The organism is Schauerella aestuarii (genome assembly GCF_009866805.1).
In the GTDB taxonomy this organism is placed as follows: domain Bacteria; phylum Pseudomonadota; class Gammaproteobacteria; order Burkholderiales; family Burkholderiaceae_B; genus Schauerella; species Schauerella aestuarii.
This window is the reverse complement of record NZ_SIZW01000042.1, coordinates 455286-916658: the sequence shown is the minus strand read 5'-3', so window position 1 is coordinate 916658 and position 461373 is coordinate 455286. Positions and strand designations below refer to the sequence as shown.

Below are 461373 nucleotides of genomic sequence, written 5' to 3'. Positions count from 1 at the left end.
AAGGCGAAGATGCGCGGCGTCGAATCGTTCGGCATGTTGTGCTCGGCGCGTGAACTGGGTCTGTCGCAAGACCACGCCGGTTTGTTGCCGTTGGCCGAGACGCTTGCGCCCGGAACATCGGTGCGCGATGCGCTCGATCTGGACGACACACTTTTCACGCTCAAGCTCACGCCCAATCGTGCCGACTGCCTGTCGATGCTGGGTGTGGCGCGCGAAGTGTCCGCACTCACCGGTGTGCCGCTCAAGATGCCGACGTACACGCCCGTGGCGCCGTCGATCGACGATCGTTTGGCCGTTGACGTCCAGGCGCCCGATTTGTGCGGCCGCTTTGCCGGCCGGGTGATCCGCGGCGTGAACGCGCGCGCGCAAACGCCCGATTGGATGCGGGAACGCCTCGAACGGGCTGGTCAGCGCAGCATTTCGGCGCTGGTCGATATCTCGAATTACGTCATGCTCGAACTGGGACGTCCGACGCACGTGTTCGACCTGGATCGGGTCGCCGGTGGACTCACCGTGCGTTGGGGCAAGGCGGGCGAATCGCTGCTGTTGCTCAATGGCCAAACGGTCGCGCTCGACAGCGATATCGGTGTGGTTGCGGTGGGCGATACGGTGGAAAGTCTGGCCGGCATCATGGGCGGCGATGCGTCGGCCGTGACGCTCGACACGCAAAATATCTATCTCGAAGCCGCCTTCTGGTGGCCCGAGGCCATCGCCGGACGTGCACGCCGATTCAAGTTCAGTTCCGAAGCCAGCCACCGCTTTGAGCGTGGCGTGGATTACGACAGCATTCCCGATCACATCGAACGCATCACGCGTTTGCTGGTGGATATTTGCGGCGGCCAGGTGGGCCCGGTGGACGATCAGATCGTCAATCTGCCCAAGCGCATGCCTGTGACGATGCGCCTGGCGCGTTGCCGCCAGGTGCTTGGCATCGATGTCGACGCTGCAGCCGTGAGCGATATTTTCACTCGTCTGAATCTGCCGTTCGAGAAGCAGGGCGACGCTTTCGTCGTCGCGCCGCCTTCGTACCGCTTCGATATCACGATTGAAGAAGATCTGATCGAAGAAGTGGCACGCGTCTATGGCTTTGAGCGGATTCCCGATGTGCCGCCAGTGGCGCGCGCCAAGATGCGTTCGGAGCCCGAATCGATTCGTCCGGCGCATGCCGTGCGTCGCGTGCTCGCGCTGCAGGACTATCAGGAAGTCGTCAATTTCAGCTTCGTCGAGCGTGCTTGGGAAAACGACTTTGCCGGTAACGACAACCCGATCAATCTGTTGAACCCGATCGCAAGTCAGTTGTCGGTCATGCGCTCCAGTTTGCTCGGCGGCCTGGTGGCCAATATCCGCCATAACGCCAACCGTAAGCAAAGCCGGGTGCGTGTGTTCGAGTTTGGCCGGGTGTTCAGCCGCGACGCGAGCGTCACCGAAGGCGATCTGACGGTTGCCGGTATTCACCAGCCGATGCGCATCGCTGGCGCAGCATGGGGACCGGTGGTCGAAGAGCAGTGGGGCGCCGCTTCGCGCCAGGTCGATTTCTTTGACGTGAAGATGGACGTGCAGGCGCTATTCGGCGCACGTGCGTCGCAGTTGCGTTTCGAAAGCGCGCCGTATCCAGCGTTGCATCCCGGGCGCAGCGCGCGCATCTCGTTGGACGGCCGCGAGATCGGTTGGATCGGCGAGTGGCATCCGCGTTGGACTCAGCAAGCCGAGTTGCAGCATCCGCCGATCGTGTTCGAACTGGATGCCGATGCAGTGATGCAGGGCGCGTTGCCGAAGGTGACGGAGCTGTCGCGTCAGCCTATTGTGGTGCGCGATCTGGCATTGTGGGTCGATGTGTCGGTGGCGGCGCAAGCCGTGCTGGACACGATCGCGCAAACGATCGCACGGATACCGGAACTGGCCATCGTGCAGGACGTGAAGGTGTTCGACGTATGGCGCGACAAGGGCGACAGCGATCAGGCCCGCGCTGAGAAAAGCCTTGCGTTCCGCTTCTGGCTTCAGGACACTGAGGTGACCTTGGACGATGCGCGTGTCGAGGCCAGCCTCGCGCACTTGCGCGACGCCATCATTGCGCAGCACGACGCGCGTCAGCGTATTTGAATCGGGAATGGTGATGCAGACCGAATTGCGTACATTGACCAAGGCCGAACTGGCGGAAATGCTGTTCGAGCGCGTAGGGCTCAACAAGCGGGAAGCGAAGGATATCGTCGATACCTTTTTCGAAGAGATCCGCGATGCGCTGGCGCGCGGCGAGGCCGTGAAGCTCTCGGGTTTCGGCAATTTCCAGGTGCGCGACAAGCCCGCGCGTCCGGGACGAAATCCGAAAACCGGCGAGACCATTCCGATCGCAGCACGACGCGTCGTCACGTTTCACGCCAGCCAGAAGCTCAAAGGCGTCGTCGAGCAGGCACCAGCCGGCGACGACGACACCGCTTCGGGGGAGTGATACTCTTTGTCGGCATTTGTTATCGGTGCGCCCCACCGTGGAGACCTAAAATAGCGTTATGACTCGACCCGAACCTACCGCCACGCCGCTGCCTCCCATTCCCGCAAAACGCTACTTCACTATCGGTGAAGTGTCTGACCTGTGTGGCGTCAAGCCGCACGTTCTGCGTTACTGGGAGCAAGAGTTCACGCAGCTCAAACCCGTCAAGCGCCGTGGTAATCGCCGCTACTACCAGCATCATGAAGTGCTGTTGATTCGCAAGATTCGCTCGCTGTTGTATGAGCAGGGCTTTACGATCAGCGGCGCACGCAATCGCCTGGGCGATGTGCGTGATGCGGCCTACGAGCAGGATGCAGCGGTGCGTTTGTCGCCTGCGGAAGTGCAGTCGTTGCGCGCCGAGCTCGAGGGCATTGCGAACGTGTTGAAGCACGCCGTTGCGTCGTCGCATGCCCGCGATGCGTCGCCCACATCGGCACCTTAAAAAAGTTGCGCGACTTGCGCGCAGCAGTGAATAAACTCTGATATACTTTCGTTCTTTCGGGGCGTAGCGCAGCCTGGTAGCGCACTTGCATGGGGTGCAAGGGGTCGTGAGTTCGAATCCCACCGTCCCGACCAAATTCGAAGGGCCAACATCATTGATGTTGGCCCTTTGTCATTGCGGCCCTCATGCCAGCTGATCGTCACACCGCTGCAAAATGTTGGCCTTTTGTCATTGCGGCATTTATGCCAGCTGATCGTCACGCCGCTGCAAATCGCTTTCGGCTTACTGCTTATCGCGTTCAGGCGGCGAGTTGAGCTCACTACCCGGATCTTCGTTGCCAGTGGTCTCGGGATGCACTGCGGTCTTCTCGGTGCCATGGCCTGTATCGGCCGGTTCGCCTTCCGGATTGCGAACGTCCGGAATCCCCTTGGCAGGAGATTTTTTATCGGGCGGCTGATTGGCAGGCTGGGACTTGTCGGTAACCATGGTCGCTCCTTGGTGTGATCGGCATTGATCTGCCTTCACCCCGCGCAACTCACATGCCGAACGTCCACGCGCCACACCATGCGCGGTTCATACGCCCATTAAGGGGTCGCGCGTGTCGTCAGTGCCGTGATCAATCGTGCTACTTCATACGGTTTGGTCACGTGCGCCTGATAACCCGCAGCCAGCGCCGCCACACGATCCTGCTCGCGCGCCAATGCGGTCACGGCCACACTATGCAGCGTGGCGGAATCGAGTTTGAGCTCCGCGCGCACGGTGCGCATCATTTGATAGCCATCCATCTCGGGCATGCCGATGTCCGATACCACCGCGTCGAAGGTGTATTCCGCCGATCGCAATGCGGCAAGCGCCGCGGCCGCTGAGCTGACGGCGTGAACGCGGGCACCCTGATCTTCGAGGATGCGGCGCAGGTGTTCGAGGATGTCTTCCTGATCGTCTACCGCGAGCACCCGCAAGCCGGCCAAGGCGTTCTCTGGATGGGGCTCGATGGCCGAAGCATCACGTGGCGGCCGGATATCGGCCGCCTCTGCGGGATCGGGATAGTAATGCGGCAGGGTAACGATGAAGGTGGCGCCACGACCCTTGCCGTCGCTGTGCGCGACGACGTCGCCGTCATGCATCGCCACCAGGCGGTCGACGATGGCCAAGCCGAGGCCCACGCCACTGTTGTGTCGGGATTGTGACGCATCGCCTTGCCGAAACCGATCGAAGATGTGCGGCAGGAAGGTTGGATCGATGCCTTCGCCATCGTCTTCCACAGCAACGCTGAAAACAGCATCGTCGCTTCGGTCGATACGGATGCGGACCTGGCCCCCGGTGGCGGAAAATTTGACCGCGTTCGACAGCAGATTGGCGAAGATCTGGCGCAGCCGATCGGCATCGCCCCGCACCCAGATCGGCGTATTGGGAGGCGACCATTCGAAGGTGATGCCACGTGCGGATGCCAGCGCTGCGATGCGATCGAGCGCCTGCTGCACGATATGGTTCATCTCGAGCGTGGACACAGCCAGTTCGACCTCACCCAATTGAAGCCCACTGGCGTCGAGCATGTCTGAAATCAACGCCGTCTGCGCCTCGGCGCTGCGAATGATGGCCTCGAGACCACGCTGCAGCAGGGCATTGTCGGGATCGCTTTTGCTCTTGAGCAGCTTGCTCCAGCCAAGCACCACCGACAGCGGCGTGCGCAGTTCGTGCGACAGTGTGCCGAGGAACTCGTCCTTGAATCGCGCAGACGTTTCCGCCATCGTACGGGCCGCGCGCTCGTCGGCCAGCAGGGCATCGCGTCGTGCTTCGAATTCGTAGTGCTCAGTGATATCGGTGGCGCTGCCGCTGAGCCCGAGGTAGGCACCATCGGCACGGAAACGCGCAGCCCCACGCGATTCGACCCAACGCCATTCGCCATCGAAACGTCGCATGCGGGCCGCGACGGAAAACGACTGCGCCTGCCGCCAGGCCTCCTGCACTGCGTCCTGGTAGGCCTGTGCGTCTTCAGGGTGGAGCAGTGTTTGCCAGCCAGCGTTCTGAACATCCTCGCCATCCCGCCCGAAGTAGCGGAAAAAGGCTTCGTTAACGTGCAAGGTCATCGCTGGCGTTTGCAACCACAGCGGCGAGGGCGATCCGTCGGCCAAGCCGCGAAACAATTCGGCTTGCTCGGTGTTGCCCGATGTCGGCGACCCATCGGGGTTGGGTGCAGTTACGGGAGGAGCATCGAATGGATCAAGGGTCACGCGGACACCTGTGCGGAAATGGGCCAGGGAACGGCCATGAGCCGCAAAAGAAGCAAATGGAAGGATTGTAATGATACGAGCGGCATCGGGATCCGAAGCCATATACGGAATCTAGATGTGACGGTGTTTTGCCTGGACGGTATCCAGGAAACGTTCCGCAAATTCGTCGGCGCTGATGGGTGGACTATACAGATACCCCTGCACCTCGCTGCATTGCAAGGCGCGCAACATGCGGGCCTGCTCGCGCGTTTCGACACCCTCGGCGACCACCCGCATCCCAAAGTTCTTACCCAAATACACAATTGCCTGAACGACGGCAGCGTCTTCGCGATTGGACACCACGTCCGAGACGAAGGTGCGATCGATCTTCAGACGTGAAATGGGTAACGATTTGAGCAGATTGAGGGCAGCGTATCCGGTGCCGTAATCGTCGAAGGCGAGTGACACACCCGCATCGACGAGGCGCCGCCACATGGCATTCAGTCCGTCGTTTTGAGCAAGCACAGTGTTTTCGGTGATTTCGAGTTCGAGGGCGCATGCCGGAACTTCCGCCGCGGCAAGCGCCGCAAGCACTTGGCGTTCGAGATCGTCGCCGAGGACTTGGGCCGCAAAAAGATTGACCGCGATCCGGAAGTCTTCAGGCAAGTGCGCACGCCACGCCCGGACTTGGCGGCAGGCGTCCTGCAGCACCCACTCGCCAACCGGCCCGACGAGCGAGGACGATTCAAGCACCGCCAGAAACGCCGCCGGCGTGAGTAAACCGCGCTCAGGATGCCGCCAGCGCAGCAAGGCTTCGGTGCCAATGAGCCGCTCCTCCGACATATCGAACTGCGGCTGATAGAAAAGCTCGAACTCATTGTTGCGCCAGGCGGCATGCAACTGGTCTTCGAGATCGCGTCGGGCAACAAGTGCGGCGCGCAACGGATCGGTAAAGCACTCGACGCGTCCCGGGCCGCGGCCTTTGGCTTTGTACAGCGCCAGGTCTGCATTCGCGAGCAAGGTGGGGCCATCGGCGCCGTGGCTCGGGTGGATCGCGATTCCTACGCTGGCACCCACGCGAACTTGTGCGTGTTCGGTCGACACCGGTGCCATCAATTGGCGGATGGCCCGATTGCCCAGGGTACGCAAGGCATCGCCATCGATCTCATCGACCACGATGACGGCAAACTCATCGCCGCCCAGACGCGCCACGACCGGCACGTCGGGAAACGCGGCAAGCAGCCGCGCAGAGATTTCGATCAGGACGTCGTCGCCGGCGTGATGTCCGTGAGCGTCGTTGACGTCCTTGAACGCATCCAGGTCGAGGAGCAGCAGACCGAATGCGCGTTCGGCGGCCACGTACTCATCCATGATGACGCGAAACGTCTGGCGATTGGGCAAACCGGTGAGCGGATCGAAGTGCGCAAGATTGAACAGGTGTTCATCGTTGCGTTTGCGGGTGGACACATCGCGCACCATGAAGGCGAAGGCGCGGCGCGTATCTTCTTCCCACGTCGAGAGCAACAATTCGGCGGGGAAGGCGCCACCATCGGCGCGCATGCCTTCCGTTTCGATTGGCTCGCGTGACGGCACGTTTTCTTCGTCGAAATAGGCCGAGTTGATCGCCGGCTGATGGTTGTCGCGCACAACGTCGGGCAGCAACACCCCGATATGCTTGCCGGCGAGCTCATTGGATTTGTAGCCGAAAATTTGGCCCGCCGCCGCGTTGGCATAGGTGATGTGGCCATGATCGTTCGTACAGACGATGCCATCGGAGGCGGTCGCTGCCACATGCTGAAATCGCGCCAGCGCCTGCCGGCGAGCGCTGCCCACACGATGCGCAACGAAGCGTTCGGCCACGATTTCAGCGAAAGATGCGATCAGTTCTGCTTGCGCCGCTTCGGCCAACGCGCTGGGTTTTTCACCCACCACGTAGAGCACGCCCAAAAACGTGCGGCAATCGTCGAAAATAGGCACGCCGCTGAAGAATGCGTGATGACCGCCGTGGCGTGCGGGCAGGTCGAGGTTGATCGGTTTCAGCGATGTCTCGACGTCAACCACGGCACGCGCAACGCGTTCGTCGTGGCTGCCACGATTGGTCTGGCAACTTACAGCGTGGAATCCTTTGGGCGCAATCGCTGCGAAGGGCACCCGCAGCGCCTTGGCAATGACTCGGGCAAGCCGATCCAGGCCCGGTGGTATACCGTACGGCACCGCATTTGGCTTGCACACCGCAGCTGGCCAGATCTGGAGCGATTGCATGATCGACGGCATTTAACACCTTGCTCGCAAAATACAAAAAGGCGAGATTTTCATCTGCGCAACGTTCGAATTAGCAATTTTGATTCCCGGTTGGGATATCTATGGATATTACAGAAAAGAATTACGGCAAGGCAGTGGTTGTTCTTTAATGAGCGATATTTATTTGTGGCGCGCGCGGCGTAGGGCAGGGCGCGCGGGGCGAAGAGGAAGGGCAGGAAATAATGGATGAGCATCAAACGGTTAAAACGCAGTGGTCGCGTTTTCGTGATTTTGTTGAAGGGTTTTCCAAACTTGCCGATTTTAATAATTCGGAATCCGAACTATTAAATAATGGCGGCGCACTTCTGAGGCAACTCGTCGCGCACGACGATTGGCTCGATCCGGCGTTCGCTGCGCCGCATCCCGATCACTACACGCAATATTTGTTGTACGCCGACCCCTTGGGGCGATTCAGCGTGGTGAGTTTTGTATGGGGACCCGCCCAGGGCACGCCGATCCACGACCATACCGTGTGGGGCTTGATCGGCATGCTGCGTGGCGCCGAGCGGGCACAGTCCTTTGCCCTTGATAACGGCACACCGCAGCCCCACGGCACAGAAAAGACGTTGCATCCCGGCGATGTGGAGGCGGTGTCACCATCGATTGGCGACGTGCATCAAGTGGCGAACGCGTTCGACGATCGCGTATCGGTCAGCATTCATGTGTACGGCGCCAATATCGGCGCGATTCGGCGAGCGGTGTATATGCCGGATGGCACGGTCAAACCGTTCATTTCCGGATATGCGAATACGGGTTTGCCGAATCTGTGGCGCGTGTTGCCGGGCGATATTCCGAATCGCAGTGTGCACGACGTGCGCGCGGCGCTATTGGCGCGGCGCGAGGTCGCGTTGCTTGATGTGCGCGAGGAAGCGCCCTTTGCCGAAGCGCACCCATTGTTCGCCGCCAATATGCCCTACAGCGCGATCGAGACGCAGGCAGCACAACGCCTGCCGCGCAGAGATGTACCGATCGTGGTGTATGACGATGGCGAAGGGCTGGCGCGCAGGGCCGCGCACCGGCTGCGCGCGCTGGGTTACGTGGACGTGTGTTTATTGGCCGGCGGTCTGGCCGGATGGCGCCGCGCGGGCGGTGAGTTGTTTCGTGACGTCAATGTGCCGAGCAAGTCATTCGGCGAGTTGGTTGAATCGCAGCGGCATACGCCGTCACTGTCTGCCGAAGCCGTGCAGACGTTGATCGACGCCCGCGCCGACGTCGTCATTTTGGATGCCCGTCGCTTCGATGAGTACAACACGATGAGCATTCCCGGCGGGATAAGCGTGCCCGGTGCGGAGCTCGCCTTGCGCATCAAGGATCTCGCGCCCGATCCCCGCACACAGGTGATTGTGAACTGTGCCGGGCGTACGCGCAGCATCATCGGCACGCAATCGCTGGTGAACGTGGGCATTCCGAACCCGGTGGCGGCGCTGCGCAACGGTACCATCGGCTGGACGCTGGCGGGTCAGACGCTCGAGCGTGGCCAGTCGCGTCGGCATGACCACGGTGTGGCGCAAGCCTGGCATGCCGATGCGCAGACGCGCGCCCGTCGTCTCGCCGACCGAGCAGGCGTGGCGCGCGTGTCGCTGGCGCATGCCTTCCAACAATGCGCCGATCGCACCTGCTATTGGTTGGATGTGCGTGCGCCTGAGGAGTATGCACGCCGGCACCTGGCAGGCTTCGCGAATGCGCCGGGCGGTCAGCTGGTGCAGGAAACCGACCATGTGGTGGCCGTGCGCGGCGCGCGTATTGTTCTGGTGGATGACGACGGGGTACGCGCCAATATGACAGCGTCGTGGCTGGCGCAGATGGGGTGGGACGTCCATGTCGTGGATGATGCGCCGCCTGTGGACGAGTGGCCGTTTGCCGAGGTGGCGCCCGCGCCCCCGTGTGCGGAGCACGTGCCGCAGGATCGCTGGGTCGATGGCACCACGCTTGCCGCTTGGTTGGATGATCCGGCGGTGGCGTCGGCACTGCGGATCATCGACATGGGTAGCAGTGCGGAATATCGCAAGCACCATGTGCCGGGTGCGTCGCACGTGCGCCGTGCGAATGCGCCGGCGCTGGCGCGCCTGTTGGCGAGCGCGCCGCACGTGACGCGCGTCGTGCTCACCTCTTCGGACGGCGCCCTGGCGGCATTCGGCTGGTCGGATGTCGTCGAGGCGCTGCGCGCTTGGGGCGTGGGTGCCGCGGTTTACGTGCTGCGCGACGGATCACGGGGATGGACGCAAGCTGGTGAGGGCCTGACGGCTGAGGCGCCTGACTGGGTGGTCGAGCCCACCGATCGTTATCGTCGTCCTTATGAAGGCACCGACAATCCCGTGGCGGCGATGCAAGGCTATCTCGATTGGGAGTACGGCCTGGTCGATCAACTGGCGCGGGACGGCACCCACGGCTTCAAGGTTCTGGCGGCAGAATGACAATGGGCCGACTTGCAAAGGCAAGCCGGCCCATTGTTCGAAACACCCCTCAATGATGGCGGGGCGTCTGACTGGGGAGCGTCAGATTCGTCCCATCAACAGCAGGACGATGACGATGATGAGGACCAAACCCAACCCGCCCGTGGGACCGTAGCCCCAGTTGCGGCTGTGGTTCCAGTTGGGCAGTGCGCCGACCAGCAACAGAATCAAAACGATCAGTAGTACGGTGCCTAGCATGTGATTACTCCTCTTTCCGGCTTTGCTGCCCCATGCAGCGTTCTACGTGCCGCGCCCGGTGAAGGCGTTTGTACAAAGCAAGGCAAGTAGTGTGCCCACGTGGTTTGCACGGTTGAGCAACGGGCCGGAGGACCGCGGCGGTGCGCGATCTAGCCGGACGACAGGGGAGCTTCTGGTGCTTGCTTACGTTTACTTATCATTGCGCTGTCGCTTTCTCGTATCCAAGATGGTTGGGAAGGGGTATTATGGCGTGCGTCTGCATTGAATTCGGTCTCATTCGACCCGAAGCTGACGTGTTCTTAATTTAGGAAAGACAGCATGGAAACCGGTATTGTTAAGTGGTTCAACTCGGAAAAGGGCTTTGGTTTCATTACCCCCGACGCCGGTGGCAAAGACCTTTTCGCCCACTTCTCTGAAATTCAGGGCAATGGCTTCAAGACGCTTGAAGAAAACCAAAAAGTAAGCTACGTGTCCGGCCAAGGCCAAAAGGGCCCGCAAGCCACGAAGATTCAGGTCCTGTAAAGCCTGCAGAATTCAAAAAGCCCCGCATGCGGGGCTTTTTTTTCGTCTATCTTTTGTCTATCCGAGGGCGCATGGGGTGTGGCGTCCTCTCACCTCTAGGAGAAGGCCTGTGCAATATCGCTATGTTGGCGCCAGTGGGTTGAAGGTTTCGCCGTTGACGTTGGGCACGATGATGTTCGGCGAAGCGACCGACGAAGCCACCTCGCAGAACATCATTGCTTCGGCGCGCGCACTGGGCGTCAATTCGATCGATACGGCGGACGTGTACAACGGCGGCGAATCGGAGCGGGTGGTGGGCCGGGCGTTGAAGCAAGATCGCGATTGGTGGGTGCTTGCGACCAAGCTGGCCAACCCCACAGGTGAAGGCCCCAACGGCGTGGGTATCTCGCGCAAGTGGATCAATCAGGCGGTCGAGGCGAGCTTGAAGCGGCTTGATACGCCGCACCTGGATATCCTGTATTTGCACAAGGAAGTGCCGGGAGCGCCGTTGGGTGAAGCGGTGCGAGCCATTGCCGACCTGATCCGTCAGGGCAAGATCCGTTATTTCGGGCTTTCGAACTTTCGCGGGTGGCGGATTGCCGAAGTGTGCCGCCTGGCCGACGAAATGGGCATTGACCGCCCGGTGGCGAGCCAGCCTTTGTACAACGCCTTGACCCGCCAGGCCGAAAACGAGCAATTGCCGGCCGCCGCGCATTACGGCATTGGCGTGTTTCCTTATAGTCCGCTCGCCCGTGGCGTGTTGACGGGCAAGTACGTGCCCAATGCCGAGCCGCCTGAGGATTCCCGCGCTGCCCGCAAGGATAAGCGCCTGATGCAGACGGAGTTTCGTGTCGAATCGATCGAGATCGCGCAACGCATCAAAGCCCATGCTGAAACGCGCGGCATGACGGCTGCTGACTTCGCGCTCGCCTGGGTGCTGGGCAACCCCATCGTCACATCGGCGATCGTGGGACCGCGCACGCAGGAACATTGGGATGGCTATGCACGGGTGCTGGACTTCAACGTCACGGCGGAAGACGACGCGTTCGTCGATTCGCTGATCGCACCGGGCCATCCGTCCACGCCGGGGTACAACGACCCCGCTTATCCGATCGAAGGGCGCCCCGCGCGCAAGTAGCAGGAAAATATCGATGTCCGGTTGGCAAGACGTAAAACACCGTTTGGGCGCTGCGGTAGCTGTTGGCGCTTTGGGTCTGGCCTGCGCGCTGGTGGGCATGCCGGCAACGGCGGCCGAGCGCGATCCCGCATCAGCCGCACGGACCGCGCCGGCAGACGTCCGCAATGCCGACCCGGCGGTGAAGCCGCCGGTCAGTGATGAGGCCGGTCGTCGCAGTGATGCGACCACGCCGCGCCGCGCCGATTCCGACGCGCCCGCTGCCGGGGCGCCGGCCGAGTCTTCTGCGCCCGCGGCCGAAGACACCGCACCTGCCGAGACGCCGGCTGCGGCGCCGCCGGCCGCCGAAAGCCCGCTGGTGCAAAACGGGTTGCTCGACCAGGTGTTCAACGCGATCGAGCGCTGGTTTGCCAGCATGACCGAACAAGGCCGCGAGTCGCTGGCGGCGCTGAGCCAGATTCGCAGTGCCGGCGTCTGGCATCAGTCGCTTTCGTTCGACGGGCAATCGCGCGCCGATGTGCTGCGCGATGTGGGGTCGTTTTTATTGGTCGTGTTGGTTGCGGTGGTGTGCGAAGCCATTGGACGCTTTGGCTTGCGGCGGCCGCGCAAGCTGATCGCCGATCATGCCGCGCGCGTCGGTCACAGCCGCCTGGCGCTCTTGCGGCGGGTGCCTTACGCCGTGGGCGATGCGCTGCTGGATGTGCTGCCGATGCTGGCGTTGCTGGCCGCCAGCGGTCTGATGACCGCGTCGCTGTTCGGCGCCGGGACGTTGGGTCAACGGGTCGTGCTGCTGCTCGTGAATGCCTTCGTGACGGTACGCATCGCGGTGGCCGTGTCGCGCCTGTTGATCTCCCCGCGAGGACAGGGCTTGCGCCTCTTGCACATGACCGATGCCCGAGCGCGGTATCTGTTCCGCTGGGCTTGCGCCATTTTCTTCATTTCGGCCTATGGCATGGCCGTGGCCGAGATTCTGGTCGCGGTGGGCGTGGATCCGATCTTCCGCACATTACTTTTGAAGACGGCTTCATTGATCGTACACATCATGTTGATCGTGATGATCATTCAGACGCGTCACCGTGTGAAGGCGTTGATACGGGGGACCCAGGCGGGGATAGCACCCGTTCGGTTTGCCGGCTTGCGTGCGTTTGCCGCCGATGCCTGGACGGTGGCTGCGATCATCTTCGTCGCGGCGATCTGGCTGGTATGGGCGCTGGGAGTGAACAATGGGTTTCAGCGGGTGCTGCACTTTTTCGCCGTTTCGGCGGCGGTGTTGATCGGGGCGCATATCGTGACGATCATCGTCACGGGCGCCATCGAGAATGGCTTTCAGCGCACGGCACCGGTCGCCGCCGCCGAAGGTGCTGCCGTGCCGCTTTCCAGCGCGGCGTTGCGTTACCGGCGCTGGCTACGCGGCGTGGTGCATGCCACGATTGCCGTGCTCACCGTGCTGATTCTGCTGCAGTCGTGGGGCCTGGACGTGTGGCAGAACTTCGCCACCGGCACGATCGGACGCCGTCTGGCGTCGGCGATGCTCACGATCGCGATTGCGGCGATTCTTGCCGTGGTGACCTGGGAAGCGATGGGGTGGGGCCTGCGTCGCCGCATCGAACGGTGGACCGACGCGGGCGACATGATGCGTGTGGCGCGCCTGCGCACCCTGATTCCGATGATGCGCACGATCGTCTTCATCGTGATCGGCGTGATCGTTTTGTTGACCGCGTTGAGCCAGCTTGGCGTGAATACCGCGCCGCTCCTGGCGGGTGCCAGCATCATCGGCGTGGCACTGGGTTTCGGTTCGCAGAAGCTCGTGCAGGATTTCATCACCGGCATCTTCCTGTTGATGGAAAATGCGATGCAGGTGGGCGACTCGGTAACCGTCGCGGGCGTGTCCGGTACGGTGGAGCATCTCTCCATTCGCACGGTGCGTTTGCGCGCGGGCGACGGTTCGCTGCACGTGGTGCCGTTCAGTTCGGTCACCACCGTCAACAACACCAATCGCGGAATCGGCAATGCCGCCGTGCGGGTAAGTGTGGGGGCCGATGCCGATATCGCACAAGTCATCGATACCCTCAAGGCCATCGGCGCACAGATGCGGGAAGAGGACGCCTACAGCAGCTTGATCCTGGCGGATATCGATATCTGGGGTGTGGACCAGATCGACGGCGCGTCGGCCACGATCGCCGGACAGATCCGCACGGTCGATCGCGGGCGCTGGCCGGTACAACGCGAGTTCAATCGGCGGGTATGGCTGCGCTTTCGCGAGCTGGGGATTCCGTTGGCGAATCCGCGTGAGACCTGGGTGCGCGATGCGATGCCGGCTGAGGGGACGATTCACCCTGAGCCGACGGTGGGTTCTGCGTCGCCGACGGCGCCCGACGGTTCAGCGGGCGGGCCAACGCCAAGTGGTCGCGCAGGGTAGTGCCCGTGTCGTCGGTGCGCATCCCACTGCACCGGCGAAAATCGGGCAACACGTGTTCGATGAAATCGGTCAGCCCACCCGGCAGCCAGTGCGACCGGCACGCGAAACTGCCGGTGCGTTGTGAGTAACAGACATATCGCCGGCTAAATCGGCCCCCGTGGGGCAGAAAGGTTGTTGCAAGTGGCTCGGTTCGGTACCGTTTGAGGCTGTGTTGCTTTTTGGTCATATTCCCCACCTTGTCCACTGCCTTTTCCGTCTGCGTTCGTCATACCGCCCTGGTGTTGATGCTCGGCATGGCTGCTCAAGCCATGGGGGGTACGGCCGCCGGGTGTCTGAACCTGCGCGGCGCGGAAATCGAGCGGATCGAAGGTCGGATCGAGCTGGAATCTCACCCGCCAGATGCGCTGCATTACGTCATGGGCCAGGAATCGATCGGCTTCGGCCTCGCGCGCAATGTGATCGAGGTCGCCTGGCGTGCCAATGGCGAATCGCTCTGGCATGTGCAAACCATGTTTGACGATGTGATCGACGGCGCCAGTGCGGATGGTGTCAGCCTGTATGAGACGGTGGATGGCTTTGGCGTGTCGTTTCGCGTGTGTGGATTCGATGCGCACGATTGTCAGCCGCGTGAACGCCACTTCGTGTTTGATACATCCGCGCAACGCTTTGTAGGCAGTGACGATGCTTCCACGGCCTCACTTACAAATTTGTGCGACTCAACGTTCTTCGCTGCCCGACAAGCGAGCGCAACGCTCCAAAAAGGTTCAACGCACTAGGCGTTACCGTGAGCCGATCGTTACTTTAGGATTACATCGCGACATATTTCGTCCAATTGTGAAGATGGCAGTGACGTAAGATTTGCATTAGGGATCGCAAAAATTCGGCAAATTCGGTTAATTTGGACCCGATTGACGTATTTTGTACAGAAAACTTGTGTACTAGTACTGTTTTATTCGTGAGCTGAAATACTTCTATAACCGAATTGTTGTTACTATTTCTTATCGTAAATCTTTTGAATCGTCCAACATGGCTCATTTCTTGGTAGATGGTGATAAAGCAGTTCAGCTGCTGTTTTCGCTGCTCGAAGAAAAGGAATGGCTCAAGGACGGTGGCGTCTGGGCACATCCTCAACGTCCCCCCCACACCGAGTGCCTGGCCCTGCGATTTTTGCTCGCGTTGCGCGCCTCCAATGCCGACGGGTGGGGCAACTGCGAAGCGGCCGTCCGAAAGACGGTGAGCACTTATCTCATCGATTTTCTCTTCAAGCTTCGGCAGCCCGAGCGCTTTCTCAGCCAGACAATGTGGCCGGTCAGCGACGATGAAGAGCCGTGGCGCCAGGCGCTACAGATCGTCGAACACGAGATCGTTCGCAGTCATCCCGATATTTTCAAGGCCCAGCCTGGCGAGATCGCACAGCGCACGACCACCTACGCGTCGCGCTCGGTGGCCTGAAGCTCAATCACGCATCGTCACTCGCGTGGCGTCACGCCTTCTGCGGGCAGCCAGAACACCGCCCGATCCGATCCTTCGTCGTGCTCCTGCACGTGCAATGGCTTGAGTTTGCCGTTGCGGCAGGGGCCGCCAACGCATACTCCTGTGTCGGGCGCATACGTGGCGCCGTGGCGCGCGCACATGATCAGGTCGCCGGCGCGCGTGAAAAAGCTGCTTTCCCAATCGAGCTCGACGCCCACATGGGCGCAGCGGTTTACATAGCCGTAAACCCGATCCTGGAAACGAATGAAGAAGGCAGTGGTGTCGCCAAGACGATCGCGGATGGGCAGTTTGACGCCCAGGCCACCGTTGATCAGGTCGCCGGCCGCGCACACGCGTACGGTTTCGGTTGAGGTGTCGGTCATGATGGCAGCAGGATCACTGAGCGGGTGAGGTGGCGGGCATGGCGGTCGCGGCCACCGTCTTGGACGGCGCCATCGTATTGGCGAGGTCAGCAACCGCGGGGGCGGGCTCATCGCGCATGGCATGTGTTTGCAGAATGGGCACGCCGTTGCGACAGGCCGTCATCTCGGCCATGATGGCCAACGCGATTTCAGGGGGCGTGCGTGCGCCAAGGTGCAAGCCGATGGGGCCATGCAGGCGTGCGATCTGATCGTCATGCAGATCGAACAGCTTCAGCCGATCGCGCCTTGCCGCGTTGTTGCTGCGCGACCCCACGGCGCCCACGTAGAAAGCGGGGGAGTTGAGCGCTTCGAGTAACGCCATATCGTCGAGTTTTGGATCGTGCGTGAGCGTGACCACAGCCGTGCGTGCGTCCAGCCTGGCAGCCAGGATCAGGTCGTCGGGCATCTCACGCGCGCAGACGACGCCCGGGATATCCCATTCCTGCATGTACTCGTCGCGCGGATCGCACACCGTGACCGCGTAGTCGAGTGCCTGCGCAAAGCGCGCCACATAGTGCGACAACTGGCCCGCGCCGATGATGATCAATCGGTAGCGAGGGCCGTGAAAACTGACCAATGCGTTGTCGGTACAGGCGGTTTGGCCATTGACGGCACCGGCAGCCAGCTTGACGGCACCTGTCGTGAGATCGAGCGTGCGCTGCACCAGTTCGCCCTCTTCGAGCCGCTCGATCAGCGGCGCGAGCTGCGCCTGCTGGCTCAATGGCTCCAGCACCAGTTCGAGCGTGCCGCCGCACGGCAACCCGAATCGATGGGCCTCGTCAGCGGTCAGGCCGTATTTGGTGGTAAACGGCAGGGTTTGCAGCAACGTGCCTTCGCGCATCTGTGCAATCAGGTCGTCTTCGATGCAGCCGCCCGATACCGAGCCGCGCACGTGGCCGTCCTCGCGGATGGCCATCATCGAGCCCACGGGTCGCGGGGAAGAGCCCCAGGTGTGCACCACCGTGACGAGCAAGGCAGCGCGTTGCTGGCGCACCCATTCGTGGGCAGTTTCGAGAACTTCGAGATCGGTGTTGTACATGGCATCGGCGCTCCGTCACAATGACAGGCGCGGTCGGTATGGCGGCGGAAGAGATGGAGTTCAGTTTATATGATTGACGACATGTCGCAGGCACAGGGCGATCGATGCATCGGTTTGCTGCTGGCCGGTGGGTTGGGCCGGCGTTTTCGTGCGTCGTTGCCCGCAAACGCCGCGCCTGAAACGGGCACCCCGGCTGGAGGCGGAATCGATCGCGCCAGTCATGCAGATGCCACTGATTCAGAAATGACCGTTTCAGGGATCGCTGATACGGGCAGCATCGATTTGGGTGCCACGGATTCGAACAGCAAATTGTTGGCGCTGCTCCCCGACGGCCGACCGGTGGTGGCCGCAGCCGCGCTAGCCCTTTACGCGGCGGTCGGTCAGGTGTGGGCGGTGATTCCGGTTGGGGCCGACAGCCTGCGCCGGTTGCTCGAGGATATCGGTTGCCGGGTGATCGAGGCGCCGGAAACCACGCAGGGCATGGGGGCGTCGATCGCTGCGGGCGTGCGGCATCTGCTGGCCGATTCGGCCGCGCGTGACGCGACGACGTTGATGTTGACCCTGGGCGACATGCCGTGGCTACGCCCGGCGACGCTCATGGCGCTGCGCAAGCAGGCCGCACAGCATGCCATCGTGGCGCCGGTGTTCGATGGTCAGCGCGGCCACCCGGTGACGTTTGCACGTACGCTTTGGCCGGCGCTGGCGCAGCTCGAGGGCGACACCGGTGCCCGTTCGGTCGTGCAGGCGCACGGTGCGCATGTGTGGGAGACGGACGACCCGGGCGTGATCCGTGACGTGGATCTGTTTGCAGACCTCGCGGCCGGGCCGGTCTGGCCCGCAGCCTGACCCCTCGCATCCCAAGGCCTTGAGCCCATTCAGAATTCAGCTTCGGCAGCGCTTTGCGCCGGGGCCGGCGCGGGATCGTCGGCTGCGCCGTGTTGTTGCCGTGCCCACATCGCGGCGTACCGGCCGCCCTGCGCCATCAGCGCCACGTGCCGGCCACGTTCGACGATGATCCCGTCGTCCAGCACGATGATCTCGTCGGCATCCACCACAGTGGACAAGCGGTGCGCAATGATGAGCGTGGTGCGCCCAACGCTTACCTCGCGCAGGTTGCGTTGAATGTCGCGCTCGGTGTGCGTATCCAGTGCGCTCGTGGCTTCGTCGAACATGAAGATCGCGGGTTGCTTGAGCAGTGTGCGAGCGATCGCCACCCGTTGCTTTTCGCCGCCCGATAATTTGAGTCCCCGTTCGCCGACGGCCGTGTCGTAGCCGTCGGGCATGGCGGTGATCATGCGTTCGATGTGCGCCAGGCGGGCGGCTTCCTCGACCTCGGCATCGGTGGCGTCGGGCCTGCCGTAGCGGATGTTGTAGCGGATCGTGTCGTTAAAGAGCACGGTGTCTTGCGGCACGATGCCGACCGCCGCCCGCACACTGTGCTGAGTCACGTCGCGAATGTCTTGGCCATCGATCAGGATGGCACCGGCATCCACGTCATAGAAGCGAAACAGCAGGCGTCCGATAGTGGACTTGCCCGCGCCGGACGGGCCGACGATGGCCACGGTGTGCCCGGAGGGCACGTCGAAGCTGATGCCGCGCAGGATCGGACGGCGCGTGTCGTAGCCGAAAGCCACATCGCGAAAGGCGATGGCGCCGCCACCCAGGCGAAGTGCGGGTGCATCGGGCTTGTCGGCGATTTCGACGTTCTCGGCGAGCAGGGCAAACATGCGTTCCATATCGATCATCGATTGCTTCACCTCCCGGTAGACGAAGCCGAAGAAGCCCAATGGCTGATAGAGCTGGAGCAAGTAGGTGTTCACGAGCACGAAGTCGCCCAGCGTATAGCGGCCCTCCGAGATGCCGATGGCCGCCTGCCACATCACGAGCGTGAGGCCGATGGAAATGATGAAGGCCTGCCCAATGTTCAGCAGCGACAGGCTGACGTTGCTGCGCACGGCCGCCTGCTCGTAGCGCTTCAAGGCGCCGTCGTAGCGCTCCGCTTCATGGCGTTCGTTGCCGAAGTATTTGACCGTTTCGTAATTGAGCAGGCTTTCGATCGCATGCGTATTGGCCTGCGAGTCGGTTTCGTTCATATTGCGGCGAAACTGGATTCGCCATTCGGTCACCGACAGCGTGTAGCCGATGTAGAGCAGCACGGTCACGGCGGTGGTCAGGGCCAGCCAGCCGTCGAACATGCGCCACAGGATGATGCAGACCAGCGCGATCTCGAAGAGCGTGGGCAGCACGCTGAACAGCAGATACGAGAGCAGGCTTTGCACGCCCTTGGTACCGCGTTCGATGGCGCGCGTGAGCCCGCCCGTTTGCCGCGCCAGGTGAAAACGAAGCGATAACGCATGGAGGTGCTGGAACACCTGCAGGCCGATCGCGCGAATGGCGTGCTGGCCGACCTTCGCGAAGATGGCGTCGCGCAGCTCGGCGAAAACGAGCGAGGCGACGCGCGTGGCGCCATAGGCGAAGATCAGCCCGATCGGCAGGCCCAGCCCGGCGGGAATGCCCTGATCGAGCCGATCGACTGCGGCTTTGTACCAGAGCGGTACATATACCGTGGCCGCTTTGGCCAGGATCAAACAGAGGACGGCGCCTGCAACCCGCCAGCGCAGATCCGGGCGGCCCTTCGGCCACAAGAACGGAAAGAGCACGCGCAGCGCGGCGAAGCCTTTCGGTGGAATGGCGGGTGGTTTGAGGGGCGCGGACATGGCCGCATTATCCGCCTATTGTCGCGAGGCGTTCGCCTGCGATGGCGCAGCCGGCTTCGGACCGCACCAGTAGCGCACGATCACGAGGATCGGTACTGCAAGCATGAGCCAGGAGCCCCAGTGCCATAAGCCTGTGCCCAACAAGGCGGAGAGAAGCCCGAGCGTGCTGAGCACACCCAGCGCGATGGGCGCACCCCACACGAACCAGAATCGGCCTTTTTGCTGTGTCATACCGGCACCGTGGTGCGTGCCTGTTCGTGCCGCCGCACGAGTTCGGCCACGCGGGCATCGGTGGCTTTGCGGCGTGCAAGCCAGAGATACAGGCCACTGACCAGCACCACGATCGTGATCAGGTCGAGGATCACCCACAGGATCTTCAGGGGCAGGCCGGCGTAATCGCCAAAGTGCAGGGGACGCGAAATTTCCAACGCCTTCAGATACCAGGGCATCTGCACCACTTGCGTGAGTGCACCCGTGCCGGCGTCGACCAGCACCGGCGTGAAAAGACGCGAGGTGAGGGGGGTATCGCCCTTGGTCCAGATCACGTAATGCCGCGGCGTGCCGAATGGGCTGCCGGGATAGGTGATCGAAAGGGGGGCATTGCCCGGGACGGCCGCTTGCGCTGTTTCGTAAGCGGACTGTACGGAAGCGAGTGTGCTGGGCGGCGGTTTGCCCTGATATTGCGCCATGATCGGGGGCAGCGCCTGCGATTGCCACAGTTGAAACAACGGCGTCGAGAGCTCGTTGATCACGCCGGTCAGACCGACCACGAACGCCCATACCAAGGTCACCACGCCAAGCAGGTTATGCAGATCGAGCCACTTGAGACGACGCGAGCGTTCGGCGCGGATCGTGCCGAACGGCAGTTTCTTCATGAACGGGCCGTACAGCACCACGCCCGAAACGATGGCAATCACGAACAGCAGGCCCATGAAACCCAGGAACAGTTCTCCTGCCAACCCCGCGTAAAGGTCGACATGCAAGGCGAGCATAATCCCCATGAACGTGAATTTTTCGTCGCCAAGCTTGGGGCCGTCCTGCAGAATGTCACCCGTGCGGGCATCGAATTTGACGCTGTGCATCAAGTCGAAGGGGCTGGATGTGGACGGCGCCATGCCGATCAACACCTGCGGCTCTTCGTCATCGATGAACGTGTGCATGACGACTTCGCTGGGGTAGCGCTCACGGGCCTTGGCGATCAGGGTATCGAGCGAAGCGCGCGGCGCATCGGCAGGCAACGTGGCGTAAGGCGCCGAGTCGTCCAACCAGTGCTCGATTTCGTGGTGGAACACCAGAGGCAGGCCGGTCAGGCAGATGATCAGCAGAAACAGCGTACAGACCAGACTTGTCCACTTGTGGACGACATACCAGGTTTTTATCTTAGAAGCGGCGGTCATATGAGTACGGGCAGCACACCGATTGCGCATGTCGCAGACGTTAACACGAATGGGATCGATTCTCGGCGCTTTGGCCTCGCTCTGGTTACACTAAACCTATGATTTCAGACGTGCTTTTGGTGTCCCGCAACACGTTGGGACGCGACATCGCCGTGGGCGATATTCACGGCCACTTTTCCAAGCTGCGCGCCGCGCTCGATCGGGTGGCGTTCGACCCCGACCGCGATCGGTTGTTCTCGGTGGGCGATCTGGTGGATCGCGGCCCCGAATGCGAACACGCACTGGCGTGGCTGGCGCAGCCGTGGTTTTTCGCGGTGCAGGGCAATCACGAGGATTATGCGATTCGCCACTTGCGCACCGGTCAGGTCGATATCGACAACTGGCGCACCTATGGCGGGGGCTGGTTTCTCGACTTGCCTCGGGAACGACAACGCGACTTCGTGGACGCCTTTGCCGTATTGCCGGTGGCCATCGAAGTGGACACCGCCGAAGGGAAAATCGGCATCCTGCATGCCGATAGCCCGGTGGCCGATTGGCAAACCCTGTCTGGCGCCTTCAGTAGCCACCGCCGCCGCACGCGTACCCACGCGCAATGGTCGCGCCGCCGATTGCAGGAGGACGATAGCAGAGCCGTGGCGGGGGTGCGCGCCATCGTGGTCGGGCACACGCCTGTGTCTGAACCGCGAACGCTTGGCAACGTGCTGCACATCGACACGGCGGGCTGGCAGCCGGATGGCTACTTCACCCTGCTCGATCTGGCGACGCTGACGCCCTTGTAGTCGCATCTGATCGTGCGGCAGGTAAGGGTGGCTTGCAGGCCGAGTAGGTGAAGGTCTTGTGTGGGAACGCCGGCTTCGGGCGTTGCGTCATGCCGAATGGATAAAGGCCTTCAGCCCACGCGTCGGCATAATCGGTTCAACCGTCGGTCGACCGTGTGACGGCTTCCCAGGTATCGAGCTCCGCGGCCAACGCCGTCAACTTGTTGCGCACCAGGGTCAACGCGTCGCTGCCGAGCAGCAGATGCGCGGGCGGGTGGTCGCTGTCGATGGCCGCCAGCATCGCGCGGGCCGCTTTGATGGGGTCGCCGAGTTGCGCGCCGCTCTTGGCTTCACGTGCCTGGCGGATCGGATCGAAGAGGGCGTCGTAGTCGGAGATGGCGCGCGTTGCCCGGATCATCGAGCGGCCGGCCCAGTCGGTTCGAAAGGAACCAGGTGCGACGGCGGTGACGGCGATACCGAAAGACTCGACCTCCTTTCCCACCGCTTCGGAGATCCCCTCCAAAGCGAATTTGCTGCCGCAGTAGTACGCAATGCCGGGCATCGTGATGAAGCCGCCCATCGAGGTGATATTGAGGATGTGGCCGCGGCGGCGCGCACGCATGAAAGGCAGGACGGCTTTCATGATCGCCACCGGGCCGAAAATATTCACGTCGAACTGCCGGCGCATGGCGTCCAGCGAAGATTCTTCCATGACGCCTTCGTGACCGTAACCGGCATTGTTGACCAGCACATCCACTGCACCGATATGCGCCTCGACGTCGGCCACGACGCTGCCGATCGCCTCGACATCCGTGACGTCGAGCAGGCGCCCGAAGGCGCGGGCAGGATCGAGCGTTTCAAAGGATCGTTTCGCTTCGGGGGTGCGCACCGTACCCACTACGCGATGGCCTGCGGACAGCGCCTCTTGGGCCAGCGCGCGGCCAAAGCCGCTGCTGACGCCGGTGATGAAGATGAGCTTCTGGGATGACATGGCAATGAACCTTTCATGTGTAGCGTTCATGCATGTTATTCTCGGCAGGCTATATTAATCAGACCTGAAAGTCTGATTTTATTGCCTAATAATATGAATGGTTGGGGCTTTTGATGTGTGCGTCAAGCGTTTCGCGTGACACTTCCGGTGCAATGCCTGACGTCACCCTGCAACAGCGCATGGTGAAGGTGCTCCGGAGCATGGCTGCCCAAGAAGGCTACAACCTGACCGCCTTGCCGGACGTCCGCATCCTGCGATCGGACCGTCCATTGGCGCGCACGCCGGTTCTCTACGATCCCGGCATCGTGATCGTCTGCCAGGGGCGCAAGCGCGGCTACTTCGGCGATCAGGTATACCTCTACGATGCGCAGCATTATCTTGCCGTCTCGGTGCCCGTGCCTTTCGTCATGGAGACCGATGCCTCACCGGATGAGCCGTTGCTCGCGGTCTACCTGCACCTGGATTTTCAGCTGGCCGCCGAATTGATGATCCAGATCGACCGTGCGGGACCTGCAGCCCCGGTGGCGGCCCCGCAAAGCATGATGTCGAGCCCGATCGGCGCGGCATTTGGATCGTCGCTGCTGCGCTTTCTTGAAGCCATGGCAACGCCGCTGGACGCCGCGATACTGGGCCCGGCGTTGGTGCGCGAACTTTATTTTCGGGTGTTGACCGGCCCCCAAGGTCACAGCATGCGATCGGCGTTGGCGATGCAGGGTCAGTTCGGGAAAATCGGCAAGGCATTGCGCCGCATTCATGCCACCTATGCGCAACCGCTGGATCTCCCTCAACTGGCGCGTGAGGCGGGGATGAGTGTGCCCACGTTTCACAGCCATTTCAAAGCGATCACCCGCACGTCGCCGATGCAATACGTGAAATCGACCCGCTTGCATCAGGCGCGTCTGTTGATGGTTCGCCAAGGCATCACGGCTGTCACCGCAAGCCACGCCGTGGGGTATGAAAGCCCGTCGCAGTTCAACCGCGAATTCAAACGCCTGTTCGGTCGGCCGCCCGCTGAGGAGACCAAGCGCATGCGCGAGAATTTCGCCGTGCCGCCGGCTCATGCCGCATCGGATTACGTGTCCTCCCATTGATGGCTTCAACCCCAGAGGGCCAGGGCATGCATGAACGGGAGCGGATCCAATAAAAAAGGCCTCTGATCAGAGACCTTTTTCAATCGCCCACCGGCGTTATCGCGGCACGGGAATCGCCGGAATCGGCACCGGCTGTGCGGCAGGCGACGCGTTGCCCGCTGGCGACTGACTGCGTGGCGGCGGCGCTTGCGGCACGGGAATCGCCCCGTCTGGATTGGCCGGCATCGCCGGCGTCACCGAGCTACTGTTGTTCAACCCATTGTCCATCGGACGAATCATCATGCCGCTGCCGTCCGCCGGACGCGCATTGTTCAGGAAGGCATCCAGCGAGCTTTCGTCCGACGGCAGATCGAGCGATGCCACCGATTGGCCCGGCGGGAATTCGGCGTAGTAGTACTCGCCGTTTTCAACCAGCAGACCCTCGGGACGGGAGGGCGGGGGCGTGACCGGCACGCCTTTGAGCGCCGGCTGCATGTAGTCCAGCCAGGCCGACAACGCCAGGCCGCTACCGAATTCGGTCGAGCCCAACGATCGCGGCTGATCGAAACCCATCCACACCGTGGTGGCCAACTTGGGCGTATAGCCCGAGAACCAGACATCCACCGAATCATTGGTGGTTCCGGTCTTGCCGCCCACGTCGTCGCGCTTGAGCGTGCGATAGGAACGCGCGCCCGTGCCGTAGCGCGCAACGCCGCGCAGAATGTCGTTCATGAGCCATGCGGTGCGCGGATCGATAGCGCGTACGGCGTTGTCGCCGGCCACGTCCGGCTGCGCCGTCATCAGCACCTTGCCCGAACGGTCGGTGACGCGGTCGATCAGGAAGGGCGCTACGCGATAACCGCCATTGGCGAATACCGAGTAGGCGTTGACGACCTGGAGCGGCGTGGCGCTGCCTGCGCCCAGTGCGATGGGCAGCACGGCCGGCCAGCGGTTCTTGTCGAACCCGAAGCGCGAAAAATACTCGCGCCCATATTCGGGTGTGATCGCCTGCATGATGCGGATCGACACCATGTTCTTCGAGCGATACAGCGCCTGGCGTAACGTCAGATAAGGCTCATAGCGGTTGTTGTCGTTTTTCGGCGCCCATGCGCGTGAGCCCGTTTGTGCCGCCGTCATGGTAAACGGCTGGTCGGAAATTTCGGTGCTGGGCGTCAACCCGCGCTCGAGACCGGCGGCATAGAGGAACGGTTTGATATTCGAGCCGGGCTGGCGCCAGGCCTGCGTGACGCGATTGAACTTGCCGCGCGAGAAGTCGAAACCACCCACCATGGCCTTGATCGCACCATTCTCGGGCGCCATCGAAATCAGCGCCGCTTGAAGCGCCGGCATGTTCAGGATTTCCCAGTTGTCATCGCCTGTGTTGCGTACGTAGACGACGGCGCCGCGCGAAAGCTTCAGGTCGTCGTTGGCCTTGGGCGCCAATGCTCGCGCCACCACCGCCAGCACTTTCTTGTCGGTGATCTTGATGATGTTGTCGGCACGCACCGCCACCGTCACTTCGGTGGGACTGGCGGCGAGCACTACCCCCGCGATCAGGTCGTCGCTGTTTGGATGGCTGGTGCGCATATCGTCCAGCAGGTCGTCGAATGCTTCGGCATCTTTCTCGATGCCGTTCGGCAGTTCGATGCGGCCTTCCGGTCCGGGATATGCCGCCCGGCGGGTGTAGTCGAGCACGCCATTACGCACCGATTGATAGGCGGCTCGCTGATCTTTCGAATCGATGGTGGTGTATACGTCCAGGCCCTTGGAGTAGGTTTCATCGCCGTATACCGAGTACACCAACTGGCGCGCCAGTTCGGACGGGTACTCGCCATGGTTGGCCACGCGATCCGGACTGTCGTCGGCCCGGCCGATCGAGAGCGGCTGATTCATGGCCGTTTGATAGTCGGCTTCGTTCAGATAACCCAGGGTGCGCATGCGGCCCAGCACGTAGTGCTGACGCAAGGTGGCCCGCTTCAGGTTGGCAATGGGGTTGTAGGCAGACGGTGCCTTGGGCAGACCAGCCAGCATCGCGGCCTCGGCCGGTGTGACCTCGGCCAGCGGTTTGCCGAAGTATGTGCGCGCGGCGGCCGAAAAACCGTATGCGCGGTGGCCCAGATAAATCTGGTTCATGTACAGCTCGAGGATCTGATCCTTGGACAGTTCCGACTCGATCTTGTACGTGAACAGCAATTCGTAGAACTTGCGCAGAAATGTCTTTTCCGACGAGAGGTAGAAGTTACGCGCCACCTGCATCGTGATCGTGCTGGCCCCTTCGCTGGCCGACATACGCATCGTGTTCTTCAGCGTGGCCCGCGCCACGCCCATGAAATCCACGCCCGTGTGCTGGTAGAAATTGCTGTCTTCCGCCGCAAGAATGGCATGCCGCATCACTTCGGGAAACTCATCGAAGCGCAGCACGTTGCGGTGCTCCACGCCGTATTCGCCGATCAACACCTTATCGGCGGTGTAGATGCGCAGCGGCACGCTGGGCCGGTAGTTCGTGACCGCGTGGAGTTCGGGCAGGCTCGGCCACGTAATGGCAAAGGCCAGTCCCAGCATGATGACGACGCACGCGCCCAGGCCAGCGCAGAGCACGGCAAGGCGGACAACCAGTCGTTTGATCGAGAAGCGGGAGGCGGGAGCGGCGTCAGGCGGGGTGGAGCGGTGGCGGGTATTCATCGACTCGCATTCTATTCGCGGAAACGCTCAGACCTCAAAGTGAGGCAATGAGTTTCCGTAACTAAATTTAACGCGATCGCCGCGCGTTGTGGAGAGCGTAAGGCCTAAGCAAGCGCCGGGGGAGGCATGACCGGGCTCAGAAGGCCGCCCCATGAGCGCGCTGGGCTGTTACAAACCAGCGGCCTAGGGCGGCATGTCGCTTAGCGCGCGTCAGGCTTCAGGTGCGTGCGAAGGAACTGTTCCATGGCGTCGTAGAACTCGAATTTGTTCTCGTCGTTATGGAAGCCGTGGCCTTCGTTGTCCTTGACCATGTACTGCACTTCAACGCCGCGTTTCTTCAACGCCGCGACCACCTGATCGCTTTCGTCCTTGTTGACACGCGGATCCTTGGCGCCCTGGGCGATGAACAGCGGCGTGGTGATCTTGTCCACGTGCAACGCCGGTGAGGTGGCCGTCAGGCGTTCTTTGTCCCGTTCGGGATCGCCGACCATGTCCTGCATTTTCGCCAGGAGCGGTTTCCAATACGGCGGAATGGTGTTCATGAACGTAAACAGGTTCGAGACGCCCACGTAATCCACAGCCGCCGCATACAGATCGGGGGTGAACGTGACGCCGGCCAGCGTGGCGTAGCCGCCGTAACTGGCGCCGTAGATGCCGATGCGCTTGGGATCGGCGATGCCTTGGTCCACGATCCATTTCACGCCATCGGTGATGTCGTCCTGCATCTTCAGACCCCATTCGCCGAAGCTCGCTTCCCAGAACGCGCGCCCGTAGCCCGTCGAGCCGCGGAAGTTGATCTGCAGCACGCAATAGCCGCGATTGGCGAGAAACTGCACTTCGGGGTTGTAGCCCCAGCTATCGCGCGCCCAGGGACCGCCGTGCGGATTGACCACGCAGGCCAGTTGCTTGGGGTCGCGGCCCACCGGAACGGTGAGGTACCCGTGAATGGTCTTGCCGTCGCGGCTGGTGAAGCTGATCGGCTTCATCGGTGCCATGTGCTGCTCGGACAAGGCCGGATTGATGTCGGCGAGCTTGGTCAGCGCATCCGTTTTCAAATCGTAGATGTAGCGGGCGCCCGCGGTTCGATCGTTGTAGGCCGCCACCACGAACTTATCTTCGTTGCGGGTGGCGCCTTGCACCATCACTTCATAACCAGGCAGCTGCGCTTCAAGCTTTTTGTAGAGCGATTCGGTTTCGGCATCGAAAAACTTGCGCTGCACCTTGTCCGTCTCGAAGCTGGCCTGGGTGAGCACCTGGCGGCGGCGCGAATAGTCCACTCCGGAAAGATCGGCCACTTGTGGGTCGAAAACGAGCTTTTCCTGATCGGGCGTGGCCGGATCGATCACCACAAGGGCGAGCTTGTCACGGCCGCGATTGCTGATCGCGTACATCTGCTTGTCGTCGAACGTGAAGAACGCCGGGCTGACGTTGGTCTTGTAATCGGTCGTGATCAGCGGCTTGAATTCGTCCGCTTCTTTCTCGCGATAGAGCAGGGTGGTGTTCAACCCATCGCTCGTGATCGCCGCGCGCACCTGACCGGCGTGGTCGGTTTGCCAACCCACGACGTTGCCGGGGTTCTGCGCCACGATCTTGGCCTCGCCGGTATGCACATTGACGCGATAGATGTCGAACACCTGCGCATCGCGCTGATTGTGGCTGATCAAGACGTGGTCGGGGTCGTCTTCGAGGTCGTCGGTAATGCCCGCACGCACTTGTTCGAAGGGCGTGAGATCGGTCACTTTGCCGGTTTCAGTGTCCACCGCCAACACGTGGAAGTTTTCGTCGCCGCCAAAATCCTTCTGGAACAGCACCGTGCGGTTGCCCTTCCAGAAGAAGTTGCTGATGTCGCGGGCAGACTCGCTGGTGAGCTTGCGCGGTTCGCCGACGGGCTTGGCGCCGTCCAGGGGCTGCACGAAGATGTTCATGCGGGCAGCCTGGCCGTCGATGGCGGCAGGTTGCATGAATCCCAGCGTCTTGCCGTCGTCGGACAACCGGAAAAAGCCCTTTTCCGGGTTGCGGAAGAAATCTTGCAGCGGATAGACGGGCGGCGCGCTTGCGGCACCGGCGGACGCGCCGATCAGGCTGGCAGCGATGAGGGTATAGCTCATAAGTTGACGCACGTAGAGAATCTCCGATAGCGGCCAACGCAGGGCTTGGCCTGGCGCTGACCCAATGGGCGATCATGCCATAGGCCCGCCGAGGCTGTCGAACCGGTCCTTGGGCGCGCCGATAAGCGGTCACATCTGGAAGCTTGCGGCCGACCGGGCCCGACTTGTCGCATAATGCGCCGTGCGCTTTAGTGAGAACTCCGATGAATGATCGAATGAATTTCCGTGCCGTCGCGGCGACGGTACTGTTGGCAGCCAGCCTGTCGGGCTGCGCCTTGGGCATTACCCCCGAGAGCGGCTCGCCTTCCTCGAATTTCACCGCCAATGTCGACTATCAGCAGGCCTGGCGGATGGCCGACGCGCAGGCGAAGCAGTGCCTGACCGGTGATTCCGCCTACGCCGTGCGCGGCGGGGTGGATAGTGTGGGCCGGACGGCGCAGACGCTGGTCGAAGCCCCGTTTACGCGCAACGATATCGTGCGGGTCGACATCAAGTCGCTGGATGCGGCTCGATCCGAAGTGCGCATTGCCATGTGGGGCGAGGGCATCTGGAACCAGGTCGCCGTGGATGCGATGCACGACGCGATCGTTTACGGAGTGGTCGGTTGCACGTCCTACATGCCGCGCGAACCGGTCAGGAAGCCGCGTTGAGCGGCGTGCACTGACCGGATTGCACTGACCGGATTGCATTGACCGGGTCGTATCGGGCGAGCGGCACTGCTGGGTGTGCTCAATCGCCGCCGGGACGGCGTTGCAGGATTTTGAATGCTGCGGTCGACCGCGCCACGACCTGGCCCTGGCTGTCGTAAATGACACCTTCGCAGAAGGCGATCGAGCGGCCACGGCGGGTGCAGCGCCCCTCGATCGACAGGTCGCCGGTGCCGGGCGACAGAAAATCCGTGTTCATATTGATGGTGGCGACCCCGCTGCCGGTGTCGGTGCCGAAGCGCGCTGCCGATCCCATGGCAAAATCCAGCACGCTCATCAACGTGCCACCATGCACATCGCCGCGATTATTCGTGAGTTCGGGTTTGAACGGCAATCTGCCGCGCATACCGTTTTCATCAAGACTGATCGGCACCAGGCCAACGTACGCCATGAAGGGAATATCCCAACCGAAAAACAGGGTGGGGGACGTGGAAGATAAGGTATCGGTCATCGGAGATATGCAAAGAGGTCAGTTGCCGCAGTCGCTCGGATCAGCGGCAATAATATTCGGTTTGAACACTTTATTTGATTGACCGGCCCATGACCGCCGCTACCCGCCGTATTGCCCATCTCGACATGGACGCTTTCTACGCGTCTGTGGAGCTGCTGCGCTATCCCGAACTCAAAGGGCTGCCAGTGGTGATCGGCGGCCGCTCGGCTCAGCCAGCCGACCGCGAACACGACGGCCGTCTGTTTCCCAAGCTGCAGGGGTATGCCGGGCGCGGCGTGGTGACCACCTCGACCTATGAAGCGCGCGCCCTGGGTGTGTTTTCCGCCATGGGCCTGATGAAAGCCGCGCAATTGGCGCCCGAAGCGATTTTGCTGCCGGCCGACTTCGATGCTTATCGGCATTATTCGCGCTTGTTCAAGGCGGCCGTGGCGAGTATCGCGCCGCTGATCGAAGATCGCGGCATCGACGAAATCTATATCGATCTGACGCCGGAGTCAGGTGAAACCTGGGCGTTGGCCGCGCGCATCAAAGAAGCGGTGCACACGGCAACGGGCCTGACCTGTTCGATCGGTGTGGCGCCCAATAAATTACTGGCCAAGATCAGCAGCGAACTCGATAAGCCCAATGGGCTGACCGTGCTCACGCATGACGATATCGAGGCCCGAATCTGGCCGCTGGCCGCGCGCAAGATCAATGGCATCGGCCCCAAGGCGAGCGAGAAATTGAGCCTGCTCGGCATCCATACGGTGGCCGATATCGCACGAGCGAGCGCCGACCTGCTGCAGGCGAATTTCGGCCGCACGTACGCCGCATGGCTTCACAACGCGGCGCGCGGCATCGACGATCGTGAGATCAGTACGCACTCCGACCCGAAATCGATCAGCCGCGAAACCACCTTCGAACGCGATTTGCATACGCGTCACGATCGCGACGTGCTCACGGTCAAGTTCGCCGAGCTGTGCGCCAAGGTGGCCGACGATCTGCGGCGCAAGGGGTGCGTGGGCCGCACCATCGGCATCAAACTTCGATATGCGGATTTTCGGACGGTGACGCGGGACGTGACGTTGCCCGTGGCGACCGCCGATGCGGCCGTGATCCGCCGCGCCGCCGCCGAATGTACCCGCCGCGTGCCGGCCGACCAGCGCATCCGGTTGCTGGGCGTGCGTATAGGGGCGCTGTCGGGCGCGGGCGCGGCCGAAGAAGACATCGGCCCTTCGCAAGGGGATTTGTTTGCCGAGTGACGCCGACGTTTGCCGACATCCCCGCGCTTTTGGGAAGCGCGCGGCGCTGCTAGACTGTTCTCCCAACGTCGTCCGCGGGCTGGCGCAACACCCACGAGAGCCATGACACATTCGCCAAAGATCATTCGTGTTGCCCTGCTCGACGACCACGCCGTGGTGCGCGAGGGCTACGCTGCCGCACTCCAACGCGACGAGTCGATCATCGTGGCGGGGCTCTTCGAGTCGTCGGCAGCCTTGTCTGGGGCGCTGCGCGCCGGCCTTGCGCTCGATGTGCTGGTGATGGATTACGCCCTGGGCGCCCGCGATGTGGACGGCATCAATTTGATCGCTGCATTGCGCAGCCGCTATCCCGCCGTGGCGCTGCTGGTGGCGTCGGCGCACGACAACGCGGCCACCGTATCGCTCGTGCTCCAGGCCGGCGCATTGGGATTCATCAGTAAACGCGAACCCGTCAGCAGCCTGCTCATGGCGGTGCGATCCGTGGCGATGGGGCGGCAGTATCTGAGCGACATTTCCACGGCGCGCATGGCCGGCCTGGCCGATGCTTCGGGCGCGTCTCCTATCGATCGGCCTGCCGATGATAACGACGACCGCGCGCTGGCACTGCTGTTGGGCCGCTTGTCGCGGCGAGAGCAGGAGGTCATCCGCTGCTTCCTCGACGGCATGCTGGTAGGAGAAGTAGCCGCTAAGTTCTCACGCAGTGTGAAAACCATCAGCAATCAGAAACAGACGGCATTCAAGAAGCTCGGTATTCGCTCGATCGCGGAACTCGCCGCGTTGCGCGACGGATCGGTCGCGTGGTGACGAGGGCCATGAGGCGCCTGCGGGCATGGCGAAAGGCCGCCATACTCACGATCCTGCTGGTGTGTGCGGCCGGTGCGCCGTGGGCGCATGCTGCCGGCAACATCGCGTTCACGCCCGAGGAGCAGGCCTGGCTCGCGACGGAGCCGGTGGTGCGCTACAGCGTCGACCCCAATCTGCGCCCGCTCGAGTATGTCGATAACGGCAAGCCGCAGGGGTTGATGGTTGAGTTTCTGAAGACCATCGAGGCGGATACGGGGCTGCGATTCGCCTTCGTGCCGGCGGCTTCCGGCGCCGACGCGGTCAGGCTCTTCAACGCCGATTGGATCGATCTGTTGCCCGGTTTGACCGGGCAACGCCGCTTGAGCGAACCGTTGGGAGATTCGTTGCGCGTGTCGCCGCATTACAGCGGGGCCACGATCGTGGTGGGTCGCGACTCCCAGCCGGTGGTGCTCGAAGCGGCCAATCTCGACGGCTTGCGCGTGGCAATCACGAAGGGTGGGCGGGAGGCCGACTGGCTCGAGACGCGGGTGCCCGGTGCGATCATGGTCGCTCGCAACAGCCCGATCGCCGCGCTGGAGGCCGTAATCGAAGGGCAGGCAGATGTCGCCATGGGGCCGGAAGTCGCGTTTCTGCCCGTCATGCGGCGTGCCTATCGAGGTGTATTGAGCGTGGCCGGTACGGTGTCCGATCTGCCGGTCGTGCTGAGCATGCGCGTGCAGCCGCGTGCCGTGTTGCTGCAGAGCGTGCTCAACAAAGCACTGCTCGCGCAGACGGCGCTCGAAACCGACGTCATCTTCAATCGCTGGTTCGATCTGGCCGATTTCGGCCGCCCCAATGCGCGCGCGTTGCTGGCCTACTACTGGCGCGAAGGCGCGTTAGTGCTGCTGTTGTTAATCTCGCTGATCACGGTGGCGGTGCTGTCGGTCAAGGCACGTCGCGCTGCCCGCCACGCGGCCGAAGAAAAGTCGCGCTTTCTGGCGGTGATGAGTCACGAGATCCGCACCGCAATGAATGCGGTTGTCGGTCCGATCGACGTGCTGTCCCACCAACCCGATTCGCCCGATCGTGTGCGTTTGCTGGCGACTGCACGAACGGGCGCACACGTGTTGCTGGATACGGTCAACAATCTGCTCGACCTGTCCAAGCTGCGCGCGGGCAAGATTTCCGTTGCCGCAGCGGCGTTCGATATCGCAACGCTGGTGCACGAAACGCTTGACGTGTTTCGCGTGCCGGCCAATCAAAAAGGCGTGCTGCTCGCGACGGACGCGCCGCGGCCGTTGATGGTCGAAGTGGACGGCGGGCGCTACCGGCAGGTGCTGCTCAATCTGCTCTCCAACGCGCTCAAGTTCACCCACAGCGGCCGGATCGATGTGGCGTTGCGCGTGGAGCAGGGCCCGCGTGGCGCGCTGCTCACCACCACTGTGAGCGACACGGGGGTAGGCATTGCTGCAGCCGATATTCATCGCGTCTTCGAGGATTACGAACAGTCGGGCAAGAGCGCGCAAGGGCAGGGTACAGGTCTGGGCCTGGCGATCTGCCGCGAGATCGTCACGTTGATGGGCGGCGATATTGCGTTGACGTCGCGCCCGGGGCAAGGCACGTCCGCGATCTTCACGATTCCCATTGTGGGGGTGGGGGGCGTGCTGCCGGTTGCGGTGCCGGCTTCCGGCCGTGCGGCGCCACTGGCGTTGGGCCAGCCTGAGGCGCGGGGTTTGGATGTGGCCACGTTGGCGGCTACCGATCGTCATGTGGAGGCTGCCCTGCGTGACGTGACGCCGATGGTGGGCGTGGGCGATGTGGATGTGGAGACGGGCGAGCTGCGGCGCGATGCTGACCACGACGATTCCCCTCCCGCCGAAGACCGCGCGCGCACCGCGCTGCACCTGGCTGACGCGCGCGATGCGGGGGCGCGGCGCGAAGCCGATCGGCTGCCGGCGAAGCCGCCGCCCAATATCTATCTGGTGCCCTCATCGCACCCAACTTCCGGATCGATCGATCGCGGCACAGCGCCTCACGCCGATGAGGCCGCGAGTGGTCCCGGAAAGATCGACGACGTTGATGCCGTCGGTCATGCCGCTGCCGTCGGTTGCCACAGCGATGTGGCGTCGCAGACGTCAGCCTTGGGGCCCAAGCTGTTGATCGATGGTGTCCGCGTGCCGCATCTACTGGTGATCGACGACAACCCGGTCAATCGCGAAGTCGTCGCGGCGCAGCTTGGGGTGCTGGGGTGGACGTTTGAATTGTGCGATGGCGGCGACAGTGGACTCGCGGCGTGGGAAGTGGGCGAGTTCGATGCGGTGCTGCTCGATTGTCATATGCCGGAGCCCGATGGCTATGAGGTCGCCCGGCGGATGCGGCTGGACGAGGGCATGCGGGGCACCGCGCGCACGCCCATCCTGGCGCTATCGGCGCATTCCGAGCCGGCGCATGTTCAGCGCTGCCTGAAGAGTGGCATGGATGGGGTGATGCTCAAACCGCTGGATGTGGTGCTGCTGCAAGACACGTTGGCCCTCTGGCTCGAATCGGTCGCCGAAGCGTTGGCCGATGACGCGTCCGAAAGGACGCAGGTAACGGCGGGCGACAGCGAGCAGGATACGGCGGTCGCTCAGCCGGTCGACAAGCAAGGGGTAGGTCAGGCTGACGGTCGTCGCGATGCGGCGGCGTTGATTGCGCTATTTGTGCAAACCTGCGACGAGGATATGAGCGGCCTGCGCGCGGCATTCGAGTCCCGCGATCGCAAGGGAGTGTTTGCCCACTCGCATCGCATCAAGGGGGCATCGTTTTCGATGGGTTTCTCCAAGTCGGCCGACGCTGCGCTGGCGATCGAAGTTGCCACGAGCGAAGCAAAAGCGCCCGTCGTCTGGTCGACGGTCGGGCGCGGTATCGATACGTTGGCGGCGGCGTTGACCATCGAGGTCAACCGCACCCCGCCGTAGTACGGCGGCAGAGGGTTTGGCTTAACCCAGGCGGGTTTTGACTTGCTTGGAAACGGCTGTCATTTCGGCCTTGCCGGCCAGCGCCTGCTTGACGATGGCCATCACCTTGCCCATGGCGGGAGCGCCCGTCACGCCGGTCGCCTGCACTTCCGCCACTGCAGCGTCGACCACAGCGTCGATCTCTTCCTGCGTGGCGGCCTTGGGCAGAAATTCCTGCAGGATGACGATTTCGGCGCGCTCCTGATCGGCTGTCTCGGTGCGGCCGGCTTGGTCGTAGGCCGCGATCGACTCACGACGCTGCTTGACCTGTTTTTCAAGAATGGCCGTGACATCGGCGTCGCTCACTTCGCGTCGCTCGTCGACTTCCTTTTGCTTGATCGCGGCGGAAAGCAGGCGAAGCGTCGTCAACCGTTCGCTGGCGCGGGCGCGCATGGCGTCCTTGATGGCCTGGGAAAGTTGCTCTTTAAGGACGGGCGAAGTCATGGCGAAGAACCTGGAAAGTCTGAATCGGAAGCCGCCATTGTATCAACGGCGTCGAGTGCGCCGGTGCTGTCGGGCGCTTGCGCGCACGCTGTGCGCAGGCACTCGATAAATCCGCGTACCAGGGCTGAGGGTGCGTCACTGGCCAGGAGCAGGGCATCCACCCGAAAACCAATCTCAGGCGTGATGCGCCGGATGCGGGTATGGGCACGCCGCATGGCGTGGGCCGTGTAGGCATCGACGATGGCCACACCGCAGCCTGCATCGGCCAGCGCGCAGGCCACGTAATGGGTTTGTACCTGGAGAGAGGCGGCGGATGAGGGGGGCGCGTCGATACCGGGCGCGGTGGGACCCATGAGGGCACGATGCACTTTTCCGCCAAGCGGATCATGCATGTCCAGTGCGATGAGCGCCTCGTGAGGAATATCGCTCAACGAGACCGTCTCGCTGCCGATGCCGGCTTCGTTGTTGTTGTTGTTGTTGTTGTTGTTGTTGTTGTTGTTGTTGTTGTTGTTGTTGTTGTTGTCCGTGGCGGCCTTGGCGGGCGGTGACGCCTTCGGCGACGCGGCGCTGGCGGGTAGCGCATCGAGAACCACCAACTGCGAATGGCCTAACGGCACCGATGCAATACCGGGTGCGACCGGCGGCTCGAAGGTCAGCGCGATGTCGATCTCGCGCAGTTGCAGTTTATTGATGAGTTCGCTGGTGTGATGGGTATGCACGGCGAAGGTGATGCCGGGGTGGCGATCGCGGCTGATCCGGATTGCATGGGGCAAGAGACCAAGGCCCAGGCCGGGCGCGCATCCTACGCGTAAGTGACCGCTGGGATGATGCCGCAGATTGATCGCCAGCCGGCGGATGCCGTCCAGACCGACCGACAGGCGATCGATTTCTGGTGTGAGGATATCGGCTTCGCGCGTGGCGCGCAGCCTTCCCTTTACCCGCTCGAACAGTTTGAAGCCCAGCTGTGCCTCGGCGTGCGCGAGCATTTTGCTCGCTGCGGGCTGCGAAATGTGCAGCGCCGCCGCGGCCTGCGTGAGCGAACCGGTGGCAAGGATGGCCTGGATCAGTTCAATATGACGAAGTCGCATTCGGTTTGGCGCGGTGGCCGTCTCACTTCGGATCGAGGGTCTGGTGGTGGCTCACATCGCATGCGTTGACATCTCTCACACCGTATATGCCCGGGGGTACCGTCAAAAACCGTATTTGCCGGGGCAACCTCAAAAGCGGTGTGCGAAGCTGCGGCGTTGCATGTGAAGATCATAGCCTGAGGTTATGGGTGGTGCTTGAATTGGTATTTGTTTCAGTGTGTCGATCGATTGAAAATCGAAGAAATCCATACTCGATAGGAATACGCCATGCATGTTTGCGTCATTGGTGCGGGCGTGATCGGCGTCACCACCGCGTACAGTCTGGCCAAAGCGGGCCATACGGTGACCTTGACCGATGCACGCGAGCGACCGGCCGAAATGTCCAGTTTCGCCAACGGCGGCCAGCTGAGCTACAGCTATGTTGCGCCCCTGGCCGGGCCCGGCGTGTTGCCCAATGTGCCGGGCTGGTTGCTACGGCAGGAATCGCCGTTGCGGTTTCGGCCGCGGATGGATGTGCATCAGTGGCGGTGGAGCCTGGCATTCGTGCAGGCATGCCGGGCGAGTGTGTCGGATGAAACGACGGCCCAGATGCTGCGCTTGTCCTATTTGAGCCGCGACACGATGAACGCCTGGCTGGCGGAAACGCCTATCGAATTCGGTCACGTGCGCAACGGCAAAATCATCGCCTATCGCAGCCCCGAGTCGCTTGAAAAGGCGCGTGCGCTGGTGGCGTATCAGGCGGCGCGTGGCGCTGAACAGCGTGTGTTGAGCGCTGCCGAAACACTGGCATTGGAACCGTCGCTGGCCGCGATGGGCAGCGATCTGGCTGGCGCCATCTTCACGCCCGGAGAAGAGGCTGGCGATTGCCGCTTGTTTACCGAAGGCGTGTTCGATCTTTTGGGTGGATTGCCCAACGTTACGCGGACGATGAGCAATCCGGTGCGTAAGCTGCGCCGGCGTGGCCGGCACATCGAGGCCGTTGAGACGGCCTTGGGCGACATTCGCGCGGATGCCTACGTGGTGGCGACCGGCACCGGCAGCCGGCAATTGCTCGGTCCGGTGGGGCATGACGTGCCCATCTATCCTTTGAAGGGATACAGCCTGAGTGTGCCGTTGGCGGATGACGACACCAGTGCGCCGTCGATCAGCGTGACCGATTACGAACGCCGCATCGTGTATGCGCGTATCGGGCGTGTGTTGCGCATCGCGGCGATGGTGGATATCGGTAGCCGCGATGCCAAGATCGATCCGGCCCGCATTGCGTTGCTCAAGGAGCAGGTGCACGCCTTGTTTCCGCATCTGGATCTCGACAGGGCGGTGGCATGGGCGGGACTGCGTCCGGCCACACCGACAGGCAAGCCCATCATTGGCAACAGCCCAGCTGCCGATAATCTTTGGGTTAACGTTGGGCAAGGTGCCTTGGGCTTTACGCTGGCGTGTGGCAGCGCAGCGTTGTTGACGCGTTTGATCGCCGGAACATCGACACCGATCGACGCAGCTCCGTTCAAACCTTGATCGATCTTCAGCACTTGAAAGCACGCGATCGATCGACGTCTCTCGAAAGCACTTGACCGACCTTCGTTATTTGAAAGCACTTGATCGCTCTACGGCTTGAGAATCCGATCGATCTTCAGCACTTGAAAACCTCTGACGCGCGATGATTCGAGAAACCCTCGATGTGCGCGAGAAGGGCTTCCCGTCAACGGGGGCGGGGGCTCAATGAAAATTACGGCTGGGCGCATCGATATCGCCCAGCAGCATCGATAGATCGATCAGTCGTTCGGCGATCAGGTGGCGCACATTATTTTCGTTCTGCCAAATGCCGTATACCCCGAGCAGCGTTGCACCCAGCAATTCCTTGCGTTGCCGCTCGCTCAAGGCGCGACGCACGATCACGTTGATGGCGCCGGTTTCGTCTTCCAGCGTGACGAAGATCGTGCCTTTGGCGGTTTGCGGTCGTTGCCGCATCGTGACGAGCCCACAGGCGCGCGACAGGCGCTTGCTGGGAAAGTCGCGCAGCACCGCTGCCGTCACAAAGCGCCGCTTGCCCAATTCGTCACGCAGCAGATGCAGGGGGTGACGGTTGAGCGTGAGTCCTACCGAGCCGTAATCGTCGAAGATGGTTTGCGATTCGCGGGGCGCAGTCAATCGAGGCTGTTCGTCGTCGACGATGGTGGCCTCGCGCAGCAACCCCGCTTGCGGTTGACTGGCGGCCGCCTGCCAGCGCGCTTGCCTGCGGTGCCCCACCAGCGTACGTAACGCATCCGCAGCCGCCAAGGCCTCCAGTGCCGCACGATCGAGCCCCGCACGGCGCGCCATATCGGCCACGTCCTTGAATGCGCTTTGACGCCTGGCCTGCTCAATGCGCAGGCCCGCTTCCTTTTGCAGGCCTTTGATCAGGTTCATGCCTAATCGGACATACGGTCGGTTGTGGGAGGCGGGCACGAGATGGTCCGCCAGGTGATAGGGCACCTCACCCTGAATCTCGGACTGCGCCTCGTTCGAAGCCAATGAGTCGAGATGCATGACGGCATCCCAGTCGCTATGCATCACGTCCACGGGCTGCACCACCACGCGATGACGGCGCGCATCCTGCACCAGTTGCGAGGGCGAATAAAAGCCCATCGGTTGCGAGTTGAGCAATGCCGTCAAAAAGGCTTCAGGCTCGTGGCATTTGAGCCAGGAACTGGCATAAGCCAGCAACGCGAAACTGGCCGCATGACTTTCCGGAAATCCGTACTCACCAAAGCCTTCCACCTGGCGAAAAATGGCTTCGGCGAATTCGACGGCGTAGCCCCGAGAGATCAAACCGCCGATGAGTTTGCCGCGGAATTTTTCTACCCCGCCTTTACGCTTCCATGCTGCCATGGAGCGACGCAGCGCATCGGCTTCACCGCCGCTGAATCCCGCGCCTTTCATGGCGATCTCCATCACCTGTTCCTGAAAGATCGGCACGCCCATTGTGCGCTTGAGCACTTCGCGAATGGCTTCACTGGGATACGTTTCGTCTTCGAGTCCCTGGCGCCGCCGCAGATAGGGATGCACCATGCCGCCCTGGATGGGGCCGGGCCGCACGATCGCGACCTCGATCACCAGATCGTAAAACTCGCGTGGACGCAGGCGCGGCAGCATGGTCATCTGTGCGCGCGACTCGATCTGAAAGACGCCCACCGTATCGGCCTCGCAGATCATGTCGAAGGTATGGGTATCGGCGTCGGGAATGTCCTGCATGGCGAACGGCCTGCCGCGGCGCCAGGCCACCCCTTCGAGCGCCCGACGAATCACGGACAGCATGCCCAGCGCGAGCACGTCCACTTTCAATAGCCCGATGGCATCCAGATCGTCTTTGTCCCACTGCACCACGCTACGGTCGGCCATGGTGGCGTTTTCGATGGGCACCAGGCGCGAAAGCTTGTCGCGCGCGATCACGAAGCCACCTGGATGCTGCGACATATGGCGCGGAAAGCCCATCAGCATCTCCGCCAACGCCGCCCATTGCTGCGCGATCGGCGATTCGGCATCGAGACCGCAGGTGGCAAACGTGCGCAGCAACTCAGTCTTGCCGTCCCACCATTGATGCGACTTGGCGGCGGCATCGATCACGTCGGCGTCGATCCCCAGCGCGCGTCCGGTATCGCGCAATACACTGCGCGGCCGATACGCAATCACCACCGCAGTAAGCGCCGCCCGCGTGCGGCCATACGTTTTGTAGATGTACTGAATGACCTCTTCGCGGCGCTGGTGTTCGAAATCGACATCGATATCGGGCGGCTCGTTGCGTTCAAGGCTGATGAAGCGCTCGAACAGCACGCTGGTGCGATCGGGATCGACCTCGGTAATGTGCAGGCAATAGCAGACGGCCGAGTTGGCGGCCGATCCGCGCCCCTGGCACAAAATGCCTTCGCGACGCGCAAACTGAACGATGTTGTAGACCGTTAAAAAGTAAGCCTCGTAGCGGAGTTGCGCAATCAGATCGAGCTCTTTCTCGATCTGGATCTGCACCTTTTCAGGCAAGCCGGCAGGAAACCGCAGGGCGGCGCCGGCGTAGGTTTCCTGGCGCAGGAACGATTCGGGTGTCATGCCGTCCGGCACGATTTCGTCGGGGTACTCGTACTTGAGTTCTTTCAATGAAAACGTGCATCGTGATGCAAGCGCCAATGTATTGGCCAGGGCGGCGGGCGGATACAAACGCGCCAGGCGAAGGCGGGGCCGCAAGTGCTGTTCGGCATTGCCCTTGAGGGCATAACCGCATTCGGCCACGGGCGTACCCAGACGAATCGCAGCGACCACATCGTGCAGAGGCTTGCGGCTGCGCGTGTGCATCTCGACCTGGCCCGCCGCCGCGACGATCAAACCGCTGGCGGCAGCGGCCTGTTCGACGGCGGCGCGATGCAGATCGTCGCGCGACCGGTGAAGCAACGTGAGCCCCAGAGCTGCCCGGCCTGGAAAGGTGGCCGCCAGCCAACAGGCTTGGGCGGTTAGCGTGGCCGCATCGATGCCGTAGGGCGGGGTGAGCAGCGCCAGACAGTTGGGCATGTGCGCCAGATGGGCATAACCCGTGGGCGGCTGCGTGAAGTCATCGCGGGTGAGGTAGTACTCGCCTTTAGGTGCCCGCGTGCGCGCCAATGTGATCAACTCGGAAAGGTTGCCGTACCCGTCACGATTTTGTGCCAGCAGCACCAGAGTGAGGGCGGGGTCGTCGCCCGTGTCGTCGCCATCTTCCCTGGCCTGCTCGGGAAGCGCCGGCGAGCGAGATGCGTGCTTGCGTGCAGCGCGCGCGCGCGGTGGCGATAACGTAAAGGTGCTGCCCACGATCAGATGCAGGGCCGGAGGTTCGGTATCGGCCTGCGGCACGGGAGCGTCTTGGGGATCGTCGTCGGGCTCTGTGCCACTGCCCGACCCTCTCCCCGGCATCGTATCGCCCTCGATGCCGGTATCCGATTCGGGAAAATCGTCCGTCTGGCTGGGTTCGTCCTGCGCTTGAACCTCTTTGGCGCTTTTACGCGCTTCAACATATGCACGCACCACGCCGCCCAACGAACATTCGTCGGTAATGGCCAACGCGGCATAGCCCAGCCGACGCGCCCGATCCACCAATTGCTCGGGATGCGAGGCGCCGCGCAGGAACGTGAAATTGCTCATGCACGTGAGTTCGGCGTAGCCCGCCAGTTCGGGTGAAAACAGGGTTGGCGGCATCTCAGGCATACAACCCATGTAAAAACCATTGGCCGTCGTCGCCGTCGTGGTCTTGATGGGCCGCGCTGCGGTTGCGGTAGATCCAATAGCGCGCATGTGCCGGATCTTCGGCGATGAAATAGTCACGCAACGCCATGGCTGGATCCCACCAGCCGCTTTCGATGCGTTCGGGACCGCGCACGAGGCGTAACGGCGCACGGTAGTAGGGGCGATGGCGCCGGGTTTGCAAGGCCAGTGGCGGATCGAGCAGCCAGAAAGGGGGATCGATCGGTCCCGGCGCGGTGTCCGGCAGGCGGGCGGGTTTGCTCAACGCGTCGCCCCAGCGGTTGGCGGCCTCGGGCCGGTGATCGGCAACGGGCGCTGGCCGCCGCACCCGTTCGGCACCCAGCCGCGCAGTAAGCAATTCCAGCAGCCGTGCGCGGTCGGCTGCCGTGCCACCCGGTTCGGGAAACAACGTGGTGCTGGCCATGGGTTGGGGTACGGTATCGTCGGCCAGCACCACGATGGCGATCACCGGCGCTTCGAGCACCATGCGATGCAGCCGCTCGCGCAGCAATCCGATCAGATGCGAAGCCTGCCAGGCCGGCTCGCCCAGCGTCAGATGCAGTGGCGTGGGCGGGCGCGCATGACGGCCGCGTTCGTGCAGCATCGATAGCGTCATGGATTGAATCGCGCAACGGCGCTGCGTGAGCCAGCCGCTTAACTGTTCGATCAACACGCACGCCACATGCAGCACGCCATCCGTGTGCTCGAGACGCTCATTGAGTTCGATGCGGCGCTCGAAGGTTTCGGGTGCGATTACCCAGGCATGGACTTCGGGGCTCAGCCCGCAGGCCGCATCCAGCGCCTGCAGCAAGGCGGTGCCCACCCGCCGCTGCAAGCTTGCTCGCGGCAGCGCCTGGACATCGCCGATCGTGTGGCAGCCGATGCCTTCAAGCCAGGCCAGGCGCGGCTGCGCTTCGGGCACGCGCGCCAGGGGATACCGTTGCAGCCGTTGCCGCAATTGCGGCAACCGCACGAGCCGGCGTGCCGCTGGGCGAGGATGCCGCGCCAATAGCCAGGCGCCGCGCGCGGTGGGCGCCATGCCGATCGTATGCGCCAACCCGAGTGCCCGCAGGCTGCGCGCCACACGATGGCTCAGCGCATGCGGGCCGCCAAACACCATCAGGCTGGCGGTGACGTCCATCAACAAGGTGTTGTCGGGCGCGTAGGCGACTTCGGGGGTGTACTGCAGCATTGCCAGGGCCGCGCCTTCACGGGCCAGGTCTTCGGCGGCCGTGTCGCGGTCGAGCAGGATGGCGTGCGGGGCAATCGCATTCACGCCGCCCGCCCGCATCCCCAGGCGCACGCCATCGCGCTGTGCGGTGGGCGTCAGCGCAAGGACGCACCCCTGATCCATGACGGCGCAGGCAGTGACGTCAAGCGGCCACGGCGGACGCAACGCGTCCAGCAGCAACCGGGAGAGGTGTAGGGCGATCCAGAGGCGCATACGGAAGAAAAGGGGAGAAAACCGGCGCGGGCGCATCGAGCGCCAGATGCAGATCGCCCGTGCTGACCGGGCCGCGCCGCTTGAGAATGTGGATATCCAGCCCGCCTGCCGCAGGCGTGAGCACGAGCCGCAAGGGAGCAGGCGACGCGCGATCGGCGGTTTGGACGGGACGTAGCATGAGAAACAAGGTGTCGCTGCCCTGCGCGGCCAGATGCAGCCGGCGCAGCGACTCGGGCCGGATGCGGGTTTGCCACAGCAACAGGGCGCCGCAACTGCCGTTCTTGAGAATTTTCTCGGCGGCCCAGAGGGCATCGCGATCGTCGGCGGGCGCCACCCACAGCCACTGCTGCACATCCATGCGCCAGCCCGCGGCGCACACATGATTGGGCGTATGGGGAGGCTGCACCAGGGCAATGGGCCGCGTGCGCTCGATGCCGGCCAGCGCCGGGCGCAGCAACCGCATTTCGCCCACGCCGGCCTGCGGCGACAACAGCTCGATCAGATTGCCCAACGGCCAGCCGCCACCCGGCAACTCGGCATTGAGCTGTGGATGGCCGGTGGACACACAGCGCGCCGTAGCGCCCGCCATCTGCGTGGCCCGCCACAAGGCCGGATGGATGTGCTCGGGGTGCCGAAGCGTGCCGGAGGTTGGCGTCTCGGACGGGATCCGGGCGCATTCGCCCTCGTCCTCACCCTGGATCCGGGCGTGCTCGACCGCTTCAGCCCAGGCCGGAGCCAAGGTGGAAGCAGGAGGATCGAACAGATCGGGCAGGGGGGCCAAGCTCGGCATGAGAAGCATCAGTCAGACAACAGTACTGTATAAATATACAGTATAAAAACGCCTGCCTTGCCAGCCTTTCGGTCCTTCTATCCGTAAGTCTTGGTTTCATCTGGAGTGGAGCGGTCTAGAATGGTCTGTCGTCTTCAAGGAGAGTGTGATGTCTTCCTCACCCGACCGGACCATTGAAATCGTTCCCGGCGACGCCGCGATCAAGCAATTGTTCGTGCTGCTGCATGCCGCGGGCGAATTGCCGCAAGCCATGTTGCCCCTGGCACGCGCCATCGAGGCCGCGTTTCCGGCGGCCGCCATTCTCATTCCCGCCGCCAGCGACCTGGGTCCGGAAGGCTCGGCCTGCCGCGAGTGGTTTGCCCATACCTATCAATCCTCCGACACCGAAGACGCTGCGTTGACCGAAGCGTTGGGGCCGCTCGCCCACTGGATTCGCGCAGCACAAGCGCGCTTCGGTCTGCTGCAAAGCGATACCGCACTGGCAGGGTTCTCGCAGGGCGCCACGCTCGCATTGGAATCCACCGTGCGCTACGACGGATTGGCCGGCCGCATCCTGGCTTTTGGCGGACGTTATGCCGAACTGCCCAAAGTGCCGCCGCAATTTGCCACCATCCATTTGCTGCATGGGCAAGCCGACAATGTGGTGCCGGTGCGTTATGTGAAGGCGGCGCAATCGCGGCTCACGCAGTTGCAAGGCGATGCCACGATCGATATTGCATCGAACGTCGGCCATGAAATGCATCCGGTGTTGATCGAGCGCGCCATCGTGCGCCTGCAGACATGCGTGCCCTTGCGCAGTTGGGCGGCGGCGCTGGGACTGGATCAGGCGCCGCCGGAAGGTTATACGTTACATTGAGCCCGCTGCCGGGCGCGATGACGCCGAGCGCCTGCACGCGTACACAGCCCACAACATACAGCACAGGGCACACAAAAAAGCACGGCCACAACACGGCGTAGAACACAGCCACAGAACACAGTACAAAGCACGGCATAGAGCCACAGCATCCTGAGAACGGTCATGGACAAGACGGAAAAAACGCGACATGCAACGCCATACATTTGCTCGTGATGGCGTGAAGCGGCTCTTGATTTGGTTCCGGCGAGCGACAGGCTTGCCACTATGGATATTGATCCTGGGGCTCATCTGGATCCCGGTGGCAGCGACGCACGCGGCCACAGCGGTGTCCCCAGCAGGCGTTGCCAGTGCCGATAAGCCGGTCGCCATACTCGATGTTCTGGCGCGCGCTGACGACGACCAACAGCGTGTGGACTGGGCCCGGCATCTTTTGACGGCACCGGATCCTGTGGGCCCGCTCAGTGCGACCCTCGACGACATCGCGCGCCCGGTCAACGCCAAACTGAACAATTCAACGGCCTTGCAACTGCGCGAGCTATCGGTGATGCGGCTGGAAAGTCTGGCGCGCCATTGGGCATTCGACAACCGCCGTTTCGAGCAATGGGAGGCGCAGTCGGGGCAACTGTTTGCTCCTTATGCCGACAGTGCGCTGCAACTGGCGCAGCGTCGTGCGGCGTGGACCGCTGCGCGTGCCGAGGGCAAACTCGACGTGTTGCCGCCGGCGCTGCGGGATCATGTGAACGATGTGCTCGCGCAGCTCGATGCGACCGAGGCCGATCTGAGCGCCAGGCTGACGCGTCAGTTCGAACTCAAACGACGCGCCAGCGAACTCAAAACCCGCATTCAGGCGGGTGGCAATGACGTGGCGGCAGCGATCGACGATATCGACCGCCGGCTGATGCAAACCGAGGCGCCGCCCTTGTGGCGAGGCCTGGGGCATGCCGATTCCGCGTCGGCGATGGGTTCATTCGACCGTGGACTCGATATCGAAGAGCAGTTCGCTATCGATTATCACGCGGCCGGCAATGGCAATCAGCTCGCCTTGCGGGCGGTGCAGTTTCTGCTGCTGCCCTTGATCCTCTGGCTGGTGATGCGCAGCCGAAGCGCGGCACGATCAGCGCCTGGCCTCGCCGCCGATACGGCCGCCCCGGGCGCCGGTACCGCCGGCACCGCAGCGGATCCTCAGCCCGTTCATCAGGTAGCGACATCGCTGCGCACGACTCGCGCACTGCGCCGCCCGTTTTCGACCTGGCTTCTGCTATCCATGCTCGCGGTGTTGATACTCGAACCGGATGCGCCTCAGCTCATCCAGGAGTTTGCGTTATTGATTGCGCTGGTGCCGGTGCTGCGTCTGCTTCCGGCCGGCACGCTGCGTCCTTTGGGCGTGTGGCCCTACGTCGCCATCGCGCTCTATGCCGTGGATCGCTTGAGCGTCGTGATGGTGCCCGAAGGCATGCTGTACCGCCTGTTTCTCCTGACGCTCAATGTGCTGGCGCTCTTGCTGACACTATTGCTGCTGCGCCACACTGCCGCCTCGGCGACGTTGGATCGTAGTGTCTTGCGCCGCGCCATTCATGCCGCGGGGTGGATCGTTCTGGTGGTTCTGATCGTCGCCTTGGGGTGCAATATTTTCGGCAATGTCTCGTTAGCCGAGATGTTGACCAGTGGCGTCATCGATAGCGGCTACATGGCGTTGATGTTGTACGCCGGTGTATCGGCCTGCCTTGGGCTGCTGCGTGCGCTGTTGAGCCAGCCCGAACTCATCCATCGCCGGTTTCTCCGGCGCTACGGTGTGGTGCTGGAGCGGGCCGTCAAGCGGCTGTTGATGCTGAGCGCGTTGGCGGGCTGGCTGCTTTACACCGTGGACCGCTTTCGCATGTTGCGACCGCTGCGTACCGCTGTCACAGTCGTTATGGATGTGGGCATCGAGGTGGGCGAAGTGTCCATTCAACTGGGCGATGTGCTGGTGTTCGTCTTTTCGGCCTGGCTGGCGGTGTGGGCCGCGCGTGTGGTGCAACGGTTGCTGCGCGACGAGCTGCCCGGTCATGCGGGGCTGCCGCGCGGCGTGGGCAACAGCATTGCGTCACTGAGCTACTACGGCGTGCTGTTGTTGGGGTTGCTGATCGCGCTGTCGGCAGCGGGCTTCAAGGTCAGCCAACTGACGCTGGTCTTCGGGGCGCTCGGCGTCGGTATCGGCTTCGGCCTGCAAAGCGTGGTCAACAACTTCGTTTCAGGTCTGGTATTGATGTTCGAACGCCCCATCCAGCCGGGTGACGTGGTGGATGCCGCAGGAACATCGGGATCCGTTCGCGAGATCGGATTGCGCGCCACCACGATTCGCACGTTCGATGGCGCCGACGTAATCGTGCCCAATGGCGTATTGCTCAGCGGCAACCTGACCAACTGGACGATGTTCGACCGCAGCCGGCGGATTGAAATCGTGCTGGGCGTGGCGTACGGCTCCGATCCCGCGCAAGTGTTGACGGTGCTCGGTAACGTGGCGCGAGACACGCCAGGTGTCGCCGCGCAGCCCGAGCCCGTAGTGCTGATGACCGGTTATGGCGACGATGCGCTGAATTTCGTGGTCCGTGTCTGGACCCTCGATCTCAGCGATCTGGGGGCACTTCGTGGCGATCTGCTTGCGCGCATGCTGGCGGCGCTGGATGCGGCGGGGATCTCGATCCCTTATCGCCAGGTCGACGTGCACGTGCGTTCCGTGCCCGAGCAGACCGACGCTCCGGCGCGCAACGGCACGTTCAGCCCAGGGACATGACGATCAGGCGGCCACGGTAAGCGTCATGGCGTGCGCTACTTCCAGGCGATTGCCACCCAGCGACTTGGCGCGATACAAGGCGCGATCGGCGGTCGACAGCGCTTGCGCCAAGTCGGGTCGTTCATTTTCGAACGCCGCCAGGCCGATGCTGACCGTGGCGGGTATCCCGAGGCTCTGAGCGCCGTCGGCAATTGCTTCGGCGAAGGTTTTGGCCACGGTGGCGCCCAAGGCCTGGCTGCGGCGGGCATCGTCGCCCCACAGCAGCGCGGCGAATTCTTCTCCGCCCAGACGCGCCAGGATGACGTCCGGGCCGAGTACGCCACGCGCAATATCCGCGAAGGCCTTCAGCACATCGTCGCCCATCTGGTGACCGTAACGATCGTTGATCGCCTTGAAGTGATCCATGTCGAACGCCAGCACGGCAATCGACCCCTGCGCGCCGCGGCCTTCGATGACGCGCGTGCCTTCCTCGAAAAACCAGCGGCGATTGCCGATGCGGGTGAGGTAGTCGGTATGGGATTCGCGCATCAGATGACTGTGCCGTTCTTCCCGCACGAGTTTGAGCAGCGTCATCGGCAGGATGACGGAATACAGGGCGCCTTCGTACAACGTGATTTTGCTGGCTGCGGCCTGCAGCGGCGCGCCGAACTCCGCCACCAGCCATGGCAGAATCAGCGCGCGAAAGGTATAGAACAACGTATGGACGGCAGTGATCGCCACCACGAAACGCCTTGCGGGAAACGCCATCATGGTGGGATTGCGCAGCATCTCCAGGGCGGTCATGGCGCTGACCATCGCGATCGGGATCGAGCTGGCGTAATTCCAGACCACATCCTGCCATCGGGCGCCGGCAACGATCCAGATCGCTGCCATCACCACGAGCAGTCCGGCCGAGAAGAGCCGGTATTGCCGGCCTCTGAACGAGGCGACGCCATGCAGGATCAACAGATAACCGCTCAGAATGATCAGGTTGCTGATCGCGGAGCCCCACGCACCGGGCAGGTCGCGGCGAAACAGCACGGCCGCGCAGCCGATCGCGAGCGTGGCATACCCCGAGGCGAGAATGCGCAGCGTCTTGCTGCGTTCGGGATGGGTGAGATGCTCCCAGAACGTCATCCCCGCACTGACGAGAAGTGTTCCGACGGCAATCAGATAGAGGGTGAGGAGATCGACGAGCATCGTAAGCACAGTTCGCCGATCTAGCGCGGCGTTTGCCGCAATCTTACTGGTAAAGGAATGGCTTTAGTGGTGACGACAGCCGGCGAGGGGCGGGGGTGTTGTTGCCGCGCGACCCTCGGCCGGCATGCCGATCAGCTCACCGCATCCAGACGGACCTGTACGCTGTCCGGGCCGTACACCGGCGTGGCCTTGAAGCCGGTCACGGTGATCCCGTCGAAGACGCCATGGACCTTGCGTGCACGCAGCACGGAGAAGGTGTCGCCCACGCGCGGCGTGTAGCCGGCGGCGAAGTCCACGGTCAATTGCCCGGACAATGCGGCGTCGGCGGATGCCGCCAGTTGCCCGGCATTGTTGTCCCCGAGCGTAACGGCCAGCACACCGGCGCCAATCTGGGTAAACGTGCCTTTGACCTCGACCGGTTGGTCCGCCGCGGTTGCCAGCGTGCCGGCGCCTACGAACACCGCACCGGCGCCGAGCGCGTTGGCCGACGCCGCGCGCAGGGTGCCTGCCGCCACCAGGGTGCCACCGCTATAGGTGTTGTTGCCGGTCAGGCTCAGCGTCCCCGAGCCGTTTTTCGTCAACTTGCCGGCGCCGGCGATATCGTTGCGCCACGCGTCCTGCGCGTGAAAGCCGCCCCGGCTCGCGTCCAGCGTAACGTCTACGTCGCCGTTGAAGGCACCGTAGCCATCGGCCGCGGCAAACAGATTGAGGCGGCCGTAGCCCTCGGCGTCGTCGAGGATCGGATAGCCCGACGGCAAGGCGGTAGTCTTGAGCACCACGCGGCGTTGCTCGCTGTTCAGATAAGGCAGACGTGTTTCAAGAATGACCTCCGCGCCCTTGGGGACGACAGCGGGGCGGGTGGTGTCGGCGATCGGCGTGAAGTCGAACGTCAGGCGATGGCGATACTCGGCTTGGTTGACGGAGTGATCGGCAAAGCGGTCCACGCGTGCATCCGTGGATCGCGCCAGCGTGATGAATTGCTCGGGCGATGCGGCGCCGACGGCAGTCATCAGGGTCTGGCGCGCTTGCGCCACCGCCACGGCGCGCGTGCCTTCGTCGGTCGCGTAGATGTTCCCCACGGCCGAGGCCTGACCCAGCATGCGCCCGCTGATCACGTCGAGCGGCGAATGCATGCCGGCGATGATGCGGCTTTCGCCGAGCTCGACACCGCGGGCGACCAGTTCCTGAAAGCGCTCGGGGACGAGATAGGCCATGCCGATGGCGTTGCGCACCGATTCCGCGGTGTGGCCGCTCGGAAAGCCGCCGTCGGTGGCCGCCGTGCTGCTCTTGGCGGGTTCGAGCGCCGGCACCACCTGCACGCTGTTGCTCCAGCGCCAGGGACGCGCGTACTTGTAAAAGCGTTTGCCGGGCTCGGTCGAGGCGTTCTCGCCCATGCTTTGCACGAAGGCGATGACCTTGCCGAATTCGGGGTTGGCCGCGCCGGACACGCCAGTATTGTTGCCGGTATCGTCGTATTTGACCGTGGTGGCGTTGGCAGGAACGTCAGTAATGCTGGTGGTCTGGCGAGCTGCGGCGCGCCATGCTGCCGTGAGCGGGCCCAGGCCATCGGTCACGCTGTAATTCTTGCCGCGCCGATCGTCCAGATAGGCGGCGATCGCTTGCTCGGGCGTGCGCTTCGCGGTGACGCGAACCACGTAGTCGATGTTCTCGTTGTGAACGGCCTGGTTCTTGATCTTGCCGTCCGTTGCATCGCCGGGCGTGCCCGTCCAATCTGAAGCGACGATCGCCGGGAAACCGTTGGCGGCGTTCGCATTGACGCCGGCATCGACCAGACGCGAACGCGGCTCCCAGATGTCGAGGAAGCCACCCAGCACACGAACGCCGGCGTTGGTCTCGAGCGTGGCGTAGCGCGGATCGCCGCGCTGGTTGGTCGCGGCGAAGTCGACGAAGGCCGGCGCGTTTTGCAACGGTGCCGTCTCGGCGTATCCCAGCCCTGCGGGCGGTGAAGGAATGACGTAAGGTGCTTCGACGATCGGCGTATCGACGTCCGGTACGCGGTCATCGTCGTCATCGCCGCCGCAAGCGGCAAGCGCCAACAGCACGGCGACCGAGGTCGCGCGCAACGCATAGGATGAAAGCGCTTTGAAGCTGGGGTGTGCAGAGTACATTGCCATTAAACATGCTGATTGAGAAGCGCTGCATGCTAGCCATGCATTGTTTAAGGGCAATGACAGGAACGACTATTCCTTTTTGCACCCTGCCGGATTGAAGGTGCGCTCGGTAGCGGCCGGATGGCGCGCGAGGGCCGCGGCAGGGCGAATCGGGCGGCGCACCAGTTCACCGCTGCAGTTGGGGCAAACGTTGCCGAGCTTATCCTCGGCGCATGCCCTGCAGAACGTGCACTCGAAGGTGCATATTCTGGCATCAAGCGATTCGTTCGGAAGATCGCGATCGCAACATTCACAGCTGGGTCGAAGTTCAAGCATGGGGATCTGGGCAAGGGCGTCGAAGACGAGATCATTGCAAAGATCGCAAGGGTCCTCAAGCCCTTTCATCGGCGTCCGATGCTGAGATCCCGGCAGCGCGTGCCCGTGCGTAAATCACGCATGCTTGGAGCCGCGCGAGCCGGGTTATTCCCAGCCGCCGCCCAATGCCAGAAACAACGCAATCTGATTGCTCGTCAGTGTGGCTTGCGACGCCGCCAGGGCGCTTTCCGTACCGGCCAGCGTGCGCTCGGCATCGAGCACCGTGAGGAAATCGGCCTTGCCGGCCTGGAACACGGTTCGGGCCTGGCTGGCCGCCTCACGGCTTTCATTTCTCGCCGCCTCGAGTGCTTGATTGCGATCGAGTTGCTGCGCATACACGGTCAGTGCACTTTCGGTTTCGCGCAACGCGCCCAGCACCGCACCATCGAACTTTGCGTAGGCTGCGCGCGTGTCTGCTTCGGACTGCGCGATGCGCGCTTGCGCGGCGCCCGTGTTCGGAATCGTCCACGAGATCAATGGCCCCAGGCTCCAGCTGAATGTGCCACGCTCGCCCAGCAGATTCACCGGGCCGCCCGATGCGGCCGACAGCCCCAGACTGATCTTGGGGTACAGGTCGGCGGTCGCGACGCCAATACGTGCCGTCGCCGCAGCGAGTGCGCTCTCGGCCTGCCGGATATCGGGCCGGCGCTGCAACAGCGCCGCGCCATCGCCAATCGGAATCGGTTGCGCCAGCACAGGTGGCTTGTCGCACTGCGCCAGCGCTTTGGGAAAGGCGGTGGGCACGTCGCCTGTCAACGTCGCCAGGCGATAGAGCGCCGTGCGGCGTTGCGCGATCAGTGGCGGAAGGTTGGCTTGCAGCTGCTGCAACTGACTGCGCGCGCGGGTGACGTCGAGCGCGGTGCCGCGGCCGGCTTGCTGCAGACGCGACGTCACATCGAGCGATCGGCGTTGTACGTTGACCGAGTTTTGCGCGGAGTCGATCTGCATGCCCGAGGCGCATGCATCGGCGTAGGCGCGAGCGGTTTCGGCCGCAACGGTCACGCGGGTGGCGTCCAGCGCGGCTTGCGCGGTGGCGGCGTCTTGCGTGGACGCTTCGATGGCGCGTTGAATCTGGCCGAAGAGATCGACTTGGTACGCGACCGACACGCCGCCCGAGTACGACCACCGGCTCTTGGGGCGAGCATCCGGTTGAAGGGCCTGCACGCCTGAAACATGACCGAACGTCGGGCCGCCACTCACGCCAACGGTGGGCTCGGCCTGGGCCTGCACGGCCTCGAGCGCGGCTTGCGCGCGATCGAGATTGGCCGCAGCCACGCGCAGATCGGTATTGGTCGTCAGCGCGCGCTCGATCAAGGCGTCGAGCGTGGGATCGTTATATAGACGCCACCAATGCGCCGGCAGCGGTTTGAGCGCAACGGCGGTGGTGTCGTTCGTGCCGGCAAAGGGCGCTTGCGCGGCATCGCGGGTGATGACGGCGTCGGCCGGACGTTGATAATCGGGGCCGACGGCGCTGCAACCGGCCAAGACCAGCACGCTCAGCAGAAGCGGGCGAAAGGCGTTCATTGCGCGCCTCCCGTCACCGACCGGTCAGCAGTTGTGGCCGCGCTCGTGCCGGCATTGCTTTGCGTTTGCGTGGCGTTGGCCACCACCGCCACCGTGGCCGTTTGCCCGGCCACCAGCCGCACGCCCTCCGGCACGTGATCGATGGCCACGCGCACGGGAATGCGTTGTGCCAGCCGCACCCAATTGAACGTGGGATTGACGTTGGGCAGCAGATTGCTGCCGGTGCTGCGGTCCCGATCGGTAATGCCCAAGGCAATGCTGTCCACATGGCCACGGATCACGCGCGACTCGCCCATCAGGGTGACGTCCACGTTATCGCCCACCCGGATCGACGGCAACTTGGTTTCCTCGAAATAGCCTTCGACGTAGAACGTTTGCGTTTCGACGAGCGCCATCACGCCGCGTCCCGCCGTCACGTAACTGCCGGCGCGCAGGTCGAGATTGGTGACGCGGCCATCGGCGGGCGCAACGATGCGGCTGCGATCCAGATTGAGCTGCGCGGCCTGCACGGCCACCCGTGCCTGCTCGAGGGAGGCCTGGGCCTGTTCGAGCTTGGTCTGGCTCTGCTCGCGGATCTCGGTGGACACCAGATCGCCCAGGCCACGGTTGCGCTTCAAATCCCGTTCGGCCTGGCGGCGCGCGACTTCGGCCGTTTCGACGGACGTGCGCGCTTGCGTCAACGCGAGATCGAAGCGCGCGCGGTCGAGCACGACGAGCACGTCGCCGGCTTTGACATCCTGGTTGTCGCGAACGGGGATCTCGGCCACGAGGCCCGATACATCGGGGGCAACCTGCACCACGTTGGCCTTGACCCGACCGTCGCGCGTCCAGGGTTCGACTTCATAGTGATCCCAGAGCTTCGTGCCGGCGTAGATGGCCGCAGCGACGACAACCATCGTGACGGCAAACCGGCCGATCGCTGCGGGACGCAATGCATTGGGGTATTTCATACTGCACGCTCAAAAAGATAAGGTGAAAGCTGCACGGCCGCATAAAGCAGCACAACGAAAAGCGCCAGGTCGAACAACGCCGGGTGCCACACGTGGCGATAGAAGCCGACGCGGGCAAGCAGGCGGCGCACGACCCAGGCCACGCCTGCGGTGAGCACGGCCAGCACCAGCAGCCAGGGAAAATAGATACCGTAAAGATTGAATTCGCCGATCATGCTGCGGACTCCGAAACAGCGACCGAAAAACCGCCGGGCACGTACGCCTGCGCTAGGGGAAACAGACCGCGGCGGATGCCGACCAGCGCGACCACGGCTTGCCCGCGCGCAGCGCTGTCGCGATCGATGGCGATCACGCTCGCCAACGCGCGATCGATGCACGCCAGCAGCGCGGGCGTCTGGCCTTCGCCTTGTGCCATCTTCGGACGGTCGTGAAAGAAGGTGGACAGGCCGCGCAAGGCAGTTTGAATCGCGGGCCGTGCAGCGGGCAGATCGTTCTTGATGCGCTGCAGATCGACGATATCGCGGCCGACGCGCAAGTCCTTCAAGGCGTCGCTCGCGGCGGCCTTTTCGTTATCGGCGGTGAGGCCCAGACGCATCTGCAAGAGACCGATGCGATCGAGCAAGCGCGCGTTGAAGCTGCGGGCGTCGGGGGCGCGTTCGGCCGCAGCGTAGCCTGCCAGCGAGTTCCAGTTGGCCGCCTGAATGCGGCGTGCACTGGCCTGCACGCTGATGGAACGAAAGAGGGCCGCCACCAATGCCGCCGAACCGACACCGATGACTTGCGCCGTATAGGTATCGAGAAACGAGACGAGATCGGCCGTTTGCGTATCGTGCAGCGCGAGCGTGCCGAGAAAGCCGAACAGCATGGCCATCGCTTTGCCGAACACCGCCGGTCGCGCGAGAAACATGCCGAGCACCAGACATACCGGAAACATCGTCATGGCGAGCATTTCAAAAGAATGCACGGCCGGCATGATGCCCAGCAGGTACAAGCCCGAGATCGGCATCGAGAGAATCGTGTAGGTGAGGAATTGCACGATGCCCGGCACGGGGTTGTCTTGCGACGCGAAAAAGCTGCTGAATACAGCGGCCATCAATACCGCGGTGGCACCGTTGCTCCAACCGGTAAAGATCCAGAAGGTGCAGACCGCACTGATGGCGATGCCTGCAGCGACGGCCGAAAGCAAGGCGATACCGTGATCGCGGTGAAACACGTTGCGGGCCGACGGCAAGGGTTTTTCCTTGAGGGCACGACGACGGCCGCGTACGCCGGCCTGAATGGTGGCGCGCAGCGTCAGGCAGGTGCGATAGGTGTCCATCAATGCCAGCAAGCGTGCGCTCAAGCTGGTGAGCAACGCACCGCGCCAGTCGGTTGCCGCAGTCAATGGCGGGGCGAGTGCCTGGATCGCCGCGCGCAATGCAGTCGTTTCTTCGGCCGTGACGTCGGCACCTCGTTCGAACCACCCATCCACGCGCGTCAACACCTCGGTCACGTCGCCCGGCAGTGCCTCGCCTTCAGGCGTCAGCGCGATCAATCGATCGTCGATCGCCGACACGAGCGGCGTCAGCGTGGCCATGCTGTCCTGGATCGCCCGCACAGCGCGGGCGGTCCAGCGGATGTTGTTGGTGTCATAGGGCACATGCGTGGAGAGCACGCGCAGTTGCGTGATGTCGTTGGCGAGCGTGCGGCGTTCCTTGCGGCGGCGCTCGTCGGTGGCGCGCAGGAGCGTGTCGCCGATCCAGCTGCGCGCGTCCTTCAAGGTGCGATCCAACCCGGCCAACACAATCGGTGCCACGCTGCGCGGCAGGATCAGCGTGTGAACGAGCGTCGCGCACAGAATGCCGAGCGAGATTTCCTCAACGCGGGCCAAGCCGGTGTCGAACACGGCGTCGGGCGCCAGCACACTTGGGAAACCGATCATCGCAGCCGTATAGCCGGCCAGCATGAACAGATAGCCGCGCGGAGTACGGTCGAGCACGGAAAAATACACGCACACGCCCACCCACAGCACCATCGCGCCTGTCATCAGCACCGGCGCATTCGAGAGCAGGGGGACGAGGTAGACGACCACGGCGCAGCCGGTGAACGTGCCGATCAGTCGATATACCGCCTTGGAGCGCACGGCACCGGCAAAGGGCTGCGACACGATATACGCGGTCGTCATCGACCAGAACGGTCTGGGCAGACCGATCCGGTACGAAACGTACAACGCGAGCAAAGCGCCCGCGTAGCATTTGAGAGAGAAGATCGCCTCTTCGGCGGTAAACGGTTTCATGGCAAGGCAAAAATCAGGTCGAGGGGGTGCCGGTTTCCATCATGGCGGCACTGCGTCCCAGCGTGCATTTGAGCGACTCGAGCACGCGCAACGCGGTTTTCAGGTCGCCGGCGTCGATATCCGCGAACAGCGTCCGGCGCAGCTGCACCAGCAACGCTTCGATCTGTACTCGCTGAGCGTTGCCGGCTGGCGTGAGGTGCAACGTCTTGGCGCGCCGGTCATTCGCGTCTTCCTTGCGTTGCATAAGGCCGGCCGCGACCAATTGATCGAGAATGCGCACCAGCGACGGACCTTCCACGCCCAGCGCTTCGGCAAGCGCGCCTTGGCGCACCCCGTCGCCCAGACGGCCGGTCATCACGATGGGCCAGGCCGTGGCCTGCGATAAGCCAAGATCGGCCAGCGCGCGATCGGCCACGCCGCGGTAGGCTCGGGAAACCACGAGAAGGTTTGCGGTCATGGCGCTGAGGTCGGAGTCGGATGGCGTGTTCATGACTGCATTGTAGCCTATTTATTAGCATCCTATCTAATAGGCTTGAAATAAAAGGCATCCGTGCCTAATTTTTGTGTCGGGCACCCAACGGCAAGCGATAGGCCCCACGCCGGCCTGTGCGACGCAAATTGTCGCAGAGGGTCGAGAACGAATCCGAGACGGCGACCCTCTCCGCCACGCAGGGCGGAGAGGGCGGCCATTACCTGGCTCGTGTCAGCACGGCGACCGGCCAGTCGGCCAGCAGGTTCGCCACGGGCACCACGCCATCGGCTGCCACATGGCGGTCGCAACCGTTGACGATATCGGTGAGCGCGGTTCCCGCCAGATTCTGGGGCAACGCGATGGTGGTGTCCCCCCAGAAATCGGGGTCGATGGCCGGCACGACGCCTTCCGGTGCCGCGTGATCGATGCCGGCAGCCGCCAGACGCGGCACCACCACGATCACGGTTTCGCCGTCGTGCACCCGTGCAAATGCGAGCACATGACGGGAATGGGTACCTTCGGCATGCAAGGGAACATAGCGCCCGTGCTCGAAAATCTCCGGTTGCGCGCGACGCAGTTGCAGGATGCGAAACCACACGGCTTGCTTGATGCGGCCATCGTGCCAGTCGCGCAGAAGAATGGCGTTGCTGACGCTGCCGTCTTGCAGTGCCTTCAAGCCGGCTTCGCGGGCTTCGAAATCGACGGGACGGCGATTGTCGGGATCGACGAGGCTGAAGTCCCAGAATTCCGTGCCCTGATAGTTATCCGGAATCCCCGGCGAGGTCAGGCGCAGCACCGTTTGCGCCAGACTATTGATCGCGCCGGCGGCGGCGATCTCGCGCACGAACACGGCCAGGTCGCTGGCTGGCGAATCGGCGCCTTCAGTCGTCAACAGGCGGTCAAGCAGGCGCTGGCAGCTTTTTTCATACGACTCGTCAGGCGAAATCCAGCTGCTGCGCAGCTTGGCTTCGCGTACCGACTTCAACTGCCACTGCGCCACGCGATCGCCAAACGCTTTCAACCCTTCCGGATCGTCCGCCGTCAGATCCAGCGGCCACGCGCCGATCAGGGTCTGGTACAGCATGTAGCGGTCGCCGCCACTGATGCCGTCGCGATCGCTGGCGCCATCGTGGCGTTCAAACCAACGCAGCACGGTTTCGCGCCAGCGCACCGGCATTTCACTCAAGACGGCCAGACGCGCGCGCACGTCTTCGCCGCGTTTGTGATCGTGGGTGGCGGTAGTGAGCATGGCCTGCGGCGCATGCGCGGCGCGTTCGGCGCTGTGCGCATGAAAGGCTTCCGGCTCGAGCGCAAACACATCGGGGTCCGAGCCGACGTCGTTCACCGAGAGCAGACGACCGTATTGATAGAAGGTCGTGTCTTCGAGCGATTTGGCAGCCAGCGGCGGCGTCAGTTGTTGAAAGCGGCGAATCGCCTTTTGCCGCAACAGCCGTTGCGCCGGATCGGTGACCGATCCGGGTGCATCGCCGCCCAGCCATGCGGCCAATACATCCAGCAGCGGCCGATCGTCACCATCGTGCTCGTCAGCCATGCGCGTGCGCGCGCGGGCGAGAATGGCATTGAAGCGTTCCACATCGCCGCCCGCGCGACCGGCGTCATCGACGTACGTGCGATAAACCGGAAAAGCCAGCAACAGCTCCCAAAGCGCGCGTTGCAGCGCCTCACGCGAGTAGTCGCGCGTGGCGGTGCTGCTGCGTGCGATGGCATGCAGGGCATTGACGGTGGCGTTGCGTTCGACCGGGAAGTGACGTTGCAGCATCAACTCGCGCGCATCGCGCCATACGGTCATCACGGCGCGATTGTCGCCCGACAGGCGCTCCCACAGCGCGGTGAGTGCAGGTTCGCCGTGCGGATCGTGCAGGAGCGCGCCCACCTGTGCCATGAAGTCATAGCCCGTGGTGCCATGCACGCGCCACCGGTCGTCAAGCGTTTCGTCGTGGGCAAGAATCTTCTCGATCAGCAGCCATGCAGGCGTGCGCGGCAGGGCGGCGGGCCGGGCATCCATGCGGGCATCCAGCGCCGCCCGCAGGCGTGCGCAATACGCGATGGGATCGGCCAGGCCGTCCACGTGATCGATGCGTACGCCATCGATCAAGCCTTCGCTGTACAGCCGCAAGGTCAATGCATGCACGGCGTCGAAAACCTCAGGATCCTCGACGCGCACGCCCACCAATTCGCTGACTTCGAAGAAACGGCGCCAGTTGATCTCCTCGGGCGCGCACTTCCACCATGCCAGGCGGTAATGCTGGCGCTCGATCAACGCATGCAGGGCCTCACGACCCTCAGGCGTCTCGGGGTTGTGCGACGCCAGCACCGCGTCGTGCGTGTCGGCCATCGGCAAGGTTCCGGGGGCGATCGGATAAGGATTGCCATACACATCGAGCCGGTAGCGGCCGTCTTCGTGCACCAGCTTGAGATGGCCTTCGGCCAGTGCCTGGCCATAAGGGTGACCCAGAAAAGGCGCGAGGATTTTATTGTGCAACGCCGGATCGGCGGGTGCCCAGTCGATGTCGAACCATTCGGCGTAAGGGCTGGCCAAACCGTTCTCCCACACGTCCCACCACCAGGCATTGCTGGCATGTGTGGCCATATGATTGGGCACGATGTCCAGGATCAATCCCATGCCGTGTTGACGCAATGCATCGACCAGACGGTGCAGCGCGGCTTCACCGCCGAGCTCGGGATTGACCACGGCATGATCGGTCACGTCATAGCCGTGCGTAGAGCCCTTGCGGGCGGTGGACAACGGCGAGGCGTACAGATGGCTAATCCCTAAGGCCGCGTAATAAGGCACGCGGCGGCATGCGTCGTCGAGAGTGAAATCGGCGTGAAACTGTAGCCGGGCGGCGGCGCACGGTAACGTCATGATTGGCTCCGGGCTTGATGAATGGCGGCGACGCGGTCTTGCACGTCGGGCGCATCGAAAAGGGTAAGGGCGGCGACCGGCAGACGTTGCACCCAGTTCGGGTGCTCGTCGATGGTGCCGGGAATATTGGGTTGTTCATCGAGTGCCAGAAGATCCTCGAGCGGCACGACCACCAGCGGCGCCGGGCCGTGCGCGGTGAACTCGAGGATCGCCGAGACAGGCGGCGCATCGGGCGCGTCTGCCGGCGGGTGTCGCAGCAGCGCACCCGTGCGCTCCAGCGCGGCGCGCAGGGCCTGCTTGTCGGCCTCGCGCGTCTTGCGTTGATCGGCTTCGGTATCGTTGGGGCCGAAAAGCTTGAGCTTCGCGCGCCATTCGATATCGCGGCCGCGCCACCATCCCGGGATCGTCGGCAGGTCGTGCGTGGTGGTCATGGCCATCGACGCGTCGGACCATTGCGTGGCCGGGATGAACGTGCCATCCTCATCGCGTTCGAACCACAGCACCGTCATCCCCAACATGCCGGCGCGAGCGATGCGCGTGTTGAAGCCGTCCGGCACGGTGCCAAGATTTTCACCGACGACGATGGCATCGTGACGCCAGGCTTCAAGCGCAATCAAGCGCAGCATGTCGTCGATCGGATAGCGCAGATAAGCGCCATCGCGTGCGTCGGCGCCCTTGGGCACGAGCCAGGTGCGCTGCAAACCCAGGACGTGATCGATGCGGATGCCACCCGCGTGCTCGAGCACGGCGCGCAACATCTCGATGAAGGCGGCATAGCCGTTCGCATGCATGGCGACCGGCGAGAAAGCCGTCAAGCCCCAATTCTGGCCGAGTGGGTTATAGACATCGGGCGGCGCGCCGGGGGAGAGTCCCTGCAGCACATCCTCCTGCCGGCTCCAGGCGTGACTGCCGCCGGGATCGGTGCCCACGGCCAGATCCGCAATCAGTCCCACCCCCATGCCATGCGCGCGTGCGCACGCTTGCGCGGCGGCCAGGCCATCGGCGGCCAGCCACTGGGCGAATGCGAAGAAGGTAACGTCGCGGGCGTGATCGCGGGCGAACGCCGCCACGGCGCGGCTGGCGGGATCGCGCAAAGCGTCCGGCCAATCTTGCCAGGGCAAAGACTCGCCTTGGCGGGCGCGTTCACTCTGAATGGCTTCGAAGATGGCGTGGCGTTCGAGCGCCTCGCCGCCGCGCTCGCGAAACGCGTCGAACGCGTCGTGCCGCGGATCGTGCGCGCCGTCGATCCAGCCATCGAACAAGTGGCGCAACACGCGCCACCGCGCGGCGCCCGCCGCCGGCCAGTCGATCCGATCGCGGGCCTCAAGCGCCGCCAAGGTATCGGTCAGGCCCAGCGCGCTCACCGCTTGCAACACGGCGTCACGCCCGAATTGACGTGCGGGATCGGCAAACAACCCATTGAGCAATAAGCGGCTCGACGGGCTATAGGGACTGTAGCGTGAGGGGTCGGCGCCGAACATCGCATGCACCGGGCTGATCGCCAGCGCTTCTGCGCCGCGTTCGGCCGCTGCCGCCGCCAACTCGGTGAGCGCCGTGAAATCGCCAAATCCGCCCGACGCGGATGCATCGGCGTGCCGCAGGCTATACACCTGGGCAGCGGGGCCCCAGGCGCGCGCCTTCGGATGCGTCAGCCGCTCGGCCACACTTGGGCATTGGGCGGGCGCCACGGCAATGGCGACCTCGACGTCGCCGATGTGGGCAACGTAATACCCCGGCTCGGCGACCGGTGCCAATTGGGCTGCGCCGTCTTCGGTAAGCTCAGCGCGACCTTCAGCAACCTTCTCCCGCCCGGCAGACGCGCTGTCGTCGAATAGACCGCCCTCCGGAGAGGCGAAAAGATTGGCGTCCGAATCGGCGAAAAGCCCGGCATCGTCGGTGGAGAACAGTGCGGTGTCGACTTCCGGATCAGCCGCGATATCTAACGGGTCGCCGAGGGGCTCGACGCTATGGTCGGCATCGGCATCGGCATCGGCTTTGGCGTCCGCATCGACATCCGCATCCGCTTCGCCCGCGCCAGCGTCGTCGCGATGTCGCGAAACCTTCCCGCCATCGGCACGGCGGAACAAGGTATATGAACCGGGCGCGACGCCGGCGATCACGATCGGCGTGTCGACGGTTGCAATCACCAGCGCGGGCGTGGCGCCACCTTGCACCGCCGACAGTTTTTCGGTGCTGGCCTGAATGCTGGCAGCGTCGTCAGCCGGCAGGCCAAGCGCCGCCAGGAGCACGCGCAAGGCCTGCGGCGCGACAGTCTGCGGCGTGCCGCGTGCGTCGTCCCATTGCACCAACAGGCCGGCTTGCTCGGCAAGCGCGATCAGCGCGGAATCGTCCGCGTCTGGATGAGTCATGGTGGCTCCGAGTAAGCGAGTAGGGGGTCTGCGCGTCAGGGTGCAGACGGCGCACGCAGCAACGCAACGGTCGTGCCTGCCGGGAGCTGCACCGAACGCAGTGCCGCATCGGCGCCGGCGCGGCTTTCGAACAGCACTTCGGCCTCGGCGTCATAGTCATCGCTGAGCTTCTCACCCGTCACGGTTTCGGTCCCCAGATTGGTGAAGATCGCCAAGGTGCTGCCGTCGCCCAACAACCAACGGGCCGATACGGCGTGGCTGCCGAGCACTTGCGCGCCCAGTGAGGTGGCGCCAGCCAGATGCGGGGCAATGCGCGTACGGCGCAGGCCCAGCAGGTGACGGTAGAGGTCGAGCCAGGTCGATGCGTCCGGTGCACCCGCAGCGTCGTCGTCGCGTGAGCGTTCGTATGTCGAGGATTCGTTGGGGTCGGGAATTTTGGCCTGTGCGGCTTCGTCCTCGAACTCGTGCAGCCCTGCAAATTCGCGCCGGCGACCTTCGCGAACGGCCTTCACCAGTTCGGCATCGGTGTGACTGGTGAAGTACAGGAAGGGCGTTTCCACGCCGCGTTCTTCGCCCATGAAAATCAACGGGATATGGGGGCACAGCAACTGCATCGCCACGGCGGCGTGCAAGGCCTCATGATCGGGCGGCGCCAAAGAAATCAGCCGCTCACCCATGGCACGGTTGCCGATCTGGTCGTGGTTTTGCAGAAACAGCACGAAGGCAGTCGGGCGCAGGCGATGGCTCGGCGTGCCGCGCGGTTCGCCCTTGCGCATCTTGGAGGGCTCGCCCTGGAACACGAAGCCTTCACCCAACACGCGCGCCAGCTTTTCGGCCGGTGCATCGGCATAATCGATGTAGTAGGCGTTGGTCTCGCCGGTGAGCAGGTGATGCACCACGTGATGGGCATCGTCGTTCCACTGCGCATCAAAACCGTTTTCCATATGGCTGGCGATGTTGTCATCGTTCTCCAGCACCAGATGCACCTGGCGATCTTCGCCGATGTGGCTGCGCACGAACGCCGCCATCTCCGGAAGCCATTCGGGCTCGGCAATGGCGTGTACGGCATCCAGGCGCAGGCCATCGAAGCGGTACTCCGATAGCCAGTAGAGCGCATTCTCGGCGAAGAACGTGCGCACCGGCGTTTTGCGGAAATCGATCGCCGGGCCCCAAGGGGTTTGCGTGTCTTCAGTGAAGAAATCGCGCGCGTAGGCGTTGAGATAATTACCATCAGGGCCGAAGTGGTTGTAAACCACGTCCAGAAACACCATCAGCCCCAGGCCGTGCGCCGTGTCGATCATGCGCTTCAAGTCGTCGGGGGTGCCGTAGGCCGTGTCGGGCGCATACGGCAGCACGCCGTCATAGCCCCAATTGCGTGCGCCGGGGAAATCGGCGATCGGCATCAGTTCGACCGCCGTCACGCCCAATGCAGCCAGGTCGGGCAGGCGCTTGGCGATGCCGTTGAAGCCGCCGCACAGTCCGGGATGCAACTCATACAGCACCGTTTCTTCGAACGGTCGGCCACGCCAGTCGGCATGTTGCCAGGCGAAGGCGTCCGGCGCCGTCACGAGGCTGGCGTCGTGCACATCGCCATCCTGCAGGCGCGAAGCGGGATCGGGTACCGCCACATCGCCGTCGATGCGGAAACGATAGCGCGCACCGGCACCGCAGGTGGCCTGAGCCACAAAGTCGCCATTGGGTTCGCGCGTCATGGCGGCAGGTGCGCCGTCGTCGATGACCACATCGACCTGAGTCGCGTTGGGCGCCCAGAAGCGGAATTGGGTAGTGCCGTCAGGCTGCGCGGTTGCGCCGTAGGTGGGTGTAAAAGTACTCATTCGGATTCCGCCGGTAATACGACGCCCAGCAGCGTCAGGCTGTGGGCAAATACGACGATGTGGCCTTCGCCAAAGTCACGCTCGGGTTCGTCGGGCCGAGCGCTGTCCATAAGCAAGCGCCATGACTGGGCCGGCTCCGGCAACTTGAACGTCATGTCGTGGTCGCAGGCGTTGAGCAACAACAGTGTCATATCCGTGGCGCCCGTTTCCGGATCTTCGGCGGCACGGCGCAATCCCAGCACGCGGCCTTCGGGGTCGTCCCAGGCTTCCGGGCTCATGCCGTGGCCATCGAGATCGAACCAGGCGATGCATTTGAGACCCGGGCGAATCTCGCGATTGCCGTCGGTGTATCGGCTCATGCGCAGCGACCGGTACTGATGGCGCAACTGCGTGGCGCGTCCCACGAATGCCGAGAGCGACAGGCCGGCCGGTTCTGCCGCCGACTGCCAATCGAGCCACGACACGGGGTTGTCCTGACAATAGGCGTTGTTGTTGCCATCCTGCGTATTGCTGAACTCGTCGCCCGCCAGGAGCATCGGTGTGCCGTGCGAAAACAGATTGGTGGCGATCAATGCGCGCTGGACCCGGCCACGTACCTCATTGATGTGGTGATCGTCGGTATGGCCTTCGACGCCCCAGTTGCGGCTGCAGTTCTCGCTGTGGCCGTCGCGCCCGTTTTCCTGATTGGCATCGTTGTGCTTCTCGTTGTAGCTCACCACATCGCGCGTGGTGAACCCATCGTGCGAGGCGATGAAGTTGATCGATGCCCAAGGACGGCGATGTCGGCGGTCGAACAGATCGGGCGAGCCCATCAGGCGGCCCGCAAGCTCGCCGCGCTGCCCGGGATCGCCGCGCCAGAAGCGCCGCACGGTGTCGCGATATTTGTCATTCCATTCGGCGAAGCCCGGCGGATGCTGCCCGAGCTGATAACCGTCGGGACCGATATCCCACGGCTCGGAGATCAACTTCACGCGTTGCAATACGGGATCTTGCAGGATGGCGTCAAAAAAGCCGGAGCCCGGATCGAAACCCGTGCCCTCGCGGCCGAGCGTCACGCCAAGATCGAACCGGAAACCATCCACCCGGTAAGACGTGGCCCAATAGCGCAGCGAGTCCATCACCATCTGCAATACGCGCGGGTGCGACAGATTCACCGTGTTGCCGCAACCGGTGTCGTTGATGTAATAGCGCTCCTGGCCGGGCAGCAGGCGGTAGTAACTGGCGTTATCGAGCCCGCGCCACGAGAGGGTGGGGCCCAATTCGCTGCCTTCGCAGGTGTGGTTGTAGACCACATCCAGGATCACTTCGATGCCCGCCGATTGCAGGCGGCGGATCGCCATGCGCAAATCGTTGGGGCCGCCGCGCGACAGATATTGCGGCTCGGGGGCGAAAAAATTGAGGGTGCTGTAGCCCCAGTAATTCTTCAGACCGCGCTGCAGTAGAAAATGATCTTGCAGATACGCGTGCACCGGCAGCAATTCGAGCGAGGTCACGCCGAGCTTGTGCAGATGGTCGATGAAGCGCGGGCTGGACAGGGCGGCTGCCGTGCCCCGCAGATCGCTGCGCACATCGTCGCGTTGCATCGATACGCCGCGCACGTGCGCTTCGTAGATCACCGTGTCGTCCCACGGACGGCGCGGCCGGTCGATGCTGCCCCAGTTGAACGCATCGTCCGTGACCATCGCCTTGACCATGGCCGGCGCGCTATCGCGACGGTCCATGCTCAGATCGCCGCGCGCCCCGCGATAACCGAACAAGGCATCCGACCACTTCAAACTGCCGACCAGATGCCGGGCATACGGGTCGAGCAGCAGCTTATGCGGATTGAAGCGGTGGCCGTTTTTCGGATCGTATGGCCCATAGGCCCGATAGCCGTACACCAGGCCGTGGCCGGCGTCGGGCAAGTAACCGTGCCACACCTCATCGGTGCACTCCGGCAGTACCAAACGCTTGAGCTCTTTGCGGCCGTTGGCGTCGAATATGCACAACTCGATTTTCGTCGCATTCGCGGAGAACACCGCGAAGTTGACGCCCAAACCGTCGCTCGTGGCGCCCAAGGGGTAAGGGTTTCCGGGGGAAAGTCGATCGGGTTGCAATACTGACATCTATGATCATCCTCGATATTCAAAAATAACGGTGGCCAACGGCGGCAAGGTCAGCGAAAGCGACTGATCCTGACCATGTGCGGCATCGCCCTGCGTGTGCGCGGCGCCGGCGTTGCCCAACCCCGAACCGCCATACAGGCCGGCGTCGCTATTGAAACGCTCGGCCCACGTGCCGGCGCGCGGCACGCCGATGCGATAGTTCTCGCGCGGCACCGGCGTGAAGTTGCACACCACCAGGACGAGACGATCGCCATCGCGCCGCAGGAATGCCGCCACACTGTTGGCCATGTCGTCGCCGATCACCCAGGCAAAGCCGGCCGGATCGGCGTCGGTGCGATGCAGTGCCGGCAGTTCGCGATAGAGGTGATTCAGATCGCGCACGGATTGCTGTACGCCCTTATGCATCGCATCGTCGAGCGCGCCCCAATCGAGCTGCCCGTCGTGGTTCCATTCGCGGCCCTGTGCCAGCTCCTGACCCATGAACAGCAGCTTCTTGCCGGGGTGCGCCCACATGAAGCCGTAGTACGCGCGCAGGGTGGCGAACTTCTGCCACCGGTCGCCCGGCATCTTGGTCAGCAATGACCCCTTGCCATGGACCACCTCATCGTGCGAAAGCGGCAGGATGAATTTTTCGGAATAGGCGTACACCATGCCGAATGTCAGATCGTTGTGGTGATACTTGCGGTGGATGGGCTCCCACTCCATGTACTGGAGGGTGTCGTGCATCCAGCCCATGTTCCACTTGTAGTGGAAACCCAGGCCGCCATCGGCTACCGGTGCGGTGACGCCCGGCCATGCCGTGGATTCCTCGGCGATCATGACCACACCCGGGCATTGCTCGGCGATGGTGCCGTTCAGCCGGCGAAGAAACTCGACCGCTTCCAGATTTTCCCGCCCACCGTATTGATTGGGAATCCACTCGCCGGCCTTGCGGCTGTAGTCGCGATAAAGCATCGACGCCACAGCGTCCACACGCAAACCATCGACGTGAAAGTGACGCAGCCACTCGAGCGCACTGGCGATCATGAAATTACGCACCTCGTTGCGGCCGAGGTTGTAGATCATGGTGTTCCAATCCGGGTGATAGCCCTCGCGCGGATCGGCGTATTCGTACAGCGCCGTGCCGTCGAACTCGATCAAGCCGTGCACGTCGTTGGGGAAGTGTGCCGGCACCCAATCGAGGATCACGCCGATGCCCGCCTGGTGGCAGCGATCGACGAAGCGGGCAAACTGCGCCGGCGTGCCGTAACGGGCCGTGGGGGCAAACATGCCCAGCGGCTGGTAGCCCCACGAGCCGCCGAAGGGATGCTCCATGATCGGCAGCAATTCGACGTGCGTGAAGCCCATCGATTTCACGTAGTCGATCAGGCGGGCGCCCAGGTGATCCCAGACGCTGCCCTCCTGCTGATCGTCATGCACCCAGGAAGCAAGGTGCACCTCGTAGATGGAGATCGGTGCGGTCGGCGCCTGCTCGCTGCCGCGGCGCGCAAGCCAGGCATCGTCGTTCCAGGTGAACGGCGTAGGATCGGCCACGATCGACGCCGTGGCGGGTGCCACTTCGGCCTGACGCGCCATGGGATCGGCCTTTTGCAAGACGCCGCCGTGGGCCCCCAGCAATTCGAACTTGTAGCGCGCGCCGGCCTGCGCCCGCGGCACGAAGAGTTCCCAAACGCCGGCGCGATGGCGCAACCGCATCGGGTGGCGGCGGCCATCCCAGCCATTGAAGTCGCCGATGATCGACACGCGTCGGGCGTTGGGCGCCCACACGGCAAAGCGCACACCGTCGACCCCTTCGTACGTGGCCACATTGGCGCCCAGGCAATCGCTGAGATTGCCATGCGCGCCCTCGGCGATCAGGTGCAGATCGAGTTCGCCCAACAGCGCGCCGAACGCGTAGGCATCCTCGGTTTCCTGGATCACGCCGCCGGGCCAGGTGACGCGCAGCAGATACGCACCGTCATGGCCGATCGGTCCCACGAACAGGCCTTCCCGCACATTGTGCAGCACCGACGTGTCGCTGCCCGAGCGGGTGGTGACCTGTACCGATTCGGCACCGGGCACGAACACCCGTAGCACTGCGACGCCGTTGACGTCGTGGCGGCCCAGCACGCTGAAGGGATCATGGTGGCGGGCACCGGCCAGCGCATCGATATCCACACCGGCGATGGCCGCTTGCAGATCGAAGCCGTCCGACAGGGATGTTGGCGGGGCCGTGTCGATGGGGGGACGTTCACCGCCCACGGTAATGTCACCGGGTTGCGCGATACCGGTGGCGATATCGGGCGCCGATGCGGAGTGGGGTCCGCCCGCCACGGGAGAGGAGGCTTTCGCTACGCCGACCGACTTCTTGGCGGCCGCACTGCGGGCCGTCGGTTTGACGGGCGCGGGCAGGGCGGCGCTGGTGGCTGCCGTGGCCCGCTTGCGAGGCGTGGCCGTTGCCGCCGCAGCCGTCGCGGTTTTCACGACCGGCGTCGTGCCGGCGCTGTTGGCGACGGTTTTGCTCGCCGCCAGCTTCTTGACGGCAGTCTTGCTTGCTGTCGCCGGCTTCACTGCGGTTGGCTTCACTGAAGTCGGCTTCACTGCGGTCGGCTTCACTGCCGCTCCCTTCAATGCAGCGTGTTCAGCCGCTGCGGTGTCGCTGGCCGGGGCAGTTTTGCTCGCCGGTTTGGACGTCGGGCTCGCGCGGCGCGCAGGCTTCTCGGATTGCGTCATGATTAGCTTGCCTTATCTGTGTTGTGCGGCGTGTTGAGCAGGCGATGCGCCAGGTCGGACAGGCCAGCCAGCGGAATAGCGATCCAATCGGGGCGGTGCGAGGCTTCGTACACCACCTCGTAGGCCGCTTTTTCCAGCAGGGCCAGATCCAACAAGGCGGCGAGCGCGGCGTCGTCGATCCACGCGTGCTCGGCCTCCTGTGCCGTATTGCGGTATGCGGCGAGGAAGGCCTCGCTCGCGATGGCGCGGAATTGTTCCAGCATCTTGTCGCGGTGGGCGCGCTTGGCGGCTTCCGTGGGCGAGGGATCAGCACTCTCGCCGGTTTCCTGCGTTTTGGCCAGGAAGGCGGCCGCCGCGTAGTCGAACGATCGCAACAGACCCGCCACATCGCGCAGCGGCGTGGTCTTGCGACGACGCTCGGAGAGCGGGCGTGCAGGCTCGCCCTCGAAGTCGATCAGGTAGGCATCGCTTTGTGCGATGAGCACCTGACCTAAGTGAAAGTCGCCATGTACTCGGGTGCGCAACGTGCCCGTCATGCGCTGCGCGCGCTCGCTGATCGCCGCGAGCAAGGCGTCGCGCGATGCGGCGAGTGCGCTGCTCTGCGCACGGGCCGCTTGCGGCACATTGTTCTGAGGCGAGGCCAGCGCATCGAGCGCGCGATCCAGCATCGTGCGAATGTCCTCTGCCCACAGCTGGGCGTCGTCTGCGGTGGCCTTCTCAGGGGAGAACGCAGCGTCGTCGGTAGGCAGCGCCATGGCCGCGTGCATCTGCGCCAGCCGCTTGCCGATCGCTCCTGCCACTGCCGCGTAACCCTGCAAATCTTCGACGAAGTCCTCTGCGGTTTCGTTGATGAGGCTGGCGTTTTCCAGTGCGTGCGACAAATAGTCCATTGTCCAGGCCCAGGCATCGCCCTGGTTGGTGACGTTGGCGTGCAGCAGCATCAAGGTGCTCGGCGTGCCGTCGGCGTCAATGCGCACCACCTCGCCGTACAGCGCCGCGGCGTTCTCGTATCCAAGCGTCGTCAAACGGCGCGTCATTTCCACTTCGGGGTGCACGCCCGGCACCACCCGGCGCACGATCTTGGCAATGGCCTTGCCGCCAATCACGAACGAGCTGTTGGATTGCTCACCATGGAACCAGCGCACTTCGGCGTCGTCCGGCAACGCCAGCGTATCGATGCCGGCTTCCGGGCGGAACACGATCGAGCCGTGACCGGTAACTTGCTCCACCGGCAGGGTCGTGCTTTTACGCAGATTGTCGATCAGCGCAAACGCGAATCCCGGCAGTGTGAAGGCATCGGTGACCATGCCCATCTCGGGGCCGCGGCGCACGCGCGCCAGCGCATACTGCTGCGGCATTGGCGGAAGATTTTCGGTCCACATCAAGGCCAGCGGCAGCTGATAGCGTTCGACGGCCTCGCCGAATTTCACGTCGAACTCAGCCAGGAACATTTCATGTTCGCCGCCCGGCAATGGCGTGGCATAGGCCAGTTGCGCAAGCGTTGGCTTGCGATCCTTGGCGAACCAGCGTTGACGTGCCAGGTACAGCGGCAGCACCTCCTGGCGCAGGGTGGTCAGGGAGCCGTCGGTCAGTTGATAACCTTCGCGGCCGCGCAGCACGAGCGTCACGTATTCGGGCATTTGTTCGGGCATCGTTGCATGCCACGCCGGGGGCGTTGCATCCTCACTCAATTCAAACCAGTAAAAGCCGTAGGGCGGAAGCGTCAGCAGATAAGGTAGTTCGCCGATCGCGGGAAACGACGTGCCGCCCAGCAACTCGACCGGCACGCGGCCATTGAAGCCCGCCATGTCGAGTTCGACGGGCTGCGATGCATTCGACATATTCGCCACGCACAACACCGACTTGCCTTCGTGCTCGCGCAGATACGCCAGAATCTTGCGGTTGCCGGGATAGAGGAAACGCAGCTTGCCGCGGCCGAACGCATTGGTCTGCTGACGCTTGTCCAGCATGCGGCGCGTCCAATTCAACAGCGAATGCGGATCGCGTTGCTGCGCTTCGACGTTGACGGCTTCATAGCCATACAGCGGCCCCATCAACGCCGGTAACGGCAAACGTTCGGGATCGGCGCGCGAGAACCCGCCGTTGCGATCCGGGGACCACTGCATCGGCGTGCGTACGCCGTCGCGGTCGCCCAGATGAATGTTGTCGCCCATGCCGAGTTCGTCGCCGTAATAGATGACGGGCGTGCCCGGCATCGACAGCAACAGGCTGTTCATCAGTTCGATCCGGCGACGATCGCGCTCGAGCAGTGGCGACAGGCGGCGCCGGATCCCCAGGTTGATACGCGCGCGGCGGTCGGCGGCATACACATCCCACAGATAGTCGCGCTCGCTGCTCGTCACCATTTCGAGCGTCAGCTCATCGTGATTGCGCAGGAAGATGGCCCACTGGCAGTTTTCCGGAATGTCCGGCGTCTGGCGCATGATGTCGGTGATCGGGAACCGGTCGGCCCGCGCGATCGCCATGTACATGCGAGGCATCAACGGAAAGTTGAACGACATGTGGCATTCATCGCCCGTACCGAAATATTCCTGCGCGTCTTCCGGCCATTGATTGGCCTCGGCCAGCAACATGCGCCCCGGATAGTTCTTGTCGATTTCGACGCGGATCTGCTTGAGCACCGCATGGGTCTCGGGCAGGTTTTCGTTGTTCGTGCCTTCGCGCTCAATCAGATACGGCACCGCATCCAGCCGCAGACCGTCCACGCCCAAGTCGAGCCAGAAGCGCATCACGCTCAACACTTGCTCGATGACTTCGGGATTGTCGTAGTTCAGGTCGGGTTGATGCGAATAGAACCGGTGCCAGAAGTAGGCCCCCGCAACGGGGTCCCATGTCCAGTTCGATTTTTCGGTGTCGCAGAAGATCACCCGCGTGCCGGCGTAAGCCTGATCGTTGTCCGACCACACATAATACGCACGCTCGGGCGAGCCGGCCGGTGCTTCGCGAGCACGCTTGAACCAATCGTGCTGGTCGGAAGTGTGGTTGACCACAAGCTCGGTGATGACCCGCAACCCGCGCTCGTGCGCCGCATCGATGAAACGCTTCGCATCTTCCAGCGAGCCATAATCGTCGTGCACGCCGCAATACTGAGCGATGTCATATCCATCGTCGCGGCGCGGAGAGGGGTAAAACGGCAACAGCCACACCGTATTGACGCCCAGTTCGGCGATGTAGTCGAGCTTGGCGATCAAGCCCTGGAAATCACCGACGCCGTCGTTGTTGGCGTCGAAAAACGATTTCACGTGCAACTGATAAATGACGGCGTCTTTGTACCAGAGCGGATCGTCGCGGTTGGCCGCGTTCACGCTTTCGAACTTCTGCATAATCGTTGTCTCGCTTTTATTCTTCGGTTTACTGCGGCAGGCGCAGGCGCCACACGGCATAAGGCCGATCCGGCGTGAGCGATACGAATTGCTGTTTGCCGTGCCAGGTTTGTGTGCCGCCATTGATCAGGTCGTCGACTTGCAGTGCGCCGTCATCCGGCAACCCGAAGGTCCAGACGGGAAGCTCGATGGCTGCGGACTGCGGCTCGAAAGGATCGAGGCTGATCGCCACCAACACGACGTTGTCGCGGGCAGGCGTCGATTTCATGAAGTACATGATGCGGTCGTTATGCGCGACCAACGCTTGAAAACCCAGGTGGGTTTGCAACGCCGGATTATCGCGCCGCAACCGGTTCATCTGCGTCATTTCGGCAATGATGTTGCCGGGACGGCTCCAATCCCAGGCAACCACTTCGTACTTCTCGCTGTCCAGATACTCTTCCTTGCCGGGCAGCGCACGGCCTTCGCACAATTCGAAGCCGCTATACATGCCCCACAACCCCGACGTCGTCGTGGCCAGGGCCATGCGAATCAAAAAGCCCGGTCGGCCCGAGCGCTGAAGAAAGCGCGGGTTGATGTCGGGCGTGTTGACGAAGAAGTTGGGACGGAACTCGTCGGACACCGGCGGCGTGTTGATCTCTTCCATGTAGGCGACCAGCTCGTCTTTGTTTTCGCGCCAGGTGAAATAGGTGTACGACTGCGAAAAGCCGACCTTCGCCAGGCGATACATCATCTTGGGGCGAGTGAAGGCTTCGGACAAGAAAAGTGCATCGGGGCAATGGCTCTGCACTTCCGAAATCATCCATTCCCAAAATGGCAGCGGCTTGGTGTGCGGATTATCGACGCGGAAAGTGCGAACGCCGTGATCGGTCCAATACAAGATCACGTCGCGCAACGCTTCCCACAACCCCAGTTGCTCGGCGGGCGACGCACCAGTGCTGTAGAAGTCGACGTTGACGATGTCTTCGTATTTCTTGGGCGGATTCTCGGCGTAGCGCATCGAGCCGTCTGCCCGCCAGGCAAACCACTCGGGATGGTCTTTGAGCCACGGGTGATCGGGCGAGCACTGGATGGCGAAGTCGAGTGCGATCTCCAGACCATGCTCCCGCGCCGCAGCCACCAATCGGTGAAAGTCATCCACAGTGCCGAGTTCGGGGTGGATGGCGTCGTGACCGCCGTCGGCAGACCCGATGGCATAGGGGCTGCCAGGCTGGTCCGCCAGCGCGTTGAGACTATTGTTCTTGCCCTTGCGATTCTTCAAGCCGATCGGATGGATCGGCGGGAAGTACAGCACGTCGAAGCCCATGTCGCGAATGGCCGGCAGGCGCTTGATGACGTCATCGAACGTGCCGTGGATCGCCGCATCGCCGCTTTGCGAACGGGGAAACAATTCATACCAGCTGGCGAACTGCGCCGCTTGGCGATCCACCCATACCGGCAATGCCTGTGGACTGAACGTCTCGAAGGGGTGCGCGCATGCGATCGCCATCGTGGCGGCGGTGTCGTCGGCAAGCAAGCGAGCAATTTGCTCCGGCATGGCCGCCGGTATTTGCGTCGTCGTGCTGGTGCTCATGGACACCGGCGTGCCTACCACCAACGTCAACTCGGTCAGATCGCGCACAGCCTGACCCTGATCGCGATTGTCTTCCACGGTAAAGCGATTGGCACGCGCATTGGCCGTGTCGTTGGCGCGCTTCAACGCATGCGCGACCAGCAACCGGCCTTCTTCAACCTCGAGCGACACGTCCAATCCGGCCGCGTGCTTTTTGCCCAACTCGTCGCGGTATGACTCCCACTCATCGCGCCAGGCGCAAATCCGAAACTCGTGTCCGCCCACGCGTTGTGCAGTGAAGCTGGCTTGCCAGCGATCGTTCGGCAACTTGAGCATGCGCACGCTTTGCCATTTGGGCTCATCCAGTGCGCGCCAGTGCAGTGCCACGGCGAGGCGATCATGACCATCCATGAATACGTCGGCTTCGACATCGATCGTGTCGCCAACCACGCGCTTGATTGGAAAGCGGCCGTGATCCACGACCGGCGTGATGCTCTCGATGGCAATGCGCGGCATCGACAACGGATCCGCCTCGTCGACCGCGATGCCGGCAGGGTGCACGCGTGCGAGCACCGGCGCTGCCGTCCGCATGCGCAGCATCACAGCGCCACCAGGGGGAAGCGTGACGGGCAGGTGGGTGGTGGCCTCGGCGGGATCGGACCCCTCATCGGCCACGCGCGATTCAACTTCAACGAAGCCATTGGGCAAACGCGATGCGAGCAGGCGCGCGTCGGGTTCGACCGCGCGATGGTTCGAGCTATTGACGAGCAACAACGCGCCGCGCGAATCTGCCGCATCATCGTCGCCGTCGGGTGCGGTGCCCAACGGATCGTGACGGAAGAATGCGAACCAGGCGCCGTCGGGCGCGGCCACGCGATGCAGGCGGCCGCTCGGGCGATGCTCGTGGATCAGCCAGCGATTGACGGTACTGATGCGCAACTGCGCCGCTTCACCTTCGGCGCACGCGGCGCTGACGAGCAGGCCGTCGGCGGTTTGCGCGGCCGTCCACAATGCCCGCTCGGTGATGTCGGCCGACGGCGGGTTGACGGAACCGTCTGCGGCGACGTCGTCATGCAGAGCGGCGACGCAGGCAATCACGGGTGCCACGCGACTCAGGCGGTCGTACTCTGTAAAGAGCCATTCGCTACGGTAATCCCACCACGGCAGCGAGCCAAACGTGAAGTCGAAAGCAATGCCCTGAATCGCATCGAGTTGCTGGGGCGACAGGCCGGGTGTCCACGCGGCGAGCACGGCATGGGGATGTGAGGCATTGATGCGCTCGACCACGACGCGCCAGTCGTCAGCCGCGATGGCGCCGATGTCCATCAGACGGAAGCCCGATGCACCCGCATCGAGCAGGGCAGCCATCGAGGCGATTCGGTGTTCAAGGTAAGCGGAATGGAGACGACCCGCAGTACGCAAAGCCAGGCGATTGCCGCTGGCGGGGCGCCCGTGGCGAGGATCGAGATAGACGCGGCTTTCTTCGGCGCCGACAAACCAGTCACCATGCTCGGCAACCAGAGCGGTGTCTTCGGCCACGCTGTCCAGTGAGATGTCGAACCATGCGCCCAGGCCCATGTCGGCTGCTGCGCTCAAGCTTGATTGCACCCCCACCAGACCCATCTCAGGCGACCCACCCAGCATTGCGCTGGGCGCGCCGAATGCAATGCTGTCGAATCCTAACGATCTGGCCGCTTCACAAGCCAGTACCACGTCGGCGTCTTCCGACCCTTGGGAGAGTCGGGAGGCGGACCCCACGAGCACATTCGAAATGTCGTAAATACGCGGGGCCGATGCCTTCGTTGTCATCATAGGATGTCCTAGTAGTGTAGGGGGTGTGCAGGGCTCCTTTCGGGAAGCTGGACCGACGGCCGTCAGGCGGCCGCGGCTCCCGGCAGGAGTCGCTCCTGACGGGTATCGTCGGAGCGGGCTTTCCGCCTTGCAGCAACTGCCTTGCCCGCCGTGGCAACAGCCTTCGCCATGGCGGTTTTCGGCAATGCACTGGCGGCTGCGCCCACCGCGCGAACGGGGGAGGGCTTGGCCACGGAAACGACGGCCGGCGCGGGCGCCACCATCAATTCGACCGGCACGATCGACTTGAACAACTGCGCATACACCGGCGCGCAGCGATCCCAGCTGAAATCTGCCGTCATGCCGTTGTATTGCATCTTGCGCCACAACTCGGGCTGCTCGGCATGCAACGCCACGGCGCGGTCGATGGCGCCGGACATTGCGTCCACCGTCTCGCCTTCAAAGAGGAAGCCGCTGGCGTGCTGTGCAGCGTCTGCACTGCTGCCCACGCCGGGATCGGAGATCGTGTCGGCCATGCCACCCGTTTTCGAGCCGATCGGCAATGTGCCGTAGCGCATTGCATAAATGGGCGTCAGGCCGAATGGCTCGAAGCGGCTGCCGTGCAGCAGGATATCCCCGCCGGCGTGCAGCAGGTGAGCCGTTTTTTCATTGAAGCCGATGCGCACCGAGAAGCGATTCGGAAAGCGCTCCGTGGCAGATTTCAACGCGTGTTCGAGGCGCTTGTCGCCTTGACCAATCAGTGCCACCTGCAGATTCGGATGCTTGTCCAGCGCACGTGGAATGGCTTCTGCGGCCAGATCAGCCATCTTTTGCGTCGTCAGTCGGCTACCCATCACCATCAGCGTGGTGCTGGGATCTACGGTCAAGCCGAAGGCTTCCTGCAGCTCGCGCTTGCAGGTTGCCTTATTGGTGAGGTCGTTGGCGTTGAAGCGGCGATGCGGGATCTGCTCGGCGCGATCCGGATCCCACACATCGACATCGATGCCGTTAGGGACGGGCACAAGCGAATCGGCGCGGCTTTGCAGCACGCCTTCCAGCCCGCAGCCGAATTTGGGCGTGAGGATTTCACGGGCATAAGTGTGGCTGACCGCAGTGATGCGGTCGGCAAACAGGATGCCCGCCTTCATGAAATTGAGCTTGCCCCAGAATTCGATGCCGTCGGGCGTCAGATATTCTGGTGCGATGCCAAGCTTGGGTGCCAACGACATGTCATACACGCCCTGGAACGCCAGATTGTGAACGGTCAGAACGCTCTTGACCTTCTTGACGCCGGCTTGATGCATGAAGAGCGGAATCAACGCCGCGTGCCAATCATTGGCGTGCACCACGTGCGGTGCCGGCAGTGGCGTGTGACCGGCCGCAATGCGTGTGGCCGCATGTGCGAGCGCCGCAAAGCGAACGGGATTATCTTCGTATTCCTGACCATTCTCGTCGACGTAGAGATTGTCGCGATCGAACAGCGCATCGTTTTTAAGCAATAACACCGGCAGCCCAAGCGCATCGCAATAGGCCGAAATCAGTGTGGCTTCACCACCCGGCAGACCCCGCAGCGGCGCGACTTCGCGCGCATTCTGCACTTGGTCGATCACGCCGCGATACGCCGGCAGAAGCAGCGTCAAATCGCCACCCTGCTTGTCGTAGGCGCGTGCCATGCCACTGATTGCATCGCCCAACCCGCCGGTTTTCGCCAGGGGATAGGCTTCCGAAGTCACCGCCAAAATTTTCAACGCCACAGTAAGCACTCCTATGTCGATGCGTGAGGCGCATCTGCTCAGGCAATTCCGGCCCGATTCGGAGAGTGGTTCGCTTAAGCCGGCGCCGGTGCTCAATAAGGCCGGCGGGGGTTGGTACTGCAAAAAACCTGTTGCAGTGCCGAAACAAATCACCCGTTCATAAATTCCGTTTGAAACTACGCAACTGCCGTGCCTGAGTCGCCGACCTAGACCTGATCGCTCACAGCATGCACTTTTTTGGTGTGCACTGCACCAAAATGGACCCGAATCTGCTCCGATTCGATGCATTACGCCCGATTTCGGAAGGATATTTGCAGGATGCCCTGCATTTATTTCAGGGCGATGGCGCGTTTCTTGCGCTGTAGTGGCGAACTTTTGTCAAAATTAACGGTTATGGATCTGATCGTCGCTCGTCCAGAAGGACTGTATTGCCCTCCCGGCGATTTTTATATTGATCCTTGGCGCCCCGTCGATCGCGCGGTTATCACGCATGGCCATTCCGACCATGCAAGAGTTGGGCACCAGCATTATCTCGCCGTGGATCAAAGTCGCGGCGTCCTTGACGCGCGCTTGGGCAACATTCGTCTGGAGACGCTTGCCTATGGCGAGTCGCGTATTCACAACGACGTATCCATCAGCTTTCATCCGGCAGGCCATGTGCTCGGATCGGCGCAGGTGCGCGTTGCGTATCGCGGCGAGGTTTGGGTCGCATCAGGTGACTACAAGGTTGAGGACGACGGCACGTGTACACCCTTTGAGCCTGTTCCGTGTCACACTTTTATTACAGAGTCGACATTTGGTCTGCCGATCTATCGTTGGGATCCGCCGACGGTTTTGAATGCGGATATTAATGCGTGGTGGCGTGCCAACGCGGCCGAGGGGCGCACGTCGATCGTCTTTTGTTATGCCTTCGGTAAGGCGCAGCGATTGCTGCACGGACTTGAAGCCGATATCGGGCCTATCGTCGTGCATGGCGCGGTCGAGCGCCTCAATGCGGTTTACCGCGAGGCGGGCGTGACGCTGCCGCCGACGTTGCGGGTGTCCGACCTCAGCGCGGATACGCCGCTGAATCGCGCTCTGGTGGTGGCCCCCCCTTCGGCGCAAGGCACACCGTGGATGCGGCGCTTCGGCGACTATGTGGATAGTTTCGCCAGTGGCTGGATGCGGCTTCGTGGCGCCCGTCGGCGGCGCGGCGTGGACCGGGGATTCGTGATGTCGGATCATGCCGATTGGCCGGGGCTGATGCGGGCGATTGCCGGTACCGGCGCGCAGCAGGTTTACGTCACCCACGGCAGCGTGGCCACGCTGGTGCGCTGGCTTGATGAACAAGGTTTGGACGGCCGGGCCTTCAAAACCGAGTACGGCAACGAAGAGGACGATACGGAGGCCGACGCAGCATGAAGGCCTTTGCCGAGCTTTACGCGGCCCTGGATGCCACGACGTCCAATAACGCCAAGCTGGCTGCGATGGTGGCGTACTTCAAGCAGGCAGCGCCTGCCGATGCCGCGTGGGCGGTGTACTTCCTGGCGGGTGGCAAACCGCGGCAACTGGTGCCGGTCAAAGTGCTGCGCGAATTTGCCGTCAAGATTTCCGGCGTGCCGTTGTGGCTCTTTGAGGAGAGCTACGAGGCCGTGGGCGATCTGGCCGAAACGCTGTCGTTGCTGCTGCCGCCCGGCAGTGGCGACGACGACATGGGTTTGGCGCAGTGGATGCAGGACCGTCTGCTGCCCATGCGGGGTCAGCCGCCCGAGGCCTTGATCGCCCACCTCACCACGTATTTTGCGCCGCTTGGCACAGTCGAGCGGTTCGTCTGCGCCAAGCTGTTGACCGGGAGCCTGCGCGTCGGGGTCTCGAAGCTGTCGGTCACCAAGGCCTTGGCGCAAGTGGGTGAACTGGACGCCAAGCAGGTGGCGCATCGCTTGATCGGATACACGGACGTGTCGGCACGTCCCGATGCGGCGGCTTACGCGCGCCTGGTGGCGCCGGCCTCTGACGATGCCCATGTGCAGGCGGGCGCTCAGCCGTATCCCTTTTTTCTCGCCCATCCGCTGCAGACTGCGCACGAGACGTTCGATGCGCAACTCGGCCCGCCCGATCGGTGGCAGATCGAATGGAAGTGGGATGGCATTCGCGCGCAAATCGTGCGGCGGGCCGGCGAAGTGCACGTGTGGTCACGCGGCGAGGAGCTGGTGACCGACCGCTTTCCCGAGTTGATCCGCATCGGCGGTCAACTGGCCGACGGCACTGTGCTGGATGGCGAGATCGTCGTATGGCGCGACGATCGCGTGCAGCCTTTCGCCGTGCTTCAGCAGCGTCTGGGCCGCAAAACCGTCGGCCCCAAACTGTTGAACGATATTCCGGTGTCGTTCATGGCATTCGACATTCTCGAGGCGGCGGGCGCCGATCTGCGCACGTTGCCGCAATCCGCGCGGCGAGCGCAACTCGAGGCGTTGGCCGCCACCGTTACCGACAGCGGTCTGCAAGTGTCGCCGTTGCTGACGGGCGCGACTTGGGCCGCACTGGCGCAGCAACGCGAAGCGTCGCGCACATTGGGTGTGGAAGGGATGATGCTCAAGCATCGCGACGCGCACTATGGCGTGGGCCGTACGAAGTCCAGCGGCACCTGGTGGAAATGGAAGGTCGATCCGTTCGCGATCGACGCGGTGCTGCTCTACGCGCAGCGGGGCCACGGCCGCCGCGCCAGTCTGTACACCGATTACACGTTTGCCGTGTGGGATGCGCCGGAAGGCGACCCCGCGCGCAAGCTGGTGCCGTTCGCCAAGGCCTATTCGGGCTTGACCGACGCCGAGATCCGCAAGGTGGACGCCATCGTCCGGTCGACCACGATCGAGAAATTCGGCCCGGTGCGCAGTCTCAAGCCGTCGCAGGTATTCGAATTGGGCTTCGAAGGCATCGCCCGCAGCGCCCGCCATAAAAGTGGTATCGCGGTACGCTTTCCGCGCATGTTGCGGTGGCGCACCGACAAGAAAATCGAGGAGGCCGATACGCTGGCCAGCCTCTCCGAACTGCTGCCGCAATGACGATCGGCCAGGATGTGCGCGCGTGGTTTGCGGGGCAGGGATGGAAGGCGTTCGCGTTTCAGCGTGAGGTATGGACGGCCATGCGCCAGGGCAAGAGCGGGTTGCTCCACGCCACCACCGGAGCCGGTAAAACCTATGCGGCATGGCTTGGCGCGCTCCAGGCTTTTTCGGGCAAGACGACGACCGCGCGGGCGGCCCCGCCGCTTACCGTGTTGTGGCTGACGCCCATGCGGGCGCTGGCGGCCGATACGGAGCGCGCGTTGAATGCGCCGTTGGCCGATCTCGATTGCGGTTGGACCGTGGGTGTGCGCAGCGGCGATACGGTATCGAGTGTGCGTGCCAAACAGGATCGCCGCTTACCGACCGCGTTGATCACCACGCCGGAAAGCCTGTCGTTGATGTTGGCGCACAAGGACGCCCAATCGCGGCTATCGCATGTACGTGCCGTGATCGTCGACGAGTGGCACGAGTTGCTGGGCAACAAGCGCGGGGTGCAGGTGCAATTGGCCCTGGCACGTTTGCGTCAATGGCAGCCTGAGCTGGTGGTGTGGGGCCTGTCGGCTACGTTGGGAAATCTGCCCGAAGCGATGGCGGCGTTGCTGCCTGCCGATCGCGCAGGCGATGGCGTGCAGGTGCAGGGCAAGGTGCCCAAGTCGATCACGATCGACACGCTCATTCCGCCCACGCCCCAACGCTTCCCGTGGGCCGGTCATATGGGGATGTCGATGCTGCCGGCAGTGGTTGATGAAATCGCGCAGCATTCCAATACGTTGATCTTCGTGAATACGCGGTCGCAGGCCGAGCGCTGGTATCAGGCGCTGCTGGAAGCCTGCCCGGAATGGGCCGGGGTACTGGCGCTGCACCACGGTTCGTTGGCGAAATCGGCCCGTGATTGGGTCGAGCAGGGGTTGAAGGCTGGCAAGTTGAAGGCGGTGGTGTGCACGTCAAGCCTGGATCTGGGCGTGGACTTCCTGCCGGTCGAGCGGGTGTTGCAGATCGGCTCGCCCAAAGGCGTGGCACGGCTGCTTCAACGGGCCGGGCGCTCGGGCCATGCACCGGGACGGCCGTCGCGCGTGACCATGGTACCCACGCACAGTCTGGAGCTGGTGGAAGCCGCCGCTGCGAGGGCGGCCGCGCGGGCCGGCCATATCGAATCGCGCCGCTCGCCCGATAAGCCATTGGACGTGCTGGTGCAGCATGCGGTCACGGTGGCACTGGGCGGCGGATTTCACGCCGACGCGTTGTATGCGGAAGTCCGGCAGGCGCACGCCTACCGGTCGCTGACCGAATCGGAATGGGCCTGGGTACTGGATTTCATTCGACAGGGCGGACGCTCGCTGGGCGCGTATCCCGATTATCGGCGCGCCGTGCCGGACGACGAAGGCATCTGGCGCGTGCCCGATGCGGCCGTGGCGCGCCGGCATCGCATGAGCATCGGCACCATCGTGGGCGATGCCAACATGACAGTGCGGTACTGGTCGGGGCGTGGCGGCGGGGCGCGCCTGGGTACGGTCGAAGAGAGTTTCATCGCGCGCCTGAAGAAGGGTGACTGCTTTCTGTTTGCCGGTCGCTTGCTGGAGCTCGTGCGCACGCACGAGATGACGGCCTATGTGCGGCGCGCCACCGGCGCCCGGGCCGCCGTACCGCGCTGGAATGGCGGTCGCATGCCGCTCTCCAGCGAGTTGGCTGAAGCGGTCGTGGATGCGTTGGACGACGCCGCAGCCGGGCAGTACAACAGTTCCGAATTGCGTTGCGTGGCGCCGCTGCTGGCCTTGCAGGCCGAGTGGTCGGCCCTGCCGGGCCGCGGTCGCGTGGTGGTCGAAACGCTGCATTCGCGCGAAGGCACGCATCTTTTTCTCTATCCCTTTGGCGGGCGGCATGCGCATCTGGGATTGGGAAGCTTGCTGGCGTGGCGCGTGGCGAGCGTGAGCCCGGCCACGTTTTCGATCGCGGTCAACGATTATGGGTTGACCTTGCTCACCCCGGACGACTTCGACTGGGCACCGGTGCTCACACCGTCGCTCTTCTCCGAGGCGCGCCTGCATGAAGATATTCTGGCCAGCCTGAATGCCGGCGAGTTGGCGCAACGCCGGTTTCGCGAGATCGCCCGGGTGTCGGGGCTGGTGTTTCAGGGCTATCCGGGGGCCTCGAAAAGCGCCCGCCAGATTCAGGCGTCGTCAGGGCTGTTCTACGAGGTATTTCGCAACTACGATCCGGAGAATATGTTGCTGTCGCAGGCCGAGCGCGAAGTGCTGGATCAGGAGCTCGAATTGGAACGCCTGCGCGGCGCCTTGCGCACGTTGCGCGAGAGCACGCTGGTGTTTCGCGCGCTCAAGCGCCCGTCGCCCTTTGCCTTTCCGCTTCTGGTGGAACGCATGCGGGAGAAGCTCTCGACCGAAAAACTGGCGGATCGCGTGGCGCGCATGGTGCGCGATCTCGAACGTGCGGCGGATCGCGTATGAGCGCGCCAATCGTGAACGTCAACGGCCATGTGTGGATGCTCCTGCCGCAGCGGGCGATCTGGTGGCCGGCGCAGGCGTGCCTGATCATTGCCGATCCGCACTTCGGCAAGGCGGCAACCTTTCGCGCATTGGGCGTTCCGGTGCCTGCCGGCACCACGCAGGGTAATCTCGACCGGCTCGACACCCTGCTCGACGCGTGGCCGGTAAAACGTCTCATTGTGTTGGGCGATTTCTTGCATGGCCCGACCGGTCGAAGCGCCGCGATGATGGCGGCATTGGCCGCATGGCGCGCGAAACGTCCCGATCTGCATTGCGTACTGGTGCGCGGCAACCACGACGATCGCGCGGGGGATCCGCCGAGCGCCCTGCGGTTCGAGATCGTGGATGAGCCGTACGTGCTGGCCGGCGTGGCGTGCTGGCATTATCCGCCAGCCGAATCGCCGCCGAACGGTGCCGCGTACGCGCTCGGTGGCCATGTGCACCCCGTGACCGTGCTGCGCGGCCGGGGGCGCGAGCGCCTACGGTTGCCGTGCTTCGATCTTGGACCCACGGTGGGCGTGCTCCCGGCGTTCGGGGAGTTTACGGGCGGCTGGAATATCGAGGCCGCACCGGGTCATCGGTTGTTTGCGGTCGCCGGCGACGCCGTGGTGCCGCTTCAGCCGACGCAGTCGGCCCAACAGTTGGGCGTTTCGTAAAGACGCACGCGCAACAGGCGGAGCGCCTGACCGAAGTGCCCGGCATAGTGCGGGGCAAGCGTGTCGAACGCCACGCGGGCCAGATTTTCGGCCGTAGGAATGCAGTCGATCACGACCGTCTTGTGATCGGGCAGTGTGTCGAGAAAACCCCGCACGGCCGCGTCGCCCGCATAGACCAGAAAGGCATGATCCCAAAGGTCGACCAGATAGGTCTTGGCGATGCTCTTGATCTCGGAAAAATCCATGACCATGCCATTATCGGAATCGCCGGCGTGCGACACGACGTCGCCGGTGAGTGTGATTTCGAGCACATAGCGATGGCCGTGCAGATTGCGGCACTGGCTGCGGTGATCGGGAATGCGATGTCCGGCGTCGAACTCGAGCTTGCGGGTAACTGAAATCATGGAATGCCGATGTATTTGTGGGTCTGCAGGCTCAGGCGCCATTGCGGATTATCGCTGCAGAACTTGACGGCAGCTTCCGTATTGGCGCGCCGGGCCGGCCCGTCCATCGGTTGAATGAAAAAGTGCTTGAAATCGAGATGCGCGAAGGCCTCAGGCAACGCGTCGACCTGCGGATAAACGAGTTTGAGTTCGTGCCCGGAGGTCACGCAAACGGGCGCGCGGCCCTTGGGGCTGACGCAGATCCAGTCGATGCCGGGCGGGGGCGCTAGAGTGCCGTTGGTTTCGATCGCCACTTCAAAATCCCGCGCATGCATCGCATCGAGCAGGGCGGGGTCAAGCTGCAGCAAGGGTTCGCCACCCGTGAAGACCACATACCGGTGATCGCGGTCGGGCCCCCAGTGGGCAGCGATATTGTCGGCCAAGGCATCGGCCGTGGCGAATTTGCCGCCGCCCGTGCCATCCACGCCGACGAAATCGGTGTCGCAGAAGGTACAGACGGCGGCGGCGCGGTCGGCCTCTCGGCCGGACCACAGATTGCATCCGGCAAAGCGGCAGAAGACGGCGGCACGGCCGGCTTGAGCGCCTTCGCCCTGAAGGGTTTTGAAAATTTCTTTAGCCGCGTAAGTCATGCATGAGAGTTCGGTTAGTGCGATCCGACTGGGCGAAACCCAGCCAATGACGATAGACTGCGAGCCTATGATTCACATCACCGGTCACGTCTACCTCGACCCCGCCGACATCGAGCTCAGCATGATTCGCGCGCAGGGCGCGGGGGGGCAGAATGTCAACAAAGTGTCCAACGCGGTGCACTTGCGTTTCGACGTGGGCGCATCGGGCCTGCCCGACACGCTCAAAGAGGCGGTGCGAAGTCGCCCCGATCATCGCGTAACGAAAGAGGGCGTCGTCGTCATCAAGGCGCAATCGTACCGCAGCCTGGAAAAAAACCGCAGCGATGCGCTTGAAAGGTTGGTGGGATTGTTGCGCGAGGCCGCCAAACCGGTCAAACCTCGGCGCGCCACTCGGCCTACATTGGCGTCCAAAAAGCGCCGGCTGGTGGGCAAAGTGCGCACGGGCGACATCAAGAAGCTGCGCTCGAAGGTATCTGCCGACTGACGCTTGAACGCCGATTTTTCGCCCGCCGGTCGACCTCAGTCTTTCCAGTCGAAACGAATTTGCGTGCTGCCGCCGGCCTTGACGGTCACGTCGCGCGTTTGCGATTTGCCGTCTGCATCGGCGCGGACCGTATAGGTGCCGGGCTCGAGCTTGACGAGCAGGTAGGGGCCATCGGCCTTCACATCAAGCACTTTTGCGCCGCCTTTCTTCTCGATGCCAACCTGAACATTGGCCATGTAGGCGGCGTCGCCCCCCTGGCGCGGCGACGCGAAGATCAGGGCGAGCGAATATTGCGACATCGCCTGCTTGATCGATTCCGACTCGTCGGAACCGATGCCGCCCATGACGTACTGCACACTGCCTTGCGTTTGCACCGGGGGCAATTCGGCACGGGCTTCGTGCATGGCAAACAGCGCTGCCGCAGACAGAAGCATCACGCCGCCTGCGAGACGGGTGCGTTGCGCCACATGGGTCATGCTTTCGGACAACATTTTCATCATTGCACTCCAGAGTAAGCCGATCGACGTCTGCATTCTGGCAGGGGGATGTAAATCAGGTGCGTGCACCTGTTGCGGCTTCTCGCACAATGGTGACGAGTCCTTTCACAGCGGCGTGCGCCACGTTTCTGTGTGCTCGCCGATCGCCTCGCCGCTGGCGTCATACCGGCGTTCCACGTAACGGGCGTGGCCGACGTCGCTTAAGGCGTATACGGTGGACGAACGCGTGCCGTACGTCGGGCTGATGATGAAGGCGCTGCTCAGCAGGCGTTCCTGCTCCAGGCTCAATCCCGTCTGGGGCAACACGTCGTCGTGGGCCACATCGCGGTTGCGTAAGGCCGAGAACAGGGCGGCGTCGTCCAGAGGGCCGGCCTGCGCCAGCACGGCGTCGATCCGCGCCTGGGTGGCGACGCTTTTCGGCCACGGACTGTCGAGCAGATGGTTCGAGAGGGCGTAGCGCCCTGGCGGCAATCGGCGCGGCGCGGGTCCGCGATTGCTCGCATACCAAACGGCATCGGTGTCGCCGACGACCACGTTGAAACCGGCATATCGAGACATATCGGGCGCCAATCGCCGCAGATACTGCTCGGGCGTGTCGGTGCCGCGCAGAAAGCGGGCCACCAGTGCGCCGCGTGACGGCGCATCGGGCGCCACACGAGCGGCGGGTTCGCGATAGTTGGTGACGAGGGCAAAGCGCCCGGAGCGGGTAGCGCCCATCCACGTGCCCCCTGCGACGGCATCGCGGCCGCCGTAGACGCCTGGGGCATCGGCCCATTCGGCGAGCGCGCGCGTAGGGCGCTCATGAAATTCGTCGCGGTTTGCCGCGATGAGCAAGGCGAAACCGGGCGCGGCATGAACGTGAATCACGGCAAGACACATCTGTTGAACCGCTCCTGCATCGGCTGTCATCACGTCCAGGCATGGATCGTGCTGTGGATGAACCAAGTTGTATTGAGGAGAAACATACATGAAAGGCATCCTGCTCTGGCTCATCGGTATTCCGATTCCCATCATCATTCTGCTCTATTTGATCTTTTGATCGTGCGCGTGCTCGATGCACGCCCATCCGGCTGACCTATACTGGTCGCTCGCATCCGCCCCTTCCGGGGCGGATTGTTTTTGGGCGAGACCGCAATAGGGCAACAGTGATCGACGACGATACTTCGCAATCGAATACCCGCACGTTGGCGCACTACGCCCGCAACGCCGACGCCTTTCGAGCCGGCACCGCCGACCACGACGTCAATCAGAACCTCGATGCCTTGCTCGGCGCCATTGCGCTCGAACGTCCGCGCATTCTGGATCTCGGGTGCGGACCGGGGCGCGATTTGCTGGCGCTCAAGGCGCGCGGTGCGCAGCCCGTCGGCCTGGATGGTTCGGCTCCCTTTGTGGCGATGGCGCGGGCCGATTCGGGCTGCGAGGTCTGGCATCAGGATTTTCTCGCGCTCGATTTGCCGCCTGCACGCTTCGATGGCATATTCGCCAACGCATCGCTTTTCCACGTGCCCATCGCCGATCTACCACGCGTTCTTAACGCGTTGCACACCACGCTGGATGCCTCGGGCGTGCTGTTCAGCTCCAATCCCCGGGGCGACAACCGCGCTGGTTGGCAGGGCGAACGCTATTGCGTTTTTCACGACCTCGAACAGTGGCGGAAGTATCTGCATGACGCCGGTTTCGATGAGATCCACCACTACTACCGGCCTGAAGGCCTGCCGCGCGCGCAGCAACCGTGGCTCGCCAGCGTGTGGCGCAAGCGTCCGCCGGCGGCCGGCTGAATGCAGCGGCGCGGGCGTGCGACCGAAATCGAACGGTAAAAACCTGACAACTCGCTGTAGCGCAAAGCCTGGCTTGGCGCACGCCAACTTATGCTAGATTGCGTGACGCTTTCAGCGCATCTTGCCGGAGCGGGTCTAGACGGGGGTTGAGTGAGTATCGGTTTTCGAGCGCTGGGCGCGCAGTTGGGCCGCGCCGCGCGAATGATGGTTGGGGTGCCGCTGCTATGGGCTGCAGGCGTCGCGACGGCGATCGGGGCCGATGCGCCCGCGGTGCCGGCGCCGATTGCTTCGCCCTTTGCGTGGGTGGCACCATTGGAGGGCGACGAGCCGGGCCAGATGCATCGCGTGCAGATTCCGCTGCAGGTGTACGACACCGCACGCGATCCGCGGCTGCAGGATGTGCGCGTGTTCGATAGCCGGGGTGTGGCGATGCCGTTTGCGTGGGTGCAGCCCAAGCTGGGCGAGACCTCGCAAACGCCCGAAATCGCCGTGCCGCTGTTTCCGGTGCAGTTGACCGCAACCAGCAGCAGGCGTCGCGGCAGCAGCGATGGCTTGAGTGATCAGGTCGAGCGCAATGAAGACGGCAGCCTGCGGGCCTCGGCATCGGCGGCCGCGTCGCCCGCGCGCAATCCGAACGCGGTGGTGCTCGATCTGAGCCGTATCCGCGGGGATCTGCAATCGTTGGTGCTCGCCGATTTTCAGGCGCGCACCGGCATGCACAATTTTCGGCTCGACGCCAGCGACAACCTCGAGGATTGGCGCGTGGTGCGGCAGGAAGCGCAGATCGTGCGGTTGTCGCATGGCGACATGACCGTTGAGCAAAACCGGGTGGAACTCGGCAACCGCTCGAGCGACACGTCGCGCTATCTGCGTATCGTGTGGAGCGATCCCGCGACCGCGCCGAAGCTGTCGCGCGTCACCGTGCGCGTCAATACCCATCCGGGCAGTGCACGGCCCATGTTGTGGACCGAGCCGCAAAAGCCGGTGGGGGCCGAGGGGCAAAGCTTCACGTTTCAGGCGCCGCCGGCCATGCCGATCGAGCGGTTGCGTGTGAATTTGCCGCAAAGCGATGTGCTGTCACCCGTACTCGTCTATCAACTGGTGCAGGCCGCGGCCGCACCGGCAGCGGCGACCGGGCAGGGCGCTACACCGGCGCCGGCTGCCGGCACCTGGACGTGGCAACTGCGCGCGCAGGCCGTGTCTTACCGCCTCGAAAGCAGTATCGGCGAAATCGTCTCGCCCGACGTGTTGCTTGGCGGCAGTCCGATGCCGTCGTTCGGCGTGAGCCTGGATCCGCGCGCAGCCAATGCATCGCGGCCGCCCACGGTACAGATTGGCTTCAGCCCCCGCACGCTGGTGTTCACAGCCCAGGGCGTGGCGCCCTACGTGATGGCGTGGGGTGCAGACAACATGGGCGATGTGTCCGTGCCGCCTTCGACGCTGATCGTGGGCTATGACGGCATCGAAACGCTGCCCGCTGCCGTGACGGCGCGCTATCCCGGACGCCGCGATGCGGGCGATACGTTGAAGCTGGCGCCGCCGCCCAAACCGCCCGCGCCGCCTGTGCAGCCGTTCCGGCTGGCCGATCAATGGTGGTTCACGCTGCTGCTCGCCGCGGTCGACATGGTGCTGTTGCTGATCTTCTGGCGTCAGGCGCGCCGCGCGTATCTGGCGCCCACCAAGCGGGCGGGCGCCGCGCGTTCAGGGCAGGCTCGTCGTGGCGGCTGACGCGGCGCGCGACGCCGCCATCGTGCACGACGTCGAGCGGTGGCTGGTACGCGCAGTGATCGGCCTGAACCTCTGTCCGTTTGCGCGCAGCGTGCACGTCAAGCGGCAGATCGCCTATCGCGTGAGCCACGCCACCGAGCCCGAAGCAGTGCTCGCCGATTTGAGTCTGGCGTTCGATACGCTGGAAGCCGCCGATCCCGCAGCCATCGATACGCTGCTATTGATCGTGCCCGAGGGGTTCGACGACTTCCTGGCGTTCAACGATATGGCGGCGCTTGCCGAGCGCCTGCTCAAGCGGTTGCGATTGCGCGGCGTTTTTCAGATCGCCACCTTTCATCCGGACTACCAGTTTGCCGGTGCCGGCCCGGACGATATCGAGAACTACACCAACCGTGCGCCGTATCCCATCCTGCACCTGCTGCGCGAAGAGAGCGTGACCCGTGCCGTGGATGGCTTTCCCGATCCGGATTCGATTTATGAGCGTAACCAGGCGCGGCTGCGCGCCTTGGGGCATCGGGGCTGGCGCGATCTGATGGATGCGCCTGACGACGGCGAGGATGGGGCGGGGCGGGGCGGGCCGCTTAAGCCGGCGTCGTGAAGAACCGCTCGCGCATCTCTTCCAATCCCAGTGTTTCGAGCATCGCCTCCAATCGGGCGGCGGGGCGCGCGCGCGGCAACTGCTTGTCCTGCGCGATGATGAGCTCATTCTTCATCGAGTGCTCCCAGCCAACGAGTTCGGTGACGGTGACTTGATAGCCGTGCGCTTCGAGTTGCAGGCTGCGCAGTACGTTGGTCGCCTGGCTGCCGAATTCGCGGGTATGCAGGGGATGGCGCCACATTTCGACAAGCGGATTGCCGCCGAGCATCTTGCCTTTGTTCTTGCGCAGACGCGTGGCCACTTCGGCCTGGCAGCACGGCACGACCACGATGTATTTCGCCCGCTTGCGCAACGCGAAATGGATGGCATCGTCGGTGGCGGTATCGCACGCGTGCAAAGCGGTGACGATGTCTACCTGATCGGGCAAGGCCGGTGAATCGATGGCATCGGCCACCGACAGGTTGAGAAACGACATGCGATCGAACCCAAGCTTGTCCGCCAGTGTGCGCGACGCCGTGACAAGCGCCTCACGCGTTTCGATGCCGTAGATGTGCGACGTATCCTGGATGGCCTTGAAGAACAGGTCATACAGGATGAACCCCAGATACGACTTGCCGGCGCCATGATCGGCCAACGTGACACGGCCATGTTCGGCGTGCACGTCTTTCAGCAGCGGCTCGATGAAGTTGAACAGGTGATAGACCTGCTTCAGCTTGCGGCGGCTGTCCTGATTCATATTGCCGTCGCGCGTGAGGATATGCAGCGCTTTGAGCAGTTCGACCGATTGGCCGGGGCGGATTTCGGGTGCGGACATCGTGGGGAATCAAAGCGGGGACGAGCCCGCAATCTGAGCGAAAGCGGCTATTTTACGCGTGGCAGCCGCACCGTCAGAAGCGGGCGCACCACACTGCGATGGAACAGCCGGGCGGCGCGGGCGGTGAGGGCACGCGCGGGAGCCGCCCGACGACGTCGATCGCCCGAGATGGTGGACTGCGCGGCTTCCGCCGCTTCCCACACGCAGGGCGGGCTGACGGCATAGAGCTGCAGTCCGGCGTCCTGGGCGATGGCTTCCCAATGATCGGCGGCAGTCCAGATGGGATCGCGGGTGGCGCACAGGGCGCGCGCGGCCGCAAGGGTGACGATATAGCCGCCGGTCAACCAGACGCCGCCCTCGGCCCGCACGAGCGAGCGGTTGCCCAAGCGGCGTGCGCCCAGACGCCAGCCGCGACCGACGTGGGTGAGTTGGATCATGGCCGGCCTCCCGGCGTCGATCCGCGCCGTCAGGCTGGAGGCGCCCGACGTCGCCAGAAGATCGGTGATGTCGTCCGCCAGGACCACGTCGTCTTCGAGAATCAAGGCGTGCGGAATGCGCTCGGCCACGATGCGCCGATACACCTCCAGGTGGCTGCATGCGCATGCGACTTCGGTCGGACTCAGCTCGCCATAGACGCGACGTGCGCGTGCCATGTCGGCGCGGGCGAGCACGGCAGCGCGCGCCGCACCGCGACCATCGACCGCATCGATCCAGTGCGCGGCAAGCCCGTGCGCCTGAAGGCGTGCCGCCATGCTGTCGCGGCGCGCGGTTTCCGTCGCCAGGTTGATGACGAAGCAGGGGATCGTGTCAGTCATGCGGGATGGACGCGCCGATTATTCTGGCCGAGATGGCTCACGGCCATGGCCAGACACAAGCTCACCATGACGGCATAGAAGGACGCGGTGCGCATCGATCGGAACATCGTCTCGGTGACCCCGAACGATAGAAAGCCCAATACGACGCAGAGCCCCAGGGCGCAGAACGCCCGTCGGGTCTGATCCAGATCGCGAATCCGGCTGGCAAGGATCCACGCCGGAATCCCATAAACCATCAGCAGAAACGAGGCCAGGCCAACCAGGCCATAAGTGGCTGCCACCAGCAAGATGTCGTTGTGGGGCTCACCCCAGTTCGATGCCACGAGCGGCGAGATCACGCCGCGATCGCCCAGCTTCTTCATCTTCTCCCGGAAGGCCGGGCCACCGCCCACGCCAAATACGGGGTGCTTCTCGATCATGACGCGTGCGGCGCGCCAAAGCTGGAATCGGATGCACACGGACGTTTCCGCTTTTGGCCGTTCGACGCATTCCTGCGCCTCGTCGATGGCTTTGCCGATCCGATCGTTGTGCTGATGGGTCACGCCAATCACGGTAACGATCGCGACCAGGAGCGCACAGACGACCGCTTTGATGCGCCAGGAAATACGCCTTTCCACCACACACGCAATGATGAACACGGCCGGCAGCGCCAGCCAACTGGTACGCGTTTCCGACAAATACACGCCGTAAAACCCCAGCGCTGCGGCAGATAACTTGAGTGCGGCCTCGAGCTTCGGCCAGCGCGTAAGCGTCCACATGAGGCTCACGACACACACACAGGCATACAGAAATGCCAGGTTACCGAACTCCACCGTGTTGTATTCGGTGTAGGCCAGGGTGTCGGGGCGCAGTCGGCCATTGACGGCCGTAAAGGTCACATCCGGGAAAGCCAGAAGAAACGTGCAATACAGGGCACCGGCAATGAAACCCCATTGAATGTGACGCAAAATGGCCGGATTCAGGCGCGAGAAAAGCCAGAGCATTGGCACCATACAGGCCAGACGCATCGTCTTTTCGAACGTGGCCGCATGCCAGCGGCCGTGGGTCCATTGGGCAATCAGAACGATGGCGACGGCGGCGGCCGCTGCCAGTATGAAGGGCCGCCAGATGCGCCACTCGGGCCACACCGGCTGCTTGCGATAACGCATGACGCCCATGCCGATCAGGGCGATCAACAGCAGCCCATACATGAATGCGCTGCCGTAACTGCGTGTTGTCATGATCAGCGCCGGCGCCAGAGCGACGACCACGGTCACGAAAACACTAAGGGCGTTGCCTAACATCTAAAACACTCCAAACCCGACGCAATGTGGCGCGATTATTGCATGTGGCGTGCAAGCGTTTACGCTCAAATGGCCCTCATCCTGTTACAAATCAGCACGGCACTTCGCTGGCTGCCGGGCCTTAAAGCGCAGCGGACACTCGCGCGGATACATCCGGGCTTACCCACGACTTCCACGTGTCGCCATGCGTTTTGAAGAAGTAAGCCACTGCGGCGTCGATATCGGCGCCTTGTTTCTCGAGCCAGCCCAGGGTGTCGTCGATAACCGGCGCCGGCATGTTCACCTTTTCAATAAACGCTTTCACCTGGGGTGCCTGTTGCGCAAATGCCGCATTCATGCCGGTCACCACGGGATTCGGCTTGAACTCGGTCGCGACCGGATTCGTGCAGGCGGGGTCGGTCATGCAGGTATATGCTTTTTGATCGAAAGGAGGGAGCTCGAGTTTGACAAGGTCCAGGCCACCGACCAGCGCGGTAGGCGTCCAGTAATAGAACACCACATCGCGCTTGCGTTTATAGGCCGACACGATCGCTGCCTTTTGCGCCGCCCCGGCACCTGGCGCGAACATGACGAAATCGTTCTCCAGTTTCAGCGCCTTCATCAGGTTGTCGTTCAGCGTGCCGCAGGCCCAGCCGGCAGGACAGCCAAAGATACGGCCGCGGTTGGGATCCTCGGGATCCTTGAACGCGTCCTTGTGTCGCGCCAGATCGCTGGCCTTCTTGAGATCGGGAAATTTCTCGGCCGTGTAGCGTGGGATATACCAGCCTTCGCCGGCATCGAACACATGGCCCACGCCGATCACCTTGCCGGATGCCGTGGCCTTCTGCCACGCGCCTTCGATCTGGCCTGGCCACACCTCGGGCGTGATGTCGACGTCTCCGCGTTGCAAGGCGGCGAGCATGGCCAGGGTTTCGCCTTGCTCCACCTGCGTTTTGCAGCCGTAGCCTTTTTCGAGGATGAAACGCTCGATGCCGGCCATCAACAGATTCGATTCCCAGTTCAGACCGCTGAACTTGATCGGTCGATCGACCTCACACGTGGGCGCAGCCGCATGGGCGGTCATCGCGGCGAGGCTCAAGGCGAGAGCGGTAACGGTACGGCTGAGCACGCGCTTCAACGACGTCGAATGCGTTGCAGTGGGGCTGGAGAAAGCGGATCGGGGAAGCAGAGCGGTAGCAGAGGATCGGGCAAGAGACATGGCGGTCGATGACATGGGGTGGTGCGCGGGGGGTTGACGATGGCAAAAGCATACCTGCGTGTCGAGGGCTTGAATCGCCGCGTCTACAAACCGCAACGTTTCCGACTGAAACGGCATGGCGCGCGTCTGCACGCCTGGATCGTCGTTGGCCGATGGGAACGCTGCTTGCGCCCGGCGGTACGGTACTTCTAGCGGTGCCCCATGCCGTGACCACACCGGCTCTCCTCGCGCCGCGCTCCCCTATTCAAGGAAATCAACGATGTCCATGACCTCACCTCAGGCGCAGCCATCGCGCGGCGCCGCGCATGCCTCGCCTGCCAACCGATCGGCGTCTGGTGCGACCGCGCCCGACATGGCCGCCATGCAGGCTGCTGCCGCCAACACCATGCCCACCGACGTTCGAGCCGCCGAGACGCCCATGCCGGTTCGCGCCGACAACCCCGTATCTGAACGGGCCGAGGCCACGGTGGCCGCACCCGCCGCCCGTGGCGCGCAAGATACCGTACCTGTGCGGCTCAAGATCAACGGCCGCGACGAGTCGCTCGATCTCGACCCGCGCACGACCCTGCTGGATTGCGTGCGTGAGCATTTGCATCTGACCGGCACGAAGAAGGGCTGCGACCACGGCCAATGCGGCGCCTGTACGGTGCACGTCAACGGCAAGCGGGTGAATTCCTGTTTGCGTTTGGCGGTCACGCATGATGGGGACGAGATCACCACGATCGAGGGCTTGGGCCAGCCGGGCAATCTGCATCCCATGCAGGCATCCTTCGTCGCCCACGATGGCTATCAGTGCGGCTATTGCACCTCTGGCCAGATCATGTCGGGCGTGGCGTTGCTGAACGAACCCTGTGGTGCCAGCAACGCCTGTGTGAAGGAGGCAATGAGCGGCAATATCTGCCGTTGCGGCGCCTACTCGAACATCGTGGCCGCCATCCAACACGTGCGCCAAGGCTGAGGAGCGACCATGGAACGATTTGAAATTTCGCGCGCCGCTGACGTCGATGCCGCCATTCGCGCCGGTGCGCTGTCGCAAACCGCACAGCAGGGCGCCCGCGTGCGCTTCCTGGCCGGCGGCACCACGTTGATCGATTTGATGAAACTCGACGTCGAACAGCCCGAACAGGTGATCGATATCGGGCGCTTGCCATTGGACCAGGTCACACAGCGTGACGACGGCGGGGTGGATATCGGTGCGATGGTGCGCAACGCCGATCTGGCGCATCACGATCACATTCTCGCGCAATATGCCGTGCTGTCCGAAGCCCTGTTATCGGGCGCATCGGCGCAGTTGCGCAATATGGCGACCACGGGCGGCAACCTTCTACAGCGTACGCGCTGTGTGTACTTTCGCGATCCCGCCATGGCCTGTAACAAGCGTGAGCCGGGTAGCGGCTGTGGCGCCATCGACGGCTTCAACCGCAACCTCGCGATTCTCGGCACGAGCGATACGTGCATTGCGAGCAATCCGTCCGACATGAACGTTGCGTTGGCCGCACTCGAGGCCACGGTGCACGTGCAAGGGACGCGCGGCAAGCGCGCGATCGCTTTCGAAGATTTTTTCCTGCTGCCGGGCAATACGCCCGAGCGCGAGACGGTGCTCGAGCCTGGTGATCTTATTACCCACGTGAGTCTGCCGGCACCTGTGTCCGGCGCTCGGTCCACGTATCTCAAGCTTCGGGATCGCGCGTCATATGAGTTCGCGCTCGCGTCGACGGCGGTCGTGATCGCGCTCGATGGCGGCAAGATCGCGCATGTGCGCTTGGCATTGGGTGGCGTAGGCGCCAAGCCCTGGCGTGCGGTGCAGGCAGAGGCCATGTTGCAGGGGCAAACGCCCGATGGCGGCCTTTTCCAGCGTGCGGCCGAAGCTGCCCTGGCCGACGCCAGGCCTCAGAGCGAGAACGGCTTCAAGGTCGAACTCGCCAAACGCTGCATCGTTCAAGCGTTGAAAGACGCGACGCAAGCGGCGTGATGCCCCCGGCTCAATCAAAGGATCAATGATGACTGCGCATAACCCTGCCGAATCCGCCGCGATCGGCGCTTCGCTTGCCCGTATCGATGGCCCGCTCAAAGTGAGTGGCGGTGCCATGTACACCTCCGACCATCACTTCCCCGGTATGGTCTACGCCCAGCCGGTGAGCGCCACCATCGCCAGCGGCGAATTGACGGCGCTCGACACCACGGCGGCGGCGAAAATGCCGGGCGTGGTGAAGATCTTCACGCACGAGAATATCGGCCCGTTGTATCGCATCTCGGATGCAAGCGGCGCATCGATCGACGAGAAGCGTCCACCGCTGTCCGACAACAAGATCAACTATTACGGTCAATACATCGCCTTGGTGGTGGCCGAAAGCTTTGAACAAGCCACCGCAGCGGCGCGCGCCGTGAAGGCCACCTATACCGAGAAGCCGGTGGACGTGAGTCTCGAACTCACGCCTGACGACAAGCCGAAGGTGGACAGCGAGCGCGGCGACCCCGACACCGCATTTGCGAAGGGCGAGGTCAAGATCGATCAGGTGTATCGCACGCCGCCTGAGACGCACAATCCGATCGAGCTGCATTGCACGGTGGCCACGTACGACGGCCGCGCTTACACCGTCTATGAGACGTCGCAGGCTATCGGCAATCACAAGTCGGTGTTGGTGCAGATGCTTGGCGAAGTGCCGGAGAATATCCGGGTGATTACCGAGTACCTGGGCTCGGGGTTTGGGGGCAAGCTTTGGCCATGGACGCATTCGTTATTGGCCGTGGCTGCCGCGCGTGATCTCAAACGTCCGGTCAAACTCGAAATCTCGCGCAAGATGATGTTCGAGACCGTCGGGCATCGCACCAACACGCAGCAACGGATTCGCATTGCCGCGACCAAGGCCGGCCGGCTCACGTCGATACAGCAGGATTATGTGCACCACGTGGCTCAGGTCGAGGCGAGCAAGGAGAACTGCGGTGAAGCCACGCCTTACTTCTACAGTACGCCCAACTTGCGCGTGACGTCGGGCCAGGCGCGCCGCCATTTCGGGCCAAACACCTCGATGCGCGGTCCGGGTGCCGTGCCGGGATTGTATTGCACCGAGTCCGCCATGGACGAGCTGGCGATCGCGCTTGATGTATGTCCGGTGCAATTGCGATTGCAGAACGAGCCTGAGATCGATGAGAGCCTGGGTGTGCCGTTTTCCACCCGGTACTACACCGAATGTCTCAAGCGGGGTGCGGAGAAATTCGGCTGGTCCAGGCGCAATCCCGAAGTGGGTAGCATGCATGCCGACGGCGAAATTCTGGGATGGGGGATGGCCGGTGCGTCGTGGATGGCCAAGCGCATTCCCGCCATGGCAAATGTGCAGCTCAATCGCGATGGCACGGCGCGCGTGGCCAGTGCCACACAGGATATAGGCACCGGCACCTATACGGTAATGGCGCAGATGGTGGCCAATCTCACGGGCATCGCCAGCGACAGGATCGTCGTGGCGATTGGCGATACGTCTTTTCCGGCCGGACCGATGTCGGGCGGGTCAATGGCCACGGGCTCGCTCGTTCCTGCCATCGGCAAGGCTGCGCGTGAAGCCATCAAGCAATTGCTGAGTATCGCGGCCGAGACCGACGGCTTGCCCACGAAGGGTGCCGACCCCGAGGATCTGACGATGACGGCGGGTCGCGTGCACCGCAAGACGGAGCAGCCGGAGGCTGGGGTGCCGTTCGAGGCTGTGCTGCAGAAAGCGGAACTCAGCCAGGTGCTAGGTAAAGGGCGCGCCGGCGCAAGTGACAACGATCCCGATGCCGACAAGCACTCGATCCACTCGTACGGCGCGCACTTTGTGGAGGTCGGTTGGCAGCCGGAGATTGGCCGTATGCGTGTCAGGCGCGTGGTGACGGTGATCGATGCCGGCAAGATCATCAACCCGTTGAGTGGGCGCAATCAGATCGAAGGCGCCATTGTGATGGGCGTGGGGATGGCGCTATTTGAAGAGACGCATTACGACAGCCGCAACGGGGCGCCGATCAACAGCAATCTGGCGGACTACGTGATGGTCACGCATGCCGATTCGCCTGATATCGACGTCGAGTTTCTCGACTATCCCGACAAGGCGTTGAACGAACTGGGCGCGCGTGGGATCGGTGAAATCGGGCTGGCCGGTGTGGCCGCCGCGATCACGGCGGCGGTCTATCACGCGACCGGAGTACGGGTGCGCGATCTGCCGGTGCATATCGACGATTTGATCACGCACTGAGGGTGGCACGGCGGCATGCGCCGCCGTGCCATCCCGCGCTGCATTGCACGTGCGGGATTCACCGGACGAAAGGACGCTTACATCGGCGGCGCGACGCCGTCCTTTTCGACAACGATGCGTTGGGCGAGATAGCCGTCGCCGGAAGGCTTGGCCACGACGAATACTTTTTTGCCGGGCAACACATCGGCGCGCGTGGCGGGTGCAAACGTCACCACGGGGGCGTTGGCCGGCACGACGATGGTCTGCGTGCCGCCTTTGTATGAGAGCTTGAGATCGCGGCCGTTGGTGCCGGTGACGACGGCATCGACGTTGGCATTGGTCATGGAACTGTCGGGTGCGAGATCCCAGCCGTAATGGCCTTCGCCCGATCCACGGGCGGCTTCAGGAAACACCAATACTTCCATGGCGGTTTGCTTGCCGTCCGCGCCCTTGCGCGATGCCGCGCCCACGTAGTCACCTGATTTGATGCTGGACAACGGCACGTTCTTCACCGAGGACACGGCGGTGTCTGGGGGCGCTGCGATCTTCACTTGTTCACCGCTGGGGTGCTTGACGGTAATGCCATCGGCGGTGGCGGCAACGATATCGCCGCGGATCCGTACGGGCTTTTCGTCGGCGGCATGTGCCGAGGCACAAGCCAGTACGGCGAGCGAGAAGAGGGCGCGTGCGAGGGGGGTGCGATACGACATGGATGCTCCAGGAGCGAGTGGGTCGGGTACTGCCATTCTGCTCCCGAATTTGCCGAATTTGCGCATGACAAGGTAACTGTTCAGCATCTCGTCAGCCACCTGCCAGGCGCCCGCTGGATGCCTCAAGCGGCCACTGCTTCGGCCATGGCCGCATCCACTGGCGCGAGCTTGGCGGGCGCATGAATCGCGGGTGCGCACGCCGCAGCGATCGACAGCAGCCGCGCATCGGAGAAACGCGGCCCGATCACCTGGATGCCCACCGGGAGTCCCATGTCGCCCAAGCCAACAGGAATCGCCACGCAGGGCACATGCAACAGGGTCCACATGCTGTTGAACGCCGGATTACCGGTGTCGTAGTAGCCGATCGGTGCCTGGCCGATGCACGGCGGCGTGAGCACGACGTCGAGCGTGCCGCCGAACAAGCCATCGAACTGCCGCCGGCACGACGCCGCGAGATCGTAGGCTTGCACCATATCTTCTGCCGTATAGCCCTTGGCGTTTTCAACCAGATCGCGAAAGTCCTGATGCAGCAGCGTGTGGTTTGCAAGGTAGTCAGGCAGGAACGCCGCGCGCCCTTCGCCTCGCATTACCACTTCCTGCGCATGCGTGATGTGATCGAAATCGGGCGGCAAGTCGAGGTCGACGATCTCGGCACCCTGGTCCGCCAGCCGTGCGGCGGCGGTCATCAATGCGGCCCGGCCCGACGCCTCGGTCAGATGCCAGTTGGGGCCACGGCACAGGCCGACCTTCAACCCTTTCAGCGGGGTCACCGGGGCATCGTCGATGCCGTACAGGCGGAACTCACGCGCCACCAACTGCAGGTCTGCCACCGAGCGGCCATACCAGCCGATGGTGTCCAGCGTATGGGAATAATTTTTTGCGCCTTCGCGGCTCACCACACCGTGGGTGGGCTTGATGCCGTAGATGCCGTTGAACGCGGCCGGCCGGATGTGCGAGCCACCGGTTTGCGTGCCGAAGGCCAACTGAACCATCTTGGCACTCACTGCAGCGCCTGAGCCCGAGGACGAGCCGCCCGGGGTATGCGCGAAGTTGTAGGGATTGCGGGTCGCCGCACGGCGGCCACCCGTGGCGAACTCAACCGTGTCGGTCTTGCCCAGGATCAAGGCGCCTCGCGCGCGCACCGTGCCCACGCACGCCGCATCCTTGCCGGCCTGGTGACCGAAGTAAATCGGGGAGTTGTAGGTCGTGGGCATGTCGGCTGTCTCGATCATGTCCTTCACGCCGAACGTCAAGCCATGCAGCGGGCTTTTCGGCGGCGTCTTATCGAGCTCACGCGCATTGCGCACCACTTGATCGGCATCGACGTAGGTGAAGGCGCGCACGTCCGGCTCGGTGCGCGCGATGTGGTCGAGCGTGGAGCGCGCAAGTTCTTCGCACGACAGTTCGCGCTTGGCGATCAGCGCCGAAGCTTCGGAAGCGGTAAGTTCAAAGGGTTGCATGGTGGCGGTTTCCGGCAGGGTTCAGGGCAAGGGCAATTGGAAAATATGGGCGGGCTCGCAGTCTTTGTTCGGCATGCGCGGGACGGCGGCGCCTGCAGCCGACGCGGCCTCGGCCGAAGCGCACAACCGCGCGCGCATGGCGGGATCGTCGAGTTTCAAGCCGAAGCGGGCGATGTAGGCATCGATATCGGATTGCCGCCAGGCGGCGGGCAGGGAGGCGGGGGCGGTCATGGTCGTATCCTTTTCATAGTGGCGAGGGCAGACGGGCTGCAACGCAGCGCGGTCACGCCGGCTGTAATGCCGCTGCCAATTGCGGGCGTTTCAGATGCCAGGCGGTGGCGCGCTCGTAGGCCTGCGCCACGCGGAGCACGGTGGCTTCGTCGAACCAGCGGCCGGCGATTTGTGCATTCGTGGGCAGGCCGGCCGCGTCGAAACCGGTGCGGATCGACATGGCCGGATGGCCCGAAATATTGAAAACCGGGCACGCGCTATCGGTGGTGAAGGCTTTGACGCGATCGGCGTCGGCAAAGGGCGGGGCGGTGTGAAAGGCGCAGGGCATGACGAGCGCGTCCACGGTGCGCAGCAGGGCATCGGTGCTCAGCGTGAGTTCGCGCCGCCGGCGAATGGCGGCAAGGTAATCGACGCCGCGCGTCATGAAGCCGTGCATCATCTTGTCCCGCAGGGCCAGCCCCATGTCGTGGGCGCGATGCATGAAGTCGTGTTCGTGAATCGAGAGCGACTCCGTCCAGTTGATCACGCTGCTTACCTGGCGATAGCTGCTGGGCAGGGCCGGCAATACGATCTCGATCACGCGCGCGCCTTCGGCCGCCAGCACCCGTGCCACATCCTCCACGCCTGCACGGTTGGCGGCGTCGAGTTGTTCACCATCGGCACCCATGTCGCGCACGATGCCGATCGTCAGGCCGCGCACGCCGGTATGCAAACTGGCGAGGTAATCGGGTACGGGCTGATCGGCGCTCGCCGGATCGCGCACGTCGTAGCCGGCCAGCACCTGCATCATGATGGCGTTGTCTTCCACCGACCAGGTCAGCGGCCCGGCGGTGTCCAGCGAATAGCAGTTGGGCAGAATGCCGTAGCGGCTGATGCGGCCATAGGTGGGTTTGAGTCCCTGCAGGCCGCACGCGGCGGCAGGCAGGCGCACCGACCCGCCGGTATCCGACCCCATCGCCACCATCGCCGTGCCGGCGGCGACCGACGCCCCGGCGCCGGTGGACGAGCCGCCGGTGTGATGCGCCAGGTGCCAGGGATTGCAGGCCGGTTCGAACGGTAGATCGAAGTGCACCGCGCCCGTGCCGGTGCCGTACTCCCAGGTATTGAGCTTGCCCAGCAACACGGCGCCCGCGCCATCCAGGCGCTCGATCGCACTGGCGTCGTAATCGGGCACGTGGTCGAGCATCAACTTCGACGCGGCGCAGGTGCGCACGCCGCGGGTGAAGTAGTTGTCCTTCACGGCATACGGGATGCCGTGCAGCGGGCCTTTCCAGCGGCCCGCGCCGATGTCGATCTCCGCTTTGGCCGCCTGCTTGCGCGCGGCGTCCGCGGTCACCAGCAGGTAGCTTTTGACGTCGGTGTCGACGGCATCGATGCGGTCCAGAAACGCATCGAGCAGTTCGACCGGCGAGAGCTTGCGGGCCAACATCAGCCGGCTGGCTTCGCTCGCGGTAAGGTGAAACAGGTCATCGGACATGGCGGATCCTGTGGAAGGGGAAGAATGCGGCTCAAGGCCGCGAGGCCTGCGGCGTGTGATCGCGCATGGCGGGCGGGATATGAATGCAGCGCGCGGCGTGGCCGGCTGCGCAGTCAGTGAAGGCGGGCACATCCTGCGCGCATGCCGGGGTGGCCAATTCGCAGCGCGGCCTAAAACTGCAGCCGCTGGGCAGCGCGGCAAGATCGGGTGGCGAGCCCGCGATCGGTTGCAGTTCCACGCCGCGCTGGCCCGCATGCACGGTGGAGCGCATCAAGCCGCGCGTGTACGGATGGGCGGGACGCGAAAGCACGTCTTCCACGCTGCCAGTCTCGACGAAGCGGCCCGCATACATCACCGCCAGTTTGTCGGCGATCTCGCACGCCACCCCCAGGTCGTGCGTGACGAAGATCGTCGCCATGCCGAGTTCAGCCTGCAGGCTGCGCAGCAGCAGCAAGACCTGAATCTGCACGGTGGCATCCAGCGCTGTCGTCGGCTCATCGGCCAGCAAGAGCTTCGGCCGGCATGAGAGTGCCAAGGCGATCATGGCGCGCTGACGCAGGCCGCCCGAGAGCTCGTGCGGATAAGCATCGAGGCGTTGCTTGGCAGACGGGATCTGCACGAGCTCGAGCAATTCGAGTGCGCGTGCACGGGCTTTCCGGCTATCGACGCCGTCGTGCCATTTGACGGTCTCGGCGATTTGCTGGCCGATCGTGTACACCGGGTCGAGCGCCGTCAGGGGCTCCTGGAAGATCATCGAGATCAAGGGCCCGCGTATCGACGCCAGTTGGCGATCGCGCAATGCCAGGATGTCGCGGCCGTCGATGTCGATCGAGCCACCCAGTTGCGCCGTGCGCGGCAGCAGCCGCATCAACGCGCGCATCGTGACGCTTTTGCCGGAGCCGGACTCGCCCAGCAGGCACAACACTTCTCCCGGGTTGAGGTCGAACGACACCCCGTTGACGACAGAGATCGCCATGTCGCGCGACACGAACCGGACCGACATGTCGCGCACACGCACGAGTGGTTTGACGGCAGACAATTCAGTCTGCGCAGAATCGAGCAATGCGGTGTTCATCATGCGAGGGCCTCCTGGCGGGCGTCGACGAGCGCGAGCGGGAAATGGCACGCCGCCAGATGCGCGGCTTGGCCCATCGGTGTCAGGGGCGGGGCCACTTCCGCGCAGAGTTGTTGCGCATGCGGGCAACGGGTGCGAAACCGGCAGCCGCTGGGCGGATCGATCGGATTGGGGGGATCGCCCGACAAGGGCGGTTTGGTCGCACGCCGTTTCGGATCCATCGAAGGCCGCGACGACAGCAGCGCCGCCGTGTAGGGATGACGCGGCTGGGCATACAGCGCGTCGACCGGGGCAGACTCGACCACTTGTCCCAGATACATCACGAGCACGCGGTCGCTCATGTACTGCACCACATTCAAGTCGTGCGAAATGAAGATGTAGGTCAGCCCGAGCTGCCGCTTGAGCGACTGCAGCAGATTGAGCACCTGGGCTTCCACAGACTTGTCCAGCGCGGACACCGACTCGTCCAGGATCACGGCGCGCGGCCCCATGGCCAAAGCGCGGGCGATGTTGACGCGTTGCCGCTGGCCGCCCGAGAGCTCATGCGGATAGCGCTGGGCGAACAACGTGGGTTCGAGACCCACCATCTTCAGCAGCGAATGCGCCCGCGCGGCGGCTTGTGCGCGTTTCAGGCCGAGGATGCTGGGGCCGAAAGCGATGCTGTCGGCAATGGTGAGCCGGGGGTTGAGCGATGCATAACTGTCCTGGAACACCATTTGCATGCCGTGGCGCAGATCGCGCACCGAGATGCCGTGCACGGCGCCGACTTCTTCACCGTCGAAGATCACGTTGCCGGCGTCGGGCGCGATCAACTGCATCAGCAGGCGGCCGGTGGTGGACTTGCCGCATCCTGACTCGCCGACGATACCCAGCGTCTCGCCTTTGGCCACGTCGAAACTCACACCATCCACGGCGCGCACGACGCGATTGCCGGCAATGGGAAAGTGCTTCTTCAGATCGCGCACGATCAGCATCGGCTGCGCCGGGCCGCCGCGATCGCGTGCATCCCGCTTTGGGGCGACCAGACTCATGGCTTGCTCCGAGGTCGTCTTCATGCTTTCACATCCATCGCGCCACGCAGGCCGTCGCTAACGAGGTTGAAACACATGGAGGTCAGGAAAATCATCACACCGGGCAGCACCGCATTCAGCGGTGCCACATAAATCGCTTGGCGCAGCGTGTTTAGCATCAGGCCCCATTCGGCGTTGGGCGGGTTCACGCCGAGGCCCAGAAAGCTCAAACCCGACGCGACCACGATGCTGACGCTGATGAGGCTGGAGGCGTAGATCAGGATGGGCGCGATCACGTTGTTCAGCACGTGGCCGGTGACGATGCGGTAGGCACTGGCACCGGTGGCCTTGGCCGCCTCGACGAAGTCCTGGTTGCGCACCTGGGTGGTCACGCTTTCGGCCACGCGGGCGATCGGCGGAATGAACACGAGCGTGAGCGACACGATGCTGTTGAAGACGCCCGCACCCAATACGCCCGAGATCGCGACGGCCAGCAGTACCGAAGGAAACGCGTAGAACACGTCGACCGTGCGCATGATGGCCATATTGACGCGGCCGCCGGCGTAGCCTGCGGTGATGCCCAGCGTGGCGCCGATGAGGGTGGCCAACACGACAGGCATGACGCCCATGAAAAGCGACAGTCGGCCGCCGTAGATCAGCCGCGCCAGCATGTCGCGGCCCAGTTCGTCGGTACCGAGCAGATGGCCGGGCGTGCCGGGCGGCTTCAGGCGCCGCACCATGCTCATCTTGAACGGATCGTCCAGCCCCAGCCAAGGCGCGAAGATCGCCGACAGCACGATCAACGAGAGCACGGTCAAACAGGCGATCGTGACGGGATCGCGCAATAGCCGGCGCACGCTCGAGCGCCAGAAGCTGCGCGTGACGGGCGGGGGCAGCGGCGGTGCGATCAGTGCCGTGGCGCCGCCCGGCAGGCTCATTGCCAAACTATCCTTCTGCATAAAAGCTCCTTGAACGCGATGGGGCAGTGGATGCGAGGCACCCTTCAACCGCGTTTGACGCGCGGATCCACCATCATTTGCAAGACGTCGACGGCCAGATTGGTGAGCACGAAGAACATGGCGAGCACCAGGATCGTTCCCTGAAGAATCGGCAGGTCGCGCGTGAAGATGGCGGAATTGAGCAGGAAGCCTGTGCCCGGCCAGGCGAACACGGTCTCGACCAGAATCGAGCCGCCCAGCATTTGCGCGAACTGCAGCCCCATCACCGCCATCACCGTGGGCGCGGCGTTCTTCATGACGTGCACGAATACGAGCCGTGCCGGCACGCCCTTGGCATACAGGGCCTGCACGAACTCCTGCTTGCGGATTTCGCTTACCGCAGCCCGGACCGACCGCGCAATGATGCTGGCGGGAATCACGGCCAATGTGATCGACGGCAAGATCATGTGCATCAAGCTTTCGCGATTGAACGTGAAGCCGGCCGACCCGTCAGCGCCCATGCCGGTCGCGGGCAGCCAGCCCAGATTGACCGAAAAGATCACGATCAGCACCATCCCCAGCCAGTAGTGCGGAATCGACACTCCCGTGACCGCCACGGACGTGACGGCGCGGTCGATACTCGGCCGATCGCTGTAGCCGGCGATGGTGCCCAGCGTGGTACCCGCCACGAACGCCAGGAAAATGGCCACCGCAGCCAGCATCAGGGAGTTCTTGATCGCGGGGATGATTTCGGCCAGCACCGGCCGGCGTGTCGTGATCGAAGTCCCGAAGTCGCCGGTCACGATGTTGCGCAGCCAGATGAGGTACTGCACCGGTACCGGCTTGTCGAACCCGTATTCCTCGCGCACCTGCGCCACAAGCTCGGGCGGCGCGCGCTCGGGCAGCACGGCGGAAAGTGGATCGCCGGGCGCGAGGTGGACGAGGGCGAAGCACACGAGCGACACCCCGATGGCGATCGGCAGGGTGTAGAGCAGGCGTTGCAGCAGGTATCGGAGCATGGCGGTTACTCCACATAGACCGGCGTCAGGTCCTGAAACCAGCTTTGTGCCTGCACGAAGCCCTTCACACGGGGCGACATGGCGCGCGGGTTCAGGTCATGCACCACCCAGATCCACATCGCCTGATCGACGATATAGCTGTGCAGTTGCGCCAGCACCGCATCCTGCTGCGCCGGATCGAACGTGACCTTGGCTTGCGCGGCGAGCTTGTCGGCCTGGGGATCGCTGTAGCCGCCCCAGTTGTAGCCGCCCGGCGGACGCTGCGTGGACCAGGCGGTGCCGATCAGCGCGATATTGGGATCCCAGTAGGCCCAGCTGTTGTTCAAGCCGTGCGCGCCTTTGTTCTCGGGAGCGTCGGAACCGGCGCGGCGGCGCGCCCGCAGCGCTTCCCACTCCATCACTTCAAGTTCGACATCGAAGCCCACATCGCGCAGGTTTTCCTGCACGAATTCGTTCATGGGCAGCGGCTGCATTTGACCCGATCCCGAAGGTGAAATCAGCAGCTTGATCTTGGCCGGCTTGGCTTTGCTGTAGCCCGCTTCCTTCATCAACGCTCGTGCTTGCTCGGGGTCGAACTTGATATCGAAGGTGGGTTTCCCGTACCACGGATGTTTGCTGTCGATCATGCCTTTGGCCGGCACGGCGAGTCCACCCAGAAAGCCCGAGAGGCCCTCACGATCGATCGCCAGGTTGGCGGCCTTGCGCACGCGCAGATCCTTGAATGGCGAGCCCTCGGAGAAACTCAGCTGATAGGGCCATACATGCGGATAGACGTTGGTGACGATCTGCATGCCTTGTTGCTTTAAGCGCGGCACGGTGTCGGGCGGCGGGGCCTCGATCCAATCGACCTGTTTGGAGAGCAGCGCCGCCACGCGGGTCGAGGGGTCGGGCATCGTCAGCAGTACCAGACGATCCGATTTGGGTATCCGTGCCGCGTCCCAATATTTGGGGTTGCGCACCAGTTCGGCTCGTTCGCGCGCCACCAGCTTATCGAGTATCCAGGGGCCCGTGCCCGACGCGCGCTGGGCGAATGCATTCCAGTCGCCCTTCACCTCGTTGTAGCGTGCCGGACTGGAGATGAAGATCTGCGCCATCATGTAGGGCAGTACCGCATCGGGCTCTTTGGTGGTGACCTCGACGGTGTATTCGTCGATCTTGCGGTAGCTGGCGATCGTGCCGGTGTAGGTCGATGCCTGCGTGGCCTGCGGCTGGTCGTACTGCGGCGCATCGCGCTTCATCAACTTGTCCAGGTTCCACACCACCGCGTCGGCGTTGAACGTGGAGCCATCGTGAAACGTCACACCATGGCGCAGGTTGAAGGTCCACTTCGTTTGTGTGGTGTCGTCGACCTTCCACGTTTCGGCCAGCGAGGGCACGAGCTTGGCCGATTCGTCGGCCTTCGACAGATCCCAGCGGATCAGCGAATCGTAAAGCGTGATGCCGATGAACCGCACGCCCTCGCCACCCTGGCTCGGCTGGCCGGTGGTCAGTGGGATATCCGCGAGCGTGGTGGCCACACGCAGCACCTTTTCTGCCGCAGAGGCTTGACCCGAAACCGCGACTGCCATGATGGCGGCGGCACACAGCGACACCGCAAACCGTTTGATGACCATAGACAACTCCGAAGGACGACACAAAGCCCGGCGCTTGGCCGTTGGCAAGCGTCAAAGGGGGGAGAACGGGAATGGAAGCCGTCGCTTATGCGGCGGCCGTGCGGATCAGGGCGCCGGTGGCGAAAGTCGGGCGCAGGGCGGCGTCTGCAGCAAGGCATCGCTGCAATGCCGCTGCAGTGCTTGCACGTGCAGGCGGAGGACGTGGGAAACGCGAGTCAATCGATACCGACGCATAAGTGCTTCTCCAGGGCTGTCTCCACCGGATATCGGATGCGGGTGCCGCTTTGCGTGACGGCTTGCCGCTGACACAACGAATGTTGGTTTGACTGCTGCTTGTCTGAAACAAGTGTTTTAATTCTAGGAATGTTGCGACGCGTCAGCAAGTTATATTGCAGCGTAATTGGCGTTTTAATGGAAAACACCTAGCTGACACTTTTACAACTCGGCATTTCGATAAAACAGATGTTTTAATCGACTGAAGTTGGCGTTGACGTTTGCGCACACATAGACGTTGGCGAACATACAGGCACGGGCGCGTGGGGCGCCCGCATACAGGAGCACTATGTCGGACCTTTCACTTTCCGGCCCTGAGACCGAGACCGATGCGTCGGTCGATCGTCGCATTCTGGTTGCGGCCAAGTCGTTGATCTCTCGCAAGGGGCCAATCGCCACAACCGTGCGCGATATCAGCGATGCCAGTAACACGAACGTTGCAGCGGTCAACTATTACTTCGGCTCCAAGGATGCCTTGGTGCGCCAGATTCTGATGGACATCATCGGCCCGCCCAACGTGCGCCGCAAGCAGATGCTGCACGCGGCACAAGAACGCTTCGATGGTCATCCCATGCCGTTGCCGGTGATTCTCGATGCGTTGATGCGGCCCTTGGTGGAGTGCGAACGCGATAGCGACGGCGGCCGGTTCTTCGTTCGCGTCGAACAGCATCTGCGCGCCACGCCCGAGAGCGAATACACGCGTTTCGTGGCGGATCATTTCGATGGTTACGCGCAGGTGTTTTTCGACGCTATGCGCGCGACCTTGCCGCATTTGAGTCGATCCGAAATCATCCTGCGTTATGAATTCGTACGGGGCGCCGCGTTGCATGTGTTGGTGAACTGCGATCCCCAATCGAGCAAGATCGCCACGCTTGCCCGCGGCGAGTCCATGCTGAACGCCGATGACAACGAAGCGGTCCTATTGATGATCGTGGCACTGTCGTTGAACGGCCTTGGCGCGCCATCGTTTACGACAGTACGGTAGTCCAGATGGCGATGTCACCGCATTCGACATTCACAACGCAACGGTCGTCCAGCTTCACGCCGTGACAGTGATCCAGGTTGGGGCGTGGTCGCTGGCATGCGGCTCGCCTCGCACCCAGGTATCCACACCGGCATCCTTCAGGCGCGTGGCGAGGCTGTCGCTCAATAACAAATGGTCGATGCGCAAGCCCGAGTTGCTTTCCCAATGTCGGCGGAAGTAGTCCCAGAAAGTGTAGATGCGCTCATCGGGATGTGTTTCGCGCAACGCGTCAGTCCATCCCTGCTGGAGCAGACGTTCATAGCAGGCTCGGCTCTCGGGCTGCAGCAAGGCATCCTTGAGCCACGATCGGGTGTTGTAGATATCGGCATCGGTGGGAATGACGTTGTAATCGCCGGCCAGCAAAACAGGGTGCCCCGTGTCGTAAAGCGATTGCGCATGATCGATGAACCGCTCGAACCACTTGAGCTTGTGTTCAAACTTCGGGCCGGGCTGCGGATTGCCGTTGGGGAGGTACAGGCAGCCCACCAGCACGCCGTGCACAGCCGCCTCGATATAGCGGCTGTGGGCGTCATCTTCATTGGCGGGCAATCCACGACGGGTTTCGATCGGGTCCATGTCGCGCGCGAGAATCGCCACGCCGTTCCAGGCCTTTTCACCCTGCCATATCGCGCCATACCCTGCAGCATTGATCTCGGCGATCGGAAAAGCGCTATCCACGCATTTGAGTTCCTGCAGACACACGACGTCGGGCGCTTCGCGCTCGAGCCAGGTGAGCAAGGCAGGCAGCCGTGATCGGATGCCGTTGATATTGAAGGTGGCGAAGGTGAGGGTAGACATGGGCGTTGACGGTCTCATTGGATGGCGCTTGCGCCGCAGTTGCCGTTCCCAACGCAACGACATGCGGTTCGAGCATGCAGATCAGGAGGCGTTCCCCTAGCCGACTTTTCTTCTCACATCGTCAGTTAGCTAAACGACGACATCATCAACCCACCGTATTCTTCCGCATATCGTCAGTTAGCTAAGTGGCGATACGATCGAAAAATGAATCGTTCCCTCCAGGTCAAGGCAATGTCCAGCGAAGTCCGCATGTCGATCCTGCGGTATCTCGATCGAGCCAAAATTCATTTCAACTATCCCTGGCGCACCGAGCCCGTGGCGTTCGCCGTCAACATGACCCTGATTGCTAAAGTGATGCACATCGCGCCGCCAACCGCGAGCAGGCATCTCCACATCTTGAGGGAGGCGGGCTTCATCACCATTCGGAAGTCGCAGAAGTGGTCTTATTGCATGCGGGATGACGTCGTCATCCATGAGTACTTGGTGTGGCTACAGGGGCGCCTATCGGCAAGCGGTGAGTGCCAAACGGCTGGAAATAAGACTCATGGTTCATTACCCACGGACAGGTATGAGCGCGTGCGTTAAAAGCGTGCGATCCCGTCGGATTTTTGTCACATGCTTGGGATGGCGTCAAAATAACGGGAATATGCTGCCTCTACAGGTATGATCTGCGAAAGACCCCGGCAGACGGGCTGAATAAAGGCAGATCTCCTTTGGAAGCACAGACTTACAGGCCGTCAGCAAGCTTCATCGATCTGATGATGGATGCGGTATTTGCCGTCACGAAGGATGCTCGCGTGGTTTTCGCCAGCGCCGCGTGCGAACGTATTTTCGGCTACACCCCGCAGGAGATGATCGGCAAATCCATGTTCGACATGATGTTGCCGGAAGATCGCGAAATGACCCGCGACTCGATCGTCGATGTGATGTCGGGATTGCCGCAATTTCACTTCGAAAATCGCTACGTCCGCAAGGACGGCCAGATCGTGCATATCATGTGGTCGGCGCGCTGGTCGCCCGCCGATCAATTGCGCATCGGGGTTGCCCGCGATATCACCGAGCGCAAGCGTGCCGAAGCCAAGCAGGCCGTGCTATATGCCATTGCCGAGGCCGCGTTCGCCGCCGATGATTTGCCCACACTCTTTCGACTGATTCATCGCATCGTGGGAAGCCTGTTGCCGGCGGATAATTTCTCGGTTTCCCTTTACGACGAGCAAACCGATCAGCTGAGCTTCCCATACCACGTCGACGCTCATGAGCCGGCGCCGCAACCCTATACGTCCGCCACCGGCGCGCTGTGCGCGGAAACGCTGCGCACGGGGCAGCCTTTGCTGCTCGCTGGCGACGCGCTGCGCGATCGTTTGACGGCGCTGAATACGCCGATCGCCGTGATGCCGCTGTGCTGGTTGAGCGTACCGCTCAATGTTCATAAAGGCGCAATCGGGGTGCTGGTGCTCAAGAGCTATCCCGGCGGGGTCTGCTATAGCGAGAAGGATGTAGAGCTACTGCAATTCGCGTGTACGCAGATCGCGACCGTCATTGAGCGCCAGCAAATGCAGGCGCGCCTTCAATATCTGGCGCAGTACGACCAGTTGACCGCGTTGCCCAACCGGGGCGTGCTCTACGATCGGCTCAAGGTGGCCCTGGCACTTGCCCGTCGCGAGCAAGGGCGGCTGTCTGTGCTCTATATCGATTTGGACAAGTTCAAGCAGGTAAACGATACCCAGGGTCATGGTGTGGGAGATCGATTGCTGCAGGAAGTCGCCGCGCGGCTGAGGCAGTGTGTGCGCGAGGCCGATACGGTGGCTCGCGTGGGCGGCGATGAGTTTGTCGTGCTGCTGCAAGGTCTGCCGCTGCCCGAGCACGCGACGCAGGTCGCCGATACGATCCACCACATGCTGACGCGCCCCTACGCGATCGACGGGCACGACCTGAGTATCCGACCCAGCATCGGTATTGCCTTGTATCCCGACCACGGCGAGTTCGAGCACGATTTGCTCAAACATGCCGACACGGCGATGTACCGGATGAAAAACGCGGGTGCAACGCCGATCGGTGGCGCGATCGAGATCGACCAGCCGTTGCCGGTCAACATCGCCACACCGGTCGACATCGCCACACCGATCGACATCGCCACACCGATCGACATTGCTACGCCCATCGACATCGCTGCGCCTATGGGCATCGCTGCGCCGGACGAGATCCTGACGCCCAGCGCATTGGGCAATAACGCGTTCATGTCCGCGTCGGCGTGACGCTCGGCGTCGGCCTGACGTTCGGAGCCGGCCTCACTTTCTTCGCCGGCCTCAGCCGTTCGGCGGCAGTCTCAGCCGTTCGGCACGACGCGTGCGCGTGTTATCTTTCGTGCCAATTAGAGAATGTGTCTCGTTATCAAGTGACGGAACTAGTCTCGTCATTAAAGCAAAAGGATGCTTCGTGATCGCCCAATCGACCTTCGTTCGTACTCGCCGTGCCGCTGGATTAGTGGCTCTGACGCTCGTGCTTGCCGCCTGCCAGACGCCGATTCACGACGACCTGCGCCAACCGTCGCCGCCCGCGCCGGCCCTCTATCCGCAAGGCCAGAACGCGCATGCCGTGCAGCGCGTGGATGTGGGCTTGGGGTTGTACGAGATTCAGGCGCTGGACGCCGATACGCTGGTGGTCGCCGCTTCGCCTTCGTTTAAGAAGGACGCGTCGGGCACGCTGTATTTCCTGGATGCGCAGACGCTGGCCGTGAAGGACACCGTGAATATTCCGCGCCGGTCGTTCGCCGTCGGTATCAATCGACGCACCCAGACGATTTATATTGGCAACACTCTGAATGGCTCGTTGACGGTCGTCGACGCCGCCAAGCGAGCGGTGATCGGTACGATTCAACTTGGCCGCGCCGATGCGAAAGGCGATATGCCGCATACGCGCAAGGTGATCGTCGACGAGGTCCGCGACAGGGTGTTCGTGACGAGCCCGGGCGATGCGGGCAAGGTGTGGGTGGTCGACGGCAAGACGCGTCAGGTGCGTCATACGTTGAGCAATCTGGGCCGCTGGACAGCGGGCGCCGCTTACGACGCGCAAGCGGACCGGCTGTATGTGGGGCAGGGCGGTACCCACGAGATTCTGGCCATCGATCCCACCCGAGGCCGCGTGGTGCAGCGTATGACCACGGGCGACACGACCAATGCCCGTGACTCAAAGCATTTTCTTCTGAATCTGGCGCTCGACGCCAACGCGCAGCGCCTGTTCGCGACCGATTCGAATACGAATCGCCTGTATGTGTTCGACCTGCGTACGGGCAAGGCGATCCAGCAGGTGCAATTGGGCAAGGGTGCACTCGACGTGCTGTTCAATCCGGCGCGGCAGGAGATCTACGTCACGAATCGAGGCGCAGGACACGGCGACAAATCGGGAACGGGCGCGTTGACGATCCTCGATGCCACGAACTATGCCATCAAGCGCACGGTCGATCTGCCGGTTCATCCCAACAGCTTGGCGCTGGGCGATGCAGGGCAGGTGCTCTTTGCGACGGTGAAGGCAGCCATGGACAAGGATCACCCGTCTTATCGCGAAGGCAGCCTGGACAGCGTTGTGCGCGTGCCGCTGGCGAACTGATCATTGCATCGTCCGGGGCAATGTCGGTGTGAAGCCGCCTGGATGCGGGGCCGGGGTGGCGTGCACCGCATGGGCGACGCCCTCTGGCTGCGATCCTGCGGTCCCGCCTGCCCCGGACACATCAAGTCATGAGATACTTAACGTTAATCATTCTCTATTGAGAATTGCTTCGCCGCAGTCGCCATACCGGTTGACGCGGTCGCGTGCGCGCGCTGAGCCGCACGCGCCATCGCCATCTCTCACAACGCGTGCCGGTCAATCATCTTGTCTACGCCTAATCCTTCGACGTCCGCCGCCGGCACGCCCGGCCAGGCGTTTTCTCCCGAGCACTACCGCCGGATCATCCGCCGCCGCTGGGCGATGGTCGGGCTGCTGGCGGCCATCATCCTGGGCTGCATGCTGCTCGATTTCACGATGGGTGCTTCCGGTCTGGGGCTGGGTGAGCTGCTGCACACGCTTTTCAACCCTGACGCGGCAGACGCCACGACGCGGGTGATCGTCTGGAATATCCGATTGCCGTACGCCCTGATGGCGATGGCCGTTGGCGTGGCCTTGGGTCTGGCAGGCGCAGAGATGCAGACCATTTTGAATAATCCGCTGGCCAGCCCATTTACGTTGGGGATCTCATCGGCAGCCGCCTTCGGGGCATCGCTGGTGATCGTGCTGGATCTGGCGATTCCGGGCGTGCCCGTGGCGTGGGCCATTGCCGGCAACGCCTTCGTGTTTGCGTTGATGTCGGCCATGCTGCTGCATTTCGTGGCGCGATGGGGCGGCATGAATGCCAGCGGCGTGGTGCTGTTCGGCATCGCGCTCGTGTTTTCCTTCAACGCACTGGTCTCATTGATCCAGTTCGTGGCGAGTGCCGATGCGCTGCAGGGCCTGGTGTTCTGGACCATGGGCAGTCTTGGCCGCGCCGATTGGACCAAGGTCGGCGTGCTGCTGCTGGTGTTTGCGCTGATCCTGCCGCTTTCGATGCGCGATTCGTGGCGGCTGACGGCCATGCGCCTGGGTGAGGAGCGGGCCGCGAGTTTCGGTATCGATGTGCGCCGACTGCGATTGCGCGCGTTGGTGCGGATCAGTATCTTGTCGGCGCTGGCGGTGGCATTCGTGGGCACGATCGGCTTCGTGGGCCTGGTGGCGCCGCACATCGCGCGCCGTATATTTGGCGAAGATCACCGCTTTTACCTGCCGGGCAGCGCGCTCGTGGGCGGCGTCATTTTGTCGGCGGCGTCGATCGCCTCCAAGAATATGGTGCCCGGCATCATCATCCCGGTCGGCATCGTGACCTCGCTGGTCGGTATTCCGTTCTTCCTGGCGGTCGTCTTCAAGCGTCAACTGCAATAGGTTCGTCGTGCTGCAACTCAATCATCTCAAGGTCGCGTACGGCGCGCGCGAAATCATCGCGGACCTGTCGGTAGCGCCGATCGCCACAGGCACCGTCACCGCCTTGCTGGGCCCCAATGGCAGTGGCAAGTCGACCTTGCTCAAGGCCGTGGCGGGGCTCATCAAGCTTGCGGGCGGTCATGTGGTGATGAACGGCGACGATCTGACGCGGGCCAGTTTCGAAACGCGTGCGCGCCAGGTGGTGTATCTGCCGCAAACGCTGCCGGCTGCAGTGCATTTGCAGGTGTTCGAATCGGTGCTGGTGGCGGCCAACGCTTCGGCGTTCGCCGGTGCGGTGGCGGGCGCGGGCAAGGGCGATATCGCGGCCGTCGACGCGCTCCTGCAGCGCCTGGGCATTGCCCATCTGGCACTGAGGTACCTCGACCAGTTGTCAGGCGGCCAGAAGCAGCTCGTCGGACTGGCGCAAGCCCTGATTCGGCGGCCCAGGCTTTTGCTGCTCGATGAGCCGCTTTCGGCACTCGATCTGAATTACCAGTTTCACGTGATGGATCTGCTGCGCCAGGAAACCCGTGAAAACGGCTTGGTCACGTTGATCGTGCTGCACGATCTCAACATCGCGCTAAAGCATGCCGATCACTGCCTGATGATTCGATCGGGTGAGCTGATCGCCGAGGGCGTGCCTGGCGAAGTGATCACCCCCGATACCCTGGCGGCCGTGTACGGGGTACGCGCCCGGGTGGAGCCGTGCTCGCTTGGCGTGTCGCAAGTCATGATCGACGGGCTCCACGCCGACGTCCATTGATACGTTTGCGCGGGCGGGCTGGCTTGTTACCGCCGTCATACGTGTTTACAATGAAAATCGATATCATTATTAACCCTAATAGAGAGCGCGCGCGGTCGTTTCGCGCTGGCGTCTCGTCGCTCATGTCCCTGCTGCATCGTCTCGTCACTCCCCTGGTTTTTGCCGTTGTTGCCCTGGTGGGCAGCACGGGCGTTGCGTCGGCAGCGGCAGCGCAGGCCGCACCGGCCGCACAGTCCGGCCCGATCACGGTGCAGGATGTGTCAGGCCGCACGGTCGTATTGCCCAAGCCTGCAACCCGCGTGGTGTTGGCGCAAGCGCGCTATTTGCCGGTGTTGGGATTGATTCACCCGGATCCGGTCAGCATCCTGGCCGGTTGGTCCGATGAGTTCAAAACCTCGTTTGCCAACGAGTATGCCGCATACAAAGCCAAATTCCCGGCGATCGAGAATATCCCCGTCGTCGGCCGCCACACGGCGGATACGTTCTCGGTTGAGAAAACGCTGTCGTTGCGCCCCGATCTGGTGATTTTGACGTCGGCCTTCGCCGGCATCGCGCCGGGCGCGGATCCCCAGTCGTCCACGTTGATCCGCCAGTTCGATGCGGCCGGCGTGCCGGTCGTGGTGGTCGATTTCTTCATGCGGCCATTGCAGAATACCGAACCCAGTATTCGTCTGCTGGGTCAGGTGCTGGGCCGCGCAGAGCAGGCCGAGGCCCTCGTGGCGTTTTATCGCCAGCACATGGATCGCATCGCCGCCCGCACGCAGGTCGCGGGGCGCGCCAAGCCGCCGGTGCTGGTGCACGCGCACGCCGGCAGCACCGATTGCTGCAACTCGCCGGGGGTGGGTACGTTCAACGACATGATTTCGCTGGCCGGCGGCCACAATATCGGCGCCGATGTGCTCAAGGGCGCAACGGGCCAACTGGGATTCGAGTACATCAACAGCCGCAACCCGGCGGTGTACGTGGCCACCGGCACGGGTGCCACGCGCCGCGCGGGCGCCGGTCTGACGATCGGCATGGATGCCGATCCCGAGCGGGCGCGCGCGAGTTTGCAGGCGGTGATCGATAGTCAGCGGTTGGCGGCGCTTTCTGCGGTGCGCACCGGTAATGCCCACGGCATCTGGCACGGATTCAACGATTCGCCATTGCACGTGGTCTTCATCGAAGCGCTCGCACGTTGGCTCGATCCGGTCGCCTTCGCCGATGTGTCGGCCCAGGCGACGCTGGACGACATCAATACGCGGTTCGCCGCGGTGCCTTATCGCGGCGCCTTCATGGTGGATCTGACCCCTTCGTCAGGCGATGCCGCCGCCGGGCCGAGCAGCACAACGCGTGTGGGCAGCGCAACGCCTGGTGCCGCTTCGGGTGCCGACACGTCCGGCGCCGGACGCTGATCGCGCTGGGCATGCCGATCGCAACGCCTCACCCGGTTACGGATCGTCCGCCTTGGCGCTACGCGGGCGACGATGTGCGCGACTGGCGCTCGGCAGATGGGCGGCGCGCCTACCGAGTAAGCGTCGCGGTGCCCGAGGGCGAGGCGCCGGCTGCAGGTTATCCGGCGTTGTTCTTGCTCGATGGCGACTTGATTGCGGCGCCGCTGGCTGCTGGTTTGCCGGCGCTCGGCGAGCCGGTCGTGGCCGTTCTGATCAGCCATGCGCCCATGGGCGCTCAGGCCCGCGAAGCTCGCGCCTGGGATTACACGCCGGCCATTCCGGGGTGCGACCCTTTGGCAGATCCGCGCCAACCCGCCTGGCGCAACGGCGGGGCCGATGATTTCCTGGCGCTTCTGAACGACACCATCGTGCCGGCGGTGCTGTCCAGTCATCCGATCGACCGCAGCAGGTTGACGTTGTATGGCCATTCCTACGGTGCGTTGTGCGTGTTGCGTGCCGTGCAGGCGCAACGCACACCGGCGTTCGCGCGCTACGTGGCGGCAAGCCCGTCGGTGTGGTGGCACGATGGCGCGATCGCACGTCTGCCGCACGGTGACGCCCCGTTATCGGCGCCGCGCATCGGTGTGCTCGTGCTGGCGGGCACGCTCGAGGCGTGGCACGCCCAGGCGGCGGGCCCCGATGGTTCGCCGGCTTCGCGCGCGGGGGGCACGCCCACGCTGCCGATCACGTATGGGCTGGCGCGGCATTGGGCGGCCATCCCGCACGTGAGCGTGGTTTTCGAGGCGGTCGAGGGCGGCACACACCACAGCATGCTGGCGCAGTCGATCGTGCCGGCCATTGATTTTGCACGTTGCACGCAAGCGGCCATCGACGCCGCGCGGCTGCAGCCTGATTTGTTGGAGACACCTTCTTGATGCCGAATCGTATTTCTTCCACGCGCCGGAGTTTGATCCTGGGCGGCATGGGCGCCGCTGCTGCGATCGGGCTGCCCCAGTTCGCCCGCGCGGCCAATGCGCCGATCAAGATCGCGTTGGTGACGTCGCTGTCCGGCCCCTTTTCGTCGTTGGGCGAGAGCATGCGGGCCGGGCTGGAACTGTTTCTGGCCGAAAACGGCAATCAGATGGGTGGGCGTCCCGTGCAGTTGCTGATCGAAGACGATCACGGCAAGCCCGACGAAGCAGTGCGCAAGGTGCGCAAACTGGTGGGGCAGGATCGCGTCGACGTGATCTGCGGCGTCATCAGTGCGGCCGTGGCGCTCGCGATCCGCGATATCGTCACCGAGTCGAAAACGTTGACGTTCATCATCAATGCCGCCGCCAACGCATTGGCGCGCGAGGCCGCCAGCCCCTATATCTTCCGCACCACCAAGACGAGCTGGATGCTGGCCCATCCGGCCGCCCTCTGGACGCACGAGCACGTGGCGAAGTCGGGCGGTATCACGCTGGCCTCCGACTACGCTGCGGGCCGCGAGTATGTCAACGACTTTGCCGAGACATACCAGAAGCAGGGGGGCAGCCTCGGCCGTCAGTTCTGGACGCCGCTGGGCACCACCGATTTCGCACCGATGCTGATGAATGTGGCATCGATGAATCCCGAGTTCATCTACGCTTTCCTGCCGGGCGCCGATGCGGTGCGCTTCCTGAAGCAGATGAAGGATTTCCGCCTGCAGGACAAGATCCGGCTCGTCGGTCCCGGCGCGTTGTTCGATCAGGAAGACGTGCTGCCGGCTGCCGGCGACGCGGGTCTTGGCGGCTTGAACGCGTTTCATCAATCGCCGGGCGCTCCGGCGTCGGCATCGTTCGTGGCTGCTTATGGCCGGGCGCGCAATCGTCTGCCGGGTGAGGCCAGCACGTCCGGCTACACCGCCGGCCAAGTCATCAAGGCCGGTATCGACGCCGTCAGCGGCGATGTGGCGCAACGCGATGCGCTCAAGAAGGCGTTGCTCGACAAGCCCGTGGATACGGCCTTCGGCCCCATGCGCTTCGATCCGCGCAACAACCAGGCCATCCTCGACATCTACATCAACGAGGTGAGAAAGGGCCCCGACGGCAAGCCGTTCAATACCGTTCTGCATACCTACCCGGGCATTCAGGATCCTGGTCCAGGCGCTGCATCGAAGTAACTCATGGCTTATACCGTCGTCCAGATCCTCAACGCCTTGTCCTTTTCGGTGCTGCTCTTGCTCACCGGCTTGGGCTTGTCGTTGGTGCTCAGCCTGATGAACTTCGTCAATTTGACGCATGGTTCCTTCTATCTGCTGGGCAGCTACATCGGCATTCAGTGGCTGGCATCGGGCGCACCGTGGTATCTGGCGTTTCCGGCGGCATTCGTGATCACCGGCGCGGTGGGTTGGCTGCTCGACCGTTATCCATTTCGCGGTTTCTATCCGCGCACACACTTGATGCAGGTGCTGCTGACCTACGGCTTATCGGTGGTGTTTGCCGATCTGATGCGATGGGGGTTCGGTGCGGATACACGCACGCCCGATCTGCCGGAGATGCTGTCGGGCGTGGCCTTCATCATGGGCTTCCCGTTTCCGATCTATCGCTTGTTCATCATCGGCGCGGGCCTGATCCTGGCGCTGGTGCTGTGGCTGCTCATCGATCGAACCTTGTGGGGTGCGGCCATTCGCGCGTGCACGGTCGATCGTGCCATCGTCGAAACCCTTGGCATCGACACCCGTAAATTGTTGACGGCCGGCCTGGTGCTGGCCGCCGGGCTGGGTGGGCTGGGCGGCGCGCTCGGTGCCGGCATGCTATCGGCCTATCCGGGCCTGGACGAAGAAGTGCTGTTGCTGGCGTTGCTGGTGGTCGTGGTGGGTGGCTTGGGCAGCTTTGCCGGCACGGTCGCCAGCGCGCTTTTGATCGGTTTCGTCACCACGTTCGGCCGGATGTGGGTGCCCGAGTTCGCCAATTTCGTCACGCTGGGCTTGATGGCCCTGATTCTGGTCATGCGGCCCGTCGGCTTGCTGGGTCGCGAGGCGAGACAGGTATGACGCGCGTCTGGCAGGGTCTCGCCCTGGTCGCCTTGATCGCGGCAGCGCCGTTGTCGGGCGAAGGATTCGTGTTGCGCTTTGCCGCCGAAATCCTGTTGGTCGGTGCGGCCGTCATGAGTTTGAATCTGTTGATCGGGGTGGGCGGTCTGGTGTCGTTGGGGCATGGCGCCGTGTTTGGCGCAGCTGCTTACTGCGCCGCCGTCGCCGCGCAGGCCTGGGGCGCAAATGTGTTCATGGTGATCGCGATCGGCATGGTGGCAGGCATGCTTATATCTGCGGCGATGGCGCTCCTCACACTGCGCAGCAGTGGCTTGTTTTTCCTGGTGCTCACGCTCGTGGGTGGGCAGATGGTGTGGGAAGTGGTCTTTCGCTGGCGCGACGTCACTGGCGGCGCCGATGGCTTGCGGGGCTTTCCGGCGTTGTCATGGGGGCCCGTACCGCTCGCGTCCCCGCTGGCGCTGTATGCGGTGGCGTTGTTGATCGCGTTGATCGGATGGGCCGCGCTGCGCAGTTTCGCGCGCGCGCCATTGGGTCAGGCGCTGCAGGGCATGCGCGATCAGCCGTTGCGGATGCGGGCGTTGGGATTCAGCCAGGGCCGTCTGCGCCTGCAGGCGTTTCTGATGTCGGGCGCGGTCGCCGGGGCGGCAGGGGCCGTCTTTCCTTTCGTCAATCAGTACGTGGGTCCGAACACCGTGCACTGGAGCATGTCGGCCACGCTGGTGATCATGGCCGTGCTGGGTGGCATCGGCACGTGGTTTGGCGGCTTTGCCGGTGCCGCGCTCTACCTGCTGGCACAGACGCAGCTCAGTTCCTACACCGACCGCTGGCAGTTGATGATCGGGTTGCTGTTCGTCGTCACGGTCATTTTCCTGCCCCATGGCATCGTGCCGGCGTTGCGCAGGAGACGCGAATGACCGCTGCCGCAAACGTGCCGTCCGCAGCCATCGCCGTCAAGGCCACCGCCGCCCCGTCGACGTCGGCCGCGGCGCCGCGCGTGCAGCTTGCGGCCATCGAGAAATCGTTCGGCGGCGTGCCGGTCTTGCAGCATATCGATCTGGACGTGCAGGCCGGCCAGACGCTTGGCCTCATCGGCCCCAATGGCGCGGGCAAGACCACCTTGTTCAACATCATGAGCGGCTTTCTGACGGCCGACCGCGGCACGGTGCGCCTGGATGGCCAGGATATCTCCCGCTTGGGTCCCGAAGCGCGCACGCACCTTGGCGTCGTGCGCACGTTTCAAAAGAGCCTGGTGTTTCCCTCGATGACGGTGCGTCGCAATGTGGCAATGGCGGCGCGTGCCGTGGCCGGCACCGGCTACCGCTGGTGGCAGGCGGGCGCCGCACTGCGCGATGCGGATGCCCGCGCCGATGCGTTGCTGGCGCAGGCCGGGCTCTCGGCCCGCGCGGAGACGCTGGCCGCCGATCTGTCGTATGGCGAACAACGCATGGTGGATCTGACGATTGCGCTCGCGCAGTCGCCACGCGTGCTGTTGCTCGATGAACCTACCGCGGGGCTTGCCGAAGAAGAGGGCGCCCGACTGCTCGCATTGGTGCGCCAGCACCATGCCGAAACGGCAGTCGTGCTGGTCTCGCACGATATCGACATCGTTTTCGGCCACTGCGATCGCGTGGCCGTGCTCGACCTGGGCGTGCTGATCGCCGTCGATACGCCCGAAGCGATTCGAGGCGATGCACGGGTGCTGGCCGCCTATCTGGGCATGCCGGCACAAACGCTGGCGGAGGTGGCGGCATGACGGCCACGACCGATCGTCTGGGACGCACGCCGGCACTGCAGTTGCGCGACGTGAGTGTGGCTTATGAGGGTGCCGACATTCTCACCGGCGTCGATCTGACGGTCGCGCAAGGCGATGTGCTGGCGCTGTTGGGCCGCAATGGCGTGGGCAAGACGTCGCTGCTTAACGCCATCTTCAATCTGGGCCCACGCGTGCGCGGCGAGATTCACGTCAAGGGGCAAGCTGTAATGGGCTGGCCCACACATCGCATCGCCAATCTGGGCGTGGGGCTGGTGCCGCAGGGACGCGGCGTGTTTGCACCCTTGAGCGTGAGCGAAAGTCTGCGTCTGGCGACCCTGTCGCGGCGCGACGTGCCCGAACGCTGGACGTTGCCGCGCGTCTATGACGCCTTCCCAAGGCTCTACGAAAAGCGGCGCGCGGCGAGTGGCGCATTGAGTGGCGGCGAGCGGCAGATGCTCGCGTTGGCGCGCGCGTTGCTGACCCAGGCCGATCTGCTGGTGCTCGACGAGCCGAGCGAAGGGCTGTCGCCGAAAGCTGTCGACGATCTGCTCGTGCACCATCTGCCTCGGCTGGCGGCCGAGGGCATGACGGTGGTACTGGTCGAACAGAACCTGTCGCTGTGCCTGCGCGTGGCACACCGCGCGGCGGTGCTGGCGCAAGGCCGCGTCGCGTACGACGGCGCGATTGCCGACCTCCGTGCCGATCGCGATCTGCAGCATCGTCTGTTGGGGGTGTGATGACGACTGCGATCACCCTGTTGCCCACCCTTGTCGACCCGGCCACGATGGCGCGTTTTGCGGCCGTGCTGACCCCCATGGAGACGGCCCGCGCAGCCCGCTGGCGGCAAGCGGCCGATGCGCGCCGCTACGTGGTCACACGCGGCGCGCTGCGCGTGCTGTTGGCCGCGCGTGTGGGCGCCGCCCCGCAATCATTGGCATTTTCGACGGGCGCGCGCGGCAAGCCTGCCTTGGACGGCGCCGCGTTTGCAGACCTGCATTTCAATGTGTCGCACGCGGGCGATTGGGCGCTGATCGCGCTCGCCACTACACCCGTCGGGATCGATATTGAGCAGTGCCGGCCGCTCGATTATCGGGCGGTGGGCGCGCAAGTGTTCAGCGCCGCCGAGCAAGCGCGGGTCGACGGCGCAACCGATCGGCCGCGCGCATTCTTCGATCTGTGGACCGCCAAAGAGGCCCTGCTCAAGGCATGGGGCTTGGGGCTGGGCGATATGCCTGCCGGGTTCACCACGCCCGAGCTTGACGGTTCCGCAGGCACGGCGCGGATCTCGCCGATGCCCGGCCTCGCTCCTGCAGCGCCCGGATGGATGGCCCGCCTGCCTGTGCCGGAAGGCTATTGCGGCACCGTGTGCGTGCAGCAGCCTTGCGCTGTGCCCACCTTCACCTTTTCGCTTTGCGCGCCGGATGCACTGTTGCGCGCTAAGCATGATCTTCAATGTGTTCGATGAAATGAAACCTGTCTCTCAGATCTGGCCTGACGATTTGGCTGCGCGTTACCGCGCCGCCGGCCATTGGCGCGGCGAAACTTTCGGCGGTTGGTTGCGCGAACGGGCGCAAGCCCATCCGGACAAAATCGCTATCGTGGGCGGCGACACGCGCTGGAGCTATGCCGAGCTGGACCGCCGCGCCAATGAGATGGCTGCCGGTTTGCGCGCCAGCGGGCTTGTGGCCGGCGATCGCGTGGTGGTGCATCTGCCCAATATTCCCGAGTTCTTTGAAGTGGTGTTCGGGCTCTTTCGCGCGGGCATCCTGCCGGTGTATGCGCTTCCCGCGCATCGCATCACCGAGATCGCGCATTTTGCGTCGTCTTCAGAGGCAAGTGCCTACGTGATCGCGGGGCGTCACGAAGGATATGACTATGCGGAGCTCGCCGCCGAGTTGCAGCAGCGTTTGCCCGCGGTGCGGCAGGTATTCGTGGCCCGTCCCGATCGCGACGGGCAAACCGGGTTCGCCGATCTTGCGGCGCGCGGGCGCGCGCAGCCCTTGCCGGCGGAAGCGGGGCCGAAACCGTCCGACGTGGCGTTCCTGCAGATTTCCGGTGGCAGCACGGGCCTATCGAAACTCATCCCGCGCACGCACGACGACTATATCTACACCTTGCGCGAAAGCGATGTGATCTGCGGGATGGACGCCGAGAGTGTGTTTCTCGCCGCGTTGCCGATCGCCCATAACTATCCGATGAGCTCGCCCGGCGTGCTCGGCGCCTTGTATGCCGGCGCCCGCGTGGTGCTGAGCCCGTCGCCCAGTCCCGAAGCGGCGTTTCCGTTGATCGAGCGTGAAGGCGTGACGATGACGAGCCTCGTGCCGCCGCTGCTGTTGGTCTGGCTGCAGGCGCGCCCGAATAGCCAACACGACTTGTCCTCCTTGAAAGTGATGCAGGTCGGCGGGGCCAAGCTCGCACCCGAAGTGGCGCGGCGCGTGCGCCCGGTGCTGGGCATTACGCTGCAACAGGTGTTTGGCATGGCGGAAGGGCTGGTGAACTACACCCGCCTGGACGATCCGGAAGAGGTCATCGTCAATACGCAAGGCCGCCCGATCAGCGCCGACGACGAGGTGCTCGTGGTCGACGATCTGGGGCAGCCCGTGCCGGAAGGCGAGCCGGGCTATCTGCTCACACGCGGGCCTTACACCATACGTGGTTACCACAACAACGACTCGGCAAACGCCCGCTCGTTTACCGAGGACGGTTTCTATCGCACCGGCGATATCGTCAAACGCAATGCCGACGGTTATCTGTCGGTGCAGGGCCGCGCCACTGACCACATCAACCGCGCCGGCGAAAAGATTTCGGCCGAAGAAATCGAAGACCATCTGCTGGCCCATCCCAATGTGTTCGACGCGGCTGTGGTATCGATTCCGGACGAGTATCTGGGCGAACGCACCTGCGCCTTCATTATTCCGCAGGGCGAGAAGCCGCGCGGCGCGCAGATCAAACAATGGATACGCGATCGCGGCCTGGCCGATTTCAAAGTGCCGGATCAGGTGGTGTTTGTGGACAAGTTCGCCGAGACGGCCGCACTCAAGATCAGCCGCCGCGAATTGCGCGCCGCGCTTCGCGCACGGCTGACGACGCCCGAGCAAGGAGAACAGGCATGAGCGCGAATACACAGGATCGCCCGACGGCATTGACCCTCGATAGCATGCGGGCCGACATCGCGCGCGTGTTGCATGAAGCGCCCGATGAAGTGGGCGATCACGACAGCCTGATCGATCTGGGTCTGGATTCGATCCGAGCCATGGCGCTGGTCACGCAGTGGCGTTCGGCCGGGGTCGATCTGCAATTCTCCGAACTGGCCGAAACGCCCACGCTGGCGCATTGGTGGCACGTGGCCGAGCAAGCCCTGGCACGTGCGGCAAAAGGTGGTTCACAGGCATGATGCAAGGATCGACCGCGCCGCTGACCGAGGCGCAAGCCGGGATGTGGTTTGCCCAGCGCCTGGATGCGGTAAACCCGATTTTCAATACGGCACAGCGCACCGATATCGAGGGCGACCTCGATGTCGATGCGTTCGCGTGGGCGGTCGATACGGCAATGGATGAATGCGACAGTCTGGCGCTGCGCGTGGTTGAAATCGAAGGCGTCCCGCACGGCGTGGTCGATGCCGCGATGCGTCCGCGTTTGCAGGTGATCGATGTGTCGCTGGAGGCCGATCCGCAGGCCCGCGCGCAGGCGTTGATGGCGGCCGACATGCAGCGCCCCACCGATCCCGCGCACGATCCGATGGCGGCGCAATGGCTGCTGCGCACCGGACCCGGCACGCATATCTGGTATCAACGGGTGCATCATCTGGCCGCGGACGGTTACGGCATGGCGCTCATCGACGCGCGCGTGGCACAACTATATCGCTCGCGCGTGACGGGCGAAGCCGCCGGCACACCGCTGGCGCCGCTCGCCAACGTTCTGGAGGAAAGCGCCACCTATCTGGGCTCGGAGAAACGGGCGGCCGATCGCGCGTATTGGCTGGATGCGCTGGCCGGCGGCGAACCGGCGATCGGGCTGGCTGAAGGCGTGCCGCTGACGGCGCATCGCTTTCTGCAGGCGGGGGTGGCGTTGCCGGACCGCTTTGCCGAACACCTCGCCGTGCTTGCACAACGTTCGGGTGCCTCGTGGCCCGACATTCTGCTGGGCTTGTGCGCGGTCTACGTCGCCCGCATGACGGGACGTACCCGCGCCGTGGTCGGCGCACCTTACATGGGGCGCCTGGGCAGTGCGAGTGCGCGCGTGCCCGCCATGGTGATGAACGTGCTGCCGGTGGCGATCGACGTGGACGAGCGTCAGCCCATGGACGCGTTCATGCTGGAAACATCGCGGGCATTGCGCCGTGCGCGCCGCCACGGCCGCTACCGCAGCGAACAACTGCGCCGCGATCTGGGTTTGCTGGGCGGGCAGCGCCGCCTGTTCGGCCCCCTGATCAACGTACTGCCGTTCGACAATCCGCCTGCGTTGACCGGACTGCGCACGCGCGTGCAGGTCATGTGTGCCGGTCCCGTCGACGATCTCACATTGACGTTCCGCGGTGACGCGGCCGGCCAGCACATCCATCTGGCTGTGGAAGCCAATCCCGCGTTGTATCGCCAATCGGACGTCGACGCGCATCTGGCGCGATTGGCCGATCTCCTGCAGCACGCGGTGGCCGCCGAACGCCTGGCCGATGTGCCCACGTTGACGGCCGAAGAGCGGACGCAGTGGCAGCGCGATGCGCACGGCGACGTGCGTGCGGTGCCGCGCACCACGTTGGCCGCGCTGCTCGACGAGGCGCTGCACACACATGCCGCATCGGATGCTGTGGTATTCGAGCGATCGGCCTTGACGTATGCCGAGCTCGACGCACGCAGCCGCCTGCTGGCGCACACACTGGCCGGGCAGGGCGTGCGTCGTGGCGATGTGGTTGCGCTCGCCATGCCGCGCAGTCTTGAACTCATGGTGGCACTGGTCGCAGTCATGCGTGCCGGCGCCGCCTATTTGCCGCTCGATCTGGCACATCCTCGCGATCGGCTGGCTGCCATTCTCGGTTCGGCGTCGCCGCGCGCCGTGCTCACCTTGCAAAGCGTGCGCGATGCCGTGCCGTCCGAAACGGCGCTGTGCGTGGACACGATCCTGGCCGCGGCACCGGTCGATGAACCTGCCGCTGCACTTGCCGCCGGACGTGCCACTTCAGCGTCGACGTTGACGGTGCCCGAACCCGGCGATCCCGCGTACGTGATCTACACCTCCGGCTCGACCGGTGCGCCGAAAGGCGTGGTGGTGGCGCACGATGCCATCGTCAACCGGTTGTTGTGGATGGCAGAGCATTACGGCTTCGGTCCTGCTTGCCGCACCCTGCAGAAAACCCCGGCCACGTTCGATGTGTCGGTGTGGGAATTTTTCCTGCCGCTCATTACCGGCGGCGTGTTGGTGGTGGCGCCGCCCGAAGCGCACAAGGATCCCGCGTGGCTTGCCGATATCGTGCGCACGCAGCGCATCGATACGCTGCACTTCGTGCCGTCGATGCTGTCGGCCTTCCTGGCCGAACCGTCGGCCAAAGGCCTGCACATGAAGCGCGTGTTCTGCAGCGGCGAAGCCTTGCCGGCGGCCGTGCGCGATCGCTTTCACCAAGTGTTTGCGGCCGAACTGCATAACCTTTACGGGCCGACCGAAGCGGCCATTGATGTGAGCTACTGGCCTGCGGCTGCGCACGATCCGTCGGTGCCGGTGCCTATCGGGCATCCCGTGTGGAACACCGCACTCTATGTGCTCGACGACTGCCTGCGACCGTTGCCGGTGGGCGTGGCCGGCCATCTTTACATCGCGGGCCGGCAACTGGCACAGGGTTATCTAGGCCGCCCGGATTTGACGGCCGAGCGCTTCGTGGCCGATCCCTTTGGCGAGGCGGGCGCACGCATGTACGTCACGGGCGATCTGGCCCGCAGGCGCGCCGATGGTGCGCTGGTGTTTCTGGGACGTTCCGATCACCAGATCAAGATTCGCGGTCAACGCATCGAGCTCGAAGAGATCGAAGCCGTACTGGCCCACGCGCCCGGTGTGGCGCAGGTGGCCGTGATCGTGCGTACCGATCAGCCCGGCCAGGATCGCATCGTGGCCTATGTGGTGGCGCACGATCATGCGGTGCTGGCGCGCGATGCCTTGCGCACCCATGCCACCCAGCGCTTGCCCGATTACATGGTGCCGGCGGCATTCGTGATCTTGCCGGCGCTTCCCATCACTGCCAATGGCAAGCTGGACCGGCGTGCCTTGCCGCAGCCGCCGCAAACGGTGCGTGTGGGGCGTGCACCCGCCACGCCCACTGAGCGCACAGTCGCCGATCTGTTTGCCGCCGTCCTCGGCCATGCCGGGGCGGTGCAGGGGGCCGACGATGACTTCTTCGAGCTCGGCGGGCATTCGTTGCTGGCCGCGCAATTGGCCTCGGCCATCCGGCAACGGTGGGGCTATGCCTTCAGCCTGGGTGCCGTCTTCGAGCATCCCACGGTCTCGCGCATGGCGCAGCACCTGGATGCGCTCTCCACATTGGCGGGCGACGACCAGGCGCGCGCGGCGAGCGCAGGCGGATTTGGCGCCGTGATCGGCCTGCGGCACGGCCCCGACGATCGTCCGGCGTTGTTTTGCGTGCATCCTGCGGGCGGGTTGAGCTGGTGCTACGGTGCGCTGGCCCGCGCGCTCTCGCCGGATCGCACGGTGTATGGCCTGCAAGCACGCGGCCTGCATCCCGACTGCCCCGACGCACCGGAGAGCATCGCCGCGATGGCGTCCGAGTATGTCGACGCCTTGCTCGCGTTGCAACCTGCCGGGCCCTACCATCTGGCCGGCTGGTCGGTGGGCGGCATCATCGTGCAGGCGATGGCCGCCGAGCTGCACCGCCGGGGTTGTCCAGTAGGCGCACTCGCCATGCTCGACGCCTATCCCTGCGATGTCTGGCGCGACCAGCCGGCGCCGCCGCCCGACGCGATCTACAAAGCCCTGCTGCACATTGCCGGCTACGACCCGGCCGGTTTGATCGATCTGGCCATGACGCGCGACGGCGTCGTCGATTTTCTCCGCCGCAGCGGTCACCCGCTGGGCGAATTGCCCGACGACATGATCGACGGCGTTTTCCGTGTGGTCGCCGAAAACAACGCGATGGTGCGTGCGCACCATCACACGGTGTACCCCGGCCATCTGATGTATTTCCGCGCCGCGCTCGATCACGAGGGCGAAAACCTCTTTCCACGCCAGTGGTCGCCGTACGTGGCGTCATTGGATATTCACGAGATCCCCAGCGTGCACGCCCACATGGTCGGCGCCGATGCCACCGCACTGATTGCGCCGCTGCTGGCGGCGCACCTGGACGCGTGCGATCGCGCCACGACGCTTACTCCTTCACTGCACGATGACGGCTAAATCTTTCTTCATGGACATCAGTCCGCTGCGCGACAGTCCGGCATTCCGGTACGCGTTCGCAGCCCGCACGGCTACGGTGCTCGTCACCGGCATGCTGCTGGTAGCGGCGAGCTTGCAGCTGTTTCAGATCACGCAATCGTCGGTGGCGGTTGCGGCGCTCAATGTGGCCATGGCCGTGCCGATGGTGCTGGCATTGATTGCCGGCGGCGTGCTGTCGGATCGGCGTGACCGCCGCTCGCTCATGCTGTGGTCCCGCTCGGCGTACGCGGTAGGCGTGTTGCTGTTCTTCGTCAACGCCTTGTTGCCCGAGCCCACGATCGCATTGATCTACGTGGCCGGCATGATCAGCGGGGCGGCGGGCGGCATCAGCGTGCCGGCCATGATGGCCGCCACGCCGGCGCTGGTGGGACGCGAACGCCTGGCTGCCGCTGCAGCGCTCGGGGGGCTGTCGATGCAGATCGGTGGCATCGTGGGGCCCGCACTTGCCGGGGCACTGATCGCCGGGCCTGGACTCGTGTTCTGCTACGCCATCGTGCTCGTGGGGGTGTTGGCCACCCCGTTTTTGCTGTATCGCCTGCCGCCATTGCCGCCACCGCCGCGCAAGGTGTCCATCCGTGCCGCCGCATCTTTCATCGAAGGGTTGAGCTACATCCGCAGCAACGCGTTGTTGCGCGGTCTCCTGCTGATCGATCTGGCCGCCATGGTGCTTGCGACGCCGCTGGCCTTGTTGCCGGAATGGGGGACGCGCATCCTCGGTGGCGGGCCGCAAGTCGCCGGTTTCCTGTATGCCGCGCCCGCGATCGGCGCCACGCTTGCCGCGTTGAGCAGTGGCTGGACGCGCCGGGTGGTGCAGACGGGCCATGTGTTGATCGCTGCCGTACTCGTGTGGGGGGTATCGATCGTGCTGTTGGCCCTGGGCACCTCGTTGTGGTGGGCGATGATCAGCCTGGCCTTGATGGGCGCGGCCGACACGATCTCCAAGATCCTGCGCGGTGCATTGGTGCAGCGGTATACGCCGGACGAATTGTTGGGTCGCGTATCGAGCATCTGGATGATGCAGACCTCGATCGGCCCGGCGCTGGGTAATGTGCAAGTCGGTTTCGTGGCGCGCCTGCTCTCGCCGCCGCTCGCGTTGCTGATCGGTGGCGTGGCGTGCGTGGCAGCGGTGAGCGCCGTGGCCGCCACCTCGCCCGCATTGCGTGCGGCGCAACTGCAAGGCGTACGCAAGCCGGGCGCTGAGGGATCAGCGCGTGAGGAGAAAGCAACGTGAGTCCTGCTTCAACGCCAGCGCTTGTGCGCTCCTGTAGACCGTTCGCAGCCTAAAGGCTGCGCCAGCGGTTATCCATTTTCACGTCAAAGAGGAACATCATGCATTCGACCCTTTCGATCGCGCCCCGCAGCGGCCGCCGCGTTCTGGCTCAGGCCGGCCTTGCCCTGGCGACGCTGACGCTGTCGATCGCTGCCGCCTATGCCGCGCCGACGTTCGAACAAACCGATACCGACTTCAAGGGCAGCGTATGGTCGTCCGGCGCACTGCCGGGTAGCGAAGCCAAGCTGATGGGCCGCGCGTTCACGCCGGGCCAGAAGGTCACGCTGTATCGCGCCGGTCAAGCGCTCAACAACGGTGAAACCTACACCGTGAACGAGAAGGGCGGTTTCGAAGCCACCGTTGCGATTCCCGCCGATGCCACGCCCGGTTTGCACCCCGTCGTTGCCAGCGCCGCCAATCCCACCGCTGCCGCATTGTTCGATCTGAAGGTGTCGAGCAAGCTGCCGCTGTCGGGCCAGGACGCGTTCACGGTCACGAGCGAGAAACTGGTGCAGGGCCTTTATCAAAGCGCCTACAGCCCCAAGAGCGATCGTTTGTTCGTGACCTCGGCGGTGGGCCGGCCGCCCGTCAAAGAATCGCAACTGCTCAAGCTCAACGCCAAGACGCTTGCCACCGACGCGAAAGTGTCCGCCGCCAAGGTCACCACGCGTGACGACGGCCACACCTATGCCATGTACGGCGTGGCCACTGACGACACGCACAACAATGTGTGGGTGACCAACACGCGTGACAATACCGTTGCCGTCTACAAGCAATCGGATCTGAAACTGGTCAAGCAATTCCCGGCCGGCCTGGCGCCGCATGCACGCGATGTCGTGGTCGACGAGAAGCTCAACAAGGCGTACGTCTCCACCCCGGGCAAGAACTGGATCGTCGTCTTCGACACCAAAAAACTCGCCCACAAGACCAACATCGCCATCGAGTCGGATGAAGACAAAAGCTTCAGCACGATGAGCATCGCGTTGGATGACGCCAATCACAAGCTCTACACCGTCAGCGGCGCCACGCGCGAAGCGGCCGTGATCGATACCAAGACCGACAAGGTCGAGCGCGTGATTCGTGTACCCGGCATCAAGAGCGGATCGGGCATCGCTGTGGATGGCAAGGGCAAGCGCTTGTACGTGGTTGCCCAGGGCTCGGACAATCTCGTCATCATCGATCTGGATTCGGGCAAGCCGCTGCACACGGTCGCCGTAGGCGCTGGTGCGCTCAACGTGGCATTCGAACCCAAGAGCGGCCTGGCCTACGTCGTGAGCCGCGGCGCCGGCACGGTGACGGCGGTTGACGCCAACGGCAAGATCGTCGGTAACCTGGATGGCGGCACGTTCCCCAACCATGTGGTGTCCGACAACAAGGGCGATGTGTTCGTGATCAACAAATCCAAGGGCGCCGACGATGCCCAAGGCGATCGCATTTCGCGCGTCACCCCGAAAAAGTAAGCAGGACGTGCGAGGCGGGCCGGGCCTTGCCTTGCACGGATCCGATGCTGTGTAACGCGCGTTGAGCAGACTGGATACGCGCCGTTGCAGACATTGCGCCCGGCAGTCGTATCATGGCAGCTTCGGAATACAAGGCTGACGATGGTACGACCTGCCGACCCCAGCGCCGCCGACCCGCGTGCCGCGCAGCTCAAACACATGAAGCGCGGCGCGCTGGCATTGCTCATCGCAATGATTGCCGGCTTTGTGCTCAGCCACGCCATGGGCGCGCAAGGCGTCTGGGCCTGGGTGAGGGCGTTCTGTGAAGCGGCCACCGTGGGCGCACTGGCCGACTGGTTTGCCGTGGTGGCGCTCTTTCGCCATCCCCTGCATCTGCCGATTCCCCACACGGCCATCATTCCCAACAACAAAGCCCGGATCGCCGACAACCTGGCGATTTTCGTGCGCGATCATTTTCTCGAGCCGGAAACCCTGCTGGCGAAACTGAAGTCGCTCGACCCGGCCAAGCGGCTGGGCGATTGGCTCGTGCAGCCGGCGCAAACCCGCCAACTGGTGCAGGGGATGCGTAAAGTGGCGCTACAGTCGCTCGATCTGCTCGACGAGCATGCGGTGCGGCGGGTGATCCAGGAATTTGCCATCACCAATCTGAAAAAGTGGAACGCCGCGCAAACCGCCGGCGAGGTGTTCACGCTGCTCACGCGTGACGGCCGCCATCAGAAATTGCTCGACGCCGCGCTTGAGCGGCTCGGGGGCTATCTTGCGCAAGAGGACGTCAAGGCGCGCGCGTCGGGGCTGATGGTGAAATTTGCCAAGAAAGAATGGCCTCGCATCGTGACCACGTTGAACCTGGTGTCGTCGGTCGATGACATCGCCGACAGCATGGCCGACAAGCTTGCCCGGGCGCTGCTGGATGAGCTGCAAGAGGTGCTTTCGCAACCCGATCATCCCGTGCGCCGCGATTACGAACAGTGGGCGATCGACTATATCGAACGCCTGCGGTCCGATCCCGAGGTTGCCGAGCAGGTCGAAACACTCAAGCAACGCGTGATCGCGCATCCGAAGGTACAGGAGTTCGTTCAAGGGCTGTGGGACGACATCCACGCGGCGTTGCGTCGCGATCTGGCGGCCGAAAATTCCATCCTGGCCAAGCATCTCGAAAGCGCGTGTTTGGCAATGGGCGAGCGGATCGCCAGCGACCCCGCACTGCGCGATGCGCTCAACGATCATCTGCTGACCAGCGCGCGCAGCATGACCGACAGCCTGCGCGATGGTGTGACCGACCACATCGCCAAAACGGTCAAGAACTGGGACGAGCGCCAATTGGTGGACGAGCTCGAACTCAGCGTGGGCCGGGATCTGCAATACATCCGATTCAACGGCACCCTTGTGGGGGGCTTGATCGGCGTGATCCTGCATGCGGCGGTTTTGTTGGCGGCAGCGGTGTAGGGCGCCGGCAGGGCTGCGCGCAATGCATTGCCATCGTGCGCTTTGCAAACTCAGACATTCAACTTCGATCAATCCGCATTCGTCGCTCAGCCTCGACTCATTCACTGCCATCAATCAGCCTCGATCAATCAACTGCCATCACGCAACTTCGGTAACGCGACGGCAACTTCACCAAGGAATCAGCATGACCGACCTATCCGGCTTTCCCATCACTAAAAAATGGCCCGCCCAGCATCCCGATCGTATTCAGCTCTATTCCTTACCCACCCCAAATGGTGTGAAGGTATCGATCGCGCTCGAAGAACTGGGGTTGCCGTATGAGCCGCATCGGGTGAATTTCGATACGCAAGATCAGATGACGCCTGAGTTTCTGTCGCTCAATCCCAATAACAAGATTCCCGCGATGCTGGATCCCGATGGTCCGGGCGGCAAGCCGCTGGGCTTATTCGAATCGGGTGCAATTTTGATGTACCTGGCTGAGAAAACCGGCAAGTTGATTCCGCAGGATGCCGCCGGGCGATACGAAACGCTGCAATGGATCATGTTCCAGATCGGCGGCGTGGGCCCGATGTTTGGGCAGCTCGGCTTCTTCCATAAGTTTGCCGGCAAGGATTATGACGATAAGCGCCCGCGCGATCGCTACGTGGCCGAATCCAAGCGGTTGCTGGCCGTGCTGGATAAGCGCCTGGAAGGCCGCAACTGGATCATGGGCGATGAATACACGATCGCCGATATCGCCATCTGGCCTTGGGTGCGCAATCTGAACGGCTTTTACGGCGCGGGCGAATTGGTCGGCTTTGACGACTTCAAGAACATCGCCCGCGTGCTGGAAGCCTTCGTCGCCCGTCCGGCTGTAGTGAAAGGATTGACGATCCCGGCTTGACGCAGCGTGCAGCCACCATCGGTTCGACCGAGGGGCGGCATCGCTGTTCGAATACGCTGCAGGTACGGGCTGCCCGCATCGACGGCCCGTATCAGCCGCTTATCGTTGCCGTCCTGATAAGCGGCCCGTATCAGTTGTCCGTATCAACCGCCGCAGGGGGGCGCGTTCCGGGCGGCCTCCTGGATTTCTGCCATCGTCATCTTGCGAATGACCGTCCCCATCGACCACGTATGGCCGAAGGGATCCTTGATCTGACCGTATCGCTCACCCCAGAACATGTCCGTGGGCGGCATCGTGACGGTCGCGCCCGCGTCCGTCGCTGTCTTGACGGCTGCATCCACATCGGGCACGGCCATATGAATGACCACCGGCGAACCCTTCAGCGCGATCGGCCCCAGCATTTCCCATTGGGGATTCTCTTCCATCAGCATCAGCATCGAATCGCCCACTTTCAATGAGGCATGCATGAGTGTCTTGCCATCCGGCATCATCAACCGCATCAGTTCAGTGGCGCCAAGCGCGCGCTTGTAGAAGTCGATGGCACTCACCGCGTCCGCGCACACGAGGTGCGGCGTGAGCGTGGGTGGGGAATAGGTAACGTTGTCTGGCGAAGTCGAGGTGTTCATGTGACAGGTCTCCAAGAGCGCAGGTAGGTGAACGAGCGTAGAACGCGTGGATTGGCGTCCTTCATCACGACGACGAATGGGTGAGACGAAAATCGACAGCCGCGCTGGAAAATTTTTGATTTCGGGTCTAATACGCCCATGGACACCCAAAAAGACATCGAACAGCGGCTGATGGAGCTGGAGATCAAGGCAAGCTACGCCGACGATCTGCTGGAGCAGCTTAACCAGACCATATTCCGTCAACAACAGCAGATCGAACACCTCGGCCGCGAGTTATCGACCTTGCGCGATCAGATCCCAGAGGGCGGCAGCACGTTCCGCAGCTTGCGCGACGATATGCCCCCGCACTATTGAGCGTCGCAGGTGGCGCTTGGTGTGCACCCCCGTTTAAGGAACTAACATGGACGCAGATTTTTGGTTGGCGCGTTGGGAAGAGGGCGCGACGCATTTTCATCAGCAGCGCGTGACGCCGCTCCTGCAAAAGTACTGGCCCACGCTGGCCTTGCCCGCGGGCAGCAAAGTCCTGGTGCCGCTCTGCGGCAAATCCTTGGATATGGTCTGGTTGGCCGAGCAAGGTCATCAGGTGCTGGGCGTCGAGCTGGCCGAAGTCGCCGTTCAGCAGTTTTTCTCGGAAAACGCGCTCGATCCTGTGATCTCGCAGTCCGCTGTGGGGAGTCATTACCGCGCCGGCAATATCGAGATCATCTGCGGTGATATCTTTGCGCTGGACGACGCAGTGCTGGGCGGATGCCTGGGTGCCTACGATCGCGCGGCACTGGTGGCCTTGCCTGAGGAGATGCGTGCCCGATATGCCGCGCATGTGTACGGCAAGCTGGCGCGCGATTATCGTGGGCTGTTGCTCACACTCGATTATCCGCAAACGCAAATGCCGGGTCCGCCGTTTTCGGTGGGCGACGATGAGGTGCAACGCTTGTTCGTCGGCCATTCGACTGCCACGTTATTGAGCCGTCGCGATATCCTGGATAAGGAGCCGAAGTTTGCCGAACGTGGGCTCAAGCAGCTCGATACCCTGGTGTACAAGCTGGCCGCCGGCATTTGAATCGTTAGCCGTGCCGTGCCGTGGTGCCGAGCCGTGCCGAGCCGTGCCGACCCGACCCGTGCCGACCCGTGCCCACCCGTGCCGACCCGATCCGTGCTGAGCCGACCCGAGCCAGTGGCGAACGTCTCCAATCATTATCCCGACATTATTTCTACTCATGAAAAGCAGTTTAAAAGGCGGTCTGGTTTATTCCACCGAAACGGGACGTATGTGTCCCGACTGCCGCAAGCCGGTGGCTCAATGCACGTGCAAAGCGCAGGCCCAGTTGGCGCCAACTGGCACCGGCGCGGTGCGCGTTTCGCGTGAATCCAAAGGGCGAGGCGGAAAGAGCGTCACGCTCGTTCGCGGCGTCGCATTGGATCCGATTGCACTCGCCGCGCTGGGAAAGCAGCTGCGAACGGCATGCGGATCCGGCGGCACGGTGAAAGATGGCGTAATCGAGGTGCAAGGCGATCATTGCGACAAGCTCGTTGCGCTGCTCAACGCGCAGGGGCATCGGGCCAAGCGCGCGGGCGGCTGACGCCACATGCCCCTTGACCGAAGTCGTCAAGGCGGCTGATTCCACACGCCACATGATGGAAAGCGTGTAAACACCACGGATTTGAGATGACCCATTCCGATTCTTTACAAGTCACCAGCTGGCATGCGCACGTTTATTTCGATGCTGCCACGCGCGATACCGCATTTGCATTGCGCGATCGAATCATGACCGCTCTGGGCAGCATGATCGAGATGGGGCGTTTTCATGAACGCCCGGTGGGACCGCATCCGCAATGGAGTTATCAGATCGCTTTTACGCCCGATCGTCTTGCCGCTGTGTTGACGTGGCTGACGCTCAATCGCGCTGGGCTCGATGTGTTCATGCACCCCAATACGGGCGATGCGCTACGGGATCATCGGGATCGCGCCGTTTGGATCGGGCGCAGTTACACGCTTAATCTGGGCATTTTCGATAACTGAACCGTAGACGGATTGATTTATGCCCATCGGCTGTTTACATTCAGCCTTTAATAATCTGATGGGCTCAGGGCGTGACAGTCGAGAACTCTTTGATTCGAAGGATAGGAAATACGATTGCGAGTGCGGCAATCTTTCCCATACTACCGATAGCGGTGATCTGGGGCTGCAAGGAGTTGATGTTCGATATCTGGTGGCCCTTGTGGGCGCCGCCGGGAGAAGATGGCGCCGAAGCCGAGCCTGCATTTGCTTTGTTCGCGACCCCACTGCTGCTCGTCGTCATCGCGCTGCTTCTCGGCGCATTGACACTGTCCGAACAACTGCTATCGAAGCGCTTTGGCCGCGTGACCTGGCATCGGGTCGTCCTTGGGGTGCCCCGCGTCGTCCTGGTCGCCATCGCGGTCTTGTTCTTTGTGGCTTCCGCAGGGTTATTCGTGGGCGTTACCCGGGAATACACCAGATACTGGCAGATTCCAGTCGGCTACGCGTTGATGGCGATCACCATTGCTGCGTTTCTGGTCCAGCAGTGGCGCCGATTGACTGCTAATTCATCAAGCGGCAGGCATATCGCGGCACCATGATCCGATAGGTGTTTTCCCGATGGAACAACCCCCATTCCTATTTGTTCTATTGACGGTACATTAGGACACTCCTATCGTGGCTTTCCATGCGAGCCACGATGCCTTTGCCGAAATACCATCAGATCTATCTGATCCTGCGCGAACAGTTGCAGGAGGGTCGGTTCGACCAGGGCGTGCCGGGCGAGCACGTATTGGCCGGGCAGTTCAACGTGGCGCGAATCACCATTCGGAAAGCAATGGAGATGCTGGTCGCAGACGGGTTGGTGTCGCGTCGGCCAGGCCGGGGCACGCATCCCGTGCATCCCGCCACAACAGCGCCCGCACCCAAGTCGCATCCCGCGCCGCCACGGCACCAGAAAGCCAATCTCACCGGCTTGCTGGAAAACATCGTCAATATGGGTTTGCGCACCAGTGTGCGCGTGCTCGAAAGCGCGGTCGTCACCGCCACGCCCCAAGTGTCCGAGGCGCTGCGACTGGCCTCGCGCAGTGAGGTGCTCAAGGCCATCCGCGTGCGCAGCACCGACGATGGCCCGTTGTCGTTCATTACCACCTACGTGCCGGCATCGCTGGCCACTTTCGATCACGCTGAACTGCAGCACAAGCCGCTGTTGATGCTGCTCGAAGAGGCCGGCGTGGAGCTGGGCGCCGCCACGCAATCCATTTCGGCCAAGCTGGCCGATGCCGTCGTTGCGCGCGAGCTGGACGTGGCGGTGGGTTCCGCTTTGTTGTCGGTCACTCGGGTCGTGTTCGACACGCTCGAGCGGCCGGTGCAGTTGCTGCAAGGGCTTTATCGCCCCGATCGTTATCAATACCAACTTCAACTTTCGCGCGTCGGCAGTATCGATGCGCGTGTCTGGGTCAGCGAAGAGCTGTCGGCCCAGTTCCATTGACGTCCTTGTCGGAGCTTCCCTTCATGAGCACTCGTCGTACTTTCATTCGTCAATCCGCAGCCGCGGCGGCCGTGCTGGCCGCACCGTGGACCTTGCGTGCGCAATCCGCTCCGGCGATCAAAGTGGGTGTATTGCACCCGGTGACGGGCGCCTTGGCCTATTCCGGCCAGCAATGCCGCTTGGGCGCCTTGCTGGCGATCGAAGACATCAATGCCGCCGGCGGGATCAAGTCGATGGGCGGTGCCAAGCTCGAAGCGGTCTTGGGCGATGCGCAATCGCGCCCTGAAGCCGGATCGGCCGAAGTGGAAAAGCTCAACGAAGCTGGCGTGTCGGCAATCGTGGGCGCGTACGGTTCGGCCATCTGTCTGGCCACCACGCAAACCGCCGCCAAGTACAACCTGCCGCATGTGGTTGACGTGGGCGTGGCGGATCAGATTGTTGAGCGCGGACTGAAGAATACCTTCCGCTTCGGTCCTGGCTACCGGGCGTGTACGGACCGCGCGGTCAACGATCTGGTGGCGATGAACAAGGCGGCCGGCAATCCCGCCAAGACGGTGATGATCGTGCATGAAGAGTCGTTGTTCGGATCGGGCACGGCGGATCTGCTGTCCAAGGCGTTGCCGCCGTTGGGCTTCGAGGTGAAGGAAGTCGTCAAGCATCCCAACCCCACACGTGACTTCAACAATATCGTGTTGCGGATGCGGTCGGTCAATCCGGATATCGTGATTCCCGCCAACTACTACAACGAATACGCGCTGCTGTTGCGCGCCATGAAGCAGCAGAAAGTCGCACCCAAGGCGATCTATTCCGTTTTGGGCGGTGCGGCATCGAGCTACAAGTTTCTGAAAGAGTTCCCGGAAATCGCCAACGGCATCATCGACTGCAACCACTGGTTCAATCCCAAGGATGCCCGCATCGCACCGCTGAAAAAGCGTGTGGAAGAAAAGGGTGCGTTCTTCAGCTATGAAGTGTTCATGACCTATACGGCCATGTTCCTGCTGGCCGACGCGATCGAACGGGCCAAGTCCAGCGATCGCGAAGCGATCACCGAGGCGCTCGCCGCCAGCACGTTTGCCGACAGCTTCATGCCCTACGGCCCCACCAAGTTCGTCAATGGCCAGAACACCGGCGCGCAGCCGTTGCTCACGCAAGTGGTCGATGGCGACATCAAGGTCATCGTGCCCGAGGCATTCCGCGAAACGAACGCGGTGTTTCCGCTCAAGGCGTAGGTCACACACATGCTCGAATTCGGCATCCTCTTCCCTTCGATCCTCAACGGCCTGACGACGGGCGCGGTGTACGCGCTCATCGCGTTGGGCCTGACCCTGATCTACGGCGTGCTGCACATCATCAACTTCGCGCATGGCGCGGCGTTGATGATGGCGCTGTACGGCGTGTATCTGCTGCACGACCGCTTGGGCATCGATCCTTATGTGGCGTTGCCGCTGGTGATGGCGGCGATGTTCGTGCTGGGCTATGGCGTTCAGCGCGGGATCATCAACCGCGCCAGCCACGGCAAGGACGAGAACATTCTGCTCGTCACGCTGGGCTTGTCGATCGTGCTGGAGAACCTGGCGCTGATCTTCTTCAAGTCGGACACGCGCACCATCGATACGCCGTACACGCTCTCGACGGTCGAGATCGGGCCGGCGTTGATCGCGTTGCCCAAGCTGATCGCCTTCGGCGGCGCATTGGCGATCTGTGCCGTGCTGTTCTGGATGATGCGCAGCACCGATCTCGGCCGTGCCATTCGTGCCGTGGCGAAGGAAAAGCAGGGTGCCAAGCTGATGGGTATCGATGTGGAGAAGGTATATGCGGTGTCGTTCGGCATCGGCATGGCCTGTCTGGGTGCGGCCGCGTGCTTTCTGCTGCCGGTGTACTACGTCAATCCGCAAGTGGGTTCGGGCTTCGTGCTGATCGCCTTCACCATCGTCGTGCTGGGCGGAATGGGGAGCTTTACGGGCGCGTTGATCGGCGGCCTGCTGGTGGGCGTGATCGAGTCGCTGGGCGGCCTGTTTCTGGGCGATTCGCTCGGTCAGGTCGGCATCTTCGTTCTCTTCATCGTGACCTTGTTGTTGCGTCCGCAAGGCCTCTTTGGATCGAAAGCATGAACCTGCGAGATTTGATATTCATTGTGCTGTTCGCCGTGGGCGTGAGCGTCATCACGTTGGTCACGTCCTCGGGCGTATGGCTGACCTTCATCATGATGTCCCTGTATGCGGCGCTCTTGTCGCAGGCCTGGAACATCCTCGGCGGTTACGCCGGCCAGTTGTCGTTCGGGCACGCCTTGTTCTTCGGCGTGGGTGCGTACACGCAAGCCGTGGCGCAGTTGTCCGGCGGCATCAACCCCTGGGTGGGGCTGGTCATGGCCATGGTGGCCGGTGTGATCGTGGCGTTGATCGTGGGGGCACTGACCTTCCGGTATGGCTTGAAGGGCTCCTACTTCGCACTGGTCACGCTGGCCTTTGCCGAGGTGTTTCGCATCCTGGCGCTATCGGCGAGCTTTACCGGCGGCGGCGTGGGACTGATGGTGCCGTTGCGCGGCTCGATCGCCAATATGCAGTTTGCCTCGCGCCATGGCTACATCTTCCTGCTGCTGGCATTCGTGGTTGCCGCTTTGCTGGTCACGGCCTGGTTGCGCCACTCGCGCACCGGGGCCTACATGCAGGCGGTGCGTGATAACGAAGACGCGGCGCGTGCCGTGGGCGTCAATCCATTTCAGGTCAAGCTCAAGGCGATTGCGCTGTCGGCGGCGTTCATGAGCGTGGCGGGCGCGTTCTACGTGCAGGTCTTTCAGTACATCGATCCCGGTATCGCCTTTGGGCCGGCCGTGTCGGTCGAAGCCCTTGTCGGCGCGATCGTGGGCGGCGTCGGCACGTTGTGGGGCCCGATTCTGGGCGCCGTGGTGCTGCATCTGCTGAGCGACGTTACCCGAAATATGTTTGGCGAAATTCCGGGGATCAGCATGGTGATCTACGGCACCGTGCTCGTGTTGATCGTGATGTTCATGCCGCGCGGCGTGGCGGGTAGCGGGGTTTCCATCAAACGCCTGTTCAGCCGAGGAGGGCGCGGCAATGGCTGAGATCCTCTTGAAAACGCAAAACGTGGGCATTGCGTTCGGCGGCCTGAAAGCCGTGCAGGACGTGAGCCTGCAGATCGAGGCCGGCACCTTGACGGCACTGGTAGGCCCCAACGGCGCCGGCAAGACCACGTTGTTCGGCCTGCTGTCGGGCTTCTTGAAGCCCGGTGAGGGCCGCGTCGAGTTTCTGGGCCAGGATGTGACCGGTCAAGCGCCGCACGTCACGGCACGGATGGGCCTCACCCGCACCTTCCAGATCGTGCAGCCGTTCGCCGCGCAAACGGTGCGGGAAAATATCGCCGTGGGCGCGCATATGCACACGGGCAATCGGCGTGAGGCGCTGGCGCAGGCAGCCGAAGTGGCCGCGCGCGTCAATCTCACGTCGCAGCTCGACAAGCCTGCGTCCGATCTCACCGTGGCGGGCCGCAAGCGCCTGGAGCTGGCGAGGGCATTGGCCACGCAACCGCGCCTGCTGCTGTTGGACGAAGTGCTCGCCGGCCTCAATCCCAATGAGATCGCCGAGATGATTCCGGTCGTGCGCGGCCTGGTCGACAGTGGCGTGACCGTGCTGATGATCGAGCATGTGATGCAGGCGGTGATGAGCCTGGCGGGACACGTGTGGGTGCTGTCGCAAGGCAAGTTGATTGCATCGGGTAGCCCATCTGAGGTGACGGCCGACACCGCTGTGATCGAAGCCTATCTCGGCCACGGCGCCGCCAAGCGGTTGGCCGGGCAAGGAGTGAAGGTATGACGCCGTTATTGGATATCCGCCAGCTGCGCGCGGGGTATGGCCGGGTGGAAGTGCTGCGCGGCGTGGATCTACACGTGGGCGAAGGCGAAATCGTGGTGCTGCTGGGCAGCAACGGCGCCGGCAAATCCACGCTCAACAACACGATCTGCGGCCTGTCGCAGGCGTGGTCGGGCGAAGTGCAGTTCGATGGCCAGAACCTGTATCGCAAGCACTATCGGCAGGTGGTGCAATCGGGTTTGATTCAAGTGCCCGAAGGCCGGCGCATTTTTCCGAACCTCTCGGTGCGCGAAAACCTCGAACTGGGTTCCTTCACGCGCGGTCGGCCATCCCGGGCACGCAATCTGGAACGGGTGATGGAGATTTTTCCACGCCTGCGCGAACGCATCGATCAGCACGCCGGCACGATGAGCGGCGGCGAGCAGCAAATGGTGGCGATTGCGCGCGGCCTCATGGCCGAGCCGAAGCTGCTGATCCTGGACGAGCCGTCGCTGGGGCTCTCGCCCATGTTGGTGGAAGAGATGTTTACGTTGATCGCACGTCTGCATCGCGAAGGCTTGTCGATCCTGCTGGTCGAGCAGAACGTCGGCCAATCGCTTGAAGTGGCGCAACGGGCGTACGTGCTGGAAAACGGCACGGTGCGGTTTTCCGGTTCGAGCGCCGAATTGCTGGCCAGCGACGCATTGCGCCGGGCCTATCTGGGGATGTGATGACACACGTGCCGCAAACTCTGGCGCAGAAACTGCTCGCCGCCGCCAGCGGCCGCGCTTCGGTGGCGCCCGGCGAGATCGTGACCTGCAAGGTCGATCTCGCCATGTTCCATGATTCCAGCGGCCCGCGCCGCCTGCAGCCCATGCTCGATGAATTGGGTGCCGAGATCTGGGATCGCAACAAGGTGGTGCTGGTGATTGATCACTACGTGCCGGAACAGGACGACGAGTCACGCCGTATCGTGCGCATCGCGCGCGAATGGGCCCAACGCGAACGGCTCCCCAATGTGTACGACTCGGTGGGCATCTGCCATGTGGTCGTGCCGGAGGGCGGGCATTTGCGGCCGGGGATGCTCGCCGTAGGGGGCGATTCGCATTCGCCCACGGGCGGCGCGTTTGGCGCGTATATGTTTGGCGTCGGCAGCACCGAGATGCTGGGCGTGGTGGTGAAAGGCGAGATCTGGATCAAGGTACCCGACACCATCATGATGCAGTGGGATGGCAAGTTGTCTGACGGCGTAACGGCCAAGGACATGATGCTGCATATGATCGGCCGCTTCGGCATGAACGGCGGGCGTTATCAGGCGGTCGAGTTCTGCGGTGACGCGGTGCGTGCGCTGTCCATGCAGGAGCGCATGACGTTGTCGAACATGAGTGCGGAACTGGGCTCTCAAGTGGGCTTGATCGCCCCGGATGCCGTCACGCAGGCCTATCTTGCCGACGTGGGCGTCGCGCAAGTCGCGGTCGAGGGGTGGCATTCGGATGCGGATGCGCCGGCTGAAATTCATCGCTTCGATGCCGGCGCCCTGGCACCCCACGTGGCCGCGCCGCACAGCCCGGCCAACAGCCGCGCCGTGAGCGAGTTCGCGGGCACACCGATCGCGGCGGCCTATATCGGCGCCTGTACCGGCGCCAAGTTCGAGGATTTACGTGCAGCCGCCCGCGTATTGCACGGTAAGCGCGTGGCAGCCGGCGTGCGGCTGATGGTCGCCCCGGCCAGCAAGCGCGACCAGGATGCCGCAGCCGAGGCCGGCATCATGCAGACGCTGATCGATGCCGGCGCAGAAGTGTTTGCCACGTCGTGCGGCGCCTGTGCCGGTTACGGCGGCTCGATTCCCGACAATGCGAACACGATTTCAACCACGGCGCGCAACTTCAAAGGGCGCATGGGCTCGGCGAGCGCGCAGGTGTATCTCGCGTCGCCCTACACCGTGGCGGCCTCGGCCTTGATCGGTGCCATCGCCGACCCGCGCGAGGTGCTGGCATGACGAACGCCGCGACCCACCGCGCCTGGCGCGTCGGCGCCGATGTCGACACGGATCAACTGGCGCCCGGCGCCTATATGAAATACGGTTTGGACGAGATTGCCAAGCACTGCCTGGAAGGCGTGCGGCCCGAGTTTGCCGCCGGCGTGCAGCCGGGCGATGTGCTGGTGGCCGGGCCGAACTTCGGCATCGGTTCGTCGCGCGAGCAGGCGGCACAAGCCCTGGTGAGCTTGGGCGTGCGCGCCGTGATTGCACCCGCGTTCGGCGGGCTGTATTTCCGCAATGCCTTCAATGTGGGCTTGCTGCTGCTGACGTGCGCTGAAGCCGAGCAGATCGAGGATGGCGAGCACATCGCGATCGATCCGCGTGCGGGCCATGTGATCCGTGCCGACGGCAGCCGCCTGGCCTGCGAGACCGTGCCCGATTTCCTGCTCGAGATGGTGGATGCGGGCGGGCTGATGAATCAATTGAAGTTGCGATTTTCGAAGGATGCGAAACATGCTTGACGCCGTGACCCTGGCCGTACTGAAAGGGCGCCTGGAACAGATTGCCGACGAGATGGATGCGACGCTGTACCGCAGCGCCTTCAATCCGATCATCGCCGAAGCGCACGATGCCTGCCACGGTATCTACGAGGCCGAAACGGGGGCGACACTGGTGCAGGGCAAATCGGGCTTGCCGGTGTTCGTGGGCGCCATGGCGTTCGCGGTGCGCGCGGCGATCAAGGTGGCGGCCACGCGCGGCGGCATGATCGATGGTGATGTGTGGCTCTTCAACGATCCCTACGAAGGGGGCACGCACGCCAACGACTTCAAGCTGGTGCGCCCCGTGTTTCGTGGCGGCAAGCTGTTTTGCTTCATCGCGTCGGCCGCGCATTGGCACGACGTGGGCGGTGCCGTGCCGGGCAACTACAACCCGGCGGCCACCGAATGCTGGCAGGAAGCGGTGCAGATCCCGCCCGTGCGCATCATGCGTGCCGGCGTGCTGGACGATGACGTGCTCGCCATCCTGAAGGCCAATACCCGTTTGCCGGACAGCCTGTGGGGCGACCTCAACGGTCAATTGGCAGCACTCGAGCTGGGTGCGCGCCGCCTCGACGGCTTGCTGTCCGAATATGGCGACGGCGTGGTGCTGGAATCGTTGACCACGCTGCGTGCGCGCGCCGTGAAATTGATGCGGGCGCATATCGCGGCGTTGCCCGATGGCGAGTATCGCTTCGACGACACGCTCGACAACGACGGCGTGAAGGATGAGCCGCTGTCGATCGCGCTGACCATGACGGTCAAGGGCGACCGCATGACGCTGGATTTTTCCCGCACATCGCCGTCGTGCGCCGGACCGGTCAATATCTCGCGCGCCACGGCCATCGCCGCATGCTACGTGGCACTCAAGCATCTATTTCCCGACGTGCCGGCCAATGCCGGTGTGCTCGACGCTGTCGATTTCGTGATGCCCGACGGGTTGTTGATCACCGCCGAGCGGCCGCGCCCGGTGGGCGGCTATACCGAAACCATCCTGCGCATGATCGATGTGATCTTTTGCGCGATGGCGCAGGCGGCACCCGACCGCGCCATGGCGCAGGCCTACGGCACGATCAATGCCTTGTCGATCGCCGGTCATCGCAGCGATGGCGAGCGCGCCGGCCAGCGCTGGGTGATGTTCAGCTTTTTCGGCGGTGGGCATGGCGGGCATTCGCAAGGCGATGGCTTGAGCCACGGCAATGCGCCGATCTCGACCGCCACCATTCCGCCCCTGGAAATTCTCGAGGCCGCGTATCCCGTGCGTTTCACGCAGTGGGCACTGCGCCCGGATTCGGGAGGCGACGGCACGTATCGCGGTGGCCTGGGCGCCATCTATGAAATCGAACTGCTCGAACAAAGCGCCGAAGTGTTCATCTTCGGCGAACGCGGCCGTTCGGCACCCAAGGGCATTGCCGGCGGCTCGCCGTCGATCGCCAACCGCTTCACCTACCAGCGCGATGGCGCCTGGCAGACCCCGCCCATGGCCTCGAAGATGCTCGGGATCCGCCTGAAGCAAGGCGAGCGCGTGCGGCTGGAGACCCCCGGGGGTGGCGGCTACGGTCCGCCCGCAGGGCGTGCCGATAGCGCGCGCGAGAACGACCGCGCGATGGGTTATGTGACTACCGAAAGCTTGAAGGAGAATGCAGCATGAGCCGTACGGACGCTGCTCCGTTGGTCGTGGGCGTCGATGTTGGCGGCACGTTTACCGATTTGTTTGTGCTGGATGAAGCACGTGGCACGGCCCGCATCGTGAAGGTGCCGTCCACCCGTGGCGAAGAGGCCCGGGGCTTCATGAACGGGATCGATCGCGTGGGTGAGGGCGCCGATGCGTCCATCATCTCGACGATCGTTCACGGCACCACAGTGGGCACCAATGCCTTGCTGGAACGCAAGGTGGCGCGCACCGGTCTCATCACCACCACCGGATTCCGCGACGTGCTGGAAATGCGTCGTCGCGATCGCCCCGCCACGTGGGGATTGCGCGGCAGCTTCGAACCCATTGTGCCGCGCGACCTGCGCCTGGAAGTGGACGAGCGCGTGCTGGCCGACGGCAGCGTGCACACGCCCGTCGATCTGGATCAGGTCACGCAAGCCGCGCACGCCCTGCTGGCGCAGGGCTGCCAAGCCGTCTGCGTGTTTTTCGTGAATGCCTACGCCAATCCTGCCAATGAAGCCGCCGCGGTCGCCGCCGTGCGCGCCGTCTGGCCCAACGGCCATGTGACGGCCGCTACCGAAGTGCTGCCCGAGATCCGCGAATTCGAGCGCTGCTCGACCGCCACGCTCAACGCCGCATTGCAGCCCGTGGTGGGCAGCTACCTCGAGCGGCTCGACCGGGATTTGAAACAGCACGGCTTCGCCGGCGAACTGCTGGTGGTGCAAAGCAACGGCGGCATCATGTCGCGCGAAACGGCCTGCGATATCCCCATCCGCACCGCGCTGTCCGGCCCTGCGGCCGGCGTGATTGCCTGCGCGGAGATTGCGCGTGCCGCAGGCTTTGCCGATGTGGTCACCGGCGACATGGGCGGCACGTCGTTCGATGTCTCGCTCGTGGCCGATGGCCAGGCCTCGTTGGCCGCGCAAACATCGATCGATTTCGGCATGGTGGTGCGCGCGCCGATGATCCAGATCGAGACTATCGGAGCCGGCGGCGGCTCGATCGCCTCGGTGGATGCGGGTGGCTTGCTGCAGGTGGGCCCCGAGTCGGCAGGCAGTATTCCCGGCCCGGCATGCTATGGGCGCGGCAATACGCGGCCGACGGTTACCGATGCGAATGTGCTCCTGGGCCGCATTGCCGCCGATCGGCCGTTGGGCGGCGGCCTCCTGGCCGCGCTGGATCTGGAAAAGGCGCGCGCCGCCATCGCGACGCACGTGGCCGAGCCGCTCGGGCTGGATCCGCACACGGCGGCAGAGGCCATCCTTACGGTGGCCAACGCGAAAATGGCGGGGGCGATTCGTCTGGTGTCGATCGAGCGCGGACACGATCCGCGCAAGTTTGCCTACATGCCGTTCGGGGGCGGTGGTGCGCTGCATGTGTGCGCGATGATGCGCGAGGTGGGCACCCGTACCGGCATCGTGCCGCGCTACCCGGGTGTGACCTCGGCCCTCGGCTGCGTGATTGCCGACATGCGTCACGATGCGGTGCAAACCTTGAACCGGTCGCTCGCCGAACTCGATCTGGCGGACGTGACCGCACGTATCGATGCGCTCACGCAAAGCTGCGATGATCGACTGAATTCCTCGGGCGTGGCTTTCGAACGCGTCGAGGAAGTGATCGAATTCGACATGTTGTATGCCGGTCAGAGCCACACGATGCGCGCTGCCGTGGCGCGCGATGCGCTGTCGGTCGAAGGCATTGGCGCCAGTTTTGAAGCCGCCTACCGAGCCGCCTTCGGACGCGCGTTGACCGGCATTCCGGTGCGGGTGATGAACCTGCGCTATGCCCGTATCGGCGTGCGTCCCAAGTTCGATCTGGCGGTGCTCGCGCCCACCGCCACCGAGATGCCCAAGGCATTGGGCACCCAACGCATCTATCACGACGGGCAATGGTGGGATGCCACGCGCTACGCGCGTCTGGACCTCCCCGTCGCCACCGTGATCGAGGGCCCCGCCATTCTCGAGCAGCCCGACACCACCATCTGGATCGAGCCGGGCTTCAATGGCCGCGTCGATACGCTGGGCAACCTGATCGTGGAACGCGATGCCGCGACGGACATGAACACGGGAGACGCATAACCTCATGCATGCTATCGATCCTCGCAAAACGGCTTTGATCATCGTCGATCTGCAGAACGACTTCATTGCACCCGACGGCGCCTACGCCTTGGGCGGCGCGGCGTCGCGTGAGGCGCAAGCCTTGCCGGCACGCGTGGCGCCTGTCGCGCAAGCGCTCAAAGGGCAGGGCGGTCTGGTGGCAACCAGCCAGTTCACCCTGTGGCCCGATGCCAAGGGCGATCCCATGATTTCGCCACATCTCAAAGCCTTGCGACCGTTTTTGAAACGCGGCGACTTCGCCATGGGCAGCCGCGGCCACGCCAACGTCGACGCCATTGCCGGCCTTGTCGATGTGTCCGTGTTCAAGGTCGCGTATTCGGCGTTCTTCAATACGCAACTCGATTGGGTGTTGCGGCATGCGGGTATCGACACGGTTGCCGTGACGGGCATCGTCACCAATGGCGGGGTGGCCAGCACCGTGCGCGATGCGCACATGCGGGAATATCACACGATCGTGTTGGAAGACGGTTGTGCGGCGAGCACGCCGGCCGCTCATGACGCCGCCGTTGCAGACCTGCGTACGGTGAGCGATGTAATGACCTGCGCGGCGTTTGCCGCGCTGCTCGGCGCATGACGGGCGCGGGTCCCATGAGCGGCGCACCCCGCTCTGCGGGGGCGACGGTGCCACCGATCGACGCGCACCGTTCGCCATCGCACGCCGCCGTGCCGTCCCTTCGGCGCGGGACGCCGGCGGGCGACGACGTGCTGCATTTGCCTGTCGTCATCGTCGGCGCCGGGGCGTGCGGGCTGACGGCGGCGTTGACGCTCAGTGATGAACACGTCGACTGCGTGGCGCTCGAGCGCGATGTGGTGCCCAGTGGCTCTACCGCGCTGTCATCGGGCTTCGTGCCGGCAGCCGGCACCCGCGTACAGGTTGCCGCCGGCATCGTCGAATCGCCGGCCGATTTCGCCGCAGACATTCGCGACAAAACGCACGGCACCGCCAACGAACCTTTACTGCAGGCCTACACTGAAGCCATCGCGCCGGCTCTGGACCTACTGCAGGCGCGTCACGGCTTGACCTTCGAATTGCTCGACGGTTTTCTGTATCCGGGTCATCGCGTGCGCCGCATGCACGCATTGCCTGAGCGCACCGGAAGCGCATTGATGGGGGCACTGCAGCGTGCCGCTGACGCGGCCGGCACGTATGTGCTCACACAATCGCATGTGTGCGAGCTCTGGTGCGATGAAGACGAGCGCATCACGGGCGTGGGTTACGTCCGTCCCGATGGCACGATCGAAAGGCTGCGTTGCGACGCCTTGATCCTGGCCTGCAACGGCTTCGGCGGCAATGCCGCCATGGTGCGCGAGCTGCTGCCGGAGATGAAGGACGCGGCCTTTGGCGGCCATGCCGGCAACGATGGCAGCGCGATCGCCTGGGGCCAGGCCCTGGGCGCGCGTCTGGCGGACATGGGCGGCTACCAGGGGCATGGTTCCTGGGCCGTGCCGCAGGGTGCGCTCATCTCGTGGGCCATCATGATGGCCGGCGGCATCCAGATCAATGCGCGCGGCGTGCGATTTCACGATGAAACGCAAGGCTATTCGGAGGCGGCGGTGCATGTGCTGCAGCAGCCCGGCGCACTGGCGTGGAATGTGTTCGACACGCCGTTGCTCGCGCTCGGCCGCGAGTTTCCTGATTTCTGCGATGCCGAGCGCGCGGGCGCGGTGCGCGAGTGCGCAACGCTCGAGGCCTTGGCGGCGCTGATCGGCTGCGACGTGTCGGTGCTTGAAGCCACCATCGCCGATCGCAGCGATCGCAGCGATCGCCGGGCCCTCACTGCGCCGTTCTACGCCATCAAGGTCACTGGCGCGCTGTTTCACACGCAAGGCGGTCTGGATATCGATCCGGATTGCCGTGTGCTGCGTACCGATGGCACGCCGTTTCCCAATCTGCTTGCCGCAGGCGGTGCCGCCCGCGGTGTATCGGGCAATGCCGTGTGGGGCTATCTATCCGGCAACGGTTTATTGAGTGCCATTGCAGGCGGCTTCATTGCCGCCCGTACTGCAGCGGCCCTCGTCGCACAAGGCACATCCACAGGAGAGACACGATGACGCAGTCCACGCTCAAGCAACGTTTGTCGCAATCCGGCGCGGTGCTTGCACCCGGCATCTACGACGCGCTGTCGGCATTGATCGCCGAGCAGGCAGGCTTCGAGGCGCTCTATCTGTCCGGTGCCTCGATCGCCTACACCAAGCTCGGACGTTCCGATATCGGGCTCACCACGTTCAGCGAGGTTGAAGAGACGCTTGCCCGGATTACCGAACGCGTCACCACGCCGGTGATCGTCGATGCCGATACCGGCTTCGGCAACGCCCTCAACACGCAACGCACCGTGCGGGGCTTCGAACGTGCCGGCGCGGCGATGATCCAGCTGGAAGATCAAACCTTTCCCAAGCGCTGCGGCCATCTGAGCGGCAAGGGCGTGGTACCGGTGGCTGAAATGTGCGGCAAGCTGCGCGCCGCCGTCGACGCGCGCCACAGTGCCAATACCCTGATCCTCGCACGTACCGATGCGGTCGCGGTCGAAGGGCTGGACGCAGCACTGGATCGCGCCGAAGCGTATCTGGAATGCGGTGTGGACGCGCTGTTCGTCGAAGCCTTGCGCACGCCCGAACAGATGGACCGCGCTTGCGCGCGATTTGCCAGTCGCATTCCGCTCTTGGCCAATATGGTCGAGGGCGGTCAAACGCCCATCGAAAGTGCCGACGAACTCACCCGACGCGGCTTCAAGATCGTGATCTTCCCCGGCGGTACGGCGCGCGCGGCGGCGCACGCGCTGCAAGGCTATTACGGCAGCCTGAAGCAGGCCGGCACCACCGCGCCGTGGCGCGACCGCATGCTCGACTTCGACCAGTTGAACGACGTGATCGGCACCCCGGCACTGCTCGAACAGGGTAAGCGGTACGATGCATGACAAGCGGGCGCATAGGCTCGCAGTCATCCACCCTGCCGAGGAGTTCGTATGAACGTTGTGATGCTTGCCTACCCCCGCATGACCCAACTCGATTTGACCGGACCCTTCGAGGTGCTGGCCAAGGTCAAGTCGCTCTCGCTGCATCTGGTCTGGAAAGACACGGCACCCGTCGTGGACTCAGGCGGGCTGGCCATTGTGCCCAGTGCCACGTTCGAATCCGCGCCCCAGGCCGACATTCTTTTCGTGCCCGGTGGACCAGGTCAACTGACGCTGATGGAAGATGAGGAAACGCTGGAATTCCTGCGTCGCCAAGCGGCCGGTGCGCAGTATGTGACATCGGTGTGCACCGGATCGCTGGTGCTCGCGGCGGCGGGGCTGTTGACGGGCTATCGCGCCACCAGCCATTGGATGTCGCTCGACCAACTGGCGCATTTCGGCGTGGAGCCCGTGTCGGAACGGGTGGTGTGGGATCGCAATCGCGTCACCGGCGCCGGCGTGACCTCGGGTATCGACTTCGGCTTGCAGCTCGTGGCCGGCCTGTTTGGCGACGATGAGGCGCAGCGCGTGCAGTTGGGTATGGAATACGACCCGCAACCGCCGTTCGATTCAGGCTCGCCCAAAACGGCCACGCCGGAACGTGTCGCCGCGGCACGTGAAGCGTCGAAAGCCTTCCAGGCAGAGCGCGATGAGGTCGCCAAGCGCGCGGCCGCACGCTTGGCCAAGCGGATGGTGCACTGAGGCGAGTTAGCCGAATATCGCCATCGCGACATATTGCCTTGGCAAAAAAATGCCCCCTGCGAAAGATCTTGTCGACTTTCGCAGGGGGCATCTAGCGCCTGTGACGCGGATCAGACTGACTTCGCGGTCTCGACCACGGGCACTGTCGATCGTTGCCGCATACCACTCCATAGACCCCACGCCAGCAGCACGGCGGTCAGAATCAGCAGCCACAAGCTGATCGGACGTCCGACGAAGGCATCGGTGACACTGCCGCGCGAGAGCAGCATGGCGCGCCGGAAGTTTTCTTCCAGCATGGGGCCCAGCACGTAGCCGAGCAGCAGCGGCGCCGGCTCGAAGTGGAGCACCCGCAGCACATAGCCGGCAACGCCGAAGAGCAGCACAGCGTACACATCGAAGACGTTGTTGTTGACCCCATATACCCCGATGCAGACGAACATGATGATCGCCGGGTACAGCATGTGATACGGAATCGTCAGCACACGCACCCACAGACCGATCATCGGTATGTTGAGGATGACCAGGATGACGTTGCCGATCCAGAAGCTCATGATCAGCCCCCAGAACATCTCTGGCTGCTCGCTCAGCATGGCCGGTCCGGGCTGGATGCCATGGATCATCAGCGCACCGATGATCAATGCCATCGTCACACTGCCTGGAATGCCGAGCGTCAGGGTCGGGATGAACGAGGCCATGTCCGAGGCGCTGTTGGCGGTTTCGGGAGCCATGATGCCTTCGATGGTGCCCTTGCCGAAACGCTCCGGCGTCTTCGAGACCCGCTTTTCAACTGCGTAAGCCATGAAGGCCGCCACGGTGGGGCCCACGCCGGGCAGCACGCCCAGCCAGGCGCCAATGCCCGAACCCCGGGCCATCCCGCCCCAGGAGCGCTTGACCTCATCACGCGTGGGCAGCATGGACTTCATCGAGACGTCCATCTTGCGATCGGCCGCCTTGACATGGTTGATGCTGGCGATGATCTCGGTGATGCCGAAGAGGCCCATCGCCAGTGCGACGATGCCGACCCCATCCATCAGTTCCGGGAATCCGAGCGTGAAACGCGCGACGCCCGAATTGACGTCGGTGCCGACCAGCCCGAGCATCACACCCCCCACAACCATGGTGATGCCTTTGATCGCCGAACCGGCGGACACGACCGAGGCCGCTACCAGACCCAGCACCATCATCGCAAAGTACTCGGCTGGGCCGAACTTGAACGCGATATTGGCAATAGGCTCCGAGAACAGCATCAGCATGATGATGCCGACGCTGGCGCCAACGAACGAGGCAAACGTCGTCATGAGCAGCGCGACCCCGGCCCGACCCTGCTTGGCCATCGGAAAACCATCCAGACACGTTACGGCGTTGGCTGGCGTGCCGGGAAGATTAAGCAGGATCGAGGCGGTCGATCCGCCATAGGTGCTGCCGTACCAGATACCCGCCAGCATGATCACAGCGGCGGTAGGGTCCAGGTGGTAGGTGATCGGGAACAGAAGCGACATGGTCGCCAGCGTCCCGACGCCCGGAATCACGCCGATCAGTGTGCCGAGCGAAACGCCGATGATGCACCACAGTAGGTTGTTCCAGGCGAGCGCGGTCGTCAGACCGATAAGTAAGTTATCGAGTAAACCGTCCATTTCTATTCTTTCCTACCAAGGCCAGGCGAAGGCGGGGACATACAGTCCCAGGCCCACCTTGAAGATCAGGGTTGCGCCGACGGCAACTGCCGAGGCCAGGATCAGCGATCCCTTCCACGACATTTTGCGATCCGAGATACCGGCGAGTACGGTTTGCGCGAGAATCGCGGGTATTAAGCCAAACGGAACGAGCATTAATGCAAATGCCAGCGTCGAAAGGCTGATCCAGATAAGCGGTCTGAATTCGATGACTGGCATTGGCCCTGCGCGCATTAATGCAGGAATTATTATTACGATCCCGCACAATATCAGCAGGCCGCTCACGAGCGCAGGAAAGTACCCTGGTCCCATCCGTGAGAGCGTACCCAGGCTGAATGCGGTCAGCGAGTGATACATCGCACCTGCACCCGCAAGCACGATCAATCCGCCACCGATTAAGTCCCGGTAGTCGACTCGACGCATAGCGTTGTCCCCTAATTGGTTTTTGAATACTGCGTCACTTTATTTGTGAAACGCGACCACGATTATCGTCTTGCGGGGGTGTATGGCGTCAAGAAGGTTCGCATTACGATTTCGTAATGTTCGGGGGGTTGATTATTTTATTTTCAGGCGGCCAGAAATATCGCGTTGAAAAATTGGATCGCGCATATTTGAAGTCGCTTCCAAGTAGGCGTTCGCGAACGCATTGTCTGCTGCGCCCTGGATCATTCATTTCCTACTGTATCTGCGCCTGCCGCAGATACGTTGCGGCGTTGAACGACCCATTGCGCGAAACATGCGAGATACGCCCCGCCGGTGTAATGCATTCCAAGGACAGGGCGCACGTCGATGCGCCACCACTCAACCCTTCACCCCTCGATGTTCTTGGAAACCACTATGAAAACCTGCTTTACCCCTATCGCAATCGCCCTCGCAGTTCTCTCTGCCGGATCCGTGGCCCACGCGAACGAAGAAACCTACGTTCCGCCTGCGTTCTCGACCCTTTCACGTGCTGAAGTGAAAGCCGACCTTGCCGCATGGACCGCGGCCGGTCTGGCTGAAGCAGCGCGCGGCGAAGCAACGCCAGACATCTACAGTTCTCAATACCGCACCAAGTTGGCGGTTTACCAGCACAAGCGTCATGTCGCGATGACGACTGAGCCGCAACGATAAGCGCCCGGGCGATGACTCATCCCCTATCTGCCCTTGGTGTCGGCCACACCCTTATCAGCGTCGTACCCGTCATCGTCGGCATATACAGCTTCGCTCGCCACCGCGGGATTCAGGCCGGGACGCGCTCTGGTCAACTTTATTTGGTTGGCGTACTGCTGTCAGTGCTGACGTCGTTTGGGCTCTCGTCAAGCGGGCGATTCAACGCCGGTCACGCGTTGGGCATCCTGGCACTCCTGACGTTGGTTGCTGCGTTGGCCATTCCGCAGATTCATCGCCTTGGCCGGGCGCGACGGTATCTGTCTCAGTTGGCATTCACATTCAGTTTTTTTCTTCTGCTGGTGCCCGGCATCAACGAGACGCTGACCCGTCTGCCCGTTTCTCGTCCACTCGCAGCGGGGCCGGATTCGCCCATCGTGCGCGCCGCGCTGGCGACGTGGGTCGTCATCTTCGTGCTGGGGGCGCTGGCGCAGTGCTGCTTGACACGCTTGCAGCGTCGTCGCACGCAGCCTATCTGACACGGTTCGCTTTTTCCCATTTCTCGAAAGCATGACGGCGCGGCTTTCGATGGTTTCCCTACGTTTATGCGTCATGGTTTTTCACGGTGCAGGTTTGCATCGATCAGGAGAGTTCGTATGTACGGTTCAAGACTTCAACGATTTTTCATCGGCAGCATCTCAGTCGCGGTACTTGCAGTGGGTGGTCTGAGCGCTGCGACGGCTGCCGGCGCAGCCGATCAAAGTGAGCGTGTGCGGGGCGCAGTGACCTCGCTGGCAGGCAATGACCTTCATGTGAAGTCACGTGACGGATTGCCGGTGACCATCAAGCTGACGGAAGGCTGGACGGTATCGGCGGTAAAGAAAGCAAGTATCAGCGACATCAAGCCGGGAGATTTTGTCGGCATCGCGTCGCTACCGAAATCGGAGGGGGGCGACGGTGCACTCGAAGTGCTGATCTTCCCGCCCGCGTTGAAAGGGCTTGGAGAAGGCAGCTACGGATGGGATCTGAAACCCAACAGCACCATGACCAACGCAACGGTGGGAGACGCGGTGAAGTCGATAAACGGTAGCGTGGTGACCGTCAACTACCACGGTCAGGACAAGAGAATCGCCATTCCGAACGGGACGCCTGTCGTCACGCTGACCCCCGCGCAGCCAGAGGATGTGAAGCCGGGTGCGGTCGTTTTCGTACCCGCCAGGAAGGGGGCCGACGGCAGCCTGTCTGCCGGCCAACTGATTGTGGGTAAGGATGGTGTCGTCCCGCCGATGTGATGTCGTCACCCATTGCCGGCTGGTGCCTCGCGCCAGCCGGAAGGAGGTTGCATGAAACACTTTGATTTTTCTCGCTTGCCCTTCTTGTGTGCGCGCGCGCCTCGCCAGTGGGTTCGTCGACATTCGTTGGCGGTGCGCGTGACGCACTGGGTAAACGTCGTGTGCTTTTCTGTGCTGCTGCTTAGCGGATTCCAGATATTCAATGCGCATCCTCGGCTGTACTGGGGGAAGTATGGCGCGGATGCGGACAAGGCTTTCATCGCTATCGGTTCGCGGAAACTTGAAGACGGCTTACACGGCTTTTTCCAGATCGGTAATCTGAGCATCGAGACCACGGGGGTGCTTGGCGCCTCTCGCGAAAGCGAAGCACTCGCGGCACGTGCGTTCCCGAGCTGGCTCACCATCCCCTCGTACCATGATCTCGGGGCAGGCAGAAACTGGCACTTTCTTTTTGCCTGGCTCCTGGTGATCAATGGTTTTTTCTACTTGGCGCATGGATTCTGGCGCGGTCACATCCGCCGCGATCTGGCACCCACTCGGGACCAGTTGACGCTCGCGCATCTGCGCCAGGAAGTAGTCGACCATGCGCGCCTTCGGTTTCCCAAGGGGGCTGAGGCGCGACGCTACAACGCGCTGCAAAAGCTCACTTATCTGAGTGTGGCACTCCTATTGTTGCCACTGATGGTGCTGACAGGGCTGACGATGTCGCCCGGCCTGAATGCGGTCTTTCCATTTCTGCTCGATGTGTTCGGAGGGCGCTCCTCCGCACGCACATTGCACTTCATCAGCGCGTCGCTCCTTGTGTTGTTTGTCGTCGTCCACGTGCTGATGGTTGTGCTGTCCGGCTTCTGGAACAACATTCGGTCGATGATCAGCGGACGTTACGCGATCGATCAATCAGGGGATAAAGAATGAATCCAGATCGCTCACGACGAAAGATTCTGGCCGCGCTGGCGGGCGGTGCCGGCGCGCTCATGCTGGCAGGATGCGATCGCATGACGCAAAGCACGCAGTGGGGTGCTGTGCTACGCAGCACCGAGCACCTCACCTTGGCCAGTCAACGGCGCCTGCTTGGCCGCGATTCGCTGGCCCGTGAGTACAGTGTGGCCGACATCTCACCCGTGTTTCGCGCGAATGGCACGCAGGCACCGGATTCAGAGGACTACAATCGTCTGCTTGAGGGCGGCTTTGCCGATTGGCGCTTGCAGGTGGATGGGTTGGTGGAGAACCCGCTCAGCCTGTCGCTGTCCGAGCTGAAGCATTTGCCGTCGCGCACGCAGATCACACGTCACGATTGCGTTGAAGGGTGGAGCGCCATCGGACAGTGGCAAGGGGTTGGGCTCGGAAAAATTCTGGATGTGGCCCGCTTGAAACCGGGTGCCAGGTACGTGGTCTTTCATTGCGCCGACGAGCTTGAGGTGACCTTCGACGGCAGCGGCCGCTACTACGAGAGCATCGATCTGTTCGATGCTTACCATCCCCAGACCATTCTTGCCTATGCGATGAACGGCAAGGATCTGCCTGTGGCGCACGGCGCGCCGCTGCGTCTCCGGGTGGAAAGGCAGTTGGGCTACAAACACGCGAAATACGTGATGCGTATCGAGGTCGTCTCCGGGTTCGACATGTTGGGCGGTGGGCGCGGCGGATACTGGGAAGATCGCGGCTATGAGTGGTACGCGGGCATCTGATGGCGATGCCCATCTCGCTCGCGTAGAAGGTACGGCTACCGCTATTTCATTCCGTTTTGTATCGCGCTGGCAGGCGTACACAGTACGACACTCAGCGCGGTCTTGCGCGCGTGTTTGTTGTCTAGAATGTTCCCTGGTTGCACGGCGTTGCCGCCATTCAGCCCCGCAGCTTTCCTCACTCAGTCAGAGGTTCCGCAGATGGATCAGCTCGATCACATCATGATCGTCGACGACGATCGGGAAATTCGTGAACTTGTCGGAAATTTCCTCAAAAAGAACGGGTTGCAAGTTACCTTCGCCGCTGATGGGCGGCAGATGCGCGCCTTCCTGGAAAGCATGAGTGTCGATCTGATTGTGCTCGACATCATGATGCCGGGTGACGATGGTCTGGTGCTGTGCCGAGAGTTGCGCAGTGGCAAACACCGCAAGACCCCGGTGCTGCTGCTGACTGCTCGCAGCGATGACATGGACCGCGTGATCGGTTTGGAAATGGGCGCCGATGATTACCTGGTGAAGCCGTTCGTCGCACGAGAACTGCTCGCCCGCATCAATGCGGTACTGCGCCGCACGCGGATGCTGCCGCCAAATTTTCAAATCACCGAGCCCGGCCGTCTGATCCGATTCGGGCACTGGCGACTGGATACCACCGCGCGGCAGCTTCTCGACGCGGAAAACACCATCGTATCGCTGAGCGGCGCCGAGTATCGCTTGCTGCGGGTCTTTCTGGATCACCCGCAACGTGTGCTCAACCGCGACCAATTGTTGAATCTGACGCAAGGGCGTGATGCCGACATGTTTGGCCGCTCGATCGATCTGTTGGTCAGCCGCCTGCGCCAGCGGCTGGGTGATGATGCCCGCGAACCTGCCTACATCAAGACGGTGCGCAGCGAAGGGTACGTGCTGTCGACGTCGGTCGAAGTGCAGGAAGAATCGTGACGCAAACGATGCACGTCATGCACTATCTGATAAGAATTTGGCCCCGAAAAATGATGACGCGGTTGTTTCTCATTTTTTTCGTCGGCCTCGTCCTGGCGCATGCGATGTCGTTTGCGCTCTTGTTCTACGAACGTTACGACGCAACGAAGTCGTTGATGGTGGGCGACCTGGAACGCGAGTTGAGTATCGCGGCCATTACGCTCGATCGGTTGTCGCCGGCGGAGCGGCCAGAGTGGCTGATGCGCTTGTCCAGTGGCAATCGGCAATACCGGCTTGGGCCCGGTGAGGCCGACCAACCCTTGCGCCTCGCGGCGGCTCGAACGGCCGTCGAATCGATCAGATCGGCGCTCAGCAGCTCATATCCGGTCGTGTTTCACGCCATGGCCGATGACGACAGCTTTATCCAGGCGCGCATTACCCTGAGCGACGGCAGCAGCGTGGTGCGTGACATACACGCGGCGATGCCACCGATGGCAGCGTGGCTGCCGGTGGTTCTGGCTGGGCAATTGGCGCTCTTGGTGGCCTGCGCCTGGCTGGCCGTCCGGCTGGCCGTACGTCCGCTGACACGGCTTGCGCAAGCGGCCGAGCGGCTTGACGTCGACCAGGTCAGTCCGCGCCTGAACGAGCACGGGCCGATCGAAGTTGCCCGGGCCGCAGTGGCATTCAACGCGATGCAGGATCGCATCGGAAGCTACCTCAAAGAACGTATGCAATTACTCGGGGCGATTTCACACGACCTGCAAACGCCCATCACACGCATGAAGTTGCGCGCTGAATTCATGGACGATTCGGTCGATAAAACCAAGTTGACGCTGGATCTGGCGGAAGTGGAGCGTCTGGTGCGCGAAGGCATCGACTACGCCCGCAGTGCGCACGGGACGGAAGAAAAATGCGTGCGGATCGACGCCCACGCATTCCTGGATAGCATCGTGTGCGATTATCAGGACACCGGGCAGCAGGTGAGCCTTTCCGGCGAACATGTTGCCATCTTGAAGACGCGCCCACATGCGTTGCGACGTGTACTGTGCAACTTGATCGACAATGCATTGAAGTTTGCCGGTGCGGCTGAAGTGTGCGTTCAGGATACCGGGCCGCAAGGCGTGTCGATTCTCGTACTGGACCGGGGGCCGGGTATCGCGGCGGCGGAACTTGACGCGGTGTTTCAGCCGTTCTATCGGCTTGAGGTGTCGCGCAATCGAAATACGGGAGGGACGGGGTTGGGCCTGGCCATCGCACGGCAGCTCGCAGTCGTGCTTGGTGGATCGCTGGTGCTGCACAATCGTCATGGGGGCGGCCTCGCTGCGGAGGTACGCATACCGGCCAATCCGCAGTGATGACACGTGACGCGATGGCATCCAACGGCTAGCGCGTGCTCCGTAGTGTGTAATCGGCCATGATCGACCAATCGCGGTCTGCGCCGCCCGCATCGACTGCGCGGCGCATTTGTTCATGCACAGCGGCCAGCATGGGCAACGGGGCGGCGAGCGTTGCTGCCGCCTCCTGGGCCAGACGCAGATCCTTCAAGCCCAGTGCGGCTTTGAAGCCCGGCGTGTGCTCACCTTCGCTGATGAGTTTTGAATACACCTGGTACGAGCGACTGCCGAACAGCGTTCCCAGGATCAACTCAAAAAAGTCCGTACGCGATACGCCGTTGGCATCGGTCAGCGACACGGCCTCCGCCATGGATTCGATGGCCATGGCGATCATCATGTTGCATGCGATCTTGGCCGCATGTGCGCCTGGGGGATGGTCGCCAAGCGGCCAAGTGCGTTTACCGATCGCTGCAAACAGCGGCTGAACCTTTTCCAACGCGTGGGGCTCGCCGGCCGCCAGAATATTCAGCTCTCCCTTGGCAGCGACGTCGGGGCGGCCCAGTACCGGCGCGGCAACATAGGCGATGCCTGCCTGCTTATGGTGCTCGACCAACGCTTGCGAAAAGTCGACCGATATGGTCGAACTCACCACATGCACCAACCCCGGCCGCGCTGCACGCAGCACGTCAGCGTCGAGCAGCACGCTACGGATGGCGACATCGTCTGACAGCATGGTCAGCACGGCATCCGCTTGAAATGCGTCGCTTGGCGTCGAAACCATCGTTACGCCAGGCATTTCACCACCGGAGCGACTCCAGCCTTTCACGCTGTGCCCGGCAGTTATCAAATTGGCAGCCATTGCACGCCCCATGGCACCTAAACCAATCAGTCCGATTTCCATGTCAAATTCCTTTGAGGATAAAAAATATATCTACGTGGTTGATCGGGATGCATTCAACGTCGTATCCCAATAGCCGATTAAAAGAACCGCCGATAATCTTTACGTTTATGCACGGGACCGAAGTTGACGGAAGCCGAATGCATTCTCGGCCCGTCGATCCAGGCTAGAGCACTGGCGAGAGACCACCATCGATCCTGAGGTTGATGCCTGTGATGTATCCGGAGATCGGGCTGGCAAGATAGGCAACAGCTGACTCCGCAGTAGCGCGTGAGACCTGCCTTGGCGCCGACGGCTCGGTCGCGCATGTCTCACGCACGATCAGAATGATCCAGGGGCGCTGGAAGTTGCCGATTCTCTTCAGGCTGTATGCCGATCCGTCAATGCGCACCCTTCAACTCAAGCGGGACCTGCCTGGCATTTCGCAGAAAATGTTGACGGCGCATTTGCGGGAACTTGCCAACGATGGCTTGATCGATCGCGTGGATTACGGCGAGCGTCCTCGCAGGGTGGAATACCACCTGTCGGAAGGGGGGAGGGCGCTTCTGCCCGTGCTGATAGCGATGCGGCAATTCTCAGTCGAGCGTATGTCGTCTTAACGCATGCCGCCGGATCCCAGGATCACCTCACCGGTGACCCAGCCGGCATCGTCAGAGGCGAGGAAAGAAACGATCGGCGCGATGTCCCGCACCTGACCGATGCGGCCAAGGGGCGTCAATCCTTCATTCCAGGTCTGGAAGTCGGAGTCCATGGCGCCGGCCGCATGCGTGCCTTCCGTTTCGATCATGCCGGGGTTTACCGCATTGACTCGGATGCCACGCGGGCCAAGTTCGCGCGAGAGCACGCCGGTGATCGCATCGACCGCGCCCTTGGTGCCGCTGTAGATGGCACTCTCGGCTGGAAGAACGCGGGTCACGAATGAGCTGATGTTGATGATGCAGCTGCCGCGGCCAAGATGGGGCGCGGCTGCGCCGGCGACCAGCAGCGTGCCGAGCACATTGATGTCGAACTGCTGGCGATAAAGCGCTTCGGTAGTTTCTTCGATCTTGGCGAATTGATATATGCCGGCATTATTCACTACGATGTCCAAATGGCCGAAGCGCTGGATGGCGACGTCGATCAGCGCGTCAACATCTGTCTTGACGCGGACGTCCGCACGCACGGCCACAGCCATTCCACCTGCGGCCTCGATGTCGGCGACTACGTCGTCAGCACTGCTTTTGCTCGAGATGTAGTTGACGATGACCTTGGCGCCATCGGCTGCGAGCTGGCGTGCGATGCCCGCGCCGATGCCCTTCGAGGCGCCCGTCACGATGGCAACCTTGTCTTTTAATTTGTTCATGGTGTGAGATCCGTCCAGAGTGATGAAGGCCCGACTGGGCGGCTTCGATCTGGATGCCATGTTGGCCCTGACAAGGATGTTTGAGAACTGCCATGCCTGTATATTGGGCGTACATTTTTGAACGGTGGTGCAGGCATGGAATGGAGCGACGTTCGAATATTTTTGGCAACGGTGCGTTGCGGGTCGCTCGGTGCGGCCGCTAGAAACCTGGGAGTGAGCCACCCAACGGTAGGTCGCCGAATAAAGGTGCTTGAGGATGAAGCCGGGCAAGCGCTCTTTCGTAGAACCAGCGAGGGGCTAGTGCTCACAGATGCCGGGGACGGCATCTTCACGCTCGCAGAGTCCATGGAGAATGCGGCCCTGTCGATGGAGCGACGACTGGCGGGAAACCAAGAGCGCCTGGAGGGAATACTGCGGATCTCCTCGGCGGAATGGTTTGCCAGCTACGTGTTGGCACCTGTCCTGATAGAACTCACGCGCCGCCACCCTGCAGTTGTGCCTGAGGTGATCGCGAGTTATCGGTTACTCAACCTTTCCCGTCGCGATGCCGACGTGGCATTCAGAATCGTGCCCTTCACCGAACCGGATATCGTCCAACGCCGATTATTGAGCGTTCCATACGGTCTTTATGGTTCGGCCGACACTGCACAAGCCATGCAGCGCGATCCCGTGTCGGTCGGCCTCATCCTGATGAATACGGCGCAGTCGCACTTTCCGGACGTGGCCTGGCTGCTCGACCGGTTTCCAACGTCGAAGCGCGTATTCACCAGTACGAGTCGCGCCGTTCAGGCGCAGATGTGCGCGCAAGGGTTGGGTGTCGCGGTTTTGCCCAGGCCGCTTGGTGACGCAGTGCCGGGATTGCAGCGCATCGATATGCCGGAGCAGCCGCCAAGCAGAGATATATGGGTGGGTTATCACCACGATCTGCGGCATATGGATCGCTTGCGTGCCATGCTCGATATTGCGGACACCCAGTTGTCCAACGTCGTTCGCGCACCGGACTAGGCCAATCTTTATTTCCGCATTAGCATCTGATCCGATTTGGCGACAGAGCAGGCGATCGTGTCTCTAGGCAATCGCCCGTGCGCACGCGCGGATCGCGTTGGGAGCACGCGTGCGGCGTGACCGGGCGGTTTATTCCCCTGCCGCGGCCTTGGCCACATATGACGATAGTGTCTTGATGTCTTGCTCAGACAGATTGGTATAGGCGGGCATCTGCCCGATGCCATTACGTATCGCCGTCTCGACACGGGTGGCATCCGGTTTTATTTCGTCCAGTACCGGGCCGATGGCGCCCGTCGACTGCGCATCTGCCAAGGTATGGCAAAGCGCACATGCAGGAGCTGCCTTGTGGAAAAGCTGGCGGCCAGCGTCCATCATCGCTGTCGTCGGCGGTTCCGCCATGCTGCTACTGCTTGAAAGTGAGAGTGCCAGCGCGGCGGCGTAACCGGCGTGCGTCTTGAGCCGCTTTTTGGGGCCACGCCCGCGCCATCCGATCAAATTGAACATAGTTGAGTCATCTCTTACGCAGCAACGGTGACGGTCAGTGCATGGTCACGCCAACTTGTGTTGATGTAGCCCCCTGCATTCTCTGGACGATGCTCGGCCTGTACGTTGCCTTCGGTATCCGTCGCGCGAGACATCAGCATGTGTTCACCTGCAGCCAACTCGACCGGAAGCGAAAATTGCCGCCATGCGTATCGACCCAGATCGGGTCCGACCAATCTCGCTTGCCGCCAGGTCGTGCCGCCGTCGATCGACACCTCCACCTGCTTGATGCCGTTCATCCCACCGAAGGCCACGCCTTCCACGACGGCCTTGCCTGCCTTCACAGGCGCCGACTTGCCATCCGGCGAGTTGATCCACGACTTCACGCCCATCTTCCATACGGATGGCTGATCGGGACTGCCTTTCTGGCCTTTGGGTGACAGTCGATAGCCGGTCTGTTGGATGGCAGCGGGGCTTTCTTTCTCGGTGAAGGCCAACCGCTTGATGTACTTGACGCTGTTGACCCCGGTGTACCCAGGGACAATGAGGCGCAGCGGCCCGCCATGGGCCAGTGAGATGGGTTTACCGTTCATTTCCCACGCGAGTAGCGCGTCCTGCATCGCTTCGCTCGGCACCGAACGCTCGACCATGACGGCATTGGGATCGAGTCCTTCGGGCAGCTTCTCGCCACCCGTGCCGGTCATGAACACCATGCCATCAGTCACGCCGCCCTGGAGCGCCACAAGATCGCGCACCGGAACGCCGCTCCAGATCACACAGCCCGCGGCGCCAACCTGCCAGGGCGTGCCGCTCGGCTTGTCGGGAAAATAGCCCCGACCGTTGCCCGAGCATTGCAGCACCATTGCAACGCTTTCGACCCCGACGCGCTTTAAATCGGCAACAGTCATTGACGTTGGCGTCTTCACGCCCGCAATGTCGACAGTCCATCCGTCACGGTCATCGAGTATTGACGCGGCGGGCGGTGGCAGGTTATTTCGCACATATAAACGGTCGGCAGACGTGATGACGCTGCTACCGAGCGCTTCCCGCTTCGTTTCGATCGTGTTCGCACTGTGCACGATCATGCTGTCCGCATCTTTCCAATCTGCATAGCCGGGAAGGGGTTTGGCGCCGCTTGCACTTGCTTTGGGTTTATCCAAGGCTGTGGCAGGTTCGGACGCCAGCGCGGCTGCAGTTGCACCCTGAGTCAGGCCCAGACTTCCAATGGCCAGGGCTGATGTACTCAATTTAAGCAGGCGACGCCTGCCAACATTGTTCGGAACGAACGCATTCATTGATGTCTCCTCAAGCCGTCATTCATCGACGCGGCAGTCGTTTTTGTGTGCAGAGCGGGTTCTGTGATCGATGGTGCATATTCCTTTAAGGTATATACACATGTCAATCATATATATGAATCTTCGAATACTGAACTCAGTCAATCTGAAGCGATCGCCGAGGCCTCACAGATTGCCGCAGCGATCCGCGCAGCTTGCGCTTGTGCGAGGCGAGCATTGACGTCCATCGATAGCGTCCAGAAATAGGTGCCACAGGCCAGGCTGCCAAGAACTGATATGCGATGCATGACCGTGTTATCCGCTGCGCGCAGGCAACCGGTGTTGAAATCGAGCGCGAATCCGCCAAACGGATCAGCCTGCGCATAACCCGCGTCGATCAAGTTTCGAACCAAGGGATCGTCAGCTCGGGCAACATCGACTGAAAAACTGGTGGCATTGATCAGATGATCGAACGAAAAAGTCTCTGGCCTGTTGCCTGCTATCTCCCCATCAGCGCCGAAAGTGACTTTGAAGGTTTGATCTGTTTCGTCGTACACGCAATCGGAGAAGCCGCCGCGGACCTCAAGCTGGCCGCTGTGCATGAGTGATTGAAGCGTCAACGCATTACGCATTGGAAATGTAGCCCGACGTGCCATCCATAACGATCGCAGCGTCTGATGGAAATGTCTCTTCTCCATCGCGGGCAGGAGATGCCAGATCAGGTCGATCGATGGGTTGGTTGCAGCGGCCAGTGCCTGCCATGGTCTGGCTCCGGCAAGGGAGCGCGCGACTTCGCTATCGAGTTGCTCGCGGGCCGTGCCCTGCGCACCTGTGATATCCGCGAGATCTACGTTGTGATCGAATGATGCGAGTTCGTTCAACAGCGCGGTTTCAACCTGATCGAGAGTAAGTCGACCGTTCGAAGCCTGAGCGAGATCCGCGAGAGCCTGGCGTGAAACGTGTTGTAGTGACACAGGAGGAACATTGTGGGGGCTTCTCACGGCTGGCAGTCGTCCATTGCGCGACATCGCCGTGATCCGACCGCGATGCCCGTTTGCCGCTAAGGCTGCGATGGCATCGACGGCACTCAAACTTGTGCCCACAACCCCGATGTTTGCATCACACGATATGGCCTGAAGCAGGTTCTGTACGGGATAAGGGCTGTTGAAGTAACCCGGCTTGTTCTCCAGTTGAGGGAAGGCACACGATGCAAGGTTGCCGTTGCAGAGCACGACGTAAGCGGCTGAGTAATCGCCTGCGGCGACGCTCAACATCACATGACCGTCATCGGCCATCGCAAGACGATCGACGCGGCTCACCACATGCGTCACCTCGATCTGGCGGTTACGCGCGAACGCTAGTGTTTCGTTGTAGATATCCCGCAGATACGCTCCAAATAGCGCGCGAGGTAAGAACGCTTTGGGGTCGATCGTATCGATACCGTAGTGTTGCAGAAGCGTATTCGGTTGTTTACGTAACCACGCCACAAAATGTCCGCGGTCGTCGTGGCGAGCCGACATGTTCTCGGCTGGAATATTCAGAAGATTGGTGCGCGAGTCCTTTTGGTAGGCCGCTCCCGGACCAGGGCGAGGATCCGGTTCGAACAGCAATATCCGTCTCGGCGCATCGGAAAGAGGGTCGTAGGCGTCCAGAAACTGACTGAGGAACGATATCCCGACGGAGCCACCGCCAACGATCGCAAGGTCGTAAAGAGGTCTCATGTCTCACCAAACGAGAAAAGCAAACCAGGCAAGCGCGTTCGTTCTCAACGATTGGCGGCAACGGGTGAGCTGTTTTCCGAAGAGAGTCGTACCACTTCAGCCCATTTCTTGATCTCTGCGCCGAGAATGCGTTTGGTATCGGCGGGCGTCGTGGCGATCGCATCGGCACCGAGCTTTTGCGTACCCTGTTGCACGGCAGGAAGCGCCGCTGCCTGACGCATGCCTAGCGAAAGCTTGTCCACGATCGCCTTCGGCGTACCCGCCGGCGCGAGCAATGCATACGCGGTGGCGACGTCATAGTTCTTCACACCTTGCTCCTGAAATGTGGCGAGCTCGGGTAGGGCGGTAGCGCGCTTGGCGGTCGTCACGCCCAGCAGCCGGATCTTGCCGGTTGCCACATGCGGCAGCAATGCCGGCAGCGTTTCGATCACCGCATCGATCTGACCGCCGAGCAGGTCGGTGATGGCCGGGCCGCTTCCGCGGTAGGGCACGTGCAACAACTTCGTTTGTGTGGTCACCTGAAACAGTTCCTCCGCCATGTGCTGCGAAGTGCCCGGGCCAGCAGACCCAAACGAGAGTTTGGCCGGTTTGGACTTGACCAGTGCAATGAAGGACTGCACATCGTTGGCCGGTACGTTGGCGTTAACGGCCAGCGCCATCGGCATGCTGGTGGCCATCGATATGCCCTCGAATGCTGTGGCGAAATCGTAGCCGGGCTTGTCTGGCATGGCCGCGTGGATAGCATGGCTACCCACGGCGCCCATCAGCAAGGTGTAGCCGTCAGGTGCCGCCTTGGCTACATAGTCCGCACCAATCTCGCCGCCTGCTCCGCCCCGATTTTCAACGACCACGGTGCCGCCGATGGCATCTCCCAGATGTTGCGCATAGATGCGCGCGGCGTTGTCCGTGGCGCCACCTGGCGGAAACGGCACGACCATCCGTACGGGCTTGCTTGGCCAGTCTTGAGCAGTGGCGCCCGCGCTGAGCAGCGTACCCAGCACGCCCAATGCGGCAATTTGCAGCAGTCTCTTCATGACAATCTCCTCGGTGTCGATCGCCGGATACCGATCGGGCGAAGGCCCGTCGGACGGCTTTTTATAAATCCTAAGAAATGGGACATCAATTTCATTTCTTGATTTACATAGCATTTCACACGGTGCTATGCTGGTCAACAGAAAAGACGTCAGACGTCAGAAAATTCGATCGGAGCACATCGCAATATGAATCCTCAGGCCGCACTTACCGGCGTTACTGTCCTCGAAATCTGCAACGTTGCAGCAGGCCCCTTTTGCGGCATGCTCCTCGCGGACATGGGCGCCGACGTCATCAAGATCGAACATCCCGAAGGCGGCGATACGCTGCGGGCCTGGCCGCCGTTGAACGGGGGTTACAGCGAGAACTTCGCCTCGCTCAATCGCAACAAGCGATCGGTCACCCTTAACCTCAAGAATCCCGAAGATGTCGCACGAGTGCGCGCTTTGGTTCGCGATGCGGATGTCTTGGTGGAAAACAATCGTCCTGGCGTGATGGAGCGCCTCGGCTTGGGTTATGAGGCATTGCGGGTCATCAACCCTCGGCTTATCTACTGTTCGATTTCGGCATATGGGCAGTCGGGACCGCGCGCGCAGGAGGGCGGGTTCGACCTCACCATCCAGGCCATGAGCGGCATCATGAGCGTGACCGGCGAAGCGGGCGGTGAGCCCGTCAAGTGCGGCGTGCCGTTGGCGGATTTTTCGGCTGGACTCTACGGTGCGTTCGCCATTGCTTCGGCATTGCGCGCCACGGCGCTGTCGGGGCAGGGTACCCACATCGATGTGCCGATGCTGGGCGCCACGTTAGGCATTGCGGCCTTGCAAACTTCAGAATTTTTCGGCAGTGGCAAGGATCCGGTCAAGCTGGGCTCTGCGCATCCGCGCAATGCGCCGTATCAGGCTTTCCGTTGCAAGGATGGCCACTTTGGCATGGCGGCCGGCAACAACGCCTTGTTCAAAGCGGTGTGTCGTGTGGTGGGTCGCGAAGATCTTTTTGCCGATGCGCGTTTTCTCACAACCAGCCTGCGCGCGCAGAATCAGGTGGCGTTGAAGGACATGCTCGAAGCGATTTTCATGAACGAAGACGCCGAGGTTTGGCTCAACCAATTTCGCGACGCGGGTGTGCCGTGTGCCCCGATCAACGCGTACTCACAGGTATTGGTGGATCCTCAGGTCGATCACATGCAGTGGGTGCAGCCGCTTACGTTGCCGAACGGCGCCATCACGCGAACATTCGCGTCTCCCATTCGATTTGACGGTCAGTCGGCCACCATACGTCGAGCACCGCCAGCCCTGGGGGAACACAACGAGGAAGTGCTGCGCGCCCTGAACCTTTCGCGCGAGGAGCAGGTATGAGCCAAGTCTTGCAGATCGATCGTCTAAACGGTGTTCACACCCTGACGCTCGCCCGTCCAGAGAAAATGAATGCGTTGTCGGCCGAGCTCGTCGAGGCGCTGCTGGTCGCAGTCGAGAAGGCCGGCGCTGAGGCTGCCGATATGATTGTGCTGCAAGGCGACGGTAAGAACTTCAGCGCAGGCTTCGACTTTGCCGATGTCGATACGGACAGCGAAGGCGATCTTCTGCTGCGCTTCGTGCGCATCGAGATGTTGTTGCAGGCGCTCGCCCACAGCCCTTGTCTGACGGTTGCGCTTGCCCACGGGCGAAATTTCGGGGCTGGCGTGGATCTGATCGCGGCTTGCAAGGTGCGGGTGGGCACAGACGCCACAACCTTTCGAATGCCGGGCCTGAAGTTCGGCCTTGTGCTCGGTACGCGGCGCTACGCCGCCCTTGTGGGCGCGCAGCGCGCCCGCGAAGTGCTCGAGGCGGCGCAAACGTTCACGGCCGCGCAAGCGCTACAGGACGGTTTTCTATCGCGAATGTGTTCGCAGGACGGGTGGCAGGCCGTGGTGCAAGAGGCCGCCGACACGGCCCGCGCGTTGCCGATGGCGGTGCGCGAACATCTTTATCGGGTGATCGCGCCGGCCACGGCCAATGATGATCTCGCTGATCTCGTGCGTTCGGCGGCACGGCCTGGCCTGAAGCAGCGCATTGCGGGATACCTCGAGGCATCCCGTCCACCGGCACGCGCAAATCAAAACAAGGAGACGGCATGAGTTCCGGTTTCAACGGTGCGCACAAGCACTTGAGTCTTTCCGAATTGACGGCGCTGGTGCCTGATGGTGCGTCGGTGGCACTGGGCGGCAGCTTCCTGCATCGTGGGCCATTCGCCTTCGTGCGCGAGCTGATTCGTCAGCAACGGCGGGGCATCGAACTGATCAAGCAATCGCCGGGCTATGACGTCGATATTCTGTGTCGTGCGGGTGTGCTGCGGCGTGCTCGGGCCGGCATCGTCGCCATGGAGGGCAATTTCGGACTTGCACCCTGGTATCGCAAGGCGGTCGAAAGTCAGGCACTCGAACTCGAGGAGCATGCCTGCGCCACGCTGACCGCCGGTCTGCGGGCTGCCGCTTTCGGTGTGCCGTTCATGCCGTGTGGCGGGATTCACGGCAGCGACCTGCCTGCGATCAACGGGTGGCACTGCCTGGACGATCCCTATGGAAGCGGTGAGCGCACGTGGGTCATTCCCGCCATTCAACCCGACTTTGCCGTGATCCATGCGTCTGAAGTGGATGCGGCGGGCAACGTGCGCGTCAAGGGTACGCATCATTGGGATCGCATCATGTCGCGTGCGGCGCGCAGTGTATTGGTCGTGGCCGAACGCGTGGTGGACAACGCCGTGTTCGTCGAACAACCAGAATCCACGTTGGTACCGTATTTCATGGTGCAGGCCTATGCAGTGGTGCCGCACGGGGCGTGGCCGGGATCCTGCTGGCCTGATTACGCCATCGACTACCCAGCGGTCGAGCGCTATATGGATACGACGCAATCGCTTGAAGCCCATCTGAATTTCGCCCCGGAAACGCGTGAGGCGGCTCATGTCTGAATCCTGGTCACCATTCTCCTACGTCGTAACGAATCTCGCCCGGTTCATCCGGCCCAACGAAATCACGTTCAGCGGCGTGAATTCGACCCCGCCGATGCTGGCCTGCCTGCTCGCCAAGAAAGCCTACGACTGGGACTTCATCTACATCAACGTTGCCGGTGGCGTAGATCCACGGCCATCGCACATCCCGCTTTCCAGTTCCGATCCCGTGCTGGCAGAACAGTCGGCATCGATCTTCGCGAATGAAGATTTCTATGATTTGTGCACCCGAGGCCGGATGGATCTGACGTTTCTCGGCGCGGCACAGATCGACGGCCAGGGATGCGCAAACAACTCCGTCATCGGCGATTGGCACGCGCCCAAAGTGCGCTTGCCGGGTGGCGGTGGCGGGGCAGTCATGCTTCCCACAGCCAAGCGGGCCTGCACGTGGCGCACCGAGCACTCACGTCGCACCTTCGTCGAGAAACTTGATTTTCGTACTTCCTGGGGCGGCTTCAGTGGCGTGGTCACGCCGATTGCCGTGTTCATAAAGCGCGATGATCGCCTCGCCCTGCAGTCGTGGCACCCCGAGGCGAGTCTCGAGGAAGTGCAAGCGCGCACGGGTTTCAGCTTCGATGTCGCGGGGGCCGAGCCGACCGCAATGCCTACGGTCGCTGAGCGCAATGCCCTGAAAGCGCTCGATCCGGACGGCCAGTTCGAACGTGACGCGGCCGTCGTGCTGCGATAGGACGCCACCATGAATGCCGACACTACTCTCGTTGCCGCGTTCGATCGTCTCTGGCGTGAGGCCGATCGCGCGCAGCGACCCGCCCTTGTTTCCGCTACCGTCATGTTGACTTATGCGCAATTGCACGGGCGTACGCGCGCAATGGCGGAGGCCTTGCGGCAGGCTGGTGTCGCGGCTGGCGATTATGTGGCCATTGCGATGGAGCGATCGGTCGACCAGATGGTGGTGATACTGGGTGCAATGATGTGCGGCGCTTGTCCGTGCCCGCTCGAGCCGCGCATTGCGGTCGAGGAAACGGCGCGACGCGTGGCAGCTGTTGGGTTGCGTTGGCTCGTGCACGATGCGGCGCACCTGGCACTCGGCGACGGGTGCGGCCTGGCACCGGAAGCCGTACTTGACCATGCAGTGCTGGTTGGAAATCGCGATGGCGCCGCGTTCGAGGTGCCGCGGCTGGCGCCTGATGCGCCGGCGCTGCTGCTCTTTACCTCCGGCAGTACCGGACATCCCAAAGGCGTGCTGCTCAGTCACCAGGGCGTGTTCAACAACGCCACCGGCGTGGCAGCGCATACCGGCTTGGCGCCGCAGGATCGGCTGCTGCATGTCATGCCGCTACATCACACCAACGCCCTGAATAATCAACTCTTCGCGCCGCTCTGGGTGGGTTCGTGCGTGGCACTTGCCGGCCGTTTTCGCGCGGAAGACATGCCTGAGCTTCTGGAGTCGTTCAAACCCACCTTGCTTACCGGCGTGCCCACGATGTATGCGCGAATGGCCGAGCTCCCCTTCAGCGCGGCAAGCCTTGGCCGGTTGCGCTTCGCCCGTTGCGGCTCGGCACCCATCACCGAACGCTTGCACCGCCAGATCGAAGATTTTTTGGGGTGTCCGTTGATCGTGTCGTACGGTTTGTCGGAAGCCACATGCACCAGCACGCTCAACCCGCCACACGCCCGTCGGGTGGGATCGGTGGGAACGGTCTTGCCGAACCAGACGGTCGTTCTGATGCTGCCGGATGGCACCCTCGCACCGACGGGGGCGGAGGGGGAGATCTGCATCGCGGGCGACAGCTTGATGCTGACGTATCTCGGCGCGGGATCCGCGGCCGGCATTCAGGCAGATGGCTATCTGCACACCGGCGATCTGGGCCGTTTCGATACCGACGGCTATCTCTACATCACCGGCCGCATCAAGGACGTGATCATTCGCGGTGGCGAGAACATTTCCCCGTCGCTGATCGAGGCCGCTGTGGTCGAAATGCCCGGCGTGGCGTCCTGCTGCGTGGTTGGCGCAGCAGACGACGACCTGGGCGAAGTGCCCGTGGTTTTCGTTGTGCCGAGTGGCACCGAATGCCCGGATCTCGTCGCAATTCGGGCATTCGTGCTGGCCCGCCTGGGCCGCATCTATGTTCCTGCGGCGTCGTACGTCGTCGATCGGCTGCCCGAGAACGCAGTCGGAAAAATCGACCGCAAGGCGTTGGCTGCGCGCGTTCGAGCGCCAGGCGCGATGGCATAGCCTCGTTTCGAATGGGGCCGCCAACCCTGGCCTGACGGGGTTGCACGTATCCGAAAGCGCGCCGCGAGCGCGCTTTCGGTGCGTCCGTACTCACTGCAAGGCATTGAATATAAACGATTAATAGTCGAGCCGAGGTGCACTTTTCGCTTTGCACGACCGCCATGTTCCGATAAGATTTGTCTGTCCTAAAATAAAGAAAACAAGTCCTAACATATGGGACTAATAAAAATCAGGAGACACGGCAATGCGAATCACGGCAGTCGACACGTTGTCCTGCGACGCAGGATGGCGCAATTATCATTTCGTTAAGGTAAGCACCGATGCAGGGGTGACGGGGTGGAGCGAATACGACGAGGGTTTCGGCTCGCCCGGTGTGACGGCGGTGATCGAACAGCTTTCGAAGACCATCGTCGGACAGCCCTTTGCAGGCCAGAACCCGTTCTACGCTGACGTTTACAGCCGCACGCGACCGGCCGCCGGCGGCGTGGTTGCCGAAGGGATCGGCGCGCTGGAGAACGCACTACTGGATGCGCACGCCAAACAGCTCGGCGTGCCGTGTCACGCGTTGCTTGGCGGCAAGGTGCGCGACAAATTGCGCGTGTACTGGTCGCATTGCCCGGCTTGGCGCATCAATCACCCGCAGTATTTCAAGCCTGCCGTCACCGATCTTGCGGGTGTGAAAGCGATGGGCGCCGAGGCACGAGAGCGCGGACTCACCGCCTTGAAAACGAATATCTTTCTTTTCGATGACGGACCGGCGCACGCCTGGCGCCCAGGTTTTGCCGCGCCGTTTTTCCCGGAGCTGAACGTGGATCGCCGGATCATTCGCAACGTGCGCGATAACCTCGAGGCCTTGCGCGATGGTGCCGGTGCAGACATGGACATCCTCATCGACTTCAATTTCAACGCCAAGACCGAAGGCTATCTGAAGCTGCTGCGCGCCATCGCCGATCTCGACATTTTCTGGGTCGAGATCGATTCCTACAATCCGGCGGCGCTTGCCTACATTCGTAATCACAGCGCCCATCCGATCAGTTCCTGCGAGACGCTCTTCGGTGGGCGCGAACTGCTGCCGTTCCTTACGCATCAAGCGGTCGATGTCGCCATTATCGACACCGTCTGGAACGGGGTGTGGCAATCCATGAAGATGGCGGAACTGGCCGACATTCACGAAGTCAATGTCGCCCCTCACAATTTCTACGGGCATCTCTGCACCATGATGAATGCGCATTTTGCGGCAGCGGTTCCCAACTTTCGGATCATGGAGACGGACATCGATCGTCTCGAGTGGGACGACGCTTTGTTTACGCATGCGCCCGTTTATGAAGATGGCCATCTCATCGTGCCCGACCGTCCGGGTTGGGGCACCGATCCTATCGAAGACGCGTTGCGCGCGCATCCGCCCAAGAAGGGCGGTGGTCTGATTGCCCCGCGACCGAAGCATTGATTTCACTGGATGTTCTGCAATGCGCGCGCGAGGATCACCAAGCGCTTGCAATGCAGAACGCCGATTCAACGCAGTAAACGAGGAGACAACATCATGATGAACAATTGGGAAGACACACTCGCCAACTTGCGCTCGGCAGCCGGCGCATTCGCCGAGAGCAACCCTGCCGTCGTCACGGCCTACCGTGGACTGAATGACGCTTTGGGCAAGGGCACCGCATTGGATGCCAAGACGCGAGAGCTGATTGCGCTGGCCGTCGCCGTGACCACGCGCTGCGATGGCTGCATCTCTTCGCATGCCGCCGCGGCGCAGAAAGCAGGCGCGACGATCGAGGAGGTCAGCGAGGCGCTCGGCACGGCCGTCGCACTTAACGCGGGAGCCGCTTATGTGTATTCCGTACGAGCGATCGAAGCATTCGGGCAGTTCAAGCGCTAGGCGCCGCCAGCCTTCGGCGACGCCCTGCTGATCAGGCCATCGCACACCGGCCATGCAGGCCGTCAATCGATCGTGAACCATGACCGCCTCACATCATACGAAAGGCGGCGAGGAGACAAAGATGAACACATCCACCACGCAACGCGTCGGTGCCGTCGTCGCCTGGGCGGCGCTCGTCGCGGCAGCTGTTCTTCCCGCCGTCGGCGCAGCCGCCTGGCCGGCCGACAAGCCTATCCGCATGATTGTGCCGTACGGTGCAGGAGGAGCGTCGGACACGCTCGGGCGCATCGTCGCCGCGCGGTTGTCTGTGGCGCTAAAACAAACCGTGGTCGTGGAGAACAAGCCTGGCGCCGGCAGCATGCTGGGATCGCAATTCGTGGCACGCGCCGAGCCCGATGGCTACACGTTGCTGTTGGGCAGTATTTCCAATGTGCTCAACAACTATTTCTACAAGGATCCGCTTTACGACTTGCGGCGCGATCTTGCGCCGGTATCGCAGGTGGTGTCGGTGCCCAATTATCTTGCCGTCAACACCAAGGTGCCGGCCAAAACCGTGGGAGAGCTCGTCAAGCTTGCCAAGGACAAGCCCGAGAGCTTGAGTTGCGCCACGTCGGGCATTGGATCGTCGCCGTATCTATCCTGCGAGCTGTTCAGGATCCTTTCGGGCACACAGATCGTCAATGTGCCGTTCAAGAGCGGCGCGGAAGCGATTCAGTCGGTGATCGGCGGGCAGGCGCAGGTGCTTTTCGCCAATGAGGCGCTGCCGTTCATTACGTCGGGCCAGGTGAGGGCCTTGGGTGTCACGACGCCCAAGCGCTCTTCGTTTCTTCCCGATGTGCCTGCGATCGGCGAGACGCTGCCCGGCTACGACGTCACCGCGTGGTATGGCATCTGGGCGCCGGCAGGCACCTCACCGGCCGTCATCACACGCATCAGCGAAGAGATCGCCGGCATGTTGAAGACCGACGAGGTGAGACGCGTGCTGACATCGCTGGGCGCGGAGCCGGTAGGCACATCGCCCACGCAGTTCAAGCAATATGTGGATGCGGAGATGGGGCGGTGGCAGGAAATCGTCAATCAGGCTGGCATCAAGCCTCAGTGATCGTGGAGACCATCATGGCGAGCCGCCTGGCCGATTGCATCTCCGATTGGGTGCAACGTACCCCACACGCTCCTGCACTCTCGGCAGGCGAGACGACCTGGACCTACGCGCAGTTGCAGGCGCAAGTGGTGCAGGCGTCGAGCGCGCTTCAAGATTGGGGCATCCGAGCCGGCGATCGCGTCGCACTTGTTGGGGAGAACAGCCTGGCACTGGCGGCGTTGATTCTCGCCGCCGGTGGCCTGGATGCTTGGGCGGTGCTTGAAAACGCGCGCCGTGCACCGGCCGAGGTGGACGCGATCCTCGGGCTTGCGCAACCGCGTCGCGTCGTATTCGTGCTCGATCATTCTCCCGATGCAGCGGCTCACGCCGACCGTCACGCTGCCGAGCACGTGGCCACCCCGTTCGGACCAGTGGCACTTGGGCCACTGGACGACGTGACGATCGAAGTCGCACACGAAGAATCGACTCGGCAGGTCGCCGCCCTGATTTACACCACGGGCAGCACCGGCACCCCCAAGGGCGTAATGCTGACCCATGGCAATCTCCTGCACATCGGTCACACCATGCAGGCGTTGCGCCGCGTCACGCCCAACGACCGGGTTTACGGCGTGCTGCCGATCACCCATGTGATGGGGCTGTCCTCCGGGCTGATCGGGGCCTTGTCATCCGGGGCGCACCTGCGGTTGGTGGCGCGCTTTGCTGCGGCGCATTGCCTGGCGGCGTTACGTCAGGAGGGCATCACCATTCTGCAAGGGGCGCCAGCGATGTTCGCGCGGCTGATTCAGGACGCGCCCGCGGCGGAACGACCAGGACCATCGTTGCGCTTCATAGCGGTAGGCGGGGCACCGCTCGATCCGTCGCTCAAAAAGAGAGTCGAGGCGGCATTCGGAATGCCGCTACACAACGGCTACGGACTGACGGAGGCATCGGGCACGTGCTGGACACGCCTCGATGAGGACGTCGCCGATTGCAGTGTGGGCCCGCCGACGCCGGGTGTGGACATCCGCATCCTCGATGCACAAGGAAAACGGGTCACGGCAGGCGACACAGGCGAGCTCTGGGTGAGGGGGCCGCACGTGGCAAACGGGTATTACCGCGCGCCCGAGCAGACCGCGCGCGCATTTGGGCCGGACGGTTGGTTCAATACCGAGGACCTGGCTCGCCAGGACTCGGACGGACGCGTGCATATCGCAGGACGCACCAAGGACCTGATCATCAGGTCGGGCTTCAATGTTTCACCGCTGGAAGTGGAAATGGCGTTGAACGGCCATATTGGCGTTCGACTTGCGGCGGTAATTGGATATGCGATCGAAGGCAACGAGGAAATTGTGGCTGTGATCGAACCCGCCGGTGAGACGCACACGCTGGTTGCCGCCTTGCAGGACTACTTGAAGACGCGGCTCTCGCCCTACAAGCGACCGACACGTTTTGTGTTCGTGGCGGCGTTGCCCGTGGCACCCAATGGCAAGGTGCTCAAGCAGCAGCTTCGACAACTCATAGGAGAACTTTCATGAACGATACCGTCAACGATGCCGTCACCTACGAATCACGCGATGGCGTTGCAATCATTTCGATCAATCGGCCGGACCGCATGAATGCGATCGGGCCCGAGGTGGAGGCGGGGCTGGCGCGCGCGTTCAGGCGACTGAACGAAAGCGAGGTCGACCGTGTGGGCATTCTCACCGGCACAGGCAGCAAGGCATTTTCCGCGGGCAAGGACATGCATTCGGAGGCGCCGCCCGACTATCGCAGCTTTACGCCGGGGGTGGGGATCGCGCTGGACAAGCCACTTATCGCCGCGGTCAGTGGATGGTGCGTGGGCGGGGCCATGGTACTGGTGTTGATGTGCGACCTGTGTGTGGTGACCGAGGACGCCAAGTTCACCTATCCAGAAGCGAAGCTGGGATTTGCGGGCGGGATGATCGCGTCGCTGGCTGCGCGCGTGCCGCACAAGATCGCGATGGAATTGATGCTGCTGGGCGAGGTGATCACCGCGGAGCGTGCTTATCAAGTGGGTTTTGCCAACCGCATCGTACCGCCAGGCCAGCACATGGAGGCTGCGATGGTCATGGCCCGCCGCCTGGCCGGCAACGCACCGTTGGTGATGGGCATGCTCAAGCGGCTTGCTGCAGCCACGATTCCGCAAAGCCCTGTGGAAACGGCCGGCCATGCCTGGCGTGAGAACGAACGCGTGTTTCGCAGCGAGGATTTTCAGGAAGGCCTTGCCAGCTTCAAGCAAAAGCGGACGCCGCAATTCAAGGGCGCGTGAACCCCCTAATCAAAGGATAGACATGTTCAAAGCATTGCTGTTGACCCAGCAAGACAAAGTCACGCACGCTGCCGTTACCGAGCTCGACGAGGAGCGATTACCGGAAGGTGACGTCACCGTGCGCGTGCAGTACAGCACGCTCAATTACAAGGACGCGCTCGCCATCACGGGCCGTGCGCCCGTTGTGCGCCAATTTCCGATGGTGCCCGGCATCGATTTCGCCGGGGTGGTGGAGGCGTCATCCGCGCCTGACTTCAAGGCAGGCGACGCAGTGTTGCTCAATGGCTGGGGCGTAGGTGAGACGCATTGGGGCGGGCTGGCGCAACGCGCGCGCGTTTCCGCAAAATGGCTGCAACGTCTTCCCGAAGGAATGAATGCGCGCAGTGCAATGACCCTTGGTACGGCGGGATACACCGCAATGCTTTGCGTGCTGCGGCTGGAGCAACTGGGTCTGACGCCCGAGCGTGGACCGGTTCTTGTCACCGGGGCGAATGGTGGCGTGGGCAGCACGGCCATCACATTGCTCGCACGCCGTGGCTATGAGGTCGTCGCGTCCACCGGACGCAGCGACGCGCACGAGCGATTGCTGGCGCTGGGTGCACACCGGATCGTGGACCGCGCTACCCTGAGTGAAGCAGGCAAACCCCTTCAAAAGGAAGCTTGGGCAGGCGTGGTCGACAGTGTGGGCAGCCATACGCTGGCCAATGCGTGCGCCGCCATGAAGTATGGCGGCGTGGCAGCGGCGTGTGGGCTGGCGCAAGGCATGGATTTCCCCAGTTCGGTGGCCCCCTTCATTTTGCGTGGTGTAACGCTTGCGGGTGTGGATAGCGTTTACGCCCCGATGGACGTTCGGCGGCAGGCTTGGGAAGAACTGGCTAGAAGCTTGCCCACGGAGATCATCGACACCATGGCGCAGGAAGTCGGTCTGGAAGATGCCGCAGCGCACGCCGAGCCGCTTCTGGCCGGGCGTTTGCCACAGGGGCGCGTATTGGTGCGTATCGATTAGCCCACGTTGGAGCGGGATCATGAATATCACAAGACTCAGAGCATTCGTGGTGTTGGCCACCAAACTGATAAACGCCACGCCTGCCCATGGCATGCCGAGTGATGCGCTCCTGGCCGCGTTTACCGATCTTGTTTCGCACGATGATTGGTTGCCCGAATCCTGCACCCGGTCGGATCCAGAGCGGTATCAGCAGCACCTTCTGCACTGCGATCCGCTCGAGCGATTTTCGCTGGTCAGTTTTGTGTGGGGCCCGGGGCAGCGCACGCCGGTGCACGATCACGGCGTCTGGGGGTACGTTGGCATGCTGCGCGGCGCGGAAACCGGGCAGCGTTTCGTACGCCGAGGTCGGGGGTTCGAGGCGGATGGGTCGTTGACCCGCCTGGAGCCAGGCGACGTGGATATCCTGCTGCCGGCCGAGGGCGACGTGCATCAGGTCGCCAATGCCTTTGCGGATCGCACCTCGATCAGCGTGCACCTTTACGGCGGAAATATCGGCGCGATCGCACGCCACGTCTACGATCCCGCCACTGGCGCGGCCAAGCCCTTCATCTCGGGATATTCGTCGCAGGATGTGCCCAATCTATGGGACCGCTCGAGCGGTTAGCGTTGGGCGATCGGCCCCGGACGCGTGCGTTACTATCGCCCATCTCCCGAATAGAGGACACACCATGGATAAAACCTTGCTCAAGGGTCTCATGGTGCTCGAGGCCGTAACCGACGTCGAACGCCAGCCCAGAACCATCGATGAACTCGCGGCGCGGGTGGGGCTGACACGCAGCAACACGCACCGCACCCTGCAGACCCTGATTCATGCCGGCTATGTGGTCAAGGATGAGGAAACGGGCTGGTATCGCGGGTCGGTCCGCTTGTTTGAAATGGCGGGGCGCCAGCTCGCCCAGGTCGACGTCCGCCGGCTGGCACTGCCGGCAATGCGGATCCTGGCCGACAAGACTGGCGAAACGGTACATCTATCCGTGCTCGACGGACTCGATGTGGTGTATATCGAGAAGATCGACAGCGCACAGCCCATTCGTGCCTACTCGATGGTCGGGGGGCGCGGGCCTGCGTATGCCGTGGCGACGGGGAAGGCTTTGCTGGCATACCAGCCAGAGAGTTATCTGGAGCGGTATGCGGGCGAGCTCGTGCAGCACACGCCGGCCACGTTGATCACCGTTGCAGCCATTCGCGACGACCTCAAGAAGGCTGTGCGTTTGGGGTATGCCATCAACCGGGGCGAGTGGCGCGCGGGCGTGGGCGGCGTCGCCGTGCCGATCTTCAATAGTCTTGGACATGTGGTCGCCGCCGTCGGGATATCGGGGCCGCTCGAACGGTTGTCGCCGAAGCAGATGAAAGCGTTCGCGCCTGATGTCACGACCTGTGCAGAGACGGTCTCACGCAGCATGGGCTGCTCGGTGTGAAAGACGGTATCGGCGGCTACCACATAGCGCGCTATTTCGGGCCGGTCATTGCGGCCAAGCTGCTCCGCGATGCTTCGCGATCGATAAGGCGCGTACGTCAAGTATTCAAGCTCATGGGCTTGGCACCACCCGGCGGCAAACCGAACAGGCGTCGCACCGCGTTAAGGAACGCGCCGTACGGGCGACCCAGCACGAGCATCATGACGGCCGCGCTCAGCACGCCCAGCAGCAAGCCTCGTCCCGACGCGCCGCTGATGGCAATGATTGCCGCGTAAATCGGAACCTGAAAGCTGACGAGCGCCAGACTGTCGTAGAGCAGTTGCGACATGCGGTTGGGCTTCGCCCGGCGCATGAGGAAGTCGCGCCAGACGCCATAAGGCCGCCCCACTGGAATCATCAGTGCGGCGCCAAGCAACCGCGCATGAAGCACCTGTTCCCACGTCATCCCCACGATAAACCGCTCATTGATGATGCCGGTGGTGGTGAAGAAGATGATAAGTGCGGACGTGTCCGCAATGAAAGCACGGCGCGATTGATTCGACTGATCGGAATTGGATGTCATGCCACAGGCCTTCGCGGCGTCTACAGCGACGCCGGCCCGTCGGCCAGATAGGTCTGAATCCTTTCGAGCCGTGCGACGGGATCCTCCATCGACAGCAATCGCTCCTGCTCGCTGGAAGGCAGCGGCAGCAGCTCGCTCCAGCGATCCGCCACCCATCCCGCTTCGTCCAGCCTGAAGGGCGGCGCAATCGGCATCTGCGCCGCCGATACGCCATCCTGCTGCAACGAGGCGATGAACTTGCCGAGCGCATTGGCGGCCGACTGCAGCGATTCGGGGATCTCTTGCGGGGGCGCATCGATCATGTCGATCACTTCGCCCATCCACAGACCATACGGTCCTTGTTCGTGGGACGTCAGCCGAAAACGGGTGGTGCCCACACAGCGGATCTCAAGCAGCGCCGGCATGGGCGCTTCCCATTTCTCGATGCGCGCCCGGGTGCCCACCGAGGCAAACGTCTCGCTGGATTCTGGCACCCGCACTTCGCGACCGCTGATGAGCGGCACCACGCCGAAGGTGCCGTCTTCGGCGATGCAGCGCCGGATCATGTCGAGATAGCGCACCTCGAAAATCCGCAAGTGCATCACACCGGCGGGGAAGAGGGCGCTGCTGAGGGGAAAAAGCGGGAGCGTTTCCATACGCCATCATGCCACGAAGGTCTTGCGGTCGCGAATGCCACAGGGGCACCGGGCATTTCAGGTCGCTGTAGGGTGGGTGTCATAAATTGGTTTTACCGATGCGCCGCTCAGTAAAAGTGGCAGGCAACACCCGGCGTATCGATTCATAACAACGATCAGGAGCAGATACACATGAAGATCTTTATCCTCAAAAACACCCTTGCGGCGATGATGACTGCGGCCGCGCTCGGTGCCGGGAGTGCGCACGCTGCCGATTGGCCCGATCATCCGATCACGATCGTGGCGCCATTCTCGGCTGGGGGGGCAAACGATCTGGTGGCCCGCATCATCGCCAAGGCCGTCGGCAGTGAGCTGAAGCAAAGCATCATCGTGGAAAATCGTCCGGGTGCCGGCGGTGCGGTGGGCGCCGCGCACGTCGCGCGCGCGCAGCCGGACGGCTACACCTATCTGGTCGGCAGCAATGGCACGGTGACCAACAGCATGATTCGTTCGGATCAGCCCTACAAGGACGATGAGATCGTTCCAGTGGCGCTGCTTTCTGTGACGCCTTCTGTGATCGTCACACAGCCGGATAACCCGGCAAAAAATCTCAAGGAATTCGTGGCCAACGCGAAGGCCGCCAAAACCGATCGCGTGACGTTTTCAACGGCAGGCAACGGCAGCACGCCGCATTTCGTTGCGGTGATGATGAAGGCGGCCACTGGGCTGAATGTGGAGCCGATCGCTTACAAGAGCGGTGCGGAAGGCGTCACGGCCGTGGTGGGTAGGCAGGTCGACGCCACGTCGGAGGCGAGCATCGTGACGTTACCGCTGGTACAGGCGGGCAAGCTCAAGGCGTTGGCCACCACGCTGGACAAACGGATGGCGAGTGCGCCCGATATCCCCACCACGAAGGAGTCCGGGTTTCCGGATATTCGCGTGGGCCACTGGGCCGGCTTATATGCGCCGGCGGCCACACCTACCGATGTGCTCGACAAGATGAATGCGGCGGTGAACAAGGCGCTGCAGACCAAGGCGGTGCAGGATGCCTTGGCGCAAAGCAGCATTGAGCCGGGTGGCGGCAGCCGCGCCGATTTCGTCGCGTTTACGAAGGACGAGCGCGCGCGGCTGGGAGATGTGGTCAAGCAGGGCCATATGAAAGCGGATTGACCTAGAAACGTGCGCACAGGGCCAGCTCGCTCGCTCAACTCACCGGCGCAGGCTCCGGCGCACCGTGTTGCGCATCCCGCATCTGCGTGAGCAGCGCGTGCAGCATTTCCGACGACAATCCGTGCAGCACAAGGCGGTGCCCGGCCCGCAAGGTCGACAATGGCACCAGTGGGTGATTGTTGTTCACCAGAATCAAGTGGTGCGGGGCAGACAGCAACTGCGCGGCGTAGATGCCGATCGTTTCGTCCAATTGCAGCGAGTTGGCGGCACGCCAGAAGTCGTTGTCCGTCAGCAGCAATTGATACAACGGCGTAAACAACTCGATCGAGCTCTGCAGATCGAGAAAATTGTATTTACCGTTGGGCATCGTATCCAGCGGCAAATCCGGCTCGCGGATCATTGAGAAATCGAGATGCTCGGGCGGGTGCATCTCCAGGTTGTTGTCGCGCAGCGCCTGGTTCAGGCGAATCACGAAGTTGAAGAGATTGATGTCGTGCTTGACGAAGAGGTCATCCCGATAATCGTCCACGGTGTAGGGCGTCAGCGGCGAGGTTGTGATGGGGGCCGGTGAATTCTTGGCGATAAACGCCAGGATCTGCGATCCCAGATGGAAGTGCCGCATGATGAGCCAGTTCGCTTCGGGCGAGACGAAGCGCTGGAGCCCCCACGCCAAAATGCGATGCAGCAGGCGCGAGTGCGACCAGCGCTTGGGCAATACCGTTTTGATGATCTGGATCAGGATGATGGACAAGCGCGCCAGGGGCCGCAGAAACGGCAGCAGAAACTGGCGCGACCGCGAGCTCGAGTCTTTGAGCCACGCGGCTTTGACGTTGTCCGGCAGCGGCGTGCTGCGATCCAGATACGAGGCCAGCCAGGGACTGGGATCGGCGGGATCGTGGCCGCGTTCAAGAAACTCGGGCGTACGGTTCATGGCGTTCAATAATCTTTAACGTGGTGAAACTGCATCAGGTACAGCGCAGCGGTGCGGCGGGCGGTATCGACGATGCGGCGCTCGGCCGAACCGTCGGGGTCGCAGTCCAGTGCCAGTTCGACGGCGGTAAGCCACTCTTCCAGGTGATGCTCGTCATTATGACCGTGATATTCGAGGAAGCGGAAGGCATCCGGCGGCAGCGGCACACTGGCTTTGAGCAGGGGCAGCAACGCCGGCACGATGCGTTGCCCGGTGCCTTCGATAATGTAAATCGCGCCAAGCAAACCGATCGGGTCGCGCGTGGCGGCCAGGGAATGCAGGTAGGCGTTCAACGCTTCACCCCCCGGGTTGCGGCGCAGGTTGTCGATATTCTGCTCGGTGCCGCCCGCCTTGTGATAATCGCTGAACAAAATTTTGAAGTCGTCCTGTTCTTCGCCGGCGTGGCCGCTGATCAGCGCGGCCAGCGGCGCATACGCGTCGGACAACGATTCGGCGCCTTCCCGCATCCATTTCGAGCCTTCGCGTACCTGGGGAATCCAGTTGGCCATCCAGTTCACATAATCGCTGGTTTCGAAGCGGCGTTCCCGCAGGGTGCGCACCAGCGGCGTGCGCCACACGCGGGAGCGGTAGTCGTGCCAGATGGAGGCCAGCTCAGTGAGCAATTGCCCCAGGCCTTCTGGCGCCTGTGCGGGATCATGTGGCGGTGCGATGGCGTCGGCGTCAAGCGATAAGCTATCGCCCGTAGGCGGCGCCGAAGCTGAAGCCGCATCTGAAGTCGTGGACGTGCCCGTAGCGTGCATGCGCCCACCAGCCACGGGCTGATCGTCGGCCTCCACCTCAAACAGCATATACGCCGTGGTAAACCGGCCCGATTCAGGGATGTAGCAGAAGATCTGTTCGCCGGGCTTTACCGTTTTGGTCTGCAGAAACTCAGCCAGCATGATCATGATCGATGCCGCCCCAGTATTGCCGCGCCAAGCCAGATTGCTGAACCAGCGCTCGCGCGGGATCGACAAGCCAGCCTGTTCCATGAGGTTCTCGACGACCGGGATGAATTTCTCGGACGAGTAATGGCACAGGAAATGATTGATGCGGGTAGGGTCCACCCACTTGTCGCGCACGAGTTTGGCGTATTCGTGAATGCTGATATCGAACAAGTGCGGCAGGAGGCGGATGTCTTGCCGCAACGACAACGCGCCGTCGGCTTCCGCGTCCGTCCACGACGGGTAATCGAGGTGCGCCTTCTGGCGATCGGCCGTGAGCCCCAACTGCATGCACACCGGATAATCACCGGAGAAGGTGCGGTGATGGACGAACTTGAGTTTGATGCGCACGCCGGGGGCGATGCTGGCGGTTTGATGCGAGCCGTCGCCCAGGAGCACCGCACCGGCGCCGTCGGACAGCATCCAGCGCAGGAAGTGCGCGTCGAAGTCGGCGTCGTAGCCGCGCGCGGCAAAGCGCGAACGCTTGAACAAGCGCGAGGGCAGTTCGCTGGCCACAGCCAGGCTCAAGCGGTGCGAGCCCAGTTCGATGCCTTGCGCTGCCGCCTGAATCGCCGACACACCGGCCGCGCAGATGCCGTGGATCGATGCGGTTTCCATTGGCGGGGCGGCCAGTTCGCCCTGGATCATGTTGGCAAATCCCGGCATCAGCGTATCGCCGCCCGATGAGCCGCTGGCCAGATAAGACACGGCCGAAAGATCGGTCTGCGCCCGCTGCAGGCAATCGCGGATGGCGTTGGACGCCAAGGCCGCGTTGGTCATCACGGTATTGCCTTGCGTATCGATGGCGTAATAACGCTGCTTGATGCCGTTCTCAGCCAGGATCCGCGACTTGATACGCGATGAGATCCGGTTCAACGGCGCAATGTAGTCGTCCATGCGATCGTTATCGACGGGCTCGCCAGGCATGAAATAACTGGCGCTCTGAAGATACACGCGGTCAAAGGCGGTAGGCATGAAAATTCGCTTCTAAAAGACAATAGGGCGGACAGCGGCGGGTGCAGGCGGTGGCGGCATGAGTGAGCGGCTGCGAAAGCGCGCCATCACGGTGCCCAGCACAAACACCCGCGTCATATAAGGCACAAGGCCGGATTCGTTGAGCGCAGGATCGACGCGATGGCGATACCGATCGCGATGCAGATGCGTGAGTTCGGCCCAGTGCGCCCGCGAATGTTCGTGGTGTGCGGTGTGCAAACCGATATTGAAGAGCAGGGGATTGACCAGCCCTTCGAAGTTGCGCGCGTAATTCAGCGGGCCCTGTTGGATCTTTTCGCCATGGGGGCCCGATACTCGGCCATGCGCCGAGCCGTCGGCATGCGCATGCTGCAGATAATTGGTCGCCAGCAGCCAATGCAATCCGTGCAGTTGCGGAATGATGACGTAGAGCAAACCCTTGACGGGGTCGGCAATCAATACCGCGCTCCATAGCGTCAGCCAGACGGCATACTGCGCCATGCAGTAGCGCCACACACCGGGCCAGTGCCGGCGCAGGCTGCTCAGCCAACCCAGAATATGCGGATAGAGTGCAATCACCGCTTGCAAGGGGTGCAGCAGATACCCCAGTAGATGATTGGTGTCGCCACCGAAGCGATACGTGCGCGCGACGTCCTCTGGGCCATGCTTATAGCGATGATGATTGCCCACATGCGCGGGATAAAACACACATGTGGGATGCCCCTGCAGCAGCGTGATCCAGAAATCGGTCAGTCGATTGGCCCAGCGCCCGTGCCACATCCGTTGATGGGTATGGTTGTGGTGAATCACGCCGATACCCAGCGTCAAAAATAGCAGTACGCCATAAAGCACGAACGAAAATCCGTGCGTCCACAGCCAGACGACGAGCGCCGGATAGGCCGCGAGATACACCAGGCTTTGCCAGTCGCGCCAGTGGCGCAGCCGCGGCAAACGATGGCGAACGTTCACCGTGCTCACGAGGCAGAGGTGCCGCGCGTCTCCCGCCGGCGAAATGCGTCGATCTGGTCATGGGCCGCATCGCCGTCCAACCGCGTGCGAAACAGGCGATCCATAAACGTGAACTGGAAGCCGAAATTACCGTTGTAGCAAGCGTGATGCAAATGATGGCGGCGGCTGGCGGCGAACCAGTGCGCGTACGACACGCGCGTGAAGAAGTCGTAGTTGGCGTGACCGATGCAGTTGAAGAACAGGCTGAATACCGGCACGGACGCCAGCGACCAGAAACTGAAATCGTGCACGATCATCGGGAGCAGAATGACGTTGCCGAGCATCAGCGCTTCGATCGGGTGAAAGCTGTAGGTGGCAAATGGCGTGGTGACCACCGAGCGGTGGTGCGGCAGATGAAACTTGCGCAGCAATTTGGTATGCAGCAAGCGGTGATTGATCCAGAAGTGGATGTCGTTCCAGATCACGAGTGCGAGGATTTCAAGCGCGATGCGCGTGCCGCTGGCATTGGGCGTGAGATGGGCCCATCCCAGTTGCAACAGCCCCCACGGAAAAATCATGCCGGTGCCAAAGAGCAGGATCGACAATGCCGATTGCTGCAATTCGCGCTTCAGTTGCCCGGGTGCCAACGGGCGCGGGTCAAGCACGCGGCCGATGCCCATCGCCGGGAGCAGTTTGCTCGTCAGCAGCCACATCACGCTGCCGAAGAGCAAATAGATGCCGCCGAAGAACGCCAGTCCCCACAGCATGACCTGCCAGGCCGAGAGCGATTGAAACGCGAGTCCCATGGTGTCGCAGTGCGCTTATAAGAGTGTTAGCGCGCGATCATATACAAAGGCGCACACCGGCGTCGGCTTGCTTACAAATTGCGACGAGCTGCAAGGGGCAGGTCGGGGTCCGAGGGGGCGTACTAATGGCCCATTCAACGTCCGCGGGCGACCTGGCGCGGGCTGCAAAACGCGCTCATGGGCCGCGACACCGGTCTAGCGATGCGTCGCGCCATAGAGCGCCTTGACCAGATCGGTCTGCGTGATGATGCCGGTCAGCTTGTCGTCGTGGTCCACGATGGGAATGTGATGATGACCCCCGTCGGCGAATAGCGGAACCAGTTCCGTGAGGTGTCGATCCACCGTCAGCTTGCTTACGTGCGTGGTCATGATCTGGCCGATGACTTCCGGTTTTTCCGAATGCACGCGTCCGCTGGGGGTAACGAGGCGGCGCAGCCGGCCATGAATGCCGCGCGGTTTATCCATGCCGGCATGCCGCATGAAATCGGCCACCGTCACGATGCCGACGATGCGCCCAACGCGGTCCACCACAGGAAGCGCCTTGATGCGGCGTTTTTGCATGACCGACCATGCCTGATCCAGCGGCGTGCCGAAATTTGCGGTCTGAACGTCTCGCGCCATGATGTCGGCGCAGCGCAAGTCGCCGAAATTGCGCTGGAAAGCCGCCGCTTCGGCATGGCGTAGCAACGTCTCGAGCTCATCTCGATTGACGTCGACAACTTGGTTGTAATGCTCGAGTGCGGCGTTCAGGTCGGCCGTAGTGAAGCGCGTGTTCTGCTCGGGCCCGGTTGCCGATTTGGGCGCTGCGGCCACGTGCGGATAGCGGCGACCCGTCATCGCGTTGTAGAGCATGCCCGCCGCGACGATCAGCACGCAGTTACCCAAAACAGGAAACAGCACGAAGTGCAGATCGACGCCGGACATCGCGGCCAGCAGTGCCGCGGCACCCCCTGGCGGATGCAGGCAACGCAAGGCGAACATCACGCCGATCGCCACACCCACCGCCACGGCGCCGGCCCAGGCGGGATCCGGGATCAGCATTGCACACAAGGCGCCGATCAATGCCGATAGCGTATTGCCGCCGATTACCGCCCAAGGCTGGGCAAGTGGGCTTGAAGGCACTGCAAAAATCAGAACGGCACTGGCGCCGATGGGAGCGACGAGCCAAGGTGACGTCGCATCGCTGCCAACAAACCAAAGGCAGAGCCCTGCCGTCAATGCAATACCGATTGCCGCGCCGAGCGCGGCCCGGAAACGCTCACGTGCATTGACGTGTAGCGGTTGCGGCCACAGGGCGCCGATGAATGTGGAAAGCTTCAAATTGAATGAATGAGACGCGGGCGGGGACGGCGGAAATATAGCATCCGCCTATCAGCGCCTTGAGTCTGCTTACGCTGGTTATCGCACCCAGGCTTGGAATGAATCGCGTCAGGCGAGCCCGACGCATCATCGCGCCCAGGGGACAAACCGATGAATTAACGACCTTGCGCGGCGACCAGTACCGGATCCTTGCGAAACGCTTGCGGGAACGTCTTTGCCAGATTCTCCACCTTCGGCTTGTCGTTGATCACGATATAGGGCTGATACGGGTTATTCACCAGATAATCCTGGTGATAATCCTCGGCCTTGTAGAAGCCCTTCAACGGTTCCGTCGTGGTGGCGATCTTCTTTGGATACACGCCGGATTGATTCAACTGCTCGATGTATGCGGTCGCGACTTTCGCTTGCTCAGCGTTCGCCGGGAAGATGGTCGATCGGTATTGCGTTCCGGTATCCGGGCCTTGGCGGTTCAACTGCGTTGGATCGTGCGCCACCGAGAAGAAGATCTGCAGCAACTGACCGTAGGTCACCACCGACGGGTCGTAGGAAATCTCGACGGCTTCTGCGTGGCCGGTTTGACCTGAACTGATCGTGCGGTATTGCGCCGTTTTCTCATCGCCGCCGGCATAACCCGACACGGCATTCTTCACGCCGTTGACGTGCTGAAACACGGCTTGCACGCCCCAGAAGCAGCCCCCTGCAATGACGGCTTTTTCAAGGGCCTTGCCGGACGTTTGCTCGTCGACTTTGGGTGGTGCGATGTTGTAGACGGTTTCAGAGGCGCGACTGACCTGCCACGCACCGGCAAGCGCCACGGCCAATGCGGCCACGCCGCCGAACTGGCGCCATCGGCCTTTTCCGGGTCCCGTTTTCGTTGCTACGTTCATGATGGACTTCCTTATCGATAGAAAATAGGGGCTTGCGTTTTGTCGATGGATTTGACGAACGATTCGACGCTTCGGATGCTGGGTTCTTGCCGTTGCGCTTCAGGCCGGGGATATCGCAGTCTTGCTTACGCTTTGACGGGCTTGAACGTCATTGCCACGCCATTCATGCAGTACCGCAGCCCCGTGGGTTTCGGACCGTCATCGAATACATGTCCCAGATGCCCGCCGCACGACGCGCACGCCACTGCGGTGCGTTTCATGCCGAACGTCGAATCGGTTTCGGTAACGATGGCGGCATCGAGCGGCTGCCAGAAGCTGGGCCACCCCGTACCGCTTTCAAACTTCGTTTTCGATGAAAAAAGATCTTTCTTGCAGCCTGCGCAGTCGAACACGCCTTCGCGGTGTTCGTTATTCAGCGGGCTGGAGTAGGGGCGCTCGGTGCCGCTTTCACGCAGCACGTCGTATTGCTGCGGCGTGAGCATCTTGCGCCACTCGTCGGCCGTATGTTTGACCGGGAAGGCGGCGTGTGCCGCTTCGCTGGCCATCGAGGTTCGCGGGCCGCGCAGGCTCAAGCCGACGTAGCCCAGCACGCCCAGTCCTCCAATCGTCAATGCCCGTCTGCGGGTGTGGTCCATCTCGCGCTCCTTTCGTGTTGAACCCGGCGTGCCAGGGGACAAACCCGTGGCACGTCTGCGGTGCTTTTACTGCTTCATGCCGTCTTTGGACATGGACCCTTTACCCATCGAATCCTTGCTCATGCCATCCTTCGACATGGATCCTTTGCCCATGGTGTCCTTTTCCATGCTGTCTTTGGACATTCCATCCTTGGACATGGTGCCGCCCTTGTTCATGTTGTCCTTGTTCATGCCGTCCTTGCTCATCGAATCCTTCGACATGCCGGAGGCAGGCGCCGTCGTGCTTTTACCCATGCTGTCCTTGGACATCGAATCGCGGCCCATGGTGTCGGCTGCGAATGCGGAACCTGCGGCAGCTGCCATGCAAACGGCAAAAACGGCGGTGGTGATCTTCTTCATAGTGAACTCCTCAAGATGGAAACCTGCAAACGGAAGTTTGCGGTGTTGTGCGACGGGATCGTCGGGCATCGCGATGTTGCCGATGCGTCAACTTCCGCCAAACCAGTTGTATCCCTGGTCTTCCCAGTAACCGCCCGGATAGGCATTGGTCACGAAAATCGCTTGAATATGCTTCGGATTTTTGTACCCCAGCTTGGTGGGCATGCGCAGCTTCATCGGATAGCCGTACTCCGGCGGCAGTACTTGGCCGTCATAGGTAAGCGTCAGGAGCGTCTGCGGGTGTAGCGCAGTCGGCATATCGATACTGGTGTAGTAATCGTCGGCGCATTTGAAGCCGATGTACTTCGCGGTCGTATCGGCGCCCACGCGCTCCAGAAAGTCCGAAAATTTCACCCCGCCCCAGCGGCCGATGGCGCTCCAGCCCTCCACGCAGATGTGCCGGGTAATCTGCTCGGTTTGCGGCATCGCCGCCAGTTCATGCAACTGCCACTGGCGTTTGTCGCGCGCCATCCCGGAGACCTCGAGTCGAAAGCTGTCGCCGTCCACCTGGCGAATCTCGTCCTGTCCGTAATAGGCATTGAATGGAAATGGGCGGGTGATCATCGATTCGGGATAGGTCGGCGCCAACTGCTTGGGATCAAAGATCCACCCCTGCACGCGGTCGTTGAAGCGCGAAATCTTCGTCAGCGCCTGTTCGACGCTGGCGTTGTCCGATACATTGCAGCCGCTTAGAAGGGCCACGCCGCCGAGCGTCAACGTTCGGGACAGGAAGGCGCGCCGTGAGCCGTCCTGGATGCGGGGCAACAAGAGCTTCTTGGCGTCGCGCACGATATCGTCGGCGCGGGTGTTGCTCATATCGCGTTTATCGGTGGGGCGCATGCCTTATCGACCTCGAATCATGGTGAGTAGCGTGCGCGGCACGATGGCGACCATCGCGACGTGCACGACGACGAATCCAACCAGCCCCGCCATGGCGAAAAAATGCACGCGACGGGTGAATTCATAGCCGCCGAACAGGTCGCGCAGCAGGGCGAACTGCACAGGTTTCCAGAGCGCCAGGCCCGACAGGATCAGGAGCGCAAGCACGATCACGGCAAACAGGTAGGCCAAGCGTTGAATGCTGTTGTACTGGCGCGGATCGGCGTGCGTCAGTTTGCCCCGCAATGCCGCAGCGGTATCCGAGGCCAGCGCAGCGAGCCTGATGGGGAAGAACCGCGATTGCATGCGGCGGGTGCCGATATTGCAGGCCAGATAGAAAAGGCCGTTGGCGGCCAGCAGCCACATGCCGGCAAAATGCCATTGCAGCGCGCCGCCCAACCAGCCGCCAAGGGTGATGCTGTCGGTAAATCGGAAATCGAACAGCGGCGAGGCGTTATAAATGCGCCAACCGCTCGTCACCATGATCAGCACGGCCAACACATTGATCCAATGGGAAATTCTCAGCCAGCCGGGTTGCACGGCGGTCGCGGTGCGATGCGCACCGTGCGTCAAGATTGTTGGCATGTCGGGCCCCGGTTTTGTTCTGATGGATGCATTGTTGAGCCGGCCCGGTCGCCAAGTCCTCACGCAAACTTAAAATATTCGTGAAGTTTGCATTGAACGAAAGGCGTCACAATGTTGACGTTGCAACATCGCAGTGATCTGACCCTTTTCATTCATGGATACGCAAAAACGCGTTCTGATCGTCGAAGACGACATGCATATTGCCGAGCTCTTGCGCATGCATCTGCGCGATGAGGGCTATCTGGTCACGCATGCGCCTGACGGCAATGAAGGCTTGCGGCGGCTGGAAGAGGGCGGATGGCACGCGCTGGTGCTGGACTTGATGCTGCCCGGTATCGACGGGCTGGAGTTGTGCAAGCGCACCCGTGCGATGACGCGCTACACGCCGATCATCATCATCAGCGCACGGTCGAGCGAGGTGCATCGCATTCTCGGATTGGAGTTGGGGGCAGACGATTACCTCGCCAAACCTTTTTCGATTCTCGAGCTGGTGGCGCGCGTGAAAGCGCTGATCCGCCGAACGGATGCGCTGGCGCGCGATATGAAAATCGATGCGGGCCTGATTCAGGTGAACGGCGTGGCGATCGATCCTTTGGCTCGCGATGCGCGCGTGGACGACAAGCCGATCGAATTGACGCCGCGTGAGTTCGATCTGCTGGCGTTTTTCGTGCGCAATCCGGGCAAGGTCTTTTCGCGGATGGATCTGCTCAATCAGGTGTGGGGGTATCAACACGATGGCTATGAGCACACCGTGAATACGCACATCAATCGACTGCGGATGAAAATCGAACCGGATCCGGCCAATCCATGTCGCATTTTGACGGTGTGGGGGCATGGCTATAAGTTCGCGCCGTCGGCACCGGCCACGCTGACGCCGCCCTCTGCGCCGGCGGATCGGTCATGAGACGTCTGACGGTCACTCAGCGCCTATGTGCCGTGTTTGCGTTGCTGTTGCTCGCCTGCTGCGGCGCGTCGGTCTGGCTGCAGATGCGCGCGACGGCCGAGCAGGAGCAGGAAACGGTGCAGCGGTTGTCCGCCGGCTTGGCCAGCCATATCGCCGAAAGCGACGAATTCATGACCGCCGACGGGCTGAATGCGGTCGCGCTGCGCGCGTTGTTCGACAAGCTGATGGCGGTGAACCCCAGCGTCGAGGTCTATCTGTTGAACAAGGCGGGCGTGATCGTGGGCCATGCCGCGCCGCCGGGCTCGCTCAAACGCGATCGGGTCGATCTGGGCCCTTTGCAATCCCTGGCCAATGGCGATCCGCTGCCGATCCTGGGGGACGATCCGCGTAGCGCCACGGCGCGCAAAGTGTTCAGTGCGGCCCCGTTGTTTCGCAACGGGCAACCTGCCGGATTCGTGTATGTGGTGCTGCTCGGTGAAACGCACGATCTGGTTGCCGCGAATCTCACCTCCAGCAGTGTGCTGCGGGTCACGTTGTGGTCGATGGCGCTGGTGGCGCTGTTGGGCTTGGCGGCGGGACTGATCGCGTTTCGCTTGATCACCACGCCGCTTCGCAGCCTGACCCAGGCCGTGCGCGCTTTCGATGCGGGGGCTTCTGCACCGCTCAAGTTGACGCATCGGCCCGCCGCGTTGCCGGACGGCGAACGCGACGAAATCGTGGTGCTGCGTCACAGCTATGAGCAAATGGCGCAACGCATCGGTGAGCAGTGGTCGGCGTTGACGCAAGCCGATCAGCAACGACGCGAGATCATCGCCAATATTTCGCATGATCTGCGCACGCCGCTGACCTCGCTGCATGGGTATCTCGAAACGCTGTTGTTGAAGGCGGATACATTGACGCCTGACGAGCGACGGCGGTATCTCGACATCGCTCTGGCGCAAAGCCGCAAGGTAGGCAAGCTGGCGCAAACCTTGTTTGAGCTGGCACGGTTGGAATCCGGCGTCGTTCAACCCGAGCGGGAAATGTTCTCCCTGGCCGAACTGGTTCAAGACGTCCTGCAGAAATTCGAATTGGCGGCAGAAGCACGCCGATTGACGCTGTCGATCGATGTGGGACGCGATGTGCCGATGGCCTGTGCCGATCTGGGGATGATCGAACGCGTGTTGACCAATCTGCTCGACAACGCGATTCGGCATACGCCTGCCGGCGGCACGATCGAGGTGGCGCTGCATCGTGCGCACGAGGCGGTGGCGGTGTCTGTGAGCGACACCGGGCCGGGCATTCCCCAGTCGCTACGCGAGGGATTGTTCAAGCGCGCGTCTTCACTCGGTCCGGCACAGGGCGACCGTGGCGGACTGGGCTTGCTGATCGTGCGGCGCATTTTGCAGTTGCACGACAGCGACATTCGATTGGTTGAGCGTGCAGGCAAGGGTGCGGTGTTTGAGTTTGCGTTGCCGGTCGTCAAAGCGGCAGGTTGATTGCGTCGGTGGCCAGGCGTGCAAGCAGATCTTCCGTGGGTGTATTGAAGCTTCGATTTTTCGGCCACACGGCGCACAGTGGCAGATCGTCCACCGCCAGCAGCGGTTTGGCGATCAGACCGCAGCGCTGCGCATGCACCGCGCTGAGATTCTCCAGCACCGCGATCCCGGCATTGGCTTCCACGAGCGCGCAGGCGGCCGACGACTGCATCACTTCTATCGAGGGCGTGAAGTCCAATCCAGCATGTTTCATCGCGCGGGAAAAGGATTCGCCTACGCGCAGGTGAGGGCTCAGCACGATGAGGCGCGCAGCAGCCATGTCGGCCAGGCCCAGCTTCTTCTTTCGTGCCAGGGGATGATCGGGTCGCATCACGCAACACAGGCTCAGCGGGGCCAGCAGCTTTGTGCCGACGCGGTCGCCCATGGGCGCGCCGAGGATGACACCCACGTCGATCCGCTGATCGGCAGCCATGTCGATGATGTCGAGCGCGTTACCGGCGCGCAGCAGTACCGTCATGCCGGGGTGCCGCGCCTGTATCCATTCGATGGCCGACGGCAGCAAGCTGATGGCGGCAGTCGATACCGTTCCAACGACCAGTCGGCTGGTCAGCCCGCGTTTCAGATCCTGGGATAACCGGTCCACTGCCTCCAGCCCGGCCAACGCATTGAGCACCTCAGGCAGCATCGCTTGCCCGTTTCGCGTCAGCGTCAGCCGGCGGCGTTCGCGCGTGAAGAGGTCGAAACCCAGGCGATCTTCCATATGTCGCAGCATCGCGCTGGCGGCGGGCTGCGACATGCCCACCGCCTCGGCTGCGGCGGTGACCGTACCCAGCGTGTGTACGGCTTTCAACAGAGCGAGTTCCGTAGGCTTAAGCATGACGTAGAGTATATAAAGAAGTGTATGAAAGCAGTGATTATATATATTTGACTATATCAATCCCGCTTGCAACACTGACGCCATTGACACATTCAACACGAGGCAACCGCGTGGCAGCTGCAACGATCCGATCGATTACCTGCATTCCAATGCGCTTGCCTTTCCATCATTGGACGGCGGCGCCCTTGTTCGCCGGGCGTCCGCGAGACAAACTCGATAGCGCGTTGGTGCGGCTGGAGATCAGCGACGGCACGGTCGGGTGGGGAGAGTCGTATTGCGTCGAGCCGACGGCGCTCAAAGCCATATTCGACACGTTGATCGCGCCGCTCACGGTGGGCAAGTCATGCGAAGACGATACGTTGGTGCCTGGCATCCGGCGCACGTTGCATAACCTGGGCCGTTCGGGGCCGGTACTGCACGCGATTGCCGGGCTCGATATTGCGCTCTGGGACATCAAGGCCAAGCTGCAGGGTGTGCCGCTCTACGCCTTATTGGGTGGCAAGCAGCGCGACAGCGTGAATGCCTATGCCTCGCTATTGCAGTATTACGCCGACGCATCCCTGATCGATCGCAACGTCACGCGTGCGCTGGATGCGGGCTACGCGGAGGTCAAACTGCACGAGCGGACGACGGGCGCCGTGGCGGCGGCGCGCCGCGCGATGGGTGCGGGGTTGCCGCTGATGGTGGATACCAATTGCGCCTGGCTGCCTGACGACGCCGATGGCGCCATCGCGGACATGGCGGCGCATGACCCATTGTGGATCGAGGAGCCGCTTTGGCCGCCCGAAGACCATGATGCCTTGGCGCGTTTGAGCAAGCGTTCACCGGTGCCATTGGCCGTGGGCGAAAACGCGAGCAGCGCCTTGGAGATCACGAAACTGGTGGCAGCAGGCACGGTGCGCTATGTGCAACCGAGCGTCATCAAACTCGGTTTGACGGCAGCGGCCGACATCTCGCGCTTGTGCGAAGGCACGGCGGTGCGATGCGCGCCTCAGGTTGCGTTCTTCGGCCCTGGCTATCTGGCGGCGCTCCATCTGCTGGCCGCGCAGCCCACGCCGGCGTCACTCGAGCGTTTATACGTCGAGTTGCAGCACGTTCCATACGGCGCATCCGTACCGATCGTGGCGGGCAAGGTAAGCGTGCCGGATCGGCCGGGGTTGGGCGCCGATCCTGAAGCGGCGTTGATTGACGGACGTTTCAGTTCATAGGTCGCCGGCACACCCGGGGCCAACAAAAAGAGAACAGAGGAGACATCGATGATTCACAGCAGAAGAAAATTTATCGCCGCATCATCGGCCATCGTTGGCGCGCAGGCGTTGTGGCCCGCCCTCGTGCGTGCGCAGGATAAGTACCCGACGAAGCCCGTGCGCATCATCGTGCCGTTTGCGCCGGGGGCCGCCAGCGATACCCTCGGGCGGTTTGCCGCCGAAGCATTGACGTCGGCGCTCAAGCAAACCTTCATCGTCGAGAACCGCAGTGGCGGGGGAACGGTGATCGGCACGCGGGCGGTAGCATCGGCGCCGCCGGATGGCTATCTGCTCGGGTTTGTGGATACGACCTTCGTGATCAATCCGGGCCTCCTCGGCAGTCAACTCACCTACGACACGATCAAGGACTTTGAGCCGATCACGCAAATCTGCACAGCACCGTTCGTGCTGGTCGTGCATCCTTCGGTGAAGGCGCAGACGTTGGCCGAGTTCATTGCGCTGGCCAAGGCGAATCCCGGCACGCTGAGTTATGGCTCCTCCGGTGTGGGCAGCGCGCCCCATCTGGCGGGACAACAGCTGCGTCAGGAAGCCGGTATCGATGTCGTGCACGTGCCGTACCGCGGGGGCTCAACCGTGTACACCGACCTGATGGGCGGACAGATTCAATTTTCATTCGGCACGGTGCCGTCCCTGCTCGAGCACATCAAATCCGGCCGTATGCGGGCATTGGCGTTGACGACGCCGAGCCGCGTGGCGGCGTTGCCCGACGTACCCACGATGGCCGAATCGGGCTATCCCGGCGTCAACACCGAGCCGCTCTTCGGACTGGTGGCGCCCGCGCAGACGCCGCGCGAGATCGTCGCGCAAATTCAGTCAGTCGTGGCGACGTCTGTGGTCAGCGGTGAACTCAATGCCAAGTTGAAGGGCATTGGATTCACCCCGATCGGCAGCACGTCCGAGGCGTTTGCCGAAACGATCAAGAAAAACATCGCGATGTGGACCGACGTGATTCGTCGCGGCAATATCAAGCCGGAGTAGGCCATGACACTCAACTATTGCGGGTTGCGTCGCGCGATCACCTCACACACCCGCGACGCGGTGCTCGCCGATTTCCCCGAGATCCTGCTGATCGAAGATGCGGCCTTGCGTGCGCTCACCGTGGAAGCGTGGAGCTACGCGCTGTGCTGCTCCGACTTCGAGCGCATCACCGATATGCCGCCGGAGGGCAATCCAGGGTCGCCGGTGCTCAAGCGGGGGACACAGGCCGATCACCTTCGCGGCGTGGTTCGTTTGGCGCTGCGCCTGGCCGACGAGTTTCGCACTGCCTGGGACGACGTGGTCATCGATCAAGACGTGCTGATCGCCGCCGCCGTGTGCCACGACGTGGGCAAACCGTATGAGTTCGATGTAAAGAACCGCGCACGTTGGGCCAGCGATCCCTCGGCGAGCGGGCAGCCGGCTTTCCGGCATTCGGTATTCGGCATGCACGTGTGCCTGACCGTGGGCTTGCCCGAAGAGATTGCGCACGTGGCGGTGGGCCATTCGATGGAAGGGCAATTCATAGGGCTGAGCACCGAGTGCGTGCTGGTGCGGCAGGCCGACCACTGCTGGTGGCAAGTCGCCGGTGCCGTGGGGTTGACGGTGCCCAACACGCTTGGCGCAAGCCATGCATTGAGTCGGCCGCGCGCGCTCCGATCCGAGTCCGCCACGTTCGCGACGTGAGGTGGTCGATCGACGCGGCCGCCTTGCGCGGCGGCGCGCCGCTTACAGCCCGCCGTCGTTCAGCCGATACCAGGTCACGACGGCATTCACATACAGCCGACGCAAGCCATACATCGGGAACGGCACAATCGACGTGATCGGCACCGGTAGGGCTTTCACATCGCCGCTTGCCACATAGGCCGCCATCGCCTGCCCCATGCGCGTCTGCAATCCGACGCCGCGCCCTTGGCAACCGATATCGACCAGCAGGCCGGGCTCGGGCTGATGCAGGTGGGGCAAATAGTCGCGGGTGATGGCCACCCGGCCGCACCAGCGGTAGTCGAAGCCGATGCCGGCTGCCTGCGGAAACATCTTGGCGACGACGCGTTCGAGATGCTTCCAGTCTTCCACGCCGCGCGGCTCGCGGAAAGGGCCACGTCCGCCCATCAGCAGCCGGCCGGTGTGATCCAGGCGGAAGTACAGCAGCAAGTTCCGGGTGTCGGAACAAACATGACCTTCCGGGAAGATCGTGGCGCGCACCTCGGGCGGCAGCGGTTTGGTCGCCACCTGGAAGGTATTGGCATCGATGATGGTGGTGTTGAGCTTCGGCACCAGCGTGCCGCCACCGTAAGCGTTGGTACACATCACCACCCGGTCGGCGTCGATCGTATAGCCATTGGCGCCGTGTACGGTCCATGTATTTCCTTCGCGGCTAAGGCGCGCGACGGGCGAGTCGGTGTATACCGTAGCGCCTTCCTGGATGGCCGCGCGGGCCAGGCCGCGCACGTAGCTCAGCGGTTGAATGGTGCCGGCGCGCTCATCCACCCAGCCGCCCAGATAGCGGTCGGTGCCGATCAGGGCCGCGGTCTCGGCGCGGCTCAGATACTTTACCGGGGCACCGAGCCTGGCCCATTGGGCCGCACGCTTCTGCGCCGTGTCCAGGGCGGCAGCCGTATGCGCGCCTTGTATCCACCCACGGCGCACATGCGGCACGTCCATCTTGTACTGCTCGATCAGGTCAAACACGGCATCGGCTGTGCCGCCGGCGAAGTCGACGATCTGGCGGCCGCGCTCGGGGCCATACATCGTCATGAGTTCGTCGGGGTCGTACTTCAAACCCGGAATCACCTGGCCGCCATTGCGTCCGGATCCGCCGAAACCGATTTCGCGCGCCTCGACCACCACGGCACGGATGCCTTGCTTGGCGAGGTGCAAGGCGGTGCTCAAGCCGGCGTAGCCCGCGCCGATGATGGCCACGTCGGTGCGGATGGCACCGCTGAGCGTTGCCGTCTGCGGCGGAGCTGCGGCGGTTGCCGCCCACAACGATGGCGCCAGCGGAAACGGTTCTTGGGGCATAACGACTCCTGGTCTTACATGGGGTGCAGCACGCGCCGCAGAAAATCTTGCGTACGCGGATGTTGCGGATGGTTCAGGATTTCCTGCGACGGGCCTTGTTCGACGATCACGCCGCCGTCGATGAACACCACGCGATCGGCCACTTCCTTGGCGAAGTGCATTTCGTGTGTGACGACGACCATGGTCATGCCGTCTTCGGCCAGTTTGCGCATCACGTTCAACACATCGCCCACCAGTTCGGGGTCGAGCGCGCTGGTGGGCTCATCGAACAGAATGGCTTTGGGCTGCATGGCCAGCGCACGGGCGATCGCCACGCGCTGTTGCTGGCCGCCCGAGAGCTGCGGCGGGTGCACGTCGGCCTTATCGGCAAGCCCCACGCTCTCCAGCAGCGCGCGACCGCGCTCCAGGGCCTGCGCACGAGGTTCGCCTTTCACGAAGATCGGGCCTTCGACCACGTTTTGCAGCGCGGTGCGATGGGGAAACAGGTTGAAGCGCTGGAAGACCATCGAGACTTGCGTTCGGATGGCGGCGATCGATTTGGCATCGGCATCCACTTTGACGCCGTCGACCGTGATGCTGCCGCCGTTGTAGCGTTCCAGCCCATTGATACAGCGCAGGATGGTGGACTTGCCGGAGCCCGATGGGCCCACGATGCATACCACTTCGCCCTTGGCGACGCTGGCGTCGATGCCCTTGATCACCTCGAGCGCGCCATAGCTTTTGCGGACGTCTTTCATTTCAATCATTTGGAGGCGTTCCTTTTTTCGAGATGGCGCACGAACAGAATCAACGGCACGCACATCACGAGATACATCAGTGCCACCAGGCTGAATACCGTCGCGTTCTTGAACGACGACATGGCGATCAGCTTGCCTTGCAGTGCGAGCTCGGCCACGGTAATGGTCGAGGCTTGCGACGAATCCTTGAGCATCATGATCATGATGTTGCCGTAGGGCGGCAGCACGATCTTCACGGCCTGAGGCAGCACCACGCGGCGCATGGTCATGCTCCAGCTCATGCCCATCGACATGGCGGCTTCGATCTGACCGCGATCGATGGCCTGGATGCCTGCACGGAAATTTTCTGCCTGATACGCGGAGTACGCCACGCCCAGACCGATGATGGCCGCCTGCACGGCCGACAGCGAAATACCGAAATCCGGCATCACGAAGTAAATGTAGAAGAGCAGCACGATGATGGGAATGCCGCGCAGCACGTTGATGATGCCCGCGCTGACTTTCTCAAGAATCGTGATACCCGACACGCGCATCAACGCCCATACCAAGCCGAGCACGGTGGAGAGCAGCAATGAGCCGATCGCCACGATGACGGTTAACTTTGCGCCCTGCAGGAGGATGGGGAAGAACTCTGCGGCGTCTTTAAAAAACTGTTCCATCTTGTCCGGTCACAAGTCCAGGCTAGGCCTTTGAAGCGGCGGGCATCGAATGTGCGCCTGCCGCCGATCATGCAGGGCAATCGCGGTGCAGCGAGGCGCAAGCCTCGCTGCATCGAACTGCCGGTGGGCGGCAAGGGCAAATGTCTCGTTTTGCGCCGTGCCGCGTTCGCCGTGCTTACGAGTTGCTCAAGCCCCACTTTTTCAGGATGGTCTCGATTTCGCCTTTGCTCTGCAACGACTTCAACGCGGTGTTGATTTTCTCGAGCGTGGCCGTGTCGTCCTTGCGCACGGCCAGGCCCAGGCTACCCAACACGGTCGGCTTGTAGCTCTTGGCCATTTGCAGGTTGGGATAATTGCCTTGGCTGATGATGTAAGTCGCGATCGGGAAATCCATGAAACCGCCCTGGATTCGACCGGCATTGGCGTCGCGCATCATGTCTTGCGGGTTGTCGTAGAGCTTGACCTCTTTGAACACGCCCGATTTCTGGACCGGCTCGACGAACGCGGTGCCGATCTGCACGCCGACGATCATGTCTTTCATGTCCGCGAAGCTGGTGTACGCCTTGTTATCCGACTTCGGCACCATCAAGCCTTCGCCGTAGCGATAGATGGGTTCCGAGAACGAGACGACTTCCTGACGCGGCGGCGTGATGAACATGGCGGCCGAGATGATGTCGATCCGCTTGGAGGTGAGCGATCCAATCAACGCCGAGAATGCCATCGGTTCGATCTGCACCTCGAAGCCTGCCTCCTTGCTCACGGCGCGGACGATATCGACCATGACGCCTTGAATGGTGTTGGTTTTGGTGTCCAGAAACGTGAACGGGCTGCCGGTGGGCGTGGAGCCCACCTTGACGGTTTGCGCCGTGGCTGCGGTGCCGGCCGCGATGGAAAGTGCGGCAACCAGGGAAACGACAAGAGATTTCAATTGCATGGCGGAGTCCTTTTACAAAGGTATTTTGAGGCGAGCAAAAATCGGCAATGACGCAGACGTACGAATGAGCGGGCCGCAGCGCGGCGCTGGACAAAATGCAGTTATGGCGGCGGGTCGCAGTCGATATTGGAAATGGCCCAGATGACCTGTGTGGGTGAGGTGCCGGGATTGCGCCAGCGGCGCGGCGTGCGGCTCGCATAGCAAAAGCTGTCACCGGCGCAAAGCAGCACCACGCGATTCCCGATCCAGAGTTCAAGGGCGCCTTCCACAATGAACCCCACGTGTTCGCCGCGCTCGGTGGTAAACAAGGCGTCGCTGGACGATCCGCCGGGCGCAATGAAGGCGCGGCATAGATCGAGGCTGTGCGCAGCGGGCGGCGTGAAAATTTCCTTGTCGACACCGCGCTCGCTCATCTGCATCCGGCGATGCTGGCCGGCGCGCGCCACGAAGCCATCGGCTTCGCCGGTGTGCGGCTCGACGTTACGCAGGAGTGAGTCGGGCGTGACACCGTACTCATGAGCGAGGAGTCCGAGCGTTTTGACCGAGACGGAACTCAGGCCGCGTTCGATCTGGCTCAGCAGCCCGAGAGAAAGGCCGCACGCTTGCGATACGTTGGCCAACGAGCGATGCTGTTCCTTGCGTAGCAACCGAAGCTGCTGACCCAGCCATAGGTCGATCGCCGTCTGCGGATGCAGCGTGGGCGTCTTTTCTGGCAGAACGGCGGCAACGCCTGTCATATTGAAAATTTCACATAACTGGAAGTTTCAATACTAGGCGGGGCTTATTACCGCCACAACTTAGGCGCATCCCTAAGAGGGTTTACGCCTAGACCGCAGTGCTTAGGCACATACGAGCGTGCTCAGGCGAAAAAAAAAGCATCGCAAGCCTGGCCTGCGATGCCGATCCTGCGGACGAATCACTCCGCCCGGCATTCACGCGTCAGTCAAGCTGGATCTTGGCTTTTTCGGCCAGCGCTTTCATGACGGGGACATCGCGCTGGATACGCGCATCCACGGCGGCGCCATTGGCATAGTCGGGTTCGAAGCCGTTCTCGGCCATTTTCTTTTGAAACGTGGGATCGGCCACGATCTCGGCCAAGGCTTTCTCAAGCGTGGCCCGGGCTTCGGTGGGCAAGCCGCGCGGGCCCACGACCGCCAGCCACGTATCCATCTTCGCATCCGGATAGCCGCTTTCTGCCGCCGTGGGCACGTCCGGCAACAAGGCGGAGCGCGACGGGGCCGTCGTGACGATGGCGCGCACGGCGCCGGCTTTTACTTGCGGAATGGCGGCGGCAGTGGTGTCGACGGAGTAGGGAATCTGGCCGCCGATCAGATCGGTCATGGCCGGCGAGCTACCTTTGTATGGCACGTGAGTAAGGGTGATGCCGGCCGCCGAGGCCAACATTTCAGCGGCGAAATGGGCCGTGGTGCCCGAACCGAACGAGCCATAGAACACCTTGCCCGGCTCGGCCTTGGCCTGCTCCACAAACGACTTCAGATCCTTGGCGGGCGCGTTCTTGTTGGCCAGCAGCATCAATCCGGTGCTGCCCACTTGGCCGATGGCGTCGTAACTGGTGGTGGGGTCGTAGGGCAGGTTCTTGTAGATCGCCGGATTGACCGTGAAGGTGGTCGTGGAGGTCAGCATCAGCGTGTAGCCGTCCGGCTTGGCTTTGGCCACGTAGCCGGCACCAATGCTGGTGCCCGCGCCGGCACGGTTCTCGACCACCACGGTTTGCCCAAGGCGATTACCCAGTTCGGCGGCGACCAGACGACCCAGCACGTCGGTGGCGCCGCCGGCCGGGAACGGAATGACCATTTGCAGGGGCCGTTCCGGAAAGGCGGCAAACGCGGCCAGCGGTTGTGTCAACGCGAGGCAAGCGGCCGCCTGGGCGGTCAAACGAAGAATAAGGCGTGCATTCATGAACAGATTTCCCTTTGAGAATAGATGCTCGTTTGACGAGTCTTGTAGTGAAAAGCGTTAAACCGGCGCGGTATGCGCATCGGTCGAAGCCGGGCCGTGAGCGGCGCCGGGGGGATGAGTGACGATAGACTTGAGATCGACCTGTGCAGCGAGCAGCCGGTCCACATCGGGGAGGGGACGTGCCAGCTCAGGATTGCGATCGAAGGCGGCCTCGAGTGCCTCGGCGCGATCGAGCAGCAGGGCATCCTCGCGAAACCCGCCGATGACCTGCAAGCCAAACGGCATGCCGAGGTGATCGCGACCGCACGGCATGGAGAGTGCCGGATTGGTGGCCAGCGTGACCACGTAGGTGAGCGCCAACCAGCGATAGTAGTTTTCAAGCGGCCGGCCGTTGACCGACTCCAGATACAGTTGCGACCACGGAAATGGCGAGACCGGTGTGGTGGGTGACAGGATCAGGTCGTACTGATCGAACAGCGCTTGAAAGGTGCGGAAGATGCGCGTTTGTTCGGCATGGGCTGCCGCGACGTCTTCGAGCGACATCTTGATGCCCAGTTCGAAATTGGCGCGGCTGTTGGGACCGAGCGATGCCGGATCCTTGCGGTACGCGTCGCGCATGCTGATGACGAAGTTCTGGGCGCGGATCACATCGAAGCTGCGGTGCGCATCGCGCATGTCGAACGACACCGGCTCGCACGATTTGACCAAGGGCGCGATGGCGGCAATCTTCTCGCGAAACACGCGGCGAATGTCGTCATCGACATCACACACGCCAAAGTCTTCCGTGTAGCCGATGCGCAAGCCATGGAGATCCTGCGCGCTGCCGCTGAAGGCGTCAGCGGGAACGTCGTAGGTGAGCGGGTCGGCGCGGTGCATGCCGGCCGTCGCGGCCAATTGCAGACGGGCATCCGCAATGGTGCGGGCCATCGGGCCGACCACTGAGATGCCGGTCCAGCCCAGCGGCTTGCGCTCGCTGGGTACCAGGCCCGGCGACGTGCGAAAGCCCACCACGCCGCATTTGGCGGCCGGGATGCGCAATGAGCCGCCGGTATCGGAGCCGCTGCACAGCGGCACCATGTCCAGTGCCAGCGCAGCGGCCGAACCGCCGGATGACCCACCCGCGTTGAGTGCGGGGTTGAAGGGATTGCCGGTGGCGCCCCACACCGCATTGCGTGAGTTGGCGCCCGCGCCCATTTCAGGCACGTTGGTTTTACCCACGACGATGGCGCCCGCCTGCCGCAAGCGGCTGACCAGCACGTTATCGGCGGCGGGGATGTTGTCGCGATAGAGCGGCGAACCGTAGGTGGTCAACAGCCCTTCGGTTTCTTCGAGATCCTTGATGCCGATGGGCAATCCGTGCAACAGGCCCAGGGGCCGGCCCGCGCGCACGGCCGCATCGGCCGCCTGCGCTTCGGCGCGCGCGCGATCGAAGCAGGTCGCGGTGAACGCGTTGACGGCCGGATTGGTGTGCGCGATGCGTGCCAGGCAAGCGTCGAGCAGGTCTATGGGCGACAACTGGCGCGCACCGATGCGGCGGCGCAGTTCTATAGCGGAGAGTTCGGTAAGTGAAGTCACAAGCGTCAATTCCAGTAAGCGGCCAGCGCGAGAGGATCAGTGGGCGGCAGCGGTCGAGAGCGCCAGGCCGCGGGCCTGGAATCGGTCATGCTCGGCCTGCGGCACCAACGCGCCACCGGTGCTCCACAGCACATGGGTGGCGTGCGGCAAGGCGGCGCGGGCACCGATGCGATCGAGCAGCGCCAGGCCAGCAGCGGTATCGGTCAACCACCGCGGGCCTGAAAAGCCTGCGGCGGCCGAAGGTTCGATAAGCACGTTCTCGGTGGTGGCCAACGCATGGATGTCGCGAAACAGACGATCGTCCTCGACCGTGAATACCCCGGCGAGCAGGTCGCGCATCAGCGGCGCCACCAGCGGCGATGCCAGGCCCACCGCGAGGCCATCGGCCTCGGTGCGATTGTCCAAGCCGATGTCATAAACGGAGAGGGGCGCGTCGCTGCCGCTGGCCAGCTGCACCAGCATGCAGGGGGACGCGACCGGTTCGGCGAAAACGCAGTGCACAAACTCACCGAAGCGCTGCTTCAGGCCATACGCGATGCCGCCCGGCGCGCCACCCACGCCGCACGGCAAATAGACGAACAGTGGATGCGCGGCATCCACCGACCGGCCCGCTGCGTGCAGTTGCGCTGCAAGTTCATCCGCGGCAACGGCGTAGCCCAGGAAGAGGGCTTCGGATTGCTCGTCGTCGACGAAATAGGCATGCGGGTCGCTGTCGGCCAATTGCCGCCCAGCGTCGACCGCGCGCGCGTAGTCGCCTGCGTGCTCGACGACATCCGTGCCGTTGGCGCGCAACCGGTCTTTTTTCCATTGCTTGGCGTCGGAAGACATGTGCACGACCGCACGAAACCCGAGTGCTGCCGAAATGGTGCCGATGCCCAATCCTAGATTGCCGGTGCTGCCTACGGCGACGGTGTACGTCGAGAACAAGGCGCGCGCTTCCGCGCTGTCCAGCGCCGGCACGGCATCGCCGGTTTTTGCAGCGTGCGCATCCAGCAAGCGCTCGGCGAAGGACAGTACCTCGTGGAAGCCGCCGCGCGCCTTGACCGAGCCGGCCACCGGCAGCGCATGGTCGCACTTCAAGTACCACGTGCCGGCCGCGCCTTGGCGTGTGTCGAGTTCAGCCTGTAACTGCGCCAGCGGCAAGAGGGGCGACTGCACCTGGCCGGCGGCCTCGCGCAGCTCAGGAAAGATGCGCGCCATCACATCGGCGTGGCGCTGCAGACGCGCAGCTGCCTGCTGCATCGTTTCTGCGCCCTCAAAATCCCCCTGCGCGCGGGGCTGATAGCGGTCGTTGACCCAAAGCGTCTCGGTCTTGTCGCGCAACGCGCGCAGCAGGTCGGGGGGCAGAGCGTTCGGCAAACTCATCGGGGCATCCATTCAAAGCAGGGTGTTGGGCCCATTCTTGGCGATGCACCGCCGTGGCGCAAACGATAGTTCCTAACCCCAGCTATTAGTTAAACTATCAGCTATGTCACTTTCCGCTTCGATGCTCGGCGCGCTCCGCTGTTTCGATGTGGCTGCCCGCCACTGCAATTTCACGCGCGCCGCCGAAGCCCTGCACATCACGCCGGGTGCCGTCAGCCAGACGATCAGGCAGCTGGAAACGCAACTGTCGGTGGCGCTGTTCGTGCGGCTGCCACGCGGTCTGGCGTTGACCGATGCCGGACGTCGCCTGCACGCGGTGGTGTCCGATCACCTGGCCGGGCTGTCTGAAGCGGTGGCGCGCATCAGTGCAACGCCCAATACGCTGCGCGTCACCTGCTCGCCGTCCTTTGCGATGATGTGGCTCATGCCGCGCATGGCCCGGTTTCATCGCGACCATCCCGATATCGAAATCAAGCTGGTGGCGGAGTTTCAACGCGTCGACCGGCACGAGATGCTGGCCAGCGGCACCGACTGCGCCATCCGCTACGACCCGATCGATTATGACGAAATTCATGCGGTGACCTTGATGCCGGAAACCTTGATTCCCGTCGCCAGTCCGCAACTGGTGGCGGCGCACGCACCGCTGAAGGGACGCGCCTTGCTCGCGGCCTGCACGTTGCTGCACGATGCAGCCCCTTGGGACGGCGCCACGCCGGACATCGAATGGCAGACCTGGCTCGCGAGAGTTTTTCCCGACTGGGAAAGTGGGCATGCGGGCGGTGCGCATCAGGAGTTCAACTTGTCGATGCTGAGCCTGATGGCGGCGCGCAATCACCAGGGCATTGCCATGGGGCGGCGGGCATTGGTGGCCGAAGATTTGCAATCCGGTAGTCTGGTCGACGTGAGCGCAGGCGCTGCCGTGACGTCGCCCGGCCGGTATGTGCTGCTGACGATATCGGACGCTGACGCGCGTGTGGCCGCTTTCAGTATCTGGCTCGCGGCAGAATGTGCGCGGTTTTTACAAACGGGGCAGTGATCGCGATGCAACACCGGCAGCACGATCGGGCGGCCGGGTTGTATCGTGAACCATCGAACACGCTCAGGAGAGACGCATGGCACAAGCGCAGGGCAAACGCAATTTCGTGAAGGCAGTGGCCGCGACGGGCGGTGTGGCCGTATTGAGCGCCGGGGGCGCCTCACAAGTGTTGGCCGCCAATACACCGCTGCAACGTGAAACGGCGGTAGCCGCGAACACCCCTGCGAGCAGTGCGACAGTGGGCGCGAACGGCAGTGCCGCCGCGGCAGGATCGGCAGCATCTTCCGCAATGGGCGCCTGGCGCGATGGCCGCGGCAGCATCACCGACGTGCCCGGCATCAAGGTGGGGCATTTCACCGACTCCCGGCGTCCCACGGGGTGCACGGTCATTCTCACGGAAGCCGGCGCCACGGGCGGGGTGGATGTGCGCGGTGGCGCGCCCGGCACCCGCGAAACCGATCTGCTCAATCCCACCAATCGCGTTGAGAAGGTGCACGCCGTGGTGCTCTCCGGCGGCAGCGCATTCGGTCTGGATACGGCCACGGGTGTCATGCGTTATCTGGAGGCGCGCGGCATCGGGTTCGACGTCGGCGTCGCGCGCGTGCCTATCGTGCCCGCCGCCGTGTTGTTCGACCTCGGGGTGGGCGACGCTCGCATCCGCCCTGATGCAGATGCCGGCTATGCGGCCTGCGAGGCGGCAAGTGCCGACGCACCGGCCGAAGGTAACGTGGGCGCGGGGGCAGGTGCTACGGTCGGCAAGCTGTATGGGGGCAAGCGCGCCATGAAATGCGGCATCGGTAGCGCATCGCTCAGCGTGGGCGGGGTGACGATCGGCGCCATCGTGGCGGTGAATGCCGTGGGCGATGTGATCGATCCGCGTTCGGGCGCCGTCATCGCAGGGGCGCGCACGGCCGACGGAAAACGATTGCTCGACACGCGGGCGGCCATCCTGAGCGGTGATTTGCCGACGTCGATGCAAACGGGCGCTGCCACCACGATCGGTGTCATTGCAACGGATGCCACGCTGACCAAAGCCGAGGCACAGAAGATCGCGCAGATGGCCCACGATGGCTTGGCGCGCAGTATCAATCCCATCCATACGCTGTCCGATGGCGACACGATTTTTGCCGTGGCCACGGGCGTATCGAAGGCCCGTGGCAACGTGATGCTGCTGGGCGTGCTGGCAGCCGAAGTGATGGCGATGGCCGTTGTGCGTGCTGCGCGTGCCGCGCAGGGTATTCCGGGTTTCCCCGCGGCCGGCGATCTGCAGGCGACGGCGTGATATTCCCTTCACCCGCCGATCCGAGGCGCCGCGGATGCGTCGGGCAGGCGCTGTGACGCTCAGCGCATCGTCGCGGCTACCGACCTACCGCACCACCTGCCAGCGCTCGGTTTCGCCGGGGTAGATCACGCCATATTGCTCGATGGCGGCGGCGTCGAATGTAAATCCCAAACCCGGCTCGCGAGGCAGCAGCAGATCCCCGTCTGCAGCCGTCAATTGACGGTCGATCAAGCGCCTGAAATTGACGATGGAATCGTCCGGCATCCATTCCACATAGGTGGCGTTGGGGGTGCAGGCCACCAGATGCACGTGGACGTCATGCCACGCATGCGGGGCAACGGTGATGCCGTGACTGTCGGCCGTGGCGGCGATGCGTCGCCATTCGGTAATGCCGCCGCATACCGTGGCGTCCGTCTGCAGAAGCGTCGTCGCGCCGCTTTGCATCAATTCCTTGAATCGCCAGCGACCGGCCTCCACTTCACCGGTGGCGACGGTGACGGGTGTGGCACGCGCCAGCCGAGCATGATTGTCGATGTCGTCGGGTGAAAACGGTTCCTCGATCCAGAAGGGCCGATACGGCTCGAACGCGCGCATGTACTCCAGCGCCGTCGGCAGATCGCGCCACGCGTTGTTGGCGTCGAGCATCAGCCGCACGTCGTCGCCGATCGCCTCCCGCACGGCGGCGATGCGCTTGCGTTCGCCAGACACGCTCTCGAGCCCGACCTTCATTTTTACCGCACGAAATCCCTCACTCACGTGCTGGGCCATTTCGGCGGCGAGCTTGTCCGTCGTCTTGCCAGGCAGGTAGTAGCCACCGCTCGCGTAAGCAGGCACGCGGTCCCGTGCCACCGCGCCAAGATACTGATAAAGCGGCAGCGCGGCGCGGCGCGCATTCAGGTCCCACAGCGCGGTATCGATGGCCGAGAGCGCGCGCATGACGCCGCCGGCGCGCCCCAGCAAGAGCGCCTCTTGATAAAGTTCCGTCCACAGCCCTTCCACACGCAAGCTCTCCTGGCCGATGAGCCTGGGCGCGAGAATGTCCGTGACGGCGACCGCCAGCAGGCGTCCGCCGCTGTTGACCGCGTAGCAGTAGCCAAGGCCCTCTTGTCCATCCGTCGACCGGATGCGAATCAGGCAATACTCGCGCGCGGTGACCTGGCGCGTGGCGAATGTGACCGGACTGGCCAACGGCACGCGGGCGATGCAAACGGAAACGGATTCAATGGTGGGCATGAGGACTCGGATCTCGGGAAATTGAAGAAGGTTTGGCGCGCGTTGGACCGGTACTTACTCGGCCTTGATGTTGCTTTGCTTGATGACGTCGGTCCATTTGAGCTTTTCGCTGTCGATCAACTGCTGAAACTGCGCAGGCGATTCGTCGAGCGACGTCAGGCCCATCTCGTCTAGTCGCGCCTTGATGGCCGGTTGTTGCATCACGCGCGAAATTTCCTTGTGGATGTAGGCGATCGTCTGGGGCGGCGTGCCGCGCGGCGCGATGATGCCGAACCACACATTGGCCTCATAACCCGGCACGCCGGACTCTGCCAGTGTGGGCACATCGGGCAACTGGGCCAGACGTTGCCGGGAGGTGACGCCAAGGGCTTTCAGCTTTTGCTGCTTGATGAAAGGCAGGCTTTGCGTGGGCGTGGCGAAGATCAGCGGGATTTGGCCGCCGATCACATCGGTTTGCGCCGGCGCACCGCCTTTGTACGGGATGTGATTCATCTTGACGCCCGCCATCTGGTCGAACAGTTCAAGCGATATGTGCTGCGTCGATCCTTGCCCGGGTGTGCCGAAATCGATCCCGCTATCCTTGGCCTTGGCCAGCCGGATCAGGTCGGGCACATTGCTGGGGCCGAATTTGGGATTGGCCACCAGCACGAACGGCGTATCCGCAATCAGCGAGACTGGCGCAAAATCAGTGAGCGTGTAGCTGAGATTGGGATAAAGCAGGGTATTGGTCACGTGCGACGAGATCACCAACATGAGCGTGTATCCATCGGGATCGGCACGCTTGAGTTCGCCGGTTGCGATGGTGCTGTTGGCACCCGGTTTGTTTTCCACCACCACCGGTTGCGGCCACGACTTCGAGAGTTCGGCAGCCACCATGCGCGCCACGGTGTCGTTGGATCCGCCCGGGGCCATGCCGACCATCAAACGCACCGGTTTATTGGGATAGTCCGCAGCCGCGAACGCCGGGGCTGCCAGCACAAGCGCGGCGGCGCTCAGACAGCCGCATAGGGCGGCATGGGTCAGACGCTTCATGGATTGTCTCCTCAGAATATTTCTGATGTTGTGCGTCCATCCTAATGCGTCGTCCTAGCCGATAAATGGATAATTTCGTTTAGGGTATCGAGAAAATCGATGGATCTTCCGCGGTTAGCGGTGCGCATGCCGGCTCGGGCTTGCCTGCGTATCCGGCGCTTAGCGTGCGGCGGCGCCCGCTGGCGCCATGGCCTCGACCGCGTCTTTGAAATGCGTGCGCAGCAGCGCCAGCAAGGCTTGGGCGGCCAGCGAGTCCGTGGTGTCGGTTCGACGGGCCAAGCAGATGTCGCGCTCGTTGATGGGCAGCGAAACGGGTATGGCATGCAGGCCGGCAAGCCGAAACTGAAACAGCGCCAACGTGGGAGCGATGGTGACGCCCAAACCGGCAGCGACCAGGCCGGCGGCTGTCGACAGGCTGTTCACTTCGTACGAACGCAGCCACTGACGCGGATAGATGGCGGCGTCCAGATGCTGCCGAATGCTGCTGTTGCGTTCGAAGCCGATGACGGGATAAACCAGGATGTCCTGCACGTCCAGGCGCGCGCGTGTAGCCAATGGATGGGTGTGCGGGCAAATCAGGTAGAAGGTATCGCGGGCGAGCACTTCAATCGCGAGTTCGGTGCTGGGCGATACGGCAGCGCACAGCGCAAAATCCACTTGGCGGTTGCGCACCATATCGACGCAGACAGTGCTGGCCACGTCCTGCACTTCTACGGAAATGCCCGGAAAGTCGCGCGTGAATCGCGCGAGCAACCCGGGCAGGATGCCCGACGAAATCGAAGGGATGGCGGCCAACGCAACCCGGCCCTTGCGGCGCTCCACATAGTCGCGCATTTCGGCCAGCCCGCGTTCGATCTCGGGCAGCAGATGCGCGACCACCTGCTGAAAAGCCGCGCCTTCGGCGGTGAGGTCGACATTGCGGGTGTTGCGCGAAAAGAGCTTCAGTCCCAGATCGCTTTCGAGATTGGAGATCAGCGCGCTGAAGGCGCTTTGCGTGAGACAGCAATGCTCGGCGGCGCGGGTGAAGTTGCGCAGGTTGGCCAACGCCGTGAAGGCCTTCATGTGGCGTAGCGAGAGATTCATGAACTTGGGGCTCCTGCATGGGCGTGTCGGGCGCGCGGGCGCCCGTGCATGGGATCATCTTAAATCCGCCAGCCACCGAGCCGAGCGCCATACATTCACGTCGTTCATCGCAGTCCATCGCTACCGCGCCTCACGCGGTGACGATGGATGTGCCGGCATGCCGGGTCAGTCCGCCTGAGACGATACCGTCGACGGCAACCTGACTTCCGCACTCGACGCCTGGCGCGTCTGCCGGATCGTCAACCGGTGATGTCCGCCTTGCAGCGGCACGCGCACGGGGGCGCCGGTCGATGCGCCGCTTTCATCGCGCATCATCTCCACGCCATCCAGTTGTGCTTGATAGTGGATGGGTAGCCGCGCGACGGGTGCGCCGGCCTCGATCGTCGGCATCGTGGGGGACGGCGCGACGGTGACGCTGATGGCGTAGTGGGTGTCGCCAATCGTGATGGTGGCCTCGAATCCAGGCCAATCGGCCGGCAACCGCGGATCGATCGACAATCCGCCGTCGACCTGCCGAATGCCGAGGATGCCTTCCACTCCCGCCTGGTGCATCCAGCCCGCCGAACCGGTGTACCAGGTCCAGCCGCCACGCCCGGTGTGGGGCGCCACGGCATACACGTCGGCGGCCACCACGTAGGGCTCGACTTTGTAGCGGGCGACCGCATCGGGATGGCGCGCATGATTGATGGGATTCAGGCGTGCAAAGAGACGATGGGCGCGATCGCCGTCGTCCAATGCGGCGAATGCCAGGATGTTCCACATGGCCGCATGGCTGTACTGCCCGCCGTTTTCGCGCAGACCCGGCGGGTAGCCGGCGATGTAGCCAGGATCGCGTGACGGGTGATCGAAAGGCGGCGCGAAGAGCAGCGACAGATCGTGGTCGTCCGAAATAAGGTGCTGTTCGACGGACGTCATCGCCATGCGCGCGCGTGCCGGATCGGCCGCTTGCGACAGCACGGCCCAGGATTGCGCGATGGCGTCGATGCGGCACGCTTCGCTATCCTTGCCGCCCAGCCAGGTGCCGTCGTCGAAGGTGGCACGCCGATACCAGGCGCCGTCCCACGCGCTGTGCTCGATGGCCTGGCGCACGGCCGCGGCATGGGCGCGCCAGGCGGCGGCACGTGCGGGCGCCTGCGCTTCGGCAAGTGGCGCGAAGATCGCGATGGCCCGGATCTGCAACCATCCCAGCCACACGCTCTCGCCGCGGCCATGCTCACCCACTTTGTTCATTCCATCGTTCCAATCCCCGGTGCCCATCAACGGCAATCCGTGTTGACCGACGCGTGTGAGGCATTGATCCAGTCCGCGGGCACAATGCTCGAGCAAACTCGCCGACTCGTCGCCGGTCATCGGTTGGAAGAACGCATCGTGTTCTTCAGGCGCCAGCCGAGCGCCTTCGATGAACGGCACCGGTTGCGCCAGAACCGCGGCGTCGCCCGTGCGCGCGACGTAGGTGGCGACGGCGTAGGCCAGCCATACGCGATCGTCGGAGATGTGCGTACGCACACCCTGGCCCGAGTGCGGGAGCCACCAATGTTGTACGTCACCTTCGGGAAATTGGCGTCCGGCCGCCCGCAGCAAGTGACTGCGGGTTTCTTGCGGCATGGCCAGCGTGAGCGCCATGCCGTCCTGCAGTTGATCCCGAAAGCCGTAGGCGCCGCTCGCCTGGTAGAACGCCGATCGGGCCCACACGCGGCAGGCCAGCGTTTGATAGAGCAGCCAGCCGTTGAGCATGATGTCCATGGCGCGATCGGGCGTCTTGACCTGAACGGTGCCCAGTACGCCATCCCAATGCGCCGTCACGCGTTCGAGCGCGGCGTCGAGATCGGCGCCGCGCATTTTCAGCACCAGCGCACGGGCCTCTTCGGTCGAGGCGCACTGACCCATCAGGTAGGTGGTCTCGATCGACTCGCCCGGCGCGAGCTCGAACACCCGTTGCAGCGCACCGCAGGGGTCGATGCCGGCACCGGTGGTGCCGGGCAAGGGCGGCGGGCTGTACAGTGCCGCCGGCCGGGCGAGACTGCCGTTGCGGCCGATGAATGCCGTGCGGTCGCCCGTATACGAGGTTTGCAGGCCGGCCATATCCATGAACGCCACCCGGTCGGTGAAGACCATACTGTATGGATTGCGGGCGAAAAGTGCGCCACATCCTTCATCGATTTCGGTGACGATGAAGGGGGCGGAGGCGCCGCGCAACGTGCCGAGCACCCATTCCGCATACGCGGTCACCGACACGCGGCGGGTGCGGCCCGACAGGTTGCGCAGCACCATGCGCGAGATCTTGACCGGATCCTCCAGCGGCACGAATTGCAGCAGATCCAGCGCGATGCCGTGGGCCATGTGTTCGAAACGGCTGTAGCCGAAGCCGTGCCGCGTAACATAGGTGCCATCATCGCGTATCGGCTGGGCGCTGGCCGAGCAGACGTCGCCCGTTACTTCATCCCGCACGTAGATCGCTTCGCTTGGGGGATCGACGACAGGATCGTTGGACCATTGCGTGAGCTGATTCTCGCGGCTGCTGCCGGCCCACGTATAGCCGTTGCCTTCGGCCGACACCTGGCAACCAAACGTCGGGTTGGCGATCACGTTGATCCAGGGGGCCGGCGTCACCGTATCCTTCTCCAAGACGACCACATATTCGCGGCCGTCCTTGGCAAAACCGCCCAAGCCATTGAAGAATTCCAGGGCATCCGTGTCGATCCTTACCGTGCCTGTGGCCGTCGGCGCAACCGGGGTTGGCGTGTAGGCGACCGGTTTGGGCATCGGCAGGGCAAGCGCGGGCATCCGTGCCAATTGAGTGGCGATCGAACCGCGTCTGGCGATGAGGGCGATCCGCGCCACGGCCTGCAGCAGCGCCCGGGCTTCCACAGTCATCAGATCGGCGCGCAGGGTGTAGACGGTGCCTTGCGCCAGGCCCTTGAGCGCCGGGCGCGCCTGATTGCTGCGCACGGCGGTGTCGATCGCGATCTGCAGGTCCTGTACATACGACGACGCGCGTTCGTTGATGATCACCAGGTCTACGGCCAGCCGTTTCATGCGCCAGTATTCGTGCGCGCGCAGCATCTGGCGCACCATCGGCATGTCTTCGATGTCGTCCACCCGCAGCAGCACGATGGGCAGATCGCCCGAGATGGCGTGCGGCCAAAGCGCTTTCTGATCGCGCAGGCCCCTTGCGATGGTGTCGGACGGCGCGCGGAAGCGGCCGTCGGCATACAGAATAGGCGCGGCCAAACGCTGGAAATCCGCGGCCTCTTCGGTATCGATATCCAGATGACGCAATTGCACCTGGGCCTGCGTCCACGCCAACGTTTTGGCGCGGTCAAAGGCGCTGCGGTCGTGGTGCCGGTCGATCAGGTCGAGCAATGCTTCGCGTGAACTCGCCACCACCGTCCAGAAGGCGATGCGCGCCACCGTTCCCGGGGTGACGCGAATGCGCTGGCGCAATGAGAAGATGGGGTCAAGCACCGTGCCAACCGTGTTGGATAGTGCAGTTTGACTGAAGATGGCCTGTGCCGTGCCCACGGTGCGGCCGCGGCCGACGAACTTGGCCCGGTCGGACTCGTACTGCGGCGCGGCGGCCACCTGTGCTTCGATCACCGGAAAATGCGCCGCCCATACCTGCACTTCGCCATGCGCGCGCGGCCGGCGGGTGGCCACCAGTGCACCGAACTCCGGCAGATACTCGGTCACGACGAAAAGCTTGGCGAATGCCGGGTGGGCGTTGTCCGCTGCGGGGGTGGCAAGGACGAGCTCGGCATACGATGTGATGTCGAGTTCGCGCGCGCGCCGTCCGCTGTTGACGATGGTGATCCGTCGCACTTCGCCGTCGTCTTCGCCCGACACCATCACTTCCATGCTGGTCGTCAGGGGCCCATCGTGGCGGGTAAAGGCGGCGTGATCCTCACCGAACACCACATCGCTATGCCGGCTTTCGATGCCGACGGGCTGTACGCCCGCCGACCAGATCAAGCCCGTTTGACGGTCGCGAATGAAAACGAACGAACCGCCATCGTCGCGCGTCGTGTCTTCCCGCCAGCGCGTTACGGCCATATCGTGCCATCGGCTATAGCCGCCGCCCGCCGTCGTAAGCATGACCGCATAGCGGCCGTTGGAAAGCAGGTGGGTGACCGGCGCGCCCATCGGCGTGGACGTGAGCCGGCGAACGGTGGGCGCGTCCCCAATGGTGCCGGCCGCTGCGGTTTTGACTTCTTCGGCGCGCGGGTGTGCGATCGCCACATCGCGCGGCAAACGCTCTTGCAGCAACAGCTCGCACGCCTGAATCGCCGGCTCGGCGTGAAAGCGGGCCCGCATGCATCCGTCATGCAGCGTGTTGGCAATGGCGACGATGGTCATGCCCTGGTGATGGGCCATGTAGTTATAAACGATGGCGACGCTCTCATCCTCAGGCAAGCGTGAACGGGTGAAATCGAGCGCTTCATAGAAGCCGTAGTGGCCCAGCGCACCCATGCTGGCCATCAACGCAAAGTTGCTGCGCGCCGCATGGGGATCGACCATGGTGGCCAAGCCGGTGGCGTACGGCGCGATGACGACGTTCTCGGACAGCCCGCGCTTTAAGCCCAGGCCCGGCACGCCGAAGTTGGCGTATTGATAGGTGAAGTCGATGTCGCGCGCGTTGTAGGCGGATTCGGACACTCCCCACGGAATACCGAGCGAGCGACCGTAGGCCGCCTGGCGATCGACGACCAGACGATTGGTCTGCTCGAGCAGGCTGCCGGCCGGTGCGCGCATCACGAGCGAGGGCATCAAATATTCGAACATCGAGCCCGACCAGGAAATCAACGCCGAGCCGTTGCCCATCGGCGTCGCCGACCGGCTCAAGCGAAACCAGTGCCGGGTGGCCACGTCGCCCTTCGCAATGGCGAAGAGGCTGGCCAGCCGCGCTTCGGAGGCGAGGAGGTCGTAGCAGTTGGTGTCGATCTGGTTGTCCGGCACGCTGTAGCCGATCGAGAGCAGCTTGCGCTCCGGATCGAGCAGAAACGCAAAATCCATGTCCCAGGCGAGTTGCCGCGCGGTGGCGGCCACGGCCATCAAACGGTGATCCAGGGGATGAATGTCGCCGATCGTATGCCCCCCGTCGGCCCGCATGGCGCGATCGTGCAGGTGGTCGGTCACCGCGTGGCGCAGTGCGTCGATCCAGAACAGCGTGTCGGCACCCGGGCCGGCCTCGGCGGCCGGCAAATGCACATGCGCCAGCGTCGTTGCCTTGTCCGCCAGGCGTTTGACCACGGGCAGCATGGCATCGAGATCCTGCGTGCCGAGCAGCGCCACATCGAGTTCATCGAGTACTGCACCGAGCGGATCTTGCGCAGCGGGTGTGGCGCCGATGTGCGCGCCGGCCGACAGACGGGCCAGCATCAGCGTGTCGTGCAATCCGGTCTGCACGTGCCGCGACACCGGCTGCTCGCGCCACTCATCGCAGGCATTGGCCAATGCGATCAAATGCCCCGCGAGATTGCCGCTATCCACCGACGACACATAGGCGGGCGCCAGCGCATCGAGTTCGCGCGTGCCGTACCAGTTATAGAAGTGACCGTTGAATCGCGGCAACTTGTGCAGCGTGGCAAACGTGGCTTCGATCCGGTCCACGATCTCGTGGGTGCCCGCCCAGCCGAAATCGCGCGCACTGACTGCCGAGAGCAGATAAAGCCCGATGTTGGTCGGCGAGGTGCGCGAGGCGATCACCGGCTTGGGCGTCTCCTGAAAATTGTCCGGCGGCAGCATATTGTCGAGCGGCGTCACGAACGTTTCGAAGAACCGCCATGTTCGCCTGGCGATCAATCGCAGGTCCTGAGCGTCTTCGGCAGAGAGCGTCAAGCGCTGCGGCACCCTTGGGGATCGGCTTACGCGCCAGGCCAGTGCCGGGGCGCCCAGCCAGAGCAGTGCGAGTACCAGCGGCAGCGGCCACGAGGCCGGCACAACCGCAACGGCAGTCAACGCCATTACCACAGCTGCCACACAGCTCGGTGCCATCTCGCGGTAGAACCCGGCGATCCGCAAGCGCGGATTGCGCCCGGATTGGGCCGATGTCGTCCATTCCAGCAAACGGCGTCGCGTGACCAGGCGCACGAGTGTGCGCACGATCGCGTCGCACATGCGCCACGCTTGATCGGCCATGAACGCCAACGCCAGTGCGACTTGCAACATCGCGCGCCGCATGTCGGCAGCCAGCATGGCCAGATGATGCTGTACCAGGATGCCACTGCGGCGCGGCCAGAGGCCGAACGCGCCTGGCATGATGGCCGGCAGTGCGAGCCCTGCCACGATCAGCGCGGCACCGATGACGCCGGCGTCAAGCGGCATGAAGGCACAGAGTGCCAGCGTCGCGAACGAAAGCGGTGCCTGCAGCGAGCGGCGCAGGTTGTCGAGCATCTTGCCGCGCCCTGTGCCGGTGAGCGGACGGCGGCCCGTGATCCACGGCAGCAGTTGCCAGTCGCCCCGGGTCCAGCGATGCTGGCGCTTTGCGGCCACATCGTACCGGGCCGGCACATCCTCGACCACTTCGATATCCGACGCCAGGCCTGCGCGGGCGAAGACGCCTTCGAACAGGTCGTGACTGAGCATCGTATTCTGCGGAATGCGGCCCGCCAGCGCCGCTTCCACGGCGTCGACGTCGTAGATGCCCTTGCCGGTGAACGAACCTTCGCCAAATAGATCCTGGTACACATCGGATACCGCGCTGGCGTACGGATCCATGCCCCCTGGGCTGGAGAACACCCGTTGATACAGCGACCCCTCGCGCCCGATCGGCAACGCAGGTGTCACGCGCGGCTGCAGAATCGCATAGCCGCCCACCACGCGTTGCTCGCTTTGCGAAAAACGCGGCCGGTTCAAGGGATGCGCCATCTTGCCGATCAAGTGCAACGCGGCGTCGCGCGGCAACCGGGTATCCGCGTCCAGCGTCAGCACATACTTGACGCCTGAGGGAACCTGCGGCGCCACGCCATCGATCGCGATGAACGTCGTATCCGCCGCGCCGCGCAAGAGTCGATTGAGTTCATGGAGCTTGCCCCGTTTACGCTCCCAGCCCATCCAGGTTTGCTCGGCGGGGTTGAAGACGCGACGGCGGTACAGCAGGATAAAGCGTGGGCCACCGGCCGACGAGGCGTACCGGGCGTTCAACCGCGCGATGGCAGCGGCAGCAGTGGCGAGTGTTGCAGCGTCTTGCGGCAGCACGTCGCGATCGGCGTCCACGCCATCCAGCACCAGGGCAAACGAGAGGTCGCCTCCGGCGCCGCTCAGATGATGCACTTCGAGCTGCTCGATGTGTTCCAGCACTTCGGCATCATTGGTGAGCAAGGCGGGCACCGCGATCAGGGTGCGCAGGTGCGACGGCACGCCTGACGCCAGCTCCAGCCCCGGTAGCGCTGACGCGCCCACGTGCCACGCCACCACACGGTTGATGACGGCCGTGGCGGTTTCGGTAGCCGGAATGCAAACGAGCAACGCGTAGGCGATCAGCCATCCAACGCCGACATCCGCGGTGTTCAATGCCCAAAGCGCCAACGCGAGCAATCCCAATGTCACGACCAGGATGGCGCCGATGTAGCCCCCCATGCCCAATCGGACGTGCAACCGGTTGAGCCGCAGCCTGACGGGTTGCTTGAAGCCGATGATGCGTTCGAACGCCGGGCGGCCTTCGGCAATCAAGTGATAGCCGGGGTCGGCGAGCCGGGCCGCATCGATGTTCAGGCCGAGTCGCGTGGACGTGACGGTAGCCCTTGACGCGGCATCGCCGCTCGATGCCGCAAGATCGGCTTCGAAGGCGGTGGCGGCTTGCGCGGCGCTTTTTCGAGCGGTCGCCAGCGCGGCGTCGGTGATGTCCAATTCCGAGAGCGGGGCGCCGCGCGCCAGTTGCTCGATGGCACTGCGATAGCGGTTGCGGGTCGCGAAATCCATGTCGGCGAAAGGGCTGGCACGACGCAAGCGCTCGTCGACCAGGCTGACGCTTTCGAACCAGTCGGCCCAGTCGATATCGGAGATCAAGCGCATGCTGGTAATCACATTGCGCACGCTCACGTTCGAGGCGCCTTGACGAAGTTGGGCGTGTTGCACCGCCTCTTCGAGGGATAGCGCTTGCCGTTTGAGCCGCTCTTCCAGCCAGGCGAGAGCGGGCGTCGTGCGCGGATCCTGATCGCGTAGTCGCTTGGCGAGTTGCGCCGCAAACAACTCAGCCAGAGGTGACGCAGGCCATGCCGCGTCGGCGGCATCCAGCAGGCGCTGCGGGCGATCGGTATCGCGCAATTGCTCGGCCAGCATATCGGCCTGACCGCGCACGGCGCGTCCTGCGGTCATCTGGTCCGCGAGGCGCCGGAGGTTCTCGATGAGGACGATACGCAACGTAATCGCCACGGCCCATAGCTCGCCGATTTCGAGGGGCTGCACATGCTGATAAGCCGCGACGAATCGCCGCAGCGATTCCTGGTCGACGTGGCTATCCGAATGCGCCACGTAGGCCCAAGCCAGTCCAAACACCCGCGGATAGCCTGCGAAAGGGCCGGACGCGAGTTTGGGCAACTGGTGGTAGTAGCCTGGAGGAAGGTCGTCGCGGATTTCGCGAATCTGCGCTTCGACCAGATGGTAATTGTCCAGCAACCATTCGGCAGCGGGCACCACTTTATGTCCACTTTCCAGCTCGATCGCGCTTGCGCGGTAGGCGGCCAGCAGCACGTTCGCATTGTCTTTCAAGCGGATGCGCAGCGACAGCACCTTGGGCGGCTTGAGGGTGACGATTTGCGCGGCCGCCAAGCTGGCGGCATGCTGCTCCAGGCGTTCAACGCCGAACAACTCGTCGCGCACGGGCGCGTGCGACGTCCACAGCGATGGCGCGCGCGCGCCCATGAGTGAGGAAAGTGTGAACATGGCGCCTCTCTGGCCAAGGTTGGCTCGCGACAGGCGAAGCGAGTACGCCGACAGGGCGTCGGTACTGATCAAGCGGGCGTGCGCGGGCGACATCATCCGCTAGTCGCGCGTCATGCAACTGGGCCGATGAGGGAACTGAACGGGTGAAGCGAGAACTGAAAAGGAGGGGGGGGGCAGCAGGTGAAAGCATGGCCTGCCGCAACGCTGCAACGAAATGGCCTGCACGTGCAGGCTCAAAGGCGGTCGCTCGGCACAAACCAAGCGACCGATCAAGCGATCGAACTACTGCAAGCGATCGTGCTTATTTCTTCTTATCGGCGGCTTGTGCGCCAGCCCGGGATGTCGTGGCGCCAAAAGGCGACGCCGGCGTCGTAGGCTTTGGGGGTTGCTTGGGTTTTTTAACTTCGCGGTTACCGCGTACCTGACCTTTGGCCATGACGAACTCCTAAAACCGCAACCATTGAGTGCCAAACCGGCACGGCCCAGCATACGCCCTTATCTCACGTAACGGGGAAGTATCTTTGCAATCAATTGACGGCGGGCACGGCAACCGGAACATGACCGATTCGCGGTGCAAGCCGCCTGGCGATCGGTTCGAACTCGGGTGTGGCGCGGCGAGCAACGGGATCCGGGAGACCTTGTTCGATGGCCTGCCAATAGGCCGACGGCACTTTCGCCTGGCCGAGCTCGTAGTCCATTGCGTCCCAGGCATCTTCGCGAAAGCTGTAAAACGCCCAATGCGCTTCAAGCTTGTCGATCGTGCCGAGCACATCCTCCAGGTATTGCGCGCACCATGGCATTTGACGCACGCATCCCAGTTCGCCGACGACCATGCGATTGGCCGGCACGCTGTGCATGGCGGACCAGTCGAACGCTTGCCGCAGATACTGCGCCACGCGCGTGGCATCCCAACGGCCTAATGATCCGGCAAAGGGTACGAGGCCGGGATAGTCGTAGGGCGGCTGGCGTTTCAGATTGGGCGCACTCGTGGCGGCATACGGCTCGTACATGTGCACGCTGTACAGCACGCGGCGATCGTCCAGCGGATAGGGCCAGTACGCAAATGCGTCGGCTGCGGCAAACCATCCGGCATCCACCATCACCGGCGTATCGCGGTCGACCTCGCGTATGGCAGCGATGACGTGTGCGTAGAAGGCCGGCAGGTCGCGCATGGTGCCGCGCTGATCGGCATACCAGGCGCGCATGGTGTCGGCGTCGGCATGCTCGGCCAGGGTGCTTTGCTTTTCCGGCGCGGGCTCGTTGATCAGGTTGTAGGCGGCGATCGCGGGATGATCCTTCAATGCCGTGGCCATGTCACGCCAGAATGCGGCTGACTGATCCCAGTACGTGCGATCTTGCCAGAGCCGATCGTCGAACGTGCCGCCGTTGTTTTGCGACCAGCGCATGCCGGGTAGCGATAACGGCGTCACGACCACCTTCAAACCGGCGGCGTGCGCGCGATCCAGTGTGGCGCGCAGCGTTGCCAGGTCAGCGGGCGCGAGATGGTCGTACTTATCGGCGTTGCCCAACAGGAAATCGCGTTGAGCCGGCTTCCATTTGTCGTAGGACAGCCGCACCCATTCGGCACCGTAGGCTTTGAGCGCCTTGAAATAGTCAAGCGTAGGAGGCAGTCGATTGAAGCTGTTGCCGCCGGCGCGTGGAACGTTCCAGAAGGACAGACGCTGGGCGGACGGCTTGGGCCCATCTTCATGCTCGACGGAATCTTGGCGTGGCTGCGCCTGAACTGGCGAAGATTCGCGCCCCACGGGCTCTGCCGCGTGGGAGAGCACATTCCAGAACAGGCTTGAAGCGAGAAGGACGGCGGGCGCCAGACAACGAAGAAAGTGGGGGAGGGAAACGAGGTAAGCGAAGCGGTGCGACATCCGCAAAATTGTGCCGCGTTTTGCTGCTCAACGACCAAGCCGAAAGTAAAAGTCGCTCGAGTAGTTTGAGCGGCAGCACTTATGGCGAGGTTGCGGCGCGCTATCGCTCTTGCGGCCAACAAAAAAGCCTTGAAATGTGAATTTCAAGGCTTTTTGCATGGAATATTGGTGGAGCGGAGGAGGATCGAACTCCCGACCTTCGCATTGCGAACGCGACGCTCTCCCAGCTGAGCTACCGCCCCAAATCGTCAGGCAATATAGCACGAAATATCTGCGTGACCAGCGCCCGAAACGCGTGTTCTGACACCCGTGTCAGATCGACAGCGTGGCGATCACGGGCGTGTGATCCGACGGTTGTGTATTGCCGCGCGGACCCTTGTCGATGACGCATGCGGTGCATACCGATTTGAGCGCCTCCGAGAGCAACACATGGTCGATGCGCAGGCCCGCATTGCGCCGAAAGCCGAACTGGCGATAGTCCCACCAGCTAAACGACTTTTCCGGTTGTTCAAACATGCGGAACGAGTCCGTCAGGCCAAGTTTGAGCAGGTCGAAATAGGCTTCGCGTTCGGGCGGGGACACCAGCACCTGGCCTTCCCACTTTTCGGGGTTGTGGACGTCTTCATCGGCAGGCGCCACGTTGTAATCGCCCAGAATCGCCAGAAGGGGATGCTGGGCGAGTTCCTGTTCGAGCCATCGTTTGAGCTCCGCAAACCAGCCGAGCTTGTACACGTACTTGTCCGAATCGAGCGATTGACCATTCGGGCAATACGCGCAGATCACGCGCACGTCGCCCGCGGTGCTGGGCAAGGTCACAGCGATCACGCGCTGCTGGAGGTCTTCCATGCCGGGAATGTTGCGCACCACACTGTGCGCCGGTTCGCGCGACACGATGGCCACACCGTTATAGGTTTTCTGGCCTGCCCACTCGGCGTGGTAACCCACTTCCTTGAATGCATCCAGCGGGAATTTGTCGTGCGCCAGTTTGAGCTCCTGGATGCACAGCGCGTCTACAGGGTTGGCGGCGAGCCAGTCGAGCACCTGCGGCAGGCGGACATTCAGGGAGTTCACGTTCCAGGTGGCAAGGCGCATACGGTTTCTAGAATCATCGATGAAGGGCAAGGAGCGAAGTTTACTGCGCCCGCATTATCGACCTGCAAAGTGTCCCTGCATGAATGCCACCAGCGCCTGCACCCTTGCCGTTCGACCCTTGCGGGTGGGCACCAGCAGCACGACCGGTGCGCTATCGAACGCCCAGTCGGACAGCACCCGGACCAGATCTCCCCGAGCAATCGGATCGGCCACATCCCATTCGGATCGCAGGACCAGTCCAAGGCCTGCTTCGGCCCACTGTCGGGCGACATCGCCATCGTTGCTGACGAAGGCTGGGTCTATCCGCAGCGTTTCGGCGCGATGGGTGACGCTGGCGGCTGCGGCACGCAGATGCCACAGCGTGACATCTTCATCGTTCTCGCGAATGCAAATGCAGGCGTGATGAGCCAGGTCGCGCGGCAAGCGCGGCGTGCCGCGCGCCGCAAGATAAGCAGGGCTGGCGCACAACCAGCGTTCATTGGCTACCAGCGTGCGCGCCACCCACGATGAATCGCGCACGGTGCCGATATGAATAATCGCATCGGCGTCGTGGCGATCGGGCCAAGGGGTTTCGAGCAGATCCAGTTGGAGACGCAGTCCCGGATGTAACCCGGCAAATATAGCCAGCGCCGGCGCGACGTAGCGGCGACCATAGCCGAAGGGTGCTGCGATACGCAGGGTGCCGCTTAGCTGTTTGTCGTCGCGCTGCAGTGACGTCTGCAAGCTGTCGATCTGAGTCAGGAGCGCTTGCGCCTCGCGACCGAATCGCTCGCCCTCGGAGGTAAGGCTCATCCTGCGCGACGTTCGCGTGGCGAGCGCCAAGCCCAGCGTGGTTTCGAGTTTGCGCAGCCGCATCGAGAGTGCGGGTGGCGTCACACCCAATGCGCGTGCGGCGGCGCTGAGAGAAGGTTCGCGCAGGAGTGCGGCGGCCAACTGCAAGTCTTCGAGCTGGATCATTCAGCCTGGCTTAACGATAGATGATGCTCGATTTAAGCACGGGCGGGGAAATAGCGCCTACATTTCGGATTGATCCGCGCTCTGCGCTGGCGCGAACGTCAGATCGCCAATCGCTCACCGCAGACCCGGCCGACCGCCAGGCTTCGCCGCTCATTTGCCCTTTCCCGCTCCTCGATCCTCGTTTTAAAGTGACGCCTACCCTATGACGCCCGCATTCGATACCCTGGACACGCCCGCAGCGCTCATCGATCTGAGCCGCATGCAGCACAACATCGAGCGCATGCAGCAATGCGCCGATCGCCTGGGCGTACGGTTTCGCCCGCATGCCAAAACCTCGAAATGCGCCGAGGTGGTGCATGCGCAAGTCGCCGCCGGCGCCCAGGGCATCACGGTGTCAACACTGAAAGAAGCGGATCAGTTCTTCGACGCCGGCATCAAGGACATCCTCTATGCCGTAGGCATGGCGCCGCATCGCCTGCCGCATGCGCTGGCGTTGCGGCGACGGGGTTGCGATCTGACGATCATCACCGATAGCGTGGTGGGGGCGCAGGCCATTGCGGATTTTGGCCAAGCGCACAACGAGGTGTTTCCGGTATTGATCGAGATCGACACCGACGGACACCGATCGGGGATTACGCCCACCGACCCCCTGCTGCTCGACGTGGGACGGGTGCTGCACGACGGGGGGATGACCCTGGCCGGGGTGCTCACGCACGCGGGATCGAGTTATGAATTGAATACCTCCGAGGCGCTGGCTGCGCTGGCGGAGCAGGAGCGCGTGGGCTGCGTGCACGCCGCCGACCGATTGCGTGCAGCGGGCCTGCCGTGCGCGGTGGTGAGCGTAGGCTCGACGCCAACGGCGCTGGAAGCCGCCAATCTGACGGGCGTGACCGAATTGCGCGCCGGCGTGTACGTGTTCTTCGATCTGGTCATGCATAACGTTGGCGTGTGCGACGTGGACGAACTTGCGTTGAGCGTGCTGACCACCGTGATCGGCCATCAAGCGGAAAAAGGCTGGGTGATCGTTGATGCCGGCTGGATGGCGATGAGCCGTGACCGGGGCACGTCCAAGCAGCAACGCGATTTCGGCTATGGCGTCGTCTGTGCGCCCGATGGCGAGCGGTTGGAAGGCTATCTGATGATCGGCGCCAATCAGGAGCACGGGATTCTCGCGCGCGATGGGGCGGCAGATCCCGACGTCGTGACGCGTTTTCCCACGGGCACGCGATTGCGCATTCTCCCCAATCATGCATGCGCGACGGGCACGCAGTTTCCTGAATATCAGGCGGTTTCGCAGGACGGATCGTTGCAAACCTGGAGCCGTTTTCACGGGTGGTAAGCCAAGAAAGCGGTTGACGATCAGGGGTAAAGCTCTACTATCGAACGTATTCGCTGCAGCACGGCGAACACCGTTCGATACGGCGCGCGTATCGCAAGTGCCCGAACCCAAGGCTCGCATGGACAGGAATTCCGACGTCGTTTTCGAACACCGGATGTGGATTTCGGGAGCGTTGCCATGACGACGCGCAGATCGACTGATGGGCCGCTGCAGCGGGCTGGCGCGCACGCCTTCGTCCTGCAGGGTGGTGGGGCACTGGGGGCATATCAGGCAGGCGTGTATGCGGCGCTCAGCGAGCACCCCAAGGCGCTGCCGAAGTGGGTCGCCGGGGTGTCGATCGGGGCGATCAACGCAGCGTTGATCGCCGGTAACGCCGCCGAGCATCGCGTCGATAGATTGCGTGCCTTCTGGGAATTGGTGTCGTCCAGTCCCGCGCAGCACCTGCCGCAGTGGCTGGCGAATCGCGCCACCCTGAATCAGTGGAGCGCAAACCTGGCCTCTCTGTACGGCATCCCGGGTTTCTTCAAACCGCGTTTGTCCCCGGCGCTGTTGCTGGGCGGCGCGGCGCCCGTGCTCAGCTACTACGACACCTCGCCACTCAAAAGCACGCTCGAGTCACTCGTGGATTTCGACCGCATCAACGCTGCGGAAGTGCGGTTGAGTGTAGGCGCGGTCAATGTGCGTACGGGCAATTCGAGCTATTTCGATAACGACGATGGCAAGCACACGACGCGCCGGATCGGTCCGGAGCACATCATGGCGAGCGGCGCGTTGCCGCCCGGCTTCGCGCCAGTGGAGATCGGCGACGATGCGTTTTGGGACGGCGGGCTCGTTTCGAACACGCCGCTGCAATATGTGTTGGACAAGCATCCCAGGCGGCACCCGCTGACGGTGGTGCAAGTCGATCTGTTCAGCGCACGTGGCGCCATGCCGCATACGTTGTCGGAAGTCTTGACGCGTCAGAAAGACATTACCTATTCGAGCCGCACCCGCATGAATACCGACGTGTTGGCCGCCAACGTCAACCTGCAGCAGGCGATTGCCGATTTGATGGACAAGCTGCCGGCGGCATTGAAGCGCGATGCAAGCGTGAAAGCGATCTGCGAGCAACTGACGCATGCGCCGGTGGATATCTTTCACCTGATCTATCGCGACAAGGCCTATGAGGGCGACTCGAAGGATTACGAGTTTTCGCGCGCGACGATGGAGGAGCACTGGGACGCCGGCATGCGCGATATGCACATGACGTTATCCAATCCCGCCGCATTGCGCCGCAATGGCGACGTCAATGGCGTGACGACGTTCGATTTGGGTGAGGGCGGCGCGGTGCGTATCAAACGTCCGCATGCCGATCCCGCCGAGGAGCAGATCGCATGAAGATCGACGATCTGCGACGTAACGCGTTTGCCATGCCTTTCACCAGCCCGGCGTTTCCGCCGGGGCCATATCGTTTCATGCAGCGCGAGTTCGTGGTGATTACCTATCGCACCGATATGGATGCCTTGCGGGCCGTGGTGCCCGAGCCGCTCGAGGTGGTGGCGCCCCTTGTCAAATACGAGTTCATCCGCATGCCAGATTCCACCGGCTTCGGCGATTACACGGAGTCCGGGCAGGTCATTCCGGTGCAGTTGCACACGAAGGCAGGCCTGGAGCAGGGCGCGTATGTGCATGCCATGTATTTGAACGATCATCCGCCGATTGCCGGTGGGCGTGAGTTATGGGGCTTTCCGAAGAAGCTCGCCACGCCGGTGCTGGATTATGAGACCGACACGATCGTGGGTACGCTTGATTACGGTCGGGTGAGGGTGGCGCGCGCCACGATGGCGTTCAAGCACCGCGCACTCGATCACGCGCCTATCCTCGCTTCGATCGCGCAACCCAATTTTCTACTCAAGATCATTCCGCATGTGGACGGTACCGCGCGCATTTGCGAGCTGGTGCGGTATTACATGACCGATGTCACGTTGCATGGCGCGTGGACGGGACCCGCCTCGCTCGAACTGCATCCGCATGCGCTGGCGCCGGTGACGGACCTGCCGGTGCTGCAGATTGAATCGGCCGTGCATTACATCGCCGACATGACCTTGGCATTAGGCACGGTCGAGTTGGATTACCTGGCCGTCTGATCGCTTTCAGGCGGCGTTTTCGTATCTCGAGGAATCGTATGCAGCTCAAAGATAAAGTCGCGTTCATTACCGGTTCGGCCAGCGGTATCGGCAAGGAAATCGCCATTGTGTTCGCACGAGAAGGTGCCAGGATCGTGATCGCGGATCTGAACCAGACCGCGGCCGATGCCACGGCCGCCGAACTGGTGGCGTCGGGTGCGCAGGCGATCGGGGTGGCCATGGATGTGACCGATGAAGATCAGGTCAACGCGGGCGTGGAGGCGGCGGCGCAGGCATTTGGCGGGATCGATATTTTGATCAGCAATGCCGGCATCCAGATCGTGCATCCGGTTGAAGCGTTTTCGTTCGCCGACTGGAAGAAGATGCTGGCCATTCACCTGGACGGCGCGTTTCTCACCACGCGGGCATGCCTGAAGCACATGTATGCGCAAGGCCGGGGCGGCAGTGTGATTTATATGGGATCGGTGCACTCGAAAGAGGCGTCGCTGCTGAAGGCGCCGTACGTGACGGCCAAGCACGGCTTGATCGGGCTGGCCAAAACGGTGGCCAAGGAAGGCGCCAAGCATGGGGTGCGTGCAAACGTGATTTGCCCGGGGTTCGTGCGTACGCCGCTGGTGGAGAAGCAGATTCCCGAGCAGGCCAAGACGCTGGGCATCAGCGAAGAGCAGGTCGTCAAAGAAGTGATGTTGAAGGATACGGTGGATGGCGAGTTCACCACCACCGACGATGTCGCGCGCGTGGCGCTGCTGTTTGCGGCGTTCCCGACCAACGCATTGACCGGGCAATCCCTGGTCGTGAGCCACGGCTGGTTCATGCAGTGAATCACCGCCAGGTCAACGGCCTACCGACTGGGCTCGCGGCGGACGATCGAGGGTGAGTGATCAGGCGCGCGTCGATCTTGCCTCGCGCGGCACGAAGTAATCCGTGGGCAACAGTTCCGGGTCTTCAAACGCTGCCAGCGCCTCGTAGTGCCGCTCGGCATCCTCCGCGAACAGCCGCCGCACGACGCCTTCGGCCAGCCGCAACGCACCGGTGGCCAGGCCCGGAATATCGCCCGCCAATGCACCGTGGCTCATGGTGCTGCCCCAGTTGAAGACGTGTATGCGGTCGATATCGGGGGCGGATCCCGGCACGTTTTCCTGCAATTCGAATCCAGGGCCCAGATAAGGAAATCGTGCGGCTTCGGCGTATCGGGTAGCCTCATCCGTACTCACCCGATCGCGCCAGACGGCGATATGGGGGCGCAACGCTGCCAATTCGGCACGTGCGGGCAGGTCGACCGCAAAACCGGTTGCGAGGATCGCGGCGTCGTAGCGCGTCACGCCATGATCGGTCGTGATCGCAACGCCTGTGTGGTCTGCCGTCAGATCGCGCCAGGGCGTACTGAAGCGTATCGAGAATCCGGCGTGCTTTTGGCATCGCAGCACCGATTCGTGCGGCGGGGGCGCTTGCTGCGCCAGGATGTAGGTGTAGAAGCGCCAGCGCTGGGCGTCGCTCAAGCCCGCATACCCTTTCATGAAGCCGCTGAATACCGACCATTTCGACTTGTTCACCTGCGGCAAGTGCGGGCGCCGGGCATACATCGTGACGGACGACGCACCGGCTTCGAGCGCAGTTCCGGCATTGTCGAACGCCGAGGACCCCGCGCCTAGCATGGCGACGTGCTTGCCCCGCAGCGCGCTGAAGTCGATCGGGTCGGACGAATGAAAAACGCGCGCCCGAGCGTCTGCCGAATCGGAATGGAACGAAGGGAAAGGCAGTCGGCGTGCCTCGCCGCTGCCGTCCCGGCCGAGCGCCAGCACCACGCGCCGCGCGACGACCGTTTCCGCACGATCGGCATGCTCCAGTTCGGCCTGCACGCCACCGGGCACGAGCGTGAGCGATCGCAAGCGCACGCCGTTTTCCACCGGCACGCCAACGATCTGCCGTACCCAGAGCAGGTAGCGCAGCCAATCGAGACGATCGATCTTGTAGAGCGCATCCCAGGTGGCTTCGCCGTGCCGCGCCGAAAACCACGCGCGAAACGTCAGGCTGGGTATGCCGAGGTCGGGGCCATTGATGTGCTTGGGCGAGCGCAGCGTGGGCATACGGGCAAATGTGCCCCAGGGGCCCTCCAGCCCTGCGGGGGCGCTGTCGATCACCCGCAGATGCCGCACACCTTCCCGCAGGAGCGCAAAGGCGGCGGTCTGACCGCACATGCCGGCGCCTACAACCAGCACGTCGAGCATCGGCCTGCCATCGGGCGCATACGTGGCCGGCATCCAGTTGTTGGGCGGATAGTTGAGCCGCGCAAGATCGCGCGCCACGTCTGCGTCATGGGCCGCAATGGCCGCGCTACGGTCGTCCATTATTCTGACTGCCTCACATCACTTTCGTCAGGCCGATCGTCTTCTCGATCACGATCAGCGCGAGCACGGCCAGCACGATGAAGATGACCGATACCGCATTGACCGCCGGATCGAAGGTTTGATCGATGTAGGTGAAGATGCGCACCGGCATGGTGACGGTGCTGGGTGCGGTAAGAAACAGGCTCACCGAGACTTCGCCGAACGACGTCACCGCGGCGAACACGGCGCCTGCCACGATGCCGGGTTTGATCAGGGGCAGGGTGACGTGACGAAAGGTGTGCCAGGGTCCCGCACCCAAACTCATCGACGCGGATTCCAGGCGGCGATCCACCGCGGCCAGGCTCACGCTCGCGGTGCGTACGGTGTAGGGCAATGCCACGATGATGTGACCGGCGGCCAGACCGATGAACGATCCGCCCATGCCCATGGCCGTCAGCACGTAAAGCAGCGCGATGCCGAGCACCACCTGGGGGATCATCAACGGTGAGAGCACGAACGCCTGCAGGAATTCGCGGCCGCGAAATTCAAGCCGCGCCAGCGCGTAGGCGGCAGTCGTGCCCAGCAGGACCGTCAATGGCGTGACGATGAGCAGCAGAATCGCGCTGTTGATGAGGGCATTCCTCCACGCGGGATTCTCGGCCAGCGATTTGAACCAGCGCAGTGAAAACGACTCGGGCGGAAACTGGGGATAGGCCTGCGGGCTGAACGCCGACAGCACGATGACCAGTACCGGCAGCAGCAGGAACAGGTAGACCAGGCCCCCGGCAAGCCACGACAGCAGCCGCAGGCCGTCGAAGCGGCGTTGCCCGTTGGCGGAGAGATCAATGGCCATAGGTCTTTCTTTCCCAACGTTTGAGGAACCCGCCCAGGATGAACGCCACGGCGCCGGTCACCACCAGCAGCGTCAACGACAAGGCGGCGGCAAGCGGCAGGTTCGCGATCTGTACCGCTTGCTGATAAATCGAGATGGGTAGCAAGGGTTGCAGGCGCCCGCCAATCAGAAGCGGCGTGATGTAGCTGCCTGCGGCCAGCGCAAACACGATGATGAAGCCCGTCATCATGCCAGGGAGCGTGAGTGGCAGGATCACGCGCCGAAACGTCGCCACCCGCCCGGCGCCGAGCACCATGGAGGCACGCGTGAGCGCGGGCGGTATTTCGCCGAGCGAAGTGGCGATCGGCAGCACCGCAAAGGGCAACATCACTTGCACATAGGCAATGATCACAGCCTTCATGTTCCAGAGAAGCGCGAGCGGCTTATCGGTGAACCCGAGCTTGATCAGCGTGGCGTTGATGAGCCCGTTTTGCGCAAGCAACACGATCCAGGCAAAGGTGCGAATGACGACACTGGTGAGTAACGGCGACACCAGGATCACATAGAGCAGTGTGCGTACCGTGCGGTTGGGCGCGGTGACCAGCAGCCATGCGGCCGGGTAAGCCAGCAGCACGCAAAAGAAGGCGGTCGCCAGCGACACCCACAGCGTGGTCCACAACGCACCCAGATAAGCCGGAGAGCTGAAGATGCCCGTGTACTGCGAGAAGCTGTAAGTGGGAAGCACCGTGAGCAGCGCGTCCACATCGCGCAGGCTCAACGCTGCCAGAAGCAACCCCGGCAACACCAGAAACACGATCAGAAAGAGCAGGCTGGGCGAAAGCAGCAGCCACGAAAACTGCGTACTGGCGCGATTGGCGGCGGGGGCGTTCATGCGGTTGCCGCATCCGTTGCGATCGAGCCCTGATCGAGCACCACGATGTCGTCGGCATGCCAAGCCAATGCCAGCGGCAAGCCCTGCGCGGGCAGGTCAGGAAACGCGGTGTCGGGCGCCTGCACGATCAGATCGCCGCCGCCGCCCAACTCGACCACGAGGCGCAGAGAGGCGCCGGTGTAGCTGGCGTCGCGCAGGATGCCGTAAGCACGGTTGGGCTGGCCGGCGTGTTGACCCGGCCCATTCGGTGCGGATTCGGCCGCTGCTTGCGCACCGGTGCGCTCGACACGAATGCGCTCCGGCCGCAACATCAGCAACGCGCGGGTGCTCACGGGCCTACCCGTGTGCAGACGCAACGCCGCACCGGTGGCAACTTGATGGGTGGCGACCTCATATGCGGTGCCGTCCGCCGACGGTGTGGCATCGAGCAGGTTCGCCTGGCCCACGAACTCCGCCACAAATCGGTTGGCGGGCCGCCGATAGAGTTCGAGCGGACTGCCGATCTGCTGCAGGTGTCCGGCACCCAGGATGCCAATGCGATCCGACAAACTCAGGGCTTCTTCCTGATCGTGCGTGACCAGTACGGTGGTGATCCCCACGCGCCGCTGCAAGCTGCGCAGTTCGGACTGCATTTCCTTGCGCAGCTTGGCATCCAGATTGGATAGCGGCTCATCGAGCAGCAACACTTGCGGTTCGACGGCCAGCGCACGGGCGATGGCCACGCGCTGCTGCTGGCCGCCGGATAACTGATGCGGCATCCGATCGGCCAGGTGGTTGAGCTTGACCAGATTGAGCACTTCTTCCACACGCTGCCGCGACTCGGCCGCCGGCCGCTTGCGCACCGAGAGGCCGTAAGCCACGTTGTCCGCCACACTCAAGTGCGGAAACAAGGCATAGTTCTGAAACACCATGCCGATGTCGCGTTTGTAGGGCGGCAACGCCGTGATATCGCGGCCGCCAATCCGCACGCTGCCGGTGGTAGGGGCCAGGAAGCCGGCAACGATGTTCAACAACGTCGTCTTGCCGCACCCGCTGGGGCCCAGCAACGAAAAAAACTCGCCGTCGCGAATCGTCAGATCCACACCGGCAAGGGCCGTCGTCTCGCCGAACAGTCGGCTTACGCCTGCGATATCGATGGCGCTCATTTACCGCCGCCCAATGCCTGGCTCCAACGCGAGGTCCAGTCAGCCAGTTTGGGCGTGGCGACCGAGTAGTCGACCCAGATCAGCTTTTTGTAGGCGTCTTCGCCCACCTGAACCTGCTTTTTCAATTCTTCGTTGTATTGCACGTCCTGATTGGTCATGCCATACAGCGAGCGATCCGAAAATTCCTTCTGCACCTTGGCGCTGGACAGGAAGTCGACCAATTTGTAGGCGTTGACCATATTGGGGGCGCCCTTGGCGATGACCCAATTGGCCGCGCCGACGACGGGACCGTCGGTGGGGTAGGCAAAATCGATCTTCAAACCGGCCTTCTGCAGGGCAAATACGCGACCGTCCCAGTAGGGCACGACCCACGCATCGCCGCGTTCGAGCAGCGTCTGAATGGCGCCGGGGCTATCCGGGAATGCGACGGCATTGCCGCGCAGCTCGGTCAGCTTGGCAAACGTTTTGTCGACATCGGCTTCATTCTTCAAATCACCGCCGAGCGCGTGGGTCAGGCCGGCGAAAAACTGCAGTCCGGCCGCATACGTGGGCGACGAGATGGCGACGTGACCTTTGTATTCGGGCTTCCACAGATCAAGCCAGCTGGTGGGCGGTGTGGTAACCAGATCGCTGCGGTATGCCAAACCCAACTGCCCCAGGCTGAAAGCCGCTGCGTAGATTTTCCCATCGGACTTGAAGCGTTCCTGCACCGAGGGATAGAGCTTGGCCAGATTGGGTGCGCGCGCGGCATCGAGCGGTTCGAGCACACCGGCGGCTTGTGCGCGTTGCACGGTATCCGGCTGGAACACCACGATATCGTACGGCGGGTTGTTGCCATTGGCGGCGCGCAATTTGGCGAACCATTCGGCATCGGCGCCGGGCACGATATCGACGCGGATATTGTTGTCGCGTGCATATTGTTCGAGGCCGGAGGCGCGGATGTTCTTTTCCCAGTCGCCGCCATACACGCCGATCACGACGCGGTCGGTCGCGGCGGGCGCCGCAGCCGTTTCGGCGCCTTTATCCTTGCAAGCGGCCAAGCCCATGACCAGCGTCACAGCCAGCAGGGGGGCAAACCAACGTTTCTTCATGTCGTACTCCAGAGGAGATAGTATTGCGAGGTCTGGGGGGCAGGCCTGTGTGGCAGATTCGGTTGTCAGATGCGGAGGTCAGCTCTGTGCTTCAAGTCTGCATTTCAGGCCTGCATGTCAGGCGGTAGAGGTTTCGGAAAGCATGTCGATGGCGGCGTTCAATTGCGTGCGCGCGGCTGCGATCGCATCGGCATCCGCGCCGCGGCGGGGAAAATCGTCGGGCAACAGGGCCAGCACCTCAGCATAGGCTCGGCTGCGGCGCCGCGCGCGCGTCGCGGCTGGCAGCGCATAGAGCGCAGCATTGAAGCGGTCGAGCACATCAGGGGCAAACACGGCATCCCAGGCGTCGCGTTCCGGGCCGCGCTCGGATCCTGCCGGCGCGGTGGCGCGCAACTTCGCCGTGGCATCCGCATCGAGTGTGCCGTCGACCGTGGCCACGCCGTAATCGCGCCGCGCACTATCCGCCGTGATCAGGCCGCGTGCGATGTCGAGCAGCACGGCTTGCGGGTCGCGATCGTGCGGCGAGCCCCACCCGCCGCCGCCCGGGGTAAACAAGGCAATCACATCGCCGGCAACCACCGATAACGTGTCGATCTTGCCGAGCTCGCGAGCGTGCGGCGTGCCTGGGTTGAGCAGGAGTTGCGCCGAACGACCCGGACGCCCACCGTGAGCCCCCCAGGGACGAAACTTGAGGCGCTCCATGCCGCGCGCCAGCACAAGCGTGTCGTCGTGCAGGATGCGAAAGCGAATTTCCTGCCCGCATCCGCCACGCCATTGACCCGCACCGCCCGAGTCGGGGCGCAAGCCGTAATGTTCGATCTCGACGCCGGTTTCCGCTTCCACGGTTTCGACCGGGTTATTGGCCAGATTCGAAATGCTGCTATCGCGGCCGTCGGCCCCGTCGCGACCCCACCGCGCACCCGTGCCGCCCACCATCGGTTCGATCACCTGCACGTTTTGGCCGCCGCCGTGGCGCGCAGGCTCAGCGACCACCACCGGGATGATCGTGCCGCCGCTGGCCGCCGGCATCGTCTGCGTGAGCGCCTGTCCCAGCACGCCATTTAGCGTGTCGTTCACCCGCACGGCGGCGGCGTGGCGCACGCCAACGGCAGCGGGTGCAGTGGGATTGACGAGCGAGCCTTCCGGCGCCGTCACGGAGATCGGCCGCAGCAAGCCGGCGTTGAGCGGCACGCTTTTATCGAGCGTGCACACGAGCGACAGAATGCGCAACGTGAGCCAGGCGTGCGGCTGGCCATGACTGGGGATGTTGATGGCAGCGGCGACTTGCGGGTCGGTGCCGGTGAAGTCCAGATGGATGGCGCCATCGTCAAGCGTGACTGCCAGCGCGAGTCTTACCGGCAGGCCTTGGCCGGCCTCGTCGTCGAGATAATCGCTGAAGCGATAGGTACCGTTCGGGACCTGACGCAGGACCGCGGCGGCGCGACGGCCGGCGTACGCCACGAGGTCTTGTTGCGCGGCCAGCCACGCGGCGGCGCCATGCTGCGCGATCGTCTGCGCCACGCGGCGGCGGCCTGCGGCGAGTGCCGCCAGCATGGCGCGCAGATCGCCCATATTGGCGTCGGGCGTGCGGCTATTGGCTTGAAATAGCAGCGCCACGTCGGCATTCATCGTGCCGGCCCGCATGAGTTTCAGCGGCGGGATCTGCAGGCCTTCCTGAAAGATATCGCTGTTGGTCGGCGAGATGCTACTGGGCACTTTGCCGCCTACATCGGACGCATGCAAAAACGCCCAGCCGTACGCCACGATTTTCCCGTCATGGAAGTACGGCTCGATCACCTGCAGATCCGGCAGGTGAGTGGCCAGGCCGCGCGAGCGATAAGGATCGTTGGTCAGGATGACGTCGCCCGGTTCCAATGCGCCCACGGCGTCGATCGTCGTCTTGCAATCCAGACCCACGAAGCCCGACACGCCGATGCCGCGCGGATAGGCGAAGAACCGGCCGTCCAGACCCGCCAGCGCGCAAGCGAAGTCGGCCGTTTCCTTCACATAAAGCGTACGCCCTGTGCGTTGCAGCGTGAGACACATTTCTTCGGTCAAGGCCGTGACCTTGTTGCCGAGGATTTCGAGTGTGACGGGATCGAGTTTCATACGCCGCCTTCTGCGTGGGCTTGCGGTCGGGTGCTGGACGATGTCGCGCCCGGCACCGAGTCAGGGTCGGCACTCAGCGGAGTGCGCGCCAGATGCAAATTACCTTGGTCGTCGGTGTGCGCATGCCAACCGGTGAGCACCAGGATGGTGGTGTCTTCCTGCTCGACAATCGCCGGTCCTGCAAAGCGGTCGCCGGCCTCGAGCGCCGCGCGCGCAAAGACGGCGGCCTCGGTCCAATTGCCGTTCAAGTAGACCATGCGATGCGCTTTGGGCGTGGGCATGCCGCTGCCCGCGGCCAAGTACGTTTTTCCCACGCCCGGCATCCGGCCCACGATCGCGAGCCGCACGGTGCCGAGTTCGACGGGTGCGTGTTCGTCGCGAAACCCGTAGATGCGTTCATGCTCCGCATGAAACGCTTCGGTGACCGCCGCCACGGTAAGCGGCGACGGCAGCGATTCGGGCAAGGCCGATTTGAGTTCGTAGGCTTGGCCGGCATAACGCATGTCGGCCGCGCGAAAGATCGCCGTCGACTCGGTCAACGCATCGCCTTGTTCATCGAGCCAGATGCGTGCCTCATCGTTCAAGGCACCGAGCGCCGCATTCAAGGCCGACACGGTCGCCTCGTTGAGCGGCACGCGCAGACTGCGCACAAAATCGCGTCGCAGATCCGCAGTGGCTGCGCCCAGGGCGCAAAACGTGCCTGGCTTGGCAGGGACGACGATACGGTTCAGGCCCGCATCTTCGGCCAGGAAATTGGCGTGCGTCGGGCCTGCGCCGCCGAACGGCACCAGCGCGAATTCCGCCGGATCGAGGCCGCGCTGCGCCAGGGATTTATGCAGCTCTGAGGCCATCTGCGCGGTGGCCACGGCGAGTGCGCCGCTGGCCACGCGCACGCCGGCATCCGCATCGTCGAATTGCAGACGCCGGGCCACGCGATCGAGTGCTGCACGCGCCAGATCGCCGCGCAAGGGCATATCGCCGCCCAGAAAGGCAGCTGAATCGAGGATGCCGGTGGCGAGATAGCAGTCGGTGATGGTGGCATCCTCGCCACCGCGGCCATAGGCGGCCGGGCCGGGATCGGCGCCCGCGCTTTCGGGGCCCACCTTGAGCACGCCGTGTTCGTCGGCCCATACCTTGGAGCCGCCGCCGGCGCCGATGGCTGAAACGCCGACGACGGGAAGCACGAGCGGCAGGCCGCCGATCTCGGTGCGGGTGGCGATTTCGGCGAAGCCGCCCACCGACACGGCGATGTCGCTGCTCGTGCCGCCCATGTCGAAGCTGATGATGCGCGGCTCGCCGCAATCGTTGGACAAGCGGGTCGCCGCCACGACGCCCGCGGCGGGCCCGGACAGCACCGTGTCGATCGGACGCGCCAGCGCCGAGGCCAACGAGAGCGAACCGCCATTGGATGCGGTGACCAGGATCGGCGCAGCAATGCCGATCTCGCCCGTCAAGGTCTGGAGACGTTCGAAATAGCGCTGCATCAGCGGCTGGATATACGCATTGAGCCCGGCGACGAGTGTGCGTTCGTACTCGCGAATCTCGGGCCAGGTGCGGGCGGCCGACAGCACCGCAATGCCGGGGAGACGGCGCTGGAGCGCGTCCGCAAGTTCGCCTTCTTGTTGCGGATTCGCATAGCCGTTGATCAGTACCAGGGCCGCGGCATCGACCTGCATCGCATCGAGTTCGTATGCGACGCGATCGAGTTCGGCGTCTTGCGGCCAGCGCGTGACGGTGCCGCGGGGGTCGAAGCGCGCACCGATTTCCAGCACGCGGTCGCGCGGCAAAAAGGGTGCTTCACGCGTGGCATGAAAGTCGAATGAAGAGGGCATACGGGCGCGGGCAATTTCCAGGATGTCGCGAAATCCTTCCGTGACAATCAATCCGACGCGTGCGCCGCGGCGTTGAATGATGGCGTTCAGCCCGATTGTCGTGCCATGCAGAAGCATGGCCACGTCGCCTGCAGCGAGCCCGCTTTTGGCAAGCAGGGCGGAGAGTCCGTGTTGCACGGCCTGAGCGGGATCGCTCGGTGTACTGGGCTGCTTATGATAGAAAAAACCGTTGCGACGCGGGTCGAACAGAACGAAGTCGGTAAAGGTGCCGCCCACATCGATCCCGATACGCGCGCCCTGCGTCATGGTCGCGGATGCCACTGCATACTCCTGGTGAGCCTAAGCCCGGTTTGCATTGCAACGTAAGCCTGCGCCGCTTCGATCGAACACAGGTTCGACGGCGACGACGTAACGTCGTCAGGCTTGCGAAAGGAAGGGATTTTAGGAAAGCCGGGGCGAAATCCCTAAGTTCGCTTGGTTGTTTGCTTATTTCCTATCGGTATTTCGGATTTGTGAAAGCGTCGGATCAGCAATAAAGATATCGGAATCGTCACAAACATCCTGTATCCAATTGCATATCGGCTCATCGTGATGCTGCGCTGCGGTATATGGTTTTTGGCGGCACGCTACGGTCAGACGTCAGCCATACCCGGGACCGCGCTAATGACTTTCCAACAGGGTTTACCCGATCGGTATACGATTTCGAATTGATCACATCAACGACAGACGAGGCAGCATGACGTCACCCACCATCGAAACCTTGTTGACGCGCCGCTCGACGAAGGCGGTTTGCGCGCCTGGCCCCAAGCCGAAGGATCTGAAGCGCATCATGCAGGCTGCGGTCTGCGCGCCGGATCATGGCGGGCTGCAGCCCTGGCGATATGCAGTGATCCGAGGCGATGCCCGGACGCGATTTGCCGACATGATGATGGAAGCCGTCAAACGCAGTGGCGACAAGCGCATGACGCCCGACAAAGAGAAATCTGTACGTGCCTGGATCGATGACGTGCCGGTATTGATCGCCATCGCCCAGCACATGGATCACGACAACACGAAGATTCCCGAGTCTGAGCGTCTGCTGGCCGTGGGCGCTTCAGTCATGAATATGCTCAACGCAGCCCACGCCTTGGGCTACGGTGCGTTCTGGAGCACGGGTCTGGGGACGTACGTCGAGGACGTGCAGGACGCCCTCGGCTTCGATGCGCTCGACTATAAGTTTCTGGGATTTCTCGCGGTGGGCACGCTCGTGCACGAGCTCAAGCCGATAGAGCGCACCCCATATAAGAAGTTCTTCAAGGAGTGGACGGGGCCGCACGAGACAGCGCCGCTAGAATAGGGCAGTCGGGTCGGTCGTCACCATGGCAGGTGTCGGCCAGATGCTTCAAGGTGGCGGCCATCTCATATAGGGTGGCCGCTTTTGCTTCCAGCGCCGCCACGTGCGTAAGCGCGATGGCTTTGACCTCGCTGCTCGCTCGGCTGCGATCGCGCCATAGCGCCAGCAGATCGCTCATCTGTTCGACCGAGAATCCCAGGTCGCGGGCATGCCGGATGAACCGCAGGGTGTGCACGTCGCGCTCGCTGTATTGCCGATACCCGCTTTCCGTGCGGGTGGCTTCGCCGATCAGGCCAATGCTCTCGTAATAGCGGATCATCTTTGCCGAGATGCCGCTCGAGGTGGCAGCGCTGCCAATGTTCATGTAGGTACTCCGCAAGGTGTGGGTTTCAAGGCGCGGTCGCGATCGTCATGCGCCTGTGCGAACGTATTGTGCAGGCGGCACGAATCGCTTGAGTCGTAGCGCATTGCTCACCACGAATACGCTGGAAAGCGCCATCGCTGCTGCGGCATACACCGGTGAGAGCAAGATCCCAAAGGCGGGATACAGGGCGCCGGCCGCCAGCGGCACCAACGCCGCGTTGTAGGCAAACGCCCAGAATAGATTCTGGTGAATGTTGCGCAGCGTGGCGCGACTGATGGCGATGGCGGTCGAAACCCCGCGGATATCCTCGCCCATCAACACGACGGTGGCCGATTCGATCGCCACATCCGTGCCGCTGCCGATCGCAATCCCGACATCGGCTGCGGCAAGGGCCGGCGCATCGTTGATGCCGTCGCCCACAAATGCGAGCACTGGCGGGCCGTCACGGCGAGGCGTTGGGCGTTGCGCCGCCGTGGTGCGCAGAGCAGCGAGTGCAGCCACCTTGCCGTCAGGCAAAACCTCGGCGTGCACGATATCGATGCCCAATTGCTGCGCCACGGCGTGCGCTGTGCCTTCGTGGTCGCCGGTGATCATCGCGACCTGTATGCCCTGGGCGTGGAGCGCCTCGATTGCCTCGGCAGCACCGGCCTTCAGCGGGTCGGCCACGGCCAGCACCGCGACCAACACGCCGTCAACCGTCACACACACCGGCGTCTTGCCGGCGCGTGCCCAGTCCGTCAGGCGTGCCGCCTCCTCGCCGAGGTCTATGCCACGCTCGCGCATCAATCGCATGGATCCTGCAACCCAATGCCGGTCCGCAACCGTACCCGAGATGCCGGCGCCCGTGATTGCCTGAACGTCCGAAGGCGTGGACCAGGCCAGCCCTTCACCGCGTGCCGCATCCACCACGGCCTGGGCGACGGGATGTTCCGAGACGCTCTGCAGCGCCGCGAGATCCCTAAGCGTTGCAACCCGATCGGCGGGGCCAACCACCACGAAATCCGTCATCACGGGGTGTCCCACCGTGAGCGTGCCCGTCTTGTCGAACGCCACGAGTGTGACGTCGCGCAGGCGCTGCAGCGCATCGCCTTGACGAAATAGCACGCCGAATGCCGCCGCCCGGCCGGTGCCCACCATAATGGACGTCGGGGTGGCCAGGCCCATCGCGCAGGGGCAGGCCACGATCATCACGGCGACCGCATTCACCAGTGCATGACTGAGCGCCGGCGCGGGCCCCACGATCAGCCACACCGCAAAGGTCACCAACGCGGCCGAGATCATGGCCGGAACGAACCATGCCGTGACGCGGTCGACCCTCGCCTGGATCGGCAGGCGCGCGCCCTGAGCCGTCTCGACCATGCGAATGATGCCGGCCAGCGCGGTGTCTTCACCAACCTGCGCGACGGCGACCGCCAGGCTACCCTGACCATTGACCGTGCCGCCCGTGACCCGATCGCCGGCGCTTTTGGCAACAGGCGCGGGTTCGCCGGTCATCATCGATTCATCGACGTAAGAACGGCCTTCGCTCACGACGCCGTCGACCGCAAACCGTTCGCCCGGTCGCACGATCAGCACATCGCCGACCACGATGTCGTCAATGTCCACATCGACCACCGCGCCATCGCGGCGGACGCGCGCCGATTGCGGCTGGAGGGCGGCGAGCTTGGCGATCGCGGCACCCGTTTTGCCGCGGGCACGCGCTTCCAGCAAGCGCCCGAGCAGGATCAGCGTCACGATCATTGCCGCGGCTTCGAAATACACATGAGCCGCAGCCGGCGGCATGATCGAGGGCGCCAGCATGACGACCATCGAATACACCCAGGCGCTTCCAGCACCCAGCGCCACGAGCGCGTTCATATCCGGCGAGCGTTGCCACAGCGACCGTATGCCATGCACAAAAAAGCCACGACCCGGCCCGAACAGCACAAGCGTCGTCAAAATTGCCTGCACCCATTGATTGCGGGTTTCGCCGATATGCATCGCGATCCAATGATGCACACCTGGAACCATGTGCGCGCCCATTTCCAGCGCGAAAACAGGGAGGGTGAGCACGAGCGCCAACATGAAAGAACGGGTCTGCCGCTTGCTGTCTTCAGCATGTTCAGCGCGCACGCGCTTGCGATCGGCCGCTGACTCGACCAGACGTGCGTCGTAGCCGGCGTGCGTGACGGCGGCAATGAGCGTGGCGGCGTCGGGCGGTTCGCCGCCGGTGTTCAGTTGGACTCGAGCACGTTCGGTGGCGGGGTTAACCGTCGCGGTCGCCACGCCGGACACCGACGCCAACGCTTTTTCGACGCGCCGGGCGCAATTGGTGCACGTCATGCCGCCGATGGCGAACTCGAATGTAGGAAGCGTGGCAGCCGGAGTCATGATGGAGTTGTCGCGTTAAAGGATGAGCGTAGTATCAACCTTCCCATTATGGCAAGGTCAAGCGCTAGACTGATCCGAGCAATGCGCACGTCTTGAACGAGGGTGGGCGAGCGGAGTCGAAGGGTTGCAGGGCGCGTGCAGAACCGAGGCTGGATCGGAAAGCGGCGGACTGACGCCGAGAGAGTGGGTGCCATGCCACGTCTCGCTCAGCGCGCTGCGCCTCGTCGAGTTGGCTGCGCCAGCCGATCGCCTAAGCGTACGACGCTTGACCTTCCCATCGAGGCAAGTCTTATGGTGATCGGACGGTGCGTCTTATGGTGAACGGACGGCGCGTCTTGCAGTTCAATTGGAATGTTGTTGTTTAGGAGATTCAGATGTCATTGAGTTTTGTGGTTCCCGATATGTCCTGCGGCCATTGCGTGGCCGCGATCACGAAAGCCGTGAATTCCGTCGATCCCGATGCAAGCGTGGAAGTCGATCTGGCCACGCATCATGTTTCCGTCACGGGAACCGATGAGCACGCGAAGATCGACGCCGCCATTCGAGAAGCCGGCTACACGCCATCCGCCCCGGCTCTGAAGTGAGGCCGGCGCCGATGTGGCGCACTCGCGTCCGGACCCGTGCGTGAGGCGAGGGCGAAGCGGCGGTAGCGCATTAAAGCCGGGCTGTAGTGTGCATTGAAGCGGTGCATATCAGCCATGTCGGTATGTAGTCGATGACCGACCGCCGCTTTCGACGAATAAGTCAATGTGATGCGTGTGCTCGCCATAGCACACCAGATTCAACATCGACGCAGAGACAAAACAAGGATGAGTAATGAAGCAAATGGAAGCGGACGTTGTCGTAATCGGTGCAGGCACCGCCGGGCTGGCTGCCTTTTCAGCGGCGAGAAAGCGCACCGATCGGGTGCTGCTCGTGGAAGGTGGACCTTATGGGACGATGTGCGCACGCGTTGGCTGCATGCCGTCCAAGCTGCTGATAGCCGCAGCCAACGCCGCTCACAGCGCGCGTTCGACTGCGCCGTTTGGCGTGACGACGGATGTCGTGCGGGTGGATGGGCGCGCCGTCATGGCACGCGTGAAACGCGAGCGCGATCATTTTGTGGATGGTGTGCTGAAGGATATGGCGGAAATTCCTGACGCCCTCAAACTGCATGGCTGGGCGCGGTTCGAGGACGACCATCACCTGCTGGTCGGTGACGATCATCGTGTCACAGCGCGCGCAGTCGTGATTGCCACGGGTGGTAAGGCCTCGGTTCCCGACATGTTCGACGGGCTCGGGGACCGCGTCGTCGTCAGCGATGAGATATTCGACTGGGATACTCTGCCGCGTCGCGTCGCCGTGTTCGGCCCCGGCAACATCGGTTTGGAACTGGGCCAGGCACTGCATCGCCTGGACGTCACCATAAGGATCTTCGGTAAGGGTGGCGTACTGGCCGGTATCGGCGATCCGGCGGTCAAGCGCGCGGCAAGCGATGCCTTTCAGGACGAATTTTATCTCGACACCGATGCCGCTATCGACAGCTTGACGCGCGACGGCGACGAGGTCGAAATCACTTTCACGGATCTCGATGGCAAGCGTTGCGTCGAACGGTTCGATTACGTATTGGTAGCAACGGGCCGCGGGCCCAATCTGGAAGGATTGGCGCTTGCTCGCACCACGCTGCACCTGGACGAGAAAGGTGTGCCGAAGTCGAACGCCCACACAAAGCAATGCGGCGACTCGTCGATCTTCATCGCGGGCGATTGCGATGCCAGCGCGCCCGTGTTGCATGAGGCTGCCGCCGAAGGCAGCATTGCTGGCGGCAATGCTGCACGGTTTCCTGATGTGCAAGCGCACGACCGATTCGCGATGCTTGCCATGACGTTCTCATCGCCGCAGGTGGCAATCGTCGGCACGCCATTCGATAAGCTTGCTGCAGGCGCCTTCGTCACGGGCGAGGTCGACTTTTCCGATCAGGGACGCGCCCGCATCATGCTCGAAAACAAAGGCATGTTGCGCGTGTATGCCGATCGGTCGAATGGCAAGTTGCTGGGTGCTGAGATGGTATGCCCAGGTGCGGAGCATCTGGCGCACATGCTGGCCTGGAGTGTGCAACAGTCGCTTACCCTTGACGACCTCCGCGCGTTGCCGTTTTACCACCCGACATTGCAGGAAGGCCTGCGAACGGCGTTGCGTGATGCGGCCGCCAAACTGGGCTGACAGGCATGACGGGAGGTCGCAACCGAGAAGGTTCCATTCACAGTAACGGACTCGCCGTAACGGTTCGGCTGATCGGATAGGCTTAAGGGATGAGCTCAGACGATGCGCTTTAAAGATGAGCGTAAAGGGTAGGCTCAACGAACAGCTTTGACGGACAGGCTTAAGGGAGAGGTTTAAGGGAGCGGCTTAACGGACAGGCCTCTTCGGCAGCCGGCGCCAAAAAAAACGGCACCTCGATCAGAGGTGCCGTTTTCATCGAAGCAGGAGCGTGATTAAGCGCGTTTCTTCGTGAACATGCTCACGATGAACAACACGATGATGGCGCCCACCACCGAGGCAATCCAGCCCACCGGTTCGCCCGATCCGTACCAGCCCAAGGTGCGGCCCAGAAAGCCCGCCACCACAGCGCCCACGACACCGAGGACAGTGGTCAAGATGAATCCCATGCTTTGTGTGCCCGGCATGATCGCGCGGGCAATCAACCCGACGATAAAGCCCACGATGATCATGATGATGATGTCCATGCGAAACGCTCCTTGAATAATTGACGAGCCGTCGGATGTGCTCAATCTGATCTTAGCGATCACACGCGACGTCGGTGTAACAACCGGTACACCGTGGCAAAATTGCCGCACGCTGTTAAGCATGTAGCGGGCCTGACTTAATCGCGCTTTGAATTATTTGTTTGGCGTAGCGGCGTCGATGTGGATGCTCCGCAGGAATCCGTGACCTTTCACACGCACGCGAACGGCTCTCAAGCCATGAGTCTTGCCTTGAGTGCGCCTCAACTTCCGCGCGTGATATCGAGCAGTTGCTTGAGATCGTGGGTGACGACCTCGATTTGATCGCTATCGGAAGCCAGTAGTCGTGCCTTGCCATGCTTGTCGAAAATGTAGACGCCGCGGCTGTGCGTGACGTCGTATTGTTCGGCGGTCGCACCGGGCTTGGGTTTTTCGATTTGATAGGCCACGCGATAGCGGCGGGCGAGGTTGGCTACCTCGCGCTCGTCACCGGTAAGACCCACGGCGTTGCGATTGAACGCGTTTACGTAGGTTTGCAGCACATCCGGCGTGTCCCGATGCGGATCCACGCTCACGAAGAGAATCCGCACGTCGCGTGCGTCGTCACCAAGACGCCGCAACACTTCAGTCAATTGCGCCATCGTCGTTGGGCACACGTCCGGGCAACTCGCATAGCCGAAGAACAGCAACACGGTCTTGTTGTCGAACGCCTCTTGCGTCACGGTTGTATCGCCGGCGCCTTTCAAGGAAAAGGATAGATCCGGCAGATGGCCCTGAACGTTGTACAGCGACCAGTTCATCGACCGATCGCCGCACCCCGTCAGGCCCGCGACAAGGAACGCGAGTGCCAGTATCCAGCGGCGCACGCGCTGCGACACGATCAGTCCTGACCGACCATGCCGCTGTGGCGCAGCAACGCATCGATGCTTGGATCGCGCCCACGAAATGCCTTGAAGGAATCGGCCGCCGGTCGGGCGCCGCCCACGGCCAGAATTTCCTGGCGGAAGCGACGGCCGGTTGCCGGGTCCAGGGTGCTGCGCGTACCCTCGGTTGCCGCAGCGCGGGCGGCGGCATCTGCAGTGACCTGAGCCGCCTCTTCAAATGCGGCGTAGGCATCTGCGGACAGCACCTCCGCCCATTTGTAGCTGTAATAGCCTGCGCCATAGCCGCCCGCGAACAAGTGCGAGAAGCTGTGCGGAAAGCGATGCCAGGCCGGGGGCGTCAGCACCGACACTTCCTGACGCACGGTGCCCAGCAGTTCGAGGACGCCAGCGATATCGGTTGGCGTTTGCTTGGCGTGCAGCAAGATGTCGAAAAGCGAAAACTCGATCTGGCGTACCGTCTGCATGCCGCTTTGGAAATTGCGGGCGGCCGAAAGTTTGTCGAAGAGCGCGCGCGGCAAGGGTTCGCCAGTGTCGACATGCGCCGAGAGCTGTTGCACGACCGGCCATTCCCAGCAGAAATTCTCCATGAACTGCGACGGCAATTCGATGGCATCCCACTCCACGCTCGAAAACGCCGAGGCGCCCGGCTCGTCCACTTCGGAAAGCAGCGCGTGCAAGGCGTGGCCCATTTCATGAAACAGCGTGATCACATCATCGTGTGTGAGCACGGCAGGTTTGCCTTCCGAGGGTCGCGAGAAGTTGCAGGTGAGATAGACCACCGGCGTTTGCAATTCGCTGCCCACGCGGCGGCGGCTGCGCTCGCTATCCACCCACGCACCGCCTTGCTTGCCCGAACGGGCATACAAGTCAAGATAGAGATAGCCCACGAGTTCGCCGTCGGGGTTCTCGACGCGAACGCCTTGTGCGTCTGCGTGCCACACGGCCACTTCGGGCGCAGCCTTCAACCGCACCTCGAACAGCGTTTCAATCACGCCGTACAGGCCGGAGAGCACGCGGGGCTCGGTGAAGTACTGTTTGACTTCATCTTCCGAATACGAATACTGCGCTTCGCGCATGCGCTCGGACACAAACGCGTTATCCCAAGGTTCGAGTGACGTCATGCCCAAATGCTCGGCGCCGAAGGCGCGCAGCGCCGCGAGGTCTTTTTCGGCAAACGGTTTGGCACGCGCGGCCAGTTCACGCAAGAAATGCGTGACTTCATCCGCATCGCGCGCCATGCGCGTCTGCAAACGCAGCGCGGCAAAGTTGGCGTAGCCCAGAAGTGTCGATTCCTCGGCCCGCAACTTGAGCAACTCTTCGATCAAGCTCGAGTTGTCGAACTGGGTATCGCCGTGTTCCGACGCCACCGTCCCGTAGGCGCGATACAACGTCTCACGCAACGCGCGCGACTTGGCGTACTGCATCACCGGGATGTAGCACGGCATTTTCAAGGTAAGCGTCCAGCCTTCCTGCTTGGCATCCTGCGCCGTCTTGCGCGCGGCCGCCTTCACGTCTTCTGGAATGCCGTCGAGTTGGGCTTCATCGGTTACCTGATACGTCCAGGCATCGACGGCATCCAGCACGTTCTCTGAAAATTTCTGGGATACCTCGGCTTCGCGCTCGGCGTTGGCCGCGTATTGCTCGCGCGCCTCGCCTTGAAGCTCGACCCCGCTCAAGCGGAAATCGCGCAGTGCCAGTTCCAGCACGCGCTGACGAACCGGCGACAACGTGGCGAACTCCGGGGAGGCGTGAACGCGTTGATACTGCTTGTAGAGTCCTTCATGCAAACCCACCCAGGTCGAAAAGGCGGTGACTTTCGGCAATGCCGCGTTGAACGCCTCGCGCAGTTCAGGCGTATTGACGACTGCATTCAGATGCCCGGCCACCGACCACGCACGCCACAGGCGGCCGCTGGCCGTGTCCAACGGCTCGCTGATCGTGTCCCAGGTCGCCGGTCGTGCCGGATCGGCCGTCTGGTCGACAGCGGTGCGGGCCGCGGCCAACAGGTCGTCGATCGCCGGTCCAATGTGTTCGGGCTTAACGGCCGCGTAGTCGATCAAATCGGAGACGGGGGCGAGCAGGGGGTTTGTAGTCATGTGGCCTGGCAGAAAATAAGCATAAACATGCGCCGCGGACGACGCATGGACGGCGAAGATGCCGGGTTAGATGCTTTATATGGCGGCGCGTTCCGCAGCTTCAATAGTGTTGACCAACAGCATGGCGATCGTCATGGGGCCCACACCGCCCGGCACGGGCGTAATGGCGCCGGCCACTTCGGCTGCGCTGGCGTAATCCACGTCGCCGCACAACTTGCCGTCCGCGCCGCGGTTGATGCCGACGTCGATCACCGTGGCACCCGGTTTGATCATGTCGCCGGTAATCATGCCCGGCTTGCCGGTCGCCACCACCAGAATATCGGCCCGGCGCGTTTGTGCCGCCAGATCGCGCGTCTTGGAGTTGCAGATCGTGATCGTGGCGCCTGCCGCCAGAAGCAGCATGGCCATCGGCTTGCCCACGATGTTGCTGGCGCCCACGATAACCGCCTCGGCGCCGCGCGTGACCACGCCTTCCGCTTCCAGCATCTTCATGACGCCATAGGGCGTGCAGGGACGGAAAAGCGGTTGCCCGGTCATCAACAACCCGGCATTGCTCACGTGAAACCCGTCGACATCCTTGTCGGCAGCGATCGTTTCGATCACCTTGTGCGCGTCCATGTGGGCGGGCAAGGGGAGTTGCACGAGAATGCCGTGGATCGCCGGGTCATTGTTGAGCGCCTGAATACGCGTCAGGAGTTCGGCTTCGGTCAGGGACGCGGGATACTGCTCCATGACGGAATGCAGGCCGGCTTTCTCGCAGGCCGCAACCTTATTGCGAACATAAACCTGGGAAGCCGGGTTATCGCCGACCAATACCACTGCGAGACCAGGCGTCGTGCCGCCGGCAATCAGCGCGGCCGCACGTTGAGCGACTTCGTCGCGAATGCGTACTGACAGGGCGGCGCCGTCGATTCTTCGTGCGGTCATGCGTGCGCCTCGGGTTTGGCCAAGGCGACTTTCATCAGATCGGCTACGGTGGTCACTTCAAGTTTTTCCATGATATTGGCGCGATGCGCCTCTACGGTTTTGATGCTGATGCCCAGATCGTCGGCGATCTGCTTGTTCAGCCGGCCGGCGACGATGCGCTCGAGCACCTGCTGTTCGCGCGCGGTGAGGCGGGCCAACATCGCTTCATGATCCCGCTGGGCCTGGAATTTCGACACACGCTGCGTGGCCTGTTCGAGCATGCGGGCCACGATTTCACGCAGATCCTGCTCGTTGAACGGTTTCTCGAGGAAGTCGATGGCGCCTTTCTTCATCGTCGTGACGGCCATCGGCACATCGCCGTGGCCGGTGATGAACACGATCGGCAACGGCGCCTGGCGGGCGATCAACTGCTCCTGCAACTCGAGGCCGCTCATGCCGGGCATGCGAACGTCGCAGATCAAGACGCCGACCGTGGCGGGGTCGTAGTCATCGAGGAAACTTTCGGCACTGGCAAACACGCGCACGCGATAGCCATTGGCTTCCAGCAGCCAACGCAACGAGTCTCGGACGGCTTCGTCGTCATCGACAATGAACACCGTGCTCGAAATGGGGGGGGTAGTCATGCGTGCAACTCCTCGGACTGTTCGTTCTGATCGAGCGCTTGTGGCGCTGCGCAGGGCAAAGTAAAGCGGAAGATCGTACCGCCGGCGGGATTGGGGTCAGCCCACAGGCGGCCGTGGTGCGACTCGATAATGGTACGGCAGATGTTCAGGCCCATACCCAAGCCTTGTGTCTTAGTACTGAAGAACGGCTCGAACAGGCGCTCGGGCTCGGCCAGTCCATGTCCGCGGTCGACGACGGCAACTTCGATATGTTGCTCATGCAGGATCACGGCCACCTTCAATTCGTCGGAATCGCTCTTTTCCATCGCTTCCAGACCATTCTTCAGCAGATTGAGCAGCACCTGCTCGATCAGGATCGGGTCGGCCAGCACGTCCGGCGCGGTCGACGGCACAAACGGTTCGATGCGAATGCGGCGCTTGCGGGCATCGATATCGGCAAAGCCGATCGCGTTATCCACAATGCCGCGAATGGCCACGCGTTGGCGACGCGGCTCGCTGCGCTTCACGAATTCACGGATACGACTGATGATCTTGCCCGCGCGCTCAGCCTGCGCCGCCGCTTTTTCCAGCGCGGGCAGCAGCATGGTCGGGCTGGTATGCCCCGCCTTCACCAGCGCCACGGCACCCATACTATAGTTAGAGATGGCGGTGAGGGGTTGGTTCAACTCATGCGCGAGCGATGATGCCATTTCACCCATCGTGGTGAGACGGCTCGTGAGCTGAATCTTTTCCTGTTGGAGACGCGACGCCTCTTCATGGGTGCGGCGCTCGGTGATATCCCGGGCGACCTGCATGCGTACCCGGCGCCCGTCCGTCCATGCCAGCATTCGGTGATGCACCTCGAACCAGCGCTGTACGGAAGGCGATAGCACCTCGACCGACTCATCCGTAAAACGCCCACGGCGGCCGGCGAGCAGTTCCTCGTGCCCCCCGGTCTGCGCGCCGAAGACGCGCCGGTAGGTGCGGTTGGCAAACAGCAGTTCCAGGCCATCGTGCGTGTCGGCCGTGACCGAGATCGCGTCGTCGAGCCCCTCCAGCACCGTCATGAACCGCTCGTGTGCAGCAGTGAGTGCTTCCCGGATGCGCTTGGGCTCGGTGATGTCGGTCATCGAGGTCATCCAGCCGATCTGATTGCCGTTGGGATCGAGCAGGGGCGACACATACATCCGCGCCACGAAGCGCGACCCATCGCGGCGCTGCGCTTCCACTTCGAGCCCGCTGCTCGGCGTTTTGCCCGACGTGAGGGTGTCCAAGGTGTGCTGGTGATACTCGTGCCGCCCCGGCACCCAGTAGGGAAAGGGCGGGCTGCGGCCGATCAGGTCGGCTTCGTTCCAGCCGATCATGCGGCAAAAGGCCGGATTGACGTAGGCGATACGACCTTCCAGATCCAGCACACGCATGCCGGTGGACATCGAATTTTCCATGGCGCGCCGAAATCCGGTTTCGGCAATCAGCGCGGCCTCGGCGTGGGATCGGAAGCGCGTGTAACGCCATAGCATCAACAGGCTGATCACAATCACGCAGGAGAGCGCGAGCACCACCCACAGCAGCCGCTGCTGACGCATCTCCTGGTCGATGGTGACGAACATGACACTGTCGTCATGAATGCGCTGCAACCAGAAGAAGGCACCCATCACACAGATATAGAGCACCAGGACCAGCACGGGCGTGAGCCAATAGAGACCGCGCCTGCGCATGCGGGCGTGATCGTGGAACGGCGTCGGGATATTTGATTTATGCGGGCTGGCCATGGAAGACGCGTCGGTCGAGGGACCGGAATGCGCTCATTTTAAACTTTGTTTCTGCTCTAGCGGCAGCTTGGTATTTTGCATTGTGAAATGCCGTACCGCAACATGAAATTTCACTTGCTGAAGGGTCGGGTTTTTTCCTAGAATGCCCGCATAAGCTGCCCGTAAGCCCTCGATTGTCGCGTGCCTGTTCCCTCGGCGTGCCGGTTTCGAAGCAGGGCTTTCACCCGTCGGACGCGACTTGCACGCGTCGGACGCATGATTACTCCACAGGAGACACAACGATGTCCTCTTCCGCCCAAGCCGGCGCCCTTCAGGCTGCCAACGACGAAGATACCCTGGAAACCCAGGAATGGCTGGAGGCGCTTGCCGCCGTACTCGAACGTGAAGGCCCGCAGCGCGCCCACTATCTGCTCGAACGCTTGATCGACGAGGCGCGTCGCTCCGGTGCGCATATCCCGTTTTCGCCCAACACGGCGTACGTCAATACGATTCCGCCGGGGCTGGAACCTGCTCATCCGGGCAATCTGGATCTCGAAACACGCATCCGTTCGTATGTGCGCTGGAACGCCATGGCCATGGTGGTGCGCGCCAACCGCGCTGCGCCCGACGACGGCGGCGATCTGGGCGGCCACATCGCGTCGTTCGCCTCGTTGGCCACGATGATCGGCTGCGGTCAAAACCACTTCTGGCACGGCGAGACGGCTGAGCGCGGTGGCGATTGCGTGTACTTTCAGGGTCACTCATCCCCCGGCATCTACGGCCGCGCCTTCCTCGAAGGCCGCCTGACCGAAGACCAGCTCAACAATTTCCGTCAGGAAGTCGACGGCAAGGGGTTGTCGTCGTATCCGCATCCCAAGTTGATGCCTGAGTTCTGGCAGTTCCCCACCGTGTCGATGGGGCTGGGCCCCTTGATGGCCATCTATCAGGCGCGCTTCCTCAAGTACCTGCATGCCCGCGGCATTGCCGATACCTCGAACCGCAAGGTCTGGGTATTCTGCGGCGACGGCGAAATGGACGAACCCGAATCGCTGGGCGCGATCGCCTTGGCGGCGCGTGAGAAGCTCGACAACCTGATCTTCGTCGTCAACTGCAACCTGCAGCGTCTGGACGGCCCGGTGCGCGGCAACGGCAAGATCATCCAGGAACTCGAAGGCGACTTCCGCGGTAGCGGCTGGAACGTCATCAAGCTCATCTGGGGCGGCTACTGGGATCCGCTGTTGGCCCACGACAAGGAAGGCATCCTGCGTCGCGTGATGGAAGAAACCGTCGACGGCGAGTACCAATCGTACAAAGCCAACGATGGCGCCTTCGTGCGCGAACACTTCTTCGGCAAGCATCCGAAGTTGCTGGAAATGGTCAGCCGCATGAGCGACGAAGACGTCTGGCGTCTGAATCGTGGCGGCCACGATCCCCACAAGGTGTTTGCCGCGTTCGATTCGGCCACCAAGCACAAGGGTCAACCCACCGTTATCCTGGCCAAGACCATCAAGGGTTACGGCATGGGCAAGGTCGGTCAGGCCAAGAACCCGTCGCACCAGCAGAAGAAACTGGATGTGGACGCCGTGCGCGAATTCCGCGACCGTTTCGCGATTCCGATCCCCGACGATCAGCTCGAAGAGCTCCCGTACTACAAGCCGGCCGACGATTCGCCCGAAATGAAGTACCTGCACGAGCGGCGTGCCGCGTTGGGCGGCTACCTGCCGCAACGCCGCGCCAAGTCGGACGAGAAGTTGAAGGCGCCCAAGCTCGAAGCGTTCAAGTCGTTGCTTGAGCCCACCGCCGAAGGCCGCGAAATCTCGACCACGCAGGGCTTTGTGCGTACGCTCAACCAGATCCTGCGTGACAAGGAACTGGCCCCGCGCGTGGTGCCGATCCTGGCCGACGAATCGCGTACGTTCGGCATGGAAGGCTTGTTCCGCCAGATCGGGATCTACGCCCCGGAAGGTCAGAAGTACACCCCGGTCGATAAAGATCAGGTGATGTACTACAAAGAGTCGGCCGACGGTCAGCTCTTGCAGGAAGGCATCAACGAAGCGGGTGCAATGAGCTCGTGGATTGCGGCGGCCACGTCGTACTCGACGAACAACCGCATCATGATTCCGTTCTTCATCTACTACTCGATGTTCGGTTTCCAGCGCATCGGCGATCTGGCCTGGGCTGCGGGCGATATGCAGGCGCGCGGCTTCTTGCTGGGCGGCACGGCCGGCCGCACGACGCTCAACGGTGAAGGCTTGCAGCACGAGGATGGCCACAGCCATCTGATGGCTGCCACGATCCCGAACTGCGTACCGTACGATCCCACCTTCGTGCACGAGGTGGCGGTCATCATCCAGGACGGCCTGCGCCGCATGGTTGAAGAGCAGGAAAACGTTTATTACTACCTCACGGTGATGAACGAAAACTACGCACAACCCGGTCTGAACACGGGCGACGAAGAAGGCATCTTGAAAGGGATGTACAAGCTCAAGTCGTCGGGCAAGGGCAAGCTGCGCGTGCAATTGATGGGTTCGGGCACGATCCTGCGCGAAGTGATGGCTGCGCAAGACCTGCTGGAAGCCGACTGGGGCATTGGCTCGGACGTCTGGAGCGCCACCAGCTTCACGCTGCTGCGCCGCGATGGCCTCGATTGCGAGCGCCACAACCTGCTGCACCCTGACGACAAGAAGCCCCAGGTGCCGTACGTCACGCAGCAACTCGAAAAGACCGAAGGTCCGATCATTGCCTCGACCGACTACATGAAGGCATTCGCCGACCAGATCCGTCAATTCATGCCGCGCGGTCGCGACTATCGCGTGCTGGGTACCGATGGATTCGGCCGCTCGGATTTCCGTTCGAAGCTGCGCGAACACTTCGAGGTCAATCGTCACTTCGTCGTGCTGGCGGCGTTGAAGGCCCTGGCCGATGAGGGCAAGCTGCCCACTTCGAAGGTGGCCGAGGCCATCAAGAAGTACAAGATCGACCCCAATAAAGCCAACCCGCACTACGCCTGAGGGACGCGAAAGACATGAGCGATATCGTAGAAATCAAAGTGCCGGACATCGGCGACGCCAAGGATGTCGAAGTCATCGAGATCCTGGTCGCCGAGGGCGACACGATCGAGGCCGAACAGAGCCTGATTACGCTGGAGTCCGACAAGTCCTCGATGGAAATCCCCGCCAGCCAAGGCGGTGTGGTCAAGAGCATCAAGGTCAAGATCGGCGACAAGGTGTCGGAAGGCGCCATTGTGCTGACGCTGGAAGCCGGTGAAGCGGCGGCCAAGGGTGGCGATGCCAAGTCGGCTGAAAAGCCTGCTGAAGCACCGAAAGCAGATGCACCCAAAGCGGACGCACCCAAGGCCGAAGCCGCGGCGAGCGCCAAGCCCGCAGCCAGCGCGGCGCCCAAGGGCGGCAGCGGTGGTCCGGTCGACGTGACCGTCCCTGACATCGGCGACTTTTCCGAAGTCGAAGTGATCGAAGTCATGGTGGCCGAGGGCGACAGCATCAAGGCCGAGCAAAGCCTGATCACTGTCGAAACCGACAAGGCCTCGATGGAAATCCCCGCGCCGCAAAACGGTACGGTGAAATCGCTGAAGGTTAAAGTCGGCGACAAGATCTCGAAGGGTTCGTTGATCCTGCAACTCGACGCCGAAGGTGGCGCCGATGAGGCTGCCGCGGATGCCAAGCCCGCCGCCGCGAGTGACCACGAGCCTGCTGCTGCGGCTGAAAAGCCTGCCGCCGCCTCTGGCGAGAGCGGTTCGGCAAAGCCGGCCGAAGCGGGTCAATCGAAGGCCGCGCCGGCCGCTGCACTCGAAACGGACCTCAAGCCCAACGAGCTGCCGCACGCATCGCCCTCCGTGCGCAAATTCGCGCGTGAGCTTGGCGCTGATCTGCGCAAGATGAAAGGTACGGGTCCCAAGGAGCGCATTACGCAAGACGACGTCCGTGCGTTCGTCAAGCAAGCACTGGCTTCGCAAGGGTCGGCGGCGCCTGCCGCCGCCGGCGCTTCGGCCGACGGTGCCGCACTGGGTCTGTTGCCGTGGCCGAAGGTCGACTTCACCAAGTTCGGTGAGATCGAAACCAAGCCGCTGTCGCGCATCAAGAAGATCTCCGGCGCCAACCTGCATCGTAACTGGGTGATGATTCCCCACGTCACCAACAACGACGTGGCTGATATCACCGACCTGGAAGCCTTGCGCGTCACGCTGAACAAGGAAAACGAGAAATCGGGCGTCAAAGTCACCATGCTCGCGTTCCTGATCAAGGCCGTGGTCGCCGCGCTCAAGACATTCCCCGAGTTCAATGCATCGCTCGATGGCGATAACCTGGTGTTGAAGCAGTACTACAACATCGGATTCGCGGCCGATACCCCCAATGGATTGGTTGTGCCGGTGATCAAGGATGCCGACAAGAAGGGTATCCTGCAGATCGCGACCGAAACCACCGAGCTCGCCAAGAAGGCCCGCGACGGCAAGGTCTCGCCCGCCGACATGCAAGGCGGCTGCTTCTCGATTTCGTCTCTGGGCGGCATCGGCGGCACGTCGTTCACGCCCATCATCAACGCGCCTGAAGTCGCCATTCTCGGTGTGTCGCGTTCGTCGCATCAGCCTGTGTGGGACGGCAAGCAATTCGTGCCGCGCCTGCAATTGCCGTTGTCGCTGTCGTACGACCATCGTGTTATCGACGGCGCGTCGGCTGCACGCTTCAACGCCTATCTGGGTGCCTTGCTGGCGGACTTCCGCCGCATCGCACTGTAAAAGGGGACACGATGAGCAAAGTTGAAATCAAGGTCCCGGACATCGGCGATTTTCATGACGTGGACGTCATCGAAGTGCTCGTGGCCGAAGGCGACACCATTACAGCCGAGCAAAGCCTGATCACCGTTGAAACCGATAAGGCGTCGATGGAAATCCCGGCTACGCAAGGGGGCAAGATCACCGCGCTCAAGATCAAGGTGGGTGACAAGGTCAGTCAGGGCACCGTGCTGCTGGAAGTCGAAGCCGCTGCTGGCGGCGATGCCGGCGCAGGCAAGGAAAGCAAGTCGGGCGGTGCTGAGAAGCCCGCAGCCTCGGCCGACGCGGCCAAGTCGGCTTCGTCCTCGGATTCGGCTGACGCGAAGTCTGGCTCAGGTGCATCGGCAGGTGCTTCGGCGTCCAACGGTGGCCAGCAGGCTGCAGCCACCAAGGGCGACTCGCAAACGTCGGCCAGTGGCCGCGAAACGGCGGGTACTGCCAACAAGGCCGCACCCACGCCCGCCAAGTTCTCCGGTCAGGCCGACATCGAATGCGACATGGTCGTGCTGGGCGCAGGCCCGGGCGGCTACTCCGCCGCGTTCCGCGCAGCCGACCTGGGCATGAACGTCGTGCTCGTCGAACGCTATGCGACGCTGGGTGGGGTTTGCCTGAACGTCGGTTGCATTCCCTCCAAGGCGCTGTTGCACACCGCCGCTGTGATGGAAGAAGCCAAGTCGCTTGCCGACCATGGCATCACGTTCAGCGAGCCCACGATCGATCTCGGCAAACTGCGCGCGTTCAAAGACGGCGTCGTGGGCAAGCTCACGGGCGGATTGGCCGGCATGGCCAAGGCCCGCAAGGTCAAGGTCGTGACAGGCAATGGCGAGTTCGCCGATCCCAATCACCTTACCGTGAAGGCTGCCGACGGCAAATCGCAAACGATCCGCTTCAAGCAGGCCATCATCGCGGCCGGCAGCCAATCGGTGAAGTTGCCTTTCCTGCCCGAAGACGACCGCATCGTCGATTCGACCGGCGCGCTGTTGCTGCGTTCGATTCCGAAGAAAATGCTGATCGTGGGCGGTGGCATCATCGGCCTGGAAATGGGCACTGTGTACTCGGCATTGGGCGCACGCCTGGACGTGGTCGAAATGCTCGACGGTTTGATGCAGGGCGCCGACCGCGACCTGGTCAAGGTGTGGCAGAAAATGAATACGCCGCGCTTCGACAACATCATGCTCAAGACCAAGACGGTAGGCGCGAAAGCCAAGAAAGACGGCATCTACGTCACGTTCGAAGGCGAGGGCGCCCCGAAGGAGCCTCAACGCTACGACCTGGTGCTCCAGGCTGTGGGCCGCAGTCCCAACGGCAAGAAGATCGGCGCCGAACGGGCTGGCATCATCGTGGGCGATCGTGGCTTCATCGAGGTCGACAAGCAATTGCGCACCAACGTGCCGCATATCTTTGCGATTGGCGACATCGTTGGGCAACCCATGCTGGCCCACAAGGCCGTGCATGAAGGCCACGTTGCCGCCGAAGCTGCACACGGTGAAAAGAGCTTCTTCGACGCGCGCGTCATTCCGTCGGTGGCGTACACCGATCCGGAAGTGGCATGGGTTGGCCTGACCGAGGATGCCGCCAAGCAGCAAGGCATCAAGATCCAGAAGGGCGTGTTCCCCTGGGCCGCCTCGGGCCGCGCGATTGCCAATGGCCGTGATGAAGGCTTCACCAAGCTCCTGTTCGATGCCGACACGCATCGCATCCTGGGTGGAGGAATCGTCGGCACGCATGCTGGTGATTTGATCAGCGAAGTGGCGTTGGCCGTCGAAATGGGCGCTGATGTGATCGACATCGCCAAGACCATCCATCCGCACCCGACGCTGGGTGAATCGGTGGGCATGGCCGCTGAAGTGGCCGAAGGCGTTTGCACCGACTTGCCGCCGATGCGGAAGAAATAATGGGGGGCTCGCCGGCCGGTTAGGCTGGTCGGCGCCTTTTATGAATGGCCGCGCAATTGATTTGTGCGGCCATTTTTTTGAATGTTTAGGTTTGTTGTTGGCACCTTCGAGAGCACGGCTCACCACGAGGAACGGCCGTTGGACTTGTGATCCAACGGCCGTTTTTCTTTGCCAATGCAGAGGGCCTGGTCCGCCTGCGCCGGCAAAGCGGGGAAGGGCTGTGAGGGCAACCCTTGTACTGCCTACTACGTACTCAGGTACTGCTTTGTTGCACTGTTGCAGTGGCGACCGCACGGGTGCAGCGCTCACTGCCTCAATGCTCTATTCCGTGCGAGTCGCTTATTGCAGCAGCGACAGCACCGATTGCGGCACTTGGTTCGCTTGGGACAGCACCGAGGTGCCGGCTTGCTGCAGAATCTGCGAACGGCTCATGTTCGACACTTCCGTCGCGTAATCGGCATCTTCGATACGCGAACGCGCAGCGGACAGGTTGTTGACCGTGTTGTTGAGGTTGGCCACCGTGGATTGGAAACGGTTTTGCACGGCACCCAGCGAGCTACGCAGCGAATCGACTTGCGACAACGCTGCATCCAACTTCTTGAGGGGATCGCCAGTCGAGGCGAATGACGTCACGCCACCGAAATCGACGGGGTCGGCTGCGGTGAACTCCAAGGTTGTACCGGCAGCGTTCAGCGTTCCTTTGGACGTATCGATCGCAACGTAGATTTTGTCACCGCCCTTTACACCCTCGCGAGTCGCGTCCGGCTCTACCGTAACTTCAGCGAACAGGTTGCCTTTCTCATCCGCGACCACGACAGGCGTGGGGGGCGTTGAGCCGAGATCGGCCAAGCCAGTGGTGCCCGCCAAGGTGACCGAAGTCACTTTGGTCGTATCGCCGTACGCTTTCTTTAGGGCATCGGCAACGCCCGCCGTGCTAGTGGTACCGACCGGGCCCGAAACGTTGAAGCCGCTCAGCTTCAGCGTTCCAGCGTCAATCTTCTGCAGATCAATGTCGATTGTTTCGCTGTCGTTGGCGCCCACTTGAATCTTCAACGTCTGGTCAGAAGCCAAGACCTTCACGCCGTTGAATTGCGTTTGATCGGACACACGATCGATTTCAGCGAGACGTTGTTCAATTTCGCCTTGAATCGACTTCAAGTCGCTCGCCGAGTTCGAGCCGTTTGCGGCTTGCACCGACAACTCGCGAATGCGCTGCAGGTTCGTATTGATTTCATTCAGTGCGCCTTCCGTCGTTTGCGCGACCGAGATGCCTTCGTTGGCGTTGCGCGAAGCTTGCGACAGCCCTTTGATGTTTGCCGTGAAGCGGTTGGCGATGGCTTGGCCGGCGGCATCGTCCTTGGCGCTGTTGATGCGGAAGCCCGACGACAGGCGTTCGATGGCCGTGCCCAAGCTGTTTTGCGATTTGTTGAGGTTGTTTTGAGCAACCAGCGAAAGGTAGTTGGTATTGATGACAGCCATGGAGGCGCTCCAAGTAAAGTTAAAGCCGTCTGGCCGGTTTGGGCCGAACGAGTCAGGCGCCCGGATGGGTTTGTGTTGCCTGTGACCCGATAACGTCGCCTTTCACGGTGACTTCAGCGGAATTAACAATTGGATCGGAAGCGGAAATGCAAAAACCGGCCGAAGCCGGTTTTTGCGTCAAGCAAGTAGTGCGGGTGTTGCTTGCTACGAGATTATTGCAGCAGCGACAGAACCGACTGGGGCACTTGGTTTGCCTGAGCCAGAACCGAGGTGCCAGCCTGTTGAAGGATTTGAGCCTTCGACATGTTCGACACTTCCGTGGCGTAGTCGGCATCTTCGATGCGCGAACGAGCGGCGGACAGGTTGTTGATCGTATTGTTAAGGTTATTGACAGTCGACTGGAAGCGGTTCTGGACAGCGCCGAGGTCCGATCGGAGCGAATCGACATCTGCCAGAGCGGCGTCAATCTTCTCCAAGGGGTTCGCTGTGGCGGTTTTGCCTGCACCGGTTGCGACCGCAATCTTCGCACCAATAGTCACCTGGCCAGGAACAGCGTCAACTGGGGGGACAGCGGCAGCATCTTCCGCAGTGCCTGCGGTATAAGTAGCAGAGTAATACTCTCCATCTACCTCTGCAACGTATTTGGTCGTGCCATTATCGTCGTAGCTATGCAACGCCTGCGTAGTTGCACCGGCAGGACCACCGGAAAATTCGATGCTACCACCTGCGTCATCCGTGTCGGCGATTTCGGTGAGATCATCTGTGCCGATGGAACCGGACACCGACAAATCAGTCAGCTTCAGTGTTGCAATGTTGATTTGTTTCAAATTGATGTCGATTGTCTCACCGTCATTGGCACCGACTTGAATTTTCATCGCGTCGGTCTGCGTGAGAACGCTAGTACCGTTAAATTTGGTCTGGGTCGAAACACGATCGATTTCTTGCATGCGCTGATCGATTTCTGCTTGGATCGAGTCGAGATCCGAACCTGAATTGGTACCGTTCGATGCCTGAACCGTCAATTCGCGGATGCGCTGCAGGTTGTTGTTGATTTCGTTCAACGCGCCTTCGGTCGTCTGAGCGAGCGAGATGCCATCGTTGGCGTTACGGGCGGCTTGCGTCAAACCCTTGACGTTGGCGGTAAAGCGGTTGGCAATGGCTTGACCAGCTGCATCGTCCTTGGCGCTGTTGATGCGCAGGCCCGACGACAGCTTTTCGATAGCCGAACCCAGCGTGTTTTGCGATTTCGTCAGGTTGTTTTGGGCAACGAGCGAAAGGTAGTTGGTATTGATGACCGGCATGGAAATGCTCCCAGGTGTAGAAAATTACTTGCCTAATTTGGGGGCAGCCCTGCTGCCCTACCTGTAGACCGACTAGTCGTTACTAGCTTGCCTACATCCTGGGTAACGGCGGTTACGAATGGATCTTTAGGGGTCCGATTAACAAATAGTCGGAAATATCTGGATTTTCTTAACGGCTGGATGGATGGGCCTCGAGCGCGACTACGAATTTCCCATCGCCTGCATAGGGACGAGAGCACTGGTGCACGCCTGAGGACGCAATAGGGAGTGCCGTTGCGCCAGGAAGGAACCGGTGAACATCACGCCAGGCACAATCAATGGAGAAGGCTAACTGGGGAACGCGCTTTGAGGATGGTGACTTGTGTTAGTCGTCTACGCGGCGAGCAAATGCGCCGGGAGGGCGCTGATCTCGACAGGCTATCGTTGATAGCGCACTTGATGCGTATCTTGATGGTGTTTATAGATGTGAGTAGGGTCTATAGAGACAGAAGGGGCGAACCGATAGGCAGAGCCGAACGGATTGGCAGACACGGCAGCGCTTGCTAAATGACTTGTGCCAAGTCCATGCCGTCCGGCAGTCTATGCCAGGACATCTCAGACAGATAGTTCCGAATGCGCGCGGTCGCTTGTGTACGAAGCTGGCATACCCGCGCTTCAGTCACATTAAGCACGGCGCCAATTTCTTTCAGATTGAGCCCTTGCTCGAAATAGAGCGAAAGCAGCAGCTTCTCGCGCTCCGGTAGCGCATCGATCGCTTCGATCACGGTACGACGCAGATCGTTTGCCAACAAATGATCGATCGGGTTGCCGCCGGCGGCGACGCCGCCCAGCGAATGTTCGATTCCGCCATCGAGGTTATCGCTTTGCGTGGCGAAATCCTCGTAGTGCACCACCTGCACACCCTGTGCATCATTAAGAAGCGCGTGATAGGCCGGCAAATCGAGATCCATGCCCTTTGCAATCTCGCCTTCGCTGGGCGCGCGCATGAGTTCACGTTCGAGCTTTTGTATCGTCTGTTCGATTTTCTTGGCTTTTGCCCGCACGCTGCGCGGCAGCCAATCCTGATTGCGCAGTTCATCGAGCATTGCGCCGCGAATGCGGGCAGTGGCGTACGTCTCGAACTGAGCCTCGGCCGTTTCCTGGTAGCGCCGTACGGCGTCGAGCAAACCGATCATGCCAGCCTGAATCAGGTCGTCGAGCTCTACGCTGGCGGGAAGCCTGGCCAGCAGCTGCAACGCCAGCCTGCGAACAAGCGGCGCGTAGCGATCGAGAGCATCTTCATTTACGGGCATTGGCGCGAGATCGGTGACGATGGTCGATCTGAACGTGTGAGGCAACGGTCAGCCGACGCTGTAGGCAAGTCACAACACGCGCAATGTTGCTCGTGTCGTCTACCTACCCGGCATTCTCCGCAAGTTTTTCAAGCTCATTCTCGCAATCACCCTTAAGAAGTAGGGCCATTTCGCCGTATTACGCCCGCACTACATCTTTAGGCGTCGTACAAATGATGCAGCTTTTTCGCATCTCCACATGTTTTGTCATATTTAATGCGGAAAATGTCACCATTCGTGGTAAATTTTAAGAATGTTGCGAAGTTTTGATACATAACGACATGTTTTCGGGGCATTGAGACATAGAAACCGCAAGTTTCTGTTACGTCTGTAAATTCTCCGGGGATGACCCCAACTTGGAGCCGCCACTACTGTGAACCCCGCCGATAACACCCTGCTTGCCGACATTCGTGAAGTCAATCTTTCGTACCTGATGCTGACCCAGCGTATGTTGCGTGATGATTATTCGACCGCCATGTTCCGCTTGGGCTTCAGCAACGAAGTGGCTGACATCCTGGTTCGTCTTTCGCCCGCACAACTCGTGCGGCTCGCCAGCTCCAGCTCTTTGCTGTGCCGATTCCGCTTTGACGATTACAGCTTGCTGTCCGCGTTGACGCAAGACACGTTTGGTGGAGCGTTGCAGCAAGCACACGCCACCATTCTGCTGTCGAAGCAGCCCGTCGAAGAACTCAACTAAGTCGCTCGACGACCTCCATGGCCACCAAAAGCATTTCCAAAGAAGCCGGCGACATCATGCTCGCCAGCACCATGATTACCCTGGGCGCACGTCTGCAGGTCTTGCAGGCCGAGACGGATCTGAGTCACGATCGGTTGGCGCGCCTTTATCGCGAGATCCGGGGTTGCTCGCCACCCAAGGGCATGTTGCCGTTCTCGGTCGACTGGTTCATGACCTGGCTGCCGAATGTGCACTCGTCTTTGTTTTTCAATGTCTATCAGTTCCTGAATCAGCGCACGCCCGCCAAGGGCACGCGCGCGATCATCGACGCTTACAAGCTCTACCTCGAACACGTGGCAGAGAAGGGCGGAGATCCGTCGGAGCCCGTGCTGAGCTTCACGCGTGCCTGGATGTTGGTGCGTTTTTTCGACAGCGGCATGATGCAATTGTCGGAGTGCCGTCAGTGCGGCGGCCATTTCGTGGCACATGCGCACGATCTGCAAGGCAGTTTCGTATGCGCAATTTGCCGTCCGCCGCCACGCGCCGGCAAGACACGCGCGGCGCGTGACAGCAAAGTCCCTGCAATGTCGCTCGCAGTGCCTAAATTCTCGTGATGCGGTGCCGTTAATAGAGTAGGCAATCCGGATGCTACGTGAGAGTTACACGTGGCGCAGTTTCAAGACTTCGGCGCCCAGTGTTGGGCGCCGATTTTTTTTCGTCAGGCGCACTCGCTGGCGTTTGAGTTTCCAACATCCGGCGCTCATAAGCGATGAAGAGCCCCTGAAAATGGCCGGTAACTCAGCGATCCGAAGGTCGGCCTTCAAGCGAAGATGAGCGCTGGGTAGTTACGTACCAGCTAGGCAGGGACCACCGTGTTAATCATTTTTGGATTCATCGTCGTCATCGTCTCGGTCGTCGGCAGTTTTGTCGGACTGGGCGGGCATTTGGGCGCGCTTTACCAGCCGCTCGAGCTGACCTTGATCGGCGGCGCCGCGTTCGGCGCCTTCTTGGCAAGCAACAGCAAGAAATCGATCAAGCTCGTCGTGCAGTCGATCCCATTGGCAATCAAGGGCGCGCCCTACAGCAAGCAAAGCTACATGGAGGTCATGGGCCTCTTGTATGTGCTGCTCAACAAGGCGCGCCGCGAAGGTCTGATGGCGATCGAATCGCACATCGAGGATCCCACCTCCAGCCCGATTTTCAGCGAATATCCCAGCATTACCAAAGATCCGAAATTGATGGAATTCATCACGGATTACCTGCGCATCATGATCAGCGGCAACATGAGTTCGTTCGAGATCGAAACGCTCATGGATGAAGATATCGAAACCTATCGCCATGAGCGCGATGTGCCTGCGCACGCGCTGCAATCCGTTTCCGACGGCTTGCCCGCATTCGGCATCGTGGCCGCAGTGCTGGGCGTGATCAAGGCCCTGGCTGCGGTCGATCAGCCGCCCGCAATTCTTGGCGACCTGATTTCCAAGGCCATGGTCGGTACGTTCCTCGGTATCTTGTTGGCCTATGGCTTCGTGGGCCCGCTCGGTTCGCGCGTGCAGCGCGTGTCCGATGAGTCGATGAAGATCCTTGAGTGCATCAAGACCACCTTGTTGGCCAGCATGAACGGCTACCCGCCGCAACTGGCTGTCGAGTTCGGCCGGAAAGTGCTTTTCTCATCCGTGCGTCCGTCGTTTGCCGAGCTCGAAGAGCACGTTAAGCAGACCAAGTCGAAGACCTGACCGGGCACGCAATGAGTACCCCTAATAATCATCGTATCGTCGTGCGCCGCAAGAAGGCGCGCGGGGGTGGTGGCGGTCACCACGGCGGCAGTTGGAAGATTGCCTACGCCGACTTCATCACGGCCATGATGGCGTTCTTTCTTGTGTTGTGGCTGGTCAGCATTGTGCCCCGCGAGCAGCTCAAGGGAATCGCCGATTATTTCAAGATGCCGCTGAAGGCCGCGATCGTCGGCGGCCCGAATAGTTCGGCGGAAACGAGCGCGATACCGGGCGGAGGATCCGATCCGATCCGCGATCAGGGTGAGGTGCGCCGTTCCAATGGGGAGCGTGTGCAGGCTGCCGCAGATGCCGAGCGGCGCGACATGCGCCGGCTTGAAGATCTGAAGCGCCGGCTGGAACAGATGATCGAATCCAGTCCGGTACTGCGCGCGTTTCGCCCGCAGTTGCTGCTCGACATCACGACCGAAGGTCTGCGCATCCAGATCGTCGATGCGCAGAATCGTCCCATGTTCGCCACCGGCCGTGCCGACGTGCAGCCTTATATGCGCGACATTCTCCGGGAGCTCGGTCCCGTTTTGAATGACATGCCCAACAAGATCTCGCTGTCGGGCCACACCGATGCGGTTCAGTACGCGCGCGGTGAGCGCGCTTACAGCAACTGGGAACTTTCAGCCGACCGTGCGAACTCGTCCCGGCAGGAGTTGGTCGCCGGCGGGATGAACGAAGGAAAGGTGCTGCGGATCATGGGCTTGTCGTCCAGCATGAGCCTGATTAAAGATGATCCATATGCTGCCGTTAATAGACGTATCAGCTTGATCGTGCTCAATTTCCGAACGCAACGTCGTATCGAAGCCGAGAATGCAGCCGCCGGGGGATCTCCCGTGTCTGGCGTGTCCGATTTCGATGCTGCCGTTTCTGGCGGTGCTGCGGCACCCGAAAGCGATGCGGCAACCGCCGGCAACGTTACGCCTTCCGGTGGCCTTCGGTCATCGGGAGCAACAACGCCGGCGAACGCCGCTGTATCTCAATAGGAGTTTTTCATTCCATGCCGTGCAAGACCATTCTGGTAGCCGACGATTCCGCCACCATGCGCATGATCGTTCAAGCCACGCTGGCGAGCGATAACTGGTCTGTCCTCGTCGCCAGCAATGGCAAGGACGCACTTGCGGCAATCGCCGATAAGTCGGTCGACCTGGTCGTCACCGACTGGAATATGCCTGTCATGGGTGGGCTGGGGTTGATCCAGGGATTGCGCACGTCGCCGCAGCATCGCGATGTGCCGGTTCTGGTGCTCACCACGGAAGAAGATCAGGAAAGCAAACTCGCCGCACGTGACTTGGGCGTGCGCGGTTGGTTGGGCAAGCCCGTAGATCCGGACGTATTGCTCGATATGGCCACCGAGATTTTGATGCAACCTCAGGCTTCCACTCTTTAATCGAAGTTCTCTAACCCATGAGCAATACTTTGGACCTGAGTCAATTTTTCGATACCTTTTTCGACGAAGCGGACGAACTGCTCGCACAGATGGAGCAGTTGTTGCTCGAATTGGATGTCGATACGCCCGACATCGAGCAACTCAACGCCATTTTTCGTGCGGCACATTCGATCAAGGGCGGTGCGGCCACCTTCGGTTGCTTCCAGCACCTGGCTGAAACCACACATTTGCTCGAAAACCTGCTCGACGAAATCCGCCGGGGCGAGATGGCTCTGCGCACCGATATGATCGACACCTTTCTGGAAACCAAGGACGTGTTGAAAAGCCAACTTGACGCTTATCGCGCTTCTGCAGTGCCCGATGAGGAAACCTTTTCGCGCATTTGCGGCATTCTGCGGCAGATCGCTGACGAGCACCGCGAAGCGCTGCAGGGCGGCGGCTCGGTATCGGCTTCACCAGCAGCACCGGCTGCCCCTGTTGCAGTTGCCACGCCGGAGGTTTCGACCGCGCAGCCGGCACCCGTTGCTGTGGCGGCCATGGCGCCGGCAGCATCTTCCGCTGCCACCATCACCGATACGAGTCTGCCGCTATGCGTGCGCATCTCGGGGGTGAGTGGCAAGGATGCGCAATCCTTGCTTGAGGAAATGGGTCATCTGGGCCGCGTGCTCGGCCACGAGCAGGGTGCTGAGTCCCTGACGGTGTGGGTAGACAGCACCTGCAGCGCTGACGACATCGAGGCCGTATGCTGCTTTATCGTCGACGGCGACCAGATCGGTATTTCGCGCGAAGCCTATGGCGCACCGGTGCCCGCAGCATCGCCGTCGGCTGCAGCGCCCACGATCGTGGCAGCCGCTACGCCCGCACCGGCTGCGGTGCAGCAGGCTGCACAAGAGGCGGCAAGTGTGGTGGCGCAGGCGCAATCCACGAGCGCAAGCGATATTTCGATCACCTCCAATGCGGCGCCGGTTGCGCCCAGCACACCCGCGGCACCTCGCGCGGCGGCCAAGCCGGCCGCAGGTGCGTCGGGCGCCGACAAGGAAAACACGTCGATTCGTGTGGGCGTCGAGAAAGTCGATCAGGTGATCAATCTGGTGGGCGAACTCGTCATCACGCAAGCCATGCTCGCGCAGATCGCCTCCACGCTGGACCCCGTCTTGCACGATCGTCTGCTCAACGGCATGGAGCAACTGGAGCGCAATGCGCGCGATCTGCAAGAGTCGGTCATGTCCATTCGAATGATGCCGATGGATTATGTATTCAGCCGCTTCCCGCGTGTGGTGCGAGACATTGCCACGAAGATGGGCAAGCAGATCGAGTTGCAGACGATCGGTCGTGCAACCGAGCTGGACAAGAGCCTTATCGAGCGCATCATCGATCCGCTTACCCACTTGGTGCGCAACAGTCTGGATCACGGCATTGAAACGCCTGAAAAGCGTATTGCTGCAGGCAAGGATCCCGTTGGCAATCTGATGTTGTCGGCGCAGCATAGCGGCGGCAACATCGTCATCGAAGTCAGCGACGACGGCGGCGGTCTGAACCGCGAACGCTTGTTGCAGAAAGCGATTTCACAAGGCATCGCCATCAGTGAAAACGCCAGCGACGACGAAGTCTGGCAGTTGATCTTCGCGCCGGGCTTTTCGACGGCCGAAAAAGTGACGGATATCTCCGGCCGCGGTGTGGGCATGGACGTCGTTCGACGCAACATCCAGGACATGGGCGGTCATGTGCAATTGTCGTCCACGCCGGGTGAAGGTACGACCACGCGCATTGTCTTGCCATTGACGTTGGCCATTCTCGACGGCATGTCGGTTCGCGTCGGTCAGGAAACCTTCATTCTGCCGCTGAATCACGTCACCGAGTCGCTGCAGCCCACGTCCGATCAGATCTACTCCGTCACGGGCAATGAGCGCGTGCTGTTGGTCCGGGGTGAGTACTTGCCGCTGGTCGAGATGCACCGCGTCTTTGATGTGGCCGGTGCGCAAGCGGATCCGATGCAAGCAATTGCGGTGATCATGCAAGCACAGGAGCGCCGATTCGCGTTGCTCGTCGACCACCTCGTCGGACAGCACCAGGTCGTGGTGAAGAATCTCGAATCCAACTATCGCAAGGTTCCTGGCGTTTCGGCCGCCACCATCCTGGGTGACGGCAGCGTCGCGCTCATCATCGATGTGTTTGCGCTGGCACGCGCTAATCGCGAGAAGTCGTTTTCGGCCGAAGCCCTTTTGAATTAACGGAGAACATCATGGCCGCAAAGCCCCAAAGCCACCATGCGCGCGTCGAAGACGCCGGCAGCGAATTTCTGGTCTTCACCCTGGGTGAGGAAGAGTACGGTATCGACATCCTGAAAGTGCAGGAGATCCGCGGATACGACGCCGCCGTGGTCACCCGCATCGCCAATGTGCCCACGTTCATCAAGGGTGTGACCAATCTGCGCGGCATCATCGTGCCGATCGTCGATCTGCGCATCAAGTTCAACCTGGGCAAGGTCGAATACAACGAGCAAACCGTTGTGATCATCCTGAACCTCGATCGCCGCGTGGTCGGCATCGTGGTCGATGGTGTATCCGACGTGCTCATGCTCAACGCGGGTCAGATCCGTCCGGCGCCCGAGTTCGGCGCCACGCTGTCCACTGAGTATCTGACCGGTCTGGGTACCGTCGACGAGCGCATGCTCATCCTGGTGGACATCGAGCGCCTCATGACCAGCGACGAGATGGCGCTGGTCGAAAAAGTCGCAAGCTAACACTATCTAGTAGGCATCTCGGCGTGCAAACCTTGGACGTCCAATCTGGCTTCACCGCCGAGCGGCAATTCGAATTCAGCGATAGCGACTTTGCACGTGTGCGAAGCATGATTCATGCACGCGCTGGCATTTCGCTCGGCGGACACAAGCGCGAGATGGTGTATAGCCGCCTCTCCAGGCGCTTGCGTGCGCTCGATCAGGTGGCGTTCAAGCGCTATCTCGACGATCTTGAGGCGCGGCACGATGCGCCGGAGTGGGAGCATTTCGTCAACGCGTTGACGACCAACCTCACATCGTTCTTCCGTGAGGCGCATCATTTTCCGCTGCTCGATGCCTTCGTGCGAACGCGGCCCGGGCCGATTTCGGTGTGGTGCTGTGCGGCGTCCACGGGCGAAGAGCCTTATTCGATCGCGATTACCTTGGCAGAAGCACTGGGTCCCAAAGTGTCGAATGCGTCGGTGTTCGCCACCGACATCGACACAAATGTGCTCGCGCAAGCGCGGCAGGCGACCTATAACTTCGAGCGCGTCTCCAAGATGTCTGAGGAGCGCCTGCGACGCTTCTTCCTCAAGGGGCGCAATACCTCTGCCGGCCGGGTGCGCGTCAAGCCCGAGATCGCGTCGATGGTGCAGTTCGATACGCTCAACCTGCTTGCCCCCAGTTGGTCGATCGATACTCGTTTCGACGTTATTTTCTGTCGCAACGTCATGATTTATTTTGATAAACCCACGCAGGCGCGGATTCTGGAGCGATTCGCGCCGTTGCTCAAGCCGGGCGGGTTGCTGTTTGCGGGACATTCCGAGAATTTCACGTACATCACCCAGAGTTTCCGCCTGCGCGGACAAACGGTATATGAGCTGGCGAGTGGGGGTGTGCTGCGGGAGAAGGATGTATGACGCAAAAAATTAAGGTCCTGTGTGTAGATGATTCTGCATTGGTGCGCGGTCTGATGACCGAAATCATCAACGGTCAGCCCGACATGGAAGTGGTGGCGACTGCGCCCGATCCCTACGTGGCGCGGGATCTGATCAAGCGACACAATCCGGATGTGTTGACGCTGGACGTCGAAATGCCCCGCATGGATGGCCTCGATTTCCTTGAAAAACTGATGCGCTTGCGGCCGATGCCGGTCGTGATGGTGTCTTCGCTTACTGAGCGCGGCTCCGAGATCACGCTGCGCGCGCTCGAGTTGGGCGCGATCGACTTCGTGACCAAGCCGCGTCTGGGCATTCGCGACGGCCTGCTCGAGTACACCGAGATGATCGCCGACAAGATTCGCGCAGCCTCACGTGCTCGTATTCGACCCGCCGCGCCGGCGGCAAGTGCGCCACCGGTGGCGACGCTGAAGCGGCCGTTGTCCAGTTCCGAGAAGCTGGTCATCATCGGCTCGTCCACGGGCGGCACCGAAGCCATCCGAACGGTGCTGCAGCCGTTGCCGCCAGACAGCCCGGCCATCCTGATCACGCAGCACATGCCTGCCGGTTTCACGCGGTCGTTTGCGCAGCGGCTCGATTCGCTGTGTGCCGTCACTGTGTGCGAGGCTCAGCACGGTCAGCGCGTTCTGCCTGGTCACGTCTATCTGGCGCCTGGTGGCGAGCAACACATGCGCTTGGGCCGCAGTGGCGCCAATTACGTGGTCGAGCTCGAAGCCGGTGATCCGGTCAATCGTCATCGCCCGTCGGTCGATGTGCTGTTTCGTTCAGCTGCCGCGAATGCTGGACGCAACGCGATCGGCGTGATCCTGACCGGCATGGGCAAGGATGGCGCGGCCGGTCTGTTGCAGATGCGCCAGGCGGGCGCACACACGGTGGCGCAGGACGAGGCAAGTTGCGTCGTATTCGGTATGCCCAGAGAGGCTATCGCCCTGGGTGCCGCCGAGTCCGTCGTCACATTGAATTCAATGAGTGAACATATTTTGGCGCATGTCGGCGACCGAGGTAATCGCGTCTGACGCGATACCGTCATCGGTCACCGTGCGTGGCATTTCAATTTCTGGAGTTCGACCATGGTAGACAAAAGTCTGAAAATTCTGGTGGTGGATGATTTCCCCACCATGCGGCGCATCATCCGCAATTTGCTGAAAGAGCTGGGCTTCGAGAACGTCGACGAAGCGGAAGACGGCGCGCAGGGACTGGACAAGCTGCGCAATGGCGGCTTTCAGTTCGTCGTGTCGGACTGGAATATGCCCAATATGGACGGGTTGACGATGTTGCAAAACATCCGCGCCGATGCTGCGCTTTCCAAGCTGCCCGTGTTGATGGTGACGGCTGAAGCCAAGAAGGAAAACATTGTCGCGGCCGCTCAGGCTGGCGCCAACGGCTATGTGGTCAAGCCCTTCACCGCTGCAACGCTTGAAGAGAAGCTCAACAAGATCTTCGAAAAGCTCGGTGCTTAAGGATCCACGATGACTACATCTCCGCCATTGATGATCACCGAGTCGCCCGATCTGATCCACAAGATTGCGTCGCTCACGCGCATGCTGCGCGACAGTGTGCGCGAACTCGGCCTGGATCAAGCGCTCAAGGACGCCGCCGAAGCGATTCCGGACGCGCGTGACCGCTTGCGTTATGTGGCCCGGATGACCGAACAGGCCGCCGAGCGCGTGCTGACCGCCACCGAAGAAGCGCAGCCGATTCAGGACGGTCTGGCCAAGCAGGCGAAGGCACTCGATGGTCGTTGGACCGAGTGGTTCGAGCAGCAGCCGCTCGAGCTGACGGACGCAAAGGCCCTTGTCGCCGATACCCGTGCCTATCTTGGTCACGTGCCTGCGCAGACGCACATCACCCAGGCCAAGTTGATGGAAATCATCATGGCGCAGGACTTCCAGGACCTGACGGGCCAGGTCATCATGAAAATGATGGATGTGATCGGGCTCATCGAGCGCGAACTCGTGCAGGTGTTGCTCGACAATGTGCCGCAGGAACGCCGCGACGAGGCCGCAGGCTTGTTGAACGGGCCCCAGGTCAATCCCGCCGGCAAGGCGGACGTCGTCACCAGTCAGGATCAGGTGGACGACCTGCTGGCCAGCCTGGGCTTTTAAGCGCAGGCACATCTTCGGACGATGGTGGTGGAATAGGGTGGTTTTCCGCCCGTTGCTTCCACGATCGCGGCGTCTTGCCGAATTCTAGAATGCGTTATGGGTGACCTGGGCCGACCTCCGTGCCCGCACCGTAACGCATTGCCGAATGTCCGAAGAAAGCGATCTCGAAAAGACAGAAGCCGCTTCTCCCCGGCGCCTTGAAAAGGCGCGAGAGGAGGGGCAGGTTGCGCGTTCGCGCGAGTTGGGTACGTTCGCCTTGCTGGCAGCCGGTGCGGCAGCATTGTGGCTGGCAGGTCCCGCGATGTACCGCGACTTGCGTGGCGTGGTGCGCCACGGCTTGGCCTTCGATCAGCGCATTATTCACGATCCGGGCGTCATGGTCGCCATGGCGGTGGATTCCGCCGGCCAGGTGTTGCTCATGCTGTTGCCGATATTCGGGGTGTTGATGGTCGCTGCGGTCGTGTCATCGATCGTCTTGGGCGGACTGGTGTTTTCCGCGCAAGCATTGGCGCCCAAGTTCTCCAAAATCAGCCCCATTGCTGGCATCAAGCGGATGTTCTCGGCCCAAACCCTGGCAGAGCTCTTCAAGGCGGTCGCGAAAGCGGTGATGGTGGGCGGCATCGGCGCCGCAGTCATCTGGCACTATCACCGCGAGATGTTGGCGCTGATGCACGCCGCGGCACCCGAAGCGTTGGCGCGGATGATCAGCGTGGTTGCCCTGTGTGCAGCCCTCATCATTTCATCGCTGCTGATCATCGTGGCACTCGATGTGCCGTGGCAACTTTGGCAGCACTACAAGAAACTGCGTATGTCCAAGCAGGACGTCAAGCAGGAACACAAGGAAAGCGACGGCGACCCGCATATCAAGGCGCGTATTCGTCAAGAGCAGCGTGCCATGGCCCGTCGTCGCATGATGACCGAGGTGCCCAAGGCCGATGTCGTGGTGACCAATCCCACGCACTTTGCGGTTGCCTTGAAATATAACGAAGCCGGTGGCGGTGCGCCCAAAGTGATCGCCAAAGGATCCGGCCTGATCGCGCTCAAGATTCGCGAACTCGCCGCACAGCACCGTATTCCCACATTGGAAGCGCCACCGCTGGCGCGTGCCCTCCACAAGCATGTGGATATTGGCCAGGAAATTCCGGCAGACCTTTACACGGCCGTCGCGGAAGTTCTGGCTTGGGTGTTTCAACTTCGCGTTTGGCGACCGGGCTTTGGTGTCCATCCCGTCGCGCCGTCTCAACTTGCCGTACCGCCCGCGCTGGACCCGCAATCGCCGTCCGCGGGCGTGGAGTAGATAGGTCATGGGTAATTTCTTAAGCGTCTTGCGACGTAACGGCGGCAGTCACGCGAAGCTGATGGCAGGGCCGCTGTTGATCGTCATGGTGCTGGCGATGATGATCATCCCGCTATCGCCGTTCGTTCTGGATCTTTTCTTCACGTTCAATATTGCGTTGTCGGTCATGATCCTGCTGGTGGCGATGTTCACCAGCAAGCCGCTCGACTTTGCCGCGTTTCCGTCGGTGTTGTTGTTCGCCACGCTGTTGCGCCTTTCGCTCAACGTCGCGTCCACGCGGGTCGTGCTACTGAATGGCCATACGGGTCCTGATGCTGCGGGACACGTCATTGAAGCGTTCGCCACATTTCTGATCGGTGGCAACTTTGCTGTCGGCATCATCCTCTTCATCATCCTCACGTTGATCAACTTCGTGGTGATTACGAAGGGTGCAGGGCGGATCGCGGAAGTGGGTGCGCGCTTTGCCCTGGACGCGATGCCTGGCAAGCAGATGGCGATCGATGCCGATCTGAATGCGGGCTTGATCGGCGAGCATGAAGCCCGACGCCGGCGTGCCGAGGTGTCACAGGAAGCGGACTTCTTCGGTTCGATGGACGGCGCCAGCAAGTTCGTGCGCGGCGATGCGATCGCGGGTTTGATGATCATGTTCCTGAACGTGATCGGCGGACTGATCGTCGGGGTCGCGCAACACGATCTGGGATTTGCTGAATCCGCGCGCGTCTACACGCTGTTGACGATCGGTGACGGCTTGGTCGCCCAGATTCCGGCATTGATCATTTCCACCGCCGCCGGCGTGGTCGTGTCCCGCGTGTCGACGGATCAGGACGTCGGCACACAGATGCTGAGCCAACTGTTCTCGAATCCGGCCGTGCTGTTTCTGACGGCGGGCATTATCGGCATCATGGGCTTGATTCCCAACATGCCGCATGTGGCGTTCCTGTCGTTGGCAACCGCTTTGGCGGTGGGCGGCTACTACCTCAACAAGCGTAAAACCGTGGAAGCGCAGGCCGCCACGAAACCGGCTGCGCAGGTCCAGGCGCAAGCCGATGCGGCCGCCGCCGAGGCAAGTTGGGACGATGTATCGATGGTCGACCAACTCGGACTGGAAGTGGGGTATCGGCTGATTCCGCTGGTCGATCACTCGCAAAATGGAGAGTTGCTGAACCGTATCCGAAGCCTGCGCAAGAAGTTCGCTCAGGATGTGGGTTTCCTGCCGCCGGTCGTACACATCCGAGACAACCTGGAGCTCAAGCCCAACGATTACCGCATTTTGCTCTCAGGCGTGGAGATTGGGCGGGGCGTCGCCCTGACGGGACAATTTCTGGCGATCAATCCGGGCGGCGTCACCATGACATTGCCGGGCAATACCACCACCGATCCCGCCTTTGGCCTGCCCGCCACGTGGATCGATGCCGGGATGCGCGATCAGGCGCAGGTGTCGGGCTACACCGTCGTCGATTCCGGAACGGTGATCGCCACGCATCTGAATCATTTGATGCATCGTCACGGCGGTGAGTTGCTTGGCCGTCAGGAGGTGCAGTCGTTGCTGGACCGGGTGTCGCGCGAAGCGCCGAAGTTGGTTGAAGATCTCGTACCCAAGACATTGTCGCTTACCGTGCTGCAGAAAGTACTGCGCGGATTGCTGGCCGAGGAAGTGCCGATACGCGATATGCGCACGATCATCGATACGCTGGCCGAGAACGCGCCGCGCCTGTCGGCAATTGCGCAAAGCGCGGGTGGTCAGCCGGATACCAACGAGCTTATCGCACTGGTTCGGCGGTCGCTCGGCCGTGCGATCGTGCAGCAATACTACCCGGGCGAGGGGGAGATTCGCGTGATCGGTATCGACGTCAAACTCGAACGGGTGCTCAGCCAGGCGCTCACGACGAGCGGTGGACTTGAGCCGGGTCTTGCCGAAACCCTGCTACGCGAAGCGCAGACCTGCGTCGCTCGAGAAGAGGCTGCCGGCAACGTCCCCGTGTTGATGGTGTCGCCGCTGCTGCGGCCGTCGCTCTCACGCTTTTTGCGTCATCATCTGCCCCAACTGGGCGTGCTGGCCAATACCGAAATTCCTGACGAACGCATGGTGCGCGTCACCAATCTGATTGGTGGAACTAACTCGTGAACATCCTCCGTTTCGTAGCCGAAAACAGCCGTGAGGTGATGCGCCTCGTGCGCGACGCCCTGGGTCCGGATGCCTTAATTGTCTCTAATCGCCGGGTCGGCGGCGGAATCGAGGTCATGGCGGCGTCGGCCGATGATTCGGTTGACGAACGCGACGACGCGCAATCGGATCGACAGCGCGATCCACGATCCTCGTCTGGCGAGCGATCGGATGGGATCTCCGACGGGGCATCTCAAGGGTCGGGGTCCGAACGATCGAACAGCGCGGCCGCTGTGCCGAGCATGCCGTCCTACAGCAGCCCGCATACACCCGCGCCGAGCCTGCCGGCATATGCTAGCGCGCATGCCCCCGCACCCATTCATCGTGGAGCTTCGGCGTACGCCGCGGCAATGCTGCCCAGCGAAGCACCTCCTCAGATGCAGGCGCCGATGCCGCCATCAGTAGCGCGGATGTCTGCGCCCTCGCCGCAAGTCTCGGCGCCATCTGCTTCGCCGGCATCCGCTGCCGCGCCGGCCAGTCAACCGGCCATCGGCAACAGTGCAGCGTCTTCCACGCAAACCGCAGACGCGGGCGTCGGTGCGCAACTGCAGGATGCGATCTCGTCGCTGCAGCGCACGTTTGAAACGCGTATCGAAGGTCTGATGTGGGGGAAGGGCGCGCTGGGGCAGCCCGCAGGCGCGGCACTCTTTCGCGGCCTGCTTGAAGCAGGCTTCAGTGCGCCCCTGGCGCGCGCGTTGCTCGAGCGCTTGCCCAAAGGCTATTCTGCCGAACAGGCCCTGGCCTGGGCGCGTAAAGAGATCACGACGCATTTGCCGCTTCAGGTCGACGAGTCGCCGCTGTGGGAAACGGGTGGCGTATTTGCGTTGGTGGGCCCAACCGGCGTCGGCAAGACGACGACGCTGGCCAAGCTCGCCGCGCGCTGTGTGGCCCGCGTGGGTCGCGACCAGGTTGCCATGCTCACCACGGATAACTTTCGTATCGGTGCGGTTGAACAATTGCAGATCTACGGGCAGTTGTTGTCCATTCCCACGCGATCAGTGCGTGATGCAGCATCGCTGCGTCAAACGTTGGATGAGTGGGGCAACCGGCGCATTGTGCTCATCGACACGACAGGCATCAGTCAGCGCGATCGCAAGCTTGCACAGCAGGCTGCCATGCTGATGGGGGGAGGGCGGCCCGTTCGACGCTTGCTGGTCCTCAATGCGGCCAGTCAGGGCGACACCTTGGATGAGGTGGCACACGCCTATCGCCACGGGGTAGGCGAGGATGTATGCGGCTGCGTAATCACCAAGTTGGACGAAGCCTCGCGACTCGGCGCAGTGCTGGATACCGCCATTCGTCATCGTCTGCCGATTCACTACGTGGCCGGTGGTCAGAAGGTGCCCGAAGATTTTTCGCTGCCGTCGGCGGCGCGCCTCGTCGATCATGCCTTCTCGAGCGTGGCAGCCGACAAGCCTTTGTTCGCTGCAGATGAGTCGGACATGGCGGCACTTTGGGGCGCTGCCACCGAGCGTGCCGAGGCGCGCGACACCAACGATCTCCAGGCACAGCGGCGCAAGCTGCTGAGCCTGGCTCAGCCGTTCGACGCCAATAGTGGTCATGCCGAGCAGGCCTTCAAGGCCCTCAATGCATCCTTGGAAGTGATGACGCGCGATGCGACTTTCCTGGCTGCACGTGCCGATTGGGCCGCGAGGCAGGGCGGAACGCCGGGGGCTGACAATGCAGCCGCCGGATCGTCCGAGGCGGCGCCGACCACCGCACGCACGACGATCGTGGACGGCGCGCGCGCTTATCAGTCGATGGTCGCCCGGCATGCGACAGGCGAAGTGCTCGCCGTTCACGGTAAAGTCAGTACGCGCGGATGGCACGCGGCTGCCGGCAACTTGTCCAGCGCCTTATGGATCGATGCCGAAGGCCGGAGTTTGGGTGCACCGTTGCACCAATTGATTCTGGGGCAAGGTACGCTGTCGTCCTTCTCGGACGGCACCGAGTCGCGCACCGCCGACGAAGCCCTGCGTGCGCGTATTGCCGTGATCTCCCCGGCAGCAGTGGATACGCAAATCGTGCACCTGCTCGATGCTGCGTCCCGCGCGTTGTGTCAGGCACTGAGCGCGGACGGCGTACGATGGGTCTCGCGTTACGCTGGCAGTACCCGCATCGTCCACGACGAATGTCCGACCACGTTGCAGGCAGTGGGCAAGTCGCTGGGCTACCTGCCGGTGGATCTTTCTGACCATCCCGCATTGTTTGCGCAGCTTGCCGGTGGCGCAGGTTCGGCTAAGGGTGCCGATCCGCGCGCAGGAGACATGACGGTCTGGGCGGCCGCCACCATGGTGTCGCCCGCGGGGCGCCAGGCTGGCGCACCAAACTGGCGCATGGTGACGGTAAAGTGGATCGACCCCATCTCGGGCGCCATTCGCAACCAGCTGTACGGCATGAGCAATATCAGTGCGCATGAAGCCGACGTTCATTCGATGGTCGTACGTTTGCTTCAGCAGGACGCCGGCCGGAAATTTTTCGTTTTGTTGACTGCTGCGCTGGCCACCTTGCCGCCATGCAGCCCGACGTATGGACTGGCGCGTCGCGTAGCCGATGCAAATCGATTGGCTGCAGCGTGCTGGCGTTTGAGCGCGGCGGCCGACGCGGCGCCATTGCGTACCCTGATGACGGCGCTGAGTGGAAAGGCGGCGCTCACACCCAAAGGTATGCCGATTGCCGTCGCGCGCTTGTTCGCCATGCTGGACATGACGGCCGCGGGATGAGGTCGGCGGCAGGATTCGATCAGCGGCGGGACTGGATCGCCTAGTGATATAGGATCAGCGGCGGGATGATATCTGCAGCAAAGCACAAGGGGCGGATGATCCGCCCCTTGTGCTTTTTAATGTTCGATCTGTGCGCGCGGATGGCCGGCACACGGTCGCATCGTCAGCCGGCGACGATGCCTCGGCGCGTGGTGGTCGACTGTGAGCGGCCGCGCGCGTCATATACGGCGCCACCCGGGGAGCCACCCGTCGACAACGCTCGCAATGCCTCGAGGGCTTGCTGCGTATCGCTCAAGTGCACCTGCACAATTGCGCCGTTACCTGAATTCAATTGATTGGCTTGAACGGCCACGTCCTGCAGGTAAGCCCAGGCCGAGGCCACGGCAGCATTGGTGTCTGCAATGGCGTTCATGCCCTTGTAGCCCTGGGCCTCACCCAGTTCGGTCAAGATTTCGTTGCGTTTGACGGCGCAGGCCGCAAGCTCTTCGGAGAGCGCTGCCTTGCTGTGGGTGATGCTATCAAGCTCGGAAAGCTTGTCGCGCTGCCCGAGGATCGCCCGTTCCGCTTCCAGGATCGTAACGAAGCGATCGAGGGCGGTTGATTCAGTTTGAATGGTTTCTACGAGTCGGTCTAAGGATGCGGTCATTGAGTTTATTTAAGCAGGTCACGGGCGGTGGCTATCAGTCCATCCGCAATCCGGCTAGTGTCGATCTTGAATTGACCTGACGCGATCGCATCGCGGATGGCCGCCACACGTTCAACGTCGATATCATTGCTGCCATCCTGCAGGGCCAGCATGCGACGGGACGCGGCGCTAAGGGCTACTTGCGCGCTTCCTGTGCTTGCGCTCTGCGCGCCGGAAACCGACTCGCTACGCGAGGTGACGAGTTCCGAGGGGACGGCGACACGAGGTGTCGAGGCATTGATCTTCAAGATAGACTCCGCAGGGCAAGGACGGGTAAAAATTGTTCAACCCGATATCCGCTTGCCTTGGATTACGGCAGATTGTAGAGAAACTTTAGGTGTTGAGCGATCTCAAATCGGTATTTCGACGACGCCCGAGCGTTGGACGATGCCGGTGAGGGTTTGGCCCGATGCAGTACGAACCTGAACGGTGCCGCCGGGAGGTGCCGTTTCGAGCGCGTGTCCGTCGCTGTTGACCACGAATCCGGGTCCGCGCGCGGTAATGCGCACCTGTTGTCCGCGGACCACGGAATCGGCGCTGCGCAGGCCATTCGCCCGGATCGGGCGTCCGGCTGTCATCCGGCTGGTTGCCGTCATGCCCACCAGCGTTGACGGATCGGTGACGGCGCCAAAGGGGAGACGAAGGGCATCGCCTTCGCGGGCCTCCAGGTCGTCCATGCTCAGACGCTGCCCGGAGGCGACCGGGCGCGCAGCCACGAAATACTGTATCGGCACACTGAGGGTGGCTTGCACATACGTGGTCCATGCGGCGGGCGCGGTGCACCGCAAGCCGACCGAGGTACGCGAGCGCAATTTCGCGCCGGGAGGCAAAAAGGCCTGCAGGGCGTCGCATTCCGCCAATTCTGCGCTTCGCGGACGATCGACGCTGATCTCCGCTTGACCCGTATAGCCGGGCACGCGTGCGGCCTCTTGCCTGAGGAACGTCGCGACCGCAGCCATCGCCACCTCGTCCGGCGTTGTGCCGGCCGCAATCGGCGCGGCATTGACTGAGACGGCGCCACCAAGGGTGGCGAGCGCGGCTACCAGAAGAAAATGGGCTGATCGATTCATAACAGGAATTCTATCGATCGCCGCAAACCGTCAATAGTCGAATTGGCGAGGAATCAGCCGCTTGTTCATTTGATTGTCTTGCACTGCCGCCACCTATGATTCCTTCATCGAAAAAGCCGGGGTAACGCGGCGGCGTCCGAATGTCGGGCGTCAGAGCGCAGCGCCCTCAAGCCCAAGGAATCGACGCATGCTAGACCGGATCAGCAACGATCTCAGCTTTTTTCAGAACTCGCTCGAGCTTCGCGCGCAGCGCCAGGAAGTGCTGTCGTCGAACATTGCCAATGCGGACACGCCCAACTTTAAAGCGCGCGACTTCGATTTCAAGACGGCAATGCAGAACGCCATGGGCGATCAGAAGCGTCTGAATGAAACGCATCTCACCCTGACGTCCGCCCGCCATATTCCGGCATCGGCAGTTTCCAGCGGCCCGGCCGAACTGCTGTATCGCACACCTTACCAAGCCACGCTCGATGGCAACACGGTCGAAATGGATAACGAACGCGTGCAGTTCGCAGACAACACCCTCAAGTATCAAAGCAGCCTGCAATTCGTCTCCGGAAAGATCCGCACGATGCTGTCAGCCATTCAAGAGTAAGGACGCAAGACCACCATGGCACTGATGAGTGTTTTCGATATCGCCGGTTCGGCGCTGACCGCACAGTCACAGCGGATGAACGTGTCGGCGAGCAACATGGCAAATGCCGACAGCGCCGTGGGACCCGATGGGCAGCCCTTTCGTGCCCGGCAAGTGATTTTCCAGGTTGCCCCCACACCGGGGCAGACCTTCGGTCAGGAAGTCGGTGGCGTACAGGTCGCCAGCATCATGCAGGACAACGCGCCGATGAAGCGCCTTTATCAGCCGACGCATCCGCTGGCCGACGAAACGGGCTACGTCACGATGCCCAACGTCGATACGGTGGCCGAGACGGTCAACATGATCTCCGCGTCGCGCTCCTATCAGGCCAACGTCGAGGTGTTGAACACCGCGAAGGCGCTGATGCAAAAGACGCTCACCATCGGGCAATAAGCCCGATCAACAGAATTTTCTCGGAATACACCATGGCCGTCGTTACTTCTTCGACCGATCAGAACGCCGCAGTGGCTGCGCTTGCAGCCCAGGCGGATGCGCAAAGAACTACCTCTACGTCCTCCGATATGAAGGATCAGTTTCTGAAGTTGCTCGTCGAGCAACTGAAGAACCAGGATCCGCTCAACCCGATGGACAACGCGCAGATGACGACGCAGTTGGCGCAGATATCGACGGTCGAAGGCATCGAAAAGCTCAATGCAACGATGGCCATCGTGTCGGGGCAGGTGGGTGTGTCGCAAGGCTTGGCTGCGCAAGGCATGATCGGTAAAAACGTTTTTGTACCGGGCACCGATGTATTGCTGGGTAGCGATCCTGCCGATCCTACGAAACGTGAAGCCACGCCGATCGGGCTGGATCTTACGACCGGCGCCGCCAAGGTAACGGTCAAGATCAGCGATGCCGCAGGCAACCTCGTGCGCTCGATCACGTTGGAAAACGTGAGCGCCGGGATCGCCACGGTCGAGTGGGACGGCCTTACCGATGGCAAGACACCTGCAGCGGATGGCAAGTATCAGGTCGCAGTGACTGCTGAAGATAGCGCCGGCACGGCGATCGCCTCCACGGAAGTATTGAAGTACGCCAAAGTCGACAGCCTCTCCTACACCTCGGCGGGCGCCACGCTCGACCTCGGGCTCAACGGTCAGGTGAGTGTGGCGGATGTGCGCAAGGTTTTCGGCAGTTAAACGGCTTCCCCTATTTTCTACGCACTGCGCCATTCGCGTAGTCATCAATACCTTTTAAGAGAGATACCGACATGGGCTTCGGACAAGGACTCAGCGGACTGAACGCTGCATCGCAGAATCTGGACGTGATCGGCAATAACATTGCCAACGCGTCGACGATCGGCTTCAAGGCCGCCACCGCCTCGTTCGCTGACGTGTATGCCACGTCACGTGTGGGTCTTGGCGTGCAGGTCGCGGCCATCAACCAGCGTTTCGCAACGGGGTCGATCGTGGAAGGTAACGGTTCGCTCAATATGGCGCTGAACGACAAAGGCTTCTTCCGTCTTCAGGATACGACCGGCGGCGTGGTGTATTCGCGCAATGGCGAATTCGGCTTGGACAAAGACAACTACGTGGTCAATGCGCTGGGTCAACGCCTGACCGGCTACCCCGGTGGTGGCGTGGGCCAGGATCCCGTCGCGTTGCAACTGGCGCTGGGCGATGTTGCACCCACGGCCACGACCACAGCGCAATTGTCGGCAAACCTGCGCGCCGGCGCGACGCCGATTCCGGCCACGCCTGCGTTCGATATCACCAACGCAGATACGTACACGAATCGTGCAACGATGACCGTGTACGACTCGCTCGGTAATGGCCACACGATGGACCAGTACTTCATCAAGCGTGAAGGTGCTGGCGGTAATAGTGTCTACGAAGTTCGCTACGTTCTAGATGGCACCGAGCAAGGTACGCCTCAACAGCTCACATTCAACGAGAACGGCACGTTGGTCACGCCGCTCACACCCGTGTCGATCACGTTCCCGAACCCCGGTGGCACCACGTCGCCGGCAGATGACCTGACGATCGCCTTCAACTACGGCAAGGTGACCCAATTCGCGGGCGACTTCAGCAATACGCCGCTGCCCAACGGTAATGCGTCGGGTACGTTCACCGGTCTGGCCGTCGGTGCCGACGGCAGCATCGTCGCCTCTTACTCCTCCGGCGCCAAGACCGTGATCGGCACTGTGGCATTGGCGCGTTTCAACAACGAAATGGGTCTGACCCCGATCGGCGGCAACGCCTGGTCGGAGTCGCCCGAGTCGGGCCAGCCGGTGCTGGGTCAGCCGGGCACGAACAGCCTGTCGACGATCACCGGCGGCAAGCTCGAAGCCTCAAACGTCAACACCAGCGACGAATTGGTCAACATGATCATCGCGCAACGGACGTATCAAGCCAACGCGCAGACGATCAAGACGCAAGATCAAGTGCTGCAAACGCTGCTTCAGATTCGTTAATTCTATTGACCGGCACGAGCACGCCACGGAGCTGACGCATGGATCGCATTATCTACACCTCCATGAACGGCGCAAGCCGTTTGATGGAGCACCAGGCGGTGTTGACCAACAACATGGCCAACGCCAGCACGCCGGGTTTTCGCGAGCAGCTCGCGATGTACCGGTCGGTGCCCATGGGCGACGGCGACAGCTATTCGACGCGTGTTGCGACCGTGGCGTCGACCCCGGGGCACAGTTTTGCGGTCGGGCCGATGCAATCGACCGGGCGCGCGTTGGATGTTGCCCTGAACGGCGAGGGGTGGTTTACATTTCAAACGCCCGAAGGCGAGGCCTACAGCCGCAACGGTGCATTGCAAGTGGGATTCAACAACCTTTTGCAGAACGCCCAGGGCCAACCCGTGTTGTCCGAGCAGAATGCACCGATCGAGGTGCCACCCGGCGCATCGTTGACGATCGCATCGGACGGCACGATCACTGCGGTCGGTGCCGGCGACCCGCCCAACACGATTCTCAACCTCGGGCGATTGAAGCTCGTCAATCCGCCAGTGACCGCCATGATTCACGGTGATGACGGCTTGTTCCGTCCTGTGGATGCGCAAGGTCAGACATTGCCTGCCCAGCAAGCCGATGCAACCCTGAAGGTCACTTCCGGTGTGCTGGAAGGCAGCAATGCGAATCCCATCACGTCCATGGTGGGCATGATCGAGAATTCGCGCCGTTACGAAATGCAGATGCAGGTGTTGAAGAACGTCGATGCGAACGAACAACGCGCCAACGGCCTGTTGTCCGTCAGCGGTTAATCCGCAGTCGCGCCGCCACGGGCGTGCGCCGACCTTGCGAACCCCCTTTTTTTTTGAACAGTATTGCCGCGGTGGCTCTCACCGCCACCCTCAAGGATTTCTCATCATGATGCGCGCCCTTTGGATTGCCAAGACCGGTCTGGAAAGCCAACAGACGGCTATGGATGTTATTTCCAACAACTTGGCCAACGTCAACACCAACGGCTTCAAGCAAGGTCGCGCGGTATTTCAAGATTTGATGTATCAAACGATGCGTCAGCCTGGCGCGCAAGTGGGTGATACGGCGCAGTTGCCGACAGGTCTGCAATTGGGTTCGGGTGCGCGCGTCGCATCTACAGAGCGCGTGCATACGCAAGGCGACATGAAGCTGACGGGCAGTTCGTTGAGCGTGGCGATCAACGGAAAGGGCTTCCTGCAGGTCGAACTGCCCGATGGCACGCAGGCATACACACGTGACGGCGAACTCGCGCGAAACAGTGAAGGTCAGTTGGTCACCGCAGGCGGCTATGTGGTTCAGCCTCCGATCAACATCCCCGACAACGCTCAGGAGATCACCATCGGCAAAGACGGTACGGTGTCCGTGACGCAGCCGGGTGCAACGGGTCAAAGCGTACAAGTGGGCCAGATGCAGTTGGCCACATTCATCAACGAAACGGGCCTGCAGAACGTGGGTGAGAATCTTTACGTCGAAACCGATGCATCAGGCCCGGCCAACGTGCTGCAAGCGGGGGTCGATGGCGCCGGTCAATTGTTCCAGAAATACATCGAAACCTCGAACGTCAACGTCGCCGAAGAATTGGTCAACATGATCACGACGCAGCGCGCTTATGAAATGAACAGCAAGGCTGTTCAAACTTCGGACCAGATGCTCGCGCGTCTGACGCAGCTCTGATGAATACGCGTCTATTGCGCGCTGGGTTAACAATTGGACTGTTGTCCTTGGTAACCGGTTGCGCTTTGATTCCGCCCGAGCCCGTCGTGGAAGGTCCGACTACGGCAATTCCTCCGGCGCCGTTTCCGCCTCAGCAGCCTACCGGGTCTATCTATCAGCCCACCGTGTACGGCAGCTATCCGCTGTTCGAGGATCGTCGTCCGCGCAATGTGGGCGATATTGTGACGGTCGTTCTGAATGAACGTACGAATGCGGCGAAGAACGTCGCGACGAACACGAGCCGTACAGGTGCAGCGAGCCTTGGTGTGGGCGCCGCACCGGGATTCATGGACAGCTGGGCCAATGCCAAGCTCGATACTGACGCCTCCGGAGCCAATACCGCTGCTGGCAAGGGCGATTCGACGGCAAACAACACCTTTACCGGCACGCTCACCACAACCGTGGTGGGGGTGCTCGGCAACGGTAACCTTCAGGTTGCCGGCGAAAAACAGATCGCCATCAATCGCGGCAGTGAGTACGTTCGATTTTCAGGGGTCGTCGACCCGCGCTCCATCAGCGGTGCCAATACGGTGTCGTCGACGCAGGTCGCCGATGCGCGTATCGAGTATCGCAGCAAGGGCATCATGGATGAGGTGCAGACCATGGGATGGCTGCAACGATTCTTCCTGTTGGCTTCCCCGTTCTAATGTTATCGGCAACCATGTCGTCGCTTATATCACTCTCGTCAATATTGAACCGCCGGGCAATCGGCGCCGCGCAGCATCTCGCAACGGTCCTCGTCTGCGCAACGCTCGCGGGCCTCGCCGCTGCAACACCCGCGCAGGCCGAGCGTTTGAAGGATCTGTCGTCGCTTCAGGGCGTGCGGGGCAACCAACTGATCGGATACGGGCTCGTCGTCGGACTTGACGGTAGTGGCGACCAAGTGCGCCAGACGCCGTTCACGCAGCAAAGCCTGACGAACATGCTGTCGCAATTGGGCATCACGTTGCCACCCAACAGCAATATGCAGCTCAAGAACGTGGCGGCCGTCATGGTCACGGCCACGCTGCCGGCCTTCGCGCGACCCGGTCAAACGCTCGACATCAACGTGTCGTCGATGGGTAACGCCAAGAGCTTGCGAGGCGGCACGTTGCTGATGACACCGTTGAAAGGTGCCGACAGCCAGGTGTACGCGATTGCCCAAGGCAATATTCTCGTGGGCGGCGCCGGCGCATCGGCTGGCGGCTCGAGCGTGCAGATCAATCAGCTGAACGGCGGCCGGATTACCGCAGGCGCGATTGTGGAGCGCAGTGTGCCCACACGGTTTGCTTCGGACGGTTTGATGTATCTCGAGATGAACACCACAGACTTCGGCACGACACAGAATGCGGTCGCGGCGCTGAATCGTCAGTTCGGCAACGGCACCGCGCAGGCAATGGATGGACGTGTCATCCAATTGCGTGGGCCGTACGAACCGTCGGCGCAGGCGGCATTCCTGTCGCAGGTCGAGAACCTTCAAGTCACGCGGGCCGCTGCTGCGGCCAAGGTCATCATCAATGCACGAACCGGTTCTGTCGTGATGAACCGGACGGTCATGATCGAAGAGGCGGCGGTGGCGCACGGCAACCTGTCGGTCATCATCAACCGCACAAACGAAGTTTCCCAGCCGAACACGCCATTTGGTGGCGGCCAGACCGTCGTGGTTCCCAATACGCAAATCGAGATTCGTCAGGACAACGGTTCGTTGCAGCGCGTAAGTACCAGCGCTAATCTTGCCGATGTGGTCAAGGCGCTTAACGCGCTAGGTGCCACGCCTCAAGATCTGTTGTCGATCCTGCAGGCGATGCAAACCGCCGGTGCCCTGCGCGCTGAACTGGAAATCATCTGACCATGGCGATATCGAGCAATCCGCTTACCTCCACGGGCGGTCAACGTTCGGTTTTCGATATGACCGCCTTGTCGGACTTGAAGCGCGAAGTGCGTGAAAGTCCCACCGGCGCCGCACATCAGGCTAAGGTTGCGCAGCAGTTTGAGGCGCTTTACCTGCAGATGATGCTCAAGCAGATGCGGCAAGCCATGCCGAAATCGGGGATGCTCGATACTGACCAAACGCGCATGGTGCAATCGATGGCCGACGAGCAGTTGGCACTGCAGCTAGCGGACCCCGGGATCGGCTTGGCGCAGGCCTTGTTGCGCCAGATGCAGGGAAACAGTGGCACGTTGCAAACCGAAGGCGACGACAAGAACGTCGTACCGGACGGCAGCCCCGAAGCCAATTCGCCTGCGGGATTGCTTGCACGCAAGCTGCGGGTGGACAGCGCGTTCAATCCGGAAGAGGGCAGCATGCCGAGCATCTCGGCGCTGTTGCAAGTACTCGAGCGGAATCGTCCTGGCGATCGTGCAGATGCAGCCGCCGATGGCGCGCCCGATCATGTCGTTGCATTTGTATCTCGCATGCGCGATGCGGCAAACGTCGCCGCCGAAGATAGCGGCGTGCCGGCGCGTCTGATTCTCGGTCAGGCTGCGCTTGAGTCGGGCTGGGGCAAACGCGAAATCAAGCACGAGAACGGCTCGACCTCCTACAACCTGTTCGGCATCAAGGCAGGATCGAACTGGTCGGGCAAGGTGGTCAACGTGATGACCACCGAATTCGTGGATGGCGTGCCGCGCAAGATGATCCAGCCGTTCCGCGCCTACAACTCCTATGAGGAATCGTTCACCGACTACGCCCGCCTCATTGGCAACAGCCCGCGGTACGAGTCTGTAACGACCGCGCGCAACGCGGTCGACGCTGCGCACAAAATTCAAGCGGCAGGTTACGCGACCGATCCAAACTATGCGAAAAAGCTCATAGATATCATGAGCTTGATGCAGGGAAGCGTGGCGCGCGCCGATATTTCCATCGCGCGCTAAATATCGCCGTCGTCCTGCCGTTAATCATTCATAACGCCTAAGCGATTTTGGTAACAAGAGGACATCTGCATGAATCTGTTTAATTTGGGTCTCACCGGCGTCCGTACGTCGGAACTGCGTCTTCAGGTCGCGGCCAACAACATGCAGAACGTCCTTACGCCAGGCTACAACCGCCAGAGCGTACAGGTTGCCACGAATAGTGCGATGTCTACCGGTACCGGCTACATCGGCATGGGTGTAAACGCGGTCACGATTCAGCGCGCGTATGACGGATTCCTGTACCAGCAGCTCAGCGGTGCCGAGAGCAAGGAATCGAGCCTGCGCACGCAGTCATCGCAGTTGACGCAGATCGCGTCACTATTCTCCGATCGCACTGTGGGCGTTTCGCCGGCGATTTCGGCATTTTTCTCGAGCTTGAACAGTCTGGCCAGTAGCCCAGCCGATCCTGCCATCCGCGAAGATGTCATCGGTAAGGGAAATACGCTCGTTAGCCAGATCAAGTCGGCCTACAACGAATTGCAAACCCAGCGCGACGGTCTCAACACGCAGATCTCGAATGCCGTCACGCAGGTCAACAGCTATCTGAATGAAATCAACGACCTCAACAAGAGCATCACGACGGCAACCGGTACGGGTCACGCGCCTAACGACCTGCTCGATCTGCGTGACCAAAAGCTGCGCGAGCTGAACAGTCTCGTCGGCATTAAAACCGTACCTGACGGCGATCGCGTTACGGTTACGCTGGAAAACGGTACCACGCTGTTATCGGGCAATAAGGTTTACCCTTTGGTGGCCAAGCCGTCGGATGCTGACCCGCAACGCGTTGTTGTTGCCGCAACGATTCAGACCGGTCCGACCACCTCGCAAACCGTCGACATGGCCGATTCATCCATCGTGAATGGCACATTGGGTGGCCTCGTATCGGTTCGCGCCAATTCCCTGGATGGTGCGCAAAACCGTTTGGGCCAGTTGTCGATTGCGCTGGCCACTGCGTTCAACGCGATTCACAGCACCGGCAAGACTGCCGCGGGCGCCGGTGGTGGTGACTTCTTTTCGATCGGCAATCCGAAGATTCTCAAGAATGCGGGTAACACAGGCGCTGCTGCGCTCAAGCCGGCATATAAGCTCGACGACATCGCGAAATTGAATACCAGCGACTATCAGATCCGGTTCGATGCCACGGCTGGTGAATACATGGTGACGCGTCTGCCCAACGGCACAGCGATCAGTGCGGGCACCGGCCCGCTAAACCTGGATGGCGTTTCGATTGAAGTCGAAGGCGATGCAGCTGACGGTGACACCTGGATTCTTTCGCCGACCCGAGACGCCGCGCGGGATCTCACGCAATTGGTCCAGAACTCGGAAGACATCGCCGCGGCAGACGCTGCTGGTGGTTCGGCCAACGGCGCAACGGCTAAGGCGCTTGCGGCCCTGCAGAGTGACCGTATTTTCAATAGCGGCACCGCCAACCTGACCGAGTTGTATTCACAGTTTGTGAACGTGATCGGTGTGGATGCCGCCGGCGTCAAGTCCGCTTTCGAAGCCCAGACCAAATTGGCGAATGAGCGATTTGCCGCTCAGCAGAATGTGTCGGGTACGAGCGAAACACTGGAAATGAACGACATGATGACGTTTCAACGTCAGTACCAGGCCAGCGCCAAGGTACTGCAAACCGCATCGACGATTTTTGACACCATTCTCGGATTGAAGGGCTGAGCGCGCATCGCGCCTCGCGCTTAAGTGGAGTAGAACGACATGATGATCAGCACGCAGATGAGCTACAGGAATAGCCAGAACGCTATTTCCTCCGCCCGTGCCAAGGCCGATGAGCAAATGCTCAAGAACGCGGACATGAAGAAATTCCTGAATCCTGGCGACGATCCGCTTGGCGCCGCCCAATCGATCAATACCGCACAAGAATTCAGTGTAAACAAGGCTTATCAGGACAATCGGACTGCAGCCAAGCAACAGCTCCAGGAACAAGAGACGGTGATGACGACCGTCATCGACTCGATCACCGCATTGCGAACCAAGATCGTTCAGGCAGGTAATGCGACATATTCAGACGATGATCGCGCTGTTCTCGCTACCGAACTTCAAGGTATACGCGATTCTTTGCTCGCCAATGCAAATGCGAAAGACGCCAATGGCCAATATCTGTTTTCTGGACTCGCTGGGAACGCACAACCCTACGATGAGGAAGGGGCATTCAAAATTTTGCCGCCGTTGAACGAAGCACGTACGGTACAGGTGGAATCGAGCCGCGAGGTAGCTACGAGTATTGTTGGCGACAAGTTCTTCTCGGCTGAGGCCAAGGATGGCAGCGGAAAGGTCGATCTCTTCGAGACACTCAAAAATTTGATTGACACGCTGAACACGCCAGTCGCGGACGACCCGGCAGCAATGGACAACCTGAATGCGGTCGTGGGCGAATCGAATCGCAACATGCAGTCGGTGTTTGACAACGCGACCTCAACGCGCGCTGCACTTGGTGCACGTTTTAACGAGATTGAGTCATTGGACGGGGCCGGCGCCCAGCAGTCGCTTCGCATCGCCAAGAAGCTGAGCGATATCGAAGATCTCGATCCCGTTCAAGGTATTTCGCAGTTGCAGAGCTATCAGTTGGCCGTGCAAGTATCTGCGATGTCGTACCAGATTCTCCAAAGTATCGCTTCCGAATTCCTCAAGTCCTAACCTAGCGTCGATCAGCGCAAACCATGTTTTCGAATCTGAAAGTCCGTAGTTGCATTATTGGCGTGCTTGCGCTGTTGCTGATTGCTATTGCCGCCACGTGCGGCCTGGCCATCTGGAATGCCCAGCGCGCGCACGAGAAGTTGGAAGGTATCAACGACGTCTACACCAATCAGGTCACAGAGCTCGACCTCGCCACGATCCAGGCACTTCGCGCTGCGTCGGTGTTGAATACATTGTTCATTCAATGGCAGGGCGGTGAGACCAGCGATTTGTCGGGCGGCGTCTCGGCGGCCACGCGTGGCCTGCAAGCGTCGCGTAAACATTTTCAAACGTACACAGAATCGCTGCGGGGACGTGTCAACAGTGGTTTGACCGAGAATGTTGCCAAGTCGTATACCGCCTACACGGCCGTCATCGAACGGATGGCAGGTGCGGTAAATTCGCGGGCTGTGGCGGATTTTTCGCGCAGCAGCACGCAGGCAGGCGCCGCGCGTGACGCCTACAGCGCAGCAGCCGACGCTTTCAAAGACGAAATCGATCGCTATAGCGACAACTTGGTCGCTCAGGCGCAAAGCGAGTTCGAAGGTGCTAGAAACATCATGTTGGCTGTGCTCGTCGCAGCCATTCTTCTGGCGATCGGCTGCTGGGTATTGATCCGTCGCATGGTGCTGCAACCGCTTCGTCTGGCAGGCACGCATTTCGATCGTATCGCCCAGGGCGACTTTACGGGCCGGGTGAACGTTCAGTCGAAGAACGAGATCGGTGCGCTGTTCGAAGCGATCAAGCGCATGCAGGAAAGCCTGACCACAACGATCCATCGTGTGCGGTCGGGCGTTCAGGAGATCAATCTCGGCACCCGCGAAATTGCGTCGGGCAATACGGATCTGTCGAGCCGTACGGAGCAACAAGCCGCATCGCTCGAGGAAACGGCTGCCACCATGGAAGAACTCGCGTCCACCGTCAAGCAAAATGCAGACAATGCGCGTCAGGCCAATAAGCTCGCTGCAAGCGCCTCGGATGTGGCAGAGCGGGGCGGTGATGCGGTGTCGGACGTCGTGCAGACCATGGAAGCAATCTCGACCAGTTCAAAGAAGATCTCCGAGATCGTCGGCGTCATCGATAGCATCGCATTTCAAACGAACATCCTGGCGCTGAATGCCGCCGTCGAGGCTGCACGTGCCGGCGAGCAGGGCAAGGGCTTTGCCGTCGTGGCTGCCGAAGTGCGTACGCTCGCCCAGCGCAGCGCGCAGGCGGCCAAGGAAATCAAGGGCCTGATCGAGGATTCGTCCAGCAAGGTCAGCGTGGGATCGCACCAGGTTGAACAGGCCGGCGCCACGATGAAGGAAATCGTCGCTTCGGTGAAGCGCGTGACCGACATCATTGGCGAGATCGCTGCTGCCTCTGCTGAGCAATCCAACGGCATTGATCAAGTCAATCAAGCTGTTACGCAAATGGATGATGTGACGCAGCAGAATGCTGCGTTAGTGGAGCAAGCCGCTGCCGCCTCTGGCGCGTTACAAACACAAGCCGAGGCGTTGGCCGAAGCGGTTGCCGTCTTCAAGATCGATCACACCCAAGCCGGCGGCCCCGCCCGGGCGTCCACAGCGGCACAGCCTTCGTCGGGTTCGGCTTATGCCCAGCCGTCGGCCGCTTCACGTCGTGCCTACAGTGCAAGCCATGAAACGCGCGCATCTTCGCAGCAAACCCCTGAGCGTGCGTCGATGGTGGAAACGCCTGTAGTGGCGTTGCCGGCGCCGACGGCCGCAGCGCGTGATAGCAGGGCCGCCAAACCAGCAGGCGCTTCGAGTGCATCAACGAGCGGCGCAGCAGGGCAGGGATCGAGCAAATCGGCATCGTCTGCGGGTTCGGGCGCAAGCGCTGTCCAGGCTGGCGCATCGGCTGCCGTACCGCGATTGAGCACGTCCAAGGGTCAGTCTGGCACCACGGCAACGACGGACGGTGCTTCACGCCCCGCACGAACGATGTCGACGAGTCAAGGTCAGCCAACGTCCCGTGCGCCGCGGTCGGCTTCCGAACTGCGCCGCGAGATTCGACCGACGTCGACTTCGGGGCCGTCGCAGAAAGAGGCTTCCCCGTCTGCACCGGCAGCATCTGCACCACCGGCCGCTCGGCGTAGGACCAGCACGACTCCCGGTGCCGCGCCGTCTGCCATTGTGCCGGCGTCCAAATCCACGCAACCCGTGAATGATGATGACTGGGAATCTTTCTAACCCGCGTATCTTCGCAACCGGCGCGCGCTCCCTGTTGCGCGCATGCCGTTTCGTGTGGATTCTTGCGCTGGTATCCGCTTGCACCACGGTCGGAACTAATTTCGACGGTGGTGCTTTGACGCAATTTCAGCCTGGTCAAACCACGCTGGTCGAAGCCGTGCAGGCCTTTACGGCGCCTCCTTCCGAGATCTTCCCACAGCGCGACGGCACGTCGTACGTGCGCTGGGCATACAAGTTTTCCGTCGTGACCGACGGGCTCTATTCGCGTAAATCGGTCACGCTGCAGTTTGGCCCGGATCAGCGCTTGATCCGGCTCGTCGACAGCACGAATTTGTTAATCGAACCGTGGTTACGTACCAAGTTGCTGACGCCGCCGCAGTATCCGGAGCCTTGGCAAGCCGGTGGGCGGTTCGGGAGCTGAGTGCGCTGCGGCGCTACATAGATTTCACGAAAGGGGATAAACATGGAAATGACGCTTGAGCCGTCGGCGCCGAATAAGGCATCCAAAAAAAAGACTGCTCGCAAGCCAAAAGTAAAAACGAAGCGATCACTGCGTAACACTCGAGTTGGCACTTTGCTGATGTGGGTGTTGGGCGTGTTTGCCCTTTTAGTGGCTGCAATGGGCGCCATGTCCGTGTATTTTCTAGACGAAAATTTCAAAGCGGTCAAAGATCTCGAAGGTTTGACCGATCGCGCCGCGCAGGTGCAGGACATCAACAGCGATATGCTGCGCGCTCGTGTTTCGTTGCTCGTTGCCGCTCGACAGTTTCAAGAGGCGGGTGGCGGCAACCGGTCGATGACTGCCGCGGCACAAGCGTCGCTCAAGAGTGCGAACGATCTCCTGAACGAAGTGCGCACCCAATTCACCAACTTCCAACAGAACCTGCTGCAAGACGACGAAGGACGTCAGGTTTCGATGGATCTCGTGCGCCGCTATCGTTCCTACATCGATGACGGTGTCGATACCATGGTCGAAGCACTTCGCAGTGAAGACTATTCGACCTTTTACATGGTCAATACCGACTACGGCACGCCGCGGAGCCAGGCCTTTATCGAAGCCATTGCAAAGTTCGGCGACTACATCAAGAAGTCGCAGGATGCGACGTCGGCCAAGGCGGAGCAGAACTTCAAGCTGGCTGCGATGGCGGTTATTGCTGCTGTGGTGTTGTCCTTCATCATGATGGTGCTTGCACGCATCATGTTCGGTCGTACGGTCGTGCGTCCGTTGGTCAATGCCGGCCAGCACTTCGATCGCATCGCCGCTGGCGATCTCACGCAACGTATTGACGTGACCTCGACGAACGAAGTGGGCTCGTTGTTCAGTGCATTGCGTCGCATGCAGGATAGCCTCACGCAGACGGTGTCATCAGTGCGTCGCGGTGTGGATGAAATCAATATCGGTTCGCGCGAGATTTCAGCTGGAAATACCGATCTGTCGAGCCGTACTGAGCAGCAGGCCGCTTCACTGGAGGAAACGGCTGCGAGCATGGAGGAGTTGGCTTCGACCGTGAAGCAGAACGCTGACAATGCGCGTCAAGCGAACAAGCTTGCCGCAAGTGCCTCGGATGTGGCGGAGCGCGGCGGCAGCGTGGTGAATGAGGTCGTGGGCACGATGCAGGCCATCTCGACGAGCTCGAAAAAAATCTCCGAGATTGTCGGCGTGATTGACAGTATCGCGTTCCAAACCAACATTCTCGCGTTGAATGCAGCTGTTGAAGCGGCACGCGCAGGCGAGCAGGGCAAGGGCTTTGCAGTGGTGGCCGCCGAGGTGCGCTCATTGGCACAGCGCAGCGCGCAGGCTGCGAAGGAAATCAAAGGATTGATCGAGGACTCCGTGAGCAAGGTCGGCGCCGGCTCGCAGCAAGTGGCACGTGCGGGCGACACCATGCAGGAGATCGTGTCGTCGGTGAAACGCGTAACCGACATCATGGGCGAAATCTCGGCGGCATCCGATGAACAATCCACGGGTATCGATCAAGTGAATCGCGCTGTGTCGCAGATGGATGAGGTAACGCAGCAGAACGCATCGCTCGTGGAAGAGGCTGCCGCAGCCGCCGCGTCGTTGCAGGAGCAGGCGCAACAATTGGCCGATGCCGTGGCGGTCTTCAAGCTGAATGACGGCATGCCGGAGGTGGCGCAGGTCTCGACCCGTCAAAGCCGGTCGGATGGATACGCACCAGTCTCGCTGGGTGCTCCCGCATAGGATGCGGATGGTCGAAGTGAGATTGATGCTGGCAGGCGTCGATCTGCACTTCGATCGGTTTGTCGCCTTTCTCATCCTTCTCGGATAGCGCCGCAAGGTGAGCAAAAGAAAGTAGATTCGATAAAAGAAAACGCGCCTTCCAGCTTAGATTGGAGAGCGCGTTTTTGTTTGCTGGGTGAACATCGCTGGCGGGTTATCGATAGACTAACTTCGATTGCCTTGTCGGCCGACGCCTAGCCACCGGCCTATACCTGACCGACTGGTGGATGCCTTGCCTACCGTCGATGCGTTGCCCATTGATAGGTGTCTTACCTATCGATCGCTGCCTTACCTGCCGATCAACGCTGTACCTACCGGGCCACGTCCTACCTGCCGGCAAACCCATCGACAACTCGACTCGTTGCCTCCAGACCGGCCTGAAACAGATCTTCCAGGAACGGTGGTGTTTGTGGCAGTACGATGGCCAGCAGAATGACACCAACCGTGATGCTGATCGGGAAGCCCACGGAGAACACCGATAATTGCGGCGCGGCGCGGTTGAGGATGCCAAGTGCGAGGTTGATCGTCAGCAACGCTGCGATCAACGGCAATGCCAGCAACAGTCCGGAGCTGAAAATCGTGCTTCCCCATTCGACAAGCACACCCCAGCCGTTCTGATGCAACGTGAGCTCACCGATCGGCAGCGTCTCGAATGTGCGCACGATGGCGGCAAGCATCAGGAGGTGGCCGTCGATGGCGAGAAAGATCAGCATCGCCACGATATTGAACAAGCGTGAGAGCACGGCGGTGTTCGCACCCATTGATGGATCGAAGAAGGTTGCGAACGAGAGTCCCATTTGCAGGCCGACGAATTCGCCGGCGGTTTGGACGGCACTGAAGACGATGCGCATGGTGTACCCGATCGCGATGCCGATCATGACTTGCTGGGCAAGTATCAACAATCCGGTGTACGACCCTGGCGGAATCACTGGAATCGGCGGGATGCTTGGTGCGATCGCGACTGCAAACACCGCAGCCAATCCAATCTTTGCCGTTCGCGGGATGCTCGATTCCCCAAACAGCGGCGCGACGGCGAAAAGCGAAAGCACGCGTACGAAAGGCCACATGAACTGCGTGAGCCAGCCGTATAACTGATCTTGCGTGACGGAAAGCATGGCGGCTGGTGGGTTTAGGCGCGTGATGCGCGCAACGCGTAACGCAAGCTCGGCATATGACGCAGGCCGTAGGCGATCGGACGGGGCGTTGTCGCAAACATGGCAGCGCTTACTGCACGATGCCGGGGATGCCGCCAATCAACTGGCGGATATAGTCGACCATGATGCCCGCCAGCCAAGGCCCCAGAAGCACAAGCACCGCGCACATGGCCAGCAGCTTCGGGATGAACGACAACGTCATTTCATTGATCTGCGTGGCCGCCTGAAAAATACTGATGATTAGGCCCACCGCCAGAATGACCAGCAGCAGGGGGCCAGCGAGCGCCAGCGCGATTTTCATCGCCTGGTACGACATGGTCATGACGGCTTCGGTGTTCATCGTCTGTCTCTGGCGTTTACTGGAAGAAGCTCTGCGCCAACGAACCCATCAGCAGGTTCCAACCGTCGGCAAGCACGAACAACATCAATTTGAAGGGCAGTGCTACGCTGACGGGCGGCACCATCATCATCCCCAACGCCATCAACACACTGGCCACTACCAGGTCGATGATGAGGAACGGGATGAAGATCGTAAACCCGATCTGGAAGGCTGTTTTGAGTTCGCTGGTGATGAATGCAGGCACCAGGATGCTCATCGGCACTTGCTCCGGCGAATCGATTTCAGGCACTTTGGCCAGATTGGCAAACAGCGCAAGGTCGTTTTCGCGAGTTTGACGCAGCATGAAGCCGTGCAGCGGCTGCGCACCTTTTTCGATGGCGGACTCGAAGGTGATCTTGCCCTCGGTCAGCGGTTGATAGGCCTCGGTGTAGATCTGGTTGAACACCGGCGACATGGTGAAGAACGTCAGAAACAACGCCAGACCGATCAAGACGTGGTTCGGAGGTGACATAGCCGTGCCAAGGGCGCTGCGCAGCAGACCCAGCACGATGATGATGCGGGTGAAACCGGTCATCATCAGCAGCGCCGACGGCAGGAAGGACAGCGATGTCAGCAGCATCAGCGTTTGCACGCTGAGCGAATAGGTCTCGGCGCCGTTTGCGCCAGGCGTGGTGGTCAACGCCGGCAACGTGGCTTGGGCAATCGTCAACCCAGGAGCGCATAGCGCTGCTGCGAAGAGCAGAACGGCGAGCGATCGGCCGCTGGGGCGAGCGAATCGTACGTGGCGCAAGCGCGTAACGAGTGAGGGCATGGTATCGAGGACGGACGAAACACGTACGGCGGGGATGCCGTGTGGGATCAACGGCGCTTGAGCGCTTGGCTGAATTTGGCGGCGAAGGTGGTCAACTCTGGCTGCGTGGCGGGCGATGAGGGAGTAGCGGAGGCCTCGGCCGCCGGCAGGCTATGCAGCAGGGTCATCTGGGATGCGGTGCATCCCACCACCAACCAGGATCCTTCCACTTCGACCATGACGATGCGTTGGCGCGGGCCGAGCGACAAAGCCGACACGACACTCAAGCGCTGGTACTTGCCGCCCTGTATCAAGCCTGAGCGTCGCGCCAACCAGGCACAAGCCAGGATGGCGGCGATGACGAGGACCAGGCCCACGATCATGCGAAAGAGCGCGTCGTCCGGCATGGCGCTCAGCGGCGGGTATTGAGGCGGTTGATACGTTCGGACGGGGTGATGATGTCGGTCAGGCGAATGCCGTACTTTTCGTCGACAACGACCACTTCACCTTGGGCAATCAAATACCCGTTCACGAAAATATCCATGGGTTCGCCGGCCAGGCCGTCGAGTTCGACGACGGAGCCTTGACCGAGCTGCAGCAGATTCTTGATGGTCAGGCGGGTGCGGCCAAGCTCAACGGTGAGCTGGACGGGCACGTCCATGATCATGTCGATATCCGCGCCCATGCCACCTGTGGCTTGGGCGAGCGGCTTGAACAGATTGCTGCCTGCCGGTTGCGCGGCCGGCTTGGCCGGACTCGGCGCGGGCGCCGGGGTCGAGGCAACCGTTGCAGCAGGCGCGGCCGGCGCGGGCGCATCCACGGCAGCGCTCGACGTTTGCTCGGCGAGTGCCGCAGCCCAGTCGTCCTCGGGCTTCAAGCCGTCGGCCTGCGTAGCGGGTGCGCTGGAGGCCTGCTCGGCCAGGGCGTCGGCCCAGTCATCGGAGGGGGCGCTGCCGGCGGGGGCGTTAGGGTCACTCATGTTCAGTAGGCTCGCTGGAGTCGCGTTCAGTTTGGTTAAGCATTTGCCGCACGCGCAAAGCGTATTGGCTGTTGAAAACGCCGTAGTCGCATTCCATGACCGGCACGCCGTCGATGCTGCCGACGACGATCTCGGGAACGTCGATGGGCAGAATATCGCCAGGCTTCAGATTGACCAGTTGCCGCAGGTTCGACGGAATCTGTGCAAATTCGGCCACCAGATTCACATCGGCGCTGCGGACCTGGCGCGAAAGCCGATGCGTCCATCGTTGGTCGACGGCTTCGGATCCGGACTCCTGCAGCGGCCGAGTCAGGATGTCGCGGATGGGCTCGATCATCGAATACGGAATGCAGATGTTCAGATCGCCGCCGGTGGCGCCGAATTCGATGTGGAACGAGGTCACGACGACGACTTCGTTATTGCCGGTGATGCTGGCGAACTTCGTATGCATCTCGGAACGCACATACTCGAAGTCGATCGGGTATACGGGTTGCCATGATTTGCCGTAGCTGTCGAGCGTGAGGTCGAGCAGGCGGCGGATGATGCGCTGTTCGGTGGTGGTGAAGTCTCGGCCTTCGACGCGGGTGTGATAACGGCCATCGCCGCCAAACAGACTATCGATGACCAGGAACACCAGATTGGGGTCGTAGGCAAACAGGGCGGTGCCGCGCAACGGACGCATTTGCACCATGTTGAGGTTGCTGGGCACCGGCAGATTGCGCTCGAAATCGGCGTACTTCTGGATGCGGATCGTTCCCACGGAGATATCGGCACTGCGGCGCATGAAGTTGAGCAACGACTGCCGCATATTTCGCGCAAAACGTTCGTTGATCAGCTCGAGCGTCTGCATGCGGCGACGCACGACGCGATCGGGCGAACTCAAATCGTAGGCGCGCATTACATCGCCGGCTTCGGCGGTGGCGGTTTGCGCGCTGGTATCGCCCGTTACGCCTGCAAGCAGCGCATCGACTTCGTCCTGTGAGAGGATGGCCTCGTAGCCCATGTTTACTGCACCACGAAAGCGGTAAAGAGCACGTCGCTGATGCGTTGACCGTCGGGATTGGGCGTGAACGGTTGGCTCAGCGATTTCTGGATGGCCGTGGCAAGGTCGCGTTTGCCCTGGGGCGTTTGCACGGCCTGAGGCGATTGCCCCGACACCAGCATCAGAATGCGGTTGCGGACTTCGGGCATGTACTTTTCGAGCAGGGTACGCGACTGGTCGTCGCTGATGCGCAGGGTGATCGCCATGTGCACCATCCGCTCCATCTCGTCGTTGTTGACGGTCACGGTAAACGGCTCGATCGCCAGGAAGATGGGCGCGGGCACGATTGCCGAAACAGGTTCGTTGCGCGCTTGCTGCGTGGGTGCAGCTTGCGCGTCACCCACGGCCAATTGCAAGCCGGAGGCCTCGTTTTTTTGCATGCGCGTGGTGAGTAACCACGTCGTCGCCACGCTGATCCCAGCAACCGCCAGCAAGACGAGAAGGCTGAGAATGGGGCGAAGCAGTCGCGACGATTTGCCGTTCTTGGGCAAAGAGTTACGCGACGGAACGGCGGAAGGTTTGGAGGTCGCCATCAGTACGGATCAAGAGGATGTGGATGCAACAAAAAGCCTTGCAGGGATGAAGGCATTCTGCCGCATACGGAGGCAATGCTGCCCGTCGAAAAACAGGTGGAAATGCGCGTATCTCAGGCTATTGGTTTATCAAAGCTGCGAGACAGGCGCAGGACCCGCCCGCTGCGCGGTCGAAATCGGCCCGCTGTATCAGGCGAAAGTGTCGACCAGCGAGCGCGGTGCGCGCGTCGGTAGTGCAACGGTGACGCCGTCGTCACCGCCGGCATTCGTGCCACCGGCGCCTTGCGCACCATTACCGGTGTTCGAACCGTTGTTGTTTTGCGACTGCGCAAATGCATTGTCGAAGGTGGACGGTTGGCCTTGGTCGCTGACCTGCGATTGCGCCAGCGCGATGCCGGACTGCGCAAGCGCCTGTTGTAGTTGCGGCATGGATGCTTCGATCGCCTGACGCACGGCGCCGTGCGCCGACGAAAATGCGGCGTGTGCCGTGCCGTCCTGAATCGTCAGGGTGACGCGAATCGGCCCGAGATCGGGTGGATCGAGCCGGAGTTCGGCCGTCTGCATGCCGGTGCGGCGGTTCATCGTGAGATGCGCGACTTGTTGGCCGAAGGCATCGCCCCATTCGGCCGCGCCGAAGGGGGTGGCGACATGCAGAGCCGGGGCGCCGACGGACGGCGCGGCCTGGAGGATCTGGGCAGGCACGCTGGCGAACGATGCCTGCATGACGGTCGCTGGCGTTTCCGGCGACGACTGGCGAGTGCCGACACGGTCGACGGTTTCGGTCAACGCCGCGATCGCGGCCTGGCGCGCGTCGGCAGGATTGGCTGTGACACTGTCGGTGGTTGCGGCTGTTGCGGCGTCAGCGCGTACGCCGGCTTTGCGCGCATCGCCAACCAGTTTCAATGCAGGTTCATCTCGCGCGAGGCGGCCGGCGCCACGCTCAGGCGCTGCATTGACTGCTGCGGCAGTTGCCGGCTTGCCATTGCCCGCACCGGTCAACCCATCACGCAACGCGCCGGCGCTTGCCAGGGTTGCCGAGAAGGCGGAACCGCGCAGAGCGGCGTCCCCGGTTTGTGCGATGTTTGTTTGCCCCGTGGTCGCAGCGATCGCGGTGTCGCGAAGCGGTTGCATCTGCAGTCGCGCTGCGAACTCGCCCTCGGGCGCCTTTTCAGTGTTCACGGCATCGCTGGCCGTTGTTGGACTGGCGGCTTGCGCGCCACGCCGGAAGGCTGCGGACTCGCGTGCAATCTCGAGGGCTTGCTGCTGCAACGTCAGTGCGGGCGCGACGGCGACCGGTACGTCCGTGGCGCTGGCTGCGGCGTCTGCCACAGCGCGCTCATCGCCCTGATCTTTCCCGTCGGCCTGGTGTTTCTCGCCAACAGGCTTCGCCGGTTTGCTCTCGGCATTTGCCGGTGCTTTCTCGCCATCGACAGCGGGCTTGCCCGTTTGAGCGGCCGGCTCACGCTGGCGCTGCAGCGTGTCCGAAAATGTCGACTGGCCCGACTGCGGCGCATTCGATGGCGGGGGCGCGGGGCTGACCGGCGCGGCCGGGGAAATCATCTGGGCAATGGAAAGTGTGGCGGACATAGTCAGATCCTGTGATGCGAGATCAACCGAAAACCGGCGAACGAGTCAGCATGCGCGCAGCAAACTCGTCATTGCCGCGTTGTTCCCGGCGTTGTTCGACGGCGTCGCGTGCGCGCTGGGCACGGGCGGTGAGCGCTTCGAACGAATTTTGTTTGCGTTTGGCCTGTTGCCAATCGACCCGACCCGCTTCGAGCTCGGTCTCCGATTGAGCGACCACGTTGCGCTGTTGCGCCATGGCATCGTCGAGCGTGCCGATGAAGCGCTGGTAGTTCTGGCAGTCCGATGCCGACATCCCCGAGCACATGGCCTGTTGCAGCCGGGCGAGGTAGTCGTGACGGTAGTCGGCCAGCATGTCGAGCTGCTGCTTTGCGTTGAGCAAAGCGGTGTTCAGCAGGCCCAGGCGACGCGTGGCTTCTTCCGCACGTTCGCGAGCGAGCTCGCTGAGCGTGTCCAATGGCAATTGTTCAGGCATGTGAGGAATGTCCTTCGAACGTTCCGCGAAGTTGGGTAACGGCACCGGCATACGTCACGCTCTCGCCGATGTTTTGCTGCAAAAACGCTTCGAGACGCGGGTAACGCGCGATCGCGTCGTCCAGTTGTGCGTCATGACCGGGCGCGTAGGCGCCTACGGCGATGAGATCGCGGTTGCGTTGGTAACGCGACAGCGACTGTTTGAACTTGCGTACGACCTGAAATTGGTCGGGTGTGATCAATGAGTGCATCGCACGCGAAATCGATGCTTCGATGTCGATCGCCGGGTAGTGGCCGGCTTCGGCCAGGTGGCGCGACAAGACGATGTGCCCGTCGAGAATGGCGCGTGCCGAATCCGCGATGGGATCTTGCTGATCGTCGCCTTCAGCCAGGACCGTGTAGAAGGCGGTGATCGAGCCGGCTTTGCCGCTCGCGGTCATGGCGCCGTTGCCGGCGCGTTCGACCAGCGCGGGAAGGCGGGCGAAAACCGACGGCGGATAGCCTTTGGTGGCGGGGGGTTCGCCGATCGCCAACGCGATCTCTCGTTGCGCCATGGCAAATCGTGTGAGCGAGTCCATGATGAGCAACACGTCGAGCCCCTGATCGCGAAAGTACTCGGCGATACGGGTGGCGTACGAGGCGCCCTGCAAACGCAGCAGCGGCGACACGTCTGCGGGTGCCGCGACAACGGCCGAGCGTGCGAGGCCTTCAGGCCCCAGATTGTGCTCGATGAATTCTTTGACCTCGCGGCCACGTTCGCCGATCAGTCCCACGACGATGACGTCGGCACGGGTGTAGCGCGCCATCATGCCCAGCAGCACGCTCTTGCCCACGCCGGAGCCGGCGAACAGGCCCATGCGTTGGCCGCGGCCCACTGTGAGCAAGCCATTGATGGCGCGCACGCCCACGTCCAGCACGCTATCGATCGGTGCACGCGTAAGCGGATTCAGCGGCTGGGCCGCCAGCGGCGCTTGTTCGGCGTCGATCAACGGACCGAGGCCGTCGAGCGGGCGTCCGGCGCCGTCGACCACGCGGCCGAGCAATGCGCGGCCCACCGGCAAGTGACGTCCGATCGCGGGCTTGGCGTTGCCATTGGGTTCGCGGCCTTCGGGCAGCTTGATGGGCCGCTGTACGGCGGGCTCACCCGGCACCACGCGGGCGCCAGGGGGCAGGCCGGAGATGTCGGTTTGCGGCATCAGAAACAACGTTTGGCCATCGAAGCCGACGACTTCGGCATCTGCCCAATGATCGTGACCCGGGGAGAGCTCGATGCGGCAGACGGCGCCGACCGGCAGTCTCAGACCGGTGGCCTGCAGCACCAGTCCGGCTGCGCGAGTGATGCGTCCGCTCACATGCCAGGGGTCGGTGGCGCTTGCGCGGATGGCGCCGACGCGCAATTGCGTCGCCCAGCGATCGATGGCGGGCACATCGTTGACGAGGTTGGCCCCGCTATCGCGCGTCGGTGTCAGATCATCAGCGTGGGCGTGCGAACCGGCGCTCATGGCGTATCCCATTGGCTGTCGCGGCCGAGCGAGGCGGCCACGCGGTGCCAGCGCGTCTGGAGCGTGCCGTCGATGTCGCCGTAGGGCGTTTCAGCGCGGCAGCCGCCGCGCAGGACCGATTCGTCGGCCAGTACGCGCCATCGGGCGTCCTGCAACTCTTCATTCAGATACTGCCGCACCAGGTCGACGTCCAGGGGATGCAGCCAAAGCCGCAACGTGCCTTGCGTGACGGGTTGCATGTGCAGCACTTCCCGCACGGCGTCAACCACGCACTCCGGTTGTTTGTCGAGTTTGGTGCGAATCACCTGGCGAGCGATGTCCAGGGCCAGTCCAATCAGCGCCTGACCCATTTTTTCTTCGATCTGGCCAACCGATTCGGCGCAGGTTTGAGCGATCAGATGAAGCTGAGCGGCTTCTTCGCGAGCTTGACGCCGTGCAGTCTCCAGGCCTTCGGCGTATCCCGCTTCACGGCCTTCGGCGAAACCGGCTTCACGGCCGGTGTGTTCACCGGCGGCATAACCTTCGCGCAAGCCTTCTTCGTGCCCCTGATGCCGGCCGGCCGCGCGTGCTTCGGCGCGATCCTGCGCGAGCAGCGCGGCAGCATCCGGCGCTGCCGGTGCGGGCTCGCCGGAGGTCTCCGATGGCGCACCGTTGTGGTCGTCGAACGAATTCATCGTCCAGCGCCGCCACGCGTCGCCGCCGCGGTGCAAACCCGCTTTGAAGGACGGATCAGACGTAGGCATCGTCGCCCTGGGCGCCAAGCACGATCTGGCCGCTCTCGGCCAGATTGCGCGCGATTTGCAGGATCCTCTTCTGCTCGGCCTCGACCTTGGACATGCGGATCGGGCCCTGGGCATCCAGATCTTCGCGCAACGTCTCGGCGGCGCGCGTGGACATGCTGCGCATGAATTTGTCGCGCAGTTCTTCGGGCGCGCCCTTGAGGGCGACCATCAACGTATCGTTGTCGACTTCCTTCAGAATCATCTGGATCGCACGATCCTCGACATCCAGCAGATTGTCGAAGACGAACATCTCGTCGATGATGCGTTGCGCCAGATCCGAATCGCGTTCGCGCAGGCTGGCGACCACGGTTTCTTCCTGCGTCGAATTCATCATGTTGAGAATTTCGGCTGCCGTACGCACGCCACCCATCTTGCTGCGCTTGGCGCCCTGGCCCGCGAGCACGGCGTTGAGCACTTCGGTCAACTCGGTCAGCGCACCCGGTTGAACGCCGCCGAACGTGGCGATGCGCAACATCACATCGTTGCGCAGGCGTTCGTTGAGCAATGCCAGCACGCCTGCCGCGCGATCACGCTCGAGGTGAACCAGGATGGTCGCGATGATCTGCGGATGCTCGTCGCCCACCAGCTCGGCGACAGTCGTGGCGTCAAGCCAGTTCAATGCATCGATGCCGCTCCCGCTGTCGCCGGCATCGAGAATGTCCTCGATCAGGCCAGCAGCGCGATCGCTCCCCAGCGCCTTGGTGAGTACAGAGCGGATATAGTCGTCCGAACCCAAGGTAACGGCGACGAACTGGTCGGCTTCCTGACGGAACTCTTCCAGCACATTGCCGACGTCTTCACGCGTGACCTGCTTCAGCGTGGCCATGGCGGCACCGACCTGTTGCACTTCCCGTGCGGACAGGTATTTGAAGACCTCGGCCGCGGCGTCTTCGCCCAGCGACATCATCAGGACGGCGCTACGGGTCATCCCGTCGAGACTGGTTTCACTTGTCATTGCTGCTCATCCAGGTGCGCAAGACCATCGCCACGGCACGAGGATCTTTCGTGGCCATTTCGCGGGCGCGTTGCATGTTTTCTTCGTATCGGTTGTTGGCGCTGGCGCGTGCCTGATCGATGGCTTCGCGTTGTGCTTCGGCGCGTTCGATTTCCGCGACCACCGGGTCGACTTCGGGATTGATGTAGCGGTTCCACATCGGGCGCAACAGCGAACGCCACACCCACAACGCCGCCAACAGCAGCACCAGCCAGTAGCCGATCGTCTTGGCCAGGTCGATCATGCCCGGGTCTTTCCAGACCGGCGTCTCGGCGATGATTTCGTCGGTGAAGCGGCTATTGACCAGATTGAGCGAGTCGCCGCGATCTTGCGAAAAGCCCATGGCTTCGCGCACGAGGTTCGTGAGCTTGGTCAGTTCCTCGGCCGGCAGCGGCTGCGGTTCGCCGTCGGCGTTCTTCATATAGTTCACGACGACTGCGACCGACAGGCGCTTGACGGCGCCGGTGGGCTGCTTGACGTGACTGATGGTGCGGTCGACTTCGTAATTGACGGTCGAATCGCTGCGGACATTCGTGGGTGCGGTCGCAGCGGCGCCGCCTGCGCCTTGCGCGCCATTGGTTCCGGTGGTCGTGGCCCCGCCTTGCTGTTGTGCCGCCGCCGCAGCATTGGCCGGCGGATTGGTGATGGGCGCTTGCGCGTTGGCCGGCACTTGATTGGTGAGGGCGCCCGGAACGCCTTGTGCACCCGTGCCGCCATTTTGCTGTGAGTCGCTTGCCTGGCGACTGCGCACGGCACCCTGGCCAGGATCCTGATTGGGACGGTAAACCTCGGAGGTCAGTTCGCGTTGGGCGAAGTCGACATCGGCGCTGACTTGGGCGTGTACGTTGCCGTGGCCTACCAGCGGATTCAGAATGGCGAGAATGCGTTCGGCAGCACGCTGTTCGACGTCACGTACGAATTTGGTCTGGTCGGCATCCATGCCGCGCCCGTCGCCGGACGGCGTGGACAAGAGGCGTCCGTTCTGGTCGACGATCGATACATTCTCGGCATTGAGCTCAGGCACGCTCGAAGCCAGCAGCCAGGCAATGGCCTGGACCTGGCCTTCACTCATGCTGCGTCCGGGAAACAGATGCAACAGCACGGAGGCGGTCGGTTGCTGGCGTTCGCGAACGAAGAGGGACTGGCGCGGCATCGCTAGGTGGACGCGTGCGCTCTGCACCGCATTGACCGATTCGATGGAGCGGGCCAGCTCGCCCTCGAGGCCACGCTGATACGTGATCTGTTCGGCAAACTGGCTGGCGCCGAACCGTGCGGTATCGAGCAACTCGTAGCCGACCGAGCCGCCGCGCGGCAGGCCTTGCGCGGCCAGCTGCAGGCGCGTGTCGTAAACGCGGTTGGGCGGCACCAGCAATGCCGAACCGTTCTCGCTGAACCGGTAAGGCACGTTCATTTGTCCCAGTGCCGCCACGATGGCGCCGCCATCCCGGTCCTGCAGATTCGAGAACAGCACCTTGTAGTCGGGCTCGCGGCTCCACATTGCGGCCGCAGCCACGAGGGCAACCACAGCCGCGACGGCCGTGATCAATAATGGTTTGGGCACGCTGCGCACGCGATCGAGCGTGGGGAAGCGGGCAAAAAGGCGAGAAGTAGTAGTGGCCTGCGAGTTCATCTGAGTATCCCGCCGAGTCGAACGCGCGGGCATCGAAGTAGGGCGGACGATCGGGGCAAGAGAGACATGCGACGCAAAGTGGGTCTGGGAAGCGTGGATTATGGGCTGGGCGCGCACAATCTAATCCCCGAAAAACCCCGGTTTTTGCCGTCATTTGTCACATATGCTTTCGAGCAGAAGTGGTGCACACTCTCGCCACGCCTAATAAAAGGTGCGCACTTCAAATGTTTCCGCCGGTCTGTCCGGCGCTATAGGCAAGGATTGGTCATGGCGGTAAGCGGTTTGGCGGGAATAGAGAGCATGCTGTCGCAGATGCGCGCAGTCGTGCGCACGGCGCAGAGCGCGCCCGGCGCACAGGCTGAGGATTTCGCACCGCGCCCGGCCAATTTCGCGGCCGTGCTGCAGCAGTCCTTGCAGCGCGTGTCTTCGGTCCAGCATGCAGCGAGTGCCCAACAGCAGGCTTTCGATATGGGCGATCCCAATATTTCGCTGAGCAAGGTGATGATCGATTCGCAGAAAGCCACGCTTGGTTTCCAGATGACGGTGCAAGTACGCAACAAGCTTGTGGCCGCCTACAAGGAAATTTCATCGATGGCGATGTGAAAACCGCGCTTCCGTGTAAAAATCCGCCAAGTACGGCTGGCAAGTTGCCCGCCGGACCCTATTCGGATCCGGTCCCGGCTAACGATGCTTGATACTTTTACTTTGCTGGTCATTGCCGTGCTGCAGTTCGAGGTCATCGGCTTCGCGCTGTTGCTGGCCTGGTTCCTGTCGCGCCGCGCCCGAATTTTTCTCGGTTTGTCCGGAAGCGTCATGATTGCCATGGCGTTCGTCCTGCTGCCGCTGTGGTACTTGTGGGACAGCGGGCAGTTCGATTTTGCTGCCTTCAGCACCTCCCTGGTGGCAACGATCGTTGCCGTCCCGACCGCACTCATCCTGCTCCTGGTTTATCACCTCGTACGCGCCGAAGGCGTGCTGCGCGCGTTGCGCATCAGCGGTCGTCGTCAGGAAGCCGTCGGGCTGGCGCACCTTGCCGACACGGAGGACCTCGAAGACGATCTGCGGCGCGCGATGCAAGAGGCCGGCCAACTGTATGTGGTCTATCAGCCGATCTACGGCGTCGATGGCCGCCAGTTGCGCGGTTTTGAAGCGTTGGTGCGATGGAATCATCCGCAACGCGGCCTTGTGGCCCCGATGCAGTTCATTCCCGTCGCCGAGCAAACCGAACTGATCGTGCCCTTGGGTGCGTGGGTGCTCGAGACGGCCTGCGCCGAAGCCGCGAGCTGGCCGGAACCCTGGTATATCTCGGTCAATATCTCGCCGATTCAGCTTGAACGCCACTCTTTGCTGCGGGATGTGCGTGGGGCGCTCGACCGCTCCGGCCTGGCGCCCGAACGTCTGGAACTGGAAGTCACCGAAGGGGTGATGGTCGCCGCAGAAGGCGGTGAAATATCGAGGCTGTCGGAATTGCGCCGTGCCGGCGTGAAGATCGCCATCGACGACTTCGGTACCGGCTACTCGAGCCTGGGCTATCTGCAGGAACTGCCGTTCGATACGATCAAGATCGATCGATCGTTCATTCGCAATCTTGAAAGCGACAGCAACGCGCAAGCGATCGTGGGCACCGTGGTCGACCTGTCACGTCGCCTCGAGCGCGAGATCGTGGCCGAAGGTGTCGAGACGGAAGGGCAGTATTCGATCCTGAGCGAACTCAAATGTCATCGTGTGCAGGGGTGGCTGTTGGGCAAGCCCATGTCGGCCCTGGAGTTGGCTGAACGTTATGTTCAGAAGACCCTCAGCTCGTCCGACGTGCCCGACATCGCGTGGGCGCAGCACGCATAGCCGCAGCAGCGCGCATGACCGCGCCAACAGGGCGTTGGTCAACCCAGTAGCGGGAAAGAGAGAGCGGAAATCAGAAAGCGGAAACAAGAAAGCACGAAAAAGCGGATCGGCGTTGCGCCTGATCCGCTTTTTTGTGCTTTGTTTTTTGTGGTTCTACGAGCGCCTTGCGACATCCGGCCTGGACATGGTTGCGATTGGATCGTGCGCGGACGTCGAATGCTGCGGCGGTGCACATGCCTGCTGACGATAACAAGACCACCGTGTCAGCCAAAGCCGCGTCGAACTGCGCTGCCTAGTCGGACTTATTCTTCTCGAGCCGCCAGACGACTTGCTGCAACCAAATCTCCTCACGGCTGCTGAGTTTTGAAAATACGGCGCCCACGTGGCTTTCGACGTCGAGGCGAACATTCGACGGCGTGTCGCCGGCGCTGCCGACCACAACAAGCCGGGGTGGCGCAGCGACGGCTACGGCTGCTGCGCGCGGCGCGACGGCCACAGCAGCGGCACCGTCCGCCGGCTCACCCGGGGCATCCTCATCATCTTCGCCACGCTTGCCTTGGCCACTGGTGGGGAAGACGTTGCGCACTTCCAGCGACGTTTGCAAGGTGCCAAATTCGCCGAAATCCAGCAGCACCCGTTCCAGGGTGTCGCCGCGCAGCGGCAATGCGCCTACCGGGAGCGCGCAGCGCAATCCGATGCCGTCGACCGACACATCTCGAATGCTGAACGCAATGGCGGGTTCGCCGCCCGGGGGTTGCCAGGTCGCACGGCAACGCTTGCCCTGTGTGGAAAGCGATGCACGGAACATCTTGCGGCGCTGTATGCGGGAGATTCGATCCGGCCAATGCGATACGAAGGCCGCGCTGCCGTCGTCGAAGCGCACGACATCGGGGCGCGGCACACGGAAGTGAATGCGTACGCCACCATAGCCACTGCAGACAAACTGAAAAACGGCGCCGATCAACAATTCCTTGTTGTCGGCAAAGTTGCTGCTGGCGTAATCGCGCGGCCGCCAAAAGAAGGTACCCGTTTTTCGATCTAGCCCGATGATCAGCGCGGCGATTTCGCGGTCCGCAGCGTCGCGCACCACCACATGCGCTTCGGCATGCGTCAGTTCGAATAAAGCGCTACGGATCTCGTCAGGGTCGGTCAGTAGAAAGTCGGGGGGCGTTTCGCTCAACACGTTGCATCACTTCCTAATGAACTAGACCGTGGGGTGTGGGAAATCTGCGGCGCCCGACGCTTCGGGCGAGCGCGATTCTAACCGGTAAAGCCACGCAAGTAACGTGGCGACCGCAGTATAAAGTTGGGGCGGAATCTGCGCGTCCAGGTCGACTTGCATCAGTAGCCCGACGAGTTCAGTCGACTCATGCACATAGAGTCCATTGTCGCGTGCGGTGCGCACGATGTTGTCGGCGATCGGGCCGTAGCCCTTCGCGACGACGCGAGGTGCCGCGTCGTTGCCGTCATACGCGATGGCGACAGCCTGTGGGCGTTTGGCCGGCGTCGTATCCTCGGGTGGCGGCGTGTGAGGTGTACTCATGTTGCAGGACCATCCTGGTGAACGACATCGGGTGCGCGGGCAGCATCTTCGTCGATGACGAGATGACTCAGCGTCAGGCCGGCTGCTTGGAACTGCGATCGCAGCACCGCCGACGAGGCACGAATGTCGGACTCGCCCTCGGGGGCGACCAGTCGCATGACGATATCGTTGCCGACAAGGTTGAGAGTGGCTTCGACGCGGCCGAGCCTGGGCAGTGTCACGGCGATCTTGGTAGCCCACGAGGGTGGCGCATCGGGCGACGCCGATGGCGCCTGCTGGCGCCGCTCGATTTCCCATTGCATTGGCGTGCCGGTCCACGCTTCGCCTTGCCAGGCAATGCTTTGATTCGTCAGCACGTCGAGTTGCTGACGCACGAGGGCGGCTGTATCGGCGCGCACGCCGTGTTGCGTCGGGGGCGCGGTATCCTGGGCGGGCGCTGTTGCGGGCATGCGCGGCGCGGGTGTCTCGGTGGCATCGGCAAGCGCCGCACCAAACACACTTGCGTCACGCGGTGTGGCCCCCGCCTGTGCGGCTGCGCTGCCAGCTGCTTGAGGTTGCGCCGAGGGGGGCTGGTTGTGAGGTTCCTGGCGCAGGTCGGGCGCGGTGCGTTTGCCAAAAACCAGGTCGCTCAGATGCGATTCGTAAAACAGTCCGCTTTTGTCGATCGCATGCTGCAGTGCGTGTGCCAGCGCTCGCACGTTCGGAGTGACCCATTCGGTTGTACCGGCAAGCGCGTTCGAGCCGCGTACGGCTTCACCCCCTTGCCCCGGCCGGGCTGCCGTGTTGCTGTCTGGTCCTGCGCGGCTATCGGCCATGCCAGTGCTGCGATCGGCGGCACCGATCCCCTGGCTTGTCGTCGGCGCGCCGCGATCGTTTACCGACGCGTGCGCTTGCCCCGTTTGCCGCGCAGCACTAGCGTCCGATGACGATACGGCGCTGCCGAGTGCGGCCTGCAGGAGCGGCTGGCGGCCCACGACGGCGGGCGCATCGGGAAACGCGGCGAGCAGCGCAAGAATGGCGCGTGCGCCCTGGCCCAGCGACGTGGGTGCGGAGGGCGTGGCCGATTGTTGAACCACTCGCCCGCGCGCATTGAGCGCGAGGAGCGTAGCGAGCTTGGCATCCTTTACGGCGCCTTGGTCTGCCTGGCCCGCCGCCTGCTTGAGGGCAGCGCGCTCGCCGTCCCGCCGCGGCTCGCCTTCGGTGGGCTCGACCTTGACAGGTGCGCCGGGTTGCCTGACCGCATCGGCGCGCAATCCCGACTGCAGATCGCCATGCGACGCCAACGGCGTGCCCAGTACCGCATCAAGACGCTGGATCAAAAGCGTGCCCAACGAGTTGGGTCCGTTCACGTGGGCGCCTTGAATCCGAAGGTGCTGGCGTGATCGTGATGTTGCTTGATGCGGCCGAGCAATGTATTGAGCCGCGCCATTTGCGGCGAAGCCAGGTCGCGCGTACGCGCATCGTTCTCCAGAATGCGCACGAGCAGATCGTGCTTGAGCGCGCGGCTGGTTTCGTCCAGAGGCACACTGGCGTCGATGTCGCGGAGTTTTTCGACGATGTCGATGTATTGCTGTCCAAGAGAGAGGACGATGGTCCAGTCTCCGGATCGCGCAGCTTCAAGCATCGCGGCCGTAATGGCGGCAATGCTTTGATAGTGCGACAGTATCGGCGCGTGAGGCGACGTCATGCTTAGGTTTCGCGCGAAAAGTGAGGGGCAACGTCGGGGCTAGAGCGACGCGGTCGACGTGGGGTCGACCGAGCTCTGCCAGGCGTCCTGCAGGTTCGCGAGAAGCTGATCGGCAACGTCCAGCTGGGCGGCGTCGGCGTTCAGGTTTGCGGTCAACAGGGTGCGCGCGATGTAGTCGTAGAGTTGATCGAGATTGGCGGCAAGTTCGCCGCCCGCTTCGAGGTTGAGGCCGCCTTTGAGCCCTTCTTCGACGATGCGGATCGCCTTGGATATCGCTTGGCCACGTTCTGCGATGCGGTTCTGCTGCAGATGCAGTTTCGCCTGAGCGATGGCCGCGCGTGCGCCTTTGAAGAGCAGCGTGATCAACCGCTCCGGGGTGGCACTCAATACCTCGGTCTGAACGCCTACGGTGGCGTAGGAACGCGCAGCTTGTGCGCCAAAGGGACGACGGGCGGCGTAGGACATTATTTTTTGTTTGAGTTGGCAATGGCCTCAAACTGCGAGGTCAGGTAGTTTTTTGTCGACTCGATTTTCGACAATGCAACGCTCAGAGCGTTGAATTGTGCGATCGTCGCGGCATTGGTGGCTTCGACTCGGGCCGTGACGTCTTCAACGGCTTTCGTCTGTTTCTTGCGCTCGCTTTCCAGATTCTCGACGACCGACGTGATCTTGCCTTTGATGGAGCCTTGATCCAGATACTGCTTGGTCGTGGCATTCATCTTGGTCGCCAAGCCCTCGGTGCCCGAGAGCAGATTCGAGACTTCCGACGGATATTTGGTGATCGCGTCGCGAACCTTGGCGACGTCGATCTTCAGCGTGCCGTCTTTGGCGTCGATGTCGGTCGTGATGCCCAGCTTGGCGAGCGAGAAGATGTTCTTGTCGTCCGTAGCGACGCGCAAACCCGAAGCGAGTTCGTCCTGCGCGCTGCGCAGTGTGGAGTCGGCATACAGGCTCCCGTTGATCGACGTCGAGTCCTTGTTGTAGGTCGACAAGGTTTTGGTCGTCGTACGCATCGCGTTGTACGCGGTCACGAAATTCTGAACGGCGGTGACTTGCGCCTCGATATCCGACTCGACCTTGACGGTCACTTTCTTGCCGGTTTCGGTGACGGCGCTCAGATCGAGCGTCAGGTTGTCGATCGCCGTCGTGAGCTGGTTCGAGCCGCTGGTGATGGCGATGCCGTTGAGCGTGAGCTTGGCATCGGTCGCCACGTTGGCCACCGTCATGTTGCCCGGCGTGCCGCCTTTGACGTAGTTCAGGTCAGCGGCGAGCGTGCCGCTGTTGCCGGTGACGTCAATGCTCTTGACCTCTGCCTTTTCTCCTGTCGCGCGTGAGGTGAGCATCAGGAAGCTCTTGCCCTCGCCATCGGTAATGATGGTCGCGTTGACTGGGCTGTCGGATTTTGCGTTGATGGCGTCACGCACGCCGTTCAGCGACGTGTCGCTGCCCAGTTCGATATCGATGGGGGCTGTGCCGCCCACCGTTTCAATGGCGATCGTGCCGCCTACGCCGTTTTGCGCGGTACGGCTGTCGATGGCGGCGGACTTCAGCGAGCCGGCCGCGGCCAACTGATCGACGAAGATCGAGTAGGAACCTGCGACGGCACCGGCGCCGGCCGTGACCGATACGCCATTGCCCGACACGCTGGTTTTGGCCGGTGCGGAGCTCATTGCGGCCGCCAGTTTCTCGGTCGCGGTACGCAGCGCATCGATGACGTTCTTAAGCGAACCCATCCCCGTGATCTTCGTGCTGGTCTGCGTGACGCGCGCTTGATAGGGAACGATTGTCTGTTTTTCGAACTCGGCCAGCTGCTCGGTGATCGCAGCGAAGTCGTAGCCGCTGTTGTTCAGGTTCGCGAATGAGATTGCCATCTTGTTAAATCCTTCTACTCAGGTTGCATTATTGCTGCAACGGACCGGACCAATTTGCGCGCTTACGGGCTTTAAAAGGGCCTAATTCCGTCAATTCCCCGGGTTTTCTGTTATGCGGTGGTTTCGATTGCGAGGCCTTGCATCTTCACGAGCATTTTGGCGGCGTGAATGACGGCCTCGGTTGGAATGGTGCGCAACACATCGCCGCTTTCGGAATCCATGATGGAGACCACGATTCGATGGATGTCGGGATCCACTTCAAAATGCAGGTTGGTATCCCACGCCCGCATCTGTTGATTGAGTTCGTCGAGCGCCTTGTCGAGGTAGGGATTGGATCCTTCCTCGGTGGATGGCAGCGTTTTGAGCGGTTCTGGCTGCGCCGGGGACTGGCGGTGATCCGCCTGCGACGAAGCGGTGTCCGTACTTTTCTCGCTGGCAGTCACCACGATGGCGGCGGCAGGCGGCGGTGGCGCGGCCATGGCGGCGGTGACGGGCAGGGTCAGCGGGGCAGCAATCGGGGTCAACGCCATGGAGGCTCCGTACGGGTAGCGCAACTCGATGAGCACAGCACTCTGTGCAGGCGCCCAGACAATCGCGGGCGGTTCTAGGGATTCCACACAGGTAACGGCATGCTTCAGCTGAACTTAAGGGGCGCAGCACTGGAAAATACGGCCTCGAACATTGCCGCTCTGGAATGCTTTCCCTGCCATTTCAAGCGGTCGAGGAGGAGGAATCGACATCATCTCGAGCCGGCGGATCCTTGCTCATTGCCTGGGTGACGCGTCGCTAAGCGGGCGAGGGGCCACATACACAGCTGCACACCAGGGGAATCCCAGGATTGCGTTGTGACGGCTGGTAAAATGCCGAGCTTGCCCCTTGTGGGCTGCGCCCGGTCCGCCCGGATCGGCTTGCGCCCCGCCAGGGGCGATTTTCCTTTGCATTGTTCATGTCCAACCCGCAAACGCCTCAGGTTTCCGATTCCCTTTCCACTTGGCTGAGTTATCTCGAACACCTGCATAGCCGCAGTATCGATCTGGGACTGGAGCGGGTGCGCAAGGTGGCCGATCGACTGGGCTTGGCATCTTCCGCGGTGAAAATCGTCGTTGGCGGTACGAACGGCAAGGGGTCGACCTGCGCGATGCTCGAGGCGATGTTGCTGGCCGCAGGGTACAAGGTGGGCGTGTATACCTCGCCGCATCTGATCCATTTCAACGAGCGTGCGCGAGTGAATGGCGTTTCTGCGAGCGATGCAGCGCTGACGGCGGCGTTTGCCGAGGTCGAGCAAGCCCGCGGCGATACCGGATTGACGTATTTCGAGTTCACGACGCTGGCTGTGCTGCGCCTGTTTGCCGGCCAGCAACTGGACGCAATCGTGCTCGAGGTTGGATTGGGCGGACGCCTGGACGCCGTCAATATCGTGGACGCCGATTGTGCGATCGTGACCAGTGTTGATCTGGACCATATGGATTGGCTGGGCGACACGCGCGAGCTGATCGGATTTGAGAAAGCCCACATTTTCCGGACCGGCAAGCCCGCAATCTGCAGCGATCCCGTCCCGCCGCAGACGTTACTCGATCACGCGGCTGCGATCGGCGCGGACCTCTGGCTGTTCGGGCGAGATTTCAACTATTCGGGCGACCGCCAGCAGTGGGGTTTCGGCGGCCGCAACCAGCGGCGCAATGCACTGGCCTATCCGGCCCTGCGTGGTGCCAACCAATTGTTAAATGCCTCGGCGGCGCTCGCTGCACTCGAATCCCTGCGGGATCGTCTGCCGGTGCCCCAGCAGGCGGTGCGGGTTGGGCTGTCGCAGGCGACTTTACCTGGCCGATTCCAGATTCTGCCAGGGCAACCCACGATCGTGCTCGATGTGGCGCACAACCCGCATGCCGCTGCCGTGCTGGCTCAGAATCTCGACAATATGGCGTATTTTCCCTACACCCATGCGGTGTTCGGCATGTTGGACGATAAAGATGTGGCCGGCGTGGTCGCCCGTATGGGCAAGCGCATCGATCACTGGTATTGCCCCACATTGGTGGGCCCCCGCGGGGTAACCGGGCAGGTGTTGGCCGACCGTGTGGCGGCTGCCTTGCCGCCAGTGGGCAAAGAAGACGAGGCCGCCACCTTGGCGGCGTTCGACGACGTCGCGGCGGCGGTTGCGGCAGCGCAAAAACGAGCAGGCGAGGGTGATAGAATCGTGATATTCGGTTCGTTCCTGACGGTGGCTGCTGCGTTGACCGCGTTGGGCCGCGCCCACTAACTCAGAGCGTGACGACTTCAACGCGTGGCAACACGCGAGCGTTTTCGGCCGGCAGCTGTCTGGCCGGTCGCCGCCACCGGCAGCAAGGATTTTTCGATGGGATTGTTCAATCGGACTGAAAGCGGCGCAACGCGCAGCGGCAGGGCACGGCCTTCCGTATCCAGCGAAGCGCAAGCAGCCGAACTTCGTGGCCGGGCGCGCCGTCGTCTGGCAGGCGCTGTCGCTTTGGTGCTCGCGGCCGTCGTCGTATTGCCGATGGTGCTCGATGGTGAACGTCACCCGGTGTCAGAAGACATTCCGGTGCAAATTCCAGACCGCACGCAGCCCTTCGACCCCAATATGGGCCAGCCCCAGTCCGGTTTGCCGCAGGCGTCATCCCAGCCCCCGGCGAATGGCGTGCCGGCAGCGGCTCCCGGCACTGATGGCGGCGTACCTACCCCACCGCCATTGATGTCTGGCGCGCCGCCCGCCGTTGGCACGCCGGCGCCTGGCACCACAACTGCACCGCATACGCCTTCGGTGCAAGTGCCGTCCGCTGCCGTGGTGCGGCCCGAGGCGACGCCCAAGCCGCCCGCTGAGACCGCGAAGCCCGCCACGCCGGCACCCAAGCCTGCCGCGCCCATCGAACGCAGCGACGATGGCGCCCGCGCGCTTGCGCTCCTTGAGGGACGTACCCCAACGCCGGCCGAATCTCGTCCGAAGCCCGCGGCGGCCTCCAACAAGGGCAATTTTGTGCTCCAGATCGCGGCTTACACCACGCAAGGCGATGCGCAGGGCCGACGCGACAAGCTGCATGCTGCCGGTGTCACCAACGCGTTCGTCGAACCGGCGTCGATTGGCGGCAAGCAGCAGTTTCGCTTGCGCGTAGGCCCGTTCCCATCGCGCGATGCTGCTCAAGCGGCCCAGGCGCGATTGCGAACGCTCGGGTATGACAACGGTTTCATTGCCGCCCAGTGACCGGCTTCGACTTCATCCTCATCGGCATCCTGGTGGTGTCGGGTGTATTGGGGCTGATCCGTGGATTGCTCAAGGAAGTCTTGTCGCTGGTCGCCTTCGGGCTGGCGTTCGTCGCGGCGATCTGGTGGGGTCCCACCGTCTATGGGTGGTTGACTTCCTGGATCGAGACCCCCATGTTGAGGATGGGGCTGTCGTATGCGGCGGTGTTCCTCATCGTGCTGTTGGGCGTGGGCCTGGTCAACATGACACTGGCAGCGCTGATTCGGACCACCGGTCTATCGCCGGCGGACCACGGGTTGGGCGGACTGTTCGGTCTGGCGCGTGGCGTACTCATTATTCTCGTATTGGTGGCATTGGCGGGTTACACGCCCATGCCGCAAGAACCCTGGTGGCGTGAGGCGATGTTTTCGCAGACAGCGATTGACGCCATCAAACATATCAAGACGTGGCTGCCGCCTGCTTTGGCCGCGTGGCTACCTTATACGTAGCGCTCATTGTTCTAGGAAATCACCATGTGTGGAATTGTCGGGGTCGTCGGACGCGGTCCGGTTAATCAACTGCTGTACGACAGCCTGCTCCTGCTCCAGCATCGCGGTCAGGATGCTGCCGGTATTGCGACGGCACAGGAAAATCACTTCAATATGTTCAAGGCCCACGGGCTGGTGCGCGATGTGTTTCGTACGCGAAACATGCGCTCGCTGCCGGGCACCAGCGGTATCGGTCAGGTTCGTTACCCCACCGCTGGATCGAGCATTTCCGAAGAAGAGGCACAGCCTTTTTACGTCAACGCGCCGTTCGGCATCATGTTCGCCCATAACGGCAACTTGACCAACTGGCGTGAACTGCGCGAATCGCTTTTCCGCATCGATCGGCGCCACATCAATACCAATTCCGACTCGGAAGTGTTGTTGAATGTGTTGGCCCACGAGCTGCAATCGTCAGCCAATGGTGTGTCGCTCGATGATGACGCGATCTTCCGCGCCGTGGCCTCGATGCACAAGCGCGTCAAGGGTGCTTATGCCGTGGTGGCGCAGATTGCCGGTTATGGATTGCTCGCGTTTCGCGATCCCAACGGTATTCGCCCGCTGTGTATTGGCCGGATGGAAGGTGAGCACGGTCCGGAATGGATGGTTGCCTCTGAATCGGTGGCGCTCGAAGGCAGCGGATTCATCTTCGTGCGCGATGTCGAGCCGGGTGAGGCCATTTTCATCGACCTGGACGGCCGCATGGTTGCCCGTCAGTGTGCCGACAATCCCCAACTGACCCCGTGTATTTTTGAGTATGTGTACTTTGCGCGCCCCGATTCGCTGATCGATGGCGTGTCGGTTTACGACGCGCGCTTGCGCATGGGCGAGTATCTGGCGGACAAGGTGGCGCGTACGCTGCGTCTGGGCGAAATCGACGTCGTCATGCCGATTCCCGATTCGTCGCGTCCGGCCGCCATGCAACTGGCTGCGCGCCTGGATCTCGATTATCGCGAAGGCCTTATCAAGAACCGCTACGTTGGCCGCACCTTCATCATGCCGGGCCAAGCCGTGCGCCGTAAATCCGTGCGTCAGAAGCTCAATGCCATCGGTACCGAATTCAAGGGCAAGAACGTGTTGCTGGTGGACGATTCGATCGTTCGCGGTACCACCAGCCGCGAAATCGTCGATATGGCGCGGGCTGCCGGTGCGAACAAGGTATTTTTCGCTTCGGCCGCACCACCGGTGCGTTTCCCGAACGTGTACGGTATCGATATGCCGACGCAGAGCGAGCTGATCGCGACCGGTCGCACTGACGAAGAAATCGCCCAGACGATCGGTGCCGATGCACTGGTTTATCAGGATCTGGCCGACATGCAGCAATCGGTGCGCGATATCAATCCCCGGATGAAGCGCTTTGAGGCATCGTGCTTCGACGGCGATTATGTGACGGGTGATATCACGCCGGAATATCTGGCGCGTTTGGGCCAGTCGCGGGGTGGCGTGCTGGAAGACGACTCCCCCAACGGCTTGCAATTCAATATGGGCTTCGCCGCTAGCGACGCTTGAGGGCGTGTGTAAAGCGCCGGCGCTGCGATGCGCCGGTGGCTGACGAGAAGCGACGCTTACGGCCGGTTCCAAAGCAAAGCGCACGACGATGTCGTGCGCTTTGTTCGTTGGGCGATCGGTTTCCGATCCGCCTGTGCTTTTCTTTTGGCGACGGGCTGCTGCTACCGCAGCAAGCCCTCCAATCGCTTAGCGACGCGCGCGCAGGCTGGCGCGCTTACGCGCTTCTTCAGCCGACAGGCCGGCGGGCTTGGCGCACAGGGCAGCAACGCCCAGAACCGTCAGAACCGCGAAAAGGATAAGGCTCCACACGGCGTATTCGAGGCCCAGCACTTGAACCATGGCGTCCATGCAGGTGGCGAAGATGCCGAACAATGCGGGAACGGCAGCGTCCAGGCCGGTGCCCGATACGAAGCGGTCGGCAAACGTTTGATCGCACGACAGCATCTGCGAGGCGACGGTATGCTGGTACCACGCTGCGGCAATGCCGCTGAGCGCCAGCAGGGTGGCCAAGCCGGCTGCCACGGCGCTCGCGGCACGCGGCGCGAGAGCGCCAACGATGCTCACCACCGCAATGGTGAGGTAGATCATGCGCTGCAGTACGCACCAGGCGCAGGGCGGCATATCGAACACGTATTGAGAGACGAGTGCCACGCCCACGGCGCCCAATGACAGCACGGCGACCAGAATGAGCAAGCTTTGACGACGATCGAACATAGGTTGAGATACTTTTAAGTGAATGCTGGGGAAATACCTGCGGTCGAATAGACCGCAGTCGGAGTGAAGGGTTCAGTTCGGTGCCATCGCCAATGGCATCACGCGACGCGCCGACTGGCCGCATCGGGTTCCAAGGCATCCAGGATGCCTTGTTCGAACTGCAATTGGCTGCGTGGTCGATCCAGGGCAGTGCCGTCGATGATGAAAACGTCCTCGACCCGATCTCCCAGCGTCATGACTTTGGCCATGCGCAAGTTGATGCCGTTGGCGGCGAATACGCGTGCCAGGGCATGCAGCAGCCCGGACCGATCGGTGGCCACCACGGACAGCCGCCATGAGCGACTGCTCTCGTCAGGCGACAACTCCACCTGGGGCCGCACTGGGAAAAGCCGCGACATGCGCGACTGCCGTCCCTGGCCCCAATGCGCGGTTTTCGCCGTGTTCTGCCCATAGGTGCGAGCATCCTTCAGGTGCTCGGCCAACTCGTGTTCCACCAAGGCCGCCTGGGCGCGAAAATCATTGGCGCCCTCGGGCAGCAACACGATAAAGCTATCGAGCGCATAGCCGTGGCGGGTGGTGTGAATGCGCGCGTCCTGAATGCCGAGGGATTTGGCATTAAAGAATTGGCAGATCGCCACGAAAAGATCTGGCGCATCGCGGGTGTACACCATCACTTGCAAGCCTTCGCCATGCTCGGTGGGGCGGGCGCGCACGACGGCCTGCTCCGGAGCGACCTGGTAATACAAGTGTCGGGTGTGCCACGCAATATCGGAGGCGTCGTGCCGCAGGAAATACGCCACGTCCAGTTGGCGCCAGAATGCTTCACGCGACTCGTCACGCAAGCCCGCCAAACGGGTCAGCCGAACCGCGTCTTTTTTGCGCTCGTTGAGCACTGTATTGGCGTCGGGCCGTTCGCCGCCCAGCGCGTCGATCGTAAGGCGGTATAGATCCTCAAGGAGTTTGCCTTTCCAGGCGTTCCAGACCTTGGGGCTCGTGCCGCGAATGTCGGCGACGGTCAGCAGATACAGCGCCGTCAAGTGACGTTCATCCTTGACCAGTTTCGAAAATTCAGTGATCACATTGTGATCGGACAAGTCGCGTTTCTGCGCCACCGTCGACATGGCCAAATGCTGCCGGACCAGGAACTCAACCAGTTCCGCGTCTTCGGCATCGAGACCGTGGTCGTGCGCGAATCGGCGCACGTCGCGCGCACCCAATTCGGAGTGATCGCCGCCACGGCCTTTGGCGATATCGTGAAACAAGGCCGCCACGTACAGCAGCCAATGGCGATCGAAATTGGCCATCAATTGCGTCGCGAACGGATATTCCTGCGCATGTTCGGGCATCGTAAAGCGGCGCAGATTGCGGATCACCGTCAGCGTGTGCTGGTCGACCGTGTACACGTGAAACAGGTCATGTTGCATCTGACCGACGATGCGCCGGAACACAGGCAAATATCGTGGCAGGATGTTGAGCATCGTCATGCGGCGCAGTTCGTGCACGATGCCGCTGGGCTGCTGCAGGATCTGCAGGAATAATTTGCGGTTGACCGGATTGCGGCGGAACTGGACGTCGATGCGGTCACGGGCATGCCAGATGGCGCGTTGCGTGCGCGCCGACAGTCCGGTCAGTTCAGGATGCTGCTGCATCGTGAGAAACGCGCGCAGCAAAAGCGTCGGATTCCGCTCGAAGGCGTCATCCAGCACGATATCGAGGCGATCATGCAGGTTGCGAAAGTCTTCGTCGATCGGTACCGCTTCGCTATCCGGACGCGGAAACAGATGCTCCTCGATGTTCTGAACGAGCACGGTGTTCAACTGCGTCACCAGGCGCGCGGCCCAGTAGTAACGCTGCATCAGGATTTCGCTGGCGCGGCGCGTGGACGTCGCTTGCAACCCATACACCTCGGCAAGCGCTGGCTGCAGGTCGAACAGCACGCGATCCTCGCGGCGTTTGGCCAGCATGTGCAGTTCGATGCGCAGACGCTTGAAGGCCTGCTCAGCGCGGCGCAGGTCGCGTGCTTCAGAGGGCGTGAGCATGCCCGATTGCGCCACGTCACGCCAATTGCCGCCCAGGCCAGCCGCGCGCGCCATCCACAGAATGACTTGCAGATCACGCAGCCCGCCCGGCGACTCTTTGCAGTTCGGCTCGAGCGCATAGGGCGTTTCCTGATAACGCGCATGCCGCTGTTGCATCTCGAGCCGCTTGCCGCGGAAAAAGCGCCGCGCATCCAGGCGTTGCGTCATCTCGGCTTCGAAGCGCTTCATCAGGCTGCGGCTGCCCGCGATCCAGCGCGATTCGAGGAGCGCGGTCTCGACGGTGATGTCGGCTTGCGCCTCGACCTTGCATTGCTCGATGGTGCGTACGCTGTGTCCGGGTTCGAAACCCAGATCCCATAGTGCGGCCACGAAGGCGGCAATCCGCTCTTCGTCATCGGCGCCGGGCTCATGCGGCAACAGGACAAGCAGGTCGACGTCAGAATGCGGATACAGCTCGCCGCGCCCATAGCCGCCCACCGCTGCCAGCGTGGCCCCGACGGGCAGTGGATGTACGCGAACGAGTTCCCGCAAGCCGGCGTCGCAGATCTTGCGTAGATCGTGCAGCAGCGTGTCGGGGCGCTCGTGCTCGCGGAATTCGGCAATAGCGGCTTGCCGCTGTTCGGTCAGGCGCTGGCGCAAGGTCGTCAAATCGGCAGGCTGCGTACGTGCAATCGGCATGGGAGCGGGCAGGGAGCTATCAGGCGACAGTGGTCGGGGTGCTTTCGGTGATGAAGGCGGGCGGCGCTTGCATCTCGGGGGAGGTGGTCAGCACTTCATACCCGTCTTCCGTGACGAGAACGGTGTGCTCCCATTGGGCCGACAAGCTATGGTCGCGCGTGACGACCGTCCAGCCGTCGGCCAATTGGCGGATCTCGCGGCGGCCGGCGTTGATCATGGGCTCGATAGTGAAAATCATCCCGGGCACCAATTTGACGCCCGTGCCCGGCTTGCCATAGTGCAGCACCTGCGGATCTTCGTGAAATTTGCGGCCCACGCCGTGGCCGCAGAATTCACGTACGACCGAGAAGCCATGCTTCTCGGCGTATTTCTGGATCGCATGACCGATATCGCCAAGCGTGGCGCCCGGGCGAACCTGCTGGATGCCGAGCCACAGGCAGTCGAAGGTGATGTCGGTCAGGCGGCGGGACAGGATCGTGGGCTCGCCCACATGGAACATCCGGCTCGTATCGCCAAACCAGCCGTCCTTGATGACGGTAACGTCGATATTGAGCGCATCGCCGGATTTCAAGACCTTGTCGCCGGGAATGCCATGGCAGATCTGGTGATTGACCGAGGTGCAGATGGCACCCGGAAACGGCGTATGGCCAGGGGGCGCGTAGCCGATAGTGGCTGACTTCACGCCGAATTCGGTCATTTTCTCGAGGCACAGCCGGTCGAGTTCGCCGGTGGTGACGCCTGGCTTAATGAAGGGCGCGATGTAGTCGAGGATGGTGGCGGCCGTCTGGCAGGCGGCGCGCATTTGGGCCAATTCGGCCTGGTCGGTAACGATACCCATATGGCAACTTGAGAACTGTAGCGGAAAAATAGTATGATTATAGGCTTTCCCAAAAAGCGGCCAGGGTTTTGGTTCACTCCAGGCGCTGTGTGCTCAGCGGGAAAGATGGAAGTCGGAACGTCTGATGAGACGCTGAATCAACCGGCGGTTGCGATCGAAAGTTGCAACCCAGGGGTTGCAACCGAAGGGCTGCAACCGAAAGGTGCAACCCGAAGGTGCAAATCAAAGGTGAGATTCAAGTGTACGTCAGTCGATCGTTCCAAATCGCGTGGCGCGCCAAATAGGGTGTTGCGTGCGGATCTGGCCAAAGGGGCTGATTCTGCGCGGGATACGGGCGTTTGCCACAAGACCAAACCCTAGGAGAAAATTATGTCCTTGATGCGTGAAATGCTTGAAGCGGGTGTGCACTTCGGTCACCAAACCCGTTATTGGAATCCCAAGATGGCCCCGTTCATTTTCGGCCATCGCAACAAGATTCACATCATCAACCTCGAACAAACCGTGGTGAAGTATCAGGAAGCCACGAAGTTCGTCAAGCAAGTCGCTGCCCGTAACGGCAAGGTGCTGTTCGTCAGCACGAAGCGCGCTGCCCGCGAACTGATCGCTGAAGAAGCGCAACGCTGCGGCATGCCTTTCGTCGACGCCCGCTGGCTCGGCGGCATGTTGACCAATTTCAAGACGGTCAAGACCTCGATCAAGCGTCTGAAGGAAATGGAACAGATCGTGGCCGATGGTGGCACCGAGCGCATGTCCAAGAAAGAAGCCCTGATGTTCCAACGTGAACTCGACAAGCTGAACAAGTCGATCGGCGGCATCAAGGATATGGGCGGCCTGCCCGACGCACTGTTCGTCATCGACGTCGGCTATCACAAGATTGCCATCGCCGAAGCCCGTAACCTGGGTATCCCGGTTGTGGCCGTGGTCGACACGAACCACACGCCTGACGGTATCGACTACGTCATCCCCGGCAACGACGACTCGGCCAAGGCCATCGCGTTGTACGCGCGTGGCATGGCCGACGCCGTGCTGGAAGGCCGCGAACAGAACATGAGCGGTCTGGTCGAAGAGCTGGGTGAAGGTCAGGAAGGTCAGGAAGAGTTTGTCGAAGTCCAGGACGGTCAGGCCTGATCGATCAGCCTGCCGCGACGGGATTTACACCACGCGCCCCGCTAGACGGGGCGCGTTTTTAGACAGAATGGAGCAAAGATGGCCAACATTACCGCCGGAATGGTGAAAGAACTGCGCGAGAAGACCGACGCGCCCATGATGGAATGCAAGAAGGCGCTGACGGAAGCTGAAGGCGACCTCGCGCGTGCTGAAGAGATCCTGCGTGTGAAGCTGGGCAACAAGGCCAGCAAAGCCGCCTCGCGCGTGACGGCCGAAGGCCTGATCGGCTTGTTCATTACGCCCGACGCCAAGCAAGGCGCCGTGATCGAAGTGAACTGCGAAACCGACTTCGTCGCCAAGAACGACGATTTCATCGCTTTCGTGAATGCTGTCGCCGAACTCACCGCCACCAAGAACCCCGCCGATGTCGACGCGCTGTCCGCGCTGCCGATGGGCGAAGGCACCGTTGAGACGACGCGCTCCGCGCTGGTCGGCAAGATCGGTGAAAACGTCGCTATTCGTCGCTTCGAGCGCATCGGTACCGATAACAAGCTGGCAAGCTACGTGCACAGCGGCCGTATCGGCGTGCTGGTCGAGTACTCGGGTGCCGACGAAGTGGGCAAGGACGTGGCCATGCACATCGCTGCGACCAAGCCGAAGGCACTGAACTCGGAAGGCGTGTCGGCTGACGACATCGCCAAAGAGCGTTCGGTTGCCGAGCAAAAGGCTGCCGAGTCGGGCAAGCCGGCCGATATCGTCGCCAAGATGGTCGACGGTACGATTGCCAAGTACCTGAAGGAAGTGGCTTTGGTCTCGCAGCCGTTCGTCAAGAACGACAAGCAAACCATCGAGCAGATGTTGAAGGAAAAGGGCGCCACCGTGTCGCGCTTTACCCTGTACGTCGTCGGTGAAGGCATCGAAAAGAAGACCAGCGACTTCGCCGCAGAAGTGGCAGCCGCCGCAGCCGGCCGCGCTTAAGTCGTATGCAGTACCCCGGCCGGCTGAGCATGAGTTCGGTCCGGCCGATTTTTTGTCTTAAACTTTCTTCGGAAACGTCCCTGGGGATATAACCTATGAGCAGCAGAGCGTACAAGCGGGTTCTTCTCAAACTTTCCGGCGAAGCGCTGATGGGTGGTGACGCCTACGGCATCAACCGCGCCACCATCGTGCGGATGACGGAAGAAATTGCCGAGGTCGCCGCCATGGGCGTCGAGTTGGCGATCGTCATCGGCGGCGGCAATATCTTCCGCGGTGTGGCGCCGGGCGCCCAAGGTATGGATCGCGCCACCGCCGACTACATGGGCATGATGGCCACCATCATGAACGCGCTGGCGTTGCAGGATGCGTTGAAGCATCGCGGCATCGATACCCGCGTGCAGTCGGCACTCAATATCGATCAGGTCGTCGAGCCTTATATTCGTCCCAAAACCTTGCGCTACCTCGAAGAAGGCAAGGTTGTGATCTTTGCCGCCGGTACGGGCAATCCGTTTTTCACCACCGACACGGCCGCAGCGCTGCGCGGCGCTGAAATCGGCGCCGAAATCGTCCTCAAGGCGACGAAGGTGGATGGGATCTACAGCGCCGATCCCAACAAGGATCCGGACGCGACGCGCTATTCGCGCATCAGCTTCGATGAAGTCATCATTCGCCGGCTCGAAGTGATGGATGCCACGGCATTCGCCTTGTGCCGCGACCAGAAACTACCTATCAAAGTGTTTTCGATCAACAAGCCCGGCGCGCTCAAGCGTGCGGTGGCTGGCGAAGACGAAGGCACCTTGGTACACGTTTGATTCTTAAGGAAGAACAATGAGCGTTGCAGAAGTCAAAAAATCAGCCGAATCGAGAATGGGCAAATCGATCGATACGCTCAAAGTCAATTTGTCGAAGATTCGCACGGGCCGCGCGCACGCCGGCATTCTCGATCACGTCCAGGTCGAGTATTACGGCTCGCCCGTGCCGGTCGGCCAGGTAGCCAACCTGACGCTTATCGATGCCCGCACGATCAATGTGCAGCCGTATGAGAAGCACATGTCCGGTCCGATCGAACGCGCGATTCGCGATTCCGACCTGGGACTGAACCCGATTTCGATGGGCGACAGCATTCGCGTGCCGATGCCGGCGTTGACCGAAGAGCGTCGCCGCGATCTGGCCAAAGTGGTCAAGAGCGAAGGCGAAGATGCCAAGATCGCCGTGCGCAACCTTCGCCGCGAAGCGAACGAAGCCTTGAAGAAATCGGTCAAGGACAAGGACATCTCGGAAGACGACGAACGTCGCGGCTCGGACGAGGTGCAGAAGTTGACCGACCGCTGTGTGGCGGAAATCGATAAGATGATCATCCAGAAAGAAGCGGAGATCATGACCGTCTAGGTCGATCCGATAATGATCAGTTCGACACAAGCCGTTCCGGCCACCTCAGACGTCCCGCGCCATGTGGCCATCATCATGGATGGTAATGGCCGCTGGGCGACAAGGCGCCGTCTTCCCCGCACGGCGGGTCACGCGAAGGGCGTGCAGACGGTGCGTCGCATCGTCGAGGCGTGCGCCCGGCGCGGCGTCTCGTACCTGACGCTTTTTGCCTTCAGCTCAGAGAACTGGCGGCGTCCCGCCGACGAAGTGACCTTGCTCATGCGGTTGTTCGTCCAGGCCCTCGAGCGTGAGGTGGATCGGCTGGATGAGCAGGGCGTGCGGCTGCGCGTGGTTGGCGACCTGGATGCCTTCGAGCCGCGCTTGCGCGAACTCATTCGGCAGACGGAAGCCCGCACGGCGCATAATTCCCTGTTGACGCTCACCATCGCCGCCAATTACGGCGGGCGCTGGGATATCCTGCAGGCGACGCGGGCGATGCTGGCCGCCAATCCGCAACTGGCGCAGTCGCCCGAATCGTTGACCGAGTCGCAACTCGATCAATATCTCTCGATGGCATGGGCACCCGAGCCCGATCTGTTCATCCGCACCGGCGGCGAGCAGCGGATCTCGAATTTCATGATCTGGCAGTTGGCCTACACCGAGCTTTATTTCACCGATCTGTACTGGCCCGATTTCAGTGCCGCGCAGCTCGATGCCGCGTTTCAGTGGTATCGCACTCGCGAGCGCCGATTTGGCCGCACGAGCGCGCAAGTCGAGGCACAAGCTGCCTCATAACGCGATCAATTAACAGGAGCAGGCCATGTTGGGTCAGCGTGTCATCACCGCCGCCATATTGCTGATCGTCATTGCCGGGGCGCTGATGGTGCCCAGCGTCTGGCCCTTCGTCGTGCTCCTGGCGCTCGCGACCGGCGCTGCCGGCTGGGAATGGCTGCGCCTGACGCTGCCGGGCGAACGCCGCGCCACCTGGGCGCTTGTGGGCGGTCTGGCAATGTTCGTCATCGCCATCACGCTGGCTTTCCAATGGATCGGGCCGCTCAAGCACGAAACCTCCAGCGGGTTGACCGCCAGCCTGATGCTCCAGGCGCTGGTGCCGCTGACCTCCGCCATCTGGATCTTTGCGGTCATTCCAATGATCGTGCGCGGCCGCGCCGACGCCTCGCCGGGCAGTGCATTGCTTTCCATTTTCGCTTTCCCGGCGTTGCTCACCACCTGGGGCGCCCTGACCCTCATGTTTCTCGGGCTGGGCGCCAAGCTAGTGCTCACGCTCCTGGCAGTGGTGTGGGTGGCCGATATCGCCGCCTATTTCGTGGGCCGCGCGATCGGCAAGCGCAAGCTGGCGCCGCGCGTGAGCCCGGGTAAAACGGTTGAAGGTGCGTTGGCGGGCGTATTGGCCGTGGTCATCTGGATCGCCGCCACGAGCTTCTGGCCGGGCAGTTTCGGATATGAACTGGCTCGGGTGTGGACGTTGTTCGGCGCACTGATGATCGCCGCGTTGCTCGGCGTGCTGTCGATCGCGGGCGATCTGTTCGAGTCGCTGCTCAAGCGTCGCGCGGGCTTCAAGGATTCCAGCAATCTGCTCCCCGGGCACGGCGGCGTCTTCGATCGTATCGACGCCATCCTGTCGGTTACGCCTGTGGCGTTGCTGTTTCTGACCCAGGGAGGCTTTGCTTGAGCGCGCAGCGCCGTATCGTCATCCTGGGCTCCACCGGTTCGATCGGTGAGAGCACACTGGACGTTGTTGCGCGTCACCCTGAACGCTATCGGGTGCATGCGCTGTCCGCGCATCAGCAGATGGACAAGCTTGCCCAGCAAGCAGCCGTGCACGCCGCCGCCGTGGTGGTCGTGCCCGACGACGCCGCGCGTGTGCGCTTCACCGACGCGTGGGGCGCGGGAGCCTTGCCTGACATCCGGGTTGGCGCGCAGGCACTGGCCGATACCGCGGCCGACAGCGACAGCGATACCGTCATGGCTGCGATTGTGGGTGCTGCCGGACTACCTGCTGCGCTGGCGGCCGCTCGTGCCGGCAAACGCGTGCTCTTGGCGAACAAGGAAGCCTTGGTGGCCGCCGGCGGCCTTTTCATGCAGGCCGTGCGCGAGAGCGGGGCGGAGCTGCTGCCGATCGACAGCGAACACAACGCAATTTTTCAATGTCTGCCTCACGGCGGGCAAGCTGGCGCGCCCACGGCGCCCGCGCGCGGCGTCCGGCGCCTGATCCTGACGGCTTCCGGCGGGCCGTTTCGCAATCGCGATCCTCATTCGCTGGAGAACGTCACGCCGGATCAGGCCTGTGCCCACCCCAACTGGAGCATGGGCCGCAAGATTTCGGTCGATTCGGCCACCATGCTCAATAAAGGGCTGGAGGTGATCGAGGCACATTGGCTGTTCGCCATGCCCGCCGATCGCATCGACGTCCTGATCCATCCTCAAAGCACTGTGCATTCGCTGGTCGAATACGAGGATGGCTCGGTGCTGGCGCAATTGGGCCAGCCCGACATGCGCACGCCCATCGCCTACGGTCTCGGTTTTCCCGATCGGATCGAAAGCGGGGTTGGCGTGCTCGATCTGGCGCGCAGCGGCCGGCTCGACTTCGAGCAGCCCGATCTCGACCGTTTTCCTTGTTTGGCATCGGCCTACGCCGCATTGCGGGCCGGGCAGGGCGCCTGCATCGTATTGAACGCCGCCAATGAGGTGGCCGTGGACGCGTTCCTGAACGGTCGCCTGGGATTCATGGCGATTGCGCGCGTTATCGACGCCGCACTGGAGTGGCACGCAGGCCAGCGTTCTGTTACGCTTTCCAGCCTCGAAGACATCCTCGCCCTGGATGTACAGGCGCGCGAATTCGCGGCGCGCCACCGGTTGGCAAAAGCCGCCTGATCGTCAACTCCAGCGATAACCACACATTCAATTTATGCTGTTTACCTTACTTGCGTTTGTGGTTGCGCTGGGCGTGCTCATCACGTTCCACGAACTCGGCCATTACAGCGTCGCGCGCTGGTGCGGTGTGCGCGTGCTGCGCTTTTCCGTCGGCTTCGGGCGCGTGCTCATCAAGCGTGTCGATCGCCACGGTACCGAATGGGCCATCTCGGTGCTGCCGCTCGGCGGCTACGTCAAGATGCAGGACGATCCGCCGCCCGGCGCGACGGCTGCCCAGCGCGCCGAATCGTTCAATGCACAGTCGGTCGGCCGCCGTTTTGCGATTGTGGCAGCTGGGCCGATTTTCAATCTTGTGCTCGCCGTGGTGTTGTATGCGGCGTTGAGCATGGCCGGTACGCAAGAGCCTGCCGCCGTGCTGGGGCAACCCGCGCCCGACACGCCTGCAGCAATGGCAGGCGTGGTACGCGGCGATCGCGTGACGGCGGTCGACGGGCAATCGATGCGATCCTGGAATGAGGTGCGCTGGGCGTTGCTCGATCGTGCCTCGTCGGGCGGTTCGGCCCGTTTGACCGTCGCGACGGCCGGTGGCGCCGATCGCGAGCGCATCCTGAACATTTCTGCACAGCAGCTCGATCCGTCGTTGGGCGATCCCTTGCTGGTTGCAGGGTTGTCCTTGGCCATGCCGGCCCCGGTGGTGCGCAATGTGATCGCCGGAGGTGCAGGCGAACGTGCCGGGCTGAAGGATGGCGACGTCATCCTGGCTGCGGGCGGCCGCGGCGATCTGGATAGCCGTGTACTCGTGAATATCATTCAGCAGCATCCCGAGCAGGCACTGCCATTGTCGGTGCGCCGCGCGGGTCAGACCCTCACCGTGGATGTGGTGCCGGCAGCTGAAACCGTCGAAGGCAAGCGCATTGGCCGTCTGAATGTGCAGCTTGGCGGCGACCTCGATATGGTCGAGGTGCGCTACGGTCCGTGGGAAAGTCTCACGCGGGGCGTTACACGCACGGCCGACACGGCCTGGTTTTCCCTCAAAATGATGGGTCGGATGGTGACCGGCGACGTGTCCTGGCGCAATATCAGCGGCCCGGTCACCATCGCGGATTACGCCGGCCAGACCGCGCGTCTGGGCTGGGCAGCCTACATTGCCTATCTCGCATTGATCAGTATCAGCCTTGGCGTACTGAATCTCCTGCCTATCCCCATGTTGGATGGGGGCCATCTGCTGTACTATCTCATCGAAATCGTACGCGGGTCACCGCCGCCAGAGCGCTGGCTCGACATCGGACAACGCGCCGGGCTCGGTTTGCTCGCGGCGCTCATGGGTCTGGCCCTGTTCAACGATCTTTCGCGCTTGTTCGCTTGATCCTTTGGATCACGCGTCGTATTCCCTTAGCCATTTGCACGACCAAGGATAGTCAAGGATGTCTTTTCGCCGGATCTTTCGTCCCCGCGCGGGCGTATTGCCAGGCCTTATTGCTGCGTTGCTCGCTCCCGCGTTGGCGCATGCTTTCGATCCCTTTGTCGTGCGGGACATCCGCGTAGAGGGCATTCAGCGTACCGATGTTGGCACCGTGTTCGGGTATCTGCCCGTCAAGGTCGGCCAGAAGTTCTCCGACGCTGAAGCCACTGAAGCCATCCGTCGCCTGTATGGCACCGGCTTCTTCAGCGACGTGCGCATCGAAACCGACAATAACGTGGTCGTCGTCGTGGTGCAGGAACGCCCCACGATCGCGTCGATCAACTTCAACGGCATGCGTGAGTTCGACTCCAAGGCGATCACTACGTCGTTGCGGCAGGTCGGCTTCGGCGAAGGCCGTACGTTCGACCGCTCGATGCTCGAACGCGCCGAGTACGAACTGAAGCAACAGTATCTGGGCAAGGGCAAGTACGGCGTCGAGGTCACCTCTACCGTCACTCCGCTGCCGCGTAACCGCGTGGGCGTGAGTTTTGACGTGTTCGAAGGCGACGTTGCGCGCATCAAGGATATCCGGATCGTCGGCAACTCGACGTTTTCGCAAAGCGATCTGCTGGAAGAGATTCAGCTGACCACGCCGGGCTGGCTCACGTGGTACACGGATACCGATAAGTACTCGCGCGAGAAGCTTGAGGCCGATATCGACCGCCTGCGTACGTTCTATCTGGATCGTGGTTATCTCGAATTTACCGTCGAGCCGCCCCAGGTGACGATTTCGCCCGACCGCAAGGATATCTTCATCACGATCACGGTCAACGAAGGCAAGCCCTACAAGGTGCGCAGCGTCAAGCTGGCCGGCAACCTGCTGGGCCTGGACAAGGAAGTCAACGACCTCGTGCAGATCAAGGCCGGGGAGACGTTCTCGTCCACCAAGACCAACAATTCGGCCAAGTCCATTACCGACTACCTGGGCAACCTGGGTTATGCCTTTGCCAACGTCAACCCGAATCCCCAGCTCGATCGCGAAAAGCATGAAGCGGATCTGACGTTCTACGTCGATCCCAGCCGTCGTGTGTATGTGCGCCGCATTCAAGTGGGCGGCAATACCCGCACGCGCGATGAAGTCGTGCGCCGTGAAATGCGTCAGCAAGAAGCGGCCTGGTATGACGCCGGCAATATCAAGATGTCGCGCGATCGCGTCGACCGTCTGGGTTACTTCAACGAAGTCAACGTAGCGACCGACCCGGTGCCGGGTTCGCCCGACCAGGTGGACGTCAACGTCGATGTGAAAGAAAAGCCCACGGGCATGATCAACCTGGGTGTGGGCTACGGCTCGACCGAGAAGGCAATCCTGTCTGCGGGGATCAGCGAAGACAACGTGTTCGGCAGCGGCAACAACCTGACGCTGCAGTTGAACACCAGCAAGACCAACCGCGCCGCCGTGCTGTCGCATACCAATCCTTACTTCACGAAGGATGGCATCAGCCGCACGAGTTCGCTGTACTACCGCGTGACCGAGCCTTACGATAACAACGAAGGCGAGTACCGCGTCAAAGCGATGGGCTTCGGCACGAACTTCAGTGTGCCGATTACCGAATTCCAGCGCGTGTCTGTGGGCGGTGCCTTCGAGCGCAACGAGATCGGTCTGTACAGCAGCTCGCCGCAGGCCTATCAGGACTTCGTGCGCGACTATGGCGACAAGACCAACGCCTTCATCTTCACGACCGGCTGGACCAACGATACGCGCGACAGCGCCCTGGCGCCGACGCGTGGGTCGTACACCCGCCTGAAGGGTGACGTGTCGACTCTCGATCTCGAGTACTACCTGCTGACGGCGCAACAGCAGTACTACCTGCCGTTGTCGCGCAACTACACGCTCGCCTTCAATGCGATGGCCGACTACGGCAAGAGCTACAGCAGCAATCCTTATCCCGTGATCAAGAACGTCTATGCCGGCGGTATCGGCACCGTTCGGGGTTACGAAGGGTCGTCGCTGGGTCCGCGCGATACGCTGACCGGCGACTACATCGGCGGTTCGCGTCGCGTCATCGGTAACGTGCAGCTCTATCTGCCGTTCCCCGGCGCGAGCAAAGACCGTACGTTGCGTTGGTTCGTGTTCGGCGATGCCGGTCAGGTGTCCGGCGGCAATGGTGCCGGTTGCACCACCGGCCGTCCGGGTCGTTCGGTCGAAGATCCTTGCGGCTTCCGCTTCTCGGCGGGTGTGGGCTTGTCCTGGCAATCGCCGTTGGGCCCGCTGCAGATTTCGTATGGCCGTCCGATCAACGCGAAGGATGGCGACGAGTCGCAGGCCTTCCAGTTCCAGATCGGCACCGGTTTCTAAGCCGAAAAAGCATCTAACCGTTTAGTGGCACAATAGTGTCTTTAGCACTACCCCAATAAGGTGGGATTTTCATGATGTCTGACTTTGCACTCAAAACGTCTTCGTTCTCCGGTAAGCTGCGCGCTAGCAACTGGGCGCGCGCCGCGGCCCTGTCCGGCGTGCTGGTCCTGGGATCGGCGTTCGCGGTGCCCGCACAGGCTCAAGCCACGAAGATCGGTTTCGTCAACACTGAGCGGATCCTGCGCGAATCGGGTCCCGCCAAGGCTGCTCAGTCGAAGATCGAAGCCGAATTCAAGCGCCGCGACGACGAACTCCAACGTCTGTCGACCAGCCTGCGTTCGCAAGCCGAGAAATTCGATAAGGATGCGCCCGTGTTGTCGGAATCCGACCGCGTGAAGCGTCAGCGCGACCTGAGCAATATCGACACGGATCTGCAGCGCAAGCGCCGCGAATTCCAGGAAGATTTCAATCGTCGCCGCAATGAAGAGTTTTCCGGCATCGTCGAGAAGGCCAATGCGGCCATCAAGCGTATCGCCGAATCCGAAAACTACGACCTGATCGTGCAGGATGCCGTCACGGTCAGCCCGCGTATCGACATCACCGACCGCGTCATTCAGACGTTGGGTCGTTAATTTCGAACGATGCCTGTCCTGTTGGATCCCGGCCAGGCGCCGGCACTTGCAGCACTCCTCGAGGCCACTGACACCCAAGGGTTGACGTGGCACATCGAAGCGAGCGCGAGCCAGGAAAGCGTACGAATTGCCGGTGTGGGCACGTTGGCCCATGCAGGCGAACACGAACTCGCTTTCCTTACCAACCCGAAGTATCAACAGCAGTTGGCCTCGACGCGTGCGGCTGCCGTCATCGTCACGCCGGAAACGGCGGCGGCGCTTTCGGCTGCCGGCGAACCCGCGTTCGCGCGGGTGGTCTGCCAGCATGCCTATCTGCTTTACGCGCGGATTGCCCAGTGGTTCGACACCGCCCGGCAACCTGTGGCGCAGGCAGGTATTCATCCGACGGCCATCGTCGACCCCTCCGCCAGCATCGACGCCACGGCCAGCATCGGTCCGTATTGCGTCATCGGCGAACGGGTGCGCGTGGCGGCCGGTGTGGTGATCGGGGCGGGCAGCGTCATTGCGGCGGATGCAGTGATCGGCGCCCACACGCGGTTTCATCCGCGCGTTACTGTTTATACCGGAGTCACCATCGGCGAACGCGTGCTGGTCCACAGCGGCGTGGTGCTTGGTGCCGATGGTTTCGGCCTGGCGCCCGATCCCACTCTGGGGTGCGGTGCGTGGCGTAAGATTCCGCAACTGGGCAGCGTCCAGATCGGCGATGACGTCGAGATCGGCGCAAACACCACGATCGACCGCGGTGCGCTTGAAAATACCGAGATCGGGCCCGGCGTGAAGTTGGATAACCAGATCATGGTGGCGCACAACGTGCGCATCGGTGCGCACACCGCCGTTGCGGCGTGCGTGGGGATCGCAGGGTCGACCGTGATCGGCGAGCGTTGCACGATCGGTGGGGCGGCCATGTTGTCCGGCCACCTCACGGTGGGCGATGACGTACACATCTCGGGGGGCACGGCGGTCACGTCGAATGTGGCTCAGCCGGGGCGGTATACGGGCGTGTATCCCTTTGTGGAGCATTCGGTCTGGCAGAAGAATGCCGCCGTCATCCAGCAACTGGGTCACCTTCGCCGCCGCATTCGCGCGCTGGAACAGAAGTAAACCTCGAAGGCGCATGCGGCCGGGGGCCGGCCGCAGCGTAACATTTGATTTGCAAGGTTAAGAGAACGCATGGAACTCGATATCAAGGGGATTCTGGAGCGGCTGCCGCATCGTTATCCGATGCTGCTCATCGATCGCGTGCTGGAGATGGAAGCGGGCAAACGCATCGTCGCCATCAAGAACGTGTCGATCAACGAGCCGTTTTTTCCCGGGCACTTTCCGCATCACCCCGTGATGCCCGGCGTGCTTATCGTCGAGGCGATGGCTCAGGCAGCCGCCCTGTTTTCGTTCGCAGATGGCGGCGAAGCGGCCTGCTCGAAAACGGCTTACTACCTCGTCGGCATCGACGGCGCACGTTTCCGCAAGCCGGTAGTGCCGGGCGATCAGTTGCGCATCGAAGTCGATGCGTTGCGGTTGAGCCGCACGATCTGCAAATACAACGGTCGCGCCACGGTGGACGGTCAACTCGTGGCTGAAGCGCAGTTGATGTGTGCAATCCGTACATTGGAAGAGTGATCGATGGCAGTAAACATCCATCCCACCGCAGTGATCGAATCTGGCGCCGAAATCGACAGCACGGCGATCATCGGCCCGTATAGCGTCATCGGCCCCAATGTACGCATCGGGGCGCGTACCGAGATCGGACCGCATTGCGTGGTCGATGGTCACACGACGCTGGGTTGCGACAACCGTTTCTACCGTTTTTGTTCGATCGGCGGTATGCCGCAGGACAAGAAATATCGCGATGAGCCGACCAAGCTGATCTTCGGCGATCGCAATACGGTGCGTGAGTTCACGACGTTCAATACCGGCACGGTTCAGGACGGCGGCGAGACCACCATCGGTAGCGACAACTGGATCATGGCGTACGTGCACGTGGCGCACGACTGCCATATTGGCGACAACACGATCCTCGCCAATGCCGTTCAATTGGGTGGCCATGTCCGGGTGGGCGATTGGGCGATCCTCGGTGGGCTCTCGGGTGTGCATCAATTCGCGCGCATCGGTGCGCACAGCATGACGGGCGGCAACAGCTCGCTCATGCAGGACACGCCGCCGTTCGTGCTGGCAGCCGGCAATCCGTGCCGCCCGGTGGGCATCAACGTCGAAGGGCTGAAGCGTCGCGGATTTACACCGCCAATGATTTCGGCGCTGCGCGAGGCGTACAAGATTGTTTTCCGGCGCGGGTTGAAGCTCGACGAGGCGTGCGCGCAGATCGCGGCGCGTATCGCTGCCGAGCCCGAGGTCGGCGAGCCTTTGCAGGTGTTGCTCGACTTCCTGTCCGTACCCGGACGAGGCATCATCCGGCCATGACGAGCCGCATCGCGATGGTGGCGGGCGAGCCGTCGGGCGATTTGCTCGCTGGCCGCATCATTGCCGGATTGCGCCACCATGATGCCACCCTGTCTTACGAGGGGATCGGCGGTCCGCATATGCAATCGCAGGGCATGGAACTGCGTCACCCGATGGCGGCACTGACCGTCTTTGGCTATATCGATGCATTCCGTCAAATGCCGCGGTTGCTGCACACCTACCGGGACGTGAAGGCGCATTGGCGGGCCAACAAGCCCGATGTGTTTGTGGGTATCGATGCGCCCGATTTCAATTTGCGGCTGGAGCAGCAGCTGCGCGACGTGGGTGTGCCCACGGTCCACTTCGTCGGTCCTTCGATCTGGGCGTGGCGCTACGAACGCATCCACAAGATCAAGACTGCGGTGTCGCACATGCTGGTGCTCTTTCCCTTCGAGGAAGAGATCTACCGCAAGGAAGGCATTCCGGTCACTTATGTGGGGCATCCGCTTGCCGGTGCGATTCCAATGGTGCCGGATCGTGCGGCCGCGCGCGCGCGTCTGGGCATCGACCCCGACGTGCCCGTACTCGCCATTTTGCCGGGAAGCCGTTCGTCTGAAATCCGTATCCTCGCCCCGCGCTTCCTTCAGGCGGCGCAGATCCTGCAACGACGAGATCCGCGCCTGCAGTGCATCGTGCCGATGGTGAATGCCGAGCGCCGCGCCGAGTTCGAAGATTTGCTCAAGCAGTATCCGGTCAAGGGGTTGCGCTGCATCGCCAGCGACGATGTGCAACCGCCCGCAGTGGGCCAGGCGCCACCGGTAGCCTGGACCGCGATGGAAGCGAGTACCGCCGTGCTGGCAGCCAGCGGTACGGCCACCCTCGAGGCGGCATTGTTCAAGCGGCCCCTGGTCATCTCGTACGTGCTGTCGCCATGGATGCGCCGTATCATGTCGTGGAAGTCGGGCCAGGAACGGCCGTACGTGCCATGGATCGGCCTGCCCAACGTATTGGCACGCGACTTCGTGGTGCCAGAGTTGCTGCAAGAGGATGCGAATCCGGAAAAGCTTGCCGAGGCCACGTGGCGGGCCCTCACCGACACCGCGCATGCGGCCGACGTGCAAGCGCGTTTTACCGACATGCATCACACCTTGCTGCGCGACACGCCCGCGCTGGCCGCGCAGGCGATCATGGAGGTGGCGCGTGGATCAAGCTGATTTTTTTGGCGATGCCGGGTTGGCCGGAAGCGTTATCGCCGGTGTGGATGAGGCCGGGCGCGGCCCCTTGGCGGGCGCCGTGTACGCGGCTGCCGTCATTCTGCACGCCGATCGTCCGATCCTGGGCTTGGCAGACTCCAAGGTGCTCAAGGCGGCCGAGCGCGATACCCTGGCCGACGAGATTCGTTTGCACGCGGCGGCGTGGTGCATCGCGCGCGCGGAAGTCGAGGAAATCGATCGTCTGAATATTCTGCGGGCGACTTTTCTGGCCATGGATCGTGCGGTGCGCGGTCTGCAAATGGCGCCGCACCTGGCGCTGGTGGACGGCAATCAGGCGCCACCGCTTTCGTGCGCGGTCAAAACCTATGTGAAGGGCGATGCGTTGATTCCGTCGATCTCGGCCGCGTCGATCCTCGCCAAAACGGCCCGCGATGCCGATCTCGTGCGCCTGCATGGGCTATATCCCCAGTACGGGTTCGACCAGCACAAAGGTTACGGCACGGCCTTGCATCTTGAGCGTCTGCGCGAGCACGGCCCGTGTCCCGAACATCGTCGCAGCTTTGCCCCCGTGCGGCTGCATTACGCGACGACTGTCGCGCTTGTCTGACACGGCCCGCACGCGCGCCTTACCGTTTCCCCTATGAAAGTCATTTCGTCGCGCGACAATCCGCGCTTCAAGGCGCTTCGCAAAATGCTCGGCCACGCCGGGCGTACCGGCGCGGGTGCCGTGCTTGAGGGTCCGCATCTGGCCCAGGCCTGGCTCGACCATTGCGGTCAACCGTTGGAAGCCTATTTCGACGCCAGGCGCCTGGCGGGCACGCCTGCGCTGGCCGCATTGGCCGAGCGGATCGATTCCGCCCGGTGTACGCAGATCGAGGGCGGGCTGCTCGCCCAGCTTTCCGACGTCGAAAGCGATCAAGGGGTGATGTTCGTCGTGCAACCGCCGGTGGCGGACTGGTCGCAGCCGCTTGAGGAGAGCTGTGTGCTGCTGGACCGCATCCAGGATCCGGGCAACGTTGGCACGTTGCTGCGCACGTGCGCGGCTGCGGGAATACGCCATGTGGTGCTGTCGGCCGGATGCGCCCATGCGTGGTCGCCCAAGGTGCTGCGCAGCGGCCAGGGCGCGCATTTTGCCCTGCATATCCACGAACAGGTCGATCTGGCGCTGGCCATGCGCGAGCGGCTGACCGTACCCGTCTACGCGACAGCGCTGGAAGGGGCGTCGTCGCTCTACGCGCAAGCCCTCCCTGCGCAATGCGGATGGCTGTTCGGCAACGAAGGGCAGGGCGTACACCCCGATCTGCTGGCGGCGGCATCCGCCAGGGTATTTATCCCGCACGATGAGGTGGCGGTCGAGTCGCTCAACGTCGCGATCGCGGCAGCCGTGTGCCTGTTCGAGCACCGGCGACAGCATTCGGCCTGAGAAGCGACGGCATTCAGCCACGTGGCGCCGCCCTTCGATTCGGCGTCAGGCCGTGTCCAAACCCACTTCCTGAATCACCGTGGTCGAGATTTCCTCGATCGACTTGGTCGTGGTCGACAACCAGGAAATGCCTTCGCGGCGCATCATGCGCTCGGCTTCCGCAACTTCGTAGCGGCATTGCTCGATGCGTGAGTAACTGCTGTTGGGGCGGCGTTCGTGGCGCACTTCGGCCAGGCGTTCAGGCAAAATCGAGAGTCCGAACAGCTTGTCGCGGAACGGCGCGATCGTCGACGGCAAGGCATTGCGCTCGAAATCGTCAGGCGTGAGCGGAAAATTGGCGGCTTTTATGGCGTATTGCATGGCCAGATAAAGACTGGTTGGCGTTTTGCCGCAGCGCGATACACCCACGAGAATCACGTCGGCCTGTCCCAGATTGCTGACGAATTGACCGTCGTCGTGGGCCAGGCAAAAGTTGATGGCATCGATACGGTTGCGGTATTTTTCGCTGTTCGCCGCCATGTGCGAGCGGCCGACCGAGTGACTCGACTTCAGTCCCAGCGCCTGCTCGATGTGGCTGACGAACGTGCCGAACAAATCGAGGAAGACACCGTTGGACTGGCGCACGCGGGCGAGAATCTCGGGGGTAACGAGCGTGCTGAAGACGATCGGGGGGACCCCCGCTTCGGCCGCGTTGCGATTGATGCGAGCGACGACTTCGTCTGCTTTTGCCGGGGTATCGATGTAGGGCAGGCGGATCGGGCGAAACTTGACGCCTTCGAACTGCGCCAGAACCGACTGGCTGAAGGTTTCAGCCGTAATACCGGTGCTGTCCGAAACGATGTAAACCGAACGCGCGATAGGGGTTTGATTCATGTGTAAGTAAATTCCAACCAAGGTACAACGTAAGTGCGACCGGGTACAATTCTGGGCGTCCAGTCACCCCAAGTCACCCGGTTCCGGGCGGCCCCAAGGCCAGTTTGGTCAGTACGTTCAGCGGTCTGACCAAACTCGCTTTCATTCCATTGTAAAAGGTGACTTCAATGTCGTACGTTGTTTCGTTCGAGCAGCTCCGGATGACGGATGTGGACTCGGTAGGAGGTAAGAACGCTTCGCTTGGGGAAATGATCAGTCAATTGGCAGGCGCCGGTGTGCGCGTGCCCGGTGGTTTTGCGACCACGGCTGATGCGTTCCGCGAGTTTCTGAAAGCCACGGGCCTGGACGATCGTATCGCCGAACGTCTGCGCACGCTCAATCCGGAAGATGTTCGTGCGCTCGCGCAAGCCGGTGGCGAGATTCGGCAGTGGGTGATCGAAACCCCGCTGCCCGCCGGCCTCGAGAAAGCCATTCGTGAGTCCTTTGCCGCGCTGGATGCCGACGGCAAGGGTTCGTTCGCCGTGCGTTCGTCCGCAACGGCCGAAGATTTGCCCGACGCCTCTTTCGCCGGTCAACAGGAAACCTACCTGAACGTGGTCGGCATCGACGACGTGCTCGACAAGATCCGTCACGTATTCGCGTCGCTGTACAACGACCGTGCGATCTCGTATCGCGTGCACAAAGGCTACGCCCATACCGACGTCGCATTGTCTGCCGGCATTCAGCGCATGGTGCGCTCGGATAAAGGCAGCGCTGGCGTCATGTTCACGCTGGATACCGAGTCGGGCTTCACCGATGTCGTCTTCATCACGTCGTCCTACGGTCTGGGCGAAACGGTGGTGCAGGGCGCCGTCAACCCGGACGAGTTCTATGTGTTCAAGCCCACGCTCGACGCCGGCAAATATGCCATCGTCGGCCGCCGCATCGGCTCCAAGCTGATCAAGATGGAATTCGATGCCGAGCGTACCGAAGGCCGCGCCGTGCGCGTGGTCGACGTGCCGGTGTCCGAGCGCAATCGCTATTCGCTCACCGACGATGAAGTCACCGAGCTGGCGAAATACGCCGTGATCATCGAAAAGCACTACAAGCGCCCCATGGACATCGAATGGGGCCGCGACGGCGTGGATGGCAAGATGTACATCCTGCAGGCGCGTCCTGAAACGGTGAAGTCGCAGCAAGCGCCCAGCGATGTGCAACAGCGCTATCGCCTGAAGGCGACGGGCGAAGTCCTGATCACGGGCCGAGCGATCGGCCAGAAGATCGGCCAGGGCGCCGTGCGCGTCGTGGGCGATATTTCCGATATGGACCAAGTACAGCCCGGCGACGTGCTGGTGACCGACATGACCGATCCCAACTGGGAACCGGTGATGAAGCGGGCATCGGCCATTGTCACGAACCGTGGTGGTCGTACCTGCCACGCGGCGATCATCGCGCGCGAGTTGGGTATTCCGGCCGTCGTGGGTTGCGGCAACGCCACCGATCTCTTGAAGGCCGGCCAACAGGTGACGGTGTCCTGCGCGGAAGGCGATGAAGGCCGCATTTATGACGGCCTGATCGAAACGGAAGTGGAAGAAGTCCGCCGCGGCGATATGCCTGCCATCGATCTGAAGATCATGATGAACGTGGGCAATCCGCAACTGGCCTTCGATTTTTCGCAGATTCCGAACTCGGGTGTGGGATTGGCGCGTCTCGAATTCATCATCAACAACAACATTGGCATTCACCCCAAGGCTGTGCTCGACTATCCGAACGTGGATGGCGAGTTGAAGCAAGCGGTGGAATCGGCTGCACGCGGTTACGCGAGTCCCCGTGCGTTCTTCGTGGAGAAGCTTGCCGAAGGCATCGCCACGATCGGCGCAGCGTTCTACCCGAAATCGGTCATCGTGCGTCTGTCGGACTTCAAGTCCAACGAATACCGCAAGCTGATCGGCGGTTCGCGTTACGAGCCGGAAGAAGAGAACCCCATGCTGGGCTTCCGCGGCGCGTCGCGGTATGTGTCGGAAGAGTTCGAAGAGTGTTTCCGCATGGAGTGCGAAGCGCTGAAGCGCGTGCGTGACGACATGGGGCTGACCAACGTCGAAATCATGGTGCCCTTCGTGCGTACCGTGAACCAGGCGAAGAAGGTCGTCGAGCTCCTGGCCAACAACGGCCTGGAACGCGGCAAGAACGGCTTGCGCCTCATCATGATGTGCGAAGTGCCGTCCAATGCCATTCTGGCCGATCAGTTCCTCGAGCATTTCGATGGTTTCTCGATCGGTTCGAACGACATGACCCAGCTGACGCTTGGTCTGGATCGCGATTCGGGGATGGAGTTGTTGGCCATCGACTTCGACGAGCGCGACGATGCCGTGAAGTTCATGCTGCGCCGGGCCATCCAGGCCTGCCTGAAGGCCAACAAGTACGTCGGCATCTGCGGCCAAGGCCCCAGCGATCATCCCGATTTCGCCAAGTGGCTCAAGGACGAAGGCATTCTGTCGATGTCGCTCAACCCGGACACGGTGGTCGACACCTGGCAGAAGCTGGCCGCCGGCTGATCGTCCGCCGCCATGGTCCGCTCGATGCCGGCATGGGATCCGGTGGCCTGCACGACAACGGCGTGACATCGGATTAATGCTTGCTCGATGGCGGCATGCGGTAAACGCCGCTGCTGCCTGATTGGAAAAGCCACGTTTTCGAACGTGGCTTTTTTTTTTCGGCACCATTTGATTTTCGCGGCATTCATTCACCCGTCACTCAGCCGTCAAGTTGTGTTTTTATTATCGGCACGGCAGCTTTAATAATTCCGTACAATGAATCATCTTATTTGCCGGTAGATTTGCATATGTGGATTTGGTTCGCACTGGCGGCCGTCGCACTCATCGGCGAAGTCGCAACAGGCACGTTTTATCTTTTGCTTGTCGCGCTCGGTATTGCTGCGGGCGGGGTGGCCGCCATGTTGGGCTGGACGCTCCAGTGGCAACTGGTTGCGGCCATCGTGGTCGCGCTTGCCGGCCTTTTCGTGTTGCGTGCCGTGGGCGTGCTCAAGAAGCGCGGCGTGCATACGGGACGCAATGTCGACGCCAATCTCGATATCGGGCAGACGGTCGAGGTCGAGCACTGGTCGGCGGATCGGGCTGCGCGTGTGTTTTACCGCGGTGCAAACTGGCAAGCTCAGTTGGCCGAAGGCGAGAGCCTCGAGCCCGGCACTTTTGTCATCAATGAAATAAAGGGCACCCGGCTTATCCTGGTGCCCAAACGGAGAAGCTCGCCATGATGTTTGACGGCCCCACGATTGCCCTGTTCGTTGTACTCGCGTTGGCGGTGTTGATACTGATCAAGGCGATTGCCATTGTTCCCCAACAAAATGCATGGGTGATCGAGCGCCTTGGAAAATTCGACCGATCGCTGTCGCCTGGGGCCGGCTTCGTGATTCCGTTTATCGAGCGGGTGGCATACAAGCATTCGTTGAAGGAAATTCCTCTCGACGTGCCCAGTCAGATTTGTATTACGCGGGACAACACGCAATTGCAGGTCGATGGTGTGTTGTATTTTCAGGTGACCGATCCGATGCGTGCATCGTATGGTTCGTCCAATTACATTTCCGCCATCACGCAACTTGCGCAAACCACGCTGCGTTCGGTGATCGGCAAGATGGAATTGGATCGCACCTTCGAAGAACGGGAAATCATCAACAGCACCATTGTGGCGTCGCTCGACGAGGCTGCGCTGAATTGGGGCGTGAAGGTGCTTCGCTATGAGATCAAGGATCTAACGCCGCCCAACGAAATTCTGCGGGCCATGCAGGCGCAGATCACGGCCGAGCGCGAAAAGCGTGCGCTGATCGCCGCCTCGGAAGGCCGCCGTCAAGAGCAGATCAACATTGCCACCGGTGAGCGGGAAGCCGCCATTGCCCGTTCGGAAGGCGAGAAGCAGGCTCAGATCAACCAGGCGCAAGGTGAGGCTGCCGCCGTGCTGGCGATCGCCGAGGCAACGGCCAAGGCCATCTCACAAGTCGCGGAAGCCGTGCGTCAGCCGGGTGGCATGGAAGCCGTCAACCTGCGAGTGGCTGAAGACTATGTCGATGCCTTCGCCAAGGTGGCCAAGCAAGGCAATACGCTGATTCTGCCGGCCAACCTGTCGGATCTGGGATCGATGGTCGCCTCGGCGATGACCATCGTGAAGTCCACACCGCGAGTCTGAACGGCCAGGCATTCGCTCGGCGGTAGTTGTACATGACGCCTCAAAGTTTGTTGTGGATTACGGCGCTTGCCAGCGTAATGATGACGCTGGTGGCGATGTCGCTCATGCGTAGCGGCATTCCCGGCACGCGATTACTGGTGTGGGCCAATCTGGCGGTGATCGGGGCGTTGGTGCTGTCGCCATTGCAGCAGGTTCCTTCGATACCCGCCGTCTTCACCATCGTGCTTGCCAATGCGTTGATGGCGAGCGGTCTGGTGCTCGTGTACTCGGCCGCATGCCGGTTTTTCGGCTACACGGCGGCCCGTCCCATCTGGTACGGCGCGATCGGGATGGTCAGCGGCGGCATCGCCGCTTTTTATTATCTTTGGCCCAGTCTGGCGGCTCGCGTGGCCATCGCGTCACTGTTTGCCGCGGCCGTGTGCATGGCCGTTGCCATCCATATCTATCGCCATCGGCCGCTCGGCCGTCCCGTTTACCCCTATGCGTTTACGATTGGCGTCGCGGCGTTCGCCGCCGTGGGTTACACGTTGCGCGCCGTCGTTTATCTCTCCGGCGTCGAGTCGCCCCAGGCCAGTTTGATGTCGGCCACGACCTGGAATGCTATTTTCCTCACGGTTGGCGTCTTGATCATGCCCAGTTTGACGATCGGCATGATCATGATGGTGCACGATCGCATGCTGGCCGATCGAGAGCGTGAAGCGAACGTGGACGAACTGACGCATGCGGCCACGCGCAAGGCGTGGTGGAGCGCTGCGCAGCGTTGCCTGCGCGCCACCGAGCGCAGCGGTAAGCCGATGTCGCTGCTGATGCTCGACATCGATCTATTCAAACAGCTCAACGATACGTATGGACACGGCGGCGGCGATGCCGTGCTCAAGCATCTGGCGGCGCTCGGTCGGGCCGTATTGCGGCCGGAGGATCTGCTGGGGCGGTTCGGCGGCGAGGAGTTTGTCGTGCTCTTCAGCGCGACGGCGGAAGCAGACGCTGCCGCCATGACGCAACGCTGGGTGGAGGCGGTGCGGATCACGCCATGCGCTTATGACGGCAAGATCCTGAACTACACCTTCAGCGCCGGGCTGACGACCTGGAAACGGGGCGATACGCTACAGGCGCTCGTGCAACGTGCCGATCTCGCCCTGTATGCTTCCAAGGCCGACGGTCGGGATCGCGTCACGTTGCGTACGGCATGACGACCCGTAAGCGATATCGGGCCGTTAGCTACTCACTTTTCGCCGTTTCGCGGCGGGGAACGCGCGTGTCGTGCTTCATGATGCGGGTTTTTTCACGTGCCCAGTCGCGTTCGCGTTCGGAATCGCGCTTGTCATGCATCTTCTTGCCGCGGCCTAACGCGAAATCCAGCTTGATACGGCCATTCTTGTAATGCAGATTGAGTGGAACGAGCGTGTAGCCGCGTTGCTCGACCTTGCCGATGAGCTTGCTGATTTCTTCCGCATTGAGCAGCAGCTTGCGCGTGCGTGCGGCGTCGGGATGAATATGGGTAGAGGCGGTTGCCAGCGGGCTGACGTGCATGCCCAACAGGTAAAGTTCGCCATCGCGCACGATGACGTAGCTTTCCTTGAGCTGTACCCGGTTGTCCCGGATGGCCTTGACTTCCCAGCCCTGCAGCACCAGTCCGGCTTCGAACCGATCCTCGATGAAGTAGTCGTGGGTTGCCTTGCGATTTTCGATAATACTCATGCCGCCAAGTCCTGCCTGCGTGTAGCCGGTAAAATCCAACCATTCTAGCCATTTGCGATAGTCGATGCATACCGTTGAACGTACCGTCCTCGTCCCATACAGCGCCGCACAGATGTTCGAGCTGGTCGCGGACGTCGAAAAATACCCCGAATTCATGCCTTGGTGCGGCGGCGCCGAGGTGCAGCAGCGCGATGAGCACGGCATGCAGGCGTCGATCACGATCGCGCTTGCCGGCCTGCGTCAGCGCTTCACCACGCGCAATACGCACCAATATCCCGACCGGATCGACCTGCAATTGGTCGATGGGCCGTTTTCGTCCCTGAACGGCACGTGGCGCTTTCAGGCGCTGGACGATGAAGCATGCAAGGTGCTGTTTACGCTTGAGTATGCGTTTTCCAATCGCGCGCTCGAGATGCTGGTGGGGCCGGTGTTCAACCGGATTGCCACCAGTTTTATCGATTCGTTCACCAAACGCGCCAACGACAAGTATGGCGACTGAGTTCGTTGCGCCCGGGGCGGCCGACCAGCAGCTCCACGTCATCGTTTGCTATCCCGGCGAACGCAATATCTGGCAGTGTGAGGTGGCGCTCAGCCCCGGTGCCACGGTGGGCGACGCGCTTGCCGCCAGCGGTTTTGCACAGGCGTTTCCGGCCATCGATCCTTGGGAAGAGGGCGTCGGCGTTTTCGCCAGGCGCGCGGCCTCCCACGATCCAGTGGCCGACGGCGATCGCATCGAGATTTACCGCGGTCTGACCTTCGATCCCATGGTGTCGCGCCGCCGACGCGCGGCGCATCGCGCGCGACCCACGCGTTAGCGCGCTTTCGGCTTGTCTTGCTCGCGTCTGGGCGAATACGCATTTACGTTTACGTCAACGTCATGCAAAATCGTCCTATACGATGAGACGCGTGGGCCGTTGGCCCGGCGCGCCGAGGATAACGGAGACAACAACGTGGATTTCGAACTCAACGAGGATCAGCGCGCGATCGTTCAAGCGGCGCGCGAATTTGCAGAAGGTGAGCTGGCGCCCCACGCTGCACGCTGGGATGCCGAATGTATTTTCCCGCGTGAGGCTTTTGCGCGGGCAGGCGAAATGGGGTTTTGCGCCATCTACGCCGACGAGACGATTGGCGGTCTCGGGCTGCCGCGGCTCGATGCCACCCTGGTATTCGAGGAAATGGCCGCGGTCGACCCCTCCACGACCGCATTTCTCACGATTCACAATATGGCGACGTGGATGGTGGGCAAGTGGGGCAGCCAGGCACTGCGTGATGCCTGGGGCGCGCAGTTGGCGTCGGGTGCCAAACTGGCGTCGTATTGTTTGACCGAGCCTAACGCGGGGTCCGACGCGGCTTCGTTGCGTACCCGGGCACGCCTCGATGGCGATCATTACGTGCTGGATGGATCCAAGGCCTTCATCTCGGGTGGGGGCGATACGCAATTGCTGGTGGTCATGGCGCGTTCGGGCGGTGAGGGTCCCAAGGGCATCAGCGCCTTCGCCGTGCCCGCCGATCTGCCTGGCATCACTTATGGCCGCAAGGAAGACAAGATGGGCTGGAACAGCCAATCCACGCGGCAGATCACCTTCGAAAACGTGCGCGTGCCGGCGGCGTACCGGCTGGGCGAGGAGGGAGAGGGGTTCACGATCGCGATGCGCGGGCTGGACGGCGGCCGGATCAATATCGGCACCTGCTCGGTAGGCGCCGCGCAAGGCGCGTACGACGCGGCGCGCCGCTATCTGACTGAGCGCAAGCAATTCGGCCGGCCGCTGGCCGACTTTCAGGCGTTGCAATTCAAGCTGGCGGATATGGCGACCTCGATCGTGTCGGCACGCCAGATGGTGCGTTTGGCCGCCTGCAAACTGGATCAGGGCAACGCCGATGCGGCAACGTACTGCGCCATGGCCAAGCGGTTTGCAACTGACGCCGGGTTTCAAGTGTGTCTGGATGCGCAACAGATCCACGGCGGCTATGGTTATCTGCGAGACTATCCGCTGGAGCGTCTGGTGCGCGATACGCGCGTGCACCAGATCCTCGAAGGCACCAACGAAATCATGCGCGTCATCATTGCGCGCCAGTTGATCGAAAAAGGAGCGGATTTGCGATGAATGCCCCAGTACTGTTCGATACGCAAGCAGCGGCCAATGGCATGCGTATCGGCGTGGCCACGCTGAACGCGCCACAAACGTTGAATGGGTTGGATCTGGAAATGGTGCAGCGGCTCTATGAGCAGTTGCAGTTATGGGCCGACGATGCCGAAGTCGCGGTGGTCATGCTCAAAGGCGAAGGGGGCAAGGCCTTTTGCGCCGGCGGCGATCTCCATGGGCTGTATCGCAGCATGCAGCAGAATGCGTCCGACGATGCCTGGAACAACGATTACGCCCGGCGATTTTTCGAGTCCGAGTATCGGTTGGACCACTTCATTCATCACTATCCCAAGCCAGTGCTGTGCTGGGGTCACGGCATCGTGATGGGCGGGGGCATCGGCTTGATGATGGGGGCGAGTCACCGGGTGGTCACCGAGACCTCGCGGTTGGCCATGCCCGAAATTACGATTGGATTGTTTCCTGATGTGGGCGGCAGTTGGATGCTGAACCGCATGCCGGGCAAAACCGGGCTCTTCCTGGCGTTGACGGGGGCGCAGATCGGCGGCTCGGATGCATTGTTCGCAGGGCTGGCCGATTTCATGGTCGAGTCCAAGTCGCTGCCGGACATCATGGCCAGCCTCTTGGAACAGCCTTGGGCAGGCCATGCGGCCGGACGCGCCCTGGGCGATGAGACCACAGGTGCCAGCGGCCGTTCGATCAACGACGGTCTGTTGCGTCACGTGCTGAACGCACATTCGGCGCCGCCCCCGTCGCCCGGGCCATTGCGCCAGAACGCGTTTCAGATCAACAGCCTGTGCAGCGGCAACCATCTCGACCAGATCGTCGATGACTTGCGCGATCTGGCGGGGCATCAGGACGCCTGGCTGGCACGTGCGGCCACCACGCTGGAGCACGGCTCGCCCGGATCGGCCCGACTGGCCTTCACGCTGCAACAGCGGACGCGGTTGATGTCGCTGGCCGATGTGTTTCGCACGGAATACATCGCGGCGCTGGCCTGCACGGTGCACGGCGATCTGAAGGAGGGCATCCGTGCGCTGCTGATCGACAAGGACAAGCGGCCGCGCTGGCACCCTGCCTCGCTGGCCGACGCCGATGCCGAATGGGTGCAGCGCTTCTTCCGCGCCCCCTGGCCGGAAGGGCAAGCGCACCCGCTGGCGGATCTGGGAGGAATCGCCTGAAGGGACGTTTGCGCGACGTTGCATATCGGGCGGCCGGTGCACATCCGGCCGCCGAATTGAACTGCAACATCGCGACGGCAACACAAGAACCGCATTGCAGTATCAGAACAACACGATGCATATCCATGCTCACCACGGAGACAAACCATGACTCGCATTGCATTTATCGGCCTGGGCAATATGGGTGCGCCTATGGCGCACAACCTGGTCAAGGCCGGACATGATCTGACCGTTTACGACCTGTCGGCGTCTGCCGTCGCGCAGTTGACGCAGGCCGGCGCCAGCGCCGCCGCCGATGCGGCCAGTGCCGTGGCCAATGCCGAAGTGGTCATTACGATGCTGCCGGCCAGCCTGCATGTGGAACGGCTATATCTGGAAGACGATTTGCTCGGCCGGGTGGCGCCCAGCGCGCTGGTGATCGACTGCAGCACGATTTCGCCGGAAAGCGCCCGCAAGGTCGCAGAAGCCGCGCAGGGGCGCGGGATTGCCATGATCGATGCGCCGGTGTCCGGCGGCACCGGTGGCGCGGCTGCGGGCACCCTGACGTTCATCATGGGCGGCGACGAGGCCAACGTCGCCCGAGCTCGTCCGATCCTGGAGAAGATGGGGAAAAACCTGTTTCACGCCGGCGGCGCAGGCGCGGGTCAGGTCGCCAAGATCTGCAACAACATGCTGTTGGGCATCCTCATGGCCGGCACCTCGGAAGCGCTCGCGCTCGGCGTGGCCAACGGCCTGGATCCCGCAGTGCTTTCGGAAATCGTGGCCAAGAGTTCCGGCCGTAACTGGGCCACCGAGCTCTACAACCCCTGGCCGGGCGTCATGCCGCAAGCCCCGGCGTCCAAGGGCTACGCGGGCGGGTTCGGCGTGGATCTGATGTTGAAAGATCTTGGATTGGCTGCCGAATCGGCGATGACGACGCGCTCCGCTGTGCCCCTTGGAGAACTGGCGCGCAATCTGTTTGCGATGCACAGCGCGGGCGGCAGCGGCAAGCTCGATTTCTCGAGCATCCTGCAGCTCTACACCCGGGCACCGCAAAAGTAAGGGTCCGCAGGGTCCGCTAAGGACCCTCGGCACGCGATGCCTGAAGGACGCGCGACAATCCGGCCGCGCGTTCATGCTTCGTGACTGCGGCCTGCCGGTCAGATGCCATCTATCGGCATGTTCCACATCCCGGCTCGAGGCGATTCTGCCTTGAGCCAACCCGCGTTGCGAACGCGCGCTACGCCAAGGCGTAGGGTAACGGCTGTACGTGGATGACCGGACCGTCGGCGGCGCCAAGGCGCAGGTCGCCTTCCGGGAGTGAGGCCAGTGTGGTTTCGAACACCAGCGCGACGGCACCATGGCCGGCGGCATCCAGCACCCGGCCGCAGGGTTCGTCAGGATTGCGGGCGTCGAAAATATCCAGATTCCGCAAGCCATCCGTATCGGCAGCGGCGCCGCCGGCGAGCGTACCAAGCGCCATCCGGCGTTTGACCGTGCCACGGTAGTGGCTGCGCGCCACGACTTCCTGGCCGGGATAGCACCCCTTCGTAAAACTTACCCCATCCACGAGGTCCAGATTGAGGGTTTGCGGGATGAAAACGTCCTGCGTGGGTGCGCTGACCCAAGGCAGGCCTGCCTGCAGATCTTTCATGCGGAAGCTGGCCGCCACCCCTTCGCTCGCACGATCGCGCAAAGTGGGCAAGGCCACGTCACGCTGCGCTTCGTCTGCCACCCACCACCAGCGTGTCGCCGCTTCGGCGACGGGCGCGGCAATCCAGGTGCCGCTCGGCAGATGTGCCGCGCGCCACGGCGTCACGGGCACGGCGCCCGCAGCGTCGAGGATGGTCTGCTGCGCGGCAGCTTCAGCCTGAACACCCCACACCTGCAATTCAGGAAACGAGAATTTGACCTTCGCACGCAGCACGAACATCGAGAGCTTTTTGATCACAGCTTCGGCGATGTCGGCACGCAGGAAGCCTTGAATCACCGGATCGCCGTTTTCGGCGGGCGCGGCATGCCAGAACACCATCGTGGCCAGCAGGCGGCCTTTGGCCGTACAGTACCCGGCGAAGCGGGCAGCGTCAGGTCCGAGACCGGTCACGTCGTGCGTCAATTGCCCATGCAGGAAGGCGGGCGCGTCGGCGCCCGTGGCTGCGAAAACGCGAAATTCGGGAAGTGGGGCGAATTGCGCCCCCGCGATGGCGGGTAGCTCGGCGCCGGCATGTGCAGCCGGCGAAATGTCGGAAACCGAAGGCGAAGTCGAAGCGTCCAAAGTCACGGGGAGGCCTTATGCATGGTGTCTCTAAAGGCAGGATGATATACCCCGGCGCTGGTAAATCGTCGATTGCCCCCGACGGCTGTCCGGCTATGTGCCGAAGCTGGCCGGGGCGCAATCCATTACACTTCGCACTCCTATGAAAAAGCGTATTTTTATCTTCCTGTCGTGCGGCCTGCTGGCGCTGGTCCTCCTCGTAGCCGCCGGTGTTGGCGCGGCCTGGTATTGGGCAACGCAGCCGATATCGATGACCGCCGACAAAGTCGATTTCGTGGTCGAACCCGGCAGCAGCGTACGCACGATCGTGCGGCAACTCAATGCGTCCGGATTGACCGTATGGGAGCCCGGCTTCGTCTGGATGGCGCGGTTGAGCGAGCAAGACAAGCTCATCAAGGCGGGCGGATATGAAGCCTCGCGCGGCGATAGCCCGTGGCTTTTGCTTACGCGCATGGCGCGCGGCGATATGAGCCAACGCCAGGTAACGTTGGTCGAAGGCTGGAACATGCGGCAGATTCGCCAAGCGCTGCGCGCGCATCCGGATGTGAAGCAAACGCTGGACGGCGTCAGCGACAAGGACATCGTGGCTCGCCTGGGTGGCACCGGCGACAGCCTTGAGGGCCTGATCTTTCCGGATACCTACGTTTTCAGCCCTGGAACCTCCGACTTCGATCTGCTGCGCCGCGGCTACAAGGAGTCGCAAGCGATCCTGGCCGAGATATGGGCCGAGCGCGATCCCGATCTGCCGCTGGCCGACCCCTATCAATTGCTGATCCTGGCGTCGATCGTCGAGAAAGAGACGGGTCACACCCAGGATCGCGATCGGGTGGCTGGCGTGTTCATCAACCGGCTGCGGATCGGCATGCCGCTGCAGACCGATCCCACCGTGATCTACGGCATGGGCGAGGCGTATGACGGCCGAATTCGCAAGCGCGACCTGCAAACCGATACGCCGTGGAATACCTACACCCGTAACGGTCTGCCGCCCACGCCGATCGCCAGCCCGGGACGGGCCGCGTTGCGCGCGACGGTCCATCCCGAGACCCATAAGTTTCTGTATTTCGTTTCCCGCGGCGACGGCACCAGCGAATTCGCCACCAATCTGGCCGATCACAATCGCAATGTTTCCCGCTTTATTCTCGGAAGAACACCATGACGCAACAACGCGGTCGTTTCATCACGCTTGAAGGCGTGGATGGTGCGGGCAAAAGCACGCACATCGCGTGGCTGACCGATGCCGTGCGCGCCCATGGCGTTTCGGTTGTGTCCACCCGCGAACCCGGCGGCACACCCTTGGGCGAGCGGTTGCGGGCGTTGGTGCTGACCGAACCCATGGCGCTCGAGACCGAGACCCTGTTGATGTTTGCCGCGCGTAGCGAACATGTGCGCACCGTCATTCAGCCCGCGCTCGAGGCCGGCGAGTGGGTGGTGTGCGACCGCTTCACCGACGCGACCTATGCCTATCAGGGCGGGGGCCGTGAACTGGGTGCGTCGCGTATCGCGACATTGGAGCAATGGGTGCATCCGTCGTTTCAGCCCGATCGCACCTGGCTTTTCGATGTGCCGCTCGAGGTTGCACGCGCCCGGCTGGCCGACGCCCGCGAACCCGATCGCTTCGAGCGCGAAGGCGCGGCGTTTTTCGAGCGTACGCGAGCCGCGTATCACGCCCGAGCGGCCGCCGATCCCGAACGCTTTCGTATCATCGACGGCACGCAGAGCATTGCCGCGATTCGCGAGCAATTGGAAGCCTCCCTGGCCGACATGATGGCTGCCAGCGCATGAGCCTGCCGCGCTTTTATCCGTGGCAGCGCGATTTGGCCCAGCAGTGGCTCGGCGACCGTGAGCGTTTCGCCCATGCCTGGCTGCTGCACGGGTTGACCGGCATCGGCAAGGTGACGTTTGCGCATGCGGCCGCGGCCAGTCTGCTGTGCGAGCGGCCTGTGAATGGATTGGCCTGCGGCGATTGCCCATCGTGCACCTGGATGGCAAGCGGCAATCATCCCGATTTTCGGCGCATTCGGCCTGAAGCGGTGGCGGTGGAAGAGGGCGCGGATGCGCCCAGCGATGCGGACGAGGGCGATGGGGGCGGTGAGAGCGCCGCGCCGGCTTCCGGCAGCGCCAAGCGGGCACCCTCCAAGGATATCCGTATCGACCAGATCCGTGCATTGGGCCCTTGGTTCAACATGGCAACGCATCGCGGCGGATGGCGAGTGGCGCTGCTGTACCCCGCCGAAGCGCTTAACGTGATGGCCGCCAACGCGCTTTTGAAAATTCTCGAAGAACCTCCCGAGCACACGATTCTCCTGATCGTGGCCGATGCGCCCGACCGCCTGTTGCCGACGTTGTTGTCGCGATGCCGCCGGCTGCCGATGGCGACGCCGGACAGCGTACAGGCGCTACTCTGGTTGGGTGAGCAGGGTGTGGCAACGCCCGATGCTTGGCTGGCAGCGGCCGGCGGCGCGCCGCTCGCTGCACTGGAACGCTCGCAAACGCGCGAATTCGCATGCCCGGAATGGGCCGCCGCGCTATTGCAGGCCCTCGCACGTGGACAACCGCCTGACGTTGGCGCGATGGCGGACACGATCGAAAAAACCCCTGCCACCGAGTGGATCGATACCCTCCAGCGGCTGTACATCGATCTGTCGCTGGCCCAGGTTGGGGCACCGGTACGCTATTTTCCCGCCTTGGCGAAAGCCAGCGCGGCTGCCGCGGCCCGTGCCAAGCCCGAGCCCTTGGCGGAGGGCGCGCGATGGCTGACTCGCCAGCGCACATTGGCCACACATCCCTTGAATGCCAAGCTTTTCATCCATGCGGCGCTGCAGCGCGTGGTGCTATCCTGCCAGGCTTGATATCACTTTAAGCCTTGCCGCGTTATGTACGTCGATTCGCATTGTCATCTGAATTTCCCCGATCTGGCCGCCGATCTGCCCGCGATCCTTGACCGCATGGCGCAAAATCAGGTCACGCATGCCTTGGTGGTGAGCGTGAATCTGCCCGATTGGCAGGGCTTGATCGACGGCGTGATGCCGTATCCTCATTTGTGGGCCTCGGTTGGCGTGCATCCCGACTATGAGGACACGATCGAGCCGACCGCCGAGCAGCTCATTGCGCTCGCCGCGCACCCCAAAGTCATCGCCATTGGCGAAACCGGTCTGGATTACTTTCGCCTCAAAGAGCCACTGGACTGGCAACGGGATCGCTTTCGCACCCATATTCAGGTGAGCCGCGAGACCGGACTGCCGCTCATCATCCATACGCGGGCTGCGCCCGACGATACCTTGCGGATCATGCGCGAGGAAGGGGCGCAGCAGGCAGGGGGCGTCATGCACTGCTTTACCGAATCGTGGGAAGTGGCGGAAGCGGCGTTGGCGTTGGGCTTTTACATTTCGCTTTCCGGGATCGTCACGTTCAAGAACGCGACCACGCTCCACGATGTGGCTTCTCGCGTGCCCCTGGATCGCCTGCTGATCGAAACGGATTCGCCATATCTGGCGCCGGTGCCTTTCAGGGGCAAAACCAACGATCCCTCGAAGGTGATGCACGTGGCCGAGAAGATTGCCGAGTTGCGGGGAATTTCGGTTGCCGATGTCGCACGTGCCACGACCAATAATTTCTTCACGCTGTTCGGCAAGGCGCAGCGCTAGGGATTGCGGCGTCATCCATGGTGACGCCGTTGCTTCTGATTCACACCGCTGGCGCCGACGTCGTGGTCATCTTAAAGTAAATTCTAGATATATTAAAAAAACCGTCTTGAATCAGTGGTTTGGGACGTATATTTAAACCTAAATATTTAAAGTGAAAACATTGAAGTAAACCCTCATGTTCGGGCATGTTGCGTGCTTTGAAGGCGGGTTTCCAGGAGACAGCCATGGTGGGACCGATCATTCGGCGCGTAACGATGCAAACACTTTTTGCATGTGGTTTTGCGCTCTTCGCCGCCCAAGCGGTGGCTGACGAAGCAAGCGACTGGTGGGTGTATGTCACCAACGACCACGCGCATCGCATCGCGCCCCTGCTCAAGCAGGGTGCCAATCCAAATCGGGCAACGCCCGATGGTCAGCCGACGATCATGCAGGCCATGCGAGACAAGGCCTGGAAAGTTTATGACTTGGTTGCCGCAGATCCGCGTACCGACGTCAACGCTGCCAACCGTCAAAACGAAACGCCGTTGATGTTTCTGGCTGTGCTCGGTGAAACCACGCGTGCCAAGGCGCTGATCGCGCGTGGTGCCCAGGTTAATCGTCTGGGCTGGACGCCTCTGCACTACGCGGCATCCAAGGGCAAGATCGATACGGTCAATCTGTTGCTCGCACAGCGCGCCATTGTTAACGCACCCGCGCCGGATGGCACGACGCCCTTGATGATGGGGGCTTACTCCCGCAGCAAACCAGTGGTCGATCGCCTGCTCGCCGCAGGTGCGGACCCAACCACGCGTAATCTTCAAGGGTTGAGTGCGGCCGATTGGGCGCGCTCGGTGAAGGAAACGCGTCTGGCAGAAACGCTCGAATCCGCCAGTGGCGTGCGTGATCGGGAACGTCGTGGCAGTGCCGATCGACCGGTCCCCGGCGAGAACGCATCCAACGGCGGGTCCCGTGGCGGCGCAGCAGCGGGTGGCGGCGGCGTGATGTTTGGTGGCGGTGGAGGCAGCGGTGGGTCGTCTGGTTCGGGCGCAGGCGGCGCGGATCCTGAAAGCCGATTGGCGCCCACGAGCGGCAGTCGTGCAGGGGCGCAATCCGCGGGCGGTTCAGGCGTAGGCGGCAATGCAGGCGGTGCTGCGCCGGGAGCGGCCTCGGGCACGACGGGTTCCAATGGCGGCGCAAACGGCAGCACCTCTGCTGGACAGTCTTCCGGCGTCGGCGGTGTACGCGGGCTGGGGCTTGGAAGCCAGGATGACGAATTGCCGGATTCCCCTTAGGATGAGCGGTGCAGCGATACGCTGCACAAACGCAACATGACGCCGTCAAATCAATATGTCCCTAATTAATTTTATTTAAATTTAATTGGGGCCATATTGGTTTGTTCGTTAGAATGCTGCCATCCCAATCAATGGAGACCGCGCATGTCGTCTTTACCGCCCGCCGATGCTTTGCCGTCCTATCTCGATCCCACCCACCTTGGTCCTTGGGGGGTTTACCTCCAGCAGGTCGATCGGGTGGCGCCTTATCTGGGTTCGCTGGCACGCTGGGTGGAAACGCTCAAGCGACCGAAACGTGCGTTGATCGTCGATGTACCGATCGAACTCGACAATGGTCGGGTGGCGCACTTCGAAGGCTATCGCGTGCAGCACAACACCTCGCGCGGTCCCGGTAAGGGCGGTGTACGGTTTCACCAGGATGTGACGCTGTCGGAAGTGATGGCGCTCTCGGCGTGGATGTCGATCAAGAATGCGGCAGTCAACCTGCCGTTTGGCGGTGCCAAGGGCGGCATTCGCGTGGATCCGCGCACGCTGTCGCAGTCCGAACTCGAACGCATGACGCGCCGGTACACCACCGAGATCGGCGTCATCATCGGCCCGTCCAAAGACATTCCTGCGCCAGACGTGAATACGAATGCGCAAACGATGGCCTGGATGATGGATACGTACTCCATGAACGAAGGCCTGACGTCCACCGGCGTGGTGACGGGCAAGCCGATCGCATTGGGGGGGAGCTTGGGTCGCGTCGAAGCAACGGGTCGCGGCGTGTTCGTCGTCGGCTGCGAAGCCGCGCGTGACATCGGTTTCGACGTGGTCGGTGCGCGCGTGGTCGTTCAGGGCTTTGGTAACGTGGGCGGCACCGCTGCGCGTCTGTTCCACGAAACCGGTGCAAAAGTCATCGCCGCGCAAGATCACACCGGCACGATTCACAATGAATTCGGCCTGGATGTGCCCAATCTGCTGGCCCACGTGGCTCAGCACGGTGGTGTGGGCGGATTTGGCGGCGCCGAAGCCATCGACAGCGACACCTTCTGGGCGCTGGAAACCGAATTCCTGATCCCGGCGGCTCTGGAAAGCCAGATCCATGCCGGCAACGCCGATAGCGTGCGCGCCAAGGTCGTGGTCGAGGGCGCCAACGGTCCCACGACCCCCGAGGCCGACGATATCTTGCGTGACAAAGGCATTCTGGTCGTCCCCGACGTCGTCGCCAACGCCGGCGGCGTCACGGTCAGCTATTTCGAGTGGGTGCAGGACTTCTCAAGCTTCTTCTGGAGCGAAGACGAAATCAATCATCGCCTGGAGCGCATCATGCGCGACGCGTTCGCCGCCGTATCCCACGTCGCCCGCGAGCATTCGGTCACGCTGCGTACCGCCGCGTTTATCGTGGCGTGCACGCGCATCCTGCAAGCACGCCAGGTGCGCGGCTTGTATCCGTAAGCGGTGAGGGCGCCGGACGGCATCTGAGTTGCCACCGGCGCTGCAGGCAATGAAGCGTTGTCGGACACTCCCCGTGGCGATAGGTGGGTAGGCGAATGCTGAATTGACGCCAGACCACGACCAATGAGAAACGCCCGCATCGCGGGCGTTTCTCATTGTTATATGTGCGGGTGGGTGCCGCATCCGTAAAGCCTTTACTTCGGCATCCATCCCGGCCGCAAGATGCCTTGCAGCGCGGTATAGGGGATCGTGAGTTCAGGTTGGCCGGCGGCATACGGGGCAATGACGTAAGCGTCGTACTTGAGCACCATGCCGTCGGACGTGAGGGCAAAATTGTCGGTTTCCTGGAATGGCCACATCCGGTTGAAAGATGCCGGGTCGCGTTTGGCATCGTCCACGGTCTGCTTCCAGCGCGTGTGCGCGGCACGCATGGCTTCCACGAAGGCCGCGCGTCGTTCAGGTATCACCACTTCATCCAATGCCACCACGCGATCGCGCGCCCGATCCCAATTGAGAAACTGTGTGGCCGGGATGGCGTGCGCCGCCCCCGTCAGGGTTTGCGTGGTGCCCAATTCGACCACGATCAGATTGCCGCTGCTCGCGCGCACCTTGCCCCGCAGCGATGTGGCATCCCGAGCTTGCGCGGTTTGCCAGAAGTAGTCGACGTATCCGGCAATCGTGTCGTACGGCAGGTTTTGCTGGCGATCGACGCCGGTCATGAAGGCGAGCACGTGGTCGACCAGTTCGGTGAGCTTGGGTTCGCCGGGGAAGGCCACCGAATCGATGTCGATCGTGGGGCACTGGCCGGTGCAGCCCGGCTTGGTACGCGACCATTTGACCGAGACGCTGCCGGCATCGCCGGGAGTGCCGGACGAGGCGCTGGACGGTGCCTTCTGATTGGCAAGGCTGATCGTATCTTTGGGCGATGAGCCACAACCCGCGAGCAGAACGGCGGTCGCGATCAACATGCTTTGCGCGGCTCGACGGACCGGTCGGAAAACGAAAGATGAGCGCCCGACGATCGGTGCAGAAGCGAAAATATCCGTCACAACGTTCCTATTGTTTAAAGCGCGCCATGGGGGGCGCGCGGAATCAAGCGGCCGGGGCCTCACAGGCGCCGCGAAGCATCACATTCGAATGATGTCAGCCTCCGCGACCATAACGCAACCACAACGCGCTCATGCGTCGGCCGTCGGAGCGCTCAAGCGCCACCCTTCATCATCAAGCACCCACTCGAGCGTCCACGACCGCGGCGCAGCCAAGATCAAGCCGTTTGGCGGGCACGCCATCTCAATACGCGACGCCGTAGCGCCCCGCGGTGATCAAGGGACGATGGCGATCCAGTCTTCCCGCGAAAAGCGTTCGGTAACCTGCTTGCCGGCCAAGCGCATCTCCTCATCGGTGACGGCACCTTCGGTCAGACCATAACGCGCGCGGAAAGTGTCCAGCATGCGCGCAATGATGTCTTCGCGGGCCATGCCGGTCTGCGTACGCAAGGGGTCGACACGCTTTTTGGCGCTCGTCGTACCCTTGTCGGACAGCTTCTCCTTGCCGATGCGCAGCACCTCAAGCATTTTGTCGGCATCGATGTCGTAAGCCATCGTGACGTGGTGCAGGACGGCGCCTGCGCGCCGGGCTTGGGCCGCGCCGCCGATCTTTCCGGCATCGGACGCAATGTCGTTCAAGGGCTGGTACCACGCACGAATGCCCAGCGAGCCCAAGGCTTCGAGCACCCAGTCGTCCAGGTAGGCGTAGGATTCCTGGAAGCTCATACCCTTCACCAGCGCCTCCGGCGCATAGATCGAATAGGTAATCGTGTTGCCGGGTTCGACGAACATCGCGCCGCCGCCGCTGACGCGCCGGACGACTTCGATGCCATGGCGCGTGGCGCCTTCAGGGTCGATTTCGTTGCGCAGCGATTGAAACCGCCCGATCACCACGGCGGGCTTCAGCCATTCCCAGATGCGCAGTGTCGGCGGCCGTCGGCCTGCGCCCACTTCATCGGCCAATACGGCGTCCAGCGCCATGTGGGTGAGCGGCAACTGCGGGGCGTCGTGGATCAGTTGCCAGTCGTAGTCTTTCCAGTCGGTACGTGTCATGAACGTGCGCGGGCCACGGCTGTGGCGACCGCTTCAGGTGAGAAGCCGAACATTTCGGTGGTGGGCGGCAATGCCTGCCGGACGGCGTGCGCCAGATCGGCTTCGGGCGCATCGGCCGGCAAGCCGCGCAGCGCGGTGTCGATGAGGTCGAGCGCCTCGGGGGGCTCGAGAAAGAAATCGCCGCTGATCTGAACGGCCGTGAATCGGCCGGCATCGATCGTGACATCGGCCACGACGAGTTTTCCGCCGGGTACTTTGAATTCGCCGTGACTCATGGCTTATCCTCGTTGGGCACTGGTCTGACCGAAGAGGATCTTTCGCGATGCCTCATCGTTGACGGCAGGCGTGGTGTTGATCGTGTCGGCCAAGGCGTAAGCGCGCTGGGTGGCTGGACGAGCGGCAATGGCGTCGAACCAGCGCTTCAGATTCGGGAAATCGACAAGGTTCTGGCCTTGGCGCTCGTGCGGGACGATCCAGGGGTAGCTGGCCATGTCCGCGATCGAATAGGCGTCGCCCGCGATAAACTCGCGATCCGTCAAACGCCGATCCAGGACCCCGTACAAACGGTTGGTCTCATTGACGTAGCGGTCGATGGCGTACGCAATCTTCTCCTTGGCATAGGCCTTGAAATGATGATTCTGGCCCGCCATGGGACCGAGGCCGCCCATCTGCCAGAACAGCCATTGCAGGGTTTCATTGCGGCCGCGCAGGTCGGCCGGGATGAATTGCCCGGTGCGGTCGGCGAGATAGAGCAGGATGGCGCCGGATTCGAACACCGAGATCGGCTCACCGCCATCCGCAGGTGCCGTGTCGACGATGGCCGGAATGCGGTTATTGGGTGCGATGCTCAAGAACTCAGGTGTGAACTGATCGCCCTTGCCGATATTGATCGGATGGATGGCGTAGGGCAGCCCCGACTCCTCGAGAAACAGCGTGATCTTGTGACCATTAGGCGTGGTCCAGTAATACAGGTCGATCATCACATCTCCTTGCTGGTTCGATACGCGGATGCCGAATTAGAGACTGGGGCGATGCAGGAGCGTTTCGCTCGACTGGCATCCTCGCCGGCCACGTCCCCGCAATTAAACGGGTTGTGTTTGCCCGATGGCGGCCACGATGGCGGGCGTCATGCTCTCGGGCGTGTCGGTCGGCGCAAAGCGTTTGATGACCGTGCCGTCACGGCCCACCAGAAACTTGGTGAAATTCCACTTGATGGCTTCGGTGCCCAGAAGTCCCGGTTTGGACGACTTCAGCCAGGCGTAAAGGGGATCGGCATCGTCGCCGTTCACGTCGACCTTGGCGAAGATCGGAAAGGTGATGTCGTACGAGGTCTCGCAAAATTGCTTGATCTCTTCATCCGAACCCGGTTCTTGATGGCCGAACTGATTGCACGGAAAACCGAGCACGGTCAGACCGGTGTCGCGATAAGCGCGGTACAGCCGCTCCAGGCCGGCGTATTGCGGCGTGAAGCCGCACTTGGAGGCGACATTGACCACGAGCAAGACGCGGTCGCTATAGGTCGCCAGCGGCACTTGAGTGCCATCGTTGCCGCGCACCGAAAAGTCGAATATCGAAGTCATGACATCTCCCTAGCCAGAGGAGGTGAGTGTAGCCGGGTCGAGGGGGCGCCGCCCGTAATAGCGGGTTCCCCATAGGGTTACCGCAAAAGCGGCAACGCCCAGGCCGGCGGTGATCCAGGGCAGGTCGGTCAGGGCGCCGCCCTGTTTGAGGGCCATGCTTCCCATCCAGGCGCCGGCGGCATTGCCGAGATTGAAGGCGCCCTGGTTGAGCGTGGACGCCAGATTGGGTGCGTCAGCCGCCTGGTCGACGATGAGCGTCTGCAACAGCGGCACCACGGCAAATCCCAGCGTGCCCCACAGGAACAGGGTGAGCAACATCGGCCCAACATGGTGGATCGCCTGCGTCAGACCAAGGAAGACGAGGATCAAGCCGAAGAACACCCACCGCAGTGAGGCTTCGAGATGCCGGTCGCCGAGCTTGCCGCCCAGCGTACTGCCTACGGTGAGTGCCACACCGAAAAACAGCAGCGCGCCACTGACCCAACGTTCGGAAAACCCGGTGACCTGCGTGAGAATCGGCGTAATGAAGGTAAACACGCAAAAGAGCGAGGCCGATGCCAATGCGCTGGCCGCGAGTGGCCACACCACACGCACATCCTTCAGCACGCGAAACTCGCTGAGAATATTGGCCGGTTTCATGGGGATACGCCCGGGCAGCCAGGCCGCCAGCGCCACCACCGCTGCAAGCCCGATCACCGACACGCACCAGAAGGTCGAACGCCAGCCGGCGATCTGGCCCAAGGCGGTGCCCAAGGGCACGCCCAGTACGTTGGCCAGGGTGAGCCCCGTAAACATCAGTGCGATGGCGCTGGACCGCTGATGCCGCGGTACCAGTTCCGCCGCGACGACCGCCCCCAGCCCGAAAAACGCGCCATGGCAGAAGGCGGTGACCACGCGCGCCGCCATGAGCATCCCGTAGTTGGGCGCGATCGCACACAGCACGTTTCCCAGCACAAACGTGCTGGCCAGAAAAATGAGGGTAGCTTTGCGGGGCTGGCGTGCCGTGCACACCGCCATGATCGGCGCGCCGATCACCACGCCCATGGCGTATCCGGTGATCAGCAGCCCTGCGGCATCGAGGGTGACCTTGAGGTCGAGCGCCACATTGGGGAGCAACCCCATGATGACGAATTCGCTGGTGCCGATGCCGAAAGCGGCGGCGGCGAGGGCTAGGATAGGGAGCGGCATGGGCCGCGATTCTATCCGATCGTGGCGACCTCGCGGACGCGGCGCGGTGCCGTGACACCACTGGATCGTGCCGTTGCCGGTGAAGACGGCAATGTTGGGCGCTTCAACGCGCTGGGGGATGCCGCCGCCAGCGGCGGGACGTTATCCAGCCGGAAGACCGAGATCGCATGCTGGAGCGCGTCGCCCTGAAGATTGAGCACATGCACCGAGCCGCTGGTCACTTCGACCAGTTCGGCATTGCGTTGCGCGGCCTGGCCGGTGGCGGCAATGCTGTTGCGCACGTCATTCATGTCGATGAGCTGGGTCGCCGTGGCGTCGGTCATTTCGCGCATGATGTCGCTTACCCGAGCGACCGAGTCGAGCACGTCGCTCATGGCACGTCCGGAATCTTCCACGCACTGGGCACCGTGACTGATGACTTGCTCGGAAGCTTCGATCACGCGTTTGATTTCCTTCGCGGCGCCGTCGCTCTTGAGCGCCAGGTTGCGCACTTCGGAGGCGACCACGGCAAACCCCTTGCCCTGTTCGCCGGCGCGGGCGGCTTCGACTGCCGCATTCAGCGCCAGGATATTGGTCTGAAAAGCGATACCCTCGATCATGCCGACGATTTCGGAGATCTTGTTTGAGCGTTCGACCACGCCGTGCATGGCGGTGGTTGCCTCGCGCACGATGGCGCCTCCCTTGCGGGCGACGTCCGACGATTGCGCGGCCAGACGATTGGCGCGGTCGGCCGCCGAGGCCATTTCCGCCACGCTATCGGCCAGCGCGCCCATGCGGCTGTCGGCGGCATCGAGCAGGGCATTCTGTTCGAGCGTGCCGTGGCGCAGGGCTTCATTGCTCTGCGTGATGGCATGCGCCTCACCCCGCAACTTGCCGACGCTTTGCGCCACGTCGTACGTGATGCTGATCAGACTCTTGCGCATGATGTCCATGGAGAGCGTCAGGCGTGACGCGGCGCCGTGGCCGCCATCCCATTCGCTATCCACATCGCGCATCAGATTACCCGTCGCAATTTGATCGGTGGTGTGGGTGGGGCCGGTCAGACTACGAACGGCCGCACGCCACACGGCGAACTGCGTGGCCACGATCGCCAGCGCCCCGACGGTGAGAACGCCGGGCAGAAAGTAGGGCGTGAGGCTGGCCGGCACCGCGTCGGCATGCTGGGCCGACCAGGCCGTTGCCGCCACGGCACCCAGCGCAACCACGCCGCTGGCCAGACTGCGTGCGCCCAGCGCACCGCCCAGACCGAATCGTTCGCTGCCCGGCACCCAGGCGCGCCAGCCGCGCGGACCCAATCGGCCACCAGACACGCCCACATGGGCGCGGCCCAAGCCATCTTCTTCGTCGCACAGGGCGATGTAGGCCGCTTCCGCAATCTCGATTTGATCGCGCGACGGTTTGACGCGCACCGACGCGTACGACACACACTCGCCGTGTTCGATAACGGGCACGACGGTGGCAAAAACCCAATAGAAATCGCCATTGGCGCGACGGTTCTTGACCATCCCGGACCAGCGCCGGCCTGACTTGAGCGTGGACCAGAGATCCGCAAAGGCGCCTCGCGGCATGCCTGGATGGCGCACGATATTGTGATGCGCGCCGTAAAGCTCATCTTTGTCGTAACCGCTCACCTCGACGAATGCCGGATTGGCATACAGGATGCGGCCTTCGAGATCCGTGCGGGAAATCAGGTACTGGTCGTCGCGAAGCACATACTCGTGATCGGTGACGGGACGCGCGGCGGTTGAGTCAGGCATGTGTGCGATTGTTAGATTCTGATACCAATCTCGCGATGATCTCCCGTATCGGCCAAAGGCTATTTGATAAATATCAAATTGATGAGGAATTACCCCAATATCAGATATCACCCAACCATCGATGCATCACGATGGTTGCGCTTGCCCATTCGACAACCGCATTACCCCAGCGCCTTGAACACTTCAAGTGCACGCTTGCGCGTCGCTTTCAGATCGACGATGGCCTCTGGATAGCCGGCGTCGCGCCGCTGTTGCGCGGAGGGCGCATGAATGTCGCGATCGTTCAAGTCGGCGAGTTCCGGTACCCATTTGCGGATGTACCGGCCCTGCGGATCGATGTTGCGTGACTGCGTCTCGGGATTGAAGATCCGGAAGTAGGGCACTGCATCCGCACCCGTCGAGGCGCTCCACTGCCATCCGCCGTTGTTGGAGGCCAGATCGCCATCGATCAGATTGGCCATGAACCAGGCCTCGCCCTTGCGCCAGTCGATCAACAGATTCTTCGACAGCAGCATCGCCACGAGCATGCGCAGCCGATTGTGCATCCAGCCCATCTCCATCAACTGACGCATGCCGGCATCGATGATGGGAAAGCCCGTGCGGCCAGCGGTCCAGGCGTCGAACGCATCCGGATCGTCACGCCACGGAATGCCGCCCGTGGCAGGCTTCATTGGGGCATGCATGGAAAGCGATGGATTGGCGGCCATCAAATGTTGATAGAACTCGCGCCAGAGCAGTTCGGTGATCCACGTAGTGATGCCTTGCTTGCCGCTGTCGAGTTCGCCGTGATTGGCGGCAAGCGCAGTGCGCAGGCACTGTCCGGGAGAAATCACGCCGGCCGCCAGATAAGGCGAGATTCGGCTCGTGCCATCCACGGCGGGCACATCACGCTCGGTTTTGTAGTGCGCGATCGCATCGTTGGCGAATGCTTCCACGCGCGCCAGGGCGGCATCCTCGCCGGCCGGCCACATGCTGTGCAGGGCACGATCGGGTGCGTGATAACCGGGCACGCTTTTGGGGATCGCATCACTCGACGTGGGCGCTTTGGCCTGCTTGTGCGGCAAAGGCACCGTTCGCGGCGGCGCCGATTGCAAGCGTTCGCGGCAGGCGCGGGCATAGGGGGTAAAGACCTTATAGGCCTCGCCTTTACCCGTTACCACCGATCCCGGTATCAACAAAGACGAGCCGTGATGCACCGTCCACGACACCCCTTCGTCATCCAGCCGCTCGACCGTCGCGATATCGCGGCGGCGCTCGTTGATGCCCCATTCGGCATTGGCGTGGACGGCCGTCACAGCGTGCGCCTTGCATAAGGCCGCCAACTTCTCCGGCACATCCTGCCAATCATCGGAATGGATGATCTTCAGCGGTACGTTCAAAGCATCGAGCGCCTGCTGCAACGCGGCCAGGTTGCGCAACCAGAAATCGACTTTGACCGGCGCTTCGCGATGGGCCTGCCACTGTACCGGGGAAATGACGAAAACAGCCAGGGTAGGGCCATACGCCATAGCCTCGGCAAGCGCAGGATTGTCGTGCACGCGCAGATCGGTGCGGAACCAGCAGATAGCGTTCATGATCGAAGGGCCGTACGGGCAAAAAGAAGACAAGGCAGCACTATGCCTGAATCGGCGTGCGGCCATGGTGCAGGGTGTGACCGAATTTGACCCACCTCGACGAATTTGACCCGCCTCGCTTCGGGCCGTGTAATGCGTAGGTCGACGTCGTCGCCATGCGCCACGCGCGAACGGAAAGCGCTGCAGACCGCATGCGATCAACCTTTCTCAAGGAGCGCCATATGTCCTCGTCTTTGACCACCGCCCTGGAGGCGTCGCCGCCTGTGTCGCCTGGAGATGCCCTGCGTGAGCTATGGCGTCATGCCGGCATGCCGCCGGCAACGCTTTCGCAGATGAGCCTGACGGGTGGCGATCCCGTGCTGCCCTCGTCATTTGCCGTCGGCACGGCGGCGCAGGCAAGCCTGGGCGCGGCAGCGTTGGCTGCCGCCCAGATCGACGTGGCGCGGGGCGGTACGCCGCAACGGGTGACTGTGGACATGCTGCATGCCGCGCAAGAATGCCGCAGTTATTTCCAGGTGGACGGCGAGACGCCGGAAATCTGGGACAAGATCACCGGGCTCTACCCATGCGCGGATGGCTGGGTGCGCATTCATGCCAACTTTGCGCATCATCGCGATGGCGCGTTGCGGCTGCTGGGCTTGGCGACGGGGCCAAACACGGGGCGCGCCGAGGTTGAAGCAGCGTTGCGCGAATGGTCCGCCGAGGCCTTCGAGTCGGCAGGCGCGGAGGCGGGGATTGTGGTGTCGGCCATGCGATCGTTCGAGCAATGGGATGCCCACCCTCAGGCTGACGCGATCGCCCGGTTGCCGGTGTTCACCCTCGAGCGCATCGGGGATGCACCACCACGCGCCTGGCCCGAGCGTGCGCCCGGCGAGCGGCCGCTGGCGCATGTGCGCGTGCTCGAGCTCACACGCATCATTGCCGGCCCGGTGTGTGGCCGTGCACTCGCCGCGTACGGCGCGGATGTAATGTTGATCAACGCGCCCGATCTGCCCAATATCAGTACCTTGATCGAGACAAGTCGGGGCAAGCTGTCCGCCCATGCGGATCTGTGTACTGCGGTGGGACGCGAATCGCTCAAGCGGCTGTTGACCGATGCGCACATTTTCGTTCAGGGCTATCGGCCCGGTGCGCTTGCGGGGCTGGGTTTTGGACCGCATGAGGCGGCCGCGTTGCGGCCAGGCCTTGTGTATGTGTCGTTGACGGCCTATGGTCACGAAGGGCCTTGGGCAGGACGCCGCGGATTCGATTCGCTCGTGCAGACGGCCACTGGGTTCAATCACGCCGAAGCGGCCGCCGCCGGCCAGTCGAAGCCGCTCGCGCTGCCGGTGCAATTGCTGGATCACGCGTCGGGCTACTTGATGGCCTTGGGCGCCCAGGCGGCGCTGTGGCGGCAAGCGCAGGAAGGTGGGTCGTGGCACGTGCGCGTATCGCTGGCGCAGACGGCAAAATGGGTGCGCGGGCTGGGGCGCATCAAGGATGGCTTGTCAATTGCCATGCCGCCCGTGGACAATGTGCTCGAAACGTCCGAATCTGGATTTGGCGCGCTGACCGCAGTGCGGCACGCCGCCCGGTTTTCAGACACCCCTGCATGCTGGCCGCGGCCGTCGATGCCGCCAGGCACCCATCCTCCTCTTTGGCCGACCGATTGATATGTCGCATCCCCCTACCATCTATCACAACCCGCGTTGTGGCACGTCGCGCGCCGTATTGGAAATCCTGCGCGAGAGCGGCGAGGAGCCCACGATTGTCGAATATCTGAAAGACACGCCTTCCCGCCCGGTGCTCGCGGGCTTGATCGCCCAGGCCGGTATCCCCGTGCGCGATGCCGTGCGCACAAAAGAATCGCTGTATGCCGAACTTGGGCTCGACGCGCCTGGCGTCACTGACGATCAGTTGCTCGATGCCATGATCGAACATCCGATCTTGATCAATCGGCCGTTTGTGGTGACCGCGAAGGGCACACGCCTATGCCGCCCGGCCGAGCTGGTGCGCGAGTTGTTGCCCTGATGCATCAGATGCATCAGGTGCAGCAGGTGCAGCGTCCGTGCGGTTCGCAGGTGCGGCGTCGAGGTAGGGAGAGCTGACGCGACAGCCTGAGACGTTCGCCTGATATTCTGGCCCGGCACGTTCGCCCCATGCGGAAGACGGTTGCGCCAAGCCTACTGCGGATTCTTGGTTCGCCAGGTTTTCAGGGCCTGCAGCGTCTCGGCCACGTGGCGGTCGGGACTCGAGGCCGCGTAGGCCTCGATCACCTTGCCGTCGGGCGTGATCACATACGAGATGCGCTGCGCCGACGTGGCCGATATGCTGCCCGCTGCATCGTAGGCCTTCATGATGCGGCCGTCCTTGTCGGCGGCGACCGCAAACTTGCCCTGGCATTCGCTTTCGGAAAAGCGTTTGAGGGTACCGATGTCATCCCCAGATACCCCAACCACCGTAGCACCCAGTGCGGTGTATTGAGGAATGGCCTCGGCAAAGTTGCGCGCTTCGATCGTGCAGCCCGACGTAAACGCCGCGGGATAGAAATACAGCACGACCGGACCCTTGGCGAGCGTGGCGGCGAGATCGAATGTAAAGGGTTGGCCCCCTTTGGCCGCTTCCGCCTTGAAGTCGGGCGCGGCATGACCCAGCGGCAACGCTGCCTGTGCAACGGCGCCCGCCAGACTGAAGAAAGCGCTGGCACTCAAGGCGAGCACACCGGCAACTACACGTTTTTTCGCGATCGTGCGCATTCCTTTCCCTTTATCGAGCTGCCGGCCGACGGGGCCGATGCGCTCATTATCGCTCAAGCCGTTGCGTCCACAGGCGGCTCTTCGCGCGGGCTCAGCCCTTGCTTGCCTGCGCTGAGCTACCGATTGCAGCAGGCAACCGCCGCAACGGTTCAATGCATAGCACCTTTATTGGGAGCACAACATGAGCACACGGCTATTTCCTGCCACTCAGGGCGCCACGTCGATGCACGGGCGCATTGTCGCGCCAGGTTCGCGCGCGATCGGCATCGCATTGATGTTGGGATTGGCGACGGGGGGCGGTGCAGCGGTCGCGCAGGGCATGCAAACCACGCAACCGGCGCCTGCAGCGGTTTATTCGCCGCCTTCAACCGTTACGGGTGAGACGAACATGCAGCGTGCACCATCGCCCGTGCGTGTGGTGCCCAATCCCGGTGCGGCAAGCACGCAAACAACACCGCGAGCGCCCGCGATCACCCCGCAACGCGCGGCGCCATCGCCGGGTATGCGGGCCGTCGAGCCCATTCAACCCACGCGTCCGGTCACGCCGCCACGCTATACACCGCCGCCCACGCGCCAGTATCGTTAATCGCGCCAGGCGACGGGTTGGTCTGGCAGCCCCCGCCCCGAATCCGGCTCCTGAAGGGCTACGGATCGGCTACGGATTGGCTCTTGAGCGGCTTTTGAGCACATACCGAAATACCGAGCGAGTACCGAGCGGTTACTGTGGGCGCATCAGCGCGCAGCATTGAAAAAGGCCCCGAGAGGGGCCTTTTGACTGCATGAGTAGCTGTTAGTTGTAGCGTCCGCCCGTGCCGCCGACGCTGAAGCGCCCGGCACCGAAAAGCGCAACGGCGATCGATGCAAACAGGAACATCCCTTGCAACTCAAGCGCCCAGCCGCCTTGACCGGTGAAGCTGGCGATGCTGCCCATGTGGGCCAGACCGATGGCGACCAGCATGTTGATCGCGATCACCCAGCCGGCGATGCGCGTGAACAGGCCGATGATCATCAGCACGGGCGCCACGACTTCGCCGACCAGGACGAAGTAGGCGAGGAACCCCGGCAAGCCGTGCGACGACAACATGCCGGCAATGCCACCCACGCCGCTTTTGATTTTGAACAGACCGTGCAAAAGGATCAGTACGCCCAAGGCAACTCGAATAACCAACTTGCCCGCGTCGTCGGATTTAATCATGGTGTTCTTCTTAAAAAAGTTATGCGTCCGATCGAAGACCGGGCTGCTTTGCAAGCGATTGCCCGAAAGTGATTCGCATTATGCAAAAGGCCACGCAATTACTCAAGCATTCGGGGTCGAGCACACGCGCCTACAATGGCACATTGCGCGCTAGCGTCTTGTATCGAAGCTTTCCGTCCTATGAACGAAACAGTGCGTCTGGCCAAGCAGGTCGCCGATCAATTTGCGTGCTCGCGGGCACAAGCCGAGCGCTACATCGAATGTGGGTGGGTATCGGTCGACGGCCGCGTCGTCGAGCAGCCGGGCGAGCGCGTCCAGCCCGGTCAAGTGGTCGCCTTGTCCGACGAGGCCACCACGGCGGACATTCCGCCAGCCACGTTCCTGCTGAACAAACCCGAAGGGTTGACGACGCGCCTGGATGATGGCGTGATCGACGCCTACATCGCGTTGCTCGTGGCGGCCAACCAAGTCGCACATGGCCCGGAAGGCGCGGCCGCGATCCGGCGCATCCATTTCAAGCGACTCGAATTGGTGACGCCGCTCGAAACCGGGGCCAGCGGCCTCGTGGTGCTCACCCAGGATTTCCGGATCAAGCGCAAGCTCGTGACCGACGCCTCCGAAATCGAACACGAGTACGTGGTGTCGGTCACGGGTGATGCTGCGGCGGATCGTGACGTAATCACGCAACTGGCGCGCAGTTCGAGCGGCGACAGGAAAGCTCAGGCGAAAGTGAGTTGGCAGAGCGAAGGGCAATTGCGCTTCGCGCTGAAGACGCCGGAGAAGGGCGAGATCGCCGAGCGGTGCGAAGCCGCCGGATTGACCGTCACCGGAATGCGGCGGTTGCGGATCGGCCGGCTGCCATTGGCCGGCCTGGCTCCCGGCCAATGGCGTTATCTCGCAGGTTTCGAGCGCTTCTGAGCCGACGAGCCGGCCGGACGCGCCCGGCCGTCGTCCCGGCGCGGCGCGCCCGAACCGCTACCCGACCCCGAACGCGGCTGTGGCTTGCTCCATGACGGCGCGCCGGCGCCTGCCTGATTACCGGCGCCACTGCGCGGGGGCCGAGCGCCGGTTGCGCGGCGGGGGGCTTCCCGATCGCCAGACTTGGCGCCCGTGCGGGCCGGCATGGACAGGCCTGCTTCCGGCTTGCCGCCATCGGCGGGCCGGCCCTGGCCATCCACACCCAGCATGCGGATGCGAAACTTCTTACCCTTGATCTGGCCGTTCGCCAGCGCTTCCATCGCCCGGCCGGCCGCAGCGCGCGCCACGGCCACATAGCTCACCGCGTCGCCCACGGCGATCTTGCCCACTTCCTCTTTCGACAGCCCCGCTTCACCGGTGAGCGCACCCAGCACGTCACCGGGACGCAGCTTGTCGCGCTTGCCGCCCAGAATCAGCAACGTCATCATCGACGCCTTGAGCGGTTGACGCACGTCCGCCGGATAGTCGGCAAGCTTCGCCCATTCCAGCCGTGTGGGCTGAAACGCTTCGATCTGCGTGGCCCATTGCATCTCTTCGGGGGCGCACAAGGTCAGCGCAATGCCCGTGCGATCCGCGCGGCCCGTGCGGCCGATACGATGCACGTGCACGTCCTGATCCGGACTGACCTCAACATTGATCACCAGGGCAAGGTCGGCGATATCCAGACCGCGGGCGGCTACATCGGTCGCCACCAACACCACGCAACTGCGTTGCGTGAATTGCACCAGCACCTCGTCGCGATCGCGTTGCTCAAGATCGCCGTGCAACGCCAGGGCACTGATGCCGGCGGCGTGCAGATATTCGGTCAGCTCGCGGCAGCCGGCTTTGGTATTGCAAAATGCCAGCGCGCTTTCCGGGCGGAAATGGGAGAGCAACTGCACCACCGCTGCAAGCCGCGCGCTGGGATCGATCTCGAAAAACTTCTGCGTGATGGCCTGCGGCGCGCGCTCGGCATCCACGGTGATTTCTTGCGGACTGCGCAGCAGGCGCGTGGTCAGCTTGCGGATATTTTCCGGATAGGTGGCCGAGAACAACAGCGTCTGGCGGGCCGTCGGGCAGTGGCTCGCCACACGGGCGATATCTTCATAGAACCCCATGTCCACCATGCGATCCGCTTCGTCGAGCACCAACGTGGAAATGCCCGACACGTTCAGCGCCTCGCGATCCAGCAGATCGAGCACGCGGCCTGGCGTGCCCACGGCAATATGCGCGCCGCGTTGCAACGATTCGACCTGACCGCGGATCGGCACGCCGCCGCACAACGTCAACACCCGCAAATTAGGAATCGTTTGCGCCAGTTGGCGGATGGCTTGCGCCACCTGGTCGGCCAGCTCGCGGGTCGGGCACAGGATCAGCGCCTGCGTGGTCGCACTTGCGGTGTCGATCTTCTGCAGCGTACCCAGCGCAAATGCGGCAGTCTTGCCGCTGCCGGTCTTGGCGCGCGCGATGATGTCGCGGCCCGCCAGGATGAACGGCAGGGTTGCGGCCTGGATGGGCGTCATCGCAGTGAACGACAAACGTTCGAGGGCGAGCAGCAAGGGTGCTGAAAGCGGCAGGCCGCCGAAGGCAAGGGCGGCAGGGGAGGCGGGTGCAGAGGTCATGGAGGGCAACGGTCAGAAGGCGCGCGAGTGGCGCGGGAACACCCCGCCCAGGCGATACGCGCCACCGCGCAGTCTAGCAGGCCCGCCGCCAGCGGGCCCAGGACGGCAAGGCGGCCGGCCTCAGAAGCGTGAGGAAACCTGCAGGCCGACCACGTTGCCGTGACTGTTGTACTGACCGTTCACGAGGCCTTTCTGCACCTGGTTTTCACCATCGTTGTTGATCTTGGTTTTATCCAGATAGAGATAGCTGTAGCCGAGATCGATGGTGGTGCTCTTGGTCGCCTGCCACTGAATGCCGGTGGCGAACCACCAGCGGTCGTTATCGGGCAGCGACACGGGCCGATAGCGCGAACTGGACACGGGCGTTTGATCCCATGCAACGCCAACCTTCCATTTCCACGCTTCGTTGATCTTGTAGTTGGCGCCGAGTGCGATCCGCCATGCATCGTTGAACTCGAGCTTGAGCGCATCGTCGGGCAGCCCGCCGCTATTGCGAATCCGCAACTCGGGAATACTGCTCCAGCCGGTCCAGGACACGTCGGCCAGCAGATCCCAGCGGCTGTTCAGGTTCTGCACCAGGCTGAGGATGGCAGTATCGGGGAAGTCGACGCTGGTCTTGGCATCGACCTTCAGCGGACCCACTTCGGTGTTGCCATCGACCTTGTGCCGCACCTTCGAGCGGTACGAGAGGCCGACGCGTGTTTTATCTGTGGCTTGCCACATCGCGCCGGCGTTCCAGCCCCACGCATCGCCGCTCATCGTGACGTCGGCCGGGGTGAGCAACCCGGGCGGCAGGATGGCCTGACGCTCGTACTCTGCTTCCAGCCGTTGCCAGTTCACGCCGGCGCCGAGCGAGAACGTGTCGGTCACACGGTACGACACCGACGGATTGACGTTATACGTTTTGACGTCGAACTTGCGGCTTTGATATTGACCTGCCCAACCGGCATCGTATTTGGTCATCGATCCGAACGGCGCACCCACGCCCACGCCCACGTGCCAGCGATCGTTGACTTGCCACGACACATACCCGTTGGGCACGACGCCCAATGTGCCTGGATCGCCACCCGATCCGCCCGTGGGGCGGCCGCCGCCGAGCGCGGTTGGATTGCGCGACAGGCCGCTGTCGGAAAATTTGAACGACGGCTTGATGAGGCTGACGCCGCCCGATACGTTGATCCCATCCAGCAGGCTCATGCCGGCCGGATTGAAGTAGATCGTGCTGGCATCTTCGGCGATGGCGGCCGATCCCGCATAAGCGTTACCCAAGCCACTATTGTTCTGTTCGAACAACTGAAAGCCTGCGGCGTGAGCGCTTAGCGCGCCCATCGACATGACAAGCGTTGAAAGGGTTCTCAAGGGCATTGACGAACTACGCATGGTGGACTGCCTCCTCAGGTACTGCTTGTGGGTGCGACGACGTGCCCGGGCTTATCGGCCCGGTGTTGGTTGTGTTGGTGCAAGTGCAGGGGGCCGCCGGTGAAGGGCGCGAATCCGGCGCCGAAGATCAGGCCGGCATCGGCCATGTCGGGATCGCTCACTACGCCGGCAGCCACGCAAGCCTGGGCCTGACGGGTGAGCGGTGCAAGCAGGCGATCGGCCAGTCGGGGAGGCGGCGTGGCGGCGCCAACCTTGACGGGTTTGTCGTTGCGCCACACGTAAAAGCCGCGGCCCGTCTTGGCGCCCAGATGACCCGCTGTGGTCAAACGCGTCAACGCGCCAGGAGCGGCCTGGCCGACGCTGAGTTGCTCACCGGCGGCAAGTGCCACGTCGAGCCCCACGCGATCGGCGAGTTCGATCGGTCCCAACGGCATGCCGAAGGCCACCATCGCCGCATCCACCGTTTCGGGTGTCATCCCTTCATCAAGACAACGCATCGCTTCGAGCATATAAGGCGCCAGTACCGCATTGACCAGAAAGCCAGGCGAGTCTGACACCGGGAGCGGAAGTTTGTCGAGCGCGGCAATGAGTTGGTTGGTCTGCCGCAACACTTGCGGGTCGGTCTGTGCATCGCTCACCACTTCGACGAGCGGCATGCGTGCGACGGGATTGAAGAAGTGGATGCCGATGAAGCGAGCGGGTTGTGCCAGACCCTCACGCAACGTGGCCAGCGACAGGCTCGACGTATTGGTCGCCAGGATGGCGGTGGGCCGCATGCGCGGCGCAAGCGACGCGTAGAGGGCTTGTTTGGCGTCGACGCGTTCGACGATGGCCTCGATGATCAGATCGGCGCGTGGCACGCCATCGCCGCGGGCATCCGGGGTCAAGCGATCGAACGCGTTGCGCGCTTCCAGGGGCGACCCTGCGCGACGCGCGAAGAGCTTGGTGGCGCGGGCCAATGCTGCGCCGATCCGGGCGGGATCGGTGTCCTGCAAGGTGACACGCAGTCCTTTGAGTGCACACCATGCGGCGATATCGCCGCCCATGACGCCGGCGCCGATGACGTGAACCTGCCGGATGCCGTCGTCCGATTCGCTGCTTTGCCTGCCTTGGCCTTTCAGCCGTTCGCGCAAGCGGAACACGCGCAGCAATTCGCGTGCGGTGTCGCCGTTGACGATGGACTCGATCAGTGGTGGCGCCCGCAAGGGATTGCCACCATGTTCGGACCAGCATTCGATGATCGCGCGGGGCGCATCGTAGTGATGATAGGGATCGCGTTTGTCCACGGATTTGCGCGCTTGCACGGCAACCAGTTTTTTGAAGGGCGGCAGATTGGTGAGCGCCCGCCAGCCGCGCGCGCGTGCCGGTCGGCGTTTGGAAGAGACGAGACCCCGCGCGCTTGCATGCATCACCCGGGCCGGCACGCGCAGATCAACGATGCCGGCGCGGCTGGCGCGTGCAGGGGTGAGGGTGCGGCCCGACAGCATCAGATCGAGCGCCTGCGGGGCGCCGATCAATGCCGGCAGGCGCGCCATGCTGCCCCAGGCGGGAAAAATCCCCAGCATCACTTCAGGCAAACCGAGTGTGGTGCCCGGTTCGTCCACCACGATGCGGTAGCGGCAGGCCAGTGCCAGCTCCAGGCCGCCACCCAGGCAATGTCCGCGGATCAACGCAAGCGTGGGGTAGGGCGCGCGCGCCAGCCGATCGAAGGTGTCCCAACCGCTCGCGATCAATACGCGTGCATCCTGCACGGTAGTCAGTGCGGCAAACGCGTCGATGTCCGCACCCACGATGAAGCCGGTGCGCTTGGCGCTCTGGATGATCATGCCCGTGGGCACGTGGCGTTCGAAATAGGCCAGGATGTGATCGAGCTCGTCGAGCACTTCGGCCGACAAGGCATTCACGGTATGTTCGGCGCGGTCGAAGGTGAGCCATAACAGGCCGTCGCTTTCCTGCTCGGCGCGCCAATTGCGCAAGGCGTGCCCGATGTCGACGGCCGTTGCCGCCAGGGGGCCGCGCGCCCGATCTTCGAATGCGGTCATGAGGCGCTCCCATTGAGTGTTTCGATCAACATGGCGCCGCCTTGGCCGCCGCCGATGCAAATGGCCGCCATGCCGCGGCGCAAACCGCGGCCATGCAGATTGCGCAGCAGTTGCAGCACGATCCGCGCGCCCGATGCGCCCACGGGATGACCGAGCGCGATGGCGCCACCCGCCACGTTGAGTCGCGCTTGATCCAGCGTGCCGAACGCACCGCAGCCGAAATGTTCGCGGCAATAGTCGTCGCTTTCCCAGGCGGCCAGGCAGGCGAGCACCTGCGCTGCAAAAGCTTCGTTGATTTCCCAGAGGTCGAGATCGTGCAGGCCCAGACCGTGGCGCTGCATGATCGGCGTGGCAGCGTGTACCGGACCCAGTCCCATCTGAGCGGGGTCCAGTCCGGCCCATTGCACGTCGACAATGCGCCCGATGGGTTGCAGCTGCCATTTGTCGACGGCGGCCGCACTGGCGAGTACCAGCATGGCGGCGCCATCGGTGACCTGCGAGCTGTTGCCCGCGGTGATCTGGCCGTAGGGTTTATCGAACACGGCTTTCAATCGCGCCAGTTTTTCGGGCGTGGCATCGTCGCGAATGCCGTCATCGCGATCGTGCAGTACCCCGGACAGGGCCGTCACGCCCACCACGTCGGCAAAGGCGCCGGACGATTGCGCGATGCGCGCGCGGCGGTGGCTGCGCTGCGCATAGGTGTCCATCGCCAGCCGATCGATGCCGAAACGCGCGGCCAGATTTTCGGCCGTCTGGCCCATCGACAAGCCGACGACGGGATCGTTGAGCCCTTTCAAGAGACCGATGACGGGCGCCAGATCGGCCGGTCGAAATCGCTTGATCAAGGCCAGCCTGGCACGCCACGATGAGGCGGCTCGCCATTGCGAGAGCCACGCCACCATGGCGTCGGAAACCAGCAAAGGGGCCCGCGAGAGCGCGTCCACGCCGCCCGCCAGCACCAACTGCGCGCGGCCCGCTTGCAATGTGAGCAACGCGGAATCGAGGGCCTGCATGCCGGAGGCGCAATTTCGCATCACCGTCCAGCCGGGCACATGCTCGCCGCAACCGGCCCGCAGCGCCACGACGCGGCCGATATTGGTCTCGTCGGCCGATGGCGCAGCACAACCGAGGATCACCTCGTCGATATCGCCAGCGGCAAAAGGTTGGCGCAACAGCAGGGCGCGGCTTGCCTGCGTGGCCAGGTCGCCGGCCGAAAAGGGACCGGGCGCGTTGCGTGCTTTCAGGAATGGCGTGCGTGCGCCATCGATAATGTAGATGGGCTGAAAGGCCATGGAAATCCTCAACCGTTGGCCGTGCGGGCCAGGGGTTCTTCGGCAATCGCGCGACCGTAGTCGAACGGAAAATCGTCCACCGCGATCACACGGTCGCGCAGGATGTCACGATTCTTGAGTTGTGCATATTCGTCCTCGGTCAATCCGCCTGCGGCATAAGCGGCTTGCGTTGCGTCGCGCACATTGTTCAGCGGACTGCCGGCCATCTCGCCGCGCTTTTCGATCGCGCGCACCTTGGCATCCAAGGGTTCGCAGGCAATGGCCGCGAGGAAGGCGGCTTCGATGGCGCCGACGGGATCGCGATCGCTGTCCGGCAAAAAGCAGGTGGCCGTCAGACGATCGCGCGTGCCGCCCGGTGTCATCAGTTGACGGGCCACGTCATGGCCAAGCGCATCGCTGGGCGGCGCGGCGAAGGCGCCACCAGGCAGGGCGATCAGGCGCAACATGCCTGCCGCCAGGCGGTTCGGAAAGTTTGCGAGCACCCCTTCGAATGCCGTCTGCGCCCGCATCAGGGCGTCCTGCACGCTCCAGTGCACGAGGGCGGCATCGGCCTGTTGACGGCCCTCGTCTTCGAATCGCTTGAGCGTGCATGAAATCAAATACATCTGCGAAAGCACGTCGCCCAGGCGTGCAGAAAGTTTTTCACGGCGCTTGAGTTCGCCGCCCAGCACCAGCATCGCCACATCGGCTGCGACCGCGAAACCGGCCGACATGCGTGACAACTGCTGGTAATAACGCTTCATGCCGGGATCGACATCGGCAGCCACTGTGACCAGACGGGCACCCGTCACGGCGCGTCCGAATGCCCGTCCCGCATTGCCGAAGATGAAGCGCACGTGCGACCAGAATGCGTCGTCGAACGCGATCAGGCCGCGTTCGTGATCGGCGTCGCGCGCGGCCTGCATTTCCTTCAGCACATAAGGATGGCAGCGGATCGCGCCTTGCCCGAAAATGATCAGGCTGCGCGTGAGGATGTTCGCGCCTTCGACGGTGATGCCGATGGGCAACTGCTGATAGGCCCGGCCCAGGAAATTGGCGGGTCCCAGACAAATTCCCTTGCCGCCGATCACATCCATGCCGTCGTTGACGACCTGGCGCGCACGCTCGGTGATGTGATATTTGACGATGGCCGACACCACCGATGGCTTCGCCCCTTGATCGAGGCCGCCCGCCGTCATCACGCGGGCGGCGTCCATCATGTAGGTATGGCCGGCGATCCGCGTGAGGGCTTCTTCCACCCCCTCGAACTTGCCCACCGGAAGCCGAAACTGGGTGCGCACGCGCGCGTAGGCGCCCACGGCGCGCGCGGTAAGCACGCACATGCCCGTGTTGGACGACGGCAGCGATATCGAGCGTCCCGCAGCGAGGCACTCCATCAGCATGCGCCAGCCGTGTCCGGCGCGCGCAGGGCCACCGATGATGAAGTCGAGCGGCATGAACACATCGCGGCCGTGCGTCGGCCCGTTCATGAACATGGCGTTGAGCGGGAAATGCCGCCGGCCGGTCTCCACACCCGGATGGTCGTGGGGCACCAAGGCGCAGGTGATGCCGATATCGTCGATCTCGCCCAATAGATGGTCGGGATCGTAGAGGCGAAACGCCAGGCCCAGCAGGGTGCATACCGGTGCCAGCGTGATGTAGCGCTTGTCCCACGACACGCGCATGCCCAGCACGTCCTGGCCTTGCCACATGCCGCGGCACACGACGCCTCGATCCGGGATGGCGGCGGCGTCCGATCCCGCCCACGGGCTGGTCAACGCAAACGCCGGCACGTCGTCGCCGCGCGCGAGTCGCGGCAGATAGTGTGCTTTCTGCGCGTCGGTGCCGTAATGCAGGAGCAGTTCGGCCGGACCCAGAGAGTTGGGCACCATCACCGATACCGACAGGGCCGATGATCGGGTGGAAAGCTTGGTCACGACCTGCGAATGGGCGAACGCCGAGAATCCCAACCCGCCGTGCGACTCGGGAATGATCATTCCCAAAAAGCCATTCTGCTTGAGATACGTCCATACGTTTTCCGGCAGATCGAAGCGGTGCTGGGTAACGTCCCAGTCGTCGACCATGGCGCAGACGATCTCGACTTCGCGGTCCATGAAGGCTTGTTCACGGGCGGTGAGTACGGGGCGCGGGTAAGCGGCGAGCGTGCCCCATTGAGGATTGCCGCGGAACAATTCACCTTCCCACCACACGGTGCCGGCCTCGAGCGCATCGCGTTCGGTATCCGACATTTGCGGGAGCACGCGCCGGAACACCTTCAGCAGCGGGCGCGAGAGGATCGCGCGCCTTAAAGCCGGGACGACGAGCACGACGATCGGCACGCCGATGACGATGGCCAGCACGAGTAAAGCAACGCCCATGGTGATGTCTCCTGTCCGCTATTGTCGAAAGCACACATGGCGCATGCGGTTCGCGTCATATGTCTGAAGGGCTAAGCCGATCGCCGGTTGTGGCGACGACTCGGGCTGTTTGAGGTCAGGCGACGGGTTGAGGCAAGGGCGCGCGCAAGCCCCCCAACAGAAAACTCATCAGGCGTTCGAGCAGCCGTTCGGTTTCCGCTGTGGTGCCATGTTGGGACGCGGTTGGCGGCGCGTCCTGTCCGAGATCCTCCCAGCCCATGACGAGGCGCAAGGTGTTCGACCCCGCAATCGCAAACGACGTCGCGCCCAGCATGAAATGAAACCGCCACAGAATCTCCTCGCGCGGCACATCGGGCAAGGCGCGAAACAGCGCACGCTTGAAGCGTTCCAGTACCCCGGCGTATTCGTCGGCGAAGACGGTACGCACGAAATTCGCCGGGTCGGTCATCGTACGTTCGAGGAGCGTAAGAAAACGCCCACCTTCGTTCTTCGGCGATGCGGCCTGGCGCAGGAGGGTGCCGAAGAAGGCGTCGACGATCTGCGAGGGCTTGAGGGCTTGATCGCCGGCCTGGCTTTCCAGTGCATCGAGCGCAGCGAGGCGTTCGCTGTTGAGCGACGCGAGCCGGCGTTTCAGTACCGCCTGGATCAGCGCTTCTTTCCCGCCGAAGTGATAATTGACGGCGGCCAGATTGGCGTGCGCCTCGCGCGTGATGTCGCGCAACGAGGTGGCGGCGTGCCCGTGCTCGACAAACAGACGTTCGGCGCAATCGAGCAGCGCTTCGCGCGTGGTGACGGAACGGAGATCGGTGGCGTGGCGCATCGTCATCCTCGGATCGGTAACCGTTCGAATGACCGCCTCTCAACCGAATGGCTATTTCAAACGAACGTTTGAATTCTACGGAGCCGCAGGGTTGCTCGCCAACTAGGGTTTACGTGCACGGATCACGTGCCGTTGAGCGCATCGGCATATCGCCGGAAGGCAGCAGCAGGGAGGGCGCGGCTGAACAGCCAGCCTTGCCCGTATTGCACCCCGCGCGCCAACAGATAGTCGGCTTGGGCCGTGGTTTCGATACCTTCGGCGATGAGCGTGAGACCAAGATCCTGCGCCATGGCGATGATGTGATCGGCCACCGTGCTGCTGGCTGATTCGGTGCCCACGGTGTCGACGAACCGCTTGTCGATCTTCAGGACGTCGACCGGGAGATTCTGCAGGTAAGCCAGGCTCGAATAGCCCGTGCCGAAATCGTCGATGTACACCGAGTGGCCTGCATCCCGAATCGCCTGAAGTTGGTCCCGAGCGAGGGCGGGATCGAAAAAGCCCCGCTCGGTCACTTCCAGACAGAGCTGCTCCGGACGAATGCCCGAACGCGCCATGGCCTGGTCGAGCACATCGGGCATGCCGTCGCGGCTGATGTCGGGCGGCGACACGTTGAACGAAATGCGGACGTTGGGCCGGTCTGCGAGGAAGGGGCCGAGATCTGCCGCGATGCGGGCCACCACCAGCGCGGTGATGTCCACGATGGCGCCGCTCTGTTCGGCAAGGGGGATGAACACATCCGGCTTCATCCAGGTGCCGTCGCCCAGGGGCCAGCGTACGAGGGCTTCGGCGCCTACGCAACGTTGCGCGTGCATGTCCACGATCGGCTGGTAGTGCACTTCCAGGTCGCCGCGCTGCACGGCCGCTTGCAACTGATATCCCAGCGACTGATAGCGCCGCAGCAGACTGAGCGCGCCCCAACCGCCGAATATGCCGCAGATCAGGCCCATGGGCACCCAGATCAGCATTTGCTCGCGCCAGGCATTTTCGATCGTGCCCAACGGCACCGAGGCGACGACCGCGATCGGCAGGGCCGACGACTTCTGCACGGTAAAGTACCGGCCCTCGTGCGTGGACGATTCGCCGCGCAATGCGGCCGCCAGCAGGGGAGCGGGGTTGCTGGTTTCCCAACGGGCGACCACCTGGCTGGTGGGTACGCTCACGACCGCCAGCGCCATTTCTGCCGTATTGCCCAGCACGTCGACGTAACTGAGCGGGTCGACGACGATGACGTGATTGTCGCGCCGGAAGTTCACCATGCGGCGATTCAACCCGGTTGGGTTATGCGCCGAAAACCAGATCGAGACACCGTCGCGGGTGCGCCAGTCGGGCGTGTCGAGTACCGGCAATTCGCGCTCGTCGCTATTGGAGGCACACACGGCCCGCGAGCCCTGGTAATACGCCACGCTTGAAACATACCGGTATTCATACGCCACGCGGCGCAGGGCGGCAAGATGGGGTGGCGTGCAGCCCGTATCGCGAAAGCCGGATAATTCGTCCAGCGCGTTCTTGCTGCGTTGAATGACGTCTTCCGCGCGATGCAGGGCGCGTCGCGCGAAGAGATCGACATCGGCGCGATACTGGCGTTCAGCCTGATCGTGTGCCCACGTTGCGCTCAACCACAGAGGAATGGTTACGGCGGCGCAAAAGAGGATCAGTGCGAAATAAAATGGCAGTGGCCGACGCTTGAACATGTTCGGTATGAGACGCCTGAGCGGGGCGGACGGACGAGCGTCATCGCGATACCAATGACCCAATGCGCAAGCATAGCGTCTTTTTGACGCCGCGCACGGTCCGGGAACGCAGTTTTATCCGGCGCCGCGCACCGTGTTCACGCGGCACGTCACGCGCAGTCCAAATGTTTGTTTATCGGAGTACAACGTTGATCCCCACTTCAAGACCCCTCGGCATCGTGGCCGCCTTGCATGCCGAGATCGCCGGCCTGCTCGAGGCGATGCAGGCCCGCCACGTACAACGCATCGGCGGCCGCGACTATCATCGCGGCATGCTGGACGGCCGGGCGTGTGTGGTGGTGCTCGCTCGCGTGGGCAAGGTCGCCGCCGCGGCCACGGTGGTGACGCTGATCCATACGTTCGACGTCGAAGCGATTGTGTTTACCGGGGTTGCAGGCGGCATCGGGCCGGGAGTGGCCATTGGCGATATCGTGATTGGCGACGTCTTCATGCAGCACGACATGGACGCCAGCCCGTTGTTTCCCCGGCACGAAATTCCGTTGCTGGCGCTGAGCCGCCTGCCGGCCACGCCGGACCTGAGCGACCGCATGACGGCGTGTGCCGGTGCGTTTCTGACGCACGATATGCCGACCGCGATCACAGCCGATGATCGTTCTGTATTCGCCCTGCGCGCGCCGCGGGTGCATCGCGGGCTCATCGTGAGCGGCGATTGCTTTGTGAGCGGCGCCACGCATGCCGCTGAGATTCTTGCCGCACTGCCTGACGCCCTGTGCGTCGAAATGGAGGGCGGCGCGGTGGCGCAGGTATGCGTCGAATATGGTGTGCCGTTTACCGTCGTTCGAACCATCTCCGACCGCGCCGATGCCCAGGCCGCGACCGACTTCATGCGGTTCGTCAACGCCGTGGCGAGCGCCTATGCCAGCGGCGTGTTGCGGCGTTATCTGGCGGCGTTCACCGATGCGGCATCGGTGGCGAGCGGCGCGCCGGTAGGCCGCTTATAGCGGTTGTAGCCCCATAGATATTGATTGGGCGCCATTTTGATCAGTCTCTCCATGTGGGCGTTGATCGCCACAGTGGCCGCATGCGGATCGGCGGGCAGCGGGTGATCGAGCGGTTCGACATGGATGCGGTAGCTCGCGCGCGCGGCAAGCCGTTGCGCGAATACAAGCACGATCGTCGCGCCCGTTTGCGCTTGCAGGCGCTGCACGAGCGTCATCGTATAAGCCTGGCGACCGAAAAACGGCGCCCACTCACCTTCGCCGCCCGGCGGGCATTGGTCGGGCAGGATACCCACGATCTCACCGCGTCGCAGGGCCTTCAACAGCATGCGCACGCCGCGATAATTGGCCGGCGCCATCGCCAGATCCTGGCCTGCGCGATTGCGTTCGACGAGTTTGCGGAAGTAATCGCTGCGCGGCGGCTTGAACAATACGGTCGAGCGTGCGTGTTGCGCGAAGAGCGGTCCGAGCAGCTCATAGCCGCCAAGATGCGGGGAGAGCAGGATCACGCCTTTACCTTTCGCCAGGGCCGCCTGAACAGGCGCCTGATAATTTTCCGGTTCGATGTGCAGGGGCGCCACGCCGTTTTGCCGCATCCAGAAATACGGCATCTCCATCATCATGCGCCCGGCGGCGCGGCCGGCGGAGGTGACGTCACCGCCTGTGGCGGCCGGAAATGCATGCAGATAATTGGTGCGCAGCCGCTCGCCATAACGGCCCGGCAAGCGTGCGATGAGGGTGCCGACAATGTCACCGATAGATTGCGCCCAGGCGAGCGGGAGGCGGGAGACCAGCCAGAATATGAGCGTCATGACCGTCCTTTTGACGTGGGCCCGAGCGGGCTGCGAGACGCGGATGCTGCGATCGGCCGGGGAGAGGCCGCCGCGGCGCAGGGCGTGAAACCAAGCCTTGCGCGCTATCGACTATACGCCTATCCACGGCCGATCTCGCTGCGCCGCAACAACTCATCACGATGGAGTCTAGAGACTTCACATGACGGTTGTTCGCGTAGCGGGATGACACAGATGCCACGGGACGAACGTGGCAGACGTCGGGACGCTTGAGGAGTTCAAGGTCCCGCGCGTTGGTCAGATTCTCGTGCTGCTCAGGGCTTCTTGTAGGCCACGCACTCGACTTCGACCTTGGCGTCGATCACCAGGCGCGACTCCACGCAGGCGCGCGCGGGCGGATGTTCGCCGAAGTATTCGACGAAGACTTTGTTGAAGGCGGCGAAGTCGCGCGGGTCCTCGAGCCACACGCCGCAACGAATGACGTTTTCCGGGCCGTAGCCGGCTTCTTTCAGCACGGCCATCAGATTGCGGATGACCACGTGCGACTGCGTGGTCACATTGCCTACGATGACTTCGCCGTTTTCCATCGGCACCTGACCCGACACGTATAACCAGCCGTCGGCTTGAACGGCACGCGAGAACGGCATGTGTGCCCCGCCTTGGCCGACACCGCCGGCAGCGCCGTAACGAATGATGCCGTTGGCGTCGGGCGTGGGCGTGGATGCATTGCTCATGAACTGATTCCTTTAGGGTGGGTAAGCGTCGAATCCGGATAGGCGTCGAATCCGGCGCGCAAGTCGCCGCTGCGCGGCAACCAGCGGCCGGCGCGATCGGGCAGGGCGTGACCCTGACGGTAGGACAGCGTGCCGTTGACCCAGACGCCTTCGATGCCGGCGGCCGGCTGCACGGGCGCCGCAAACGTGGCGCGATCGATGACGGTCGCTGGGTCGAACAGCACAAGGTCGGCATGATAGCCCTCACGAATGACGCCGCGTTCGGCCAGGCCGAAGCGCGCGGCCGACAGGCCCGTCATTTTGTGCACGGCCTGCGCCAACGGAAACAGGTTCATATCACGGCTGTAATGGCCCAGCACGCGCGGAAACGCACCCCACAGGCGCGGATGCGGCAACGGATCGTTCGGCAAACCGTCCGAACCGATCATCGTGAGCCGGTGCGCGAGGATGCGGCGCACATCGTCCTCGTGCATGCCGTGATACACCGCGCCGGCAGGTTGCAGGCGCCGCGCGGCATCGAGCAGCGAGACATTCCAGGCGGCGGCGATATCGGCCAGTTTGCGCCCGGCCATTTCCGGGTGCGGGGTGCACCAGGTGATGTCGATATCGAAATCGCTGGTCACCTGCTTCAGGTCGAGGGTGGAGGAACTGGCCGAATAGGGATAGCAATCGCAGCCCACCGGCACCATCTTGCCGCCGGTGTCCAGCATCGCCAGGACTTCGCCGCTGCGGCCCCAGTTGCCCGCGCCGGCGCATTTCAGGTGCGACACGATCACCGGCACCCGGGCGTGGCCAGCGATGTCGAAGGCTTCCTGCATCGCGTCGATGATCGCCGCGAATTCGGTGCGCAGGTGGGTGGTGTACAGCGCGCCGAACGCACTGAGCTCTTCGGCCAGCGCTTTGACTTCGACCGTGTCCGCGTCGAATGCCGAGGCGTAGGCCAGGCCGGTGCTCAGCCCGATGGCGCCATGCTCCAGGGCATCGCGCAGTTGTGCGCGCATGCCGGCAATTTCGTGCGCGGTGGCGCTGCGGTCCAGCCGGTCCATATGGTTATTGCGCAGCGCCGTGTGGCCCACGAGCGCGGCCACGTTGACTGCCGGCCGGGCGGCGTCCACCGCATGCGTGTAGTCTGCAAACGTCGGATACACGAAGTCGTGCTGACGGCCCAGCAGATTCATCGGATCGGGCGGGTCGCCGCGCAACGCCACCGGCGAGGCACTGATACCGCAATTCCCCACGACCACTGTCGTCACGCCTTGCGACAGCTTCGGCAGCATCTCGGGCTTGCGGATGACGTTGGTGTCGTCGTGCGTATGCACATCGATAAAGCCCGGTGCCAGCACCAGATCCGTGCCGTCGATGCGATCGCGCGTGCTGGCGCCGGCCAAGGCGCCGGCTGCGGCAACCGCGGCGATACGGCCATCCGCCAACGCCACGTCGGCCATGAATTCGCCGGCGCCGGTGCCGTCAAGCACGCGAACCGCGCCGATTACTGTGTGGTACATCGTGTCAATCTCCGAGCGGCAACCGGTTGGGGCCGCCGCGATACTCGTCCAGCGCCAGCTTGATGCGGCGCAGCCGTTCACGCGTCTCTACCTTGCGTGCCAAGGCCAGTTCCGTGGCCAGAAAATCGATCGCCAGCAGCATGGCGTAGCGCGATGAGGAGGGTTTATAGATGAAGTCGGTTTCGTCGGCATGGATCGGCAGCACCACGTCGGCCAGTTCGGCCAGCGGCGATTCGGGATCGGTGAGCGCGACGATTGGGGCGCGGTATTGCTTGACGATACGGGCGCCCGACAGGATTTCAGGCGTGAGTCCCGAGGCCGACAGCACGATCACCGCGTCACGTTCATCCAGCGTCGCGGCCACCATGCGCAAGAGCACCGCATCGCTGTATGCGGCAACGGGGTAGCCCAGGCGCACGAGCCGCGACTGGGTTTCCTGCGCCAGCGCGGCGGACGCGCCGCCCATGCCGAAGATATACGTCATCCGCGCGCCGCCGACGATCCCGGCCGCGCGTTGCACCAACGCTTCGGAAAACTGCGTGAGATGATGGCGCAGCGTGCTCTCGATATCCGCATACAGGCGGGAATAGAAAGCGCTTTCGTCTGGCGGGGCATCCGTATCCAGAAATCGCGTGCCCACGGCGCTTGCCTGTGCAAGCTTCACCTTCAGGTCTCGCGTATCGTCGCAGCCCACCGCGCGGGCGAAGCGCGAGATCGTCGCAATGCTCACACCTGCCTGTTGTGCCAATTGATCCAATGTGGCACTGGCCGCGTGCGCGATGTCTTCCAGAATCGCATCGGCCACCTTGCGTTCGGTCGCGCTCAGGTCGTCGCGCGTACTGCGGATGTGATAGACGATATCGCGAACGGGTTGCATGCTTCTCACCAATTATGAGGCGTCGATCTCGTCGAGCCGGACACAGGCGACGTAATGGTCGGGACCCATCGATCGGGCCGGCGGCGTGGCTTGCGCGCAGATGTCCGCAGCATGCGGGCAGCGGGTGCGAAACACGCAGCCTGAAGGCGGATCGATCGGGCTGGGAATGTCGCCCTTGAGCAGGATTCGCGAGCGGGGCGCGCGCGGATCGGGTACGGGCGCCGCCGATAGTAACGCGCGCGTATAGGGATGGCGTGGCCGTGCATACACCTCACGCGTGGGGCCGCGCTCCATGATGTGCCCCAGGTACATCACCACGACCTCGTCGCAGAGATAATCGACCACGGCCAGATCGTGCGCCACGAAAAGCATCGTCAGGCCCAGATCGCGCTGCAGGTCCTGCAACAGGTTGAGCACTTGTGCCTGCACGGATACGTCCAGGGCGGACACGGGCTCATCGGCCACGATGAAGTCAGGTTCCACCGCCAGGGCGCGCGCAATACCGATGCGCTGCCGCTGGCCGCCGGAGAATTCGTGCGGATAACGGGTGCGGTGATCGGCATTCAAGCCCACCCGCTCGAGCAGCTCGCTGATACGGGCCTCGCGGCGATCCTGCGCGAGCTTGTGCGTGTCCAGCGCCTCGCCGATGATTTCGGCCACGCTCATGCGTGGATTGAGGCTGGCGTACGGATCTTGAAAGACGATCTGCATGCGGCGCCGCCACGGCAGCATCTGCTTTTCCGATAACGACGACAGATCGTGGCCATCGAACTCGATGCGCCCGGCAGTGGCAGCCACCAGCTTGAGCAATGCCCGCCCGGTCGTGGTTTTGCCCGAACCGGATTCGCCCACCAGGCCGACGATGGTGTTGCGCGGCACGTCGAACGACACGCCATCCACGGCGCGCACCACGGGCGCATGGCGGCCCGATCCGGTGGGGAAATGCACTTTCAGGTCGGTTACTCGCAAGAGCGGTGCGGCACGATGGGCCGCACGGGCGGTATCCGAAGCACCGGCTGCCGTGGCGCGATCCGTGATGCCGGTCGAGGCGGGGGGAGACAGAAGCGTGTCGGTCATTGCGGCGTTACCTTGATGCAGCGGGCAAGATGCTCAGGCCACACGGGCAGCAGTTCAGGAACGGCCTGTGTGCAGGCCGGCTCGGCGATCGGGCAGCGCGGGGCAAACGTGCAGCCGGGCGGCAGCGCCAGCACGCTGGGCACGTTGCCCGGGATGGGCTGCAGGCGCTCGCGCGACGCCAACAACGCGGCCGTCGGAATACAGGACAGCAACCCCCGCGTGTACGGATGGGTGGGGCGCTCGAACAGGTCGTACACGCCGGCGTCCTCAACCACGCGCCCGGCATACATCACCGCCACGCGATGCGCGATTTCAGCCACCACGCCCAGGTTGTGGGTAACGAACAGAATGCTCATGCCGGATTCGGCCTGCAGCCGGCGCAGCAGATCCAGAATTTGCGCCTGCACCGTCACGTCCAGGGCCGTGGTGGGCTCGTCGGCGATCAACACCGATGGATTGCACGCCAGTGCGAGGGCAATCATGACGCGTTGGCGCATGCCGCCCGACATCTGGTGCGGATATTCGTTCACGCGGCGCGCAGCAGCGGGTATCTCGACCCGTTCGAGCATCTCTTGCGCACGCTTCAAAGCGGCTGCATGCGAGCCGCCCTCATGTTGCAGCACCGCCTCGGCGATCTGATCGCCCACGGTGTACAGCGGGTTGAGGCTCGTCATCGGCTCTTGAAAGATCATGGCGATCTCGGCGCCGCGAATGCGCCGCAACGTAGAGGCGGACGCCTGCGCCAGGTCATGGTGCTTGCCGCCACGGTCGCGAAAGAGGATCTTGCCGGCTTCAATGCGCCCGGCCGGCTTGGGCAAAAGTCCCATGATCGACAGGCTGGTCACCGATTTTCCGGATCCGGATTCGCCCACGATCGCGAGCGTTTCACCGCGCGCCAGATCGAAGGTGACCCCATCGACCGATTTCGCCACGCCGTCGCGGCTGTGAAACCAGGTCTTGAGTCCGTCTACCGAAAGGACGATATCTCTGCTGCTTGCGGTCATGATTTACAGCTCCTTGCGCAAGCGCGGGTCGAGAACGTCGCGCAGTCCGTCGCCGAGTAATTGCAGCGACAGCACCGACAACACGATGGCGATACCGGGGAAGATCATGATCCAGTCGGCTTGTCCCATGTACTGCTGACCCGAGTTGATCATCGTGCCCCAGGTGGGAATATCGGGCGAGACGCCGACGCCGAGAAACGACAGACCGGCCTCCGCCAGAATGGCGTAGGCGAAGATGAACGTGCCTTGCACCAAGATCGGCGAGATCAGGTTGCGCAACACGTGCACCGTCACGATGCGATAGGTAGGCACGCCCAGCGCGCGCGCGGCTTCCACGAAGGGCAGCTCGCGGATCACGAGGGTGGAGGCACGCACCACCCGCGCCAAGCGCGGCGTGTAGACGATGCCCAACGCAATGATGACGTTGATGAGGGAGGGTCCCAGTGCGGCCACCAGGGCAATGGCCAGCAGGATGTCGGGAAACGCCATCATGGCGTCGATCAGGCGTGAAACGAACTTGTCGGCGCGGCGAAAGAACCCAGCGATGAGCCCAAGCGCGATACCCAGCACGCTGGCCAGGATCACGACCGAAAAGCCGACCATCAGCGACAGTCTGCCGCCGTGAATGACTCGGCTGAATACGTCCCGGCCGAAGTCGTCGGTGCCGAACCAGTGCACGCTGCTCGGGCCCTTCAGCCGATTCATGATCGACAATTTATAAGGATCGAAGGGGCTGACATACGGCGCGAGCAATGCGGCCGCAATCAGAACGACCAGCACGATCAGGCTGATCAGCACCGTTTTGCGTGCCACCAGCAGGCGCAAGACTTGCCAGCGATCGCCGCCGCCGGCGGTGGAAGGAAGTGCCATGGCCATCAGTAGCGCACCCGAGGATCGACCACCATATACATGAGGTCGATGAAAAGATTGATAAGCACGTAGATCGCGGCAATCACGAGCAGCGCGCCCTGAATGACGGGATAGTCGCGGCGCAGAACGGCCGAGACGACCAGGCTGCCCACACCCGGCAGACCGAATACCGTCTCGGTGACCACCGCACCGCTGATCAACAGGGCCGTGGTCAGACCGATCACCGTCAGAATAGGAATCAGCGCATTACGAACCGCGTGCTTGAGGATGACGCGCGTTTCCGTCAGCCCCTTGGCGCGCGCGGTGCGTACGTAGTCGTCGCGCAACACGTCGAGCATGCTGGCGCGGATGAACCGCGTGATGAGTGCCGAGTTGACGACGCCCAGCACCACCGCCGGCAGAATCAGATGCGACAGCCGCGTGCCGATCGACGCATCCGGGCCGCCATATCCAGACACCGGCAGCCAGCCGAGTTTGACGGCGAACACCTGCATCAGGAGCAGTCCCAGCCAGAAGCTCGGCACGCTGGAGGTGAACATCGAAAACGACAGCACCGACTGATCCAGCACCGTGCCGCGTTTGACGGCCGAGAGAATCCCCACCGGCACCGCGATCGCTGTCGCAATCAAGAGCGACATGATCGTCAGCCAGAACGTGGGCTCGGCACGGTCGGCCAGCGCCGACAGCACGGGCTTGTTCAGGAAGATGGATTGCCCGAGGTCGCCGCGGGCCAGTTGGCCGAGCCACGTCACATATTGCAGCGGCAACGGCCGATCCAGCCCGAGCTGCGTGCGCAAGGCGGAGATGTCCTGCTGGCTGGCCTCGGGGCCGAGCATCACCGCGGCGGGGTCGCCGGGGGTCACGCGGATGATGACGAACACGATGGTGGCGACGATGAACATCACCGCGATCAGTCCGACGATCCGGTTCATGAGATAACGCAACACGGGTCAATCCTCAAACGCTTGGAGCGGGTCGGCCCTCGATGGGCGAGGGGTTGCGGCGCCCTGGGTTCAGGGGCGCCGCAACGACGGCGGTTACTTCGCCGTCTTGTAGGCGTTCCAGAAGTAAGGCCACGGCGCGGGCGTCACGCCTTCGAGCGTCTTGGCGCGAGCGGCTTGGGCATTGAAGTCGCCCACCTTGATGAACGGCACTTCGTCGTATACGGCCTGCTGCACGTCCTTCCACAGCTTCACGCGCTCGTCGGGCGTGCGGGCCTGATTGAAGGCGTCCAGCGTCTGGTTGCGGCGCGGCGTATCCCACCATCCCGGCGCATCCTTGGAGGGGAAGTCGATCAATGCCGGCTCGGGCAGGAACGGGCTATGGGTGATGAACACATCCCACAAGGCCGGATCCTGACGGCGTTGCGTGAGCGTCGCCCAATCCACCACCTGCATATCCACCTTGAAACCGGCGGCCTTCAAATACTCAGCGGCAACGAGGGCCATCTTGTAATGGAATTCGTACTGCTGGCTGGTCAAAATACGGATCGTGGGATTGGCCACCTTGGCCTCATCCAGCAACTTCTTGGCACCGGCGGCATCGCCCTTGTTGTAGACCTTGGCACCCAGTTGCGTGGCCCACGGATAACCCTTGGGATAGAGATCGCCATTGAGCGTGTAGAAGTCTTTGTTGCCGAACGCGGCGAACAGCATGTCTTCTTCGTTCAAAGCCAATTGCACGGCCTGGCGCACTTTGACGTCGGCCATCAGGCCTTGCTTGGTATTGAGCACCATGCGGGGCCAGCCGAAGGGCTCGAGCATGACCAGCTCGGAGCGGCCGGCGCGCACTTTGTCGCGCGACTCCACCGGCAGCGAGTCCACGTAATCGTACTGGCCGGCGACGGCACTTTCGATACGCGTATTGGCATTCGTGACGGGCACGAAACGGATCTCATCCAGATACTGCTTGCGGGCGCCGCCGTAGCCATCGGGCTCGCCGTCACGCGACTTGTAGCCCTCGAAACGGGTGAGCTGGATGTATTGATCCGGCACGCGCGCCTTCAATTGATAGGGGCCGGTGCCCACGAATTCGGTCAAGGGCGAAGCGAGCTTACCCTTGGGCATCACCACGGCCGCGCTGTTGTTCATGGCCAGCAATGCGGTCAAGGGGGCATACGGCTGCTTGAGCACGATCCGCACGGCGTTGTCGCCGGAGGCTTCGATACTGGTGATCAGTTTGGCCGCTTGCTTGCCGCGCGAGGCGGTTTCGGTCCAGCGCTTCAGTGACGCGACCACGTCGGCGGCATCCATTTTGGCGCCATCGTGGAACGTGATGCCGGTGCGCAAGGGAATGGTGTAGGTGAGACCGTCGGCGCTGATCTCGGGCAGCTTTTCTGCCAGCAGCGGCGTCACGTTCCACTTGGCGTCGAACGTGTATAGCGTTTCGAACATGTGCTGCGTGAGGATGCCCACCAGATCGGCGGTGCTGCTCATCGGGTCGAGCGTAGGCGGCTCGCCGATGGTGGCGACCGAAATCGTGCCGCCTTTGGTGGGCGCTGCAGCCAAAGCAGGGGTGGACAGCATCGTCAAGCCGATGGCGAGAGCAGTAGCGGCGAGCACGCCTTTCAAACCGCCGCCCAGCCGGGGGGTACGCACGTTCATGAGTCTAGCTCCAAGGAGTCGAAAACCAAGGGTGTTGCGAGGATCGGAAAAACGGAAATCGAAAAGACCGAAATCAGAAAAACGTTTCTGCCACGTCGGTGACGCGGTAATGCTCGTCCACCAGCAACACCTGACGCCATTTGTCGAACGTCAGGCAGGGATGGGAGATATCGAAGGCGATCATGTCGCCGACCTGGATGTCGTCGTTGGACTCGATCGACATGAAGGCGTGCTGATCCATCATGGCCGTGAGCACCCAGTGAGCGGGTGCTTTGCGCGGCGCCGCAGCGTCACCGCCCGGGCGGAACGTGGTGGCGGGCGAGGGCAGGCCGGCGTCGAATGCTGCGTCGCGTTTGCCCAACGCAATGATCGCGCGGCCGGGTTCGGGAATTGACTGCACGTACGCCCACACTTGCAGCGCGGGCAACAATCCTGGCGCATGCTCGCGGGCGACCGGATTGTGCGTGTTGATCCGCTCGGCGGAAGACCGGTAGATGCCCACGTCATGCGAGAGATAACAGCCCGGACGCAGCACGATATCCAACGGCGATCCGATGTTCACACCGGAAAATTCCTCGGCCACGATGTCGAACCACGCGGAACCCGCCCCGGTAAGGATGGCCGGTCCGTCGGTGCGCAGCCGGTGTTCGGCAGCGAGCAGCTTGAGTGCGCCAACGGCGCGTTGGAGAAACAGACGGATCGATGCCTCGTCCGGCAATACCCCTTCGTACACCTCGATCCCTGCCAGTGCCAATGCCTCGGGCCACTCGGCGATGGCCTCGAGTACGGTCCGCAGTTGCGCGTCGTTGCGCACGCCGTTGCGCCCGCCCGGCACCCCGAGTTCGATCAGGATCGGCAAGCGCAAGCCTTGCTCGGCGAAGTAGGCGCCCAGGGCCGCCACATTGGCTGCCGAGTCGACGCAGCAGTAGAAAGTGAAGTCGGGATCGCTTAGCAGCTCGGCGATGATGGCCATATTGGCCCGGCCCACCAATTGGTTGGCCATGATGATGCGCCGCACGCCGTGGTGATAGGCCGCGCGCACCTGCGGCGCGTTGGCCAGCGTGATGCCCCAGGCTCCGCCCGCGAGTTGCCGCTGAAAAAGCGCCGGACTCATCGTGGTTTTGCCGTGCGGCGCGAGTTTTACGCCGTAGGCCGCCATGAACGCCTGCATCCACTGCAGATTGTGTGCAACGCGTGTTTCATCCAACACCGCCACCGGCAAGCTCACGTCCTCTGCCAGCAAATTCCAGCCCAGATCGCCGATCTGGGCGGTGGTACAGGCGGGAGGAAACGCGCCCAGTCCTTTACCGTTGACGTCCAATAGCGAGGGGGGAAATGCCGATGTATGCATGGAGCGATGCCCGTCTGTCGTGAAAAAGGTTTTCTTTGTGCCTATTGGAAGTTGATTATCCTGAAAAAGATTTTCAGGATATAGGTAGGAGTTACCCTAGTCGGCAGATTGAGGAGGGGTGCTGCAGTCGCGCTCGGGGGTAGGCGGGGTGCGTCGGCCGATCGCGTCTGAAAACAAACGGTATTGGCGCTAAACTACCGGGTTGCCCCTGCGTTATGCCGCCCAGCGCGCATCGATGCATGCCCCACGGGGTGCGCGTTTTTTACGCCCCGTCAGGTATGTATGTCGACCCATGCGCTTTGCGAGCCGGTGCCGGCGCCGGGCCGCTCCTCTCTTTTGTCTTGCATCACATGACGTCAATCGCCTGCGGCATCGACTTTGGCACTTCCAATTCCACGGCGGGATGGGTGTGTCCGGGGCGCGATGCATTGCTCCTGCTCGAGGATGGCAAGCCCACGTTGCCCTCCGCCATCTTCTTTCACGCCGAAGACGCTGAAGTCAGTTATGGGCGGGCGGCGTTGTCGGATTACCTGGCCGGCTATGACGGTCGCTTGATGCGATCGATGAAAAGTCTCCTGGGCAGTTCGTTGATGGATGGGCATACCGAAGTGCAAGGGCGCTCTTTGCCCTTTCGCACCTTGCTGACCCGTTTCATCGCCGAACTCAAGCAACGCGCCGAACGATCGGCCGGGCGTGAGTTTTCGTCGGTGGTATTGGGACGGCCGGTGTATTTTGTGGACGGCAACCCCGAAGCGGACCAGCTTGCCGAAGATACGCTGGCCGATATTGCCCGGTCGACGGGATTCAAGGACATTGCATTCCAGTTCGAGCCCTTGGCGGCCGCCTTCGATTACGAATCGCGAATCGCACGGGAAGAGTTGGTTCTGGTGATCGACATCGGCGGCGGTACCTCCGACTTCACCCTGATCCGGCTGGGACCTGACCGCGCCGGACGCGCCGATCGCCGCGACGATATCCTCGCCAACGGCGGGGTGCACATCGGCGGCACCGATTTCGATAAGCAACTCAGCCTGGCCAGCGCCATGCCGCTGCTGGGGTTGGGCACGCAATTTCGCAATGGCAAGGATGTGCCGTCCACCCAGTACGGCAACCTGTCGTGCTGGCACACGATCAATATCGCCTATTCGAAAAAAGCCTGGGAACACTTCACGTTCATCCGCAGCAACGCGGTAGAACGCGACAAGATCGAACGGCTCCTCAAGCTGGTCACCGAGCGCAGCGGGCATTGGCTGGCGATGCAGGTGGAAGAGGCCAAGATTGCGCTGTCGCAGTTGCCCGACACGCAGGTCGACATGTCGCGCATCGAGGCCGGTCTGGCCGTGCCCGTGGATCAGGCGCAGTTTGCCGACGCTATCGGCGGGCTGGTGGGCAAGGTCGAACGCACGGTGACCGACATCCTGGCTCAGGCCGGTGTGGCGGCCGCCGATGTGGACACCCTGTTCTTTACCGGCGGTTCGAGCCGGGTGCCCTTGCTGCGCGAGCGATTGGCGGCATTGGTGCCCGACGCCAAATGTCAGGAAGGCGATGTGTTTGGCAGCATCGGCATGGGCCTCGCGCTGGACGCGGCCCGCAAATTCGGCTGAATCAAGGAAACTGCTTGCCGCGCCGCAACCGAATCGCGCCGTGATCCAGCGTGGCGGGCGTCACCGTTTCATCGCCGCGTGTGATGCGCAGCCGGTCCGCCGCTTGCAACGTTGCCGCCACTGCGCGCACCTTCGGCATCAGGCCCCGCCAAGTGGCCTCATCATCGCTCATGGCCCGCGCGACCTCGGACGGGCAAATCGACGACGACGCGTCACGTTTCCCAAGCAGGTCGAGAATGAGACGTTCGATGCGTTGATCTTGAGCGGACATATGTCGATCTTCAACTGAAACGGGTTGATCTTCAGCAGCGTTAGCGGTCGCTCGATGCGGATTCGTTGGACCGCGCATTCCATATTGACACATTGAGGTCCCCATGGACGTCGTCTCCGTAGTATTGATTTTTTTGCTGACGGTTGTCGTGAGCGGGTTTTTCGTCCGCTTGCTGCCGATCGCGGTGCCCCTGCCGATCGTTCAGATTGCGTTGGGGGCGGGTTTATCGATGAGCGGTTTCAACGTCGCGTTCGATTCCCACCTTTTCCTGCTGCTCTTCATTCCGCCGCTCCTGTTTCTCGACGGTTGGCGGATTCCGAAAGGGGCGCTGTTTCGCGATTGGCGCACCATCCTCGCGTTGGCGATCGGACTGGTGGTGTTTACCGTGGCGGGCATGGGGGTCTTGATCCACTGGATGCTCCCGGCCATGCCCCTGGCCGTGGCCTTTGCGCTGGCCGCCATTTTGTCGCCGACCGATCCTGTGGCCGTGAGCGCCATGACCGCGACCTCGCCCGTGCCGTCGCGTTTGATGCACATCCTGGAAGGGGAGTCGCTGCTGAATGACGCCAGTGGACTGGTGTGCTTCAGTTTTGCGGTAACGGCCGCGCTCACGGGCACGTTTTCGATGGGCGAGGCAACCTTGAGCTTTGCGTTCGTTGCGGGCGGCGGGGTGGTCGTGGGCGTGGCCGTCACCTGGTTGATCGGGCGCTGCAGTCGATTCCTGGTCAAGCGCGTGGGCGAAGATTCGTCGATTCAGATTCTGATCAGTCTGTTGATTCCCTTTGCGGCGTACCTGGCCGCCGAGCACGTCGGTGTATCGGGCATCCTGGCGGCCGCCGTCGCCGGTATCGCCATGCACTACGCCGAGCTTATCGGTCGTCCGTTGCCCGCCACCCGGATGCAGCGCAACGCCGTCTGGGACACCATTCAAACGGCGCTCAACGGCATTATTTTTGTGTTGCTGGGCGAGCAACTGCCCGGAATGTTGCGCGACCTGCCGGCTGTGGCAGCGTCTGCGGGCGTGGCCGGACCCTGGCACTTGCTGGGTTATGCCGCGCTGATCACGCTTGGACTTGGCGCGATGCGATTTGCCTGGGTGTGGACGGCCGTGCGCGTGACGGCGGTTCGCGCCGAGCGCCTCGGCAAGTCCACCCCCATGCCCAAAACGCGCTTGCTGGCGGTGACGGCCACCGCCGGGGTACGGGGCGCCATTACCTTGGCAGGTATCCTGACGCTGCCCTTGACGATGCTGGACGGCAGCGCTTTCCCTGGGCGTGACGTTGCCATCTTTATCGCGATGGCGGTCATTTTGTTCTCTTTGACGCTGGCCAGCATTGGCTTGCCCTTGCTCACCCGTGGACTGGCAGCCGACTTGCCTGATGCGGCGCCGCAGCGTAGCGAGGAGAATGCCCGCACTGCGGCCGCTGAAGCGGCCATACGCCGTATCGATGCCCTCAACGCCGAGCCCGAGAGCGACGAACTCGCCGCCGGCGCCCGCGCGCAAGCGGTCATGCGGCTGCGCGATGCCTACCAACGGCGGATCGATTATGGCGACAGCACCGACGAGGATGCGGCCGAAGCGTTGCGGGCGGTGCAGGCCGAGCGCGCCCTGCGGGTTCAGGCACTGCGCGCCGAGCGCAACGAGCTGTATCGGTTGCGCCGGGCACGAGCCATCGATGATGACGTGCATCAGCGCCTTTTGCGCGAGATCGATCTGCAGGAAGCGAGCTTGACGCAGACGCGGGCGCATTGAGGCGCGCGAGGCGGGTTTGAAGCCGGGCCGATCAAGACTGCACTACCGCAGCCCGCTGCTCGCAATATGCAGCCGTTCGGCGCTTGACAGCGTGGGGGCGCAGTTCGATGATGCCGGGCTGATCCTCTTACTTCGGCTGCAGCCGGTACGCATGCAACACGTCAGCACGTTTTCATCCTGGGATGCGGCCCGGCGATTGAGCGCGCCGTGGCAAGCGCGTACCGATGTGGGGCGTATCCGTCGCCTCAATGCCGGCGATACGCTCTACAGTCAGGGCGATACGCACGATTGTTTTTACCTGGTACGTACCGGACTGTTGCATACCACCGTGTTGCGGCCGTCGGGGCAGGCGCTGCTGCTCGAAATCTTCGGGCCCGGCGCGATCTTCGGCGAAGCCTCCGCCTTCATCGATACGCAGCGCTACGTGACCGCAGTCGCCGTCACGCCTGCTGTATTGAGCGAATATCACGCTGCCGATATCGCCGCCATGGTCGCCGCTGAGCCGCAACTCGCCATCTCGCTGATCCAGCTGCTCGGCATCAAGCATCGCATTTTGATTGGGAAATTGCTGAGTCTCACCTCAGCCAGTCCGCAAGAACGCTTGATCGGCCTCCTGGGGCGGCTGGCGCTCACGGCCGACGATCCCGCGCAGGTGAGGCTGACCCACGAGCAACTTGCGTCGATGGCGGCATTGACGCGGGTGACGGTCACGCGCGCGTTGAAGGCGTTGGCCGAAGAGGGGCTGATCTCCACGCGCTCAAAAGGCGTGGAAATCATCGATGCCGAGGCGCTGATCGCACGCGTTGGGCATCTCTGAAACGTCAAGCTGCCCACACGCCTGCACACGCCTTGCACGCGTAGGCCCAGCCGAGGCGCTGGCGCCCTAAAAACACCCCTCGCGTTGTATCGCGGTATACGTTCGACGCGCGTTGCGCCGCGCTAGAGTAGGTCGACTCAAGGAGACGGCATGCTGCTCAATCATCACCTTGCGCTGGTTACCGGCGCCGCCCAGGGCAACGGCGCGGCAATCGCGCACGGTCTGGCGCGCCAGGGGGCCGTCGTGATCGCTACCGATATCAATCAAGCCGGTGCGATCGCCACGCGCGATGCATTGTGGGCCATGGGCACACGCGCTTACGCCTACGGGCTGGATGTGGCCGACCCGGCGCAATGTGACGCCGTTGCGGCGCGCATTCGCGAGGAGATCGGCCATGTGTCGATTCTCGTCAACAATGCCGGCGTACGGCCACGTCACGCCTTCGATAGCGACACGCGGGATGCGGCATGGCGTCTGGCCATGGGCGTGAACGTGGACGGGATTCGCAATATGACGCTCGCCTGCCTGCCAAGCCTGAAGGTCACGCAGGGCAGCATCGTCAACATCACTTCGATTGCGGCCACTCAGGCAACGGCGCAGTCGATCGCCTATTCCACCTCGAAGGCCGCGGCGCAGATGTTGACCAAGGCCACCGCGCTGGAACTCGCCGCCGACGGCATTCGCGTCAACGCCATCGCGCCGGGCGTGATCGAAACGGAGATGACACAGGGCAGCCGCGACAATCCATCGCGCCGCGAGGCGCTGATGGCGCGGATTCCCATGGCGCGTTTTGGCCATCCCGAAGATCTCGTGGGTCCGGTCGTGTTCCTGGCGTCATCGATGTCGGCCTACATGACCGGCGCAGTGCTGGCGGTGGATGGCGGGTACTTGGCGGTGTAAGCGTCTCGAATAAGCGCCCCGAATAAGCGCCCCGAATAAGCGCCTGGAATAAGCGCCTGGAATAAGCGCAGCGGATGTGCAGGTCATGGCAGAACCCCACGACATGACGCCGGGCGAGGATGTGACTGGGATGTTCGACCGGGCTGGATACCCGATCGATAGGCCTTGATTTTTGCAGTACAGATAGCCGCCCGCGTCAGCAGGTGCGGTAAAAATAATGAGGAGACAATGATGATCCATACCCGCAGACGTGTGCTGGCCGCCTTCGGTGCGGCGCTCATGTTGAGTGCCGCAACGGCACACGCGCAGCCGTATCCCAACCGGACGATCCGAATCGTGGTGCCGTATCCGGCGGGGAGTTCGCTCGAACTCATTGCCCGCACCGCGGCCGAGACGTTTCTGAAGCAGTTGGGCCAGCCTGCCATTGTGGCCAACATGCCGGGCGGATCGGCTGCGATCGGCACTCGCCATGTTGCGCAAGCCGAGCCCGATGGCTACACCTTGCTGCTGGGCACCAATCAAACGCACGGCGCCAACTCGGCGTTGTATCCCAATCTCGGCTACGACCCGATCAAGGATTTCCAGCCTGTGGCCGGACTTGGCCGACTGCAGCATGTACTGGTGGTGCGGCGCGATCTCGGCGTGCGCACCCTCGATGAATTCATCGCCTTGGCGCGCAAGCCCGGGGCGCCGCTCAATTACGGATCGAGCGGCAATGGCTCGGCGTCACACTTGGCCGCCGAAATGTTCAAACGCAGCACCGGCGTGCCGCTCTCGCATATTCCCTACAAAGGCAGCGTCGATGCCGTACAGGCGGTGTTGGGAGGACACATCGACGCCACGTTTACAACCTTGCCCAGCGTGCTGCCCTTCGTGCGCAATCAGAGCGTGACCGCATTGGCCGTCGCATCCAAAGATCGCAGCAGTCAATTGCACGATATCGCCACGCTGGGTGAGTTGGGCGTGGCCAACGCCGAAGCCGATGCGTGGACGGCACTGTTCGTGCCGGCGAAGACGCCGCCTGAGATTGTGGCCAAGCTGTCTTCGACCGCCTTGCAGGCGTTTGCCGATCCGGCCGTGCATCAGAAGATCGTCGCTGCCGGATTCGTGGCCGAAGTCGTCACGCCAGAAGCCTTTCGCGTGTTCCTCGCCCAAGATATGGTGCGCTGGGCGGCGATCGTGAAGGCTGCCGACATCAAGATGGATTGATATGTTTTTCCGGCGCATCGATATGCCATGACGCGGCATAACGTCATGGCATATCGGTATTTGTGGCGCGGATGGGCGCGCTCGTATTCTGACGGCTCGTTCACGTTATCGAATCGATCCATCATGACCGTTCTCGCCCACACCCGGCTCGACATCCGTCCGCTTTCCGTCTTTACCGGCGCCGAGATTTTCGGCGTCGATCTGCGCCAGCCGCTAGACGGCGATCACGTACGGCAGATCCGCGATGCCCTGCACAAGTGGAAGGTTGTGTTCTTCCGCGATCAGCATATCGATCATGCGCAGCACTTGGCCTTTGCCGAGCACTTCGGCAAGCCGACGTATGCGCATCCCTACGATGCGGTGCCGCCTGAAGGCTACCCCCAGATTCGCCCGATATCGTCAGCGTCGAAAACGGGGCGCCGTGGCGAGCGCTGGCACACCGACGTGACGGGCGTGGTCAATCCACCCATCGCATCGATCCTGCGTGCCAACGATCAGGTGCCTGAATTCGGCGGGGATACGCTCTTCACCAACCTGGCGGTCGCCTACGCCAACCTTTCCGAGCCCATCAAGCGGCTCGCCGACACGTTGTGGGCGCGGCATCAGTTCGGTGGCTATAACGGCGACTTCGAAAATCAGACGGAGTACGCACAAAAGGTCAAAGCGAACCCCATCGTGTCAGATCATCCGGTGGTCCGCGTGCATCCCGAAACCGGGGAGCGGCTGTTGTTCGTCAATCCGGGCTTTACGCGCCGCATTCTCGGCGTCAGTGAAGAAGAAAGCCGGCACCTGCTGGCGCTCTTTTTCGAAGAAATCGTGCGCCCGGAATACACCGTCCGGTTTCGGTGGCAACCCGGCAGCATCGCCTTCTGGGACAACCGTGCGACGGCGCATCAAGGGCCGGGCGATTTCGCCTACCTCGACGTGGAGCGCGTGCTGTACCGCATCACCCTCGAAGGTGATATCCCTGTGGGCATCGACGGCCGGCAATCGGTGCCGGTTATCGGCGCACCTTTCAAGGCACTGGCCGCAGCCTGAGTTTCACCTCGCCGCGGTGCATCGATGCGCCGCGCTTCGATTTACTCCTGGAATCCATCATCATGAAAAGCGCAACGTTGTTTCGCGCCGTCCTGGCGTCTGCGGCATTCGGGCTGCTTGCCCTGCAACCCGCCCATGCGCAATCCGAGGCCGATCATTTCCCCAACCGCACCGTGCGCGTTATCGTGCCCGTGTCGGCCGGCGGTAGCGCCGACAAACTGGCGCGCACGGTTGCGCAGAAGCTCACCGAGAAATGGCAGCAAACCGTGGTGGTCGAGAATGTACCCGGTGCCAGCAGCACGATCGGCAACGCCCAGGTCGCGCACGCCAAAGCGGACGGCTACACCTTGCTTCTCGGTGGCGACGCGTTATCTCTGAATGCCATCCAGCCCGGCACCTTGCCTTACGACCCTGTGAACGATCTCACCGGCGTCACCAAGGCGGTCGTCAATCCGCAGTTGCTGGTGGTGCGCCCCGGCCTGAATGTCAAAACGTTCGATGAGTTTGCCGAACTGGTGCGCAAGCGGCCTGGCGAAATCACCGTCGCGCTGCCCGGCGGCACAGGCAGTCTGCAGCATATCGCCGTTGAATTGCTCAACGAACGTATCGGTGCCAAAACCAATCAGATCCCTTACCCCGGTGGCGGTCCGGCCACGCTGGACGTACTGGGTGGTCATATCGACGCGATGCTGATCACGCTGGCTGCGGCCACTGAAAACGTGCGCTCGGGCAAGCTCGTGGCACTGGCCGTCACCACGCCGTACCGTTCAAAAGCGCTGCCCGATGTTCCCACGTTGCAGGAAGCGGGCGTAAAAGACTACGTCGTGGAGAGCTGGCAAGGGTTCGTCGCGCCGGCCGCCACACCGAAGCCGATCGTGGACAAAATCAATCGCGACATCGTCGCCGTGCTGCGTGAACCCGCAACGGCAGCGTTGCTCGAGAATCTCGGTTTCACTATCGCCGCCAGTTCGGCGGCCGAGGTGAACCATACCGTCACGCAGGATATCGCCAGCTACAAAAAAGTCGTGGCGTCGGCCGATATCAAGTTGAAGTAACGATGGCGCACGATGCAGGGTTCGGTCTGGCGCAGCGGCGGGTGCGCAATCAGCGTGATGCGGTGGTCGGTGCGCTCTATCTTGCCATCGGCAGCGGGTTTGCCTGGTACGCCGCCGATTATGAGCGGGGCACGGCAGCGCGCATGGGCGCCGGCTACTTTCCTTTCTGGCTGGCGCTCATCCTGATGGGCCTGGGCGCCATCGTGCTTTTTCGTTCGACGGCACCGGGTGCCGAGCGCGTCACCCTGGCCACCTGGGACATCCGATCGCTCGTGTGGATGACGGGCGCAGTCATTTTTTTTGGACTGGTCATCAAGCCCTTCGGCCTTGTCGCGGCGATTGCGATCCTGGTCGTCGCCGCCAGCCTGGCGAGTCCTTCGTTCACGTGGCGCGGCACCCTGATCAACGCGGCGGTGCTGTCTGCGATCAATGCGGTGGCCTTTGGTTTGGTGCTCGGGCTGCCGCTCGATCTGTGGCCGGTCTGGCTGCCTTGACGGCCTGACGCGGTATTCCGGAATGGTGATGGATCTTTTCGATAATCTCGCCTTGGGCTTCGCGACCGCGATGTCCTGGCAAAGCCTCGGCTACGCGTTGCTGGGGTGCCTCGTGGGCACGTTGATCGGCGTGCTGCCGGGACTCGGGCCGGTGGCGACGATCGCCATGCTGCTGCCGCTGACCTATCAGCTCGATCCGACCTCCGCGCTCATCATGTTGGCCAGCATCTACTACGGGGCGCAATACGGCGGCTCGACGACCGCGATCCTGCTCAAGCTGCCGGGCGAATCGTCGTCTGCCGTCACGGTGATCGATGGGCATGCCATGGCGTTGCAGGGCAGGGCGGGCCCGGCCCTCAGCGCAGCGGCGATCGGTTCACTGATCGCCGGCAGCTTCGGCGTATTGCTGGTGGCATGTCTGGCCGTGCCGCTTACCGCTGTGGCGTTCAGCTTCGGGCCGCCAGAGTATTTTTCCTTGATGCTCCTTGGATTGGTCGGGTCGATCGCCTTATCCTCCGACGCGATCGACAAATCGTTAGGACTGATGGTGATCGGCGTGCTGCTGAGCCTGGTCGGTACGGATGTGAACTCAGGTGCCGTGCGGTTTTCGGGCGAGGTATTTGCCTTGCGCGACGGGATCGAATTTACGGCGTTGGCGATGGGCATCTTCGGCATTGCCGAGATTGCCGTCAACCTCGAGCAGCAACGGCGCGGCGATGCCGGTGCAGGCACCATTGCCCACGTGGGCCGGATGTTGCCCACGCGTGACGACGCGCGGCGCATGATGCCTGCCATCGCCCGCGGCACGGCTATTGGCGCGGTGCTGGGTATTCTGCCGGGTGCAGGGGTGACCATTGCGTCGTTTGCGGCCTATACCGCCGAGAAAAAGCTGTCCAGGTATTCGCACGAACTGGGCACCGGCGCCATCGAAGGGGTGGCGGGCCCCGAATCGGCGAACAACGCCGCCGCCCAGACCAACTTCATTTCGCTGCTCACCCTGGGCATTCCCGGCAGCGCCGTCATGGCGTTGATGCTGGGCGCAATGGTGATTCAGAATATCCAGCCGGGCCCGCAAGTGATTACCAGTCATCCGCAGGTGTTCTGGGGGCTGATCGTCTCGATGTGGATCGGCAACCTGATGCTGGTGGTGCTCAATCTCCCGCTCATCGGGTTATGGATCAGATTGCTCAGCATTCCTTATCGATTTCTGTTTCCCGCGATTCTCGTGTTTTGCGCCGTAGGGGCCTACACGGTGCGGGCGTCGGTATTCGATATCTATTTGCTCGCGGCATTCGGCGTGGTTGGGTATGGGCTGATCAAATTGGCGGTCTCTCCCGTGCCGCTGCTTCTGGGCTTCGTTCTCGGGCCGATGATCGAATCGAGTTTCCGGCGCGCGATGATGGTGTCGCGCGGGGATTACAGCGTGTTCTTTACGCGGCCGTTGTCCGCGGCCCTGCTTGCAGGTGCGCTCGTGCTGATCCTCGCCGCGATGGGGTCCACATGGGGCAAACAACGCCGGATCGTGCTGGCCGAACAAGGTTGACGACGGCTGCTGACGACTCGGCGCTCACGCATGCGGGTGTCGTTCAGCCGTCGCTCTCTTGCGGGCCAAAGTGCGGTCCTGGGCCCTCGACCGAGAGTGCGTCGCCAGGGTTGCGCAACGGGCAATCCTCCATCGACAGGCAGCCACAGCCGATGCAGCCGTCCAGTTGATCGCGCAGGCGGGTCAACATGTCGATGCGCTGATTCAGATCGGCGCGCCACGCTGCCGACAGCCGCCGCCAATCCGCTGCCGTCGGCGTGCGGCGATCGGGCAACGCGCTCAGCGCCTCGGCAATGGCGCCCAAGGGCATGCCCATCCGCTGAGCCACCTTGATCACGGCGACGCGCCGCAAGATGGCACGAGGATAGCGGCGCTGGTTGCCGGCGTTGCGCGTGCTCGAAATCAAGCCGCGCGATTCGTAGAAGTGCAGGGTGGACACCGCCACGCCACTGCGGGACGCCACTTCGCCTACGGTCATATCGTTTGTGAACGGGGTCGAAAGCGGTGTTTGGGGCATGCTTGAAAAATCCGGGAACGAACGCTTGACCTCAAGTTTACTTGAGGTATCAGAATGGCCGCTGTTACGTTCATTCGGGAATCAATTCGATGTCGGCCTATCACCAACTGCCGTGCTGCGATCGGGCGCAGACGGTCTATCTCAATCCCACCGGTTTATACGATCCCACCGCCAATGGGTATTCGCATGTGGCCATCGTGCAGGCGCCTGGCCGGTACGTTTTCGTGGCAGGCCAAGGCGGCGAAGATGCGCAGGGCGAGCTCTCGGCCGATTTCGACGCGCAGGTGCGCCAGGCGTTCGCCAATCTGCAGGTTGCATTGCAAGCCTCCAACGCGCGATTTGCCGATGTGGTCAAACTCACCGTCTTGATCGTCGATCATTCTGCGGCGCGCATGACGATTCTGAACAAATACCTGAAGATCGCCACCGGTGGCCACGCGGCGCCGGCTTGCACGCTGATCCCGGTGCCACGACTCGCGCTGGACGGCATGTTGTTCGAAATCGACGCCACTGCGGTGACGCCGCTCTGGATGCGTTGAGGACGATGCGAGGAGGGGGCTGGCGCGGGATTGGCTGCGGTCTGCTCGGCACGGTCGCGCGAGCATCTTGGGAGAGCACCGGCCAGAACCCATTCGAAACGTAAGTGGATCGGATTCGCAATGAGAAGATGTCTCATTAATGATAAAGTGGCACGCCTTGAAGATGTTTTCGGCGATCCCCATCGTGTCTATTTTTTCATCCGGCGCACCGCACGCTGTGCTCGACAGTGCTGGGCAGCTCGATATCCCTGATGTAGTGCGTCGCTATCGCAATGACGCGTTCGTATTCGCCTCCCCAATCGCCACGCTGATCGCGCCCGATGTGGTGTGGTGCGCGGTCGATTCGGCAGCGACAGGGTGCGCTGCCCAGGTGCGGGCGATGCTCGCGCAGGCGCTCGCCGATGGCATGCAAGATGCCGTCGTCGTGGGCGCGGTGCCTTTCGACGCCAAAGCGTCGGCCCGTCTGGGACTTTCACGCGACGGCCTGCGTGTTGGGGGGCTCAAGCGGGCGCCGCGTGCGGGCCAATCGTGCCTCTCGGTGCAACGCACGCAGGTGGCCGCCAGCACGCCAGTGCCTGCGCCCGCCGACTACGAGGCGCAGGTGATCGCCGCTCTGCATCGATTCGAAACCACTGCATTGGACAAAGTCGTACTGGCCCGCACGCTCAGGCTCGAGCTTGACGGGCCGCTCGATCTGCACCGGTTGCTCGCCAATCTGCTCGCACGCAACGTGCATGGTTATACCTATGCCGTGCCGCTCGCACACGATGCGGTATTTTTGGGCGCGACACCCGAACTGCTGGTGCGGCGCGCCGGTAATCGCGTGATGCTCAACCCGCTGGCGGGATCGGCGGCAAGATGTCTGGATCCAGACGAGGACCAGCATGCGGCACGCACGCTGATGGCCTCGGGCAAGGATCTGCACGAACACGCCATCATGATCGACGCCATCGCGCAGGCCCTGCGCCCACTGTGCCGCACGTTGCAGGTGCCGTCACAGCCATCGCTTACCGCAACCGATGCGTTGTGGCATTTGTCGACCACCATCGAAGGCGAGTTGGCCGATCCCGCCACGACATCACTGGATCTCGCGTACGCCTTGCATCCCACACCGGCCGTTGGCGGTTATCCCACCACGCTGGCGCAAAACGCCATTGCCGAACTCGAAAGCTTTGACCGGGGGTTGTTCGCCGGTTTCGTAGGCTGGATGGATGCCACGGGCGATGGCGAGTGGGCGGTATCGCTGCGGTGCGCCCTGTGCGAACCGCATCAGGCCACGCTTTACGCCGGTGCCGGCATCGTGCCGGGTTCGATACCGGCCGCCGAAACGGCCGAAACGCAAACCAAATTTCGCACCATGCTGAACGCGCTCGGACTCGAACCCGCGCTTTCTGCAGACTGAATCCGCCTACCGATCTGCCGCGCCCGCGCGGCCCCAAAAAGGAACTCTGATGACGATACTTGCGATCGCCCCGTATGCCATGCCGACCGCACCGGTGGCCAATCGCGTCGACTGGCGCCCCGACGCAAGCCGTGCCGTGTTTCTCATCCACGATATGCAGGCGTATTTCCTCAACAAATTCGATACTGCGCAATCGCCGATCGTGCCGTTGGTGAGCACGGTGGCTCGCTTGCGCGCGCAATGCGATGCGGCGGGCGTGCCGGTGTTTTATACCGCCCAGCCCACCGAACAGCCGCCCAATGACCGCGCGCTGCTCAACGACTTCTGGGGACCGGGATTGACCGCACCCGAACACCGGGGTGCGCAGCCCATCATCGATGCGCTGGCGCCCAAGGAAGGCGACACCGTTCTCACGAAATGGCGCTACAGCGCTTTCCAACGCTCGGACCTGCGTGCCCGCATGGCAGCGCTGGGTCGCGATCAACTCATCATTTGCGGCGTATATGCGCACATCGGTTGCATGGCTACGGCGCTCGAGGCCTTCATGCAGGATGTGCAGCCTTTCATGGTGATCGACGGCGTGGCGGATTTTTCGGCGGCCGAGCACGATATGGCGGTGAACTACGTGGCGCGGCGTTGCGGCGTGAGTCTCACGGCCGACGCCGTCATGGCTGCGCTGGCCGCTTCGGTATCGGCTGGGGAGCGCGCGAATGTCGAGTGACGGATCGACCGACATCTCATTTTCGGAGGCATGCGTTCTGGTCACCGGCGCGGCCAACGGCATCGGGGAAGCGTTGACTCAGGCGCTGCTTGCGCAAGGCGCGCGCGTGATGGCGTTCGACCAGGATACGGCCGGGCTGCAAGCCTTGCAAGCCCACGCAAACCCGGCGCAGCTGTTTATTGCGGAGGTCGACATCAGCGATGCCGCAGCCGTCAATGCCGCCGTGATGGAAGGCGAGCGCGCCTTGGGGCCGATCGATAAGCTGGCGTGCGTGGCCGGCATTCTGCAGATGGGCAAGATCGCCGATCTGACGGACGAACAATGGTCGCGCACCTTCGCCGTCAATGTGAACGGCACCTTCAATGTGTGCCGCGTGGTATCGCAAGGCATGATCGCGCGCAAGCGCGGCGCGATCGTCAACGTCAGCTCCAACGCGGCCACCACGCCGCGGGCCTCAATGGGCGCCTATGCCGCCTCGAAGGCCGCCGTCACGCAAATGACACGGTGCCTGGGGCTGGAACTTGCCGAGCACGGCATCCGCTGCAATATCGTCTCGCCAGGATCGACCGATACGGAAATGCAACGTGCCATGTGGCGCACCGGCTCGTCGGCCGAGATGGTGATCCAAGGCTCGCTGGCCGGCTATCGCCTGGGCATTCCGCTGCGCAAGATTGCGCGTGCCGACGAGATCGTCGAATCGATTCTGTTCTTGCTATCCGATCGGGCCAGCCACATCACCCTGCACGACTTGCGGGTCGATGGCGGCGCCACGCTGGATCAGTAGCGGCGCGTTCAGGTTAGCCGGGCAATCCAGGCGCGTGCACTTTCAAGGGTGGCGAAGGCATCGAGACTGCGCGCGGGAATGCCAGGATAGGCGCTGGCAGCCATGTCTGCCAGGGCGTGGCCCGGCCCGAGCTCGAGAAACGCCGTCGCGCCGGCTTCGATGCAACTCTGCAGGCAGGCCTCCCAATGGATCGTCTGCGCGATCTGCGCCGCGAGCTTCACGGCACCGTCATGCACGTCAAACACGGCGGCGCCATCGATCCCGGTGAAGAGCCTGGGGCCGGGCGCAAGCTTGCCGGCTAGGGGCGCGGCAAAAAGATTCACCTTGAATGCGGCGGCCGCCGCGTGCATGAGCGGGGTGTGCGACGCGACCGACACGCGAAGGGGCGTCACACGCGAAGCGCCGTGCTGCTGCGCCGCGTGCGCCAAGGCCGTCAAGTCGGTGTTCAGGCCACCCACCACCCAAGCGGAATCGGGATTGGCGATGGCGATGGCCGCATGATTGTTCACGCATAACGCTCGCATCGTGGGTTCGTCCAGGCCACGCACGGCCAGTAAGCCTTGTGCGCCATGGCACGCGGCATCCATCGCCGCGGCGCGATCCGCCGCCAGTTGCAGGGTAAGCAACGGCGGCAAGGCGCCCGCTACACCCCACGCCGCCAGTTCACCCACGCTGTAGCCAGCGACGCATAGCCGCCGGGGCAGGGCGTCGCGAAGCGCCGCGTGCGCGGCCAACGCCTGCAAGGTGCAGAGCACCTGTGCCGGGCGATTAGCGAAGACATCCGGTTCGGCGCAGCGGGCCTCTGCAGGCGCGGTGCTGGCATCGCAGCGCGACGTGCTCGTGTCAGCCGCCTGACCTGCAACGTCGGTGCGGAACGCGATGTGGTCATCGGTCTTGCCGGCAGCATCCCGCGGATCCCAACCCAGCAGCAATTTTGCAGCGTCGAACAGCGGTTGCGTCGCCGCAAGGTTGCCCGTCAGCCGAAACATCTCGGGATGTTGATGCCCCTGACCCGAGCACAGCAGTGCGAGCGTCATGGCAGACTGTATGTAAGCGCGTTCATTGCGGGCGTCATGGCAGCCCGTCCGCGAATATGCTCATGGCCAGCAGATCGGCCGAACCCCCGGGGCTGAGATTGCGGGACACGAAGGCATGATGAATCGCCGTGGCCTGTGCCCGCCAATCAGGCTGCACGATACCGCCGCGGTCGAGAAAGGCCCGTGCTTCGCGCTGTGCAAAAGCCAGTCCATCGGGGCCGCCACGATGCAGCAGGTTGGTATCTTCCACCACCGCGATCAGCGCAAAACAGGCGTGTACGCGCATGGCTTCAGGATCGCCAGGCGCGTGCGCGGCGGCGTCGCGCAGGGCTGGGATGCCAACTTCATACACACTGGGAAATCCGCGCGCCGCTTCGCGTCTGGCGCCGCCGGCGCCATATCGATGAGCGACGACCTCACCGTGACTGTCCGCTGCACGCGGTCCCGCCTCGATCGCGTGGCCCCATTCGCGCGTCACGATCGCGCCAAGCGATGCGTGCGCGTACGCGCCGTGGGCATTGCGCAGGCCCGCGGCCGCGCTCAAAAGACCGATCCCGAAGATGGCGCCGCGATGGGTGTTGACGCCATGCGTGGCGGCCAGCATCGCCTGTTCGGCACGCAGGCCGATCTTGCGCAACGCCGTCATGTCGGCGCGGCGTGCGCCGGCATGCGCCAGTAGTTCGAAATACGGGTATAGCGCCTGCGCGCTGCGGATGAATGTGTCGGCATTCATGTCGCTATGGCTGCCGGCGTCTACATGGCTTACCAGGCCTGGCTTGGGCCAGGTTTGAACTTCAAGGTGCAGACTGCGTTCGGCCCATGCGGCGATCCCGGCGCATGCGTCGTCGATACGCGCAGCCTTCCCATTCGGGTCCCAGGCGAGCGGGCAGGTTGCGGCATTCATGTCAGATCCTGTTCGAAAGAGGCGCGCGTGGCGAGTATGACGTCATTGGAAGTCTTGAGCATGACATCGGCGCGGCGATCGTGCAGTTCGCGCCAATTGGCTGCCGCGCCATCGCGCAGTACGATCTCGCCATCCACACCCATCGGGGCCGCGCGCTCAACCTCGGCAATCGCACGCAATAACGCATCCAAACGATCACGCGACGGCGCCGACCAGGCCAGATCGATATCTGAAGTGGGCGACAGATACGGCAGCCCGGTCAGATACTGCCACGCCAGGCTACCGAACACATGTACGGAGACCTGATGCGCAGCCGCTGTCGCCACCAACGCATGCAGGGCAGGGCGCCATGTCACGGGTGCCGTTTCAAGCGCAGTCGCAAGCGTTGGCAAGGGTTCGGCGCGATCGATGTCGTCGTGATTCAACATCAAGGCGACGCGTGCTTTGCCGGCCGAGGGCGGCAACGGCAGGCCCACCGGAATGCCGTGCGCCTCGTGCGCCGACGGGCGACGCGCGATCAGCGGCCAGCCACGTGCAACCCAGTCGCGCACCAAGGGCTGCGCCGCCAGCTCGGGCCGGGCGGTCAGCATCCGCGACCACGCCTCGATATGAGGATGGATCAGCGTATGCCGCCGGCGGCAGATTTCAAGCGCAGGTAACGTAAGCGTCATCGTGGCGCGTCAAGCGTGTGCCAGCGCCGCGTCATACACGCGCCGCGCAATCTCAGCCGCCTTGGGTCGACCGCCGCGCGCCAGGCCGAGCCGGTCGCGGGTGTCGGCGGTGTGCGCCGGATTGGCGGATTGCGCGCCACCTGCGCAGTCGCCGGTCGCCCCGCTGGCACCGACTGTGGCGGACGCTGTGGCGCTTTCGGTGGCACCCTCGGTGGTGCTCTCGGTGGCGGCAGCCAGCAACATCGCATCGATTTGCGTCGCCAGGCTGGTGGCGGGATCGAGCACGGCGGCGATCGCGCCCGTTTGGGCGAGATTGTCCAGACCGGGGGCAAACACCGGGCTCGAGCGCGCCTTCTCCTCAAGCACGGCCAGCGGCAGCTTGGTGACCTTTGCCATCGATGGCAAGTCCATTACGGATGGGTGTGCACCCGGCACCGCCACCAAGGTGCGGGTGGCCAGCGCCGTGGCAATGAACGCGCCGGCGGCCGTATGCCCATAAAGCAGGCCGAACGTGTGATGCCCGCGCGCGTCGGCCACGCGCAGGCAGAGGGCAAGATGCGAAAGGAACTGGCTCAACCCCATCAGCTCATCCCGCTTGCTCATGCGCTGGCTGTCGCTATCGATCAAGACCAGGATGGGGCAGGGCACACCAGCGGCGCCGCGTACGACATCGAGTATGTGACGCGACAGGACCAGCGCTTCGTCCACGCCCACTGCAGCTTTTGCGGTTACGCCGATGACCGCCACGCGACCGGCTTGCGGCAAGGTGCCGCTACCGAAGACCAGGTGATCCTTCTCGAGCACATCGTGGCCGCTTGGAAACAGGGACTGCATCACATCATCGAACGTCATGATCGTCTTCCTTGAGAGATTGAACGAGCGCAAGAAAGGCTGCCGGCTCGAGATCCGGCACATCCACACCGGCCGCGACGCCCAACGCGCGCCAGACGTCGGCGGCATCCGCGCAGTCGCCGAAGCGGGCCAGCCGTTCGGCCAATGCCGACTGCACGAGCGCCAGACGCTCCAGATTCAGAGCGGGAAAATTCGCAATCAAGGTGATCGCTGCATCCCGAAACTGCGGAATCGCGTCGTCCACGAATGCATCCACCGCGCCCAGCAGATAGCGGTGCTTGCCGCCCATCGTGCGCCAGATCAACGGACGATCGGCGGCGTCGAACTCCTCGATGCCGCGATTGGTTTCGATGACTTCAGGACCCGACACGCTCAGCCGGCCGAGCTCCGAGATCGCCAGCCCCGAGCAGCAGCCTGCGATCAGACTGCCACCGCCATAGCATCCTGCCCGTCCGCCGATCAAGCCCACCACAGGTGCGCCGGCCAGTCGCGCATCGATCAACGCCCGCATGATTTCAGCGATCGCCAGTTCACCGGCGTTGGCCTCCTGTAGACGCACGCCACCCGTTTCGAACAGGATCACCACGGGTACGCGGCGCACCGCTGCCGCGCGCAGCAACCCGGTGAGCTTGGCGCCATGCACTTCACCGAACGCGCCGCCCATGAACTTGCCTTCCTGCGCAGCCACAAGCACAGTCGCGCCATTGAGCCGGCCCTGGCCGACCACCATGCCATCGTCGAATTGCGTGGGCAGATCGAAAATCGAGAGATGAGGGCTGATTTCGCGCGCGCCGGGGCCGAGAAATTCAGTAAATGTGCCGGCGTCCAATAGCCCGTCGATGCGTTGGCGGGCCGAGGCCTCGTACCAGCTGGCATCGCCATTCAAGGCGGGGGGGAAGGTCTGTTGTTCAGGCTGAGCGAGGGTGTTCATACCTGACCTCCTGCCATTGCGCGCAGCGCCTGCGCCAGGCGCAGGCTCACCGTATCGGGGCGTGCACCGCCGTCGTTGATCGAAAACCGCAAGCCGCCCAGGGCGCCGCGATCGGCGAAGTCGGCGATCACGGCTTGCCATACATCGGCAAACCCCGTAGCCGAGGTGCGAATGTCGACTTCACACAGGTCATCCGGCAAAGCGCGTTCGACCAGTACTTCAAGGTTGCCCGACGCGACCACGCCGACGATGGCGCTTGCGACGGGCACGGGTGTGCACGCGTCGCCGGCATTGCGCGTGGCATTCGACGCCGAAGCGGCCGATACGGAGGCCGAAGCGTCTGCCGGGCGCTGATTGGCCTGACGGTAATGTAGATGTTCCATATTGCGTCCTTACCAGTTGCGAAAGCGGGCGGGCGGGGCATACAGGCCACCGGACCAGCGCACCAGATCTTTGACCGACCGTGCCGCGAGCATGCTGCGGTTGGCGTCCAGCGGATTGATACCGAGATCTTCGGGCCGCTGGATAATGCCGCGTTGGCGCAGGCGCTCAACCATTTTCTTGTCGCGCCCACGACCCACCGTCGTATAGCCTGCCACGCCACGAATGGCGTGTTCGCGCTCATCGGCATTGCGGCACAGCAGCAGATTGGCAATGCCTTCTTCGGTCACGATGTGGCTGACGTCGTCGCCGTAGACCATGATGGGCGCCAGATCCAGATCGAGTTTCTCGGCCAAGGCGATGGCATCGAGTCGCTCGACGAACAGGGGCACGTTTTTGTCGCCGAACGTTTCGCCGATCTGCACCACCAGCTTGCGCCCGCGCCGCAGCGGGGCGGGCGAGTCGGGATCGGCCTCCAGACCCGCCTTCAGCCATGGCGCACTGGCATGCCGGCGCCCGCGCGCATCGCTGCCCATATTCGGCGCGCCGCCGAAGCCGGCAATGCGATTGGCGGTGACGGTGGACGAGTGTCCTTGGAGGTCGATTTGCAACGTTGACCCGATGAACATGTCGCAAGCATAGAGGCCCGCGGTCTGGCAGAACGCGCGGTTGGAACGCAGCGATCCGTCGGGGCCGGTAAAGAAAATGTCCGATCGGGCGCGAATATAGTCGTCCATGCCCACTTCCGATCCGAAGCAATGGACGCTTTCCACCCACCCCGATTCGATCGCAGGGATCAATGTGGGATGGGGGTTCAGCGCCCACTGGGCCGCCACCTTGTGCTTGAGTCCCAGTCGCTCGCCGTAGGTTGGCAAAATGAGCTCGATCGCAGCGGTGTTGAAGCCGATGCCGTGATTGAGGCGCTTGACGCCGTATGGGCCGTAAATGCCTTTTAGCGCCATCATGGCCGTCAATATCTGCGTTTCGGTAATGGCGGCGGGATCGCGTGTAAACAGCGGCTCGACGTAAAACGGCCTATCGCTTTCGATCACGAAGTTCACCCGATCGCCGGGAATATCGACACGCGGCACGCGGTCGACGATCTCGTTGACCTGAGCGATCACGATGCCATTCTTGAACGCCGTGGCTTCGACCACCGTGGGCGTGTCTTCGGTATTGGGGCCGGTATAGAGATTACCGTCGCGATCTGCACTGACGGCGGCAATCAGCGCCACGTTCGGTGTGAGATCCACGAAATATCGCGCAAACAGCTCCAGATAGGTGTGCACCGCGCCCAGGGCGATCTTGCCACCGAACAGCATCTGCGCAATGCGCTGCGATTGCGGGCCGGAGTAGGCGTAGTCCAGGCGCCTGGCGATGCCGTTCTCGAACACGTCCAGATGCTCCGGCAGCACGACGCCCGATTGCACCATGTGCAAATCGTGAATGATGGCGCTATCCGCCTCCGCCAATGCCACCGCCAGCAGATCCGCCTGCTTCTGGTTATCTCCCTCCAGGCACACACGATCTCCGGGGCGAATCACGGCCTCGAGCAGGCGCGTTGCATCTGCTGCGGGCACGCATTTGCCATCGGCCAGGCGGGCGCCCGCGTTCAACCGCTGCGATTTGTCGCGCTGGGCGTGATCCCAATTCGTCATTGCATTCCTCCACAAACGTGCCGGATCGGCAGGGCAGTCAAATGCCCACGTAAAATGATAGGCTCGCCGGCCTCAGCCATTTATGAAGTTATCAACCGCCATTCAGAGGGTTTCGTAATGCGCCCCTTGTCGCCCGAACTGCTGCGCAGCTTTCTTGCTGTGGTCCAAACGGGCAGTTTCACGCTGGCCTCCGAGCGCGTGAGCCTATCGCAATCGACCGTCAGCCAGCATGTGCGTCGGCTCGAGGACATCCTGGGCTGCGCCTTGCTGGAGCGCGACACGCGCAACATCCGGATGACGCGACAGGGCGACGCGCTGTTTCACTACGCCGGCAATATCCTGGCGCTGATGGAAGACGCCTTTGCCGCCGTCAGCGGACCCGCGTTGAACGGCACGGTGCGGTTGGGGCTTTCCGAAGACTTCGCATCACTGCGACTGACAGCAGCGCTGGCCAGCTTTCAGCAGCGCAACCCCGAAGTGGAACTACATATCGCCACCGGGATGAGCGGCGATCTCTTTCGCGAGCTGGATGAAGACAAACACGATCTGGTCTTCGCCAAACGCGTGAGCGGCAGCCAGCGTGGCCAAGTGGTGCGAACCGAAAAACTTTACTGGTGTGTGGGTCCCAATTCGCCCATCACCGGCGGCGAGACCGTCTTGCCGCTAGCGCTGCATCCCGAACCCAGCGTCTCGCGCACACGCGTGCTGGAAACGCTCAAAGCCATGGGGCGCCCTTACAAGATCAGCACAGTCAGCAGCAGCGTGGCAGTACTCAAAGCGGCCGCCATGGCGGGCTTGGGCATCAGCGCCTTTGCCGATTACGTGATCCCGCAAGGGTTGGTCAAACTGGAACAAGGCATGCCTTTGCTGGGCGAACTCGAATTCGTCATCGACCGCAGCACGTCGGCGTCGCAAGCTGTGCTGGCCTTGGAAAATACGATCAAGGCGGCAGCCGTAGAACTGTAATCGCCCGGGTGTGCGGAAGCGCATCGGCGTGGTCGTGGATCGCGTCCGAAGAGCCTGCCGTGGCTGCTATGCACGTCATGCTTCATGATGTGGGTGATAGAGTCGTTTGCCTGTCATGCGATGGCTCCCCCCCGGGCTCGACGTGTTACGAGTTCAGTCGTGACCCGTACACATTTGATCCTCGATCATGACGATTCCTTGACCGGACGTTACAGCGCAATCGACGATTTTCGACATCCTGCCCGGCCGATGCTGGCGCTCCAGCCGATATAAGGGCAGATGCGTGAACGTGACAGGAAGCTGAATGCCGCGGTGCAGCAACTTAATGTAGCGTTTCGTGTCTGGCATCCCCAGGTCTTTATGGGCACTATCTCAAAGTCTCAGACGATTTCAGAGTAGGAACATGAAATTAATCGATGGATTCATTGTCGACGTCAAAGTCTTGGAGGCTCATGGTGCAGCGTACAAATTATGTGCAGAAACGCGGCATCCCGAGGGCTTGTCGGATGTAAAGCAGTGGCATGTGCCGTTCCAGGGGGTGATCGTTTCCATGGATCAGGCCGAGCAGTTGGCTGCCCGTGCGTTGGATGGCATCAAACGCATCAGTTCAAATGGCCAGCCGCACTTCAACCTGTTGAAAGAAGCGGCGGTGAAAAACGATTGGTGGGTGCCGGCCCGCTGATCGCGGAGTCGCCACATCGGCGCGTAGCAAAGCGGCCTGAAGTACTCAGGCCGCTTTGCTCTTGTGCGCGTTCAAGCGCGATGCGCGCCCGCTATGATGTTCGCTCCAACTGCAAACGGTGCCGTCGAGCGCCGATAACCTCGGAGACGCGAACATGCCTCAGGAACAACCCGCCGAACTTACGACTGCTGCGATTGAAGCGCGCTTGGCCGCCAGCTTTAATCGGCAGGGCCTGATGGCGCTCCTTGGCGCTCAACTGCATTCGGTGGCGTGGGGCAGGGTGGTCATCCGCTTGCCCTTCCGGGCCGAGCTCACGCAGCAGCACGGTTATTTTCATGCCGGTGGCACCAGTGCCATTGCCGATACTGCGGGCGGTTACGCCGGGCTGACGCATTTTCCACCCGACCACTCCGTGCTCACGGTCGAGTTCAAACTCAATCTGCTGGCGCCCGCCGAGGGCGAATATCTCGAAGCCGTTGGGCAAGTGGTGCGTTCCGGCCGCACCCTTACCATCTGCACGCTGGAGGTGTTTGCGATCAAGGCGGCGCAGCGCACGCTGGTGGCGCTCGGTCAGCAAACCCTCATGTGCGTGCGAGACCGGTAATACCGGCGACGAGCGCAATACTCGCCGCGAATCAGATCGTCTTAACGGCGCCGTTGGCCGCGCATCATCAGCAACGCCACCACGACGGCCACCGCTGCAATGAGGGTAGAAATCATGCCGAGGGAGGCCAGGCCGAAATGACGGATGCCAAGGCCGCCCAGGATCGCACCCAACCCAATGCCGGCATTCGCCGCCGAAATGTTCATCGTGGCCGCAAACGCCTGCGCCTTGGCACCCGCCTGCATCACGCGCACTTGGCAGATCGGAAAGAGCGCGGTATAGGCGATGCCCCACGCAACGAGCGACACGATCAGCCAGGGACGCTCCGCAGCGAGCGGCACCGCGGCCAACATACCTGCGCCAAGGATCACGAGAAACAACACCGTGGCGCCCAGCGGCTTGCGATCGACCATCACACCGCCGAGATGATTGCCAATCAAGCCGACGGCACCGAATCCCATCAGCCACCAGCCCACCTGGTTCGCCGGGATACCGGCAAGCGTTTCCAGAGTGTCGGCGAGATACGTGTACGCTGTGAACATCGCCGTGAATGCCAGCACGGAAAGCAGCACATGCGCGAGGAAGCGCGGTTGCTTCAGAATGGCCGTCTGCTTTACGCCGTCCGATGTGACGGGCGATGCCGGCAAGGCGGGCATGCACACGTGCATGAGCACACCGATCAACGACGAAAGCGCTGCCAGAATCCAGAAGCTGCCCCGCCATCCCACGGAGTCGGCGGCTAGCGTGCCAAGCGGTACGCCGAATACAAGGGCAGCAGAGATGCCCAAGTAAATCTGGGATACCGCCTTGCCGGATTTGCCGGGACCCGCCAGTTGGCCCGCCGTTTCGCTTGCGGTGGCCCAAAACACGGGCAGAAGCAGCGCAGGGATAAACCGGGCCACGCCGAGCACCCAGATATTGGTTGCGAGCGCCGCGAGGATGTTCGACGCGGCGAATACGGCGAGGATGAACGTAAAAAGCTTCTTGCGATCGAGATGGGCGAGCTTGGCCGTCATGGTCGGACCAAACAGCATCACCGTAAACGCGAACAAGGTGACCACTTGGCCGGCCAGCGCAATGGAAACGTTTAAATCGCGCGCCAACGCGGGCAGCAAGCCCACGATCAGAAATTCGGTCGTGACGATCACGAAGCCGGCGACGGCCATGATGAATATCTGTGGGCCAGTGCGGGCAGGCGCGTGGTCGGAAGGAGCGGCCAGTGTGGCGGCAGAAGATGACATGAGACTTTACTCAACGAGAAGGTTGCGCTAGCTTATTCAAGAATCAGATGCCAATTCTGGCTATCTTTTATCGATTGAGCGGAATCCAATTCTTAAATAGGGTAGGCATGTTCTCGTCTGAACGACTGAAAGGCATCGATGTATTCGTCTCCGTGGCGGACCTGGGCAGTTTCACGGCCGCGGCGGAACGCTTGAATTTGACGAGCTCCGCCGTGGGTAAAGGCATTGCGCGATTGGAGAGCCGTCTGGGCAGGCGCTTGTTCAATCGCACCACGCGGCGCCTCGCCTTGACCGATGCGGGCACCGAGTTTTACCGCACCTGCGCTCGCATTCTGTCCGAGCTCGAGGAAGCCGAACTGGCGCTGCACACGGACGAGGGCGAAGCGTGCGGCCGCGTCCGCATCGACCTGCCCGCGTCGTTCGGGCGACTGCATGCGTTACCGGCGATTCTTCGATTCGTTGCGGATCGCCCCAAGCTGATGCCGCACATCTCGTTTTCCGACCGGTTCATCGATCCGGTCGAGGAGGGCGTCGACATTCTATTGCGCATCGGGGGGTCCGATACCTGGCCCTCAACCTGGGGGCATCGGTTTCTCGGCGCCCAACGACTCATCTTCTGCGCGTCGCCCCACTACCTGCAGGCGCATGGCCAACCGGAAACGGATCGTGATCTGGAGACGCATCAGTGCATCAGCTACGCCTCGACCGATGGCGTGGTTCGCCCCTGGTACTTCGTCGGCGCGCATGCCGGCGATATGGAACGGCGCGTGTTGCTCGCCAGACTCGCGGTGGGGGATGGCGAGGGGCTGGTGCTTGCGGTGTTGGGCGGGCACGGCATCGCGCAACTTCCGATGTGGCTCGCCAAGCGTCATCTCGATGCGGGAACGTTGGTCGAGGTGCTGCCGCATCTGGCTACCGATAGCTTGCCGATCAATCTGGTCTGGCCGAAAAGCCGCGAGGGATTGCCGAAGGTAAAGGTGATGCTTGAGATGCTGGCCGAGTGTTTGACGCCGGACGGCTGGGTGGGCGGGGAGGGTGGTAAGTAGGATTGGATTCTCGGCTATTGCGCTGGAGACGGTTTGCGGCGGTCTACTGCATTTCGATCGAGCGCCGCCTAAGCATGCGGGTGAAGGCCCGGGCTGCCGACGAGGGATGGCGGGTCGGCAAATGAACGACACTGATGGGGACCGGTGGCATCTCGAATTCGCGCAATACTCGAACAAGGCTGCCGTCTTCCAGCAACGGCTCGACCAGATAATCATTCACCATGATCAAGCCGACCGATCGCGCTGCGGCGCTCACCAGCGCCTCGCCGTCGTCGACCGTCAATCGCGCAGGTAGGCTCATGGACGTAGGCACCCCGTCGACAACAAAGCTGTACGTGAAACGAACCGCCGTATCCGGCGTCACATAACCGATGACGCTATGCCGCAACAGATCCTCCGGGTGGGTGGGCACTGTGGCTGCCGACAGATATTGCGGCGATCCGCACATCACGAAACGGGTGTGGCCGATGCGGCTGGCAATCATGCTTGAGTCAGGCAAATGGCCGATCCTGATCGCCACATCGACACCTTCGTCGATGAGATTCACCACCCGGTCGCTCAAACGCACCTCCACCTCAACCTGCGGATACTGCTTTACGTAGTCTGCGATCACCGGCAGCACACGCATGCGGCCGAATACCCTCGACGCGCTGATGACGAGCTTGCCGTGCGGCGACGCGGCTCCTTCGACGGCTTCCTGTCCAGCCTGATGCAAATCGGCGAGGATCGTTTTGCAGCGCGCATGATAGACGGCACCGGCCGCCGTCAGGCGCACCGATCGGGTCGTCCGTGCCACCAGCGTCACGCCGAGTTGCGTCTCCAGGCGAGATACCGCTTTGCTTACGCCAGCGGATGTGATGCCGAGTGCCGTGGCGGCTGCACGAAAACCGCCTTTGTCGCCCACTGAGACGAATGCGTTGATCGCCGCGAGATCCATGTCCAAAACTCCGTTCAATCCGAATCAGCGACCGTTCATGCGCTGTCGAGTCGGCCGATTGCGTCCTTAGGGTTAGCAGTGTAAGTCGGCAGATGGGCTTTTTCAGAGATTGCCACGCCGCTAGTCTCTTTCTATCGGAAATGTTCACCTGTGGGCGACCGCGGCGAACACCCAACCAGGAGTCAATCGTGTCAGATCTGTTCAAACCCTTCACGTTGAAAAGCGTCACGTTGCGCAATCGTATCGTTGCCGCACCCATGTGTATGTACTCGGCGGCCGACGGTGTGGTTGGCGAATGGCATCGCGCTCACCTCGCTCAATTGGCCGCAGGCGGCGCGGGGCTGGTGACGGTGGAAATGACGGCTGTGTCGCCGGAAGGACGTATCACCTGGGCCGACAACGGTCTGTGGAACGACGCTCAGGCGCAATCGCTCAAGCCCGCGGTCGATGCGATCAGGGCGGCCGGTGCCGTGCCGGGGATTCAGCTCGGGCACGCCGGTCGCAAAGCGAGCTCGAATCGCCCCTGGGAGGGCGACAATCAGATTGCAGACGACGCTACGCACGGTTGGCCAGTCATCGGCCCGTCCGCGTTGGCGTTCGGCAGTGAAAAAGTGTGGAAGGTACCGTCCGAGATGACCATGGACGACATCGCACGGGTGCAGGGCGATTTTGTGGCCGCCGCCCGACGTGCCCGCGACGCAGGGTTCGAGTGGCTTGAACTCCATTTTGCACATGGCTTTCTGGCGCACAGCTTCCTCTCGCCCTATTCGAATCGACGCGCGGATGGCTACGGCGGCAGCTTCGACAATCGGACGCGCTTCATCCGCGAGACCTTCGCGGCAGTGCGTGAGGTGTGGCCGCAGAATCTTCCACTGTCGGTAAGGCTTGGCGTGATCGAATACGACGACCGGGATGAGGAAACCTTGGCGGAATCCATCGCGCTCATCAAGCTGTTGAAGCAGGACGGGCTGGATTTCGTCAGCGTGAGCGTCGGTTTCTCGACCCCCGACGCTACGATCCCCTGGCATGCTCCGGCATTCATGGCGCCAGTAGTCGAGCGGGTTCGCCACGAGACGGGCGTACCCACGGCAATCGCGTGGGGCGTAGGCGATCCTGTGCTTGCCGAGCATGCGGTGCATAGCGGTCAAGCCGATCTGGTGAAGATTGGACGTGCGCTGCTGGCCAACCCGCATTGGCCGTACACGGCCGCCGTGGCGCTCGGCGTGAAAGCGGCTTCGTGGGCGACGCTACCGGCACCCTATGCCTTTTGGCTTGAGCATCATCAACCCAAACCGGTTGATGAGGCCGTAGAAGCCTGAACGTTCCGATCCGGGTTACGCGCAACTTCAACGGAAGCCGCCGCGTTCATCAACTTGCGGCTTCAGACCTCAACCTAGCTTCAGGTCAAGCGTGTGTTGCAGCTGAACACGGTGTTGCGCGCTATCGTTCGAATCTCTCGAAAGCACTTTTGCCGGGATGACTGTTGTCGGGTAAGTGTGATTCTGACTAAAGTTCCTCGAGGCCGTAACGGGTTCGCGCGATGGGCTCGATCAAACAGGGGCACTGATCAATGACAGACAGGAAACACGTCGACGACCCCACGGATTCGCCGCGAAGGGGGGATGACCTGTGGCATGACGATGTGCATGTGAAGATCGCCACCACGGATGACGTCGATCGCATTCGCGACATCGTCACCGCCGCCTATTCAAAGTATGTGCCGCGCATCGGCAGGCGGCCCGCGCCGATGGATGCTGACTATGACGCTTTGGTGAAAGGCGGCAAGATCTTTGTGCTTAAGCGTGAAGCGAGCGTGCTTGGTTTGATCGTCCTCGGCCGTGAGAACGATGCCCTCACGGTCGGCAATCTTTGCGTCGCTCCCGAAGCGCAGGGCAAAGGGTTTGGGCGCGTGCTCATGGCGCACGCTGAGACGACAGCGAGGTCGATGCGTCTGCCGGCCATAACGCTTTTCACGAACGAAAAGATGCATGAGAACATTGCCCTGTACTCGAAACTGGGTTTTGTGGAAACGGGCCGGAGAACAGAGCAAGGGTTCGAAAGAGTCTATTTTCGCAAGGCACTTGATCGTGTGAGCGACGTAGCGCGTTGTGTTTAGACGGTCGGCTTACGATTGATGATCGTCGGATTCGCTCACGCCGCACCATTGCGCGATGAACAGAGCAATCGTCTTGGTGATCAATCGGAGTGATTCAATGTGCACACGTTCATCGAAGCCGTGAATGTCGAGTGACTTCGGCCCGTAAACCAACGTTGGCATATTGCCGTAGATGACGAAGACCCGGGCATCAAGATAGCCAGGCGTCGTAAAGCTCTCAAGGTCGCTTTGGAAAGCAATCTTGTGGCAATCGCGCAGGGTGTTTTCGGCCGCGCTGCCTTCCTCGAGCACATACCCTTCAGCATAGAAGCCGGTATAGGTGACTTTCGGCGCAGTGCCGCCCAACCGTGGATCGGAAACGGCCTCTTGCAGGCACGCGTCGATCTGGGCGCGGGCTTCGTCTGCAGTCGTACCAGGGTAGATCGCTGCGCGAACGTCAAACTCGCACCAAGGCGGTACCGTCGACGGCCAGTCGCCGCCCTCGATTTTTCCGATGTTGAAATTGATCGGATGATCGAGGTGTTCAAAGTGGCGATGGCAGTGATGCTCACCATTCCATTTGGTCTCCACGCGCCGCAGTGCCTCGATGGCAGCATATGCCGCATCGATCGCATTGAAGCCATTGCCCATTTCGCGCGTATGCGTAGGATGCCCCTGAACGCGCACCTTGAACCACAGCACGCCCACGTTGGCGCGCACAAGCATGTTTTCTTCGGGCTCCGGAATGATGACGGCGTCTGCCTGGTAGCCGCGCAAGAGTGCAGCAAGGGCGCCATTGCCCGTACATTCCTCTTCGACGACGGATTGGAAGTAAATCGGTGCCGCGGGCGCAAACCCGGCTGCGCGCACGGCGTCGTAGGCAAACAGGTTGGCGACCAGGCCGGCTTTCATGTCGGCCGATCCGCGCCCATACATCCATCCATCCACGATCGCGGGGTCCCAAGGCGAGCGGCTCCACATATCTTGCGGGCCCGTCGGCACCACGTCGATATGCCCGTTGAGGATCAGTGACCGACCCGTCTGTTGGACGGGTCGATAGGTCCCCACCACGTTGAACGCATTTTCATACGACACCGTCACGGGGCCGAAACCGGGATGCGATTCGATGTCCTTCACGTCGATCTTCCAGCGATCCATGGAAAAGCCGCGTGCGCGCATCGCTTCGTAAAGAAAATCCTGCGCCGTATGTTCCTGCTCTCGCAGGGAAGGAAACCGCACGAGATCTTGGGTGAATTCAAGTTGTGCGTCGAAGTGCGCGTCGACGGCCTCCAGGATCCGGCGGGTTCGATCTTCTGAGAGGGCAGGGGGCATCGTGATGTCGGTCATCGGGTTTCCTTTTAGATTTCTATAGAGGTCGGCTCAAATACTTGATGTGGATAGCGTCGAGGCTATGCGGCGCTTGTGGCCAGCCAGCGCCCAAATCGATATCAGCGTGATCAACGAGAGAACGGAATAGAAAATGGCGAGGGGTAGCCACTGCCCGGGGTAGTGATAGATCAGCCAGGTTCCGATCAGCGGTGTCATGCCTCCGGCGACCGCGCCACACAGCTGGTACGAGAGTGAAATGCCGGAATATCGGATGTGCGTCGCAAACGCAGAGCTGATGTATCCCGCCATCGCAGCGTAGATCGCTGCCATGAACACGAGCACGATCGCAATACCGGCGATGATGCTGAATGCCGTGCCTTGAGTGACGAGCATGAACATCGGATAGGGCGCGATCACGGAGCACATCGCGGCGGTGATGAGCACACGTGTGGGGCCGATGACGTCGGCCAGCCACGCTGCCAGCGGCTGCACCAGAAACTGGATGATGGCCACGACGAACAGGCAGTCAAGAATGAGCGTGCGGCTCAGACCCAACGTCTGGGTCGTATAAGACAGCATGAAGGTATTTGTGAAGTAAATGCCGCCGATCGCGACTGTACACACGCCCATGCACAATAAGACGGTTCGCCAAGCGGTGCGAAGCACTTCCTTGGCGGGCACTTCGGCACGTTCCTGGCGCGCGAGCACCTTGGCAAAGTCGGGCGATTCGTTGACACCCCTGCGGATGAAATAACCCACGAGCAGCAGCACGGCGCTGATCAGGAACGGCACGCGCCAGCCCCAGCTGACGAAGTCGGCTTCCTCCAGCGTCGTGAGTAATCTGAATGCCAGCAGCGATAGGATCAGTCCTGCAGGACTTCCAAGTTGCGCAAATGAAGCGGCAAACGTCTTGCGGCGCTGCGAGGCGTGCTCGCCGGCCATCAATACTGCGCCGCCCCATTCGCCGCCCACCGCCAATCCTTGCGCCAGGCGCAGAAGCAGCAGCAACGCAGGCGCCCAAAGGCCGGCGGTTTCATAGCTTGGCAGCAGCCCGATGCCCACCGTGGCGACGCCCATGATCACCAGTGTGGTCATCAGGGCATTCTTGCGGCCGACCCGATCGCCGTAATGGCCGAAGATAATGCCGCCGATCGGGCGCGCGAGAAATCCTGCAGCAAAGGTGCCGAACGACGCCATGGTGCTGACGAAGGGGTCAGCGGTGGGAAAGAAGACCTTGCCAAACACTAAGGCGGCAGCCGTGGCGTAAATGTAGAAGTCATACCACTCGATCGTGGTGCCGACGAATGCAGCAGTCGCGGCCCGGACGGGCTGGCGATCTGCGGAGGGAGCGGCAACAGCGCGCATCATTTCCTCTTGGGAGTTTTCATTATTCAAAGGTGTGTTTATCGCTCCCGTCACAACATTACGTCAATTTATGATTTCTAATATTTCACTTAAGATGAAATAATGTCTGGCACCACCTGCGGGCCAATCGTTCCGCAGTCTTTCGTGCGAGACCCGATGAAATTGCCTGCCCATCCTGAGACGAGAATCGCCGATCATCTCGATTGGAATCTATTGAGAACGTTCCTGGTTATCGTGCAGGAGCGCAGCATCAGCGGGGCTGCCGCCAAGATGCATCGAACGCAGTCGGCGGTCAGTCAGGCGTTGAAACGACTGGAAGAGCAACTCGACCGCCGATTGATCGAACGGCACAACACGGTCTTCACCGTCACCAATGCGGGCGAAGAAGTCTGCCGCGCAGCGGAAGCCATCCACGGCAATGTCTCGCAACTTCTATCGGACGTGTCGCAGACGGAAGTCGAAGAAACGGGCCGGATTCATCTGTATGTGGCCAGCAGAATCCACTCACACGTCTACGACCGCTTTTGGTCGCTGTTCCATCGGCAGTACCCACGCATCGAAGTGCAGATGGAGGTTCTTGCGAGCAGCGAAATCGTCCAGCTTATGCACCAGGGCGCGGGCACCGCCGGTATCGCCTTGTGCCGCCAGATGCCCAAACGTCTCGAAAGCAAGGTATTCCTGCACCAGCGATATGCGCTCTTCTGCGGTCGCAACCATGCGCTGTTCGGCCGGCCGGACCTTCGAATCGAGGATTTGATGAGCGAGAATTTCGTGTCGTTTGCGAGTGACACCCTGGGCGACAGCTTGTCGCCACTCACGATTTTCCGAGATCAGCGAGGGTTTTCGGGAAGGGTGATTGCCACGTCAAACCAACACGACGAAGTCAAACGCCTGCTTATCGCCGGCTTGGGAATCGGATGTTTGCCGGAACACAGCGTGCAACGTGATCTGGAGGAGGGGCGGCTATGGCGTTTGCCGCCCGGCGAGGGCGTGTGCTCCGTCGACCTGCACCTGCTGTGGCACCGCAACGCCCAGCGAAGCTCTGCCGAGTTGGCATTCCTGAAGTGCTTTCGCGACTGTATCGACGGCTTTTCCATGGAGGAGCGGTTGGCCGCCGGTGGTACCGAATGAGTACGTGATAAAAAGATCCGCGCTCAGCGATCCCGCGCGACATCGAGCACCGCATTCCCAAGCACCGCACCGCGCTCGACCGCCTCGTGTGCCGCAACGATTTCTTCCAACGCATAGGCGGGCTGTACCACATGTTGCAGCACGTTCGCTTCAAGTAGCGCGTTCAGCCCATCAACCGTGCGCCGGCGCGCCTTGGCGTCAAGTTCGTAGACGAGAAAGAAGTGCAGGCTGATGGAGCGGGGCATCCAGGCCCCGAAGTTCAGCGGCACGGCATCGCGCACGTTTGAGCCGTAGCAGACGAATCTGCCGTGCGGGGCGAGCACGCCTTGATCGACCAACCCGGCGCTGGTCGAAAAATCCATATCGATGATTGCATTGACGCCAGCACCGTCTGTCAAGGTGCGTACGCGGTCAGCCACAGATTCGGTTTTATAGAGGATGATGTCGTCGAATCCTGCGTCCCGCATCATCTGCGCTTTCGCAGCCGATCCGACAGTGCTGATGACCCGGGCGCCGCGTGCGCGTGCCATCTGCGCGGCATAGAACCCTACGCCTGACGTGCCGCCGATGACGAGCACGCTGTCGTTGGCACCGATTTCGGCAAGTTCCACCGCGCGATATGCGGTGAGCCCCGGGATGCCCATGCAGGCACCTGCCTCGAAAGATGTTGCGTCTGGCAGGTGAACTGCCTGGTCGGCCGGCAGGGTGATGTATTCGGCGGCCGTGCCGTAAGGCCGGTTGTATTGGCCATTCCAGATCCACACGCGCTCGCCGATGCGGGCGGGGTCGACGCCGCTGCCCACCGCAGCGATCACGCCGGCGCCGTCGCTATGCGGAATGATGATGCCGGCGCGCACTGGCCGACTGCCTTGCCGCGATTTCACGTCCGAAGGATTGATACCCGACAATGCAAGTTTGACCTGCACCTCGCCGGCGCCGGGTTCGACGATCGGCTGTTCGCCGACCGTCAGCACCTCGGCGGCCGCACCATTTTTCGCATACCAGGCAGCGCGCATTACAACTCTCCAGTTTTCACAAAGCGGTTGGTCAACGTGCCCAGTCCGGTAAGGGTGACCTCTACGGTGTCGCCATGCTGAAGATTGGGCGACTCGCCATCGGTGCCCATCCAGATCATGTCGCCGGGGTAGAGCGTGAGATACCGGCTCATGTCCACGATGAATTCCTTGATGCCGAACAGCATATCGGATGTACCGAATCGTGTGGTCTCCCGACCGTTCACCGTAACAACGGTTTCCATGTTTGCAACGTCCACCTGCGTGCTGATCCACGGGCCCATCGGCTTGAAGGTATCTGTGTTCTTGGCGCGCCAGAACGTGCGATCGGTGGCCTGCCAGTTGCGCTCGCTGACGTCGTTGCCGATGGTGTAGCCGAGAATGCAGGCATCCACATCGTCCAGTCGCAGGTTCCGGGCTTTCTTCCCGATCACCACCACGAGCTCTCCTTCGTAGTGCACGCGGGTGGCGTCCGCCGGCATGATCACGTCGCGATCATGGGCGATGAGTGCATTATTTGCCCGGTAGCCCACGTCGGGCTTCGTGGGTATGGCCTTGCCTTCCGTGCTGATGTGCTTCACATAATTCAGGCCCACCGCGTAAAACGTGGGCGGAATGACCGGCACCTCGAGTTGCACATCGTCGAGCCTGAGGATCGTGGAGGTTTTCTCGTAGCCCTCGAAAGGGTTGCCGTTGACGGCAGTGATGCGGTCGTCGTCGCCCAGAATGCCGTAGCGAGATTGCGCGTCGTCGTTGTAGCGGATCCATCTCATGTGAGCTTGTCCTTGAAAGTTCAGGCGGTGGCCAGAAAGCTGGGTTCGTCATTACGCATCGTCAGGATGAACCATTGGGCGTCCACGCGCTTCAGATCGATATGGGTCGTACGAATGGATTCGATCCCGGCAAGCGGTGCCGGTCCGGGGAGGGCGGTGTCGGACTGATGGCGTACGACCACCATGTAGGCCCGCATGACGCAGGTATCCTCGTCGTACCGATCGGCGACGAGGTTGGTGATCAGGTGATGGATGCGCATATGCGGCGGTCGTTTCATCAGCGCGTCATGCACCTGCTGATGTCCTTGTAGGACGGCACCTTGTCGATGCCAGGTTGCGTGGGGTGCCATCAAGGCAGTAAGTGCCTCGTAATCCCGATCATCGAGATGACGAAAAAACGCCATGACGCGATTCGTGCACGTGCTCAATGTGTCACTCATGTGATCGTTGCTCCAGAGAAATGGGAATCGACCGCTGCAAGCAGCCCCCGATCGATGTCGGCCAGACGGGTGGCACCGCATAGCTGCATCGTGCGACGCAACTCGTCCTGCAGGATCAGAAGCGCTTGGTCCACACCCGCTTCACCGGCGGCCAGCACGCCGAAAAGGGTGGCGCGCCCGGTCATCACGCCGCTTGCGCCAAGGGCCAATGCCTTGACGATATCGCTACCGCGGCGCACGCCACCGTCCAGCAGCACGGGTACGCGCCCCGCTGTGGCGCGCACGATGCCTGGGAGGGCATCGAGCGTGGCGACGCTCGTGTCCAGTTGCCGGCCGCCATGGTTGGACACCGCGAGGGCATCCACGCCCACTGCCAGAATGGCGTCGACATCCTGCGGGTGGCACACGCCTTTGACGATGAGCTTGCCGGGCCAGCGGTCACGCAAGGCCTTGAGCCCGTCGAGATCGAACGCGGGATCGTAGTTGCGTCCCGCCACGGACACCATTTTTTTGGAGTCGGAACTCAACGCCTTCATGCCGGCCAGGCTTGGCATGGTGGGTGGCGCCTTCATCAGCATGTTGAGCGACCAAAGCGGCTTGCGTACGAACTGGCCGATGTTGCGGTGGGTAAGCTTCATCGGAAACGCCAGCCCGTTGACGAAGTCGCGCTCTCGCTTGCCGCCCACTGGTAGGTCGACGGTAATCATCAAGCCTTCGTAATCGGCCACGCGGGCGCGTTCGATCAAGTCGTGCAGCCGCGCTTTGTCCTGCAGGATATAAGCCTGAAACCAGTGTCGGCCCGGGGCTTGGTCTGCAATCTCCTCGATCGAGGCGGTAGCAGATGTCGACAACGTGTACGGGATGTTGAAGCGCGCCGCTGCACGGGCGAGTGCGATGTCGCCACCGCGCCAGCCGAAGCCGACGGCGCCCGTGGGCGAGATGGCCAGCGGCAATCCCATCGGCCGCTCGAAGAGTGAAGCGGAAAGGTCGATGTTGCTGACGTTGCGCAGTACGCGCGGCATGAGACGCACGCGGCGGAACGCGGCGCAATTGTCGTTGAGCGTAATTTCGTCTTCCGCGCCGCCGTCGTAGAAGTCGAAGACACCCTTGGGCAGCCGCCGACGCGCAGCGTTGCGCAGCGTGTCGATCGAGAAGCAGTCGGAGAGAGTGGATCGCATCGCCGCGCCTTATTCAGGAGTGACGTTGCCTAGCTTGATCACCTGTGCCCAGCGCTGCTTGTCATTGATCAGGAACTGCCGGAAGGCGTCCGGCGAATCACCGATGACGACGGAACCGAGCGCGCCCAATTGCTCACGCACTTCCGGTTGTGCCAATGCATCGAGGGCGGATTTGTTCAGCTTGTCGACAATGGGCTTGGGCGTTGCGGCGGGCGCGAGCACGCCAACCCATGGGGCACCTTCCTCGAACCCCTTCAATCCCATGCTCTCCAAGGTGGGCACGCCGGGAAAGTCCGGACGCGGGTCGTTGGTGCCCACTGCCAGCACGCGCAGGCGCTTGTCGGCCACGTAATTTGCGATGCCCACGCTGGGATAGAACATGAACGATATCCGGCCGGCAATCGTCTCCTGCAGCGCAGGCCCGTTGCCCTTGTAGGGCACGTGCGTCATTTTCACGCCGGCAGCGGTCGAGAACATCTCTGCGGCGAGATGCGCCGATCCGCCGAATCCGGATGAGCCAAACGTGAGCTTGCCAGGCTGGGCCTTGGCATCGGCAATCAGGCTCGCCACATCCTCGTAAGGCGAATCGTAGCTGGTGACCATCACCAGCGGATTATTGGCCAGATTGGTAATCGGAACGAAGGCCTTGATGGGATCGTATTGATAACGATCCGGATACAGCAGTGGATTGACGTTCAACGTGAGCGAGGTCACGAGCAGGGTATAGCCATCGGGCGCGGCATGCATCACATCATTGGCTGCGATGTGGGCGCTGGCGCCGGGCTTGTTTTCCACGATCACCGATTGCCCAAGATTCTGACTCATGTGTTTGGCGACGATGCGCGCGATCACATCGGTGGGGCCGCCCGGCGAGTATCCGACCACCATGCGAATGGCGCGATCGGGATAATCGGCAGCGTGTGTCGCGGCCGAGGTCAGGCACGCCAGAGAAAGCGCAGCAAAGGCGAGGAGCTTGCGTGATGTCATGGTGTTGTCTCCGATATTGTTGTGGTTTGAATGGACGATTCGCTTGCGTGGGCACTGCCATCGATCCAGCCGCGCGTGCGGGCTGCGGCCGCCTCTCCTGATTGCTTAGAATGCGTCGGGGAAATATCTGTCGGCCATCACCTGGCATCGGCGAATCAGACGATGTTCGTCCGGTCGATAATCTGGAATCGCGTTGTGGATCGTGCCCATGTTTTCCCACATCAGTACATCGCCCTCCGTCCAGCGATGCCGATAGCGGTACTTGTCTTGCGTCTGATGCGCGAAGAGAAACGCCAGGACTTCCTCGCTGCGCGCTTCAGGCAGCTCGTTGATGCGTGTGGAATAGCCGGGATTGGCATAGAGCACCTTGCGACCGGTGATCGGATGGGTAAGAAACACGGGATGCGATACCGGCGGCTTGCGGCGGCGCTGTTCTTCGGTCAACGGTGGGCGGCTACTGCCTTTTTCCCGTCGCATCATTTCCCAGAACATATTGAAATCGTGTGTGATCGTCATGCCGTCGAGCTCCTCCTTCAACGCCGCCGGCAGATCCTCGTACGCAGCGTGCATATTGCAGAACTCGGTGTTGCCCAGCGGCTGGCCATCGCGCATAGGAATCTTGATCCCGTGGAGCACGTTGGCGAAAGCGATTGTCTTGCTGTAAGACATATCGGTGTGCCAGTCCTGACCGGCATCGCTCAACCCGATCGGCTTGCCGTTTTCAAGCATGTTCGACAGAATCATCACCTCCGGGAACTCGGGGTCGTGATAAAGGTTGGCCACATTAATTTCGAGCTTGCCGAAGGTCTCGGAAAAATCGCGCAACTGCTTCGCGTTCAGGTGCTGCTTCGGAAAGCTGATCACGCCGTACTTTCCCAGCGCTTGCTCGATCTCCCGATATTGCGCATCGGAGAGTGGTTGCGCCAGGTCGATGTCGTGAATGGTGGCGCCCATGGCGCTCGCTTTGGGTTCAATTCTCATGTGGTCTCCAGCGGGATTACAAGGCGTGATGCAGGATGGTGAGGATGTCGGCAGATGTCGTCACGGGGCGTGGGTTGAGCGCAAGGCCGCGTTCGCCCATGCTTTGTTCGGCAATGGCCGGCAGATCTTGAGCACTCAGCCCCAGCGCGGATAGCGTCATGGGCAGCCCCCAATGGCGATTCACGGCGTCGACCCAGTCGGCAGGTGAGTCGTGATGGGTTCCGGCAGCGTCGTTGAGCACGCGCAGGGCAGGGGCGAGATCGTGATGCACCACCGGGGCGTTAAAGCGCAGCGCGTGCGCCAGTATCACGGTATTGACGGCGCCGTGCCCCACGTTGTGGCGCGCGCCGATGACATGGCAGATCGCGTGATGCAGGCAGGTGCGCGCCATGGAGAGCACCACACCCGAGAGGTGGCCCGCGAGAAGAATGGTCGCGCGTTGATCATGATCCGGGTCGCATGCCGCACCGTGCGCCCGATCGCTGCGCTCCGGTGTATGCGCGCACAACGCCGAAGCAAACAGCGCCAGCGATTGCAAAGCGATACTCGTGGCGATCATCGACTTGTTGCGCGAGTACATGCCCTCGAAGCAATGCGCCACGCCATTCATTGCGGTGTAGCGCATGAGCGTCATCGGCACATCGCGACTAAGTGCCGGATCGATGAGAATCGCCGTACTGGCGAGATGACGGTTCCAGAAAAGCAACTTGTGATCGCCCTCGCGCACGCCGAAGCCCGGCGTGACCTCTGCGCCCGATGCCGTGGTGGGAAGGCTCACGATGGGCAGCTTGGGGCGCGTGCGCAGCGGGATCGTCACGCTCGCAGGCGGGGTGAAGCGGGTGGTGTGATCGGCGAGTCTGCCCCCTTCGGCCAGCAGCATTGCGAGCGCTTTAGCCGAATCGGACACACTGCCGCCACCGATGGCTACGATGCTGTCCGCCTCGTGGGCACGGGCCCGGTCAGCCAGCGCTTCGAGCAAGTCGAGATCGCCGTGTTGCGGAACATCCTGCGATTCGAGGATCGCGAGTCCGGTACAGCGCTCGCGCAGGCGAGCATAATCGGCCGACGCGGTCATGCGCGGTTGCGTCAGAATAACGGGCCGTTGGCAGCCGAGTTCCTTGAGCTCCTGCGCCAGCATCATTGCGCAACCATCGCCGAATCGCACGTGGGTACCGAAGAGGTAGTAGTCGATATCGGGGCGAGCCATGGCGCGGTCCAGACGGTGAAGACGAGACGATTCTATAGAGCTGTCTCACTCCAGCTAACCCTCAAAATGGAGAAATCATTTTTTCCATTTTGGAAACGCAAGGCTGACGAAGATGAATACGGTGGAGTGCATCGAGGTATTTGTGGAGGTGGCCAAAGGCCTGAGCTTCTCCAAGGCGGCGGAGCGCCTGGGCACCAGCCGCTCGGCAATTACCAAGAAGATCGCCTGGCTGGAAGCGGAGTTTGAAACGCAGCTGCTCACTCGCAATACCAAGCGCGTCAATCTCACCGAGAGTGGCGAGATTCTCTTGGAAAACGCGGAAGCACTGGCGATGACGATCAACAATCTGAAGGATCTGGTGCGCAGCCCTGTGCAGCGGCCGAGCGGCCGCATTCGTGTGGGCGCACCGCCATCGTTTGGCGCGCGCCACCTGGCGCCGGCGATCCATGCGTTTCTCGATCGCTATCCCGACATGCAGGTATCGCTGCTGATGGATGATGGACGCAGCGATCTCATCACCGAGAACATGGATCTCTCGCTGCGCATTGCCCCGAAGCTGCGCGATACCAACCAGATTGCGTACAAGATCGCTGTGGTGCCCCAGTTGCTCGTGGCTTCGCAGGCCTATCTCGACAAGCAGGGGCAACCTGTTCACCCCGACGAACTCGCGCAGCACAACTGCTTGCTGCACAGCCTGAAGGCGCCGACGGGTGCCTGGCAATTTATCGATTTACAAGGTGAGAAGCACGTGGTGCGCGTAAGCGGGTCGTTCAATTCCAATCTCGGCGAGGCCATCATGCAACTGGCGCGGAGTGATGCCGGCATCGCCATGCATCCGCGCTACATGGTTCATCGGGATATCGAGAGTGGGGCGCTGCAGGTGATTCTGCCTGACTACCGGTGCGAGGGACTCGACATCTTCGCCGTTGTGCAAAGCAAACGTTATCTGCCCTACAAGGTACGACTCTTCGTCGATCACCTCCGAGCGTGGTTTCGCACCATGGATTGGGCCGGTACCTCGCCGTAGGGCGGGTTAACACTAACTGACAACATCGATTGGCTTGATTAACGTATTCATTAATGTATGCGTTAATTAATGCGCTATCAGCCTCCTAGATTGGCAGACCGACAGATGAACGCTCAAGCACTTCCTCAGGAAACGCCGTCCATGGCCGACCAGGCATATGCCGAACTGCGTCGGAGAATCCTCGACAACGTATTCGCGCCGGGCTACCAGGCCCTTGAACAGGAGCTTGCGCTAGCGCTCGGAATGAGTCGAACGCCCATTCACGAAGCGCTGATCTGTCTGCAGCGGGAGGGGCTGGTTGAAGTGATTCCCAGACGCGGCATGCGTGTGCTGCCGGTGTCGCCTGCCGATATGCGCGAGATCTATGAGGTATTGACGGCACTCGAATGCATGGCCGTCGAGATCGTGGCGCGTCGGGGACCGGGGGCCGAGGAACTCCTGCCGCTGGACCGTGCGACACAGGATATGGCTGAGGCGCTGGACGCAGATGATCTGGATGCCTGGGCGAGAGCGGATGAGCGCTTCCACGAGCAACTCGTCCTGCTTTCGCACAACCGGCAGTTGCATCAAACCGTTTTGAACTACTGGGATCGTGCGCATCGGGCACGCATGTTCACGTTGAAGCTACGGCCCAAACCCGTGAACTCCACCAAGGAGCACTTTGCACTGGTGGAGCGTTTGCGCGCGGGTGATATCGAGGGTGCGGTGCGCGAAAACCGGGCCCATCGAGAGCGTGCAAGCCGTGAACTTCTGGCGATCTTCGAACGCTTTCGTCTTCAACAGGTTTAACGGCTCGACATCCATCACCTTCAAGGGATCATCTCTAATGACTGCACCACTTTCGAAGTACGCCATCGCGGTATTGCCGGGCGATGGTATCGGCCGAGAAGTCATGGCGTCGGCGTTGGCTGTGCTGGAAGCAGTTGCGCCACGCATTGGGCGGCGCTTCGAAACTGTCGCGCACCCCGCCGGCGCGCAGCACTACCTGGATACCGGCGTTGCGCTGCCAGAAAGCACACTGCAGTCGTGCCGCGACGCCCACGCCATTCTGTTTGGCGCCATGGGGCTCCCCCATGTATTGGGTGCTGATGGCACCGAGATCATCCCGCAGCTCGACATTCGTTTTGCGTTGGACTTGTACGCCGGCGTTCGGCCGATTCGTAGCTTCGCCGGCTTGCCCAGTCCCTTGAGCCATCCAGAAGCGACCACGATCGACCTGGTACTGGTGCGGGAAAATACGGAAGGGCTGTTCTATGCGCGTGGCCGCGGTGTGATGGAGGGCGACAGCGCCGCGCTGGACACGATGAAGATCACGCGTCACGGCACCGAGCGCATCTGCGATTTTGCGTTCAAGCTGGCCGAGCGGCGCCGTGCACAAGGGCGACTCGGTCATGTCACCAGTGTCGACAAAGCCAACGTCTTCCAGTCCATGGCGTTCTGGCGCAAGATCTTCGAAGAACAATCCAGACGCCATCCCACGATCGGTGCCGACAGCGCTTACGTTGACGCCATGGCATTGAATCTGGTCTTGAAACCCTGGCGCTACGACGTCCTGGTTACCGAGAACATGTTCGGCGACATCCTTTCGGACCTGGTGGCAGCGTTGGTGGGCGGCATGGGCATGGCACCATCAGGCGACATCGGCGATCAGTATGGTCTGTTCCAGCCCGCACACGGCACGGCACCCGACATTGCAGGGCAGGGCATTGCCAATCCGACGGCCATGATCCTCTCGGCGTCGATGATGCTCGATTGGATGGCAGGCAAGTACGACGATGAAGCCTTGGCGGACGGCGCGCGCATCATCGACGCTGCTGTTCAGGATGCGTTTGCGAGTCAGGCCGTACGCCCGCGCGAGTTTGGTGGCAGCAGCGGCACGACAGATATCACGCAGGCCGTCATCGACCGGGTATCGGCAAAGAACCTGGTTTCCGCCTGACCACAAAACCGAATAGAGCGGCTCTTCGATAGCCGCCATCTGGAGACAAGTCCATGAAACGCCTGATTTGCCGCGCGATCGCCGCGGCCTGCATCACTGTTGCCTGCGTAAACGTCCATGCGCAGTCTTATCCCGACCGACCCGTTCGCATCATCGTGCCGTCGCCACCCGGCGGAAGCACGGATCAACTTGCCCGACTGATGGGTCAAAAGTTGGGTGAAAAGTGGGGCCAGACGGTGGTCATTGAAAACAAGCCTGGGGCCGGTTTGACGCTAGGGGCGGATTACGTTACCAAGCAACCGCCTGATGGCTACACGTTGCTGATGGGCGCCTTGCATCACTCGATCGCGCCGGCGGTCTACAAAAGCCTGCCCTACGATTTTCAGCGCGATCTAACGCCGATTACCGTGGTGGCTGTGGTGCCCAACGTGCTCATCGTGCCGCAATCCTTGCCCGCCAAATCCGTGGCCGAACTCATTGCACTGGCGCGCGCAAAGCCCGGTAGCCTGACCTACGGGAGCACGGGCGCAGGCACCGCTCACCACCTGATCGGTGAACAGTTCAACGACATGGCCGGCGTGCAAACCCTGCACGTGCCTTACAAGGGAAGCGGGCCCGCATTGATCGATCTGATGGGCGGACGTATCGACATGATGTTCGACACCGTGGCCTCGTGCCTGCCGCATATTCAAAGCGGGAAAGTCCGCGCTTTGGCAGTGGCGACGTCCACGCGTTCCTCAGCGCTGCCTGACGTACCCACGCTGGACGAAGCGGGATTGAAGGGCTTTGACATTGCAACGTGGTTTGGCTTTCTCGCGCCCACCGGAACGCCGCAAGCGGTGATCGACAAGGTGCATCGCGACACCGTCGCGATTTTGAAGGATCAATCGATCCAAAAGCAGTTGCTCGCCATGGGTGCCGAGCCGGTTGGCAACACGCCTCAAGAGATGACGAAGCAGATTGCCGACGAGACGGTCAAATTCAAGGCGCTTGCTCAGAAAGCCAATCTTTCCATCGAATAACGTGAGGAGCACCTGATGCGTGCAGTATTGGTTGTCGAGTTTCGAATCAAGTCTTCCCATATCGCAGCGTTCGAAGGCGCCATGGCGGAAAATGCCCGTCAATCGCTGGCGGTTGAGCCTGGGTGCCTGCAGTTCGACGTTTGCAGAGATCCCGCAGAGGAGGGCGTGTTCTTTCTCTACGAGGTATATGAAGACGATGCTGCGATCCAGGCTCATCTGACGTCAGCGCATTTCCTGGAGATGAACGGCGCGACGCAGGATTGGGTGGAAAGCAAGTCAGTGCGCCGGCTTACGTTGCCGGATGGAGCGAAATCGACGTAGCAAATTGACGTCAGCGGCAGCCCGCTCGGTACATCTCGTACCGGACTTTGGGTTCGGGCGCGTCATTGGTGACGCCCACGCAAGCCATACCTATCTTTTCAAGCACGCGCTGTGATGCTCTGTTGGTCTGCAAGGTAATTGCGGTAAGCCCGTCCACGGGCAGTCGCTCAAAAGCAAGTGCTGCCAATGCACCTGTGGCTTCCTGCGCGAGACCTTTGCCCCAGCTATTGGGAAGCAGCGCATAAGCGATTTCGACGACGGGCCGACCCGTTGATTCGGCATGCTTGAATCCTGCGCGTCCCACTGGATCGCCACTGGCGATATCGTGCAAGACGAACATGCCATAACCATGATCCGCCCAATGCCGTACGCGTCCGTCCACATAAGCACGGCTGGCTGCTGCGTCACGGGTTCCGCCCATCGATGCCATCAAGGCGGTGTCTTCGTGCATTGCGATGATGAAAGGCAAATGCGCGGGCGTCAGGCGCCGCGCACATAATCGCTTTGTGTTGAATTCATTGGGAAGCGCGGCGGATCGCTGGATTGTGCGGCGGCTATTGGGCAGAACGACATGTCCGCGGATCATAGCGCGTGTGTCGTCATGGCGAAGCCAGCAACCGAGGCAGGATAATCGGCGGCAAAACCATTCTGAGCAGGGGCAAATTGTGGTTGGACAGCCAAAGCTCGGTACCATCCTGGCCGGAAGTCTCAGACACCGTCAAAGCGGCTTCAATTGAACGGATCACGGCAGTGATTTAGAAGGAGAAGATATGCGATCAACCTTCCCGATAAATAGCCTTGCAATACGCATAATGTATATTATGTAAAGTGACGTTTGTTGAAGGACGCACTCTCGAGCGGTTTGCCTGGTGTCGGCACTCAGGTGCCGACCTGCATCGCTCGAATCCAGCGACGTAACACCCTCGGATCCAGCCCCAGATCCCGCGCCACTTGCGATACGTTGCCATCAGGCGGTTCGGCTCAGCGAACTGCCTCGCGCTTGAACTCGTCCGTGAATTTGCGTCTGCTGCGCGCCATCTCTCTTCTCTCCATGCATCATCATGGCATCTGATGTGTCCGGAAGGACGGAGCAATGCCAGTCCTGGCAACGAATATTCAAGCCAGACTTGGGTAATGCACCAAGCTCGAGCCTCATCGCTTGAGCTTGATGCGGCGGTATTTCGTAATGAATACGTGAAGTCAGACCACCGTCAGCTACCCAAATCTCTACAACTATTGCGGTTAAGCGATGCAGTGCGGATCGGCAGCAAGCACCTTTCGAGCGTAGTACTCAAACGTTCGCTTCGAGCGTTTAGGCGTGAGAATCCAGTCGCGCGCTTCTCTGCCAAGTTTCGGATCAATTGGCTTAATGGTCCCGGATGCCATGGCGATTAGCTGAAGCCTCGCCGTACGCTCCATGTGATGGGCGAGAACGTATGCCTCATCCATGGAATCCGTCGCAACGAGTTGGCCATGATGTGCGAGCAAAATAGCCTTCTTATCGCCTAACGCGTTCGCAATCAACTCCCCTTCTTCGTTACCAACTGGGATTCCAGGCCAATGCGGCAGGAAAGCGCAGTTGTCATAAAGCACAGCTGAATCCATACACGTTACCTCGAGTGGAACCTCGAGCGTTGAAAGTGCCACCACGTGAAATGGATGGGTGTGAACGATACAGTTGACGTCGGGCTTTTGCTTGTAGATCCAGATGTGAAAGCGATTAGCTGCGTTTGCCATTCCTTCGCCTTCGAGAACATTTAGGTCATCGTCAACCAATAAAAGGTTGCTGGCTGTGGTCTCGTCCATTCCCACGCCAAACTGCTGGGTGTAGTAGGTGTTCTGATTGGGGCCACGCACTGTGATCTGACCCGACATGCCCGAGTCATGGCCCGCTGCATAGACCATTCGGCAAAGCAACGCAAGACGTTGGCGCTGGTCCCACTGTGGGCCACCAGCAAAATGCTGGTCCATTTGCGCAATCGCCTTTTGTACAAGTTCATCTTTCGTAAGGTCGTAAGTGTTGCTCGTTGAGGTTTCCATTGCTCTCAATTTCCTTTGATTTGATTGATCCTGATTACCTCGGCCCACTTGGCGCTTTCGGCATCAAGGAAAGTCTTGAATTCCACGGGCGTGCTGCCCACAGGTACGGCGCCCTGCTCTGCGAGTCTCGCTACAAGCTCTGGATCATGCAAAGCCGATCGCGTCTTCTCTGCTAGCCTCTGAACAATGGCCGTGGGCGTGCCAGCTGGCGCAAAAAGTCCATACCAATTCTCTGCGACGACGCCCTTGTAACCGAGCTCATTCAACGTCGGAATATTCGGTAAAAGTGATGAGCGCTCGGATCCCAACGTCGCCCAAAGCTTGACCCTTTCAGTTGCAGCGAAGGGCTTGAAGGTGAAGTACGTGTCGATCATCACCGGAACATGCCCAGCAACAAGATCGGTCACCGCTGGACCCCCACCTTTGTAAGCAATGTGTTGTAGCTGAACTCCGGAAGCTGTAGCCAAGCGGGCGCCTGAGAGATGAAATACAGTGCCCACGCCAGAACTCGCTATAACCCCTGCATTCGAATTCTTTTTGACCGTGTCTACAAACTCAGCGTAAGAAGATTCAGGCCGCTCCTTCGATGCAGCGAGGACTATCAGAGCACTAACCATTTGGGTGATCGGCTCAAATCCTTTGATCGGATCAACGTTCATCTTGTAGAAGTTCGGTGCGATGACTTGGCTGGCTGGACCGACAAGCAACGTGTACCCATCGGCTAAGGATCGACCAACGCTATCCGAACCAATCGTACCGCCAGCTCCAGGCTTATTCTCAACTATGACCGGCTGCCCTAGCTCCTGAGCGAGCTTTTGACCAACAAGTCGAGAAATCGCGTCAGCGCCACCACCTGGGGGGAAGGCTACGATCAGCCGTATAGGCTTGGTGGGGTACTCTTGGGCAATCGCGTCTGTAGCAATGGAACCACTCACCGCCAACAAGCAGACGCCAATTCGAAACAACGAATCTCGAATCATATTTTTTCCAGGTTAGGTTCAGACCGACTCACATCACGTGTTGCATGCGATCATCGTGAAGCTTCGTGTCCTATAGGACAATCTGGAATTTTTGATAGAGCGCTTCGGTTTTTCCGAACGCCTTGCCGACCTATGCGCTTAGACCTGCAGGACCTCAAGCTGGTAATAGCAATAGCCCGGACTGGAAGCATCACCGCCGGCGCGGGAGCATGCTTTTTAGCGCCTGCTTCAGCGAGTGAACGTCTAAAGTTGTTGGAAGGAAAACTAGACGTCGTACTGTTCAAACGTGAATCACGCGGTGTGACTGTGACCCCGGCTGGATTTGTCGTTATTCGTCACGCCCACGACATGTTGGCGCAATCCGAAAAACTGCAACTTGATCTGCTGCACCTAAGTCAGGGTCTGCAGGGAGAAGTCCGAGTCGCTACGAATTTCGTTGCCAGAGCTCGACTTTTAGACTCACCGCTAATTGCCTTTTTGAGATCCAACCCTCGCATCAACGTCGCGTTTGAGGAGGCTTCGAGCAACGAGGCACTTCAACTTGTACAGCAAGGAAAAGTTGAGTTGGGAGTGGCTGCCTTAAGTGATGCTCACGCTGACCTAGCCAGTCGGGCATTGTTCGTTGACCAGTTAGTGGCCGTGACGGCTAAGTGGCATCCAATTGCGGCAAAAGAACGGGTTAATTTCGTCGAACTGTTGGATTACGACTTCCTGACCTTTCAACCGTCATCGGCACTTCAAAAATACATACATGCTCAGGCCGCGGCCCTTGGACGAAATTTAAGAAGCAGAGTGTCTGCCGATGGTGTCGCTATGCTGTGCCGCATGGCCGAAGCTGATGTAGGTGTAGGCATTGCACCCCTGAGCTTGGTTGCAACTGCCCGCCACACAATGGCGATAGAAGTGACTCCTATCTCGGAGTCCTGGAGCAAGCGGGAGATCGGAATTTTTTGGCAGCCCAGCATGCCCACGGATTCGGCTGCGTACCGACTGATGGAATCACTGGCAACGACGACATTAAATGATCTGGAGTCCGACCCATAGCGCGGGTTCAACCTCAATCTCGGCCTCGCTGAGATAGCATGCGCTCTGCTGCTGACAAAAAGCGTGAACCAAGCCAGCGCCATCTCTACAACAATCCCTGAATTCCTTCCATCCCCGGTTCCCGCATCCATGTCGCTTACGCAGGTCTCTGCATCAACTCCACGATGATGCCGTCCGGCCCCGAGACGTACGCGACGCGCGTACCGGCTCGAGGGCCAGTGGGTATCGGCTGCGGCGAACCTTTCGCATGCCACCCCGCCAGCTTCACTCGCGCAATGGCCGCGTGAATGTCGGCCACCGTGACAGCGAGATGCACGGCACCGATCGCTCCTGCGCTGCCAGGTGTCTCGCCTAACGTACGACCCGTCGAATACTCCAGTAGCTCGATCGGATACCCGTTCGGCGCTACCACCAACGCCATCCTGCAGCGCGGATCATCGACGCCCGTCGTCTCTCGCAAAAACGCGCCGCCCATTTCACCTTGCCGCACAAGTTCGAAACCCATCGCTTCGGTCCAGAACTGGATCGCCGAGTCCAACGAGGCCACTGAAAATCCTGTGTGGTCCACCGCCAACACGCCAGCATGGTCCATCTTGATCGTCCTGTTACGTCGATCGTGCATTTTGGCACTTGCAGATGAAAACTCCAAAAAGCGCTGGCGCGCTCACGCCGGGATCTCCCGCGCGGTCTGCTCAAAACGATTGCTTACGAAATCCAAGAGCCCCCGCACGCGCGGTGCGAGGAATCGGTTTCCAGAGTAAAGCGCATGCGCCGGCGCTGGCTTCTGCTCATCTGTCGCCAGACAGGCATACGCACGGAATGGCTTAACCCGGAACCTTCAGCGGTGGCCCAAGAAACTCAACGTCCCATCGTTGACCGAATAGCTCGAATGCTTGCTTATCGGGCACGCCATCGCGCATGATTTCACCCAGTTGAGTGAAAAATGCGGTGGCGTCCAATCCTGGCGTAATCACAATGAACTGGCGGGCGGGTTTGTCGGAGATATTGACGAACGTATGCGCCGCACCGCCCGGAATGGTGACGACATCACCCTCGCCCGCTTCGAATTCGCGACCGTCGCAGTGAAACAGGTAGCAGCCTTCCAGCACCCGAAAGATCTCGGTTTCGCGATGTCGATGGAGCGGCGGACCGAAGCCGGGCATGTTTACGGTTTCTATGGCAGTCATGCTGCCGCCGGTCATTTCCGGTGGCAGTGGCACCCGCAAAGAAAGACCGATCGCCGGAATAAGCAGCGGTGGCTCGGTTGGCTTTGCATGATGGAAGACGAATGTCATTTGAGCTCCAACAAGGGTGATCGAGCTGCGCATTCCGCATACAGAGTGTGTGACCTGAAGCGCTGTCGCCAAAATCGGCGTGCTGCTGTTGGCGCTTTTTCAGAGGAGACGGCTAATTTATTTTTCGAGCTCCCGACAGTTCCGCAAGCGCTGCGATGAACAATGGTTTCCACGCTTCGATGTGTCGGGTAATCAGTGCAGCCAACGCATCGCTGTCACCGGCGACAGCGAGCTCAATCATTTCGTAATGCTCCGCCACCGACGCTTGCTGTCGCGCTTTGCCTTCGGGCGAACTGATTCCAAAAAGGCGCATATCGGCGCGGAGGGTCATCACCAAACGGGTGAGCGTCGGGTTATTTGCTCTGGCGACCAAGGCCTCGTGGAAGGCATGGTCGGCATCGATATAGCGCGCCACATCGCCCTCCTCTACAGCAGTGGCCACCGCATCGGCGAGCTTGATCAGCGGTTGCGTATCGGTCAGTCCGCGTCGCGCAACGGCCGCGAGCGCGCCGGCTTCAACCATGATGCGAACGTCGAATTGATTTTCCAATTCTTCAGGTGTGAGCGCTTCGACCTGAAAACCGCGGTTGCGTAAAGGGGAAACCATGCCTGTGCGACTCAACTCCAGGAGCGCTTCACGCACCGGGGTGGTCGACACATTCATCTGCGCTGCCAGCGCAGGGACTGAATAGATTTTGCCTGGTGCAGCCTCCCCAGACACGATTTGAGAGCGCAACTGCGCCAGCACCATCTCTCGCAGATTTCCTGCACCGTACATTGACTACCCCTCCACAACATCGATTCCTACCGTTCCACTATATCAATTTTCTTGAGGTAGCGCGTGACGCGTGCTATAAATGCGTCACGCGCTACCTAGCGCAGCCAAGTCGAGGCGTATCGGCCGTACGGAGACATCATGGATGAATCTCTTAAGCGTTTGCTGTGCTTAGGCTGTGGCTTCCTTTATGACGAAGCCTTGGGATTGCCTGAGCATGGCATCGCCCCAGGCACGCGATGGATCGATATTCCGGATACCTGGGTTTGCCCGGACTGCGGCACGCCGAAGCATCGTTTCGAAATGGTCGAGCTCCCGTACGCCAACGATTCCGTTGGTGCGCACGCCCTCCTCTAGCCTCCTTCGAGAACTCGTCATGAACAACAATTTTGTATTGCGCGCTCACGAGCGTGGCTACGATAAGTTGCTTTCTACAGGTGGGGCTGCGAGCTATATCGCAGGGCATCCCGATGCCATTCTTACTCGCCACTCAAGCTTCAACTTCGGAAACTATCAGACGGGCATCCAGGGGTTCGGTCGTATCCGCGTATTCGGCGACGAAGTATTCAGTGGCGCGGGCTGTGGCTACAACATGCATCGCCATCACGATTTCATCATTTGCGCGTTCGTATTGGCCGGCACCCTCACCCACGTGAATACGGTGGGCAATGTGGACCAACTGCGTCCTGGTGATTACTACGCCTTTTCGGCTGGTTCCGGTGGCAAGCACTGTGAGCTGAACATCGCGAGCGAGGATCTTCAGGTCATCTATGTGTGGATGCTTCCCGACAAGTTGCTTCTTCCGCCGTCATACACACGCAGCCGTTTTGAAGCCATCGCGCATCGCAATCAACTTGTTCCACTTGTGGGCAATGCCGACGGCGCAATACGTATCAGCCAGGCCGTGACCGTGTCGCGCCTTGTGGCAGACGAGGCAGTCAACATCAAATACACGCCAAAATCGCCCGCGCACGGTACGTACGTTTTCATGCTTGAAGGTGAGGCGAACGTGGGAGGCACGGCGCTTAATCGTCGCGACAGCACCGGCATCTGGGGCAACAGCCCGATCGATATTTGCACGGATGTGGAAGGTGCCGACCTTCTGATCGTTGAGACACCACCCTGAGCGGGGTACGACGCCACACCGAATGCATTGCGAAAGATAGGACGCAACACCTAACCCATTGCCAAAGGTATGCCGCGACTTCCGCCACTGCAGCCTTACTCCATTTGCCCGGAAGGGACGACAAGGAAAAAGCCATGCCAGTCATTCAAGTCTATTACGCTGCCGGGTTGCTCGACACCGCCCGTAAATCCACGCTGAGCCAAAGTCTGACAGAGGTCATGTTGACGATGGAAGGCGGCGCACGTACTGCGGGCGGCCTCGCCTTCGCATCGGTGCTGTTCACTGAGGTGCCGGCCGGTGATTGGTGGGTTGGCGGATGCAGTGATGACACCTTCGTGAGCAAACCAGGGCGCCTCATGGCCCGAGTGACCATTCCCGAAGGCTACATGAGCCAGGCGCATAAAACCGAAGTGCATATCGCCGTGCACGCGGCCATGATGCAAAGCCTGGGTGCACACGACAGTGACGGCGCCGGCGTGCTCGTCGTGATCGAGGAAGTGACTGAAGGCAATTGGGGTGCGGGCGGTCACACCATTAGCCTGGCCAGCATTGCCGACTCGGTGGGACTTCCCAAGGATGGCGAACGATACGCGTGGGTGCAATCGTATTTCGCGGCCAAGGCGCGACAGTTCGCCGCTGCACATTACCCCGTGGATACGGGCGGCCTCTTCAAGCCATTGTAGGTCACGCGTCCAGGATTGTCGGGAGGAGGCAGCGGCATCACGCCCTGCTGCGCCCTTCCCCTTCCCGTTAGAATGGCCGCCATCCCGGCGCTTGGGCGCTGTTCTTACGAGTTCATCAGTGCTTATGCGCCACCTCATTCTCCCCATCACCCTACTCTTTTCATCGACGGCTTATGCCGCATCGCCCGCACCGATTGCACTGGATTGCCCTGCCCAACCGGCCGATGGCCGCCCGGCGACCTCTTTTGTGTGGGACGGTGCATCGTTGCGGGAGGTCTTGAAAGGGCGCGAGCCCACCGTCTGGAAGGTGGCCTCGTCAAGTCAAAAAGTGGAACCCGGCGCCACCATCGACACGCGAACACTGTCCTTCAATCTTGCGCAAGGTGCGTCAGAGGTGGCTTCGAAGAAAAGGACTGCCATTGGCCTGCAGCTGTCGGAATTTAAAACCGAAGGTCCGATCCCGGTGCAGTTTCAAATGGCGGTGCTCGAGGATGGCTATCTTACCGCCGCGATGTCTGCCACCTTCCTGGGATGCGTCAGCCGCAAGCCATAAGGGGGCACGTTTCGCGCGACAGTCGCCGTTATACTTATCGCATGAATCAAGGACTCAGCTTAGTAAGCGGCATCGCCGCAGGGGTGGGCGTCGGACTGGCGCTCGAGAGCATGCTTATCGGCATCACCGCCGGCATTGTCTTGGCGATTGCATTTGGATATCGCGGCGGTCGCAAGGATTGATTGGCAAAACGGCGAATTGCCTTTCGCTAGCGCGTGCTCTCATCCGCGTTCGGCTTTGTGACCGCGACTGGCTCTATATCAATGTCGGGAAAGAATGCTGCCGTGACCGCCCGTTCAATGGCGTCAAGTACTTCCGGCTCGACGCGATCGGCAAATTGCTTGCGGCGGTTTTTCGACAACACGCCTCGCGTGTCGTACGCCATCCGAACAAGATTGACCACGTCTCGATTCTGAATATCGTAGCTTCGCTCGACCGCTTTTCGGGCGATGTCGAAGCGCTTTAGGAATTCACTTTCTTCCAGGAGCGAGTGATCAAGCGCGTAATGCGCCATTTGCAAACCAAACTCGACAGTCGCGGTGGCGTCCCAATACCGATACGGATCTGCCGATCCATTGAATGTCGTCCGAAGCGCCCGCTCATCGATCACAGCCACTTCCCAGAGATCGCGAATGGGAGCACTGACACTCTTCAATGCCGATAGATAGTCACCCTCGTGATGTTGCATCGCTACTGAAATCGGCAAGATCAATCCCTGCTGAAGCACACCTGCGCGACACAGACTGTGATGAACCAAAAATCTTGAAATTCGTCCGTTTCCATCCATGAATGGATGGTTGAAGACGAAGCCAAACGACACGAGCATTGCTTTGATCAGCGCATTATTGCCGTCACCCTGCGCCGGAGCATTCGCAAAGGCCATGAAGTCGGCCATCAACGCCTCTAGAGGTTCTGGTGCTGGCGGTATATAGGTCACGTTTACAGCAGCAGATCGGGACGCGCTAGCCAACCAGTTTTGTTGATGGCGGAATGCTACCTCTTGATGATGCGGGCTACGAATAATGCTGGACTGCAATTCAGCTAGGTATGCTTCTGTGAGCGGCATCCCTTGATGGGCTTGATGAAGTAGTTGCACAAAGCGGCGTGCGCGATCGTCCGACGGTGGATCGCGCTCGATTTGGAACGACCCCCTTGTTTCGTCGAGATAAGCCCAACCCAATGCGCGATCGAGATGTTTCGTTCCGCCTACAGATTCGACGAAGCGATCGAGATCTGCGAACAGATCTCGCGCGACGAGTCTTGTGATTGCGGGCGTTCGACGTACGATGGGACAATATGAAAGCGGTCCAAGGCCGTTGACGTTAACGCGGTACTTGGCGTTGCGGCGAGCGACACCACAGATATAGTAGCTATCGTCGAACAGATCTACATACTTTGCCGTTGGGCTGGAAACGTCGAGGGAATGTCCGGTGAAGTGTTCGAAGAGTACGCCGATTTGACGTAAATATAAGCCGCTTGGACGCTCATTGATTCGCGCTTGGACGTGAGCAGGATCTAAGGCCAGCGATGCGGCCTGAATGCTTTCGAGATCGACTTTTTGGTGTTTAAGCGCAAACTCCAGATGGGAGATTGGATCTTCATCGGATGGTGCAATGTGAGGTGGCACCAGGAGTTGATCGCCCAAATTGTGAAGTGCGCGCGTGCTGGCCGTCACCTTGGCGGGCAGGAATGATCGAGTGGTCTTGAGCCTCAAGTTTTCAACTATCCACGCGTATCCCACTTTTTGTTCAGACATGACGATGTTCCGCAGAAAATCTACTCAGTTACCATATTTTATTCAGAATTGACGTCGCGCTGCATTTTTTATCCTGTCCCGATCTTACGTGTGCCAAGTTAGCCAGAGCGCCGACCCCTTTGTGGTGATTTTGCACCCTATTGCATGACCCTTACCTGAGCGCAGGCTTTTGCCACTTATCCCCCCCGGGGGGATAAGATCGAAGCCATTGCGGCCTCACGTCAAGGAACTCCCACGATGCTTTCGTTCTCCACCCTCCTCGCGCAAGGTACCGCCCACGCGTGGCTGTTCATCCCCAGCGCCATATTGCTTGGCGCACTGCACGGTCTGGAGCCAGGCCATTCCAAAACCATGATGGCGGCGTTCATTGTGGCCATTCGTGGCACCGTAGGCCAGGCCGTTTTGCTTGGCGTCACCGCCACCATTTCGCACACACTTATCGTGTGGGGCATTGGATTGGGCGGCATGTATCTGTGGCGAGGCGTCGATGCCGAAGCGCTCGAGCCTTATTTCCAACTTGCTTCCGGCGTGGTCATCGTGTCGATCGCCGCGTGGATGTTCTGGCGGACGTGGCGCGAGCAACATCCACGCAGCGCGCACGATCGCGATCATGGTCATAGCAACGGCCATAGCCACGGCCATAGCCACGGTCATAGCCACGGTCACGGCCATGGTGGTAGCCACAGCCATAGCCGCGATCATGATCATGGACATGCCCACGAAGATAACCATCATCCTGATGCTCGCCGCACAGACGAGACGGCCCAACTCCGCCGCAGACTTGACCTTCCCGACGACGGCTTTCAAGACGCCCATCAATTGGCGCATGCCAATGACATTCAACGACGCTTCGCAGACAAAAAGGTCACCAATTGGCAGATCGCGCTGTTCGGGCTTACCGGGGGACTGATCCCCTGCCCTGCTGCGATTACCGTGTTGTTGCTCTGTCTTCAGTTAAAAGAATTCACGCTGGGCGCGGTGCTGGTGCTCTGTTTCTCAATTGGTTTGGCCCTGACCTTGGTCACCGTGGGCGCCATTGCTGCGTTGAGCGTACGCCACGCGACCAAACGATATGCCTGGCTTTCGACCCTGGCGCGCCGCGCGCCGTACTTTTCGAGCGTCCTGATAATTGCTGTCGGCATTTATGTGGGGTTGCACGGCTGGCTGGGGATGCAGGCGCGGCCGTAATGCGCCCGGAGAAGGCTGAACGGCTTACGGTTTACGGTTGACCGATCAGTCGCCGTTCAAGCCGAATCAAAGATACTTGGTGATGGCTTTGAACTCATCGATCGTTTCCCGCTGCCCCTCCCCTGCGTTTCCAATTGCGTGCTCGAGGCAGTGATCGATGTGATCCTGGATGAGGGTTTTCTTGGCTTGTGAGATGGCTTTTTCAACCGCATGTAGCTGCTGCGCCAGCTCCAGACAAGGGCGTTGGTCTTCCATCATTTTCAATACGCTTCGCAGATGGCCCTCCGCGCGTTTCAGCCGCTTGGCGACCGCGTCGTGACGATGATGGGGGTCTGGTAAGTTCATAGCCAATAGTATCCTCCCCGACAGAAGGAAAATCCTGCACGTGACCTGAGCTCATCGTGAAGAGAAAAATAAAACGCTGATTCGATCGCCCCGAACGATGCGTCGAGCGCCTTTTTACGGTGCAATCCGCTTCAGCGCCAGCAACGCCGCACCAAACGACACAAAAATCGCTCCCGTCACGCGATCCACCCAACGCACAACCCGAGGGCGGGTGAGTGCGTTGCGGGCTTGACGCGCCATCAGCGCGTAGATGTGCAGCGAGCACAGCGACATCAGCATGAAAATGCCGGTGAGCACGAAAAACTGCGGCAGTAACGGCGCGCTTGGCGCCACGAATTGCGGAAACAAGGCCGCGAAAAACAAGATCGGTTTGGGATTGGTGAGCGCCAGTCCAACCGCTTCGCGGAAGTACGACCAGGCAGCGCGCTGCGGCATGGCGCCAGCATCGTCGATCACGATCGACGCGCGGCCCCGCAACTGTTTGAATCCCAGGTAGAACAAATACGCCGCGCCAATAATCTTGACCGCCAGGAACAATGTGGCTGAGGTGCGCAACAGCACCCCCAATCCGAGCATGGACGCCGCCGACAGGCAAAATAGGCCGGCCATATTGCCGAGCGCGCCGTAAAACACGCCACGCATGCTGCCGCTCAAGGCATTTCGGATGGCCAGCACCGTAGCAGGCCCCGGGCTGACCACCGACACGGCGGCAAATGCGCAATATGCCAACAGCACTTCAGCCTGCATGGCTGCTTCTCCTGAACGCTAACGGGACCATGACGCCCGCGTCGATCATGATAATCCAGGCTCAAGCCACAACCAATCCCCACGCTTTCAGTAGTTCGGCTGCCTGATCGGCCGAGATCATCGCATTGCGAAACAGTTGCGCGTCGAGCACCTTGAGTCCGCCAATATCGGCATCGCGCAGATCCGCGCCATCAAACCGCGTGAGTTTGGTGTGCGCATTGCGCAAGCTGACGTGCATTGCAGAAATCGGCACGCATGCAGATCGAGCCGTGACAGGTCTTCATCATCGAATACGCACCGCTCGAACGTCAACGCGCGACCGCGATCGGCCAGGCAATCGGTGAGCGTGTCGCGGGTAAAGGTCGTGTCCGCGATGACAGCGATTGCGTCGGAGGGCGTCATAAGAAGCATCTTCCTAAAAAAATATGGCGGCCGAAGCCGCCATGTTGTCCTGCCGAACGGGCATGAACCGCCGGTTTATTTCGGCAGCGCGTAGGCAATCACGTAATCGCCACGATCCGGCGAGTTGCGTGCCCCGCCCGCAGAGATGACGACGAATTGCTTGCCTGTGGCAGGCGCTTTGTAGCTGATGGGCGTGCCTTGGCTTCCCACCGGCAGACGGGCCTTCCAGGCTTCGCGGCCGGTGTGGCTGTCGTAAGCGCGCAGGTAGTAGTCCTGCGTGGCGGCGATGAAGACCAGCCCGCCTTGGGTGGCCAACGTGCCGCCGATGGTGGGCATGCCCACTTCCATCGGCATGCCCATTTTGATGCCCATGGGACCGGTGTCTTTCACCGTGCCTATCGGCACTTGCCAGGCAATCTTCTGCGTCTTCAGATTCACCGCCGTGAGCGTACCGAAAGGCGGCTTCTGGCATGGAATATCCAGGGGCGACACAAAGCGCAGCTTGGCGTTGATGGCGTAAGGTGTACCGATCAGCGGCACGCCGGCGCCCGAGATGTTCGCGGCTTCGCCACCGTCGTTCTTCGGGCCGTTCGCCTTGGGCGTCTGCGGAATCAACTGCACTTCCAGACCTACGCGCATGTCGTTGATGAACGCGTAGTGGCTGGTGGGATCGATCGACATGCCGCCCCAATTCATTCCGCCCAACGAGCCAGGCAGGTTGAGCGACGCATCGGTACCGGGAGGCGTGAACAAGCCGTCATAGCGCATCGACTTGAACTTGATGCGGCACAGCAGTTGATCGAAAGGCGTTGCACCCCACATATCCGATTCGGTGAGGGTATCGGCGCCGATCTGCGGCATGCCCACCGAAAACGGCTGCGTGGGCGAATACGTTTCGCCGGGCATATTGCCCGGTTTCACGGCGCGTTCTTCAACCTTGGTGAGCGGTTTGCCGGTGGCGCGATCCAGCACGAAGATCTGGCCGGCCTTGGTACCGAAGATCAATGCGGGGGTGCTGGCGCCCTGCCCGTTCGGGAAGTCGATGAAGCTGGGCTGCATGGGAACGTCGAAATCCCACAGGTCGTCGTGCACCGTCTGGTACACCCACTTTTCACGCCCGGTGGTGCCGTCGATGGCGAGCATCGAGGCGCCGTACTTACGATCCAGCGCGGTATGTTTCACGCCCCACAGGTCGATGGCGGCGCTGCCGACCGGCATGAATACGGTGTTCGATTGCGGGTCGTACGACATCGGCGCCCACACATTGGGGGTCGATCGCGTATAGGTGTCGCCCGACGCCGGCAACGTCGTGGTGTCGGGGTTACCGGGATCGAACGCCCAGCGCAGTTCACCCGTCATGACGTCGAAGCCGCGCATGACGCCGCCCGGCATATCGGTCGCCACGTTGTCAGCAACGCGTCCACCCACCACAACCGTGGTGCCGGCAAGCGTTGGTGCCGAGGTGAGCGAGTACTGGCCCGATTCCACACCCTTGCCGATGTGCTGCTTGAGATCCACACGGCCATTCACACCGAAGTCCGGGCAAAACGCGCCGGTACGGGCATCCAGCGCAATCAGCTCGGACTGGATGGTGTTCATCAGGATGCGTTGCTTGCACACGGCATCCGCGCCCAGCGCAGCCACTTTGACTGGCGTAGATCCGGCCACCGTGGGTTGCACGATATCGCGCTCGGCGTCGAAGTAGGCCAAACCACGGCAGCGCATCCATTTCTTCTGCTGCGCGTTGATTTCGGTCTTCCACACTTCTTTGCCCGTGCTCGCGTCCAGCGCGATGACGTTGTTGTGCGGGGTGCACACAAACACGCGATCGCCCACCTGCAGCGGCGTCAATTGATCCTCGGCACCATTGCCGCCGGGGCTTTGCGGTGTATCGCCCGTACGGTACGTCCAGGCGACCTGCAGATCCTTGACGTTATCGCGGGTGATCTGATCGAGCGCGGCGAAGCGTGACCCACCGGGCGTGTTGCCGTAATGCTCCCAGTTTGCCGGTGCGGCGTCGGCCGCGACCGGCACCAGGGCGGGTGCCGCACCCGACGCGACCACCGTGGGATGCGGCTGGAACATGCCCCAGAACGCGGCCGCAAAGCCGATGGCGAGCACTGCCGTCACCACGCCGGCGGGTTTGCAAGCCGAGGGCTGACCGACGGCGCGGCGCAACAGCGGAAACGATGCGGCCACGGCGATGGCCATGCCGGCCGGCACCATCAGCCGCGAGATCAGCGGCCAGAAATCCAGGCCCACGTCGATCAGTGACCAGATGAGCGTGCCGGCGAAGACCAGGGCGAACGCCACGGCACCCGACGGACGGGCGCGCGCAATCTGCACACCAGCCACGGCCATCACCACGCCGGCGACCAGGAAATACCAGCTGCCCTTCAACGCAACCAATTGGTAGCCCTGGACCACGAAGAACAGGCCGGCTGCCAAAATGATCAGTCCGAGCACGGCCAGCCAGATACGTGCCCATAGCGGCACGTGCGGCGCTTTTGCTTGCATAACAATCCCACATTCAATTAGAACAACGCCGTCCATCAGTGAACGGCGCGGGGATTGTAGGGTTTCCTTGCTTGAAACTGACTGAAGCCTCTGGTGCGGGAACTGCTATAGCCATCGACGTCAATACGCAGAGAATGCCGAGCATTCTAAATTCGGCAATGCCTGCTGCATGATTCGGCAACAGTCGATGTCTTTCAGAGCAGCTTGCGCTTCGCGAGCACCCGGACGTTGGGCGACCACGTCGCCATGTCATCCATCGGCACCACTGGACGCGGCAGGCGCCGAAAATCGAATCGGGACAATACCGGCGACGTCAGACCCGGCGCATCCACGCTATAGATTTGTGCGGGTTTGAAGAACTCGTCGAAGGCCGCTCGAAAATGCCCACGCGACTTCACGACAACGGTGCGGGCGGCAGCGATGTCCAGGCCGAACATCTCGAAAAACATCGGCTCGTGACATTGATGGCGATTGGTAATGACGACCACGCTGATGCCGCCGATGTCCAGCAGCACCGAAGGCCCCAGGTCGAATCGGCAACCGGCGAGTTGTCCGCGTCGGCCAACGCCCTGCCCGGCATGGTGTTTCACCACCGTGGCCTGTGCCTCGAAGGCTTCGGAATACAGGGTTGCGTCATCCCGATTGAACCGCGCCGTAAACGACGCGCCGATCGGCAACTGGTGGGCTTCCGCGCACAATGCCGCATCGGTGATGACGCCCATGATGACGTGTTTGGCGCCCGCTGCCAGCAAGGCCTGCAGGAGATAAGGCGTGTTACCCCGCCCACCCCCGCCAGGATTGTCGGCCACGTCGGCCAGGCAAAGCGCCGGCAGTCTTGGATTCGCACCCGCGTCGCGCGCCATTTCCACGGCATGCGCCAGCGAGGTCAAGGCGGGTGAAAACGCCGACCGGGCGTGCCATGCCGGGAGCGCAAGATCCTGCGCGATTTGTTTGGCCAGGGCGGCATCGTTGCGCGTGCTCACGATCACCGTCATGCCATTCTTGGGTGTGTCGCCATAAACAAATCCCGCAACGGCGGAGATATTGATGATGCGCGGATCGTCGAGCCAGGCTTCAGCGGCTTCGATCATGTCGGCATACGGTCCGGTGCCCGGTGCGGTGAGCAATTGCGTGGGCGGCGCACAGACGGGCATGCGCACGTGCGCCACGGCGACTTCGCCGCCGGCGCGCACGTGCGCCACGGCGACTTCGCCGCCGGCCATCAATTCGCGCAAGACACGGGCGGCGTCGGCGCCGCGTTCGGCCATGTCCACGTGCGGATTGCGACGGTACGAGATCAGGGTGTCGACGCTATCGACCATCAGATCAGACACGTTCGCATGCAGGTCGACGGTGGCCACGACTGGCACGCCATCGCCCACGGTGCGCCGCACGAGCGCGAAGACGGCGCCGTCCGGATCGTCGCAGGCAGTAGTGATGGCGGCCCCGTGCTCGCAGATATAGACCGCATCGAGCGGCAAGGCAGCACGCAGGCCTGCTTCGAACGCATTCAGCGTGTCGGTGAAAAACCCATGATCCACCGGACCGCCCGACTCTGCGTTGGCGAAGAGAATCGGCATTGGGATCCACGCACCAGCCGCGTCCATGTCGCGCACGAACGCCGGAATTTCGGGCGTCATGGCAGGAGCCGCGCTGCGCGCGTCGGTCATCAATGCGTCGCCGCTCAGGTAGGCGCGCGCCTCGAAATCTTCGCGAGTAGAAACTGGCGCGAAGCGATTCGATTCGATCGCAAAACCAAGAATGCCGATACGCGGTCCGCTGGGAGATAAGGGCATGGTTAGTTTTGCTTCTCGATATTGGCGCTGGCGATCACGTCGGCCCACTTCTTTTGTTCGGCGGCGACGAAGCGCACAAAGTCGGGTTGCGTGCCGGGCGTGGGCGTGGCAAAGGCCTTGGCCAGATCGTCTTTCACGCCGTCGGAGTTCATGACTTTTTCCAGAACGGCGCTGGCGCGATCGACGATGGGTTGCGGCGTGCCGGCCGGGAAAATCAGACCACCCCAGGCGCCATTGTCATAACCCTTGAGCCCCGATTCGTCCATTGTGGGGATATTGGGAAACAGGGGCACCCGGGTTGAGCTCGTGATGGCCAGTGCGCGCAGTTTGCCGGCTTGCACCAGGGGCCAGGCAATCGGCGCATTGGTAATGGCAAAGTCCAATTGGCCGCCGACCAGATCAGTAAGTGAGGCGGGATCGCCGTTGTACGGCACGTACGACGCATCGATATCCGCCATGCGCTTGAAAAGCTCGCCGCCCATATGCCCGCTGCTGCCCAGATTGGCTGCCGCCCAGAACAATTTGCCCGGTTTGGCCTTGGCTGCCGCGACCAGGTCGGCGACCGACTTATAGGGCGCGTCCGCCCGCACTACCAATAGATTGGGCAGTGTGAACATCGGCCCGATAAAAGCGAAGTCCTTCGATGGATCGTACGCAAGCTTGTTGAATAGCGACGGGTTGACGGCGAGTGTATTCAGATTGCCGTAGCCCAAGGTATAGCCATCGGGCGCGGCGCGTTTGATTTGCGTCATGCCGATCGCGCCGCCCGCGCCCGGACGATTTTCGATCACGAAGGTTTGATTAGTGGCGCGTGCCAGATGCGTGATGACGATGCGGGTCAAGACATCGGCGCCGCCGCCCGCGGCCGACGGCACGATCACGGTCACCGGCTTGTCGGGCCACGTCGATTCGGCGCTGTGCGCGGCGAGCGGTGCAAGCGCGGTGGCCGACGTAACGGTGGCGAGCGCCAGCGTACGGCGCAAGGTGGTAATGAATCGAGCGTTGAACATGTTTACTTCCCCATGGAATGTTATGAAGCACAACTGACTGAGTGACCGACTGCCTCGCTGTCCCAACGCCTGATTTCTAATCGTTCAGGTATTCAATGCATGAAACGCTTGCTTCTCGATTTTTGATGCGTAAGACACGTACTTGATTCAATACGGATGCAAATGGCACCGCGCCTTAACCATTGCGGTGCATCGCCTTCCGCCGATGGCTACCGGCTCGTGGCCGTTCCCAATTCGCCGTCGACCACCGACAGCCAATACGCCACGCCATAAGGAATGGCGTCGTCGTTGAAGTCATAATTGGGCATGTGCAGGTTGCCCCCGCCATCACCCTCGCGCACACCGTTGCCAATGAAGACGAACGCGCCGGGCCGCTTTTGCATCAGCCACGAGAAATCTTCGCCGGCGGTGAGCCGGTGCATGTCGCCATCGACGGCATCCTGGCCGACCACCCGTGTGGCCGCTTGCACGGCGGCTTGCGTGACGTGCTCGTCGTTGATCACCGCTGCCGTGTTCCACCAGCATTTGACGGTTGCTGTCGCGCCCTGAATGGCCGCATGGGCATGCGCCATCTCGGTAATGCGCTGCCCGAGCAACTGCTGCACGTCGGGGCTGAAGGCGCGCATCGTGCCGGAGATCTTCAAGGTGGCAGGCATCACGTTCATGGCTTCAGGGTCACCGCCCTGAATGTGGCCCACGCTGATGATCGCCGTCTGATCCGGCGGCACATTGCGCGACACGATGGTTTGCAAGCCAAGGATGAAGTTGGCTTGTGCCACGGTAATGTCCGACGCCAGATGCGGCGACATCCCGCCGTGCCCGCCCGTGCCGGAAAACGTCACCTGCCAGCGTCCGGACGCTGCCATGAAGGCCTCCGGTCGCGTGCCGAACTGGCCCACCGGCATGGTGGGATAGGAGTGCAGCCCGTAGATGCGATCGCACGGAAAGCGGTTGAAGAGATCGGCTTCAAGCATGGCCAGTGCCCCGCCCCGCCCTTCTTCGGCCGGCTGAAAAATCACGTGCACCGTGCCCGCGAAGTCGGGGTTGCGGGCGAGTTCGCGCGCCGCACCCAGCAGCATCGTCGTGTGCCCGTCATGTCCGCAGGCGTGCATCACGCCTTTGTGGGTGGACGCGTGCGATAGCGCATTGGTTTCCGTCATGGCCAGCGCGTCCATGTCGGCACGCAGTCCGATGGCGCCGCTGCCCTCGCGCTTGCCGCGAATCGTACCCACCACGCCCAGCTTGCCCACACCGGTCTCGATCTCGATACCCCAGTCGCGCAACTTGTCGGCCACCAGCTTCGAAGTACGTGTTTCTTCGAACCCCAGTTCGGGATGGGCGTGGATATCGCGGCGAATGGCGACGAGATCATCGAGGTCGCGTTGCGCGCGTTGCAGGTAATCGTTCATCTTGGTTTCCTTGTGCGCGAAGACAGCTTCACGGCTGTCCGAACAATTCGGTCATGAACTGCGTGGATTTCAGTCCCGTGCCCGTCATGATGGCGACGGTGGTGTCGGTAGACTTGATCGCACCGCGGGCCATCAGCACGTCGATGGCAGCGGCCGCCGACGCGCAGGTCGGCTCCACATACAAGCCCATTGCAGCCATCTTGCGTACGGCATCGCGGATCTGATCCTCGGTAAGCGCCACAGTCTGGCCGTTGGTGTCGCGGATCGCCTTCAGGTTTTCCATCAGGCGCACGGGACGCTTGATCGCCGTGCCTTCGGCGATCGTGGGCTTGACCTCACGATCGGTGAGCGTATCGACCCCGGCGGTGAAGCAGGCATCGATGGGCGAGCAATTGAGCGGCTGCGCCGCAAACAAACGCGGCAGTTTCTTGATCTGGCCGGCGGCCAGCAATTCGTTGAAACCGATGTAGCACCCCAGCACGTTGCTGCCTGCGCCGGTGGGAATGATCACGTTATCGGGCGCTTCGAAGTTGAGGTCTTCCCATATTTCATAGGCCAGCGACTTCGTGCCCTGGAGAAAGAAAGGATGCCAGTTGTGGCTGGCGTAGAAAATTGCTTCGGATTGCCGGATCGCTTCGTATTCGGATTCTTCGCGCGGTCCCTCCACCAGCTGAACTTCAGCACCGAATGCGCGGATTTGCGCCACCTTGGCGATAGGCGTGTAGGCCGGCGCCAGGATTTTGACCTTCATGCCGGCGGCGGCACCGAGCGCCGCGATGGCTGCCCCGCCATTGCCCGAGCTGTCTTCCAGGATCTTTGGCACACCCTGCTGCTGCAACCACGACACCATCACGGCCGCGCCGCGATCCTTGAAACTGCACGTGGGGTTGAACCACTCGAGCTTGAAATAAGGGCGCGCCGTGCCCCACTCGCGCTGAACCAGCGGCGTACATCCTTCGCCCAGGGTGACCGCATGGCCGATCGGCGCCGGCAATGCCGCCTGGTAACGCCAGATCGAGCGTTGGCGCATATCGATATCGTCGCGGCCGATGCCGGGCAATGGCGAAATCATCATCGGATGGTTGTCGTCCGAGCGCCACCGGATATCCGACAATGGATAAGTCTTGCCGGTGTGCGGATCGAGATAGACAGGGGCTTGCGACGAGGTCATGAAGGTCCAAAAGAAGAAGGAAATATTGGAAGGCGTTCGACTAGTGCGGTTAGCTTTGTCGTGAAGGCGGGTGCGGTGGCTCACCAGGGCCAGACGATTTCCATGCCACGCTGGGTTTCTCGGGCCCGATCGAACAGCATTTGCGCCACGACGAGATCTTGAAGCGCCAGGCCGGTCATGTCGAAGACGGTGATGGCGTCGGGTGCGCGCGCATACGGTATGTCGCGCTGAATGACTGCGCCGATCTCGGTTGCCGGGCAATCGGGAGCCCACTGCCCTTCCCCCACGGTGGATGACTGGCGCGCGTCGTCAACGAACAGGCTGGCACGCGGCAGCAAGCCCTCGGGCAATTCGCGTTTGCCAACGGTATCGGCGCCTACGGCGTTGATGTGCGTGCCCGCGCGCACCGCCTCATTTGAAAAAAGCGGCGTGCGGCTGGGCGTCGCGGTGATCACCAGATCTGCCTGACCCACCGCGCGATCGGCATCCGCAGCATGCTGAATGCGACATCGTTGCGTATTAGCAGATTCGAAGGCGGCGTCCGGCTCGCCCGTGGGGGTAATGTAGGTCACTGACCTCAAGCCGGGCCGCACCTGCAGGGCGTACTCGAGATGAATCTGCGCTTGCACGCCGGTACCGAACACACACACGCGTTCGATATCCTGACGAGCGAATAGATCGATGCCGATGGCGCCGGCCGCACCTGTGCGCAGCGTGGTGACGTGGTTGCCATCGAGCAGACATACCGGCCGTCCGGTGGCAGGATCGAACAGCATGATCGTGGCCTGATGGGCGCCGCGTGAAACGGCGGCGTTGGCGGGCCAGAACCCGGCGGCCTTGAATCCCAGCACGTTGTGCATGGCGATGTCGCCCGCCTTAATGCCGAATACCGCGTTGGTGCCCACCGACTGCCGAATCATCGGAAAAACGCGGCCGGTCCCGGCGCTGTGCTGGACGAACGCCTGACGCACGACGTCGATCGTGGCTTGCCGGTCCAGCAGTGCCAGCACGTCTGGTGCGGGAATGAGCAATAACGTGTTCGACACGTGAGGCGTGGCCTTCGCAGGCGTCGGTTCGGTGGGGAGAGAAATCGTCGTCATGCAGACAATATATCCAGCTCAGGACAAATTGTCTAAGCTAAAACCGTCCGGATTTACCCTTATCGAAGCGACTTCTGGACAAAACGTCCAATTTTCAGCGTGACGAAGGTATATTCCCGATATGAAAAACACATCGAAAAAACCGTCCAATTCGCTGCTGTTGAGCGAGTTGCAAACGATTGCCGAGGGGCTGGGGCAGACATTCGCGCCGTTTTGCGAGGTGGTGGTCCACGACCTGAGCCATCCCAAGAACGCGATTTACTTCATCGAAAACAACCTGAGCGGGCGCAGTGTGGGGCAATCCGTGACGGAACTCGGGCTGGCGCGCATTCAGGACCCGGATTACCCCGCCGTGATTCCCAACTATGCCAATCAGTTTGCCGATGGCCGCCAGGTGAAAAGCACATCCATCGGCATCAAAAACGAAGATGGCGAATATGTGGCGGCGCTGTGCTTGAATGTGGATCTGACGCTATTCAATAGTTTCCAGGCGGCGCTCACGCAATTTTCGCAAGTGCAGAGCAAGGATGTGCATGAAACCCTGGACGCCAGCAATTCCGACCGGATTCGCGATCAGGTGGATGCGTTTGCCGCAGCGCGTGCCACCACGGCGCGGGCACTGAAGCCTGCCGAGCGCAAGCAACTGGTGCAGGAGCTGAAGAAAGCCGGTTACCTCGACATTCGTCGCGGCATGGAGATCGCCGCCGCGCATATGGGGGTATCGCGCGCGACGGTGTACAGCTACGTGCGATAGCCGTCACTCGGCCTTGATGCCGGCACGTTCGATCAACGGTGCCCACTTCGTGCGTTCGGCTGCTGCGAAATCTCCCAGCTTTGCCGCGCTGCCGCCAGCTGGTTCGTGTCCCAGTTCAAGCAGGCGTTTCTGTACGTCTTCACGTGCCAGAATCTTGGTGACTTCGGCATTGAGTTTTTGGATGACGGCCGGCGGCGTACCTTTGGGCGCGTACAAGCCGTTCCAGGCGACCACCTCGAAATCGGGCAAGCCTTGGGATGACACCGTGGGCACGTTCGGCAGCAGCGCCGAGGGTTGCTTGGACGTGACGGCGATGGCGCGCAGCTTGTTGCTTTCCACGAAGGCACGCGCGGCGCTGACGGTGTCGATCAACATGGGCAACTGGCCTCCGATCACATCTGTGGCGGCCGTGCTGCTGCCTTTGTACGGCACCCCGAAAAGCGGCACCTTGCCGCGTTCCTTCATCAGCTCGAGCACCAGGCGCGCCGTGGTGCTGGGCATGGCGATCTCGGCCCCTTTCGTGCCCTTGGCCGCCGCGGCGAATACGTCCTGCAACGTACCGAGCTTGGCATTCGGATTGGCCAGCAGCACCATCGGGAACGTGCTGACGAGGATGATGGGCTCGAAATCCTTCGCCGGGTCGTAACCCACCGAGTTGTACAGAAATTGATTCAGCACATGGGTGCCATTGGTGCCCATCACCAACGTATAGCCGTCGCCTGTAGCGCGCGACGCTTCGGCGGTGCCGATGTTGCCGGCGGCGCCGGCTTTGTTTTCCACATACACACTTTGCTTGAGGGCGTGGCTCAACTGATCGGCGATATAGCGCGTGGCCACATCAGTGCCCTGCCCCGCCTGATACGGCACGATGATCTTGATGGCGTGATCGGGATAGCCTTGGGCAGACACGTGGCCGTACCCCATTAGCAGCAACAGCGTCGTCACCAGCTTGCACAACGTCTTCATGGATGTCTCCTTCGTTTTTATCGCAAAACAATCAGCCGGTTTGAGTGTCCCTATTCAAGATCACGCCATCGGCCAAAAATTGTTGAACGTCTTCTGGTGAGTAGCCTGCATCTTTCAGCACACGTGCAGCATCGGCATTGAAGGACGAAGGATTTTTTCCTGGCGAACCAGGGCTTTGGTGTAAACGAATCGGCAGACCGACGCCGCGATATCCGGGGCGCTCGACAGTCATGCCCCGATGCAAGGCATGGGGTTGTGCGAAAGCTTCGGATACCGAATGGATTGGGCCGACCGGCACCCCAACGCGCATCAGGCGGTCGCACAGTGCGGCGCGCGTCCAGTCCGCCAACGCACCTTCGATTTCGGCACGCAGTGCCTCCCGATGCTGGATCCGCGATGCGTTGGTGGCGTAGTCGCGATTGGCCGCAAGATCCGGGCGAGACACCACGGCGCAGAATTTGTCGAATTGGGGCTTGTTCATGATCCCCAGAAACACCTCGCCGTCGCCGCATCGGTAGCGGTCGTAGGGCGAAATATTCGGGTGAGCGCTGCCGGTGAGGCCCGGTTCGCGGCCGGACTCGAAGTAATTGGCAGCGTGCGGCACCAACAGGCTCAGCGCGGCGTCGAACAAGGTTGCCTCGACGAACTGCCCGCGGCCGGTGACGTGGCGTTGATGCAGCGCCATCAGGATGCCGCTGAGCGCGGTATAGGCGGTGAGGTGGTCCACCACCGGAATGCCCACGCGCGTTGGACCGCTGGCTTTTTCGCCGTTGACGCTCATGATGCCGCACATGGCTTGCA

The 461373-nt window shown here is 62.2% G+C and carries 413 protein-coding genes, 2 tRNA genes and 4 pseudogenes (2 of these 419 running past the window's edge); 215 read left to right on the top strand and 204 right to left on the bottom strand.

The window, feature by feature from the left end:
* From pheT to EYW45_RS19265, 4 genes are all read left to right on the top strand, one after another.
* Positions 1-2100: the 3' portion of a phenylalanine--tRNA ligase subunit beta gene (pheT, locus tag EYW45_RS19280; protein WP_161137018.1), read on the top strand. The gene continues 318 nt to the left of window position 1, outside the view; only the last 2100 of its 2418 coding nucleotides appear in the window; its start codon lies off the left edge, out of view; its stop codon occupies positions 2098-2100.
* Between the two features lie 13 nt (positions 2101-2113).
* Positions 2114-2446: an integration host factor subunit alpha gene (locus EYW45_RS19275; protein WP_161137017.1), complete on the top strand. Its 333-nt coding sequence runs from the start codon at positions 2114-2116 to the stop codon at positions 2444-2446.
* Positions 2447-2504: 58 nt separating this feature from the next.
* Positions 2505-2927, top strand: a complete 423-nt coding sequence (locus EYW45_RS19270) for a MerR family transcriptional regulator (RefSeq protein WP_161137016.1) — start codon at positions 2505-2507, stop codon at positions 2925-2927.
* A gap of 57 nt (positions 2928-2984) precedes the next feature.
* A tRNA-Pro gene (locus tag EYW45_RS19265) sits at positions 2985-3061 on the top strand.
* Between the two features lie 148 nt (positions 3062-3209).
* Here EYW45_RS19265 and EYW45_RS19260 read toward each other — a convergent pair.
* The 3 genes from EYW45_RS19260 to EYW45_RS19250 all read right to left on the bottom strand — a co-directional run bounded on the left by EYW45_RS19260 (position 3210) and on the right by EYW45_RS19250 (position 7411).
* A complete protein-coding gene (locus EYW45_RS19260; protein WP_161137015.1) occupies positions 3210-3413 on the bottom strand; it encodes a hypothetical protein in 204 nt (67 codons plus the stop codon).
* A 98-nt stretch (positions 3414-3511) separates the two neighbouring features.
* Positions 3512-5158, bottom strand: a complete 1647-nt coding sequence (locus tag EYW45_RS19255; protein WP_161137014.1) for an ATP-binding response regulator — start codon at positions 5156-5158, stop codon at positions 3512-3514.
* Between the two features lie 111 nt (positions 5159-5269).
* Positions 5270-7411 carry a putative bifunctional diguanylate cyclase/phosphodiesterase gene (locus EYW45_RS19250; RefSeq protein WP_161137013.1) on the bottom strand — a complete coding sequence of 714 codons (2142 nt, stop codon included), beginning with the start codon at positions 7409-7411 and terminating at the stop codon, positions 5270-5272.
* Positions 7412-7620: 209 nt separating this feature from the next.
* Here EYW45_RS19250 and EYW45_RS24580 point away from each other — a divergent pair.
* A pseudogene (locus EYW45_RS24580) lies at positions 7621-8115 on the top strand (cysteine dioxygenase); the annotation flags it as partial.
* 27 nt (positions 8116-8142) lie between these two features.
* A complete protein-coding gene (locus EYW45_RS19245; RefSeq protein ID WP_202444829.1) occupies positions 8143-9852 on the top strand; it encodes a rhodanese-like domain-containing protein in 1710 nt (569 codons plus the stop codon).
* 81 nt (positions 9853-9933) lie between these two features.
* Here EYW45_RS19245 and EYW45_RS19240 read toward each other — a convergent pair whose 3' ends face one another.
* Complete coding sequence (locus EYW45_RS19240; protein ID WP_161137011.1) at positions 9934-10089, bottom strand: DUF3309 family protein; 156 nt, start codon at positions 10087-10089, stop codon at positions 9934-9936.
* Between the two features lie 318 nt (positions 10090-10407).
* Between EYW45_RS19240 and EYW45_RS19235 the strand changes: the two genes are divergently transcribed.
* From EYW45_RS19235 to EYW45_RS19215, 5 genes are all read left to right on the top strand, one after another.
* Complete coding sequence (locus EYW45_RS19235) at positions 10408-10611, top strand: cold-shock protein (protein ID WP_161137010.1); 204 nt, start codon at positions 10408-10410, stop codon at positions 10609-10611.
* A 109-nt stretch (positions 10612-10720) separates the two neighbouring features.
* On the top strand, positions 10721-11728 hold the full coding sequence (locus EYW45_RS19230) for an aldo/keto reductase (RefSeq protein ID WP_161137009.1): 1008 nt from the start codon (positions 10721-10723) through the stop codon (positions 11726-11728).
* Positions 11729-11741: 13 nt separating this feature from the next.
* Positions 11742-14144, top strand: coding sequence for a mechanosensitive ion channel domain-containing protein (locus tag EYW45_RS19225; RefSeq protein ID WP_161137008.1), 2403 nt, complete (start codon positions 11742-11744; stop codon positions 14142-14144).
* 236 nt (positions 14145-14380) lie between these two features.
* Positions 14381-14920 carry a hypothetical protein gene (locus EYW45_RS19220; protein WP_161137007.1) on the top strand — a complete coding sequence of 180 codons (540 nt, stop codon included), beginning with the start codon at positions 14381-14383 and terminating at the stop codon, positions 14918-14920.
* Between the two features lie 250 nt (positions 14921-15170).
* Positions 15171-15596 carry a hypothetical protein gene (locus EYW45_RS19215; protein WP_161137006.1) on the top strand — a complete coding sequence of 142 codons (426 nt, stop codon included), beginning with the start codon at positions 15171-15173 and terminating at the stop codon, positions 15594-15596.
* A gap of 17 nt (positions 15597-15613) precedes the next feature.
* Here EYW45_RS19215 and EYW45_RS19210 read toward each other — a convergent pair whose 3' ends face one another.
* Complete coding sequence (locus EYW45_RS19210) at positions 15614-16000, bottom strand: Rieske (2Fe-2S) protein (RefSeq protein WP_161137005.1); 387 nt, start codon at positions 15998-16000, stop codon at positions 15614-15616.
* A 13-nt stretch (positions 16001-16013) separates the two neighbouring features.
* Positions 16014-17078: an XdhC family protein gene (locus tag EYW45_RS19205; protein ID WP_161137004.1), complete on the bottom strand. Its 1065-nt coding sequence runs from the start codon at positions 17076-17078 to the stop codon at positions 16014-16016.
* Positions 17079-17147: 69 nt separating this feature from the next.
* Here EYW45_RS19205 and EYW45_RS19200 point away from each other — a divergent pair, with 69 nt between their 5' ends.
* A complete protein-coding gene (locus EYW45_RS19200) occupies positions 17148-17924 on the top strand; it encodes a nucleotidyltransferase family protein (protein WP_161137003.1) in 777 nt (258 codons plus the stop codon).
* Positions 17925-17953: 29 nt separating this feature from the next.
* Here the strand turns inward: EYW45_RS19200 and EYW45_RS19195 are convergent, their stop codons facing one another.
* From EYW45_RS19195 to EYW45_RS19185, 3 genes are read right to left on the bottom strand one after another with little or no spacing between them, the layout of a single operon-like run.
* Positions 17954-19795: an ABCB family ABC transporter ATP-binding protein/permease gene (locus EYW45_RS19195; RefSeq protein WP_161137002.1), complete on the bottom strand. Its 1842-nt coding sequence runs from the start codon at positions 19793-19795 to the stop codon at positions 17954-17956.
* A 15-nt stretch (positions 19796-19810) separates the two neighbouring features.
* Positions 19811-20026, bottom strand: coding sequence for a hypothetical protein (locus EYW45_RS19190; RefSeq protein WP_161137001.1), 216 nt, complete (start codon positions 20024-20026; stop codon positions 19811-19813).
* On the bottom strand, positions 20023-21192 hold the full coding sequence (locus EYW45_RS19185; protein ID WP_161137000.1) for a PepSY-associated TM helix domain-containing protein: 1170 nt from the start codon (positions 21190-21192) through the stop codon (positions 20023-20025). Before EYW45_RS19185 ends, EYW45_RS19190 begins: the two co-directional genes overlap by 4 nt.
* Positions 21193-21302: 110 nt before the next feature.
* On the opposite strand from EYW45_RS19185, the gene EYW45_RS19180 reads away from it, so the two are divergent.
* Positions 21303-21971 (top strand): metallophosphoesterase, encoded by a 669-nt coding sequence (locus EYW45_RS19180; protein ID WP_328703655.1) that lies wholly within the window; start codon positions 21303-21305, stop codon positions 21969-21971.
* A 136-nt stretch (positions 21972-22107) separates the two neighbouring features.
* Here the strand turns inward: EYW45_RS19180 and EYW45_RS19175 are convergent, their stop codons facing one another.
* On the bottom strand, positions 22108-22941 hold the full coding sequence (locus EYW45_RS19175) for an oxidoreductase (protein ID WP_161136998.1): 834 nt from the start codon (positions 22939-22941) through the stop codon (positions 22108-22110).
* Positions 22942-23120: 179 nt separating this feature from the next.
* Between EYW45_RS19175 and EYW45_RS19170 the strand changes: the two genes are divergently transcribed.
* A complete protein-coding gene (locus tag EYW45_RS19170) occupies positions 23121-24032 on the top strand; it encodes an AraC family transcriptional regulator (RefSeq protein WP_161137128.1) in 912 nt (303 codons plus the stop codon).
* Between the two features lie 96 nt (positions 24033-24128).
* On the opposite strand, the gene EYW45_RS19165 is transcribed toward EYW45_RS19170, so the two are convergent.
* Together EYW45_RS19165 and EYW45_RS19160 are read right to left on the bottom strand one after the other, a co-directional pair.
* Complete coding sequence (locus EYW45_RS19165; RefSeq protein WP_161136997.1) at positions 24129-26693, bottom strand: penicillin-binding protein 1A; 2565 nt, start codon at positions 26691-26693, stop codon at positions 24129-24131.
* A 200-nt stretch (positions 26694-26893) separates the two neighbouring features.
* A complete protein-coding gene (locus tag EYW45_RS19160) occupies positions 26894-28801 on the bottom strand; it encodes a S9 family peptidase (protein ID WP_202444827.1) in 1908 nt (635 codons plus the stop codon).
* A 203-nt stretch (positions 28802-29004) separates the two neighbouring features.
* Here EYW45_RS19160 and EYW45_RS19155 point away from each other — a divergent pair, with 203 nt between their 5' ends.
* Positions 29005-29451: a BPTD_2524 family lipoprotein gene (locus EYW45_RS19155; protein ID WP_235939117.1), complete on the top strand. Its 447-nt coding sequence runs from the start codon at positions 29005-29007 to the stop codon at positions 29449-29451.
* A gap of 79 nt (positions 29452-29530) precedes the next feature.
* On the opposite strand, the gene EYW45_RS19150 is transcribed toward EYW45_RS19155, so the two are convergent.
* The gene (locus tag EYW45_RS19150; RefSeq protein ID WP_161136994.1) at positions 29531-29959 is read right to left on the bottom strand and encodes a PaaI family thioesterase; all 429 of its coding nucleotides are present in this window, start codon (positions 29957-29959) and stop codon (positions 29531-29533) included.
* An 89-nt stretch (positions 29960-30048) separates the two neighbouring features.
* Between EYW45_RS19150 and dinB the strand changes: the two genes are divergently transcribed.
* The 3 genes from dinB to EYW45_RS19135 all read left to right on the top strand — a co-directional run bounded on the left by dinB (position 30049) and on the right by EYW45_RS19135 (position 34940).
* Positions 30049-31200, top strand: a complete 1152-nt coding sequence (gene dinB, locus EYW45_RS19145) for a DNA polymerase IV (protein WP_161136993.1) — start codon at positions 30049-30051, stop codon at positions 31198-31200.
* Positions 31201-31302: 102 nt separating this feature from the next.
* Positions 31303-32004, top strand: coding sequence for a response regulator transcription factor (locus EYW45_RS19140; protein WP_161136992.1), 702 nt, complete (start codon positions 31303-31305; stop codon positions 32002-32004).
* 8 nt (positions 32005-32012) lie between these two features.
* The gene (locus EYW45_RS19135; RefSeq protein ID WP_161136991.1) at positions 32013-34940 is read left to right on the top strand and encodes an ATP-binding protein; all 2928 of its coding nucleotides are present in this window, start codon (positions 32013-32015) and stop codon (positions 34938-34940) included.
* 21 nt (positions 34941-34961) lie between these two features.
* On the opposite strand, the gene EYW45_RS19130 is transcribed toward EYW45_RS19135, so the two are convergent.
* Both EYW45_RS19130 and EYW45_RS19125 read right to left on the bottom strand, forming a co-directional pair.
* Positions 34962-35423 (bottom strand): GatB/YqeY domain-containing protein, encoded by a 462-nt coding sequence (locus EYW45_RS19130; RefSeq protein WP_161136990.1) that lies wholly within the window; start codon positions 35421-35423, stop codon positions 34962-34964.
* Entirely contained in the window at positions 35420-36511 is a 1092-nt protein-coding gene (locus tag EYW45_RS19125) for a LysR substrate-binding domain-containing protein (RefSeq protein WP_161136989.1), read from the bottom strand. Before EYW45_RS19125 ends, EYW45_RS19130 begins: the two co-directional genes overlap by 4 nt.
* Positions 36512-36778: 267 nt before the next feature.
* On the opposite strand from EYW45_RS19125, the gene EYW45_RS19120 reads away from it, so the two are divergent.
* Positions 36779-38026: a D-amino acid dehydrogenase gene (locus EYW45_RS19120; RefSeq protein WP_161136988.1), complete on the top strand. Its 1248-nt coding sequence runs from the start codon at positions 36779-36781 to the stop codon at positions 38024-38026.
* Positions 38027-38227: 201 nt separating this feature from the next.
* Here EYW45_RS19120 and EYW45_RS19115 read toward each other — a convergent pair whose 3' ends face one another.
* Genes EYW45_RS19115 through imuA form a run of 3 tightly spaced genes read right to left on the bottom strand, consistent with a single transcriptional unit; the run spans position 38228 to position 43986 of the window.
* Positions 38228-41707: an error-prone DNA polymerase gene (locus EYW45_RS19115; RefSeq protein ID WP_161137127.1), complete on the bottom strand. Its 3480-nt coding sequence runs from the start codon at positions 41705-41707 to the stop codon at positions 38228-38230.
* A 1-nt stretch (position 41708) separates the two neighbouring features.
* A complete protein-coding gene (locus EYW45_RS19110; RefSeq protein ID WP_456238881.1) occupies positions 41709-43106 on the bottom strand; it encodes a Y-family DNA polymerase in 1398 nt (465 codons plus the stop codon).
* 19 nt (positions 43107-43125) lie between these two features.
* Positions 43126-43986: a translesion DNA synthesis-associated protein ImuA gene (gene imuA / locus EYW45_RS19105; protein WP_161136986.1), complete on the bottom strand. Its 861-nt coding sequence runs from the start codon at positions 43984-43986 to the stop codon at positions 43126-43128.
* Between the two features lie 148 nt (positions 43987-44134).
* Here imuA and ypfH point away from each other — a divergent pair, with 148 nt between their 5' ends.
* A complete protein-coding gene (gene ypfH / locus EYW45_RS19100; RefSeq protein WP_161136985.1) occupies positions 44135-44842 on the top strand; it encodes an esterase in 708 nt (235 codons plus the stop codon).
* Between the two features lie 298 nt (positions 44843-45140).
* Complete coding sequence (locus EYW45_RS19095) at positions 45141-47615, top strand: mechanosensitive ion channel family protein (RefSeq protein ID WP_328703654.1); 2475 nt, start codon at positions 45141-45143, stop codon at positions 47613-47615.
* A 3-nt stretch (positions 47616-47618) separates the two neighbouring features.
* On the opposite strand, the gene EYW45_RS19090 is transcribed toward EYW45_RS19095, so the two are convergent.
* The 16 genes from EYW45_RS19090 to glgA form a co-directional block, all read right to left on the bottom strand.
* The gene (locus EYW45_RS19090; protein ID WP_161136983.1) at positions 47619-48794 is read right to left on the bottom strand and encodes a GGDEF domain-containing protein; all 1176 of its coding nucleotides are present in this window, start codon (positions 48792-48794) and stop codon (positions 47619-47621) included.
* A 131-nt stretch (positions 48795-48925) separates the two neighbouring features.
* Positions 48926-50923, bottom strand: coding sequence for a phosphatase PAP2 family protein (locus tag EYW45_RS19085; protein ID WP_161136982.1), 1998 nt, complete (start codon positions 50921-50923; stop codon positions 48926-48928).
* A 72-nt stretch (positions 50924-50995) separates the two neighbouring features.
* Positions 50996-51241, bottom strand: a complete 246-nt coding sequence (locus EYW45_RS19080; protein ID WP_161137126.1) for a DUF1272 domain-containing protein — start codon at positions 51239-51241, stop codon at positions 50996-50998.
* Between the two features lie 144 nt (positions 51242-51385).
* Positions 51386-52804 (bottom strand): efflux transporter outer membrane subunit, encoded by a 1419-nt coding sequence (locus EYW45_RS19075; protein ID WP_161136981.1) that lies wholly within the window; start codon positions 52802-52804, stop codon positions 51386-51388.
* Complete coding sequence (locus EYW45_RS19070) at positions 52801-53754, bottom strand: efflux RND transporter periplasmic adaptor subunit (protein WP_161136980.1); 954 nt, start codon at positions 53752-53754, stop codon at positions 52801-52803. Before EYW45_RS19070 ends, EYW45_RS19075 begins: the two co-directional genes overlap by 4 nt.
* Positions 53751-53969 carry a DUF1656 domain-containing protein gene (locus EYW45_RS19065; RefSeq protein WP_161136979.1) on the bottom strand — a complete coding sequence of 73 codons (219 nt, stop codon included), beginning with the start codon at positions 53967-53969 and terminating at the stop codon, positions 53751-53753. The genes EYW45_RS19070 and EYW45_RS19065 overlap by 4 nt, the downstream gene beginning before the upstream one ends.
* Complete coding sequence (locus EYW45_RS19060) at positions 53966-56029, bottom strand: FUSC family protein (protein WP_161136978.1); 2064 nt, start codon at positions 56027-56029, stop codon at positions 53966-53968. The genes EYW45_RS19065 and EYW45_RS19060 overlap by 4 nt, the downstream gene beginning before the upstream one ends.
* A 13-nt stretch (positions 56030-56042) precedes the next feature.
* On the bottom strand, positions 56043-56519 hold the full coding sequence (locus EYW45_RS19055) for a MarR family winged helix-turn-helix transcriptional regulator (RefSeq protein ID WP_161136977.1): 477 nt from the start codon (positions 56517-56519) through the stop codon (positions 56043-56045).
* A 199-nt stretch (positions 56520-56718) separates the two neighbouring features.
* Positions 56719-59388: a malto-oligosyltrehalose synthase gene (gene treY, locus EYW45_RS19050; RefSeq protein ID WP_161136976.1), complete on the bottom strand. Its 2670-nt coding sequence runs from the start codon at positions 59386-59388 to the stop codon at positions 56719-56721.
* The gene (gene malQ / locus EYW45_RS19045) at positions 59385-61757 is read right to left on the bottom strand and encodes a 4-alpha-glucanotransferase (protein WP_161136975.1); all 2373 of its coding nucleotides are present in this window, start codon (positions 61755-61757) and stop codon (positions 59385-59387) included. Before malQ ends, treY begins: the two co-directional genes overlap by 4 nt.
* A 35-nt stretch (positions 61758-61792) precedes the next feature.
* Entirely contained in the window at positions 61793-63592 is a 1800-nt protein-coding gene (treZ, locus tag EYW45_RS19040; protein ID WP_161136974.1) for a malto-oligosyltrehalose trehalohydrolase, read from the bottom strand.
* Positions 63589-65697, bottom strand: coding sequence for a glycogen debranching protein GlgX (gene glgX / locus EYW45_RS19035; protein ID WP_161136973.1), 2109 nt, complete (start codon positions 65695-65697; stop codon positions 63589-63591). The genes treZ and glgX overlap by 4 nt, the downstream gene beginning before the upstream one ends.
* A 6-nt stretch (positions 65698-65703) precedes the next feature.
* On the bottom strand, positions 65704-68409 hold the full coding sequence (gene glgB, locus EYW45_RS19030) for a 1,4-alpha-glucan branching protein GlgB (RefSeq protein WP_202444793.1): 2706 nt from the start codon (positions 68407-68409) through the stop codon (positions 65704-65706).
* 2 nt (positions 68410-68411) lie between these two features.
* The gene (gene treS, locus EYW45_RS19025) at positions 68412-71753 is read right to left on the bottom strand and encodes a maltose alpha-D-glucosyltransferase (protein WP_161136972.1); all 3342 of its coding nucleotides are present in this window, start codon (positions 71751-71753) and stop codon (positions 68412-68414) included.
* 28 nt (positions 71754-71781) lie between these two features.
* Positions 71782-75117: an alpha-1,4-glucan--maltose-1-phosphate maltosyltransferase gene (locus tag EYW45_RS19020; RefSeq protein WP_202444792.1), complete on the bottom strand. Its 3336-nt coding sequence runs from the start codon at positions 75115-75117 to the stop codon at positions 71782-71784.
* 62 nt (positions 75118-75179) lie between these two features.
* Positions 75180-76850 (bottom strand): glycogen synthase GlgA, encoded by a 1671-nt coding sequence (glgA, locus tag EYW45_RS19015; RefSeq protein ID WP_328703653.1) that lies wholly within the window; start codon positions 76848-76850, stop codon positions 75180-75182.
* A gap of 393 nt (positions 76851-77243) precedes the next feature.
* Here glgA and EYW45_RS19010 point away from each other — a divergent pair, with 393 nt between their 5' ends.
* From EYW45_RS19010 to pdeM, 4 genes are read left to right on the top strand one after another with little or no spacing between them, the layout of a single operon-like run.
* Positions 77244-78251: a ligase-associated DNA damage response exonuclease gene (locus tag EYW45_RS19010; RefSeq protein WP_161136971.1), complete on the top strand. Its 1008-nt coding sequence runs from the start codon at positions 77244-77246 to the stop codon at positions 78249-78251.
* Entirely contained in the window at positions 78248-79891 is a 1644-nt protein-coding gene (locus EYW45_RS19005; RefSeq protein ID WP_161136970.1) for an ATP-dependent DNA ligase, read from the top strand. Before EYW45_RS19010 ends, EYW45_RS19005 begins: the two co-directional genes overlap by 4 nt.
* Positions 79888-82353 carry a ligase-associated DNA damage response DEXH box helicase gene (locus EYW45_RS19000; RefSeq protein WP_161136969.1) on the top strand — a complete coding sequence of 822 codons (2466 nt, stop codon included), beginning with the start codon at positions 79888-79890 and terminating at the stop codon, positions 82351-82353. Before EYW45_RS19005 ends, EYW45_RS19000 begins: the two co-directional genes overlap by 4 nt.
* Positions 82350-83048, top strand: a complete 699-nt coding sequence (gene pdeM, locus EYW45_RS18995; RefSeq protein WP_161136968.1) for a ligase-associated DNA damage response endonuclease PdeM — start codon at positions 82350-82352, stop codon at positions 83046-83048. Before EYW45_RS19000 ends, pdeM begins: the two co-directional genes overlap by 4 nt.
* Here the strand turns inward: pdeM and queD are convergent.
* Positions 83009-83452: a 6-carboxytetrahydropterin synthase QueD gene (gene queD, locus EYW45_RS18990; RefSeq protein WP_161136967.1), complete on the bottom strand. Its 444-nt coding sequence runs from the start codon at positions 83450-83452 to the stop codon at positions 83009-83011. The two genes, pdeM and queD, sit on opposite strands and share 40 nt — an antisense overlap.
* Positions 83449-84081, bottom strand: coding sequence for a 7-carboxy-7-deazaguanine synthase (gene queE, locus EYW45_RS18985; RefSeq protein WP_161136966.1), 633 nt, complete (start codon positions 84079-84081; stop codon positions 83449-83451). The genes queD and queE overlap by 4 nt, the downstream gene beginning before the upstream one ends.
* A gap of 67 nt (positions 84082-84148) precedes the next feature.
* Between queE and arfB the strand changes: the two genes are divergently transcribed.
* Positions 84149-84565, top strand: coding sequence for an alternative ribosome rescue aminoacyl-tRNA hydrolase ArfB (gene arfB, locus EYW45_RS18980; RefSeq protein WP_161136965.1), 417 nt, complete (start codon positions 84149-84151; stop codon positions 84563-84565).
* Positions 84566-84600: 35 nt separating this feature from the next.
* On the opposite strand, the gene EYW45_RS18975 is transcribed toward arfB, so the two are convergent.
* Both EYW45_RS18975 and EYW45_RS18970 read right to left on the bottom strand, forming a co-directional pair.
* Entirely contained in the window at positions 84601-85065 is a 465-nt protein-coding gene (locus tag EYW45_RS18975) for a carboxypeptidase-like regulatory domain-containing protein (RefSeq protein WP_235939115.1), read from the bottom strand.
* Between the two features lie 102 nt (positions 85066-85167).
* On the bottom strand, positions 85168-85941 hold the full coding sequence (locus EYW45_RS18970; protein WP_161136964.1) for an NRDE family protein: 774 nt from the start codon (positions 85939-85941) through the stop codon (positions 85168-85170).
* Positions 85942-86207: 266 nt separating this feature from the next.
* On the opposite strand from EYW45_RS18970, the gene EYW45_RS18965 reads away from it, so the two are divergent.
* The 3 genes from EYW45_RS18965 (at position 86208) to EYW45_RS18955 (ending at position 89166) form a co-directional block, all read left to right on the top strand.
* On the top strand, positions 86208-86840 hold the full coding sequence (locus tag EYW45_RS18965; protein WP_161136963.1) for a class I SAM-dependent methyltransferase: 633 nt from the start codon (positions 86208-86210) through the stop codon (positions 86838-86840).
* A 150-nt stretch (positions 86841-86990) separates the two neighbouring features.
* Complete coding sequence (locus tag EYW45_RS18960) at positions 86991-88568, top strand: DUF3999 family protein (protein ID WP_161136962.1); 1578 nt, start codon at positions 86991-86993, stop codon at positions 88566-88568.
* Positions 88558-89166 (top strand): DUF1415 domain-containing protein, encoded by a 609-nt coding sequence (locus EYW45_RS18955; RefSeq protein WP_161136961.1) that lies wholly within the window; start codon positions 88558-88560, stop codon positions 89164-89166. Before EYW45_RS18960 ends, EYW45_RS18955 begins: the two co-directional genes overlap by 11 nt.
* On the opposite strand, the gene EYW45_RS18950 is transcribed toward EYW45_RS18955, so the two are convergent.
* The 4 genes from EYW45_RS18950 to EYW45_RS18935 form a co-directional block, all read right to left on the bottom strand.
* Positions 89150-89980 carry a class I SAM-dependent methyltransferase gene (locus tag EYW45_RS18950; protein ID WP_161136960.1) on the bottom strand — a complete coding sequence of 277 codons (831 nt, stop codon included), beginning with the start codon at positions 89978-89980 and terminating at the stop codon, positions 89150-89152. The two genes, EYW45_RS18955 and EYW45_RS18950, sit on opposite strands and share 17 nt — an antisense overlap.
* A 47-nt stretch (positions 89981-90027) precedes the next feature.
* On the bottom strand, positions 90028-90795 hold the full coding sequence (locus EYW45_RS18945) for a glycosyltransferase family 25 protein (protein ID WP_161136959.1): 768 nt from the start codon (positions 90793-90795) through the stop codon (positions 90028-90030).
* On the bottom strand, positions 90792-92015 hold the full coding sequence (locus tag EYW45_RS18940; RefSeq protein WP_161136958.1) for an O-antigen ligase family protein: 1224 nt from the start codon (positions 92013-92015) through the stop codon (positions 90792-90794). The genes EYW45_RS18945 and EYW45_RS18940 overlap by 4 nt, the downstream gene beginning before the upstream one ends.
* Positions 92016-92199: 184 nt before the next feature.
* Positions 92200-93141 carry an ABC transporter substrate-binding protein gene (locus tag EYW45_RS18935; RefSeq protein ID WP_161137121.1) on the bottom strand — a complete coding sequence of 314 codons (942 nt, stop codon included), beginning with the start codon at positions 93139-93141 and terminating at the stop codon, positions 92200-92202.
* A gap of 394 nt (positions 93142-93535) precedes the next feature.
* On the opposite strand from EYW45_RS18935, the gene EYW45_RS18930 reads away from it, so the two are divergent.
* The 3 genes from EYW45_RS18930 to EYW45_RS18920 are packed head-to-tail and all read left to right on the top strand — an operon-like array spanning position 93536 to position 97499.
* Complete coding sequence (locus EYW45_RS18930) at positions 93536-94234, top strand: (2Fe-2S)-binding protein (RefSeq protein ID WP_235939114.1); 699 nt, start codon at positions 93536-93538, stop codon at positions 94232-94234.
* A 9-nt stretch (positions 94235-94243) separates the two neighbouring features.
* Entirely contained in the window at positions 94244-95248 is a 1005-nt protein-coding gene (locus tag EYW45_RS18925; protein WP_161136957.1) for an FAD binding domain-containing protein, read from the top strand.
* 28 nt (positions 95249-95276) lie between these two features.
* Positions 95277-97499 carry a xanthine dehydrogenase family protein molybdopterin-binding subunit gene (locus tag EYW45_RS18920; protein ID WP_161136956.1) on the top strand — a complete coding sequence of 741 codons (2223 nt, stop codon included), beginning with the start codon at positions 95277-95279 and terminating at the stop codon, positions 97497-97499.
* Between the two features lie 77 nt (positions 97500-97576).
* Here the strand turns inward: EYW45_RS18920 and EYW45_RS18915 are convergent, their stop codons facing one another.
* The 10 genes and pseudogenes from EYW45_RS18915 to EYW45_RS18875 all read right to left on the bottom strand — a co-directional run bounded on the left by EYW45_RS18915 (position 97577) and on the right by EYW45_RS18875 (position 107011).
* Entirely contained in the window at positions 97577-98188 is a 612-nt protein-coding gene (locus EYW45_RS18915; protein ID WP_161136955.1) for a hypothetical protein, read from the bottom strand.
* Between the two features lie 122 nt (positions 98189-98310).
* Positions 98311-99648 carry an amidase gene (locus EYW45_RS18910; protein ID WP_161136954.1) on the bottom strand — a complete coding sequence of 446 codons (1338 nt, stop codon included), beginning with the start codon at positions 99646-99648 and terminating at the stop codon, positions 98311-98313.
* 21 nt (positions 99649-99669) lie between these two features.
* On the bottom strand, positions 99670-99879 hold the full coding sequence (locus tag EYW45_RS18905) for a hypothetical protein (protein WP_161136953.1): 210 nt from the start codon (positions 99877-99879) through the stop codon (positions 99670-99672).
* Positions 99880-99931: 52 nt separating this feature from the next.
* Entirely contained in the window at positions 99932-101356 is a 1425-nt protein-coding gene (locus EYW45_RS18900; RefSeq protein ID WP_161136952.1) for an amidase, read from the bottom strand.
* 31 nt (positions 101357-101387) lie between these two features.
* Positions 101388-101708 (bottom strand): oligopeptide/dipeptide ABC transporter ATP-binding protein, encoded by a 321-nt coding sequence (locus EYW45_RS25120; RefSeq protein ID WP_456238882.1) that lies wholly within the window; start codon positions 101706-101708, stop codon positions 101388-101390.
* A gap of 123 nt (positions 101709-101831) precedes the next feature.
* Positions 101832-102332: pseudogene (locus EYW45_RS25115) on the bottom strand (ATP-binding cassette domain-containing protein); the annotation flags it as partial.
* A 98-nt stretch (positions 102333-102430) separates the two neighbouring features.
* Positions 102431-103462, bottom strand: coding sequence for an ABC transporter ATP-binding protein (locus EYW45_RS18890; protein WP_161137118.1), 1032 nt, complete (start codon positions 103460-103462; stop codon positions 102431-102433).
* A 20-nt stretch (positions 103463-103482) separates the two neighbouring features.
* Positions 103483-104400, bottom strand: coding sequence for an ABC transporter permease (locus EYW45_RS18885; RefSeq protein WP_235939112.1), 918 nt, complete (start codon positions 104398-104400; stop codon positions 103483-103485).
* Between the two features lie 44 nt (positions 104401-104444).
* The gene (locus tag EYW45_RS18880) at positions 104445-105398 is read right to left on the bottom strand and encodes an ABC transporter permease (RefSeq protein WP_161136951.1); all 954 of its coding nucleotides are present in this window, start codon (positions 105396-105398) and stop codon (positions 104445-104447) included.
* Positions 105399-105403: 5 nt separating this feature from the next.
* The gene (locus EYW45_RS18875) at positions 105404-107011 is read right to left on the bottom strand and encodes an ABC transporter substrate-binding protein (RefSeq protein ID WP_161136950.1); all 1608 of its coding nucleotides are present in this window, start codon (positions 107009-107011) and stop codon (positions 105404-105406) included.
* A gap of 562 nt (positions 107012-107573) precedes the next feature.
* On the opposite strand from EYW45_RS18875, the gene EYW45_RS18870 reads away from it, so the two are divergent.
* Positions 107574-108269, top strand: a complete 696-nt coding sequence (locus EYW45_RS18870; RefSeq protein WP_161136949.1) for a TetR/AcrR family transcriptional regulator — start codon at positions 107574-107576, stop codon at positions 108267-108269.
* Between the two features lie 54 nt (positions 108270-108323).
* On the opposite strand, the gene xth (EYW45_RS18865) is transcribed toward EYW45_RS18870, so the two are convergent.
* Positions 108324-109106 (bottom strand): exodeoxyribonuclease III, encoded by a 783-nt coding sequence (gene xth, locus EYW45_RS18865; RefSeq protein WP_161136948.1) that lies wholly within the window; start codon positions 109104-109106, stop codon positions 108324-108326.
* 204 nt (positions 109107-109310) lie between these two features.
* Between xth (EYW45_RS18865) and EYW45_RS18860 the strand changes: the two genes are divergently transcribed.
* From EYW45_RS18860 to EYW45_RS18765, 20 genes are all read left to right on the top strand, one after another.
* The gene (locus tag EYW45_RS18860; RefSeq protein WP_161136947.1) at positions 109311-109691 is read left to right on the top strand and encodes a winged helix-turn-helix domain-containing protein; all 381 of its coding nucleotides are present in this window, start codon (positions 109311-109313) and stop codon (positions 109689-109691) included.
* Positions 109692-109819: 128 nt separating this feature from the next.
* Positions 109820-111361 (top strand): sensor domain-containing protein, encoded by a 1542-nt coding sequence (locus EYW45_RS18855; protein ID WP_328703652.1) that lies wholly within the window; start codon positions 109820-109822, stop codon positions 111359-111361.
* A gap of 181 nt (positions 111362-111542) precedes the next feature.
* Positions 111543-112712 carry a YncE family protein gene (locus tag EYW45_RS18850; protein ID WP_235939111.1) on the top strand — a complete coding sequence of 390 codons (1170 nt, stop codon included), beginning with the start codon at positions 111543-111545 and terminating at the stop codon, positions 112710-112712.
* Positions 112713-113072: 360 nt separating this feature from the next.
* Positions 113073-114056, top strand: coding sequence for a FecCD family ABC transporter permease (locus tag EYW45_RS18845; protein WP_161137115.1), 984 nt, complete (start codon positions 113073-113075; stop codon positions 114054-114056).
* Positions 114057-114063: 7 nt separating this feature from the next.
* Positions 114064-114858, top strand: a complete 795-nt coding sequence (locus EYW45_RS18840; protein ID WP_161136945.1) for an ABC transporter ATP-binding protein — start codon at positions 114064-114066, stop codon at positions 114856-114858.
* A 122-nt stretch (positions 114859-114980) separates the two neighbouring features.
* Positions 114981-116252 (top strand): ABC transporter substrate-binding protein, encoded by a 1272-nt coding sequence (locus EYW45_RS18835; protein WP_161136944.1) that lies wholly within the window; start codon positions 114981-114983, stop codon positions 116250-116252.
* 11 nt (positions 116253-116263) lie between these two features.
* A complete protein-coding gene (locus EYW45_RS18830; RefSeq protein WP_161136943.1) occupies positions 116264-117166 on the top strand; it encodes an alpha/beta hydrolase in 903 nt (300 codons plus the stop codon).
* Positions 117166-118374: an ABC transporter substrate-binding protein gene (locus EYW45_RS18825; RefSeq protein WP_235939110.1), complete on the top strand. Its 1209-nt coding sequence runs from the start codon at positions 117166-117168 to the stop codon at positions 118372-118374. Before EYW45_RS18830 ends, EYW45_RS18825 begins: the two co-directional genes overlap by 1 nt.
* 3 nt (positions 118375-118377) lie before the next feature.
* On the top strand, positions 118378-119247 hold the full coding sequence (locus EYW45_RS18820; protein WP_161136942.1) for a branched-chain amino acid ABC transporter permease: 870 nt from the start codon (positions 118378-118380) through the stop codon (positions 119245-119247).
* Positions 119244-120161 (top strand): branched-chain amino acid ABC transporter permease, encoded by a 918-nt coding sequence (locus EYW45_RS18815; RefSeq protein WP_161136941.1) that lies wholly within the window; start codon positions 119244-119246, stop codon positions 120159-120161. The genes EYW45_RS18820 and EYW45_RS18815 overlap by 4 nt, the downstream gene beginning before the upstream one ends.
* A complete protein-coding gene (locus tag EYW45_RS18810) occupies positions 120158-121000 on the top strand; it encodes an ABC transporter ATP-binding protein (protein ID WP_161136940.1) in 843 nt (280 codons plus the stop codon). Before EYW45_RS18815 ends, EYW45_RS18810 begins: the two co-directional genes overlap by 4 nt.
* Positions 120997-121737 (top strand): ABC transporter ATP-binding protein, encoded by a 741-nt coding sequence (locus tag EYW45_RS18805; protein WP_161136939.1) that lies wholly within the window; start codon positions 120997-120999, stop codon positions 121735-121737. Before EYW45_RS18810 ends, EYW45_RS18805 begins: the two co-directional genes overlap by 4 nt.
* Positions 121737-122465 (top strand): 4'-phosphopantetheinyl transferase family protein, encoded by a 729-nt coding sequence (locus EYW45_RS18800; RefSeq protein WP_161136938.1) that lies wholly within the window; start codon positions 121737-121739, stop codon positions 122463-122465. Before EYW45_RS18805 ends, EYW45_RS18800 begins: the two co-directional genes overlap by 1 nt.
* A gap of 1 nt (position 122466) precedes the next feature.
* A complete protein-coding gene (locus EYW45_RS18795; RefSeq protein WP_161136937.1) occupies positions 122467-124113 on the top strand; it encodes a (2,3-dihydroxybenzoyl)adenylate synthase in 1647 nt (548 codons plus the stop codon).
* On the top strand, positions 124110-124394 hold the full coding sequence (locus EYW45_RS18790) for a phosphopantetheine-binding protein (protein WP_235939109.1): 285 nt from the start codon (positions 124110-124112) through the stop codon (positions 124392-124394). Before EYW45_RS18795 ends, EYW45_RS18790 begins: the two co-directional genes overlap by 4 nt.
* Complete coding sequence (locus tag EYW45_RS18785) at positions 124391-128392, top strand: non-ribosomal peptide synthetase (protein WP_161136936.1); 4002 nt, start codon at positions 124391-124393, stop codon at positions 128390-128392. The genes EYW45_RS18790 and EYW45_RS18785 overlap by 4 nt, the downstream gene beginning before the upstream one ends.
* Complete coding sequence (gene entS, locus EYW45_RS18780) at positions 128382-129662, top strand: enterobactin transporter EntS (RefSeq protein WP_161136935.1); 1281 nt, start codon at positions 128382-128384, stop codon at positions 129660-129662. Before EYW45_RS18785 ends, entS begins: the two co-directional genes overlap by 11 nt.
* Before the next feature lie 98 nt (positions 129663-129760).
* Positions 129761-131161 carry a YncE family protein gene (locus EYW45_RS18775; protein WP_161136934.1) on the top strand — a complete coding sequence of 467 codons (1401 nt, stop codon included), beginning with the start codon at positions 129761-129763 and terminating at the stop codon, positions 131159-131161.
* 141 nt (positions 131162-131302) lie between these two features.
* Positions 131303-132607, top strand: a complete 1305-nt coding sequence (locus EYW45_RS18770) for a DUF445 domain-containing protein (protein WP_161136933.1) — start codon at positions 131303-131305, stop codon at positions 132605-132607.
* A 184-nt stretch (positions 132608-132791) separates the two neighbouring features.
* Positions 132792-133490, top strand: a complete 699-nt coding sequence (locus tag EYW45_RS18765) for a glutathione S-transferase N-terminal domain-containing protein (protein ID WP_161136932.1) — start codon at positions 132792-132794, stop codon at positions 133488-133490.
* A gap of 143 nt (positions 133491-133633) precedes the next feature.
* Here EYW45_RS18765 and EYW45_RS18760 read toward each other — a convergent pair whose 3' ends face one another.
* The gene (locus EYW45_RS18760; protein WP_161136931.1) at positions 133634-134116 is read right to left on the bottom strand and encodes a VOC family protein; all 483 of its coding nucleotides are present in this window, start codon (positions 134114-134116) and stop codon (positions 133634-133636) included.
* A gap of 138 nt (positions 134117-134254) precedes the next feature.
* Here EYW45_RS18760 and EYW45_RS18755 point away from each other — a divergent pair, with 138 nt between their 5' ends.
* The 19 genes from EYW45_RS18755 to EYW45_RS18665 all read left to right on the top strand — a co-directional run bounded on the left by EYW45_RS18755 (position 134255) and on the right by EYW45_RS18665 (position 151351).
* The gene (locus tag EYW45_RS18755; protein WP_161136930.1) at positions 134255-134470 is read left to right on the top strand and encodes a SlyX family protein; all 216 of its coding nucleotides are present in this window, start codon (positions 134255-134257) and stop codon (positions 134468-134470) included.
* A 46-nt stretch (positions 134471-134516) separates the two neighbouring features.
* A complete protein-coding gene (locus tag EYW45_RS18750; protein ID WP_161136929.1) occupies positions 134517-135176 on the top strand; it encodes a thiopurine S-methyltransferase in 660 nt (219 codons plus the stop codon).
* Between the two features lie 157 nt (positions 135177-135333).
* Positions 135334-135696 (top strand): translation initiation factor Sui1, encoded by a 363-nt coding sequence (locus EYW45_RS18745; RefSeq protein ID WP_161136928.1) that lies wholly within the window; start codon positions 135334-135336, stop codon positions 135694-135696.
* A gap of 86 nt (positions 135697-135782) precedes the next feature.
* Positions 135783-136136, top strand: a complete 354-nt coding sequence (locus tag EYW45_RS18740; protein WP_161136927.1) for a DOPA 4,5-dioxygenase family protein — start codon at positions 135783-135785, stop codon at positions 136134-136136.
* A gap of 176 nt (positions 136137-136312) precedes the next feature.
* Positions 136313-136714, top strand: coding sequence for a hypothetical protein (locus tag EYW45_RS18735; protein ID WP_161136926.1), 402 nt, complete (start codon positions 136313-136315; stop codon positions 136712-136714).
* Between the two features lie 86 nt (positions 136715-136800).
* Positions 136801-137604 carry a GntR family transcriptional regulator gene (locus tag EYW45_RS18730; RefSeq protein ID WP_161136925.1) on the top strand — a complete coding sequence of 268 codons (804 nt, stop codon included), beginning with the start codon at positions 136801-136803 and terminating at the stop codon, positions 137602-137604.
* Between the two features lie 23 nt (positions 137605-137627).
* Positions 137628-138833, top strand: a complete 1206-nt coding sequence (locus tag EYW45_RS18725) for an ABC transporter substrate-binding protein (protein ID WP_161136924.1) — start codon at positions 137628-137630, stop codon at positions 138831-138833.
* Positions 138834-138842: 9 nt separating this feature from the next.
* Positions 138843-139715 carry a branched-chain amino acid ABC transporter permease gene (locus EYW45_RS18720; RefSeq protein WP_161136923.1) on the top strand — a complete coding sequence of 291 codons (873 nt, stop codon included), beginning with the start codon at positions 138843-138845 and terminating at the stop codon, positions 139713-139715.
* Positions 139712-140686 (top strand): branched-chain amino acid ABC transporter permease, encoded by a 975-nt coding sequence (locus EYW45_RS18715; RefSeq protein WP_161136922.1) that lies wholly within the window; start codon positions 139712-139714, stop codon positions 140684-140686. Before EYW45_RS18720 ends, EYW45_RS18715 begins: the two co-directional genes overlap by 4 nt.
* Positions 140679-141434 (top strand): ABC transporter ATP-binding protein, encoded by a 756-nt coding sequence (locus tag EYW45_RS18710; protein WP_161136921.1) that lies wholly within the window; start codon positions 140679-140681, stop codon positions 141432-141434. Before EYW45_RS18715 ends, EYW45_RS18710 begins: the two co-directional genes overlap by 8 nt.
* Positions 141431-142141: an ABC transporter ATP-binding protein gene (locus EYW45_RS18705; protein ID WP_161136920.1), complete on the top strand. Its 711-nt coding sequence runs from the start codon at positions 141431-141433 to the stop codon at positions 142139-142141. The genes EYW45_RS18710 and EYW45_RS18705 overlap by 4 nt, the downstream gene beginning before the upstream one ends.
* Positions 142141-143409 carry a 3-isopropylmalate dehydratase large subunit gene (locus EYW45_RS18700; RefSeq protein ID WP_161136919.1) on the top strand — a complete coding sequence of 423 codons (1269 nt, stop codon included), beginning with the start codon at positions 142141-142143 and terminating at the stop codon, positions 143407-143409. The genes EYW45_RS18705 and EYW45_RS18700 overlap by 1 nt, the downstream gene beginning before the upstream one ends.
* Positions 143406-143912, top strand: coding sequence for a LeuD/DmdB family oxidoreductase small subunit (locus EYW45_RS18695; RefSeq protein ID WP_161136918.1), 507 nt, complete (start codon positions 143406-143408; stop codon positions 143910-143912). The genes EYW45_RS18700 and EYW45_RS18695 overlap by 4 nt, the downstream gene beginning before the upstream one ends.
* Positions 143905-145578 (top strand): hydantoinase B/oxoprolinase family protein, encoded by a 1674-nt coding sequence (locus EYW45_RS18690; protein ID WP_161136917.1) that lies wholly within the window; start codon positions 143905-143907, stop codon positions 145576-145578. Before EYW45_RS18695 ends, EYW45_RS18690 begins: the two co-directional genes overlap by 8 nt.
* Entirely contained in the window at positions 145575-147659 is a 2085-nt protein-coding gene (locus EYW45_RS18685) for a hydantoinase/oxoprolinase family protein (RefSeq protein WP_161136916.1), read from the top strand. Before EYW45_RS18690 ends, EYW45_RS18685 begins: the two co-directional genes overlap by 4 nt.
* 4 nt (positions 147660-147663) lie before the next feature.
* Positions 147664-148272, top strand: a complete 609-nt coding sequence (locus tag EYW45_RS18680) for a cysteine hydrolase family protein (RefSeq protein WP_161136915.1) — start codon at positions 147664-147666, stop codon at positions 148270-148272.
* Between the two features lie 14 nt (positions 148273-148286).
* A complete protein-coding gene (locus EYW45_RS18675) occupies positions 148287-149750 on the top strand; it encodes an FAD-dependent oxidoreductase (protein WP_161136914.1) in 1464 nt (487 codons plus the stop codon).
* The gene (locus EYW45_RS18670) at positions 149747-150613 is read left to right on the top strand and encodes an isocitrate lyase/PEP mutase family protein (protein ID WP_161136913.1); all 867 of its coding nucleotides are present in this window, start codon (positions 149747-149749) and stop codon (positions 150611-150613) included. Before EYW45_RS18675 ends, EYW45_RS18670 begins: the two co-directional genes overlap by 4 nt.
* Positions 150614-150661: 48 nt before the next feature.
* Positions 150662-151351: a DJ-1/PfpI family protein gene (locus tag EYW45_RS18665; protein WP_161136912.1), complete on the top strand. Its 690-nt coding sequence runs from the start codon at positions 150662-150664 to the stop codon at positions 151349-151351.
* A gap of 110 nt (positions 151352-151461) precedes the next feature.
* Here EYW45_RS18665 and EYW45_RS18660 read toward each other — a convergent pair whose 3' ends face one another.
* A complete protein-coding gene (locus EYW45_RS18660; RefSeq protein ID WP_161136911.1) occupies positions 151462-152985 on the bottom strand; it encodes a tripartite tricarboxylate transporter permease in 1524 nt (507 codons plus the stop codon).
* A gap of 12 nt (positions 152986-152997) precedes the next feature.
* Complete coding sequence (locus EYW45_RS18655) at positions 152998-153447, bottom strand: tripartite tricarboxylate transporter TctB family protein (protein ID WP_161136910.1); 450 nt, start codon at positions 153445-153447, stop codon at positions 152998-153000.
* Positions 153448-153861: 414 nt separating this feature from the next.
* Between EYW45_RS18655 and EYW45_RS18650 the strand changes: the two genes are divergently transcribed.
* The 7 genes from EYW45_RS18650 (at position 153862) to EYW45_RS18620 (ending at position 159363) form a co-directional block, all read left to right on the top strand.
* A complete protein-coding gene (locus tag EYW45_RS18650) occupies positions 153862-154137 on the top strand; it encodes a DUF4148 domain-containing protein (protein WP_161136909.1) in 276 nt (91 codons plus the stop codon).
* Positions 154138-154298: 161 nt separating this feature from the next.
* Positions 154299-154652, top strand: a complete 354-nt coding sequence (locus tag EYW45_RS18645) for a hypothetical protein (RefSeq protein WP_328703651.1) — start codon at positions 154299-154301, stop codon at positions 154650-154652.
* Between the two features lie 117 nt (positions 154653-154769).
* The gene (locus EYW45_RS18640; protein WP_161136907.1) at positions 154770-155405 is read left to right on the top strand and encodes a hypothetical protein; all 636 of its coding nucleotides are present in this window, start codon (positions 154770-154772) and stop codon (positions 155403-155405) included.
* Positions 155406-155456: 51 nt separating this feature from the next.
* The gene (locus tag EYW45_RS18635; protein WP_161136906.1) at positions 155457-156320 is read left to right on the top strand and encodes a cytochrome b/b6 domain-containing protein; all 864 of its coding nucleotides are present in this window, start codon (positions 155457-155459) and stop codon (positions 156318-156320) included.
* Positions 156317-157093, top strand: a complete 777-nt coding sequence (locus EYW45_RS18630) for a molybdopterin-binding protein (protein ID WP_161136905.1) — start codon at positions 156317-156319, stop codon at positions 157091-157093. Before EYW45_RS18635 ends, EYW45_RS18630 begins: the two co-directional genes overlap by 4 nt.
* Before the next feature lie 198 nt (positions 157094-157291).
* Entirely contained in the window at positions 157292-158029 is a 738-nt protein-coding gene (locus tag EYW45_RS18625; protein ID WP_161136904.1) for a response regulator, read from the top strand.
* Positions 158030-158079: 50 nt separating this feature from the next.
* Entirely contained in the window at positions 158080-159363 is a 1284-nt protein-coding gene (locus EYW45_RS18620) for an ATP-binding protein (protein WP_235939108.1), read from the top strand.
* Between the two features lie 28 nt (positions 159364-159391).
* Here the strand turns inward: EYW45_RS18620 and EYW45_RS18615 are convergent, their stop codons facing one another.
* Entirely contained in the window at positions 159392-160243 is an 852-nt protein-coding gene (locus EYW45_RS18615; protein WP_161136902.1) for an NAD(P)-dependent oxidoreductase, read from the bottom strand.
* 323 nt (positions 160244-160566) lie between these two features.
* Between EYW45_RS18615 and EYW45_RS18610 the strand changes: the two genes are divergently transcribed.
* Positions 160567-160839, top strand: a complete 273-nt coding sequence (locus EYW45_RS18610; protein ID WP_161136901.1) for a winged helix-turn-helix transcriptional regulator — start codon at positions 160567-160569, stop codon at positions 160837-160839.
* Here the strand turns inward: EYW45_RS18610 and EYW45_RS18605 are convergent.
* Positions 160836-161582 carry a glucose 1-dehydrogenase gene (locus EYW45_RS18605; protein WP_161136900.1) on the bottom strand — a complete coding sequence of 249 codons (747 nt, stop codon included), beginning with the start codon at positions 161580-161582 and terminating at the stop codon, positions 160836-160838. The genes EYW45_RS18610 and EYW45_RS18605 overlap by 4 nt on opposite strands.
* 135 nt (positions 161583-161717) lie before the next feature.
* On the opposite strand from EYW45_RS18605, the gene EYW45_RS18600 reads away from it, so the two are divergent.
* Positions 161718-162587 (top strand): LysR family transcriptional regulator, encoded by an 870-nt coding sequence (locus EYW45_RS18600; RefSeq protein ID WP_161136899.1) that lies wholly within the window; start codon positions 161718-161720, stop codon positions 162585-162587.
* Positions 162588-162716: 129 nt separating this feature from the next.
* Here the strand turns inward: EYW45_RS18600 and sorU are convergent, their stop codons facing one another.
* From sorU to EYW45_RS18580, 4 genes are all read right to left on the bottom strand, one after another.
* The gene (gene sorU / locus EYW45_RS18595) at positions 162717-163091 is read right to left on the bottom strand and encodes a SorU family sulfite dehydrogenase c-type cytochrome subunit (protein WP_407924936.1); all 375 of its coding nucleotides are present in this window, start codon (positions 163089-163091) and stop codon (positions 162717-162719) included.
* A 14-nt stretch (positions 163092-163105) separates the two neighbouring features.
* On the bottom strand, positions 163106-164365 hold the full coding sequence (gene sorT / locus EYW45_RS18590; protein WP_161136898.1) for a SorT family sulfite dehydrogenase catalytic subunit: 1260 nt from the start codon (positions 164363-164365) through the stop codon (positions 163106-163108).
* 140 nt (positions 164366-164505) lie between these two features.
* The gene (locus tag EYW45_RS18585) at positions 164506-166065 is read right to left on the bottom strand and encodes an FAD/NAD(P)-binding protein (protein WP_161136897.1); all 1560 of its coding nucleotides are present in this window, start codon (positions 166063-166065) and stop codon (positions 164506-164508) included.
* A 44-nt stretch (positions 166066-166109) separates the two neighbouring features.
* Positions 166110-167099: a Bug family tripartite tricarboxylate transporter substrate binding protein gene (locus EYW45_RS18580; RefSeq protein ID WP_161136896.1), complete on the bottom strand. Its 990-nt coding sequence runs from the start codon at positions 167097-167099 to the stop codon at positions 166110-166112.
* Positions 167100-167285: 186 nt separating this feature from the next.
* Here EYW45_RS18580 and EYW45_RS18575 point away from each other — a divergent pair, with 186 nt between their 5' ends.
* The 13 genes from EYW45_RS18575 (at position 167286) to EYW45_RS18515 (ending at position 179953) form a co-directional block, all read left to right on the top strand.
* Complete coding sequence (locus tag EYW45_RS18575) at positions 167286-168452, top strand: CaiB/BaiF CoA transferase family protein (RefSeq protein WP_161136895.1); 1167 nt, start codon at positions 167286-167288, stop codon at positions 168450-168452.
* Entirely contained in the window at positions 168449-169210 is a 762-nt protein-coding gene (locus EYW45_RS18570) for an enoyl-CoA hydratase/isomerase family protein (RefSeq protein ID WP_161136894.1), read from the top strand. The genes EYW45_RS18575 and EYW45_RS18570 overlap by 4 nt, the downstream gene beginning before the upstream one ends.
* Positions 169207-170040, top strand: a complete 834-nt coding sequence (locus EYW45_RS18565; RefSeq protein ID WP_161136893.1) for a CoA transferase subunit A — start codon at positions 169207-169209, stop codon at positions 170038-170040. The genes EYW45_RS18570 and EYW45_RS18565 overlap by 4 nt, the downstream gene beginning before the upstream one ends.
* Positions 170033-170767: a CoA-transferase subunit beta gene (locus EYW45_RS18560; protein WP_161136892.1), complete on the top strand. Its 735-nt coding sequence runs from the start codon at positions 170033-170035 to the stop codon at positions 170765-170767. The genes EYW45_RS18565 and EYW45_RS18560 overlap by 8 nt, the downstream gene beginning before the upstream one ends.
* 9 nt (positions 170768-170776) lie before the next feature.
* Positions 170777-172276, top strand: a complete 1500-nt coding sequence (locus EYW45_RS18555; RefSeq protein WP_161136891.1) for a class I adenylate-forming enzyme family protein — start codon at positions 170777-170779, stop codon at positions 172274-172276.
* A 244-nt stretch (positions 172277-172520) separates the two neighbouring features.
* Entirely contained in the window at positions 172521-173723 is a 1203-nt protein-coding gene (locus EYW45_RS18550; protein WP_161136890.1) for a mandelate racemase/muconate lactonizing enzyme family protein, read from the top strand.
* Between the two features lie 93 nt (positions 173724-173816).
* A complete protein-coding gene (locus EYW45_RS18545; protein WP_161136889.1) occupies positions 173817-174158 on the top strand; it encodes a carboxymuconolactone decarboxylase family protein in 342 nt (113 codons plus the stop codon).
* 121 nt (positions 174159-174279) lie between these two features.
* Positions 174280-175260 (top strand): tripartite tricarboxylate transporter substrate binding protein, encoded by a 981-nt coding sequence (locus tag EYW45_RS18540; RefSeq protein WP_161136888.1) that lies wholly within the window; start codon positions 174280-174282, stop codon positions 175258-175260.
* 14 nt (positions 175261-175274) lie between these two features.
* Entirely contained in the window at positions 175275-176774 is a 1500-nt protein-coding gene (locus tag EYW45_RS18535; RefSeq protein WP_161136887.1) for a class I adenylate-forming enzyme family protein, read from the top strand.
* Positions 176771-177529 carry an enoyl-CoA hydratase/isomerase family protein gene (locus EYW45_RS18530; RefSeq protein ID WP_161136886.1) on the top strand — a complete coding sequence of 253 codons (759 nt, stop codon included), beginning with the start codon at positions 176771-176773 and terminating at the stop codon, positions 177527-177529. The genes EYW45_RS18535 and EYW45_RS18530 overlap by 4 nt, the downstream gene beginning before the upstream one ends.
* A 22-nt stretch (positions 177530-177551) precedes the next feature.
* Positions 177552-178535, top strand: a complete 984-nt coding sequence (gene acuI, locus EYW45_RS18525) for an acrylyl-CoA reductase (NADPH) (protein ID WP_161136885.1) — start codon at positions 177552-177554, stop codon at positions 178533-178535.
* 19 nt (positions 178536-178554) lie between these two features.
* Complete coding sequence (locus EYW45_RS18520; RefSeq protein ID WP_202444788.1) at positions 178555-179139, top strand: cysteine dioxygenase family protein; 585 nt, start codon at positions 178555-178557, stop codon at positions 179137-179139.
* Positions 179140-179203: 64 nt separating this feature from the next.
* Complete coding sequence (locus tag EYW45_RS18515; RefSeq protein ID WP_161136884.1) at positions 179204-179953, top strand: IclR family transcriptional regulator; 750 nt, start codon at positions 179204-179206, stop codon at positions 179951-179953.
* Positions 179954-180050: 97 nt separating this feature from the next.
* Here EYW45_RS18515 and alaE read toward each other — a convergent pair whose 3' ends face one another.
* Positions 180051-180515 carry an L-alanine exporter AlaE gene (gene alaE / locus EYW45_RS18510; protein WP_161136883.1) on the bottom strand — a complete coding sequence of 155 codons (465 nt, stop codon included), beginning with the start codon at positions 180513-180515 and terminating at the stop codon, positions 180051-180053.
* Between the two features lie 20 nt (positions 180516-180535).
* On the bottom strand, positions 180536-181150 hold the full coding sequence (locus EYW45_RS18505) for an LON peptidase substrate-binding domain-containing protein (protein ID WP_161136882.1): 615 nt from the start codon (positions 181148-181150) through the stop codon (positions 180536-180538).
* 207 nt (positions 181151-181357) lie between these two features.
* Between EYW45_RS18505 and EYW45_RS18500 the strand changes: the two genes are divergently transcribed.
* Positions 181358-182299, top strand: a complete 942-nt coding sequence (locus EYW45_RS18500; protein WP_161137110.1) for a Bug family tripartite tricarboxylate transporter substrate binding protein — start codon at positions 181358-181360, stop codon at positions 182297-182299.
* A gap of 34 nt (positions 182300-182333) precedes the next feature.
* On the opposite strand, the gene EYW45_RS18495 is transcribed toward EYW45_RS18500, so the two are convergent.
* The 10 genes from EYW45_RS18495 to EYW45_RS18450 all read right to left on the bottom strand — a co-directional run bounded on the left by EYW45_RS18495 (position 182334) and on the right by EYW45_RS18450 (position 191683).
* A complete protein-coding gene (locus tag EYW45_RS18495) occupies positions 182334-183230 on the bottom strand; it encodes a DUF6999 family protein (protein ID WP_161136881.1) in 897 nt (298 codons plus the stop codon).
* A gap of 5 nt (positions 183231-183235) precedes the next feature.
* Positions 183236-185188: an iron-containing redox enzyme family protein gene (locus tag EYW45_RS18490; protein ID WP_161136880.1), complete on the bottom strand. Its 1953-nt coding sequence runs from the start codon at positions 185186-185188 to the stop codon at positions 183236-183238.
* A gap of 12 nt (positions 185189-185200) precedes the next feature.
* Positions 185201-186154 (bottom strand): fatty acid desaturase, encoded by a 954-nt coding sequence (locus EYW45_RS18485; RefSeq protein WP_328703650.1) that lies wholly within the window; start codon positions 186152-186154, stop codon positions 185201-185203.
* A 5-nt stretch (positions 186155-186159) separates the two neighbouring features.
* Complete coding sequence (locus tag EYW45_RS18480; RefSeq protein ID WP_161136879.1) at positions 186160-186939, bottom strand: sterol desaturase family protein; 780 nt, start codon at positions 186937-186939, stop codon at positions 186160-186162.
* A 195-nt stretch (positions 186940-187134) separates the two neighbouring features.
* On the bottom strand, positions 187135-188259 hold the full coding sequence (locus tag EYW45_RS18475; protein ID WP_161136878.1) for an HPP family protein: 1125 nt from the start codon (positions 188257-188259) through the stop codon (positions 187135-187137).
* A 155-nt stretch (positions 188260-188414) separates the two neighbouring features.
* Positions 188415-189146, bottom strand: coding sequence for a peptide-methionine (S)-S-oxide reductase MsrA (gene msrA / locus EYW45_RS18470; RefSeq protein ID WP_161136877.1), 732 nt, complete (start codon positions 189144-189146; stop codon positions 188415-188417).
* 125 nt (positions 189147-189271) lie between these two features.
* Positions 189272-189781, bottom strand: coding sequence for a peptide-methionine (R)-S-oxide reductase MsrB (gene msrB, locus EYW45_RS18465; protein WP_161136876.1), 510 nt, complete (start codon positions 189779-189781; stop codon positions 189272-189274).
* Between the two features lie 66 nt (positions 189782-189847).
* Positions 189848-190180 carry a pentapeptide MXKDX repeat protein gene (locus EYW45_RS18460; RefSeq protein WP_161137108.1) on the bottom strand — a complete coding sequence of 111 codons (333 nt, stop codon included), beginning with the start codon at positions 190178-190180 and terminating at the stop codon, positions 189848-189850.
* A gap of 87 nt (positions 190181-190267) precedes the next feature.
* Positions 190268-191059 carry a molybdopterin-dependent oxidoreductase gene (locus tag EYW45_RS18455; RefSeq protein ID WP_161136875.1) on the bottom strand — a complete coding sequence of 264 codons (792 nt, stop codon included), beginning with the start codon at positions 191057-191059 and terminating at the stop codon, positions 190268-190270.
* A 3-nt stretch (positions 191060-191062) separates the two neighbouring features.
* Positions 191063-191683, bottom strand: a complete 621-nt coding sequence (locus EYW45_RS18450; RefSeq protein ID WP_161136874.1) for a cytochrome b/b6 domain-containing protein — start codon at positions 191681-191683, stop codon at positions 191063-191065.
* A 154-nt stretch (positions 191684-191837) separates the two neighbouring features.
* Between EYW45_RS18450 and EYW45_RS18445 the strand changes: the two genes are divergently transcribed.
* Positions 191838-192587, top strand: a complete 750-nt coding sequence (locus tag EYW45_RS18445; protein WP_161136873.1) for a response regulator transcription factor — start codon at positions 191838-191840, stop codon at positions 192585-192587.
* Entirely contained in the window at positions 192584-194065 is a 1482-nt protein-coding gene (locus EYW45_RS18440; RefSeq protein ID WP_161136872.1) for a sensor histidine kinase, read from the top strand. The genes EYW45_RS18445 and EYW45_RS18440 overlap by 4 nt, the downstream gene beginning before the upstream one ends.
* Here EYW45_RS18440 and EYW45_RS18435 read toward each other — a convergent pair.
* Positions 194049-194915 (bottom strand): LysR family transcriptional regulator, encoded by an 867-nt coding sequence (locus tag EYW45_RS18435; RefSeq protein WP_161136871.1) that lies wholly within the window; start codon positions 194913-194915, stop codon positions 194049-194051. The two genes, EYW45_RS18440 and EYW45_RS18435, sit on opposite strands and share 17 nt — an antisense overlap.
* Positions 194916-195091: 176 nt before the next feature.
* On the opposite strand from EYW45_RS18435, the gene EYW45_RS18430 reads away from it, so the two are divergent.
* The 3 genes from EYW45_RS18430 to EYW45_RS18420 are packed head-to-tail and all read left to right on the top strand — an operon-like array spanning position 195092 to position 197872.
* On the top strand, positions 195092-196150 hold the full coding sequence (locus EYW45_RS18430; protein ID WP_202444787.1) for a mandelate racemase/muconate lactonizing enzyme family protein: 1059 nt from the start codon (positions 195092-195094) through the stop codon (positions 196148-196150).
* Positions 196151-196198: 48 nt separating this feature from the next.
* On the top strand, positions 196199-197188 hold the full coding sequence (locus tag EYW45_RS18425) for a Bug family tripartite tricarboxylate transporter substrate binding protein (protein ID WP_161136869.1): 990 nt from the start codon (positions 196199-196201) through the stop codon (positions 197186-197188).
* 3 nt (positions 197189-197191) lie between these two features.
* A complete protein-coding gene (locus EYW45_RS18420) occupies positions 197192-197872 on the top strand; it encodes an HD domain-containing protein (RefSeq protein ID WP_161136868.1) in 681 nt (226 codons plus the stop codon).
* A gap of 42 nt (positions 197873-197914) precedes the next feature.
* Here the strand turns inward: EYW45_RS18420 and EYW45_RS18415 are convergent, their stop codons facing one another.
* The 8 genes from EYW45_RS18415 to EYW45_RS18380 form a co-directional block, all read right to left on the bottom strand.
* Positions 197915-199207: an NAD(P)/FAD-dependent oxidoreductase gene (locus tag EYW45_RS18415; protein ID WP_161136867.1), complete on the bottom strand. Its 1293-nt coding sequence runs from the start codon at positions 199205-199207 to the stop codon at positions 197915-197917.
* Between the two features lie 14 nt (positions 199208-199221).
* Complete coding sequence (locus EYW45_RS18410; protein WP_161136866.1) at positions 199222-199953, bottom strand: amino acid ABC transporter ATP-binding protein; 732 nt, start codon at positions 199951-199953, stop codon at positions 199222-199224.
* Positions 199950-200603 carry an amino acid ABC transporter permease gene (locus EYW45_RS18405; protein WP_161136865.1) on the bottom strand — a complete coding sequence of 218 codons (654 nt, stop codon included), beginning with the start codon at positions 200601-200603 and terminating at the stop codon, positions 199950-199952. Before EYW45_RS18405 ends, EYW45_RS18410 begins: the two co-directional genes overlap by 4 nt.
* Positions 200604-200778: 175 nt before the next feature.
* Complete coding sequence (locus EYW45_RS18400; protein WP_161136864.1) at positions 200779-201537, bottom strand: ABC transporter substrate-binding protein; 759 nt, start codon at positions 201535-201537, stop codon at positions 200779-200781.
* A 101-nt stretch (positions 201538-201638) separates the two neighbouring features.
* On the bottom strand, positions 201639-202274 hold the full coding sequence (locus EYW45_RS18395) for a helix-turn-helix domain-containing protein (RefSeq protein WP_161136863.1): 636 nt from the start codon (positions 202272-202274) through the stop codon (positions 201639-201641).
* A 202-nt stretch (positions 202275-202476) separates the two neighbouring features.
* Entirely contained in the window at positions 202477-203457 is a 981-nt protein-coding gene (locus tag EYW45_RS18390; protein WP_161136862.1) for a Bug family tripartite tricarboxylate transporter substrate binding protein, read from the bottom strand.
* A gap of 57 nt (positions 203458-203514) precedes the next feature.
* Positions 203515-205041: an amidase gene (locus EYW45_RS18385; RefSeq protein ID WP_161136861.1), complete on the bottom strand. Its 1527-nt coding sequence runs from the start codon at positions 205039-205041 to the stop codon at positions 203515-203517.
* Between the two features lie 27 nt (positions 205042-205068).
* On the bottom strand, positions 205069-206397 hold the full coding sequence (locus tag EYW45_RS18380) for a D-serine ammonia-lyase (protein ID WP_161136860.1): 1329 nt from the start codon (positions 206395-206397) through the stop codon (positions 205069-205071).
* Positions 206398-206500: 103 nt separating this feature from the next.
* Here EYW45_RS18380 and EYW45_RS18375 point away from each other — a divergent pair, with 103 nt between their 5' ends.
* Entirely contained in the window at positions 206501-207433 is a 933-nt protein-coding gene (locus EYW45_RS18375) for a LysR substrate-binding domain-containing protein (protein WP_161136859.1), read from the top strand.
* A gap of 289 nt (positions 207434-207722) precedes the next feature.
* Positions 207723-208715 carry a P1 family peptidase gene (locus EYW45_RS18370; protein WP_161137107.1) on the top strand — a complete coding sequence of 331 codons (993 nt, stop codon included), beginning with the start codon at positions 207723-207725 and terminating at the stop codon, positions 208713-208715.
* A gap of 84 nt (positions 208716-208799) precedes the next feature.
* Here the strand turns inward: EYW45_RS18370 and EYW45_RS18365 are convergent, their stop codons facing one another.
* The 8 genes from EYW45_RS18365 to EYW45_RS18330 form a co-directional block, all read right to left on the bottom strand.
* Positions 208800-209948 (bottom strand): mandelate racemase/muconate lactonizing enzyme family protein, encoded by a 1149-nt coding sequence (locus EYW45_RS18365; RefSeq protein ID WP_161136858.1) that lies wholly within the window; start codon positions 209946-209948, stop codon positions 208800-208802.
* A gap of 54 nt (positions 209949-210002) precedes the next feature.
* Positions 210003-210980, bottom strand: coding sequence for a tripartite tricarboxylate transporter substrate binding protein (locus EYW45_RS18360; RefSeq protein ID WP_161136857.1), 978 nt, complete (start codon positions 210978-210980; stop codon positions 210003-210005).
* Positions 210981-211139: 159 nt separating this feature from the next.
* Positions 211140-212063 (bottom strand): LysR family transcriptional regulator, encoded by a 924-nt coding sequence (locus EYW45_RS18355; protein ID WP_161136856.1) that lies wholly within the window; start codon positions 212061-212063, stop codon positions 211140-211142.
* A 165-nt stretch (positions 212064-212228) separates the two neighbouring features.
* Positions 212229-220943: a GH36-type glycosyl hydrolase domain-containing protein gene (locus EYW45_RS18350; protein ID WP_161136855.1), complete on the bottom strand. Its 8715-nt coding sequence runs from the start codon at positions 220941-220943 to the stop codon at positions 212229-212231.
* 527 nt (positions 220944-221470) lie between these two features.
* Positions 221471-222709 (bottom strand): glycoside hydrolase family 5 protein, encoded by a 1239-nt coding sequence (locus tag EYW45_RS18345; protein ID WP_202444786.1) that lies wholly within the window; start codon positions 222707-222709, stop codon positions 221471-221473.
* A 283-nt stretch (positions 222710-222992) separates the two neighbouring features.
* Positions 222993-223068, bottom strand: a tRNA-Ala gene (locus EYW45_RS18340).
* A 70-nt stretch (positions 223069-223138) separates the two neighbouring features.
* Complete coding sequence (xth, locus tag EYW45_RS18335) at positions 223139-223918, bottom strand: exodeoxyribonuclease III (RefSeq protein ID WP_161136853.1); 780 nt, start codon at positions 223916-223918, stop codon at positions 223139-223141.
* A gap of 54 nt (positions 223919-223972) precedes the next feature.
* Positions 223973-224875 (bottom strand): LysR family transcriptional regulator, encoded by a 903-nt coding sequence (locus EYW45_RS18330; protein WP_161136852.1) that lies wholly within the window; start codon positions 224873-224875, stop codon positions 223973-223975.
* A gap of 202 nt (positions 224876-225077) precedes the next feature.
* Here EYW45_RS18330 and EYW45_RS18325 point away from each other — a divergent pair, with 202 nt between their 5' ends.
* From EYW45_RS18325 to EYW45_RS18310, 4 genes are all read left to right on the top strand, one after another.
* Positions 225078-226214 (top strand): DSD1 family PLP-dependent enzyme, encoded by a 1137-nt coding sequence (locus tag EYW45_RS18325; protein WP_161136851.1) that lies wholly within the window; start codon positions 225078-225080, stop codon positions 226212-226214.
* A 177-nt stretch (positions 226215-226391) separates the two neighbouring features.
* The gene (locus tag EYW45_RS18320; RefSeq protein WP_161136850.1) at positions 226392-227591 is read left to right on the top strand and encodes a DUF3734 domain-containing protein; all 1200 of its coding nucleotides are present in this window, start codon (positions 226392-226394) and stop codon (positions 227589-227591) included.
* Positions 227588-228340, top strand: coding sequence for an acetoacetate decarboxylase (locus tag EYW45_RS18315; RefSeq protein ID WP_161136849.1), 753 nt, complete (start codon positions 227588-227590; stop codon positions 228338-228340). The genes EYW45_RS18320 and EYW45_RS18315 overlap by 4 nt, the downstream gene beginning before the upstream one ends.
* Positions 228341-228378: 38 nt before the next feature.
* On the top strand, positions 228379-229161 hold the full coding sequence (locus tag EYW45_RS18310) for a 3-hydroxybutyrate dehydrogenase (protein ID WP_161136848.1): 783 nt from the start codon (positions 228379-228381) through the stop codon (positions 229159-229161).
* A 60-nt stretch (positions 229162-229221) separates the two neighbouring features.
* Here the strand turns inward: EYW45_RS18310 and EYW45_RS18305 are convergent, their stop codons facing one another.
* The 7 genes from EYW45_RS18305 to EYW45_RS18275 all read right to left on the bottom strand — a co-directional run bounded on the left by EYW45_RS18305 (position 229222) and on the right by EYW45_RS18275 (position 238889).
* Positions 229222-230688: an FAD/NAD(P)-binding protein gene (locus EYW45_RS18305; protein WP_161136847.1), complete on the bottom strand. Its 1467-nt coding sequence runs from the start codon at positions 230686-230688 to the stop codon at positions 229222-229224.
* Positions 230689-230701: 13 nt separating this feature from the next.
* Positions 230702-231520: an ABC transporter permease gene (locus EYW45_RS18300; RefSeq protein WP_161136846.1), complete on the bottom strand. Its 819-nt coding sequence runs from the start codon at positions 231518-231520 to the stop codon at positions 230702-230704.
* Complete coding sequence (locus tag EYW45_RS18295; RefSeq protein WP_161136845.1) at positions 231510-232391, bottom strand: ABC transporter permease; 882 nt, start codon at positions 232389-232391, stop codon at positions 231510-231512. The genes EYW45_RS18300 and EYW45_RS18295 overlap by 11 nt, the downstream gene beginning before the upstream one ends.
* A complete protein-coding gene (locus EYW45_RS18290; RefSeq protein WP_161136844.1) occupies positions 232388-233536 on the bottom strand; it encodes an ABC transporter ATP-binding protein in 1149 nt (382 codons plus the stop codon). The genes EYW45_RS18295 and EYW45_RS18290 overlap by 4 nt, the downstream gene beginning before the upstream one ends.
* Positions 233533-234627 carry an ABC transporter substrate-binding protein gene (locus EYW45_RS18285; protein WP_161136843.1) on the bottom strand — a complete coding sequence of 365 codons (1095 nt, stop codon included), beginning with the start codon at positions 234625-234627 and terminating at the stop codon, positions 233533-233535. The genes EYW45_RS18290 and EYW45_RS18285 overlap by 4 nt, the downstream gene beginning before the upstream one ends.
* A 117-nt stretch (positions 234628-234744) precedes the next feature.
* A complete protein-coding gene (locus tag EYW45_RS18280) occupies positions 234745-236736 on the bottom strand; it encodes a hydantoinase B/oxoprolinase family protein (protein WP_161136842.1) in 1992 nt (663 codons plus the stop codon).
* Entirely contained in the window at positions 236733-238889 is a 2157-nt protein-coding gene (locus tag EYW45_RS18275; protein ID WP_328703648.1) for a hydantoinase/oxoprolinase family protein, read from the bottom strand. The genes EYW45_RS18280 and EYW45_RS18275 overlap by 4 nt, the downstream gene beginning before the upstream one ends.
* 415 nt (positions 238890-239304) lie before the next feature.
* Here EYW45_RS18275 and EYW45_RS18270 point away from each other — a divergent pair, with 415 nt between their 5' ends.
* Positions 239305-239904 (top strand): nitroreductase family protein, encoded by a 600-nt coding sequence (locus EYW45_RS18270; protein ID WP_161136841.1) that lies wholly within the window; start codon positions 239305-239307, stop codon positions 239902-239904.
* On the opposite strand, the gene cueR is transcribed toward EYW45_RS18270, so the two are convergent.
* Positions 239861-240265 carry a Cu(I)-responsive transcriptional regulator gene (gene cueR / locus EYW45_RS18265; RefSeq protein ID WP_161136840.1) on the bottom strand — a complete coding sequence of 135 codons (405 nt, stop codon included), beginning with the start codon at positions 240263-240265 and terminating at the stop codon, positions 239861-239863. The two genes, EYW45_RS18270 and cueR, sit on opposite strands and share 44 nt — an antisense overlap.
* Positions 240266-240310: 45 nt before the next feature.
* Positions 240311-242635, bottom strand: a complete 2325-nt coding sequence (locus EYW45_RS18260; protein ID WP_161136839.1) for a heavy metal translocating P-type ATPase — start codon at positions 242633-242635, stop codon at positions 240311-240313.
* A gap of 374 nt (positions 242636-243009) precedes the next feature.
* On the opposite strand from EYW45_RS18260, the gene EYW45_RS18255 reads away from it, so the two are divergent.
* Together EYW45_RS18255 and EYW45_RS18250 are read left to right on the top strand one after the other, a co-directional pair.
* Positions 243010-243219: a heavy-metal-associated domain-containing protein gene (locus EYW45_RS18255; RefSeq protein ID WP_161136838.1), complete on the top strand. Its 210-nt coding sequence runs from the start codon at positions 243010-243012 to the stop codon at positions 243217-243219.
* A gap of 232 nt (positions 243220-243451) precedes the next feature.
* On the top strand, positions 243452-244837 hold the full coding sequence (locus tag EYW45_RS18250) for a dihydrolipoyl dehydrogenase (RefSeq protein ID WP_161136837.1): 1386 nt from the start codon (positions 243452-243454) through the stop codon (positions 244835-244837).
* Positions 244838-245109: 272 nt separating this feature from the next.
* On the opposite strand, the gene EYW45_RS18245 is transcribed toward EYW45_RS18250, so the two are convergent.
* The 6 genes from EYW45_RS18245 to EYW45_RS18220 form a co-directional block, all read right to left on the bottom strand.
* Positions 245110-245361 carry a GlsB/YeaQ/YmgE family stress response membrane protein gene (locus EYW45_RS18245; protein ID WP_161136836.1) on the bottom strand — a complete coding sequence of 84 codons (252 nt, stop codon included), beginning with the start codon at positions 245359-245361 and terminating at the stop codon, positions 245110-245112.
* Between the two features lie 260 nt (positions 245362-245621).
* A complete protein-coding gene (locus EYW45_RS18240) occupies positions 245622-246158 on the bottom strand; it encodes an SCO family protein (RefSeq protein ID WP_161137105.1) in 537 nt (178 codons plus the stop codon).
* Positions 246159-246238: 80 nt separating this feature from the next.
* Positions 246239-248338: a M3 family metallopeptidase gene (locus EYW45_RS18235; protein ID WP_161136835.1), complete on the bottom strand. Its 2100-nt coding sequence runs from the start codon at positions 248336-248338 to the stop codon at positions 246239-246241.
* A gap of 75 nt (positions 248339-248413) precedes the next feature.
* Positions 248414-249265 (bottom strand): bifunctional methylenetetrahydrofolate dehydrogenase/methenyltetrahydrofolate cyclohydrolase FolD, encoded by an 852-nt coding sequence (gene folD, locus EYW45_RS18230; protein WP_161136834.1) that lies wholly within the window; start codon positions 249263-249265, stop codon positions 248414-248416.
* Positions 249262-249888: a response regulator transcription factor gene (locus tag EYW45_RS18225; protein WP_161136833.1), complete on the bottom strand. Its 627-nt coding sequence runs from the start codon at positions 249886-249888 to the stop codon at positions 249262-249264. The genes folD and EYW45_RS18225 overlap by 4 nt, the downstream gene beginning before the upstream one ends.
* Complete coding sequence (locus EYW45_RS18220) at positions 249885-251639, bottom strand: PAS domain-containing sensor histidine kinase (protein WP_161136832.1); 1755 nt, start codon at positions 251637-251639, stop codon at positions 249885-249887. The genes EYW45_RS18225 and EYW45_RS18220 overlap by 4 nt, the downstream gene beginning before the upstream one ends.
* Before the next feature lie 281 nt (positions 251640-251920).
* Here EYW45_RS18220 and aceE point away from each other — a divergent pair, with 281 nt between their 5' ends.
* The 3 genes from aceE to lpdA are packed head-to-tail and all read left to right on the top strand — an operon-like array spanning position 251921 to position 258302.
* Complete coding sequence (gene aceE, locus EYW45_RS18215) at positions 251921-254629, top strand: pyruvate dehydrogenase (acetyl-transferring), homodimeric type (protein ID WP_161136831.1); 2709 nt, start codon at positions 251921-251923, stop codon at positions 254627-254629.
* Positions 254630-254643: 14 nt separating this feature from the next.
* Entirely contained in the window at positions 254644-256371 is a 1728-nt protein-coding gene (aceF, locus tag EYW45_RS18210) for a dihydrolipoyllysine-residue acetyltransferase (protein ID WP_161136830.1), read from the top strand.
* An 11-nt stretch (positions 256372-256382) separates the two neighbouring features.
* Complete coding sequence (gene lpdA / locus EYW45_RS18205) at positions 256383-258302, top strand: dihydrolipoyl dehydrogenase (protein ID WP_161136829.1); 1920 nt, start codon at positions 256383-256385, stop codon at positions 258300-258302.
* Between the two features lie 339 nt (positions 258303-258641).
* On the opposite strand, the gene EYW45_RS18200 is transcribed toward lpdA, so the two are convergent.
* The 3 genes from EYW45_RS18200 to EYW45_RS18190 all read right to left on the bottom strand — a co-directional run bounded on the left by EYW45_RS18200 (position 258642) and on the right by EYW45_RS18190 (position 262374).
* Positions 258642-259781 (bottom strand): FliC/FljB family flagellin, encoded by a 1140-nt coding sequence (locus tag EYW45_RS18200; RefSeq protein ID WP_161136828.1) that lies wholly within the window; start codon positions 259779-259781, stop codon positions 258642-258644.
* 212 nt (positions 259782-259993) lie between these two features.
* On the bottom strand, positions 259994-261082 hold the full coding sequence (locus EYW45_RS18195; protein ID WP_161136827.1) for a FliC/FljB family flagellin: 1089 nt from the start codon (positions 261080-261082) through the stop codon (positions 259994-259996).
* 542 nt (positions 261083-261624) lie between these two features.
* Positions 261625-262374 carry an RNA polymerase sigma factor FliA gene (locus EYW45_RS18190; RefSeq protein WP_161136826.1) on the bottom strand — a complete coding sequence of 250 codons (750 nt, stop codon included), beginning with the start codon at positions 262372-262374 and terminating at the stop codon, positions 261625-261627.
* A gap of 412 nt (positions 262375-262786) precedes the next feature.
* On the opposite strand from EYW45_RS18190, the gene flhD reads away from it, so the two are divergent.
* From flhD to flhF, 14 genes are all read left to right on the top strand, one after another.
* Positions 262787-263110: a flagellar transcriptional regulator FlhD gene (gene flhD, locus EYW45_RS18185; RefSeq protein WP_161136825.1), complete on the top strand. Its 324-nt coding sequence runs from the start codon at positions 262787-262789 to the stop codon at positions 263108-263110.
* Between the two features lie 17 nt (positions 263111-263127).
* Positions 263128-263703: a flagellar transcriptional regulator FlhC gene (gene flhC, locus EYW45_RS18180; RefSeq protein WP_161136824.1), complete on the top strand. Its 576-nt coding sequence runs from the start codon at positions 263128-263130 to the stop codon at positions 263701-263703.
* Between the two features lie 258 nt (positions 263704-263961).
* Positions 263962-264825, top strand: a complete 864-nt coding sequence (motA, locus tag EYW45_RS18175) for a flagellar motor stator protein MotA (protein ID WP_161136823.1) — start codon at positions 263962-263964, stop codon at positions 264823-264825.
* Positions 264826-264836: 11 nt separating this feature from the next.
* Positions 264837-265856, top strand: a complete 1020-nt coding sequence (motB, locus tag EYW45_RS18170) for a flagellar motor protein MotB (protein ID WP_161136822.1) — start codon at positions 264837-264839, stop codon at positions 265854-265856.
* A 14-nt stretch (positions 265857-265870) separates the two neighbouring features.
* Positions 265871-266260, top strand: a complete 390-nt coding sequence (locus EYW45_RS18165) for a response regulator (protein WP_161136821.1) — start codon at positions 265871-265873, stop codon at positions 266258-266260.
* Positions 266261-266277: 17 nt separating this feature from the next.
* The gene (cheA, locus tag EYW45_RS18160; RefSeq protein ID WP_161136820.1) at positions 266278-268491 is read left to right on the top strand and encodes a chemotaxis protein CheA; all 2214 of its coding nucleotides are present in this window, start codon (positions 266278-266280) and stop codon (positions 268489-268491) included.
* An 11-nt stretch (positions 268492-268502) separates the two neighbouring features.
* Positions 268503-269003, top strand: coding sequence for a chemotaxis protein CheW (gene cheW / locus EYW45_RS18155; RefSeq protein WP_161136819.1), 501 nt, complete (start codon positions 268503-268505; stop codon positions 269001-269003).
* Positions 269004-269026: 23 nt separating this feature from the next.
* Positions 269027-269899 carry a CheR family methyltransferase gene (locus EYW45_RS18150; RefSeq protein WP_407924934.1) on the top strand — a complete coding sequence of 291 codons (873 nt, stop codon included), beginning with the start codon at positions 269027-269029 and terminating at the stop codon, positions 269897-269899.
* Positions 269896-270954, top strand: coding sequence for a protein-glutamate methylesterase/protein-glutamine glutaminase (locus EYW45_RS18145; protein WP_161136818.1), 1059 nt, complete (start codon positions 269896-269898; stop codon positions 270952-270954). Before EYW45_RS18150 ends, EYW45_RS18145 begins: the two co-directional genes overlap by 4 nt.
* Positions 270955-271008: 54 nt before the next feature.
* A complete protein-coding gene (cheY, locus tag EYW45_RS18140) occupies positions 271009-271398 on the top strand; it encodes a chemotaxis response regulator CheY (RefSeq protein ID WP_161136817.1) in 390 nt (129 codons plus the stop codon).
* 9 nt (positions 271399-271407) lie between these two features.
* On the top strand, positions 271408-272043 hold the full coding sequence (gene cheZ / locus EYW45_RS18135) for a protein phosphatase CheZ (protein WP_161136816.1): 636 nt from the start codon (positions 271408-271410) through the stop codon (positions 272041-272043).
* A gap of 145 nt (positions 272044-272188) precedes the next feature.
* Positions 272189-273340: a flagellar biosynthesis protein FlhB gene (gene flhB, locus EYW45_RS18130; protein WP_161136815.1), complete on the top strand. Its 1152-nt coding sequence runs from the start codon at positions 272189-272191 to the stop codon at positions 273338-273340.
* A gap of 7 nt (positions 273341-273347) precedes the next feature.
* Positions 273348-275465: a flagellar biosynthesis protein FlhA gene (gene flhA, locus EYW45_RS18125; RefSeq protein ID WP_161136814.1), complete on the top strand. Its 2118-nt coding sequence runs from the start codon at positions 273348-273350 to the stop codon at positions 275463-275465.
* A complete protein-coding gene (gene flhF, locus EYW45_RS18120; RefSeq protein WP_161136813.1) occupies positions 275462-278227 on the top strand; it encodes a flagellar biosynthesis protein FlhF in 2766 nt (921 codons plus the stop codon). The genes flhA and flhF overlap by 4 nt, the downstream gene beginning before the upstream one ends.
* A 163-nt stretch (positions 278228-278390) precedes the next feature.
* On the opposite strand, the gene EYW45_RS18115 is transcribed toward flhF, so the two are convergent.
* The 3 genes from EYW45_RS18115 to flgA all read right to left on the bottom strand — a co-directional run bounded on the left by EYW45_RS18115 (position 278391) and on the right by flgA (position 279982).
* Positions 278391-278873 (bottom strand): flagella synthesis protein FlgN, encoded by a 483-nt coding sequence (locus EYW45_RS18115; RefSeq protein ID WP_161136812.1) that lies wholly within the window; start codon positions 278871-278873, stop codon positions 278391-278393.
* Between the two features lie 5 nt (positions 278874-278878).
* Positions 278879-279160 (bottom strand): flagellar biosynthesis anti-sigma factor FlgM, encoded by a 282-nt coding sequence (gene flgM / locus EYW45_RS18110; RefSeq protein WP_161136811.1) that lies wholly within the window; start codon positions 279158-279160, stop codon positions 278879-278881.
* Between the two features lie 102 nt (positions 279161-279262).
* Complete coding sequence (flgA, locus tag EYW45_RS18105; protein ID WP_161136810.1) at positions 279263-279982, bottom strand: flagellar basal body P-ring formation chaperone FlgA; 720 nt, start codon at positions 279980-279982, stop codon at positions 279263-279265.
* Between the two features lie 187 nt (positions 279983-280169).
* On the opposite strand from flgA, the gene flgB reads away from it, so the two are divergent.
* The 14 genes from flgB (at position 280170) to EYW45_RS18035 (ending at position 294741) form a co-directional block, all read left to right on the top strand.
* On the top strand, positions 280170-280577 hold the full coding sequence (flgB, locus tag EYW45_RS18100) for a flagellar basal body rod protein FlgB (protein WP_161136809.1): 408 nt from the start codon (positions 280170-280172) through the stop codon (positions 280575-280577).
* 15 nt (positions 280578-280592) lie between these two features.
* Complete coding sequence (gene flgC, locus EYW45_RS18095; protein ID WP_161136808.1) at positions 280593-281009, top strand: flagellar basal body rod protein FlgC; 417 nt, start codon at positions 280593-280595, stop codon at positions 281007-281009.
* A 32-nt stretch (positions 281010-281041) separates the two neighbouring features.
* A complete protein-coding gene (locus tag EYW45_RS18090) occupies positions 281042-281755 on the top strand; it encodes a flagellar hook capping FlgD N-terminal domain-containing protein (protein WP_161136807.1) in 714 nt (237 codons plus the stop codon).
* A gap of 71 nt (positions 281756-281826) precedes the next feature.
* Positions 281827-283029 (top strand): flagellar hook protein FlgE, encoded by a 1203-nt coding sequence (gene flgE, locus EYW45_RS18085; protein ID WP_161136806.1) that lies wholly within the window; start codon positions 281827-281829, stop codon positions 283027-283029.
* 38 nt (positions 283030-283067) lie between these two features.
* Positions 283068-283829 (top strand): flagellar basal body rod protein FlgF, encoded by a 762-nt coding sequence (locus tag EYW45_RS18080; protein WP_161136805.1) that lies wholly within the window; start codon positions 283068-283070, stop codon positions 283827-283829.
* A 106-nt stretch (positions 283830-283935) separates the two neighbouring features.
* Entirely contained in the window at positions 283936-284721 is a 786-nt protein-coding gene (gene flgG, locus EYW45_RS18075; protein WP_161136804.1) for a flagellar basal-body rod protein FlgG, read from the top strand.
* The gene (locus EYW45_RS18070; RefSeq protein WP_161136803.1) at positions 284721-285407 is read left to right on the top strand and encodes a flagellar basal body L-ring protein FlgH; all 687 of its coding nucleotides are present in this window, start codon (positions 284721-284723) and stop codon (positions 285405-285407) included. Before flgG ends, EYW45_RS18070 begins: the two co-directional genes overlap by 1 nt.
* Before the next feature lie 14 nt (positions 285408-285421).
* Positions 285422-286588, top strand: coding sequence for a flagellar basal body P-ring protein FlgI (locus EYW45_RS18065; RefSeq protein WP_161136802.1), 1167 nt, complete (start codon positions 285422-285424; stop codon positions 286586-286588).
* 2 nt (positions 286589-286590) lie between these two features.
* Positions 286591-287613 (top strand): flagellar assembly peptidoglycan hydrolase FlgJ, encoded by a 1023-nt coding sequence (gene flgJ / locus EYW45_RS18060; protein ID WP_161136801.1) that lies wholly within the window; start codon positions 286591-286593, stop codon positions 287611-287613.
* Between the two features lie 69 nt (positions 287614-287682).
* Positions 287683-289329, top strand: a complete 1647-nt coding sequence (flgK, locus tag EYW45_RS18055) for a flagellar hook-associated protein FlgK (protein ID WP_161136800.1) — start codon at positions 287683-287685, stop codon at positions 289327-289329.
* 39 nt (positions 289330-289368) lie between these two features.
* Positions 289369-290307, top strand: a complete 939-nt coding sequence (flgL, locus tag EYW45_RS18050) for a flagellar hook-associated protein FlgL (RefSeq protein ID WP_161136799.1) — start codon at positions 289369-289371, stop codon at positions 290305-290307.
* Positions 290308-290330: 23 nt separating this feature from the next.
* The gene (locus EYW45_RS24895) at positions 290331-292538 is read left to right on the top strand and encodes a methyl-accepting chemotaxis protein (RefSeq protein WP_328703647.1); all 2208 of its coding nucleotides are present in this window, start codon (positions 290331-290333) and stop codon (positions 292536-292538) included.
* Positions 292539-292653: 115 nt separating this feature from the next.
* A complete protein-coding gene (locus EYW45_RS18040) occupies positions 292654-292959 on the top strand; it encodes a hypothetical protein (RefSeq protein WP_161136798.1) in 306 nt (101 codons plus the stop codon).
* Between the two features lie 42 nt (positions 292960-293001).
* Positions 293002-294741 carry a methyl-accepting chemotaxis protein gene (locus tag EYW45_RS18035; RefSeq protein ID WP_161136797.1) on the top strand — a complete coding sequence of 580 codons (1740 nt, stop codon included), beginning with the start codon at positions 293002-293004 and terminating at the stop codon, positions 294739-294741.
* Between the two features lie 365 nt (positions 294742-295106).
* Here EYW45_RS18035 and fliR read toward each other — a convergent pair whose 3' ends face one another.
* The 13 genes from fliR to fliF form a co-directional block, all read right to left on the bottom strand.
* Positions 295107-295895, bottom strand: coding sequence for a flagellar biosynthetic protein FliR (gene fliR, locus EYW45_RS18030; protein ID WP_161136796.1), 789 nt, complete (start codon positions 295893-295895; stop codon positions 295107-295109).
* Positions 295896-296004: 109 nt separating this feature from the next.
* A complete protein-coding gene (fliQ, locus tag EYW45_RS18025; protein ID WP_161136795.1) occupies positions 296005-296274 on the bottom strand; it encodes a flagellar biosynthesis protein FliQ in 270 nt (89 codons plus the stop codon).
* Between the two features lie 16 nt (positions 296275-296290).
* On the bottom strand, positions 296291-297085 hold the full coding sequence (gene fliP, locus EYW45_RS18020) for a flagellar type III secretion system pore protein FliP (RefSeq protein ID WP_161136794.1): 795 nt from the start codon (positions 297083-297085) through the stop codon (positions 296291-296293).
* Between the two features lie 47 nt (positions 297086-297132).
* The gene (fliO, locus tag EYW45_RS18015) at positions 297133-297471 is read right to left on the bottom strand and encodes a flagellar biosynthetic protein FliO (protein ID WP_161136793.1); all 339 of its coding nucleotides are present in this window, start codon (positions 297469-297471) and stop codon (positions 297133-297135) included.
* Positions 297472-297476: 5 nt separating this feature from the next.
* Complete coding sequence (gene fliN / locus EYW45_RS18010; protein ID WP_161136792.1) at positions 297477-298043, bottom strand: flagellar motor switch protein FliN; 567 nt, start codon at positions 298041-298043, stop codon at positions 297477-297479.
* A complete protein-coding gene (gene fliM / locus EYW45_RS18005) occupies positions 298036-299046 on the bottom strand; it encodes a flagellar motor switch protein FliM (RefSeq protein WP_161136791.1) in 1011 nt (336 codons plus the stop codon). The genes fliN and fliM overlap by 8 nt, the downstream gene beginning before the upstream one ends.
* Positions 299047-299048: 2 nt before the next feature.
* The gene (locus EYW45_RS18000; protein WP_161136790.1) at positions 299049-299618 is read right to left on the bottom strand and encodes a flagellar basal body-associated FliL family protein; all 570 of its coding nucleotides are present in this window, start codon (positions 299616-299618) and stop codon (positions 299049-299051) included.
* A 189-nt stretch (positions 299619-299807) separates the two neighbouring features.
* The gene (locus EYW45_RS17995) at positions 299808-301205 is read right to left on the bottom strand and encodes a flagellar hook-length control protein FliK (RefSeq protein WP_161136789.1); all 1398 of its coding nucleotides are present in this window, start codon (positions 301203-301205) and stop codon (positions 299808-299810) included.
* Between the two features lie 22 nt (positions 301206-301227).
* Positions 301228-301677 (bottom strand): flagellar export protein FliJ, encoded by a 450-nt coding sequence (gene fliJ / locus EYW45_RS17990; RefSeq protein ID WP_161136788.1) that lies wholly within the window; start codon positions 301675-301677, stop codon positions 301228-301230.
* Complete coding sequence (gene fliI / locus EYW45_RS17985) at positions 301670-303190, bottom strand: flagellar protein export ATPase FliI (protein ID WP_407924933.1); 1521 nt, start codon at positions 303188-303190, stop codon at positions 301670-301672. The genes fliJ and fliI overlap by 8 nt, the downstream gene beginning before the upstream one ends.
* Positions 303175-303921: a flagellar assembly protein FliH gene (gene fliH / locus EYW45_RS17980; protein WP_161136786.1), complete on the bottom strand. Its 747-nt coding sequence runs from the start codon at positions 303919-303921 to the stop codon at positions 303175-303177. Before fliH ends, fliI begins: the two co-directional genes overlap by 16 nt.
* On the bottom strand, positions 303908-304915 hold the full coding sequence (gene fliG / locus EYW45_RS17975; RefSeq protein ID WP_161136785.1) for a flagellar motor switch protein FliG: 1008 nt from the start codon (positions 304913-304915) through the stop codon (positions 303908-303910). Before fliG ends, fliH begins: the two co-directional genes overlap by 14 nt.
* Positions 304905-306584, bottom strand: coding sequence for a flagellar basal-body MS-ring/collar protein FliF (gene fliF / locus EYW45_RS17970; protein WP_161136784.1), 1680 nt, complete (start codon positions 306582-306584; stop codon positions 304905-304907). Before fliF ends, fliG begins: the two co-directional genes overlap by 11 nt.
* Positions 306585-306851: 267 nt before the next feature.
* Here fliF and fliE point away from each other — a divergent pair, with 267 nt between their 5' ends.
* Both fliE and EYW45_RS17960 read left to right on the top strand, forming a co-directional pair.
* Positions 306852-307187 carry a flagellar hook-basal body complex protein FliE gene (gene fliE / locus EYW45_RS17965; protein ID WP_161137102.1) on the top strand — a complete coding sequence of 112 codons (336 nt, stop codon included), beginning with the start codon at positions 306852-306854 and terminating at the stop codon, positions 307185-307187.
* A gap of 84 nt (positions 307188-307271) precedes the next feature.
* Positions 307272-308426, top strand: coding sequence for a putative bifunctional diguanylate cyclase/phosphodiesterase (locus tag EYW45_RS17960; RefSeq protein WP_161136783.1), 1155 nt, complete (start codon positions 307272-307274; stop codon positions 308424-308426).
* Positions 308427-308718: 292 nt separating this feature from the next.
* Here EYW45_RS17960 and EYW45_RS17955 read toward each other — a convergent pair whose 3' ends face one another.
* The 7 genes from EYW45_RS17955 to EYW45_RS17925 form a co-directional block, all read right to left on the bottom strand.
* Positions 308719-309609 carry a flagellar brake protein gene (locus EYW45_RS17955; protein WP_161136782.1) on the bottom strand — a complete coding sequence of 297 codons (891 nt, stop codon included), beginning with the start codon at positions 309607-309609 and terminating at the stop codon, positions 308719-308721.
* A 21-nt stretch (positions 309610-309630) separates the two neighbouring features.
* Positions 309631-309969, bottom strand: a complete 339-nt coding sequence (locus tag EYW45_RS17950; protein ID WP_161136781.1) for an EscU/YscU/HrcU family type III secretion system export apparatus switch protein — start codon at positions 309967-309969, stop codon at positions 309631-309633.
* The gene (fliK, locus tag EYW45_RS24890) at positions 309966-311318 is read right to left on the bottom strand and encodes a flagellar hook-length control protein FliK (RefSeq protein ID WP_161136780.1); all 1353 of its coding nucleotides are present in this window, start codon (positions 311316-311318) and stop codon (positions 309966-309968) included. Before fliK ends, EYW45_RS17950 begins: the two co-directional genes overlap by 4 nt.
* On the bottom strand, positions 311315-311656 hold the full coding sequence (locus EYW45_RS17940; protein WP_161136779.1) for a flagellar protein FliT: 342 nt from the start codon (positions 311654-311656) through the stop codon (positions 311315-311317). Before EYW45_RS17940 ends, fliK begins: the two co-directional genes overlap by 4 nt.
* Positions 311657-311695: 39 nt before the next feature.
* Entirely contained in the window at positions 311696-312121 is a 426-nt protein-coding gene (gene fliS / locus EYW45_RS17935) for a flagellar export chaperone FliS (RefSeq protein ID WP_161136778.1), read from the bottom strand.
* Positions 312121-313527: a flagellar filament capping protein FliD gene (gene fliD, locus EYW45_RS17930; protein WP_161136777.1), complete on the bottom strand. Its 1407-nt coding sequence runs from the start codon at positions 313525-313527 to the stop codon at positions 312121-312123. Before fliD ends, fliS begins: the two co-directional genes overlap by 1 nt.
* A gap of 110 nt (positions 313528-313637) precedes the next feature.
* Positions 313638-314057 (bottom strand): flagellar protein FlaG, encoded by a 420-nt coding sequence (locus EYW45_RS17925; protein WP_161137101.1) that lies wholly within the window; start codon positions 314055-314057, stop codon positions 313638-313640.
* A gap of 416 nt (positions 314058-314473) precedes the next feature.
* Here EYW45_RS17925 and folC point away from each other — a divergent pair, with 416 nt between their 5' ends.
* From folC to purF, 4 genes are all read left to right on the top strand, one after another.
* On the top strand, positions 314474-315784 hold the full coding sequence (gene folC / locus EYW45_RS17920; protein ID WP_161136776.1) for a bifunctional tetrahydrofolate synthase/dihydrofolate synthase: 1311 nt from the start codon (positions 314474-314476) through the stop codon (positions 315782-315784).
* Positions 315785-315880: 96 nt separating this feature from the next.
* Positions 315881-316741, top strand: a complete 861-nt coding sequence (locus EYW45_RS17915) for an SPOR domain-containing protein (RefSeq protein WP_161137100.1) — start codon at positions 315881-315883, stop codon at positions 316739-316741.
* On the top strand, positions 316738-317229 hold the full coding sequence (locus EYW45_RS17910) for a CvpA family protein (protein ID WP_161136775.1): 492 nt from the start codon (positions 316738-316740) through the stop codon (positions 317227-317229). The genes EYW45_RS17915 and EYW45_RS17910 overlap by 4 nt, the downstream gene beginning before the upstream one ends.
* Before the next feature lie 24 nt (positions 317230-317253).
* Positions 317254-318774 carry an amidophosphoribosyltransferase gene (gene purF / locus EYW45_RS17905; protein WP_161136774.1) on the top strand — a complete coding sequence of 507 codons (1521 nt, stop codon included), beginning with the start codon at positions 317254-317256 and terminating at the stop codon, positions 318772-318774.
* 186 nt (positions 318775-318960) lie between these two features.
* On the opposite strand, the gene EYW45_RS17900 is transcribed toward purF, so the two are convergent.
* The 3 genes from EYW45_RS17900 to map form a co-directional block, all read right to left on the bottom strand.
* The gene (locus EYW45_RS17900) at positions 318961-319488 is read right to left on the bottom strand and encodes a disulfide bond formation protein B (RefSeq protein WP_161136773.1); all 528 of its coding nucleotides are present in this window, start codon (positions 319486-319488) and stop codon (positions 318961-318963) included.
* 98 nt (positions 319489-319586) lie between these two features.
* Positions 319587-322205 carry a [protein-PII] uridylyltransferase gene (locus EYW45_RS17895; RefSeq protein ID WP_161136772.1) on the bottom strand — a complete coding sequence of 873 codons (2619 nt, stop codon included), beginning with the start codon at positions 322203-322205 and terminating at the stop codon, positions 319587-319589.
* Positions 322206-322224: 19 nt separating this feature from the next.
* Positions 322225-323043, bottom strand: coding sequence for a type I methionyl aminopeptidase (gene map / locus EYW45_RS17890; protein ID WP_161136771.1), 819 nt, complete (start codon positions 323041-323043; stop codon positions 322225-322227).
* Positions 323044-323412: 369 nt separating this feature from the next.
* On the opposite strand from map, the gene rpsB reads away from it, so the two are divergent.
* From rpsB to EYW45_RS17810, 16 genes are all read left to right on the top strand, one after another.
* The gene (gene rpsB, locus EYW45_RS17885; RefSeq protein WP_161136770.1) at positions 323413-324171 is read left to right on the top strand and encodes a 30S ribosomal protein S2; all 759 of its coding nucleotides are present in this window, start codon (positions 323413-323415) and stop codon (positions 324169-324171) included.
* A gap of 78 nt (positions 324172-324249) precedes the next feature.
* A complete protein-coding gene (tsf, locus tag EYW45_RS17880; protein WP_161136769.1) occupies positions 324250-325128 on the top strand; it encodes a translation elongation factor Ts in 879 nt (292 codons plus the stop codon).
* Between the two features lie 95 nt (positions 325129-325223).
* On the top strand, positions 325224-325940 hold the full coding sequence (pyrH, locus tag EYW45_RS17875; protein WP_161136768.1) for a UMP kinase: 717 nt from the start codon (positions 325224-325226) through the stop codon (positions 325938-325940).
* Between the two features lie 16 nt (positions 325941-325956).
* Positions 325957-326517, top strand: coding sequence for a ribosome recycling factor (gene frr, locus EYW45_RS17870; protein ID WP_161136767.1), 561 nt, complete (start codon positions 325957-325959; stop codon positions 326515-326517).
* A 9-nt stretch (positions 326518-326526) separates the two neighbouring features.
* A complete protein-coding gene (gene uppS / locus EYW45_RS17865) occupies positions 326527-327291 on the top strand; it encodes a polyprenyl diphosphate synthase (RefSeq protein WP_161137099.1) in 765 nt (254 codons plus the stop codon).
* 25 nt (positions 327292-327316) lie between these two features.
* Positions 327317-328189, top strand: coding sequence for a phosphatidate cytidylyltransferase (locus EYW45_RS17860; RefSeq protein ID WP_161136766.1), 873 nt, complete (start codon positions 327317-327319; stop codon positions 328187-328189).
* Complete coding sequence (locus EYW45_RS17855; RefSeq protein WP_161136765.1) at positions 328186-329391, top strand: 1-deoxy-D-xylulose-5-phosphate reductoisomerase; 1206 nt, start codon at positions 328186-328188, stop codon at positions 329389-329391. Before EYW45_RS17860 ends, EYW45_RS17855 begins: the two co-directional genes overlap by 4 nt.
* Positions 329392-329425: 34 nt before the next feature.
* A complete protein-coding gene (gene rseP / locus EYW45_RS17850) occupies positions 329426-330757 on the top strand; it encodes an RIP metalloprotease RseP (protein ID WP_161136764.1) in 1332 nt (443 codons plus the stop codon).
* Positions 330758-330815: 58 nt separating this feature from the next.
* Positions 330816-333149 carry an outer membrane protein assembly factor BamA gene (bamA, locus tag EYW45_RS17845; RefSeq protein ID WP_161136763.1) on the top strand — a complete coding sequence of 778 codons (2334 nt, stop codon included), beginning with the start codon at positions 330816-330818 and terminating at the stop codon, positions 333147-333149.
* Positions 333150-333220: 71 nt separating this feature from the next.
* The gene (locus EYW45_RS17840) at positions 333221-333781 is read left to right on the top strand and encodes an OmpH family outer membrane protein (protein ID WP_161136762.1); all 561 of its coding nucleotides are present in this window, start codon (positions 333221-333223) and stop codon (positions 333779-333781) included.
* Between the two features lie 9 nt (positions 333782-333790).
* On the top strand, positions 333791-334882 hold the full coding sequence (gene lpxD / locus EYW45_RS17835) for a UDP-3-O-(3-hydroxymyristoyl)glucosamine N-acyltransferase (RefSeq protein ID WP_161136761.1): 1092 nt from the start codon (positions 333791-333793) through the stop codon (positions 334880-334882).
* 69 nt (positions 334883-334951) lie between these two features.
* Entirely contained in the window at positions 334952-335398 is a 447-nt protein-coding gene (gene fabZ, locus EYW45_RS17830) for a 3-hydroxyacyl-ACP dehydratase FabZ (RefSeq protein WP_161136760.1), read from the top strand.
* A 3-nt stretch (positions 335399-335401) separates the two neighbouring features.
* Entirely contained in the window at positions 335402-336196 is a 795-nt protein-coding gene (gene lpxA, locus EYW45_RS17825; RefSeq protein WP_161136759.1) for an acyl-ACP--UDP-N-acetylglucosamine O-acyltransferase, read from the top strand.
* The gene (gene lpxB, locus EYW45_RS17820) at positions 336193-337389 is read left to right on the top strand and encodes a lipid-A-disaccharide synthase (protein WP_161136758.1); all 1197 of its coding nucleotides are present in this window, start codon (positions 336193-336195) and stop codon (positions 337387-337389) included. The genes lpxA and lpxB overlap by 4 nt, the downstream gene beginning before the upstream one ends.
* Complete coding sequence (gene rnhB / locus EYW45_RS17815) at positions 337376-337996, top strand: ribonuclease HII (RefSeq protein WP_328703646.1); 621 nt, start codon at positions 337376-337378, stop codon at positions 337994-337996. Before lpxB ends, rnhB begins: the two co-directional genes overlap by 14 nt.
* A 33-nt stretch (positions 337997-338029) precedes the next feature.
* The gene (locus EYW45_RS17810) at positions 338030-338812 is read left to right on the top strand and encodes a TrmH family RNA methyltransferase (RefSeq protein ID WP_161136756.1); all 783 of its coding nucleotides are present in this window, start codon (positions 338030-338032) and stop codon (positions 338810-338812) included.
* Between the two features lie 45 nt (positions 338813-338857).
* On the opposite strand, the gene ppsR is transcribed toward EYW45_RS17810, so the two are convergent.
* On the bottom strand, positions 338858-339685 hold the full coding sequence (gene ppsR / locus EYW45_RS17805; RefSeq protein ID WP_161136755.1) for a posphoenolpyruvate synthetase regulatory kinase/phosphorylase PpsR: 828 nt from the start codon (positions 339683-339685) through the stop codon (positions 338858-338860).
* A 167-nt stretch (positions 339686-339852) separates the two neighbouring features.
* Between ppsR and ppsA the strand changes: the two genes are divergently transcribed.
* The 4 genes from ppsA (at position 339853) to EYW45_RS17785 (ending at position 345054) form a co-directional block, all read left to right on the top strand.
* Positions 339853-342219, top strand: a complete 2367-nt coding sequence (gene ppsA / locus EYW45_RS17800; RefSeq protein ID WP_161136754.1) for a phosphoenolpyruvate synthase — start codon at positions 339853-339855, stop codon at positions 342217-342219.
* A 287-nt stretch (positions 342220-342506) separates the two neighbouring features.
* Complete coding sequence (locus EYW45_RS17795; RefSeq protein ID WP_161136753.1) at positions 342507-342938, top strand: NfeD family protein; 432 nt, start codon at positions 342507-342509, stop codon at positions 342936-342938.
* Positions 342938-343864, top strand: coding sequence for an SPFH domain-containing protein (locus tag EYW45_RS17790; protein WP_161137098.1), 927 nt, complete (start codon positions 342938-342940; stop codon positions 343862-343864). Before EYW45_RS17795 ends, EYW45_RS17790 begins: the two co-directional genes overlap by 1 nt.
* 32 nt (positions 343865-343896) lie before the next feature.
* Positions 343897-345054: a GGDEF domain-containing protein gene (locus tag EYW45_RS17785; RefSeq protein WP_161136752.1), complete on the top strand. Its 1158-nt coding sequence runs from the start codon at positions 343897-343899 to the stop codon at positions 345052-345054.
* A 28-nt stretch (positions 345055-345082) separates the two neighbouring features.
* Here the strand turns inward: EYW45_RS17785 and smpB are convergent, their stop codons facing one another.
* The gene (gene smpB, locus EYW45_RS17780) at positions 345083-345562 is read right to left on the bottom strand and encodes an SsrA-binding protein SmpB (RefSeq protein WP_161136751.1); all 480 of its coding nucleotides are present in this window, start codon (positions 345560-345562) and stop codon (positions 345083-345085) included.
* A gap of 64 nt (positions 345563-345626) precedes the next feature.
* On the opposite strand from smpB, the gene EYW45_RS17775 reads away from it, so the two are divergent.
* From EYW45_RS17775 to mmsB, 5 genes are all read left to right on the top strand, one after another.
* Complete coding sequence (locus EYW45_RS17775; protein WP_161136750.1) at positions 345627-346061, top strand: type II toxin-antitoxin system RatA family toxin; 435 nt, start codon at positions 345627-345629, stop codon at positions 346059-346061.
* On the top strand, positions 346051-346377 hold the full coding sequence (locus tag EYW45_RS17770) for an RnfH family protein (protein ID WP_161136749.1): 327 nt from the start codon (positions 346051-346053) through the stop codon (positions 346375-346377). Before EYW45_RS17775 ends, EYW45_RS17770 begins: the two co-directional genes overlap by 11 nt.
* Positions 346378-346512: 135 nt before the next feature.
* A complete protein-coding gene (locus EYW45_RS17765; protein WP_161136748.1) occupies positions 346513-347667 on the top strand; it encodes an acyl-CoA dehydrogenase family protein in 1155 nt (384 codons plus the stop codon).
* Entirely contained in the window at positions 347664-348845 is a 1182-nt protein-coding gene (locus EYW45_RS17760; protein WP_161136747.1) for an enoyl-CoA hydratase/isomerase family protein, read from the top strand. Before EYW45_RS17765 ends, EYW45_RS17760 begins: the two co-directional genes overlap by 4 nt.
* 93 nt (positions 348846-348938) lie before the next feature.
* Positions 348939-349886 (top strand): 3-hydroxyisobutyrate dehydrogenase, encoded by a 948-nt coding sequence (gene mmsB, locus EYW45_RS17755; protein ID WP_328703659.1) that lies wholly within the window; start codon positions 348939-348941, stop codon positions 349884-349886.
* A 178-nt stretch (positions 349887-350064) separates the two neighbouring features.
* Here the strand turns inward: mmsB and ygfZ are convergent, their stop codons facing one another.
* Positions 350065-351066, bottom strand: a complete 1002-nt coding sequence (ygfZ, locus tag EYW45_RS17750; protein ID WP_161137097.1) for a CAF17-like 4Fe-4S cluster assembly/insertion protein YgfZ — start codon at positions 351064-351066, stop codon at positions 350065-350067.
* A 175-nt stretch (positions 351067-351241) separates the two neighbouring features.
* On the opposite strand from ygfZ, the gene mltG reads away from it, so the two are divergent.
* From mltG to EYW45_RS17715, 6 genes are all read left to right on the top strand, one after another.
* On the top strand, positions 351242-352255 hold the full coding sequence (mltG, locus tag EYW45_RS17745) for an endolytic transglycosylase MltG (protein ID WP_161136745.1): 1014 nt from the start codon (positions 351242-351244) through the stop codon (positions 352253-352255).
* Positions 352252-352881 carry a dTMP kinase gene (gene tmk / locus EYW45_RS17740; RefSeq protein WP_161136744.1) on the top strand — a complete coding sequence of 210 codons (630 nt, stop codon included), beginning with the start codon at positions 352252-352254 and terminating at the stop codon, positions 352879-352881. Before mltG ends, tmk begins: the two co-directional genes overlap by 4 nt.
* Positions 352878-353948: a DNA polymerase III subunit delta' gene (gene holB, locus EYW45_RS17735; protein WP_161136743.1), complete on the top strand. Its 1071-nt coding sequence runs from the start codon at positions 352878-352880 to the stop codon at positions 353946-353948. The genes tmk and holB overlap by 4 nt, the downstream gene beginning before the upstream one ends.
* A 24-nt stretch (positions 353949-353972) precedes the next feature.
* A complete protein-coding gene (locus EYW45_RS17730) occupies positions 353973-354743 on the top strand; it encodes a TatD family hydrolase (protein ID WP_161136742.1) in 771 nt (256 codons plus the stop codon).
* A 254-nt stretch (positions 354744-354997) separates the two neighbouring features.
* The gene (locus EYW45_RS25050; RefSeq protein WP_235939107.1) at positions 354998-356014 is read left to right on the top strand and encodes an ankyrin repeat domain-containing protein; all 1017 of its coding nucleotides are present in this window, start codon (positions 354998-355000) and stop codon (positions 356012-356014) included.
* Between the two features lie 144 nt (positions 356015-356158).
* Positions 356159-357451 carry a Glu/Leu/Phe/Val family dehydrogenase gene (locus EYW45_RS17715; RefSeq protein ID WP_161136741.1) on the top strand — a complete coding sequence of 431 codons (1293 nt, stop codon included), beginning with the start codon at positions 356159-356161 and terminating at the stop codon, positions 357449-357451.
* Between the two features lie 194 nt (positions 357452-357645).
* Here EYW45_RS17715 and EYW45_RS17710 read toward each other — a convergent pair whose 3' ends face one another.
* From EYW45_RS17710 to phrB, 8 genes are all read right to left on the bottom strand, one after another.
* Positions 357646-358419, bottom strand: a complete 774-nt coding sequence (locus EYW45_RS17710) for an RsiV family protein (RefSeq protein WP_161136740.1) — start codon at positions 358417-358419, stop codon at positions 357646-357648.
* Between the two features lie 354 nt (positions 358420-358773).
* Positions 358774-359550: a lipoate--protein ligase family protein gene (locus tag EYW45_RS17705; RefSeq protein ID WP_202444782.1), complete on the bottom strand. Its 777-nt coding sequence runs from the start codon at positions 359548-359550 to the stop codon at positions 358774-358776.
* Complete coding sequence (locus EYW45_RS24345) at positions 359547-359825, bottom strand: biotin--protein ligase (RefSeq protein WP_202444781.1); 279 nt, start codon at positions 359823-359825, stop codon at positions 359547-359549. Before EYW45_RS24345 ends, EYW45_RS17705 begins: the two co-directional genes overlap by 4 nt.
* Before the next feature lie 3 nt (positions 359826-359828).
* Positions 359829-360530 (bottom strand): glutathione binding-like protein, encoded by a 702-nt coding sequence (locus EYW45_RS17700; RefSeq protein WP_161136739.1) that lies wholly within the window; start codon positions 360528-360530, stop codon positions 359829-359831.
* Between the two features lie 102 nt (positions 360531-360632).
* Positions 360633-361130 carry a glutathione peroxidase gene (locus tag EYW45_RS17695; RefSeq protein WP_161136738.1) on the bottom strand — a complete coding sequence of 166 codons (498 nt, stop codon included), beginning with the start codon at positions 361128-361130 and terminating at the stop codon, positions 360633-360635.
* Positions 361131-361139: 9 nt separating this feature from the next.
* Positions 361140-362318 (bottom strand): MFS transporter, encoded by a 1179-nt coding sequence (locus EYW45_RS17690; RefSeq protein ID WP_161136737.1) that lies wholly within the window; start codon positions 362316-362318, stop codon positions 361140-361142.
* A gap of 11 nt (positions 362319-362329) precedes the next feature.
* Complete coding sequence (locus EYW45_RS17685) at positions 362330-364075, bottom strand: methyl-accepting chemotaxis protein (protein ID WP_161136736.1); 1746 nt, start codon at positions 364073-364075, stop codon at positions 362330-362332.
* Positions 364076-364236: 161 nt separating this feature from the next.
* Complete coding sequence (gene phrB, locus EYW45_RS17680) at positions 364237-365649, bottom strand: deoxyribodipyrimidine photo-lyase (RefSeq protein ID WP_161136735.1); 1413 nt, start codon at positions 365647-365649, stop codon at positions 364237-364239.
* Between the two features lie 221 nt (positions 365650-365870).
* Here phrB and EYW45_RS17675 point away from each other — a divergent pair, with 221 nt between their 5' ends.
* Together EYW45_RS17675 and arsC are read left to right on the top strand one after the other, a co-directional pair.
* Entirely contained in the window at positions 365871-367301 is a 1431-nt protein-coding gene (locus EYW45_RS17675) for a CoA transferase (RefSeq protein ID WP_161136734.1), read from the top strand.
* Between the two features lies 1 nt (position 367302).
* Entirely contained in the window at positions 367303-367659 is a 357-nt protein-coding gene (arsC, locus tag EYW45_RS17670) for an arsenate reductase (glutaredoxin) (protein WP_161136733.1), read from the top strand.
* A 152-nt stretch (positions 367660-367811) separates the two neighbouring features.
* Here the strand turns inward: arsC and EYW45_RS17665 are convergent, their stop codons facing one another.
* On the bottom strand, positions 367812-368384 hold the full coding sequence (locus EYW45_RS17665; RefSeq protein WP_161137096.1) for a peroxiredoxin: 573 nt from the start codon (positions 368382-368384) through the stop codon (positions 367812-367814).
* A 181-nt stretch (positions 368385-368565) separates the two neighbouring features.
* Between EYW45_RS17665 and EYW45_RS17660 the strand changes: the two genes are divergently transcribed.
* A complete protein-coding gene (locus EYW45_RS17660; protein ID WP_161136732.1) occupies positions 368566-368970 on the top strand; it encodes a hypothetical protein in 405 nt (134 codons plus the stop codon).
* 204 nt (positions 368971-369174) lie between these two features.
* On the opposite strand, the gene EYW45_RS17655 is transcribed toward EYW45_RS17660, so the two are convergent.
* Entirely contained in the window at positions 369175-369579 is a 405-nt protein-coding gene (locus EYW45_RS17655; RefSeq protein ID WP_161136731.1) for a DoxX family protein, read from the bottom strand.
* Positions 369580-369759: 180 nt separating this feature from the next.
* Between EYW45_RS17655 and EYW45_RS17650 the strand changes: the two genes are divergently transcribed.
* Entirely contained in the window at positions 369760-370497 is a 738-nt protein-coding gene (locus EYW45_RS17650) for an RNA pseudouridine synthase (RefSeq protein WP_161136730.1), read from the top strand.
* A 263-nt stretch (positions 370498-370760) separates the two neighbouring features.
* Here EYW45_RS17650 and dbpA read toward each other — a convergent pair.
* The 7 genes and pseudogenes from dbpA to EYW45_RS17615 form a co-directional block, all read right to left on the bottom strand.
* Positions 370761-372158 (bottom strand): annotated as a pseudogene (dbpA, locus tag EYW45_RS17645) (ATP-dependent RNA helicase DbpA); the annotation flags it as partial.
* 120 nt (positions 372159-372278) lie between these two features.
* A complete protein-coding gene (locus tag EYW45_RS17640) occupies positions 372279-373538 on the bottom strand; it encodes an OmpP1/FadL family transporter (protein ID WP_202444780.1) in 1260 nt (419 codons plus the stop codon).
* 14 nt (positions 373539-373552) lie between these two features.
* On the bottom strand, positions 373553-375580 hold the full coding sequence (locus tag EYW45_RS17635; protein WP_161136728.1) for a 3-hydroxyacyl-CoA dehydrogenase NAD-binding domain-containing protein: 2028 nt from the start codon (positions 375578-375580) through the stop codon (positions 373553-373555).
* Positions 375577-376872, bottom strand: a complete 1296-nt coding sequence (locus EYW45_RS17630; RefSeq protein ID WP_161136727.1) for an acetyl-CoA C-acetyltransferase — start codon at positions 376870-376872, stop codon at positions 375577-375579. The genes EYW45_RS17635 and EYW45_RS17630 overlap by 4 nt, the downstream gene beginning before the upstream one ends.
* Positions 376873-376880: 8 nt before the next feature.
* A complete protein-coding gene (locus tag EYW45_RS17625; RefSeq protein ID WP_161136726.1) occupies positions 376881-379229 on the bottom strand; it encodes an acyl-CoA dehydrogenase in 2349 nt (782 codons plus the stop codon).
* A 115-nt stretch (positions 379230-379344) separates the two neighbouring features.
* A complete protein-coding gene (locus EYW45_RS17620; RefSeq protein ID WP_235939106.1) occupies positions 379345-380055 on the bottom strand; it encodes a TetR/AcrR family transcriptional regulator in 711 nt (236 codons plus the stop codon).
* 116 nt (positions 380056-380171) lie between these two features.
* Positions 380172-381665: an EAL domain-containing protein gene (locus EYW45_RS17615; protein WP_161136725.1), complete on the bottom strand. Its 1494-nt coding sequence runs from the start codon at positions 381663-381665 to the stop codon at positions 380172-380174.
* A 263-nt stretch (positions 381666-381928) separates the two neighbouring features.
* On the opposite strand from EYW45_RS17615, the gene EYW45_RS17610 reads away from it, so the two are divergent.
* Entirely contained in the window at positions 381929-382741 is an 813-nt protein-coding gene (locus tag EYW45_RS17610; protein ID WP_235939105.1) for a 5'-methylthioadenosine/adenosylhomocysteine nucleosidase, read from the top strand.
* On the opposite strand, the gene EYW45_RS17605 is transcribed toward EYW45_RS17610, so the two are convergent.
* The 10 genes from EYW45_RS17605 to EYW45_RS17560 form a co-directional block, all read right to left on the bottom strand.
* Positions 382678-383550 (bottom strand): lysophospholipid acyltransferase family protein, encoded by an 873-nt coding sequence (locus EYW45_RS17605; protein ID WP_161136723.1) that lies wholly within the window; start codon positions 383548-383550, stop codon positions 382678-382680. The two genes, EYW45_RS17610 and EYW45_RS17605, sit on opposite strands and share 64 nt — an antisense overlap.
* A gap of 293 nt (positions 383551-383843) precedes the next feature.
* Entirely contained in the window at positions 383844-384263 is a 420-nt protein-coding gene (locus EYW45_RS17600; protein WP_161136722.1) for a RidA family protein, read from the bottom strand.
* Complete coding sequence (locus tag EYW45_RS17595; RefSeq protein ID WP_161136721.1) at positions 384260-385768, bottom strand: N-acyl-D-amino-acid deacylase family protein; 1509 nt, start codon at positions 385766-385768, stop codon at positions 384260-384262. The genes EYW45_RS17600 and EYW45_RS17595 overlap by 4 nt, the downstream gene beginning before the upstream one ends.
* Positions 385769-385772: 4 nt before the next feature.
* Complete coding sequence (locus EYW45_RS17590) at positions 385773-386645, bottom strand: MurR/RpiR family transcriptional regulator (protein WP_161136720.1); 873 nt, start codon at positions 386643-386645, stop codon at positions 385773-385775.
* Between the two features lie 12 nt (positions 386646-386657).
* Positions 386658-387722: an ABC transporter ATP-binding protein gene (locus tag EYW45_RS17585; RefSeq protein ID WP_161136719.1), complete on the bottom strand. Its 1065-nt coding sequence runs from the start codon at positions 387720-387722 to the stop codon at positions 386658-386660.
* Positions 387719-388726: an ABC transporter ATP-binding protein gene (locus EYW45_RS17580; protein ID WP_161136718.1), complete on the bottom strand. Its 1008-nt coding sequence runs from the start codon at positions 388724-388726 to the stop codon at positions 387719-387721. Before EYW45_RS17580 ends, EYW45_RS17585 begins: the two co-directional genes overlap by 4 nt.
* 3 nt (positions 388727-388729) lie before the next feature.
* Positions 388730-389596 (bottom strand): ABC transporter permease, encoded by an 867-nt coding sequence (locus tag EYW45_RS17575; RefSeq protein ID WP_407924932.1) that lies wholly within the window; start codon positions 389594-389596, stop codon positions 388730-388732.
* A 5-nt stretch (positions 389597-389601) separates the two neighbouring features.
* Positions 389602-390543 (bottom strand): ABC transporter permease, encoded by a 942-nt coding sequence (locus EYW45_RS17570; RefSeq protein ID WP_161136716.1) that lies wholly within the window; start codon positions 390541-390543, stop codon positions 389602-389604.
* Between the two features lie 90 nt (positions 390544-390633).
* A complete protein-coding gene (locus tag EYW45_RS17565) occupies positions 390634-392199 on the bottom strand; it encodes an ABC transporter substrate-binding protein (protein ID WP_161136715.1) in 1566 nt (521 codons plus the stop codon).
* 73 nt (positions 392200-392272) lie between these two features.
* Positions 392273-393550: an amino acid deaminase gene (locus tag EYW45_RS17560; protein WP_161136714.1), complete on the bottom strand. Its 1278-nt coding sequence runs from the start codon at positions 393548-393550 to the stop codon at positions 392273-392275.
* Between the two features lie 350 nt (positions 393551-393900).
* On the opposite strand from EYW45_RS17560, the gene EYW45_RS17555 reads away from it, so the two are divergent.
* Positions 393901-395154 carry an Hsp70 family protein gene (locus EYW45_RS17555; protein ID WP_161136713.1) on the top strand — a complete coding sequence of 418 codons (1254 nt, stop codon included), beginning with the start codon at positions 393901-393903 and terminating at the stop codon, positions 395152-395154.
* A 1-nt stretch (position 395155) separates the two neighbouring features.
* Here the strand turns inward: EYW45_RS17555 and EYW45_RS17550 are convergent, their stop codons facing one another.
* On the bottom strand, positions 395156-395425 hold the full coding sequence (locus tag EYW45_RS17550; protein ID WP_161136712.1) for a DUF3253 domain-containing protein: 270 nt from the start codon (positions 395423-395425) through the stop codon (positions 395156-395158).
* Between the two features lie 103 nt (positions 395426-395528).
* Here EYW45_RS17550 and EYW45_RS17545 point away from each other — a divergent pair, with 103 nt between their 5' ends.
* The 8 genes from EYW45_RS17545 to EYW45_RS17510 all read left to right on the top strand — a co-directional run bounded on the left by EYW45_RS17545 (position 395529) and on the right by EYW45_RS17510 (position 404234).
* On the top strand, positions 395529-397178 hold the full coding sequence (locus EYW45_RS17545; protein WP_161136711.1) for a Na+/H+ antiporter: 1650 nt from the start codon (positions 395529-395531) through the stop codon (positions 397176-397178).
* 151 nt (positions 397179-397329) lie between these two features.
* Entirely contained in the window at positions 397330-397995 is a 666-nt protein-coding gene (locus EYW45_RS17540; protein WP_161136710.1) for a Crp/Fnr family transcriptional regulator, read from the top strand.
* A 150-nt stretch (positions 397996-398145) separates the two neighbouring features.
* On the top strand, positions 398146-398895 hold the full coding sequence (locus EYW45_RS17535) for an SDR family NAD(P)-dependent oxidoreductase (RefSeq protein WP_161136709.1): 750 nt from the start codon (positions 398146-398148) through the stop codon (positions 398893-398895).
* Between the two features lie 231 nt (positions 398896-399126).
* Entirely contained in the window at positions 399127-400104 is a 978-nt protein-coding gene (locus EYW45_RS17530; RefSeq protein ID WP_202444779.1) for a Bug family tripartite tricarboxylate transporter substrate binding protein, read from the top strand.
* Between the two features lie 123 nt (positions 400105-400227).
* Positions 400228-401142 (top strand): TauD/TfdA dioxygenase family protein, encoded by a 915-nt coding sequence (locus EYW45_RS17525; protein WP_161136708.1) that lies wholly within the window; start codon positions 400228-400230, stop codon positions 401140-401142.
* Positions 401143-401204: 62 nt separating this feature from the next.
* The gene (locus EYW45_RS17520) at positions 401205-402197 is read left to right on the top strand and encodes a Bug family tripartite tricarboxylate transporter substrate binding protein (protein ID WP_202444778.1); all 993 of its coding nucleotides are present in this window, start codon (positions 401205-401207) and stop codon (positions 402195-402197) included.
* Between the two features lie 2 nt (positions 402198-402199).
* The gene (locus EYW45_RS17515) at positions 402200-402691 is read left to right on the top strand and encodes a tripartite tricarboxylate transporter TctB family protein (RefSeq protein WP_161136707.1); all 492 of its coding nucleotides are present in this window, start codon (positions 402200-402202) and stop codon (positions 402689-402691) included.
* A 28-nt stretch (positions 402692-402719) separates the two neighbouring features.
* Complete coding sequence (locus tag EYW45_RS17510) at positions 402720-404234, top strand: tripartite tricarboxylate transporter permease (protein ID WP_161136706.1); 1515 nt, start codon at positions 402720-402722, stop codon at positions 404232-404234.
* A 43-nt stretch (positions 404235-404277) separates the two neighbouring features.
* Here the strand turns inward: EYW45_RS17510 and soxR are convergent, their stop codons facing one another.
* Positions 404278-404751, bottom strand: a complete 474-nt coding sequence (gene soxR, locus EYW45_RS17505) for a redox-sensitive transcriptional activator SoxR (RefSeq protein ID WP_161136705.1) — start codon at positions 404749-404751, stop codon at positions 404278-404280.
* 89 nt (positions 404752-404840) lie between these two features.
* On the opposite strand from soxR, the gene EYW45_RS17500 reads away from it, so the two are divergent.
* The 4 genes from EYW45_RS17500 (at position 404841) to EYW45_RS17485 (ending at position 408197) form a co-directional block, all read left to right on the top strand.
* Positions 404841-405290 carry a RidA family protein gene (locus EYW45_RS17500; RefSeq protein ID WP_161136704.1) on the top strand — a complete coding sequence of 150 codons (450 nt, stop codon included), beginning with the start codon at positions 404841-404843 and terminating at the stop codon, positions 405288-405290.
* A 184-nt stretch (positions 405291-405474) separates the two neighbouring features.
* On the top strand, positions 405475-406692 hold the full coding sequence (locus tag EYW45_RS17495) for an isochorismate synthase (RefSeq protein ID WP_161136703.1): 1218 nt from the start codon (positions 405475-405477) through the stop codon (positions 406690-406692).
* A gap of 49 nt (positions 406693-406741) precedes the next feature.
* The gene (locus EYW45_RS17490; protein WP_161136702.1) at positions 406742-407413 is read left to right on the top strand and encodes an isochorismatase family protein; all 672 of its coding nucleotides are present in this window, start codon (positions 406742-406744) and stop codon (positions 407411-407413) included.
* Entirely contained in the window at positions 407403-408197 is a 795-nt protein-coding gene (locus EYW45_RS17485) for a 2,3-dihydro-2,3-dihydroxybenzoate dehydrogenase (RefSeq protein WP_161136701.1), read from the top strand. The genes EYW45_RS17490 and EYW45_RS17485 overlap by 11 nt, the downstream gene beginning before the upstream one ends.
* 8 nt (positions 408198-408205) lie before the next feature.
* On the opposite strand, the gene EYW45_RS17480 is transcribed toward EYW45_RS17485, so the two are convergent.
* The 7 genes from EYW45_RS17480 to mdcA are packed head-to-tail and all read right to left on the bottom strand — an operon-like array spanning position 408206 to position 414631.
* Complete coding sequence (locus EYW45_RS17480; protein ID WP_161136700.1) at positions 408206-409234, bottom strand: acyltransferase domain-containing protein; 1029 nt, start codon at positions 409232-409234, stop codon at positions 408206-408208.
* A 34-nt stretch (positions 409235-409268) separates the two neighbouring features.
* Entirely contained in the window at positions 409269-410138 is an 870-nt protein-coding gene (gene mdcB, locus EYW45_RS17475) for a triphosphoribosyl-dephospho-CoA synthase MdcB (protein ID WP_161136699.1), read from the bottom strand.
* Entirely contained in the window at positions 410135-410809 is a 675-nt protein-coding gene (gene mdcG / locus EYW45_RS17470; protein ID WP_161136698.1) for a malonate decarboxylase holo-[acyl-carrier-protein] synthase, read from the bottom strand. Before mdcG ends, mdcB begins: the two co-directional genes overlap by 4 nt.
* A gap of 9 nt (positions 410810-410818) precedes the next feature.
* Complete coding sequence (locus EYW45_RS17465; protein WP_161136697.1) at positions 410819-411661, bottom strand: biotin-independent malonate decarboxylase subunit gamma; 843 nt, start codon at positions 411659-411661, stop codon at positions 410819-410821.
* On the bottom strand, positions 411648-412592 hold the full coding sequence (locus EYW45_RS17460) for a biotin-independent malonate decarboxylase subunit beta (protein ID WP_161136696.1): 945 nt from the start codon (positions 412590-412592) through the stop codon (positions 411648-411650). The genes EYW45_RS17465 and EYW45_RS17460 overlap by 14 nt, the downstream gene beginning before the upstream one ends.
* Positions 412589-412975 carry a malonate decarboxylase acyl carrier protein gene (mdcC, locus tag EYW45_RS17455; RefSeq protein WP_161136695.1) on the bottom strand — a complete coding sequence of 129 codons (387 nt, stop codon included), beginning with the start codon at positions 412973-412975 and terminating at the stop codon, positions 412589-412591. Before mdcC ends, EYW45_RS17460 begins: the two co-directional genes overlap by 4 nt.
* Before the next feature lie 9 nt (positions 412976-412984).
* Positions 412985-414631, bottom strand: a complete 1647-nt coding sequence (gene mdcA, locus EYW45_RS17450) for a malonate decarboxylase subunit alpha (protein WP_161136694.1) — start codon at positions 414629-414631, stop codon at positions 412985-412987.
* A 117-nt stretch (positions 414632-414748) separates the two neighbouring features.
* Between mdcA and EYW45_RS17445 the strand changes: the two genes are divergently transcribed.
* The 3 genes from EYW45_RS17445 to EYW45_RS17435 all read left to right on the top strand — a co-directional run bounded on the left by EYW45_RS17445 (position 414749) and on the right by EYW45_RS17435 (position 416883).
* The gene (locus EYW45_RS17445; protein ID WP_161136693.1) at positions 414749-415597 is read left to right on the top strand and encodes a LysR family transcriptional regulator; all 849 of its coding nucleotides are present in this window, start codon (positions 414749-414751) and stop codon (positions 415595-415597) included.
* Between the two features lie 403 nt (positions 415598-416000).
* Positions 416001-416279: a hypothetical protein gene (locus EYW45_RS17440; RefSeq protein WP_161136692.1), complete on the top strand. Its 279-nt coding sequence runs from the start codon at positions 416001-416003 to the stop codon at positions 416277-416279.
* Between the two features lie 154 nt (positions 416280-416433).
* Entirely contained in the window at positions 416434-416883 is a 450-nt protein-coding gene (locus EYW45_RS17435; protein WP_161136691.1) for a PaaI family thioesterase, read from the top strand.
* Between the two features lie 41 nt (positions 416884-416924).
* Here the strand turns inward: EYW45_RS17435 and EYW45_RS17430 are convergent, their stop codons facing one another.
* Positions 416925-418124, bottom strand: a complete 1200-nt coding sequence (locus EYW45_RS17430) for an MFS transporter (RefSeq protein WP_161136690.1) — start codon at positions 418122-418124, stop codon at positions 416925-416927.
* 107 nt (positions 418125-418231) lie between these two features.
* Between EYW45_RS17430 and EYW45_RS17425 the strand changes: the two genes are divergently transcribed.
* Entirely contained in the window at positions 418232-419170 is a 939-nt protein-coding gene (locus EYW45_RS17425) for a LysR family transcriptional regulator (protein WP_161136689.1), read from the top strand.
* A gap of 43 nt (positions 419171-419213) precedes the next feature.
* Here EYW45_RS17425 and EYW45_RS17420 read toward each other — a convergent pair whose 3' ends face one another.
* Positions 419214-420107, bottom strand: coding sequence for a LysR family transcriptional regulator (locus EYW45_RS17420; RefSeq protein ID WP_161136688.1), 894 nt, complete (start codon positions 420105-420107; stop codon positions 419214-419216).
* Between the two features lie 188 nt (positions 420108-420295).
* Between EYW45_RS17420 and EYW45_RS17415 the strand changes: the two genes are divergently transcribed.
* Both EYW45_RS17415 and EYW45_RS17410 read left to right on the top strand, forming a co-directional pair.
* On the top strand, positions 420296-421426 hold the full coding sequence (locus EYW45_RS17415) for an NADH:flavin oxidoreductase/NADH oxidase (RefSeq protein WP_161136687.1): 1131 nt from the start codon (positions 420296-420298) through the stop codon (positions 421424-421426).
* A 329-nt stretch (positions 421427-421755) separates the two neighbouring features.
* Complete coding sequence (locus tag EYW45_RS17410; RefSeq protein ID WP_202444776.1) at positions 421756-422223, top strand: GNAT family N-acetyltransferase; 468 nt, start codon at positions 421756-421758, stop codon at positions 422221-422223.
* 9 nt (positions 422224-422232) lie between these two features.
* Here the strand turns inward: EYW45_RS17410 and EYW45_RS17405 are convergent, their stop codons facing one another.
* Positions 422233-423549 carry an ArgE/DapE family deacylase gene (locus tag EYW45_RS17405; protein WP_161136685.1) on the bottom strand — a complete coding sequence of 439 codons (1317 nt, stop codon included), beginning with the start codon at positions 423547-423549 and terminating at the stop codon, positions 422233-422235.
* A gap of 33 nt (positions 423550-423582) precedes the next feature.
* The gene (locus tag EYW45_RS17400) at positions 423583-424896 is read right to left on the bottom strand and encodes an MFS transporter (protein ID WP_161137091.1); all 1314 of its coding nucleotides are present in this window, start codon (positions 424894-424896) and stop codon (positions 423583-423585) included.
* Between the two features lie 156 nt (positions 424897-425052).
* Between EYW45_RS17400 and EYW45_RS17395 the strand changes: the two genes are divergently transcribed.
* Positions 425053-426027 (top strand): LysR family transcriptional regulator, encoded by a 975-nt coding sequence (locus EYW45_RS17395; RefSeq protein WP_161136684.1) that lies wholly within the window; start codon positions 425053-425055, stop codon positions 426025-426027.
* Positions 426028-426050: 23 nt separating this feature from the next.
* Here EYW45_RS17395 and EYW45_RS17390 read toward each other — a convergent pair whose 3' ends face one another.
* From EYW45_RS17390 to EYW45_RS17360, 7 genes are all read right to left on the bottom strand, one after another.
* A complete protein-coding gene (locus tag EYW45_RS17390) occupies positions 426051-427043 on the bottom strand; it encodes an NADPH:quinone reductase (protein WP_161136683.1) in 993 nt (330 codons plus the stop codon).
* A complete protein-coding gene (locus EYW45_RS17385) occupies positions 427043-427813 on the bottom strand; it encodes a fumarylacetoacetate hydrolase family protein (protein ID WP_161136682.1) in 771 nt (256 codons plus the stop codon). The genes EYW45_RS17390 and EYW45_RS17385 overlap by 1 nt, the downstream gene beginning before the upstream one ends.
* A gap of 20 nt (positions 427814-427833) precedes the next feature.
* Positions 427834-428253, bottom strand: coding sequence for a nuclear transport factor 2 family protein (locus tag EYW45_RS17380; RefSeq protein ID WP_161136681.1), 420 nt, complete (start codon positions 428251-428253; stop codon positions 427834-427836).
* Positions 428250-429431 carry an alpha-hydroxy acid oxidase gene (locus EYW45_RS17375; RefSeq protein ID WP_161136680.1) on the bottom strand — a complete coding sequence of 394 codons (1182 nt, stop codon included), beginning with the start codon at positions 429429-429431 and terminating at the stop codon, positions 428250-428252. Before EYW45_RS17375 ends, EYW45_RS17380 begins: the two co-directional genes overlap by 4 nt.
* A 9-nt stretch (positions 429432-429440) precedes the next feature.
* Complete coding sequence (locus tag EYW45_RS17370) at positions 429441-430418, bottom strand: Bug family tripartite tricarboxylate transporter substrate binding protein (RefSeq protein WP_161136679.1); 978 nt, start codon at positions 430416-430418, stop codon at positions 429441-429443.
* Between the two features lie 105 nt (positions 430419-430523).
* Entirely contained in the window at positions 430524-431399 is an 876-nt protein-coding gene (locus EYW45_RS17365) for a TauD/TfdA dioxygenase family protein (RefSeq protein WP_161136678.1), read from the bottom strand.
* Positions 431400-431415: 16 nt separating this feature from the next.
* Complete coding sequence (locus tag EYW45_RS17360; protein ID WP_161136677.1) at positions 431416-432606, bottom strand: iron-containing alcohol dehydrogenase family protein; 1191 nt, start codon at positions 432604-432606, stop codon at positions 431416-431418.
* A gap of 112 nt (positions 432607-432718) precedes the next feature.
* Between EYW45_RS17360 and EYW45_RS17355 the strand changes: the two genes are divergently transcribed.
* From EYW45_RS17355 to EYW45_RS17335, 5 genes are all read left to right on the top strand, one after another.
* The gene (locus tag EYW45_RS17355; protein ID WP_161136676.1) at positions 432719-433633 is read left to right on the top strand and encodes a LysR family transcriptional regulator; all 915 of its coding nucleotides are present in this window, start codon (positions 432719-432721) and stop codon (positions 433631-433633) included.
* A gap of 69 nt (positions 433634-433702) precedes the next feature.
* Positions 433703-434422, top strand: a complete 720-nt coding sequence (locus tag EYW45_RS17350; RefSeq protein WP_235939104.1) for a GntR family transcriptional regulator — start codon at positions 433703-433705, stop codon at positions 434420-434422.
* A 37-nt stretch (positions 434423-434459) separates the two neighbouring features.
* Complete coding sequence (locus EYW45_RS17345) at positions 434460-435572, top strand: isocitrate/isopropylmalate dehydrogenase family protein (protein WP_161136675.1); 1113 nt, start codon at positions 434460-434462, stop codon at positions 435570-435572.
* Positions 435573-435625: 53 nt separating this feature from the next.
* A complete protein-coding gene (locus EYW45_RS17340; protein ID WP_161136674.1) occupies positions 435626-436594 on the top strand; it encodes a Bug family tripartite tricarboxylate transporter substrate binding protein in 969 nt (322 codons plus the stop codon).
* A gap of 15 nt (positions 436595-436609) precedes the next feature.
* Positions 436610-436915 carry a putative quinol monooxygenase gene (locus tag EYW45_RS17335; RefSeq protein ID WP_161136673.1) on the top strand — a complete coding sequence of 102 codons (306 nt, stop codon included), beginning with the start codon at positions 436610-436612 and terminating at the stop codon, positions 436913-436915.
* Between the two features lie 10 nt (positions 436916-436925).
* Here the strand turns inward: EYW45_RS17335 and EYW45_RS17330 are convergent, their stop codons facing one another.
* From EYW45_RS17330 to EYW45_RS17315, 4 genes and pseudogenes are all read right to left on the bottom strand, one after another.
* Positions 436926-437501 carry a GNAT family N-acetyltransferase gene (locus tag EYW45_RS17330; protein ID WP_161136672.1) on the bottom strand — a complete coding sequence of 192 codons (576 nt, stop codon included), beginning with the start codon at positions 437499-437501 and terminating at the stop codon, positions 436926-436928.
* 293 nt (positions 437502-437794) lie between these two features.
* Positions 437795-437875: pseudogene (locus tag EYW45_RS25045) on the bottom strand (hypothetical protein); the annotation flags it as partial.
* A gap of 282 nt (positions 437876-438157) precedes the next feature.
* Positions 438158-438955 (bottom strand): aldolase, encoded by a 798-nt coding sequence (locus EYW45_RS17320; RefSeq protein ID WP_161136671.1) that lies wholly within the window; start codon positions 438953-438955, stop codon positions 438158-438160.
* 5 nt (positions 438956-438960) lie between these two features.
* Positions 438961-439935 (bottom strand): Bug family tripartite tricarboxylate transporter substrate binding protein, encoded by a 975-nt coding sequence (locus tag EYW45_RS17315; RefSeq protein WP_161136670.1) that lies wholly within the window; start codon positions 439933-439935, stop codon positions 438961-438963.
* A 132-nt stretch (positions 439936-440067) separates the two neighbouring features.
* On the opposite strand from EYW45_RS17315, the gene EYW45_RS17310 reads away from it, so the two are divergent.
* Positions 440068-440979 carry a LysR family transcriptional regulator gene (locus EYW45_RS17310; RefSeq protein WP_161136669.1) on the top strand — a complete coding sequence of 304 codons (912 nt, stop codon included), beginning with the start codon at positions 440068-440070 and terminating at the stop codon, positions 440977-440979.
* A gap of 136 nt (positions 440980-441115) precedes the next feature.
* Here EYW45_RS17310 and EYW45_RS17305 read toward each other — a convergent pair whose 3' ends face one another.
* The 3 genes from EYW45_RS17305 to EYW45_RS17295 form a co-directional block, all read right to left on the bottom strand.
* Positions 441116-441571: a VOC family protein gene (locus tag EYW45_RS17305; RefSeq protein ID WP_161136668.1), complete on the bottom strand. Its 456-nt coding sequence runs from the start codon at positions 441569-441571 to the stop codon at positions 441116-441118.
* Positions 441572-441803: 232 nt separating this feature from the next.
* Positions 441804-442307, bottom strand: a complete 504-nt coding sequence (locus EYW45_RS17300) for a cupin domain-containing protein (RefSeq protein WP_235939102.1) — start codon at positions 442305-442307, stop codon at positions 441804-441806.
* A gap of 79 nt (positions 442308-442386) precedes the next feature.
* Positions 442387-443052, bottom strand: a complete 666-nt coding sequence (locus EYW45_RS17295) for a GntR family transcriptional regulator (protein WP_161136667.1) — start codon at positions 443050-443052, stop codon at positions 442387-442389.
* Between the two features lie 138 nt (positions 443053-443190).
* On the opposite strand from EYW45_RS17295, the gene EYW45_RS17290 reads away from it, so the two are divergent.
* The 5 genes from EYW45_RS17290 (at position 443191) to EYW45_RS24340 (ending at position 445593) form a co-directional block, all read left to right on the top strand.
* Positions 443191-443406, top strand: a complete 216-nt coding sequence (locus tag EYW45_RS17290) for a rubredoxin (protein ID WP_161136666.1) — start codon at positions 443191-443193, stop codon at positions 443404-443406.
* Entirely contained in the window at positions 443387-444175 is a 789-nt protein-coding gene (locus EYW45_RS17285; protein ID WP_202444774.1) for a pirin family protein, read from the top strand. Before EYW45_RS17290 ends, EYW45_RS17285 begins: the two co-directional genes overlap by 20 nt.
* 134 nt (positions 444176-444309) lie before the next feature.
* Entirely contained in the window at positions 444310-444858 is a 549-nt protein-coding gene (locus tag EYW45_RS17280) for a tautomerase family protein (RefSeq protein WP_161136665.1), read from the top strand.
* 124 nt (positions 444859-444982) lie between these two features.
* A complete protein-coding gene (locus tag EYW45_RS17275; protein ID WP_161136664.1) occupies positions 444983-445411 on the top strand; it encodes a hypothetical protein in 429 nt (142 codons plus the stop codon).
* A gap of 41 nt (positions 445412-445452) precedes the next feature.
* On the top strand, positions 445453-445593 hold the full coding sequence (locus EYW45_RS24340) for a hypothetical protein (protein ID WP_202444773.1): 141 nt from the start codon (positions 445453-445455) through the stop codon (positions 445591-445593).
* A gap of 26 nt (positions 445594-445619) precedes the next feature.
* Here the strand turns inward: EYW45_RS24340 and EYW45_RS17270 are convergent, their stop codons facing one another.
* A complete protein-coding gene (locus tag EYW45_RS17270; protein WP_161136663.1) occupies positions 445620-447167 on the bottom strand; it encodes a Fic family protein in 1548 nt (515 codons plus the stop codon).
* Between the two features lie 237 nt (positions 447168-447404).
* Between EYW45_RS17270 and EYW45_RS17265 the strand changes: the two genes are divergently transcribed.
* Positions 447405-448355 (top strand): nickel/cobalt efflux protein RcnA, encoded by a 951-nt coding sequence (locus EYW45_RS17265; protein ID WP_161136662.1) that lies wholly within the window; start codon positions 447405-447407, stop codon positions 448353-448355.
* A 66-nt stretch (positions 448356-448421) separates the two neighbouring features.
* On the opposite strand, the gene EYW45_RS17260 is transcribed toward EYW45_RS17265, so the two are convergent.
* The 9 genes from EYW45_RS17260 to EYW45_RS17220 form a co-directional block, all read right to left on the bottom strand.
* A complete protein-coding gene (locus EYW45_RS17260) occupies positions 448422-448700 on the bottom strand; it encodes a metal-sensing transcriptional repressor (RefSeq protein ID WP_161137086.1) in 279 nt (92 codons plus the stop codon).
* 114 nt (positions 448701-448814) lie between these two features.
* Positions 448815-449447, bottom strand: a complete 633-nt coding sequence (locus EYW45_RS17255; RefSeq protein WP_161136661.1) for a LysE family translocator — start codon at positions 449445-449447, stop codon at positions 448815-448817.
* A 61-nt stretch (positions 449448-449508) separates the two neighbouring features.
* The gene (locus EYW45_RS17250) at positions 449509-449685 is read right to left on the bottom strand and encodes a hypothetical protein (RefSeq protein ID WP_161136660.1); all 177 of its coding nucleotides are present in this window, start codon (positions 449683-449685) and stop codon (positions 449509-449511) included.
* A 239-nt stretch (positions 449686-449924) separates the two neighbouring features.
* The gene (locus EYW45_RS17245) at positions 449925-452366 is read right to left on the bottom strand and encodes a membrane-bound PQQ-dependent dehydrogenase, glucose/quinate/shikimate family (protein WP_161136659.1); all 2442 of its coding nucleotides are present in this window, start codon (positions 452364-452366) and stop codon (positions 449925-449927) included.
* A 194-nt stretch (positions 452367-452560) separates the two neighbouring features.
* Entirely contained in the window at positions 452561-454162 is a 1602-nt protein-coding gene (locus EYW45_RS17240; RefSeq protein ID WP_161136658.1) for a M81 family metallopeptidase, read from the bottom strand.
* A gap of 2 nt (positions 454163-454164) precedes the next feature.
* Positions 454165-455172: a Bug family tripartite tricarboxylate transporter substrate binding protein gene (locus EYW45_RS17235; RefSeq protein ID WP_202444772.1), complete on the bottom strand. Its 1008-nt coding sequence runs from the start codon at positions 455170-455172 to the stop codon at positions 454165-454167.
* 209 nt (positions 455173-455381) lie between these two features.
* Positions 455382-456581 (bottom strand): M20 aminoacylase family protein, encoded by a 1200-nt coding sequence (locus tag EYW45_RS17230; protein ID WP_161136657.1) that lies wholly within the window; start codon positions 456579-456581, stop codon positions 455382-455384.
* A gap of 28 nt (positions 456582-456609) precedes the next feature.
* The gene (locus tag EYW45_RS17225; protein ID WP_161136656.1) at positions 456610-457752 is read right to left on the bottom strand and encodes a threonine synthase; all 1143 of its coding nucleotides are present in this window, start codon (positions 457750-457752) and stop codon (positions 456610-456612) included.
* A gap of 80 nt (positions 457753-457832) precedes the next feature.
* The gene (locus EYW45_RS17220) at positions 457833-458852 is read right to left on the bottom strand and encodes an ornithine cyclodeaminase family protein (RefSeq protein ID WP_161136655.1); all 1020 of its coding nucleotides are present in this window, start codon (positions 458850-458852) and stop codon (positions 457833-457835) included.
* Positions 458853-458973: 121 nt separating this feature from the next.
* Between EYW45_RS17220 and EYW45_RS17215 the strand changes: the two genes are divergently transcribed.
* Entirely contained in the window at positions 458974-459606 is a 633-nt protein-coding gene (locus tag EYW45_RS17215) for a helix-turn-helix transcriptional regulator (RefSeq protein WP_161136654.1), read from the top strand.
* A gap of 3 nt (positions 459607-459609) precedes the next feature.
* Here the strand turns inward: EYW45_RS17215 and EYW45_RS17210 are convergent, their stop codons facing one another.
* Complete coding sequence (locus EYW45_RS17210; protein WP_161136653.1) at positions 459610-460572, bottom strand: Bug family tripartite tricarboxylate transporter substrate binding protein; 963 nt, start codon at positions 460570-460572, stop codon at positions 459610-459612.
* Positions 460573-460603: 31 nt separating this feature from the next.
* On the bottom strand, positions 460604-461373 hold the 3' portion of the coding sequence (locus EYW45_RS17205) for a CaiB/BaiF CoA transferase family protein (protein ID WP_161136652.1). Its footprint extends 430 nt past the window's final position; the window shows 770 of its 1200 coding nt (coding positions 431-1200); its start codon lies off the right edge, out of view; the stop codon is at positions 460604-460606.

What these genes read in the sequence shown, in the direction of transcription:
- EYW45_RS19275 (WP_161137017.1), top strand. Translation starts at nt 2,114, where the DNA reads ATGCAGACCGAATTGCGTACATTGACCAAGGCCGAACTGGCGGAAATG.
- EYW45_RS19270 (WP_161137016.1), top strand. Translation starts at nt 2,505, where the DNA reads ATGACTCGACCCGAACCTACCGCCACGCCGCTGCCTCCCATTCCCGCA.
- EYW45_RS19260 (WP_161137015.1), bottom strand. Translation starts at nt 3,413, where the DNA reads ATGGTTACCGACAAGTCCCAGCCTGCCAATCAGCCGCCCGATAAAAAA.
- EYW45_RS19250 (WP_161137013.1), bottom strand. Translation starts at nt 7,411, where the DNA reads ATGCCGTCGATCATGCAATCGCTCCAGATCTGGCCAGCTGCGGTGTGC.
- EYW45_RS19245 (WP_202444829.1), top strand. Translation starts at nt 8,143, where the DNA reads ATGCCGGATGGCACGGTCAAACCGTTCATTTCCGGATATGCGAATACG.
- EYW45_RS19240 (WP_161137011.1), bottom strand. Translation starts at nt 10,089, where the DNA reads ATGCTAGGCACCGTACTACTGATCGTTTTGATTCTGTTGCTGGTCGGC.
- EYW45_RS19235 (WP_161137010.1), top strand. Translation starts at nt 10,408, where the DNA reads ATGGAAACCGGTATTGTTAAGTGGTTCAACTCGGAAAAGGGCTTTGGT.
- EYW45_RS19225 (WP_161137008.1), top strand. Translation starts at nt 11,742, where the DNA reads ATGTCCGGTTGGCAAGACGTAAAACACCGTTTGGGCGCTGCGGTAGCT.
- EYW45_RS19215 (WP_161137006.1), top strand. Translation starts at nt 15,171, where the DNA reads ATGGCTCATTTCTTGGTAGATGGTGATAAAGCAGTTCAGCTGCTGTTT.
- EYW45_RS19210 (WP_161137005.1), bottom strand. Translation starts at nt 16,000, where the DNA reads ATGACCGACACCTCAACCGAAACCGTACGCGTGTGCGCGGCCGGCGAC.
- EYW45_RS19205 (WP_161137004.1), bottom strand. Translation starts at nt 17,078, where the DNA reads ATGTACAACACCGATCTCGAAGTTCTCGAAACTGCCCACGAATGGGTG.
- EYW45_RS19200 (WP_161137003.1), top strand. Translation starts at nt 17,148, where the DNA reads ATGATTGACGACATGTCGCAGGCACAGGGCGATCGATGCATCGGTTTG.
- EYW45_RS19195 (WP_161137002.1), bottom strand. Translation starts at nt 19,795, where the DNA reads ATGTCCGCGCCCCTCAAACCACCCGCCATTCCACCGAAAGGCTTCGCC.
- EYW45_RS19190 (WP_161137001.1), bottom strand. Translation starts at nt 20,026, where the DNA reads ATGACACAGCAAAAAGGCCGATTCTGGTTCGTGTGGGGTGCGCCCATC.
- EYW45_RS19185 (WP_161137000.1), bottom strand. Translation starts at nt 21,192, where the DNA reads ATGACCGCCGCTTCTAAGATAAAAACCTGGTATGTCGTCCACAAGTGG.
- EYW45_RS19175 (WP_161136998.1), bottom strand. Translation starts at nt 22,941, where the DNA reads ATGTCATCCCAGAAGCTCATCTTCATCACCGGCGTCAGCAGCGGCTTT.
- EYW45_RS19170 (WP_161137128.1), top strand. Translation starts at nt 23,121, where the DNA reads ATGGTGAAGGTGCTCCGGAGCATGGCTGCCCAAGAAGGCTACAACCTG.
- EYW45_RS19165 (WP_161136997.1), bottom strand. Translation starts at nt 26,693, where the DNA reads ATGAATACCCGCCACCGCTCCACCCCGCCTGACGCCGCTCCCGCCTCC.
- EYW45_RS19160 (WP_202444827.1), bottom strand. Translation starts at nt 28,801, where the DNA reads ATGAGCTATACCCTCATCGCTGCCAGCCTGATCGGCGCGTCCGCCGGT.
- EYW45_RS19155 (WP_235939117.1), top strand. Translation starts at nt 29,005, where the DNA reads ATGAATGATCGAATGAATTTCCGTGCCGTCGCGGCGACGGTACTGTTG.
- EYW45_RS19150 (WP_161136994.1), bottom strand. Translation starts at nt 29,959, where the DNA reads ATGACCGATACCTTATCTTCCACGTCCCCCACCCTGTTTTTCGGTTGG.
- dinB (WP_161136993.1), top strand. Translation starts at nt 30,049, where the DNA reads ATGACCGCCGCTACCCGCCGTATTGCCCATCTCGACATGGACGCTTTC.
- EYW45_RS19140 (WP_161136992.1), top strand. Translation starts at nt 31,303, where the DNA reads ATGACACATTCGCCAAAGATCATTCGTGTTGCCCTGCTCGACGACCAC.
- EYW45_RS19135 (WP_161136991.1), top strand. Translation starts at nt 32,013, where the DNA reads ATGAGGCGCCTGCGGGCATGGCGAAAGGCCGCCATACTCACGATCCTG.
- EYW45_RS19130 (WP_161136990.1), bottom strand. Translation starts at nt 35,423, where the DNA reads ATGACTTCGCCCGTCCTTAAAGAGCAACTTTCCCAGGCCATCAAGGAC.
- EYW45_RS19125 (WP_161136989.1), bottom strand. Translation starts at nt 36,511, where the DNA reads ATGCGACTTCGTCATATTGAACTGATCCAGGCCATCCTTGCCACCGGT.
- EYW45_RS19120 (WP_161136988.1), top strand. Translation starts at nt 36,779, where the DNA reads ATGCATGTTTGCGTCATTGGTGCGGGCGTGATCGGCGTCACCACCGCG.
- EYW45_RS19115 (WP_161137127.1), bottom strand. Translation starts at nt 41,707, where the DNA reads ATGCCGCCAACCCTGTTTTCACCCGAACTGGCGGGCTACGCCGAACTC.
- EYW45_RS19110 (WP_456238881.1), bottom strand. Translation starts at nt 43,106, where the DNA reads ATGGATCAGGGGTGCGTCCTTGCGCTGACGCCCACCGCACAGCGCGAT.
- imuA (WP_161136986.1), bottom strand. Translation starts at nt 43,986, where the DNA reads ATGCCGAGCTTGGCCCCCCTGCCCGATCTGTTCGATCCTCCTGCTTCC.
- ypfH (WP_161136985.1), top strand. Translation starts at nt 44,135, where the DNA reads ATGTCTTCCTCACCCGACCGGACCATTGAAATCGTTCCCGGCGACGCC.
- EYW45_RS19090 (WP_161136983.1), bottom strand. Translation starts at nt 48,794, where the DNA reads ATGCTCGTCGATCTCCTCACCCTCTATCTGATTGCCGTCGGAACACTT.
- EYW45_RS19085 (WP_161136982.1), bottom strand. Translation starts at nt 50,923, where the DNA reads ATGTACTCTGCACACCCCAGCTTCAAAGCGCTTTCATCCTATGCGTTG.
- EYW45_RS19080 (WP_161137126.1), bottom strand. Translation starts at nt 51,241, where the DNA reads ATGCTTGAACTTCGACCCAGCTGTGAATGTTGCGATCGCGATCTTCCG.
- EYW45_RS19075 (WP_161136981.1), bottom strand. Translation starts at nt 52,804, where the DNA reads ATGAACGCCTTTCGCCCGCTTCTGCTGAGCGTGCTGGTCTTGGCCGGT.
- EYW45_RS19070 (WP_161136980.1), bottom strand. Translation starts at nt 53,754, where the DNA reads ATGAAATACCCCAATGCATTGCGTCCCGCAGCGATCGGCCGGTTTGCC.
- EYW45_RS19065 (WP_161136979.1), bottom strand. Translation starts at nt 53,969, where the DNA reads ATGATCGGCGAATTCAATCTTTACGGTATCTATTTTCCCTGGCTGCTG.
- EYW45_RS19060 (WP_161136978.1), bottom strand. Translation starts at nt 56,029, where the DNA reads ATGAAACCGTTTACCGCCGAAGAGGCGATCTTCTCTCTCAAATGCTAC.
- EYW45_RS19055 (WP_161136977.1), bottom strand. Translation starts at nt 56,519, where the DNA reads ATGAACACGCCATCCGACTCCGACCTCAGCGCCATGACCGCAAACCTT.
- treY (WP_161136976.1), bottom strand. Translation starts at nt 59,388, where the DNA reads ATGACGTTACCGTGCGCCGCCGCCCGGCTACAGTTTCACGCCGATTTC.
- malQ (WP_161136975.1), bottom strand. Translation starts at nt 61,757, where the DNA reads ATGACTCATCCAGACGCGGACGATTCCGCGCTGATCGCGCTTGCCGAG.
- treZ (WP_161136974.1), bottom strand. Translation starts at nt 63,592, where the DNA reads ATGAGTACTTTTACACCCACCTACGGCGCAACCGCGCAGCCTGACGGC.
- glgX (WP_161136973.1), bottom strand. Translation starts at nt 65,697, where the DNA reads ATGTCAGTATTGCAACCCGATCGACTTTCCCCCGGAAACCCTTACCCC.
- glgB (WP_202444793.1), bottom strand. Translation starts at nt 68,409, where the DNA reads ATGACGCAATCCGAGAAGCCTGCGCGCCGCGCGAGCCCGACGTCCAAA.
- treS (WP_161136972.1), bottom strand. Translation starts at nt 71,753, where the DNA reads ATGCAGAAGTTCGAAAGCGTGAACGCGGCCAACCGCGACGATCCGCTC.
- EYW45_RS19020 (WP_202444792.1), bottom strand. Translation starts at nt 75,117, where the DNA reads ATGATGACAACGAAGGCATCGGCCCCGCGTATTTACGACATTTCGAAT.
- EYW45_RS19010 (WP_161136971.1), top strand. Translation starts at nt 77,244, where the DNA reads ATGGATCTGATCGTCGCTCGTCCAGAAGGACTGTATTGCCCTCCCGGC.
- EYW45_RS19005 (WP_161136970.1), top strand. Translation starts at nt 78,248, where the DNA reads ATGAAGGCCTTTGCCGAGCTTTACGCGGCCCTGGATGCCACGACGTCC.
- EYW45_RS19000 (WP_161136969.1), top strand. Translation starts at nt 79,888, where the DNA reads ATGACGATCGGCCAGGATGTGCGCGCGTGGTTTGCGGGGCAGGGATGG.
- pdeM (WP_161136968.1), top strand. Translation starts at nt 82,350, where the DNA reads ATGAGCGCGCCAATCGTGAACGTCAACGGCCATGTGTGGATGCTCCTG.
- queD (WP_161136967.1), bottom strand. Translation starts at nt 83,452, where the DNA reads ATGATTTCAGTTACCCGCAAGCTCGAGTTCGACGCCGGACATCGCATT.
- queE (WP_161136966.1), bottom strand. Translation starts at nt 84,081, where the DNA reads ATGACTTACGCGGCTAAAGAAATTTTCAAAACCCTTCAGGGCGAAGGC.
- arfB (WP_161136965.1), top strand. Translation starts at nt 84,149, where the DNA reads ATGATTCACATCACCGGTCACGTCTACCTCGACCCCGCCGACATCGAG.
- EYW45_RS18975 (WP_235939115.1), bottom strand. Translation starts at nt 85,065, where the DNA reads ATGATGAAAATGTTGTCCGAAAGCATGACCCATGTGGCGCAACGCACC.
- EYW45_RS18970 (WP_161136964.1), bottom strand. Translation starts at nt 85,941, where the DNA reads ATGTGTCTTGCCGTGATTCACGTTCATGCCGCGCCCGGTTTCGCCTTG.
- EYW45_RS18950 (WP_161136960.1), bottom strand. Translation starts at nt 89,980, where the DNA reads ATGTCCGCACCCGAAATCCGCCCCGGCCAATCGGTCGAACTGCTCAAA.
- EYW45_RS18945 (WP_161136959.1), bottom strand. Translation starts at nt 90,795, where the DNA reads ATGACTGACACGATCCCCTGCTTCGTCATCAACCTGGCGACGGAAACC.
- EYW45_RS18940 (WP_161136958.1), bottom strand. Translation starts at nt 92,015, where the DNA reads ATGACAACACGCAGTTACGGCAGCGCATTCATGTATGGGCTGCTGTTG.
- EYW45_RS18935 (WP_161137121.1), bottom strand. Translation starts at nt 93,141, where the DNA reads ATGACCGCCCATGCGGCTGCGCCCACGTGTGAGGTCGATCGACCGATC.
- EYW45_RS18930 (WP_235939114.1), top strand. Translation starts at nt 93,536, where the DNA reads ATGTCCATGACCTCACCTCAGGCGCAGCCATCGCGCGGCGCCGCGCAT.
- EYW45_RS18925 (WP_161136957.1), top strand. Translation starts at nt 94,244, where the DNA reads ATGGAACGATTTGAAATTTCGCGCGCCGCTGACGTCGATGCCGCCATT.
- EYW45_RS18920 (WP_161136956.1), top strand. Translation starts at nt 95,277, where the DNA reads ATGACTGCGCATAACCCTGCCGAATCCGCCGCGATCGGCGCTTCGCTT.
- EYW45_RS18915 (WP_161136955.1), bottom strand. Translation starts at nt 98,188, where the DNA reads ATGTCGTATCGCACCCCCCTCGCACGCGCCCTCTTCTCGCTCGCCGTA.
- EYW45_RS18910 (WP_161136954.1), bottom strand. Translation starts at nt 99,648, where the DNA reads ATGCAACCCTTTGAACTTACCGCTTCCGAAGCTTCGGCGCTGATCGCC.
- EYW45_RS18905 (WP_161136953.1), bottom strand. Translation starts at nt 99,879, where the DNA reads ATGACCGCCCCCGCCTCCCTGCCCGCCGCCTGGCGGCAATCCGATATC.
- EYW45_RS18900 (WP_161136952.1), bottom strand. Translation starts at nt 101,356, where the DNA reads ATGTCCGATGACCTGTTTCACCTTACCGCGAGCGAAGCCAGCCGGCTG.
- EYW45_RS25120 (WP_456238882.1), bottom strand. Translation starts at nt 101,708, where the DNA reads ATGTATGCGGGCCGCTTCGTCGAGACTGGCAGCGTGGAAGACGTGCTT.
- EYW45_RS18890 (WP_161137118.1), bottom strand. Translation starts at nt 103,462, where the DNA reads ATGAGTCTGGTCGCCCCAAAGCGGGATGCACGCGATCGCGGCGGCCCG.
- EYW45_RS18885 (WP_235939112.1), bottom strand. Translation starts at nt 104,400, where the DNA reads ATGCAGAAGGATAGTTTGGCAATGAGCCTGCCGGGCGGCGCCACGGCA.
- EYW45_RS18880 (WP_161136951.1), bottom strand. Translation starts at nt 105,398, where the DNA reads ATGCTCCGATACCTGCTGCAACGCCTGCTCTACACCCTGCCGATCGCC.
- EYW45_RS18875 (WP_161136950.1), bottom strand. Translation starts at nt 107,011, where the DNA reads ATGGTCATCAAACGGTTTGCGGTGTCGCTGTGTGCCGCCGCCATCATG.
- EYW45_RS18870 (WP_161136949.1), top strand. Translation starts at nt 107,574, where the DNA reads ATGTCGGACCTTTCACTTTCCGGCCCTGAGACCGAGACCGATGCGTCG.
- xth (WP_161136948.1), bottom strand. Translation starts at nt 109,106, where the DNA reads ATGTCTACCCTCACCTTCGCCACCTTCAATATCAACGGCATCCGATCA.
- EYW45_RS18860 (WP_161136947.1), top strand. Translation starts at nt 109,311, where the DNA reads ATGAATCGTTCCCTCCAGGTCAAGGCAATGTCCAGCGAAGTCCGCATG.
- EYW45_RS18845 (WP_161137115.1), top strand. Translation starts at nt 113,073, where the DNA reads ATGGTCGGGCTGCTGGCGGCCATCATCCTGGGCTGCATGCTGCTCGAT.
- EYW45_RS18835 (WP_161136944.1), top strand. Translation starts at nt 114,981, where the DNA reads ATGTCCCTGCTGCATCGTCTCGTCACTCCCCTGGTTTTTGCCGTTGTT.
- EYW45_RS18830 (WP_161136943.1), top strand. Translation starts at nt 116,264, where the DNA reads ATGCCGATCGCAACGCCTCACCCGGTTACGGATCGTCCGCCTTGGCGC.
- EYW45_RS18825 (WP_235939110.1), top strand. Translation starts at nt 117,166, where the DNA reads ATGCCGAATCGTATTTCTTCCACGCGCCGGAGTTTGATCCTGGGCGGC.
- EYW45_RS18820 (WP_161136942.1), top strand. Translation starts at nt 118,378, where the DNA reads ATGGCTTATACCGTCGTCCAGATCCTCAACGCCTTGTCCTTTTCGGTG.
- EYW45_RS18815 (WP_161136941.1), top strand. Translation starts at nt 119,244, where the DNA reads ATGACGCGCGTCTGGCAGGGTCTCGCCCTGGTCGCCTTGATCGCGGCA.
- EYW45_RS18810 (WP_161136940.1), top strand. Translation starts at nt 120,158, where the DNA reads ATGACCGCTGCCGCAAACGTGCCGTCCGCAGCCATCGCCGTCAAGGCC.
- EYW45_RS18805 (WP_161136939.1), top strand. Translation starts at nt 120,997, where the DNA reads ATGACGGCCACGACCGATCGTCTGGGACGCACGCCGGCACTGCAGTTG.
- EYW45_RS18800 (WP_161136938.1), top strand. Translation starts at nt 121,737, where the DNA reads ATGACGACTGCGATCACCCTGTTGCCCACCCTTGTCGACCCGGCCACG.
- EYW45_RS18795 (WP_161136937.1), top strand. Translation starts at nt 122,467, where the DNA reads ATGAAACCTGTCTCTCAGATCTGGCCTGACGATTTGGCTGCGCGTTAC.
- EYW45_RS18790 (WP_235939109.1), top strand. Translation starts at nt 124,110, where the DNA reads ATGAGCGCGAATACACAGGATCGCCCGACGGCATTGACCCTCGATAGC.
- EYW45_RS18785 (WP_161136936.1), top strand. Translation starts at nt 124,391, where the DNA reads ATGATGCAAGGATCGACCGCGCCGCTGACCGAGGCGCAAGCCGGGATG.
- entS (WP_161136935.1), top strand. Translation starts at nt 128,382, where the DNA reads ATGACGGCTAAATCTTTCTTCATGGACATCAGTCCGCTGCGCGACAGT.
- EYW45_RS18775 (WP_161136934.1), top strand. Translation starts at nt 129,761, where the DNA reads ATGCATTCGACCCTTTCGATCGCGCCCCGCAGCGGCCGCCGCGTTCTG.
- EYW45_RS18770 (WP_161136933.1), top strand. Translation starts at nt 131,303, where the DNA reads ATGGTACGACCTGCCGACCCCAGCGCCGCCGACCCGCGTGCCGCGCAG.
- EYW45_RS18765 (WP_161136932.1), top strand. Translation starts at nt 132,792, where the DNA reads ATGACCGACCTATCCGGCTTTCCCATCACTAAAAAATGGCCCGCCCAG.
- EYW45_RS18760 (WP_161136931.1), bottom strand. Translation starts at nt 134,116, where the DNA reads ATGAACACCTCGACTTCGCCAGACAACGTTACCTATTCCCCACCCACG.
- EYW45_RS18755 (WP_161136930.1), top strand. Translation starts at nt 134,255, where the DNA reads ATGGACACCCAAAAAGACATCGAACAGCGGCTGATGGAGCTGGAGATC.
- EYW45_RS18750 (WP_161136929.1), top strand. Translation starts at nt 134,517, where the DNA reads ATGGACGCAGATTTTTGGTTGGCGCGTTGGGAAGAGGGCGCGACGCAT.
- EYW45_RS18745 (WP_161136928.1), top strand. Translation starts at nt 135,334, where the DNA reads ATGAAAAGCAGTTTAAAAGGCGGTCTGGTTTATTCCACCGAAACGGGA.
- EYW45_RS18740 (WP_161136927.1), top strand. Translation starts at nt 135,783, where the DNA reads ATGACCCATTCCGATTCTTTACAAGTCACCAGCTGGCATGCGCACGTT.
- EYW45_RS18735 (WP_161136926.1), top strand. Translation starts at nt 136,313, where the DNA reads ATGTTCGATATCTGGTGGCCCTTGTGGGCGCCGCCGGGAGAAGATGGC.
- EYW45_RS18730 (WP_161136925.1), top strand. Translation starts at nt 136,801, where the DNA reads ATGCGAGCCACGATGCCTTTGCCGAAATACCATCAGATCTATCTGATC.
- EYW45_RS18725 (WP_161136924.1), top strand. Translation starts at nt 137,628, where the DNA reads ATGAGCACTCGTCGTACTTTCATTCGTCAATCCGCAGCCGCGGCGGCC.
- EYW45_RS18720 (WP_161136923.1), top strand. Translation starts at nt 138,843, where the DNA reads ATGCTCGAATTCGGCATCCTCTTCCCTTCGATCCTCAACGGCCTGACG.
- EYW45_RS18715 (WP_161136922.1), top strand. Translation starts at nt 139,712, where the DNA reads ATGAACCTGCGAGATTTGATATTCATTGTGCTGTTCGCCGTGGGCGTG.
- EYW45_RS18710 (WP_161136921.1), top strand. Translation starts at nt 140,679, where the DNA reads ATGGCTGAGATCCTCTTGAAAACGCAAAACGTGGGCATTGCGTTCGGC.
- EYW45_RS18705 (WP_161136920.1), top strand. Translation starts at nt 141,431, where the DNA reads ATGACGCCGTTATTGGATATCCGCCAGCTGCGCGCGGGGTATGGCCGG.
- EYW45_RS18700 (WP_161136919.1), top strand. Translation starts at nt 142,141, where the DNA reads ATGACACACGTGCCGCAAACTCTGGCGCAGAAACTGCTCGCCGCCGCC.
- EYW45_RS18695 (WP_161136918.1), top strand. Translation starts at nt 143,406, where the DNA reads ATGACGAACGCCGCGACCCACCGCGCCTGGCGCGTCGGCGCCGATGTC.
- EYW45_RS18690 (WP_161136917.1), top strand. Translation starts at nt 143,905, where the DNA reads ATGCTTGACGCCGTGACCCTGGCCGTACTGAAAGGGCGCCTGGAACAG.
- EYW45_RS18685 (WP_161136916.1), top strand. Translation starts at nt 145,575, where the DNA reads ATGAGCCGTACGGACGCTGCTCCGTTGGTCGTGGGCGTCGATGTTGGC.
- EYW45_RS18680 (WP_161136915.1), top strand. Translation starts at nt 147,664, where the DNA reads ATGCATGCTATCGATCCTCGCAAAACGGCTTTGATCATCGTCGATCTG.
- EYW45_RS18675 (WP_161136914.1), top strand. Translation starts at nt 148,287, where the DNA reads ATGAGCGGCGCACCCCGCTCTGCGGGGGCGACGGTGCCACCGATCGAC.
- EYW45_RS18670 (WP_161136913.1), top strand. Translation starts at nt 149,747, where the DNA reads ATGACGCAGTCCACGCTCAAGCAACGTTTGTCGCAATCCGGCGCGGTG.
- EYW45_RS18665 (WP_161136912.1), top strand. Translation starts at nt 150,662, where the DNA reads ATGAACGTTGTGATGCTTGCCTACCCCCGCATGACCCAACTCGATTTG.
- EYW45_RS18660 (WP_161136911.1), bottom strand. Translation starts at nt 152,985, where the DNA reads ATGGACGGTTTACTCGATAACTTACTTATCGGTCTGACGACCGCGCTC.
- EYW45_RS18655 (WP_161136910.1), bottom strand. Translation starts at nt 153,447, where the DNA reads ATGCGTCGAGTCGACTACCGGGACTTAATCGGTGGCGGATTGATCGTG.
- EYW45_RS18650 (WP_161136909.1), top strand. Translation starts at nt 153,862, where the DNA reads ATGAAAACCTGCTTTACCCCTATCGCAATCGCCCTCGCAGTTCTCTCT.
- EYW45_RS18640 (WP_161136907.1), top strand. Translation starts at nt 154,770, where the DNA reads ATGTACGGTTCAAGACTTCAACGATTTTTCATCGGCAGCATCTCAGTC.
- EYW45_RS18635 (WP_161136906.1), top strand. Translation starts at nt 155,457, where the DNA reads ATGAAACACTTTGATTTTTCTCGCTTGCCCTTCTTGTGTGCGCGCGCG.
- EYW45_RS18630 (WP_161136905.1), top strand. Translation starts at nt 156,317, where the DNA reads ATGAATCCAGATCGCTCACGACGAAAGATTCTGGCCGCGCTGGCGGGC.
- EYW45_RS18625 (WP_161136904.1), top strand. Translation starts at nt 157,292, where the DNA reads ATGGATCAGCTCGATCACATCATGATCGTCGACGACGATCGGGAAATT.
- EYW45_RS18620 (WP_235939108.1), top strand. Translation starts at nt 158,080, where the DNA reads ATGATGACGCGGTTGTTTCTCATTTTTTTCGTCGGCCTCGTCCTGGCG.
- EYW45_RS18615 (WP_161136902.1), bottom strand. Translation starts at nt 160,243, where the DNA reads ATGGAAATCGGACTGATTGGTTTAGGTGCCATGGGGCGTGCAATGGCT.
- EYW45_RS18610 (WP_161136901.1), top strand. Translation starts at nt 160,567, where the DNA reads ATGATCCAGGGGCGCTGGAAGTTGCCGATTCTCTTCAGGCTGTATGCC.
- EYW45_RS18605 (WP_161136900.1), bottom strand. Translation starts at nt 161,582, where the DNA reads ATGAACAAATTAAAAGACAAGGTTGCCATCGTGACGGGCGCCTCGAAG.
- EYW45_RS18600 (WP_161136899.1), top strand. Translation starts at nt 161,718, where the DNA reads ATGGAATGGAGCGACGTTCGAATATTTTTGGCAACGGTGCGTTGCGGG.
- sorU (WP_407924936.1), bottom strand. Translation starts at nt 163,091, where the DNA reads ATGTTCAATTTGATCGGATGGCGCGGGCGTGGCCCCAAAAAGCGGCTC.
- sorT (WP_161136898.1), bottom strand. Translation starts at nt 164,365, where the DNA reads ATGAATGCGTTCGTTCCGAACAATGTTGGCAGGCGTCGCCTGCTTAAA.
- EYW45_RS18585 (WP_161136897.1), bottom strand. Translation starts at nt 166,065, where the DNA reads ATGAGACCTCTTTACGACCTTGCGATCGTTGGCGGTGGCTCCGTCGGG.
- EYW45_RS18580 (WP_161136896.1), bottom strand. Translation starts at nt 167,099, where the DNA reads ATGAAGAGACTGCTGCAAATTGCCGCATTGGGCGTGCTGGGTACGCTG.
- EYW45_RS18575 (WP_161136895.1), top strand. Translation starts at nt 167,286, where the DNA reads ATGAATCCTCAGGCCGCACTTACCGGCGTTACTGTCCTCGAAATCTGC.
- EYW45_RS18570 (WP_161136894.1), top strand. Translation starts at nt 168,449, where the DNA reads ATGAGCCAAGTCTTGCAGATCGATCGTCTAAACGGTGTTCACACCCTG.
- EYW45_RS18565 (WP_161136893.1), top strand. Translation starts at nt 169,207, where the DNA reads ATGAGTTCCGGTTTCAACGGTGCGCACAAGCACTTGAGTCTTTCCGAA.
- EYW45_RS18560 (WP_161136892.1), top strand. Translation starts at nt 170,033, where the DNA reads ATGTCTGAATCCTGGTCACCATTCTCCTACGTCGTAACGAATCTCGCC.
- EYW45_RS18555 (WP_161136891.1), top strand. Translation starts at nt 170,777, where the DNA reads ATGAATGCCGACACTACTCTCGTTGCCGCGTTCGATCGTCTCTGGCGT.
- EYW45_RS18550 (WP_161136890.1), top strand. Translation starts at nt 172,521, where the DNA reads ATGCGAATCACGGCAGTCGACACGTTGTCCTGCGACGCAGGATGGCGC.
- EYW45_RS18545 (WP_161136889.1), top strand. Translation starts at nt 173,817, where the DNA reads ATGATGAACAATTGGGAAGACACACTCGCCAACTTGCGCTCGGCAGCC.
- EYW45_RS18540 (WP_161136888.1), top strand. Translation starts at nt 174,280, where the DNA reads ATGAACACATCCACCACGCAACGCGTCGGTGCCGTCGTCGCCTGGGCG.
- EYW45_RS18535 (WP_161136887.1), top strand. Translation starts at nt 175,275, where the DNA reads ATGGCGAGCCGCCTGGCCGATTGCATCTCCGATTGGGTGCAACGTACC.
- EYW45_RS18530 (WP_161136886.1), top strand. Translation starts at nt 176,771, where the DNA reads ATGAACGATACCGTCAACGATGCCGTCACCTACGAATCACGCGATGGC.
- acuI (WP_161136885.1), top strand. Translation starts at nt 177,552, where the DNA reads ATGTTCAAAGCATTGCTGTTGACCCAGCAAGACAAAGTCACGCACGCT.
- EYW45_RS18520 (WP_202444788.1), top strand. Translation starts at nt 178,555, where the DNA reads ATGAATATCACAAGACTCAGAGCATTCGTGGTGTTGGCCACCAAACTG.
- EYW45_RS18515 (WP_161136884.1), top strand. Translation starts at nt 179,204, where the DNA reads ATGGATAAAACCTTGCTCAAGGGTCTCATGGTGCTCGAGGCCGTAACC.
- alaE (WP_161136883.1), bottom strand. Translation starts at nt 180,515, where the DNA reads ATGACATCCAATTCCGATCAGTCGAATCAATCGCGCCGTGCTTTCATT.
- EYW45_RS18505 (WP_161136882.1), bottom strand. Translation starts at nt 181,150, where the DNA reads ATGGAAACGCTCCCGCTTTTTCCCCTCAGCAGCGCCCTCTTCCCCGCC.
- EYW45_RS18500 (WP_161137110.1), top strand. Translation starts at nt 181,358, where the DNA reads ATGATGACTGCGGCCGCGCTCGGTGCCGGGAGTGCGCACGCTGCCGAT.
- EYW45_RS18495 (WP_161136881.1), bottom strand. Translation starts at nt 183,230, where the DNA reads ATGAACCGTACGCCCGAGTTTCTTGAACGCGGCCACGATCCCGCCGAT.
- EYW45_RS18490 (WP_161136880.1), bottom strand. Translation starts at nt 185,188, where the DNA reads ATGCCTACCGCCTTTGACCGCGTGTATCTTCAGAGCGCCAGTTATTTC.
- EYW45_RS18480 (WP_161136879.1), bottom strand. Translation starts at nt 186,939, where the DNA reads ATGGGACTCGCGTTTCAATCGCTCTCGGCCTGGCAGGTCATGCTGTGG.
- msrA (WP_161136877.1), bottom strand. Translation starts at nt 189,146, where the DNA reads ATGAACGTAGCAACGAAAACGGGACCCGGAAAAGGCCGATGGCGCCAG.
- msrB (WP_161136876.1), bottom strand. Translation starts at nt 189,781, where the DNA reads ATGGACCACACCCGCAGACGGGCATTGACGATTGGAGGACTGGGCGTG.
- EYW45_RS18460 (WP_161137108.1), bottom strand. Translation starts at nt 190,180, where the DNA reads ATGAAGAAGATCACCACCGCCGTTTTTGCCGTTTGCATGGCAGCTGCC.
- EYW45_RS18455 (WP_161136875.1), bottom strand. Translation starts at nt 191,059, where the DNA reads ATGCGCCCCACCGATAAACGCGATATGAGCAACACCCGCGCCGACGAT.
- EYW45_RS18450 (WP_161136874.1), bottom strand. Translation starts at nt 191,683, where the DNA reads ATGCCAACAATCTTGACGCACGGTGCGCATCGCACCGCGACCGCCGTG.
- EYW45_RS18445 (WP_161136873.1), top strand. Translation starts at nt 191,838, where the DNA reads ATGGATACGCAAAAACGCGTTCTGATCGTCGAAGACGACATGCATATT.
- EYW45_RS18440 (WP_161136872.1), top strand. Translation starts at nt 192,584, where the DNA reads ATGAGACGTCTGACGGTCACTCAGCGCCTATGTGCCGTGTTTGCGTTG.
- EYW45_RS18430 (WP_202444787.1), top strand. Translation starts at nt 195,092, where the DNA reads ATGCGCTTGCCTTTCCATCATTGGACGGCGGCGCCCTTGTTCGCCGGG.
- EYW45_RS18425 (WP_161136869.1), top strand. Translation starts at nt 196,199, where the DNA reads ATGATTCACAGCAGAAGAAAATTTATCGCCGCATCATCGGCCATCGTT.
- EYW45_RS18420 (WP_161136868.1), top strand. Translation starts at nt 197,192, where the DNA reads ATGACACTCAACTATTGCGGGTTGCGTCGCGCGATCACCTCACACACC.
- EYW45_RS18415 (WP_161136867.1), bottom strand. Translation starts at nt 199,207, where the DNA reads ATGCCCCAAGAACCGTTTCCGCTGGCGCCATCGTTGTGGGCGGCAACC.
- EYW45_RS18410 (WP_161136866.1), bottom strand. Translation starts at nt 199,953, where the DNA reads ATGATTGAAATGAAAGACGTCCGCAAAAGCTATGGCGCGCTCGAGGTG.
- EYW45_RS18405 (WP_161136865.1), bottom strand. Translation starts at nt 200,603, where the DNA reads ATGGAACAGTTTTTTAAAGACGCCGCAGAGTTCTTCCCCATCCTCCTG.
- EYW45_RS18400 (WP_161136864.1), bottom strand. Translation starts at nt 201,537, where the DNA reads ATGCAATTGAAATCTCTTGTCGTTTCCCTGGTTGCCGCACTTTCCATC.
- EYW45_RS18395 (WP_161136863.1), bottom strand. Translation starts at nt 202,274, where the DNA reads ATGACAGGCGTTGCCGCCGTTCTGCCAGAAAAGACGCCCACGCTGCAT.
- EYW45_RS18390 (WP_161136862.1), bottom strand. Translation starts at nt 203,457, where the DNA reads ATGAATGCACGCCTTATTCTTCGTTTGACCGCCCAGGCGGCCGCTTGC.
- EYW45_RS18380 (WP_161136860.1), bottom strand. Translation starts at nt 206,397, where the DNA reads ATGAGTTTGCCGAACGCTCTGCCCCCCGACCTGCTGCGCGCGTTGCGC.
- EYW45_RS18375 (WP_161136859.1), top strand. Translation starts at nt 206,501, where the DNA reads ATGTCACTTTCCGCTTCGATGCTCGGCGCGCTCCGCTGTTTCGATGTG.
- EYW45_RS18370 (WP_161137107.1), top strand. Translation starts at nt 207,723, where the DNA reads ATGGGCGCCTGGCGCGATGGCCGCGGCAGCATCACCGACGTGCCCGGC.
- EYW45_RS18365 (WP_161136858.1), bottom strand. Translation starts at nt 209,948, where the DNA reads ATGCCCACCATTGAATCCGTTTCCGTTTGCATCGCCCGCGTGCCGTTG.
- EYW45_RS18360 (WP_161136857.1), bottom strand. Translation starts at nt 210,980, where the DNA reads ATGAAGCGTCTGACCCATGCCGCCCTATGCGGCTGTCTGAGCGCCGCC.
- EYW45_RS18355 (WP_161136856.1), bottom strand. Translation starts at nt 212,063, where the DNA reads ATGAATCTCTCGCTACGCCACATGAAGGCCTTCACGGCGTTGGCCAAC.
- EYW45_RS18350 (WP_161136855.1), bottom strand. Translation starts at nt 220,943, where the DNA reads ATGTTCACACTTTCCTCACTCATGGGCGCGCGCGCGCCATCGCTGTGG.
- xth (WP_161136853.1), bottom strand. Translation starts at nt 223,918, where the DNA reads ATGCGCCTTGCCACCTGGAACGTGAACTCCCTGAATGTCCGCCTGCCG.
- EYW45_RS18330 (WP_161136852.1), bottom strand. Translation starts at nt 224,875, where the DNA reads ATGATCCAGCTCGAAGACTTGCAGTTGGCCGCCGCACTCCTGCGCGAA.
- EYW45_RS18325 (WP_161136851.1), top strand. Translation starts at nt 225,078, where the DNA reads ATGACGCCCGCATTCGATACCCTGGACACGCCCGCAGCGCTCATCGAT.
- EYW45_RS18320 (WP_161136850.1), top strand. Translation starts at nt 226,392, where the DNA reads ATGACGACGCGCAGATCGACTGATGGGCCGCTGCAGCGGGCTGGCGCG.
- EYW45_RS18315 (WP_161136849.1), top strand. Translation starts at nt 227,588, where the DNA reads ATGAAGATCGACGATCTGCGACGTAACGCGTTTGCCATGCCTTTCACC.
- EYW45_RS18310 (WP_161136848.1), top strand. Translation starts at nt 228,379, where the DNA reads ATGCAGCTCAAAGATAAAGTCGCGTTCATTACCGGTTCGGCCAGCGGT.
- EYW45_RS18305 (WP_161136847.1), bottom strand. Translation starts at nt 230,688, where the DNA reads ATGGACGACCGTAGCGCGGCCATTGCGGCCCATGACGCAGACGTGGCG.
- EYW45_RS18300 (WP_161136846.1), bottom strand. Translation starts at nt 231,520, where the DNA reads ATGGCCATTGATCTCTCCGCCAACGGGCAACGCCGCTTCGACGGCCTG.
- EYW45_RS18295 (WP_161136845.1), bottom strand. Translation starts at nt 232,391, where the DNA reads ATGAACGCCCCCGCCGCCAATCGCGCCAGTACGCAGTTTTCGTGGCTG.
- EYW45_RS18290 (WP_161136844.1), bottom strand. Translation starts at nt 233,536, where the DNA reads ATGAGCGCCATCGATATCGCAGGCGTAAGCCGACTGTTCGGCGAGACG.
- EYW45_RS18285 (WP_161136843.1), bottom strand. Translation starts at nt 234,627, where the DNA reads ATGAAGAAACGTTGGTTTGCCCCCCTGCTGGCTGTGACGCTGGTCATG.
- EYW45_RS18280 (WP_161136842.1), bottom strand. Translation starts at nt 236,736, where the DNA reads ATGAAACTCGATCCCGTCACACTCGAAATCCTCGGCAACAAGGTCACG.
- EYW45_RS18270 (WP_161136841.1), top strand. Translation starts at nt 239,305, where the DNA reads ATGACGTCACCCACCATCGAAACCTTGTTGACGCGCCGCTCGACGAAG.
- cueR (WP_161136840.1), bottom strand. Translation starts at nt 240,265, where the DNA reads ATGAACATTGGCAGCGCTGCCACCTCGAGCGGCATCTCGGCAAAGATG.
- EYW45_RS18260 (WP_161136839.1), bottom strand. Translation starts at nt 242,635, where the DNA reads ATGACTCCGGCTGCCACGCTTCCTACATTCGAGTTCGCCATCGGCGGC.
- EYW45_RS18255 (WP_161136838.1), top strand. Translation starts at nt 243,010, where the DNA reads ATGTCATTGAGTTTTGTGGTTCCCGATATGTCCTGCGGCCATTGCGTG.
- EYW45_RS18250 (WP_161136837.1), top strand. Translation starts at nt 243,452, where the DNA reads ATGAAGCAAATGGAAGCGGACGTTGTCGTAATCGGTGCAGGCACCGCC.
- EYW45_RS18245 (WP_161136836.1), bottom strand. Translation starts at nt 245,361, where the DNA reads ATGGACATCATCATCATGATCATCGTGGGCTTTATCGTCGGGTTGATT.
- EYW45_RS18240 (WP_161137105.1), bottom strand. Translation starts at nt 246,158, where the DNA reads ATGAACTGGTCGCTGTACAACGTTCAGGGCCATCTGCCGGATCTATCC.
- EYW45_RS18235 (WP_161136835.1), bottom strand. Translation starts at nt 248,338, where the DNA reads ATGACTACAAACCCCCTGCTCGCCCCCGTCTCCGATTTGATCGACTAC.
- folD (WP_161136834.1), bottom strand. Translation starts at nt 249,265, where the DNA reads ATGACCGCACGAAGAATCGACGGCGCCGCCCTGTCAGTACGCATTCGC.
- EYW45_RS18225 (WP_161136833.1), bottom strand. Translation starts at nt 249,888, where the DNA reads ATGACTACCCCCCCCATTTCGAGCACGGTGTTCATTGTCGATGACGAC.
- EYW45_RS18220 (WP_161136832.1), bottom strand. Translation starts at nt 251,639, where the DNA reads ATGGCCAGCCCGCATAAATCAAATATCCCGACGCCGTTCCACGATCAC.
- aceE (WP_161136831.1), top strand. Translation starts at nt 251,921, where the DNA reads ATGTCCTCTTCCGCCCAAGCCGGCGCCCTTCAGGCTGCCAACGACGAA.
- aceF (WP_161136830.1), top strand. Translation starts at nt 254,644, where the DNA reads ATGAGCGATATCGTAGAAATCAAAGTGCCGGACATCGGCGACGCCAAG.
- lpdA (WP_161136829.1), top strand. Translation starts at nt 256,383, where the DNA reads ATGAGCAAAGTTGAAATCAAGGTCCCGGACATCGGCGATTTTCATGAC.
- EYW45_RS18200 (WP_161136828.1), bottom strand. Translation starts at nt 259,781, where the DNA reads ATGGCTGTCATCAATACCAACTACCTTTCGCTGGTTGCTCAAAACAAC.
- EYW45_RS18195 (WP_161136827.1), bottom strand. Translation starts at nt 261,082, where the DNA reads ATGCCGGTCATCAATACCAACTACCTTTCGCTCGTTGCCCAAAACAAC.
- EYW45_RS18190 (WP_161136826.1), bottom strand. Translation starts at nt 262,374, where the DNA reads ATGCCCGTAAATGAAGATGCTCTCGATCGCTACGCGCCGCTTGTTCGC.
- flhC (WP_161136824.1), top strand. Translation starts at nt 263,128, where the DNA reads ATGGCCACCAAAAGCATTTCCAAAGAAGCCGGCGACATCATGCTCGCC.
- motB (WP_161136822.1), top strand. Translation starts at nt 264,837, where the DNA reads ATGAGTACCCCTAATAATCATCGTATCGTCGTGCGCCGCAAGAAGGCG.
- EYW45_RS18165 (WP_161136821.1), top strand. Translation starts at nt 265,871, where the DNA reads ATGCCGTGCAAGACCATTCTGGTAGCCGACGATTCCGCCACCATGCGC.
- cheA (WP_161136820.1), top strand. Translation starts at nt 266,278, where the DNA reads ATGAGCAATACTTTGGACCTGAGTCAATTTTTCGATACCTTTTTCGAC.
- cheW (WP_161136819.1), top strand. Translation starts at nt 268,503, where the DNA reads ATGGCCGCAAAGCCCCAAAGCCACCATGCGCGCGTCGAAGACGCCGGC.
- EYW45_RS18145 (WP_161136818.1), top strand. Translation starts at nt 269,896, where the DNA reads ATGACGCAAAAAATTAAGGTCCTGTGTGTAGATGATTCTGCATTGGTG.
- cheY (WP_161136817.1), top strand. Translation starts at nt 271,009, where the DNA reads ATGGTAGACAAAAGTCTGAAAATTCTGGTGGTGGATGATTTCCCCACC.
- cheZ (WP_161136816.1), top strand. Translation starts at nt 271,408, where the DNA reads ATGACTACATCTCCGCCATTGATGATCACCGAGTCGCCCGATCTGATC.
- flhB (WP_161136815.1), top strand. Translation starts at nt 272,189, where the DNA reads ATGTCCGAAGAAAGCGATCTCGAAAAGACAGAAGCCGCTTCTCCCCGG.
- flhA (WP_161136814.1), top strand. Translation starts at nt 273,348, where the DNA reads ATGGGTAATTTCTTAAGCGTCTTGCGACGTAACGGCGGCAGTCACGCG.
- EYW45_RS18115 (WP_161136812.1), bottom strand. Translation starts at nt 278,873, where the DNA reads ATGACCGCATCCTTAGACCGACTCGTAGAAACCATTCAAACTGAATCA.
- flgA (WP_161136810.1), bottom strand. Translation starts at nt 279,982, where the DNA reads ATGAATCGATCAGCCCATTTTCTTCTGGTAGCCGCGCTCGCCACCCTT.
- flgB (WP_161136809.1), top strand. Translation starts at nt 280,170, where the DNA reads ATGCTAGACCGGATCAGCAACGATCTCAGCTTTTTTCAGAACTCGCTC.
- flgC (WP_161136808.1), top strand. Translation starts at nt 280,593, where the DNA reads ATGGCACTGATGAGTGTTTTCGATATCGCCGGTTCGGCGCTGACCGCA.
- EYW45_RS18090 (WP_161136807.1), top strand. Translation starts at nt 281,042, where the DNA reads ATGGCCGTCGTTACTTCTTCGACCGATCAGAACGCCGCAGTGGCTGCG.
- flgE (WP_161136806.1), top strand. Translation starts at nt 281,827, where the DNA reads ATGGGCTTCGGACAAGGACTCAGCGGACTGAACGCTGCATCGCAGAAT.
- EYW45_RS18080 (WP_161136805.1), top strand. Translation starts at nt 283,068, where the DNA reads ATGGATCGCATTATCTACACCTCCATGAACGGCGCAAGCCGTTTGATG.
- flgG (WP_161136804.1), top strand. Translation starts at nt 283,936, where the DNA reads ATGATGCGCGCCCTTTGGATTGCCAAGACCGGTCTGGAAAGCCAACAG.
- EYW45_RS18070 (WP_161136803.1), top strand. Translation starts at nt 284,721, where the DNA reads ATGAATACGCGTCTATTGCGCGCTGGGTTAACAATTGGACTGTTGTCC.
- EYW45_RS18065 (WP_161136802.1), top strand. Translation starts at nt 285,422, where the DNA reads ATGTCGTCGCTTATATCACTCTCGTCAATATTGAACCGCCGGGCAATC.
- flgJ (WP_161136801.1), top strand. Translation starts at nt 286,591, where the DNA reads ATGGCGATATCGAGCAATCCGCTTACCTCCACGGGCGGTCAACGTTCG.
- flgK (WP_161136800.1), top strand. Translation starts at nt 287,683, where the DNA reads ATGAATCTGTTTAATTTGGGTCTCACCGGCGTCCGTACGTCGGAACTG.
- flgL (WP_161136799.1), top strand. Translation starts at nt 289,369, where the DNA reads ATGATGATCAGCACGCAGATGAGCTACAGGAATAGCCAGAACGCTATT.
- EYW45_RS24895 (WP_328703647.1), top strand. Translation starts at nt 290,331, where the DNA reads ATGTTTTCGAATCTGAAAGTCCGTAGTTGCATTATTGGCGTGCTTGCG.
- EYW45_RS18035 (WP_161136797.1), top strand. Translation starts at nt 293,002, where the DNA reads ATGGAAATGACGCTTGAGCCGTCGGCGCCGAATAAGGCATCCAAAAAA.
- fliR (WP_161136796.1), bottom strand. Translation starts at nt 295,895, where the DNA reads ATGCTTTCCGTCACGCAAGATCAGTTATACGGCTGGCTCACGCAGTTC.
- fliQ (WP_161136795.1), bottom strand. Translation starts at nt 296,274, where the DNA reads ATGAACACCGAAGCCGTCATGACCATGTCGTACCAGGCGATGAAAATC.
- fliP (WP_161136794.1), bottom strand. Translation starts at nt 297,085, where the DNA reads ATGCCCTCACTCGTTACGCGCTTGCGCCACGTACGATTCGCTCGCCCC.
- fliO (WP_161136793.1), bottom strand. Translation starts at nt 297,471, where the DNA reads ATGCCGGACGACGCGCTCTTTCGCATGATCGTGGGCCTGGTCCTCGTC.
- fliN (WP_161136792.1), bottom strand. Translation starts at nt 298,043, where the DNA reads ATGAGTGACCCTAACGCCCCCGCCGGCAGCGCCCCCTCCGATGACTGG.
- fliM (WP_161136791.1), bottom strand. Translation starts at nt 299,046, where the DNA reads ATGGGCTACGAGGCCATCCTCTCACAGGACGAAGTCGATGCGCTGCTT.
- EYW45_RS18000 (WP_161136790.1), bottom strand. Translation starts at nt 299,618, where the DNA reads ATGGCGACCTCCAAACCTTCCGCCGTTCCGTCGCGTAACTCTTTGCCC.
- EYW45_RS17995 (WP_161136789.1), bottom strand. Translation starts at nt 301,205, where the DNA reads ATGTCCGCCACACTTTCCATTGCCCAGATGATTTCCCCGGCCGCGCCG.
- fliJ (WP_161136788.1), bottom strand. Translation starts at nt 301,677, where the DNA reads ATGCCTGAACAATTGCCATTGGACACGCTCAGCGAGCTCGCTCGCGAA.
- fliI (WP_407924933.1), bottom strand. Translation starts at nt 303,190, where the DNA reads ATGGGATACGCCATGAGCGCCGGTTCGCACGCCCACGCTGATGATCTG.
- fliH (WP_161136786.1), bottom strand. Translation starts at nt 303,921, where the DNA reads ATGCCTACGTCTGATCCGTCCTTCAAAGCGGGTTTGCACCGCGGCGGC.
- fliG (WP_161136785.1), bottom strand. Translation starts at nt 304,915, where the DNA reads ATGACAAGTGAAACCAGTCTCGACGGGATGACCCGTAGCGCCGTCCTG.
- fliF (WP_161136784.1), bottom strand. Translation starts at nt 306,584, where the DNA reads ATGAACTCGCAGGCCACTACTACTTCTCGCCTTTTTGCCCGCTTCCCC.
- fliE (WP_161137102.1), top strand. Translation starts at nt 306,852, where the DNA reads ATGGCGGTAAGCGGTTTGGCGGGAATAGAGAGCATGCTGTCGCAGATG.
- EYW45_RS17960 (WP_161136783.1), top strand. Translation starts at nt 307,272, where the DNA reads ATGCTTGATACTTTTACTTTGCTGGTCATTGCCGTGCTGCAGTTCGAG.
- EYW45_RS17950 (WP_161136781.1), bottom strand. Translation starts at nt 309,969, where the DNA reads ATGAGTACACCTCACACGCCGCCACCCGAGGATACGACGCCGGCCAAA.
- EYW45_RS17940 (WP_161136779.1), bottom strand. Translation starts at nt 311,656, where the DNA reads ATGACGTCGCCTCACGCGCCGATACTGTCGCACTATCAAAGCATTGCC.
- fliS (WP_161136778.1), bottom strand. Translation starts at nt 312,121, where the DNA reads ATGTCCTACGCCGCCCGTCGTCCCTTTGGCGCACAAGCTGCGCGTTCC.
- fliD (WP_161136777.1), bottom strand. Translation starts at nt 313,527, where the DNA reads ATGGCAATCTCATTCGCGAACCTGAACAACAGCGGCTACGACTTCGCT.
- EYW45_RS17925 (WP_161137101.1), bottom strand. Translation starts at nt 314,057, where the DNA reads ATGGCGTTGACCCCGATTGCTGCCCCGCTGACCCTGCCCGTCACCGCC.
- folC (WP_161136776.1), top strand. Translation starts at nt 314,474, where the DNA reads ATGTCCAACCCGCAAACGCCTCAGGTTTCCGATTCCCTTTCCACTTGG.
- EYW45_RS17915 (WP_161137100.1), top strand. Translation starts at nt 315,881, where the DNA reads ATGGGATTGTTCAATCGGACTGAAAGCGGCGCAACGCGCAGCGGCAGG.
- purF (WP_161136774.1), top strand. Translation starts at nt 317,254, where the DNA reads ATGTGTGGAATTGTCGGGGTCGTCGGACGCGGTCCGGTTAATCAACTG.
- EYW45_RS17900 (WP_161136773.1), bottom strand. Translation starts at nt 319,488, where the DNA reads ATGTTCGATCGTCGTCAAAGCTTGCTCATTCTGGTCGCCGTGCTGTCA.
- EYW45_RS17895 (WP_161136772.1), bottom strand. Translation starts at nt 322,205, where the DNA reads ATGCCGATTGCACGTACGCAGCCTGCCGATTTGACGACCTTGCGCCAG.
- map (WP_161136771.1), bottom strand. Translation starts at nt 323,043, where the DNA reads ATGGGTATCGTTACCGACCAGGCCGAATTGGCCCAAATGCGCGCCGCC.
- rpsB (WP_161136770.1), top strand. Translation starts at nt 323,413, where the DNA reads ATGTCCTTGATGCGTGAAATGCTTGAAGCGGGTGTGCACTTCGGTCAC.
- tsf (WP_161136769.1), top strand. Translation starts at nt 324,250, where the DNA reads ATGGCCAACATTACCGCCGGAATGGTGAAAGAACTGCGCGAGAAGACC.
- pyrH (WP_161136768.1), top strand. Translation starts at nt 325,224, where the DNA reads ATGAGCAGCAGAGCGTACAAGCGGGTTCTTCTCAAACTTTCCGGCGAA.
- frr (WP_161136767.1), top strand. Translation starts at nt 325,957, where the DNA reads ATGAGCGTTGCAGAAGTCAAAAAATCAGCCGAATCGAGAATGGGCAAA.
- EYW45_RS17860 (WP_161136766.1), top strand. Translation starts at nt 327,317, where the DNA reads ATGTTGGGTCAGCGTGTCATCACCGCCGCCATATTGCTGATCGTCATT.
- rseP (WP_161136764.1), top strand. Translation starts at nt 329,426, where the DNA reads ATGCTGTTTACCTTACTTGCGTTTGTGGTTGCGCTGGGCGTGCTCATC.
- bamA (WP_161136763.1), top strand. Translation starts at nt 330,816, where the DNA reads ATGTCTTTTCGCCGGATCTTTCGTCCCCGCGCGGGCGTATTGCCAGGC.
- EYW45_RS17840 (WP_161136762.1), top strand. Translation starts at nt 333,221, where the DNA reads ATGATGTCTGACTTTGCACTCAAAACGTCTTCGTTCTCCGGTAAGCTG.
- lpxD (WP_161136761.1), top strand. Translation starts at nt 333,791, where the DNA reads ATGCCTGTCCTGTTGGATCCCGGCCAGGCGCCGGCACTTGCAGCACTC.
- fabZ (WP_161136760.1), top strand. Translation starts at nt 334,952, where the DNA reads ATGGAACTCGATATCAAGGGGATTCTGGAGCGGCTGCCGCATCGTTAT.
- lpxA (WP_161136759.1), top strand. Translation starts at nt 335,402, where the DNA reads ATGGCAGTAAACATCCATCCCACCGCAGTGATCGAATCTGGCGCCGAA.
- lpxB (WP_161136758.1), top strand. Translation starts at nt 336,193, where the DNA reads ATGACGAGCCGCATCGCGATGGTGGCGGGCGAGCCGTCGGGCGATTTG.
- EYW45_RS17810 (WP_161136756.1), top strand. Translation starts at nt 338,030, where the DNA reads ATGAAAGTCATTTCGTCGCGCGACAATCCGCGCTTCAAGGCGCTTCGC.
- ppsR (WP_161136755.1), bottom strand. Translation starts at nt 339,685, where the DNA reads ATGAATCAAACCCCTATCGCGCGTTCGGTTTACATCGTTTCGGACAGC.
- ppsA (WP_161136754.1), top strand. Translation starts at nt 339,853, where the DNA reads ATGTCGTACGTTGTTTCGTTCGAGCAGCTCCGGATGACGGATGTGGAC.
- EYW45_RS17795 (WP_161136753.1), top strand. Translation starts at nt 342,507, where the DNA reads ATGTGGATTTGGTTCGCACTGGCGGCCGTCGCACTCATCGGCGAAGTC.
- EYW45_RS17790 (WP_161137098.1), top strand. Translation starts at nt 342,938, where the DNA reads ATGTTTGACGGCCCCACGATTGCCCTGTTCGTTGTACTCGCGTTGGCG.
- EYW45_RS17785 (WP_161136752.1), top strand. Translation starts at nt 343,897, where the DNA reads ATGACGCCTCAAAGTTTGTTGTGGATTACGGCGCTTGCCAGCGTAATG.
- smpB (WP_161136751.1), bottom strand. Translation starts at nt 345,562, where the DNA reads ATGAGTATTATCGAAAATCGCAAGGCAACCCACGACTACTTCATCGAG.
- EYW45_RS17775 (WP_161136750.1), top strand. Translation starts at nt 345,627, where the DNA reads ATGCATACCGTTGAACGTACCGTCCTCGTCCCATACAGCGCCGCACAG.
- EYW45_RS17770 (WP_161136749.1), top strand. Translation starts at nt 346,051, where the DNA reads ATGGCGACTGAGTTCGTTGCGCCCGGGGCGGCCGACCAGCAGCTCCAC.
- EYW45_RS17760 (WP_161136747.1), top strand. Translation starts at nt 347,664, where the DNA reads ATGAATGCCCCAGTACTGTTCGATACGCAAGCAGCGGCCAATGGCATG.
- mltG (WP_161136745.1), top strand. Translation starts at nt 351,242, where the DNA reads ATGAAAAAGCGTATTTTTATCTTCCTGTCGTGCGGCCTGCTGGCGCTG.
- tmk (WP_161136744.1), top strand. Translation starts at nt 352,252, where the DNA reads ATGACGCAACAACGCGGTCGTTTCATCACGCTTGAAGGCGTGGATGGT.
- holB (WP_161136743.1), top strand. Translation starts at nt 352,878, where the DNA reads ATGAGCCTGCCGCGCTTTTATCCGTGGCAGCGCGATTTGGCCCAGCAG.
- EYW45_RS17730 (WP_161136742.1), top strand. Translation starts at nt 353,973, where the DNA reads ATGTACGTCGATTCGCATTGTCATCTGAATTTCCCCGATCTGGCCGCC.
- EYW45_RS25050 (WP_235939107.1), top strand. Translation starts at nt 354,998, where the DNA reads ATGCAAACACTTTTTGCATGTGGTTTTGCGCTCTTCGCCGCCCAAGCG.
- EYW45_RS17715 (WP_161136741.1), top strand. Translation starts at nt 356,159, where the DNA reads ATGTCGTCTTTACCGCCCGCCGATGCTTTGCCGTCCTATCTCGATCCC.
- EYW45_RS17710 (WP_161136740.1), bottom strand. Translation starts at nt 358,419, where the DNA reads ATGTTGATCGCGACCGCCGTTCTGCTCGCGGGTTGTGGCTCATCGCCC.
- EYW45_RS17705 (WP_202444782.1), bottom strand. Translation starts at nt 359,550, where the DNA reads ATGACACGTACCGACTGGAAAGACTACGACTGGCAACTGATCCACGAC.
- EYW45_RS24345 (WP_202444781.1), bottom strand. Translation starts at nt 359,825, where the DNA reads ATGAGTCACGGCGAATTCAAAGTACCCGGCGGAAAACTCGTCGTGGCC.
- EYW45_RS17700 (WP_161136739.1), bottom strand. Translation starts at nt 360,530, where the DNA reads ATGATCGACCTGTATTACTGGACCACGCCTAATGGTCACAAGATCACG.
- EYW45_RS17695 (WP_161136738.1), bottom strand. Translation starts at nt 361,130, where the DNA reads ATGACTTCGATATTCGACTTTTCGGTGCGCGGCAACGATGGCACTCAA.
- EYW45_RS17690 (WP_161136737.1), bottom strand. Translation starts at nt 362,318, where the DNA reads ATGCCGCTCCCTATCCTAGCCCTCGCCGCCGCCGCTTTCGGCATCGGC.
- EYW45_RS17685 (WP_161136736.1), bottom strand. Translation starts at nt 364,075, where the DNA reads ATGCCTGACTCAACCGCCGCGCGTCCCGTCACCGATCACGAGTATGTG.
- phrB (WP_161136735.1), bottom strand. Translation starts at nt 365,649, where the DNA reads ATGAACGCTATCTGCTGGTTCCGCACCGATCTGCGCGTGCACGACAAT.
- EYW45_RS17675 (WP_161136734.1), top strand. Translation starts at nt 365,871, where the DNA reads ATGTCCTCGTCTTTGACCACCGCCCTGGAGGCGTCGCCGCCTGTGTCG.
- arsC (WP_161136733.1), top strand. Translation starts at nt 367,303, where the DNA reads ATGTCGCATCCCCCTACCATCTATCACAACCCGCGTTGTGGCACGTCG.
- EYW45_RS17665 (WP_161137096.1), bottom strand. Translation starts at nt 368,384, where the DNA reads ATGCGCACGATCGCGAAAAAACGTGTAGTTGCCGGTGTGCTCGCCTTG.
- EYW45_RS17660 (WP_161136732.1), top strand. Translation starts at nt 368,566, where the DNA reads ATGAGCACACGGCTATTTCCTGCCACTCAGGGCGCCACGTCGATGCAC.
- EYW45_RS17655 (WP_161136731.1), bottom strand. Translation starts at nt 369,579, where the DNA reads ATGATTAAATCCGACGACGCGGGCAAGTTGGTTATTCGAGTTGCCTTG.
- EYW45_RS17650 (WP_161136730.1), top strand. Translation starts at nt 369,760, where the DNA reads ATGAACGAAACAGTGCGTCTGGCCAAGCAGGTCGCCGATCAATTTGCG.
- EYW45_RS17640 (WP_202444780.1), bottom strand. Translation starts at nt 373,538, where the DNA reads ATGCGTAGTTCGTCAATGCCCTTGAGAACCCTTTCAACGCTTGTCATG.
- EYW45_RS17635 (WP_161136728.1), bottom strand. Translation starts at nt 375,580, where the DNA reads ATGACCGCATTCGAAGATCGGGCGCGCGGCCCCCTGGCGGCAACGGCC.
- EYW45_RS17630 (WP_161136727.1), bottom strand. Translation starts at nt 376,872, where the DNA reads ATGGCCTTTCAGCCCATCTACATTATCGATGGCGCACGCACGCCATTC.
- EYW45_RS17625 (WP_161136726.1), bottom strand. Translation starts at nt 379,229, where the DNA reads ATGGGCGTTGCTTTACTCGTGCTGGCCATCGTCATCGGCGTGCCGATC.
- EYW45_RS17620 (WP_235939106.1), bottom strand. Translation starts at nt 380,055, where the DNA reads ATGACGATGCGCCACGCCACCGATCTCCGTTCCGTCACCACGCGCGAA.
- EYW45_RS17605 (WP_161136723.1), bottom strand. Translation starts at nt 383,550, where the DNA reads ATGACGCTCATATTCTGGCTGGTCTCCCGCCTCCCGCTCGCCTGGGCG.
- EYW45_RS17600 (WP_161136722.1), bottom strand. Translation starts at nt 384,263, where the DNA reads ATGAGCAATGCATCCACGCCCACGCCCGACGCCAACGGCATCATTCGT.
- EYW45_RS17595 (WP_161136721.1), bottom strand. Translation starts at nt 385,768, where the DNA reads ATGTACCACACAGTAATCGGCGCGGTTCGCGTGCTTGACGGCACCGGC.
- EYW45_RS17590 (WP_161136720.1), bottom strand. Translation starts at nt 386,645, where the DNA reads ATGCAACCCGTTCGCGATATCGTCTATCACATCCGCAGTACGCGCGAC.
- EYW45_RS17585 (WP_161136719.1), bottom strand. Translation starts at nt 387,722, where the DNA reads ATGACCGACACGCTTCTGTCTCCCCCCGCCTCGACCGGCATCACGGAT.
- EYW45_RS17580 (WP_161136718.1), bottom strand. Translation starts at nt 388,726, where the DNA reads ATGACCGCAAGCAGCAGAGATATCGTCCTTTCGGTAGACGGACTCAAG.
- EYW45_RS17575 (WP_407924932.1), bottom strand. Translation starts at nt 389,596, where the DNA reads ATGGCACTTCCTTCCACCGCCGGCGGCGGCGATCGCTGGCAAGTCTTG.
- EYW45_RS17565 (WP_161136715.1), bottom strand. Translation starts at nt 392,199, where the DNA reads ATGAACGTGCGTACCCCCCGGCTGGGCGGCGGTTTGAAAGGCGTGCTC.
- EYW45_RS17560 (WP_161136714.1), bottom strand. Translation starts at nt 393,550, where the DNA reads ATGCATACATCGGCATTTCCCCCCTCGCTATTGGACGTCAACGGTAAA.
- EYW45_RS17555 (WP_161136713.1), top strand. Translation starts at nt 393,901, where the DNA reads ATGACGTCAATCGCCTGCGGCATCGACTTTGGCACTTCCAATTCCACG.
- EYW45_RS17550 (WP_161136712.1), bottom strand. Translation starts at nt 395,425, where the DNA reads ATGTCCGCTCAAGATCAACGCATCGAACGTCTCATTCTCGACCTGCTT.
- EYW45_RS17545 (WP_161136711.1), top strand. Translation starts at nt 395,529, where the DNA reads ATGGACGTCGTCTCCGTAGTATTGATTTTTTTGCTGACGGTTGTCGTG.
- EYW45_RS17540 (WP_161136710.1), top strand. Translation starts at nt 397,330, where the DNA reads ATGCAACACGTCAGCACGTTTTCATCCTGGGATGCGGCCCGGCGATTG.
- EYW45_RS17535 (WP_161136709.1), top strand. Translation starts at nt 398,146, where the DNA reads ATGCTGCTCAATCATCACCTTGCGCTGGTTACCGGCGCCGCCCAGGGC.
- EYW45_RS17530 (WP_202444779.1), top strand. Translation starts at nt 399,127, where the DNA reads ATGATCCATACCCGCAGACGTGTGCTGGCCGCCTTCGGTGCGGCGCTC.
- EYW45_RS17525 (WP_161136708.1), top strand. Translation starts at nt 400,228, where the DNA reads ATGACCGTTCTCGCCCACACCCGGCTCGACATCCGTCCGCTTTCCGTC.
- EYW45_RS17520 (WP_202444778.1), top strand. Translation starts at nt 401,205, where the DNA reads ATGAAAAGCGCAACGTTGTTTCGCGCCGTCCTGGCGTCTGCGGCATTC.
- EYW45_RS17515 (WP_161136707.1), top strand. Translation starts at nt 402,200, where the DNA reads ATGGCGCACGATGCAGGGTTCGGTCTGGCGCAGCGGCGGGTGCGCAAT.
- EYW45_RS17510 (WP_161136706.1), top strand. Translation starts at nt 402,720, where the DNA reads ATGGATCTTTTCGATAATCTCGCCTTGGGCTTCGCGACCGCGATGTCC.
- soxR (WP_161136705.1), bottom strand. Translation starts at nt 404,751, where the DNA reads ATGCCCCAAACACCGCTTTCGACCCCGTTCACAAACGATATGACCGTA.
- EYW45_RS17500 (WP_161136704.1), top strand. Translation starts at nt 404,841, where the DNA reads ATGTCGGCCTATCACCAACTGCCGTGCTGCGATCGGGCGCAGACGGTC.
- EYW45_RS17490 (WP_161136702.1), top strand. Translation starts at nt 406,742, where the DNA reads ATGACGATACTTGCGATCGCCCCGTATGCCATGCCGACCGCACCGGTG.
- EYW45_RS17485 (WP_161136701.1), top strand. Translation starts at nt 407,403, where the DNA reads ATGTCGAGTGACGGATCGACCGACATCTCATTTTCGGAGGCATGCGTT.
- EYW45_RS17480 (WP_161136700.1), bottom strand. Translation starts at nt 409,234, where the DNA reads ATGACGCTCGCACTGCTGTGCTCGGGTCAGGGGCATCAACATCCCGAG.
- mdcB (WP_161136699.1), bottom strand. Translation starts at nt 410,138, where the DNA reads ATGAATGCCGCAACCTGCCCGCTCGCCTGGGACCCGAATGGGAAGGCT.
- mdcG (WP_161136698.1), bottom strand. Translation starts at nt 410,809, where the DNA reads ATGACGCTTACGTTACCTGCGCTTGAAATCTGCCGCCGGCGGCATACG.
- EYW45_RS17465 (WP_161136697.1), bottom strand. Translation starts at nt 411,661, where the DNA reads ATGACGTTCGATGATGTGATGCAGTCCCTGTTTCCAAGCGGCCACGAT.
- EYW45_RS17460 (WP_161136696.1), bottom strand. Translation starts at nt 412,592, where the DNA reads ATGAACACCCTCGCTCAGCCTGAACAACAGACCTTCCCCCCCGCCTTG.
- mdcC (WP_161136695.1), bottom strand. Translation starts at nt 412,975, where the DNA reads ATGGAACATCTACATTACCGTCAGGCCAATCAGCGCCCGGCAGACGCT.
- mdcA (WP_161136694.1), bottom strand. Translation starts at nt 414,631, where the DNA reads ATGACGAATTGGGATCACGCCCAGCGCGACAAATCGCAGCGGTTGAAC.
- EYW45_RS17445 (WP_161136693.1), top strand. Translation starts at nt 414,749, where the DNA reads ATGCGCCCCTTGTCGCCCGAACTGCTGCGCAGCTTTCTTGCTGTGGTC.
- EYW45_RS17440 (WP_161136692.1), top strand. Translation starts at nt 416,001, where the DNA reads ATGAAATTAATCGATGGATTCATTGTCGACGTCAAAGTCTTGGAGGCT.
- EYW45_RS17435 (WP_161136691.1), top strand. Translation starts at nt 416,434, where the DNA reads ATGCCTCAGGAACAACCCGCCGAACTTACGACTGCTGCGATTGAAGCG.
- EYW45_RS17430 (WP_161136690.1), bottom strand. Translation starts at nt 418,124, where the DNA reads ATGTCATCTTCTGCCGCCACACTGGCCGCTCCTTCCGACCACGCGCCT.
- EYW45_RS17425 (WP_161136689.1), top strand. Translation starts at nt 418,232, where the DNA reads ATGTTCTCGTCTGAACGACTGAAAGGCATCGATGTATTCGTCTCCGTG.
- EYW45_RS17420 (WP_161136688.1), bottom strand. Translation starts at nt 420,107, where the DNA reads ATGGATCTCGCGGCGATCAACGCATTCGTCTCAGTGGGCGACAAAGGC.
- EYW45_RS17405 (WP_161136685.1), bottom strand. Translation starts at nt 423,549, where the DNA reads ATGACCGACATCACGATGCCCCCTGCCCTCTCAGAAGATCGAACCCGC.
- EYW45_RS17400 (WP_161137091.1), bottom strand. Translation starts at nt 424,896, where the DNA reads ATGCGCGCTGTTGCCGCTCCCTCCGCAGATCGCCAGCCCGTCCGGGCC.
- EYW45_RS17395 (WP_161136684.1), top strand. Translation starts at nt 425,053, where the DNA reads ATGAAATTGCCTGCCCATCCTGAGACGAGAATCGCCGATCATCTCGAT.
- EYW45_RS17390 (WP_161136683.1), bottom strand. Translation starts at nt 427,043, where the DNA reads ATGCGCGCTGCCTGGTATGCGAAAAATGGTGCGGCCGCCGAGGTGCTG.
- EYW45_RS17385 (WP_161136682.1), bottom strand. Translation starts at nt 427,813, where the DNA reads ATGAGATGGATCCGCTACAACGACGACGCGCAATCTCGCTACGGCATT.
- EYW45_RS17380 (WP_161136681.1), bottom strand. Translation starts at nt 428,253, where the DNA reads ATGAGTGACACATTGAGCACGTGCACGAATCGCGTCATGGCGTTTTTT.
- EYW45_RS17375 (WP_161136680.1), bottom strand. Translation starts at nt 429,431, where the DNA reads ATGCGATCCACTCTCTCCGACTGCTTCTCGATCGACACGCTGCGCAAC.
- EYW45_RS17370 (WP_161136679.1), bottom strand. Translation starts at nt 430,418, where the DNA reads ATGACATCACGCAAGCTCCTCGCCTTTGCTGCGCTTTCTCTGGCGTGC.
- EYW45_RS17365 (WP_161136678.1), bottom strand. Translation starts at nt 431,399, where the DNA reads ATGAGAATTGAACCCAAAGCGAGCGCCATGGGCGCCACCATTCACGAC.
- EYW45_RS17360 (WP_161136677.1), bottom strand. Translation starts at nt 432,606, where the DNA reads ATGGCTCGCCCCGATATCGACTACTACCTCTTCGGTACCCACGTGCGA.
- EYW45_RS17355 (WP_161136676.1), top strand. Translation starts at nt 432,719, where the DNA reads ATGAATACGGTGGAGTGCATCGAGGTATTTGTGGAGGTGGCCAAAGGC.
- EYW45_RS17350 (WP_235939104.1), top strand. Translation starts at nt 433,703, where the DNA reads ATGCGCTATCAGCCTCCTAGATTGGCAGACCGACAGATGAACGCTCAA.
- EYW45_RS17345 (WP_161136675.1), top strand. Translation starts at nt 434,460, where the DNA reads ATGACTGCACCACTTTCGAAGTACGCCATCGCGGTATTGCCGGGCGAT.
- EYW45_RS17340 (WP_161136674.1), top strand. Translation starts at nt 435,626, where the DNA reads ATGAAACGCCTGATTTGCCGCGCGATCGCCGCGGCCTGCATCACTGTT.
- EYW45_RS17335 (WP_161136673.1), top strand. Translation starts at nt 436,610, where the DNA reads ATGCGTGCAGTATTGGTTGTCGAGTTTCGAATCAAGTCTTCCCATATC.
- EYW45_RS17330 (WP_161136672.1), bottom strand. Translation starts at nt 437,501, where the DNA reads ATGATCCGCGGACATGTCGTTCTGCCCAATAGCCGCCGCACAATCCAG.
- EYW45_RS17320 (WP_161136671.1), bottom strand. Translation starts at nt 438,955, where the DNA reads ATGGAAACCTCAACGAGCAACACTTACGACCTTACGAAAGATGAACTT.
- EYW45_RS17315 (WP_161136670.1), bottom strand. Translation starts at nt 439,935, where the DNA reads ATGATTCGAGATTCGTTGTTTCGAATTGGCGTCTGCTTGTTGGCGGTG.
- EYW45_RS17310 (WP_161136669.1), top strand. Translation starts at nt 440,068, where the DNA reads ATGCGCTTAGACCTGCAGGACCTCAAGCTGGTAATAGCAATAGCCCGG.
- EYW45_RS17305 (WP_161136668.1), bottom strand. Translation starts at nt 441,571, where the DNA reads ATGGACCATGCTGGCGTGTTGGCGGTGGACCACACAGGATTTTCAGTG.
- EYW45_RS17300 (WP_235939102.1), bottom strand. Translation starts at nt 442,307, where the DNA reads ATGCGCAGCTCGATCACCCTTGTTGGAGCTCAAATGACATTCGTCTTC.
- EYW45_RS17295 (WP_161136667.1), bottom strand. Translation starts at nt 443,052, where the DNA reads ATGTACGGTGCAGGAAATCTGCGAGAGATGGTGCTGGCGCAGTTGCGC.
- EYW45_RS17290 (WP_161136666.1), top strand. Translation starts at nt 443,191, where the DNA reads ATGGATGAATCTCTTAAGCGTTTGCTGTGCTTAGGCTGTGGCTTCCTT.
- EYW45_RS17280 (WP_161136665.1), top strand. Translation starts at nt 444,310, where the DNA reads ATGCCAGTCATTCAAGTCTATTACGCTGCCGGGTTGCTCGACACCGCC.
- EYW45_RS17275 (WP_161136664.1), top strand. Translation starts at nt 444,983, where the DNA reads ATGCGCCACCTCATTCTCCCCATCACCCTACTCTTTTCATCGACGGCT.
- EYW45_RS24340 (WP_202444773.1), top strand. Translation starts at nt 445,453, where the DNA reads ATGAATCAAGGACTCAGCTTAGTAAGCGGCATCGCCGCAGGGGTGGGC.
- EYW45_RS17270 (WP_161136663.1), bottom strand. Translation starts at nt 447,167, where the DNA reads ATGTCTGAACAAAAAGTGGGATACGCGTGGATAGTTGAAAACTTGAGG.
- EYW45_RS17265 (WP_161136662.1), top strand. Translation starts at nt 447,405, where the DNA reads ATGCTTTCGTTCTCCACCCTCCTCGCGCAAGGTACCGCCCACGCGTGG.
- EYW45_RS17260 (WP_161137086.1), bottom strand. Translation starts at nt 448,700, where the DNA reads ATGAACTTACCAGACCCCCATCATCGTCACGACGCGGTCGCCAAGCGG.
- EYW45_RS17255 (WP_161136661.1), bottom strand. Translation starts at nt 449,447, where the DNA reads ATGCAGGCTGAAGTGCTGTTGGCATATTGCGCATTTGCCGCCGTGTCG.
- EYW45_RS17250 (WP_161136660.1), bottom strand. Translation starts at nt 449,685, where the DNA reads ATGCACGTCAGCTTGCGCAATGCGCACACCAAACTCACGCGGTTTGAT.
- EYW45_RS17245 (WP_161136659.1), bottom strand. Translation starts at nt 452,366, where the DNA reads ATGCAAGCAAAAGCGCCGCACGTGCCGCTATGGGCACGTATCTGGCTG.
- EYW45_RS17240 (WP_161136658.1), bottom strand. Translation starts at nt 454,162, where the DNA reads ATGCCCTTATCTCCCAGCGGACCGCGTATCGGCATTCTTGGTTTTGCG.
- EYW45_RS17235 (WP_202444772.1), bottom strand. Translation starts at nt 455,172, where the DNA reads ATGTTCAACGCTCGATTCATTACCACCTTGCGCCGTACGCTGGCGCTC.
- EYW45_RS17230 (WP_161136657.1), bottom strand. Translation starts at nt 456,581, where the DNA reads ATGAACGATTACCTGCAACGCGCGCAACGCGACCTCGATGATCTCGTC.
- EYW45_RS17225 (WP_161136656.1), bottom strand. Translation starts at nt 457,752, where the DNA reads ATGACCTCGTCGCAAGCCCCTGTCTATCTCGATCCGCACACCGGCAAG.
- EYW45_RS17220 (WP_161136655.1), bottom strand. Translation starts at nt 458,852, where the DNA reads ATGACGACGATTTCTCTCCCCACCGAACCGACGCCTGCGAAGGCCACG.
- EYW45_RS17215 (WP_161136654.1), top strand. Translation starts at nt 458,974, where the DNA reads ATGAAAAACACATCGAAAAAACCGTCCAATTCGCTGCTGTTGAGCGAG.
- EYW45_RS17210 (WP_161136653.1), bottom strand. Translation starts at nt 460,572, where the DNA reads ATGAAGACGTTGTGCAAGCTGGTGACGACGCTGTTGCTGCTAATGGGG.